Origin of the sequence: Aestuariibacter sp. A3R04 (genome assembly GCF_018860805.1) — a bacterium.
Lineage (GTDB): Bacteria > Pseudomonadota > Gammaproteobacteria > Enterobacterales > Alteromonadaceae > Alteromonas.
Genome location: NZ_JAHKQR010000016.1, coordinates 57,672 through 438,746, shown reverse-complemented (window position 1 = coordinate 438,746; position 381,075 = coordinate 57,672). Strand labels below are relative to the sequence as shown.

Sequence of the window (381,075 nt, the reverse complement as noted above, 5' to 3'; positions counted from 1 at the left end):
ATACAACGCCTAAATGGCTTCTTATATCTCGCTTTGCGAGAGTCGTGAAAAATGGCTTAAACGGAAGGAAATCTTCCAGACCATTTTTCTACTCGCTAAAGTGGTGGATGTATGAACGTTAAGTGTTGTAAGACTGACTAATTAATAAAGTAAGTTAGAGTAGTAGAGTTACTCTGATTGAGATTGATATCACGCTTTCCGAAATTGTTAAGATACAGCTTTAAAAGTTTATAAAGGCTGATAGACATACTCTTGAGAGTACTGTTTGTCCTCCTTGCGCAACGAAATCAAACAGGATTTTTTTGCACAACAGTTTTTGCCTGGCGGCAATAGCGACGTGGTACCACCTGATCCCATTCCGAACTCAGAAGTGAAACGCGTTAGCGGCGATGGTAGTGTGGGGTTTCCCCATGTGAGAGTAGCACACCGCCAGGCTCCCAATTAAAACAAAAAGGCCATCCCTAACGGGGTGGCCTTTTTGCTTGCGCGCTTCACCCCCATGTGAGAGTAGTTCTCGTCACGAAGTGAACCGTCACCGGCTCATTGCGAAGCGATGGCAAATACACGAAAAAGCCCACTCAAACGAGTGGGCTTTTTCGTATAAGCGAAGTGTTTCTTGTTTTATATAGACTTTTTCAGGGGATAGTGTTGCAACACCAAGTCAAATGTAATTAGTTAGCTAGTTGTTCGCGTAACGTTGAGAAAAACAAGTTAATACGCTCTGCGTTTTTGCCCAAATCACTTTTCCCTACCCTGGATTTACTTCGAACATCTACCATCGTGACATTATTTTCACTGGTTAAACGCACTACTATGTCATCTTTGAAACCAAACCAAAAGGTGGTATCTGTCGCTTCCAGAGTATTGGGCAAGGCTCCTTCGGATAATCGCTTCCAGCCCAAACTATCAACGGTTTTTTCCGCCGCTGAAAAAATATCTTGTATCGGTTGAGGAAACTGTTGTGTTTTTATCTCGGGATAAGCAGTCAGTTGCTGTTTTGTTACTTCCCCCCCTTCATAAGTGATGGGGTTGGGTGATTGCTCTCGCAAGGGCGCAATAGCAACAAATTCAGGCGGGTTGGTAACGTCAGTTGTGATGTCGTGTATTGGAGGCACACCACTAGCCTTGCTCATCATACTAACCGGCATTGCCACTGCGACGAGAGAAAGCAAAGCGCAGACCAAAGTACTACCCCACTTGATGTCTTTTCGGTTAATTAATAAATGAAGAACAATGAGAATCAGAGATGCGCCTCCAACATATACACCAAAGCGCAATGAGGTAAACGCGGTACTTAGGTTAACATCTGCAAACTGATAAAGCGGGCCTGGTAAAACCACCATCAGAAATCCAACTATACTTGCGAGGGCAATGAGTGCTTTCAAGAAGAGCTCCAAATTCAAAATATGTTTGGCTACATTAACATGTGATTTGCGAAAGTGGATGACTTTTACGGCGAGTGACAACTGGAGCTAAAAAATTAGTAACAGATAGATGCGTCATTTCAGTCTTTGTAGACATGTTGTATAAAGATAGATCTATAATTTTTCGACGGCGCTATAACGGTTGAATTATCGGAATAAATAGCTAATGCCTGGCGGCAGCGAAGCCCATCGATTAAACACATAAATTAAATTTGTTCGGGTATCGGTGCAGAAAGTGTGGAAAGAGTAGAACGAGCATTACCGATGCCATATTGTATTTTCAGGTTTTCTATCAATGTAGGATTGGCATTCATAAAGGCTTCAATTTTACTCACCAGATCACGATGCTTAATTGTAGCAATTTTGAATTCAGTCATTTTTTTCGGCAGATGAACTCCAACGGCGAATCTATCGATGCTTGGGCTGCTCTTCGATAAGTGCCTCATAACAAAATAGTCTATTTCGGTACCGTCGGCTTTCCCTCTATCTACATATTGCAGGGCTTGTAGACTACTTGTCACTTCGATGAGCTTAATAGCACCCTGGGTAATTAATCCTCCCCAATCCATCGTAGCAAAACCCGCAGGCAGCGACAGACGGTGAATATCATTTTTGGATGAAAAATCGAATGTTGGTTTTACAGCAACACAACTAATAGTTTCTACGATGGTGTGGGAATAATATTTGTTTTTTGGTTCGAGATAAGCAGGGCGAAAGATTGGATTATCGGGGTAGATAATATCTACCGTGCCCTTTACAAGTTCAGTCTGTAATCGTTTTACGGGCAGTGACACATAGATAAATTTATCCCCACTGTACTTGGTATAGGTTTCCAAAAGCGCCCAAATAAAGCCTTTATCTTCATTTGAGGAGAAGTGGTAATGGGGAAAATAATTAAAATTTTGTGAAGCAACGACATAAGTCTTGCTGTGCGCACAACAACACAGAAGCAGACTGAAAAAACACACTAATTTCTTAACAACCACAATAACGTTTCTCACCTGCATTATTAACCCTATTTGTTTGGATGTGGTTTGGGCGCTTACACGAAGATGCCACTTTATGCATTATGCTTATCTTATGTAATGTGTTCAATAACTAAACAATACGTTTTAAAAATGATACGAATAAGACAAATTTAAAAAATCTAACCCAGGGTTTTTACTGTTTAGCCCGCCGTTTGAGTAATGCATGTATCGCAGCGCAATTTGTTGCTGGTCTGCTCCATCAAGACTAAGTAGAAGGCCTAGGCGATCTTCGAACTGGTAGTGCGAGCCTATGTTTTTACCCGCAAATTCGCGATCATTAACCAAACTAGCCCCAATACCCGCTTCAATGTACAACGGGTATTTGTTATTGAGGTCTGTTATTTTTTTCACTACTACTGGGGAAAGCGCAATGGCTACATTAGTACTGTGAGTGTCGTTTTCACCGTATTCCCACACGTTAATGCTGGCTTCCCAATACAGTTTGATATCACCAAACCAATCTGTATATATCTCAGTGGTTACTGGCCTGTAAGCTAGTCGAAGGCCGCTAATATCATCGAATCCATACAGGTAATCTATCGCCACCGCTTGCCTTGCATTTGCGTGAACGGGCAGTAGCAAGATGGAAAGCAGCAAAAATGAAGTGTAAATAGTATTCTTGGTCATAGTTCCTCCAGGTAGACATACCCTAGACCAAGCAAATTCATAGCCATATTAAAAATGTCATAAAATCAGTTTGTTATGATTTTTTCTAGGCGGGATACTTAAGCGCTGATGTATAAAATTTCCAACAAAAAGTAAAAAATACATTGATGTATGTATATGAGGCATTGTCGCTTTCTGTGGTTAGTGAAAGTTTCTTGCGCTCACGGTTAGCGATGAAAACCAACAGCTTCTGTCAGTCAGTTTCCCGGCAATAACATGAACAACGCCTTCTGTAGATCGTTCTAAAATACCATCAACTTGAAGAATTTGAGCCTTGAGATAGGCTTTCTGCTGATGCCTTGCTGTAGACTGCCAAACCACGATATTCATGTTTCCCGTGTGATCTTCCAAGGTGAAAAAAGTGGCGCCCGATGCCGTACCAGGGGCCTGTCGGCATGTAACACACCCTACAACATGCACCACACTGCCATGGGGTTTGTTGTGTAACTGGTTGGCCAGGGTGAGCCCCTTGATGGTGCGTTCCTGAAGCACAAGTGCGATGGGATGGTTTTTTAGAGACAGCGACAAGGAAGCGTAATCCTCTACAGTGTCTTGCGCATCGTTAGGAGCAACTTCCAGAGGCAAAGCAGACTGTTGGTTGCTGAATAGGGGGAGGGAAGCCTGTTGATCCATCATGGCCCACCTTGCTTGGAAACGATTCCCACCAAGTAACGACAGTGTATCGGCACTGGCTAATGCAGATAAATCTTTCTCGCTGATCCCGAGCTGCTTAAGTTGATGCATGTTGGTAAATCCATGGGCCGGCCGTGCCTGAAGGACCCTTTGAATAGCTTTCTCGGACAGCCCATTTACAAGCTTGAAACCAAGCCTTATAGCTTTGACACCCTTTTGGCAGACGAGCGTGTGCTCTCTGTCAGAATGATTGATGCATACTGCAAGCACGTGAATATGATGTCGTCTAGCATCCTGCACCAGCTGACTGGCGGAATAGAAACCCATTGGCAGGCTATTTAGTAGGGCAATGTAAAATTCAGTAGGAAAGTAGTATTTCAACCAGCACGACACATAGGCGAGCACGGCAAATGAAGCTGAGTGAGACTCGGGAAACCCGTAGCCGCCGAAGCCCTTGATTTGCTCAAAGAGTTGTTCAGCAAAAGCCATGGAATAGCCTTTGTTTGTCATACCGTGGATGAGTTTATCCCGAAATTCATATATTCGGCCATCTTTTTTCCAACTCGCCATGGCTCGTCTGAGTTGATCTGCTTCACCGCCGGTGAATCCGGCGGCAACCATGGCTAATTGAATAACTTGTTCCTGGAAGATAGGTACACCCATGGTTCTCGATAGTACGTTTTGCACTTCTTCTGATGGATAAGTAACATTCTCTTTTCCGTGTCTTCGCAACAGGTAAGGATGAACCATATCGCCCTGGATGGGGCCAGGCCTTACAATGGCGATTTGTACCACAAGGTCGTAATAGGTGCGTGGCTTAAGCCGGGGGAGCATACTCATTTGTGCCCGTGATTCAATTTGAAAAACACCAACTGTATCGGCTTTACAAATCATATCGTACACTTGGGGATCGTCGCCTAAACGAGTTATAAAGGGAATTGAAAGCGGCTCTGGAAATTGCGTGTTCAATAAGTCGAAGGTTCTCCTGATGGCTGTGAGCATACCAAGGGCAAGAATATCAACCTTGAGCAACCCTAAAGATTCCAAATCGTCCTTATCCCACTGGATAACAGTTCTTTCTGCCATTGCTGCATTTTCTACAGGTACCAGTTCATACAAGGGGCCGGCCGAAATGACAAAACCTCCGACATGCTGAGAAAGGTGACGGGGGAAACCAACCACCTCCTCTACCAGTGCCACCAATTGACAAACTTTAGTACTTCGTGTGTCTAATCCACATGCTGACAATTGAGATTGCCAGGGTACCGTTCGATCTCGCCGATTGATGTTTTTAATTACAAAATCAAGCTGCGATTCTGGAAGTCCTAGAGCTTTTCCTACTTCACGAAAAGCACTTTTGAAACGAAAGGTGATGACTGTGGCGGCTAACGCAGTTCTTTCTCGCCCATATTTTGCGTAAATATACTGAATGATTTCTTCTCGGCGACTGTGCTCAAAATCCACGTCAATATCTGGTGGCTCATCCCTTTCTTTAGAAATAAAACGTTCAAACAGCACGTTAATTTGTCTGGGATCAACGGCTGTAATTTCCAGGCAATAGCATACTACCGAGTTTGCCGCGGAGCCCCGCCCTTGATAGAGAATTTTCTTTTTTTGCGCAAATTGCACAATATCGTGAATAGTGAGAAAAAAGTATGGGTAGTCTTGTTCTTCAATTAAGGTCATTTCTTTTTCAATTACTGCCCGAATTTCATCGCTCAAGCCATTGGGAAAGCGCTTTTTAATGCCTTTTTCAACACAGTTGCGCAGATGTTCAATGGCGGTTAGACCTGGTGGAACAAGTTCAGCTGGATACTGGTACTTTAACTCGTCGAGAGAAAATTCGCATTGTGAAGCCAGCTTCTGTGTGTTGTCTATCCACTGTTGTGGAAAGAGCTTTTTTATCTTGCTGATATTGCGCAGTGCCCGCTCAGCATTTGCTAGAACAGCGCTACCCAGTTGATCTACAGATGTGTTTTCTTGCATAGCATGAAGTACGTGTTGCAGCGGCAACCGGCTGGTATGGTGAAACAACGCATGGGTCGTGGCAAGGACAGGGAAGTGGTGAACACGGTGTAAGTGGTGAATGGCGTTGAAACGCACTGTGTCCAAGTTGTTGAGAAAGCGGGTCGCCCCTAGCCAGGTGCGTTTGGGGTGATGGCGGTAAAGCCATTGCCCCCAATGGGAGTTTTTTTCGTTTTCCGGGCCTGGAAGCCACACAATTTGACAGTGTTTGATTGCTATTAAGTCCCACTCTGCCAATTTGTATTCTCCTTTGGGACTGCGACGTCTGGCTTGAGTAATAATGCGGCATAACTCGGCATAGGCCGCTTTGTTTGGGCATAGTAATACAAAGCAAAAATCATCCTGGAAACAAAAGAAACTGCCCACGATGAGCGAAATGGGAAGGCGATGGCGCTTTATTTCACTGTGCGCTCGTACCACACCGGCAACCGAGCATTCATCGGTGATGGCAATTGCTGAATAATTGAGAAAAGCGGCAGTAGTTACGAGTTCTTCCGGGCTGGAAGCGCCGCGGAGAAAAGTGAAATTACTCTGACAAATCAATTCTGCATAGGCCATGTTATATATACCAGCCATTAATGAACCATTGATCCGATTCTTTAAATATTTGCATTCTCTGACCGCGATGATTTCTCGCGATGTAATAGTCGCGCTTGTATTTTTTTTCGTCCCACCAGCCTGTTTCTATCCTCACCGGACCGAATTCAATAACCGGAGATTCATTCAACTGCGCGGGCTCGGGTAAAATAATGCCCGGTAAGTCGTTATAGCATGTATTGTCAGCATTTTTGGAAGTTGTACTGAGTATGTGTAACCGGTGATCTTTCGGCCACATCGGTTTGCTTACTTGGCTTTCTCCGAGGCGTGCCGTCAGCTTACCGATGAGTTGTTGTTTTGCAAAAACACCGGTGCGGTTATTGAACAAATCCTCATTGTCGCTACTCGTTTCACATAGTTCTGCTGCACAAACAGCCACGGCAATAACAGGGGCCGGAATTACCAGAGTTTCAAATTTCAGATTAATTAATTCAAGCCATTCGTGTTCACAAAAGTGAGGGCTGGCTTTACCTATCCCGAGTGAAAAGGGAACGTGATCACGGAACATCAGCGTCATAGTGATGCGCAACAAACCAGTATTTCTCAGCCTTAAAAAAACAGCCAAATCTTTGAGTGTCTTAGCAATAAATGGCAGTAATCGTTGGGTGTTTTCTTCCTCATAAGGCAGGTTTATTGTTTGTTCGAATTCAGCAGGAGGGTGATAAAAAACGAGCCTGTGATGGCGTTCTCCACGCAAGGCAAATACGTATTGTAGCGTGGCATTGTTAAATCGCTTCCCCAGTTCAGTGGGGGATATGTTCAAGAGTTGCTTCACCTGTTTAATACCAGCGCGAAACAGAGCCTGTAGGGATTTAGGCTCGAGGGATAACGCAGATACCGGCAACTGACCTAAAGCCTTCTGAATAGTATTTTTGTCGATGAAAAATATATCGGTACCTGCGTTAGCTAACGCTTCCGCAGCCTCAGGGCTACCGGCTGTAGCAAAGTGAAAATGCACCTGGCGTTCTTGCAATACAGATTTAATCGCAAACCAAACACTTTGCAGATTTCCGTAATAGCGGGTTAAATTGTCAATTCGGATATGCAACGCTGCCGGAGGGCTTAAAGCAACTTCTGCCGCACATTGATAAACCAGTGAGGCTAGACTATGCAGATAGCCCATTTCAGTTTGTTTTTGGTAATCAACTACCTGAAGTGTTTCACATAACGAAGCGGCCTGTGCCAGGCCCATACCGGGTTCTATTCCTGCTTGTTGGGCTGTACCACTGGTTTGTACAATACTGTTGCTCCTGGCGTCGTAAACTACGATATTTTCTCTTTGTTTAACCTTGGGTAAATTGTCCAGCGTGAGCTGATAGAAATGAATGTGCAACCAGAGCATGTTAACCCTGCAAATTCAAACTGGTGGATGTAGGGGAAGCGTATAAACGGAACACTTTGGCAAGGATGTTATTATTAGGGGTGTAGCCAAAATACACAGGTATTTGTTGATGGCTCCAACCGGCAAGTTGTTTGTGCACTTCTACACTGAAACCCTGCTCTGTAGGTTGAAGTGATAAATCTAGTGACACCGGCAGCGAACGTCTTGCAGCTGTCAAAGACTCAAACAGAAAAACCTGGCACTGAGTGTTTTGCGCTGCAACTTGTAAGCGCCGGGCCTGTTTAACGGTTAGCCCAGTCACCCACATAAATACGACATGACAGGCTGATGATCTTACGCAGGTTTCTGTTGCCCATTTGGCCAGCTCGTTGTCGGTATTGATAAGCAATGCATGAGCCGGGTTTACTCCAAGCTGTTTTAGCCAAGGTGCCAGAATAATACCCGGAGGATTAACAAAAGCGCTGTGTAGCGTTTGCTTTCGGTTTTTTAACAATGCAGACAGAAACGAGAGTTCGCCGGTGCCAGGCAAATGTCTAAGCCGAATGACTCCCCAGTTGGGAATACCACCGCGCAGGGCATGGTCCAGCGAGGCATAACCAGTAGGTGTTCTGTTCGGCTGTGGGGTATTGGCATTGCCACCGCGCCATATAGCCGGATGTTGTTCGACAATAGAAAGAGAATTAGCCATAATGATACCTGTATATATGTACAGTATTATAGGCTAGATCGCGTTTTCTTCAATGATCTTTTTACTAGGAAAATTCAGCTGTTAAGATTTTTTCGGCAGAAGCAGGCCTGTTGTTATATGGTCTATGGCTGAAATAAAGCCTTCAGGAGTATTTTTTATCCAACACATGCGAATGTCGTCGGGTTGGCCTTGGATAAAGGTTTGGATTTTTTCGATCGACATGTCTTGATTATCGCGCAGGGCAGAGGTTAAACCCTCTTCAATAGTGCGTTTTTTTTCGCTGCTTTCAAAAATGATTTTCGAGGAAGTGCGCAGAATAAAAGCCAGCACTTCTTCATCGTTACCACTAATCAGACCTTTACTACTGGCGCTCTCAAGGCGCTGAACAAAGATTGTCTGCAGGGCTTTTGCCGTTGTGCTCAAATTGACATATGCGCTGTTGGCTTTGTTGGCATTTTGTCTTGCCAGTAACTTATTCTGATTAATTTGGTTGTGCAACGTCTGAATTTTAAACACAAAGAAAATAAGTAGAATTACCAGAATTCCAATAACACCAAAAGCCACCATGTCGATTTCCTAACCACCCTGTATTCGTTTTATTGTGACTTGCCGACTCAGATTCATGAATCGGCGTGTTTTGCCTTCGTAAATACATGTTTTACTGTAGCAGCCTGGGTACTCAATCCTGGGAGTTGAGCGCTAGCATGCAATACAAAAGGAAATATCTGCAAGGGCAATAAGAATACTATTACACAGAAATGTATAACTTTTTTATCCGTTAAAGGTAACCTTATTTATCGGGGCTAGTATAAATAGGGCTGGGAAACGCCGTAACTTTATCAGAAAGCTTAGTGATTTTTGCGGTACCTTGTTTTTTCACGGCATCAATGCGTAACACAGTGTGCAGAGGTATATACGTGCTGTCTACGTCGGCGAATTCCGCTTTTAGCTTTTCATGACTGGGGTCGACCACTAAACTGGTATGGGTATCCCAGACGAAATCACCAATTTCCACAAATCCAAACATGCCACCCTGGCTGACTTCGCGCACGTATAACTCATAACGTTCGCCGTTACTTACGAATTGAATGCGATAAAGACGCTCTTTACTACTCATAATATTCAGTGACCAATTAAACAGAGAGCCTGATTTTACTGCTTTTTATTAAACCTGCAATGGGGTGAGCAGGGCTTCTGTTGCAATGACCATTTCTTCTTTGTTTTCGGCGAGGATGCCGTTTACTGCAAAGCCTTGCACGTAGCTGGTGAGTTGAAGTGCGGCACTTTCAACATTGATGTCTGGCTTGATTTCCTTGGCCAGTTTGGCTTTCTCCAAACAACCTATAAAATCCAATTGCAGGCGGTCGAGATAATGCCTGCCCATTTCTTTTATCACGTTGTCTTGCTTGCCGAGTTCACACACGCAGTTAATTAGCAAGCATCCTCGGCCATACACCAAGGGGATATAACTGAGGAAGAAAGTATTGATAGCGGTAATGCCATGATGGTTTTCCAATTCACTTACCACTGGCATCAATTGCGTATCCTGGTAGTGCGCCAGAACTTTATACAAAAATTGTTGTTTGGAACCAAACTCGAGATAGAATCCTCTCCGATTAAAGGACGTCCTGGCAATGATTTCGTCCATGATGGCACCGTGGAAGCTATGCTCCAAAAAAATGTCTACGGCTTGCTGTAGAATTTGTTCAACATCGTACTGAGCGCGTCTTGGCATGGTGATAATGTCAATGGTTACATCTGTTTAGCGTAGCGCAAACCACGGAAGTATCAAGGCCTGACATTAACAACCAGTGAGATGCGTGGTGGGTTTTTATCGCTAAGTTATACCCTAGTTGGATTGGTATCAGCCCTGGTCTGGGTTAACATGCCCGTGGTTATTTTCTTAACGATAGACGATTATGATAAAAAAAATACTATTAAGCAGCCTTATTGCAGTGTGGGCATCAGCGGCATTTGCTGATCATGATTCTCCGGCAAATGGTCACTTTTCACCAGACACAAATAGAATCAAGTCACACCTTTTCTTTCTTGCTGACGATTTATTAGAAGGGCGGGATACTGGTTCCCGCGGGCACGATATTGCAGCGCTTTACATTGCTACAGAGTTCGCTAAATATGGGTTAAAGCCCATGGGCACGGATGGCTACATGCAAGAGGTTAGCTTCCGTAAAGCGAGCTTAGTACAGACGTCTCCCTCTCTCACTTTTGATATAGATGGTGAGCAGGTGTCCATGTCCTATCCGAAGGAATACCTGACCGGACCTAATCTTATGTCACTGAACACCACCTTATCGGGAGAGATGGTGTTTGTCGGTTACGGTATTGTGGCTGATGAGCTTAATCACAACGATTACAAAGACATTGATGTGAATGGCAAGGTTGTCGTGATGTTATCTGGAAAGCCGGCTTCTTTTCCCAGTGAAGAAGGAGCGCACTTTGCTTCGGGTTATCAGAAACAAAAATATGCCGCAGAACGCGGCGCCATTGGTATCATTACCCTTTCTACACCAGTGGCAGAAAAGGTGCGACCTTATCAAGGTCGCTTGAATTATATTCACACCCCGCGTCTGGCGTGGATGAACAAAAACGGTGAACCGGCTAATACCTTTGCCCAGTTGAAAGGCTCGGCTTATCTCAGTATTCCCGCGGCAAAGAAACTTTTCGCCAAAGCTCCGGTGTCTTTAGATGACATTTTTGCATCCATTGAAAAAAATGACGCAGCGCCTAAGGGGTTTGACTTACCCGGTACTGTATCTCTGACTAAGCAAAGTCTGCATTCTACTATTACCAGTCCCAACGTAGTGGCCGCTATAGAAGGAAGCGATCCCAAACTGAAAGACGAATATGTGGTGTTCTCGGCTCATTCAGATCATATTGGGTTTGCTAAAACCGTTAAGAAAGACAACATTAACAACGGGGCGATGGATAATGCCTCCGGAACAGCAGTGATGTTAGAAACTGCCCGGTTATTCAGTGAGCTGGATACTAAACCCAAGCGGTCTATCCTGTTCGTGTCGGTAACCGGAGAAGAGAAAGGGCTTCTTGGGGCTGATTATTTTGCTCGAAACCCTACTGTGCCTTTGAAGTCTATGGTGGCAAACGTAAACCTGGATATGCCGATACTGACATATCCGTTTGCAGACGTTATTGCTTTCGGCGCCAGCCACAGCGATATGAAAGGATCTGTTGAAGAAGCGGTTGCCAACGCGGGGATTTCTCTCAGTGATGACCCATGGCCAGAGCAGGCCCTGTTTACCCGCTCTGATCACTACGCTTTTGTAAAGCAAGGGATACCATCGGTATTTATGGTACCGGGCCTGGATTCTAAAGACCCAAACATAGATGGCAGTAAAAAGTTTGGTGAATTTTTGTCAACCCATTATCACAAACCCAGTGACGATATTACTCAGCCCTTTAACTGGGATGCGGCTAAAACCTTTACCGAAGTAAATGCTGAAATAGGGCTGACACTGGCTACTCAGGACAATCGTCCAAGCTGGAACGAAGGGGATTTCTTTGGCAATACCTTTGCGAAGTAACATTTTGAGAGACGCTTGAAAACGGGCACGAGAAGTGCCCTTTTTTTTGCGAAGTACGTTGCCAAGGACGGGCTCTTTAGCTTGGAAAAGCGCCTTCGCTGAGGGTATACTTTCGCTTCTTTTTCATGCCTGAAACTGCGTTTATATGACTGTACAAGCCGAAAAACACTTTCTCCTCATGGCAAGGGGAAGTTCTCATATTCGTTATTTTAAGCGCTTCGCCGCGTCGACGTCACTGAATGTTAGTGTGGTTCAGGTAAACAAAGTGTTTTTCCATCCGGGGTATTTTTCTTACTGGCGATTCACCCGTTCCTTAGATGTTGATACTTACCTGATCCCACACTTTGCGAAAAAACGGAAAAAATTTCCTCGTTTGTGCAAAACCTGGTTGTGGGGAGCCTATGAATGGCTCATGAAAGTTTACGCGAGAGCTGAAATCGCTAAATTTTGCGGGCTTATTGATAATATGCGCGCCGATGTAGTAGGGGCGTGGAACGGTCAAAAGTTGCCTAGTTCAAGCGTTGCGTTTGCCGCCAAAGCTATGGGCAAAGAAGTCGTATATTTCGAGAATGGTTTGTTGCCCCATTCTACTACCTGCGATGTCAACGGTGTGAACTGCCAAAACAGTTTACCTAGAGATGCGTCTTTTTACGACCAGTTCTCCGGCGAAGTAACGTTGCCACAAACTCTCCAGGTGAGGGCCAGGGCTAAAGCAAAAGCCGACGGCGCTAAAATAGAGTCCTTGCCAGAGCACTATATATTTGTGCCATTTCAAGTAGAAACTGACAGCCAAGTTATCGCTAATTCACCTTGGATAAAATCTATGGCGCAGTTGTGGCAGCATATTGTTAACGCCTTGGACATGGCTGACAATCCGAACCTAAAAGTTGTTATCAAAGAGCATCCGTCGGATGTCATTCGTCACGACAATTTACACAATAAAGATCCGCGTATTATTTTTACCAACCAATGCAGCACCCAGGAATTAATTGAAAACGCAGATGCTGTAATGACAATTAACTCCACCGTGGGAATCGAATCGCTGTTGCTGGGTAAAAAAGTCATTGTACTGGGCGACGCCTGTTATGACATTCCTTCAATAGCATATCGGGTTAGCGATGAGGCATCTATGGCCTGGGCGCTCAATCATATCGACGACTGTGGTTTTGACGAGAAAAAACAACGACAGTTTTTACAGTGCTTACACGATTATTATGTGATTCCTCAGGCTTGGGCGCAGGCCGGAGAAGAGAATTTCAAGGCGCTGGAAAAAAGGTTACAACAACAGGATGCTTTTTCTGTTCTGGTGGCTGAATACAAACAACAAAAAAGGGCTTAGTAGCCCTTTTTTATGCAAACATATGCTTAAATGTGAGCCACTGCTCGGAAAACTGCTCTGTGGGCTTACGGTTAAAGCCACTGCGAATATACTGATTAATGCGTCCATCCACGTAGCAAATCATAAGGTTGGCTATAACACCTTCTTCTGCCGTAAGGGTTTTTCCTTCCCGTAACTTTCGCTCGCGCAGAATTTGTTTCAACTGGGTTTCCAGTCGTTCAAACAGCTTGGCAATGCGAGCGCGTAACCTGTCCTGTTCGCCCATGAGTGCGTCGCCATTTAAAATTCGTGTGATACCAGGGTTTTTTTCTGCAAACCCAAGCAATAAATGAAGAATTAGTTGGCAGCGCGCTGCGGAATCTTTTTCTTCGTTAAGTATTTTATTTATGCGCGAAAACAGTGTTTCTTCAATGAATTCAATTAACCCCTCGAACATTCTGGCTTTACTGGGAAAGTGGCGATAAAGCGCGGCTTCCGACACGCCCACTTTTTCAGCCAGTTTGGCAGTTGTTATTCGTTGACCCTGATGGGTTTCGAGCATTCCGGCCAGTGCTTGCAGTATTTGCGCCCGGCGATTTGTTTTTTTGACAGCAGGCATAACGCGAGTAATTCCTCCGTTTGAGGGCCAGAATACGCCCCATTTCCTTTTTAGGTGGTGAGAAACCTGTTTTTACCTCATGATAAGGTTATCGACAGGCCATCCATTATTTTGACATTTTATTATTATATTGTTTTGCAACTAGCGCGATTAGCGTTTTGGCTAAATCCGTCTTTGAAGCAGGTGGCAGATGTTCATCGCCGTCATGCCAAATCACGTGCAGTGCATTTTCATCGCTATTAAAACCGAGGCCTTCCCGGGTAATATCGTTAGCAGCAATCATATCCAGCTTTTTGTTTCTTAGCTTTCCCCGTGCGTAGGCTTCTACATCCTGGCTTTCAGCGGCGAAACCCACGGTAAACGGTGGTGAAGGTAGCGCTGCTACTTCTTTAAGAATATCAGGGTTTTTAACAAAAGTAAGTGTTAACTTTTCATCTGATTTCTTTATTTTATTTTCGGCGACGTCGCTTACTTTGTAGTCAGCTACCGCGGCTGTTGCAACAAAAATATCCGCCTGCGGAATGTGCCTCATTACTGCTTCATACATTTGCTGAGCGGTTGTTACAGAAATTGTGGTTGCATTAGCCGGTGGGGCAATGGTGACCGGGCCGGCTATCAGGGTTACTCTGGCCCCCTGTTCTATCGCTGCTTGTGCAATGGCAAAGCCCATTTTACCAGAACTGTGGTTACTGACATATCTTACCGGGTCGATAGGCTCTCGTGTGGGGCCTGCGGTAATGACAAGGTGTTTTCCTGCCAGTTTATCGTCACCTGACATGGCGGCCAGGCTGCTAACAATGGCTTCGGGTTCAACCATTCTGCCTGGACCAACATCGCCACAAGCCTGCTCCCCGGCGTCGGGGCCAATAAAGTCAACGCCGTGCAACTGAAGTCGGTGTAAGTTCTCCTGGGTGGCTCTGGCCTTCCACATTTTTTGATTCATCGCAGGGGCAAGGCACACCCTGGCGTCGGTTGCTAAATAAATTGTAGTCAGTAAGTCGTCAGCGAGGCCTTGGGCTAGTTTGGCCATACAATTTGCAGTTGCCGGTGCAATTAACAAGATGTCTGCCCACTTCGCGAGTTCAATATGGCCCATTCCCGCTTCTGCCTGCTCATCGAGTAATTGAGTATGAACAGGATTGCCTGAAACGGCCTGGAGTGACAACGGGCTAACAAATTCGGCTGCGCCGCGAGTGAGTACCACCCGCACCTGCGCGCCCTGTGCTGTTAATTTTCTCACCACATCCGGTGTTTTATAGGCGGCAATACCGCCAGTGATACCCAATAGGATCTTCTTATTGAACAGTTGCATAGGTCGTTATTTGTACAGTCTGATGGCTACAAGCCTAGCAGATGTTTATTAAACGGCATAGCACGTCAGTAAATCTGGTAGTAGAGCCAGTAGTGACAACACTGGGTTTTATCTAGTCTTACCAGGTAAACGGAGGAAGTATGAATGAGTTGAAATACTGGCCTGTTTCGGAAAGGCCTAGAGAAAAGTTATTAAAGCGGGGGGCGGGCAGCTTGTCAGATGCAGAAATTCTGGCGGTGCTATTTGGCAGCGGTACCGGAAAGCAGGGGGCTATGGTCATTGCCAATGAGCTAATTGACAAGTTTGGTCAGTTGAGACACGTCATTCACGGGAAACGAGAGCAATTGTGTGAGGTATGTGGCGTGGGTGAAACCAAGTACGCTCAACTTGCGGTGATTTCCGAAATTAGCAAGCGGATCCTTGAGACAAGCCTGCAAGCCCAACCTGTGTTTCATCAGGTCAGTGAAGTAAAAAATTTTCTTCTGGCTACGTTACGGCACGAACACAAAGAGCACTTTGGTTTACTTTGCTTGAACAGTCAACACCACCTCATTGCATTCAGGTTGTTGTTTAGTGGAACCATCAATGCCGCAGCAGTGTACCCACGTGAAATTGTTCGACAAGTTATTGAAGATAACGCGGCAGCTGTTATTTTGGTCCATAATCATCCTTCGGGCGTATCAGAACCCAGTGAAGCAGATATTCGTCTCACCAAAGATATTCGCAGCGCACTGGGCTTAATAGATGTAAGCGTGCTAGATCATTTCATTGTTGGCGATGGTGATGTATTATCTTTAGCTCAGAGGGGATTGATGTAATTTTGAACCTTGTTATACTGTAAGGTGTCGATCTTATCAGATCGTCTCAGATCCGTGCGGCGAGCATGTGAAACGTATTTTTTTTACGACCAAATTATGGCTGAAGAGTAGTCAGTTTCTGACGAATGCTTTAGCATAGTGCGTCGGTGGATTTTTTAGTAAGGACAATTATGAAACAGTCATTAATTTCATTGGTCATCGGTGCAACTATGGCATTTGGCGCAGTTGCAGAGGATGAAGCAGGCGCTACTACTCTAGGCGCGCTGGGTAATGTTACAGGCGAGCAAGTGGCTACAGGCGTTGTAGGTTTAGGTGTGTTAGCTGCAATTATCAGCAACAACCGCGGCTCTTCTGATATCGTAGATCCAGTTGACCCAGATCCTACTTGTAACGATGGCGACGAGTTAGTTGACGGTGTGTGTGTTAATACAACCGTTAGTGTAACTGACACAGTTACAGTTTCTGGTACGCAAACAATTACAGTGACTACACCAATCACTGTTATCTCAACTTACGCGCCTACTGTACAGTAAACGTTGAAGTTTTTTCGAAAGCCGCGCCTTTTTGGAGCGGCTTTTTTATTTCTGTATACTTTCCGGTTTTTCAGCATCCCTATCCATGAAACTTAAAATACAATTCGCTCGTTTTTTGCCCTTTCTATTTATTGGCATGGTCATTACGGGTTGTTCCAGTACAAACCGTGCTTACTACGATACCCTCAAGCTCGCTATGTCTCAGGAAGACAACGAGGTTACGTTGGACCAGGTTAGACAGACCCGGGGCGACCTTATGGCCGTGAAACACGGAGCGCGTGTTCAGGTCATCATGGCGCTGGCTTTTATTGAAAATGGTTTACAAAAATGGGTTTCTGCAGATAACGCGATTTTGAGTATGCACCATGGCGTCATAACTGAAAGTTACGGTTTTCCCTACGACTTAGTTTTCCACTCGAATTTGTCGGGTAATCCGTTGGCAAAACCAACAGCAGGAAAGGGGGAATGGCACTACATCACAGACGTAGAAGAATACGGTTATGGGCTAGAGGTCAACTCCACTTGGCAAGGTGGAGAACCTGCGTCGTTGACAATTTTCGGGAATAGTTTTGCAGTAAATGTCATTGAGCAGCACGTTACTTTCCCTGGCGCTTTGCCGTTTTATGAAGCAAATCTGTCCTGGGTTAACCGGTACTGGGTTAGCGTTGAAACCGGCGAAGTACTGAAATCTGAACAGCAGGTTTCTCCGGTGGGTGAGCGACTGATAATGGTTTATCTAAGCAGGGCGCAACGGATGATTGACCAAAAAGGAGCGAACAAGTGAAACAGCTATTCTTGTTTATTGCTCTGTGCACTTTCTTAAGTAATGCGGTTGCTGCTATTAATGTTGATGTGAACGGGCAGCAGTTTCGCTATCTCAATCCGGTTCGGTTATCACTCGTATTGCGTCAGTTTGCGGACAAGGGCGACTGGTACTGGCCCGCTTGTACTATTTACAATGCCGATGCTACTGAAATAGAAGCGAAACGTCAGGCGGTTATTAAACAAATTGACGCGTTGGCCTATGAACTTAGGCCAAGGGACGAAAAAGCCATTGCCTTGGCGGCACTTCGTCGTCAGGTTGAGAGTTGGACGCTGGCCAAGCGACTACCGGTTTCTGTCAATTACGATGCCGCAAGACTGGATATAAAGCAAAACCCGATGTTGCAAGAGGGCAACTATCTTTTGCGGCTTACGGGCCGGCCTGGTGTTGTGTGGATGTCTGGCATGGTAAAAACGCCAGGAGCTTACGAGTATCAATCATCTCGCTCTCCATATCACTATGCATCGGGGATTGCCATGCGCGATTATGCCGATCCTGACTTCGTTTATGTGATATCACCAGAGGGCGACATTAGTAAACACAATATTGCTTATTGGAACAAATCCTATGCTCAGATTATTCCGGGCAGTCAGATTTACGCGCCATTATTTACCTGGTTGTTGTCGCCCGATGTGGATGAACTAAACCAGGCCGTTGTTGAGCTTGCTGTACACAGGGTGTTGCCATGAAGTTTAGATTTAGCAAAAGTCAGTGTGCACTGGGAGTCACAGCAGCGCTAGCAATTATGTCGGCCGCTGCGCAGGAAGTGGTATCCCTGGGAGTAAAGCCTTCGCAAATGGTGCAGGGTGGCACAGGACTTATTCAAACCCCAACCTCTCGCATGGGTGAGGTTGGTGATTTATACATTAACTACACCGATAACGACGAGTACCGCTTTTGGTCGGTAAATCTGCAATTGTTCGACTGGATGCAGGCCACGGCGCGCTACACTGATGTAAGAACGCGTCTGTACAGTGATGTTCCCAGTTTCAGTGGCGATCAAACCCTTAAAGACAAGGGGTTGGACGTTAAATTCAGGTTGCTTCAAGAGGGTTATTATTTACCTGAAGTATCCTTGGGATTTAGGGATTTCGGTGGTACGGGCTTTTTTGAAAGTGAATACGTCACGGCGTCTAAAGCCTATGGTCCTTTTGACTTTCACCTTGGACTTGGTTGGGGCTACCTGGGGACCGCTGACGATATTACTAGTCCGTTCTGTAAGCTAAAAGAGAGCTATTGCGAGCGACCGACAGGGTTTTCAGGTCGTGGTGGAAAAATTGATTACGAGCAATTTTTTAAAGGTCCTATGGCGGTTTTTGGCGGTGTGGAATATCAAACACCCTGGGAACCATTGCGCTTTAAATTGGAATATGAGGGTAATAACTACACCCGTGACAGGGCTGGTGAACTTCAGCAGGACACGCGCTGGAACTTCGGTGCGGTATATCGCTGGAAAGGCTTCGATTTTTCAGCTAATTACCAGCGTGGGAATACCTTTGGTTTTGGCGTAACGTATCATTTCAACATGAACACCTACAAACAGGTGAAGTTTGATGATCCCCCCCGGGAAATAGTGAACACCAGAGTGCCAGAAGCAATTGCCAACGTAAACAAGCGGCGTTTGTATAATGATTTGGCTTACGATGGCGGTTTTGTATTGTCTGATGCCGATATTAGTGAGCAAAGAGCAATATTTTATGGCAATCAGATTGCCTATCGGGATAAAGACGAGGCGACTCAGCGAATTGGTCGCATTATTGCCTCCGAGTTACCGGATTCGGTGAGCCGGTATCACATTGTGGAAAATGCTGGCAGAACGCCTATGGTGGATACGGTAATTGATGCCGCGTCGTTTAAAGTTGCGGCGAAATACGAAGATATTGAAGCGGAAATAGATAAGACATACTATCGTCAGGCTCCGGACGACGATGTGCTAGCCCCCTATGACCCCGCCAAAACCAGTGGCTTTTTCTATGGCATGGATTTCTTCTACACCCAGACGTTCGGGAATCCGGAAGCATTTTATCTTTATCAAACCGGTGTGATTGTAAGCGGTGGTTACGCTGTAAATGAAAACCTTTCGTTCATCTCTTCCGTTCGCGCTACCGTGCTGGACAATTTTGATAAGTTTAACTTTACCACCGATCAGGAAAATTCCACTTTGCCACGAGTTCGCACCCGGGTGCGGGAATACGTGAGCAATGATGTATGGCTAGACAGTGCATTCTTGCAATGGAATGAAAGCTTAAGTAAAGATTGGTTTGTACAAGGGTATGGTGGATATCTTGAAACCATGTACGGCGGTGTTGGTGGTGAAATACTGTGGCGTCCGGTCGACAGTCGTATTGCCGTTGGTGTAGATATCAACTATGTGAAACAACGGGATTACGACAGTCAGGTCGATTTTCTTGATTACGAGGCCATAACCGGCCATGCCAGTGTGTACTGGGAGCCGGAAATATTACCGGATACGTTGCTCACAATAAGTGCTGGTCAGTTTCTGGCAAAGGACAAAGGCGTAAACATCGATTTCGCCAAGCGCTTCGACAGTGGCATTATCGTTGGGGCTTATGCTGCAATTACTAACGTGTCATCTGAAGAGTACGGCGAGGGTAGCTTCACCAAAGGCTTTTACATTTCAGTTCCCCTGGATATTTTTACCCTGAAGCCGGCGAAAGGACGAGGCACTTATCCTTGGATCCCGATTTCCCGGGATGGCGGACAGATGCTAAAACGGCCAGTAAGACTGATAGATTATACCGGTCTTAGATCGTCTTTTTATGATTGATCCAGATCTTTGGGTAAAAGATCTGCGATCAGATCGTTACACCGACGATTTTAGGTGCTATCATGCGCCCCCGATTGTGCGCGGCCAGAGAATTTTTTTCTGCCGAAGCATGTAAAAGTGAGCGTTAAGTAAAAAATATTGCGACGTAAAAAAGGTTTTTTGGCCTTTTTTATTGAAATTCGCCTGTGTTTGCTGTATAAAATGCGCCCTCTTATTTATCGTAATATCGTCAACTGACCCAGAAGACTTATTAGGTGGGATCGATTGGCGCGACAGTTTTGTAGTTCTGGAGACAAATACAATGTCAAGAGTATGCCAAGTTACTGGTAAGCGTCCAGCGGTTGGTAATAACCGTTCGCACGCGCGCAATGCGACTCGTCGTCGCTTTTTGCCAAACCTTCAATCTCACCGTTTTTGGGTTGAGAGCGAAAACCGCTTCGTTAAGCTGCGTCTGTCTGCTAAAGGCATGCGTATCATAGACAAAAAAGGCATTGATGCAGTATTAACTGACATGCGTGCCCGTGGTGAGAAAATCTAAGGAATCCGACAATGCGTGATAAAATTAAATTAGTTTCTTCTGCAGGTACTGGGTTTTTCTACACCACTGACAAGAACAAGCGTAACATGCCTGGCAAAATGGAGATCAAAAAATACGATCCCGTTGTGCGTAAGCACGTTATGTTCAAAGAGGCAAAAATCAAGTAATAAAACTTGCTTTTGTCTCCACGAAAACCCAGCCTATGCTGGGTTTTTTGCGTTTAGGCCTGCCTGGGTTTATCTTGTTACTTACTGTTTTACCAAGTTCATCTTCAACAGTGTTATTCCGTAAAGTGAGTTAGGTTATGGCTTTAATGTCTCAACGGGCAATGAATAACGTGGTGATCTTCGCCATGTTAATTATGATTGCGTTATTTAATATAGATAAATTTCTTCCGGTCGAATCACCGTCTGTTCTCAGGCCGCTGTTACCTGAAAACGCCCACGTGCTCAAAGTAGAGCAAGGAGAAAGCCAGCTGGTGAGAAGTGGCCGTGGATGGCGCCAGATCACTGTTGATGGGGAAATGGAAGTTACGCCAGAAGAGCAAATTACGGCATGGCGAGAGGGTATGTTGTCGTCTACAGGCGAGCCGATAGGAATCACTGGTGAACCGTTGGTGACTGTGGTTTGGTTAGCAGGGCAATCGGACGGTCAGGTGTACGCGTTTTATCCCGTGGAGGGCGTGACATACGTCAGGGTTGAAAATACCTGGTATGAGCTCAGTAACACAACACTTACCTCTCTATTGCCCTGGTATCAATAACACATCGGAGACATCATGCCTGAGTTGCCTGAAGTTGAGGTAAGCCGGTTAGGGATCACCCCCTGGCTGCAAGGTCAAACCATTACCAATATTATTGTGCGCGATGTGCGTTTGCGCTGGCCGGTGCCTGATACATTGCAACAAGCGTGTGGAAGAACAATTCAGCACATTCGGCGCCGGGCCAAGTACCTGTTGATAAATGTCGGTATTGGCGACATTGTCTTGCATTTGGGGATGTCTGGGAAGTTGCGGGTGATTGACGCGCAACACCCACCGGTTAAGCACGATCACGTGGACATTGTACTTAGCAACGGTAAGTGTTTGCGCTACAACGATCCGAGGCGTTTTGGAGCGTGTTTGTGGCAACCTAATGACGTCCTGTTGCCATTATTATCAAAATTGGGGCCAGAACCCCTTACAAGCGATTTTACTCCACAGCGGTTGATCACGTTAGCAAAAGGTAAAAAGAGCCCGGTAAAAACCTTCATTATGGATAACGACGTGGTTGTGGGGGTAGGGAATATCTACGCCAATGAAGCCTTGTTTATGGCGGGCATTGACCCCAGGCGAGCTGCAGGCCGGGTAAGTGCAAAGCGTTATCAGATGCTTACCCAAACAATCAAAACCGTTCTGGAAAAGGCCATTGCCCAAGGCGGAACCACACTGAAAGATTTTGCACAAAGCGATGGCAGCCCCGGCTACTTTGCACAGCATCTTCGGGTCTATGGCCGCAGCGGCGAGCCCTGTGAGGTGTGCGATACAGAAATAAAAAGCGTGGTAATAGGGCAAAGAAATACGTTTTTTTGCCCCGAATGTCAGCGCTGAGCTTCGGTATTTAATTAGTTTGAAGGCGCGGCATCACCGTGAAAGCGCTTCATCAGTGCGCGTTCGACTACCGGAGGGCAAAAACCGCCCACGTCGCCTTTGTGTAGGGCGACTTCCTTAACTAACGTGGAAGAGATAAACGAATTTTCTTCTGCAGGAGTGAGAAAAACACTTTCTAATTTTGGGTTTAAATGGCGATTCATATTGGCAAGCTGAAACTCGTATTCAAAATCGGATACCGCACGCAAGCCTCTTATCAGAATGGTCGCATTGATTTCATCCGCAAAGGCTGCGAGCAAGCCGGTAAATCCTCTTACTTCGACATTGGGCAGAGCATGGGTCACTTCGCGGATCATTTCCACCCGTTCGTCTAGAGTGAACAGGGGTTTTTTACTGGGATTAGAGGCAATTGCCACAATAACATGGGAGAACATCTGCGATGCTCGCTCGATGAGATCTGCGTGTCCATTGGTAATAGGGTCAAACGTGCCAGGATATATTGCTCTAGAGTGCATAATGTGTATTCTTATGTTTGTTTCTAATTGAACACTACCGCATTCGCGGCGGAATCAACAGCTATTCCCCGCGCAGGCCGCCTAAAAAAGCAGACCAGTCGTCGCTGTTCCAGTGAAACGTCGCAGCTTTCGCTTTTTCCTTTTTCAACGAACGAAGGAAACGCTCCACATTTCGCTGTTTCCACGGGCCGTTGGCACGAAACTCACAATGGTCAAAATCAATAATCCAGATAGTGTGTTGCTTGTCTATCATGATATTTCGCGCGTTCAGATCGCGGTGAAATACGTTGGCAGATTGCATTTTTCCAACAGCTTTTCCTATGGCGTGCCAAAGTGGCGCCGAAAGCGGTTCGCGACACAGCATCGCGTGTAAATCACTACTTTGCGGAATTAATGAAGTAATTAAATCACCGCGATAAATTAACCCTCGGCGTTCTACGTGCACGGCAACGGGTTGTGGAACATTCAAGCCTTTTTGTACCATAGCGTGAAGTAACCGAAACTCTTTAACAGGGCGGGTGTTCTCCAGACCGGCAAACACGTACTGATCTGACAATATCTTTCCAGGTAACCCGCCGCGCTTATAATGCCGCAGCACTAGGTCGTGTTCGCCTTCACGCACAAACAGGGTTGTACCACGGCCCTTGGCCTGGCCGGTGACAGCGTTTTTACCATGCCAGTACTCTGGCGAGAACCACGATAACGTGACGTCAGGGAATCTACCCTTATCAACAAGAAGGTGGTGTCGTGGGCTGATGAAAACCTGTTTAATGGTCATGGTAACTTGTATTTGTGGTAAATTAGCCATTGTAATGAAAATTTCACAGTTTTCAGCTTTAGAGGTGTGTATTGAAGAAAAAGATTTGTTTGATGAGGTTATCTGCCATAGGCGATGTATGCCATGCGGCAGCATTGGTTCATCGGATAAAAACCAATTGGCCAGAGGCTGAGCTTACTTGGATTATTGGTAAAATAGAGTATCAGTTACTAAAAGGAATGACCGGCGTGCGGTTTGTCGTGTTTGATAAAAAGCAGGGCAAGCAGGCGGTAAGAGATCTTCGTGAGGCGCTGGAAGGCGAGTACTTTGATACATTACTGATGATGCAGGTAGCGTTACGTGCAAACCTCGCTTCGCGTGTAATTAAAGCCAAGGAACGCATTGGTTTTGATTGGGCAAGAAGCAAAGAACTACACTGGATATTTGCCAATAAAAGGGTGAAAGCGGCAAGCAGCATGCACGTTTTAGATGGATTTATGGATTTTGGCGATGCTCTGGGTTTGCCTTCGCAAACTCCCCAATGGGATATTCCCCTCCCCCGGGAGGCCAGCGCTTTGGCCAGTAAATTGAGAGCGGAAATCGGACCTTTTGTGGTGATAAGTCCTGCTGCCAGTAAAGCTGAGCGCAATTGGTTACCTGAGCGCTACGCCCAGGTGGCTGACCACATCCATCAAAAAGGCTATGCTGTTGTACTTACCGGCGGCCCCGGTGCCCTTGACCAGACGTTGTCAGTCTCCATAAACGCCCACACCAGTGCGGTAACTCGTGATCTAATAGGTAAAACATCGTTGCAGGAAATGTTGGCGGTGTTGTCTGAAGCTGCCTTGGTTATTGCCCCTGATACAGGGCCGGTTCATATGGCAACGGCAGCAGGCACGCCGGTGATTGGCCTGTATGCACATTCAAACCCACGTCGAACCGGACCATATAATAATCTCAATAACGTGGTGTCGGTTTACGATACGTGTATTGCTGAGCAGACCGGAAAATCATGGGACACGTTACCCTGGGGGACCCGAGCCAAAGGAAGTACGCTTATGTCGCAAATTTTAACTGCCGACGTAGTGGAAATGGTTGACCAGTTAATTTAGAACCTCTACTCTGCCAGTATCATTAAAGATTTAATAGCAAAAATGGCCTGATTCTCTACACTTAACGTAAAGATCTTTCGCACAGGCACGTTTCTTTAAGGATAGAGGTGTCATTTGATCAGGTTCACCTGGGTAGCTTTCCGAAAAGGATGGAGCGTACATTATCTTCAAGCTCTGGTTGCTTGGTGCCTTCTTAGTGTATCTTGTGCCGCCAGCGCCCAACAGAATGTAAAAGTGGTTGTGAATAACGACGTTAACGTTACTTCGTTGATGCGCACCGAAGTGCGAGAAATATTCACAGCACGAAAACAATACTGGAGCGGCGGGTCTAAAATCACCGTCTTTGTGCTCGATTCCAACACTTCTGCTCATCAGGCGTTTTGCCGTCAGGTGCTAAATATGTTTCCCTATCAGCTCGACCGGCTTTGGAATCAGATTATTTACTCCGGGCAAGGGGAAAGGCCCGAAGCTGTGGGATCAGAGTCTGCGCTTTTACAAGCGGTAGCAAGTACCCCAGGTGCCATAGGGTACATCTATGAAGAAGCTGTTTCTGTGAATGTTCACGAGGTCGTTATACCATGAATGTTAACGCGATACTGATGTCCAGTCTCTTTCTGTGTTCAACCTCGTCAGCTTTGGCAGAATCCTCATTTAGTTGGCATGGGTTTATTGCTCAAGGCGTAAATCAATCTATTGATGGTGATTTTATCACTGACAACAACAGCGTAAACTTTGACCTCACGGAAATCGGTATCAATATGCGATACGATATTAATTCCTCGCTAGCAATTGTGGGGCAAGCCGTGTATCTCGACGGCGGCAACCGCTATGAACAGGGAGAGCGTATCGACTATTTATTTGTAGACTGGACACTGCCAGAGTTAGGGAGCTGGAATGTTCACGCTCATCTCGGTCGTTTTAAAAGTCCTCATTGGCTGTATTCTGCTACCCGTGATGTGCCTCAAACCCGGTCGACGGTGGTGCTACCTCAATCTATTTACTTTGATAACTTTAGAGATATCGCTTTGGGTAGTGACGGTATTTTGCTGCAGTTCAGCCGACCTGCAGACAGCGGTAGTATTCGCTTTAACTGGAGTTACGGCAAGGCGCCACTGAGCAATTATTTAACCAAAGCCCTCCTTGGTCAGTTTACTCAGGGCGATGTAGAGCAAGATTTTGTTCATCAAGTGAGCGTATTTTGGCAACCGCCGTCACTCAATTGGCAGGTTGGCGCGAGTTGGCTGGATTCTGACTTTTCCTACAATGCTTCACCAATCGAAACCTTGGTAGATGGCGGGCGTTCGGTACAGCTTTACACGATTTCCGCCGTGTATTTTTCTGAGAACTGGGAATTTACCACCGAGTTACAACGCAACCACAAGCGGGATTTTGGTGGTTACTCTCCCGACTACTACGTCGATCAACACGGTGAAGGGGGATACGGGCAGTTGCGTTACATGTTTAATTCAAAGTATAGCGCAGTGCTAAGATATGACCTCTTCTTTGCCGACCGCGACGACCGCAATGGCAATGCTCTGGAGGCAAGAAGTGGCGGCGTAATACCAAACTATTTCGGCTTTATGAAATCTACCACCCTGGGCTTTCAGTGGGATCCTGAGCCAAATTGGCGGGTTCAGGTTGAGCATCATTGGGTAAATGGAGCGGGTCGCTTAACCAGTATACCGAGTTCGCTAAACCGTCCGAATACCGACAGAAACTGGCGGATGTGGGCAGTGCAGGCTATGTATTGGTTCTAATATGAAAGTAAGCGTATCGGTTACTACCAAGTTACTCACAGTTGTGTCGGCAATGATGTTAACCGCCACCATTGCCATTGCTGCGATGCTTATTGCCCAGTCGCAAATCAGTATCGAACAACAACACAAGGACTTTCAGTCTAAAAATCAACGCCAGCTCGCCCTGATGGAAGAACTGCTGACCGTTCGGTTACTGGTATGGGTAGAAACCTTCTCCCGGTGGGGAAAAACGGAAACCTTGTCCGAAGATGAACTGGCCATGGCGTTGCAAGAATCCAAAGACGCCTTGTCAGTAAGTTTACAGATCAGCGATATGTGGTTGTTTGGTCCAGATGGGGAATTGCTCATGGGAGAAACTGGCAGTATGCCGTCCTTTGTGCCGAATATGGAATCCCTAACCCGAGACACTATGCGTCCTCAGGACAACTTGCGTTGTTCGGGCAGTTGCTATCGCTATTTGTCTGCGCCCATCATGATCGACGGACAACGAGTAGCTGTACTTGTGCTTAGCTCAAACTTCGCTGAATTACTGGCGGCGTTGTCACAGTTTTCCAGTGCATATAAAATTGCTGTTGTAGAGAGCGTAGAAAACGACAACGGTATTGCCTTTAATATTGTTAGCCGCTTATCTGAAACCAACGCCAATCTGCTGAATAGTCTTTTAGCTAAAATTCCCGGGTATACCACTACCCGGGATATGGTAGAGAGTGGTGCGTTACTGCGGCAGGACAAACGGGATTTGATGATAAGTTTGCTGCCCATGTCTACAACGGGAAGCACTAATTACGCCATACTATTCGTTCGGGATATCTCCGAGCGTATTGCATCCGTTGAGGAATATCAGAATATGGTCATTGGCACGGCAGTGAGTATCTTCCTGCTGTTTACCATTATTCTGCTTATACTCATTCAACAGTATCGCCGTAAACTCATCCAGTTATCAGAACAATTGCCATTGCTGGCGGAGCACCGCTATCACGAATTTTCGCTTATTAACGGCCGGCATCGCTTGTGGAAAGACAAAACCTTTCCCGACGAACTGGATTTGCTGGAGGAAACGGCGAGAAATGTGGCAAAGCGGCTGGAAGAACAGGATTCCAAACTGGCAGCGTCGAATGCGCAGTTGGAAAATATGTCTATGTTTGATGGCCTCACAGGCTTGCCAAACCGCACAATGATGACATTTCAAATAGAAAAGCAAATTGCTGTTGCCACCAAAAACAGCGGGTTGGCGGCGGTGCTTTTTTTAGATTTGGACGATTTTAAAAAGGTAAACGACAGCCATGGTCATGACGTCGGCGACCAATTGCTATCTGCTGCTGCTGAGCGCATTGTGCGGGCGGTGGGTGACAAACATGTCGTAGCCCGGTTTGGCGGCGACGAGTTTGTGGTGTTGCTGGACGACGCAAAAGATAAATCTCAAGTAGAAAGTGTGGCGCAGTCACTTATTGATGTGTTCAACCGGCCCATTCAGATAGCCAGTATGCCCTTTTATATCTCTACCAGTGTGGGTGTTGCCATGACTAACCAGCCGGATATTAAGGCTGTTGAACTGCTGCGACACGCTGATATTGCCATGTACGAAGCCAAAGCTCAGAAAGGTGCGGCGTTCAGGCTTTACGACGCTTCTATGAATGTGAAGGTGATGCGCAAAGTTGAATTAGAGCGGGAAGCTCGGGTGGCGTTGAGGGAGAATCAGTTTAGTCTGGCGCTGCAACCACAAATTGATATTCAAACCAATAAGGTTGAAGGGTTTGAAGCCCTAATCCGCTGGCGGCATCCGGTAAAAGGTGTTATCGCGCCCGGAGAGTTCATTCCGCTGCTCGAAAGTACGCCATTTATGATGGAACTGGATTACTGGGTAATGACTCGCTCATTGCGTATTTTAAACGAGCTGAGCACCAATGGTTACCCCAATGTAAAGATGGCCATCAATGTGTCGGCCGCGCAGTTCTCGGATCCAACGTTGCCCCATTTTCTGAGCCAGCAATTGTCGCTTTATGAACTGGCTCCTGAAAAAGTCGAGCTGGAGCTTACCGAAACGGCGTTGGTGTCTGACATCAACTCTGCGATCGACGTGTGCAAGGCGCTGCAAGACATGGGGTGTTTGGTCGCTATCGACGACTTTGGCACGGGCTATTCTTCGCTGAGTTACTTAAAGTCGCTGCCGGTGGATTACATCAAAATCGACCAGAGTTTTATCTGCGGTATGTTGGACAACGCCGATGATAAAAATATTGTCCAGTCTACTATTTCTCTGGTGCGCAGCTTAGGCAGAACGGTGATTGCTGAGGGCGTTGAAACGCCCGAACAGTTGGCCCAGCTAGGGGCTTTTCACTGCCACCAGGCCCAGGGGTACCTCATCAGTGCTCCCATACCCGAAGTTGACCTGTGGAAACGGCTGGAAGAACATGTCGTGAACGGGTGTTGGCAAATGAGTGATACCGTTAAAAGTTCATTGACTCAGCATCAGTTTGAGTTTTAGCTGTGTCCGGGTTTACCGGCTGTGGTTAATTATTTACACTCAGTGGAAAACGCTTTGCGTTCATACTCGTTAAACAGTATACCCATCAAACCCTATTCATTAAAATACGCGTTTTCTATGGCGGAGAAATAGATGTCGGAATTATTCATTGCGCACCTGCGCGGGCAAATTGATACAGTCAAGCAGGAAGGTTTGTACAAAAGCGAGCGGGTTATTACCTCTCAACAGCAGGCAGATATTGCCGTTGGTTCGGGGGCCGATGTCATTAATTTTTGCGCCAATAATTATTTGGGGTTAGCCAATCACGACGATCTTATCGCTGCAGCGAAAGCCGGTTTAGATTCCCATGGCTTTGGCATGGCGTCGGTGCGATTTATTTGCGGCACGCAAGATATTCACAAGCAGCTTGAAGCAAAAATTAGTCACTTTTTGGGTACAGAAGACACTATTCTCTATCCGTCTTGTTTCGATGCTAATGGCGGGTTATTCGAAACCCTTCTCGGCCCGGAAGATGCCATTATTTCAGATGCGCTGAATCACGCCAGCATTATTGACGGCGTGCGCTTGAGCAAAGCCAAGCGTTATCGATATGCCAATAACGATATGGCCGCCTTAGAGTCACAGTTGCAACAAGCGGTTGCCGATGGTGCGCGGTTTAAAATAATCGCCACTGACGGCGTATTCTCAATGGACGGCGTTATCGCAAACCTGAAAGGAGTGTGCGATTTGGCTGAAAAATACGACGCCATGGTAATGGTTGACGATTGCCATGCCACAGGCTTTTTGGGTGAAAATGGCCGTGGAAGCCATGAATACTGTGACGTGATGGGGCGCGTGGATATTATCACTGGTACCCTTGGAAAGGCATTGGGTGGTGCATCCGGCGGTTATACGTCGGGTAAAAAGGAAGTGGTAGAGTGGTTGCGTCAGCGTTCCCGACCTTATTTGTTTTCAAACTCTGTGGCACCGCCTATTGTATCTGCTTCGCTTAAAGTGTTTGATATGATGGCCGACGGTCATGATTTACGGGCAACGCTGTGGCGCAATGCAGCGCATTTCCGCAGCAGAATGGAAGCGGCGGGTTTTACACTGGCAGGCAAAGATCACCCCATTATTCCAGTGATGCTTGGCGATGCTCGCCTGGCAAGCGAAATGGCAGATAAACTGCTGGAAAAAGGCATCTACGTTATTGGTTTTTCTTATCCTGTGGTGCCTAAGGGCCAGGCCCGTATTCGTACGCAAATGTCTGCCGGTCACACACTTGAGCATGTCGATAAAGCCGTTGATGCATTTATTGAAGTTGGTCAATCCCTGGGAGTTATTCAATGAAGTCACTGGTAAAAGCGCAGCGCGAAAAAGGTATTTGGCTGCAGGACACAGCAAAACCCGAAGTGGGCCACAACGACTTACTCATCAAAATTCGCAAAACGGCCATTTGTGGCACCGACATGCATATCTATAATTGGGATGAATGGTCGCAGAAAACGGTTCCTGTTCCTATGGTTGTAGGTCACGAATACGTGGGTGAAGTGGTTGGAATGGGTCAGGAAGTTGCCGGGTTTGCCCTTGGCGACCGGGTTTCCGGGGAAGGACATATCACTTGTGGCCACTGCCGAAACTGCCGCGCCGGACGCCGTCACCTGTGTCGCAATACCGAAGGGGTGGGGGTTAACCGCCCAGGTGCCTTTGCTGAATACCTGGTTATTCCTGCGTTTAACGCATTTAAAATTCCGGATAATATCTCCGATGATTTGGCGGCCATATTCGATCCATTCGGCAACGCTGTGCATACGGCATTGTCTTTCGATTTAGTTGGTGAAGATGTGTTAATTACTGGTGCTGGCCCCATAGGCATTATGGCCGTAGCCGTTGCAAAACACGTCGGTGCCAGACATGTTGTGATAACTGATATTAACCCTTATCGCTTAAAACTTGCCGAGAAAATGGGTGCAAGCCGAGCCGTAAACGTGGCAACAACATCATTGAGTGATGTTATGAAAGAACTGGGGATGACAGAAGGCTTTGATGTTGGGCTGGAAATGTCTGGCGTGCCCGTAGCGTTCCGCGATATGCTCGACAAGATGAATAATGGTGGAAAGGTTGCTATGCTTGGTATACCGCCAACCGATGTGGCGGTTGACTGGAATCAGGTAATTTTCAAAGGGCTTACTATTAAAGGTATTTACGGTCGGGAAATGTTTGAAACCTGGTATAAAATGGCCAGTCTGATACAAAGTGGTCTGGATTTATCGCCTGTTATCACCCACCAGTTCTCCATTGAAGACTTCCAAAAAGGCTTCGATACCATGGGTTCAGGGGAATCCGGAAAAGTCATTCTAAATTGGTAATAAACATGTCAGCATTTCAGCATATCAGTATCCAAGACGCCGCGGAGAAACTCGACACGTTTGCGGTAGTAGATATTCGCGATCCGCAATCCTTCGCCAACGGCCATATGCCTGATGCGCTTAATTTAAATAACGATAATTTTGCTGAATTCCTCGACGAAACAGACAAAGATACACCCGTACTGGTGGTGTGCTATCACGGTGTGAGCAGCCAACAAGCCGCTAACGTGATTGCCAACCAAGGTTACAACAGGGTGTTCAGTATGGATGGCGGCTTCGAAGCCTGGAAACTCAATTATACCGTGGTGACAGATCAAGCGTGAGTAAACCGCTAATTGCAATCAGTAGTGAGGGGTATGCCCATCTTCTCGCTAACTATCTTACCAGCCAGTCGCTTCCGGCCCATGTACAGCCTCATCCCGACAACGACGACTATGTGGTTGTACTGCAGAACGCTTCCGATGTAGAACTGGCGTTGCCTATTTGCGAGGCATTCCTCAAGCATCCGGGGGATCCAAAATATCAGCAAGCAGCTTGGCAATCGGGTGAGCATGTTGATTTACACCCTGGAAAACCCAGTAATCTGAGTGTCGCGAATTTAGTAAATTGGGCAAAAACAGCCCCATTTACTGCTGTTATATTGTTTATCTGTACGGCAGTTTTTGTGCTGTCTTACTTGGGCTTTTTCGACGTGCTAGGCAGTTCGCTTCGCATGCTTCCCTTAAACGAGGTTTTGTCTTCACACGAATATTGGCGCTTGATCACCCCTGCCTTTCTGCATTTCAGCGCTCTGCATTTTATCTTCAATTTGTTGTGGTGGAGCATGATAGGCGGCCAAATCGAGCGGGTCCTGGGGTTTAGCATGATTCTGTTGGTGTTTTCTATATCGGCGGTAGCGTCTAATGTCGCTCAGGCTTTGGTAAGCGGCCCTGCATTCGGCGGGTTGTCAGGAGTGGTATACGCCGTGTTGGGCTTCGTATGGTGGTTGGGGTGGTTAAAGCCGACTTGGGGGCTTTCCATGCCCCGGTCAATTGTCGGCTTCATGCTAGTGTGGCTGGTGTTAGGCTATACCGATGTACTGTGGGTAAATATGGCCAATACCGCTCATACTGTTGGCCTCATTAGTGGTTGTGCCTTGGCGGCGTTGTTGGCATTGGGTGATAGCCGCAGGAAACAGACTTAGCCGTGATACAGATATTTGGTAAAAATAACGTCTTTGACAATGGTTGCGCCGGTTTCTTTACGCATGTGGTCTTGTAGCGCTTTAAGAATAGCTAGTCTTATTTCTTCGCGGCCGGTTAAGGATTTCACTTTGTCTTCTGGTTGCTGACCGAAGATTTCGATAGTGGTCGCTCGAAGCAGAGGCATGTGGTGTTCCGCTATTTCCAATACATCGACGCTGTCTATCATTAACTCAACGGTTACGCGAACGTAACCAATCTTCTTGGCAGAAGGCCCGACGAAATTGGTAATGATGTCTGGCTCCAACCCAAGGTAGGCGAAATTGGGCGGCTCTTGTGCTTGAGCGTGGAAATTAAACGCACTGCTTAGTAGCGTAAAAAGGGCGACAATGTGTAAGGATGACTTTTTCATAAAACCACGCAAGTGAAGGCAATAAAAATAAACACTGGGATGATTGTAGAGTTTAGCAAACACCATAAAATAAACACGGAAAAATCAGGCTTTAAGGGTATGTATGAACACGTTTTTGAGCCTTTTACAATACCAATGATAAGATACGGCTCTGTTTTTTTAAGGTGTATTAGCCTTTGGATGTAAATCTTCAATTTCCCGTGGGGTTGAACACAACGTGGCAAACGCCGACGTCAATTACAAGTATGTCTCAGACAGTGGCGTCCTGGCTACTGGATACCGGGTCGCTCACTGAGCGTGTGCAGGCAAATGTCCCCGCTTTTTCACTACAGGTAGTAGGCGAGGGCAAAGTGCCGCTTCACCGCAATGAAAGGCAGGGGTTAAGGGGCTCTCCGGATCATTATCAGGTACGAGAAGTGCTATTAAAAGACGGTGTCACGCCCTGGGTGTTCGCCCGAAGTATATTGCCTGAGGCGTTGGTGAACGCAGAGTTCAAAAATTTAGGTACCGAGCCACTGGGCAAGCGCTTGTTCAATGACAGTCGCTTTGTACGCGGTGAATTTGAAGTGTGCCGGGTGTCGCTTCCCCCTTTATCAACGCCAGAGGCGCCCGTTCTCTGGGGCCGTCGCTCGTGTTTTTCTTTTCAGTCTTACACCATGCTGGTGGCTGAGGTATTCTTACCTGCGTCACCTTTGTACTAACTTCGGGGTTTAATCATGTCGCTGGCGTTGTCATTTTCCAACTGGCCTGCCTATGTGCAACTTACCAGGCTGGACAAACCTATTGGGATCTACCTATTGTTATGGCCCACCGTGTGGGCGCTGGTAATTGCGGCCGACGGTGTGCCTGATTTGTGGGTCTCGGCTGTGTTTATTGCAGGTGTAGTGCTGATGCGCTCGGCCGGCTGTATTATTAACGATTATGCCGACAGAAAAGTCGACGGTAGCGTGAAGCGAACAGCGCAGCGCCCCCTGGTAAGTGGCGCTGTATCCGAAAAAGAAGCGCTTCAACTCTTTGCGTTCTTAGTGCTGATTTCCTTTGTGCTTGTGCTTACACTCAACTGGCAAACCATTGCGTTGTCGGTAGTGGCTTTGGCACTGGCAGCGTGCTACCCGTTTATGAAACGTTATACTCATATGCCTCAGGCCGTTCTTGGTGCAGCCTTTGGCTGGGCTATCCCCATGGCTTTTGCCGCTGTGAATGGCAGTGTGCCACTGGTGGGCTGGTTGCTGTTTATAGCCAACCTGGCTTGGACCATTGCATACGATACTTACTACGCCATGGTGGACAGAGATGACGATTTAAAAGTGGGCATTAAATCGTCTGCCATTTTGTTTGGACAACGCGACAGAACCATTATCGGTATTCTGCAGCTATTCACGTTATTACTGCTTACAGCCATCGCCTATATGATGAATTACGGCTGGCCTGTGTACTTGAGCATCGTAGCGTCGGCGCTGTTGTTTTTCTTTCAGGCCTATGCAACGCGGAAAAGAGACCGTATGGCATGTTTCAAAGCCTTTTTGGACAACCACTATGTAGGGCTGGTGATAGCTGTTGGTTTGCTCGTCGACAGAGTTGCGCTGTCAGCGGTGTAAACACACAACCTGTGTTTGGCAGTAAATAAGTTTACAGAGTGTAAATGTCTACTTATTTTCTTCCAACTGTGCTTCAAGCGCAGTAATGCGCGCTTCCATTGCCTCGAGTTTTTCCCGGGTACGGATCAGCACTTGGCTTTGAATGTCGAATTCTTCGCGGGTTACTAAATCGAGTTTACTCAACTGTGACTGTAACACTTGTTTCACGCGTGTTTCGGCGCCTTCGGCCATTGACCGTACGCCGGGAGGTACCGCCTCGGAAATTTGTTTGGCGATTTCTTCGAGTTTTTTCGGATCAAGCATGGTATTTCCTTTATAATGCACGTCATCGCGACAGGTTGCTTGGTATTGTAAATAGATAAGAAGTACATGCAACGAAAACCGTCTTTCATCAAACCCGTTTAACATTTCCCGCAGCTTATGAAATTAAATGATGCACAACAATCTGCTGTGACATACGTTTCCGGTCCCTGTTTAGTTCTCGCTGGCGCAGGTAGTGGTAAAACCCGTGTCATAACCAATAAAATTGCTTACCTGGTTCGAGAGTGTGATATGCCAGCAAGGCAAATTGCGGCGGTGACTTTCACGAACAAAGCGGCCAGGGAAATGAAAGAGCGGGTAGGGCAAACGCTGGGGAAAAAAGAAGCCAGAGGCCTTAAAGTGTGTACCTTTCACACGTTAGGTTTAACCATTATCAAAGCTCATATCAAAGAGTTGGGTTTAAAACCGGGGTTCTCTTTGTTCGACGACAAAGACTCAGTGGCATTGTTAAATGATCTTACTGCTGACACGATAGACGGCGATAAAGAACAAATTCAGTTGTTGCAGAATTGCATTTCTAACTGGAAGAACGATTTACTCTTGCCTGATACCTTGAGTAAAAGCGCAACCAGTTCTGGTGAACGAGATTTTGCTGAAGTGTACCGGCAGTACCAGAATCATTTAAGAGCTTACAATGCCCTTGATTTTGACGATCTTATTTTATTGCCTACATTACTGCTTAAAACCAATGAAGCAGTACGCTTGAAGTGGCAAAGCAAAATACGTTATTTGCTAGTGGACGAATATCAGGATACCAATACCAGTCAGTATGAGTTGGTTAAGTTGCTCGTGGGTGAGCGTGCCAGATTTACTGTGGTAGGTGATGATGATCAGTCAATCTATTCTTGGCGGGGTGCCAGACCGCAAAATTTGCATTTACTCCAGCGGGATTTCCCCCGCCTTAACGTGATTAAATTGCAGCAGAACTATCGCTCTTCCGGGCGAATTTTGCATTGTGCGAATATTCTTATTCAAAATAACCCTCACTTGTTCGACAAAACCCTGTTTTCCGAAATGGGATACGGTGAACCCTTGCGGGTCATTACGGCTAAAAATGAAGAGCATGAAGCCGAGCGGGTAGTGGCTGAACTTATTGCCCACAAGTTCATGAATAGAACCAACTATAAAGACTATGCAATCTTGTATCGGGGCAACCATCAAAGCCGCTTGTTTGAAAAGCTGCTCATGAGTAACCGTATTCCCTATCGCATTAACGGTGGCATGTCGTTCTTTGGCCGTGCCGAGGTAAAAGACATCATGGCGTACTTGCGCTTGCTGGTAAACCAAGATGACGACAACGCCTTTTTGCGCGTGGTTAATACTCCCGGCCGGGGAATTGGCCGCGCCACACTGGAAAAACTGGGCAATTTTGCCAATGAATTACGGGTGTCGTTGTTTGCTGCTGCCACGCACTCCGGGCTATCCGGTGTTTTGCCGGAATCGGCGTACCAAAGAGTAGCAGGTTTTGGCCGTTGGGTAGTGGAAACCGCAGACAATGTCACTCGCGGCGATAGCAAAGCGGTTCTCAGAGACATGATCCGCTCCATGCAATACGAAGAATATCTTTACGAGCACAGCCCCAGCCCCAAGGCCGCGGAAATGGCTATGGCCAACGTGAGTACCTTGTTCGGCTGGGTAACGGATATGCTCGAAGGTACCGATTTGGATGCGCCAATGACCATGCAGGAAGTGGTAAACCGGTTGATTCTGCGTGACATGATGGAACGGGCTGAAGAAGATGGCGAGGCGGATCAGGTTCAACTGATGACATTACACGCTTCGAAAGGCTTGGAATTCCCCATTGTGTACCTAGTTGGTATGGAAGAGGGGTTGTTACCCCATCAGAGCAGCATTGATGAAGGTAACGTGGACGAAGAGCGCCGGTTAGCTTATGTGGGAATTACCCGTGCCCAACGGGAGCTTGTTTTCAGTTTGGCGAAAGAACGTCGTCAGTTTGGGGAAGTGATAACCCCTGAACCCAGCAGGTTTTTGTTTGAGTTGCCGGTAGACGATGTGGAATGGGACGAGAAAAAAGCCAAACCTTCAGCAGAACAGCGCAAAAAAACCAATGAGGCTGGGTTAGCAAGTCTCAAAGCAATGCTTGGGAAATCCTGATCACGCCATCTTTCTGTAGGTCAATGACCTGGGCTCGCTCAGTACTTTTCCCTGCCCGTAGTGGCAATCGATTTCGTTGAGCGCATCGAGTTGGGCCGTGGCATCTACACCTTCGGCAATTACATCAAACTTCAGATGATCAGAAATCAACATAACAGACTGAATTAACTTAAGATTTCGTTGTGATCGGGGCAAGGATTTAATGAATCTGTGGTCAACTTTGATGAAGTCGAACGGATAGGCAAACAAGTAGCTCAACGATGCCAGCCCACTTCCAAAGTTGTCGAGTACCAGCGTTATTCCCGCCCGTTTCAATTTTTTAATGGCTGGCAGTATAACTTGTGAACGTCGGTTTAAATCGTTTTCGTCAAATTCAAAAACCAGCGATTTGGGCGCCACGTTGTGAGTTTGAATAACATCCAATATCCGCGTGACCAGTGACGCCTGCAACAGATGGTTAATCGACACATTCACCGCAATTTTTTTGATTTCGCCCTGGCCCTTTTGAGCTTTTACAATTTCACACGCCCTGTGAAGCTGAAATAAATCAAGCTCAAGAGTTAAGCCACTTTGCTCGGCTATTTGTCTGAATTGTGCGCGGTTCACTTTGCCGTGGGTTGGATCTACCCACCGTAAATACAGTTCGTGATAAAGACTGTCTTTTTCCCGCAAATCCATTACGGGCTGTAAAAAGCACTCAAACTCCTCGTCTTTTAACGCACGGCGGAATTCGTTTTCCAGTTCGAGTTCCTCTAACAGTCTGTCGCGCATAGACTTGTCGAACATAACAAAGCGGCCGCGGCCCAGGGTTTTTGCCTGATACATGGCGGCATCAGCATCGCGTAGTACTTCGTCGGCACTGCGATAGTAGGTTTCCAAGTGTGCAATACCAATACTTGCACCGGAATACATATTCTTCCCATCTAACACAAAGGGCTCTGAAATGGCCTGAATAATACGGAAAGCCACGTCTTCGACGTCTTCGGAATCTTCGAAATTGTCCAGCAACACCACAAACTCGTCACCACCTAACCGCGCCAGTAAATCGTGGCCGCGAATGCACAAACCGATTCGGCGTGAGACTTCCACTAAAAATTCATCACCGGCGTGATGGCCTAAGGTGTCATTGATATTCTTAAAACGGTCTAAATCGATAAACAGCACCGCGAAGAGGTTTTTCGGGTGACGATGCTTGTTGGCAATGGCCAGTTCAAGACGACTGGTGAACATGGCCCGGTTGGGCAAGTCTGTGAGGCTGTCGTGGTGCGCATCGTGAATGAGTTTTAGCTCAATTTCCTTTCTTTCTTCTATTTGTTTTTTCAAATAGAAGTTAATTCTATCGAGTTCTTTTGTACGCTCCTTTACCCGTTGCTCCAGCTGTATGTTGTACTGGTGAATTGCTTCGGTATTGCGCTTGCGCTCCATAGCAGTGGCTATGTGATGAGACACAAAGCGCAACAGCTCTAAATCTTTCGACGTGTACTTTGCCATTTTGCCGTAAGTTTGTACCGCAATAACGCCGTAAACCTCTCCATCTACCATCAGTGGTGAACCCAACCAAGAGTTAGCACTTGCTAACATATCCTGCGCGACACTTACGTCAAGCTGGCCTGTTTCAGCAAGTTCCAGTACCCGAGGAGGGTTAATAAGTTCGGTTTGCCCAGTGCGCAGTACAAATTCTGTTAGGCCCAGGCTCAGCGGTCGACGCTCGATAAAGTCGTCCTTAGTGTCGTTAAAGTAAGGAAAGTCAATGTACTCCTTACTGTCGTCCAAGGTGGCAATGTAGCAGTTTGGCGCACTAATTAAGCGGGCGAGAATTTTGTGAATAGTCGCGTAGAAGGCATCCATATTACCTTCGAGGTTTGCAGCTAATTCTGAAATTTCATAAAGCGCATGTTGCAAGGTTTCAATTTTTTGGCGTTCGAGTATTTCTTCCTGCAATTCATCATTAATTTTGCGCAATTGGCGGGTACGATCTCTAATCGTTTTCTCGGTTAGCTCTCGACTTTTCACCCGGTCTACTGTTGTCACAATGTGGTGTGATACAAACAATAGTACTTCTAAATCTTCTTCAGAATAAGAAACCGATTCATCGTAAGTTTGTACCACCATGGCGCCGATCACCTGCGAGCCACGTTTTAGCGGTACACCGAGAAAGTGGTGAGGCACGGCTCCTACCATTTTAGCGCCAGTGCGAGCGGTGAAAGATTCACTGTCTTTGCCTTGTAGTACAACGTGGGAACCGGTGCGCAGAATATGACCAGTGATACCGTCCATGAGTGTTTCGGCTGGTATTTGCTTGATAGTTTGCTCATCGAATTCGTCGACGAAATAGGCAAAATTGATGATGTTGGCTTCTTTTTCATAGAAGGCCACGAAGAAATTATCTGCGTTCATGAAATCGGCGATAATTTCATGAATAGCGGGATATAATCGGCTAAGGTTACTTACCGAGCTGGCTAATTCGGAAATATCAAACAGCGCCTTTTGCACGCGCTCTGAACGTTTGTACTTTTCCGTAAGTTGCTGAAGCTGTGGAATCAGCTCCCTGAGCTCTTCTTCTGACAGCTCATTTTGCGTCGACCCTGAAGACATCGTATTTGCCGTTTTATTATTGTACTGTTATCCGAAGCTAAATTAACCGATTTGTACGAAAAACGCCACTTTTTGCGGCTACATTTACATTAAATGCAGAGTATGTGTATTTTGGTATGGTGTTTAATACTCAGAAACAGCATTCGAAAAACTGCTTCTGAGTAGGGATGAACTGCGTTAAATCCCTTCGATCATGTACTCAATGGCGGCTTTAATTTCATCGTCGCTACAGTTTGAACAGGTACCACGGGGGGGCATGGCATTGATGCCGCTTAATGCGTTTTGCCACACGCCATCCAGGCCTTTTTCATCTAAACGGGGTTGCCAGTCGGCGCCATTGTGCAAACGAGGTGCGCCCAGTACTCCCGAGCCGTGGCAAGCAACACAGGCACTGTTGTACACATCTTCGCCCGAACGCGCCGCAGATGCGCCCGCGTCAGCGGCGGCTGCGCCCGCAACATGCAAAGACCCATAAGGTTTAATACGTTCAACGATTTCTTCGTTGGACATTTCTTGCGCGAATGTGGTGCTCATTCCCAGCGCAAACAAAGCTACACCTAACACTGCTTTTACTTTCACGTCTGTCTCCAGGCTACGGTCTTATGTAATGATAATCGCCTGATTATAGCGGTTTAATTATTGCGAACAACATTTAGGCAACAAATACCTATAAAAAGTGTGTGGATTGTTGATTTGCATTATATATAAACACTTACACACAAATAGGTTGAAGCCAGCCCAATGCATCAGTATTATAACGCTCCCGCTAAAGGCTGGTAACTTACATCGGGTTAATTCAGCATTAGCATTCTGTTACGCACCCGTAGCTCAGCTGGATAGAGCGTTGCCCTCCGGAGGCAAAGGTCATAGGTTCGAATCCTATCGGGTGCGCCAGATACCAACAAACCAGCCTTGTGCTGGTTTTTTTGTATCTGTTGTATTCCGTGGATGAGAAGCTTCGTTCGACAAAATCGCCGGGAGCGATTTTGAACGCGCTTTAGCGCGGCCCGGAGGGCGAGGCGCAGGACGCGCCGAGTAATCCTATCGGGTGCGGCATTTTCCCCAAGGATTAACCCACAGCTAGCTTTGCGGTATGTTGCCACATGAAGCTGGGCATCGGAGTTTTTAACTTCCAACTAATATTCATTGGTTGGGATCCAGTATGCGAAGCATACTCAACTTCACCGAAGTTTACGAAGCCCATTGTTCGTCCGTATTGGTCTTTTGTTTGCTCTCTTACAAATAAAAATAGACGCTTGCCAGTTTTTTTATGGTTTATATATTCGTAACCTTTTCCACGATCGGGTCTTGCGCTATTTTGAGATTGCCAATGAAACAAGTGTTCGCTGATGGCGTAATCGTGATACATAGTGGTTGGCGAGAAATGCTTTTCATTTTTGTTCAAAGTTACGAACATTAACTCTATGTTGTCGCGTGTAATAACAAACACGCCTTCACGAGCCGGTGGCTGGCGTTCAAATGTAATCGCGCCAAAGGCAACCAGGATCTGCTCCCGGTTATACCGAGCGTGAAGCTTTAGTGGTACGTTTGGTAGATTCTCCATATTTAGTTGTTGATGTTTTGTTTGCTGTATTTGCCAGCAAATTACATCTGTCAATTCTGTTTTGATATCAATTTTATTTAGTTGGCCAAGGCTTTGCTCTATTGACTCAAAACCGCATTCCGGTCCGGTTTTCTGCCAAAAGTCATAGTGGCACATCAGAGCATATCGATGACTGCTATCTTCTATCTTAAAATGGTTTTCGCATAGCTGTTTAACGAAACATAAATAGGCAAAATCATCACAGGTAAGAATCCGAGTATGTATCGCCTTTCTCAGCATTTTAAAATAATCTTTACCTGGCGAATTTGTGTTACTTTGGTTACGCGACTGCAGAACTAAATCTGTCCAGCAGCCACGCTTGTATAGTTCGTTCAAATCCAAATCCGGGTGTTGCGATAGGAAATTTGTCAACGTTAAGGGCAATGTTGTATGTTCGGGAAACTGCCTGATCATGGTTATTAATCGTCGCTGAGTGAGACTAGCCTGGCGAATGTTGCTCAGTATCAATTCTTGTGTTCGCTTAGTCATTTCTATACGACAACCTAAAGGTACATGTGGGAAGCCCTCTTTTATCTCCTCGCTTATGGCGCGATTGCTCTTTCCAACGAGGGCTCTAAACTTGTTGGCAAAGTCATATTCTGGTCTTGAATTTCCAACAAAATCTAGAACAGTGCAGCATTCTTTACCATTAGCCAAACGTAAGCCGCGCCCCAGCTGTTGCAAAAAAATGGTCAAACTTTCTGTTGGCCTTAAAAAAAGTAAGGTATCTACTTCGGGTATATCTACGCCTTCATTGAAAATATCTACTACACATAAAATATTAATGGAGCCGGAACGTATGGCTTGCTGTTTTTGCTGGCGTTCATGACTATTTTCGCTGGTTAAAACGTCAGCACTAATGCCCTTTAAAAGAAATTGCGTGCTCATGTACTTTGCATGTTCTTTGCTAACGCAAAAGGCAAGCGCTTTCATCTTACTGAGGTCGGTGATAATTTCTTGTAGGCTAAATATTATTTTATTACTGCGAGATTGGTTGCTCGTATATACGTTGGTCAACTGAGAGACATCATAACGCCCTCGACTCCACGGAATCCTACGCAAGTCGGTGTCATCATCAATGCCGAAATACTGGAAAGGACAAAGGTGACGCCGATTAATTGCTTCGGGGAGGCGGATCTCAGCAGCGATAACACCGCCAAAATCAGCCAGGATATCTCCTCCGTCATGGCGCTCTGGTGTAGCTGTGAGTCCCAGCAATACAGAGGGGGAAAAGTACTCGATAATAGCGCGGTAACTACTGGCGGTGATGTGGTGTACTTCATCGACAACGATATAGTCGTAATAATCTGAAGACAGGTTAAGTTCGGTGATTTGATTATTGAGAGTTTGTACCGAAGCAAATAAACGGCGATAATTTGAAGGCGTATTTCCACCTACCCACAATTCACCAAAATCACTATTGCGTAAAACGCCGCGGTATGCAGTTTGCGCTTGTTTCAATATTTCTTCTCGGTGAGCAATAAAGAGGAAATTTGCTTCTGGCTTTGTTCTTATGAAGTTGGCAAAATCAAATGCAGAGATAAGGGTTTTACCGGTTCCTGTTGCCGCCACAACTAAATTGCGGAAGCGCCCGTGAATGCTACGTTCAACAGCCAGCTGTTCAAGTATGTCATGTTGGTGAGGAAAGGGCTTCACATCAAAAAAATACACAGATTTATTTTCTTGAACACCGCGTTGCTGTGTTAATGCGGTTTTTAGCTTCGCACTGCTTATCTCGTCGTCGTTAAATAGCTCAAAATCACTGGATGCCCAATAAGTTTCAAATGTGCTTAAGGATTTCTCTATGATATGAGGGATTTCCTGTGACGTAATTTTTAAGTTCCACTCCAATCCGCTGGTTAACGCTGAATGGGAAAGGTTAGACGAACCGATATAGCCTGTGTGATAGCCGGTGTTTCGAAGGAATAAATAGCTTTTTGCATGAAGTCGTTCACGCTCGGTGTTATAGCTGAGCTTCACTTCTGTATTTGGCAACTTCGCTAAAAACTCAACGGCCTTTGCGTCAGTCGCCCCCATGTAAGACGTGGTGATAATCTTTAGTTCACGGCCACTTGAGGTAAATTCCTCAAGTTCTTTCCTAAATATGCGTATGCCCGCCCATTTAATAAATGACACTAACCAATAGATTCTATCGGAAGACAATATTTCACGTTTAAGTTCAGACTCAAGCGAAAGGCCTGCATTGCTACCACAAAATAATTCACTTTGAGTTAGGCCTGTGAGCGGAAAAATTTCCTTTATATAGCTTTTTAAGTTTGAGGATACCGGGTTTTCTAATTCATATAATGCAGTTAAAATTTTTCCCTGGCTATTGAGAAGGTTATCATCGATTAAATCGCTATCCTGGAGCTGCTCTTTTAACCAAAACAATAGTTGATTGGCTAATTCTATTTGTCGTTGGACCCGATCATCACCGGAGGGGACAGCGTCAATGGCGTATTCCAGAATTTGAGATAAGAAACGAGAAAGCCAAACAGATGCTTCGTTACTGTTTAGTTCGCGCTCGCCAACAAAAAACCTTTGTCTGTCTAACTTTTGGTCGATAAGTTGAGTGAGTAGCTGTTCGTAAATTCCTATTTGTTGCATAAATTCCTTCTAATATCTATTCGGCAAGTCAATAAAGAGCCTCAACAAAGGTTTGACTATGATGGTTTTACTCACTTTACATTTTAAATGTACTGTTTGTTCTGTGTTGAGGGTAGAAATATTTATCCGGAGTATTTGAACTCACTAGCAAGGGACCAAGCCTTTGTCCTAAAACACTAAATACTATTCAACCCACGTATAAAAACCACCCCGCACCGCCGCTAAATCCGATATACTCTACGCTGATATTTAAAGTGGAGCTTTGCAATGCGTGTATGTGGTGTAGAACTGGCGGGGAATGATGCAAATATTGCCTTGGTCAACCTGGAAAATGATATGTTTCTGCTTCCCGATTGTCGTACCCGCAAACTGAGCTTGCAAAAAGCCGCTACTGCCCACGAACTAAAGTACTTTCAGAAAACCTTTGCGCAATTGGTGCAGGATTATAAAATCGAAACTATCGTTATTCGCCAGCGCCCGATGAAAGGCAAGTTTGCCGGTGGTGCTATCGGTTTTAAATTGGAAGCGGCGCTGGAGTTGCTAAACGATGTTAAGGTTATTGTAATGCCGCCCACCGAGATCAAAGCGGCCTTGAAAGACAGCCGCATTTTCATTGAATTTAGCGAAACCGGCTTAAAGGGTTTTCAGAAATCAGCGTTTGAAACGGCACTGGCCTACATCAGCCAGCAATAAACAAGCATCCTCACTGCATCTTAAAAAATACCCCAAAGCATCTCATAGCCATCATTGTGTTTACACAAAAGCCTGATAGCATGGCTTTGAATAAATTCTGCACAATTTCATCAAGGATGCTGGGTATGATATTTAATAAAAAATCGATTGTCGTGGTGTTGTTGGCACTCTGTTCCCTATCCGCACTGGCTAATAACTCCAGTATTACACGCTCGGAAAGCGTGGGGGTGGTAAGCGGAATACTGGCCAGTGAAACGAGCATTGCTGAAATACCTTTAATGTACAACACCAGCCGTGCAAATATGGCGAGGGCTTATGGCTTTAAGGCGCAGTACCCGTTAGAGCTTTTTCTTGGCAAAAGCAGCTATCGCTCGTGCAGAATGTATTACAAAGACGAGAACTACACCGCTGAAGAATATATCGCTTTTGTTAATAAGTACGCGGGGGCCAATGTTGAACTCAGTGGTGTACAGCGACATTACGGTGCTGGTGGTCTGCAATGCACTTTTACCGGGTTTAAAGTACTGGCAAGCGCTGAAGAGGTTGCCAAGAAGAAGGCTGAGCAACAAAAAGCGCAGCAAGGTAATGTTGTTGTGGCAGATGATTATGTCATTGGAGATATGCCTGTATCGGTGCTCAGATTAATGCCGGAATTTGTTCTCTTCAGGCTACTGGGTGAGGATGGCAACCCGGTTAAGGATCCGAAGCATGAATGCGGAAACAGAATATATATTGACCCAGCAATAGAAAGAGGTGCAATTCATGCGTTTCGCGCTGAGCTCAACAAATATGGCAACAGAGCAACACTGAAAAACGTAAAAATGATGAATGGTAAGTGTACAGCAGAAAAGGTTGTGCCGCTTTCCTTATAAACGTATTGCAGCGCCGCAATGGCAACCACAGCAGGGCCTGGGCAGAAACCGCTAATTCCCCGGCCAATACCGAAGGCGGCAGATCCGAGTATTAACTTTGCGTCGATAGTCTTGCTTGTTGGTATTTCGAATTTATCAGCAAACAAAGGCCTGTTGCGCTTACGCACCCATTACATGCCGGGGGCTGCAGCCAAAATAGCGCCGCCCATCACGAAGGCTAACGCGGCATCCCAGTTTGCACTTAAATCCAAAAAATTAAGCACGCGAGCCGGGTTGCTCATACCTGAAATAAGTAACCCAAAACCAAACAAAAGACCGCAAATGAGCGAGGCAATAACCTGGAAAGACCTGCAACACCATGGCGCTACCCATCGGATTAAACGTTTAACTGCGCATTGTCTGCCAGCAGGCAATACTTCTGACAGGTTCGTGGAAGCCTTGCTTCAGGTGACGATAGCGAATGTTTTTAAAACATCTTTACAAGGATTGAATATGAAAATGTCTTTAAGGTTAGTTTTGTTAATTACACTCGTGTTTTGCAATTTAGGCATTGTGAACTCAAAAGAGCTCGAAATGGCCGAAGGGTTGGCAGTCGTTATTACATCAGGCAATGAACAGACCCAGATGATGGCAATGGTGATTTCGCTTCAAACAATAAAAGCGCATGGGAAAAGTGTGCATAGGAATGCTAGCGGGTTAAGAAACGAGCTTTTTATTGTTACTGAGCTTTATTCACAATGGTCGACTCTCGCAAAATGAGCTTTGGGTCGAACAAGGTTTTCACCGGTAGGGATTCACCATAAACCGCGTTGAGGATAACCCGGGCTGACATTTCACCCATTTCGTAAATAGGGTTTTTTACGGTGGTGAGGCGCGGGTAAACGTGGTGAGCAAATACGGCGTCATCAAAACCAATTATCGATAAATCGTAGGGCAGGTTCATGCCTAAATCCCGCGCGCAGCTCATGGCACCGGAAGCCATCCAGTCGTTGGCGCAAACCAGGGCGGTAAAGGGTTTATTACGCGACAACAAAGTTTGTAGCCCTTGCTTACCGTCTTCTTCTTCGTACTTACCTTCGTAATACAATTGTTCTGACCAGGGAATGCCCGCTTCTGCTAAGGCGCGGCGGTGTCCGGCCAAACGCAAACGGGCGTCGCGGGCTTTTGATGGGCCAGAAATACAAGCGATGCGAGTGTGTCCCAGCTCAATGAGATGTTGGGTTGCAAGGTAGCCACCGCGCTCGTTATCCAAACACACACAGGCGCTTTCCAGGCCTTCCACTTGGCGGTTAACCACTGAAACAGGTAAGCGATTGGTGTTTAACTCGCGCAGGTAATCGTCGCTCATAGCCTCCACATGCATGATAAGCGCGTCACAGTTTCTGCTAATTAAAAACTCAACGGCATTTTTTTCCGTTTCCAGATTATTGTGACCAACGGTAATAATAACGTGCTTGTCTGCTTCGCGAAGGGTTGATTCAACCGCTTGCATCAAGTCACCAAAGAATGGTGAATTCAACTCCGACACCAATATTCCAATGCTGTCCGTGCGGCTGTTTGCAAGAGAGCGGGCAACAGAACTTGGTCGGTAATTCAGTTCTTGCATTGCTCGCTCTACTTTTGTCCGTAGTGCTTCGTTAACGGTTTTTTTGCCGTTTAACACCCGGGAAACGGTAGAAAGCGAAACGCCGGCGCGTGCTGCTACTTCGTATATTGTCGCCACTTTGACTCTCTTATTGTTGCACTATCTGGCAGTTTACGGTGTCGATATTGTTTGTAAAGCATTCAACTACCAGGTTTGATTTTTCGGAAAACACACCACTATGGATGTGTTTACGTATTTTCTTCTGCAGCCCTGCGCACATGCAGTGTATCTGTCATTTCTTTCTGGTTACGGTCAGACAACGGATAAAATACTATGAGTACGGCACCAATAAACCCGAAAATAGCCGGGATCCAACTCATCAACGATTGCATACCGGGTAGGGACTGGCTAATAGTAGACGCATCCATACCGTCATACCCGTATGCGCCTAACACCAATAGCACCAGGGCACCGGCAAACCCGCCTCCGGTCTTCTGCACAAATGACCCCGCAGAGTAGGTTAGTCCAGTGGCTCTGCGCCCGGTGCGCCACTCGTTGTAGTCGGCAGAGTCGCCTAACATTGAGAAAAACAGTGTGGGCATAATGGCAGCGAAAAACTCAGCGGCCCCACCTAAAATAAACAACGGCAACACACCGCTTTCGCCCATAGGCACCCAGTAAATACCGGTGGTTATGACACTGCTTATCACCAGTGAGGCCACAAAAAGTTGTTTGCGACCAAAGCGTTTTGCTAGCCATGGCGTGGCAAAAGCTCCGGCGATGGATACAACCAACAGCGCAATAAAATACTGTCCGGTTAACGATGCATCGTTCAGGAAGTACTTGAAGTAATAAGCAATAACCCCGTAGCGAATGCCGTTGAACATCATGGTTAAAAAGCCCATTCCCAGTAATATCAACCAGGGTTTATTGGTCAATAAGTCAATGATGTCCTGTTGCGAGCGTGAATTTTCTGATTCCGGCCGCGCAATCCACTTTCTTACAAAATACCAACTCAGCGCCATAACCACGACAAATGCGATACCGGTTATCCAATTGCGGTAATAGAAGAAAGCGGTAATGGCAGAAAGCGGGATCAGGATGAACGGCAGTTGTGTAGATAAATCTTTGAGTTCTTTACGCAGGCTGGTTTTTGCCTGTTGATGGGGAGTAATACGTTCTTTAGTGGTAAATACGGTGATGAGCATCAGTGCGACCAATAGTGCCGCGAAGACGTACATGGTGTATTGATAACCCAACGCATCGTTTTCGCCATTACCACCAAAAAATTCTACCAACATGGGCAGGAAGCCCATTACCAATAAACCACCAAGGAAGGCACCGGCAAAACGGAAACCTGATAATTTGGTGCGTTCGTGATCGTCGGCGGTCATCACACCCATCAAAGCGGAATAGGGCACATTATTGGCTGTGTAGGCCAGGGTGAGCCCAATGTAGGTTATGTAGGCGTAAATCAGCTTACCCGTGTCAGAAAATGACGGTGTGCTAAAGCACAAAATCATGAATAAACCGAGGAAAGGCGTTGACGCTAAAATCCAGGGGCGAAATTTGCCCATACGCGTATTCGTGCGGTCGGCGATCATGCCCATAATGATGTCGGTAACGCCGTCGGATAACCGCACCACTAAAAACAGCATGGCCGCGGCGGCGGCGCTAATACCAAACGTATCTGTGTAAAAAACGGCTAAATAAGCCAGTGCTCCACGCCAAACCAGGTTAGCGGCGGCATCTCCCAGCCCATATCCGATTTTTTCTTTTATACTAAGCGGCTGAGACATGTTCTTACTCCTCTATTTGCGCTGTGACAATAGCGACTTATACGCATACGCGCTGTGCTTGAATAGCCTTTCCTGAGTCTCAAAGTCAACGTAAATTAATCCAAATCGCATCTCGTAGCCTTCAGCCCATTCAAAATTATCCATCAAGCTCCAGGCAAAATAACCTGAAACATTAACGCCGGCATCAATAGCTTTAGACAAGGCAAGCAAATGAGCTTCGTAGTAGTCAATCCTATCATTATCAGCAATTTCGCCATTTTCCAGTTTATCTGGCATTGCCGCACCGTTTTCTGTGATGTAAATAGGCGGTAAGTTATAACGGGCATGGAGCGATGTAAGCAGATCATAGAATGCCTGTGGATAAATTTCCCAGCCGATAGCGGTTTTCGGCGGTAGGTGTTCATGCTCGCTGAACAGCTCGCCTTCTTCCTGCGGCGCGGAGTACGTTAAGCGGGTATAAAAATTCACCCCAAGAAAGTCCAGCGGTTGGCAGATGGTTTCCATATCACCGGGATGAATATCGGGTCTTTCTTCAGGGACAAGTTTTTCTATCACGTGGGGATATTTGCCTTCCATCACGGGTTGCATATACCACTGATTGATATACTCATCGGCATACAACGACGCCAGTCGATCGGCGGGAGATTCTGACACCGGGTAACAGGGAGTGAAATTAAGTACAATGCCATGTTGAGCATGGGGGGCGTGTTCGCGCAGGGTTTGCATACCAAGGCCATGGGCAAGCAAAATGTGGTGCGCTGCCGTTCTGCCTTGCTTTCTACCTGTTTTTCCTGGCGCGTGTACACCGATTTCATAGCCAAGATAAGCAGAGCAGAACGGTTCATTAAACGTAGCGTAAGCATGAACTCGAGGGCCGAGGGCCCCGGCTATACAGGCAACATAATGCTGATACGCATAGGCTGTATCCCGATTTAACCAACCGCCATTGTCCTCCAGGTATTGTGGTAAATCCCAGTGATAAAGAGTAGCAAAGGCCTTAATGCCACGACGTGCCAATTCATCTAATAAGTCGATGTAAAACTTAACACCCTGAGGGTTCAGCTCGCCATTTTGTTGCATTACCCGCGGCCAGGAAATAGAAAAACGGTACGCATCGACACCAAGTTCTTCTAATAGATCTACGTCTTCTTTGAATCGGGCGACATGTTCGCAAGCCGTCAGGCCATTACTGCTGTCAGCAATCTTCCCTTCTTGTTCGCAAAACGTATCCCAAATCGATTGTAAACGACTGTCCGCAGCACCTTCAATTTGAAACGATGAGGTGGCAGTACCGAATAGAAAAGAACGGTTGCGAAGTGCGCTGTCCTCGGGAAGATTAATTGTTTTCATGATGATTGTTCCTAAGAGCCAGGTGAGATGCATTCGACTCACTTGAGCGGTTAGTTGTCATGCTGCCGGTAAATATGATGAATAAGCCGGCAGCACAAAATGTGTTTGGTTTATAGCACAACTCAATCATAGCGAGAAAGCGCTTTCTTTAAATTATCGTAAACTAATTAACGGGTGAAAAAAATAGCAATTTAATATGGCAATGAGAAAAAATCATTTATTTTGTGCATAACTAATTAATTATAATAATAAAATTATAATGTGCATTTATTGTGTGTTAATGACTGTCATTGCTTGAATGTATTTTATGTAAAAAATATGTTGATCTTGAGTTGCTGATCTTATAGCTTGAGAAAGCGCTTTCTTGTTGGGTGAGTATTTTTGTGCGTAGGGTTGAGAAAGCCCTTTCTTGAGAGCGCTTATTTCATGCACATCAACGAAGAGAGAAAGACGGTGACACACACAATTCTTAAGAAAACCAAACTTGCGAATAGTCTGTCTTTAATACTGGGAACAACCTTAATGTTCCCGGTGCTAGCACAGGACGCAAATGACGATGTAGAAGTTATTCAGGTATCGGGTATTCGCGGCAGTGTTCAGGAATCAATGGGTATCAAGCGCGATTCTTCAGGGGTTGTAGATGCAATCTCTGCAGTCGACATCGGTAAATTCCCCGACACTAACCTCGCAGAATCCCTGCAACGTATTACGGGTATTTCCATTAGCCGTAACAACGGTGAAGGTAATCAGGTCACGGCCCGTGGTTTCGGCCCCGATTTCAACATGGTTACCCTAAACGGTAGAACAATGCCTGGTTCTGCTCTACCAGGAGGTGGTGGTACTCCCAATTCTCGCGCATATGACTTTTCTGATTTGGCATCGGAAAGTGTTCGCGCCGTTGAAGTGTATAAAACAGGGCGTGCGAGTATCGCCACAGGCGGTATTGGCGCATCTATTAACATTCGTACATCACGGCCGTTTGATGCCACTGAAACTGGCTTTTCAGCAAGCATAGGTGCCAAAGCCCTGGCAGATACCACTAATCGCGTAGGCGATGACGTGACACCAGAAGTGTCTGGTATGTTCAATTTCTTAAGTGAAGACGAAAGGTTTGGTTTTACATTCACCGGTTCGTTCCAACAACGCGACAGTGCGTCACAAGGAGCGTTTGTAAACCAGTGGCGTGTCAACCCATATGATGGTTCTATTCCCCAATCGCCAGATCCGTCAAACCCGGATAGTGGTGACCCTATCGTACTTAACAATGCACCTGAAATGGGGCAGTTGTTCGCCATTCCTTCTGATTTGCGTTACTTCATGGCCGACCGTGAGCGTGAAAGAACGAACGCACAGCTCACCTTTCAGTTTGCGCCAACAGAAGACATTGTTGCCACGCTGGATTACACCTATTCAAAACAAGATTTGTTTGAAGCGCGAGCTGAACAGTCTATTTGGATGGACGACCGGTATTTCACTGAGCTGACGTTTGACGATGAAACCGTGAAAACGCCTGTTATGATTACTCAGGAACGCCGTGATTTGATGCCTCGTGACCTCGGTCTTGCGATGCAGGAGTTAAACCAGGTTAACGAGAACAAGTCTATCGGCTTGAATATCGAATATTTCGTGAATGACGACCTGACGTTAAACTTCGACATTCACAACTCATCTGCAGAAGGACGTCCTGATGCACCCTATGGCACTTGGACTAACTTAGGTCTGGGCGCAAACGTTGTTCGTGGCCAGGGCGCGGATTTCAGCGGTGATTTCCCTATTATGTATGTGGATTTCGACGACGTATCGAGAGGTAACCTCAACCCTAACGGCACGCTGGATCAGGATGATGTGGGTACGTCAATCCTCGATATGAATTACTCACTGCAAGATACAGAAATTACGCAAGCCCGATTAGACGGTTCATATTATATGGACGCGGGCAGCATTAATTTCGGTATTGAATCTCGCTCCATGGAGAGTACGTCGCTGCAATCACTGACCCGTCATACTATGGGTAACTGGGGCATCGAAAATCCGGGTGAACTGCCAGCAGGTATTCTAACACCACTGGATTTGGCTAACGAATTCAGTGATTTTGACACAACCGGTATGTTCTCACAGGGCTACACCGGCAGTGTGGCGGAGTTGGGAGCGTTCGCGGCATCTGAATACGGCTTTAACCTGGTTGCTGATAATCCGTTTGCCACTAACCGTACCATTAAAGAAGATATCGTAGCGGTATACTTTGAGTTTGATTTAGACGGTGAATTGAACGGCATGCCGTACAACTTATTAACTGGTGTGCGTTATGAAAATACGGATGTCACGTCTATTGCCAATATCAGTCTACCAAGTGGAATAGCCTGGGAAGGTAACAACGATTTTAACGTGCGTTTCGGTAGTGATATGGAAGATGTGAGCATTGATTCCAGCTACGATCACATCCTACCTGCGTTGGATTTCGATATTGAGGTAGTGGAAAACATGATTGCCCGCTTCTCATATAGTAAAACTATCGCTCGTCCTACCTATAACAACTTGAGTGCAGCCGCTACGGTGTCACCGCCAAGCGGCCCTACGTTGATTACCGGCGAGGCAACGGCAACCGCAAGTTCGGGTAACCCGGCGCTGGTGCCGCTTGAGTCCGATAACCTGGATCTGTCTTTCGAATATTACTTCGACGAAACCAGCTACGTGTCAGTAGGTTTCTACGATAAGCGAGTGAAAAACTTTATTGGTAATGAACAGGTTGAAGAAAATATATTTGGGCTGCGCGACGCCACTGCTGGTCCTCGTGCCATTGCCGCTGCTGCAGAGCTTGAGCGCTTAGGCATTCCACTGAGCGATACTTCGCTGTTTAACATGGTTGCAGCAATGGAAAACGGTGTCGACTATTCGTCTATGACCGACGAGCAGTTTGAAGCCGCCTACGATGTATTGCCCAACGCCGATGATCCTCTGTCAACCTTTATCAATTCCAAGCCGGTCAATAACCGCGCTGCCAATATCTATGGCTTCGAGCTGGCGGCACAACATTTCTTCGGTGAAACAGGCTTTGGTGTGATGGGTAACTACACCACGGTTAACGGAGATATCGGTTTTGACAATGACGCAGATCCTTCGGTCACCCAGTTTGCCCTCGTTGGCCTGAGTGATACTGCCAACCTGATCCTGATGTATGAAAAAGAAGGGATTCAGGCGCGTATCGCATACAACTGGCGTGATAAGTTCTTAGACACTACCTCGCAATATGTGAACGAACCGGGTTACACCGAAGCGTATTCACAAATTGACTTTAGCGTGTCTTACGACTTCAGTGAAGATCTGACGGTGTCACTGGAAGGTATTAACATTACTGAAGAAAACGCCCGCCGTCATGGCCGCACCAGTGCCATGCTGTGGAAACTGGATGAACTTGGGGCGCGTTATGCCGTTGGTGTACGCTACAAGTTCTAAACATCGCTATGTATAGCAACAGGTGATATGACGCGGGGAAGTGACGCCCCGCGTTTTTTTGCGTTAAAGTGGGTTTCGTTTGTAACGAATTTACGTGAGGGGATGCAGTGGTGATTGCGCCTATTCGAAACGTTGTGATTGTTGGCGGTGGCACCGCAGGCTGGTTGTGCGCCGGTATGTTGGCGGCCAAGCTCGGTAAACGCGGGGAGCGGGAACGCGGTATCGCAATTACACTTATTGAATCTCCGGCGGTGAGCACCATTGGCGTGGGTGAAGGCTCCTGGCCGTCTCTGCGAGACACACTGCAGGAAATCGGATTGCCGGAATCGGCTTTCATTAGTTATTGCCAGGCATCGTTCAAACAAGGGTCTACCTTTGTTGGCTGGCGCGATGGTAGTGAGCAAGACTGTTATCACCACCCTTTTACCAACCCTGCAGGCTATACAGAAATAGATGTTCACGCCTGCTGGCAGGCATTGCATGGCACTAAGCCCTACCACAGTGCTTTTTGTTTACAGCCTGAATTGTGCGAGCAACACAAAGCGCCAAAGCAGTTAGCAACGCCAGATTATGCCTATGTGTTGAACTATGGTTATCACTTTGATGCTACCAAACTCGCTGAAATGGTTGCAGACCATTGTGTGAAACAGTTGGGCGTCAAGCATGTAAAAGCGCACATTGAACACGTTATCAGTCAAGACAATGGCGATATACAAGCGGTGACTACACAGTGCGGGCAAACGCTTAATGGCGACCTGTTTATTGATTGTAGTGGTCAGACTGCACTTCTGGTGGACAAGCACTACAAGGTTCCCTGGCAGTCAGTAAAAGACATTTTGCTCAACGACTCTGCCATGGCAGTACAAGTGCCTTACGATGAACAGGACACCACCATCGCCTCCACCACCATTGCCACCGCACATCCGTTGGGATGGAGTTGGGATATTGGTCTGCAACACCGTCGCGGTGTGGGCATGGTATACAGCAGCGATTTTGCAAAGCCAGAACAAATTGAGCAGTGTTTAAAACACTATTTGACCAAGCGTTTACCTGCTGATGCGGCCGAGCAGGCACAATGCAGGCAACTGAGCTTTTCTCCTGGCTATCGCAAGGAATTCTGGACCAACAACTGTGTGTCGCTGGGCATGGCCAGCGGTTTTATTGAGCCTCTTGAAGCCTCGGCTGTGGCCATGGTGGAGCTGGGCGTGCGCATGTTGTGCGATCAATTCCCACAAAACCGCGAGCACATGGCTATGCTGGCCGTGCGTTATAATGAGCGCTTTAGCTATCGCTGGGCGCGGGTCATCGACTTCATTAAACTCCATTATGCGATTAATCAGCGAGTGAATGATGCTTACTGGAATGCTCATCGAGACCCGGCCACATGGCCTGATCCTCTTCGTGAGTTGTTGGCATTGTGGCAATACCAGCCTCCGTCACGGTATGACGTGATTCAGAACGAAGAAATTTTCCCATCAGCCAGCTACCAGTTTGTGCTGTATGGCATGGGCTTTCAAACCCAGTCGCCAGCGCTTGCGTCAAGCAGCGACATGCTGAAACGCGCCACTGTAATCACCGACAAGCTAAAGGCAGCGCTGACACAGTACAATCAGGGTTTACCCGACAACCGGGCGTTACTCAACGCCATTTGCAACCGCTATCAACAGCAATCCGGAGCGCAGTTATGATTGAGCCTGATACCGTATCCAACAGAGTGAATAATGTCGTGATTGCCGGTGGTGGCACGGCAGGCTGGATGGCAGCAGCAGCTATATCACGGCTCATTGGCAAATCTGTGAAGGTAACGCTGGTGGAGTCGAAAGACATTGGTATTGTGGGGGTGGGTGAGGCTACTATTCCGCCTATTCGCACTTTTCACAAGCTACTCGGTATAGATGAAAAGGCTTTTATGCGCGCCACCAATGCCACTTTTAAACTGGGTATTGAATTTGCCAACTGGCGGGAACCAGAACATGCTTACATTCACTCATTCGGCGTTACCGGGCGGGAATGTTGGGCCGGCGAGTTCCATCATTTTTGGATGCGGGCACAACGGGAAGGGTTGAGTTCAGCTTTTGGTGATTATTGCTTTGAACTGAAAGCTGCCGAGCAATACAAGTTTGGTATTAGCAATAAAATGCCCATCAACTTTGCTTACCACTTCGATGCGGTGGCGTACGGTAAGTTTCTTCGTCAGTTTGCTGAAAACCTTGGCGTGACCCATGTAGAAGGTAATATCGACCAGGTAAACGTGAATGCCACGTCGGGGGATATTACATCGTTAACCTTAACCGATGGCCGTAAACTGGCGGGTGATTTGTTTATAGATTGTACGGGCTTTAAGGGTTTGTTGATAGAAAAGGCGCTACACACGGGTTACGAAAACTGGTCTCACTGGTTGCCGTGCGATCGCGCTGTGGCAATGCAAACAGAAAGTGTTGAAGCGCCAGCACCTTATACCCGCTCGGTGGCCCATGATGCGGGCTGGCGATGGCAAATTCCCTTGCAAAACCGGGTGGGGAATGGCCTGGTGTACTGCAGTCGCTATATGAGTGATGAGCAAGCCAAGCAAACTTTGTATGATCAAGTAACCGGTAAGCCCCTTAACGACCCGCGAGTTATCCAGTTTACGCCGGGTAAGCGTCGCCTTGGTTGGAATAAGAACTGTGTGGCATTGGGACTTGCCAGTGGTTTTATTGAACCGCTGGAATCGACCAGTATCCATTTAGTCATGACAGGCATCATCAGATTATTGCGCTTGTTCCCGTTTGACGGCGTAACCCAAAGTGCCATTGATGAATACAACAACAAGTACAATAGCGAGATGGCGGCGATCCTCGATTTTATTGTGATGCATTACAAGGTCACTAACCGTAACGATTCTCCTTTCTGGCAGCACTGTCAACGCATGCCTGTTCCCAATTCGCTGACGCACAAAATTAACCTGTTTAAAGAAACCGGCCGGGTATTTTTAGACGACGGTGACATCTTCCGGGTGGATTCCTGGACGCAAGTGATGTTAGGCCAGGGCTTGTTGCCTGAGCAATACCATCGCGTGGCAGATGAAATGAGTACTGAGGAACTCTCCCGCTTTATGAGCGGGCTGCATCAACATGTATCGCAGCAAGTACAGGCGCTACCAACCCATGGCGATTTTTTGAAGCAGTATTTGGGAAGCTAGATAACCGCCGTAGCATAAAGTGCCAGGCAGTTTTACTTTGCAAACAGAATGAACCCACTTTGTGATAGTGGTAGTATGATTTATCACCTATAACACAAGCGCGTTAATTCAAAAATACAAAGAGGGCGTATACATGTGCGACGACAGAACTGAATCAGATATAGCAAAGTTTGCTAAAGCGGGTGGGCAATTACATCGTCGCGACTTCAACAAGTTAATGGGGTTGGGTGCGTTTGTCTCCGCGTTTCCTCAATTTGCCATGGCTTCCAGTGATGTGACCAGTCGCGAGGTAACAGTTACCACACCTGATGGCGAAGTGGACTGCTTATTGGCTGCGCCAAAATCGGGCACTTACCCTGCGGTGGTAATGTGGACCGATATTATGGGGCGTCGTGCTGCGTTTGATTTAATGGGGCAGCGGTTAGCCGCAAGCGGTTACGCTGTGCTGGTAGTAAACCCTTTTTACCGCGATGTTAAAGGCGCTGCATTGCCCGACGGCATTAAATTTCCGGCTCCCGAAGCCTGGGAAATATTACGGCCCATGCGCGCAAAGTTAACGCCTGAAAATACGAATTCAGACAATCGCGCATTTTTTGATTTCCTTAATCAGCAAGATGCGGTTGATGATAAAGCGAAAAAAGCCGTGCTCGGCTATTGCATGAGCGGTACGTTTACTATGCACGCTGCAGCAGAATTCCCACAAGAGGTCGGTGCCATTGCTACCTTTCACGGTGGTGGTATAGCAACCACTGAAGATGACAGCCCTCATTTAACGGTTGCTAATTCCACCGCATTGGCACTGCATGCCATTGCAGAAAATGACGCAGAAAAAAGCCCTAAAATGGAACCTCTGCTAAAAGAGGCTTACGAGAAAGCGGATATTCATGCTGATATCGCTGTATATCCGGGTACATTGCACGGCTGGACACCACCAGATTCACGGGTGTACAACGAAAAGCAGGCGGATATTGCCTGGAGCAGAATGCTGACTATTCTGGAAAAAGGGTTAAAAGCATCGTACTGAGTGCTGTAAAGCCAGTTTTCTGAGATTCAGCAGGCTGGCGTTTCCACAGTTGACGTAAGGCTCTACTCGGCCTGAGCGGGAAACAACACTGTCCTGTGCAGGTGTGATAGTATTGTCTTTTTGCGGTGCAACGCTACTCATAACACTATCTGGTCATACGATAGTCAACATGTTAAAAAGAAAGCCTTATTACCTTGAAATGACAGTATTCTTGGTTACCAATGACGAAAAAGCCGCCTGTTGATCACACAGATTATTACTCCAAATACGCAGCCAGCTTGAGTGAACAATATAACAGTGTTCCCTTTGAACAAGTTCACAAAGACTGGCTGCAATACGTACCTGAAAGTGGCATGGCATTAGACATAGGCGCAGGTTCTGGCCGCGACGCCCGCCATTTAGCAGCAAAAGGGTTAACGGTTTTTGCTGTGGAACCGTCCATTGGTATTCGTGAAAGAGCACAACAATATACGGTAAAAGAGAACGTTCACTGGTTGAACGATAGTCTTCCCAAACTGGAAAAAGTCTTTAATCTCGATATTAAGTTTGACCTCATTTTACTCAGCGCAGTGTGGATGCATGTTCCCCCTTCCGAGCGTGAAAGGTGCATACGGAAAATTAGCTCACTTCTGAAAGCAAACGGCAAAATCGTTATTTCCCTTCGTCATGGCCCCTGTAACGACGAGCGTATCATGTATCAGGTCTCAGCAGACGAATTAGCAACGTTCGCTAAGCAGTTTGGCTTAACGTTCAAGTTGCTCAATCATCAGCATAAGCATGATGAATTAGGACGGAAAGAAGTTAGCTGGCAAACCGTTTTACTCACTTTACCCGATGATGGTTCAGGAGCGTTCCCCCTTCTTCGCAATATCATCATGAATGACAGTAAGTCTTCTACATACAAAGTCGCCTTATTGCGTACATTGCTTCGCATAGCTGAAGGCCACCCAGGAGCTGTTATCGAAAGAGGGAAACACCGGGTTGCGCTACCTCTTGGCCTAGTGGCGCTATATTGGGTAAGGCTGTTTAAACCGCTTGTTGATCATTATGAGATCCCTCAGCACGGCCAATCCAGAGGGCTTGGGTTCATAAAAGATAGCGGCTGGAAACAACTTACCTCGTATACGGCAAGTGACTTTTACATAGGTGCTGCTTACAGAGAAGCAGCACTTGCCCAAGCCGTTTTTTATACCATTAAACACGCGGCCACCCTCATTGAAGAGATGCCGGTTTTCTATACCACCCTACCAGGGTCGAGTACGCCCATTTTTGGCGTGGAGAAAGGCAAAGCTAAACGGCCGAGCGCAATGCTTACTCTGGACAGTTCGTTCCTTTGTTCCCTTGGGAAGTTCTACGTTCCTACCTACATCTGGGATTCACTCTCGCGCTTTAGTGCATGGATAGAACCATCACTTGTCAACGAGTGGGTATCTTTAATGGAAGGCTACTGCCAGAAACGCAATGTTAGTTTTACAAAAAATGAATTGTTGGAAGCTTTGTCGTGGGAGAACCCTAAAAGGTCTACCAGTAAAATTAGAAGACGAGTCGACGATCTTCTTGTTGCCGACAACGTGAATTGTTGTTGGTCTGGGAATAGGATTTCAAAGGGGAATTACGCCATTGATCACGCCATGCCTTTTGCGCGCTGGCCGAATAATGATTTGTGGAATTTACTGCCAACAAAAACGCAGATTAATGCGATAAAGTCAGACAAGTTGCCAAGTTCTGTCAGAATGATGAACAGTCGTGCGCTTATTACTGAATGGTGGCAACAAGCATGGCTGGAACAGCAGGACGAATTTTTCATACAGGCCAATCTGGCACTGCCAAATCTCACTGCCAGTAATCGAAGCTTTGATGAGGTTTTTGAAGCCATGACTATTCAGCGAGATAGAATAAAAGATTTTCAGCAACTTGCTGAATGGTAGCAATGCAGCGTTTCATATAAATGCCGACGGACTACATCAATACAACATCTTTTCTGTATAGGTTGTTGTCGTTTGAAGCTTGTGGGGGCAAAGAGTAACCGCCCAGTCGCTGAGAGCTCTCTGTTTAATAAAACTCTCTTCCTCTACCTGACAATTATTCCTATTGTAAATTCCCCAATATGGTTATAGTGTAAAAATACAGGCAGCTAGTATAAATTTTAACAAGGTCAGTGGTTTACTAGTGATTTCTAAAACAATAAAAATTCTAAAAAATTACCTTTTACTCAACGACAACAACTTAAAAACTACTGATGCTGATATTTGGCGCCTTAGTGTTTTACGTACAACACTCCTCATTACCGTATTGCTCACGTCTGTGATAGTGGTTCATTCATCATATACTGCTTATGTGCAAGAGCTTTACTACATCTTGTACTTAACCGTAGGGTTCACTGTATTTCTCATCACAACCCTATCAATAGGTTTGAAACATATAAAAATAGCGTCGGCTTTCCTTGTTATTTCCGTGCTGGCGGCCTCATTGTGCATTATGTTTTTTACCGTCGATTTGGTGTCGTCACGGTACGGTTTGTTAATGCTGTTTACTTTACCTATTCTCGTCCGCGTATTGTATGGGGTAAAAGCCGCTTGTGTTGTTATGTTATTAAATTTATTGCCCTTTTATTTTCTGGTCAACAATACAAGGTTGCCGCCGCTCTTTGGTATCGAAATTGCGCTTCCTCATACGCATACCTACCTGGCTTCGCTCATCTTCCTATTCTTTAACTTCTGCGTTCCCATGGCGGTATTACGTGTCATGGCTTCATTAGAGAAGCAGTCTGAACACAATTTAATGCAGAGTAAAAAACTCAATAAATTAGTGAATGGTTATCAGGAGATCTTCAACAACGGCGGCACACCTTCATTTTTCTGCGATGATAAGGGAAGAATATTACAGGCCAACAAAGCAGCAAGGGCGCTAATAAAAAAATATCACCCGGAATGTGAGTATCTCCAGGATCTCTTTTCTATTACCCTACCTATTACCCGGGGTATCAATCAGCAAGCATCCATTTGCGGTGCGCCGGAGCACGAGTATAGAATTCAACCCGCGAGTTTGCAGCATCACAAAAAACAGCTAATTCACTGTTACGATTTGACAGAAAGTAAGAAGAGCCAGAGAGAATTCGACGCGTTTAAGAAAAAACAATTTGAGAAACTCTACACTCATGAACTTACCGGGATGAAAAACCACCACTACTGGAAAAAAGTCGAGTCGAGAGAAAGTATTTTTCATCGCCATATTGTATTGCTGAAATTAGCAAATCTGCGCGAGATAAACCTTCAGTATGGCTATAACCTGGGTGATAAATTACTTTCATCCGTGGTACCACTGTTGCAAAGAGATGTTGCGCGCGACACATCCGTATACCACTTTCCCGGCGCGAAATTCCTCTTCACCATGGACGAAAAGCAGCTTTCTTCGCTGGATATTAAGCAGTTTCTGGAAACTCGTTTGCCCAGTAGCATAGTAATGGGCTTACCAAAGGGGAGTGTTGACCTCCCATTGGTATGGCGCGCGGGGCATCATCATGTGGTAACGGATATTGGTGTGGACGCAGCAGCTGAATGTTGTGCCATTGCATTGAGTCAGAGCGATGATTTGACCCCTTACGTTTCGTTTAGTATGAACGCCGTTAAGCTTATTAAAGAGAATAACCAGCAAAAAGACAAAATTAAGAAACTACTCGACAACGGTTGTCTGGCATTGTATTTGCAGCCTCAGGTGTCTATTGATGGCATCACAGTGGGCTATGAAATACTGGCAAGATTAAGAGAACTTGATTCAAATAAAATACTACAACCTTATCAATTTCTGCCTGTTGTTGAACAGAATAAATGGGAAGTGCTGTTTACTCAGAAGGTTATAGATGGGGCGCTTGATTTGCTTGAAAACTGGCCAACCCGCTTACCGCATGTGCCCCTGGCTATCAATTTATCGGGCCCTGAGCTCCTTAACGATTTATTCTATGAAAAATTACTGCGGCGATATTCTGAAAGCCCTGAATTGCGACAGCGCCTTAAATTAGAGCTTACGGAAACCTCGGTACTCGCCAGTCACATTGAGACAAAACGGCGGTTAACGTCACTAGCGAATGTGGGCGCAACAATCATTATTGACGACTTTGGAACCGGTCACGCGTCACTTTCTCAGCTTATCGATATGTCAGCAAGCGTGATTAAAGTCGACAGGGATTTTGTTGAAAGAGTGGAAACCTCGGAACGTCATCGAAAAATCGTTAAAATGACATTGGATCTGGCAAAAAGCCTGGATATGCAAACCATTGCGGAGGGCGTTGAAACCCATGCGCAACTCGATGTATTAAAGAGCATGGGGTTTAAAATTTTTCAAGGCTACCTGTTTGGTAAACCGGCTCCACTTGAGCATTGGTTAGCCGAGGCAAAAATTCAAGCGTAAGCGTAGCCCGGGTTATTAGGGGCAGACATCAAGGTGTTTTAAAGAAAGCTATATCCTACTCTCACTCGTCATCTTCCCTTTGTTACATTTCTCACACAGAATTTGCAGGTTACTTTCTTCCAGTGCGAGTTCAGGATACAAGCTGCGAGCCTTGATATGATCTACATGTAGTGTGGCACCCTCATCAGGTGTAATGCCACACAGTTTGCAGCAGCGCTTGGCATTGTTGAGCACTTTGAATCTCAGCGCCAGCCAGGCCTGAGAACTGTAAAAGTCAGTTTGTTGGGAATGCTCATGATAGGGCAGTTCGTGTGCATGGTTGTAAACCACTGGTTCGCTGCCCGGTTCATACACCATGGCTATGCCGCTGTTAGTTTCAAACCAGCGTTTAATATTGCGAATAGCACTTTTGTGGGTGCGGTATTCCTTGCGAGTCGTTTTGCCGTTTTGCTGTAGTGTTACGCGTATGGTCATTGGGTATCCTTCCCTCTTGATGTGTAGCTAGAGCGGTCCGTGCGGTATCTATTAATGTAGATTAAAGTGTCAATACGAGTATATCAAGCGCAGGGCATGAATACTGGTCAACTTACCGGTATAATGTCCCTTCTTTTTCCAGCCGGCGATGCCGCCCCACAGGATAGTTGCACAATGAGTTCAGAGCAGCCTAAGCGCCTCAATAAGTACATTAGCGACACAGGCTTTTGCTCTCGCAGAGAAGCCGACAAGCTGATTGAGCAAAAACGGGTTTCCGTTAACAACAACCCGCCTGAACTGGGCACCAAGATAAACGCCGGTGATGTTGTAAAAGTAGATGGCAAAGTGGTTGGGGCGGTGGCGAAAGACAAGTCTGATCGAATTTACATTGTGTACAACAAGCCCATTGGTATCACCTGTACCACCGAGCGACACATTAAAGGCAATATTATTGATGCCATCAACCACAAAGCGCGTATTTTTCCCATCGGTCGGCTGGATAAACCCTCTGAAGGGTTAATTTTACTCACCAGCGATGGTGACATAGTAAACAAAATTCTGCGCGCCGAAAACGCCCACGACAAAGAATACGAAGTAACGGTGAACCAGCCAGTTAGCCCCCGTTTCTTGCAAAAAATGGCAAAGGGCGTGCCCATACTTGGCACGGTCACCAAACCCTGCATTGTCAAACCCAAAGGTAAATACAGTTTTACTATTATTCTTACTCAGGGGCTGAACCGGCAAATTCGCCGTATGTGCGAATTCTTAGGTTATGAAGTCACCAAACTCAAGCGCAACCGTATTATGCATATCACATTGGGTAAACTACGCCCGGGTCAGTGGCGAAACCTTACTGAAGAAGAGTTGAGCCAACTCAATGGGGCGCTTAAGCAGTCTCGAAAAACCGCGGAATAAACACTCGCCCATCGCGGTGAGTTAGGGTAATGCTCCGGATCTTTACACAACAAGCCCGATGAGTCGGGCTTTTTTTGATTTAGCGCAATTCCCCGTATTTGCATCTCTCTATACTAATGTGGCAGTTGTCTTTTTATGCCATTGCTATTAATGGCAAACCTCCACATTCTATTTAGCATAGGGAACGCCGCTGTGAAAAAAACACCGGTTATCTTGTCCGTCCTTTTTGTCGTTATCATCGGCATCCTTGTCAATGCCTTTATCAGTGAAACCGATGATGAGAGTGTTGTTTCTGGTAATGGCCGCATCGAGGCCACAGAAATTGGTCTTTCGGCAAAAGTGGCCGGGCGCATTGAAGAAATTTACGTCAATGAAGGCGAGCAGGTAGAGGCCGGAACTTTAGTCGCCAAGCTTGATACCGCCACTATTAACAGCCAGTTGATGCAGGCCAAGGCCCAGCGGTTGCAAGCGCAAAGTGCCGTTGAGGCCGCGAAAATGGCCGTGGCACAGCGGGAAAGTGAAAAAGCCGCGTTAAACGCCTCTTTGTTGCAGGCTGAAGCGGAAATGAAAGCGGCTGTCGCGCACGCTAAACGCACCAGTGAACTGGCGAAAACCGGCGCTGTGTCCCAACAACTGGCGGAAGATAATTTGACAACGGTAGACAGTGCAAAAGCGGCGGTAAATGCCGTCAAAGCCAGACTAACCGCTGCTGATGCCACCATAGAAGCCACAAAGGCTCAATTGGAGTCAGCTAAAGCTGCGGTAAGTGCTGCGGATGCCACTATTGCCCAAATTTTGTCTGAAATGGACGATATGCAGCTGAAAGCCCCTCGGGATGGCAGAATTCAATACCGCGTGGCTGAACCCGGCGAGGTAGTGGCTGCCGGTGGACGCGTGCTGAGTATGGTGGACTTAACCGATGTTTACATGACGTTCTTCCTTCCAGCCTCTCAGGTAGGACGGTTGTCTATTGGTGGCGAAGCGCGAATTGTCTTGGATGCCGCGCAAGATATTGCCATTCCCGCCACTATTTCCTACGTGGCTGACGTCGCGCAGTTTACACCACGCTCTGTTGAAACCCAAAGCGAGCGGGAAAAACTAATGTTTCGCGTGAAGGCCAAAATACCGGCTTCGCTGCTTAAGAAACACCTAAACAAAGTGAAAACGGGCTTGCCCGGTGTGGTATGGGTTAAGTTAGACGACGGTGCCGAGTGGCCGGACGATTTGCCTGAGCTTGTGGCGCAATGAAAAACATTGTCGCGTGTGAACACTTAACGGTTCGTTATGGAAACACCCTTGCCATAGATAGTATTTCACTGACGATTCCCACTGGGACAACAGTAGGAATTATAGGCCCGGATGGGGTGGGAAAGTCTACATTGTTGTCGCTCATTGCCGGTGAGCGGGAAATGCAGGACGGCCAGTTGCAGGTGCTTGGCGGTGACATGCGAAGTAAGGGGCACCGCAATGCTATTTGTGCTGATATTGCTTATATGCCGCAAGGGTTAGGGAAAAACCTGTACCCAACGTTGTCGGTGGAAGAAAACCTGCAGTTCTTTGCCAAGCTTTTTGGGCATGGTCGCGCCGAGCGACGAACGCGCATTGACGCCCTTACCCGTCGTACCGGGCTATACCCATTTTTATCCCGCCCGGCCGGGAAATTATCGGGTGGGATGAAGCAAAAACTGGGGTTGTGCTGTGCGCTTATTCACGACCCAAAACTGCTTATTCTCGACGAGCCTACCACGGGCGTGGATCCTTTGGCCCGTAGTCAGTTTTGGTCACTCATCAATGATATTCACTCCGCCCAACCCGATATTACGGTAGTCGTTGCCACCGCCTACATGGACGAAGCTCAGCAGTTTAACCAACTGGTGGCGCTAAATGCCGGTAAGGTGTTGGCAACAGGTACCGCCGCCGAGTTGCTGGCGCAAACCGGCACCCAGGATTTGGAATCGGCGTTTATAGCCTTGCTTCCCGAAGAGATAAAGCAACATCACACCGAAGTGGAAGTTACGCCGCTGGCCGACAATGAGCAAGCAGGAATCGCCATAGAAGCGAAGCATCTCACCATGCAGTTTGGTGATTTTGTCGCCGTTAGCGACGTGAGTTTTAGTATTCGCAAAGGTGAGATTTTCGGCTTTTTGGGGTCTAACGGATGCGGGAAATCCACCACCATGAAAATGCTCACCGGCTTGTTACCACAAACCTCTGGGGATGCGTGGCTGCTGGGAAGCGAACTGGGCTCAAACGACATCAGCACCCGTTATCGGGTCGGATATATGTCGCAGAGCTTTTCTTTGTATACCGAACTTACCGTGCGGCAGAACCTGGTGTTACACGGGCGGTTGTTTAACGTAGACAGCGAGCGGTTGGCTGAGCGGGTAGATGAAATGCTGGCCCGCTTTTCCCTCACATCACACCAACACAGTTTGCCGGCGTCGTTACCGCTGGGTATACGACAGCGCTTGTCGTTAGCCGTGGCCATGGTGCACAAACCGGAAGTGTTAATTCTTGATGAACCCACATCTGGCGTTGATCCTGTGGCCCGGGACAACTTCTGGCGTTTGCTTATTGCCCTTGCCCGTGAAGACGGCGTGACCATTTTTATTTCAACACACTTTATGAATGAGGCGGCGCGATGCGATCGCATTTCGTTAATGCACGCCGGTAAAGTACTGGTTACCGATACACCCGATGCCATTATCAGTGATAAACAGGCTGATACACTGGAAGAGGCGTTTATTGCATACCTGAAAGAGGCACAGACGTCAGGAACTCCCTGTGAGGAAAACACCTCAACACCGCTAACCACAGTCCATACAAGCCAAAATGCGCACTCGCGAAAAAAACGCGGTATGGCACTGCGACGGCTGCTGAGTTATGCCTCTCGGGAAACCTTGGAACTGGTTCGCGACCCTATTCGCTTAACCATGTCGTTTCTTGGCAGTATGGTGCTGATGGTGGTTATTGGCTATGGCATTACCATGGATGTGGAAGATCTCAAGTACGCAGTGTTCGACCGAGACCAGTCGTCCCTTAGCCTGGAGTACAGAAATGCGCTGTCAGGTTCCCGCTATTTTGTAGAAATGCCGGCCATTACCAGTTATGACGATATGGACAGACGAATGAAAAGCGGTGAAATTTCACTGGCTGTAGAAATTCCCCCTGATTTTGGTCAAACGCTGCACAATGGTGAAACGGTAGAGATTGGCGCCTGGATAGACGGCGCCATGCCTTCCCGGGCAGAAACCATCGAAGGTTACGTAACCGGCATTCACGTTACCTGGCTTTCGCAACAGGCATCGCAAATGAGTCAGGTGACATCTACAAGTAATATTAATGTGGTGTCGCGCTATTTGTACAACCCGGATATTCGCAGTTTGGTAGCCATTGTGCCCGCTGTTATTCCCATGTTGTTGCTGATGATTCCAGCTTTGCTTACTTCGCTGGCTGTCGTGCGGGAAAAAGAACTGGGATCTATCATTAACTTATATGTTACCCCAATTAAAAAAATTGAGTTTCTATTGGGAAAACAGTTGCCTTACATAGCAACCTCATTTGTTAGCTTTCTGTTGTTGGTTGCCATGGCGGTATGGCTGTTTGACGTGCCTTTGAAAGGAGATGTGGTGGCGTTGTCAGTTATCGCCCTGCTTTTTGTTACCTTTTCTACCAGCTTTGGGTTGTTGGCATCGGTGTTCACGAATAGCCAAATAGCCGCAATCTTACTTACCACTATAGGCACAATGGTACCGGCGATACAGTTTGCCGGTATGATCACTCCTGTATCCGCGTTGGAAGGCTTTGGTCGTATTGTTGGAGAAGGGCACCCCGTGAGTTACTTTTTGTTGGCCAGTCGCGGAATATTCAGCAAGGGGCTGGGGTTTGAAACGCTGGATTTCACGGTTTATGCCATTGCCGCTTCTATTCCTGTTACGCTGTGCCTTGCCACTATGCTGCTCAACAAACAGGAGCGCTGATCGGTGAAACTGAAGAACGTAACACATCTGAGTGTAAAAGAATTATGGAGCCTGTGGCGGGACCCGGCCATGCTGGTGCTTATATTGTATGTGTTTACCGTCAACATATACACTGCTGCTACAGCCATGCCTGAGTCGTTACACAATGCGCCCATCGCTTTTGTGGATCACGACCAGTCGCAGCTTTCCAAACGGATCATTGATGCCTTTGCACCGCCTTACTTTTTAACGCCTGAAGTCATTCACGACAACGAGGTAAACCGGGTACTTGATACCGGTGCCTTTACCTTTGTGGTAACCATTCCACCGAACTTCGAAAAAGAAGTCTTTAAAGGCTTACAGCCGGACGTTCAGGTAAACGTAGATGCCACTCGCATTAGTCAGGCATTTACCGGCAATGGCTATATTACTGAAATCCTCAATGCGGAAGTGAGTGCTTACCTTCAAGGGTATAAGTCGGAGGTGTCTTATCCGGTGGAACTTGTCATGCGAGCCAGGTTCAACCCCGCGCTGGAGAGCTTCTGGTTTGGATCGGTGATGGAGCTTATTAATGCGGTAACCATGATTGCCATTATTTTGTCCGGCGCGGCGCTTATTCGGGAAAAAGAGCGGGGAACCATAGAGCATCTGCTGGTTATGCCGGTGTCAGACAGTGAAATTATGCTGTCTAAAATACTCGCCACCGGCGCCGTGGTGTGGACAGTTACGCTGTTGTCGGTATACGCCGTAATTCAGGGGGCTTTGGGCGTGCCAGTTAATGGTGATGTGTGGTTGTTTATGGTGGCCGTGGCGCTACAATTGTTTGCCGTATCCAGTATGGGTATTTTCATGGCCACCATTGCCCGCTCCATGCCGCAGTTTGGACTATTGCTTATTCTGGTGCTGTTGCCGTTACAGCTTTTGTCTGGTGGCACAACGCCTAGAGAAAGCATGCCTGATTTTATCCAGTACATCATGTTGCTAACCCCCAACACTCACTTTGTGATGGCGTCGCAAGGCGTACTGTATCGCGGTGCGGAACTCAGCGTAATATACCCTCAACTGCTGGCGCTCTTTGTTATTGGTTGTGTTTTTTACACGGTGGCGCTGCGTCGATTCAAAAGTACCATTGGTAGCATGACGTAGCTGTTTTATTGGACAAAGGCTGGTCTATTGCAAATCGCTTTTGGGTATTCTTCGCAAAAAACTGGCGAATCTGGGCTTTCCCGTGTTAGTTGTGCCGTAATATTTATAGGTTACCCAACTGCCCACAGGGGGCGGGTGCAGCCTGTCGTCGTCAGAAAAGCCCGTTCCTATTTTAAACTGCACGTTGCTGGCGGTTTCCACAAGAAGGGAACCCATCATGCCGGCGTATTTTCCCTTTCCGGGCACATGTGCAATTACCCTCGCTTCGGCATCGTCAAATAATTTAACTTTTAACAGGTGGGGCGAACGACCATCGGCGTAAAGAGCTTGCTTGTGGTGCAACATAAGCCCTTCGCCGCCAGCGTCAGTAACGGCTTTTAGGTGTGCCTGTAGCTCATGGTGGTTGCGAAAAGTGAGTTGCTCAATAACGGCGAGATGGCCATTGTTGGTGTTTGCTATCAGTCGCGCCATGGCATCAACCCGATCTATAAAAGGGCCTCCGTGGGTGGGTAAATCAAATAGCATGAACTTCACATTCCGCCATCGTTCATCAGGGGTGTCACTGAGGACGATGGAGGCGATTCGCTGAAAATCAGCCCTTTTAGTCCAAAGCTCACCATCTAGCGGTACTGCTGGCCAGTGTTTGGTAAACCACGCTGGCGCATGAATAGGGTTGCCGCTTCGGGTGAGTAGCATTGACCCGGTCCAACGGGCTCTGATGCCGTCGAGCTTTTCACTTACAAAGTAGTGTTCAGGTGTGATGTGTTTGCTGTACGTCGACGCAAGTTGCAGTGGCATTTTAGCTGTTGCTATTGGAGCAAAAGCCAGTAAACACACACTGCAGAATAAGCCCAATAAACCTGTAAAACGAAACATTGCCTGTGCTCTGCTAATGGAACAATTCACCTCATACTAGCCGGCATTGATGGCGAATTCGCCGACCAAAAGGCGGGTTTGGCAACTAGCAGGTGTTTTTCACCTTTCCTTCACCCCGGTTTACCTAAAGTAACGTCAACACTATGAACAACGACAGGATCGCCGCGGTGGCCGCAGGTCTGGTGTCGGTCGTTACTGACTAAGGAAAAAACTCATGAAAGCGCAACACCTACCTATTCCCCTTTTTCTGGCAGCTGGCCTGGCGTTACTGGCAGGCTGTGGTTCCAGTGGCGATTCATCGTCATCGAATCCATCGCCGCTTCCACCGGTAACTGCGTCGTATCAGGATTGGCTGGACGACACCGTGGGAGATAATATTCCCGGTCTTATCCTGCATGTGCAGGGCGACGAAGTGTCGTTCACCGGGGCTGCCGGAGTGGCAAGTCGGACAACTTTCGAGCCTATGGAGGTCTATCATCAAATGCCAGCCGGCAGTGCCGGAAAAAAAGCGACAGCACTCTTGGTTGCCCTGCTTCACGAAGAGGGACTGTTGAATATAAATGATCTCATTGCCGACTACCTGCCCGACAGTGTCTTAAACAACATTCCACACAGCCGGGAAATAACCATTCTCCAATTGTTGAACCATACCGCGGGAGTGCACGATTATCTCGATGCCGACACATCTGCTGCTTGGTTTGAAGCCGGCCAAAATAGCGTAGGTACGCTTAAATCTGATATCGATGCGCTTTCATTTGTGTTCAATAAGCCAGCTTATTTTGCGCCTGGCGAAGGGGTTCACTATTCCAATTCCCATTATTTATTGGCGGGGTTGGTGTTAGATAACGTTCTCGGCGAACATCACCACACGGCGCTTAGAAATCGGGTATTTATTCCCCTTGGAATGAACAACACGTACTACAGTGGTTGGGAAAATGAATTGGGCGAATCGATTTCCGGCTATTTATTGCTCGGCGACGAGATGCTAGATACCCGGCCATTCTACGCGAGTGTGGGCGTTGCTGATGCGCCTTTAGTGACCACAGTAACAGACCTGTCTGCGCTGCTCACAGCCATTGTATCTGACGACAGCCCACTGTCTGAAGAGGTGCGTAATATTCTGGTGGGGGAAGACAGCATTATTGATACGCCCTATGACATGGATTTCGGCTTAGGTATTTTCAAAGAACTGATTAATGGTAAAGTTGTGTTTCACCACGGCGGTGACGAAGCGGGGTATAAAACCACTAACGCTTACGTGGAGCACAACAATACCGTAATTACACTGTTTGCCAACTGCAACGGCTATGACGTCTGCAGCGATACGGTAGATGCATTGATGCAGGCGGTGTTAGCCAGTGTGTTGTAAAGACATGGCAGGTGTTGTGTTACGGTAGCTTACTAGCGGTGAAGTTTCCCCCTTGAAACAGGATAAAAGGATGTCACAAAGCACACTGTCGGTGTTACTTATTGAAGATAATCTGGCCCTTGCCCGGCAGGTAAGCCGTTTTTTAGAAGGGCTGGGGTGGCAGCTGGATTTCGCGGACAAGGGCAAGCAGGGAGTGACGCTGGCGCTGAACCATCACTACGATGTTATTATTCTGGATCTAAATTTGCCGGATTGCGACGGGTTAACGGTTTGTCAGCAAATAAAAGAGCAACAAACCCGTCTCACGCCTGTTTTGATGCTCACCGCCAGGGACGCATTTGAAGATAAGGCCAAAGGGTTTACCCAGGGAACTGACGATTACCTCACCAAACCTTGTGACTTGCGGGAGCTGGCCCTTCGTTGTGAAGCGCTGGCTCGCAGGCCTCAGTTGCACACGGCAACTACTCTGTCGAAAGGTGGCCTAAAGCTTGACCTGAAAGCCAGTGTTGCTTCCTGGCAGGACCAGCAACTCAAAGTAACCAAGGTGGCGTTTCAGATCTTACGCGAACTGGTAAACGCCTATCCACAACCCGTGGCGCGAAGTGATCTCGTTGCCACACTGTGGAACGATGAGCTGCCGGAAAGTAACCCGTTAAAATCTCACATGTACAATCTGCGCAAGGCTTTAGCTCAACAAGCGCCTGAGGTGCAACTGGTCACCATCGGCAATATTGGTTATCAGTTGCAGGGACTGGACAATGTTTAAAGGGATCCGCGCGCAACTCTTTTTTGGGTTTGGAGCGTTGGTGCTGGTTATAAACCTGTTTTATTTTCGGGTTACGTCACTGTTTGTGGAAGTCACAGAAGACGTGGTGGCCCAATATGTATTGGAAAGGGAGGCCGCTGCAATTGCTCCGGGGGCGTTAAATCAGTTGGACCTGGATAACGCCAACGCCCAGTTTTTAACCCAGGGTGTGTTTGTCTTACCCAGAGACGATTTTATTCGTTTTCCGGCGGTGACAAAAAGCCTCCACGACGCGCGCCTATACACTTTCACCTATGAAGGAAAAAAGGGCTATGGCTACGCGCTCTTTACACCGGCTGACGCCAGTGCCTGGTGGCTGGTGCTCAATACACAAAACGTGGGTGCGCTGTCGTATTTTTCTTCTGTGTTCAGTGTCTTTCTGGTGAGTATTTCCGTGGCTGTTATTTTACTCACGGTGTTAAGTACCTGGTTTATCGCAACTAAATTGTCTGCCCCCATTATCGCCCTGACGAATAAAGTGGGGTCGCAGCAACCGGAAAAACCGTGCAGTATTGCGCAAGCGTCCAGGGAGGACGAAATTGGGCGGCTGGCATTGACCTTTGAGAGAACTTTTCAGGCGTTACAACAAGCGTGGCGTAGGGAACACAATTTTGCCAGTGATGTAAGTCATGAACTACGCACGCCCATTGCCCTGATCCGCAATACACTGGTGCTGAACGAAAATGGCGTAATGTCAGAAGACGACAAACAGATTTTGTCTCAATCTACGGATACCCTACAAAACACAGTAGAGGTGCTGTTGGCTCTTGCCCGAAAAGAAAACCTTGTTTTTAAAAGCTGGGTATTACTGCCCTTTATCGAACGGGCCATTCTGGCACTGTACGGTTCCACATCCGCCACTGATTTTGACGTGCGGGTTGATATCAGCAAAAGCATGGCGGTGGAGGGTAACGACCATCTCATTACTCTGTTGTTGCAAAACCTGATTAACAATGGTTTTTACCACGGCGGGGCAGGTGGCATGCGCATTTATACAGAAGAGCAGTACATCGTGTTCGAGAATGCCATTAGCGGCGCATCTTCTCAGGCTTATCAAGGGTTGGGGCACGGGCAGTATTTGGTAAAGCGCATCGCAGATGTGATGGGGTGGACGGTATCGGTAAGCAACACGCCAACGCACTACTCAGTTACTTTGATGCCAGTGCTCCCTGCGTCTGTATAGTGCGGCTTCGCCGGATAAAGGTGATGCCTACGGCCACGAACCACAGTATTTGCGTCAGGCCGAAGACAACACCTGCCGATGACAGCACCGGCACGAGCGTAAGACAACCAATGAAACCAATGATGGCACCAAAGGTATTTAGCAGTTTGTACGGTAGACGGAAATACAGGGCGTGTAGGCTCAAGGACAGCAGCCACACACCACCTACCCATTCCACCCCATCGCCCAAACCGGTTTGCAGGCTGTAAATGGCAAACCAGACTGAAGATTGTTCGTTTTCCGGCAAGTGCAATAGGTATTCAATAGACAGAGTGGCAATGAGACCACAGGCAATAACGTAAGACGCCCAGATAAACCCGAACATCATGGTAAGGTGGTAGCTCAAAGTTTGATAGGGGCTGATGAAGCGGTTTATGCCCTGGGTAAGTACGAGTAAATTAATACCGAACAATACAAAAATTATCAGGTACCACAGTTGGAAATAGCGCCCGTTGCTCAGAATAAATGCAAGCCGTTGGTGGGGGTTTAAATGAATACCCGGTTCAATGTAGAAAATCATCACAAACCCCACCACAAAACAGCCTGCGCACATTAACGCTGCCAGTCCGGCCATGCGATAGGGGGCATTGTATTGTGGTTGCATGGCGCTGCCTGTGGTGAATGTGTGAATTTACTGTGTGCATTATATGAGAATATTTCTTCCTATATAGCAAGTTAAGCATGGAATAATTTGCAACAAACCTTGTCAGGGGACTCGAATAGCGTGGGTTTATTCCGCGTGTGAAGTGCAGGGTGAACGGAAAATAAACAATTGCCTTAACTAAATGTAACCAGTAAGGTTTTACTTCAAATCTTGTTATATCAATGATACCTATTTGCTTTGAATCGGAATAAGCAGGACGCTGGCGGCATGGAAAACATCGGTAAATATAAAATTATAAAGTTATTGGGTGCAGGTGGGTTCGGACAGGTCTATTTAGCACACGATGAACACATCAGTCGAGATGTGGCCATTAAGGTATTTCACCCCAAAGATGAAAATCTTATTGCGTTTGCGACTTCGTCCGATACCGAAGGACTGGATATCCTGCGCAGGCGATTTGCCAATGAAGCCCGTATTCTCGGTTCGCTGGAAGACAATCCCTTTGTGATCAATATTCTGGAGTTTGGTGAACTGGGAGATGGCTCGCCGTACTACATCATGCCGTATATGGCTCATTCTCTTACCGAAAAATTAGGTAAGGATGTGTTTGATATAAATGCCGTATCTGAACTGGCTGACGAGCACAAACCCAAAGCCATGCCCTTCGATGAGGCACTAGCGGTATTCGCTCAGGTGCTTACCGGTATTGCTGGCGCCCATGAAAAAGGCTTGGTTCACCGCGATATCAAGCCATCGAATGTCATGCTTACCGCCGGTGGCGATGTGCGCATTGTGGACTTTGGCATCGCCAAAGCGCCAGATTCCGGCCATAGCACGGTATCGCAACTCGGTATGGGTAGCCGAAACTATATGGCCCCGGAGCAGCGGGAAAGCGCTAAGCACGTAGATGCGCGAGCTGATGTGTATAGTTTAGGCACACTGGGCTATCGCATGTTTACCGGCCGTCTTCCCTCGGGCCGCTATGCCGATCCAAATGTCATTGTGAACACGATGTCAAAGGCACTTAACGATGTTATTTTAAAAGCGATCAGTGAACGTAAAGACGATCGCTTTGAAAATGCCGTGGCCTTTAACGAGGCCTTTGCGCTGGCGATGTCCGAGCAAGATAGCACTGCGGGCTCAGAAACGACGGCTACCTGGGTGGGGGGCAATGAACAAATTAACCCCGAGCTGTTACCGTTGGAGCAAAAAATTATTCAGTTTCTTACCGATAATGGAGAGGTAAAAAACAGCGATAAGCCGGTATTACAAGCGTTGGCCGATTTGGCGAATCTCACAGAAGAGGCATTGGATGAACTTATCGCGCGGGTATCACAACAACAAGCGAACAGTTCGCCTCAGCAAAGAGCCCTTCAGCGCTGGGTTGATAACCTCAACAGAAAGCAAGCGTCTGGCGATAGCCTGTCGAAGGAACAGATAGATGCGCTGCTTGCCGCCGGCGTTGCCAGCACTGGGAAATTGCTGGCTGATTTGCAACGCATATTGAACCAAAAAAAGTTGGCCGGAGATGATGCGGCTACCATGTCAACAGTAGCAACTTCGACATCGTCTGCAAAAACACAATCAGATACATCTGTAACAGGGCCCGCAAAAACTTCGGCTAAATGGCCTGCGATTGTGGTTATTTTGGCCGTGGTACTAGGCGGGGCCTATTGGGTGAGCACCACATCAACCCCAAAGAACAAAGTGACACCAGATGAACTCACATTGAGCAGTAATAGCGATGAACAAACACTTAGGGTGAATGCAAGTAAAGGCAATGCCAAGCCTGTTGCTGAAGAGCCTAAAAAAGAACCTGGAACTATACCCAAAACGGATTTTGAAAAAGAGTTGTATGCCGCCGGCGCGCTGGCTGGTCAATACATAGATGATAAAATGGCGAAGCAGGAACTGCCGGAATCTGATGTGAGAAGCGGTTTTGAAGCGGGGCTTAGGAATGATGCTGTACTCAGTGCTGCCGATGCACAAGCGTTAATTAAAGCGGCAGAAGGCAAAGAAGCCTTTGAAATTACAGATAGAAATAAAGTGGCTTATGCCTTGGGACAATCGGTAGGGCTTTACTTTCACAGGGTATTTGAAGATTTCGAAAAATGGGACGGACAGGAAAAGCACGATTTGGTGATCAGTGGTTACGGAATGGTTATCGGCGGCTTTTTTGATGGCTTGCGTGCTTCATCTGTCCTGGCAGACGACGACATTAAAACCTACTCCAATAAACTCGGTGAAAGAGTGGCTTTACTCAAAAAACAATACGAAGAAGGCATCGCCAGCCGAAACATCGAAATCGGAAAACAATTTTTGGCGGAAAACGCCAGAAAGCCGGGTGTGAGACAAACAGCAAGCGGCCTGCAATACGAAATAATAAGAGCGGGCACTGGTATATCACCAGACGAGGATGACAACGTGACCGTGCACTATCGAGGCACATTAACAGACGGCACCGAGTTCGACTCTTCCTATGCACGTGGTGAAAAAGCGTCTTTCCCGTTAAACAAAGTGATTGAGGGCTGGACAGAAGGGCTGCAGCTAATGAAAGAGGGGGCCAGGTTTCGCTTGTTTATTCCGGCTGAACTTGCTTATGGAGAGCGTGGCACGGGTATCATTACTGCGAATAGTACGTTGATATTTGAGATCGAGCTTTTCGATGTTATTAAAAACTGATTGCCGCTTACGTCGGCAATCATGAAGGGAAAACGCGCCTGCGCTATAACGACGCTTTCGTGTATGCGAGGGTGGCTCGGGTACCTTCCATTTCGCTCAATCGTGTGCCTTCATATTCAATACTATAAAAGCCTGCAAAGCCCGCTTGCTGTAAAATAGCGAATAACGGTGGGTATGCCAGGGTGGTTTCTTCGCCGCGCTCATTAAAATCGTGGGCTTTTACACTCACGCCGCGTGTGAACGGAGCGAGATCATGTATGCCCTGAATTCTGTCGTAGCGCCGTTCAGGCTCAATATCCCATCCTCCCATGAAGAAGTTGTCCAAGTCGGTGAATACCCCCAGGTTTCGGTGATCAGCGCGCTCTATAAGCATGGCCAGCCAGGCGCCGTTGTTCGATGCGTAGCCGTGATTTTCTACAAGTAGTTCAATGTTCATTGCTGCTGCGTGGCTTGCCAGCGTGTGCAAAGACGCGGCGCAGTTATTCAGTTGTTGTAAGTATGAGCCATCGCCATAGGCGTTTACCCGAAGTTGCTTGCAGCCCAATGTGGCAGCAGTATCCAGCCAGCGCTTGTGTAAATCAATTGACGCTTGTCGCTTAGCGGCTGTACTGGCTCCTAGCTCGCCGGTTTGGTCACACATTAGTACTTGAAATGCCACGCCGTTGTCGTTTGCCCGTTGGGTAAATTCCCGCAAATATGCTGCGTTACTGTGATAGCCGAAGAAGAGAATATTTACCAGATCAACATGAGCCAGCCCGAGCTCCCTGGCAACCACACAAATGTCTCGTGGGTCGAGCGTGCCCTGCAACACGCGCTCTGGGTGGTCGGAATGAAGGGTTTTGAGGAATGCCGGGTAGTTGTCTTTACTGGTGCCTAAAATTGCGCGATGAAACGACCATTGTGATACTGACAACTGCGGAGTGTTTTGTGTCATATTGGCGGCGATAGCTAAGGGCGTTGTCGCCATTGCTGTACCTGTCACTGCGGCTTGAAGAAACTGACGGCGTGTAAACATAGTAACCCTGTTAATAATAGACGTTGAGAACCACTATATAACAATTTGAACCGGTTCATAAGGGGTGTTGATGCCACTTTTATTAACAAAGTGAGCGCTGTGATGGAGGGTGCCTCACACAGACAACCTGAAATATGAACCCTATCTGCTGCTAAATTAAATGGTTTGCTGGGTTGCCCGTTTAATTTTATGTGTGAAAATGCCACGCTTGCCGAGACGTTAAAAAAATGTTGATCTGAACGGTTCATGTAAGTATATTGTAAAAATAAACCGGTTCATTTTGTTCGTTCCGGTTTTTTAAATAACTAAAAATGAACCGGTTCATTTAGTTGGGCCAACGTGGGAAATGAGAACAATGAACAGAAACCGAATGCTATTTGCTCGTAGTATGCTGGGTGCCAGCATACTGTTGGGGTTGGGTGGTTGCCTGGGCGGCGACGATCTGAATACTGAAACAGCTGTTTACCAACCTGAAGAGAAACCGCTCAATATTATTGCGCCTGATAATATGGAAATTAAGCCAGGCGACGCAGTGACATTGGAAGCGAAGCTGGTGGGTACAACCAGCGGTGAAGTCATTATGTGGGAGCAGGTGAGTGGCGCGGAAGTAGCTCTCAACACAAACACAGGCTCAACCGTTTCGTTTGCTGTTCCTGACTCAGTTGTTTCCGACAAACTGGTGTTTGATATTGCTATTGTTAATAGTCAGGGCGAAGTCGTTACCGATGATGACGGTAATCCCTTAAAAGACACGGTGGAAATAACGGTATTCGACCCGGATTCGGTGATCAATGCAGACGTTAGCGATGCAGATACCATTCTAAATGGCGTGGCTTTAGTGGTTCCGGGTGATGAGAAATTCATCCTAGGTGCAAACAACGATGCCCATACCGGCGATATTGAGCCTGGCATGAGTGCTGTTTTTCCCATCAATACCACGCCGGGGTTTTATACCCTTAACGTGCGCTACGCTATTCCTTCAGACTACGGCGGCAAAGTGGCCAATGTAAATGTGAATGGTGTCGACTATGCGCTTGAATTTAACGCCACGGGCCAATGGGAAGAAATGCGCGTAGGCGTGGTGGAAATCGTTGAAGGTGAAAACACCATCGAAGTTGGCGGCGGCTGGAATTACTACCGCATTGACGGTATTTCGCTCATCCCATCTGCAGAGCCGCCGGCACCATTGCCCGTTGCGCCAGAGCTGGTAAACCCAAATGCCACTCAGGAAGCGGTTGATTTAATGGCGTTCCTGAGCGAAAACTATCTGACGTCTACACTCAGTGGGCAAACCGAGTTTCCGCAAAAAGAAGATAATACCTTCCCACTGTTCGAAACCCAGAAAATTGAAGCGGCAACCGGTGATGATTCTCCTGCGATTATAGCCTTCGATTATATGAATTATTCATCGTCTTACGATGGCGCAGATTTTGATGGCCTCACCGAGGCGATTATTGCTCACAAGGCGTCCCGTAATTTTATTGTTTCTGCACTGTTTCACTGGCGTGCGCCAAGTGGCAACACGGGTACTGGCAATGGCAGTTTCTACACCGACGGCACCACCTTTGACATTGCCGCCGCGCTGGCTGATACCAGCTCTGCTGAATACGCAGAACTGCTCGCTGATATTGATATTGTGGCGGCAGAACTAAAAACGCTGCAAGACGCCGGTATACCTGTATTGTGGCGTCCGCTGCACGAAGCACAAGGCGGATGGTTCTGGTGGGGGGCAAAAGGTGCAGAGGCCTTCAAAGGCTTGTGGACACTAATGTATGACCGCCTCACTAACCACCACGGTTTGAACAACCTTATTTGGGTGTTTACCCACACCGATGGTTTGGGCGAAGACTGGTACCCAGGCGATGAAATGGTAGACATTGTGGGGTTCGACGGCTACGGCGATCCACGCAATGACGATACCCATACGTTCGCGTCCCAGTTTAAAACACTGCAAGACCGTCACAACGGAAAGAAAATGGTGGCGCTGACGGAAACCGGCACCATTCCCGACGTACAACTCATGCACGAACAGGGCGCGATGTGGTCGTTCTTCATTACCTGGAATTCAGAGTTCTGGAACCCAGATTCAGTGATTGGCCCTCAAGGCGCAGCGCCGGCTGAAGTTGATGCTAACTACGCCTTTGACGGTGTGCTCAACGTCGATGACGTTCCAGGCGGACGAGCCAAAGTCAGTGGTGTTTATGCCGATTTTGAATTGTCGGTAAGTAGCTGGGAAGCACAGCTTAATTGGTCTCCCACCGACGGCATTGCCATTTCTGACGCCTGGGCGCAAAACGGTGCCTACGCTTTATCTGTCACTAAAGATATGACGCAGCCAGATACGTTGGACAACGTGGTATTTCAAACCTATCCGGCCGGCGGCATCGATGTATCGGAAACTGATGAACTGACCATTGCGGTAAATACGCTGGAAGCAGGTGCCAACATTGTCGCGCACATCTTCTTTAAAGCGCCAGATGGCGTAGAGAGTTGGCCAGACGCGGTAGCGGTTGCCGAAGGTGGAACAACCCTGTCGATTGATGTAAGCGAAATAGACGTGATCAACGGTTTGGGGGTGCGCTTCATGGGCCTTGACGGTACAGCGACGCAGGCGACTTACCTAATCGATAGCATTGCTCTTGACGGAGAGGTTTATCAAGACTTTGAACCCAATACCATGGGCTGGGGAAGTCAGGTGAACTGGTCTGGTGTAACGGGTACTACCTTGTCTCGTGAGTGGGCAAGCGAAGGTATGCAATCGTTGGCGTTGTATCAGGATCTCTCTCAGTTGGACTCAGCTGAAAATATAGTGCTACAAACCTATCCAACGGGCGGTATTGATGTAACAGGAATAAACAGCCTTACCATTGATGTAAACGCCATGGGCGCTGGCAGCAGTGTAGACGGACATATTTTCTTCAAAGCCCCGGATGGCGTGGAGAGCTGGCCTGCAGCAACGGCGCTGGAAGAGGGGGGCTCGACCTTGTCCATAGACGTCAGTGAAGTCGACACGCTGAATGGTCTGGGTGTGCGTTTTAACAACGCTGATGCCACCAGCACCGATGCGAGGTTCTTCGTCGATGCCATCAAGCTCGATGGTGAGCACTATCAGGGCTTCGAAGGTACAAACGGCTTTGAGCTGCAAGTGAACTGGTCGCCAGCAATGGGGTTAGCACTGGCAGATGATTGGGCTGACAGCGGGAACTTTGCCCTGCAAGGTCAGGTAACCCTAGCCGATGGCGATGAAGTGGTGATACAGACATACCCTGAAAACGGTATTTTATTGGGTGATGACGTAAGTACACTGAACATGGTGGTTTATGTTCCCAACGCGGCACAAGACACCACAGCCAAACTGTGGGCGAAAGATAAAGATGGAAACTGGCGTGATGCCGGTGCCGCGGCCTTAACCGATGGGATGGCGAGCTTGTCGCTGGATATCAGCGACATCAGTGAGTTACAGGGCTTTGGAGTGCAATTTCAGGGGTTAACCTCTGCTCACACCACCTTTTATGTAGACACCATTTCACTCGACTAAAGCGAAGGCCGGACACCATGGTGTCCGGCATGCAACGAACAAGGGAACAACTATGAAAAATTTACAGCAACTTTTCTGCAAGCACGCCATTGCTGCCAGTGTCAGCAGTGTTTTTCTGAGTGCTGCTGTAGCGGCGCAAACACCGCAAAGCCCATCACCGGGTGTGGACAATACCGACGATAGCCTGGTTGAAGTCATTCAAGTACGAGGTATTCGGGGTTCACAGATTAAATCATTAAACGAGAAGCGATTTGCTGATTCAGTAAGCGACTCTATTAGTGCCACAGACATCGGTAAGCTGCCCGACGTGACAATTGCCGATTCTTTGCAACGTATCACAGGCGTGCAAATTAACCGTTCCGGTGGTGAAGGAAGCACCGTAAACATTCGTGGTATAGGCCAGGTTGGTACCACCCTGAATGGCGAGCAAATGCTATCAGCAAGTTCAGTAACCACGGTACAACCAAATTTTACTGATATTCCTTCTACCATGGTTTCCGGCCTGGATGTGTATAAATCCCGTGAGGCAAGCATGATCGCTTCGGGAATGTCGGGTATTATCAACCTGGCCACATACCGGCCTTTTGATCTGGAAGAAGGCTTGACGCTGAACGCCAAAGTGGAAGCCACAGATGGCTCTATGGGCGAAGACGTGGATAGCCTGGCAACCGCATTTATTGGGTACAACAATAACCATGACTTTGGGGCCACCTTGTCGGTGACCGTGTCAGAGAAAAATCTGGCCGATTATTTGATTGGCTCAGCAGGTGGCGATTGGGGTTTTGCAGCAACCGAAGCCAATACCTTTGTAGAACCCAATACCGACGCAAATGGTAATGGAACGACTGACGACGTTTATTATGCGTTTCAGGGGCATCAGGCTTCAAACCAGTTTGTTACTCGCGACCGTGTGGGAGTAAATGGGTCTTTTCAATGGCAGGCCACTGACGACATCGAAGTGTTGGGCGAAGTGTTTTATACCCAAATGGATGAACTTAACAGGCAGGCTGGCTTTATTGCAGCGCAAGCCTGGCAAAGTGTGACAGGGTGGTTCACACCCGCTGCCGACGGCTTTACCGCCCATGAGAACTATATTAAGGATGAAGACGGCAACATTGTCGATTTGGGTGGTACATTTAATTCTTTCTCCAGTGGTGTTTTACAAGCGCGCAGAACCATGGTGCACTCCGAGGCCAATGCGTCAGAACGAGAAGCCATTAATACCAACCTTGAAATTAAGTTTGATAACGGCGGCGATTTTTCCGGCAGCGTGCGCTGGGTGCATGGGGAAGCCCGTGATGACAATGCGCTGAGCGTTGTCGATGCCTATATAAACAGTGGTTCACAGGTGGGCGCAACTTATAAAGGCGCTGGTGGCGTACCGGTAAGTGACGTAAACCCCTGGGGCTACGACGGACAACCTGCCGAGCTACCCGATGGTACTGCGGCCGGTGACTTCACCATGATCCCCATTGGTATTACTTACTCCGGCGGCGAGCAAATCTGGAATTTGCCATCCACTATGTATATAGACGGTGAAGAAGTCAATGAGGTCTTTGGCAGCAACATCAACCGATATTCCGCAACATCAACCAACCTTACCGGTGCAAACCGCGATGCTGATCTTGATGTGTTTCGCCTTGATGGCACGTATTTGGCCGATTGGGGGCCTGTCATGTCGGTTGACGCTGGCGTGCGCTATGCCAAGCGTTCTGTAGAGCAGCAGGCCTGGATCGGCGGCGTGGCCCGTACCAACGAATACGGTGAAGCGTTTTTGTCGCGCTGGAAAGATTCAGCCAGTCAGGCGCCAAACTCGCTGGAGTCTTTCATTGAACCGATTTCGTTTACCGAGCTCGATCAAAAAGGCATGATCACCCAAATCAGTGATTTCCAGGGTGCTTCTGGTCTCGGCAGCCTGTACTTTGTTGATCCGGAAGCCATGTCTGATCCCCTCGGCTGGCACAATGAAGTGTACGGGCAAAATATCCAGTCGCCTGATGGTGCAAATTCTTACGACATGGAAGAAACGATTCAGGAATTTTACTTGCAAGCCAATCTCGATGGCGAAGTTGGCGGTATGACATATCGCGGAAACGTGGGTTTGCGCTATGTGAAAACGGAGCTGGATATCAACCAGTCAGACGTGGCAACCAATGGTTTTGCTACCTACAACGGTGTTGACTACATTCTCTCTGGCGCTTTGGGCATGCTTCCGCCTGCCTCGGCGCAAATTAATACGAAGCGTGATTATTCAGATCTACTCCCATCTATCAACCTGGTGTTAAATCTCACTGACGACCAGTTGTTGCGCTTCTCGTACACAGAAACGGTAACGCAGCACAATACCAACAACCTTGCTGGCGGTATCAATGTGTCGCGAATATTGGCGTGTGACGTGCAGGCACCCGATGGTTCAGATGTATTCTGTGCCGTATCGGCCAGTCAGCAGGGCAACCCACAACTTGAGCCCTGGCGTTCAACGAACCTCGATGTGTCTTACGAATGGTATTTCAGTGAAACCGGAATGCTAAGCGTGGCTGCATTCTCCATTGATATTGAATCCTTCATCAAAAATACCACGGTATTCTTACCTATCGCGGACAGCGATGGTCAGGTGCGGGGCTATGATCCGGCCACAACTGAGTTTACCGGGTTGGTACCCACAACCACCATTGGCAACGGTCAGGGAGCAAGCGTAGAAGGCATCGAAATTGGCTATCAACAGGGCTTTGATTTCCTTGATGGTATTTGGTCAAACTTCGGTATAAACACCAACTATACTTATTCACCCAGTACCAGCGATGAAACTGACTACTACGGCAATGACACGCCTATGATGGACAATTCAGAACATCAGGCCAACTTTGCGTTGTGGTATGAAGATGATGCACTGCAAGCGCGTATTGCGGCAAACTACCGCAGTAAAACCTTCCTTTCCATGCGACGTTTGGGCGACTACGAGTTAGCGAAATACCTGGATGCCACAATGTATGTTGATGTCTCTGTCAGCTACGACATCAACGAGAACTTTACGGTGTCCTTGCAGGGGTTGAACCTGACTGAAGAAAGCCGTGATCAGTACTACCAGTGGACTGATTTAACTGACAAACGCTATATCAACGAGCGTCGCTTCACTTTAGGCGTACAGTATCGTATGTAATGTGTCCCCGGCTTTGCGGTAGTAGGTGTCGTCCCCATTGTACACGTGCTGCTCTTAGCCCCAACTAAAGTGCTGGCTGATAGCTGATATTGGTCGGCACTTTTCTTCTTTCTGTCGCTTGTATCTTGCCTTCCCTGTCAGCAACGATATATCTCCCACTCGTCTTTTTTTCCAAAACAAGTGAGCATTTATGAGCTGGGTGTATTTAGTTCTCGCAGGATTCACGGAAATAGGCTGGCCGCTGGGCTTAAAAATCGCACAATCCGGCCAGCACAGGGTTGCAGGTATTGCCATGGCAGTTAGTTTTATGGCTTTAAGCGGGTTCTTACTTTTTCTCGCGCAAAAAAATATTCCCCTGGGTACGGCTTATGCCGTGTGGACGGGTATTGGTGCGGCCGGTACTTTTCTGGTTGGTGTATGGTTTTTTAACGATGCAAGCTCAATGCTGCGTTACGTGGGCGTGATGCTTATTGTGGCTGGCGTGGTACTCCTCAAAGTCGGATGATCGTGTGAAATTAATTAACAAAGTTGACATGAACCGGTTCAAATATTCGGGTGTGTGAGTAGAATTTTGGTGACGAAATAGGGCCGCAGAAGTGTGCGGCCCTATTGAGGTGAGGTAGTACTTTCCCGAATGATAAACTCGTAGGGCAGAACGTGTTCGGTAACGGGTTGAGGTTCGCCCCTGATAAGCCCAATGAGAATTTCTGCAGCTCTTTCGCCTATCTTTTCTGCAGGTTGCGCTATTGTGGTTAACGACGGTACCGTGTATTTGGACACGTCCATGTTATCAAACCCGGTAACGGAAATATCGTCTGGTACACGAATGCCTTTTTCTGCAAACCCCCGTATGGCGGCAATGGCCATTTCGTCGTTAAAACAACACACTGCAGTGGGGCGGGAAGGCATGGCGTTAAAGCGTTCGGCTGCACTGAGTCCCGACCAATAGTTAAAGTCACCCTCAATAACAATACTGGGGTCATAGTCTATTCCCGCTCCTGCTAGCGCATGGCGGTAGCCCTTTAATCTGTCGATGGTGTGGGGGTTTTGCTTAAGCCCTGTGATAACACCAATGCGTTTATGACCAAGGTTCAGCAAGTGTTCTACCATTTTTTTTGAGGCACCAACATTGTCAATGCGCACCGAGTAAGACGGCGTGTTTTCACAACTACTGGCGGCCACGGAAAAAATATCATCACGGGGAAGTAAGGCGTCTTGTTCTCGGTACGGGCGAAGGTTAATAACGCCATCGGCCAAGCGGGTTTCCACCATTTTTATAAATTCTTTTTCCCGGGCCTGGGAATCTTTCGTGTCGCCTAGCAGCACGCTGAATCCGGCGTCTTGGGCTACGCTTTCAATACCACTAATGACCTTGGCGAAAAAGAGGTTGGCAATGTCGGGTACCAGCACTACCAGTGTGTTTGAGCGTTTGCTGCGAAACTTTTGTGCCAGCATATTGGGTTTGTAGTTTAGCCTGGCAATGGCTTCTTGTACCTTCACCAGGTTTTTCGGAGAAACGCTCTCTGGCTTACTCAATGCTTTTGATACGGTGCCGGTGGACAGTCCTGCTGCTTTTGCTACATCCCGAATTGTGGCCATATAAATCTCGTGACTGATTAAAATCTGTGGAATACCCGTTCAATAAATAGGTATTTACCGGTTCATTAGTTTAATGTTATCGGACTGCGGGCGCAAATATCTATTTCGGAAGGCAAAAACCACTTGATAAATGAACCGGTTCATTTTAAGGTGTGCGAATATTTACAATTATGTAACGAACAGTGTGTTTTGAGGGAATTATGGTTTTAACGTCGTTAGATATAGCCATCTTGCTATTGTATCTGGTAGCAGTTTTGGCGTTAGGCGTGGTAGTTTCGCGCATGGCCAGAAAAAGCACTAAAGGTTATTTTCTCGGCGGCAACCAAATATCCTGGCCTTTTCTCGGGCTCTCCAATGCTTCGGGCATGTTTGATATTAGCGGTACCATGTGGATGGTTTACCTGCTTTTTATCTACGGGTTAAAAAGTGTTTACATTCCGTGGCTGTGGCCCAGCTTTAATCAGATTTTTCTTATGGTGTTTCTGTCTGTCTGGTTGCGTCGTTCTGGTGTGATGACGGGAGCAGAATGGATCCGGTTCAGGTTTGGCGAAGGTCGCGGTGCGCAGTTAAGCCATTTTGTTGTGGTGTTCTTTGCGTTACTCAGTGTGCTGGGTTTTCTGGCGTACGGGTTTATTGGCGTTGGAAAGTTCGCCGCTATCTTTTTACCGTGGGAATTGCATGCCGATCCACACAATAATGCCCTGATTTATGGCCTTATTATCACCTTGTTCACATCTATTTACGTGGTAAAAGGCGGTATGGTGAGTGTGGTTTTTACGGAAGTACTGCAGTTTGTCATTATGACAGTGGCGTGTATCGCCATCGGCATTATTGCCATGCAGCAGGTGTCGCCTGAAATGCTTGCCGAAGTAGTGCCCGATGGGTGGGGGTCCATGGGTTTTGGATGGACTCTCGATCTTGACTGGAGCGGTGTGCTGGCGCAGGCGAACGAGAAAATTGTGGAAGATGGCTGGTCATTGTTCTCTATATTTATCATGTTGGTGCTGTTCAAAGGCATACTACAGAGCATGGCAGGACCCGCGCCGAACTTTGATATGCAGCGAGTGCTGTCGGCAAAAACGCCGGCCGAAGCAGCAAAAATGAGTGGGTTTGTAAGCATTGTTCTGCTGTTTCCCCGCTATATGATGATCACAGGGCTGACCATTCTGGCGCTGGTGTATTTTATGCCCACCTTGCAACAAATGGGGCCTGATGTAGATTTTGAACAAATCCTGCCCTTTGCCTTGGCTAATTTTGTGCCCAGTGGCTTGTTGGGGTTGGTAATCGCAGGGTTGCTGGCTACTTTTATGTCTACGTTTGCCGCCACCACCAATGCTGCGCCCGCCTATGTGGTTAACGATATTTACAAGCGTTACATCAATCCTCAGGCAACCGAAAAGCAAGCGGTAAAAATGAGTTACCTGGTGTCTGTAGTGTTCATCGTGGCCGGCACACTTATCGGGTTGTTTGTTCCCTCATTGAACAGTGTGGTGATGTGGTTGGTTTCTGCCCTGTATGGCGGCTATACGGCTTCAAATTTACTGAAATGGTATTGGTGGCGCTTTTCCGGATACGGCTATTTCGCCGGTATGGTGGCTGGTATTGCAGCCGCAGTTCCACTGATGTTTACCGATTTGTCACCTCTGTACGCCTTTCCCGCATTGTTTGGATTGTGTCTGGTCGTTTGCGTAATTGCCAGCCTTAAAAGCGGCCCTGACGACATGGACGTGCTGGTGAATTTCTATGTAAAAACCCGCCCATGGGGGTTCTGGAAGCCCGTTTTACAGGCTGCACAACGAAAAGATCCGTCGGTGACAAGCAATACGGCCTTTAAGCGCGACATGTTCAACGTAGGCGTGGGCCTTCTGTGGCACACCTCACTAACAGCGGCGCCAATTTTTATGGTGATACAGAACTGGTCAATGTTTACCGCTGCAGCTGGAATGGCCTTGTTGACCACCGCAATACTCAAATTCAGCTGGTGGGACACACTGGAAGACGACGATAGCCTTGTCCCAGCTCTGGCAAGCACAGTAAATGAACCGTTTATACCCAAACATCAAGGTAAGTAATTTTATGGATACGACACAATTTCAACAACGCAAAGAGGCCTTGCTTTCTGCACATGAAGCGCTGTTAAGCGCGACTAACAAGCCCGTGGCGGGTGGCAATGGTATTTATCAGCGCTGGAAAAACCCCGTGGTGACGGCAGATCACATTCCCCTGAACTGGCGGTACGATTTTAGCCAAAGTCGCAATCCGTTCTTAATGGAACGCATTGGTGTAAACGCCGCGTTTAACGCCGGCGCAATTTACCACAACGGAAAATACCTGATGGTAGTGCGCGTCGAGGGCAGTGATAGAAAGTCCTTTTTCGCAGTGGCTGAAAGTGACAATGGCGTAGACAACTTCCGGTTTTGGCCCCGTCCTGTCACCATGCCCGAAACCCATGAGCCTGATACCAATATTTATGACATGCGTTTAACAAAGCACGAAGATGGATATATCTATGGGCTGTTCTGTACCGAACGCAAAGACAAAACTAACATGGCAGATACGTCTGCCGCTGTAGCTCAGTGCGGCATCGCCAGAACCAAAGATCTGGTTACCTGGGAACGTTTACCTGACCTTATCACTAATAGCGGGCAGCAACGCAATGTGGTGTTGCACGAAGCGTTCGTTGATGGCAAATACGCACTATTTACCCGTCCACAGGACGGTTTTATTGACATCGGTGGCGGCGGTGGCATTGGCTGGGGCTTAACTGAGTCTATGGAGAATGCCCGTGTAGATGAAGAAACCATTGTGCACCCTAAGGCTTATCACACTGTGTATGAGCTTAAAAACGGTCAGGGTCCCGCTCCAATAAAAACAACGCAGGGCTGGTTGCACCTGGCTCACGGTGTGAGAAACACCGCCGCGGGTTTGCGCTATGTGTTATACATGTTAATGACCGATTTACACGAGCCCTGGAAAATTACCCACTGTCCTGGTGGCTATTTTATTGCACCTGAAGGTGAAGAACGGGTGGGCGACGTAAGTAACGTGGCGTTTAGTAATGGCTGGATCCGCAATGAAAACGATGAAGTGTTTATTTACTACGCGTCTTCCGACACCCGTATGCATGTCGCTACCAGCACGGTATCACAGTTGGTGGACTACTGCGTGAATACACCTGAAGACGGCTTTACATCGGCTCGATCTGTTGCCGCTATTAATGCATTAATTGACAGCAACGAGCAGGCAGGCGCATGACTATCGCGGCTAGAAAATTCAATGACAGATTGACAGGCCACCAAGTGGATGCGCAGCTAACCGCCATTGCGTCGTGGTGGAAACGGCACAGCATCGACAATGAACACGGTGGCTTTTACGGTGAAGTCGACAACCAGTCAAAGCCCGTTCGGGCGGCCAGCAAAGGCATTGTGCTCAATACGCGTATACTGTGGTTCTTCAGCGAGTATGCCAGGCACACCCAACTGGCGGAAGACAGAGCCATGGCCGATAGGGCCTATCAATATCTCACAGAGTACTTTGTCGACCAGCAATACGGCGGGTTGGTGTGGGAGCTAAGCGCATCCGGTGCAATCATCAATGGGAAAAAACAGGTGTATGCTCAGTGTTTTGGCATATATGCCCTGTGTAGTTATTTTACCTTGAGCCAGTCTGAAGACGCCCTTAAGCTCGCCCAGATCTTGTTTCGGTTAGTGGAGAACTTTGCCCGCGATCACAATGCCGGCGGTTATATCGAAGCGTGTAGTCGCGAGTGGGGAAAAATCACTGACTTTCGCCTGAGTGAGAAAGATCTCAACAGTCCTAAATCCATGAACACCCATTTACACGTACTGGAAGCCTACACAGCGTTGCATCAGGTTGACGCATCACCAACCACACAGGAAGCACTTGACCATGTGATGGCCGTGTTTTTAGACCGTGTCGTGGTGCAAGACAAGCAACATCTGGCGTTGTTTTTTGACATGGATTGGCAAAGTCAGTTCGACCGTCTGTCTTTTGGTCACGATATTGAGGCCAGCTGGTTGTTGTGTGAGGCGGCAGAAGTACTGCAAAATCCGGCGGTTAGTGAGCGGACACAGCAAGTTGCCATTGCGCTGGCAGAATCGTGTTTGCGCAAAGGTGTGGCCTCTAAAGGCTATGTCATTGACGAATATGACAGTGCAACGGAAACTTTGGGCGAGCACAGCCATTGGTGGGTTCAGGCCGAGGCGCTGGTGGGGTTTTTAAATGCATACACGCTTACTGGTGAGCAACGGTATCGCGAAGTCTGTGACCGCATCTGGCGCTATATAATGGCTGAACATGTGGATGACGGTGAGTGGTTGTGGTTGGCGCGCAGTCATGGTGGGAAAAACCAGGATTACAAAGCCGGCTTTTGGAAAGGCCCTTACCACAATGGGCGGGCAATGCTGGAGCTCAAACGTCGTTTGGTTGCTGAGGGTTATTAGTATGGCAAAACACGTGAAGTTCGCGGCCGTAGTGCTGTGTATGCTTTTCAGTTCAGTGAGTTACGGTTTTGAACACTTCATCACCCGACAGGGAAGCCAGCTCTTTGATGGTGAGACACCGTTTCGTTTTTTTGGTATTCACGCCCCTGAATTGCACCGCATTGAAGATGATGCCCGAGGTAAATGCGAGGCTGACAGGCGCAACTGGGGGCAATATTTCAAATTGCCTACCCGCGATGAGCAGGAAAACTGGATTAAGGCCTTAAGCCTGACCGGCCACAAAGCCATGCGTATTTACGTGCTGTCGGTAGCGCATCCCGACGATGATGCCTGTGGCCGCCCGGTGCACATTTTGCCACCGAAAAAGTCAGGCGGAATGCCGGTGCTCAATGAAACTGCCATGGTGGTATATGACCAAATGATTGCCCTGGCGGAAGAAAATCAACTGCGGTTGATTCTTCCTTTCATCGACCACTGGGACTGGTGGGGAGGTCGCAAGCAGTTAGCCGCATTTTACGGCGAAACGGCAGACGATTTTTACGATGTAAAGAGTAAGACGTTTCAGGCGTATCACCAAATTATTCGTCAGGTCATCACCCGTAAAAACACCATTACCGGCCGGTACTATTACGATGAAAAAGCGATCATGGCCTGGGAAACCGGCAATGAACTCAAAGGCAGCACGCAGGCATTTGTGGCATCGACCGCACGGTTAATAAAACAACTGGCACCGCATCAACTCGTCGTAGATGGCAACTATACAGCCATTACCCCCGGTTCATTGAACAACGACGATATCGATATTGTTAGCAACCATTTCTACACGAATGTAGGGAATAATAGCCCTGACACCGTTTATCGCGACCTTGCAGCGATTGGCGGCAAAAAAGCGTATTTGGTGGGGGAGTACGGTTTGGTTCCCATTGAAAAAATGCGCACCATCGCCGACGCATTGGTGACAACATCTGTTGATGGCCACAAGGCCGTAGGCGGTTTCGTGTGGGGCTTCAGAGGCCATCGTCACAACGGCGGGTTCTATTGGCACCACGAAGGCAACTCGGGATATAAGAGCTATCATTTGCCGGGCTTTGCTGAGGCTCATGCCAACCAGGAGCTTCAGGTCACTGCGCTGGTGAGACATACACAAGCCCGCATGGACGGCAAAGACTACGCGGCTCCCCTGGCGCCGCCTTCGGCACCTGTACTCAGGGCGGTGGACAAATGCGGAGAGATCGCGTTTATGGGGGCACCACTTGGACGTGCGTATCGCATCGAGCGAAAGGCCAAAGAAGGTGATGTGTGGGAAGTGGTAACACCGAATTTCTCAGACGGCATTGTCGACTTCAACCCTGCGGAAACCCCCTTGTTCATCGATGTAAGCGCCCCCGGTTTAACCGGCGCGTTCCTGTACCGGGTTATAGCCGTTAACGAAAGTGGCGAATCGCCGCCGTCCAACACCCTTACCTGGCACGCGGGGCAATGTGAGAAGGCAGCGCTTTAACCCCGTCAGGTCACTTTAAAGTGCCCCATGGTGTTTTGCAGTACTTTGGCATTTTCCCGCAAATCGGTGGCCAGTTTGTTTAGCTCTCTGGCCAATTGATGTTCTTCTGCTGCGGCTTGTTGAACACTCACTACATTACTGGCGATTTGCTGAGCGGTTACCGATTGCTGTTCAGTGGCGGTTGTCATGGTGTTGGCCAGCGTTTCCACCTGATCAGCATTCTGGCGTACCTCTTCTGCTGCAGCCTCGCCGTCTTCAGTGGTTCGCAATGCTGTGGTCGTCTGTTCAGCGCTATCGCTGATACTGTTGATAACATCATTACTGGCTTGGGTGAGGCTGTCGAGCAGGGTGGATATTTTATCCGTAGAAGCTCTGCTCGCCGTAGCCAGCTGTCTGACTTCATCGGCAACAACAGCAAAACCTCTGCCGTGCTCTCCCGCCCGGGCAGCTTCTATGGCAGCATTTAGGGCAAGTAAGTTGGTTTGCTCTGACAAGGAATTAATGGTGTTGATAATACTGCTGATTTCCGACATTTGTTCACCCATTGCCTGGGCTTTTTCTGACGCGTTTTGCATGTCTACAGACAAACTTTCAATCGTACGACGAATATGGTTATTGGCCTGCAATGAGCGGTCTGCTACTTCCTTTAGAGATTGACTCGCTGAGAGTGTCTCTGACGTTGATGATGCAATCTCCCGGCTGGTTGCCGCCATTTGTTCAATAGCGAGCGTAATATCACGCGATTTCTGTTGTGTGGCATCGGCATCGGTTAGTACTACAGAGGTGGCTTGTTGTAAGTCGGCAGTGAGAATATCCGAGTTGGCGAGGGATTTACTTAAACCCACAATGAGATCCCTGAGGGCCATAATCATGTGCTGGACCTGCCTGGAAATAACCCCCAGTTCGTTATTGCTGTCGAGGCTCACGTCTAGCATCAGGTTGCCACTGCCCGCCACGGTATCGAGTTTCTCTTCCAAAATACCCAGTTGAGAGCGCAAAAGCTTAAGCATGGCAAGATACAATAAACTCACCAGTAAAATGGCCATCACCGTAATGGCAACAACCGTATACAAAAAGGTGGTTTCCTTTTTCACATTGGTAGCGGCGGTGTCTTGAATATTAAGCCATTGTTGATCCAGAATGCGTTTTATACTGCCAATTTGTTGTGTTGCTGCAGTAAACCAGGCATTGGCATCAGGCAGTGACGAATACACAACATCGGGCTGTTTTAGCGCATCTGTTACGTTGCGCATCAATGCTGTGTTAGAAGAGTTACTGGCTGTCAGGAAATCTTGCTTCTGCTTCCCACTTAGCAACTGCTCTAATAACGTGCTAAGGGCCTGAATTTCGTTTTGATACGTGGCAATTTCTGCCAGTGTGGATGCCGTGACTGACTGCTTTGCCAGTACGCCGTTTACTTTCCCCCGTACTTGCCCGAGACGCTCTTTTAACCAGGCCAGTTCCAGGGCATTTGTCAGCCCCGAACTGGCGCTTTTGGCGCTGATGTTCAAAGTAATGTTTGCCGCGGCTTCCAATGCCGCTTTATTCAGTGAACTGTAGTAGCTGAAGGCTTCACTGCCGTTTAGTTTATCAATCTGGCGGCGAATGGCGGCTTTTTTTTGCAGGAACTGCTGCACAATGACCACATTTTCACTGATTTTATAGCCCGGTGGCCAGTCCAGGCGCAATTGTGCCTGGAAATGCTGTACAGCGTCATCGGCTTTGGTGCGTTGTGCTATAACCTTTTGCCGGGCTTCGTTGGTGTTTGATCCCAGGAACCCCGCGGTTAGCCCCCGCTCAACAGCGTGATGATGAGCGACTTTCTCAAGTGCATCGAGTAACGCAATAAGACGAATATCATCTTCGGCTAAATTTACCTTATCAAGTGTATTGCGCGTGTCTTTGATCACTAAGGTCAGAATGATGACGAGAAACAAACATGCACTGGTAACGGTAAGTTGAATGAGCGAAAAACGTTGGAGCCATTTCAAGATGTTGTCCTCTTTGCGGTAGTTGCTTTACAAATAAGCAATGCCGTGTCAAAACAACGGCCTTTAGGAAAGTATAACTACTCTCGGTAAATTGGCGAATTAGTCAACAACGAAATGGCAAAATTTCGACTAATTAATTAATTTGGCAAACTTTTATGACGAGTCAGAACACATTCAGAGAGCTATTTTTCACCATAGTCTTCCACATCTTCAACGACCCGGCGTTCGGGCCTGGCTTCTCCAATGGGATCGGAGTGAATAATGACATCGGTATCGCTAAATGCAGCCTCAAGCGCCAGTTCCACTGCATCGGTGATATCATGGGCTTTGCGAAATGTAAGGGAGGCGTCGAGCAAAATATCCAGCTGAATAAAACGCTTTCCTCCGGCCTTGCGGGTGCGCAAAGCGTGGTAGCCTTTCACTTGCGGGTTGTTGTCTAAAATGGCTTTTATCTTATTTTTGTCTGCTTCAGGTAGTTCTTGGTCCATCAGTTGCGGAATGGCTATTTTACTTACCTGAATAGCTGAATGGCCAAGAAATCCACCCATAACAAGGCCGGCGATGGCATCGAGTCTCGGAATGCCATAAGTTTCGCCAATTAATACGGCAGCCAGAGCCCCGGTGAGGGCGAACACGTCGCCCAGGTAGTGGGCACGGTCAGACTTTATGATCAGGGAATCTGTTTTTTTCACGGCTATGGTCTGAAAGGTAACCAGCACGAGGGTGGCAAACAGAGAAATGGCTAAGGAGCCCACTGCGATGTCAGGTTTGTCGAGTGGCGCAGCCTCGTAAAAGCGCTGTGTAGATTCCCAGATAACCAGGGTGGCAGACACGCTGATGAGCACAACCTGTCCCATGGCAAAGAGCGCTTCGGCCTTGTGGTGACCAAATTTGTGGTTGTTGTCTGGCTCAGTTGCGGCAAAGCGCGCGGCGACAGCCGCCGCCACACTGGCAAGGAGATCAATACTACTGTCTGCCAGCGACCCCAGCACAGCTGTTGAACCTGTCATCAGCCAGCCCACGGCTTTCAAAATACACAAAGAAGAGGCCACCAGGATAGCGGCAACAGTGGCAACCCTCACCCATCGGCTGCGATCACCTCTTGATACACCTGTCATTCTTGCTCCGACACTCCAATCCGGTACTATTTGCCTATGTTAACGCAAAGCGCACGGCGGGTCTTTATTCTCATGGCCGTCTTGCGCATTCAGTTGTGTTATAAACCACGTTAGTCTGAAAGGGGATTGAATTTTGTTGCTATACGTTTGTCGTCATGGGGAAACCGAATGGAACCGCGATCGGAAGTTGCAAGGGCAGTTGAACAGTCCGTTGACGTCTCTTGGCGTGCAACAAGCCACAGAGATGGCCAGTAAGGCAAGTGCGTGGGCATTAACCGGTATTTGGAGTTCACATTTGGGACGTGCCAAGCACACGGCGGATATTTGTGCCACAACCCTAAAGGTCAGTCATACTGTTGACGAACGGTTGTGTGAGCGTTCGTTTGGCGAATGGGAAGGTAAACCCATGGCAACCTTACCCGATTATCTGGAATTCAGGAAGTACCGCTATACTCAACCTGAGCGCATGCCAGACAACGGTGGTGAAAATGCCAACTCGGTTGCCGCCAGACTGAGTGATGCTCTGCATCACATTGCCCGTAGCAGCCGCGGCAACGCACTGGTGATAAGCCACGGCGATGCTATGGCTTGCCTCGCCAGAACGTTTTCCCAGGGGCGGAAAATAGGCAATTGCTCCGGTTATACCCTGTGCGCTGAAAATGGCGAATTGCACTGGGGAAGTTGGCTGGACTGAAGCAGACATCATCGGCCCTGACTTAACCCGGTGAGGTGAGTTTTAGTGGGTCCAGTAGTGTGCTTAGCTCGTCTCTTGAGATATCCGTCAACTCTTCAGCCACGTCAATAACCGGGCGCTTAGTTTCGTAGGCTTTTTTGGCAATGTCTGCGGCCTTGCGGTAACCAATAACAGGGTTAAGTGCCGTGACCAGTATGGGGTTTTTGTGAAGTGGTGCGGCGATGTTTTCTTCGTTTACAGTAAAGCCGGAAATGGCTTTGTCGGCCAAAATAGTGGCACTGTTTGCCAACAGTTCCAGGCTGCTGAGCAGGTTAGACGCAATCATAGGCAGCATGACGTTTAATTCGAAGTTACCCGACTGGCCACCCACTGTAATCGCGGTGTCATTGCCCATCACCTGTGCCGCTGCCATGGCTACTGCTTCGGGGATCACCGGGTTTATTTTACCCGGCATAATTGACGAACCCGGCTGCAGTGCGGGCAGCGCAATCTCCCCTAACCCCGCCAGAGGCCCGGAGTTCATCCAGCGCAGATCGTTGGCAATTTTCATCACAGTCGCGGCGGTTGATTTTAACTGTCCCGACAAGCTAACAGCCGTGTCCTGTGACCCAATGGCAGCAAAAAAATTGTCTGCTGAGGTAAAGTCGATTTGTGTGATCTTACTCAACGCCTGGTTAAAGCGAATGGCGAACTGCGGGTGAGCGTTCACACCTGTGCCCACTGCGGTGCCGCCAAGTGCCAAGCGCTGAATGGTGCTCTGGAAGTAACCAAGGTGAGCCATCTGCTGGTTAATTTGCGCCTGCCACCCTCTCAAGCTCTGATCCATGCGCACAGGCATGGCGTCCATCAGATGCGTACGCCCGGTTTTGCAGTAACCTTTAAGGGTATCCGCTTTAGTGGCAATGGTCTTTGAGAGATGCTCAAGGGCGGGCAGAAGATCTTTATTCAGGGCCAGCGCCGCACTGACGTGAATAGTGGTAGGGATAACATCGTTGCTGCTTTGACCGTAGTTAACATGATCATTGGGGTGGATGTTTGTGCCGGTGAGGCGATAAGCCAAGGTGGCTATTACCTCGTTAGCATTCATGTTAGTGCTGGTACCTGAGCCCGTTTGAAATATATCGACAGGGAAGTGTGATAATAACTTTTCGTCGTTGAGCAGGGCCTCACAGGCACGAATAATGCCATCGTGTACGGATTGATCAATACAGCCTAAATGCAGGTTGGCCATGGCAGCCGCTTTTTTTACCTGAATAAGGGCGCGAATAAAGGGCAGTGGCATGGTGTGCCCGCTGACGGGAAAATTGTCTACCGCACGCTGAGTTTGCGCGCCATAGAGGGCATCGGCAGGCACCTTTAAGGTTCCCATGCTATCTGACTCTTCTCTGAAGTGTGACATTTTGCTCTCCTGTTCGTACGCGGTTTTACGTGTGATTGGGGCATTGCTTATTGATGTGTCTATCTAAGTTAAGTTGAACGGTCACAACACTCATTTGGTTTAGCTTTCGATGGGTTAATCTTCATTTCATCGCAGCACGTAGTAAAGAATGTGCATCATAATTTATGTTGGTTATCATATTTATGAATGATAATTATTATCATTTTCTATGTTGAGACCGGCATCTTATGGTACTGTTTTACATGTTTAAAATGCGGAGTGAAGCAATGAAACAAATGATTCTAATAGCGACAACGCTGTTTAGTGGCCTTGCGCTGGCGGAAGACTGTGCAATGACAATCGACAGCACCGACACCATGCAATTCAGCACGTCGGAAATGGTGGTACCCGCCAGTTGCGACAGTTATACAGTAACACTAAAACACACTGGCACATTGCCCAGAAATATCATGGGGCACAACTGGGTATTGTCTAAAACCGCTGATGCACAGGCCATCGCAGGTGATGGTGTGGGCGCAGGGTTGAACAACGATTACATCAAGCCTGGCGACGGGCGTGTTATCGCCTATACCAAAGTAATTGGCGGCGGTGAAGAAACCTCCGTTACCTTTGATGTGAACGCCCTATCTGCTGACGAATCGTATCAGTTTTTCTGTTCGTTTCCCGGCCATATTGGGGTGATGAAAGGGGCGCTGAAGGTTCAGTAATAGTGCTCTGGCCGTCACCTGCTTGCGCGCTCCTAATGTTATTCGTGGTGCGCGCTTTGTTTGGCATACCAGGCAATGTATAAATACCCGGCAACAGGAACCACAAAGCTAAACTGCACGGCTGTCATGTCTGCTACCACGCCCTGTAACAAGGGCACAATAGCGCCTCCGACAATGGCCAGACACAATAAACCTGCCCCCTGTGCTGTATCTGTTCCCAACCCCCGAATACCCAGGGAAAAGAGAGTGGGAAACATGATGGAATTGCAAAGTCCAATCAGCACTACCGCCCACACTGCAACATTTCCACTGGCAAACATAACCGTGATCAACAATGCGATGGCGGCGAATGCGTTGAACATTAATGCCGAAGAGGCGTTGATGAACCGCATCGCGAATGACCCTGCGAATCTTCCCACCATTGCACTTCCCCAATAGAGACCAAGATAGCCTGCGGCCTCACTATGACTCAATCCGGCAACGGTGTCGTCGGCCAAAAAGCTAATAATAAAACTGCCCACTGATACTTCCGCACCTACATACAGAAAAATCGCAACTGCACCTAATACGAGATGACGATGATGAAAAAGCCGTGATAGAGGTTGGCTTTGCTGGTTGGCATCATGGGCCTCTACAGTCAGTTTGGGAAGTGGGTAAAACTTGAAAAACAGGGCTACCACACATAGCGCCAGAGCAATAGACAGATAGGGAACTTGCACTGACTCCGGGTTTGCAGTACTGCCTTCTGCGGCGGCACCTACAATAAACAGCGCCCCGAAAAACGGTGCCGCAGTATGTCCAACAGAGTTCATGCCCTGACAAAAGTTTAGCCGGCTTGATGCCGTTTTTTCATTTCCCAGCGCTGCCACGTAGGGGTTTGCTGATACCTGCAAAATTGTGATGCCGCTGGCCAGTACAAATAAACCCGCCAAGAAGAAGCTGTAAGTTTTAAATGCTGCAGCAGGATAAAACAATACGCATCCCAGCGCTGTAACCAGCAAACCTGCAATGATACCCCGCTTGAAGCCGATTCTGGCAATGATTTTACCGGCCGGCAATGAGATCAAAAAGTAAGCGCCAAAAAAGGCTAGCTGCACAAGCATGGCCTGGGTGTAGTTCAGCGAAAACGCACTTTTCAGGTGTGGAATAAGTACATCATTCAGGCTGGTGAGAAACCCCCAGAAGAAAAACAGTGCAGACATAGTGACTAAGGGCGTTCGTATAGAGGGAGAAGTGGATTGCGTAGTCATGGAAAGCCTGCTTCTTGTTAAATGATATGGGTACGGTCTTACCGAATGTGTCTATGTTGAGGCCTTTTTGTTGTTTTGGCAATACCAATTTTGGGGTGGTTTACACTTTAAACAGTTTTTTCGCGACAATTTAGTTGTGCTGTGATAGTGATTTCGCAAATATTAACCAGACAGTGATACTATTTATACCATTGAATAATAGTATTTTTCATTTGTTTTTAAAGGTTTTATTTGATTTGTGAATTGGTTATGTAAATAAATGGTTGTAAAATTTGAACGTGTATGTTTTATTTGTTTGGCCTTACCAGATTGGTAGTGCCTGTTGAAAGCCGTTAAATTGCGAAAAAAGAAACTGCAAAATGTTACCAATAGTCCAGCAACCAACAGCGAAACGTTTGTATCTGCAAGTCGCCGAGCACATTATGGCGCGGGTCCAACGCGAAGCGCTCAAAGCCGGTGATAAGTTGCCTTCAGAGCGAACCCTCGCGGAGGAACTCAATGTCAGTCGTCCGTCGGTACGGGAAGCCATGATCGCTCTGGAAGTCAATGGCATTGTTGAAATTCGCCCGGGCTCGGGCGTGTACATGGCAAATACCTTCGAGCAACACGAGCTATGCACAGATGAAACACTACCCGGTCCCTTTGAAATTCTCGAAGCCAGACTACACTTCGAATCTGAGGCCGCAAGCCTGGCTGCGCAGCGTATATCGGTGGAAGAGATTGAACAGCTGAGGGCGTTTCAAAAAGCAATGCAAATGCTGGAAGATCAGGATTTGGGCGAGATGCACAATGTAGACCGTCAGTTTCACGAATTGATTGCAAAAGCTACACGCAATGCCAGCATTATTGAGATTATCAGTTGGCTGTGGTCGTTAAAAAGCCACTCACAAATGAATAAAACCTTCGATACGCTGATCAGAAACTGGGGCACCACGTCTGTGGTGTCGGACCACGATAAAATTATCGATGCACTCCAACAGCGAAACCCCGAGCGTGCCCGAGCTGCCATGCAGCAACATATTCAGCACGTTATTCACGAATTCTCCGCCTGTAAACTGGATGATGAAGACTAACGCATCTTAAGACACAGTACGATTTGATAGGACGTAAGCATATGAAGTTAAGCAAACAGCTAATCCCTGCGCTGGTGATGACAATTCCCATGATGGGGTGTCAGCAGGCGAATGAAGTGCAAATGTCGGTTCCAGCTTCGGCCGAAGTCGGGGTACAACAAGAGCCGGTTGATTTAGTGTGGCCGTGGCTCGATTCTGCCAATTCCCGCTGGTTTTACTTTAATTCAGCAACCCGTCCTTTCGGCATGGTTAACCTCAGCCCTGATACGGAAATAAACGGTGCATGGGGAAGCGGTTATCGCTATAACACGGAAGAAATAAAAGGGTTTAATCACGTTCATGCCTGGCAGTTGGCGGGGCTATCCGTTTTCCCTGTATCCCAAAATAGCAATATCAGCAGCATAGAAAAAGACTACTTCTCGCCTTTTTCCCACGATAACGAAGTCGTGAAAGCGGGCTATCACAAGGTCACGTTAGACCGCTACGGCATTGATGCTGAGCTTACCGCTACAAAACGAGTTGGCTTTCACCGCTATACCTTCCCCACGTCTTCGTCCACGCCGCGTCAAATTTTGCTTGATATGGACGGACAATTTGGTCCATCGGCCTTGTCAAAAGGGCATTTTACACAACTATCAGAAACGGCATTTTCAGGTTCAGTTATTAATGCGCCCACTATTCGCCGTCCAAGGCCCACACCGGTGTTCTTTTATATTGAAACCGATTCGCCTATGGCGGTGAGCGAAACCGATACCGCAGTTTTGCTTACCAGCACTGCTAAGCACAATGAAATCAAAATGAAAGTGGCTATTTCTTACGTTGATGAAGCCGGGGCCAAAAACAACATGGCATCGGAGTTAGCTGGTTGGGATTTCGACGGAACTGTTGCAGACGCTCGTGAAGAATGGAATGAATGGTTAAGTCGGGTGCAAGTGACGGGGAGCGATGAGAAAACCCGTCAGCGCTTCTATACCGATTTATTTCACGCACTACAGGGGCGCAGAACCATTTCTGACGCCGATGGACGATATTCTGATCAAACTGCTCAAACCCGGAGAATTGGCCAGATACCCCTGGATGAAAATGGTGAGCCGGCGTTTAGCCATCACAACTCTGATTCCTTCTGGGGCGCGCAGTGGACAATTCAAACTCTGTGGCCGTTAGCCTATCCGGAAGTGGTATCTGACTTTACCAATTCCATGTTAATGATGGCCAAAGACGGCGGCATGGTACCTCGCGGTCCGTCGGGCGGGAACTATACCTATGTGATGACGGGGGCGTCCTCCACGCCGTTTATTGTTAGTGCCTACATGAAAGGCATTCGGGATTTTGACGCCGGGAGTGCGTTTGAAGCGTTGAAGAAAAATCACTTGCCAGGTGGCATTATGGCCCGAGCCGGATATGAGCACGACACCGCTGTTGGAGGGGGCTTGAGTCACTATATCGAAGCGGGATATGTGCCCTATCCACTACCTGAAAAAAGCAAAGCGTATCATCAGGATGGCGCCGGACAAACCCTTGAATATGCTTATCAGGATTACACCCTGAGTCAGTTTGCACAGGCACTGGGTAAGTCCGCTGATGCAACAGAGTTTGCCCAACGCGCAATGAACTACAAAAATCTTTACGATGTTCAAAGTGGGTTTATGCGACCAAAAAATGTGGATGGGGCGTGGAAAACACCGTTTGACCCGTATCAATACCAGCATGGATTTGTTGAGTCTAATGCCGCACAAATGACGTGGTATGTTCCTCACGATATAGCTGGCCTGGCTGAACTCATGGGCGGTAAAGCGATGGCGGCGGAAAAGCTTAACGCTGCGTTTGAAGAAGCCGCCAGGCTGGGGTTCACGTCTGGCACTGCTCACGACAAGGAAACTCACGAAGAGTATCGTCGCATACCAATAAACTACGGCAATCAGCCTTCGATGCAAACGGCGTTTATTTTCAACGCCCTTGATGAACCCGCTAAAACCCAGTATTGGACTCGGGAAGTCATCAACAACGTTTACGCTAAGTTGTCACCGGAATTTGGCTTTAATGGCGACGAAGATCAAGGGTTAATGGGCTCGTTGTCAGTATTGATGAAAATTGGGTTATTCCAGATAGATGGCGGTGCCAGTATTAACCCGGTTTATCAAATTGGCAGCCCTATTTTTGATCGCATCGATATTGCCCTTAGCGACGATTATTACTCTGGTGAGCACTTTGTGATTGAAACGGTGAATAACAGTGACGAAAATCGCTACATTCAGAAAGCATGGCTAAATGGCAAACCGTTGGATCGCTTCTATCTTACCCATGAAGAAATCACTTCTGGAGGCACCTTACGGCTGGAAATGGGACCACAACCTGCTTCCCACTAGTTGATCGATGCCGCGTAATGTGAATGATGTGCGGGGACTAAAAAAATAGTACCCCGCTCACTCCGGCAATGGTGCCATACAGCAGCATTACCCAAACTGTTTTTGTTAAGATTTCGCCGTCTTGTTTATTGAGGGCCAAAATGGAGGTTACAGCGACAATATTGTTAATACACACCATATTGCCCATGGCCGCGCCTACTGACTGCATGGCCAGAATAGTGGTTACCGACAGCCCCAGTTGAGAGGCAATGGACGCCTGAATGGCTGCGAAGGTCAAATTTGATATGGTGGCAGAGCCAGAGAAAAAAGACCCCAGTGCGCCGAGGAAGGCGGCGAAAAAATCCCACTTTGAGCCGGTAAGTGACGCCAGGTGCTTGCCGATTTGCTCCACCGCACTCACGCTGTTGTTGTCTGTGTTATTGCTTAGCATCATTATGTTTACAAACACCAGGGCGCCAAAGAGCGCTAAAACGGGTTGTTTCATTCTGACAGCGGTATCAGCAAAAACCTTGCCGGCTTCTTTTACCCGATAAAGCCAAAGCGTAGCCAGACCCATTACCAGAAAAGGGAGAATTGATGGCACATACAACAAACTGTGCTGCCAGTTCGCCGCAGTATGAAAAATACCTTTCAGAGACAAAACCAGTGAAGCGCTTACGCTAAACTGACCAAGATAACCCAGTGAAAGGTCAGCCGACGGTGAGGTGGCCTGCAAAATACCCTTTATTCCGAACTGGTGAATGCGGGTAATAATGAGCATTACTACTGTGCCCCAAAGGGGGAAGCCGGCTTTAATCAGAGACAGCTCGCCGCTTTCGCTGTTGGGGTGCTGGGTTGTTGACATTTCGACACAATGCAAGCCAACGTTGTAGTGGGCCAGCACCAATGTGATGAACAGCCCAATGGCACCACCGATGAGCGAGGGAAACTCTGTACTTACCATACTGAGTAGCAGGTAGGGCAAGGTGCAGGAAAGCACTGACAACACCACAAATAGGGCGTTTTTCCACAACAGGTTTAACGGTCTTACCACAAAAGCCAGTCCGGCGAATACCACAAAGGGCGCAGCAACGGTGTTTATGACAGCCGCTTTTACGCTAATCTCCGAGAGTGCTTGTGCACTGAGATCCACCACCGAGAGCCCAAACCAAATAGGCGTGCCTACGGCGCCAAAAGACACCGGAATACTGTTCATGATCAGACAAAACACAGCAACTCTGAGGGCTGGGAAACCCAGTGACATTAAAATGGGCGCCGCGATTGCCGCGGGTGTACCAAAACCACTGGCTCCTTCAATAAGGAATGCGAACGCCCAGCCAATGATCATCAGTTGCGCCACCGGATTTTGACTAACCCGGTTCAGTCGGGCGCGGATAGTGTTTAGTGCGCCGGTCACTTCCATGCACTTAAATAGAAAAATCGCGCCGGCAATAATGGATATGGGAGTCAGTGCAGTAAGTAGCCCGCTCAACACATTGGCGTTCACCCACGTAAGGTTGTAGTGCCAGGCAAAAATGACTACCAGGTACGCGACAAAAGCACACAGAGGCAGGGCCCGACTAGCAGCCATACTGTTCTTTTTGCTCATTAGTACAACGAGCAATACGATAGGAAAATAGGCAAAGAGTATTGAGGGCATGGCGTGGAAAGAGCGAATGGCTGATACGTTATATCAGTATGTCAATTAACGAAGCGGGATAAAAGGGAAATGTAAAACACAAACAAAGCTGCTGAAACACTTGTTTGGCAGATGGCAGCGGGCATTGCCGCTGCCCAAAGGTTACACCTTAAAACGGTTTACGTTACTTTCAATACGTTGAGAGGCCGAACTGACACTCGCACTGGCTTCGCCTGAAGTCTCTATGGTTTTCATCACCTGCTGGCTAAGGGAATTTAATGCAGATACCGTTTGATTGAGATTATCCACTACCTGGCTTTGTTCTTCTGTTGCTGCAGCAATTTGGTAAATGCGGTCATTGGCACTGACCACTGAGGAAGTTACCTGATTGAGCCTGTCATTTAGCGTATTTGATATATCGACAACATCCGCCATTTGCGATGAGCCCGTTTCAATGGCATCTACTACCTCCGCAACCCCTTTGTTTAAGTTGATGAGCATCTCGTTGATATCTGTGGTGGCTTGCTGCGACCGGTTTGCCAGTGAACGCACCTCGTCGGCAACTACGGCAAAGCCCCTGCCTTGCTCACCGGCGCGGGCAGCTTCGATGGCTGCATTCAGTGCCAGCAAGTTGGTTTGTTCTGAAATGCCGCTAATGACTTCGAGCAAGGAGGAAATTTGTTTCGTTTCCATTTCAAGTTTTTGAATGACAGTACTGGCGTGATTTATGGCTTTGGAGGTCTCTGTTACTGTGGAGACGGAAGAAGCCACCGCCTCCTGACTATTACTGGCATCTTCATTTGCGGCCTGGGTATCGCCAAGGGCCACTTGCGTGTTGTCGGCTACTTCTCTTAGAGCATGGCTTAGCTGATTGACGGCTGTGGCAATTTGGTCGAGGTTATCACGTTGTTCTGAAGCAATACTGGTCACGTCTTTAGATGACGCTAACATGGCTTTCTCTGCCTCAGTCAACGACATAGCGTCTTCTTTAATCAGTGAGATAAGACGCTGAAGATTGTCCATGAGGGCATTGAATGCACGGGCAACATCGGTGATTTCGTCCTTCCCCGTGGTTTTTATCCGCTGCGTCAGATCTCCCTCGCCTTTGCTGATGGAATCGAGCATATCCCGCAAGGTGTGGATGCGTTTGGTAATAAGGCGCGGGCCCACCACAATAGTTACCAAGCATGCCAGTACCGCCAGAACAATGGCAATAACAAGGTAAACGGTTTGCTGGTCGCTGGAGCGAAGATTCGACTGGGTCATATTATCTGCGAGCTGTTTCACTTCCTCACCTACGCGGTCGAAATTGCCGCGCAGCGTTTCAAACAGGGGCATACCTACGTTGTGATAGTCATTGGCCGCTTGGGTAATATTTCCGGCTTTTACCAGTGCCAATACCTTGGAATTGGCAGCCTCCCAACTCTGAAAATCCCGCTTGTATGAAACCGACTGAGCTGTCACAGAAGGAAAATCCTTTGTCAGGCGAAGCACCTGTTCCATTCTGTCTTTGGCTTGCTGTACGTTCTCTTCGTAGTCGGAAATAAGCGATGCCGATAACTTGGACTGATCGAGCTGTGCAGCTAGCATCAAATCGAGAAAGGCGGCGTGCGCCTGGTATAAATCACGGTCAGCATTTAATGCAGCACTCAACGACTGGGTAAATATTGAAGACAGGGTTTTGGTGTTATGAGACAAAAATCTGCCGTTCGAAATACTGATAAAACTGACTATAAGTATGAGTACAGCTACAAAGCTTGTAGGTACTGCCAGCTTTTTACGCACTGTCATATTATCGAAATTGAGCATAGCTTCCACTTAATAAAAAAATTGATGTTGCCAGACATTCACAACTGTTTACTCACTTTAAAATAGCTGATGTTTTTACGTTGCGCGAGTCTACTTTGCGCCAATTTAGTGCGTTGTGATAATACCCACAACGGTGCACTAATACGTAAACCCAACAAAAGGAGTAGCGCGTTATTACGACATAGCACCTATAATTATCACGTACACCACAGAATTTATTTTTCATTGTTTAAAAGGTTTTTTAATGGGTATATCGAAGATTGTTGCGCTGCCAGTAGTTGGTGGCCTTGCAATGGCGCCTGGCGCATCGCTTCAAGCAGAAGAGCTTGAATTGGATTACAGCGGCTCGGTGAGGGCGCGTTACGAAACACTGAACAATCCCATTTTCCCCACCACCGAAGAAGCGCGGCCAAAAACCAACAACCGGCTTTCTACCCGCATTCGCTTAAAGGGCGAGGCGAATTATGGCAGTTGGAACGCCACCGTGGAAATAGAAGATTCTCGCGCTTTTCTGGACGATAACGACCCAACACTGAAGTCTTCACAGGTAAATGCCCTGGAGCCAATACAATTTTTCATAAGTTACAAAGGGATCAGCAAGCATGTCGAACGCATTACCGCAGGACGCCTTACGCTTGACCACGGCAGTCGTCGTCTGATGGCCAGAACCCGGTATCGCAACGCAACCAATACCTTTGAAGGCGCATTGGTCGACACCAACTGGTATGACTGGAGCGTAAGAGGGTTCTATCTGCAGCCCGTTTCCCGTTTTCCGGCAGATGCCGCTTCAATTGATAGTAACGAGCGGGCTTTCGATAAGAGCTATAGCAACCGCAAGTTTTTTGGTGTGTATGCTGAGTCAGACGACAAGGCGTGGAAAATACACAGCTATTGGCTGAAAGAAGACGATTCGCCAGAGTTGGCTACCAAAAATCGCGATTTATACACCTTGTCTGTGGACTATTCAAAAAGCTTCGCTGCAGGCTGGAAGGGCAATATTGAGGCAATAGGTCAAACCGGTACAGCCCGGCAGTCTTCGTCTGCGTCAGATACTACCGATCGCGATGTCAGAGCCTGGATGGTCCATGCTCATATTGGAAAGCAAATTTCAGACACTACGTTCGTACGGGCAGAAATCGATGCCGCCAGCGGTGACGACGACGCTACCGATGACAAAATTAACGCCTTTGATTCACTCTACGGTTTGCGCCGATTTGATTATGGCCCTACCGATGTTTACCAGACTTTCCCCCGCAGTAACATACTGGCGCCGGGCTTGAGAAGTGTGACTAAGCTGGGCAGTCTCCACAATATAATGGTGGGTTACAAAGGCTTGTGGTTACAAAACGTAGCAGCTGGCGAAGACGATTTTCTCGGCCATCAGTTAGAAGTGCGCTGGCGCTATCAGGCGATGAAACCACTGCGTCTGGAGTTTGGCGGTGCGTATCTGGCAAAAGGCGACGCCCTTGAAAGCGGTGCTTACCCGGACGACGCCATGTATGCCTACACCGGGTTTATGTACTCATTTTAATGCCTGGGCAGGGGAGTTTGCCGAATCTTTGTCGAATTCCCTTTTGCCCTTAGGTACACTGCACGCCTTCGACACACTTCGTGGATTAACACTTTGCACAATTCTGTGATGGCCCTTCGCCTGCGAGAACTGGCGAAATCAACCCGACCATTTGTTACCCGGGGTAGTCGGGTTGTGCGCTGCGAAGGGTGTTTATTGCCAGAGAATACCTGTATTTGTGCTGCGCGCCCGACTCCGGTAGCGAAAAGCGCGTTTGTGTTTTTAATGGCCAAAGGTGAGTGCTACAAGCCCACCAACACCGGGCGTTTAATTGCCGACGTGGCAGAAGAAAACTACGCGTTTAGCTGGTCGCGTACCGAGCCTGAGGCGTCACTGCTCGCGTTGCTGCAAAACCCCGTCTATGCCCCGATCATTATTTTTCCACACGACAACACGCCTGCAGAGAGACAAATACACGAGGTACCGGAGGACGAAAGCAAAATTCCACTTTTCATTATGCTGGACGGCACCTGGCGCGAGGCGGGGAGAATGTTCAGAAAAAGTGCGTATTTACAAACATTTCCGGTTTTGGGTATTCAACCTGAGGTCGCGTCCGATTACGCTCTGCGGGAAGCGGCCCATGCTCATCAGCTTTGTACTGCTGAAGTGGGTGTGGAAGTGTTGAAGCTCGCCGGAGAGGACGTGGCGGCAGAGCAGTTGCGGTCTTACTTTGAACACTTTCGACACCAGTATTTGATGGGGAAACCGCACAGTAAGGCACGACACCCCGAATAGGCTTCCTTCACGGCAATGCTTTGTGGCACACTGAGATGAATGAAACACAAGGATGACCTATATGCAGCCCTATCGTCCACTGTTTAAACATATCCGTAATCACACAGCGCTTTTTAGCGACATGAGCCGGTACCGCAATAACGCTGTTCAGGCATTAGGTGTCACTGGCTATGAATTTCATAAAACCCCGAAATTTATCACTGAAGATGGACAACGCCTCACTATTGAGCCTGAGCGCAGTATCGTGTTGCCCCGTGTTACTGATTTAAAAGGTGTCAAAGCTAAACTGGCAGAATCTATTGACGGTTTTTCCCTTGTCACACACAGTGAAATTGGCTATCGGTATCCCACCGCTGCCCTGGCGGGCGCTGATGCGCCATTTATCAAACGCATGCGTTCAGAGTACTTTCACCGGGTAGATGAAGATCGCAGTATCTGCCGACCGGTTAACTTATCTTACGGCATTAAGAGCCGTGGCAAGGCTGATAACCGTCAGGAATATGAAGTGTGGATGCCAGACGAAGCACCAGAGCAAAGCCCGTTGCCGCTTATGATAGAAAGGTATGGGGAAGATTTGCCTAACGATGTACGTCATTTTATTGAGCAACCCGCCCGGGTTCACGGTTGGATGGGAGTAAAGCGGGCTGCTTTTGAGGCTTTGTACCGCAACAAAGCAGAATGCGGCGATTTGATCATTGCCGTGGCCATGAGTGTCGATGCCTACAACATTGGTGCCCGGCCAGATTTATCCTACGCGCCGGAAGCAGAGAGCTCCATCGCGGTGAGTAACGCCGAATTGGAGTGGGAAATAGAAGGGTATTATGCGCCCCGCGACTGGCAGTTTGATCACGATGCCGTATGGGCGGCCATTAACCATACCTTAAATGCAGTAAATGCGCCGCTAATAGACTTGTACGGCAACACGCTTATACCCCTTACGGAAAGCAAAACCGAGCGCATTTTATCGACGATAACTGCCATGGGTGTCACTAATGATGAAATTGAAGCCATGGATTTGCAGCCCTGGGAGTTTATGCTGACGGAAAGCGAACACAGGGTGAAAACCCACGACCCAAGCCGTTCTGTGAATTTTTTAGGCAGGCTGAATCGCTTGTTCTACCAACCTGACAGACAACTGCCGTCGCTTAATTGGATGCATGATTTGATTTCGTGATGTCGCTTCACCCAACCCCTGTTCTTGCTGCTGTTGGGTGAAGGCGCATGAAAAGCTAGTTATCCTTCAAGTCACTTTTGCCATAGGATTTTTCCATATCATTGTTCGGTGTCTTTGATTCTGACGCTGAGTCCTGTGGACGTCCGCTTGCGCCCCCTTCTTTACCTCGCTCGGCATCCTGTCGTGGCAAAGTTGAGGTAGCCTCTTCACTCACCCCTTTGCTGGCCGTGAGTACGGTAAGGTAGTCGGGTTTGGCGCAACACGCTTTCATCAGATGTGTAAGGTCAGAAAGATCAGCGCTACGTAAATAGTAAACACGCTTTGTCATGGCTTCTATTTCGTTTTCCAATACCTGCTTTCCCTGCCGTGAATAAGGTTTTTCTATTGCTTCCTTTTTGGCCTTAAGGCGTGCCTTTACTGAGTCTTCCGTTGGCAGCGACCCCAAAATTAGTGAAAGTGAGACGATACCGCTGTTGTAGGTCACACCACTGTTCTCTAATTTGTAGCGGTACAACAACATGCCTAAAAACAGCCACGACGCATCGGGGATCTGAAAGCGCTTTTTCAACTCGGCAATCTTAGTCTCGTTGTTTTCAGGTGGTTTACTGTCGAATTGCTCATTCTCTTTGTCGAGCAAGAACATTAAATCTTTGCGGTAATGTTCAATTAAATCCAGGCTGCGAAGCTCCATTAATCCAATGCCAAAGTTACCTGAGCCAAAGCCGTCAACAATGTTCAAAATGTCGAAAAACTGCGTATCCAAATGGAGGATATCAATAAGCTTGTCGCTGTAAGGGGTTTTGTCATTAGGCCTGTCTTCCTGCTCAGATGGCGTGTCCTTGCCAGACGGCGCGTCGTTATTAGCCAGTTCTTCAAAAATAGATTCGATAAAGGACTTTTTCTGATTCTTGGCCTGCCCGTTGGATGTTTTCTGCTCCACAATAACGCTGCGGTAGGTGGAATTCTGAAAGCATCGCTCAATGGTCTGCACCAGGTGATCAAGCCGCGCTTCCAGCGTAGTTTGAAGCATCTGCTCTTTGTCTTCGAAAGCGTGATAAGTAAAATCTTGAAAACATTGTTTAATGGTTTGGGCGAGGTGATCTGATCCAACTTCTGGGATAGCTTCCCGCGATTTATTTGGGGAAATGTTTCGTTTCCTGATAAAAGGCGATGGGTTGTAAAGGTGTTGATTTTCCCTTTCTGTTTGTTGAATGCTGAGGTCTTTGGCAAATAGCAATACGGCACTGCACGCGCGCCGCGCATCAGATATCGCCCGGATAAGCGCAGAGTTGTATTCAGAAATCAGAGTTACCTCGGCTTCCATCGCTTTAACGTGGGCACTGACGGAATCATTTTCCTGTATTTGCGCAGCCACACCAGCAATGCGAATGGCCACCAATGCCCCGGCAAACCCAAGGGCCCAACCACCTAGTGCGTCGAACAAACCCGTGTCTTCCTGAGACAGGAAAGGGCTAACCAGCTCAGTGGGCAATAGCTGCCAGTAAATGGTGAGCCAGAAAACATAAAACGTCAGGCTGCCAAAAAGCAGGGTGAGTACGATCAATTCACTGGTGGGGTTGAAAAGGGCGCGTTTTATCCAAGCAAATGGCTTCGCATTTGTTATTTTTGTAGTGTTCTCCATACTTGTTAGATCCCGCCTTTACCACTACCACTGTCTTCTTCGTTTTGTGCCAGAATGGCTTCTATGGCCTTCTTTTGTTCGTCGGTCAGGCTGTCCAGCTTGTCTTCTATGGATTTGCGCCAATCGCGGTTCGCCACCTTGTTCTTATGCTTTTCAATAAGTGCGTTGAGTTTTGACTGGGCTTCTGCACTGTCGGTCAACAGCGTTTTGAACAGCTCATCATAGCTGCTTTCGCTGAATTGCAGAATAAATGACACGATACGTTTAATTTGTGAGGTGTGAATAACACCTTTGCCCCGCGGAATGTCAATGCTGATCTTCAATTCACCGTCTGCAGGGTCTAACGACATCGACAAGAATTTGTATTCAAACTGGAACCAGGCCACAGCGCTGGCAACCAGGTTATATTTAGTTTTCTCCAGGTCGAACTCATATAACCATGGGGTTTCAAAACGCAGTAAGTCATCGTCGGAGTAATCAATGACAATTTGCAGGCTTTGAGCATTATTTCTGTTCGTGTATGAGTCGGTATTAAAACCAAAAATGAAGCGCTTGTTAGCTTCATCGTGTTTATGCTTATAATTCAGCTCTGTGAAATACTGTTTAACCACATCGTCAATACCCATAGCCCGCTGCTGAGTGGCTGGGTAAGTTGCACTGGGTTTGTCACTCGGAGTGTCAGACAGATCTTTCGTCGATTCGTGAGCATCGCCCACAATTTGCATAAGCAGGTGGTCGGCGGTTTTAGTAATACTGTCGAATTGGGTAGCAAATTCTTCCGGGCTCACTTCGGTGGCGTCGTATACAACGGCAAAACCGTCAGAGTCTATAATGATCACCAGTCCGGAGTCTTCGTCTTCCTGCTGAATTTTTTCTTCTTCCTGAGTTTGAAGGACTTTTTGTGCTAGTGCGGTAAACGGGCCATCGTCATACAAGTTGAAAAACAAATGCGCCTTGGTATTGCCGCCATAAACGCTGATAGAGAGGGGCAGCATGTTGTGTTCTGATTGACGACTGATGGTTAACGGAGAATTGTCAGTTACCGACCAGTCTTCGTATTGTTCAGCGATACCAGTGAGAAGGCTCGAATAGTCTTGCATTAAACTCATAAATGACTCCTTTCAAAAATTCAGGTACGACGTCAATCAACTACTTTGAGTATCGGTAAGACACAATCGAAAGTATCGAGTGATAGATGTTTAAGTCATTAAACGTGAAAAAACAATGTGAATCAATCAGCTAAAAACGATTTCCGTTATTGGGAATAATACGTTTATGTGCAGGCAAAACTGTGATTTCGCAGGGTGTCATGTCACTATACCACTCTAAATACCCCGTGTTTTTTCAGGGACTGACACATTGAGAACACTACTGCTTTTTGCCAAACACATCGCCCTTAGTGAAGATTGTTTTAAACTTTACAAAGAACACCTAACTGCGGCACTGCTTTGTCTCAAGCCTCACGTAAACGCCAACACCAGTTCACGAACTATATATGAAAAGCTTTGTGATATTTTATTGCCCGCGCCTGCAGATGTATTAATGATGGCCGACAACTATCGGGCTGAAATAAGTCGTGACACCCTGGAACAGATGGTTTCTCGTCCGGTACTCCCCTTCTCCAGCCAGTTATCAGCAATACTGGATACGCTGCAGCCTTTGGCCACCAGCGACAACTGGATTAACGACACCCAGTTGTTTCGCATACCCGACGAATCGGCAAGCTACCGCGAGCAGCTCAGCAGGTTAGAGCAGTTAAAGCAAACCTTGTTAGGTGAGGTGTATGGTCAGGACCAGGCGGTAGAATATCTTATCGACAGCATGGTAAAGGGAGTGTGGCAGCCCCAGCAAAACCGGCCCCAAGGCTTGTTTTTCTTTGCTGGTCCGCCGGCGTCGGGAAAAACCTTTCTGGCTGAACGCTTTGCTCATCACCTCGGAGACGGATACCACTATAAGTACTTCGATATGACCCAATACACCAACGCTAACGAAAGTTTTGGTTTGGTAGGGGCAAAGAAAACCTATGACGATTCCGCACCGGGAGAACTTACCAGTTTTGTCGACAAACACCCTAAATCGGTACTGGTGTTTGACGAGTTTGAGAAAGCTCATACACAGGTTTTGCTTTCATTATTACGCATGTTGTCTGCCGGAGAGCTCACTGACGAGTACACGCAAAAAGACGTGGACTTTCGTCAGACCATTGTGCTGTTTACGTCAAACTTGGGCAGCGCAATGTACAATAAGCCCGACTACCTTGCCAGTATAGAAAACCGCCCCGAACAGGCCCGCGCAGCCATGATCACCGAACTGCGCAGTGAAACTAAAATTGAACGAGATCGTCAGGTAAAAGCGATACCGCCAGAAATGCTATCGCGTTTATCTCAGGGTAGTATTGTGCTGTTTAAAGCGCTTGGCGTAAATGAACTGCTGTGTGTGGCGGAAAATCAACTGCAAAAGGATTTACAGCACTTCACCGGGAAAAGCCAAATCGGGGTGTTGCCGTTGTGCACTAATACCATTCGCATGTTGTTGACGACCTTTGCGCCGTTTTTTGATATTCGCGACATCAAGGCAAACATTACCGGCAAAGTGCTTGACCATGTAACTGACTTCATTCGGGTGAACCCTGGTGCCATCATTAAAGAGGTGAGAGTGGCACTGGCAGATGATGTACTTGCTCTTTTGAACGAGGCGTCTTGTGAAACCCACATTCAGTCACTAAAAGTGCGTAACGAAGCGTTTTTTGCTGATGCTGGGTGTCGAATTGATGACGGCACACTTACTGTGACTTTCAGTAACCCCGAGTCCAGATTGCTGATCAACAGCGACGATGCCGGGTGCAGCGGCGGCATTGTACTGGATATGCCAAACACGGGCTTTGACGACATAGCCGGCCACGATGCGGTGAAAGCCAGGTTAAAAGAAACCATTAATATTCTTCGTCACGGCGAGGCATTGGTCAAAGCGGGGGTGAGCGCACCGAAAGGCATGGTCTTGTTCGGCCCGCCGGGAACAGGAAAAACGACGCTCGCCCGGGCGCTGGCCAGCGAAGCGGGCATGCCCATTGCTACCTGTTCAGGCAATGAACTGCTGGCAGACAACTTTATAGAAACGCTGTTTGCCCGAGTCAGAAAATACGCCCCCTGTATTTTATTTATTGATGAAATTGACGCGTTACCGAAACGGGGGCAAGCTGGCCCTAAAGCCGATGCGCTCATAAACCGGCTACTAACGGAGATTGATGGCTTTACACAAAGCCGCGCGCCGGTATTTATTGTGGCTGCCACTAATCGCCTGGACAAACTCGACGATGCCCTGCTGCGGTCGGGACGACTTGATTTACACGTACGTGTGCCTTTTTTAGACAAGGCTGCAAGGCGCTGGTTTATCGAAAAATTCCTCCGTTACGACGGTTACAGTGGCGATATTGATGTTGAGCTTATTGTTTCCCTCACCGCTGGGATGAGTGGTGCCGATCTGGAAAAAATTCACCGTGAGGCTGTGCTTCGAGCGCTGAGTAAAGGCGCAACGCAGATTTCCCAGGCCATGCTGACAGAAGAAATAAACATTCTTAAATACGGCGCGAAACGCTCACTGGATAATTGCGAGAAAACTCTGGCAGAAACGGCTTATCACGAAGCGGGCCATGCGGTTATTTCTAAAATACTCATGCCGGAACGGGTAATAGAACAAATTAGTGTAGTGCCAAGGGAGCAAGCGCTGGGTATGGTGGCTTACGCCAATGATCAGAACATCGACTACACCAAGGCGTTCTGGTTTTTCCGCACTTGTGTGGCATTGGCGGGCAGGGCAGCACAAGTGGCGCAGTTTGGCGAGGAAGGGCTGGATACCGGCGCCAGTAGTGATTTGAAAAGTGCCATGTGGTCGGCCTGGTCGGCCATTGGCAAATACGGTATGCACGCCGACAGCTACAATATGGACGTGACCGCATTAAAAGACATGGCCGGTGAAACCTATTTCAAACAGCACACGGAAAAACTCATTAAGCAATGGATAGATGACGCCACCGTCAAAACTGAGGCATTGGTGAAGCAGCACTGGTCAAAAATTGAAGCCGTTGCACAGGCATTGCTGGATAAAGAAGTGTTGTCCGAAGCGCAGTTTATGGCATTGCTCCACGACTGACCACTTTCATAGTGTAAACCCTGCTGAGCAAGGTTTACACAGTGTGTTTCAGGTTGTAACAACGGTCGTTACTATTCAGTTTACCTTCACCTTTCGTTCACTTTCAAAAAGTCAGAATAGCGTCGTTCTCAACACTTCATTACAAGGAATGAAACATGAAACGCTCACTAACTTTTCTGGCTCTATCTTTAGCGGCAACACTGGCTCAGGCAAATGATCTCAGTGTCGCTAACCCTGTTACCCGTTCGCTCACACTCCAGGACAATGAAATCTTGTTAAGCGGCGGCGTGGCGTATGGAAAAACCAATGGTGACAATAATACCGGCGTTATGCTGAATGCGGCCTACGGCCTGACGGATAATCTAACATTGGGTGCCGGTGGTTTGCGTTACAACCTCATGCCCCGGGCATACAACGATACCGGCCTGGAAATTACCGTAGATGGCGGTTTATTGGGGATGTACGATTCAGCTGAATTTGGCGACAGCTACGCCCTCGGTGGCGGGGTGACCGGTAAGTACGTGATGTCGCAAAATCTGGCGTTCACCTTTTCCGGCCACTATTTATTCTGGAACGAAGACGAGCGGGACAACCGCAGTGAAGTGCAGTTGTCGGCCGGCACCATTTGGCGGGTACACGAGCAGGTGTCTTTGTTTGCCAATGCCCATTACCGAGAGTTAAAAGACTTCGCCCAGGACAACGCCAAAGGCGCTTCTGTTGGGGTTATTTATAATTACAGTAACCAAACAGACTTCACATTGGGCGTGGGTACCAGTGACTTTGATCCTGAGAAAGACGGTTATGACAACGATGCTGCCTTTGAGTCGGTGGCAACGGCATCTGTAACCTACAGGTTCTGATAAAGTGCTATAAAAAATGATCTTTTCATTGCTTAACACACGAATTAATGTCAAGAATAACGATTTGAGACGCGTTTGTGCTAAGCGAATTAACATTAGGCGGCATGTTGTTCAGTCCAATGGTGGTGATCATCCCCCTGGCTTTTCTTTTGTCGCTGGCTACCCGCTACCTCATGTATGCCACCGGTGTGTACCAGAAACTCTGGAAAGCCACGTGGTTTGAGGTGGCGCTTTTTGTGTGTTATCTCGCTGGCACAGTGTGGTTGTTAGCGGGGTAGCCTGGCCATGAACAAATTTCTGCAAGTGGGGGCAACCCTGCTTATTCTGGTGCTTGCAATTGGGGCCGGCCGATGGGTATGGAGTCACTATTTGTATTCTCCGTGGACCAGGGATGGCCGGATCCAGGCCGATATTATTACACTTGCGCCCGATGTTTCCGGCTGGGTGACTACGCTGGCCGTAAAAGACAAACAGCATGTGAAAAAGGGCGATGTGGTGTTTCAGGTAGACACCAAGCGCTATCAGGCGGTGGTGGATGAGCTGGCAGCCAGCGTTGAAACCCAGTCTCTTGCCCTCGAACTGGCCGAGCATGAGCTCAGCCGGCGTCAGGGGTTAAGAGAACGCAACACGATCAGCGATGAAGAACTCGAAGCCAGCCGCATTAAGGCCAGTATGGCAAAAGCGGCGTTAGCGCTGGCAGAAGCGAAACTGGAAAGTGCTCGTATTGATGTAAAACGCGCGACTGTGCGATCGCCGGTAGATGGCGTGGTGGTGAACATGTTGTTGCGGGAGGGAAATTTCGTTAGCCAGGGCACGCCTGTGCTGTCAGTGGTGGCCGATAACTCCATGTACGTTACCGGCTATTTTGAAGAAACCAAACTGGCACTTATAGAAGAAGGGCAACGGGCAACCATTACCCTCATGAGCGGGGGCGAACCGCTGAAGGGCAAAGTGATCAGCATTGGCAATGCCATTGCCGACAGCAATACAGCGACAAACAGCCAGCTGTTGCCGCAGGTTCAACAAACGTTTAACTGGGTACGTCTGGCGCAGCGGGTACCTGTAGACATAGCCATCACAGATAATCCACAAAACACCCGGCTAGTGGCGGGTATGACAGCCTCCATTCGCCTGCAAACAAAACAGGACTAACCCTGTGCCGCCCGTGTTGTCTTTGTATTTGTTCCCACCAAAACACACCCTGATTTTTGCCTTCAAGGGCGTTATTGCTATGGCGATGGCGCTGTACGTGTCGATGTGGATGGGACTCGACAGACCTTACTGGGCATTGGTGTCGGCGGTGTTTTTGCAAGTGCGGCCGGAAACGGGAATGGTGCTGGAAAAAACCGCCAGTCAGATAACCGGTACCCTGGTGGGAGGTGCTTTTGCATTACTGGTGTTGTATCACTTTCACGCCTATGCCGAAATAGCCTTGTTTTGTCTGGCCTGCTGGTTGTGGTTGAACGCGGGGTTTTCCTCTTTAGTCCGGCGGGTTAATTTTATCTACTTTTTTGCCATGGCCGGTGTTACACCCTGCATTATTATCTTACTTAGCATGGCGACACCGGCCACAGTAACCAGCGAAACCATCTTTCTCATTGCCCAGGCGCGAGTAAGTGAAATTATTGTGGGGGCGGTGTGTGCTATGTTGGTATCACTGATGTTCTGGCCACGCCGGGTGGAAACCGCGCTTATCGATCAGGCCAGGGTAGCCATCAACCAAACCATGACCTATCTGTCGGTGGAGTTGTCTGCTTTTGGCTCCCATGATCAACGTCACACAAATATTGATTCCACCTTGGAAACCCTTATCACCTTGAATGACGATTCCAGCGCTGTGGTGTTTGAAGGTCCCAAGGGGCCCGGCCAATCTCGCGCGGCAACGGTGATCTGCAATAAAATTCTCTCGTTAGTGGCAGTAGTGCAAATATTTGGCCGATTACAGCGCAACAACCCTGATTTGTTGTCTGAAAACATGGCGGCGTTACTGAAAAAACTAAAACAGGACGTTGAGCTGATTGGCAGTGCCACAGATTTTGATGTGTGCTACAACATCGCACAAAAACAACGTCGACAATGGCGAAAGCTGTTTGACACTGAAGGTTTGAGCCCACTTGAGTACCGGTTGTGCAAAACTGCTCAGGGGTTGGTTGCTGATTTGGTTATTGTGTTGCGGGCTTTTCGAGCGTTGTCACGGGGCGAAGATTCCCACTTAAACGCGCCGTCTCTGAAGCCATACCGGGATCCGCTGGTGGCGATAAACACTGGCTTTCGCACGGCATTGGTATTCTCACTGGGCGCGATGATTTGGGTGGGAACCGGGTCGCCTGCCGCCATATTGCTGATGATCCTACCAGTGATTTTTTCCATTATGTTTGCTCGTCTTCCTCCTGCCATTATACGCTCATCGTTGCGGGGAGTACTCATTGGCGCCGCCATTGCTGTCCCGGTTGCCATCTTCTACGCACTTAACCTCATCGCCCAAAGCAGCGGCGATTTTGTCCTGTTGGTGATGATCTTAGCCGGGCCGCTATTTCTTGGCCTGATGGCCCTTTCGCAGCGGGCGTTTTTGCCCTATGGGTTGGGGTTTTGTATCCCGTTTGTGCTCTTGGTACAACCCGCCAATAATATGCAACTCCCCCTCAACGTCAGTTATACCGCCAGTAACGCCTTTGCCATTATGACCGGGGTAATTATTCTGTACTGGGTGTTTAAACTGTTCGCCGGGCCGGGTAGTGCACGCATGCAACGGCGTTTGCTTAAAGCCACCACCCGCGACCTTGCCGTCGTGGGCAGTCCGGGTCACAGTGAAGATTGGTTTAACGCGCGAATGTGCGACAGGCTATTGCGTCTCACCCGCAAAGAGCAGGGGATGGCACAGCAGGGGCGGGTGGTCACCGATCTTGCGCTAACGGGTCTGAACCTCGGTCATATGGTAGGACGGGTACAGCGGGCAATGAATACCATTGCTCCGGGGCAAACTGAACACCTTTTGCAACAATGGCAATATGCCCTTTCACGGTCGTATATTCGCGCCGCCCGTGGGGAGTCACCTGTATTGTTTCAGCGTGTATGTGACGACATTGTCACTGCGCTGTCAGAACACGCAGGGCCAACCGAAAACGTACTGTTATTGGAAGGAACGTTCCAGCGTCTGAACATGACGTTCCAGCGAACCGCAAAAATGATGCGTACTGCAAACGTTCGCCAGACCAATGACAACATGGCTACAGAATAAAACTACGGGGTAAGTTGGCGCTTACTCGTCTAACGAGTACTGTGAAAACTCGTTGATAACACGTTGTATGTGTTGTTGCATCGCCCGTTTTGCCGATGGTGCATCACGGTTTTGCATGGCATCTATAATTTTTAAATGGTCATCCATGATAGGTGTGGCACCGCGGGTGCGAATAAGCCTGTCGAGCGTGGTACTCAACTGAGACTGACGGCGCAACGCCCACAGCCATGAAATAGCTTGGTGAATACTCGTGTTGCGCGTGGCTATGGCAATCATCTCGTGAAAACGGAAATCAAGATCGTGGGTTGCTGATAAATCTTCTGCTTCTAACTTCTGCATCTTTTTTTGCAGTTGTCTAAGCTCAAAAATTTCCTGGTGACTAATGCGCTGAGAAGCCAGTGCAGCAGCCTCTGGCTCGAAGTGTAATCGGGCTTCAAGAATTTCAAAGGGCCCGGGTAGTGATTCGTCAACATTCAGGGCGGGGGAGGCTTCCTTCGCGATGACGTAAACCCCGGAACCTGGCCTGATTTCTACCGTACCACTGACTTCCAGGGCGATCATCGCCTCGCGGATAGTCGGGCGACTTACTTCAAAGTTTTCTGCCAGTTTGCGTTCAGCCGGCAAGCGGGAGCCTACCGGATATTCCCCTTGGCCAATTAATAACACGATTTTTTCAGCAATTTGTAAATAAAGTCGCTTTTCTGAGCCTGTAGACAACAAGGTAGCCATGATTCTTCTCGTTCCAAACCAGCGTAAAGTTTACGTGCAATCCCCCGTATAGGCAACGAGTGGAAGTGAATAGGTATGATTTTACTATTGTAAATTCTATTGGTAAGGCCAAAGTGGATTATGATTTGTTATCTTCACGAAATTAACTTAATATTAAATTAATTGGCATGACCAAAGGGGTTGCAAATGATTGAAACTTGGCGCTGGTTTGGACCCGGCGATAGCATAACACTTGAAAAAATTAAGCAAGCTGGGGCAACGGGTATTGTGAGTGCTTTGCATGAAGTACCTACGGGTGAAGTGTGGCCCCTTGCTTTAATTCAGTCTCGCAAGGCAATGATTGAAGAGGCTGGCCTTGCCTGGGATGTGATTGAGAGTATCCCGGTACACAACGATATAAAAAGTCGTTCCGGCAATTACAAACAATTGATTGAAAATTACAAGCAGTCGGTGATGAATGCAGGTAAAGCGGGCGTTACCACGGTGTGCTATAACTTTATGCCAGTGGTGGATTGGACCCGGACCAACCTGAACTATCAATTGCCAGACAAAAGTTATGCCCTTCGTTTCGAATATTCTGATTTCGCTGCCTACGACGTTTTCGTTATGCAGCGGGAAGGCGCAGAAAAAGACTACAAGCCGGAAATGCTTGAAAAAGCAAAAGCCCGCTTTGACGCAATGTCGGAAGCAGAGCGCGCTATGTTGGAAAAGAATATCATTGCCGGGTTACCTGGCGGTGAAGGCTCTTATGACCGCGATAGTATTCGGGCAACCATACAGCAATTTATAGATCTGGGGGAGCAGGGATTGCGACAAAGCCTGTATGCGTTCCTCGAAGCGGTCATTCCAGTGGCGGAAGAGGCGGGAGTGAAGATGTGTATTCATCCTGATGATCCACCGTTTTCTTTGTTTGGCTTACCCCGCGTCGTTTCAACGCAGAATGATGCTCGTCAGTTGTTGGAAGCAGTAAAAAGCCCTGCGAACGGTCTTACCATGTGCGCGGGTTCTTACGGTGCCCGAGGCGATAACGACCTGATAGCCATGGTAAACGAATTTTCCGATCGGATTTATTTCGTACACTTGCGCAACGTCAAGCGGGAAGAAGACGGGTCGTTTTACGAAGCGGCGCACTTAGACGGCGATAACGATATGGTTGGGCTGGTGCAGGCGCTGCTGGGTTGTGAGTCGTCACTGGGATGTCAGATCCCCATGCGCCCGGACCACGGCCACCTGCTTGCCGACGAGCAGGATCGGGAAGACATCAAGCCAGGCTATTCGTACCTGGGGCGCCTAAAAGGTCTGGCAGAGCTCCGAGGGCTTATCTGTGCAGTATCATATATGTCGGCAAAGTCTTAACAATATCGCTATCCCCGGGGCGGTAACTGCAGTGTTATCGCCTTTGTTTTTTCTATCAAGAGGTCAGGCCATGATGATAAAAACAGCCTTGCTTACCCCGTTTTGCCTGCTGGCATTCGCATTTTCTTCTTTGGCGTTATCTGCACCAGTAACCTTAGTAGACAACAAGCAAACCGTTAGTGTGGTAATAGACAAAAACAGTGTTCCTGTGATTCACCACGCCGCTAATATGTTGATTAGAGATATTGAAGCTGTAGCAGGGGTTAAACCCAGCCTGCTATATCACTTTGGGAGTCAGGCCAGTCAGGGAGCCACTCACATCGTTGCCGGTACTGTCGGACAAAGTGAGCAGCTGGCTCCTTACTTTCGCAATGGTACGCTGAACAAACGGGCGCTGACGAGTGCCTGGGAAACGTACCAAATTGCAGTAGTTGAGAACAGTGGCGGGCACACCATTCTGGTTGCGGGAAGCGATCGCCGTGGAACGGCTTACGGTTTACTGTCTTTGTCCCGGGCGATAGGGGTTTCGCCATGGGTTTGGTGGGCCGATGTAACGCCGAAGAAACAATTTCCTCTGGTAACAGACATTACACCGCGCATCTCCGACACGCCATCGGTGAAGTATCGCGGTATATTTTTAAATGACGAAGACTGGGGGCTGCAAATATGGGCAGCAAAAACCTATGAGCCTGAAGTCGGTGATATGGGGCCAAAAACCTATGCCCGCATTTACGAGCTATTGTTGCGCTTAAGGGCCAATACCATTTGGCCTGCCATGCACAAAACCACCAAGCCCTTCTATCTTATCGACGGCAACAAGGAAATGGCTGATGAATACGCCATAGTTATTGGTACGTCTCATGCTGAACCCATGCTGTCGAACATCAACGGTGAATGGGATAACAAAAAATACGGAGCATACCGGTACGACAACAATGCCGAAAACATTAAGCAGTTTTTTCAACGCAGGGTACAGGAAACCGCTGGCTACGAAGGTATCTACACGTTGGGAATGCGCGGCGAACACGACTCGCCCATTATCACCGAAGTGGCTGATATGAACGGGCAAGTGGCATTGATGCAGCAAATACTTAAAGATCAGCGCAGCATTTTATCTGCGCAGCTGCAAAGCGACGCGAGCGTGATCCCTCAGGTGTTTATTCCCTACAAAGAGGTACTGACTTACTACCAGAATGGCTTGAAAGTACCCGACGACGTTACGCTGATGTGGACTGACGACAACTATGGGTATTTGCGCCAGCTGAGCAATCCGCAGGAGCAAAAGCGCGAAGGGGGGGCCGGTATTTACTATCACACGTCTTATTGGGGGCGGCCCCATGACTATCTGTGGCTGAACTCTACCCATCCGTTGCTGATGTGGAGTGAAATTTCCAAAGCATACGCCATGCAGGCTCGGGATATGTGGATCCTCAACGCAGGTGATATCAAACCTCACGAATATGCCACCGAGCTGTTTATGGATATGGGGTGGAATATGTCTGCGTTTGCAAAAAGTGACGCGGTATACGGGCAATTGGCCGCCTATTTTGCCCGTGACATCAACAGCGACGCCGCCGAAGCACTTACCCGTATTTTTAAACACTACTACCGGTTGTCGTTTTCCCGCCGCCCGGAGTTTATGGCCTTTAGTCAGGTAGAGCCCGTCACGCTTCCCGGTAAAGCAAGCTTCACGCAAACCCATTACGGCGACGAGGTCCTCGCCAGGGCCGAACAGTGGGAAGCCCTGATTGAACAAACGGAAGAACTCGCTTCACAAATCCCGGCGGAACAGCGGGATGCGTTTTTTCAATTGGCGGGTTACCCCATTATTGCGGCCGGGCATCACAATTTGAAATGGTTGTATTTTCAGAAGAATCAGTTTGCCGCGGCACAGGGCAGGGGGGATGCCAACTGGTATGCTAACAAAATGCGGGAATCGCATAAGGTTATCCGGTCTCAGACTGACTATTACAACAACGCACTGGCAAACGGTAAATGGCAGCATATGATGTCGCCTTCACCGCGAAATTTGCCGGTATTCGACCTGCCGTCAAATGCTGTGCCGGTATTGCGTAACGAGCCGGTTACTGTGGTGCTTGAAGGGTTCGATATGCCGGTAAACAACGTCATTACGAACAGTCATGCCGATTCGCTGCCCTTGTTTAATGTCTTTAGCAGAAAACGCCACTACATGGATTTGTCGCTAAACAGCGATAAGCCGCAAAAGTGGCAGTTAACCGCCAATAAACCGTGGATACGCTTTTCAGAAACCCAGGGCGATTTAACGCCTGAACAACCGACAAAGCGCATTTGGATAACGCTTGACTGGGATCATGTCCCCTACGGAAAAGCAGAAAAAGAGCCACCTCTGGGTCACGACCATCAGCTTATTCCACCTTCTTATAAAGTAACGGGTGCCATCGAGTTAACCGTTGGTAAGCAGGCCAGGCACATTGGTGTGTCGGCGTATCACCCCAGGCTCCCGGCCATGCACAGCTTCAGGGGCTACGTGGAAGACATGGGCTATGTATCGCTTCGGGCAGGTGATTATCAGGGGAAAACAGATACTGTCAGTAGCCGGTGGCAGCGCATAAACGACTTTGGCTATGACGATAGCGTTATGCTTGCAGGTCCTTATCAAACCAGCGTCGCAGCCCCGGGAGCAGGCGCTGAGTTGCAATATCAGGTTTATACGTTTAACGCTGGTGAGGCAATGCTGCACGTGCAGGCCATTCCTACCCATCCTATGTACGAACAGCAAGGTGTGCGTGTGGCAGTGTCGGTGGACGGCGGTGCCTATCAAACGCTGAGTTTTAAGACAATAGGGCGCAGTGATAAGTGGAAACAGAATGTGTTGAAAAATGCAGCCGTGGTTAGTGTGCCGGTAACCATTGCCAAACCTGGCCAGCACACCATCAGTGTTCGCATGATCGACCCTGGCGTTATGCTTGACAGCATGTTGCTTGATCTCGGTGGCTGGAAACACAGCTATCGCTTCCCGGAAGCAACCTATTCCCCGGCCCTGGCACGAGAGCTCAAATCCTCGCATGAGTGAATTCGCCCGATGAGCTTCCACCATCGGGCTCTTTTCGCCTGGCACCTGTTCATATAAAACTTGTAAATGAGAACGGTTATTATTAAGATGTTTTAAATAACCGTTCTCTTTCCCTATGAGTAAAACCCAAATTCTTATTGTTGAAGACGATGTCACGTTAAGTGATCAAATCGCTCAACTGTTGCAATCAAGAGGCATTCAAACCCGCCAGGAGTACGATGGAAACGCGGGGCTTGAAGCTGTGCTTGAAGTCAATTTCGATCTGGTTTTGCTCGATATCCTGCTTCCTTCTTTAAACGGCCTGTCGCTGTTAAATCAGTTGCGTCAGGTAAAGCAAACGCCGGTAATGATGATTACCGCGTCTGGCGCAGAGCAAGAGCGCATTGAAGGCTATCGAAAGGGCGCCGACGATTACCTGCCCAAGCCCTTTAATTTTACTGAGATGATGCTGCGCATTGATGCCTTGTTGCGTCGCAGTAAGTCGGCCAGTGATGTGACCGTGCAAAAAAGTGAAATTACGACGGGATCCTTGTACTTAAACCGCATTGGGCAATTCACCCGCTACCACAATACGGTGTTAGATTTTACACCCATTCAGTTCAAGCTGTTGTGGATGTTGGTGGAGAATAAAGGCGAAACCCTGAGTAAGGCGTTTCTTTACCACAGCGTGCTGAATAAACCTTTTTCCCGCTATGACAGAAGCCTGGATATGCATCTTTCCAGAGTGCGAAAAAAACTTGTGGAGGCAGGAATGCCCTCTGAAAGGATGGTTACCGTTCACGGCCAGGGCTACTGTTTTCATGAAAAATAAATTGCTGTGGCAGCTTTGTGCGTTTATTGCTGTAGGTACGGTTCTCTTGTTTTGGGCTATTGCGTGGCTCACTAATCACACTGAAACCAGCATGAGTTTCATTGATGACGCCCATCAGGAAGAACTTTATGCCTATGGCAAGCGGGCGGAGTACATTTATTTACACGAAGGTGAAGGCGCACTCGCCGCTTACCTCGAACATATTAAAGAAGAGGAAGACACCTGGGTTGCTGTGGTCAATTCGCAAATGACCGCGTTTGCGAATACCCGGTTGTTGGACGATTATACCGAGCGCTTTCAATTGGGGCGCAGCCCGGAGTGGAAGGTGCACCTTTACTTTGCCGAAAACCCGGTAATGGAAGTGCCGTTTGTCGATGAGCACACCCACTTCCTCATTCAGTTGCCCCAACGCATGCGGCCGGGCTCACTGCTATTGATTACCCGTTTGGCCTTGCAAATCGCATTGCCCTTAATCATCTTGAGTGTGCTTAGTTTTATGCTGTACCGCCGTGTTATGACTCCTCTAAAACAGCTGGAAAAAGCCACCAGGGAATTTACCGATGGCAACCTTGATGCCCGGGCTGCAGTGACAATGTCAAAGCGCAATGACGAGCTTACGGCTCTTGCTAAAACCTTCGATAACATGGCAGAAAGAACAAGTAGTCTTATTTACAATCAACGTAGTTTGCTAGCGGATTTGTCTCACGAATTGCGAACGCCGTTGGCGCGAATGGATATGGCTATTGATTTTGTCGAACAAGACATGCAGCGGGAACAAGCGTTAAATCGATTGCGTTATGAAGCGGGTACCATGCGGGAGTTGGTGGAAGACACCCTGACTTTCGCCTGGCTGAGTACGGAATCCCCCCGGTTGAATACTGATGACTTCGACCTGGTTGAGTTAATCAATGTGATATGTGATGACGCCAGGTTTGAATACCCGGACAGAGTACTGGAAAGTATCACGCCTGATCAGGCTGTCATTGTGAAAAGCAGTCAGCTCGCGTTGGGGCAAGCCCTGGAAAACATCCTCCGCAATGCTCTTCGCCATACCCCGGAGAAAGGCAAAGTAACACTCACTCTGACAGACGAAAATAATCAGTACCAAATTGTGATTGCCGACGAAGGCAACGGGGTACCTGAGTCGATGTTAAGCGCCATTTTTGAACCCTTCTTTCGGGTGGACACAGCCCGTGCTGCTAGCAATTATGTCCATGCAACAAAGCGTTCGGGATTTGGATTAGGCTTAGCGTTAGCCAAACGACAAATTGAAGCCATTGGCGGCAGTATTCTCGCCAGAAACAAACACGAAGCACAGGATGTATCATCCGGATTAGAAGTAAGCATTACCCTTCTCCGTGAAAGTAAGGCAAGTTAAACCGCTTTAGGGAGCCCTGCCCATTAAGCGCTTTATTCCCAACAATGTGCCCGTGTAAACCAATATACAACACAGTAAGCTGGCAAGGCCTGCGAGGGTTTGCCCAATGAAGCCAAAATACTCACCGGTATGAAGAAAGCGCGACGTCCCCCAAGCCTGATTGCCCGGCGACCAGTCTGCTTTTCTCAGTTCCCTGACAATATCTGCGCTACGGGTGTCAACGTAAAGGGAATATGCCAGTTCCTGGCGATGACCAATACTCTTATCAATATAAAACCGCGCTTCTCCTTCGTGCTTGCCAATTTCCATCCATATTGAATACCAGTCTTCGTAACCATTGTCGTTAGCGTGGGCTATGGCTATATCGAGTAATTGATGGTACTTAACACTATCGGCATCTAACGTCTCCACCATCTCAGGTTTCTCCCTTTCGGGTATGGCCTCGCCAAAGAAACCGTAGAGCAGTTGGTTTGCCCATTGAAAATGAAACAGCGTGGCGGTAAGTGCAATAACAAACAACGCTGGTAACGACCACATACCGAACACAAAGTGCCAGTGTCTGCGCCTGTGATGTTTGTTTGTGTATTTGTCGCGAAGGGTCAATTGTTGTTTAAGGGAAGCCAGGGAAAAGCGCTTGGGAAGCCAAATATACAAGCCTGACAACACGAGAAACACCAAAGCAAGGTTGCTGTAGGCAGTAATGGTTTTGCCGATACCACGGTATTCACCCTGGAATAGCAGATAGCGGTGAAGGTCAGTGATAACGTGGAAGGCTTCTTCTACAAATCCTTCTCCTTCTCGCAATATTTCACCAGTATAGGGATGAATGAGATAGCTGTGTTTGCCTGCCCAGGCTGGTATGGCCGCGCCCTCTCGGTTGACTTGGCGTACATAAATATGGGGTTCGGTTGGGTGAAGCTGCTGCAATATTTCTACTACCGCATCTGTTGTTATAGGCGCTTTTTTGTAGGAAACGGTTTGTGAATATGCCATTTCACTTAATTCTTTTAACTGACGTTCATAAGTGAGTAGCAGACCGGTGAAAGCCATAACAAGTACAACTACACTTGCAATTAGCCCGGTAAACAGGTGGGTCCAAAAGACCCACCTTCTTAAGGTACGATTCATAAGCTAACGATGAAGGCTAAGGTTAAAAATCGTAAGTCAGTGATATGCGAATATCACGCCCCGCCTCTTGTGGGCCTACTACAGAAGGAAAGACTTCGCTGTAATCACCCACGCTGGAGTGGTCGATATACGCTTCGTCGAACAGGTTAGTAACCGCAAGATTGGCGCGGAGCGCATTAGTGATCTCCCATTCGCCGTAAATATCTACCACAGTGTAGTCGGCTTTATTAAGGTTATAGAGAGAATCGGTCCAGCCGTTATCCAGCGCCTGATGCAAGGTGTCAATGTTGATGTCATCAACCATGGTGACGTTAATACCCACACTGATATCCGCTGTTACCGTGTAGTCTGCTCCCAGCACCCAGGTGTCACCACGGCTGTTACCCAGCCCTACAAATTCATAGCCGTTGATGTCAATGGTACTGTAAGGCACGGTGTATAAACCTTCCCGGGGAGACAGTTCAACATCTACACTTGAGTAGCCAAAATACACATCAACAGAATCCCAGCGATAGCCAAGGTTGAACTCAACGCCGCTCGATTCCAGATCGCCAATATTGTTATAAACGGAATTACCCGCATATCCGCTGAACAGCACATCATCGATGGTAGACTCGTAGGCGCTCAGTTTAGCGTTCAGGTTGTTGGCGCTGTATTCTAACGAGGCTTCAATATTGGTGACGGTCTCGGGTACAACATCATCCCCAACCACAGGAATATCTTCGCCGTCATACAGGTATGAATCAATGGTAAACCCATCGCCAATTTGCTTACCACGAGCCGCCTCTGCGTAACCCACACCCAGTGTCCAGGCTTCGGACAACTGATACGCCAAACCTAGGTTAAAGCTTAGCTCGTTGTCATCTAAGCCAGCAGGTTCATCGGTAACCGGCGTACCGTAGTAATCATCAAGCAAGATACGTTGTTGGAAATCGAAATCATCGAATCGCACCCCATAACTTAGTAGCAGTTCTGGTGTGATGTTGCTGTGAGCCTGGGCGTAAATACCCAGTACGCTGCCTTCTTCGGCGTTTTCTACCGCGCCGGTACCGGGGCCACTTTCTACTTCGTCACTGCGGTAGTCGATACCATAGGTAAATACATGGTTGGTGATTTCGCTGGTATTTCTTACGTCAAAGCCGTAGGTATCAATATCAGACAGCCAGTCGAAACGGCCGCCGCGGAAAGACGATGTGGTTTGATATGCTGTGGCTTCCAGAAACACCATGGCGCTGTGATCGAAACGATAGTTTGCCACATAGGTGTCGCGCTCGGCTTCGCTCGGGTATAACGCTGCGCCTTCAAGTACCACCCAGTTCGGGTGGGCTGAGAATGCTCCTTCTTCATCCCTTTGCTCAACACTGAGTGACAGATACTGGTTCTCAGTAATATTGCCGCTGGCCTTTACAAACAGCATATCCTGATCTGCTGCGGTTCCCAGCACCTCGTTGCCATCGCCATCTTCAAAGTTGTCGCGGTCAATGGTGCTGTAGTAACCCAATACGCCCCAGGTGTCGGTAACCTGACCATACAGGCTGCCGCTGTAGCGGGTGGCGTCGTTAGAGAAGTAACTGGCTTTTAAACGGCCGCCAAATTGCTCGTCATCATCTAATAAATCCTGCGCATCTTTGGTTTTAAAGCGAATTGAACCGCCAATGGCTCCCGGCCCACTGGTAGCTTCGCCGGCACCGGCTTGCACGTCAATTTGTTTGAGGAGATCCGGGTCAAGTGTAACTCGGCCAATATGATGAAACAGCGTCGATGTTTGTTGTGCACCGTCGACTGTTACATTCAAATAGGCATCTTCTAAACCGCGTATATAGATCTTTTGCGCCACGCCTACAGAACCACCCACGCTCACAGAAGGAGACTCGCGGAACACATCAGCAAGGTCATTAGCCTGGAATTGAGCGATGTCTTCGGCGGTAATACTTAAGTTTGTAGCGGCTCCCACTACAGCAATGTGTTCTATAGACGTTGAGTCCTCGCTGTTGTCTGGCGTAGTTTGAGCAAATAATACGGGGCTGGCCAAGGTATACACAGCACCGGCGAATACTAACTTTTTCATCGATGTCTCCATTCGATATTTTATTAACTGCAAATAGGAAACATTCTCATTAAGATTTTATGCAAAGGATAGTATTGTTACAATTGTTACATTTCGCTGTGTTGGAGCGAGGCCAAAAAAAGGCGCAACGAAAAGGTTGCGCCGAAGGGTGACACCAACGGAAGTGTTACCAGCGTGTGAGTCGGCAGCCTTTTACCGCATAAAAAATAATGAAGCCGTAGCAGGGAATGGTCATCCAGTAGGCGTTGAGTACGCCGTGATGGTCGGCAATAGCGCCAAACACCATGGGCAGAATAGCGCCACCGGCAATGCCCATAATAAGTAATGCCGAGCCACGGGCCGTGAACTGGCCCAATCCTGCCAGGGCCAGCGGCCACACCGCCGGCCATACAATGGCATTGGCCAAACCAAGTAGGGCGATACAGGTGACGGGGTCCGGTAAGGTGGCAACGCCTGTCCAGCCCCACAGAAGAGTGGCTAATCCATAGCTTTGTGGGTCTGCAAAGGGAATGTACAGCGCCAGTAACATACCGAGTACCGCCGATAGCATTAGTAGCTGGTGTTGGCTAAGTACCCGGGGAATTAACAACAGGCCGAGTAGGTAGCCAATTACCATGAAGAACATGGTGTAAGACGTAAGCCCAAGTGCGCCTGGCACACCCAGTTCAGAGCCCGCCAGGCCAATGGTATCACCGGCGATCACCTCTACGCCCACATAGAAAAACAGGGCTGCTACGCCAAGCACCAGTTGGGGAAACTGAAATACAGAACCCTGAACCTGACCTTTGTCGCCCAATTGACTGTCTTCTTCTTCTAAATCAAGTTCAGGTAAGCCCGAAAAGCGCAGCGCAACGGCCAGCAACAGCAGGGCAATAGCCATACCAATGTACGGTGCTACCAGGCTGTCTGCCAACGACTGTATTTGTACCTGGCGCTCTGCAGCAGGCATGGCTTCAATGCTTTGCGCCGTGATACCGGAAAACTCACCCAGTACCAGTGCGGTAAACACGATAGGTGCAAGCCATCCTGCTCCTTTGTTCAGCAAGCCCATAAAGGAAATTCTGGCGGCGGCGGTTTCTGTTGGCCCCACTTTAACCAAATACGGGTTTGACGCCGTTTGCAAAATAGTAAGCCCGGAGCCCACGACAAACTGAGCGGTAATAAACAGGCCAAACAATTGCGATTCCGCCGCAGGCACAAACAACAAACACCCGGCGGCTATAAGTGCCAGACCCAGAGACATGGCGTTTCGATAGCCGGTTTTATTCAGCACGTACGACATGGGCAAGGCCATAACCACATACGCAATGTAGAAGCTAAAAGCGATAAGCAGAGCTTCGGTACCCGATAGCTGGCAAACAATTTGTAAAAACGGAATGAGCGCGCCGTTCAGCCAGGTAATAAAGCCAAATACAAAGAACAAAGTGCCTATGATAACCATGGGCAGCAGTGTTGAGGGCTGCGAGGGTGATTGCGTTGTTGTCATTATTATTTCCTTCCTGTTGTTGTTCGTGGCGTCACCGCTATTGGGTTACGACATGCGCTGGCCGTTTCGCCAGAAGTCAGTAACGTTGAGTTTGTCGTCTAGCGCTATCCAGTTTGCACAGGCTCCTTCTTTTAGTACACCCACCTGGTTGTCGATGTCCAGGAACTGCGCCGGTGTGCTGGTGGCCATTTTCAAGGTACTGACAAGCGACATTTGTAAATCGAAGTGAGTATGCTGAATGGCCTCCTCCATGGTCAGTACCGAGCCTGCCAGCGTGCCGTCTTCCAGCTTTAACGTTGGCCCTTGCCGCAGCACCTTGATGCCCTGATAGTAAAAGTGATCGCTGTCGCTGGCTGCCGGTGCCATAGCATCGGTGATTAGCATGAGTTTTTCATCTCCCTTTACACGCATGGCCAGGGTGGCGCTAATCGGGTGAACGTGTTGATGATCCACAATCAAGCCGCAGTACACGTCGTTGCGAAACAGCGTGGCACCTACGGCACCAGGCTCCCGGCTGGTTAACGCCGACATCGCGTTGAACAAATGTGTCGCGGCTGTCGCGCCAGCGTCGAAGGCTGCAAGGCAGGTATGTGCATCTGCATTTGTATGGCCAATGGAAACAATTACGCCGGCGTCGGTAAGCCGCTTAATATCTTCGGGAGACACCATTTCCGGTGCTACGGTTACCATTACCGTGCCTAGATCACTGCGGGTAAACAGCGCAAACTCTTCGTCACTCAGGGGGCGAATGTGCCTGTCGCTGTGCATGCCTTTTTTCGCGGAACTCAAATGCGGGCCTTCAAAGTGAACGCCCGGAATGGCGGCTGGGTCCCATTTGTGTGCTTGGGCTATGGCATCAGCGCCTTGTCGCATGACGTCAAGGTCGTCGGTGATCAGTGTAGGCATAATGGTGCCTGTGCCCACAGTTAGGTACGCCCTGGCCATTTGTTGTAATGTCGCCAGGGTAGGGGCGTCATTAAATTGTACGCCGCCACCGCCATTCACTTGCACATCCACCGTGGCTGGCACAATTAAACCCTTCAGCACGGTGGCGTCTGCCGGCGTTGAACGGGTCAGCACCTGGGTAATTTTGCCGTTGCTAACTTCAAACCTTACATTGTTGTGCAGGTGATAGCCGTCAAAAAGTTGTTCCGCGAAATAACGCATCATAGTTATACCGTTTCAGTGACTTTCTTTAATCCTACCGGGCTGTCCGGATCCATATTCAGCTCGCGGGCAGCGAGTTCAATATCTAAATAGAAACGTTGCATAATGAGCAAAGGTGCCACTAAAGGCAAGGTGTCGTCAGACACTTCCAGCAGAGAACATACGGTGGCGCCCCGGCGCTTCACTTCCTCAACTTGAGCCTTGTGGTATTCGCTGGATGCATCGGGTACATGCACATCTAAAACAGCCACACCCCGGTTTAGCAGTGAAATAGGGCCATGGAGGAATTCCGCGCTACTGAAGGCTTCTGCCTGAATGCCGCAGACCTCTTTCATTTTCAGGGCAATTTCCCGCGATACGGCATAACCAAAGGCGCGGCCAAGTACTACACAGCGATCCATAGAACCCAGTAGGGATGATGTCATTACCGGGCTGGCTGCTATAACACTTTCCATCTTATCGGGTAACCCGGCAAGTGCGTTTTGCAAGTTTGCGTTGTCGGTACAGGCCGCCACAATATTCAGTAACGCATATAACGTGGCCAAATAGCTCTTTGTTGCTGCCACGGCAATTTCCGGGCCTGCACACAAAGGAATGAAGAAGTCGGCAATGTCTTTTAACGGCGAGGTTTCGTCGTTGACAAGAGCTACGCACAGGGCGCCTTCTTCTTTTGCCATTTTCGCTTGGGCCAGAATATCAGGGCTTCTGCCTGATTGAGAAATGACAATAACCAGCGCTTTTTGTAAGCGCAGTGTTTTGCCGAATACACTGTTTACTGAAGGGGCTGCTGCGGCTACGGGCAGGCCCATTTCTGTTTCAATAAGGTATTTGCCAAATACGCCTGCGTGATCAGACGTACCCCGGCCAATCATATAAGCAAATTCGGGGTCGCGATCTTTAATTGCCTGCGCAAGCCCGGCGATTCGGGCCTTGTTTGCTGTTAACTGGCGACGGAATACGTCAGGGGTTTCTGTGGCTTCGGCAGCCATTTTTGTGATTTCAGCCATGTTAGGCCTCCTTAAAATAATGTTTAGCCAAGGTCACTGCACCGTGTTCTGGCGCAAAAAGTGCCGGGCCAATAAGTCGTTGTAAATCGTCGTCCAGCCAATCGTGCCAATAACTGGCAAGCCCGCCTATCATTGAAATGCGTTCAGCGCCAAGGTGTTTCAATCGTTTAATGACTGATGATAAATAAATTATTCCATCTTTTTTTATATTTTGCGATACAAAATCGCAATCTGTGGCGAGTTCTATCACAACCGGTGCCAGTTTTGCGTAGTCGGTTGGTCTGTAATGTAATGATTTCCCGACTATTTCTCCTTTTGACGTAGTGTTGAATAGAGCGCAAACTTTCTCAAAAAGCGGCGATGTTGGTTGTAGTCCGTCGAATACTTCGAGGACATAGGTTAGCGCTCGCCATCCGAGCCATGCACCGCTGGCTTTGTCGCCCAAAGGAAAACCGTGGCCGCCAATGGCGTTCTGCCTGCCATTTACGCTGGCAAAAGCCGAGCTGCCCGTACCGGTTATTACGATGGCTCCATCGCTTCCGCCATGTGCGCCTGTGCAGGCTATGTGTAAATCGGTGGTAAGCATGAAGCGCTTAAACGGCAAAGTCCACTTTTCTGTCTCGGCCCGGTAGGCGGGAATATTCACACCTGCCAAGCCCAGGCATGCATTTATTTTCGACACGTCAGCAGAGGGTAAACCGGCGGCTGTAAGTGCTTGTTTCGCGGCATCGACAATAGAGGTAAACGCCGTGTCTGCAGATTGTGCAGGGTTGGCTGGCCCGGACAGACCTTCACCGATTACTTCACCACTACTGTTTTCTAACCGCGCTTTGCACTTGGTACCGCCACCATCAATACCAAGGTAAAGTTGTTGCTGAGACACTATAAATTCCTTGTTTTTAATACGGGTTCAATGAGAGATGTCGCCACAGAGCGGCTAGATCCTGATGAAAATTTGTTTGCGATACAGCCAGTAGACAGGCAAGAAGCACCCGCCCACGAACAACACTATCCACAACACGGCACTGAAGAATTCGCTCATACCGGCTTGTTGAGACCAGTTCACATACGCATTGTGAATGGAGGTGTCGCCGAGGGGCCAATCGAGTAGTTTTTCGATAACTACATGCAGCACATAGGCTGTTATGGCGTTAGCACCAAATATAACCGCGAGTTGTGTACCCCGGCGGTAGCCCTTGATATCGGTGTACCACATCATCGCACCCAGGATCATCGCCCCCATGCCGCCGGTGGCAAGTACAAAGGAACTTGTCCAAACTTGTTTTATTAAGGGGAATCCAAGGCTCCAGATACAGCCAATGGCAAAACAGATAAATCCGAAGACAAAGAGGTTCATAACCGCTTTTGTGAGGTCGCCTTTTGCGGTAATCAGAATTCGGCCCATTAGCATACCGATTATGCCAGTTACGACAGAAGGGAATGTACTTAGCAGACCTTCAGGATCCCATTCACCGCGCCACAACATGCCTGGTACAAATTGATCGAACCAGTTAACAATGTTCTCTCCCCGCTCGAGATGACCGGCAGGTAAACCCGGCGCGGGAACAAACAAAATCAATGCCCAGTACGCAATAAGAATACCAATTCCCGTTTTTACAATAGTGCGGGTTGAACAGTAAATGGCGAGATAGCAGCAGGCCAAATACACCAGCCCAATACGTTGAAGAACACCTAACAGGCGTATCTGTTCAAAATGGGTATAAAACAAGTTTACCACCAGACCAAGCCCAATAAGGGTAAATGCCCGTCGCCATACCTTTTTCAGCACCGGCCCCATATCTGTGGTGTGTGGATGAACATGTTTAAAGCCGAGGCTAACAGCCACGCCAACAATAATGATGAAAAAGGGAAAGATGAGATCGGCGAAGTGAATTCCCTGCCAGTAAGCATGGGAAAACTCACCGTACGTATTGGGACTGTTCACAACAATCATGGCGATAATGGTAAGGCCGCGGAATACGTCCAGCGACAACAAACGCTGTTTTGAGTTAGGGGTGGTCATAGATAAATTGCTTTTTTTATAGCCAGTACTTTACAGTAACGCTGTATTGTCAACGTTGTCAATTAAATTGGCAGAAATTTGTCTTTAAACCGGCGGCTTCGGTTGCCAGCCTTCCCGAATATCATTATGCTCCATACACATAGGAGAATGCGGCATAAAAGAACTTTCATGAAAAAGCCTACTATAAAAGATGTGGCCAAGCTGGCGGGCGTTTCGTTCAAAACCGTCTCACGGGTGGTGAACCAGGAACCCAACGTCAGTGAGGAAGTGAAGACGAAGGTGCAGGAATGCATTACAAAATTGAACTACCAGCCAAATCATACTGCCCGCACTATGCGCAAAGCACCATTTTCACTGGCTTTTGTGTACGATAACCCGAATAGTCACTACGTTATTGAAATGCAAAACGGCATTATTTCAGAGTGCCGCAAGCGGGGCTTTGAACTGGTTATACATCCTACAGATTCCCGTTCTGAAGAGGTGGGAAGAGAGCTGGCCGCTATGATTGGATCGAATCAGATTGGCGGCGTTATTTTAACGCCTCCGCTATCTGAAAACCGCGAACTGGTCACGTTTTTGTTAAACCGTGATGCCAAGGTCGTACGCATTTTATCCGGCTCAGGTGCGCCGGATGATCTCGCGCCGGTAGTTCATGTTAACGACGTTGAAGCCGGGCGGAGAATGACGGGCTATCTTCTTGATTTAGGGCATAAAAACGTGGCGTTTCTCGGCTATCATGCGTCTCACGAATCCAGCCGGGGGCGGCTGGAAGGGTTTGTGCAGGCACACAGTGAACGGGGGATGAAGGTAGACAGAAACCTAGTGCTCGACGGCGAATTTACGTTTGATTCGGGTATGGCTATGACTAAGCAGTTGCTTGGCCTGACCAATCGTCCTACAGCAGTGTTTGCCTGCAATGATGAAATTGCCGCTGGCGCCGTGTTTATGGCGAGGCTAAACCAACTGCAAGTGCCTGATGATATCTCCATTGTCGGCTTTGAAAATAGCCCGTTTTCCACCCAAACATGGCCACACCTCACAACCATCGATCAACCTAATTTTGATATCGCAGCCTGTGCTGCTGCTATGGTTATCGATATGATGCAAACGAAAGAAGTGAAGTCAGTAAAATCCCGGGGCTTCGATCTCAAATTGTTGGTTCGCGACTCAGCATCTGCCCCGCCAAAGCCATAGTTTTCTCGCGAATTATCTCCAACATAATTGGTAAGTCCGATTTGACAACGTTGACATCGAGTGGTAGCGTCAAAAAGGGATGATGAAAAAATCACCTGATAAAAATAATACAGCAATAAGAATACATTCAGCGAGGTTGCTGCAAGCTGAACGTCACAACCGTGTAGATATAATGGGAATCAAACATGAAACACGCGCTTGCAACTAAAGAATTAAAAAACGCTTGGACATCTTCGGTTAGTGCACTGTGCATGAGTGTGTTGCTTGTTTTAGCCGGGTGTGGCGACCAGGCAACGCCTGCTAAAACACCTGAAAACGACATGCAAAACAGCGTTCTGGCTGTATTACAGCGGGTGACTGATGGCGAGCTGGACAATGTATCAGTTATAGAGGTTCGCGATAATGAACCCGAATGGTTCGAGGTAAACGCCAGCAATGGTGAAGCCCGGGTAACCGGTAACTCAAAGTCTGCTATGGCGTATGGTGCTTATCAGTACCTGCGTGAGCAAGGTGCACTGTCGGTAAGCTGGGAAGGTAAGCGAGTGGCAATTCCTGCCACATTCCCTGATTTCGACGGCGAAAAAACCTACACTCCTTTTTCTCAACGAGCGTACTTGAATGTTTGCGCATACGGCTATACCACGCCCTGGTGGGACTGGGCGCGCTGGGAACAAGAGCTTGACTGGATGGCACTTCACGGTGTCAATAATCCGGTTGCCATGGAAGGGCAGGAGTTCGTGTGGCAAGCTTTGTGGAAAGAATTTGATCTCACCGATGCTGAGCTGGCTGAGTACTTTTCCGGCCCGGCTTTTACGCCTTGGCAGAGAATGGGCAACATTGAAGGGCACGACGGGCCCTTACCCCAAAGCTGGATAAACAAAAAACACAGTTTGCAGAAGCAAATTTTAGCGCGTATGCACGAATTGGGTATGAAACCCGTGGTGCCGGCGTTTAGTGGTTACGTGCCTAAAGCTTTTGCAGATAAATACCCGGACGCAAAAATATATGAAATGCCCCGCTGGACAGGTTTTCAGAATGCTACCTACTGGTTAGATCCCGCTGACCCCTTGTTTACCAAATTGGCAAAGCGCTTTATTGAAATTTATACCGCCACTTACGGTGAACAGCAGTATTACTTGTCGGATGCGTTTAACGAAATGCTGCCTCCAGTATCAAAAAACAATCGGCATGCCGGTTTGGCCTCCTATGGTAAGCGTATTTACGAGTCTATTGCGCAAGCAGCACCAAATGCCGTGTGGGTAATGCAGGGGTGGATGTTTGGTGCAGATGAAGAATTTTGGGATCTCGCGTCTATCGACGCATTCCTACAGGATGTACCAGACAGCAAAGCGATGATCCACGACATCGGTAACGACCGCTATCACGTGTGGCAGCGAACGGAAGGGTTTAAGGGTAAACCCTGGGTATTTGGTTTCATTCACAATTACGGTGGTTCCGACCCGGTTTATGCAGACTTCAATGATTACGTAGAACAGCTCAAGGTGGTAAAAGCATCAAGTAAGTCGGGTGCGCTCAGCGGGTTTGGTGTATTTCCGGAAGGTATCAATAACAACTCTGTCGCCTACGAGTTTTTGTTTGATTTGCCCTGGCAAGCGCAGCCAGATACAAGTAAGTGGGTAAGCACTTACACGCAAGCAAGATACGGTAAAACTTCACCTGAACTGGTTGATACATGGAACAAGCTGATAGACGGCGTGTTTTCTGTAAAATACTGGCAAAGCCGCTGGTGGAAAGATTCTGCCGGTGCGTATCTGCTGTTTAAACGCCCTACTATTCAGATCACTGAATTTGAGGGGCATCCGGGCGATATTGCCAGTTTGGATGCCGCTATAACCCAATTACTGGCGCAGGCAGACGAATACAAAAACGCACCGCTTTACACCTATGACCTGGTTGATTTTACGAAGCATTCTGTGTCGGTACATGCAGATAGCATGTTGCAGCAGGTTGTGTTGGCATATCAACGAAAGGACTTCGCCAGAGGTGATGCTCTGCTAACACAGGTAGAAAGTGCCGTATCCCGTTTAGATGATCTGCTGGGGTGGCATCAGGAATCCTTGCATTCCTGGTTAACCGATGCTGCCAGCTATGGCGATACGATTGAAGAATCGACTTACTATATCAGTAATGCCCGTCAGCAGATAACACAGTGGGGCGGCCCTAAGCTGAAAGACTATGCTTCTAAGGCATGGCAAGGCATGTACCGGGGCTACTATCTGCCCCGTTGGAAGCAATATCTGGCGGCGTATCGCGAGGCAATGAAGGCAGATAAACCATTTGACGACAACGCCGCACAACAAGCGCTAATTAAATGGGAACAACAATGGATAGGCCAGCATACGATTCCCCCACTGGTAAAACCGTCCAACCCCAACGCCCAGGTTAAGGCGCTGATGCGCGGGTTCAGCCATTAACACTTGCGCTCGCCCGCGGCGCAGGCGGGCCCGGTTACTGCTTTTGAATAAGTGAGGTGTAAAACTTTACCGCACTAACCATATTTTCAATGCTGATCTTTTCGTTAGTGCCGTGGAAGCCGTTTAAATCGTCGTTGGTAATGACCATAGGGTTAAACCGGTAGGCATTCGTGGTTTTTGCATAAAACCGGCTGTCGGTGGCGGCAATAGTTAAACCCGGCGTGACAATGGCATTGGGAAACACCAATTGAGTACTGGAGGCTAAGTCTGCAAAACTCTGGTTGTCGCTGGGCGCAACGGACGATGCAGGAAACGCTTCTGTAGTTTCAACTGTGACCCGAGGGTCGTCAATGGCGTTTACAACCCATTGCACTACACGCTCTGGCGTGTCGCGGGGGTGCAAGCGGAAATTAATAACGGCGGTGGCCGTGGCGGGTAACACATTCGATTTCACACTGCCTGACAGCATGGTGGGAGCGGTTGTGGTGCGAAGCATGGCGTTGCCGCTGGTACTGTCGTCTAACACAATATTCAGCAGGGGTTTAAACAACCACAAGTTGGCAAACATCATGCGTTTGCCAAAGTCCATATGACGGGCAATATTACTGTACATATCCTGGCTAACGCCATCGAGGCCGCCGGGCAATGGGGCGTCTTTCACCTTTAAAATAGCGCTGGCAAGAATACTCACGGCGGTGTCCTGGGGAGGCATCGAACTGTGGCCGCCCTCGCCACTTGCCGTTAGCTTCACCGTTAAAAAGCCCTTTTCAGCAACGTTAATACTGGCGATGTCTTTATCCATACCGGGCAAAATGTCCTTGAGCACAAAAGAGCCTTCATCCAGCGACCACGCCAGTGCAATGTTGCGCTGCTCAAACCACTTCACTACCGATTGTGCGCCTAAATCGCTGCCCAGTTCTTCGTCGTGGGTAAAGGCGAAGAACACATCCCGCTTTGGTGTAAAACCTTGTTCCAGCAAAGCGGTGGCCGATGCCATGATGGCGATAACGGCACTTTTGTCATCCAGGGCGCCGCGGCCCCAAATCATGCCATCGTCTATCACGCCGGCAAAGGGTGGGTGCGTCCAGTCTTTTTCTGTGCCAGGGTTAACGGGTACTACATCGTAATGGGCAGACAACAATACAGGTGCATCGCCAGTGGTACCTTTCCATTGCAGCAGTAACGTGTGTTCATTGATGCGGTGTAAAATCAGATTGTTGAAGACTCGCGGATAGGTATCTTCAAGCCACTGAGTAAAGGCACTAAAGGCAGCGTAATTGTCTTTGTTGCCGTCTTCAAAGGAAATGGTTTTGTAAGTGATGGCTTCAGATAGCTGTTGAGCGAGGGCATTGCCATCTGGTGTTATTGCAGTAGTTTCAACGGGTTGTGGTATAACTTCAACGGGAGTAAAGCGCAGCGTATTTACAACCAGTACGCCTGTCAGTATAACCAGGGCTACAGCAAGGGTAAGAAAGATGCGTTTCATGGTTGTTCCTTTTTATTATTTTTCGCATTGTGACAAGTAGTGGGCAAGCGCCTTGCGCATAGATGCAAAAGCGATGTCTTCCAGTTGTATTTCCGGGTGTTTAAGCCATTTTACGCCCGCAATTTCTGACTCTTGTAAGGTTAACTCTGGTTTTTCCTGCAGGTGAGCCACGAAAAAACCATCGCAGGTGTGATAGCGCACATTGGCGTAATCGTAAGTGTTGGGCGCGGTGAGCAAATATTGCCATTGCGTTATCTCTACGCCCAGTTCCTCAAGGGTCTCCCGGCAAATAGCATCTTCCATGGATTCACCAAAATCAACAAAGCCGCCAGGCAAGCCCAGTTTACCTTTGCCAGGCTCTTTTTGGCGAATGGTAAACAGTACTTCATCTCCACACACTATAATACCTGCGGCGGCTGATGCGGCGTTTAAGAAAAACGTGAAGTGACAATCGTCACAGAAATAGCGGTTGTTAGTAAGGGTAAACGCGTGGCTTTTGCAGGCAGGACAAAACGTAAAAGGGTTGGTTTGCATAAACACTGTGTACGTCAACGGACAATAATAATACTGAGCATGCCAGAGACCCCCAACATTTTCACCTGTTTCTTACGTGCCTTTTGAACGACAAATCACAGACGGACAATTTCTGGGTGGTGGTGTCATAAAGGCTTCACCTAAAATTCATAGTGGTGTTGTTGAGTAGACATTTTGCCCTTCTATTTTAATAGCTTGACGAATATCAGCCGGTAATGCAGTTTGTGCAAACTGACGCTACCTTGTTCGACGAGTTTTCGTTGAACTAAAAAAAAAGAGCACTGTACAGTGCTCTCTTTTAATAAACATCAGGCATGCTTGCTTAAATTTCAGTTACGACTTTCTTTTACGTGAAAAGCCCAAACCTGCCAGACCCAGTGCTAGTAACATTAAGGAAGTGGTTTCAGGTACATTTGTAACGTTGCCTTGAAGGTTGAACGCATGATGCTGACCGTTGTCATTCCAATTATCGAAAGTTCCTTCATTTGATTCCATACCAGCAGCATTACTGGTCATGTCACCAGAAACCCAATAAATTTCATCGCGGCTATAGTCAGATGAAAGATTAAGACCGAACCAATAGTCGGTGCCTGCTGTTATTTTAAAGGCAAAGTGTAAAACTAACTGACAAAATACAAGGCGCCATTCAATTTATAGCGAAGGCAGCTATAAAGGAAGCGTGCTTCTGCTTTTTAGAAAATCAGGCTCAACAAACCTGCAAATATAAAAGCCAGTGACCCCAGCAGGGTTTCCATGACGGTCCAGGTTTTTAACGTGGTTTTTTCATCCATATCCAGTAGTCGGGAAACCAGCCAAAAGCCTGAATCGTTAAAGTGCGACAGCACAGTGGCGCCGCCGGCTATGGCAATAACCACGCAGCATAAATCCACGGCCGATAAACCGGGAGCGGCGGCCACAATGGGTGCCATGAGTGCCGCTGTAGTGGTAAGGGCCACGGTAGCCGAGCCTTGGGCAACCCGCAGACAGGTTGAAATAACGAACGCGGCAACAATCACCGGTAAACCGGTGTCGTGCAGCAGGCCGGCCAGCGCATCGCCAATGCCACTGCTGCGCAACACCCCGCCAAACATGCCTCCGGCACCGGTAACCAAAATAACGCCACACACCGGGGCCAGTGATTCGCCACACAGTTGTTCAATGCGTTTTTTTCCGAGTGCAGGCGTGAACAATACCAGGCAGAGTATTAAGGTAACGAGCAGTGCAATGGGGGTTTTGCCCAGGGTTCTGAGTATGTCTACCCAAGGGAGATCGGGGGGAAGTGTACCGGTGACAGTGAGGGTGTTTAAACCGGTATCCATAAAAATTAGTACAACCGGTGTAAGCAACACCGCGAGCACGGTGCCAAAAGCAGGAGGCTTAAGCGGAGGTGTCTGACTGGCCTGTTTAAACAGTGGTGGTAAATCAATAACAATACGCCTGCCTGTATAAAGCGCGAAGCAGTAAGCGCCCACATACCATGCGGGTAACGCCACAACTAATCCAATAAGAAGCAGCAAGCCCATATCTGCACCTAGTAAATCGGCCGCTGCTACCGGGCCGGGATGGGGTGGAACAAAGGCGTGCATCACGGCGAACGCCCCTGCTGCAGGTAGGGCGTATTTTAAGGTGGAACCACCGAATTTATCCGCCACACTCATGAGTATGGGAAACATAACAATAAGGCCGGCATCGAAAAATATGGGAAAGCCAAACAGCAGCGAGGCCACGCCCAAAGCAAAGGGCGCACGGGCTTCCCCGAAGCGGTTAATAAGGCCGTCGGCTAATACTTGCGCGCCACCGGTGACCTCCAGCAACTTGCCAATCATGCAGCCAAGCCCTACCAGCAGCGCCACCGAGGCCAGTGTGCCACCGAAACCGGATACCATCACAGGCACAATGCTGGCGCTGGGAATGCCAGCCACAACTGCCGTTAAGGCACTTACGCCAATAAGTGCCACAAACGCATGAATGCGCAAGATTAAAATTAGCAGCACCAGTACAACAACGGCGCCAAGGCCGGTTAACAAAAGATGTGTCGGGCTGGCGGCAAGGTTCATATCCATATTGTTACTCTCGAGATTGATCTTACAGGCTTCAAAAAACAATTCACAATGGGGTACGTTACCGGTAACATTACACGAAATATTCATCGGCGTTAAACAATTTTTTAACACCAGTGCGCTTGCGTAAACTGGCGTGGCAACAAGGTGGTGTGACAGGGAGGCTATAGCATGGCTACCGCAAATAAAGAACATAACGGCGCCTTTTCAGTAGTCGTGATGGGCGTGAGTGGGTCGGGTAAATCAACCGTGGGCGAACAGTTGGCAAAGGCGCTACACGCGGTGTTTATCGACGGTGACGACCTTCATCCACCGGGCAATGTTGCAAAGATGTCTGCCGGTGAACCATTAACCGACGACGATCGCCGCCCCTGGCTTGAACGAGTCAGCGAAGAAGTGCGCAGTCTGATGCAGCGCCATCAGTGCAGTGTTATTGTGTGTTCAGCGCTTAAAAAACAGTACCGGGATATCATTCGGGCGAAAAATGAGCATCTTTACTTCTTGTTTTTAGATGGCCCTAAACACACCATTTTGCAACGCATGGCCCAGCGGAAAGGGCATTTTATGAAGCCGAACATGCTCGATAGCCAGTTTGCGACCCTGGAGCGCCCGACAAGTGATGAAACTGACGTATTCACGGTGCCTGTTAGCCAAAGCCCTGAGGCAATAGTGAATCATGTACTGGGTTTATTTGAACAGCGCAATATGGATACCAGGGCGTGTTTACACCGAGCGACCATCGTTGATTGACCAAGGCAGTTCGGCAACTGGCGTGGCGGGGCGTTCTCCCCGCAGGCTCTGCAATATATTAGTGGCACTGACCCTGCCCATTTCCTCTCTGGGGGTTAAAACGCTGGTAAGTGCAGGTGTCATGGCCTCACCTATGTTCAAGCCGTTATAACCTGCCACTGCCATATCTTCCGGCACCCGCAAACCCAAATGTTTACACCTGAGCATAACGCCCACGGCAATATCGTCGTTAGTGCAAAATACCGCATTGGTTTTGGGGTGTTGGGTCAAAGCTTCTTTCAGCAATTCGCCACCTTGGGTAAAACTGGAATGTGCCAGTGTGGCCACCACGGCGGGTTGAAGCCCGGCTTGTTTCATTGCTTTTTCATACCCGGTTTTGCGCAGCAGGGTTCGACTGTCCATGCGGGCAGCCAGGTACACCACGTGCTGTTTGCCCGATGCAATAATGGCCGACACCATGTGAAAAGCGGCGGCTTCGTGGTTTAGTCCCACTGCCATATCAATAGGCGATGACGGCAGTTCCATGGTTTCTACTACCGGAATTCCGGCCTGATTTAACATTTGCAGCGTGCGTGGCGAGTGCCGCGTTTCAGTAAGAATGAGGCCGTCTACCTGGTACGACAGCATCAGTGCCACTTTTTCTTCTTCAATGGCTTCGCTGTAACCAGTATGGGCAATGAGGGTATCGAACCCTTCTTCGCCGGTTACAGCTTCAACCCCTTGTACTAAATCGGCAAACACCTGATTCGACAACGACGGCACCAGCACGCCAATGGTTTTGCTGGACGATTTCGACAAAATGGCGGGCACGCGGTTTTTGATGTACCCCAGTGTTTCTATGGCCGCAGCAATTTTCTTTCGGGTGGACGCGGCTACCGATTCAGGCGAGCGCATATAGCGGCTTACCGTCATTTTAGTGACACCAACTTTGTTGGCAATATCCTGTAATGTCGGGCGTTTCCCTTGCGGCATGGCGGGCTCAACGATGAGTGAATAACGCCTCAATGTTACATGTAACATCAACGATAGTTAATAAGTATTGTATCGTGAAAGACAATAAATGCTCGAAACTGCATCGAATTGTTTCTAAATATAACTGTACCTTTTAATCACGTCCCTTTCGCCCATATAGTGATAGAATGATTAAAAAATTCACACGGTAGTGAGGTAACACATGAAGCGAATCTTTCAAAATATTCTGTCTCCTGTAGTTAGTGGCATGGAGGCTGCGGGTGGTTGGTTTACCAAGGAAGTCCACCGCTTTACCATCACTGGGTTAAGCCGCAGTGGCAAAACGATGCTGTTTACCAGCCTCATGACCATTCTGAAATACCGCAGTGAAGGGAAGCACCAGTGCTTACCGCTGCTTCGGTATCTGCCTATGGAGCTGGTGGAATCTCTTCGCATGGAGCCTTTGGAAGGTTTCGAAATGTTTCCCCTTGAAGACCATTTAAGTGCGCTGGAGCGCGGGCAGTGGCCAAGATCCACCGAAATGGTGTGTGGCTTTAAAGCCATTATACGCCTGCGGCAAACCCACAAAATAAAAAAGCACCTGTTGCCATACACAGATGTAGTACTTGAGTTTATCGATTATCCCGGCGAGTGGATAACCGATTTACCCATGATCGACAAAACCTATGCCCAGTGGTCTGATTCCTGCCTGGCCCAACAAATGTCGCCGCCTCAGAAATACTACGCGGCTGAGTGGCACCGTACTTTGCTGAATTTCAACTTCGACAGAGAGCCCACACTTATGGTGGCGCAAGAGTTGGTGTGGAATTATCGCAACTATCTCAAACGGGCAAAGCAGGACGGTATTGCCATGTTACAGCCGGGCAGTTTCTTGCTCAATTGCTCGGGTTTCGACTGGGGGGAAGACGGCTTTACGCCACTGCCTACCGATATCAGCAGTGACGAATCACACCCGTGGACCGCTCTGTTCACAAAGCACTTCATCGCGTTTCAGGAGAACTGGCTGAAGCCGCTTCGCGAAACCACGTTTAGAGAATCTGACAAACAAATTATACTGGTGGATTTGTTCGAAGGCCTGAACCACAGTAAGTCACATGTAATGCAACAAAAGGAAACCCTTAGCCATCTTGCCGACGTATTTGCCTATGGTCAGAAACACTGGTTCAAAGAAACGTTCTTTCGCAAGCGAAGCATACGCCGTGTGGCGTTTGTGGCAACGAAAGCTGACAACGCACCGCGCGTTTACCGAAGTGATCTGTATTCCTTATTGCAAGACGTTGCCAGCAGCGCAGTAACGAAACTGGCTAAAAACCGCATTGCTCATGACTACTTTCTGCTGACGTCAATTCACCTTACGGATTTGGGCTCTACCAAAAAGGCTGTGAGGTATACCTCGGTAGATGGTGACTACCGGGAAGCGCGGTTTGATTCCTTACCGCCGTTTATCACCTTCATCATGGATGAAGACAATTATCCGGTGCTCAGAGCCGCTGTGCCCGACGACTATCTGCCGCGCATTTTAAGCGGAGTGGGCATGGACAAATTGTTTCAATACCTACTGGAAGATTAACTATGCCATCTACTGAAGATAAATCGCCACGGTATCGCTCTCGTATCACAGAAGTGTCGTTGGATCAGACAGCGCCTAAAATGAGTATGCCTGCCAGGCTCGATGACACCGAATGGGACGTAGAAGAGCAACAAGGTATATCGCTTAAGGCGGTGACTCTGATGCTGGGTGTGCTGGCTGTGGTGGCCTTTATGGTTTTCGATGCCATAGAAGCCATTGTTACCCGCTTTAGTGCGTTTCCGGTGTCGAGCACCATTCTCGGCTTGCTCATGGGCGGGTTTGTGGTGGCGCTGCTCACCCTGATTGTGCGTGAATGGCTGGGGTTTCGCGCCGTAGCGGCGTGCATTGAAACGCCCCTTAATTTTGCCACATTAGCAGACATGGAAAGCGCTGGGGAAGTCACTCAAATCATTGATCGCCACGCCAACCGTTTTGGCAAAGGCAGTTACGCCGCCCGTTGTTACAAGCAATATCAGCAAATGCTCACTGACGATATGACACCTAAAGACATTACCAGCCTTTACGAGCACACGGTAGCGGTGCCGGTTACGGCTAAAGCTGAAGAAATTGTAAAAAAAGAAGCAGTGGTTAGTGGTAGTCTTACTTTTATTAGCCCGAATCATTTAATTCAAACGCTGGCCATTAGCTGGATAAGTTTTCGCACTATTCGACGGGTTGCGCGGGTGTTTGGTTTGCGCCCCGGCACAGCAGGTAGCTGGCGCTTGTTTAAGGTACTGGCACAAAATCTGGCAGCGCAAAGCCTGTTTGATATGGCCACTGACGAACTGGCAAATCAAATTGGTGGCTCGCTGGCCGCAAAAATAGTAGAGAATTCCGCTGAAGCCGTGGCCGCGGGAGCATTAAACGTGCGATTAGGACGAACACTGATTAAATTGCTTCGCTAGATACAAACAACCCTTGTAGCGAAGGCACAGTCCCTCAGGTCTGTTTGGCTCATCTTGCAGGCCTTTTCCCGTGCCCATTGGGTGCGGGATTTTTTATCCAGGCAACAAATAGCAGAAGGCCTATGGCAGTTTAGGGCTGCGTTGTTAAACCAATGCAGAATTAAATACGATACTCGCTCTGCGAAGACAGTGACACCAGCCAACTCACGAATTCGCGGGTTGCTTTTCGGTTGGGTAAATTCACGTGTAGTTGATCTTGTTCGTCGGTATAAACCACTTTGCAGCGATTTACAGAAATAGCTTTAATTGGCGGTGATGCGCGAAGGCAATCGCCCTGAATTATTGTTTTTATAATGATAAACCTTAGGGGTAAAAAAGAAGGGTAGAACAGAATACAAAGGAAGCAGATAAACAAAGAGCCGGTAAAACCGGCTCTACAAGGCTAGCAATACATTACGCTACGCGTACGTTGCTTGCTTGTGGGCCTTTTTGGCCTTGTTCGATTACGAAGTTTACTTCCTGACCTTCTGAAAGGGTTTTGAAGCCTTCAGATTCGATAGAACGGAAGTGAACAAATACGTCTTTGCCACCGTTACTAGGAGTGATGAAACCGAAACCTTTATCTTCGTTAAACCACTTAACTGTGCCATTTGTAATATCAGACATTGTAGAACCTTTTAAACATATAAATAATTTTTTGTGTGACTAATTAAAATCACAGTGATCGCAATAGACATAACCTTTTCTAACAACGTAGGAAGATATCTATAGTCGACTGTTTAAGAGGAAAAGTAGAAATCGAACGGGGTAGTAAAGTGCTTTAACATCTAAAGCCAGATAACAGTACAGGTTTGTGGGGGCTGTGTCTAATAAATAATTCTATTATTTTTGATAATAATGCTAAGTGATTGTTTAAATGGCTTTTTTAGTTGGCGCGACAACATTGGCGAAAATGAGTCCGGCAATCAGTGACATAAAAATTAGAAATACTTCCTGGCCAACGTGTTCGGCGGCTACGAAATCCTGCCCGGAAATAAACGAATTTAAACCAATGTAGGTTTTTGAGCCCGGCACCAGCACAATAAGCCCGTGCATACCAACAATAGTATGGGGCTGATGCACAATGCGGGTGAACAGGTTGGCAAATACACCAAGGGCAAATGCACCGGCAAAGGTGTTGAGCCCTAAACCCAGATAAGGGACGCTGAACACAGAGGCGCCATAAGCCAGAAAGCCCGCAGCCAGGGCCCATGGAATGTGTCGAAAGCGGGTGCGAAATATGGCGACTAGAGAGAAACTGAGTAAAAACACCGCCAACCAGGTGCCCCACACGGGCAGTGACTGTGCCGGCTGATACACATTTTCGCCGAACAAACTAAAGCCAATGGAAACACCCAAAAACGCACCAAAGTACAGCTTAAACAACTGCATGAGGGCATCCATCACCCGCGCCGTACCCGACACCATATTCCGCGACGCCAGCTCAGCCAGGCCCATTGTCAGTGCCAGGCCGGGTACAAAAATAATGACCGAAGACAGCACGATAAGGGGAATATTAATGCCTGGATCGAAATACCGGCCAATACCACAGGCGGCAAGGCCGGCAATAAAGCTTGTCATGGGTTCCAGCATTAAATTAACCCGTTTTGAGCGCAGTGCCCATAACGACCAAAAATAAGACAATAACCCCAATAGCGCCGACCAGCCAATTTCAGGCCAGCTGGCCCCCATCAGCATGGCGAACGCCCCGGTTGCGGTAGTAAACGCACAGCCGGTGATAAACTTGCCGTATGGTGAGGGGAGCAGGTCGATTTCAGACAGGCGCTTGTCTGCTTCGGTCAGCGTAACATTTCCGGCCAGCAGTTCACTGGCCAGTTCGTCGGTAAGTGAGAGAGAGTTTAAATCCAGCTCGCCGGGCTGCAAGCGCGCAGCATGGGTATATTCGTCTTCGTGGCCCTCTGTCCAAATAACAAAAGTGAGGGCAGTAGGCGTGGCGATAATAGACGTGCGAATACCTAAGTAAGCGCCTACTTCCTGCAAATAAGCTTCTAAACGGAAGGCTGGTGTACCGTACTTGTGGAGCATTTTGCCAAGGCGCACAATAAAGCGCCGCTTCTGAATAAACTCTGCTGTTTGCACGGTACCCGCTCGCGGTTAACTATAAAAACATAAATACGCGGTAGTTACAGACACTTTAACATCAAACGACTGATTCGCCGCTACATTAAATTCAGTGCCGGTTTTGAACGATTGCCACTTGTCTGAGCCTGGTAGTTTCACAACCAGTTCACCTTCCACCACTTTCATAAGCTCGTGTTTGGAGGTATCGAATACATACTCGCCGGGCAGCATAACACCAGAGGTGCAAGGGCCGTTAGCAGATTCGAAGGCAATGGATTTAACCTGATCGTTGAAGTAAGAGTTGGTGGATAGAGACATTGAGTTTCCTTATAGGCTATACATGTGAAAAGGTGAGAAATGAAACCAGACAGGTCAGAATCGCAGACGTTATAGCTGCCCAATATAAAAACTGTGACTGAGAATAAACTGGCATTGCATTTGCTGCAACACTACAGTAGCACTTCTATTCTTACCATAATATTGCAGCTGTTGTTAACCAATATAGGGGCTTACCGTAGCAAGCAGTTACATTTTTACTCGGCTCCTCTTTCTATTTTTAATAATAGGGTGTGGTTGTATGTTTGTGCATTCGCACCAAGTTGGTGAGTAATAGAACTGTCACGGTCAGTTACTAATATTAACTACGCGTGAAAGTTAAATATCAATCCACGCCAAAGGACGGTAGCAAGTAATGAACGATAGTGGCGGTTTTATACGCAACAACCTTAATCAGTTTGCATTCATTTACAGACTTGTAGATATTTTTGTCATACAGATTTGCCTTATCAGTATTGCTTACATTTACCTTGGTCGTTTTGATGTAAAGTACTTTGTGTTAGGTCTGCTTTCTAACATGGCGTACTTATTTTTCGCAGAACTCTTCGTGTTATACCGCTCCTGGAGAAGTGGTTCGTTCAAGGAAATGCTGTTCTACACCGTGTGCAGTTGGTCATTGTCCTTATTTCCTTTGTTTATCATCATATTTTTTACAAAACAGAACGAATTGTTTTCTCGCATCATCTTAGGTTTGTGGATCATTTTAGTCATGTTGCTTCTGTGCGCGTGGCGTGCTTTGTTCAGAAAATTGCTTGTTTCAGCCCGCCGAAAAGGCTACAACACACGCGCTGTGGGTATTGTTGGGTTAACGAAGCGTGGCATAGACTTAGCCAATGAAATCATTCAATTTCCTGAAAGTGGTTTTAAGCTTATTGCTGTTTTTGACGAACGATCACCCGACCGTCTTAGCGTGCAGCACAAAGAACTGTTAGCGGGTGGCATTGCCGAAGGTGTGAAAATGGCACAGGAAGGCAAGATTGAGATTCTATACATTGCATTGCCCCTTACTGACAAAGCTCGCATCGACAACATACTTAAAGCACTTGGTGACACTACTGTAGATGTACACATCGTGCCGGACATTTTTACGTTTAACCTTTTGCACTCAAGAATGGGGCATGTAGGTAAAATACAAACAATAAGTGTATACGACAGCCCAATGCGTGGTGGTTATTCAATAATGAAACGAATGGAAGATGTATTCCTGTCTCTTACCATTCTATCCCTGATAGCTATACCTATGTTGCTAATCGCAATAGCAATAAAACTGACCTCTAAAGGCCCGGTGTTATTCAAACAAGATCGTTACGGCATCGTGGGTAAGAAAATCAAAGTGTGGAAATTCCGCACCATGCGGGTGATGGACAATGGCGAAGTGGTAAAGCAAGCCACGAAGAATGACCCAAGAATTACTCCTATTGGTGCCTTTTTACGCAGAACCAGCCTGGATGAACTACCTCAGTTTTTTAATGTACTTCAGGGTACCATGTCTGTGGTAGGCCCAAGACCACATGCGGTAAGCCATAATGAAGAGTATAGGAAGAAAGTGGCTTACTACATGCTACGTCACAAAATGAAACCTGGTATTACTGGTTGGGCGCAGGTAAACGGTTGGCGCGGTGAAACGGACACCGTAGATAAAATGGAAATGCGGATTAAATACGATTTGGACTACATCCGAAATTGGAGCATTTGGATGGATTTCAAGATTGTGGTTTTTACATTGTTCAGAGGGTTTGTTGGGAAGAATGTTTATTAAACATTGCTTATTTAATAAAAGAGAAACATTTTAGCGAAAGCTTAATGAATCTCTCTCACTATTCACGCTCGGCGGCTCAACTTGAAATCTCCATATAATAAGCGGTATAAGAATGGAACTCGCCGCATCAAAATTGAAACAAATAACCATGAAAAAAGAAAGGTTGAAATTAATACTGGAATGGTTTGAGGTAACGACGGAAAGTAAGTGAAAATTTTACTAAAAATAGGCATGAACAAAGGGTGTACAAGATATATTCCAAGTGAGTAGTTTTTACCCGCCTCTGAAAATACGGATTTCTCCATCTTACCTTTTAAACAAAGAAACATTATTGCGATTGTTACCAACGCTGTGAAAGCTGGAAATTGACGGGCCATTGCATTTGAACCAATCAAAAAATCCAAGAGAAGAGGTTCAGTAAAATACACTAAAAACAAGATAAATAAGGAAGATGCCATTAGGCCATTCAACGGAGTTTTATCAATATTTAAACGAGACATCTTGTAGCCAATAATAATGAAGGCCAATGACATCGTATGTCGAATTTTACCGTGTAATGCTGTAAATGCATTTTCAGTTTCTAGGTATGCTGCTAGATCAGTAATAACATATGCCGTAATTAAGATGAAAGAAACTACAAGCAATGATTTCGGTAAGGTTTTGTGCAAAAACTGAAAGGCCAGTAAGCCAATGGCTAATGAAGATAAAAACCACAGATGAAAGTATGTACCAGATATAACAAAACGAGTTAAAGTTAGTGATTCGAGATAATCGGGGTTTTTCATGAAGCAGTACGGCAAATACATGATCGATGAGATTAGAAATATCTTGAGAATACGAAATGCTTGTAGGTGGCATTTACTTTCTTTTTCTTGCAGTCCGATAAAGTAACCCGTTACCACAAAGAAGAATGGGACGGCCCATCGGCCTGCTATTCTTGCCAATTCCCCAAAAGTGTATGACACATCGCTGTAAGTGCCAACATGAAGTGCAATGACGAAGAACGCGGCCACTAATCTTGTACAGTCAATCGTACTATTTCTCATCCTTATTCCATTTTTATATATACTAATAGCAATTGGTATGACCCTTTCCGAAAAAAAGCACATAAACGCTGTCTTGGATTTGCGATATTTCAAGTGAAGTAATATGCGGAGGGATCATATATTTAACAATGTCTTGGGCTTGACTTCGTCAATTGTGTTTTAGTATTCACTGATTTGATGAACATAACAAGTCTATACTCCGCAAAACTTAAAAATGCGAGAAAGTTATACGATAGATTAGTAAAATTACCTTCTCACTAGACTTATGTTGAGTTTCGGTTGTGGTACTCACCACTCAAGAAAGGACTAATAAATAAGTGCGGAATGGGTGTGTGCTATAGTAAAGCGCAACTTTCTTGATGGTTCTTGTATCGTTGCTGCGAGAATCTCAGTGCCCAGTTCAATGGTGAGTATGAACGTTGGTTTCTTGAAAACTGGGAGTACTGACCTTTACTGACGTGATGGGTATCCCCATGCTTGTAATATATCGCATAATATTCTATTCAAAACTTGAGCGAATTTTGATTCACTGCGCTTGGTTTTTTGTCGAAAAGTCTGACACCTTTTGCTTTGTCTTTTGCACGACCTGAAGCAATTGGCTACTTTGTCGCTCTTCTTAATGCTCTCACAAGTTTCAATAAAGGATACAGCAGCAATTCATCTGTCATTAAAGAGTAGTCCATAGCTTTCATTTGACTTATACTTAAGTAATGAAAACCCGTTAAAATTGATAGCTTTTATTTAACAATATAGAGGAATAATTAACATGCAATGGAGAGCGGATATCGACGGGCTAAGGGCGATCGCAGTATGGGTGGTAATTTTAGCCCACGCCAAGTTTACTGTCTTTGAGGGTGGTTATATTGGTGTTGATATTTTTTTGTAATATCCGGCTTTCTTATTACTGGAATTTTAGATAAAGAATTTTCAAACGATCGGTTTTCAATAGTACAATTTTATGAACGAAGAGTTAGAAGGATTTTCCCAGCACTGATTTCAATGCTGGCTTTAGTTGCATTTATCAGTTGGTTTGTTTTACTTCCGTTAGATTTTAAGGAATTTGGAGAGAGTTTAGCTGCAACTTCGTTATTTCTTTCGAATGCTTATTTTAATATAAAAAGTGGCTACTTTGCTAACAGTGCCGATTTTCAACCATTATTGCATACTTGGTCATTAGGCGTTGAAGAACAATTTTACATTGTCTTTCCTTTAATCTGTGTCCTGCTGTATAAGTTTTTTCCAAATAAAATAAAGCTTTTCTTTTTTATATTATGGTTAGTATCTTTTTTATCTGCCACTGATTTAATAGTAGATGCGTCTTCGAAGAATAAGTTCTATCTACCATGGTATCGGGCATGGGAGTTTTTGACTGGAAGTTTACTAGCGGTAGGGTTTGGAAAAAGCATAATCCAAAAAATCCCGACACAAGTGCTGTCGTTTATTGGTCTCACAATGATAGTAGTTCCAGTATTTCTATACACAAAAAATACTCCATTCCCTGGGTTGACAGCTGTTCCTCCAGTTATAGGTACTGCGTTAATAATTTTGTCTGGTATGAAGGCGCAAGATACTTTTGTATATAAAATACTGTCGTTACAACCTGTCCGCTATATGGGAAAAATATCTTATTCATTGTATTTATGGCATTGGCCACCTTTAGTTTTTGTTTTCTACATAAGCGGTGGGCAAAGTACACTCTTTACGAACACAATTGCTGTAGCCATTGCAGTCCTGATTGCGTCACTGTCATACCGATTCATTGAAACACCCTTTAGAAATAAGAACTTTCTAAATAGAATGGTACTGTTTTCAAACGCCAGTATTTTCATAGTTCTAGCTCTGGCATTTGGTGTTATGGCCAGAGTCGGAAATGGAATCCCCGAAAGGTTGCCTGAAGACGTAGCTAAGGTGAGTCAGGTTGCCCTAGACATTAACCCGTTAAGGAAAGAGTGTGATCGTAGAAGCACAGAGCAAGTTAAGACTGGAGATGTTTGCCAGATTGGTGCCCAAGGTATTAGCCCAAGCTTTGCCGTCGTAGGTGATAGTTTTGGTGACGCATTTATTCCTGGTTTTGATTATGCAGGCACTTCAAAGGGGAAATCTGGCTTAGTATACACATACAGCGGCTGCTATCCTTTACTTGGCACGATGCAGGGGAATGGGAAGTGTGATCGCTATTATACTGAGGTAGTTGAGAAGTTACGCAAAAGTGATGATATTAAAAAAGTGTTTCTTGTTGCGCGTTGGTCATCAGCGGTTGAAGCATCTCGTGTTGGTTTAAATACAAGAAATGATATGTTTCTGACAAATAAAGATGTCACGGAATTATCCGTTGAGTCTACACGCCTAGTTTTCCAACAGGGACTGGAGACTCTTTTGGCTAGTTTAGAGGATAAAGAGATCTATATCGTTGCATTTATCCCTGAACAGCATATCAATGTGCCTCGTGCAGCTGGCATTGCGAAATTAGTTGGAAATGAAGTCAATATTCAAGTGTCAAGAGAGTCATTTGAAAAGCGGCAGTTAAAAACACGTGATTTATTGACGTCAATTAGTCAAGAAAATACCGCAAATATTATTGACGTTAGCTCACTTATGTGTGACGAGCACAGTTGCTTAGCAACCAAAGATGAAATACCCCTCTATGTTGATGATAATCATATTAGTACGTCAACGGCAGTTGAATTAAGTTCTTTGTTCATAGATGTCATGTAGTTTATTAAATTCTTGAACGTTTTGGTTGTGCGGTGAATTTGTATCCGAAGGACGCTAAGAGAATAGTTTTAAATGTGGCGCTATGATTGCTTTAATATCTTGATACAAGCAAATGTGTTCGCGAACTCTAAAGGCTTGGACACGTGCAGACAGGCTTGGGCGTGCACAGGCTAGTATTCTGAACGTAATGATATCGTTGCTTTGATTTGCATGAAAATCAGGTATAGTTACGCGCTGGTGCATGTGCACTGTTTTGGTGAGTAACCTTTTTGTCATTTTATTACAATATTATAACTACTCATCTTTCAATATTAGCCGCGTGCTATATACCAAGAGACGGTAGCGTTGAAATATATGTTTGGCTGGTTTGCTTGAGCACTCGCATACTTCCACCTACTCTTTGTCTTTTGAGGTAATTTAGGTCTTGCAGTTTAGCCAAACCTTACAGGAAGTAGCGAGCCGGCTTGTGACGCAAATCGAAGAAATGAGCAGTAAAATTTGGCTACCTTTTAAGGAGGCCTTTTTCTTCTGCTTATTAAATAACAGTTTTAATGTATTGGGTTAATTATGGATAACGCTGTAAGTCAACTGGATGTGGGTATTGTTCATGATTGGTTACCAGTTTTGGGTGGTGCAGAAAAAGTACTTGAACAGTTCATCAGTATTTTCCCTGAGAGTGAATTGTATACATTGTTCAACTTTTTGAACGAAGAAGATGAAGCTTTCCTGAAAGCAAAGAAAATCAACGTCAGTCGCTTAAATAAACTTCCCTACGTCGAAAAATACTACAGAAATCTGCTAATGATGTGCACCAGACACATCGAACAGTTTGATGTGTCTAAACACGATATTGTATTGAGTTCTTCTGCGGCCCTTGCAAAGGGCGTACTTACAAATGTAGATCAGCCCCATGTGTGTTACATGCATAGTCCGGCAAGGTACGCTTGGGATCTAAGCCATGAGTATTTAAGAGATATTCAGGGCCGATTCGCATTCTTGAAAAGAGAAATTGCAAAAGAACTGATATATAAGTTCAGAACCTGGGATCAGAGAAGTGTCAATACAATCGATTCCATCATTGCTAATTCTCAGTTTATTCAACGTCGAATTTATAAAGTATACAAACGCCATTCAACCGTCATCTATCCTCCGGTTAATATTGATAAGTTTAGTCTGCATGAAGGGCCCAGAGACGATTACTTCGTTACGGCTTCGCGGCTTGTATCATATAAAAAAATAGATTTGATTGTTAAAGCCTTCACCAGGATGCCGGACAAGAAGCTCGTGGTAATTGGAGACGGGCCCGAGATGAACTATCTCAAGAAAATAGCTACTCCCAATATTGAACTTGTGGGTTATCAAGAGCTTGAGCCTATGATATCACTAATTCAAAACGCCAAAGCTTTTGTCTTTGCTGCGTTTGAAGATTTTGGCATTCTCCCTGTTGAAGCCCAGGCATGTGGAACACCAGTGATTTGTTTGTCGAAAGGCGGAACTTCAGAAACCGTCAGGCCGTTAGGCGGGCAAAATTACCCCACAGGGGTTTGGTTTGATAATCAGCACGAAGACGACATCGTAACAGCCGTTGAGAGATTCGAGAAAAACATTGACAAGTTTTCCCATCAGGAATGCCGGGCATTTGCTGAATCCTTTGGAAACGAAAGGTTTGCTTCAGAAATGGCGTCTTTCATTTCAAATGGCATGAACCATGGTTTTGGAAACTGACCAAAAAACTGAGTACATGGAAAGATATGAGTGGAGTGTTGGAAATTGGGTAATCATAGTTTAGTTTTGAATGGTCGGTTTTTGCTTCAGAATATAACTGGGGTACAACGTGTTGAACGTGAAATTCTGGTTGCGTTGGATAAACTGGCTCAAAAAGGGCTGATTGCCACTCCAGAGGTTTTGTTGCCAGCTAAGGGGGAAATTATATCTCCCCCGGAGTTACAGAAAATACAACTAAAGCGTGTGGGAAAATTAACCGGCCATCTGTGGGAGCAAATTGAACTTCCCAAACACTGCAAAAACAAAGTGCTGTGGTGCCTTGGGAATACCGCCCCAGTTATTAGTTTGCTGTCATCCAGAACGAAGCTTCTGACGATGATACATGACCTCTCCTACAAGTATTTTCCTTCCGCCTATAGCTGGAAATTCCGCGCTTTCTATTCACTGCTTGTGCCATTGGAAATAAGTAAAAGCGATGTGGTAGTAACAGTGTCTAATGCCGAAAAGAGAGCTATGACAACCCACTACCCCAGTTTGGAAAAAGCTAACTTCCACGCAGCCCAAAATGGCGGAATACCGGACGACAATGCATTAAAAGTACTGGGTGAATCAGTGCCTGGGTTGGATGAAAGGCAGTATGGTATTTATGTTGGTTCGCTAAGCAAACGCAAAAATGCCGAAGGTGTACTTAAAGCCGCAATAAAATTCCTGGAAAAGTACCCTGATATGCGTTTTGTGGTGATTGGCGCGAGTTCAGGGGTATTTGACTCCTTTGAGATAGAAATACCCAAGACTGTAGAGGCCAGACTGGAAATGCGCGGGCAGGTGAACGACCCACAGAAAATTTATGATGCGTTCAGGCAGGCAAGGTTCTTACTGTTCCCTTCGTTTTACGAAGCAAGTCCAATGCCTCCGGTTGAGGCAATGACATTCGGGTGCCCGGTTATCTCGTCGGAAATTCCAAGTTTAATGGAACGCTGTGATACGGCGGCATTATATTGCGACCCACATAGTGAAGAGAGCATTTTTGACGCTGTAGAAAAGTTAATGTCTTCCAATGAATTATGGCAGCAATTATCAACTGCTGGCCGCAATAAAGCCGCTGAATATTCCTGGCGACTACAAACAGAGCGGTTATTGGCGTTAAGTGGGTATGAAAAATGACTACGCCAATAAAGCTAAGAATCATTCATGAAACTAACCCAAGAAAGTACTTTCCTGCCATTTACGAGCTTGCCAAAGACGGAAGCATAGAACTAGTTGGGGAGCACCGTTACAGTGTGTTTAAAGAGTGGGTTAGGTCATGGCTGAGAGACAAAACAGGCCTGGTACAACGAAGCAAAAATGCACTGGGTGACTTTCTTCTTCGGTTTAAGCTTCCCTTTATCAAAGGTGAAACCATTATTATCGGGTTTGCACCTTGGGATTGGCGTATTCTGCTTTATCGAGTTCTGGCTAAACGAAACAAAATTCTATACCAAACGTCTTGGCATGACTGGCGCATTAATAATACGCCAAGACAACCAAAACCCTTCTTTTTAAAGAAAAAACTGCAAAAAGTATGGCATGACTTTGTTAAGCACCCCAATGTTAAGGTGATCGCTGTTACACCAGTAGTTGCTGAAACTGTGCTAAATGAAACAGGTGTGAAAGCTCAGGTAATACCCCATGCGGTGCCAAATGAGTTTTTTGAAGCTGGGGCCGCTAAAAAAGAAAATAATTCCCAGCAACTAAAGTTACTGTATGTGGGTGAAATTTCTGAAAAGAAGGGTATTAAAGTACTGGTAAACATTTTGAATGAGCTGAACTGCGACAAGATTTCACTGACGGTAGTAGGAAATGGCCCTTTGGTGAAGTTAGTGGAGAGTAGCCCAAATAATGTGACATACCTGGGGCCTATTTATGACAGAGCTAAATTAGCCAAAGTCATGTCTGAACATGATGTGCTTATGCTGCTTTCTCAAAAAACACCAACCTGGGAGGAGTTGTTCGGTATTGTTATTGTGGAAGCCATAGCAGCTGGGTGTGCAGTCATCGCGTCTGACCATATTGGGCCAAGAGGCATATTGGAACAGCGCGATACCAATGGACTGGTAGCTCAAAATGATGAAGTGTCGGTTAAAGCCTTAATCAATACCCTACTGACTGAGGAAGGGGCGTTAGATACCCTGAAAGCTGCTCAAAACGTAGCGGAAAGCTATTCTACGGAATCAATCAAATTAAACTGGTTTAAGGCCATACAAGAGTTATGAATACACATGCAACTTTTTTACAAGGCATTGCAATTTTAATACAGTGTGTAATTGTTGCGATGTCTACAATATCTGACTCTTGGGATGCGGCCCTTAATCTGTCCAAGCTGTATTTACTAGCACACATAATTGGATTTATAGCCGTTATATTGGACAATCGCAGGGGCGGAATATCCTACCTAATTGAGTTTTTTCTTCTGTTTTTTATAGCACTGCCTGCAGTCATACAGGTAAGTCAAAATGTATTCCCTTGGTTTGCAATGTTACAGCCAGTGCATATTTGTGGTGCATTTGGCATCTTAGCGTTGTCGCATTTAACGTTTCATGTAGGCCTAATAGTTACTGGTGCTCGCAAAAAAAGTGACATCCAAAGCACTACTCAGCAATTACTTTCACCACAATCCGCTTTGTTCTATACCCGGTGGGCATGGGCAGTAATAATATTGGCTATATTTTTGGCTGGGTTGGCAGGGCCGTCAAACCTTTTTGTTGCTCGTTTTGAATTTTCTAAAACAGAAATGGGCGGGCTTACAGAGCAATTTTTATATATGTCCCGTTCGCTGAGTTTACTCGGCATGGTAATGCTTCTATTCCTCATAAAATACACACCTATTGTGCGTATAAAAAGAGCAAACATTTATGTGCTTCTCGCTTTTCTTCCGCTGTTTCTGGTAATTAACTACCTGCCGGCACTCCCAAGGTTTTTTCTATTTGGTATTTTTATTGCTATTAGTACAATTGTTATTAATTACTTCAACCCAAAAATTAAGAGTTTAGTTGCCATAGCTTCAGTTTTTATACTGTTTATCGTTTTTCCTGCAATAAAATCACTAGGTGAAGGTGAGCTGGATACATCCGCCTTTCAACAACGAGTAAGTTCAGGAACATTCGCTGATTATATGTTACGGGTAGATTTTGATGCATTTATGCAAGTTACAGAAACTGTGCATTATTACTCAGATGATCGTGGGCCTCTATTATACGGAAAGAATTTTTTAGGTGTCGCTCTGTTTTTTATACCGCGAGCAATTTGGCCTGACAAACCGCTTAGCACCGGCATTTTCGTGGCTGAGAGGTTAGGTTATGAATATTTAAACGTTTCAAGCCCGTTGCCCGCAGAAGCTCTGATGGCATTTGGCTTAATAGGGCCAATCCTGGTATTTTGGCTATTAGCCGCGTACGTAATTAATATTGAATATAACGCTAAACCATATAAAAACAGTATACCTGTACCACACGCTTTTGTACTAAATGCAATTTCGATGGCATTTATAGTAATCGTCCTACGAGGCGCGCTCAATGCTGTAGCGGCCCAATTTGCTACGGCTTTTTTGATCTTCTTTATAATTCTTTTTTTCAAAAATAGAAGAGTGAAATTTAGAATAAAATAAAATTTCAATAATAGCCTGGTGCTATGCCTCATACATGGTAGTAAATTTTATCAAGCATAATTTAACTATTTGCTAGTAGAAGAATAAGGGTTTGATTTTGAGTCTCAAAATAATAGCGTGGCCAAAATGCAAAAATAGAAAGCGAAATCCGTATCAATCACTATTGTATGGTGCCGTTGAAGCGTTGCCCAATATGGAAGTTGAGGAATTTACGCCCGTAAAAATGCTGTCAACGTCGGGTAAGGTGGTACTTCATGTTCATTGGCCAGATGTATTTTTAGATTCTGCTATTGGTTGGAAGTTTTGGCTGAAACTATTCTTTTTACGCGGCGTTTTTCTTATAGCCAAGATCAGGAAAATGCCGATAATTTGGACCGCTCACAACCTGAAGCGAGTGGGGCAACGTCACGGAAATAAGTTAGACCGGTACTTTTGGCCATGGTTTGGTAAAAAGGTTGACGGAATAATCTATATGACGGAAGCTTCTAAATGCGTTGCAGAAGCTTCTTTTAAAAATTGGAAAAATATTCCAAATGTAGTAATACCCCACGGCCACTACAAACCAATATTTGAAAATCTGGAGTTTATAAAACCAAGAGCGAACAGCAGCGCCGAATATCTTCCGGAGATACTGTTTTTTGGTTCAATCACAAAATATAAGAATGTTTATAAGTTATTAGAAGCTTTTCTGGAATTACCGCCGGGAAATTCACGTTTAAGTATTAAAGGCGAGCTAAGTAGCAACAGCCCGGATACCCGCTTAACAGAAATTCTATCTAAACTCCCTAAGGAACGTAAAGAAGAAGTTGAATTCCAAAATAGATTCCTGGACGATCATGAGTTAGTACAGGCAATAACTGATTGTGATCTCGTCGTATTTCCGTATTCGGACGTCTTAAATTCTGGTGCCGCAATATTTGCCTTGTCGGTTGGAAGACCAATACTAGCTAGCAATACAGCTCTGTTCAGGGAGCTACAAAGTTTAGTGGGCGAAGATTGGGTTTACCTTATTGATGGTGAACTCGATAAATCCACGCTGCTCAATGGGCTTAATAGGGCGAAGGCACTTAATACCGCAAAGCGCAAACCAGACCTTTCTAAATTTGAATGGTCTACAATAGCGGAACAATCGACCGATTTTTATCAACAATTAATAGCTGAGCGTGAAAAATAATGGGCGGCATCATCGCAAAACTCGGCAAGCTCATGAGTGTAAGAATGTTGGCAATTGGTCTGACATTTTTACAAACAATAGTGATTACCAGGGTATTTGGTAGTGAAGTTTTTGGCTTGTTGTCTTTTGCGTTATCCATATCGGCACTAGCGGTATTGATACTATCTGTTGGGCTCGATACCGTCTTGATGCGAGATATTGCGAGGATCGGAAAAGATTATGTGGCTAGGTCAAAAAGGTGGCGAGATACCTGGAGTTTAGTAAGGCGGCTTGTTATTCCCGTTACACTAACTGTCTCGGTAATTGGTGTCGTTTCTATTGGCACTACTTCTATAGCAGGTGAATATAGGTTTACAGTACTAACTGCTTTTATCATTTTGCCTTTTGTTATATGTCGCAAGTATATGGAAGCAATTTGCCAAGGTACTAAGCAAGTAGTTCGTTCTATTACTGGTAGTCAAATTATTTATCCATTACTAATGATCCTGGGTTCTGCATATGTTTGGTATTTTGGTATCGAACCTAACGCTATCAGCATTTCTTGGGTTTATGGCATTGCAGTCACAATAAGTTTATTGGCCTCATTTCTATTTATAGTAGGTTCCTTGAGAAAAATGAGAACCAGCTCTGTGCGATGTTCTGGTGATGATATAAATAATGAGTTGCACAACACTAGCCCTGGCGAAAAGAAAATCTTAGTGTCCGGCGTCCATTTTTCATTAATCTCACTCGGTTTTGTTCTTGGGCAGCACATCGATGTTTTGCTAATGGGAGTGTTGGCAACGCCCGAAGAAGTTGGAATTGTAAGAATAGCAGCACGCATTGCAGAAATGGCCGCGTTAATGCGAACCATCATCCTCTTACAATATAAACCTTTGCTAGCTGAATCCTACGGAAAGAATGACACTATAGAGTTACAGCGCTTGGCAAGCTTCATGACAAAGATTTATGTCGTTACCGGCTTACCTATAACCCTTGGCTTATGGATATTCGCAGAAGAGGCCATGATGGTATTTGGTGCAGATTTCGTTGAGGGGGCGTGGGCAATGCGGATATATGTACTAGGGGTGTTTATAACACTCATATTTGGCCCATCTAGTTCAATCCTGGCAATGACAGATAGTGAGAGCTTGTCTTCGAAAATTCTTTTTACGTCGTTGATTACTCAGTTAGTTTTAGATTTGTTGCTAATTCCTTTTTATGGTGTGATAGGTTGTGCTATTGCCAACTGTACTGGAATGTTAGTACTTGCACTGTTGAGTCGGAAAAATGTTATTAGTAAGTTAGGCATAGAGCCGTCAGCACTCTCATGTGTTAAATGGATAAAAAGATGAAGAATTTTCTAATCAAAACAATATGGAATATTAACACAGGGTCATTGCCAGTCTTTGTATCCGGTTCTCCTCGTTCTGGAACTACATGGATTATGGAGGTGCTAGAGAGAGCAACGGCATCCAGAATACACTGGGAGCCATTGAATTGGTATTTATATCAGCAAGGCCATAGTCGCTTTGCCGGTGAACAATATGCATTAAGGCCTGACGCAGAACTGTTGGCAGAAGACGAAGCTTATTCCAGAGAGCTTAAACGTGTTCTTTCTGGTGGTTCGCCCATAGTTGCTTCTTCCGCCAAAATAGCCAAATTGTCTACATTAGATAATATGGCCAGAATCTTTACTGCAAATAATACAATTATTAAGTTCGTATTTGCACAAAGAGCGCTATCTTGGATAGCTGAAAATTCAGAAAATAATGGTTGCGTTATTCTGAGGCATCCAGCAGCCATAGTTGCATCACAATTACATCACCCTTATAAGAGAAACGGTGAAATAACGCCGCACCCTGAGTGGACAAAGGAAGTAATAGAAAAAACACATCCTATTTATACTGAAATGGATCTAAAACGGTTCCCTACATTGAAAAATGTGTTAGCAATGGAGTTAAGCAGTGCTGGACGGTTAGCAGTAACAGCTTGTCTGGATTTACTAAACGCACTACATTCCGAGACAGCGAGAGATAATTATACGTATGTTGTATATGAGTCATTAATAAAGCAACCTGGAAAATTTGAACAGTTGATTGAATCGCTAGGGTTACAAATTAAACACAATCTATCTCTTGCAGATATTGAAGAACGAAGTCGAACTACGTCATTGCAGAGTAAAAAGTCTCCCAAAGGTACCCAACGATTATCTGAAGTCGAACGCGTAGAAATAACTTCTATTATGAAAAATCTTGGAATAGATTATTATAATCATGAAATGGAATTTGTCGAAGCAGGCCTTAAAGGCATGAATTTTTCTAAGTTAATTAGTTAGTGATGTATTAAATCAATAGGTTAACTTAGAGGAAATTGCGGATAAATGCTAACAGGATATTTTAATCCTATAAAATGCAACTAAAATCCGATCACCAAAAACAGGGATAAATCAACGATGATATCTGAGAAGTACAAATGTATATTTGTACACATACCAAAAGCTGCTGGTCAAAGTGTCGAACACTTTTTTCTAGACCATCACAACTTATCATGGGCGGAAAGGGCACCTTTACTGTTGAAGTACAATCCTGATCCTAACAAAGGTCCCGAGAGGTTAGCTCATCTCACAGCAAAAGAGTATGTAGAATGTGGTTATATATCAGACGAAACATGGAACCAGTTTTTTAAATTTTCATTTGTTAGAAATCCATGGGCTCGGATTGTTTCTGAATATAATTATAGAAATTATCATAAAAGAATGTCTTTCCGTAACTTTGTCACACGAGGAATGCCGGAAAAAAGCGATTACTCTGATTCCTATCGTCACTTGATGCCTCAATACGACTTTTTGCATGACGAAGCTGGTAACTTGCTTGTGGACTTTGTAGGTAGATTTGAAAATTTACAGACAGATTTTGACTATGTGTGTAGTCAGTTAGGGTTCGGTGATACTAAGTTACCACATGTAAACTCCTCTAAAAATCAGTCGTTACTTCAAAAGATAAGTATTTTTATGAGTAAAGAAAGTAAGAAACGGAAACATTATTCAGAATATTACGATGATGTTACCCGCAAAATAGTTCAAAAAATGTATTCAAAAGACATTGATACGTTTGGCTATCGTTTTGGAGAGTAGTATTGAAAAACGTTGCAGAGAGGAAAATGTTGAAAATAAAGCGATAAAATTTAACACATTCAATAGGTCAATATATTAAAGTGTGTTGGTGGAATCTCTTAAAAGTTTGATTTGGCATGAACTAGAAGCTAGGAAAAGATGCAGTTATTTCTATGTTTACCAGCTAGAAAAACAGTTTAATAGACAAGTAATATCATCGTACAACATCACGTCTAACACGAGTGAATATAAGTGATACCAAGCTCAATAAATTGCGCGCTGGCATTAAATAAAGCGTGGGCTGGGCAGAAAAATATCAATTAATATGCCAAATGAACACATCACTTATAGTAACATGAATGAAAACCTAGCAATTGATTTCTGGATTTGTCTCGGTTAAATCTTTATGCTGAATCAACGAACTTTAATATATTTTGTGCTACTACCTTTACGAAAGTTATTGTAATAGGATTTTATTTATATGCGGCCCAAGTCGATATTTTCCATTACAATTTTCGCTATCGATAATATTTCCGTTAATAGCGATATTTTCGATGTCTAGAAACAATTCTTTTCTTTCAATGTTATCATAATCTTTGAGTCTAGCTTTATCGCTAGAGCGCCCATAAACGAGTAGCGCTGAATGTGCATTCATAGGGTCCCGACATGCTGAAGTGATGCTATTATTCGTTATGGAAATATTCTTTGCACCAAAGGTGCTATAGAAATAATCTGCGGCAATTAAAATACCAGCAACATCCGTTTCTGCAATTCTATTATTGCTTATAGAGATATCTGAACCACCACCAACCGCAATTCCTCTGCCATGGGAGTTTCCTAAGATATTATTATTGAATATCTTTATATTGTGGCTAACACCTTTAGGGTTTATATAGCTTATAACCGCTATGCCGTCATCTCCACTATTATCTGTGATATTGTTATATATAAGACCATATGCAGACGCCCCGGTAGTGTGTATAGCATCAGCCTTTGTTTCTAACACGACATTATCATGAATCTGGAAATAGCTGGAACCTCTGGCAATGACTAACCCCGCAGCTGCAGATCTATAGATAAGATTATTCTTCACGGTAAAGTTTTTTGAATTTAAAATTGAAATGCCTGTTTTTTCAAATTCTTGTCGCCGAAGCTCATTTTTCTCAGAAATTATGTGAAACCCGGAAATCGTAAAATCACTACAGTGGTTGAAAATGATGGCTGAATTATTGTGGTCGCTTGATACTAACTTAGTATTTCTACCTACTACTGCAAAGTGGCTTAAGTTTTCTATCCTTATAACTTTACTATAGTTATATTCGCCTTCGCTAAACTCCAGTACTACATTGTTCCTTTTTTTAAGTTCAGAAATAGCATTAATGATTGCGATTGTATCGTCTATATCGTCATTTGGAAATGCGCCGAATTCGCTAATATGCAAAACCTTGCTTTCTGCGTTGGTGTAGGTATTTTGCACAATATAGATGTCGCCAACATCAAATTCAGCACTATTCAATTCTTGTAAAGGAGGCGTGATTGAATAAGGCGTGATCATATTCTGTGAGGCTAACAGCTTCGTCGTTATGCGATATTTTCCACTCTTGAGATGTTCGATGTTATCAATAGACACTGGTATCGTGAGGTTATCGAAATCACCTTGTGTTTTTACTGTATCCTCTTGACTCACTACAACGTTATTGTTTTCATCATATAAAGTAGTTTTGTGTTTTACATAGGTTGAAAAGCCCGATATGGGTGGTAAATAACTAAAATTTATTTTAATGTTCTTATCGTTAGAATATGTTCTTGACCAGTCAATGCTATCGCTAATTAAACTGGGGTTTGTTGAAAAGCTATTGTCAACTACATTTATTCTGCTTATAGATGATTTAATGGTTTTGTAATGATCGTAGCCTTCGTTTTTTTCTAAAGACTTCTTCAACAGCACCGCTTCTATTCTGTATGATCCGTTTTCCTTTGGGGTAACTGCGCGAAATTTAAATTTTTCTTCAGCATTTTCCTCAAGGCGATAATTGCTTAATCTAATCTTCTTTGTTTTTTCAATGGTTCCATATTCATTGATAAAGTAAATCTCTAAGTCATAATTTTTAAAATCAATGTTGGCTAGATCGAAACCAAGATCTATGGTTGAACCAGGGATGTAATAACTTTCACATCGCGCAAAGGTAGGTAAAAATATTAGGAAAAATGCGATGTAGATGTATGTTGCCTTAATTTTCATTTCTCATTTCTCGACTTAGTTAAGAATTTACAGCAAGCTATACTACTTTAATGACTACACTACTTTTTTCTTAATATTATTCGTGTTATACCTGAAAAAATTCTAATGAAATAAAGAATGAAAACTGGGTATTTAGAATCGTTTCCATACTTTATATAGATCTCTTCTTTTGGGGGGAAAAAGGTTTCTTGTAATAATTTTAACTTTTTACGCATTCCTTTCGTTTTATAGAAGTTTCTAACCATCACTTTGAATTTTGATGGTGATTGAGTTAAGTATTCAAATTTGGTTATGTCATTGCTACTGGGTATTTTATCGATTAGTTCAGATAGTTTTTTTGAAGGGAATAGATAACTGGTTTCAATTAGTGCAAATTTTACTATTTTCCCCAAGTTATTTTCCGACACATTACCGACTAATATTTTTTCTTCACTGTCTGTTATAGATTCCACTAGCAGTTTTATATCGTAAAACCATATTAGTTTTATAAAATCGCCGTGGCAGGCATGGTGTAACATGTGAATTATTGCGTGTAACAATGCTATTGGTTTATTGAGTACTTTTGCTTCGATTGATGATTCAAACTGAGTATTCAGGACAAGTTCGTTCCACGGAAATAGCGGTTGTATTGCTCTATCGTTTGTTAGTTGTAAATGCACATCTACGTTTGCGTATACGCCGTTTACTATCTCTTTGCGCATTGAGAATTGGTCAATTATTTCCTTAGGCTCCCACCCCCTAGGGTTTGTGTACCCTAGCTCAAGCAGAATCTGTTTTACCTCGGCTTTAGACGGTGATGTTATCAGTATGTCTATGTCGGTCTTTGGGCGGGAATAGGGCGTAGTGTATACAGTGTGGCTTAAAGCCCATCCTTTCAGCACAATAAAGTCTATTCCTTTTTTTTTCAGGGCCAGGAAGACTTCATGAAAGGCGTTTCGTTGAAGAGTATGTATTATTTGTAGTTGTTTTGAAAAGGCCGTTAGCCGTTTACTTAATTCGAAAGTTGGCAAGGAGCTATTGGTTTCAGCAATTTTACTTGCCAGGAGCACTGCAACCCCATTTTCTATCAGTGTGTGTATGGTAATGTTGCTAAGGTCATGCCCGGTTAACACAGCTTTTTGATTAATGAGCGAGGCAATACGTTGCTGTGTTACATTCGTCAACATGGAATCACTCATTTTGATTTAATTTCTTGCCAGATAGTGAGAACAGGTAAAGTACACGTATTCCTCGTTCTTATTGTTTGCCTGATGCGCGTCGTTCAATAGTAGCAAAAGCCGCTAAGAGAAACAGATGATTCTACACCGGTACTCTATTTCTCTTACGGCATTCCTTAGCTATGCTTTTCAGGATCTACGCCGTAAAAACCATCCTGATAATAGTGTTCTCCGTAGTAGCTCATCTTCTGTGGAGATGCCTGCGTTAGCACTACCCCAGTGATCGTTGCATTTACTTTCTGCAGGCGTGTAACGGTCTCTTTAACCATGCTGATTTTAGTATCTTCAGCTTTTACTGCCACAATGGTGGCATCAACCATTTTAGCCAGCACACATGAGTCGCTCACAGGTAAGGTGGGCGGGCTATCAATAACAATATGAGTAAAGCGCTCTCGCAGCGAGTTAAGTAAATTAGCGAAGCGCTTAGAACTGATCAGTTCCATAGGATTTGGTGGAATAGTTCCACACGTAATCACGCTTAAGTTAGGGGCGCCGTTTACAGGATGAAACACATTGGTATCGGTTTTTCCTGAAAGCAGATCACTTAACCCCACATCGGCTTTAATTCCTAAATCTTTGCCTACAGCTGGCTTGCGCAAATCCATTTCAATTAGCAAGGTTTTGTCCATTTGACTCAAGCTAACGGCTAAATTGATAGCGAGTGTAGTTTTACCTTCTGATCCAGAGGTTGAGGTAATGAGGATCGTTTTCGGAGGATTATCAATATTCGAAAACAATAACCCTGTTCTAATGGTATTAATTGCTTCGGCGAATGTACTGCGCTGATCTTTAATGTACTGGTGTTCAGGTGGTACCGAATTTCGCTTCTTCTTAACTAATGGCGTAATACCAAGAGAAGGTAATGCCAGTTCGTTTTCAAGTTGGTCCGGCGTTTTAAATACATTGCCTAAAAGCTCTCTGGCAAAGGCATAAATGACACCGAAAAATGCGCCGAGGAACAAACTTGCTGCCATTACCAGAGAACCTCTGGGTTTAACCGGGTACTTGGGAACTGTTGCGCGGTCGATGATTCTTATATTACTGGCGTCGTAATCACTGGAAACGTCTGTCTCCATCAATTTTCCTAAAAATGACTCATACACTCTTCTATTGTTTTCTACTTCACGTTCCAGCCGGGTTAATTCGAATGACTCACCCTGGTAGTTTTGTAGTTCACTGGTAGTTTTGGCAATAAGATTTCGAATGTTATCAACTTGCACTTGTTTCAAGCGGTAATCTTTTCGTATGTTCTCTACGACTTTGCTTAATTCTCGTTCGAGATTCGCTTGGGCGCTGGCGAGGTCAGAGCGCGCAGCAATCATTTTAGGGTGCTTTTCACCGTAGCGCTCACTCAACTCTTTTACTCTGCGGTTAAGACTTCCTTCTTCACGAACGAGATCTCTTATGCTGCCATTTTCCATTACAGGCCCGAGTGAAAGATAATCACTGCTTTCGTTGTCTAAATTTTGTACCTGAGAATATAGTTCCTGAGCTTGTGAAAGCTGTGTTTGTGCTCTGATTAACTCGGTATTCAGATTTTGCAGCTGTGTTGCCGCTATGCGCTCTTGCTGCTCAGTATCCATGAGGTTTTCGTTAAGTCTAAAATCTCTTAGGCGCTGTTCTGAATTCTGTAGGGTTAGCTTTAATTCTTCTAATTGTTCACTTAACCAGGATGATGTATCTTTTAATCGACTCAAACGGGCTTCAAGACCAAATTCGCTGTACGCATCAGCAACGGCGTTTACAATGTCAGCAGCAAGTACTGGGTCGTCAGATTCATAATAAATGTTGATTATCTGGCTTTGGGTACCACCTTCAACTCTTACTGCACTCTGTATACCCTGAGCCAGCATTGTTTTAATTTGTGCATCGCTCAGCTGGTTATTTGCGTCTTCACTTTCGTCAGCTGAGTCAGATGAGGTAATGGCATTTTTTAAGCTTTGGATAAGGGATTCGTCACTTCCCTTCTTTTTTTCTTCTGCAAGTTCTTTTTTGTAGCGCTCTACAAGCCCCAGTTTTTCAACAACAGATTCTGCAACATTTCTCGATCGAATAATCTCGTACTGTGTTTCATAAAACAAAAAGATCATTGAATTGGAGACGTATTGGTCTGCTGCAGAGGCGTTGGGTTGTACCGGGTCGGCCTGCAATTTCATCGAAGCGGAATAAATGGGGGTAGCCTGTGAAAGGTAGTACCCCCCTAAGAGCGCTGATAGAAATATAAACGCGCATATACTCCACTTATACCGTTTAAGTATCCGGAGGTAGTGGGAGAGGTCAATGACTGCCTCTTCAGAGTTAGAATTCCAGTTTTGCTGAGCGTCCTTAGACTGCATTAGTGTTCCCTCTAGAAAAAGCTTTCCTCAACGGTGATGACATCACCCGGGCGAATTAAAGTGGTTAATTTAGCTGAAATAGGTGCACCTTCCGCATCTTCCCTTACTATGAAGATTTTGTTTTTTGCGGCACGGCCAGTAAAACCGCCAGCTAAGGTAATAGCACGTTCAACGGTCATTCCTTCCCGGTAACTGAAACCGCCTGGTTTATCCACTTCGCCATTCACATAAAACTGGCGGTATTCAACAATTGATACCGAAATATCCGGCTTTTTAAGGTAGTCGCCAAGGTACATGCGATGTATTTCTTGTTCAACGTCAGTAAGTGTTAACCCTCTAACGGCTACCTGCCCAATAAGCGGCATTGCAATAGTGCCAGAAGAGGAAACCCGGGCTTCCTTTAAACTCAAATCAGGTTCGTTGAACACAGTTACCGATATAACATCGTCAGCACTTAATCGGTATTGAGTTAGATCCTGCGCCGATACGGTGCTGGCAGAGAACACTGTGAAAAACAGGGTAGTAAATGCAATTAGAAACCAAAGTTGTTTGGTTAAAACGCTATGTTTTGCCGGCATGGTACCTTCCTCTGTTTACTAGATGGCTACTTTTACGGATAAACTCACCACGTTTGATTCGTACTCAGCAAAAGCCAGTGTCGAATCTCTGGTTTGGTGTTTATAAGCGCCAGCCAACGTTATCCTGGGCATAAATTCGTAGGCCAAACCAGCTTCGTAGGTATATCGCTTATCGTCTCGTACTGTTCCAAGGTTTAAGTCATCTTTGTAATAACTAAACGCACCGTTGAACGTCAGTCTGTCAGTAAACTCGTGTTTAATGGAAGTACCCAAAGTATTTCGTGTAAAGCTTCCAAATTGCTCCAAAGTGGAATCTAAAGCCCGACGACGCATAATAACGTTTATTTCAGTATAGCTGCTGACATCCCAGGTAATGGTTCCGTCGTAAGTTAAGCCAGAAGTGCTTCGAAAGCTCTGATTGTCAAAATCTGCTTTCTGATAACCAGCATTAACATCACCAGTTAGTTTGTTGGCAAAGTTCCAGGTAATACCGGCGCGATACACTTCGTTAACGTTATCTTGTTCAGGGGTACCAACTGGCGGTGTATAATCATTGTCAGTATAAATTGCTTCAAGATACGTTTTGGTTTTATCCGAAATGCGGTAAATAAATTTGGCGCCAAATTCATTGATTTTGTTATCCAAAAAGTCCAAACCGTTGTTAGTGTAGTCTATGTCAGCGTTTTTATACCTTAACTCCAGGCGGCCAGTTGAATCTGTGCCACCGTAGAAAACAGCAGCGCTATACTTTTTCTCGTCGTAGGTGTTGAATTCCGCTAAGTCTAACTGTACCCGATTGATGGTGCCTGGGTCCTGGTGATCGGTAATATATGCGGCTTCAAAGCGGGTTTTCAATTTTAATGAATGGTCAAGATCCGCTCTCACACTAAGTGAGTGATCGTCGTAGTCGGCATCGCTAAGATCAAAGTGTTTTGCGTAATCACCCTTGTAATCAACCTGAAACCTGTGTTTGCCAGCTGCGCCAACAAGCTTTGCTTCTGGACTGAGGCTTACGAGAGTGTCAGATTGCGCAAACTCATCTGTAGTGCGGTATATATTGTCATCGTGAGAAAGATTGAGCTTTGCACTACCTGAAAAACCGGTGATCTCTGTTTGTGCATAGGCCGCAGTTCCGGAGCTTCCCAGCGCCAATAAAATCGCGGATAGCAGTTTACTTTGTTTCTTTTGCATTCCTGTTACTTCCATAAATCCCAAAACCAATGTCCTAGCTTAAAATTAGACTCAGGGAATAAATCTATTCCCAGCTTCCATTTTACTAAATAAAGTACCATTAAACCGAAAAATGTGGATATCGTTATAAACGCCATAATTACCAGTGCAAATGTGAATGCCGAAATTTGCTTTTCCTGACGGGTAAGGTCTCGACGGTTACGACCCATTAACAGCACGAAATAGATTCTGCGTTTTACAAATGGAACAGGGAAGGTTGAACGAATGTCCAGTGAATGCTTTTTCCAACTGCGAGCGCCTAATACACTGTGCAGGTGAGAAAGCTGCTCCTCGGTAAAACTTTTTGCTACTTCAGGCGGCATACGCTGTAATAGCCTGTTTAGAGCTGGATCTTCCGTGCTCGATGTTTTATCGCTTTCCACTATATTCCTTTACATCACCACGGTTTAAACTCTGCGCACTATATAGGAACATACTATGCTCACAATTGGCACTATAATGCATTAAAAACTGATATGTGCCAATGTCTGTATTGGCGTATAGCAAAGTTTGCAAATTCGTACCCACAATTATTACAACAGATTATTACTAAATAGTGATACCGCGTAAATGAACTTATTATTGCCTATGTAGGTCGTTTACTTTTTTACATACGCAAATCGGTTTCTATTGTTTCTGCCAGATCCAACACAGTCGGCATCCCATAATAACTGGTGTCAATATGTAAGGAATTACCTATCCAAACAGGCTCTTGTGTGGAGTTGTGCCCGTGGATAGAAAAGTCCACACCGTGGTTAACCTTGTTTAGTTTTTTGGTAAAGCGTTCTCTGTCCCACAACAGCGGGGTTACACAGGCTTCGGTACTGCCAGGAAAGTGTTCCCAGCTCCATGTTGGCGGAAGTGTGTGAGAAATGCCAATTTTTTTTCCGCCATAGTTCAGTGTAATGGCCAGTGGTTGCTGCAAAAACCACTTGCACATGCCAACCAGGGTTTCGAACTTCGCCATTTGGTGCCACATGCCGCCGTTTTGCGTCCACAAGCGCATGGCGTAGCTGTCGCGGCTGAGCAGAGCTTCCAGCATCATGTGCTCATGGTTACCCAGTACAGCGTGCGCGCCAATGTCTTTCATGAAATCTACCAGTTTGGCGCTGTCTTCGCCACGGTCAATAATGTCGCCAAGGCTGAACAACACATCTTCTTCGGGGTTAAAGTTAACTTTGTCGAGTTGGGTTTTCAGGCGCGTAAAGTCGCCATCTAAATCACCCACTACGAACACTCGTTTGTCATCTTCAACGGTAATGTTCTTGTGCAAAGGCGCTTTACTGATGGCGTCGGTTTTTACTTTCATACACTGCGTGTTTTGGCTTGCTTAGCGCATCAGTGTATGTGGTTAATGTTCGTTTTTCAAAGGTTCCCAGCCATCCAGTATGTTAAAGGCTGAAAAAAGGGCTTTTTCTTCCTCTGAAAGCTGTGGACGTTCGTTATTCACTGCCGCGCCCGGCCCGGAGCTGCCGAATTCTGCAAAGCGCGCATCGTCGTAAGGCGAGAATACGTGGCTGCTGCCATCTTTGGTGTTGCCAACCATTGAAGCCCATCCGCCAGAGGTGATGTGCTTGTCCATCCAGGTATTGATGAAGGTGGCTTTGCCTGCGGCGAAAGGGTGCGCATAGCGGCCATCGGCAAAGGTGGTGACAGGGTGCCAGGGGCGACCCAGAGGAACGGAATTATCTGGTACGCCGTCTTCACGGGTTAGTTTGCAATTGACAAACGTAAAGCCGAAGGCGTCGGTAATAAGCGTGCTTGGAGCGGTTACATAGCCAGTGGCATGCTCTGTTTTTCCTCGCGGCCGTGAAACAATAGCTACGTTGTCGAAATACCCGTTGCCATTGCCCGATATGATGTCGATGTTGCCGCGAATTTCACCGCCGCGAAAATAGCTGCGGCCGCCTTGCACGTAAAGGGTGTTTTGATAGCCCAGTAAATGGACGTTGTCCACGGTGGTTTTGTCGGTGTATTCAGCCAGTTTCAACGCGATGGCTTGTGCGCCGGCAGTTTTTTTCGGATCATCTGCTTCCAGCGCGTCGTTAGTTAAAAAGTCGAAGGCGTTCTCAATAGTGAGGTTCGCAATGGTTGCGTTGGTTCGGGTAACTTCAACGGTTGCGGTGCGGTAGGCGCCCAGGGTTTCTTCGCTGGCCGGCATAACCGGTTTGCCCGCGTAGCGGTCGAACACTATTTTGGTTTTGTCCGGCCCTGCGCCAATAAGCGTGATGTTGGGTTTATTGATAACAATGTGTTCGTAGTATTCCCCCGGCGCAATGGCAATGGTCCAGCCACCATCTGCGGGGGCGGCGTCTATGGCGGCCTGAATGGATGTCTCGTGGGGCTGGTCAGTGTCAATGCTGGCAACCAATGCATCGGCTGTTACGCCGGGCGGCAGGAAATTCTCGGTTGGATCTTTGCTGCAGCCGAACAGCAATACCAGTAACGCGAAACATAAAAAACGGGAGCTAAACATCAGAGAATTCCACATTTTTCCGGTAAATCGGAGGTTGAGCCAGAAGATATTCTCTATAGTCTCAATACTGCAGGAATTATCAACCCTCCCGTCTAATTACAGGGCCAAAAAAACGCCGACCTACTGACCACCCTGTGTTCAGTAATCCAACGTTTTTTTAGTAAAGGGGTGTGTCGGCTCTGCATCCAGTATTTCTCTTAAGAGTGTATTCATAGTGAAACGGTCGTTGTCAAAACCACCATGACTAACAGAACGACAAACATCACTGCTTTCATTGCTGTAAACCACAGTAACGTTGTCAGGAAGTGGGGGTTGTTTTTCATTGAAATACTGCATGCCAACCAATGGTTCTTCGCGGGTTTCTTCGAAGGCGTTTGAAACGAGATACAAAAGCGATTTTTGATAAATATAACCTACGGTGTCGTCCAGCTCTTGTTCTTTAGTCAGGTTGAAAATAAACGCCTTTTCTATGTTTCCATTCTGCAAAAGCGGGTTGTATTGCGCGCGGAACAAGGTGTAGTTAATCGCTGGGGCCATTAAGAAAACCTTCTTCACCACAGCGTTTTCGTCTAACCTGGATAGTTGATTTAAACCGTAGGCGTGAAGGATGGCGCCTGTAGAATGCCCGCATGCATACAATTCTATGTCTGGGTTGGCAGACAGGTACTCAAGTACTTTCGATAAAAAGACGGAGCCGTCTGATTTCTTTCTTACAAATGGCTTCTGTGCGCCAGATTTCATTTCGCGCCAAATGGCACTGCCAATTTTTCGGGTGGCGTCTTCCAGGCGTCTGTCTATCCAGTCAAAAATTCCCCCGGCCTTGCCTTCAAGGCTTTTGTTTTTGCACGCCAGTACGTCTCTGATTTCTTCAAGCAGCCCGGTATCGTACATAAAGTGAATGGGGTAAATGCCGTTATCCAGGAACGTTTGTTTCATGGCAGCAATACGCTGGGCAGAGCTTTTTACACTGTTTAACCCGCCGTGAGCATACAGCAGCACCTTTTTACAGCCGCTTTTTTGTAAGTTGGCCAGCATGGGCGCTATGTCTTCCGGAGATGTCCAGTATTTGCCGCTGTCGTGGAAATGGCCGTCGTCCAGGTGAATGAAGTGATGCTGAATGCTTAACCGCGATACCGAATTGAAGAAGGTCGCGTGGGAGGTGTGTGACATTGGCCGGTAAAAGCCAAACAAACCGGGAACAGGCAGCGCTAATTGCACAACCCAGGCGTCCATAATATTGACTGCCCAGTCTTCATATTTCCACAAGGCAATACCCGATTTTTTCCAGTCTGCACCCCACGAGTTTTGTACCCAAAAGCCGTCGTTGTTATACCCCACTATAGCGAACGCATGGCCACCAATGTAGTTGTCGGTTATGGCTATTTCATGGCCGTCATAATTAAGCCAACCTTCGTGAATTTGTGCGGAAACAAAAATAACACCGCACTCATTCAAGGCTGAGTGGAAATCGGTAATATCTTGCTGCAGTCGAAAATATGCGCCGAGCGTACGCTTTTTCGCGTCTTCGTAAATGTCTTGGGTGAAGCGAAATTCACTGCTGTGTGAAAGGTTGTCGGTGAGTTCTTTTTTGCACACACCACTGTTGTGCCAGCCTTTTATGGCACCGCGACAACTGGAACCTTCATAATTTTCACCCAGCCACTCGTCGTATCGTTTAGCCATGGTGTACAGCATCCAGGGGCTAACTTTATCTGATAACCCCTGTTGTCTGTAAATAAAGTTAATTGTGGCCGCTAACCCAAACCCGGTGCAGGCGCCATCAGCCCCCTGATTCAATATGGTCAGATTTCCCGGTGGGTCGATAAAGGGTTTGAGTGGTTTAAGCAGTGGCTGATATATGCGATCGCGAAGGTCGGGGGCGTCGCTGGCTACTTTGTACTGATGGTTGGGCATATCATTTTCCTTATGATATTGAGAAACCAGCCAACAACCATACATCTGACTGATGTTAATATAGTGTTGATCAAATTATGTTCAGATGACGCTGTTAGTCAACCTCTATTTCAGTCTGGCTATCACGGGCTCACCGAACTAGCAGTGTTAACGCGGGTTGAAAACGCGCCTTTATCAACAATTGCGCCGGGAAAGCTAATAACCGTAGCCGCAACTTTGGCACCATATCCGGCAGATTCTGTCACGCTTTTTCCGCTGATTCTGGCCGCCAGATAGCCACCGTTGAAGGCGTCACCTGCTGCCGTCGTATCAACGACTCGCGCTACGCGCTCAACGGGCACAATGCAGTGGTTGCCTTTGGTAAAAATGTGTACGCCTGCGGCACCATTTTTCACCACAATTTCCGCAACGCCCAAAGCCGTCACATGGGCGTGAATGGCATCAACATCGGTATGATCGTACAACGCCAGGTGGTCGTCACCGCCAGGGAACGCGATGTCTGCATTTGCGTAGGCGAGATCTGTCCATATTCGGGCTTCCTTGCGAGATTGCCAAAGACGCGGGCGATAATTGGGGTCAAAGACAACCTTGCCGCCGGTTTCCCGTATTGTTTTAATAAGTGCAAACAGCTTACAGCGCTGGATTTCATCAAGAATGGCCAGCGAAATACCGCTGAAGTAAAAGAGATCAGCAGAAAGGGGGGTGTCACCTTTCAGGTTCATGGTTTGCGTTGCAGCAGAGTTGTCGCGCCAATAGGCGAAGGTGCGCTCGCCATGTTCGTCGGTTTGCACCATATACAGGCCGAGGTTGCGGGTTTCACTTCTGTACACCAAATCGGTATTGATTTCTTCCTCGCCCATTTTGAACAGCAATTCGTTGCTCAGGAAGTCGGCACCGATAGAGGTTAAGAAGCTTACCGATGTGCCGGGAGTACAGCGTTTGAGGTACACCGCTGTATTGTAAGTATCGCCAGCATAGCCTTTTGTGAGCGTGTCTTTGCCCTGGTTTACCAACTCAACCATGCATTCGCCGAAAACAACCACGTGAGACAACCTGTCCATTATAACTCCCCGAGGCACTGGGCCATGGTTTCATTGTTGAGCGACGCCATTTGCTGTACTTTCTTATGCACGGTGTTGCGGAAGGCCGGGTTGTCTGACAGCTCAGCAAAAACGTCCCGCTCATTGAGAACCGCATCGGTAAATGCCGTTGTGTCTCCCTGATGTTTTTCGGCCAGGCTAAGCAGGTGTTCACCCATCGGATCTGTGATGTTCTCACCCGCTTGCTGTCGCCTGGCTATAAACAGAAGCCACGCGGCCACAGGCACGCACAACCTTTCAAAACTGGCTTTCGCTTTAATTCTGTCACGCAGGGTATTTAATATTCGAAACGGCAACTTTTGCGATCCGTCCCAGGCAATTTGAGACAGCAAGTGACGAATGTGTTTGTTGTGGTAGCGAGTCAAAATTGCATCGGCATACGCTGGTAAATTCATTTTGTTGCCCACTTCAATGGTAGGCAGAATTTCGGTTTCAAGCAGGCGGCGTACAAAAGCCTCAATTTCCGGTTTACTGATGGCTTCGTAAACGGTGTCGATATTCAGTAGCGAGCCCACATAGGCCAAGGTGGAATGGGTTCCGTTTAAAACGCGCAGTTTCGCTTTTTCAAACATGTTTACGTCGTCTGTGAACGTCACGCCTACTTTTTCCCAGGCAGGGCGCGGCCCACTAAACTTGTCTTCCACCACCCACTGAGTAAAGGCTTCACGCTGAATGGGCCATCTGTCAGTGACACCCAGAGCGGCAGCTGTCTGTTCGACAAGTGCTTCATCGGTAGCCGGAGTAATGCTGTCTACCATGGTATTGGGGAAGGCGATATTACTCTTGATCCACTGGGCCAGCTCTGCGTCTAACAGGTTGGCAAAGGCAACCACTGCGGCACCCAGCTTGCTGCCGTTATCAGACACGTTGTCGCAACTTACAATGGTTATGTCACCCGTATTCGCTGCTTTTCTGGCGCTTAGTGCAGCAACCAGCAGGCCAATTGCAGAAATTGGTTCGTCGGGAAAATCTTTGTCGTGCATGATGTCCGGGTGCGCCGCATCCAGTTTGCCCTGGTTGTCCAGGCAGTATCCTTTTTCAGTAATGGTAAGGGTAACAATGTGGGTAGTGGGAGCGGTGAGCGATGCCATAATGGCGCTGCGGTCCTCGCTAAGCACATATACATTGTTCAGCGCGCCGATGATCTGGGTGTACGGCTGGTTGTCTAATACTACCAGCGAGTACAGGTTGTCTTGTTCGGCCAACTTGTCCTTCAGCGTTTTACTGCGCATGGAAACGGCATCAATGCGCCAGTTTCCGCCATGGGCCATCGCTAAATCAGTATAAACCGCCTGATGGGCGCGGTGAAACGCACCAGGACCAATGTGAACAATGCCGCTGGTGGTGGAGGCAACATCGTACTGTGGCAGTTTTACCTCACGGGGCAGCGTCGCCAGTGTAGAAGCATTCAAGTTCGCCATAATTTACCCCAGGTTGTAGGCGTTTTTCGCCAGGTTGTAAGACAATTGCTGCGCCAGCTCTGCGGCTTCCCAGTCGCTCAAGCGATGCTCGGTTACCAGTTGGGCCAGAAAACGGCAGTCTATCCGTCGCGCTACATCGTGTCGGGCGGGAATAGACAGGAACGCACGGGTATCGTCATTAAAGCCCACTGTATTGTAGAAACCGGCTGTTTCGGTAACCTGATGACGGAAGCGCAGCATACCTTCCGGGCTGTCGTGAAACCACCAGGCCGGGCCCAGTTTCAAACAGGGGTAATGGCCTGCAAGTGGCGCCAGCTCACGGGCATAGACGGTTTCATCCAGTGTGAACAAAATAATGTTCAGATTGGCTTCGTTGCCGTACTTGTTTAGCAGTGGCCTTAATGCATTTACGTAATCAGTTTGCATGGGTATATCGTGGCCTTTATCGCGGCCAAACTTGTGGAACAAGCTTTCATTGTGATTGCGGAACGAGCCTGGGTGAATTTGCATTACCATGCCGTCTTCCACACTCATGCCCGCCAGTTCAGTGAGCATTTGCGCGCGGAACAGTTCCTGTTCTGCCGCACCAGACTGACCGCTAAGCACTTTGGCGAATAGCGCTTCACATTCGCTGCCTGATAAATCTGCTGTAGCCGCAGTGGGGTGGCCGTGGTCGGTTGCTGTTGCGCCGTGCTGGCGGAAAAACGCCCGACGTTGACGCAAGGCAGCCAGGTAACCTTGCCAGCGCTGGGTATCTTCGCCGGTAATCACTCCCAATGTTGCGATGTTTTCTACAAAGTCTTCGCGGGAGGCATCTACTACGTCATCGGGGCGGAAAGTGGTAATAACGCGTTTGTCCCAACCCGAGCCCTTTAATGCGCCGTGGTGTGCCAGTGAATCAAGGGCACCTTCTGTCGTGGCAATAAGCTCGATGTTGAATCGATCCATTAATGCCCGCGGTTTATATTCGGCTTTTGCCAGCTCTGCGGTAATGAACGCGTAGTAGTCCATGGCGTTGTCAGAACACAGCATATCAGACAGTCCAAACACGTCTTTAAATACCGTATCAAGCCACATGCGCGAAGGGGTAGCTGCGAACAGGTAGTAGTGGTCTGCAAATATCTGCCAAATTTTCTTCGGATCGGTTTCTGACTCACCGCCGTCCCAGCGTTTAATGCCCAGTTGCTCTAAGGTTATACCTTGGGAATACAACATGCGGAATACATAGTGATCGGGCAAAATAAACAGTTCGGTGGCATTGCCGAAATTGTTGTCGTAAGCAAACCAGCGTGGGTCGGTATGTCCGTGTGGGCTGACGATTGGCAGGTTGCGAACAGACTGGTAAAGCTCGCGGGCAATATCGCGGGTTTTACCATCAACAGGGAATAACCTGTCTTCATGAAGCAAAATCGGTTTCATAATGATCTCTTTGTTATTAGAGGGTTACGCCTCGTTTCCAAATGGCAATCTCGTGACTGCCGTTTTTCTCGTTACAGGTCTGTTTGCCCGACGCTGTAGAGAGACAAAGTTGGTACAACTGCTCTGCGCAGTCGTCTGGCGACATACCTTGCAGTACTTGTCCTGCGTTGAAGTCAATCCAGTGTGGTTTTTGTTCCGCTATTCTGGAATTTGACGATATTTTGAGCGTAGGTACAGGGAACCCGAGCGGTGTACCGCGCCCGGTGGTGAATAAAACTATGTGTGCGCCGCTTGCGGCAAGTGCGGTAGAACTAACGGCGTCGTTGCCTGGAGCCTGAAGTAGCGAGAGGCCATTTTGATTCAACGGCTCGCCGTATTTCAATACACCGCGAACGGTTGCCTGGCCGCCTTTTTGAACAGCACCTAACGACTTTTCTTCCAGCGTCGTTAACCCTCCGGCTTTGTTGCCGGGAGACGGGTTTTCATACACGGGTTGCTTGTGATCTAGAAAGTACTGTTTAAACTCGTTGACCAAATCAACAATATTTTCAAATACGGGCTTGCTGACGGCGCGATCCATTAACAGTTGTTCGGCACCAAACATTTCCGGCGTTTCGGTTTGAATAACGGCACCGCCTAAATCGGTGAGAATATCGGTGATCCTGCCAACCAGCGGGTTTGCGGTTATTCCGCTAAATGCGTCGCTACCGCCACATTTTACACCCAACACTAATTCTGACACGGCAACAGGCTCGCGTTTATCGCCTTCCAATACTGACAACATCTCTGACACAAGGCCAATGCCTTCTGCTATTTCGTCGCCAACTTGCTGAGCATTGTAAAAACGCAGCCTTTGTGAGGGTCTGTCAACCTGCTTTAGCAACGTTTCAAGTTGATTGTTCTCGCACCCCAAGCCCACAACGAGCACGGCGCCAGCATTGGGGTGAGAAGCCAGTGCTGCTAAAATGGCGCGGGTGTCAGTCAGGTCGTCCCCCAGTTGCGAGCATCCAAAGGGGTGCGTGAATGCACGGAAACCGTCACACGCGTTGGGGAATCGACGTTCGCACTCGCTGGCAATGCGCTCGGCGGTGCGATTCACACAGCCCACGGTGTTAATTATCCATACTTCGTTGCGAATACCTACTTTTCCATTTTTTCGGCGATAGCCCATAAAGGTATCTGACGATATTTTGCTACCGGTAGCATCTTCGCAGGCATGGGACCAGGTATAAGCTTCCTGCCCACTCAGGTTGGTTTTCAGGTTATGACTGTGAATATGTTCCCCAGCCGACACATCATTGAGCAAATGACCAATAGGAAAACCGTATTTAACGATATTGGTACCGGCTGGCATGCTTTGCAACGCCACTTTGTGACCAGCGTATACAGCGCTGGGTAAAGTGATGCCCAGACTTTCGTTCACAGTACCTGCAGCAAGGTCCATTGTTGCAACGGCTACGTTGTCCTTGGGATGTACCTGAATGAGCTGTGTCTGACCTTGCATGGGTTGCTCCTGCTTTGCGATAAAATTGGGCCATTCGTTCTGTGGAAATAAAAAAACAGTTTTTTAACATTAGTGCCACCGGTGGCAATTGTAGGTCAGAAAACATTCACGATCAACGTCCCGGGGTTAATAAATTTTACTTTTCCGCTTTTCTGGTTGAGTCGCGAATGATCAAATGGGGTTTGACGAGGTAATCTTCTGTCTCGTCGTTGGGTCTATTTTCAATCATGGCGATTATTTTTTTCGCGGCCAGAGATGCCATGGCTGTTACCGGCCGCTGTACGGTGGTAAGTGACGGAATGACTCTGGCGGCAAGCAAGTTGTCATCGAAACCGGCAACCGATAGCTCTTGTGGTACATTTATGCCCATCTCGTGAGCCACTTTCAGCACACCGGCTGCCATCTCGTCGTTATTGGCAAAAATTACCCCGGGGCGATTGTTTTGAATGAGCAGTTGCCGCGCGCAGGAGATGCCGCTTTCATAGCTGTTTTTACCTTCAATGATGCGATTTTCCGGCAATGTAATACCCAGTTCTTTCAACGTGTCGCGAAAGCCTTCTAAGCGCTCAATGGAGGAATAGTATTTCTGTGGGCCACTGATTACTGCAATATCGCGATGACCAAGAGAAACCAGATAGCGAGCGAGATCGCTCAGTGCCGCACGGTCGTCTGATACTACGATGTTGGTATGGTCGTCTAAATCCACAGAGGCCATGCGCACGTAGTTGATTTTGTTGTCTCTGAGTGCCTGGGCCAGTTCTTTTGATTCCGACACCGGAGGTAAAATGGCAACGCCATCTATGTTGGATCGCTTTACGAATTTAACGCAGTTTTCTACAAAATCTGGCGCGGTATAATGACAAGGGTGCACAACCAGTTCATAGCCTTGTTCAGAGCACACACTAAGTACACCGCGCTGAACCTGATCGATAAACAAGGCATCCGGGTTGTCGTAAATTAAACCCAGTAGGAAACTGCGGCTGGCGGCTAATCCGCGGGCTTGTTTATCAGGTGAAAAGCCCAGTTCATCAATGATTTTTTGTATTTTTTCCTGTGTGGCGGCACCCACATTGGTCGCACCATTTATGACGCGGGAAACAGTGCGTTTAGACACGCCGGCGAGGCGGGCAACATCATTGATTGTAGGGCGTTTATCCATAGTTTTCACTTTTTAATGAAAGCGCATTCATTGCGCACAAAAGCCTGATCTTTCTATCATTTTAATAACGAATTGAATTACACGGTAGTGTAGCCCTATCCAGCCAGTTAAAACAACGAAAACCGCTGCAACTATTAGTCATTTTACCTGCGCCAAACACGGTTGCTCACTGTTCCCGGAAACCAGGCGGTGAATTCACTTCAAAGCACGCCGTGAACCCGTCCGTGGGGGCTCCACTGCCGCATCCCTGCGGCAGAGGGCTTTGAAGCAAACTCACCTCTTGTTTTCCCGCTCGCCGCCTCGTTCTGTTGCCGTTTACCTGCGCCAAACACGGTTGCTCACTGTTCCCGGAAACCAGGCGGTGAATTCACTTTTGGCTTTCATTAGAAACCGAGGGCGTTGGGTAGGGCTTCTGAGAACCAGGAGAAATAAGTTACTAACATGAGCACTACAAACATTGCTGCGTATAGAGGTAGTAAAGGTCGGATGATATTTTCGAGTTTGGTTTTAGCGATCGCGCATGTAATAAAGAGTACAGCCCCGACAGGAGGAGAGCACAGGCCAATAGACAAATTGAGGACAATCATTATACCGAACTGCAGCGGAGACATGCCCAGTTGCACTGCCACCGGCAGAAAAATAGGTGTAAATATCAGCACTGCTGGTGTCATGTCAAGAAATGCGCCTACTACAATCAATAACAGATTAATGAGCAGCAGGATAACAATGGGGTTGTCGCTTAAATCTAACAGCGCCTGGCTGAGTATTTGCGGAATATTCTCAAATGACAACAACCACGACATCGCTGTAGAAGCTGCAATTAGTAACATTACAATAGCCGTGGTTTCTGCAGACTTAAGGAAAATACCCGGAAGTTCTTTTATTTTTACCTCGCCATAAAAACCTACCGAAAGGATTAGCGAATAAACCACTGCAATGGCACCGGCTTCTGTGGCCGTGAAGATGCCGCCAACAATACCGCCAATCACCAGTACAATCAGAAACAAACTGGGTAACGCGGCGAATAGTTTCCCGACGACTACTTTCAAGGGCAGGCGCTCTGAAAGTGGGTACCCCTTTATTTTTGCCCACACATAGCAAACCACCATGAGTGCCAAACCTACCATGATGCCGGGAATGTAACCTGCCATAAATAATGCAGCTATCGACACTCCGCCACTAGCAATGGCGTAGACAATCAGAATGTTGCTGGGCGGAATGAGCATTCCTGTAGTGGCAGCTGCGGCGGTAACTGCTGCAGAAAAATTGGGGTCATAGCCTTTTTTCTTCATTTCAGGCAGCATAAAACTGCCAATGGCGGAACAGGCGGCAACAGCGGAGCCTGAAATTGCGCCGAAAAGCATGCACGACACCACGTTCACAAGTGCCAGGCCGCCGGGTAGGGCACCGATAAGTGCCATAGCGCATTCAATCAGACGTTTGGCAATACCGCCCCGGCCCATAATAAGGCCGGACATTACAAAAAATGGGATGGCCAGTAACGCGAAGCTGTTCAGTCCACCGGCCATTCGCTGTGCTATTGTGGTCACTGCGGGCTCAAATTCCACACTCGCCAGCATGGCAAGCAATGTTGCCAGCCCAATGCTCATTGATACGGGCACATTAATAAGCAGGAAGAAAAAGAAGCCGACGATGAGAATTACTGCTGTCATTTCCATTACAGTGGCTCCTGGGTTTCGTCTATCCAAAGGTTGTAGATATTCACACCGCAATAGAACGCGATAATGACGCCGGAGATGGGCAGTACTGTGTATATCAACCCCACTTTTACCCCCAGTGCTGCGGAAATCTGATTGAGATCCAGTGTTAGGTTCACCAGGGCGTGGCCACCCATGACTAATACGGTCACGCAAAACATCATCACCAGTAATTCCACAACGGTCATTATTAGCTTTTGTACTTTTTCTGACTGCTTGTGTACCAACAAATTAAAGCCCAGATGTACTTTCTGACGGTAGGCATAGGCGGCGCCCAGTATGCCAATCCAAATGAGTAAGAAGCGGGACAGTTCCTCAGTTGCCGAGGCAGGATCCTGTAATAAATAGCGTGAGATTACCTGCCAGATCACAACGAGAAGAATGCTTATCATGGCTATAATAAGTGCGCCAGCCAGCGTTTTGTCTATTAACTTCACCAAATTACGCATGCCTTACATCGCCTTAATTTTTTCAAGTAAATCACCCACATCAGTACCTTTGTAGCTGTCGTGGAAGGGTTTTACGGCGTCCACGAAGGGCTGTTTGTCGGGGTAAATAACCTCTACACCGTCTTCAATAACTTTAGCCAGCGACGCTTCGGTAGATGCCCGCCACAGCTCGCGTTGATGAGCAACAGAGTCGGCCATTGCCATGCGAACCCATTCCTGTTGCTGCGCAGTAAGGTGTTGCCAGGTTCTCAGTGACATCAGCATGACATCAGGTACAGAGGTATGCTCATCTAACGAGTAATAACGGGCAATTTCATAGTGACGGGAAAGATAATAGCTCGGCGGATTGTTCTCAGCGCCTTCTACAACTCCTTGTTGTAAGGCTGTGTAGAGTTCTCCCCAGGAAACCGGAGTGGCCGCTCCGCCTAACGCGCGCACTGTTTTGACCGCCGTTGGGCTATTGAGTACGCGAATTTTCATCCCTTTTAAGTCGGCCGGAGTGTTGATGGGGCGGTCATTGGTGTAGAAACTTCGGCTACCGGCATCGTAATAGCCCAGCCCTTTGAGTTTGAAAGTCTCCACACCAGTAAGAAGATCCTTGCCTATCGGGCTGTTAAGTACTCTCCAGTAATGTTCGTTGTCCCGAAATACATAAGGAATGCTGAATATTTGCGTCTCTGGCGCAAAGCCTTCTAGGGAACTGGCCGACACTTTGGTCATATCTAAAGAGCCAATTTGCAACAACTCTATCATGTCTCGTTCAGAGCCAAGCTGGCTGCCAGGGTAAATCCTTACTTTCATGGTACCGCCCGAGTACTCATGCAATCGTTCGCCTAGAAACACCATCGCTTTATGCACGGAATGCTGGGGGTCGAGGCTATGGCCCAGTCGTAACAAGACGTCGCTACTGCTGTTTTTATCTGCGCAACCTGCAATAAGATGAGCAGTGCCGCAGAGCAGAGAAAACAATATGGCTTTAACAAGGAACTTCATCACTTCAACGTCCTAATTCAATACATCGGGCGGGTATAACTTTTGCTGACTTACGGTGGACGCTCTGTCTTTGTGTATTGCCATATTGAGCAACCTTTGCATCCCGAACACTAAATGTAAATTCGTACAGCGAGTTAACAATATTAACATCTTAGAAAATAAATGCCACCGGTGGCAAGCGGTAATTCACTTTTGTTTAGGTTCAGAGGCCATGTTCAGTTGTAAATTGCTAAAGCCGTATAGTGTCCACCCCTTCCCATTTATTCAAAAGTCAGTTGTGTATTAACGCAGATCAGTATGAGAAGCACTGAACACCAGTTGAAAAATTTGAAATAAATGAGGTTAAACCAATTGAAAAATAAACTGTAACCGGTTACTTTGTAAATATAACGTTAAATTGACGCCTGAAAAGTTTTTGCTGCCAACAGAGTTGAGTGCTTTAAATAATGAAAAAAATTACCTATTGGTCAATTACCGTTTCACTGGCGGGGTTTCTTTTCGGCTTTGATACAGCTGTAATATCCGGGGCCGATAGACCTGTCCAGGCACTATGGCAACTAAGCCCTATGGACCACGGTATATGGATAATGTCTTCCGCATTGTGGGGGACGGTACTCGGCGCACTCTTTGCCAATATTCCCTGTGATCGCCTGGGGCGCAAGAAAACTCTGGTTTTTATCGGGCTGCTGTTTTTACTTTCTGCACTTGGATCTGCAGTCGCTCCTGAGCCGATTAGTTTTTCCGTATTGAGATTTTTAGGTGGCATAGGCGTTGGAATATCATCCATTGTTGTTCCTGCCTACATTTCCGAAATTGCGCCCCCAAAAAACAGAGGCAAACTGGCCGCCTTGTACCAATTTCAAATTGTTTTCGGGATCTTAATCGCTTTTCTGTCCAATTATGCCATTTCAGTGTTAATAGGGTTGAATTGGCGCATTATGCTTGGCTTAGAAGTCATTCCTGCCCTCGCTTATCTCGTCATGGTGTCCAGGGTAAAAGAAAGCCCTCGTTGGCTTATTGTTAAAAAAGGCGACGTTGCGCAAGCGCGAGCGATTATGCAAGAGTTGGGAGTTCAAAACACAGAACAGCAAATTGCGGAGATCCAGCAAGACGCTAGCTTTCACGCATCTGCTAATCTATTTGTTAAGTCCAACTTCATTCCTGTTACTCTGGCCTTTCTTATTGCTTTTTTTAACCAGGCTTCGGGGATAAATTTCATCATGTATTTCGCGCCGCGAGTTTTTGAGCTCGCAGGGTTAGACGCGTCTTCAGCACTTTTATCTACAGCGGGGGTAGGAGTAACCAATTTAGTATTTACGATGCTTGGTGTTTACCTCATTGACCGGTGCGGAAGAAAGAACCTCATGGTCATTGGCTCTTTGGGTTACATTTGTTCACTGGCAGCGGTGTCCTATTCATTTTTTACTGGTTTGGGGGGCGTTGCCGTTGCGTGTTTCGTTTTTGCATTTATTGCGTCACATGCCATCGGTCAAGGCGCTGTAATTTGGGTGTTTATTGCAGAAATATTTCCAAATCAGGTTCGTACGGCGGGTTTGTCTCTCGGGTGCAGTACGCATTGGGTTTTTGCAGCCCTAATAACGCTTTCGATGCCGCTTGTAATCAGTGTTTTTGAACCATGGGTCATTTTCTGCTTCTTTTCGAGCATGATGGTTTTACAGCTGCTATGGGTACTTTTTGTAATGCCGGAAACAAAGGGAAAGTCACTCGAAGCGGTGTCTGACGGTTTGCTTGTGAAACGGGTAAGAAACTAGTTTTGCTGGTTAGACATTCAGTTCATTTGCACCGGTTAATATCCTCATTTTAGCGAGATAACGTATTCAACAATGCCCTGAGGATCGTACCTCATCTTAATTAGTAACCGGTTACACTTTTCGGGCCGAAAATTAGTCTCTGAACAAGGAGCGGAAGAAATATGGCAATCACAGCGGTACTCATTTCAATAGCAATATTGGTTTTGCTTATTACCTGGGCAAAACTCTAGTCACTCAACCGTCTTTTATTCAGGTAACAGGGAATAGTAGTTATGAATGAGAATATAAAATCATCCAATAGCATTAATATAAGCTATCCTTTTTCGCCACCCATTGCCGATACCAGACTGCCGGATAACCTTGTTAAGGAAATCGCTGACTATTGTAATGAAATTTGGGAAAAGGAACTGAAGTCTGGCGAAAAAAACGGCGAGCTGGAATATGGAGACAAGCTCGTTGGGCGAAATTTTAGTGAAATCAATATTCGTGAAATTTTAGATAAGTCGGGCGCTGCGGTTGGTATTTGTCAGGTTGCTGCACACTTTTTAAATTCGACGCAAGTTTTATTAAATCCCGGACAACCGCTATTATCTCAAGACATAAGACTCGTTGGCGCATGGGCTAATTTGTCATTGCCCAACTATGATTACAACCCAATCCATATGCATCCTGACTGTTTGTTGACCACAGTGGGGTACTTAGAGGTACCTGATTGGAAAAAGATGCGTATGGCCGCAGAAAAACAAAAAGTAACGAAATTTCAGTTCAAAGATGGGCATCCAGGCAGCTTAGTGCTGCTTCCAGAGGTGGTAGCCAAACACAGCCCATTTGTACCCCATGCGATAAATATTATTCCAGAAGTCAGTAAATACTATATGTTTCCTGCGAATATCAAGCATTGTGTGTACCCGTATCCCGACGGCTATGGGTATCGGAAATCTTTTGTCGTCAATATTTCTTTATCAGCTGAAGGGTTCAGGAAAACGAATATTCCACAGTTTTGTAAAAGTACGTCTTTTGGAATGTTCAATTAACACCGCTGTTCACGTTTGGCCGTAAGTGTTCAAAAATGCTCTGTGGGAGGGGAGGCGGCGTACGGTGTCGTCTATTTTGAGGCGCATTTGGTCTAAAATAGTGACCATGGATCTTATATCGGTTAGTTCGGTAATGGGGTCTTGCCTTTTAGGGTGAACCTTCATACCTTCAAAAACTGAATACCAATTAACCGGTTTGAATAAATCATAAGGGTTGTAGAAAATAACCCCCTTGGATTGAAACAGCGCGATTTTTTCCTGCAAAGAAGGTGGGATAGGCATATGTCTACAGAAATCCCAAAAGGGTGAATCATCCCTTTGGGTCGTGCAGTAATGCAGTATTATGAAGTCTCTGATATTTTCATACTCTTGAAGCATGATCCGATTAAACTCATTCGACAGTAACTCATCGCAATTCCCGTCAGGTAACATTGTCATAAATACTTCCAGGCTTTTTACCACTAAATGGATAGCGGTTGACTCTAATGGCTCTAAAAAGCCCGACGACAAGCCTAACGCGAGGCAGTTCTTATTCCATAATTTCTTCCTAACCCCCGTTGTGAAGGGGATAAACCTTATATCTGAAATTAAAGTCTGATTGCCCAGGGTCTCTAGCAATGTCCGCTTCGCTTTCTCATCGGAACAATAGCGACTACTGAAAACATAGCCGTTTCCCATGCGGTTTTCCAGGGGTATTTGCCACATCCAACCGCTGTCTTTGGCCACAGAGTGGGTATAAGGAGGAATGTCGTGGATTTGCTCTGATTGCACGGTCACCGCTCTATCGCAGGGCAAATAGTCGCGCCAATCCGTATAGCCAGTTTTCAACGTCTCCTCAATTAAAATACCCTTAAACCCGGAACAGTCGATGAAAAAGTCTCCTTCAACCGGCGTGCCATCAGAAAGCGTTAAACGTCTAATATATCCGTGACTATCTTTTGTTACCTCCGTGACAGTTCCCTCAATGCGCTTAATTCCGCGCGTCTGCGCATAGTCGCTCAAATAGCGGGCCATTAAACCTGCGTCAAAGTGGTACGCATAGCTGGCACCCGAAACAAAAGATTCTTTCGGCACATCTTGTTCGCGGTAAAATTTATTCTGTTGGCACATGGATACCGCAGGGCAGAAATCAGTGAATTTCCCCTGGTAGCCATTAGCCCTTGCTCTATCCCAACTTCGATAAAATTCATTTTTGTCGAACACAACACCTGTTTTACCAAAGGCGTGAAAATAGGCATCACCTTTTGTGTGCCAATCGGAAAATTTAATCCCTAATTTAAAACTCGCGTTGGTTTTCCGGATAAAATCTCGCTCATTGATACCTAAACTTTGTAAAAAGGTTCGCATTGGAGGAATCGTTGCCTCTCCTACACCTACCGTTGGAATACTCTCCGACTCAATGAGGACGACTTCGATATATTTCTGTTTTAACCTGTTGACCAGACCCGCTGCAGCGATCCAGCCGGCTGTTCCCCCTCCTAAAATAACGATTCTTCTTAATCGAGCCTCGCCCATGGATTAAACCTCTTCCTTTAACATTGCCTACTCATTGCTACTCAATGGCAGCTGTGTCAAAAGCGGCAATGTATTGAGACTAAAAATGCGTAATCGAGATGTGAACAAACCCGATTACGCACAAACACCATTACTTTGTTTACATGGCTACTTTACGTTTCTCAGAAACGGAAACGAGCACCTAGCGTCGCTCTTCTTTCAAACAAGCGTGTGCCGCCGTAGTTGTCTTCAAACGAGTAGTAATAGTCCTCTTGCTCGTCGGTAAGATTCGAGATATTTAAATAGACAGTACTGTAGTCCGTAATGTCATAACTGACGGATGCGTCCACATAACTGACCGCTTTTTGGTATAATCGCGTTGTTTGATTATTTCCTCTTTCTCCCGCATTTCTCTCCGAGCGATAGTTGTACGCTATCCGCCCTTGCAGCCCTTCCTCATTTTCAAACCAGAGCACTAAATTCGCCTGATTTTTTGAGCTATCAACAAAAGGAAGATCTTCCTGAGTGGCTTCATCCGTACCTGACGTGGATGGGGAATAGGTGTAGTTGGCATCAACACCGAAATCTCCCCAGAACCCGGGTAAGTAGTCAAAGCCGTGTTTCAGGCCCACTTCAACTCCCTTAATGGTGGCCCCATCACCTTGCACTGGTGTGGTTAAAGGCACTGGTCGGCCTCTTACTACACCGTCACCATCGGCAATAGTGCGGTCGATAATGGTGTCGCTGCCAACGAAAGATGCTATGTCCATATAGAAGAACCCGATACTTGCAAGGGTTGTTGGGTTTGCGTACCACTCAACAGATACATCCGTATTGGTTGAATCCCACATGTTTAGGTCTGGATTTCCGCCTTGGTTCGCTGACGTGGCACCCAGACCATTGTTAGGTACAGGGTTCGTCAACTCATCGGGATAGCCATTCCCGATGCTGATATTACGCCCGCCTCCCCATTGGTTTAAGTCAAGTGGTGCCATTGTTTGCGAGTAGGCAAATCGAACAATAATATCTGAGGTGGCTTGAAGCGCGATATTCAATGACGGCAACACATCAGTTATGCTTCTTTCTGTGTGTTGTACACCAACAATGCGTTGGGGAATACCCGCGAACCCTGCGCCAGTAGGAGAGAGTTCTGTTGACGCACTACCATCTGTAATATTTTGGTAAATGGATAAGTCGGTTTTTACAACTCGCGCTCCCAGGTTACCCGTGTATAGCATGTCTCCAAGTTCACCGCTAAAATTAACTTGCGCGTAGGCACTTAGCGTATCTAGTTTTACCCGGTAAGAATTACCAGGGTTTTTGGCGTATGAAGCACTAACGCCATCGCCCCACCAGGTGTGAAATTTCTCGCGGTCATTGATGAAAACAGAAGGGTCTACTGACAAAAAGCCCGTTGCTCCGGAAAGCGGAAGATCAGTGCCAGAGACGATAGGGAAACCGGCATTTGCCACATCTTCCAACGTGCGGTACGGCATGAGTGTTCTTCCGTCCGCTGGGTGATTGACGTCGGCGGCACGCCAGCGCGCCCAGTACGTGACTTCATCGCCATTTTCCCACAATGGATTGCCATCGGCGTCAAGCGGTGCCGGAGCACGATCTGTATCAGCAGTTCGGGTGAAGGGAGATACTAACAGAGACTCGTTGTAGGTTACGTCTCGCTGTCCGGACCGGACGCCAAAATCTATGGAAGTGACAAAACCTTCATCGAATGCGTAATTACCATCGGCCCGAAGAGCAGAAACCTCACCTTCAGCCTCTTGTAAATCGCCCCATGCGGTTTTCATGGCTACGTTTGCAGGTTCTGATGCCACCCACAGGTTTTCCACGCTTGGAGACTCGCCCCAATGTACAACAGGTTCGAGAGTTGTTTGAGCGGGGTTTGGATTTCGTAATACGTTGCCGTCGATACCATCATTAGGGTAATCAGTGGTTAAGCTATCTCTAACCCAGTATTCATGATCAATTGAGTCACGATAGCGTTCCCAATTCGCTTCGCCGTAAATATATCGAAATGAACCGGTTAAGTTTCCGCCGTTGTCGTAATCAAATTTAATATTCGCATTTGTTGAATCCATGTCTCTGACAAATGCCTGAGTAAACATTGAATGGGTCAACGGATCAGTAAATGTCGCGCCAGAAATAGTTTGAAAGTTGCCAGGTAAATCGACACCAGAAGCACTTGCACCGGTATCTCTTACGCCAATTAAGTTTCCATACACACCCGCTGCAGGTTGGTTGCCCGCATTGTTGCGAATTTCAACGCCTTGATAGGTCTCTTCCTCACCCATGTCGGTGTAGAAGATATCTGAGGTCATGGTCCAGGCATCAGAAATTTTCAGTTGAAACGAACTGTTGAAGCCAAACCTTTCTCTATCGACTTGTCTGTTTCTGGCCTCGATTCTTGTTGGCAATAAAAACGTTTCGTCGAGATTGCCGTCGCCATCAAGATCAAGAGGAGCCAATTCACCATCATCAATGGTTCCATCGCCATTGACGTCAAAGGGTACCATTGTGTCATCAGCCCACGCCTGTGTGCTTACCGGCCGTGTTTGCGCATCAAGCAGGGTTGCGTCAGAATAAGACGCCGCCACAATTAAACCCATACGGTCGTTATTCCAACCAAACAGGCCATTTAGTGAAGGATTGGTACCACCAGTTTCAGAGCCTCTTGTGCCCTCAGCAGCAAATGCAAATGTGTATCCTTCATCCAGGTCGAACGGGCGACGAGTTTTTAAATCTATACTCCCCGAGATCCCGCCTTCCAATAACGAAGCAGTTGAAGATTTATAAACATCTGCGCCAGCAAAAAGCGATGACGGAATATCCCTGAAGTCTGGTTGTACGGAGAAAATACTGTTTGCTGTGAGAAATTGCTCACCGTTGAGTGTGGTTGAAACCTGAGGCAAGCCTCGAATATTTACCTGGCCCCCTTCGCCTGCAGTTCGTCTAATTTGAACACCACTAATTCGTTGCAAAGAGTCTGAAATGGTGACGTCTGGCAACTTGCCGATATCTTCAGCGGAAATGCCATCGACCACGGAGTCAGCGAATCGCTTAGTATTGATAGAATCTGCTTGCGAATATTTAATGCCTCGAACCTGAATGACTTCAATGCCTGAAGAGTCACCCGCTTCTTGTGCATATGCGGTTGGCAGACTGGCGGCTATGCAGGTCGCGAGTAATGTTCTCTTGTAGCGTTGAGCGCGATGCGTGTGCTTGGTTTTTAACATGCTAAGTGTCCTTTTAAAGTACTAATCTAAATGCGATTGGTAGTTCAACAGCTTATTTAACGAACTTGTTCGTCACAGGCGTAACCGGTTACATTTTTGATTGCAATGAATTGTAACCGGTTACAATTGTGCGGGCATTAAAATTCCCAAATGCCTACCCGCATAACAATAACTTAATTTACCATTAAATGTAAAATAAAAGTAAAACAGTGAAATAATAAGTTAAGTTTTGGTGCAATTTTATGGTTTTTATCGTTAGCGATGACGGAAAAAACGATTAGAAGAGAACATTAGCGGGAATGATGTAACAGGTTTCATTTTGTAGTCTTTTAACAATAACCAGGTTTTAGATAGCTGGATGCGCCATCACCAATCTCATATTCGCACTTGGCGTTTAAGGGTATAAAGTGGCTACGAATAGACTGAATCGTTTGGCACATCTTGTCGGGCGTAATCGCCGCATTTGCACTCACCAGCTCAGCTGAATAATATCACTTTGAGCACTAAGTGATTCTACCAACATCACCTTTTTCTCTATTGGGGAAATATCGAAGTGAAGACGAAAGCGATTGTCACCCACAGACCAGCATTGCTCCTGCGGGTGTTCTTCGTTCATTGGTTTCAATGACAGTTTGCACAGGAAGGCCTCGGGGATCTGATACTTAGTGTGATAAAGCGCATCATTGGTAAGGTACCAGCGGTTGGGTGACGCCGAGGTTACCTTGCCTATGTTTGACTCTTGTTGCCACTCTCCGTTGCTATTCGTTAGCGTAACCACCTGTAAATCTGCCGTAATGCCCATGGCCAGAGACGGCGAGTCGGGTACTGGTGCGAAAGCCAGCAGGTTGTTGGCCACAGGTGTCATTTGCTTACTTGCAACATCAAACGCCACAATATCCGGCTGATTGGCAGTAAGCCTGGACACGTAAAGTTGCTCGCCACCCTGATGCCAAACCGGATTCTCATACCTTTCCAGTGCGCTGGTTAAAAACGATACGGGCAGTGATTCCTCGTTGCTAAGACTACTAATAAACAAGCGGCCATTTGCCGAGCCTGCCACCAGGCTACCGTCCGGCGATACCACCACGGTGTTTAACCGTAACTGGCTGTCGAGCGTGGCAAACGTTCGCTCGCTGTTCTGCTGAGTTAATTGCTGAAAAAGCAGTTGTTTGCCCTGTAGTGATACAAAAAGAACACCTTGCTGGTTTGGGAGGTATTGAGGGAAATCCTGAGCGTTGTTTAGCCTTATTAATCGCCCACTGCCTATGAGCGGCAAAGTAGCAACGTCAGACACTCTATTGTGAATAGCTGAAAGTGGCGTTTCCTGAAGATCGAGGAAGTTGCCGTTATGTTGGCGCATGATGTAACAGGTTTCTCCGCAAGAAGCGAAAAAATCCAAACTGTTTTCTGGCAGATGTGGTGTACTACTGGTTGCGCCATCAAGCAGGTTGTATCTTAAATGGTCGCCGTAGAAACTGCTCATTGCGATAGTGGTTCCACCTGGTGTCCACACTAACCGGCTGGGTACAAAAGGCAGGGCAACATTAGCCAGTAGATTACCGTCCTCCATTGAGGTAACAAGAAGTGTGGCTTCTCTTGCGACCTCTTCGCGCAAAATGGCCAGTTTGCTTCCATCTGGTGAAAGTGATGCAGCGTAATCGCCGCGACCCGCTACATTCGGGTTGGTCAAGGCCGTTATTGTTGTTGAGCTAAGATCAAATTCGTAAATCCGATGCTGCTTGCCTGGCTCCATTTCTTCGGCCAGTAAGAGACCATTGTCATCGATTGTCCAGCCGATGACATACTTTTTGTCTAGCAAGGGGTTTGTGATGGTATCGAGTTGTGTGACGTTCAGCATGTGATCAATATGGGCGATATACCAGTTTTCACGATGGTCGTGCAGGCGCATAAACACCAGCTTTTTTCCATCGTGAGACCAATAGCTGTCATGGTAATTAGCTTCGTCCCAACTCAACCGGGTTATTACATTGTCATTCAGCGATTTTAAGTAAAGTTGCTGTGGGCTGCCACGAGAATCCCGATGTATTACCGCAAGCACATTGCTTGTGGCATTGTAATCAGCGTCAACTTCAGAGCCAGTCATGTTGGTGAGGCTGGTAATAGTGACACCGTCGGATTTGGCTTTGTTTGGGGTAGGGGCGGAAAAACCATACCAGCCCGCGAGACCAAGCAGCGCAAGGGCTATAAAACAAACTAACCATAGGGTTACTGTTTTGTTTTTCTGCGGTTTGGTTACAGGTTCTCGTATTGCATCAACCCTGGCTAGCCACTTAAAACCCTGTTTGGGAATCGTTTTAATATATTGCGGGGCACGGGCATCATCATGGAGTACATCTCTGAGCTTTTTAATGGCCGCGCGCAACGCGTCATCTGATACAGGGCGGCCCGCCCATACTTCTGTCTCTATTACTGGCTTTGACAGGATAACGCCGGGATGCTGAATGAAAAGCCATAGTAATGCGTACAATTGAGGCTCTATAGCCACAGGTTCATCGAGTCTGATTAGCCGTTCTGAAGCTGTGTTCAGCTGAAAATCGCCGAAAGCGTAAATAGTCGTCTCTTCTGGTTTTTTTGACATAAATCAGCTGCTTATCAGTGTGACTTTTTGTGAACATCCCATCTTATCGTAAAATAACAAGACATCACAAAAGTTTCCTGTCAGACGTCAATGCCTTGAGTAAGGATGCTATCTCTCAAAGCACATAATGTAACCAGGAGCATAGCATTGTCTACACTATTAAAACTAACAGGCGTAATTTTCCTCTTACTTTTTTGCCGTTTTGGCATAGCTGAAGCGCATCAACTTGGTGGGGTAAGTGCGCTGGATGAAAAAATACAAGAGCTGGTTCAACAGCACAGGTTGTCATCAGTAAGCTACGGGATAGTAGATAACAACGGAGCCACTCACATTGCGACTATTGGCATGGCTGATCTACAGAGCAAGAATGCGGTAACGCAAGACACAGTTTATCGGGTCGCGTCAGTCAGCAAAATGATTGTGGGCATTGCCATTATGCAGCTGGTGGAGTCAGGCCAGTTAAACCTCGATGATACATTGGTAAGCCACGTGCCCGATGTTCCCTTTAAAAACCCTTGGCGAGACACCGCCCCGTTAAAAGTACTACATTTGGTTGAAAATACCACGGGGTGGCGTGACATCTCCCTAAAAGCGTTCGCCTACAATAATGAACCCCGGCTTAGTCTTGTAGATGCGCTGGCTGTTGATGCCGAAAGCCGCACATCCCGCTGGCCGCCAGGGTCGAGACATGCTTATACGAACTCAGCTGCCGTGGTGGCTGCCCTCATTGTTGAACGCATCACCGGTATGCCTTTTGCTGTTTATGCTCAGCAATATATTTTTGCGCCTCTTGATATTAATAGTGCTACTTACGCTAATAACCCTACGAACCTGGCAACAGGCTACGCAAAGGGAAGCGCTGTCGAGTATAAACCCGTACTCATGACTTACGCTGGTGGGCTAAGTATAAGTACTGGTGATGCGATAAAACTGCTATCGGCGTTGGCGAACCGCAACGAAGCGCTATTGTCACCCTCAGGCTATGAACGGATGGAGCATTCTCACGGTACCAATGCTGGTATATTCCCGGCTGGTTACGGTGTGTATAACTATGCCCGATACTACGACGGCTGGCGCTTTCGAGGCCACGACGGTTCATTGCCAGGTTGGTTATCGGAGTTTTCTTATTCCCCCGAATTTAACACCGGTTTTTTTGTACTTCAGAATACTGAGAACGGCGCAGGTTTTCGGGCTGTGGTGAAAGTGATAAGCGACTATCTCACCGCGCAGTTTCCTGCGCCTGAGCTTGAAAAAACCGATGAGCACGCCAACAAAGCCCTTCACGGCTACTACCGTTATCAAAACCTCAGAAATCCAACTATTGCATTTTTAGAACGCATTGCTTCTTCAAATAAACTGGCAATCAATGAGAACCAGGCTCTGTTTTCCGGTGTTTTCCCTCCTGGCTGGCATCGTGAGCTTCACTACGCGGGGCAAGGTAAGTGGAAAAACGATAAAAATGAAATTGTTATGGTTGAAGCAAACGACCCCGTATTAGGCAAGGTTATTCATTATGGAGACAGGGTTTTCAAACAAGAATCAACATTCTTGGCGTTGGCCGACAAGGTTGTGTTGGTATGTTGGCTACTGCTTTTTGTTGTACTGTCGTTGGTAACGCCGGTGTGGATATACAAGTTGTGGAAGAATCGTTATACAGGCGAAGGTGCAGTGTTTACCCGACGAGCAACGCTAATTAGCCTCGCATCAACCTGGAGCTTTTTACTGTTTCTTTTGTTGGGTTTAATGTCGCCAATAACCCGGTTGGGGAGCCCTGGCGTGGTATCGGTTGGGTTGTGGTTTACCAGCATTATATTTGCACTGGGTACGGCGTATTCAACCTACTTGCTTATACGTCATAGAAACCTAGCGGTGAACCCGGTATTACGCATCTTGTGCTACGGGTTTACGCTATTTCAAATCATTGTTGTACTGTATCTGTGCTGGCACGGCACTATTGGTATTGTGTCCTGGCAGTAAAGAAGGCAAGACAAGGCACGACTGGCACTATCCGAACACCGGTAGCCAGTCGTGTCAGTCTATTGAGGCATATTGGGTATATCAACCTGCCTGAAAATTTGCTTTGCTCCCCGCAAATAAGCGATATAACTATTTTTTCTTAATAAAACGAAACACTACAACCTTTCATTCGTCTGTCTGGTAAGCATTGTAAAAAGGCCTCCTGCAACGGGGTTTCATAAAAGCGCAATGAAATCGTCATACTCTTTCGGGCACTTAACTGAATGATTGTACTTATGAAGTCGAAGTTTTTTGATCAGCTCTATCAGCAGTACTGGCCAGAACTGTGCGTCAGGCTGCAAGCGCGATTTGGCGCAGGCCCGCCTGATCCGGAAGACATTGCTCAGCAAGCATTTTGTAAGTATTCAGAGTTGTGCAACGAACAACGCATTGATAACCCCAAAGCCTTTATTTATACGGTGGCACGAAACCTTTTTATTGATCAATTCAGGCGAATTGACAAGCAGCAACAGGTAATGGATCAAATTTTTGAGGAGCTGGATATAGCACCTGTCTATGAGGACTCTGCGGAACAATCGGCCCTGCAAACCGAGCGTAACGCGCTTATCGAAAAAGCCATCTCGACTTTCAGTGAGAAGCAAAAACAACTGATGACTATGAGTATTATTGAAGGCAAAAGTTATCGTCAGATAGCACAGGAAACCGGGTTGCCTATTGCCAATATCAGCAGAACCATTACAGCAGCGCAAACATTGCTGGATCAAACTATTCGCACCTGGGAATACGATGGCTCCGTTGACAACGTCACCTACTTGCTCAAAGAAGGAAGTGGCCAATGAGCACATCTTACGACGAAGCAGTGTGGCAACAAGCAAGAGAATATCATCAGCTTATTCATTCTGGTATGTGCGATGTAGCGCAACAACAGCAGATTAAAACCTGGCTGCGCGCTGATGAGCGTCATGCAGAGTGTTTTCGGGAGCTGGAAGTGTTGCGCCGCCAAACCCGTTACAGTTCGCTTGGAGAAGAGGCATTCTTAAAACAAAAGGCAGAAGAGTCTACGGATAAAAAGCGCAATGGAACCCTTGGCGCAATTGCCGCTTGTGTTGTTTGTGTGGTGCTGTTTTTTACCTACCAGTACACGAATGAACCCGCGCCTTTAGAATTCGTGACAGCCCGTGGGGAAATAGCCGATTTCATGTTACCGGACGGGTCGCAAATTACGTTAGGGGCAAAAAGCCACGTGCTGGTTAATCAAAATGACCGTATTCGTGCGGTTACTCAACTTGCAGGCGATGCCATTTACAAAGTGACAAAAGACGCACAACGGCCGTTCGTTGTCAGTGTTGATGACGTGGACGTGAGGGTGCTTGGCACTGTATTTGAAGTGCTAAAACGGAAAACGTCCGTAAAGGTGGAAGTTGCTGAAGGTCACGTGAACGTGAGTAATCACGCTAACTATGAAGATCTAACCGCTTCTGAATTCGTTACGGTGAATGACCACGGTGAATTTTCGGAAGTGGGGAAGCAGCGCAGCAGGACATTTGCTAATTGGCGAAACCAGCGATTTTCTTTTGAAAATACCACTATTGCAGAGATTACCGAGGTGCTAAACAGATATCGTCAGGATTCGATTCGACTGGCACACCCTGAGATTGGTGAGCTTGTAGTGACGGCTTCATTCAGGCTCAATCAGTTGAATCAATTCCTGGACGCGTTGCAGGTGAGTCACGATATTAAGTGGCATATCGATGGTACGGGCGTAATTTGGCTACAAAAATGACAAGCGGTTTATGACGTTTTTGTTAAACCTTTCCGAATGTTGAAACAGAGATTAAAGCCAATCGTTATTTAGGTAAATCAGCTAATTCAACTTAAATAACATTGGAGCGTTAACACATGTTTATCAAAACCCGGCCACACGTACTGGCTGCTACTATTGCCATTGCGATGGGCTGCGCCCAGCCCGTGGCAGCCCAAGAGCGCTACTCGATTTCTCAGCAGTCTCTGATTGATGCTGTACCCGTGCTGTCTGAAAAATACGACCGGGTAATTGTGTTGCCTGAAGGTGTCGATAAAAACCTGATGGTTCGCAAGGTAACAGACTCTGACAGTTTGGTGGAAGCCCTTAATGCAGCATTACAGGGGAGCCGGTACGAAGCAACTGAAGGTGCAAGCGGTGCTATCGTCATCATAAAAAAGCCTGCGCCGGCCAAGCTACAACAACACCAGGCCGCTGTAGAACAAAATGAAGATGAATATCTTGAAGAAGTCGTGGTGGTAGGCTCTTACATTCAAGGAGCGAACATTGCCGGTACCTTGCCTATTTCCACCATTAGCAGTGAAGATATCGCAGCATTTGGTGCCACAGATGGCGCTGAACTATTGCGCATGCTACCACAGTCTGGCGACATCGAGTTCAACGAAACTAATTTCTCTGGTGGTGTGAATACGGTTCGCGGTGATATCGCGTCGGTAAATTTACGCTCTGTAGGCACGGGCAATACATTAATGCTCATCAACGGGCGTCGTATGGCGGTTCACCCAGGGTGGCAAAATAGTAATTCTGTGCCTGTAGTTACCTATAACGCGAATACTATTCCTACCGCAGGTGTTTCAAGGCTTGAAGTCATGCGTGACGGCGCCTCGGCGTTATACGGCGCAGATGCCGTTGCTGGCGTGATAAACACGGTGATGATTGATGATTACGAAGGTACCCGGGCAACCTTGCGCTACGGAACAGAAACCACACTGGGCCGAAAGGATGTCAATTTTACCATTGGTAGCGGAAGCGAGTTCGCTGACGGTAAGGGTTATGTGTCGGTGTATGGCGGTTACAGCCACCGAAATGCAGTACCTGCTTCCGAATACAAATATGCAGTGGCGAATCGTACCCCCTTTCTGGAAGGCACAGCTTTTGAAGGCAATAATGCATTTGATAACCGCACCTCCATTGGCGGGCACGGGTATTTTGACAAAGTGGAGTCAGGTGTTATCACGTTAGATGACGGAACGGTGTTAACCAATTCATCGGGCCGATTTCACGTTCAACCTACCACCAACTCCGGGTGCCTGGCGAATGTGAGTAGCGACATTTGTATTGATAATGGTTATTGGAGCTACGGTAACGACAACGCCATGTACCACGATCTCGAACAAGAGCGTGACCTGTTTTCAGAGCGACACAGAGCAAACCTTTTTTCGGTTGTTACCTATGACTTCGGCCCTGGCTTGCAATTATACGGAGAGTTAGGTGCGTATTTTGCTGAGACAAAGCGAAGAGGGGACTCTGCACGCATATTAACTGATCAGTACATCACCATTTCAAAAGATGCGTACTGGAATCCGTTTGGCAGAACGACGTTAAGCGATGGCAGTGTGAACCCAAATCGCATCGCCAATACCACCAATATTGCCGCCGGGGGGTTAGATTTAGTACTGCGCTCTTACCGTGTTACTGATACTGAAATTCCGCGCCAAGCCACCATTACCAATGAAACATACCGCGCCCTAATTGGGTTAAACGGACAATGGGGTAACTGGGATTTCGACACAGCGGCGATGTACTCTACTGCCATTAGCCGGGATAAAACCACCTATGCCGTGTCGGTAAGCAAGCTGCAAGATGCTATTAACCAAACCACGCCTGATGCGTACAACCCTTTTTGCGGGGCATGTAATTCGCCAGAGGTTGTCTCTGCCATTTACGATGATTTAGACAAAAAAGGTGATACAGAACTCGCGTTGGTCGATTTTAAATTGTCGAATAACGAGCTATTTAGCCTACCTGGCGGTAACGTTGGCTTTGCCTCGGGTATTGAGTTCCGTTATGAAAGCTTTAGCGACGACCGGGATGTGCGTTTGGATGGCACAGAACCTTATGTTGATGCTATTTCCGGTGCGGTACACCAAAGTAATTCGTTAGGCGACAGCCCTACCAACGATTTATCCGGCGATCACACTGTGTTGTCGGCGTTCGCTGAATTGGCCGTACCTTTAGTATCGCCTCAGCAAGCGGTGCCGTTAGTACAAGCGATAGATTTACAGGCCGCTACCCGCTTTGAACATTTTTCTGATTTTGGTAGCGTCGTGGTTCCACGTATCGCTATGTCCTGGGCGTTGAACGACGTTTTCATGGTGCGCGCGAGTTGGTCTAAAGGCTTCCGAGCGCCAAACCTTGTGCAAACCAACGCCAGTGCAGTACAGCGTCAGGCTTCCACCGTTGATTACGCCAGATGTGAAGCCATGCTACAAAAGGGCATCATTGAAGGTAACTACACCAACTGTAAAGGTGACCAGGTTGCCATTATTCGCGAATCGTCCGAACTGGAATCAGAAACCTCCTACAACCGGGGTTTAGGGTTAGTCATCACGCCTGCAGCCATACAGAACTTAACCTTTGCCATCGATTATTGGGAAGTCGTGCAGCGAGATGTGGTTGGTGTGTTGGGCGCAGGGAATCAATCTGCGTTAGATCAGCTTTATTTGCGAAGTGGTTCGCAAAACGAAAACGTGGTGCGTGCAGCGCCGACAGAAGAAGATTTCGCGTTGTTTGAAGGTACCGATATTACCCCGGTGGGTGAAATACTGCGTATTTACGACCCGTACATGAACTTAAACCAGCGTAAATCCAGTGGTATAGACTATACCGCCCAATATATTAATAAAGGTGAATTTGGTAAGTTTACCTATAACTTCTCTGCCGCCCACCTAAAAGGGGTGGAATCATTCCCTGGCAACGAGTCGCAGGTACTCATTAATGCTGGTTTGCCGGTGAGTTCGCTGGGTCAGTTAGTTGGCGTGAATGGGCGTCCTGAATGGAAAGCCAACGCGTCTGTGAAATGGAATATAGGCAACTGGACCAGCGCACTTTTCTGGGAGTACGTGGGCAATTTTGAAGAATCAAGCGCTAAAATTTCCGTGGACGGTATTGACCAACGCTGGAAAATTGATGCCTGGCAACAAGTTAACGCTTATGTCAGCCATAAGTTCAAAAAAGACACTTTCAAGGGGCTAAGAGTCACCATGGGCGTAAAAAACCTGTTCGACAAATACCCACCTTTAGCTGATGAAAGCTTCGGTACATTTGGTCGTGTACACAGCATTTCCGGTCGCTACTTATACACCAAATTAACCTACGATTTCTAATCAGCAAGCCCTCTGACGCTACAGCGCGTCAGAGGGCTTTGCTTTTAGGTTACTCAGGAACCATTACGATGAATTCTATTACACGTCGACACTTCCTGGCCGGTGCTTCTGCTTCTGTATTGGCCGCGGCCGCTCATAGTCAGAATCTACCTAATCAGGCTTTTCAGTTATTTGCTCACGGGGTTGCCAGTGGCGACCCCACCCATAGTAGCGTCATTATATGGACGCGGTTGTCTGTATTTAGCGCGGCTCAGGTACAGTGGCAGGTGGCGTTAGATAAAACGTTTACGCACATTGTAAAATCAGGGGCAAAGCTAGCCCGGGCCGATTCAGACTTTACCGTTAAGGTAGACGTAACAGGCTTAAAACCGGGGCAAACTTACTTTTACCGCTTCGGTTTTGAGAATGTTTATTCGTCAGTCGGGAGAACCAGAACACTTAGTGAAAGCGGGTTAGATCAGCTTTCATTTGCCATTGTATCCTGCTCAAATTTTCCGTTTGGGTACTTCAACGCTTACGAGCACATTGCCAACGACAATAACATCGACTTTGTGCTGCACTTGGGCGATTTTATGTATGAGTACAGCCGAAGTAGTTGGGGAAGCGCTACGGGAAAGCTGTTAAACCGACAGCATTTACCTGCCAATGAAACGGTTACGCTGGCAGACTACCGTACTCGTCATGCGCAGTATAAAACCGACGAAGGTTCTAAGCTGATGCATGCTGCTCACCCGCTTATTCCTACATGGGATGATCACGAGTCAACCAATAACCCGTACCTGCACGGTGCTCAGAATCATCAGCAAGATGAAGGCGATTGGTACGTTCGCCGTGATGCATCGTTACAGGCCTACTATGAGTGGATGCCAATACGCGACCCTAAAGAAGTGAGTGACAGGGCCAGGTTGTGGAGGCATTTTCAATTTGGCAACCTGGCGAGTTTAATTACTCTTGAAACTCGGCACACAGGCAGAACCGAGCAAGTTAGTTATGACCAACACTTGCCCGCTATAACAAGTGAAGCCAAGCGCAATAAGTTCGTCGAAACGCAATTATACAATGCCAACCAGCGTATGCTGCACCCGGAAATGGAAGCATTTTTAAGCACTCATCTAGCGCAATCGGTTAAGAACAACGAGCCTTGGCGACTTATTGGCAATCAGATCCCCATGGCGAAAATCAACATGCCGGATATCTCAAATCATGTGAATGTCAATCACCCTGCCTTTTCAAAGAAGACCAAGGCGAAAGTGGCGAAAGCTCAGGAATTAGGAAGATGGAAACTACCCATATCTTTAGACACCTGGAATGGTTATGCCGCTGCGCGAGAACGGTTTTACGAAACGTGTTTAGAGTCCAATGCTAACGACCTGCTTGTATTCACCGGTGATAGCCACTGTTTTTGGGCGAATCAATTGCATGCTCAAAGCGGTAAGAATTTGGGGTTCGAAATTGGCACAACCAGCGTAACATCGCCGGGCAGTTTTTCATATTTTGGCGAGTATGCGCGGGTCTTCGATGGGCTATTGAGCGCACAAAACCCGGAAGTGTTGTGGGCCGATTGCGAACACAGAGGTTATGTGAAAACCACGTTAACCTCAACACACGCTATGTTTGATTACATTGCCATGCGCACGGTTCTCAAGCGCTCAACCGACAGCTTCGTGCAAAAAAGCATGACCGTTAAGCGCACAGATCAAGGGCTGACGCTATCCAAACCCAGGTAGCCAGTCGTGCCATACCGGGTCGAGATGTTGCCGCTGCATGGCTTGAATCACATCTTCTACCGAGCGCGTATCTTCCGTGGCAAATTGTTCCAAGGCTTCAGTCGGCGCGCTGTAGCCGCCGGGTTGGGTTTGCGATGCCGCAGAAATGGTGTTGATGGCAATAGGCACCACGTTGTCTCTGAAGTGACTGCTTTCCCGGGTGGATAGCGTAAGTTCCACCTCTGGTTGAAACAGCCGGTATGCACAAATAAGTTGTACCAACTGCTTATCGGTAATGGCATTTACCGGTGCTATGCCGCCACCCGTGCAGGGGCGAATGCGGGGGAACGCAACGGAAAACCGGCTTTGCCAGTATTGCTGCTGCAACAGTTGAAGGTGTAAGGCGGTGAAGGCACTGTCGGTGCGCCAGTCAGACAACCCGAGCAGGGCACCCAGACCTATTTTGTTTATGCCTGCTTGCCCTAAGCGCTCCGGGGTGTGCAATCGCCAGTGAAAATCGGCTTTTTTGCCGCGCAGATGATACTGGCCATAGCGTGCGGCGTGATATGTCTCCTGATACACCAGTACGGTGTTTACGCCCCACTGTTTAAGCTGTCGATAATCCTGTTCACTGAGCGGTTGTACTTCCATGGCCACAGCACTGAAATGAGGTGTGATTACTGGCAGTACCTCTTCGAAATACGCCATACCGGCTTTGGTTTCATGTTCACCGGTGACCAGTAACACCGAATCAAACCCCATGGCTTTAATCGCCTGTACTTCTCGTTGTATCTCTTCGAGGTTTAAACGCGTGCGTTTAATACGGTTGCTCATGGTAAACCCACAATACGTGCATTCATTGGCGCACAGGTTCGACAAATACAGCGGCACGAATAGCGAGACTGTATTGCCAAATCGATGACGAGTAAGGGTTTGGGCGCGCTGGGCCATAGTGGCAACACAAGGTTCCGCAGCAGGCGAAATGAGTGCCAGAAAGTCTTCCCAGTTCAGAGCTGATTTAGCCAGCGCAGCTTGTACGTCTGCCCGGGTTTTTCCGTACAGCGATAATGTTACATCGTCCCACTGGTAGCGCATTAATGTGTTGGCGATGGTCATTCGAGTGTGTCCAAAAACGTGGTGAACGGGCTGCTTGCCACTGCGTGTCGCTGGCGGCTGGCCGTGCCCGCAAGATAGGCTTGTCTTCCACATTCCACGGCTTTGGCAAAGGCTACCGCCATGTCTGTCGGATGCCGGGCGGTGGCAATGGCGGTGTTAACCAGCACGCCATCTGCGCCCAGCTCCATGGCGGCACAGGCGTCGCTGGGGCTGCCAATTCCCGCATCGACAATAACGGGGACGTTCGCCTGTTCAACAATAATATTCAGGAAATCACGTGTTCTCAGGCCTCTGTTTGAGCCAATGGGCGCTCCCAAAGGCATAACCGCAGCGCAACCCGCTTCTTCCAGCCGCTTGCACAGAACTGGGTCGGCGCTGCAGTATGGCAGTACGTTGAAGCCTTCTTTTACCAGTGTTTCGGCGGCCTTCAGGGTTTCAACGGGGTCTGGCAGTAAATAGCGCTGATCGGGGTGGATCTCCAGTTTCAGCCAAGGCGTTTGCAGTAGCTCTCTGGCCAGATTGGCAGCGTATATGGCCTCTTCGGCGTTGGCCGCGCCGGCGGTATTTGGGAGCAGCGTTATGTCCATGGCCTGCAGATACGCCAGGGTTGGGTCCTGATTGGTATCTTTGATGTTCAGCCGCTTTAGCGCCAGCGTAACAATTTGGCTGTTACTGGCAGAGATAGCGTCGCGCATCTGTTCGGGGGATGCGAACTTGCCTGTGCCGGTAAGCAAATGTGAGCGAAACGACGTATTCGCTAAATTGAGCATGGTTTATCCTCCTGCAACCAGGGTGAAAGCGGCAATGTGGTCGTTTTCCGATAAGGCAAATTCTGCCCACTGAGAGCGAGGAACAATGGTGTTATTTACCGCTACAGCCAGCTTGCTATTGCTTTGCGTGAGTTCTTTCACCATCGCTTCCAGGCTGCATTCTTCAGGTACGGCAACCGGGTCGTCATTAAAATATACTTGCATGTTAGTCTCCACACACAGGGCAGGCCGGATCGCGTGCCAAGGTAAATTGTTGCAATGTAAAAAACGTGCCATCGAAAAGACTTAACTGACCCCAGTTAACCGGCGCCACCCCGGTAAGCAAATTCAGTGTAAGCATGGCTTGCAGTTGTCCGGCTATTGCTACCACAGGGCTGTAAATACCTTGGTCGATACAGGATTGTGTATCGTTTACGGCGTCTTCAAGACACTGATAACAGCCGGTTTTTAGCCAGGGTTGTAAAGCCACTACCGAAGCAATAAACCCACTGGCCGCAGCGGTAATCAGCGGTGTGTGGTACCGGTATGCCAAACGGTTGATATAGAATCGCGCTGTCTGATTGTCGGTGCAATCAACCAGTACATTGCATGTGTGCAAGTGCTCACTTATGCTTTTTTCGTCATTAATAAAAGGCACAGATACCACCTCACAATGAGGGTTAAGCGCCGTCAGTCGGTGGGCGGCGGCCTCAATTTTAGGTTGGCCTACCTCAGCGCTACCGAAAAGCCATTGTCGGGGAAGGTTGCTAACCGCTACGTCGTCGTTGTCAACCAGCACAAGTTTTCCCACGCCGGCGCCAGCCAGTGCCATACTTACCTGGTTGCCAAGTCCGCCTATACCAAAAATGATCACGGTGGCGCGCTTTAGTTGTTGCTGCGCATGGTCGTCAAAAGGTTCAAGCAGCAAATGCCGGCTATACCGGCTGAATTCCTCTTTCGTTAACATGGTTCACTCGCAGTCACAGGTAAAATAGGTGACTGGCAAGGCAAGGATGCGACCGCTGCGTCTGTTTGTTGGCCCTGCTGAATACGCTGCTGGAATTGCCTGACAACATCTGTAGGTGCATGACTGTTGGTGATGGCCGTCACAACGGCTACGCTGCTTACTTTCGCCCCCAGTACTTCGTCGAGATTGTGCAGTTTTATACCGCCAATAGCGACCGTTGGCGTGTTACCGCATAACGCTGTGTACTTGGCCAAACGAACGGGGCCCTGTGGTGACGACGGCATGTTTTTGGTTTGCGTTGGGTACACATGACCAAGTGCAATGTATGACGGACGTAGCGTAAGGCCGCGGCAAAGTTCTGCGTAGCCGTGAGTGGACACACCCAAACGCAATCCTGCACTGGCAATGCGATGTAAATTGGCATGATTCAAATCGCTCTGTCCTAAGTGCACGCCATATGCGCCGTGCTCAATAGCCTGCTCCCAATGGTCATTGATAAACAATTGCGTGGCGTAATTTTTAGCCAGTGCCACGGCTTGTTTTATCGCCGAGTAGATGTTTTGCACAGAGTGTTCACTGCGTTTTAATCGCAATTGAATAATGCGTATGCCTAACGGCAGCAGACGGGCGAGCCATTCCACACTGTCAACTACCGGATATAACCCCGGGGAGGAGTAATCCAGTGGAGGAAATGCGGGTAGGTCTGAAACGTCGGTAAAGTCGCGGTACACCCTGGGGTAATAGCTGTGGCTGTGGGGAACGGCAACAGAGGTGGCGGCACCAATGGCGTCATCAATTTTCATGGCGTGTTCGAAGGCGTATGCGATGACCGCTTCGGCCTGACACACGGCATCTTCAGGGTCGTAACCGGTGGCGAGGCCACTTGCTATGGCTGTGGCCAACAGGCAGCCGGAGCCACGAAGGCTGAAGCTCGCCTTTTGTTGGTGAGTAAAATGCCATGTCGATTCAGCGTAATAAAGAGTATCGGTAACGGTACGATTCTGTTGATGCCCTCCTTTTACCAGCACATACTGGCATCCGTATGCCAATAAGTTGTGTGCAGCAATTAACTGGGATTTGTTGGTGTTGACCGGCAAACCGGTAATGGTGCCAAGCTCATTAATATTGGGCGTAAGCACGGTAACGTGGGGTAAGAGTGCGGCTGCGGTATCAGGGGTTAGTATGCCCAGAGGCACGTCGCTGGAAGTGGTTTGGACTGGGTCCCACACTACGGGAATAGTGGGGTGCACCTTTAGTTTATCAACCACCACTGCAACTTGTTCTGCGTTTGCCAGCGCACCAATTTTAATGGCCCGGGGGGAGGCCAGTGAAAACGCTGCGTCCAACTGTTCTGCAAAAAGCGAGGTCGCGACAGGCATTACTTCGGTGGTTTTTGTATGGCTTTGTGATGACACCAGGGTAGTGGCCACCGCAGCGTGCAGGCCATATGCCTGCACGCCACGAGTGTCCTGAACAAGGCCAGCGCCACCGCTGCTGTCTATGCCACCAATTAATAGTACGAAGGGAATCATGGTTTATTCCTGGGTTTCTGCGGCATCAACGTATAATTGGCCGCCGGTGGCAGAAAACTTCGCGGCCATATCGGCCATGCCTTTTTGCTGCTCGGCGGCGTGATCGCGCACTTCCTGGGAAATTTTCATCGAGCAAAACTTCGGCCCGCACATACTGCAAAAGTGCGCAACCTTGTTGGCCGCTTGGGGTAACGTCTCGTCGTGATAAGCTCGGGCGGTGTATGGATCTAACGCCAAATTAAACTGGTCTTCCCAACGGAATTCAAAGCGGGCCTTCGACATAGCGTTGTCGCGAATTTGCGCCCCCGGATGCCCTTTGGCTAAATCGGCCGCGTGAGCGGCAATTTTGTACGTGATAAGCCCCTGTTTAACATCGTCTTTGTCGGGCAGTCCCAAGTGTTCTTTGGGTGTGACGTAGCACAGCATGGCACAGCCGTACCAGCCAATCATGGCCGCTCCAATGCCTGATGTGAAATGGTCGTATCCCGGAGCGATATCTGTGGTAAGCGGGCCAAGCGTATAGAAAGGCGCTTCGTGGCAGTGTTCAAGCTGCTCTTCCATGTTCTCTTTGATAAGGTGCATGGGCACGTGGCCCGGGCCTTCTATCATCACCTGAACGTCGTATTCCCAGGCAATTTTAGTCAGTTCGCCCAAAGTGCGAAGTTCTGCAAACTGGGCTTCGTCGTTGGCGTCCGCCACCGAACCGGGACGCAAACCGTCGCCAAGGGATAAGCTCACATCGTAAGCCGCGCATATTTCGCAAATATCCCGGAAGTGGCGATATAAGAAACTTTCCTGATGGTGGTACAAACACCACTTCGCCATAATCGCACCGCCGCGAGACACAATGCCCGTGACCCGGTTTGCCGTCATTGGCACGAAGGGCAAACGCACACCCGCATGAATGGTGAAGTAATCAACCCCTTGTTCGGCCTGCTCAATGAGGGTGTCGCGGAACACCTGCCAATCGAGATCTTCTGCAACGCCGTTTACCTTTTCCAGCGCTTGATAAATGGGCACAGTACCAATGGGAACAGGGCTGTTGCGCAGCAGCCATTCCCGGGTTTCGTGGATATTGCGCCCGGTAGACAGATCCATCACGGTGTCGGCTCCCCAGCGCGTTGCCCATACCAGTTTTTCCACTTCTTCTTCTATGGATGAGGTCACTGCGGAGTTACCGATGTTAGCATTCACTTTCACCAGAAAGTTACGCCCAATAATCATGGGCTCGGCTTCAGGGTGGTTAATATTGGCTGGAATTATGGCCCGGCCCGCGGCGACTTCCTGCCTGACAAATTCCGGCGTAATGGCGTCGGGTATGTGCGCGCCGAAACTTTGCCCTGGGTGTTGCCGGGTGAGATGAGGCTCGGTAATAGTGGCTCTGCCCATGTTTTCACGTATGGCTATATATTCCATTTCCGGCGTGATAATGCCCTGACGGGCATAGTGAAGCTGGGTTACTGCTTTGCCTGCTTTGGCTTTGCGCATACAGGGCTTTGCTTTAAAGCGAATGTTTTCGGTGGTGATGTCGGCATCGCGGGCTTGGGTGTAGGCCGATTCCGAGTGGGCGACTGGCTGAGTATCCTGGCGTGCTGCAATCCACTTATCGCGCACCAATGGTATGCCTTGGGTAACGTCTACATCGACACTGGGGTCGCCGAATACACCAGCGGCATCGTATACGGGAATGGGCGGGTTGACTTCGGTTTCACCACTGCTCAAAGCGGTTGGGGTTTGCTCAATCATACGCATGGGTACGCGTATGTCTGGTTGGCTGCCAATTTCGTAATGGCGGTATGAACCAGGGAATACCTGCCCCTTTAGTGAAGCAATAAATTCCTGGGCCTGTTCGCGTTTTTGGCGTCGTGTTGACATAGCATAAATTCCTTAATTTTAGGGAGTAAATGCTTGTCAGGAGTGAACACAAGGGGGCAACATGCACAGAGGAGACGGACGTCTGCCAAAACGGTGATGGTGATGTTGCTTTCTTGTTCCCTTCGCAGGTATTAGCCTGATCAGGTTCTACGGATCCCGCAATGCGGTCTCAGCTTGTTTTCAAGGAAGAAAACGAAGCACTCCGACAAGTTCTGTTAATTACTATAAGCCGGGGGGCCACCAAATAGCAACCCCCGAATTTTTACTCTGCAGCGAACCCGCGTTTGTAAAGTGACAGGGCTTGGGCATCGTTATGACGACGCTCGCTAATTTCAGCCAGTGCCATAAGATCGCGTTGGTTTTCCTGCAATTTAACGGCTTTTAGCAGCACTTTCTCAGCTAAAGCGTCATCTCCGGCATTGAAAGCTACATGGCCTAAAGTAGAGTAAAGGGCTGGGTTTTCACTGTCTTGCTTAATCCACTTTTCCAATAGCGCAATGGCAGCGGTAGGGTTTGGCATGCTGATTTGCGCCATCAGAGGCAGCAAAACAGCGTGAGGGCCTTTTTTCTGCCACTCGACGAGGCACGCCTCGGCGTCTTTGTGCATGCCTTGTTCCAGTAACTGCTGCGCATACGCGGCGCGATAGGCATCGTCGTTACGCATTTTGCGGGGGAGCTTCTGCCAGTACTGGCGCAGGGCGTTTGCCCCCTGTTTACTCGCAATTTCCGCGAACTTCCCTTTGGCTACTGTTTGTGCCCAGGTTACGTAATCTTCTTTTAGCGGTTTGCGCCACTGGGGCAATTGTTCCTGTAGGGTTTGCCACTGACCAAGTTCTCCCATCGCCCGGGCTTTAAGGCGAATAACCTGTGGGTGTTGAGCGGCTTTTTCATCGAGCTCGTTGAGTCTGTCGAGGGCGCGCTGCTGCTTGCCCTGAGCGAGATCGTTGCGGGCCAATACAATACACGCCGCAACTTTGGCGTTGTCGTATTCCGCCGCCCGTTCCAGCAGCAGGGCTACCCGATCAGGCTCGTTCAGAGCATGTGCTACCTGTGCAGCAGCAAGGTAATTTACGCCGTCAAAATCGCCATCGGTGGTGTCCTGAAAGGCTTTTTTAGCGCCTTCTAAATCGCCTTCCGCCAAGGCGTGAAAGCCGCGATAGAATTTGCGTTGACGTTTGCGCCGGCTCAAGCCGCCAAACCAGTTTCTCGAACCTGATACCAGACCAAACAGCCGGGAAATGAATCGCCACAAAATCCAACTGCCGATGCCCACCACCAACAGGGAAATGCACAGACTGACCACCGTCATTTCTATGTTTACGGTGCCCATGGAAATAAGTACGTAGCCTTTATCACCCACTACCTGAGGCGCAATTAACATTGCTGCCAGCAGGGCAACAATTAGCAAAATGGCATAAATCAGACGCTTCATAATGCCTCCGCGCCGTTTCCAAATGCGCCGTTTACGCGCTGTTCAAGCAGGCGTTGCAGCGGTGCCATGGCCTCCAGTGACGAAGGCAAGGCTTCTTCCACATTGGTATCCAGTAGGGTCTCCAGTGCCGACACTGTGCCTTGCACTTTGGGCGAGTCTGCGTCGAACCTGGTGTTCAGCAATGCAATAGCATTGTTTAGCGACTGTGAAAACAGGGCGTTTTTCCCGTCCATAACGGCCGACTGAGCCTGCATAATTTGCAGCTTGAATTGCTCTTTGTACAACCATTCTTCCTGAGAGGTCATCATGGGCTCAACAGGAGCATCGGTGCGTCGTACTGAGATAAAGTCGTTAACGATAGATCGCCAGACCTGCGCCAGGTTCGATTGCCAATCGTCAACGGAATTCGTCAGAGCGGCTTTTTCTGCTTCGTCTCGCGGACGAACAAAAGTGTTGAGGGGCAGGTCGTCAGCTTTGTTGAGCATGCCCGACAAGGTTAACGCCAGTTTTACCCTGTCTACCGAATTGGCCTGACGCAAGGTTTGAATGTCTTCTGCAATAAGACCTCGTATTGGAATAACGGAGGGGTCTGATAATTCTTTTAAGCGGTCATCTGCATTTTGTAACAGCAAAATAGCGGTGTCTGTGTCTTTTTCTAACCACACTTTGCGGCCGGCCATACGCACCAGGTAATCAGCTTCGGCAATAAGCCAGTCTGAAGGCCTGCGGCCTTCCATATCATTGAGCTGGGACAATAATTGTTCGGTTTGCAGCTGCATGGACTCAGCTTTGCTGGTGAGATTACTCACCGTTTCAGCCAGTTTTTGTTTGCTTGCTTCAAGGGCAATAAGCTGTTGCTGCAGGGCGTTGTTGTCGGCGGCTAACGAAGCCAAAGCGGCTTGTTGCCTGGCTTGCTCCGCTGCCACGACGGCGGTGGTATCGCCCTTTTTCCAAACGAACCAGTAACCGGCGGCAGCGGTGCCTGTGGCAATGAGCAGAGTAATGATAACCACAAACCACAGTAGTCCGCGGGAACGGGGTTTCGCTGATTTATCCCCGCGTTGCTTTTTGTCGCTGACGAAGGCAGAAGCAGCAGGTTCGTCGGCGGCGGGTTTACCCTGCGCAACCAGTTCCTGATCCGTTTGTTTATTTTCGTTGTCAGCCATGTATTACTCCCAATTGTCCTTTATCCACGCGATAAGCGCGATGTCACTGGCATTATCGCACACAGCGATACTGCCTACCCCCTCCGCGCGAAGCTTTTCAGCAATTCGGTTGCTGACAGTTAGCCACGGGCGTTCACAGAGAGCCTGTTTATCATAGATGCGAAACAGCTGTTCAGCCATTTCACCACTGGTAGCCACTATGCCTGTAATTACCGGCCACTGCCAATTCTCCGTTTGTATAGGGTGAACAAGGGGTTTGCGCGAATAAAACAAATATTCTTCCACCTTGTGACCGCTTGCTCGCAGGGTGTCTGGTAGAGTGGTTCGACCACCTTCACCCTTAATAATAACGATTTGTTGACAATTTGCACCATCGAGTTGCGGTAAAGCGAGCAAACCTTCGGAATTTTGTTGCTCCGGCACAATGACATTCACGCCGGCCTGACGCAAAATATCAGCAGTAGAAGTGCCTACGGCAAGCCACTGGGTTTCGGATCGAAAATACGCCTCAGAGGTAATTTTTGCGGCGGCAAAGGTGCTGGTAACAATGGCGACGTCTGGAGCAGAATGACCAAACCGGGTCTCGCACTGCTGTATTTGTCGTTGGTTAAAGGCAATAGTAAGTGGTGCCACGCCGGTAGTGCGAATGCCTGCCCGTCTGAAGGCCATTACACTGGCCTCCAGCTTTTGTTCAGGGCGGGTAATGAGCAGCATGTTACTTTTTAAGCGCCTGCAAGATCTCGCCTGCACCTTGTGCCAGTAGCGCATCAGCGACTTCCACACCCAGTTCACGGGCGCGCGCTTTGTGCCCGGTGGCCGAGGCGTACAGCAAGGTGGTGCCGTCCACACTGCCAACCATACCGGTAAGGGTCAGGGTCGTGCTGTCGAGGGTAGCGAAACTGCCAATGGGCACTTGACAGCCGCCTTCGAGGCGAGTGTTCATGGCCCGCTCGGCGGTCACTCTGTCTGCGGTTGTCTCGTCGTTAAGTGCCGTGAGCAATGCGATGAGTTCGTGGTCGTCGTTGCGGCATTCTACACCCACCGCGCCCTGGCCAACCGCGGGTAAAGACAATTCCGGCGGCAGCTGTTGTGCAATGCGATCTTGCAGCCCTAAGCGAATTAACCCTGCCGCCGCGAGAATAATGGCGTCGTATTCTGCGTGGTCGAGCCTGGCGAGCCGGGTGTTTACATTGCCACGGAGATCTTTAATCACAAGATCCGGGCGATGTTTTCGTATCTGGCACTGACGGCGCAAGCTTGAGGTACCCACTACTGCGCCTTCGGGCAGGGCGTCGATACTGTCAAAGCGATTGGAAACAAATGCGTCGAAGGGGTTTTCCCGCGGGCATATGGCATGTAAGCCAAATCCTTCGGGGAAGTCCACTGGTACGTCTTTCATGCTGTGAACGGCAATGTCTGCACGACCTTCGAGCATGGCCACTTCCAGTTCTTTTATGAATAACCCTTTGCCACCGATTTTTGCCAGGGGGGTATCGAGAATTTTATCGCCCTGGGTGCTCATGGGAACCAATTCAACGCTTAGGTGAGGGTGCGCTTCAAGAAGGCGCGCTTTAACGTATTCTGCCTGCCATAGCGCCAGTGCGCTTTTTCGGGTGGCGATACGCACGACAGAGCGTGCAGCGGCGTGTTGCGTCATAATTTATCCTGCATCAGAATGATGCTCTGGATTGTAACCAAAGTTGGCCCACCAGTACCAGCGCGGGCAACGACCTGGATCAACAAATCACCGTTATTTTAGCACGGCTTGTAGCCAGGCACTGATGTCGTTCACTTCTTCCATACAAACGCTGTGCTCCATCGGGTAAGCAGACCAGGTTGGCTGATAGCCATTTTCACGCAGTGCGTCGAAAGCGATTTTGCCCAGTTGCACGGGAACGACGTTGTCGTGGGTGCCGTGAGCCATCATAACAGGCGTCGATTTGTTTGCCTCGCTCGCTTCTTTTGCCAGTGAGCCCGGCGCGCACATGTAGGTGGAAAGCGCCATAATGCCGGCGAGTTTCTCGCCAAAGCGGGTACCTAAGTGCAGGGCTATCACACCGCCTTGCGAAAAACCCGCCAGCACGATTTTGTCGTAGGCAAAACCTGCTGCGTGCTGTTTCTCTAACAACGCCTGTATCATATCGGCAGATTCCATGACGCCTTGTGCATCGGCGCGATGGTTAAAATCCATTGATTTTATATCGTACCAGGCGCGCATGCGCATGCCACCGTTAATGGTAACAGGGCGTTCCGGCGCGTGGGGAAACAGAAATTTCACCGGAAGTGAGGCTGGTAATTTTAGCTCTGGCACAATAGGGGCGAAGCCATGGCCGGAATCGCCAAGGCCGTGCATCCAGATTACGCACGCCTGAGGATTTTCACCGGTGTTCACTTCGACAAAGGGGAGTTGTGTATCAGTCATAGAGGGCAGTCTGCTCTGGTTGTGTTCAAAACGGGCTAGTGGTGCATTTCGCGATGACGCTTTTGTCAGGGCTATGCTACCATTGTCTTCTGATATCACCACATCATGTTGATAAAAAGCAAGAATATGGCTTCCTTACTGGGTAATTTATTTATTTTGGCTGCGCCCTCTGGCGCGGGTAAATCCAGCCTTATCAAAGCATTGCTGGAAAAATACGAAAATGAAAGCTCACGCCCTATGCAAGTATCGGTGTCGCATACCACCCGGGCGCCCCGCCCCGGCGAGGTGGATGGCGTGCATTACCATTTTGTGAGTCGCGCTGAGTTTGAAGCGCTGATCGAACAAGGTGTATTTTTTGAATACGCTGAAGTATTTGGCAATTATTACGGCACCTCTCGGGTGACAATAGAACAAACGTTGCATTTGGGCACGGATGTCTTTTTAGATATTGACTGGCAGGGAGCGCGACAAGTGAAGGCGCAGATGCCCGATACCTGTGGTATTTTCATTTTGCCTCCGTCAACAGACGTGCTGCGACAGCGGCTCACAAACCGTGGCCAGGACAGTGAAGAGGTCATCGATGGGCGCATGCGCGAAGCCGTGTCAGAAATGTCTCATTATCACGAATTTGACTACGTGCTGGTAAACGACGATTTTTCCACTGCGCTTTTAGAACTCGAAGCCATTGTGTGTGCCCAGCGCCTGCGGCTGGTGAAACAGCAACTTCGTCACCGGGATTTACTAAAAGATCTGGTTGATCAGGCATAGATCCGTTTTTTGCGGTGGTTGCTGCAAAAGCGAACAAAATACTATGACTATTAAGGCTTGTGTTATATACTACGCGGCCATTTTTGAGTTTTTCGCTTTATAGATTTTTTCGGAGAGATACATGGCCCGCGTAACCGTAGAAGACGCCGTAGATAAAGTTGGTAACCGCTTTGACCTGGTATTGGTTGCAGCACGTCGTGCCCGCCAACTGGCAACCGGAGGCAGAGAAGCACAGGTTGATGTGCAAAACGACAAGCCTACGGTAACCGCATTGCGCGAAATAGAAGAAGGTCTGGTTACAGCCGATACTCTGGATCAGGATCGCATGCGGGATCAGGAAAGACAGGAAAGTGCTGATTTTTCTTCCGTGGTTAATATTCTGTCTGACCAGTAAGCCTTTAGTGCATTAAGACATCACAGACAGACGCCAGCGGATCTTTCTTTAGATCGCTGGCGTTTTAGCATTGGCTTTCCCTATAATTCTCATTATTCTGTTCCTATTGGTATTATTTCGCAGGAAACTAAGTAGCACGTGTATTTATTCGAGGGGCTAAAGCAGAAAATTTCAGAGTACTTGTCACCTGAACGCGTTCAGTTGGTTCAGGACAGCTTCGTTTTAGCCCACGAAGCCCACGATGGCCAAATGCGCTCCAGTGGCGACCCGTACATTACACATCCCGTTGCGGTGGCAGGGATCCTCGCAGATATGCACATGGATCACGAAACCCTGATGGCCGCGCTGCTACACGATGTTATTGAAGATACCCATTACAGTCAGGAAGATCTCGCCGAAGCATTTGGCGATACGGTGGCAGAGCTGGTAGAGGGCGTTAGTAAGCTGGATAAAATTGCCTTTAGCAGCAAACAGGAAGCCCAGGCAGAAAATTTTCGCAAAATGATGATGGCCATGGTGCAGGACATTCGCGTCATTCTCATTAAACTGGCTGACAGAACCCACAATATGCGCACCCTTGGCTCGTTGCGGCCGGATAAACGACGGCGCATTGCCCGGGAAACCCTGGAAATTTACGCCCCTATAGCCCATCGGCTAGGTATTCACGATATTAAAAACGAGTTGGAAGATCTCGGCTTTCAGGCTATGTACCCCATGCGACACCGGGCGTTAAAGTCGGCGGTAAAACAAGCCCGGGGCAATCGCAAAGAAATCATCGAAAATATCCGTCGGGAACTGGCCACAAGGCTGAATGAATACCGCATAGACGCGGCTGTATTGGGCCGCGAAAAACACCTCTATTCCATCTACCGAAAAATGAAAAACAAAGAACTTATGTTCAACGAGGTAATGGATATTTATGCGTTTCGCATTGTGGTGGACTCGCTGGACAACTGCTACCGGTCATTGGGGGCAATGCACAGCCTGTACAAGCCCATTGAAACCCGATTCAAAGATTATATCGCCATCCCGCGTACCAACGGCTATCAGTCGTTACATACCTCGTTAGTGGGTCCTCACGGTATTCCCGTGGAAGTACAAATTCGCACCACTGCTATGGATCAAATGGCGGATAAAGGCGTGGCCGCCCACTGGCTGTACAAAGAACCTGGCGACAGTGATACTACAGCACAGCTTAGGGCGCGCAAGTGGATGCAGTCGCTACTTGAACTACAACAAAGTGCGAGCTCCAGTTTTGAATTTATCGAGTCGGTAAAAACGGATCTTTTCCCCGAAGAAATCTATGTGTTCACCCCTGATGGCCGCATTATCGAGCTACCTGTAGGGGCAACCGCAGTGGATTTCGCCTATGCGGTCCACTCGGATATAGGTAATACCTGTGTGGGAGTGCGCGTGGAACGGCGCAATTACAGCCTCAGTAAACCCCTCGAAAACGGCCAGACGGTAGAAGTTATTACGTCTCCAAAAGCCAAGCCCAATGCCAATTGGTTGAACTTCGTGGTAAGTGCCAGAGCCCGTACGCGCATTCGTCAGTATCTGCGCAAACAGCACTCCCGCGAAGCGGTGAACATGGGCAACCGTCTGTTGCGCCATGCGCTAGGCGCAGTAAAACTCGACGATATCGCTCAGGAAGACATCGACCGCGTGGTTGCAGAAACCAAACACGATTCTTTTGAAGCTCTGCTGACCGACATAGGTTTGGGCAATGAGCTGAGCGCCATTGTAGCCCGCCGCCTGTTGGGTGAATCTGCAGAATTGCCAGAGAAAAAGGGCAACGTCGCGGTGGCTATTCGCGGTACCGAAGGCTTGCTGGTAAATTACTCTAGATGCTGTCATCCCATCCCCGATGATGAGATAGTTGCGGTACTGAGCCCGGGCCGGGGAATGACCATACACCAAACAGGTTGTAACAATATTCGCAAGCTCACCAAAGAAGAGCCTCAGCGTGTTTTACCGATGCAGTGGGACGATTCGCCGCAAGGTGAGTTTAAAGCATCATTGCGTATTGAACTGTACAACCATCAGGGTACACTGGCGAACCTAACAAACATGATTTCCAGCTGTGAGTCCAATATTATTGGGCTTCAAACAGAAGAAAAAGAGAGCAACATTTACTTTATCGACATTGAGTTGACCACTTACAACCGCGTGCATCTTGCACGGGTGATGAAAAAGATCAGAACCATGTCTGAAGTACAGCGCGTCTCACGTCACAGTAAATCAAGACACTAATTCATAAACAGGATCGAAAATGGCTAAATCAATTATTCAAACCGACAAGGCTCCCCAGGCTATCGGAACTTACAGCCAGGCAGTAAAAGCAGGCACCACCGTGTATCTTTCTGGTCAAATTCCGCTGAATCCGGAAACGATGGAAATGGTATCTGACGATTTTGCAGAACAAGCTAAACAGGTATTTGAAAATGTTAAAGCCGTTTGTGAAGCCGCTGGCGGCACCATGAACGACTTGGTAAAAGTGAATATCTTTCTGCCGGATTTGTCTAATTTTGCTACCGTAAATGAGATCATGGCCCAGTATTTCAACAAGCCTTACCCCGCGCGCGCTGCCATTGGTGTTAGAGCATTGCCAAAAGATTCTCAGATAGAAATTGACGGTGTAATGGAATTACCGGAGTAAGTCATTACTCTCTCTATGAGGCTCGACTTCCGGGCCTCATATTCTCTCCTGTTTATCTGCTTAACAGGCGCCTTTACACCTTTCCCTTGATGTGTTTTTCCTCCCACAGAGCCAAAATATCAGTTTTATGCGTTGAATCACGATAAGCTAAGAAAGTATTTGGTCATCACCTCGGTCTGTGTAGATTCAATTAACAAGGAGATAGGTATGCGTTATTTGGTTTTACTTGCCGTATTGTTCACGACAACCGTGTTTGCCAAACCCGGGCCTGCGCCTTCAGCAGAAGAAGTGCGGCCGTTACTCGAAGGCATGACTGTGCCCGATGCGGTGGTATCCGACACCGAAGGCTCACCATTTAGCCTTAAAGCGATGCTAATGCAGAAGCCGTCAATCGTGTTGTTCTATCGCGGCGGCTGGTGTCCTTACTGCAACCGTCAGCTTGCCGGGCTAAAAGACATTGAAAAACCGCTGACCGATTTGGGTTATCAAATTATCGCCATCTCGCCCCAGTCCCTGGACGAACTTGCTTCCCAGGAACTGAAAACCGAGTTTGCGGCGACGCTACTTTCTGACCACAAGCTCAACGCTCTTAATGCCTTTGGCATTAGCTATTACGTCGATGAAGAAACCGCGACGCGCTACAAAGGGCATAACATTGCGCTGGCTATGGATGCATCCGGTAAGCCAGTATTACCGGCGCCGGCGCTGTTTATTGTGGACAAAGCCGGCACCGTTCAATTGAGCTACGTGAATCCGGATTACCGTGTGCGCCCCTCTGCTGCGCTTATTCTGGCCGCGGCAGAAGCATTAGCAGAGTAAATGCAGGGTAGTTTGGGCCGGAAGTCAGCATCCTGTACGCCTGGCCCCTCGCCAAGTGGGAGTGAATGGCTTACACTGCAGCTATTCACTTTTATTTTGTTTTAACGATCATGCAGTCACTTGCTCAAACACCCATCACCACCCTTAAAGGCGTGGGCGCAAAGGTGGCTGAGAAGTTAGCGAAAATCGGTCTTCACACTATTCAGGACGTGTTGTTTCATTTGCCGTCCCGCTATGAAGATCGCACGCAAATTTATCCCATCGATACCTGTAAACCCTTTACCCATGTGAGTATTCAGGGTGAAGTCAAAACAGCGGATATTCAATACGGCAAGAAACGCATGCTGGTGGTGAAAGTGTCTGATGGCACGGGTACTATGAGTTTGCGGTTCTTTCATTTTGGAGCCGTGCAACGCACCATGCTATCGCCAGGCAATCAAGTAAAGTGTTTCGGTGAAATTCGCACTGGAAAATGGGGGCTGGAAATGATGCACCCGGAGTTTTCCCTGGTGGATGAAAACGCCGGGGAAACCGAAGACACGCTTACCCCGGTTTATCCAACTACCGAGGGTGTGAAACAACTTACCCTGCGCTCATTGACAGAACAGGCGTTGGCGTTGCTCGACAAGGGGGCGCTCGCCGATTTGCTTCCCGAAGGCATGTACGAGCATCAGTTGCCGTTGGCAGATGCCTTAAAACTGGTGCACAGACCGCCACCGGATGTGTCGTTGGTAAGCCTGGAAGAAGGTCAGCACCCTGCACAAAAGCGACTCATTTTAGAAGAGCTGCTGGCCCATCATTTAAGTGTGTTAAAAGTGCGTCAACAAGCTCAGGCTCAGCCGGGTATAGCTCTGGCGGTGAATCAGGAGCTAATCAATAGATTGTTGGCCAACCTGCCATTTTCCCCCACTGGTGCTCAGCAAAGGGTGGTGCAGGATATACAAAAAGATATGGCCATGAACCGACCAATGATGCGCTTGGTACAGGGTGATGTTGGTTCGGGAAAAACGCTGGTGGCCGCACTGGCAGCGTTGTCTGCCATTGGGGCGGGATACCAGGTGGCACTGATGGCACCCACGGAGCTGTTGGCCGAACAACACGCCAATAACTTCTGTAATTGGCTGGCACCTTTGAATATTGAAGTGGGCTGGCTTGCCGGCAAGCTCAAAGGGAAGGCCAGAGAGGCGGTGCTGACGCGGCTGGCTAATGGCGACATTCAAATGCTGGTGGGTACCCATGCCATTTTCCAGGAACAGGTTGTCTATCAACAGCTGGCACTGGTTATCGTAGACGAACAACACAGATTTGGTGTTCATCAACGACTGGCGCTGCGGGAAAAAGGTGAGCAACAGGGGCGCTTTCCCCATCAGCTAATTATGACCGCGACTCCCATTCCCCGTACATTGGCTATGACGGCATACGCCGATTTAGACACCTCAGTCATAGACGAACTTCCTCCGGGGCGCTCACCAGTAACTACCGTGGTGCTGCCTGATACCCGTCGCGGTGATGTTATCGCCCGGGTTTACGATGCCTGCCATACCCAGGGCCGACAGGCATACTGGGTGTGTATACTTATCGATGAATCTGAAGTATTGCAGTGCCAGGCCGCAGAAGATGCCGCGGTGACCTTGCGAACCGCCTTGCCTGACTTACGTGTCGGGCTGGTACATGGGCGCTTAAAAGCCAGTGAAAAACAAGGGGTAATGGATGCCTTCAAGCAAGGCGAGCTAGACTTACTGGTGGCGACCACGGTGATTGAAGTGGGCGTAGATGTGCCTAACGCCAGTATTATGATTATTGAAAACCCAGAAAGGCTCGGTTTGGCCCAGCTTCACCAACTAAGGGGGCGCGTTGGTCGTGGTGCAGTGGAAAGTCAGTGTGTACTTATGTACTCCGGACCTCTTTCTAAAACAGCCACGCAAAGGCTGGCTGTATTAAGAGAGTCAAATGACGGGTTTTATATTGCGCAAAAAGATTTGGAAATTCGCGGCCCCGGAGAACTCATGGGTACCAAGCAAACCGGTGTGGCAGAATTGCGTATCGCCGATTTAATGCGTGATGCGCCGTTAGTGCCTCAGGTACAACACATTGCAGAACGCCTGTGGCACGATTATCCCAGTCACGCTCAGGCTATTATTAACCGATGGATTGGCTTTAAGGAGCAATATGGCAACGCCTGATATTCCGGTTATCATTCCCGCCAACGGTGACAATGCAGAAATGGAATTGCTGTGTGCTGTGGCTGATAAATGGCAGTTTCCCATTCAAGAAGCCCCCACAGAAGGGCTCGCTATTACCGCAGAAAATGGCAAGGTCGCGGTGAGAGATTTCGCTGTACCTAAACAGCAGGGCGTGTATGTGGATTTTCTCTCTGGCAGCAGTCAGTATCGTCAACAACACGGAGGTGGAAAAAAAGAGCCCATTGCAAAAGCGGTTGGCTTAAAAGGTAAAGATGGTCTAAAAATACTGGATGCAACCCCTGGGTTGGGGCGCGATGCCTTTGTATTGGTAGCACTGGGGTGCGAGGTTACGCTGGTGGAGCGCTCAGCTGTGGTGGCCGCATTACTGGAAGATGGCATCAGGCGTCTGGCCAACGCTTCTGCGGATTTGGCCGCGCGTATGCTACTGGTTCACGGTAACAGTATTGAGCAAATGAAAGCAGGCGATCTTGCGGTTGATGTGGTGTATCTTGACCCCATGTTTCCACACAAGCGAAAATCAGCTTTGGTAAAAAAGGAAATGCGCTTGTTTCAGCATCTGTTAGGAGCCGATACTGATGCTGATGAATTACTTGCACCAGCCCGGGCCGTTGCCAGTCAGCGTGTTGTGGTAAAGCGGCCGGCTTATGCAGAACCATTGGCTTCGGTCGCGCCGTCAATGGCCATAACCAGTAAGAAACATCGATTTGATGTGTATATAACACCTAATCAATAGGAGAACAGCATGATCAACGTTGGCAGTAATTTGCCTGAAGTCACATTCGGTTTGCTTAAAGATGGTAAAACGCTCAATCCACGCACCAATGACATATTTGGTGATAAACGCGTTGTTGTTTTTGCTGTTCCCGGCGCTTTTACGCCCACGTGTTCAGCTGCTCACTTGCCCGGATATGTCGCGCTGGCAGACAAGATAAAAGCGAAAGGGATAGATGACATTGTCTGCATTTCTGTTAACGATGCGTTTGTTATGGATGCTTGGAAAAAGGCTTCAAATGCAGATGAAATTACCATGCTGGCAGACGGAAACGGTTACTTTACCAAATCCATTGGTTTGGATATGAATACCAGCGATTTCGGTGGTATTCGAAGTATGCGTTATTCCATGCTAGTAGAAGATGGCATTGTGACGAAACTGAATGTTGAAGATCCCGGTCGTTTCGAAGTATCGGATGCAGAAACTATGCTAAAGAGCTTGTAAGCAAAAAGTAACGAGAAATCAATGGGCAGCGCGTCAGTCTGTAACAATCCGCGCTGCTTATTTTGTTTTTATAGTGGGTTGTATACCGGAGAAATGCGCTCTTGTGGACCTCCGTCACGTTACTCACAGGCTATTAGAGCAGATTTTATCTAGCCCTTTTTTCCTAATCTGCTATTCTTAATTGCAGCGCAGTATGCCGTTGCGGTGAAGGTTTTGTTGTACTTCATATCTATCATCGTTATCTACGTGTATATCTGGTCAGTCAGGATGTCTGTACCACAAATCACGAGGTCAAGGAGGGACTAAGAGATGTTGAACAAACAGAAATTCAGCGTATACCTTATATCAGGGTCGCTGACGTCAGACGAAGCAAATGATGAACATGTCGTATTGTTTCGCCAACTGTTACTTACCTGTGGGTATCAACTCACAGAGCTTACCGCCATAGAACAGCTTGAGCGTACTTCAAATCAGGATCTCATCTTTTATGACGCCCGCGACGCAGAAGAAAAGCTGGCTGAATTTTATCGTTATAAAGGCCATGCCCGTTGGATCCTTTTCAATCTGCAACACGGTGATCTCGATGAATGTGAAGCCATCATTGCAGGTGTTGAAGGCATTTTCTATAAATCTGACTCTCCGGAATTGCTACTCAAAGGTCTGAGGCGTTTGGCTAAAATGGACGTGTGGTTTAAGCGCAACTCCATCAATGAAGCACTGCGTCGGTTACGTCAGCAAACGAAAAAAAGCGCCGCGGCTATTGCTTACCCAAGAGATATTTCAAAGTCGGTGTCACACCCCAGATTAACCAAGCGGGAAATTACTATCATAGAGTTGGTTGCCCAAGGCTCACAAAATCAAGAGATCGCCGACCAGCTTCACATAAGTGTGAACACTGTTAAAACACATATTTACAGTATCTTCAGAAAGACCCACTCGCGCAATCGCATTGAATTACTATCGTGGTCACAACAGTATGTGAGTGAGGGGCAGCAGGGGTAACACCACGCTGCTCTCAGTTTTACACTTGGGCTGCCACTACCACAAACCGCCTGTCGGGGTTGAGGGTTGCGCTGTTAAACGGGTAGCAGGTAATGAGGTGTACCTCGTTTCGATTCTGATCGATCATCCATTGGGTTTTCGTGCTATCGACGATGGTCTTTTCTGTTACACGGTATGACTGCCACACGCCGTTATTACTTTGTAAGTGAAAAATTTCCCCGATAGCGATGTTTTCCAAAAAACTGAAATGGGTATCTCGGTGCGCACTGAATACCTTGGTTCCCGGCTCTTCGGGCAGTGCAGTACCGTCGAGATGACCAGGGCCAAATGCCAGACTGGTACCAGTGCTTCCAGCTAGGGCAAAGAGGGTTTCATTTTGCGAGGGGAACTCCATTGCGGCCACGGGCCAGGTGTCAGCCCATGGCCAGGGTTTTACCGCGTGCCCTTCTGACAATGTCGATTTCCATGCGGATTCAATGAGTTGTTGCGCAACCACTGCTTTGCCGGCAATCCACAGCGAATTGCCCCAGCAAAGTAAACCGGTAAAAAGTAAAAGACCGCTGATGCCGCCGCGATAATCTTTTAGTAATGCTGTTATCGATGTCATGATAAATTTCCTGAACAGAACTATTTTGCGTTACAGCCCGCAAAAGTGAGCAAAACGCAGCGCAAGCTCAGCCATACACTGAGCAACAGAGCGCCGGCGATAAAGCTAAAGGTGCTGCTGGTGGCCGTTTGGGGAAATGGTACCTTCTGCAAGTGCTGATTGAGTGGCTGTTGACTACGTACTACTTCACGGGCAATTTGTTCTTTTGAAGGGCGCGCAATGGAGTCATCAACCGCCACAAATGCAGTAAACCGGGATAACATGTGGTGTTTCAGGGCCACATCTACAATGCGATTTCTCACTGCTATGTCGTCCAGCTTTCCCCGTCGGTGACTGGCTTCAAGGCCAGAAATTTTCGCCCGCGCCCAGAGTGCGCTTATTCCCTGAGATTCTTCCACCTGATAGGCATTTACCACGCGATGCCAGGTATTGACGCCATTATTGCCTGTTACCTCAATGGCAGGTATTGGTGCTGCTGATTTCGCTAGCGCAATAAGAGGTTCTGAGAAGTATAAATCGCCGCTTTTGGCCGGAAACGCTTCCGTGGCGACAGGCCAGTTGACAGCAATATTCTTCGTTGTTGCATGATTCAGTTTGGTAAACAGCCTTTGCATAATGGAACTGACTTCGCTGCTGCGCGCGATGTACTCATAAGTGCCACGTCCGGCGCGGGCTGCCTCACGCATGAAATAACTGTTTGGCGCAGCGCCGATCCCCACAGTGAACAGTCTGACATCCTGACTTTGTGCTTCAATTAACGAGAACAGCGCTGACTCATTGCCCACCGCGCCGTCTGTGATAAACACAACTTGTTGTAGCCTCTCGGGAGTCAAAGACTGAGCAAATGCGGCTTCGAGTGCCGGGTACATTTCAGTACCGCCGTCGGCGTCAAGGCGCGCCACCCAGTTGGTAGCCTGATACTTGGCGTTCGGACTTGCCCATTGAGGCGAGGCATAAAGCAATTGATAGTCGTTCGAAAAAGCAACAATATTAAACCGGTCTTGTCCTGAAAGTTGGTTCACAGCGTAGCGTAAACTCGCTTTTGCCTGTGCGATGGCGTTGCCTTGCATAGAACCAGATATGTCGATGACAAATGTAATATCGCGGGCGAGGGAGGTTTCTGGCAAAGTCGTTGGCGGCATCAGCATAAACAATGCATAGTGCTCGTTACCGAGAGTTTGTTTGAACAACGCTGCCCGGGGCTCCTGAGATGGCGTAGGCTGCCATTGCAGGACAAAGTCCCTATCCATCTCGGCCTGACCGTCAGCAAGAAAAACAGTATAAGAATTATTATTCTTCTCTACGCTGATATCGTGATACAAACCATTTACCTGAGTGAGCGCGACACCGGGAGTCAGCGTAACGTTAATGCCAATCGGGTTAACCACCGGGTGGTCGTGTGTTTCCATAGGAGGCGAAATCCAGCCCGCATCTGGCACTTCACTGGTGGGGTGTGCCCAGCCAAAACCCAATGCCTCTTTGTTCAGTGACACCTCGTCATTGCGGTTGACCGGGACGGGGGGAAATAGCGGTAATAGCGTTCCTGGCATGTAGCGCGGGGTAATCGTTGCGGGTAGTCGCCACTCAAAGGTACCTTGTTGGTACCGGGCTTTGTCAATAAATTGCAGCTGTACTTCAATGGTTTCACCCGGCGCGATATTGGCAATGCGCTGAGTAAAAAGATTGGGGCGCTGCTGAACGGTTAACGCCGCCTGTTTGCCGCTACTCAGCGCCTGGCGATAAATACGCGTGGCCTCTTCACGGGGTTTTATTTTTCCTACAATGCGGCGTTCACCCACACGCATTTCCATATGCCGCACCGCAGCGCCCTCGGGTAGGGGAAATGTGTATATGCCTTCCACCCAATGACTACTGGCATTGCGAAATCGTTGGGTATAGTTCACTGACACGATCATGCCATCTATGGTGGCATTCACCTGAGTGCCGGTGTGAAGGGCCTGTGAGGGTTCGCTTCCGGCGTGCCGGGTGGTTAGCAATCCTGCTTCGGGTAAGAATGCGCTTTGTGCTGCGTTGGCTTTACCCGCAACAATCCCTGCGGCAATACCTAGCAGCGTGAGCAAAAGCCATCCAACCCAGGCTTTTGAACGGCGTTTTGGTTGAGGGTCGAAAATCAGGTGTTTGGGTATGCGTTTTAATGTCATAGTGCGCTTCCAGATTGCGTTGATGACGTGAGTACAACAAAAAAATGAGCCCCTTTGAGGGGGGCTTTATGGTCAATTGTTTGTGAATTGTGACAAATCGTGGCAGCAGATAACGACACATTGATAAAGTCGCTAATGGAAAGCGGCGGTTTTTGAGCGTGGATTCATATACACTCATATTAAGATATTTTTAATACCCAGGGGCCATGTCTTCATCTGAACACCGAAAAAGCCGACTGTTGACGGCGCCTTATCGCTGGTTGCTGATGGCCGGAGCGGTTATCAGTCTCAGCATCGGTTTGGTTGGTGTGATCGTGCCCGGATTACCTACCACGGTATTCGTCTTACTGGCGGCCTGGCTTGCTGCGCGAAGTTCGCCCGCTCTGTCCGGATGGCTCGATAATCATCCCATCGCAGGTCCCATTATTCAGCACTGGCGGGACGGCCGCTGTATACCCAGAAAAGCCAAGTACGCCGCCGCAGTGGGTATGTCGCTGTCTGTACTGGTGATGTGGGGCTCAAGTGTGCCTTTGTGGGCGTTTTTGCCAACAGTCATCTTTATGGCAATAGTACTGGTGTGGTTGTGGCGGTTGCCGGAACCCCCAGCGTCTCAATAAACTGCACCGTGGAGTGATTTTATGGTCGTGAATCAACAGGCATTAGTTCGCACACTGCGCGCCTTTGAGGCAGAATTTACCGCAGGTATTAGCGAGTTTGCACTCATTACCCGTTTGCAGTCAGCGCCCTACCGCGTATTTGACCGTGACGCACTGGCCGACAACCTCACAATGTTTCAATGCCATTTCGTGCTGTTTAACGCCTTATATCAATTGCGTGACCAATGGTTTGACGAGCGCGGACTGCTGTTGGACATCCATACGACATCCATTGAAATACGGGGTGAAAAAGCAGGGCCACATGCCGTGATGGCCGATGATCCGTTGCGTACTTACTATCTCGACTGGTCTCACTTCACTAGTACTTCAATGCAGGACGTTGAAGCCTTGATAGACAGCTTCTGGGAAAGGATGGGGAACCCCATAGTGCCGGCGAATGAAAACGATGTAAGGCAGGCAAAAGCGCTGTTGGGTATTCCGTTTGATAAAACGCTTAGTAAATCATTGATTAAAAAGCATTATCACAAACAACAACACTTACATCACCCCGACAAAGGGGGGAACAATGTACAAGCTGGCAAGCTGAGTTGGGCCAACGAAGTGTTGCTACAACAATGTGAGCACCTAGGGTAGCGAACGGGACATTGCCTTGTGCCGGAATATTAGGTGTGCTGCAAGCGGCTGAAAAAAATGTCCATGAGTATGGGAGCTTTGTTGGGCATGTCGAAAGCATCCGGAGCTTCAAGATATTCAATAATAATGCCCCGAATGTAGCAGTTCATGGCAATGGTATAGTCGCCTGCGTCGGCGTTGCTTGGCAGTTGTCCGGCTTCAATGGCTTTTTGGAAGTAGCCGGAGAACGCCTGCATTTTTTCGTACTTAGCTTTGGTGTGTGCATCTCGCCTGTCTTGTAGCGCTCCGCTGTAGTCACATTTGAGCATAAATAAGGTGAGCGATTTTTTTCTGAATTCATCCTGATCGAGTTCCAGCAGCAAATTCGTACACAGTACCTGCAGTTGGCCGATTGGATTGGGGTGTTCAGCTTCCAGTCCTTCCAGAATGCGCTCAATAAAAGGAGTATGTAGCCGTTCGTGAAGCGCGTCAAAAATTTCCATTTTGTTTTTGAAGTGCCAGTACACGGCCCCCCTTGTTACATCGGCTTTGCGGGCGATTTCTTCAAGGGATGCCTTGGCCACTCCGCGATGAGAAAATACCTCTACAGCGGCATTCAAAATGGCCTGTTTTGTGAGTTCTGCGTCTTCTTTTGTTCTGCGCATCGCGGACCTCCGTTAATTGACAACATACATACAAGAACGTATCTTTAAAAAGTAAAGGTAAATTGTGCAATTGTCCAGCCCAAGAGGCTGAATTAGGAAGCCAGAGAGTTATGAAGAAACTGTTTTTAGCCGCCGTCGCTGCGTCTTCATTGATTGTCATCAGTGGATGTTCAGACCAATCTGAACAGGCTCAGGCCAGCCAGGGGCCAGCTCCCGCGCCCTCGGTGTCTGTGGTAACATTGTCTGCCCAACAGGTAGAACACACAGTGACATTGCCTGGCCGCGTTAGTCCTATGCAGCAGTCTCATGTACGTCCCCAGGTAGAAGGGGTTCTTACTGAAAGATTGTTCAAGGAAGGGGCGTTGGTAGAGAAAGGGCAGCAGTTATATCAAATTGACGATGCCAGATATTCTGCCCAGTTAGCCAGTGCCAAAGCCGATTTGAAAAGTGCCCGGGCTAATCTGAAAACGCTGAAGGCAAGAGCTGCCCGATATAAAGACTTGCTGAGTCGCAATGCGGTAAGTCAACAGGAATACGACGATGCTGTGGCGGAAGCTGAACAGGCAGATGCGCAAATTAGCGTAGCCCAGGCCGCGGTTGATTTGGCTAAAGTCGATTCTGATTACACCAGAGTTTACGCTCCTATCAGTGGGCAAATCAGCCGTAGTTACGTAACCGTAGGTTCACTGGTAACGGCGAATCAGGAACAGCAGTTAGCGACCATTACCCAGTTAAACCCAGTTTACGTTGACATGCAGCAATCGGGGAAAGGGGTGTTAACCCTTCGCCGTGCCATGCAGGAAAACGGAACCTTGCCCGTGCGTCTGATGTTGGACGAAGCAACGGGTGAAATGTACGAGCATCAGGGCATATTGAAATTTTCTGAAGTCACCGTAGATGAAACAACCGGTGCAGTTGCGCTGCGTGCAGAAGTTCCCAATAAAGACTCACTGCTGATGCCCGGCCTGTTTGTGAAGGCTACTGTGGTGTTGTCTACCACCGAAGAGCTGGTGGTGCCGCAGCGCGCCACGACCCGTCAACCAGACGGTTCTGTTGTAGTGATGACAGTGAATAAAGACAGTGTGGTTGAGCCACGCACTATTAAAGTCAATGGTGTGTACAAAGATCAGTACATTGTAACCAGTGGTGTAAAAAATGGTGACAGAGTTATCGTAACCGGTTATCAAAAAGTGAAGCCTGGCATGAAAGTCAATGCGACGCCCTGGCAAGAACAAGACAGTCAGTAAGCCCGTTTAATCAGGTAGGAACAAATTTTTATGGCACGTTTTTTTATAGACCGCCCGGTTTTTGCCTGGGTACTGGCGCTCATCACCATTATGGCCGGTATCCTTTCAATTCAGGGCCTCCCCATTGAGCAATATCCGAAAGTTGCACCGCCCTCGGTAAATGTCAGTGCAACTTATCCCGGTGCGTCAGCGGAAACCATTGAAAACACCGTTACCCAAATCATTGAGCAAAGCCTGTCTGGTATCGATAATCTTCGTTACTTCAGTGCCAGTAGTGAAAGTGGACGAATGTCGATTACGCTGACGTTTAATCCGGGTACTGACCCAGATATCGCCCAGGTGCAGACACAGAACAAAGTGCAAAGTGCGGTATCGCTACTGCCTTCACAGGTTCAGCAACAGGGGGTGACGGTAACGAAATCCAACGACACCTTTGCCGTTGTGGTAGGCTTTTATGCCAAAGAGGGCAATCTGACCCAGTTCGACTTGAGCGACTTGTTGGTATCAGAGTACAAAGACCCTATTTCGCGGGTTAACGGCGTTGGCAGCGTGCGGGTTTTTGGCGCCCAGCGCTCAATGCGCATTTGGCTCGACCCAGACAAGCTGTACAGCTACAGCATGACCCCTGTGGACGTGCGCAATGCAGTGCAAACGCAGAACACTGACATTTCAGCCGGTCAGTTGGGGGGCATGCCTGCCATTGAGGGGCAGCAAATCAACGCCACCATTACCGCCCAATCTATTTTGCAAACCGCGGAAGACTTCGAAAATATAGTCTTGCGGGTAAATACCGATGGCTCCCAGGTACGCGTGAAAGATGTGGCCCGTGTAGAGCTTGGCTCAGAAAACTATTCCTATATTACCCGTTACAAGCGCAAGCCGGCCTCCGGTATGGCTGTGTCACTGGCCACTGGCGCCAATGCGCTGGACACGATTGAGCGAGTAAAAGCCCGGGTGGAAGAATTGGCAGTTAACTTACCCGAAGGCGTAGAAGTTGTTTATCCGGTGGACAGTTCACCTTTCATTAAGCTTTCCATTGAATCGGTCATTCAAACACTTATTGAAGCCATCGTGCTGGTGTTTTTCGTCATGCTGTTGTTTTTGCAAAACTGGCGAGCCACTCTGGTGCCTACCATCGCGGTGCCTGTGGTGTTAATGGGCACATTCGCTGTATTGTATGCCTGTGGGTTTAGCATAAACGTACTTACCATGTTCGCCATGGTTCTTGCCATTGGCCTATTGGTTGATGACGCCATCGTGGTAGTGGAAAACGTAGAACGTATCATGGAAGAAGAAGGCCTGTCTGCGAAAGAAGCCACCAAAAAATCCATGACGCAAATTTCCAGTGCGCTTGTGGGGATTGCGGTAGTACTTGCCACGGTATTCATTCCTATGGCGTTCTTTGCCGGTTCCGCCGGTTCAATATACCGTCAGTTTTCTATTACCATTGTGTCTGCCATGACCTTTTCTGTGTTGGTGGCCATTATACTATCGCCGTCACTCTGTACAGTGTTGTTGCGCAAGAAAGACGTGATGAACAAGCGCGATAGCGGCTTTTTTGGCTGGTTTAATCGCAACTTTAATAGAGGTCGGGACAGCTATGAGCGCGCAGCAACAGGCATGGCTGGCAGAATAAAGCGCTCTCTTCTGGTGTACTTTTTACTGGTAGGCGGCATGATGTTTATCTTCACGCGTTTGGCGGGGTCGTTTTTGCCGAATGAAGATCAGGGCAGCATCATGGTATTGGTAAATGCTCCACCGGGCGCCACTGCAGGACGAACACTGGAATCGATGAAAAAAGTTGAAGACTTTTTCCTTACTGATAATGGCGAAGCCGTCGAGGATATGTTTACCGTTGTCGGTTTCAGCTTTGCCGGTGCAGCGCAGAATGCGGGGATGGGGTTCGTTCACCTAGTTGACTGGGAAGAGCGCGATGAAGCGCATAGCGCATTCTCCATTATTAACCGTGCTTACGGTGCGTTAGGACAGATTCAGGACGCAATGGCATTTCCAATTTTGCCCCCTCCAATTCGCGAATTGGGGAATGCCACAGGCTTCGAATTCCAGTTGGTTGATCGTGGGGGCAACGGTCACAAGGCACTGATGGATGCCCGGAATCAATTTTTGGGTATGGCCGCACAAAACCCCAAACTGGTAGGCGTGCGCCCCAACGGCCTGAGTGATGTCCCGCAGTTCAAAATTAACATCGACAGTGAAAAAGCGTCGGCGCTGGGCTTGTCCCTTGGTGATATCAACAATACGCTGAGTATTGCCTGGGGGTCTTCCTATGTGAATGACTTTATCGATTCAGGCCGCATAAAGCGGGTGTATATGCAAGCTGATTCTGCCTACAGAATGGCTCCTGAAGATCTCGACAAATGGTTTGTGCGAAACGACAACGGTGACATGGTGGCATTCAGTGCTTTCTCCAGTGTTGAATGGAACTATGGCTCACCAAAACTGGAGCGGTTCAACGGTGTGTCTTCAGTGAATATTCAGGGAAGTCCTGCTCCGGGCGTATCGTCAGGAGAGGCAATGGATGAAGCTCTGAAATTGGTAGCGCAGTTACCACCTGGTTTTGGAGTAGAGTGGTCAGGCCTTTCTTATGAAGAGCGGGAAGCCGGCTCTCAGGCTCCGATGTTGTATGCCTTGTCTATTCTGGTGGTGTTTTTATGTCTGGCGGCCCTTTATGAAAGCTGGTCGGTTCCTTTTGCTGTTATGCTGGTGGTGCCCTTGGGCATTTTGGGTTCGGTTGCCGCAGCGTGGATTTTTGGTTTGCCAAACGATGTTTACCTTCAGGTGGCCTTCCTTACCACTGTTGGGTTGGCAGCGAAAAACGCGATCCTCATTGTTGAATTTGCCAAGGAGCAGTACGAGTCTGGTACTGACCTCTTAGAAGCCGTTTCAACTGCCGCCAAGCAGCGTTTCCGTCCTATTCTGATGACTTCCATGGCATTTATTTTGGGTGTAACTCCGCTGGCCATATCTTCCGGTGCTGGTGCGGAAAGTCAGAATGCTATAGGTATCGCGGTGATGGGGGGCATGTTTGCAGCTACCTTCTTGGCCATCTTCTTTGTACCCATGTTCTATGTGATGGTGGTGAAATGGTTTGGCGCTAAGCGCCAGACAGACGAAGAATAAGCCTTTGAGGGTACAGTAAATGTGAAATTAAGCGCCGTTCCATATGAACGGCGCTTTGCTGTTTAAGGAAAATTCGTGGGACTTTGGTCGAACACATGCACGGGGATGTTCATCTTGTGTCAGAATAGGGAACACTACGAGTTGAACAGAGCAATGGAGGGTGTTGATGAGCGTGTTATTACCGCCGAAGCCTGCTTGGCATCAACTGATAAAATCCGGATGTCGAGTGCTCGTTGGGGGAAATGCGTCTGTGCCTCATGCCCTCATCCAGGACTTAATTGATAACAGCGTCGGTTTTACTGATATCGAAATGGTGCACATGCTGGCACTGGGTGATACCCGCTGGGCCAAAGAAGAGCACCGTCAGCTGTTCAAGGTGAATACATTCTTTATTGGCGGTGAGGAAGTACGCCGGGCGGTAGACGAAGGCCGGGCAGACTACACCCCGTGTTTTTTATCAGAAATCTCCAGTTTGTTTTCTGACGGAACGCTACCCCTGGACGCCGTGCTGGTTAATGTAAGCCCCCCTGACGAATACGGTTATTGTTCGCTGGGTGCGTCCGTCGATATTTGCATGTCTGCGGTGCGGCACGCAGACATCGTGGTTGCCCAAATTAACCCAAGTATGCCCCGTACGTCCGGTCATTCGTACATTCACATCAATGAAATTACGGCGTGTATTGAAGCCGACGAACCTTTAGTTGAGGTACCGCCACCGCCCATCGATACCATTACAGAGCGCATTGGCCAGTACGTGGCCATGTTGGTAGAAGACGGCTCGACGCTGCAGTTTGGCATTGGAAAAATTCCCAGTGCCACTCTTAAGTACCTTAAACACCATAAGGACTTGGGGATCCACAGCGAGATGCTCACCGACAGTATTATCGAAGTGATTGAATCGGGGGCAATCACCAACCGGAAAAAAACTTTTCATCCGGGAAAAATTGTTACCAGTTTTGCCATTGGTACCCAGCGCTTGTATGACTACATCGATAATAACCCGCACATTGAGTTTTACCCGGCCAGTTATGTTAATAAGCCCACCAACATTGCCAAGAACGAAAAAATGGTGGCCATTAACAGTGCGTTAGAAGTCGATTTAACCGGTCAGGTGGTGGCCGATTCCCTGGGCTACGACTTTTACAGTGGTATCGGCGGGCAGGTTGATTTTGTAACGGGGGCATCCATTAGCAAAGGTGGCAAGCCTATTATCGCGTTGCCATCCACTGCACAAAACGAAACCGTATCGCGTATCAAACCCTGTATCACCGAGGGAGCAGGTGTAGTCACCAGTCGTGGCAACGTGCACTACATTGTGACCGAGTACGGCGTGGCCTCACTGCGGGGCAAGAGTATTCGCGAGCGGGCACTGGAGCTTATCCGCGTTGCACACCCTAAGTTTCGCTCACAGTTGCTCGAAGAGGTGCGCAAGCATTACTGGGTGCCACACTATCAGGAAAAATACCCCACTGATATCGCCGAATTAGGGGCTATTCAGTTGCAGAAGCTGGTAATACAAGGTGAAACCTTTTATCTGCGACCATTGAATCCGGCCGACGAGCGGCGGTTACAGGAGTTTTTCTATTCTCACACCAAAGAGACCCTGCGCTTGCGCTATAACCATGACCCGAAACAAATGTCGCGGGAGAAATCCTGTAATTTAGTCAGTGTTGATCAACGCACTGATGCCGCCTTGTGTATTGTGCGTCAGGAAGGTTCTCGTATCACGATCCATGCGGTGGGGCGTTTTTACTACAACCCTGGCGATAATTCCTGTGAAGCGGCTTTTGTTACCCGGGAAAACCAGCAGGGTAAAGGCATGGCTAAACTACTGCTGGCTCGGCTGATCGACATCGCGAAACAGCGAAAACTGCGGCGTATGCTCGCGTATGTTCGGGCGGAAAATAAACCCATGATAGCCATTTTTGAGCAGGCCGGTTTTAAGCGGATGTTCTCCGATGATCCTGGTGAAGTGGAGCTGGAACTCAAACTGGAGGAGAGCGAGTGACCATTCGGATATTTCGCGGTAAAGATTGTTTGAAACACGATGTAGGGCATGATCACCCCGAGTGCCCCGACAGACTATACGCCATTGACGACCAACTGTTGGCCTCCGGCCTGGAAATGACCGTTGAACATCAGGACGCTCAGCACTGCAAGCGAGAATATTTAGCCTTGGCACACGATCCATACTACGTTGACAGCATCTTTCAGCGCGCCCCGGAATCCGGGTTGATTTGGGTTGATGACGACACCGGCATGACGCCCGTTACCTTAAGTGCTGCGCTGTATTCTGCAGGTGCGGGCACTGACGCGGTTGACTGGGTAATGGCCGGTAAAGACCGACAGGCATTTTGTGCTGTCAGGCCGCCAGGACATCACGCTGAATATGCCTCTGCCATGGGGTTTTGTTACTTCAATAATGTGGCAGTAGCGGCCCGCTACGCGTTGACGTACCACGAGCTCGCGCGGGTAGCCATTGTGGACTTTGACGTTCATCACGGCAACGGTACGGAAAACATCATTGGTGGTGACCAACAAATAATGATGTGTTCGTCGTTTCAGCATCCGTTTTACCCGCACAGTGGGGCCCCGGTTTCGGCCAGTAATATTCTGGGCGTGCCACTGGACGCAGGTACAACAGGTGAAGTATTCAGAGAAAGAGTTTCCTACTGGTTTGACGCTCTTAGAAATTACAAACCGGAGCTAATATTGGTTTCCGCTGGATTTGACGCCCATGCCGAAGATCACATGGCTCACGTTAGATTGCGGGAAGACGATTACAAATGGATTTCTTCTGAAATCCGAAAGGTGGCTGATGCGTGTTGCCACGGGCGGGTAGTGAGTACCCTTGAAGGGGGCTATAACCACAGCGCTCTGGGACGCAGTGTGGTTGCTCATCTAAAGGGGCTTCAGGGCGATACCCAGGAAACAGGTGGCGCGTAGTTCCGAGGCATTAATTGCAACCCGCTGTATTATTACGCATTACTTTCTGCTATTTATGGAGGCCGGTTCAGCAGATTAAGACAAAAGGATTCTATCGTGAAATTAGTGTCATCTGGTTGGTCAGTGTTGGGGTTGTATTTTCTCGTTTCTTTAGCATGTGCCCAGGCACAGGATTTTAAAGCCGGGCCTGTATTTAGTGAATATGGCCGCCACGCTGAGGTCGATGGTATCTCCTTTTCCAGGCAACACGTGTTCAAAGTGGCGTTTGACGTATCCCGGGGCTCAGAGAACGGTGAGTTAAACCGCCGGTACGATACCTTGGCACGGTTTATTAATATGCACGTGGCCCATGGCGTTAAGCTCGAAAATATTAAGCTTGCGCTGGTGGTTCACGGGTCAGCCACCCTGGATATGTTGGACAATCAGTATTTTAGAACTCGTAAGACAGGCAACAACGACAATATTCCGTTGTTAAAAGCGCTCATGGACAAAGGGGTTAAAGTGGTGGTGTGTGGCCAGTCGGCTGCGGCGCAAAATATCACCAGAGATATGTTAATTGATGGTATTGAGATGGACTTATCAGCGATGACGGCACACGCCCGGTTAAGCAACCAGGGGTATGCGGTCAATCCGTTTTAACTTAAAGCCAGCGTCGCCATAGCATGGCGATAAGCATGATCACCGCCAGGATCCCCATCGCTCCCATAAGGTATGCAAAGGCTGTAGGTGAATCCGTGCCTGGCAGGCCGCCCACGTTCATTCCAAACACACCGGTGAGAAACGACAGCGGAAGAAAAATAGCAGTGACCATAGACAACACATACATGCGCATACCCTGTTGGTCTGCCACGCGGTTTCGCAGCTCATCCTGCAATACCACAGCGCGTTCACGGGCTAAATCGAGATCTTCTACGTAACGGGTAATGCGGTCAGTTTGTTCCCGTAGGGTAAATGCTTCGTCTTGTTGCAGAAATTGTGGAAACCGAAACAACGCGTCGAGGGCATCTCGCTGGGGGGCGAGAAAACGCCTGATAGACGCTGCTTGCCTGCGAAGAGCGGCCAGCGTTTGTCTGTCTTTCTTGTCTAAATTAATGTCTTCTTCAAAACTCACCAGGGCGTCGTCAATTTCATCCACGGTATCGTGAATTTTGTCGGCAACCCGGGTAACAATGTCTAACAGTAAACTATTGGGGGTGGGAGGCGCTTTTTGCGCCACTACCGCGTCTTGCAATTCCTGAACGGACACCAGCCGGCGGTGCTTGCGTCTGGCGGTAACAACGAGGTGTTGTTGGCACCATACGCGCAGTGACACCATATCTTCTGGGTCTGCTTCCGGGTTTCTGTTTATGCCGCGCAAGTAAATGAGTGCGCCGTTATTAATGTGCATCGCCCGTGGCCGGGTTTCCGGTGTACACAAAGCATCTGCTATGCCGTCATCCAGTGTCACGGCCGAGAGCACAGTGTCCGCATCTGGCGCATCGCATTGCACGTGTAGCCAGAGATATTCGTTGTTCTGGCAGGTGTAATTCAGTTCGTGTTGTTTCAGTGGTCGACTGGTGCCGTCACAGGAAATCACTTGTGCAGACAAAAAAGCTGATTCGCTCATAAGCCTGATTCCTTTTTGTTCCTAAGTAGCGTAACCGCTCCATCTATATGCACATCTCGTTGAGGGAAGGCGATCACTATACCGGCCTCGTTGAACCGGTCATCAATGGCGTAGCGAACGTCACTGCGTATTCTTCGCAAGTCGCGTTCTACGGTGGCATTTACCCAGAAATACACCTCAAATACCAGGGAATTGTCGCCAAAATCTTCAAAAATCACCACGGGCTTCGGATCCTTGAGAATCGAATCCTGCACTTCTACCGCTTCTTCAATTAGCCGCGCCACTTCTCGACAAGGTGAGCCGTACGCCACGCCCACTTTCACCGAGGTACGCGTGAGGCGGTCGATCAGCGTCCAGTTGATAACGTTGTTTTCCAGTAGTTTACTGTTGGGGATGAGCATGTGTACACCGTCTATACGTCGAATGCGGGTGGAACGGGTGTTAATCGCCTCTACCGTGCCCCGATAGTTGTCAATTTCGAGAAAGTCACCAATGCGGATGGGACGTTCCCACATGAGGATCCAGCCAGAAATAAAATTGTTGATAATGTTCTGTGCACCAAACCCCACGCCAATGGCTATGGCACCGGAGAGAAACGCAAACGCAGTCAATGGGACATTGAGAAATTCCAGTGTGGTAATAATGAGTACTGCCACGGCAAAGATATAGAAAATACGTTTGAACAAATGCACTGTATCTGCACTGGCTCCTGTTCTACGCAGCCGGTACGTAGCCAAATGGGCCAACTTGTCGATGAGCCACCAACCTAGCCACAGAAGCAAAGGCACTAATAGGATCTGCCCCACAGTGAAGAGGTGGTCAAATAAGGTAAATAGCTCCAAGGCGAGGAGACGTTTTATTTCCGCGTACAGTGCTGACACCTGTCAGTCCTCCGTTAGATTCTGTTTTTATCCGTCAGGCTACTGACGTGTGTTATTATGCCGTCACTTATACTGACTGTGAGGCACTATGCAACAAAAACGGTTTTTCGTCCCCTTTATTGTTTTAGCTTACTTCTTCTGCATTCCCGGTTCACAGGCTTTTACGTTTACGCTATCGCAACAGGATCTCAATCAATTCATAGGTATGGCATTTCCGCAAACTCAATATTATCAGGGTATAAAAGCGGTTTTCGACCACCCCGTTATTACCCTGAGCGACAACAATCAAGTTGCCGTGAATGTAGACATCGATGCTACGCAGGGCAGCCAGTATGTGAAAGCCAATGCCACCCTTAGCGGTAAGATTTACTACGACGGCATAAAAGGAGAGTTGCAAATTATTCGGCCAATGCTCGAAGACGTAACGTTAACAGAAAGCACGTTAAACGACGACGCTCAGGTACGTCGATGGATTGAACAGTTGACGGGACAATCTGCACCCATGATCCTGCTGCTGGATTTTCGCTCGCTGAATCTTTCGTTTATTGGGAATCGCGTTCCTCGTGCTATGCATGTAGAGAAAGGCCAGCTGGTGATCGATTACTAAGGAGTTGACCTGTGAAACCTATTGCGTTTTTATCCATGGACGCCGACAGTGCGGAAGCGTTCTATGTATACGATGATTTACTCATCCCGCATTTTAATGAACACGGTTATGAGGTTGAAACGATTTCCTGGCGCAACGAAGGTGTTAACTGGGATGACTACAGCCATGTAATCGTGCGAAGTACCTGGGATTACCAGCAATCGCCGGAAGCATTCAAACAATGCCTGTACAATATCGAAGCGTCTTCGGCAAGATTACACAATCCGTTGTCATTGATGTTGTGGAATATTGAAAAAACCTACTTAACCACACTCCAGGAAAGAGGTGTTCCCGTAGTGCCTACCCGTTGGGAGCGTTTTTTTGACGCTGCCTGGTTTGCACAGCAATTCAACTATTTCGATACAGATGAACTGGTCGTTAAGCCTGCACTTAGTGCGAATTCAGATGATACGTTCCGGGTAACCCGGGAACAGGTCGCCGCTATGGAAGATACACTTGGGTCGATATTTTCAGATCGGCTGTTCATGGTTCAACCTTTTCTTCAGGCAATAGTGGAGGAGGGGGAATACTCGCTGTTTTTCTTTGGTGGAACGTTTAGTCACGGGTTGTTGAAACAACCTAAATCAGGCGATTTTCGCGTGCAAGAAGAGCACGGTGGTCGTTTATCTGCGTTTACACCGGATAGCGCCATGCTGAGTGTGGCCGAGCAGGCGCTGACTGCTATGCCAGCCCCCGCTTTGTATGCCCGGGTGGATTTGATAAACGCAGCGGGAAGCTGGGCCATTATGGAGCTGGAGCTCATTGAACCGTCGCTCTATTTCAACATCGACCCGGCATCACCAAGGCGCTTTGTCGATGCCTTTATGACCGCGTTAGGTTAATCGCGGTTGCGGGGACGAGGTTTTGCCTGAGTGCGTTCACGGCTGGGACCACGGGCATAATTGCGCGTACTTGGTTTATCGCGTTTTGGTGGCGTGGAAACCGGCTTTGTTCGGTTGTAGTCGCTGCGTTGCACCACGTCGTGGCGAGCATTAGTGGTCAAGGGTTTGGGCCTGGTGTACTGCGGGCGCTCAGTCGTGACGGTACGGGTTGTGTTTACGGTGACCCGGCGCGGACGTTGGGGCGTGTAGTTAACCTGGCGCGTAACCGTGGCAGTTGAATACCGTTTAGGCGCCGCCCGTAACACAGTGTTTGAATATCTTACTCTGTGATGATCGGCGCGATGCTGCCACGGTTGGTAGTCGCGGCTGTATACCCGCTTAATGTCGTTGCCGTAATAAAAGCGCCTAACTGGTTTGCGGGTAATCACTACATGGCGATTCTGCCAGTGAATTCCGCCAAAGTAGAAGTGGGTAGACAGGCGCACACTTGGGCTCCAATAGAAACCTGGCGCCCCGGTTACCCTATAATGGACAGGGTGATACCAGTACACCGGCGCCACCGGGTGCCACCAGCGCCCATAAACAACCCTGGTGTCGTAGAAAGGCACATACACAATTTCTTTTCGCGCGGGTTCAATAACAATGATATCTCTGTCGCGCTCAATGCGCTGATACTCATTGTTCACCAGTGAACCTGCGTTTAAGGCGTGTTGACGCAAAACCTGAACGCGAGCGAGAACCCGACTTTGGCTAATGAGTACATTGTCACCCAGTGCCTGTAGCCAATCCAAATCATCACTTAGTGTTCGCAGAATATCCGTGAAGGGTACCAGGGCTTTGACACTTGGGTCCCAACTAAATGCGTCAGCGGCCTGGCTGGCTTTTTCGGCATCAAGATGCAAGTGCTTTTGGCGCCAGCGGTCAGCTGCAACGACATCCAGCGGATACGTCGCGGCGATTAAAATGTGGGTGAGAATGGTGTCGGGATAAAGGGCAACAGGGGCGAGTAAACTGTCGAGTTCAGCGTCGGAATACCCGTGATCCTGTTGGGTTTCATATTGCGTGTCAGAACCGGCGTTAGCATATGGAGTCACGGTACTTGCTGCCAGTATTGTCACTAATACTGCGGTGGTAAAACGTGTCATGATCTCTCCTTATCCAACCAATGGCGCGCTGGATTATGTGATGATATGACACGTTATAGACCGGGAGAAATTAACCTGAGCTGAACGCTTTCCTGCCAAAGGGTTCAGTTAACGGCACTACTTGAACATGTGAGGGTCGAAAACGTGGCCGAGTTTTTCCGTTTTTGTTTTTAAGTAGTGTTTGTTGTCTTTTGTCATGCCGTGGTCGATAGGCTTTCGGGCGACAATATTGATGCCGAGTTCGGTAAGTGCTTTGAGCTTACGAGGGTTGTTAGTCATGAGCTCTACATTTTTAATGTGAAGCGTATCTAGCATCACTTTGCAGATATCGTAACTGCGCAAGTCAGCGTCAAAACCCAGGTGTTCATTCGCTTCTACCGTGTCCATTCCACTGTCTTGTAAATTGTATGCGCGAATTTTATTTAGCAGGCCAATGCCTCGGCCTTCCTGACGAAGGTACAAAATTACACCGAAGCCGTGATCGACTATATTTTGCATGGCTTTTTCAAGCTGAAAGCCACAGTCACACCGGGTGCTGAACAAGGCGTCACCAGTGAGACATTCTGAATGGATACGAATAGGTACAGTATCGTCTTCGTTCCAGCTGCCATAAGACAGCGCAACATGCTCTTGCCCGCTGAGTTCGACAAAACCATGAATACGGAACTCGCCCATACGGGTGGGCAGTTTGGCTGAGCTGACATATTCGTATTTGGGTTGCTTAGTGGTCATTACACTTCTATACCTGCTGCTAATTCCACCGTAATGTGGGGTTAACCTCACATTTTACAAGCGTTGAAATGCTTACTATAGCACGAGTTGTTCTGACCTATAACGGATGATGGCTATCCGGCAGTGCAGGAGCGCTGACAGGTTCTAATGAAATTGACAGTTATTTGGCCGTAATGTGTTCCCAAAGCAATGTGAGTTTCTCATCGTTAGCGCCAACAGGTTCTATCCAAATAGCTTCGCAAAGCCATTCGATATGAAAAAGGTATTGTTGCTGATGGCAGGTGAAAAGCACCTGTAAACGATCTGCGCCCCAGTCGGGGGCGTGCAATTTACATTCGAACGCCTGAGCAAACTGCGTTATCAGTCTGTTTGCTTCCGCTGGAGAGTGGGGAAGGGGCAGGGAAAGCACTATCGCGTTACCTTGTAGTTGGGCGCTTTGTGCAAACTGGTGGCAGTCAAACCGTAACATCAGGCATATCCTCTTTCAGAGTGAACTGTTTTGGCATCTGTCCCGTATAAGGAACAGCATGTCGCGTCTCGCGTCGTCGTATTTTTGCAAAGGGTCTGTATGCTCACCGTTCACCATCTTAACAATTCCCGTTCCCAGCGTATTCTATGGCTATTAGAAGAACTCGGCGTAGAATATCACCTTGAAACCTACCAGCGGGATCCTAAAACAGGCCTTGCACCAGCGCAAATGAAAGCTATTCATCCATTAGGTCGCTCGCCGGTATTAACAACAGATACCGGTAGTTTGGCGGAGTCCGGCGCCATTGTTGAGTTTATCATTAACTCCTACGGTGAAGGGCGCTTTCAACCAGCTGACGATTCCCTGCTTCGCCAGCAATACTGGTTCTGGTTGCATTTTGCTGAAGGTTCGTTGATGCCACCTCGGGTGGCAGCATTAGTATTTTCTAAAGCGAAGGATAAAATGCCTTGGTTACTAAGGCCCCTGGCGTCGAAAATACTCGACGGTATAACCGAAGCATACTACGGGCCCAATCTCAAAGAGAGCATGAAGTACACGGAATCATATTTGAAAAATCATGAATGGTTTGCAGGTACGGAACCAACTGGCGCAGATGTGCAGATGATATTCCCATTGGAAACCCTCGTCTCAATGGGGCGTGCTGATGCGTACCCGGCGGTGGCCAAGTGGGTAGAGAAAGTGCATGCCCGACCGGCTTATCAGCGGGCACTGGAAAAAGGCGGTCGCTACGACTACGCGTAATCGTTTAGTGCGCTGTCGAGATAATCGCGGATGAGATGTAAAAACGCCTCGCCGTAGCGCTCCAGCTTGGTTTTACCCACGCCACTCACATCCAGAAAGTCGTTTACAGTGGTTGGGGTGCGCGCGGCCATATCTGCCAGGGTCGCATCGCTAAATACCACATAAGGCGGTACGTTGTGTTCTTCTGCTAAGGTTTTTCGCAAGTGTTTTAAACGTTTGAACAGTGCTTTGTCGTAAACCGTCGTTTTCTTGCCAGCGCGGGGATCTGGTTTAAAGCTAAGCCGTGGTACGGCTAATTCTACAGGCACTTCGCCTTTTAGTACCGCACGGGCGCTCTCATTTAAGCGCAGCGTTGCACCGGCGGTCAGGTCAACACGAACCAGCCCTTGGTGAATAAGCTGGTTGATCATACTGTGCCAATAACCGTCGGGATGCTCCTTACCTATGCCATAGGTGCTAATAGTGTGATGCTGAGACTCGTGAATGCGTTTGAGTGCTTTTCCTCTCAGCACATCAATGAGGTATTGGCTGCCCGCCTGCTGATTGAGGCGCAAAATGCACGACAGAATTTTTTGTGCGATAACCAGTCCGTCAATGAGTTTTGGTGGATCCAGGCAAATATCACAGTTGCCGCAGGCCGTGTCACTGTATTGAGAGAAATAGTTGAGCAACACCTGTCGACGGCAGGTTTGCGCTTCAGCAAACGCTTCCATAGAGGCAAACTTTTGAATTTCCACATCGAGTCTGTCGTTTGCGTCGCCCTGTTCAATCCATTGTCTGACTCTGGCAGCGTCTTTTTCATCGAACAAAAGCAGTGCTTCAGACTCAAGGCCATCCCGACCGGCGCGACCCGTTTCCTGATAGTAATTTTCGATACTGCGCGGTACATCATGATGAACCACAAAGCGCACATTGGATTTATTAATACCCATGCCAAATGCCACAGTGGCGATGACCACGTCAATCTGATCGTTGAGAAAGCGCCGTTGTACGTATTCTCGTTCGTCAGCGTCCATACCAGCGTGATATGCGGCACAACTAATGCCGTCGCGGTGAAGACGGGCGTGCAGATCGTCAACTTTTGCGCGACTGTTACAATAAATAATGCCGCTGCCGTCCTGTCGCTTTACATAGTCCCGTACCTGATCGAAGGCCTTGTATTTCGGCATAACCCGATAGCGGATATTGGGCCGGTCGAAGCTGCCTTTGTAAACCAAAGGGTCTGTAAGGTTCAACTGCACCAGGATATCAGCCTGGGTGGCAGCATCGGCTGTGGCCGTCAGCCCAATAACCGGCGTTTGCGGGAAGCGTTGTTTGAGCGTGCCTAAGGCGCGGTAGTTTTGCCTGAAATCGTGGCCCCAATGACTGACACAGTGGGCTTCATCGACAGCAAACAGCGCCAGATGTTGCTGCTGCAAAAATGACATCATCCACGGAGATAACAACTTCTCGGGCGAAACATACAGTAGTTTTAGCGTATTGTTCTGAATGCTGTTGAGAACGTATTGCTGTGTATCGTGTTCCTGAGTGGAATTTAGGTAGGCGGCTTTTACACCCACCGCTTTTAGCTGTTCTACTTGGTCCTGCATCAAAGAAATAAGGGGCGATACGACGACAGCCAGACCGTCACGAACTAACGCGGGGATTTGATAACACAAAGACTTACCCCCGCCAGTAGGCAGTAGTACCAGCGCATCACGGCCTTCGGTGACGGCGTTGATCACCGCTTCTTGTCCGTCGCGGAACTGTTTGTAACCAAACACGCGGGAAAGCACTTCCAGCGGCGTGGATGCGGTATTATCTGAAGAATTTGGCGCTGCGGGAGAGGTTGCATTAGTCATCAGCGGGGATTTTACGTGTTTTCCACGTGATATTCACGAACTTCGAAGTACAGTTTGCGATAGGTAGTTGTGTATTCAGAAAAAAAAGCTACTATTCGCTCAATTGTCGGGCTTGTATCAGCCTGACAACGTATACAATGGTCAACGTGATCATATTGCCGTCGGTACGGGTACGTATCAGATAGGACAACGTCAGGGTGTTCACCCTTTTTGATTGGAGAACCAGCATGGCTGAACCGTTACCCGACCTCATAGAGGAACTGGTGTCAGACCCACAAAGCGACGATAGTGCAGCGCTGCTTACCACGCTGCTAAGTGAAGATGATGTTTCTATCGCCACCTTGCTTGAGTCCCTGCCGGTGGAAAACAGGATCACAGCCTGGGAAAGCCTGCCTCGCGACCGGAAAACAGATGTGCTGGTGGAAATGCGCAGCGACCCGCGGGAAATTCTTATCGACGCGACGCCGGACAGCGAATGGGCGCTCATGTTTGCAGACATCGAGGCAGAAGACCTACTTGAGTTGATGGATTCGCTGCCATCAAGGCTCATGGATCTCGCACTTGCGGCCCTGGATACTCAACAGCAAGCGTTTTTTCGGGAGGCGACCCAGTTTGCCGACAGTGAAATTGGCCACTGGCTTAGTCATGAGCAGCTTGTGTTGCCCATTAATGCCAAGGTTCGCGACGGCTTACGCCTTATCCGGCGGGATGTGCCCGCGCATGCAGATACTGTTTTTTTAGTGAACCGGTCCGGGCAATTTTCTGCAGCGGTAAAGCTAACCCGCGTGTTTGGCGCACCTGAGCACGTGCCACTGGTAGAACTTACAGTGGAGAATATGCCCGTGTTAAAAGGCACTGATGACGCCACTTCCGCGTCCTTGATGGTGCAGCGTTCAGGGTTTGCCTCGGTACCTGTGGTAGACGACAACAACAAGCTTATTGGCCGCTTGGACGTGACTTCGGCCAGTGAACTGGTGAACGAGAAGTACGAACGGCAGGTTATGGCCTCCGCCGGTATGGACGAAGATGAGGATTTGTTCTCTCCGGTGGCAAAAAGTGCGCGAAACCGTGCATTGTGGCTGGGAATAAACCTGCTCACCGCCTTTTTGGCATCCTGGTTCATTGGCCTGTTCGAGGGCACCTTGCAACAGGTTGTTGCCCTGGCCGTGCTTATGCCAGTTGTGGCCAGTATGGGCGGCATCGCTGGCAGTCAGACTCTGACACTTATTGTTCGCGGGCTAGCGTTGGGGCAGGTGACTAAAGCTAACTTCCGCGCGCTCATGGTGAAAGAACTCAAAGTTGGCGGATTAAACGGCGTGATCTGGGCCATTATTATTGGTGTCGTGGCCTCTTTCTGGTTTGCCGATGGCGCTTTGGGTGTTGTGATTTGCCTGGCTATTCTGGTGAATATTGTCTCTGCAGCTTTAGCGGGCGTGTTTCTACCGGTTATTTTGGAGAAGCTCAGGATTGACCCGGCTCTGAGTGGTTCAGTTATTCTGACAACGGTCACCGATATTGTCGGATTTGTGGCATTTCTGGGCCTGGGCACACTTTTTCTGCTGTAAACCGCGTAGAGCTTGCCATCGTAGGGCCGCGCCTTCACAATGCGGCGCGTTTCCAACCTTGTTTTATCAACGGAGTCCGTTTTGAACAACGCCGCCGATGAGGCTGCACGCGCCACGAAAGTGGGTGTGCTCAGTGCTATTGCCGCCTATACCATGTGGGGCGTCGCCCCGGTGTATTTTAAGCAGTTACAGGTTTTGCCCGCCATGGATGTGCTGATGCACAGAGTAGTGTGGTCTGCCGTTATTCTGTTGGGGCTGGTTGTGGCTATGAAGCAGTGGTCCAAGGTGGTGGCTGCAGTGCGCAGTTTTCGAGTGATGAAAGTGTTGTTCGTGGCCGGGTTGCTTTTGGGGGCGAACTGGCTGTTGTTCATTTGGGCTATTAACAACGATCATTTACTCGACGCCAGTCTGGGCTATTACATTAACCCCCTTATCAATGTGTTTTTTGGTCGCATATTTTTGGGGGAAAAGCTCAGACCATTGCAACAGGCTGCGGTGGTGATGGCTGTAATTGGGGTGTCTGTGTTAGTGGTTTCGTATGGAGAAATTCCATGGATAGCCCTGGTGCTTGCGATTACCTTTAGTGTGTATGGGTTGTTGCGCAAGAAGGTGGCTGTGGACTCACTGCCGGGTTTGTTCATTGAAACGGTGATGCTATTACCATTGGCACTTGTTTACTGGATTGGGTTTGCCAGTGAGCAAAGTAATATGTTTACCAATAGTTTGTCGTTAAATGCGCTGCTGCTTGCCGCGGGTGTTGTGACTACGGCGCCACTGCTTTGTTTCACCGCAGCGGCAAGGCGGATCATGTACTCTACACTGGGTTTCTTCCAGTACATTGGCCCGTCAATTATGTTTGTGCTGGCGATATTTGCTTATAACGAGGCGATGGATGAATACCGCCTGGTGACCTTCGGGTTTGTGTGGCTGGCGCTGGTGGTTTTCAGTGCCGATTCACTGCGGGTATACCGCGGACAACGCAAGGCATTTCAATCTGCTCGGTCGCAAACCTGATTGCGCCCCTGAGATTTCGCTTGGTATAAGAGTTTGTCAGCTTCGCTAAGCAGATTGTCCAGAGTCATGCTGTCGTTGCTAACGAGGCCAATGCTGGCGGTTACTTCCAGTAATGAGTCTTTAAACAAAATGGGGGTGTCTTCAATTTGCTCCCGAAATGCCATAATGCGACGCTTTGCTTGCCCGTGAGGAATATCGGGCAGGTAAATACAAAATTCTTCACCGCCAAAGCGGGCAACTGGCACATCGGCAAACAAGGTTCCAATAAGGTCTGCCACTGTTTTTAATACGGCGTCACCTGCGTCGTGGCCCCAGGTATCATTGACTTTTTTGAAGTGATCCAAATCGATAAGTGCCAGCGATTGTGACCTGGGAAGTTGACGATACCGGGTGGTAACGGTGTGAAAGAAGTGGCGACGATTGGGCAGGCCCGTGAGGTAATCTGAGTTGGCCACCCGCCTGATGGTTTCAACGCTTTCTAAAAGCTCAAGGTTTTGCATAACCCTGACGAGAAACTCTTCGTGGTAAAACGGGCTTTGCAATACATCATTGGCGCCGCTTTTCAAAAATGATGCCGTTGAAGTGCCAGATTGTTTTGCAGTAATACCTACTATGGCGAGTTCTTCTTTTGCGTAGGCTCGTCTGAGTTCAGCTGTAAAGTGAATGCCCTTTTTGTCATCCAGGCTCTCGTCAACCAACAGCAGTCGAATGTGTGGATGTTCTGCCAGTACTTGTTGTGCTGCGTCCTGATCTTTGGCTTCGTAAACCAGAAAATTGTGGCGACGCAACAAGGCGACCATGTCTCTGCGACGGCTGCGCTTGTAATCTGCCACCAAAACACCCAAGCTTTTATTTTTGTCCAATCTGGCCAGCAATCGGCTTAAAAAATCGTAAACCTGATGGTTCTCTTTCACCAGGTAGTCGACAATGTCTCGGCTAAGGATACTCTCTCTGACCTCCGGATCAGTCTGGTCGGTGACAACAATGGTTGGAATAAACGCGTCTATGGTGAAGTCTATGGCTTCTCCCCTGGGCGCGTCGGGCAGCGAATACGCCACCACTGCACAGAGATAGTCTTCGGGCATGGATGCGGAAAATCGCGCTTTTGCTTCGGTCAATGAACTGGCGCCCTCGGCCTGTAAACCCGCTTTGGCAACGAGTTTTGATACGACCTGCAGACTCTTGGAACTGTCCTCGATTACCAGCACTTTTCGCTGCATGTTATGCCTCAAGTAAGAATGGGAGTAAGCCTCGGTTTCCCAAATATTTTTATTGTCGTGGTTATATCGGCAGTAACTAAACAGGCTGAAGTTTGGCGTATGCCAGCACAAGCCATTTGCTGCCAAACTCATCAAAGTTTACCTGTACCCTGGCATGGTCACCCGCGCCTTCGTAGTTGAGCACAATTCCTTCACCAAATTTGCGGTGCTGTACACGTTGACCCAACTGAAACCCTGTCTGTTCGAAACTCTCGTGAGATGTTACCCGACTAAAGCGATTGTGCACAGGCCGGGAAACGGTGGACTTTAGTCTCACTTCTTCGACGAACTCGGCTGGGATTTCCCGAATAAAGCGCGATGCGGTGTGGTATTTGTCCTGACCGTATAAGCGACGACTTTCGGCATAGGTAATAAACAACTTTTGCATGGCGCGTGTCATACCCACATAACAAAGTCGTCTTTCTTCTTCCATTCTGCCCGGTTCGTCGTTGGTCATTTGGCTGGGGAACATACCTTCTTCTACGCCAGCCATGAAAACCAACGGAAACTCCAGTCCCTTTGCTGTGTGAATTGTCATCATTTGAACCGCGTCCTGGTCGGAGTTGGCTTGGGTTTCGCCTGCTTCTAATGAGGCGTGGGCGAGAAACGCGCTCAGTGGGGTCATGTCATCGGCTTCTTCAGGCACAATGAACTGTTTACAAGCCGTTACCAGTTCTTCCAGGTTTTCCAGCCGTGCCTGGGCCTTTTCCCCTTTTTCAGCCTGATACATGGCGTACAAGCCAGACTGACGGATGGCCTTGTCGGCTTGTTCTTCTAACGGTAAATCGTTAACGGCCTGTTCAAGTTCGGTTATGAGTAAGAGGAAGCTCTGCAGTGCATTTGCTGCGCGGCCTTTGAGCGCGCCTTCGGCAATGAGTAAGTTGCTCGCCTGCCAAAGAGAGCAATTGTGCTGTCTGGCCGTTTCCCGGATAGAGGCCAGGGTTTTTTCTCCCATACCTCGACTGGGGGTATTAACCACACGTTCATAGGCCGCGTCGTCGTGGGGGTGGTTAATCATACGCAAATAGCCGAGGGCGTCCTTAATTTCCTGGCGTTCGAAGAACCTCAAGCCGCCATATATTCTGTACGCTAGGCCCTCGTGTAGCAATGCCTCTTCAAGCACCCGTGATTGGGCGTTATTGCGGTATAAAATGGCGCTCTCACTCAGCGCGTGCCCCTGTTGTAACCAACTTTTGATCTGAGAAACAATAAAACGAGCTTCGTCGAGTTCATTGAAACCGGCATAAACGGATACGGGTTCCCCCTCTGCACCTTCTGTCCAGAGCTCTTTACCCAAACGCCCACTGTTGTTAGTGATAACCGCATTTGCCGCTTTCAGGATGGTGCTGGTAGAGCGATAGTTTTGCTCTAGCCGGATCGTTTCGGGTTGTGGGAAATCTTTAAGGAATTTATGGATGTTGTCAACGTTGGCACCGCGCCAGCCATAAATGGATTGGTCGTCATCGCCCACAATCATAATGTTATTTGTGCCATTGCTACACAGCATGCGCAGCCAGGCGTACTGAATGTTGTTGGTGTCCTGGAACTCATCAACCAACACGGCCCGAAAGCGCTTCTGATAATGGGCCAGAATATCTGGGTTTTTTGCCCACAGTTCATGAGCTCGTAGCAGCAGTTCAGCAAAATCCACTAAACCGGAGCGATCACAACTCTCCTGATATGCCGCGTAAATATCGCGCATTTTTTGTTGTGTGTGATCGTTGTGGGTTTCGATGTGCTGTGGGCGCAGTCCTTCGTCTTTGTTGCCGTTGATATACCATTGTACTTGTCTGGGGGGCCAGTGCTTTTCGTCCAGATTCATGGCTTTGAGGATCCGGCGAATCAAACGGTACTGGTCGTCTGAGTCCAGAATTTGAAAATTTTCCGGTAAATTTGCCTCAGCGTAGTGGGCGCGCAGCAGGCGGTGAGCCAGGCCGTGAAACGTGCCCATCCACATGGTGTGGAGGCTTCGTTTCATGAGGTGTTCAATACGCCCGCGCATCTCTTTAGCTGCTTTGTTAGTAAAGGTCACGGCGAGTATAGAAAATGGTGCAATGTTTTCTACTTCCATCAGCCATGCAATACGATGTACTAGCACCCGCGTTTTACCGCTTCCAGCCCCAGCCAGTACCAGCATGTTGGATGGGCGGGCAGCAACCGCTTCCCGTTGTTTGTCGTTGAGATCGTCGAGCAGTAAAGATACATCCATTAGGGGGGTCACCGGTTTCGTTGTGTTTAAAGCCCGGCAATTATGCCAGACCAAGCTGTGAATTTATACAGTGAGAAATCCACGGCATCAGCGTTACGGGCAATTTGTTAAACTAAAGTATAAATGAGGATAGACAACTACCGCGTTAAGGTAACGTGTACTGGGCGTTGTCTTTTTAGATAGTAGGCTGCGTCGCTGATCTACCCGTTATTTTCTTCCATTCTGGTTTCTGATTACATCAGTCTCCCGGTTTGGCCATGTAGGTCTTTTTAGCATAAGGCACAGCGATGAGCGGTGAATGCACTACCCCGGACGGCAATGCAGATTTAGGTCGTCTCGTTATTGAAATTTACGATGCTGCCCTTGGTCGTCGCTGGGGAAAAGTGCTTGAACAGTGCAATACATTGTTTCAGTCAAACAAAGCTTTCATGATCTTGCGGGACGTGGCGACCGAAAGCATTATTTCTTTTAAAATAAAGTCTTGTGTCCCCTTGCCTGAATCTGCCATTGACTTCTACCTGAAAAACTTTATGACAGACCCTGTGTTTCAGTTGGTGCAAACGAAGCTGGAAGGGGAATATGTAAACACGACGTATGCTGCCGCCTCGACTCAACCTTACCACGATGCCTTTTGCAAAAAGGTGACTGAACCAGTTGCATCGGACAAGACGCTGGTTAGTGTGGTATTAAAAGATGAAAACTACGAAGGCTTTTTCGGTGTAAGCCGGTCGTCTGGCGAGCTCCCTTTTTCAGATCGAGAGACGAGCTTGCTGGAACGCTTAATGCCTCATTTGATAAGGGCTTCCCGTTTTTTCCGCGACGAAGAATTGTTTAAACGCGATAGGGATATAGCACAGAACGTGTATGAGTATATTCAGTCGCCGTTTGCTGTGTGCGACAGACAATTAAACGTACTTGCCGCGAATTCTGGTGCAAAATACTATCTCAAAAACAGTGATTGCATACACATGAAAGGGAATAAACTTGTGCTATCCACCCCCCGGGTGTTTAACCAATTACTTGCATTAGTAAACAGCGCATATGAACACCCTCAGGAATCTAATGTTGAAAAAAATCTGGTGGCGGATGAAAGCCTGACGGCTATTTTGTTACTCAAGGTGAGCTATCTGTGCGCGAAGAACGATGCCAGGGGCGAAGAACCCGTATTCTTTATTAGTTTCGTGATTAAACCTGCTCCTGACTGGAAAAAAGTGCAGGACGGCTTCGAATTAACCAAACGCGAAACACTGATTGCCCGCTTCTTGTACAAGGAGGCGGACATAGAAGATATTGCAAACGCTATAAACGTGTGCCCTTCACAGGCGAAAGAGTGGGTAAAATTGCTGTTGGACAAGATGGTCGTTGCCGACACAGGGGAGCTGACGGAACTGATTATGGCGTTTCCTTATAAAAACCCGCTGCCGGATTAACAACGTTAAATTGCAAGACAAAGCCGCAAATGCGACCTTGCCGTGCAGGAGACTGACACCAAAGGGCAGTCAGTTCATATAAGTGTCGACTTCTTTTTCAGCGTCTTCACGGCTCTTCCCATAAGCTTGCTGAATTTTACCCACTAGTTCTTCGCGACGGCCGTCGATCTTATCCAGATCATCGTCAGTGAGTTTACCCCATTGCTGTTGTACTTTGCCTTTAAGCTCTTTCCAATTACCTTCAAAGCGATCACTGTTCATATGTCCTCCTGTGTGAGTGACGTAAATAAGCCATAAAATCATGGCACTACCGCAATACGTATTCGAAACGGGTAGTACTGTGAACCAAGCAAAGGTTGTTCCAGTGACCTAAATTTCGCGTAACTCATTGATGTCGCTTTTGATTGTTAGTTTTTTTGTGCTGAGCTTTGAGCTTTCGGTTAACAAATGGTGTAATATTTACAGTCGTATTTGAAAGGCAAACACGGTGAGCATACCCTGGTTATGAATGTTTTTTATAACTTATAAGGAAAACTCATTGCCACGTCCCTTGTCGAAAATGGTAGGCTTCCCGCGTCACACCCCTAAATGCTGGCAAACCGCTATGATCCCGACGCGATTCAGCGAAGATACAATCAAACAGGACTAATTCCATGCACGCGCTTTCTACAAATAACGATTTCTGGTTGACCCTTAAAGGCGAAGCTCAGCAGATAGCCGACAATGAACCGCTGCTGGCCAGTTATCTTCACGCGTGTATTCTGACGCATCATAACTTTGAGTCTTCCCTGAGCTTTATTTTGTCAAATAAAATGGCAGACGATGTGATGCCGGCGCTGGCGATTCGGGAAGTGTTCGACGAAGCCTATTTGTTGGAGCCTGGTATCACCGACGCCGCTGTGGTAGATATTCAGGCCGTATTCGACCGCGATGCTGCCGTAAAGGATTACTTAACGCCCTTGCTCTATTTTAAAGGCTTTCACGCGGTTCAGGTGCACAGAATGGCCCACTATTTGTGGGAACACGGCAGAGAACAACTGGCGTTGTTTCTACAAAGCCGAAATTCTGAAACCTTTGGCGTGGACATCCACCCCGCCGCCAGGCTGGGTAAGGGTGTAATGTTTGACCACGCCACCGGTATAGTGGTTGGTGAAACCGCTGTTATTGAAGATAACGTGTCTATACTGCAAAGCGTTACCCTGGGTGGAACGGGCAATGAATCAGGTGATCGTCACCCGAAAATTCGCCAGGGCGTTTTAATAGGCGCAGGGGCGAAAATACTGGGTAATATTGAAATCGGAGAAGGTGCCAAGGTTGGTGCAGGTAGCGTGGTACTCGATAGTGTTCCTCCTCACGTTACTGTTGTTGGTGTCCCCGCAAAAGTCGTTGGCCGACCCGGTTGCCAGCATCCCTGTGAGTCCATGCGACAAAATGTATTGGAAGACAGCGCGCTTAGCGACGACAAGTAACCGCTGCGCAACCCAGGGTGTTAGTACGCAGTACCAGTGTTTCGCGCAATGAGAAAAACACGGGTTTAGTTGGGTATCAGGTGTAGTAGGTCGCGCAAAGACTGCAGGCTGACATGGGGCAATACGGTAACCCGCTCTCTGCGAATGTCCATGCGGCGGTTTACCGCCAGCCACGCTGTTTGAAAACCCGCGTCAATGGCTCCCATCACGTCTTTTTCCATGTTATCTCCCACGTGAAGAATGCGCTGCGGCGGCAACGCCAGCAGGCTGGCCGCTTTGTTAAACATGTCGGCGGCGGGTTTGGCTCTGTAGGTTAAACTGGCGTGTAGAAACGTGTGAAAGTAAGTTGTCATGCCGGTTCTTTTGGGGTCGACGTTGCCGTTGGTAATGGCAATAAGCGGTATTCTCTTTGCAAGCTGGCTAAGCACTTCATGCACATCGGTATGCAAGGAAAAATTGCTTCTGGCAGTGTAAAAGCAATTAAAACATGCCGTAGCAGCTGCTTCGCGTTCCTGATCGTCGGCGATATCACGACGCAGTGCGTGACGCAGGCTGTGCATTCTGAGCTCGCCCATGTCCGATGCTAATCCAATATTTTTTTTAATTAACGCTCGTTTCAGGTCACGCCATTGTGCCGGTGTCATTGCCCCCGTTTTAGGATAACGGGCTTTAATATACTCACTGAGCGTTGCTTCCGCTTGCTGTATTATTGGCTCGTTGTTGTAAAGGGTGTCGTCTAAATCGAATGTCATTGCTTCGACAGACGTAAAAGGGCGGTAAAAACGCATGAGGCATTCCTGATGTTAAGCGTTACTTCTTTCGGGCTCGAGGGTGTGCAGTGTCGTACACTTTAGCCAGATGCTGAAAGTCTAAGTGTGTGTAAACCTGAGTGGTAGACAAGTTAGCATGGCCCAGCAGTTCCTGTACGGCACGTAAATCACCGCTTGATTCTAATACGTGGGTTGCGAAAGAATGGCGCAATTTGTGAGGGTGTACCGTTTGATTAAGGTGCTGAGATTGGGCTAGGGCGTTAAGGCGGTTGGCAACCTGTCGGTTGGAAATGCGGGTACCTCGTTTGCTGACGAACACGGCACGCTCGTAGGGAGAGGCAAACTGGCCGCGTATTTTAAGCCATGCCTTAAGCGCTTTTTGTGCCGTGCGTCCCATGGGAAGAATGCGCTGTTTATTGCCTTTGCCGGTTACTCTCAGGGTGCCGTCAGCCTGACAATCACTTAACGATAGGCCGGTTAATTCACTCAAACGCAAGCCACAACCGTACAAAAGCTCAGCCATGGCCATGTCGCGGCACTCAATACCTGCATCTTTGGGTTGGGACAGCAATTGTTGCATGTCGTCAACACTGATTTGTTTAGGCAAAGGGCGGCCCTGTTTAGGTGCCTGAATGCCATCTACTGGGTTGCTGAACAACTGATTTTGATCGATTAGGAACTGGCAAAATGTCCGCAAAGCCGACAACCTTAGGGCGATAGAGCGAGGGTGTTTCCCCTCTCTGTTTGCGGTGGCGAGAACGCGCTTTACATCAACGGGCGTAAGCCCTGACCAGTCAGTAAGTGCCAATAAACAGCCAATGTCATGCAATTGTCTGCGATAGTTTGAAACGGTGTGTTGTGACAACCCGCGTTCTACATCAAGGTGCAGTAAGAATTTGTCCAACCAGAATTTGCATTCCGGAGACAGTGATGGCTTTTCAGCCGCCTTGCTCATCAGTAGTCCAGAAGCCCTGGCATGGTGATATTGAGCACCTCTTGCAACTGTTTAAGCAACAGGGTATCCATATCGGGTGTGAAGTGCCCGGCGTCGTCTGAACCAACGGCAAGAATACCTAACTCTTGTGTATCGCCAAGAAGGATAAGTGCGACAGATTCCGCTGTTTCATCACCAAATAATACCTGCCGCTCGTGCTGGCTTAAGCGGCCAAAAAAGAAGGTGTCGGTTTTAAAGCGCTTTTCAATAATCAATCGCCGCTGCAGTTCCTGGAGTGCGTGCGGCCCTTTGAACAGATGCAATACCACAGAGTGCAGCGCGAGGCGCTCCTGCAATACCGATTCCAGTTTGTACTGAATTTCGGACACTGACTTACAGCGAAGTAGCTCGACGTTGAGATCAGTGTAAACGCGGTAGATTTTCTCGTTCTGTTTGGCCACGCCAATGAGCTGATTGAGTTTGTAGTTTAAGTGACGTACTTTTTTGCGCAGTTGTTCGCTTTGCTTTTCCACAAGGGAAACCGCGCCTTTTTCTTCGTGGGGAATTTCCAAGCGTTCAAGAATATCCGGGTTCTCGGCAAAAAACGCCGGGTTTTTTAATAAAAACGCTCTGACTTCTTCTGCTGATAGTCCAAAGGCTTCATCGTAACTGGGCTCAAGGGCCACGGTTTTCTTTGAATGGCCGGTAACATCACTCATAGATTAATCTGTCCGTCGTAAATGTGCTCGGCCGGTCCGGTCATTTTTAATGCCGAATCGCCGCCTTGCCAGCGAATACGTAAACTGCCGCCGGGTAAATCTACCCTGACTTCCTTTTCTAACTTGCCCTGAACCTGGCCTACGGCTACTGCAGCACAAGCACCGCTACCACATGCAAGGGTTTCGCCTGCTCCGCGTTCAAAAACGCGTAAGCGAATATGAGCGGGTGAAACGACTTGCATGAAACCTACATTAACCCCTTCTGGAAAACGCTCGTGGCGCTCAAGTAAGGGGCCAATTTCAGGCACGTTTGCCTCATCGACGTTATCGACCTCCATGACGCAATGAGGATTGCCCATGGAAGCTGCGCCTAAAAACAAGGTGTGTTCTTCCACGCGAAAGATATAGGTTTTCTCTTGTTTGTTCGCAACGAGAGGGACATTAGCGGGGTCGAAATCAGGTACACCCATATTTACGGTGACCTGACCATCCTTTTCGAGGTACAACACCATTTTTCCCGCTTTGGTGCTGACCTTAATTTTATTGCGGTTGATTAACCCTTTCATTTTGACGAAACGGGCGAAACAACGGGCTCCGTTACCACACTGTGACACTTCAGAGCCGTCTGCGTTAAAGATGCGATAGTGGAAATCCTGCTCAGGATCGTAAGGCGGTTCTACTACCAAAAGTTGGTCGAAGCCAATGCCAAAATGCCGATCAGCAAGTTGCTTGATCTTATCCTTTGAGAAAAAAACGTTCTGGGTGACGTTGTCTATAACGACAAAATCATTGCCCAAACCATGCATTTTGGAAAACTGAACCTGCATTGAGCGCACATCTTTTTTATTTGAATACCTCTAGTTTACGTAAGTTTATGCTCACCTTTCCAGAGATCTTTTTGTTTTTCTCTTTCCCGAACCACAATGACACTGTCGCCGTCGACCATTAACTCGGGCGGGCGACAGCGACTGTTGTAGTTTGAGGCCATAACAAAACCATAGGCGCCGGCACTGCGAACGGCCAGTAAATCACCGGGTTTTATTGCCAGTTCGCGGTCTTTACCGAGGAAATCACCTGTTTCGCAAACAGGCCCCACAACGTCGTAAATGCGTTTGGGAGCATCGGACTTTTCTTCTACGCGAACAATCTTCTGCCAGGCAGAATACAACGAAGGGCGTAACATGTCATTCATTGCTGCATCAACAATAGCAAAGTGTTTCTCATCACCTTCTTTAACAAACTCAACTTCGGTAACCAATACGCCCGCATTTGCGGCAATGGCGCGGCCCGGTTCCATTATGAGTTTCATGTCTTCACGACCTGACATGTGCTCTACCATGGCGGCTGCGTATTCACGGGGATGAGGGGGATTCTCATCGTTGTACGTTACCCCTAAACCGCCACCTACATCGAGGTGTGAAATGGCAATGCCTTTTTCTGCCAGTTCATCAATAAGAGCAAGCAGGCGTTTTAGGGCATCCACAAAAGGCTCAATAGACGTGAGCTGAGAACCGATATGACAGTCCATACCCTTGACTTCGAGATTGGGTAGGCTGGCTGCTAGTGTATAAGTGGCAACGGCCCGTTCCCGGGGAATTCCAAACTTATTGGCTTTCAAACCCGTTGAAATATAGGGGTGTGTTTTGGCATCAACGTCCGGGTTAATACGCAGTGATACCGGCGCTTTAACCCCCATTTCTTTTGCAACGGCATTAATGCGCTCCAATTCGGGTTCAGATTCCACGTTAAAGCACATAATGCCTTGTTCCAGCGCATAGCGAATTTCGTCGTGCTTTTTACCCACGCCGGAAAATACCACTTTGCCGGCATCGCCACCGGCTGCAAGGACTCTGGCTAACTCGCCTGCGGATACAATATCGAAACCGGAACCCATTTTCGCCAGTACACTTAATACACCTAAGTTTGAATTGGCTTTTACCGCATAGCAAATCAGGTGAGGGTGATTGCCCAACGCATCGTCAAAGGCGCGCCAGTGACGCTCAAGGGTGGCACGGGAATATATATAAGCGGGTGTACCATGTTGCTGTGCGATGCTGGATACAGACACATCTTCAGCGTAAAGCACGCCGTCACGGTAAGCGAAAAAATCCATTATTGGGAGTCTCCGGGAGTAGTAGCGGGTTGCTCGGTTGTATTCTGATTTTGTTCAGATTCGTCGGGAAGGTATAAGGCTCCGCGATAGCCACAGGCAGAGAGGCTATTGATAAGGACAACGAGACATACAATGAGTAAGGGCTTTTTGCGCACAGCGAACCCGCATAGACAGACTAAAATTGCTGCTATGATGGCATTGCGGTTCTAAATTGCAAGTGCCATTAATCGTTCCCGTGTCCTGTCGCCGTAGCGCACTTGTTCCCATAACGCGTCGCACAATGTGCCTGTGTCGTTAAGGTTGCCTTGTTTTAGCCAGTCTATAAGTACCGTGGGGTCATCGGGGAAGTGAATAGCTTCATTTTCAGGTGCGTCCAGCCACTCTTCAACGATATCCGTGTCCAGTTGAAACAGGGTATGGCATAACCCCATTCTATCGAGTGTTAAAACATTGGAAAGTTGTTCAAACTGACCGTGCAGTGGTTTTATGAGTAATTTCTTGCCTAAGTGCAGGGCTTCACTGGAAAGCTCAAAGCCGCCGTTAGCAATTACGCCACTACAGTGTTGTAGCGCGTGTTGAAAACCCTTCTTGGATGGCGGATTCCACGACAAGTGGCCTTGATCGAAGGGTTCTTTTATCTCGGGGTGGTAACACACAAAGCGTTGATCGCTTAGTGGCTCCAGGAGTTGTCGAATTTGGTCTATGTTCTCAAACGGCAGGTAAACCAGCACGTGGGCCTTACTGGGGGACAATACAGGTTTATCAGCAACGAAAGGCGGCACAATGGGCTGGTCGAAGTGGTACCAGTGAACGCCTAGCTGTACCTGTGTTGGTGCGAAATACTTCAGGATGATAGCGTTAATTATGGTGTCACCGGATTTTGGAACAGGGTAAGTGAAACACGCCTGATGACTGATGGAAATAGACGGTAAATTGGCGCGCTTTGCGGCCCATGCGGTAATTGGCTCAAAATCATTGATGAGCAAGTCATAGCCAGATACATCGAGGTGCCTGACATCGCGAAAGAAGTGCCCAATACGGTTTTCTCTGAGTGTCGCCAGGTTATCAACCCGCCCATTGCGGGTAACAAAGGTAAGCCCAGAAAATGTCCGGTAGTCACCAAAGACGTCCATGTCGAAGTACTTGCTACTTTCCCGTCCGGAGAAAACAAAATCTACCTGAAAATCGTCGCGATGCTGAAAGGCTGCTGCCATTATGCGTGCACGGGCTATATGACCGTTTCCGGTCCCCTGTACGCCGTAAAGTACTTTCATACTACCCCAGTATAGATAAACTCAGTGAAGCGATAGTGAGGCCAAGCAAGGTACCGGCAATCACGTCTGTTGGATAATGCACACCCAGCAAAATGCGGGACAGACCAATGAGCACGGCCCAGCTGTACGCGAGTAATGCAAATGGCGGATAGAAATGTGCCACCATACTGGCCATAAGCCAGGCTGCTGCTGTATGACCAGAAGGCAGGCTAAACTTGTCGGAAGGAGTAACATGGGCGGTAAAGTTGCTCAACAAGTCGCAAGGGCGTGGACGTTTGAACATCTTTTTCAATATAACGTATACAGGCAACTCCAGTGCATAGGCCATCAGTGCCGTGTAGAGAAAAAGCTCACCGTGTTCTGGTTCAAATGCCCATAGCAGCAGGCCAATCACAAAATACAGGTAACCGTCACCGGTTTTAGACAACCAAATGATGCCAGTGCAATTGCGTTTTTGCGTTAATTTATAAAGCCAAAAAAAGAGATTCGTATCGGCTTTGGTCAAGGATTTAAGACTTAGCATTGCCTTGGCCCCTTCGCTATTCGTTAGCGTATAAACTAGAGATACTGTATGACTGCGTAGTGACAGAAAAAAGAAACCTTTGTTACAACACAATCCGCCGACAGTTTTTATTGGCAATGCGGCACAGGCGTATGTATTTCATTGGAGGAATAGTGCTATGCTAGCACGGGTAGCATAGCGCTACATTCGATGGCAATTTATGCAGCAAACAAGGCACCATTATGGACTATAACACTTCTGAATTATGTGATTTATTCACAGACAGCGTTGACGTCGTTGACCCTATTTTTGTGAGTTACGGTGGTCGGTACTCATTCGGCGGTGAAATTACCACGATTAAGTGCTACGAAGACCGAGGCCTTATTGACCGTGTTCTTGCTCAGCCAGGTGCGGGAAAGGTGTTGTTGATTGATGGCGGTGGTTCAACCCGTCGTGCCCTAATCGACTCTGCGTCTGCTCAGCTTGCCATCGACAACGACTGGGAAGGTATTGTGTTGTATGGCAGCGTCAGGGAGGTTGATACCCTGGCTGACTTAGATATTGGTATTTTCGCAGTGGCTTCTATTCCTGTAAACGCAGAAACAGAAAGTGTTGGTGAAGTAGATGTACCGGTAAACTTCGGTGGCGTTACCTTCCTGCCTGAAGACCATCTGTACGCCGACAGCACGGGTGTGATTCTTTCACCCGAGCCGCTGGACGTAGACTAAGTCAACGGCCGTTAAGTTATTACTCAGCGGCTGAGGCAAAAATAGTATTCAAATATGTGGCTATGCGAATGCCAGCCTGTTGCAAACGTTGTTTGGCGACAGGCAAATGTTCGTATACGTAGTCATATGACATATTATTCGCATCTTCAGGGTAAATGGTGTCGCGGATTTGTGTCGATTCCGCAATCCATTCTTCCGGCGTAGCTTTACTCCAGGTATCAATGTCTTTGGCTGTAATTTTTCTGTCGAGCCAGCGGGTCCACTCGGTGTAAGACAGCTTCTTGCCATCAAGCATTTTTGAATCCCAAACAGTATGCAAGTTACTGTCTTCCCAGAAAAAACGCACTTTAACATCGTTGCCACCGCGGTCAGTGCCGTTACCAGCGTGTAAAGGCTGATGTAAATCACCGATGATATGTACAATAAAGCGCAGCGCCCGTTGTTTTTCTTCGCGGCCGGCTTTTTTGCTTTTAAGCGTGGAGGTAAAGGCCTTTAAAGCAGTGTAGGCATCGCCTTGCTCCGGTGCACCAACGTCGTGGTAGTGCTTGTGTTTTGGTACGGTTACGTAGTGCCACGGCGGTGTGATTTTACGCCAGTATTCACTGGGGTTTGATCGCATTTCATCTGGATAAGTTGACGCTTCTGCCAATGATTCGTTGGGCAGTAACCGTGCAATTGCAGCTTTTGCTGCTGGCGTCAGATGGTTTTCTGCAATAGCGCCGGTAACCCGGTGACCGGTCTGGCCCCAACCGAAAGCGGGTAAACTGGTAACTGTTCCGGCTGTGAGAGACAATGCCAATACCACAGCGCGTTTAACAGAAGCTTGCATGACAATTCCTTCTATTGTTAAGGAGTGGGTTGATAGCCCCATCTCATCATCAGTGTTTGGTCGATACCCAGGTGGTCGAGGATACGGGCGACGACAAAGTCTACCAAATCACTGATGCGTTCGGGGTTGTGATAAAAACCCGGGGAAGCCGGCATAATTGTCGCACCCATTTGTGACAGTTTTAACATATTTTCCAAATGAATAGACGACAGGGGCATTTCCCGGGTTACGAGAATAAGCTGACCGCGTTCTTTTAAAATCACGTCGGCAGCACGCTCAATGAGGTTGTCGCTGGCCCCTATGGCGACGGCAGACAGCGTGCCGGTGGAGCACGGGCAAATAACCATCTGTTTAGGGGCTGCTGAACCTGATGCCACCGGTGAGAACCATTCTTCTTTTCCACAAACCCTGATCTGGTTTGGCCGAGCAGAGAACCGCTCGCTGAAAAAGGCGCTGGCAGCGTCTGGGCTGGCAGGTATCTTGATACGCTCCTCAGTAGCAAAGACTACCTTGGCCGCCGAAGAAATCAGAACAAACACATCGCAATCGGCTTTCACCAGTACTTCCAGCAACCGCAACGCGTAGGGCGCACCGGATGCGCCAGTGATCGCCAACGTGATTTGTTTTTTCAACATCGCCTGTGGTTCCATGGTTTATTGAGGGTTTGGCTGAAGAGCATCGAGTATACGTTGATGAATGCCCTCAAACCCGCCGTTACTCATTATCAGAATGTGATCGCCGGGCTTTGCCGTGTTTTTTACGTTTTGCACTATATTTTCTACGTCGTAAAAACACTTTGCTGAGGTGACACTGCTCTTAACTGCATCAGCCAGTGACCAATCCATACCAGCGGGCTCGAAAACGAGTACTTCATCTGCTTGTTGCCAGCTGTTAACCAGTGTGTGTTTGTGTACACCCATCTTCATTGTATTCGAACGCGGTTCTAATATGGCGATAATACGCGCATTGCGTACTTTTTTCCGCAATCCTTTCAGCGTTGTTGCTATTGCTGTGGGATGGTGGGCAAAGTCATCATAAACCGTGATATTGTTTACTATACCTTTGCATTCCATACGACGCTTCACATTTTTAAACGAGCACAAGCCTGCTATGGCATCGGCGGTGGTTACGCCGGCATGATGGGCAGCAGCAATGGCCATTAAACCGTTATTTACATTGTGCTGGCCCATTAATTCCCAGCTTACTACGCCAGCTTTTTCACCTTTAAAGAGTACCTCAAATTCACTGCCATCGGCGGCAATCAAACTCGCCTGCCAGTCCGTGCCGAGGTATTGCTGGTCTGACCAGCATCCTTTTTGAAGGGTCTCTTCCATGGCTTTGTCATCCTTTGGTGATACGATGAGTCCGTTTTCAGGCACGGTTCTGATAAGGTGGTGAAACTGGGTTTGGATGGCAGCCAAATCAGGGAAAATATCTGCGTGATCGTATTCCAGATTATTTAATACCAGTGTTCGCGGCCGATAGTGAACAAACTTAGAGCGCTTGTCGAAAAAAGCACTGTCGTACTCGTCAGCTTCTATAACAAAGAACGGACTTTCTCCAACACGAGCAGAAATGCCGAAATTCTCCGGAATACCGCCAATAAGGAAACCCGGTGCCAATCCGGCTGATTCTAAAATCCAGGCTACCATACTGGAGGTTGTGGTTTTTCCGTGGGTACCGGCCACGCCAATCACCCATCGCGAGGTGAGCAGGTTGTCTAACAACCACTGGGGCCCGCTGGTGTAGGGCAGGTTTCTGTTAAGCACATACTCTACCGCCGGGTTTCCACGCGACATAGCATTGCCAATAATCACCATATCGGGTGCGGGCTCGAACTGCGAGGTATCGTAACCTTCCGTAAGCGTAATTCCCAGGGCTTCCAGTTGTGTACTCATTGGCGGATAAACGTTGCGGTCAGAACCAGTGACTGTGTGGCCCAGGGATTTAGCGATAGCGGCAATACCACCCATAAAACTGCCGCAGATCCCAAGAATGTGTACGTGCATAAATATCCTGTGTTCAGTTAAGGCGGCTACTTTAGCAGAAGTGCCCCCATGGGCGCCAATACCCGAATCAGGCATTTCCCCTGAAGGCTATTCGCGGTTACAATTGATTTGTCAGCTTTATAAAACGTGTCCGTGGCCCAGTCAGTGCCGACTGTCCACCGGGTAATAATAAACGGCAAGCGACATGAGTTCAGTTCAACTTTTGCAGGAAAGCGACAAGCGCTGAACACTCACCCTACACAAACAGACAAGGCTATAGCACACAATGAAACGTTTAAATTCGCAGTTACAAAAAGACGGAGCACCGCTGGAGCTCATTTTATTGATTCGAACCCTTCTGGCAGGTTGCAAAGAAATCTCTTTCCGCGTTAGCCAGGGCGCATTAGCTGGTGTACTCGGTTCAACCCTCAGTGAAAACGTACAGGGCGAAACACAAAAGAAACTGGATGTTATTTCTAATCAAATTTTAAAAGATACGCTGAAAGAATCCGGCTATGTGAAAGCTATTTCGTCAGAAGAAGAAGACACGGTGGTGCCGTGTAATCCAAACGGCAACTACCTGGTGAGCTTCGACCCGCTCGATGGCTCGTCAAACACTGAAATTAACAGTTTAATTGGTACCATATTCTCCATTGCTCATGCGCCCCAATGGATGGACGCCGACGACCCTTCCGCGTTTCTTCAGCCCGGCACTCAGATGGTGGCTGCGGGCTATGTGTTGTACGGTCCGTCCACGATGCTGGCCATGACAACCGGAAAGGGCACACATATTTACACGCTGGATAAAACCCATGGTGGTTTTTTGCTGACTCATCCGAATATTCAGGTACCGGCGCAAACGTCAGAGTTTGCTATCAACGCTTCTAACCAGCGCCATTGGGAAGCGCCTATGAAGGCGTATGTTGGCGACCTTCTCGCCGGAGCAGATGGCCCGCGTGAAAAGAACTTCAACATGCGTTGGGTTGCAGCTATGGTGGGTGATATTCACCGTGTATTGTGTCGCGGAGGTATTTTTATGTACCCCTATGACAACCGCAACCCGTCGAAGGCCGGTAAATTGCGCCTGCTATACGAAGCGAACCCCATGGCGTTCCTGATGGAGCAAGCTGGTGGTTTAGCCAATACCGGGCATGGGCGTATCATGGAAGTGATGCCTACAGAAATTCATCAGCGCGTACCGGTGTTGTTGGGATCGAAAGAAGAAGTAGAAACCTGCCTGACCTACTACGCTGACGCAAAATAATGGAGATTTGCTGGCAGATATCTTTGACCCAGTTAAGACAAGGGTCTTAACTGGTTTTTATTTTGCCGGACTCGCCGTATACTTATGCGCAATTTTCGCGGATAAAGCCCAATAGTCGGGTTTTTTCCGTTCAACGTTTCATTGTTTAAAATAACCAAAGGATTATTTCATGAGCCTGAACGCCGTTCCTGCTGGTAAAGATATGCCAGAAGTAGTGAATGTTATCATCGAAATTCCAGCCCATGCTGACCCTGTAAAGTACGAAGTAGACAAAGAGACCGGCGCAATGTTTGTCGATCGCTTCATGGCTACTTGCATGCATTACCCGGTTAACTACGGCTACGTAAATAACACCCTGTCTGAAGACGGTGACCCGGTTGACGTGTTGGTAATGACGCCATTCCCTATTCTGAGTGGTTCTGTGATTAAGTGCCGTCCTGTAGGTGTACTTAACATGACCGATGAATCTGGTAAGGATGCAAAAGTACTGGCTGTGCCAGTAGACAAGTTATCCACTATTTACCGCGATGTTAAAGACATCAACGACGTGCCAGAATTGCTGAAGCAACAGATTGAGCATTTCTTCTCTCACTACAAAGATTTAGAGCCTGGTAAGTGGGTGAAAATCGACGGTTGGGCTGACGCGGAAGCAGCCAAAGAAGAAATCGTATCAAGTGCAAAACGTTACGAAGCGGGTGAGTAAAGCTGTCGTCATTATTTAAAAAGGCCTTCGGGCCTTTTTTTGTGCCCGGTGATTCGGCGTTCTCGAATAGGCTCGCAAAGCGCTTACCCAAAGGGGTCACAATCGCACTTTTGTATGTGATCAAAAAAAGATGTCCACAAGCCATACTTTCGTGGTATGAGCGTCGATCCTGCGCAATGAAAATGATCCCAAACCACTAATTTGAGATCAAACTGTCTGATCGCACTGGCCAACAGGGTAAATTTATTTTTCTGGTGTACAGAAAGACAACTCTTGAGCCGGTAAGTGGCTTTGTTCTGTTTGGGCCTTGACAAATCTGATTTTGCGCTGCGTGAAAATTGGGGGTGCTAATTGTCTTTTCAGGCTGCATGCCTTGTGTAACAAGCCTTTAGAGATCCACATTCATCTTTCATAGTCAAGCGAGAATTTACTTTTTACGTTGCATAATTAGGTCGATTTTGGTGTCAGCCCGTGGGACGCGTTGTCTACTTTATGTGCGTAACAGGTGAGGGCAAGCTGGTCTGCGTTGTTAGCGATCGCTCTGGCCAGAGAGATCTGATCGCAGTTTAAAAACATAGTGCAAATAACCCTTACAGCGATCTGTGCACAAACAGTTCTATATGTAATACACAAAGTTATCCACAAGTTGCACAACTAAGTGTATAGTTTTTTGTCTGGGTAGCTTATTGTTTTGGGGTTGGCTGCCGATAAGTAAATTATCACTTTACTGTGGTATGGCGGTGGTGGGGTGAAAACACATCGTACTTATATAATGATAATTACATTACTAATTGATTGAGCGTAAGGTTGTAAGAAACCAGCTCGGGAATCACAGAGGAACGCATGTTTGTACTTAAATCTTCGCTAACAGCAATACAAGATGAAAATAGAAATCTGGCCAAGGAAAACAGGGCGCTGGAAGCCCAGGTACAAGGTCTTGAGCAACAGCTGGCCGAAGCCAATCTTCGCGCCAGCGAATCTGCCGCAACCGCAAGTAGTACTTTTAACGGTGTAACCTTATCTATGCTCGATTCTATTCAGCAGGTAGCAGGTATTCGTGAAACCGTTCTGAAATCCTTTATGAACATTAACCAAGAAAAAGAACATATTGGTGATATCAGTACACTGTTTAATGAAAGTGCAAATACTCTGAGTAATATCCTGAAAGATATGGATCTTCTCAATAGCAAAATGGGCCAAATGAGTGAGCGTATTTCCGGGTTGTCTGACACCGCAGATAACATCAATAAATTTGTGGCCACCATCACCAGTATTTCCGATCAAACCAACCTGTTAGCCCTGAATGCAGCTATTGAAGCCGCGCGTGCTGGTGATGCCGGTCGTGGTTTTAGTGTGGTGGCCGATGAAGTTCGAGCCCTTGCCAACGAAACAAACAAATCGGCCAGTGAAGTCGCCGAGCTGGTACAGGGAATTATTCAGTCGACCCGAGCAGCTGTAGGTGTGGTGAGTGGCTTGCAGGAAAACAACGAGCAATTATCCACCGGTATAGGTGGCTTGAATGCGAACTATGAAAAAATGGTGAGCTATTCGAATAGCATGAAAGACACTATTAACGACGCATCACTACAAACCTTTTTGCAAACCGTTAAACTTGACCATGTTGTTTGGAAAAGTGAGGTTTATGCAGTACTGTGTGGTAAGAGCAGTAAGCAACCCAACGATTTTGCAGATCATACCCAATGCCGTTTGGGTCAATGGTATCGTGAGAACATGCACAGCGAGATGGGACGCTCAGATGCCTTCCAGCGTTTGGAAAAGCAGCATGCTGAAGTACACAGAGCTGGTGTTCAGGCGATGCAAGCAGCGGCGCAAGGCAACGAAGAGGAAGCTGATCGCTTACTTGAGGCAATGGAGCGAGCCAGTGGCGAAGTGCTGACTTTACTTGATAGAATAGCCGAACAAACCCGTTAGTGAGTGCACACATTTTTGTCGTCGCCATTCGATCGGGTGAATGGGGAAGAGTGTGAGTAGTGAAGAAATCGAAAAGTTGAAGCATCAAATAGCGGTGCTTCAACGAAAACTCAGCCGCGAGCAACTGGCACGTACGGCGGCTGAAGATATGCTCAATAACTATTCCCGCGACGCCTATTTGGCCAACCAGAACCTGCGCAAGGCCCTAAGTGAAACCCGTGCTATTTATCACAACCTGCTCGCACAACTCCCTCAGGAAACGGCTGACACCCTCGCGGAAAAACCAGTTATAGACCAGCATGCAAACATGGTGGATAGAATGACTCTGCTTAGCCAACTGGCCGCAGGTATTGCTCATGAAATAAATAATCCCATTGGTTTTATTAAAAGCAATTGCGAAATTCAGGGCTACATGCTCAAAGACGTATTTGATGCCTGGGACGAAGTAAAAAACACCGTTAGTAGACAGCAAAGTGAGCTTAGCGGGCAGATCTTCGATATTGAACTTAAATACATGTTGTCAGATATAAGAGAAATGCTTGAGGACATCGAGCGCTCTTCTCTTGAGGGGGTAAACCGCATTGCCGAGATTGTTTCTTCTATTCAGATATTCTCTTCTCCGGTGGGTACCGAAAAAGACTTCATTACTCTGGAAGCACTCGTTGACTACTGCACTGCAGAGTGTATTCGTTCACTCCCTGAAAGTGTGACGCTCGACGTATCCTCTTTGAGTGATGCGCCCGAAGTGTTGGTGAATCAAAAACAGGTGAAACAGGTGTTTGATGCAGTTATTGAGAATGCTATAGATGCATGCAAACCCAAGGGTATCATTGGTGTGAAGTTTGCCGTTTTACCCGGGCTGGTTAAGTTGTTTATTCACGATACCGGCTCCGGTATCAAGGCGGAACATTTGCCACTTATATTCACCCCGTTTTTTACCACTAAACCACCTGGGGAAGGAACGGGCTTGGGGCTGTCGGTGGCCCAAGCGTTAATGGAAGTACAAAATGGCTGGTTGCAAATCGATAGTCAAGACGGGCAAGGAACGACAGTGACACTGAATTTTCCAATTCAGTAGTGTCCACCCGGCTGTTTTTATTGATGTCCGTCAATTTTTCGCGTGAATTATAATCGTGTATAACTATTTATAAATTTACAACGGTCAATTTGCTATATTATAGGCGCGGTCTTCCCAACCCATACAGTATATGATTGCATAAATAAACATCAATTAACCTAAAGTATATAATTGTACGAGGGTTATAGTGGCCTTCTTCCATTGTGTTCGCAGTCATGAAGTAAGGAATATTAACAGGTACGAGAGAATTTATGCGTAATAACCAGCCCGTTACACAAACACAATACAAGATCCCGAATCACTACAGACTTATTTCTTCCACCGACAAACGGGGTGTGATTACGCACTGCAACCAGCAGTTTGAAGAGGTGAGCGGGTATGATTACGATGAACTCATCGGAAAGAACCACAACATCATTCGTCACCCTGATATGCCACCTGGAGTGTTTCGCGAAATGTGGAAAACACTGGAAGCGGGAAATATCTGGATGGGGCTGGTAAAAAATCGCTGTAAAAACGGTGATTATTACTGGGTTTCTGCATTCGTGACACCAGTGTTTGAAAAGGGCCTGATCGTTGGTTATGAGTCAGTTAGGGTGCCGGCAAGTAAAGAACAAATTGCACGGGCAGAACATCGCTATAAACGTTTACGCGAAGGAAAGTCGAGTACTTCTGCTGGTGAGATGGCGCTCTATTACATCAAAGATTATTTACCTGTGCTTGTGTTGGGTATACCAGCATCTGCGCTTGCTGCTACACTTGGTAGCCCGTTAGCGGCTGTATCAACAGCGGTAGCCTTTACTGTATGCGGGCTGTGGATGGCAGCGAAAACCAAAACCTCATGGCAGGACATGCTAAGAATTTCTCCTAATAGCTTTTCCAACCCTGTGGTGTCGCAGACTTACTTCGACGATTACGGCAACCGTTCCAGAGCGAAATTGGTGCTGGGGTGTGAGTTGGCCCGTTCACGTACCGCGCTGGCCAGAATAGAAGATGCTGCTGATGGGTTAAACGACGTTGCTAATACCACCCACGAGCAGGCGGAGATCACCAGTGCTGCGGTACTTCAGCAAAATCAGGCCACGCAGGCGATTGCATCTGCTGTCCATCAAATGTCGACCACTATTCAAAGCGTTGCAGATCGGGTTGAAAAAAATGCTGAGAGTGCCCGTTCTGCCTCACTAAACGTGGAAGCCGGAAACGAAAAGGCCGATGAAGCGCTCTCTGCCATTCGCGCACTAAAAGAAGCCGTTGCATCAATTTCCAATACTGTTCAAGAACTGGCGCAGTCTACTAACGACATTGGCGAAGCCGCCAGCCTAATTTCTACCATTGCCGACCAAACCAACTTACTGGCATTAAACGCAGCCATCGAAGCAGCCAGGGCTGGAGAGCAAGGGCGTGGGTTTGCCGTGGTCGCCGATGAAGTGCGTTCTCTGGCATCAAAAACACGGGAATCTACCGACAAAATTCACAATATTATTGATGTGCTGGCTGAACGCTCAGAACGGGCAGTACGCGTATCGAACGACGGATTGGCCTCAGCAGAAGAAGGCACACGTATAGTGGAAGACACCCGGAAAACACTGGCTGAAATCAATACGGCGGTGAGCGTAATTGCAGACCAAACCGTTGAAATGGCATCTGCTGTCGACGAGCAAAGCTCGGTGGCTGATCATATAAGCCAACAAATTGTCGAAATTGCCGATGGTGCGAAAGACACGCAGCAAGCATCTGAAGCTTCGCTCACTGCTAGCATGAGATTACGCGATACCGTGAACCAGGTGCACTCTGTAATTACCCGCTTCACCAATAAGCGCAGTGAGCTTTAAGCAATTGTCAAACTTGCTTAACACAAACCCGGTTGGGGTGGTGAGTAGCACTACCCCAGCTTAAGCGCACCGCCCCATGGTGCAATAACTAGCTGTTTGCCTGTAGTTTAACAACATCGGCTGATTCCGCTTCCAACAGTGTTTCTGCCGCAGTACCTTTTAGCAGTTTGGCAACGGCGTCTTTGTTTTTCGCCAGCATCACTGACAAGCTTTCAATGACATCTTCTTCCAGCTTAATGCCCTTAGCGTTGATGTAGGCTGCCAGATTATCAGCCGTATCGAGCATCTTATCGTATTGATCGGCCTCTTTTTTATCTGTAGTCACCAATTTTTCAGCCCCTTTGTGTGTAACAACATACTGCACTGTAATCGCCATAGTGATCTCCGTGATTTAAAATTTAATTGTTACTGAATGCTCAAATACTGTATAAATAAACAGTATTAAAGGCAACTGTTTTTTGAACTATGTTGAGAATGATTCCTGTAGCGGCTCAGGCTGGCATCGTGGGGTGGAGTCTTGGAGTCTCCGGCACAGGAATACACGGAACTAGATTTGGACCTCAATGCTTTACGAATTGAAAACCTACCGTCACATTTATCGCGTTGGAGGAAGGCTATTTCACGGTAAGAAATAGTGTATTTGATGGCGATTGACAAAGTACCGGTAACGCTGAGTTAATGGCATGTATTGATTCCATTGATCAGCGCTACAGTAGTAGCACACAGGTATGGCGGCCAAGGGTATACCGCAGGAAAAGTGGCGCCTAACGCGGGCGCACCTTTTGCGGCGATATACCACGGGCCAGGAGCATACTCCGTGTTTTTATTGTCTGTAAGGGTAGAGAGGGTCCGCGCTCCAACTTATTTTGGTTGTTGTAAGTAGCGCTTTTTTTGAAATCTTAATTTCTCTACTGCTGGATCATGGATTCTGACGAGTTCCCGCTCCATGAGGTTTTGCATTTGTATGGCTGTGTGGCGATATTCGGGGTTGTTCGCCAGGTTGTTAAGCTCAAAGGGATCTGCTTTAAGGTCATACAACTCATCAATTTCATCGCTGGGATACCAGACAAACTTGTATTGATGGTTGCGAATAGCGCGAACTCCGAACCAAGCGCCGTTATACCATTCATAGGCATAGAGGGCATGATCGTCAGCGTCACTTCGGGCACGATTACCTTGTTCGATAAGCGGGTTTAACGATTCTCCGTCTACGTCTCCATCATTGTCGAGTTGCATCCATTCCGCTAGTGTAGGGGCAACGTCTATCATGGAGACGTGACGGGTTATAGCGCGAGGTGTTGCGCCGGGTTTGCGGATGAGAAGTGGTATACGCATGAGTTCGTCATAGGCGTAAGGCCCTTTGTCAAATAAGCCATGCTCACCAATCATACTTCCCTGGTCGCCCAGCAAAACGATGTGCAGTTGTTCGTAAATGCCTACTTCCTTTGCGGTGCTTATCAGTTCACCGACGATACGGTCGACCATGGCGATGGCGCCGTAATAGTGTGCCCTGGACTGACGCCAGTCTTTTTCTGTCATATGGCTTACATCGTGCCACGGCCACCAAATACCATCTTGTGCCATGGGTTTGTTGACACGCGGGGCGAGGTGGTTTTTTGGCAACGTGAGAGTGTCAGGGTCAAACATACTGGCATAGGGCTCTGGCACCCTGTAGGCCGGATGGGGCTGATTAAAGCTCACAACACCGAATAAAGGACGGCCGTCCCGGGCAGCTTCACGGAGCATCTGTTGACCATTGCGCATTTTCTCCGCCGCTTTGGTGTCGTCGAACGTACCTGGCAGGGTTTGATAATACTGATGTTTTTCATCATTCTCATCAAGCAGACCAGCTTGGTAACGCAGTATGCCCTGCTCTCTGTCTCTAGGCACACGAGGTTTGTATTTGACTGCGTCAGTTTCTGACTTACCGGTGACAAAATCCGCCCCGCGTAAACGCGGGCCCTGTGCTCCCAAATGCCATTTTCCTACATAACCTACGAAGTAGCCACTATCACTGGCGCGTTTAAGTAATCCACCTTCCGATGGCGACAGAGCGGTTTGTCTGGAGTGATAAAGTTCAACGTTATCGTCTAGGCCGGTTTTGTGTCCCCAACGACCGGTGAAAAATGCCGCTCGCGAAGGGGAACACAGTCCTGTGGTACTCATTGCATAGTCGAAACGGGTCGATTCAGCCGCTAATGCATCGATATTAGGGGTGTGTACAGGACCTCCTCGGTACGAAAAGCTGTCAAATCGCATGTCGTCAAACATAAGTATCAGTACGTTGGGTTTTTCCGCTTCTTGCACAGTTGCTTCACTGGGTGTTGCTTGGGACGTGTGAGCAAAAGCCAAAAAAGTCAGCAGCGCTAAACATCGTGATAAACAAAGGTTGGTCACAATTTGGTTACCTCCATAAACAGTGGGCCCACAGGTAACCGGCCTGCTTTGATGTAGGCGTGCAGATTACCTTGCCCTCGTGGGAGCTCAACACGCTCAAATGTAGCGGTTTTCTGTCCTTTCTTGACTGGTAGCGTCAAATGCACGTTGCCGTACTTAAGGTGGGCTTCACCATCTGATTGCAACTCGGGAAGATCGAGACGAATGTCGTACACGCCAGCATGTGTGTTTACCTGCCAGTGTCCGAGTTGATTGTCTTCCACCACACGTGGACCACCGTAATCGAAGCGTGAAATAACCCTTGGCCCACCCCAGTCGAAGCGAGAGAGGCTGACTATAGGTTGCGCGGGGTGACCAATACTAATTCTTTCAATGCCTGCTGCATCGCGCTCTTCGGTAACGTCGTCAAACCACTGTTCATAGCGCTCCAACATGGCGTTGACAATGTCTGGGTGTTCGCTTGCAATATTTACCCGTTCACTGGGATCGTGTCGAATATCGTATAACTCCAAATTCTTCAATACGTGAAATAATTCGTGGTCGGTTGGTTGATGCACAATACCGTGAGGAAAATCGTGAGGACTTACTAATTTATATTGGTTTGTACGGACAGCAAAATGCATATATTTAAATGGCGTCGGGCCGTAGTGCATTTGCACGAAGAAATCTCTGTCTTCGAGGGAGTCCACATCGTTTTTCCACAGAGGTAATAGTGTTTGCCCATCTATTGGTGCGGGAGACGTGTTTTTGACGCCTGCTGCATCAAGCAGCGTAGGGAACAAATCAATCACGGTACCCATTTGCGCGGTTGATGAACCAGGAGCTATGTTACCCGGCCATTGCACGAAGAAAGGCACGCGAATACCTGCATCGTATACGCTGGTTTTTGTTCCTCTAAGGTTTGCTGTCCAACGACCAGGAATACTGTCGTTTTTCGTGCGTCGGTGTCGTGGCCCATTGTCTGACATGAAAATGACTATTGTGTCGTCGGTAAGGTTGAGCGCATCGAGTTTATCGAGAACCCGACCTACGTTGTAATCGATACTCGATATCATGCCATATACCCGTGCGTTGTCTTCATGCAAACCCATGTCGCGATATGGTTTTGCTAGATCGTCGGGTACTTGCAAAGGCAGGTGGGGCAAATTAGTAGCCAGATAAACTAAGAAGGGCGACGATTGATTGTTTTCCACGAATGCCATGGCCGCTTCAGTGAAAATGTCATCACTGTATCCATCATAGGGCTTGGAAACATTGTTGTGTTCTAAAATAGGGTCGAAGTAGGTGTTACCAGCTGGCCCCGCAGCCTGCCCAATACCGCCGCCTTTATGAACAAGTGCTTCCTGAAAGCCCTGGTCAGTGGGCCGCATAGGGTGGTTGTCTCCCAAATGCCATTTTCCAAATATACCTGTTTTATAGCCATTTTCCGCTAACACTTCCGCCAAAGTCACTTCGTCACCGCGCATGAAATGGTCAACTTGCGTGACGGCGGTAACACCCGTGCGATAGGGATAGCGGCCGGTAAGTAACCCGGCTCTTGTAGCCGAGCAGTTTGGATAGGTAATGAAATGTTTCATTTCCATCCCATGCTTGGCTATTCGCTCGATATTGGGCGTTTTGAGGTGAGGGTTGTTGTGCATGCCAATATCGCCATAACCCTGATCGTCGGTAAGCATGATAACGATATTGGGTTGCTTTGCAGAAACGAGCGACGCAAAACACAGTAATAAAAGGGTACAGAAGCGTTGAGTAAGTTGTTTTCTAATCATGATATTCATCACCGATTTAATTTTAATCCAAATTAAATGTATGCAATTTAAATAGGATTACATATAATCTGATTAATCTAAAGTAAAAAATGTAACTAAAATGAAAATATCTAAGATAGAAACTTACTGTTTTTGGTTGGGCTTTCGCAATGTATGTTTGGTAAAAGTGGAAGCGGACAACGGGGTGTACGGGTGGGGAGAGTCGGGCTTGTCTGGGCGTGAACTGGCAGTTTCAGGTGCCATCGACCACTTTAAGCAATTTCTGATTGGTCAGAACCCGGCCAATATTGGCGCCATTTGGCAGCAAATGTACCGGGGGCAATATTTTGAAGGCGGCAGAGTACTCGCGGCTGCCATTGCTGCCGTAGACATAGCTTTACACGACTTGGTGGCGAAATCTCTGGGTGTGCCTGTATACCAACTGTTGGGAGGGAAGCAACGAGACGTTATTCCATTGTTTATTACCAGCATCAAACCCATGGGCGAAGCGCTTATCGATGAGCTATCGGCATTTAAAGCGCAAGGCTGGCAGGCACTGCGCATTACCACCGGAGAGCACGGCCAGCCTGGCCAGGGAACGTGTTTTGACCCTCGTGAGTCTATTGTTCAAACCAGTGCATGTTTAACCGAAGCGCGGCGCGTGCTAGGGCCAGACGTGGTGCTGGGTATTGATTACCATCACCGCTTAAGCGTGCCTGAAACGGTGTCGTTTATAAAACGCATGCCACCCGGCACCCTTGATTTTATTGAAGAGCCCATCCGCGATGAATGTCCATCAGCTTATGCTGCACTGCGCACAATGATAGATACACCATTTGCCATTGGTGAAGAACTCACGAGCAAGTGGGATTTCGCGCCCTACGTGACTTCGGGGCTTACCCAGTTTGGTCGCATTGATATTTGTAATGCCGGTGGATTCACCGAAGCCATGAAAATTGCTTCGCTCTGTGAACTGAATTACATCGATATGATGCCACATAACCCCCTTAGCCCTATTTGCGCTGCCGCCTCTATTCACTTCTGTGCAGCCATCAATAATTTATCCTGGTTAGAGCTGACACCCTACGACGGCGATGTTTCTGATTACGACAATTACTTTACCCATCGCCCGAAAGTGGAAGGCAATGTATTTAAGGTAAGTGACACGCCGGGTTTGGGCATAGACGTGAATGAAGCATTGGTAAAAACACGGTCGTTTTCCTATTGGGAGCCGCCAAGACTTCACAAACCCGATGGCTCTTACACTAACTGGTAAAAAGGACAATCAACAATGACAACAAAAGCTACCCACAAGCGATACAACATCCTTCTACTTATTTTTATCAGCGTGGTCATTAACTACATGGATCGCACTAACATTTCTGTTGCAGCGTCTGCCATGTCTGATGAGCTTTCTCTTTCAGCTGTACAAATGGGTCTGGTTTTTTCAGCCTTCGGTTGGACATACTCTATCTTACAAATACCCGGCGGTATTGCCGTAGATGTAGTAAAAGCACGTGTACTGTACCCGTTTATTCTGGTTGCCTGGTCGCTGGCTACCCTGGTACAGGGGTTTGTTACTTCACTGGCAGCATTACTTGGCTGCAGAATGGCCATTGGGGTATTTGAAGCGCCTTCGTATCCTTGTAACAATAAAATAGTGACATCTTGGTTTCCTGAGAGCGAACGCGCGTCGGCCATTGCGGTGTACACTTCAGGGCAGTTTATCGGTCTGGCGTTTTTGATGCCCGTACTGGTAGGCATTCAGGAGTGGGTGGGATGGCGCGGACTATTCATCGTATCCGGTATTATCGGTATTCTTTGGGCTGCTATCTGGTACGTGTTCTATCGCGACCCACAAGATCATAAAAACGTAAACGCTGAGGAGTTGGCGCATATCACGCAAGGTGTGCGGCCTGACACCGAAACAAAAGCAGCCAAGCGTATTCAGTTGAACATGAGTAACCTGAAACTCGCGTTCGGCCACAAAAAGCTTTGGGGTATTTACATTGGGCAGTTTTGCCTCGGTGGCACGTTAATATTCTTCCTCACTTGGTTTCCCTCCTATCTTGTGGAATACCGTGGGCTGGATTTCATCAAGTCAGGTTTCCTTGCATCTATTCCTTTTTTAGCGGCTTTTGTCGGTGTGTTAGCATCAGGCTTTACTTCTGATTACCTCACGCGTCGGGGTGTTTCGAAAGACATCGCCCGAAAAGCACCGGTTATAACCGGCATGTTACTCACAATGAGTATTGTAGGGGCTAATTATACTGACGATACTTTCTGGGTTATTGCATTCTTATCTATCGCGTTTTTCGGTAATGGACTGGCTTCTATTGCGTGGGTATTTGTGTCCCTCATTGCACCGAAAACTCACGTAGGCTTGATAGGTGGTTGCTTTAATTTTATTGCCGGGTTGTCGGCTGTTGTTGTGCCTTTCATCATTGGGTTGCTGGTCAGTGGTGGCGATTTTAAACCTGCATTGCTATTCATCGCTGTGCTGGCATTAACCGGGTGTTGTGCGTATTTGTTCTTAGTGGGTAAGGTGCAGCAAATAGAAGTGAAAGAATAAAGTAAGAAAAGAGCATGTGGTTGCCTTCATTGTTTGTCACCTAAAAAGCGACAAATAATGAAGGCTTTTTTGTGGGTTAGAAGTTACCTTTTATGCCAAATAACACTCTGCGACCATTGTCTTCATAAATAGCAGGGAAACCATTGCCATCCACAGACGCGGTAGGTTCATCAAGCAGGTTAATGGCCTCAACAACGACTGAGTAATTGTCGTTTACGTTATAGGTGATGTTGCCATCCAGAATACCCGTTGCTTTCACAAATCGACCAAAGCCTTCCTGTTCACCCGCTGACAGCAGATATTTGTCGCGCCAGGTGTAAGACAAGCGGACCGACAGTTTTTCACCTTCATAGTAACCACTTACATTGAAGTTGTTTTCTGATGCCCCGGTTACTTTCTCGGGTTCGGAATTATCAATATACGTGTAGTTGATGAGTGCGCCTGTATTGCTCCAAAGTCCTGGCAGGTTATCAAAACTGTGCTGGAAGGTAAGCTCTACACCGCGCAAATTGACGCCATCGCCATTGACCAAAGAGTTGATGATAAATTCTTCGGTAATATTGCGTTGAGAACCGTCTGACGATACTTCAATTATTTCCAGATCTTCGTTTTGAGTTTCCTGCTCAATGAGCGACTCAAGGTGCTTACTAAACAAGGTGGCAGACAGAATTGAGGAGTCGTCGAAATACCATTCCACGGAGGCATCGAGGTTATTTGAGCGAAATGGATCAAGGTATGGGTTGTTCCGATTAATTGTTGGGGGAACGTTACTCGCCGTGGTTGAAGGTGATATTTGAGCGAGTCCTGGCCGTGCCATGGTTTTAGAAGCGGCGAATCGCACTATCAAATCATCCTGCACTTCATAGCTGATGTTTAGCGAGGGCAATACATCTGAGTAGCTGCGCGTTACATCGATAGGCTCACCGGCTGGAATAGTAATAAGCGCACCGGCGTCGGGCTGAAATGTAATGGCCGACAGGTCTGGCGCAATGCCTCGCGTGGTTTGGTCGGTATCTACCACGCGTACGCCAATATTCCCTGTAAGCCGGTCGTCGAGCATGGCGAAATCTGCTTGTACGTAATACGAGAAAATATCTTCTTTGGCATCAATGGCGCCTGTTTCATTCTCGCTTATCTGCCCCATGGCAGATAGTTCGCTGCGGCTGAACGATTCAACAATATCGCGGGTACGGGTGTGAAGAAACGTATCGGGGAAGTATGCCGCGCCACTGTAAGCGCCCAGGAAATCACCACTGCCAGCTCCAGTAAGCTCAATCACAGGTGCACCTTCATAACCGCCGTTATCGTTAGTATCCAAATTCATGATGCGGGCAAAATCGTCGCGGTTCACATCAAGGCGACGTGAAATACCCAGTTGCTCCTGCTCACTATAGCGTGCGCCAAATCGAACAGCAGTTAAAAAGCCTGAATCGAAATAACGGGTTGCATCGAACCTGATACTGTCAATTTTGTCTTCTATTTTACTGCCGAATTCACCGAAGAAACTCAAAAACTCATAGTTGTCGGGGGTTGCCACCTCATTTCTGGCTGTCTCTGACAATACCAATGAGGTGATATCACCCACGGTGGAATCGTAACCCGCCTGACTGATATATCCCCGTGTAAGCACGTTTAACCCATCAGCAAGCTGGTCTGAGCCAGAGTGGTTCCATTCGGCTTTTAGTGTCCATTCGTCTAGGTCGTATTGTGTGCCCAGCGCAAAAGACGTGGTTGACCCTTTCCGTGATTGAAAACGTCCACCCGGGCGTACCTCTACGTTGGTCATTTCTGCGCGAGTGGTAATAAGGTCGCCATTGACATCTTCACGTGTGGTACCAGAGGCGATGAGTTGCTCGGCACTGGTATCAGAAATATTACGGTACGTATTGCCAAAGTTATAGGCGGATTGGCTGCGAATGGAAAGGTTGTCGAGCTCGGTGTAAAATACGTCAGCATACACTTTTAGCGTATCCATGGGTTTAAACTCAACGCGCCCACTTAAACTCAAACGCTCTTTTTCCTCTGTAAATTTTTCTAACAACAGCAGGTTTTGCACGAAATCGCTCGAGTGTCGAAAGCCACGACTCAGTGATGAGTGCGATTCAGCATTGCGCTCGGTGTAAGCTGCACCAATACTCACGCCAATGGTGTTGTCTGCAAACACATCTGAGTAGAACCCCGACATGCGAGGGGCAATATCGCCGGAATTCGATTCATAGGCTCCCTGAGTAGAAAATGCCATTTTGCGTTCGCCCAGTTGTAGCGGGCTATGGGTTCGCACGATAACGGTACCTGATAAACCGCCCTCCTGAATTGATGCCATGGGGGTTTTGTGCACTTCCAGGGAACTGACAAACTCCGACGGCAGGGCTGAGAACTCAAAATTCCGCGATGCATTTTCAAGGTAATCTAGCGCAAACGCTGAGGCAATATTTTGCTCATTCAATGTAGTAAGGGTAAACGCTGGGGGAAGGCCTCTTATGCTCACCCGAGAACCTTCGCCACGTACCCGCTGAATTTGCACGCCTGTAACACGTTGCAACGATTCGGCTACGTTTTCGTCGGGGAATCGACCAAGGTTGGTGGAACTAATAACATCGGCAATTACCGACGCATTGCGCTTGGTGGCCACGGCTTCTTGCAAGCTGGAGCGAATACCCACTACCTGAATAACTTCAGTGTCGTCGTTCTCGGCGGTGACGCTGTCGGTTTGTGACTGTGCAGACAGCTGGGCGCTAACAAACAGCGATAGGGCACTGAGGCCAGTTACCAATGATGGAGGTGTTTTTATTTTCATGTCCTTAATCTCACTTAATGTGTCGAAGGTTGTTGGCTGTTGCACACACCCGTTAAGGCTAGACTGCTGCAACACACGCATTGACTTAATATAAAATTAATGTTTTTGTATGCAATCGCTATCAAGATTGCATATAATTTTTGTTAAATCAATGTTGAGTTTGTTAATTTTTGGAAGATTTTATAAGGCAAAGTGGCGAAAGCGGTGGGTTGCAACGGCAAGCGAAGACACTAAAAAGCCTGACATGCTCTAGAGAAACCGGTGCTATTATTCTGTAAACTAAGTTGGTAGAGTTGACCGAAGCGCTTATATAGCAAGACGCACAAGAGAGAAACGCAACGAATGCAAGAGACAAATTCTGAGTTGTTTAAATCGGTATTGATCGCAGATGACAACTCGCTGTATTCACGAATTTTAAACGACATTGCCAATGCCGTGTATGTCAGTGGCGACCGCCTGGTTACCACTGCATTGGCAAAAAAGTACGACACCAGTATTACACCGGTGCGGGAAGCGTTAAAGCAATTACAGGGGGAAGGCTTTGTTACCATTGCACCCAATAGCGGTGCCCGGGTAGCGAAATTCGAGTACGCAAATATGCGTGACGAACTGGAAATTCTGCAACTCATTGAGCCGTATTTAATGGCCTTTTTTGTAGAAGAGTACACCGACGACGATTACCAGCAACTAGAAGCGCTACTTGCCGATATGGCGGATGCTGACGATTTGGCCTACCGGCGCTTAGACACTCGGTTTCACTGGACAATGTACAGCAAGCATTACAACAAAAGCGCGGTAGATATGTGGTGTAAGAAGCGTCTGACTATTATGGCCATGCATTCTAATGTAAGCTTAAATCCAAACCGCATTCAGCAGAGTATAAAAGAACACAAGCAAATCATGGCGGCCCTTAAAACCCGCGACGTAGAACAAGTGCTTCAGGCCATGGAAAACCATTTAATGTCGAGCAATAAGTACTGGTCGAGGTATATTGGGCGGTCGCTTACCTAATCAGGCAACCCATGAACCTAACCGGCATTAAAGGCGTGATATTCGATTTAGACGGCACGCTGGTGGAATCGGCCCTGGATTTTACCAAAATGCGCGCCGCTATCGGCTGCCCGCCTGGCCAGGATATTCTTGCGTTTATCGATACCTTGCCCACCAAGGCGCAACAAACCCAGGCGCACAACGCCATTTTACAGCACGAGCTAAACGACGCCCGCACCGCTAACTGGCTCGACAATGGCAAAGCCATGGTAACCCGGGTACAACAAGCCCAACTGCCCATGGCCATAGTTACCCGCAACTGCAAGGAAGCCACGGCCATTAAAATTCACAACAACGGCATTCCCATTACCACGGTATTAACCCGGGAATGTGCCCCGCCAAAGCCCGACCCCACCGCACTGCTGATGATAGCCGAACAATGGCAACTGCCCCCGGCAGACCTGCTGTATGTAGGCGACTACATTTACGACCAACAAGCTGCCGAGAATGCCGGGATGCAGTGGTTGTTGGTTTGATTAGTCGGGCTTGGGCCAAGTTGGAAGCTCTGGCACGTCGGGATACAACTTTTTCTTTTCAATATAATAACTATATTCTTTAGGAATTTTTTCGTCACTTGTGTAGGTGATATTTCCTCCGTTTACTTCTTTGTACAAGTTTATATCTATTTCTTGAATTTTTTTTAAATCTAATGTACTCATATACTTGTCTCCTCTTTCTCAAGTACGCTTAGATTATTTCAAAGCAAAAGGACATTGCTATGAAAAGAAGGATATTCCCTTGTAATACAGTGCCATTTTTGATTAATGGCCTAATTTTAATAGTTATTTTCACCTTGAGTAAATTTTCTGATGCAGCTTACTATTGGGATAATTCCAATAGTATTTTTGACGGGAAAGCTACAGGCATTATCCGAGATATTTTGTATCGAGAAGATGGAATTTGGCTGGGTGCAGAAAATGGAATATTTGTACTACGGGGAAATATAACCGAGAAAATTAGCCTACCAGTTCAGAGTAATGGTTATATCTCGGATTTGGAATCCTCCTACGGCAGTGGTGTCTGGGTTAGTATTTATGCAGATGGCCTCTACAAACTTACCAGACGTAATAAGTGGAATAAGTTAGATATAGATCCGAGGTTGAAAGATTCGTGGCGAGTTTTAGAGTTCGATAATTACTTAGCCGTTCTGACAATTGGAAGTCTGCTGATTATTGATAAAGAAACTTATAGGGTCGTGAAATCTATCAAAGGCTTCACTGATAGGGACTTTGATGAAATACCCTACGTGTCAAAAATTGATGACCTACTTGTTGTCATTGAAAAGAACAGGTTGCTGTTAGTTTCAATGCGAAGTACCGCTCTGGAAATATCGGAATATCAAATCGAAGATCTGTGGCCAGATCTTTCCTCCGTTTCAATGGTTAAGGAGCATAAAAATAAGTACTATATCGCTGGCCCTGAAGGTCTATACATTGGATCAGCTCTCTTCGATTCAAAAAAATTTTATGAATCAAAACAAAGGATTACTAATCCTATTTCTATCGCTGAGAAAAATGACAGCATTTTTTTAATAGCGAACCAAATTTTAGAAATAAAAAACAACTCACTATACAACGTTACATGGGATGGTTGGCTATGGAATTCTCAGAAAGTAGGTTTTCTGACAGGTTTTGCTGAAACAATTTACGAGGACTTTCTTCTAACCAGTTCGAGAAAGGGGCTCATCTATACTCCTACGTATTTTGATGCTATTAACTTGTCTAGAGAACTAAACTTTCTTGAAAATCAATTGATTAAAAAAAATAATTTTGCAGGGAAAGTAAAATCAAAATTATACCGCCAGCAAATTCAACGAGCATGTGAAAAAGTGCTTGACGAAAAATCAAAGCTATCACGGTTTCTCTGCAAGGAGGACATACAATTACTTATTCCGTATGTCGATCAAAAGTGGTTGGTATTGTACGGACACAATAACAATCAAAAACTTGTAGTGAAGGACGAAGCGCTAGATGACATCGAATCATTTGAACTTCCGAGCACAGTTGTAGATGTTGCAGTTGATCCTGAAGGGCAAATTTATCTATTAACTAGTGAAAACCGAATATATTCACAGTTGTCTAAATTTGTGTGGAAAGATATTGAGGTAACCATTCCGCATTCTTCGAACTTTACATGCTTCCTTGCTTCAGGTGATAACGGCCTATATGTATGTTCTAGCTCTTCGGGAGTTTGGCATATTACCAAGTCAGAAGCAGAGCTATCCAAGATTTCCGTAGGGGGAAATAGCAATATACGGTACATCAGAGCTGGGGCCATAGATAGCAATGGTGTTCTATGGTTAGCGACAAATTCCGGCCTGTTTTATTATGATAGTAACTATTCTTATTGGCAGGAACTTAGTAGTTCTGATGGAATTAAGGATGTAGATTTTGAGTATTTTGGTATAGCAATTATTGATAATAAAACATTGATAAAAGGAGATAATTTTGACTATGCAATTCAAAGTGACACTTTCAAGTTACGAGAGGAAAAAAGACGAAGAAGACAAACACACGTTCAAATTGAGGTAAGAAACGAGGCAACCGGAAATCTTATAAGTTTAGATGAAACCAAAAAATTTTATGCCGTAAAAAAAGGTAGAGACATTTTAAATATAGTTGCATTTACAAATGACTACATAAATAAGCTGGATTTGGGTATCGAGTACGTCGTTGACAAAACTACAAATACATGGGAGTTAATAAACTCTCCGAATGCGGATATTAACTTTCCGAAACTCTCACCAGGCGAGCACACTATTCATCTTAGAGTATCAGATCCAAGAAGCCAGGCCGAACAACCAGTGACTACAGTAAAAATTCGAGTATTGCCACCGTGGTGGCAGAGTTGGCAAGCTCTGCTGTCCTTCTCTGTTATCGTTGCATTTTTTTCCTGGCTAATTTACCTCAATTATCAGCGGCGAGTTCGAGAGCAGGCTATTTACTTGAGTGAACTTGTAGATGAAAAGAATCACGTACTATCTCAAACTCATGATTCGCTTAAGCAAATGTTAATACGGAAGCAAAAACAATTCACAAACCTTTCTCACGAATTAAGAACGCCTCTGTCGCTTATACTCGGACCGATAGCACAAATTAAAGAAATGATTACGTCTCCCGAGGTTATTGAAAAAGCAGATTTAATTGAAAGGAACGCCAGAAATATTGAAGACATTCTCACAGAGATGATGGAAATCGAAAAGTTTGAGAAAAATCAGGAAATTTCTCATTCGGAGTATGACGCTAAAGCTGATTGCAGCAGGCTTCTTTTTGATATGGTCGCGCTGGCTGAACTAAAGGGTAAAAAGCTTAAATGGAAATGTGACACAAAAATCAAAATTGTTCTGCGTGCTGGTACATTGGAAAGAATCATCAGTAATTTAGTTTCGAATGCAATTAAATACACGTCATCTAAAGGCAATATCGAAGTAAGGATATTTGAGAAGGATCTGCATCTATGTATCCTTGTGAAAGATGATGGTCGTGGAATGTCTGAACAACAAGTCGCTAGAATGTACCAACGGTACGTTCGATTTGGTGAAGATGGCAAAGGGTCTGGTGTTGGTCTTGCGTTGGTCAAAGAGGTGGTTTTGGCAAATGACGGATGGATAAATGTGTCGACCGCCATCGACAAAGGAACAACATTTTGTGTATTTCTGCCAGCACTGACGATGAAAAATAGAAATGTCCGAAGAGAACTATTGAAGAAAGTTGCCATTCGGGAACCAGAAGTAAAGGACTATGATGGGTTAGATAATAAAGATAATAAAGATAATAAAGATAATAAAGATAATGAAGATAATGAAGATAATGAAGATACGTCAAAGCCTGTTGTCTTAATTGTGGATGACAATGAGGAGATGCGCTTATATCTTCAAAGCATGTTAAGTGATCGCTATAAATGTCTACTTGCAGAGAACGGGCAACACGCCCTGGAAATTACCGCGCACATTGTACCTGACCTAGTAATTGCTGACTACAAAATGCCTGTTATGGATGGAACAGATTTAACTAAAGCGTTGCGTAATAACGATCTAACGTCACATATACCTATTATAATGCTATCGGGTTTGTCGGATTCAGACAGCGAGATTGAGGGGCTTGAGGCCTCTATTGATAACTACGTGACTAAGCCCGTGCACGCGGATATTCTGCGCCTTCGCATTCGGAACCTAATCGACAGAAACCGCAGTTTGCGAAGTAAAGACGCAACGGAAACGCAGCACGAAGCTTGTCAAATGGTGCCTGACCACGTGACTGAAAGAAATCAAAAATTCTATTTTGCGGTACTCAACGAACTGGAACTTCATTATTCAGAAGAGCGTTTTACCAAGCTACAGCTAGCTAAGAATCTGGCAATAAGTGAACGGCAATTACACCGAAAAATAAGTGACGTATTTGGAACCGGCTTCTCTGACTTGATAAGGGATTTTAGGCTGAGGAAAGCTAAAGAAATGCTTATAGCGGGGAAACAAATTACACGGGTTGTTTATGACAGCGGCTTTTCTACACCATCTTATTTTAGTTGCTGTTTTAAGGAAAATACCGGGCTAACACCAACAGAATACCAGAAAGCAAACCACAAACCTAAGTTGCAACCGGTGAAACATCCGCTGAGAAACCGACAAAGTTAGAGTGTTTTGTTGAAGACAATTAGGATGGAATTTTAAAAGATGCTACCGATCGATTGACCTTTCTTATCCTAAGTTCACCTTGTGAACAGTTGGTATTTGAGCCAATAGGCAGCTAGTGGCTTACTATCTTTATTAAGAATGAGAATTTTCTCAACGGTGCAACCAGCTTAATAGCGAATAGCGTTTTGCACCGGCGAAGGGTGTCACCATCTGTACGGCATGATCTTGCGGTATACGGAACAGGGTGAGAGTATTAAACGCAGGTTTGAAGCCTTGTTTGAGGTTGCCTTGGTCGTCGAAAAACACTGTATGCCCACCCCAGTTCATGTTCCAGTTTTCACTAAACCCGAATGTACAGGCAGCCACGCGATTGTGCTTACTGTGGGTGTCGTTGTGGTCGGTAAGAAAGTGCCCTTTATCGTACATTGAAGCGTAGCTATCGGCTTTGCGGATCGCTGTTTCTCCGGTAATTTCACGCATAAGGCTCAGATAATCCTCGCTGTTAACAAAACGTTCAAACGCGTGAAGCGGATGACCGGGGTTCTCGCCAAGCTCAATGGCCTGTGAAATGTAGTACTGCACAAAGGCATACTGAAAGTGGTTTGTCGCGCGTTGGTAAATTTCGTTCAAGCAGCGCTGGTTCACATCATCGGGTAACGCCAGAATTTTCGCATAGTCACACTCGTAAAACCCTTTGTTGTCATTGTAGGCGAAATACCAGTTTTTGTTGCTCTCGATACACGCCAGTAAATATCGGGCTGTGTCTTCAGTGAAGAAATCGGCTATTTGAACCTTACCGGTTTCTTTATAGGCACGTTTGGCCGCCTGTGTGTCGATATTCCGATTAATTGCTATTTCCACACCCTAGCCCCGGTATTCTTGCTGAATATTCCCTTCCCAAGTTATAAACTGACGTCGCTGAGGTAAATTAGCCAAAAGTCTAAAATATGAGCTGCAGCAGATATGCCGCAACTTGCTCAATCGAATTGCACCCTTATAAAACGTTTCACATCGTTCTACTGGCATGTAAAATTCTGTCGCGTACTTGGGTCAATAAGTCCAAGCGTCTGCACTCTTTCTATACCAAGGAACCAGAATGAAAAAGTCACTGATAAGCGCCGCACTTGTAATTTGCGGTTTATGTTCTCCATTCGCCCATGCCATGGATGCCACCTTTGCCACCAACGGCGTTGATGTGAATGGCAGTGCCGATGACGCTGTTTGGCAAAAGGCAGACTGGCACCCAATGAACCACTTAATGGTGGGTAGCATGCCTTCGCCGGAAGATTTTTCCGGGCGGTTTAAACTAGCCTGGGACGAAGGCAAACTGTATCTGCTGGTTGAAATTGTTGACGACGTACTCATTGATACACATCCTGACCCAACCGTGAAATATTGGGACGATGATTGCCTGGAAGTGTTTATTGATGCCGATGCGTCCGGTGGCAATCACCAGTTCAGTTACAATGCCTTTGCTTACCATATTGCACTTGACGGCAACGTGGCTGATTTTGGTGACGAAAACGATGGTAACGGTGTAGTGTTGCTTAACGACCACGTAACGAGTGTGTGGCGTAGAGATGAAAAAGCGCCTCATACTATTACCTGGGAAGTGGCAATTGATATTTACCCTGACACTTTTAGTACCGATAAGCCTGGCGAGCCATTAATGCTCAACAGTGGCCATGTGCTTGGTTTTATGCTGGCCTATTGCGATAACGACGGCAGTAAAACTCGTGAGCATTTTGTAGGGTCACACGCCATTACGCCTGTGAACGGAAGTAAAAACTTAGGTTACTTAGATGCTTCTGTGTTTGGCAAAATCACCCTGGTAAAATAGTCTGATGATATACAAAAACCGCCGGGTATGAGCCAGGCGGTTTTTCAATTTTAAAGTAAGTAAGCTTCTACAATAAAAGCTACGGTGTAGTAGGTGTTAAGCCTTGCCCCAAAAATAGCAGGCGCTGCTGTGCAACATAACAAACCAGCTTCACCGCCATGGCGTAAAGAAGAGTAAGCACTGACACAGCAAAGGCTGGCCCAAATATCGCGGGTTCGGTTATGCCTGCGCCCATGGCAACCCATCCGAGTACCGTCATGATGGCTCCCAGCCATAAACACGAGTTTCCCAGTACCTCAAACACTTTCACACTTTGCTTGATTTAAACTATTGACTCAGCGTGACTGCTAAGCAGAGAACTAAACGCCTCTTTTACATTGCCAACAGAAGTCACTGCCACTGTGAATACAAGTGCTGGTGGCAGGGTAAGAATTAATGATGGTACATCGAGAAATGCGCCTGTGTTGCCAGACAGCATCATTGCAAGAACGGTGAGCGCGACAAAAAACAGAACGCTGAATACAAACATAATGAGAACCTTTTGCGTGTGATTAAAATAATAAAATGATGTTGCTAATGCCTGCCGCCAATACCACATTTGGCAAGCTATTTTGTTTTTAGATAGTTGAATATCTTTTTAAAATTGGACGAAACAATATTGATTGGATCGATGAAATGGAAAGACATCTAGAATAGTGACTTTCAAACAGGGCGCTGGCATCTGACTGATACCTGCGCCCGAAAGTGTTTAGAATGTTAGCTGCCTTAGTAATAAGATAGCTTTTCCGATTTACCGGAGAATATCCGATAAACCATGGCGGTATAGGCAAGAATACAAGGCACCACGATTACCGTACCTACCAGTAGAAAGCGCAGTGAATTGGCATCGGCCAGCGCATCCATAATGGTAAGTTTACCCGGCACTACATATGGATAGTAGCTAACCCCAAATGCCGCGAAGCACAGCACGAAAACCAGCAATGCCAGCGCAAAGGGTAGCCATTCACCTTTGCCATCAGCTTCTGGCAATCTATTCAGTACCACGCCGCACAGCAACAATAGTGCAAAACACAGTATAGGAATGGTCATGAGTACCAGGCCTATTGGACTCTCCAGCCAGAGTGAGCGAACACTATCGTGCAGTGTTAGATTGAGCAAACTCACCGCGATAATGCCGCTTCCCAATATCATCAAACAGCGCTTTGCCCAGTAAAATGCCTTTTGCTGGAGGTCACCTTCAGTTTTAAGGATCAGCCAGCACGCCCCGATAAAGGCATACGCCGCCGTAACACCAAATGCGGCCAGTAGGGCAAAACCCTGGGCGTAAATATCACTGCGTAAACCAGTTACCCAAATGCCAAGCATATAGCCTTGCGATAGTGTGGTGAGCAGAGAGCCGTATTTAAAACACGTATCCCATTTTTTCTTCTTGGTTTGCGCAACCTTAGCGCGAAAATCAAAGGATACGCCGCGTAGGATAAGCCCAAGTAACATGAAGGTAGCAGGCAAATACAATGCCTGAAGCACTTCACTATGGGCTTGTGGGAAAGCGATGAGCAGCAAGCCAACCGCCAATACCAGCCAGGTTTCGTTGGCGTCCCAATAAGGCCCAATAGATGCCACCATATCATCTTTAAATTGCTCGTTTCGCGGTGGGAATAAAACACCTACGCCCAAATCGTAACCGTCCAGAATAGCGTAAAGTAGCACTGCCAGTGCCAACAAACCTATGTAGATATTCCCAAGCATTTCTGTTGACAAGGATTCAAAAGGCATAACGATCTCCTAGTTGGCCTGAACGGTATTAAAACGCGCAAGCTTTACACTATGGCGCTCTTCGTTGGTGATTTCCGCAGTGTTCACGGCTTTGCGACACATAAGAGTAAGGGTGCCCATGTAGGCTACCAACAACACTGAGTAAATAACCGCATATAGCGTAAACGACAGGGCAATGTTGGCCGGAGGCAGGCCGGTTACTGCATCCCGAGTCATAAGTACACCACTCACCAAATAAGGTTGTCTGCCTACTTCTGTCACATACCAACCTGCCAGAGTGGCAATCCATCCGCTGAAACTCATGGCGATAAACACCTTTGTCAGCCATGAGGGCAAGCTATGTCGCCGGTAGAGGTAATAGGCACCGGTCCAGGCAGCTGCCAGCATCAGTACACCCATGCCTACCATCACCCGAAATGCGTAAAATACGGGGGCAACTGGCGGGTGTTCACCTTCAAACTCGTTTAAACCTTTAATTTCTCCGTCCATATCATGAGTGAGAATAAAACTCGCCATATTGGGGATGCCAACCTCAAAATGATTGGTTTTTGCCTCTTCATCTGGAATAGCGAATAACAATAGAGGTGCGCCTTGTTCCGTATGCCAAACGCCTTCCATCGCTGCTACTTTTTGTGGCTGATGTTCAAGGGTGTTCAAGCCGTGCATATCACCCGCCAGAATTTGTAGTGGAATTAAAACCGCCGCGGTATAGGTAGCTGTTTTAAGGGCAATCTTCGGCGCAATTTTGTCGTCCCCCTTATAAAGCCGGTACGCCGATAAGCCCGCAATGAGGAAACTGGCAGTTAAGCCTGATGCCAACAACATATGTGCAAAACGGTAAGGAAATGACGGATTAAAAATAATGGCAAACCAGTCTTTGGCGTAAATAACACCGTCTATGACTTCGTGCCCTTGCGGGGTTTGCATCCAACTGTTTAACGACAATATCCAAAAGGCAGACATGGTTGTACCTGCCGCAACAACGAAGGTAGACAATGTATGTAGCCAGTTGGGCACACGACGAATACCGAATAGCATGATCCCCAGGAAGGTGGCTTCAAGGAAAAACGCCGTTAATACTTCATAGCCCAATAGGGGCCCGGCAACGTTACCGGCTTTCTCCATGAAGCCCGGCCAATTGGTGCCGAACTGAAACGACATAGTGACACCAGATACCACACCTAGCGCGAAAGTAAGTGCAAATACCCGCACCCAAAATCGATAGATACGCATCCACACGGGGTGACCGCTTAGGTTTGAACGCAGCTTGAAATAAAACAGAAACCACCCCAGCGCAATGGTGATGGTGGGGAACAAAATATGAAAACTAATATTCAGTGCAAACTGAAGTCTTGAAAGTATGAATGCATCCACAACAGTCTCCTGATCACTCGGATTTACTAGGAAGTAGCTTGTCTTTGAAATCCAGAATACGCCCTACACCTGCGCCTAGTTTCATTAAGGTGTCGAGTTTCTCTGGCCCTAAGTTTTGTAGCTCTTGCGACCACGCCGTCACTGATTCCAGCAGGTCGTGAATTTCGTGAAGACGCGCTTGTACTTCAGCATCTTTCTCGCCAGTGGGAGAATCCATCATAAGATCGCGAAGCAACGACATGGTTGGGTCTATTTCCCGTTTGCGCCGCTCTTCAAACACACGATTGGCCAGCACCCAAATCGACCCTGCCGGAATAAAGAACTCTTTGCGTTCTCCGGGTACGTGATGTTGCTTAATCAGTTGCCAGGATTGCAACTCCTTCAAGCCCATGCTGGTATTTCCCCTGGAAATACTGAGAGCATCAGCAATCTCCTGGGCTGAAAGGGGCGCTTCGTTTAAAACAATGAGCGCCAATATCTGGCCCACTGTGCGGTTGAACCCCCATCGGTTACCCATTTCGCCGAAGTGCATAACGGCTGAAGTAATAAGTGGTGACATTTTCATGTGTTACTGCCTGCTGAAGTTTCAGAAATTACTGAAAGTTTATGATCTTATTTGACCCAGATCAAATGAAATCAATGTCAGGTGTGGGTTCTTTGATGAAATGAACTGAATTGAGCGCCGCGGATATTGGTACTTGCTAGCCTTACCAATTTCTTGAAATCTTCATGATTTTCCTCGATTCTGTACGTTTAGTTGATCTTGAGTAGATTTCTCAACAGGAATAAGTGCCAATGTGTTCTCAGTTGTACTAGCTTCCTTCAACTGAGTACATTGGGTTTTAGCGTATGTGTTCACGCAACCGCGTTGCCCTTGGTGTTGGTCGGGCCACGCCGGCGCGGTATAATCTCTGCCAATCAAATAAACAGCCTGGATCAGTTTTTCTGCCTGGAGCGATATCACTATGTCCCGGCACGCCTTCTTTCGGCATGTGATATTGCCGTAATAGATGAGCAAGTAGCTCAATGAGTACTTGATACTGAGCTTCAGTATAAGGAGATTTATTACCTGCACTTGAATCAAATAGCTTAGAAAAAAGCGAAGATCTCAGAACAGACATCCATGTCAAACACGACCTTATCGATGTGATGTTTCTCATACTCATCGCGGTGCTTAGCGGTGCAGATGGGGGAAGTCTATTCAGGAATGTGGCGAAATGCAGCTGGACTGGCTAAGGCAGTATAGCCGTTTTGACAATGATATTTCCCCGTCGCTATTGCATCGCGAATATTAACCAAAGCCCAATCCCGCCCTGGCCATGTAGGGGGCAGGAGGCGATCTAAAAAAGCCCGCTATACAAAAAAATATCTAAAAATACGCTAACCCCATACTTGAAAGTGAGGTTGGTGTTCCTTATATCTCTTTAAGATTTTTGTAGGCTGAATACAACCTCAATTCCTTGGCCTTGCATTGATCATTTCTTTTCGGCTGTATTGGATCATGGCAAGGGCAGACCTGTTTTGATTGCTAAGCATGGAGAGAACGTTTTCATGAATACGAAAATATCGAAACAATTTTCGTCGATTAATTCAATCACTTTTATCGGTAACTACCTACCACGGCACTGTGGCATTGCCACTTTTACCACCCACCTTGTCAATGCGGTTTCTGACACCTTTCCCAGTACAGATTGCTGGACAATGGCCATGAACGATCAGCATCACAGGTACAAATACCCTGATGTAGTGCGTTTTGAACTGAGTCAAAATAATCTCAAGGATTACTCCCTCGCCGCAGATTTTCTCAATATTAATCAGCCCGATGTGATTTGCATTCAACACGAATTCGGCATATTTGGTGGTGCCGCGGGCAGTAACTTATTAAAACTGATGCAAGAGGCCCGCGCGCCCATTGTAACAACTCTGCATACGGTGTTAACCAATCCACCCAGCGACTACAGACATGTGATGTTGAAAATCGCAGAACGCTCAGATCGATTAGTTGTTATGAGCCATAAAGCTGTGGATATTCTTCGTGAGGTCTATGATATTCCTGATAAAAAAATCGCATTCATCCCCCATGGCATTCCTGATATTCCCTTTGTAGATCCAAATTATTACAAAGAACAATTTGGGGTTATGGGGAAAAAAGTCCTACTGACCTTCGGGTTACTTTCACAAAACAAGGGCATTGAATATGCCATAAAAGCCCTGCCTGAAATTGTTGAGAAGTATCCAGATATTGTTTACGTGGTGCTGGGCGCTACCCATCCCAACATTTTGCGCGATGAAGGGGAACACTATCGTTTAAAATTACAAAACCTGGTACGACAATTAAAACTGGAACAGCATGTTATCTTTCACAACCGTTTTGTCACCCAGGAAGAGCTTTGTGAATATCTGGCTGCCGCAGATATTTACATCACCCCCTATATCGGCGAAGCACAAATTACCTCCGGCACACTGGCCTACGCGATGGGAACAGGTAAACCGGTGATCTCGACGCCTTATTGGTACGCTGAAGAAATGCTGGCTGATGGTCGCGGTACGCTGGTACCGTTTAAAAACGCACAAGCCATTAGCGATGCCGTGCTTGAATACCTTGAACACGAAGATTTGCGTCATCAAACCCGTAAAAGAGCATATGATTTTACCCGCTCTGCTCGCTGGCGCGAGGTTGCCGCATCCTATATGGAAGTCTTTAACGACGCCGTATACTCTCGTTCACGGGAGCCTAAACCACAACAAACACAATCTTCCTTAGATACAAGAACCGCACAGCTCACTCAGTTACCCGAAATACGCTTTGATCACCTTTTTGCTTTAAGTGATGACACCGGCATGCTGCAACATGCAAAATACACAATCGTTGATCGTCGCCATGGTTATTGTACCGATGACAACGCCCGCGCTTTGATGGTAGTTGTTGAGGCCCTTCACAACAATTTTGTTCACTCCGAGCAATGCCGCAAACTTAGCGATACCTATCTGTCGTTTTTAAGCCACGCCTTTAATGATGAAAATGGCTATTTTCGCAATTTCATGAGCTATGATCGGGTCTGGCTGGAAAAGGCTGGCTCTGAAGATGCCCATGGGCGCGCCACATGGGCACTGGGTAAAGCGGTTTCCCTATTTAGTGGCGCCAGACAACAACCTTTCGCCTCCCATCTTTTTAAACGGGGTTTAGAGGTGACGGAGGGCTTTAACTCACTGCGCGGTATTGCGTTTACCCTACTCGGTTGCACCGCCTATTTGCGTGTATTTTCAGGCGACTCTGAAGTTCGTCGATTACTGGAAAAACTCTCTGAGCGATTGTTTTCTGCCTTTTCCCGCACTGAAAACAAAAACGTACAGTGGTGCTGGCCGGAAAATACCCTGACTTATGATAACGCCCGCCTTTGCCAAAGTTTAATTGAATGCGGCCAAACCCTCGAACGCCAGGATATGATTGACGTTGGCCTACATTCTCTGGATTGGCTGATGAATATACAGTTTGAAAACGATGTGTTTGTTCCCATCGGGTGTAATGGTTGGTATGAGAAGAATGCTGAACGTGCCCGCTTTGACCAGCAACCATTAGAAGCCTGCGCGAGTCTGCAGGCCTGCTTGCTTGCCTACACGGTTACTAAGGAAACCCACTGGCGTGATCGCGCCGTTAATTCATTCAACTGGTATTTAGGTAACAATGATTTAAATATCGCCCTGTACGATGCGAAAACCGGCGGATGTTATGACGGCTTAGAAAGCCATGGTGTTAATCTTAACCAGGGGGCTGAATCCACCTTGTCTTGGTTACAATCGTTAGTTGCCATGCACATATCACATGCTGAAGACAATTTAACTGAGCAACCCAAGAATACTTCAGAGAAGGCGATTTCACTATGAAGATAGCAATGCTTTCTCCTATTGCATGGCGAACGCCTCCTCGTCATTACGGACCTTGGGAAAGTGTGGTCTCTATTCTCACCGAAGGCTTAGTTGCCCGAGGTGAGGATGTGACCTTATTTGCCACCGGCGATTCCATTACCGCGGCAAATTTAAAATCAGTATGCCTTCACGGTTACGAAGAAGATAAAACCCTTATTCCTAAAGTATGGGAATGCTTGCATATTGCCGAGGTCTTTGAACAAGGGGATGAATTTGACATTATTCACAATCATTTTGATTTCCTGCCCCTGAGTTATAGCCACATGACGAAAACGCCAGTGGTCACCACCATTCATGGCTTTTCATCTAAAGACATCTTGCCTGTCTATAAAAAATATAACAAAAACACCCATTTTGTTTCTATTTCAAACAGCGATCGCGCTTCGGCACTTAATTATATTGATACCGTGTATCACGGCATTGATTTATCCCAGTTCGAATTTCACCACAAACATGATGACTACCTGGTGTTTTTTGGCCGTATTCACAATGACAAAGGTGCCAAAGAAGCCATCGATATTGCCAAGCGCAGTGGTAAACGTCTGATCATGGCGGGGATAATCCAGGATGAAGCGTATTTTGACAGATTTATCAAGCCAGCCTTAAGCTGCGATCAAATTCAATATGTTGGTGTGGCTGATCCGGTACAAAGAAATACCTTGCTCAGCCGCGCGGCAGCGTTGCTTCATCCCATTCAATTCGATGAGCCATTCGGTCTGTCTGTCATCGAATCTATGGCGTGCGGTACGCCGGTGATTGCCTTTAACCGCGGCAGTATGCCAGAGCTAATCAAACACGGCGAAAATGGCTATTTGTGTACCAACACGAATGAAGCTGTGCGGGCCGTCGACCGCATTGATGATATAGCACGAGAAAAGTGCCAAGACCATGTAAGACAACATTTTAGCGCTGATGCCATGGTTGATAATTACCTTACTGTTTACAAAAAAATCCTTGCCCAACAATAGCAATACGATGGAAATGTAATGAACAGTGTTAATACTTCAGAAATCCCGAAACACGAACTCAGTATTAAACGTCGCAAATGGAAATTACACCCCGATCCCTCATTGGTAATTTGCCGGCCTCACATACCTTCGGGAGGACCGAGCCGTATACAAGCAATTATCAATCGGGTATTGGGTTTATCGAAACAGGATGCAAATAAATTGTTAGACCGCTTGCGGCTGGATTTTTCAGAACGTCACCGCGATCTTAACAGTATATTGGACGCCAACTTTAAGTTGGTAGAACCCTATGCGCCGAGCAATCTAACCTTGTCGGCCAATCAGAAGATGCTGCTGGGGGCGTATTTTACAATGGAGTATGCCGTTTCGTCGGCGGCACTGTTTAATCCCTCTATAGTCAGGCACCCAGACCAAAGTAATCTTGGGCCCCATGAACTCCGCTTTGTAATGAGTTTGCGGGCCGTTGGTGAAGGGCATATTTCGTCTTTGTGTTTTCGCAGCGGTATCATTAAAGAAGATGGCAGTATCTTATTCGATCCGGTAAGTGATATTGTAGAAATGCCACTACAAAAAAACGAAACACTATTTGATAAAGCGACATTTTTTCAACGTGTTTACTCTTTTACACCAGAAAAAAAAGCGCTCAACGATTTATTGAACCGCCTGCCAGAGCGCTTTACACTGCGGGAAATCGACAATGCGGTCGTGGACATGTTATCGCGGAATGTCGGTGACGAATACGGGCAGTGTTTACATACTGTTCAGTTAGTTGCTCACGCTAATTACGAGATCAATTTTCACAAAACCCGCAGCATTTCAGAACGCGTTATCTTTCCCCTTTCGCCGAGCGAAGTGGCAGGCATTGAAGATGCGCGTTTTGTGGAATTTAATGATGAAAATCAACAAACCTACTACGCCACTTATACCGCTTATGACGGGCATAATATTTTGCCACAACTCATGGAAACCCGTGATTTTTCACATTTCAAAATTTCCACATTTAGCGGTAATGCGGCGCAAAATAAGGGAATGGCCCTTTTCCCTCGCAAGGTAAATGGGAAATACGCCATGTTGGGGCGTTTGGACGGTGAGAACAACTACATCATGTATTCCGACACACTGTCTCATTGGGGAAACGCGACGTTAGTGCAAACCCCCGAGCAACCTTGGGAATTCATACAGTTGGGCAATTGCGGCTCTCCCATAGAAACGGAAGCAGGCTGGCTTGTGCTAACTCATGGCGTGGGGCCTATGCGGGAATATTCCATTGGTGCAGTGTTACTCGATCTCGATGATCCTCGCCGTGTGATTGCAAAATTATCTCACCCCTTACTTCGCCCCCATGAACAAGAGCGGGAAGGCTATGTGCCCAACGTAGTCTACAGTTGCGGCGCATTAGTACATCGAAACGAACTTATTTTGCCATATGCCATGTCCGATATTAGCAGCGGCCTTGTCAGTGTAAACGTGAAGGAGTTACTGGAAAGCATGGATAAGATCTAATTCGAGAGGCGGTAGCTCGCGTTGAGAAGAGCGGGCGGTTTCACTGTCTGAGTTACCGGTTTCCTGAAGCGCCACGCCTAGTGGCGAGCGGAGCAATCGCCAGCAGAGTTCTCGCTGTATTAGAGGCGCCAGTACTGCAATTAATCCCCAATTCTGTCATCGAAGTTCTCAAGTAAATAATCTGCGAACGCTCTTACAGAAGCTGGTTGACCTTTGCGCGAGGGCATCATCAAGCTCAGTTGTGCTTTACCGGAAATCCAATCAGGCAACACTCTTACTAATGTCCCTTGTTGTAGTTCTTCGCGGCACACATAGGCTGGTAAACTGACCAAGCCAAGTCCCTTTTCAGCGGCGTGTTTTAATGTACCCATATCGTCACTACAAAATTGTGGACTAAAGGGGATTGTGGTTTTTACACCTTCAGTATTTTCCAGTGTCCAATGTCCCGTAGTAGTCTGCCAACCGACCTTTAAGCTCGGTCTTTTATAGAGATCATACGGGGATTTGGGGCACCCGGTCTTCGATAAATACTCAGGGCTCGCAAATAAATACCAAGATACAGTGGTTAAGTGTCTTTGAATAATACTTGAGTCTGGTAGTGCGTCGAGATGCCCTCTAATGGCTAGATCTACCCCTGAAGACACAAGATCAATCGCCTGATTAGTAACTTGCTGCTTTAGCTCTACTTTGGGATTGGTATGTAAGAACTCGGGGATTAAGTATTTAATTGCGAACTGGGCTACTCCCACCGAACAACTCATAGTTACCCGTCCGCTTAACGAAGTCTTCCGGGTTTGAATAGCGGCTTCCGCAGCTTCCATCTCATCCAACAGTGCGCGCGCATGCTGATAAAAAATATGCCCTGATTCTGTCACGCTAAAGTGGCGAGAGGTTCTTTGAATCAACTTAGTCGCCAGTCTTTCTTCTAACTTTGCAACGTGTCGGCTAAGGCGAGATTTTGGCATGTTGAGTGCAGCAGCAGCTGGTGAAAAGCCGCGTTTTTCAACAACGTGAACAAAATAAAAGTAGTCGTTCAAATCGATCATACCAATAATCTCAAATAATTATGTCGTTCTAATTATAGAACGGTAATTTCAAAAATTGCCACTACAAGGCCTGATTGTTCTATTGGTAGTATCTAAACCGTGATGAAAAAACACTGAATCGGGAGATAGAACGATGACTGTACAAGTATCCTCAGCGATAAACGGCAATATACTTAAGCTTGGAAATGGCTTTAACGCATTAGCTTTCAGAGAAAAAGATTTCTCTGGAGCAATGGATCCGCTGGTGATGGTTGATCACTACAGAATGACGCAACCCACGTTTGGTGCTCACCCACACGCAGGCCTTTCAGCGGTATCGATTTTGTTCGAAGATAGTCGGGGTGGGTTTCGCAATCGTGACTCGCTGGGCAATGATTTCAATCTTATGCCTGGCGACTTGTATTGGCTAAATGCTGGGGCTGGTGTTGTTCACGACGAATCTCCGCGTCCAGGCGCTCACATTCATGGTCTTCAAGTTTTTGTTAATTTACCAGCTGCCCTCAAGCAAAGTGCGCCTTCATCATTACATGTAAAGTCGCAGAACATGCCAGTCTTTCAGGACAAAGGCGTTCGGGTACGCATCGTTCTTGGCGATAGTAATGGTTTGCAAGGTAAACAATCACCCGTGTTACCCATGACAATTCTCGATGGAACAATTGCTCCTAATGGTTCGTTTTCTCATCAAGTAAACGAGTACGATAGCGCATGGGTATATGCCATACAAGGACAGCTTAGTTTAGAAATCAATGGTGAAAAGAAAAACCTTAGCCAAGGACAGTCCATAGCGTTACCTCAACTAAACGAACAGCCTGTCAATACGCTTCAGTTAAATAATCGCTCTGCAAACGAAACGCACTTTGCGCTCTTTACGGGGCAGCCGGTCAACGAACCTTTTGTACAAAAAGGGCCTTTTGTTATGAGCTCTCACGAAGAAATTGTACAGATCGAAGCTGACTTTGCGGCTGGCAAGCTCGGTAGCATTAACTAGTTGCTCGCTACAAGCAAAGTTTTCAATCAACTCCAATTAGGATATTCCAATGAAAGTATTAGCCATTCCTGCTAGCAATAGCCATAAATCGATTAACAAACAGTTGATTAATTACGCCACATCATTGATGCCCCAGCATGATGTAGAAGTCATCGACATCAACGACTATGAGATGCCAATTTACAGCAGCGATCTCGAGGAGGCTTACGGTATCCCCGAAGCAGCTTCGAGTTTTTTCTACAAAATACAGCAGGCCGATGCGTTACTCATTTCTTACGCGGAGCACAATGGCAACTATACCGTTGCTTATAAGAATCTATTTGATTGGGCAACGCGCGTAAATATGAAGGTTTATCAAGGAAAACCGATAATTATGCTCGCGACTTCACCCGGCCCTGGGGGCGCAAAAAGCGTGTTGGCTTTGGCCAGTGGGTCCGCACATTTTTTCGACGGCCAAGTAAAAGCATCGCTTTCAATTCCGAGTTTTTACGAAAACTTTGACCAGGACTCGAGAACAATAACGAACCCAGAAATGAACGCAAAGCTGCAAGCTGCATTGGCAGTTCTAGAACTCAACTAACGCAATCTTTCAGTGCGTCTGTAGTTAACAAGCTGCACTGACTGCATTGCTTTTTGTACGCAGAATCAAGTGAACATTTTTGTGATAGTTAGACTTGTTACAACTTAAATATTCGGCAGTGGGTTGGAAAAGAGCTGCTACACATTGAGGATTCCGAAATGAATATACAAAACAAATTTAGCAAAGCTGTATTGATGTTTGTGCCTGCAATCCTGTGGATACCTGTAGCTGCACTCCTGTCATTTGAAGGGGTATGGATGACACCTGTAGCGCCGCGACATGATCATAAAGCCTTTATAGATTATGCGAAACAAGCAGTGTCGGATAGTTTGAAAGGCAATGGTGTAGTAGTACTTTTGGAAAATGGCAAGGTGGTGGAGCGCCATTATCAAACAGCAAGTTCAGACGTCGCGAGCGTCGATGGTGATACTCTTTTCCCAGCAGCTTCAATGAGTAAATTTATCGCGGCATTATCTATTCATACTCTGGTCCAACAGCAAAGAATTGAGCTAGATGATCCCGTTGAAAACTACATTACTCGCTGGAGTTTGCCACCCAGTAATTTTGACCACGACCAAGTGACTATTGCACGTTTGTTAAGTCACACTGGCGGACTCACCGATGGCTTAGGTTTTGGTGATTATAGTCAAGATGAATCTTTGCCGAGCCTGGTTGAGTCGCTGAATAATCCTCGCAGCTCCGCTGGTGAAAAGAAAATCGTAGTCGGGATCGCGCCGGGAAGTGAGTTTCAGTATTCAGGCGGCAGTTATCTATTGCTGGAGTTGCTCCTTGAAGATGTAACAGGTGAGAGCTATGCCGCCTGGGTCAAGCACAATGTCTTTACGCCCAGGGGCATGGCGCGAACTAACTTTGATTTCATTCAATCCGATGAAAATAGTACACCTTTCTACGATGCAATGGGGCAACAAACAGCAGCATTTCAATATGCGTCTTCTGCAGCCACTGCGATGAATACTTCGGCTAATGATCTAGTTGCATTACTTCAATCAATTATCACTGAGCCGCAACTAATTGAGGCCTTGTCTACGCCTATGGCGAGCGTAATGGGAGCACCGATTTGGGGGCCCGGTGCGATGTTATATGCGCCTTTAGCCGATGGTCAATTTGTCATTGGTCACGATGGCAGTAATGACCCCGCCATCAACACCAGTATCCGCATCAATCCTGTGTCGGGTGATGGGTATATTGCATTAGTTTCCGGCCACCAAACCCTAGCATCAGAAATAGGCTTTGAATGGGTGCTGTGGCAAAGCGGAAAGCCTGATTTCATTTATTCAGATAGAGCAATCAATTCTTCCTTACTACCCATAATAGTTGGCTCTGTGGGCTGGGTCATCTTGCTTATTGTGTACTTCACAGTCACCAAGAGACGTACCCCAAAGTAGCGCTAAAACAGCTCTTAACACCTCTAACTTAAGACCGGAGCAGGTGGGTTTAAAGCCCAGCGCGATCGCTATCACTTATACGTTGCGTACATTTGCTCACGGGCGAGCCACTGTACGCGTGCTATAGGCCTGCGTTTTACATTACTTTGAAGCAGGTCAGTACGATCTGCACAGTATTAGATACGCTCTGCAAACATTGGTTTAACGCTCTGGATTAAAGTGTTTGTACTTTAATCATTAAGAGTGAATCAGAAATGAAATTTAACACAAACAAGTACTTAGTAATTGGTGCGAGTGGTAAAACCGGTTCTCGGGTTTATCAAAAATTGCATGATTTGGGTTTAGACGTGCAAGGCGCGAGTCGCAATGGTGAGATCCACTTTGACTGGCAAGCACCAGAAACCTGGGCAAGGGCGCTACTAGGTGTTGATGCAGTCTACTTAACTTATTATCCAGATCTAGCGATGCCCCAAGCTCCTGATGATATCGCGAAGTTCTGCGCACTAGCCAAAATCAAAGGCGTAAAGCACATCACACTGCTCTCTGGCAGAGGTGAGCCTGCGGCACAGGTGTGTGAGGAAATCGTTCAAACGTCAGACTTAAGTAATACAATTGTTAGAGCCAGCTGGTTTAATCAGAATTTCTCTGAAGGTATGTTCCACAACTTTATTGTGGCCGGGACAATAGAGCTGCCAGTTGGTGCAGTGGGTGAGCCTTTTGTGGATGTGGATGATATTTGTGACGTTGTTGTTGCGTCACTGCTTGATGAGCGCCACAACGGTAAGCTTTATGAGGTGACCGGCCCCGAGTTACTGAGTTTTGCCCAATTAGCCGATATTTTCTCAAAAGTACTGCAAACCCCGATTTCTTTCGTCGAAGTGTCCCTATCTGACTTCGTAGCAACACTCCGGGATCAGAAGGTTGATAGTCACGTTATAGATATGCTGACCTATTTGTTCACTGAAGTACTCGATGGCAGAAACGCTTATGCAGTAGACGGTGTTGAGCAAGCCTTAGGTAGATCTGCAAAAACTTTTGAACAGTTTGTGATTGCTAATCAGAACCATTTTGGCAGAGGCTCTCATGTTTGATTTTGCACTGACTATTACTGAAGGGATCATGCACTTGTCCATAGTGATTATGGTGGGCCTGTACTTTATTTTCAGTAATACCATAATGACTGTACTGGCGGGAAATTTTTCCGGGGCATCCGTTATGATTGAAATAAACCGTCAAATATTGAATCCGATTTTTTTGGCGTTGTTTGTTTTATCGGGTATTTCAGGGCTGTATTTTTTCTTCGTATATTCTGGAGTTCAAGCACTGGGTGGATTGCTGTTTTTCGCGGGTACTACACTTGTCACTATGCTGTTTAATGTACCGCTTAACAATGGACTTAGAGATGCTCCCAAAGCAAATCTCCAGAATGTATGGCAAGTGTATTTAAACCGATGGGTTCGTTGGAATCATGTACGCACTATAAGTGCGGTGTTGTCAGGCTTTATGTTGTCTGTCTAAAACGTTATTTAAAGTGCTAGAGGTGAAAAAAATGAATTTTGATTACAAAAATCGCGTTAACACACCTATTAGCGATGAGCCCATTGGCCGATTGCTAGACAGTTTGCGAATGGAAAGCGCCTTTTTCACCCAATCTATTCTAACCGCGCCCTGGGCCATGGAAATGCCCCCGATGCATAACTGCATGATGTTCCACTTAGTATTGGAAGGTGAAGCTACGTTCCACAATGGCCCTGAGAAGGTAACCTTACATGGCGGTGACTTTATGTTGTATCCCAAAGGTGAAGGACATAGGCTCAGTGATGGTTCATGTTCATTTTTTACCCCGCTACATGACTTACCGATAAAAACTGTGACAGAGCGCTATGAGACTCTCGAGTATGGTGGCTCAGGAACACCTACTTCAATGGTTTGTGGGGTTTTGCTGTTTCAACACCCACTGGCAATTAAACTACTCGGTATTCTACCTTCATCTATTCTTATCCGACGTAACAACAGTACTCCAGACAGCATTGTTGAGAATATCGCGGATTTGTTGAAGAGTGAGACCAACCAAATTGGCATTGGTGCAGAAGCGGTGATAGCGCGATTAGCCGACATCATGGTCATAACCGCCATGCGGCGTTATTTGCAGGAGTTGGGCGATGATAAAACAGGCTGGTTGGGTGCCTTGGAAGACGACCGCATCGGTAAGGCGTTAAAGCTTATTCACGATGCGCCTGCGCATCATTGGTCGCTCGACGAGCTCGCTCAGCGAATTGGTATGTCGAGAACGAGTTTTGCCAATCAGTTTAAAAAACTGGTGGGCAATACGCCTATAGAGTATCTCACTGAATGGCGCATGTCGTTAGCGTATTCACGTTTGCAGCTATCAAAAGATTCTATTTTGATGATAGGGCTTGATATTGGTTATCAGTCTGAAGCCGCTTTTTCGCGTGCCTTTAAAAAAGTTATGGGTAAAAGTCCTACTGAAGTCAGAAAAGCGTATCAAATGGCAATGTAGTTGCCCAGGTTTCTAATTGTATTTCCGTTGCAGCTCTTAGCTAATGGAACGCTTTGTACGATCTGCAAAAAGTTGTATTCGACGCGTCAAGTTCCTACCCCTAGCAATCCATATACTGATTTTGACATATTGAAAGCGTGCTGAACGACAAAGTAGCGTTTGTTTACTTCCAGACAGTTCTGACGTCAGCTATAGCAATCGTATCTTCACAGTTTGTCGTGCAAATGTCGTCACCGACAGCAGTGTCTTTCACCTAATTTATCTGCGAACAGGAGGCAGTGATGATAAACGTTAAAAAACTCAGAGAGCAACGCAATTGGTCACAAGAACAGCTGGCAACTATGGCGGGTTTGAGCTTGCGAACAATTCAGCGCGTTGAAGCAGGTAACCCTGCAAGTCGTGAAACACTTAAATCCCTTTCTGCTGTTTTTGAAGTACATACGGATGAATTAACAGAGAGAGTAACAATGATCGATAAACATTCAGGAGCTTGGCAAAAGGTACCCAGGTACATCTCATATTCCCTCTGGGGGATCAAAGAGAGACATCATGCGATAATAAGTATTGTGCTTTTAATAGTGTGTGGTATTGCATTTTATCTAACCAGTGGTTGGGGTGACCCAATGAGTATTGCCGCTTTCATGTGGTTAGGCGTATACCTTGCCGCTGTTGGATGGTTTGCATACGCGGTGCGCTGGGTTGATAACAAACGGCTTTGGTAGCTTGTGTATTATGGGTGGCTTCATAGCAGTCTATACAAATCATTTGAACTATGTCGTCGCCTAGTGTTTTACTCAACAGCACATAGACTTTCCCGATATGTCTTGGTATCACCCCCGCTGAAAAAGCATGTGGCGCTTTGGTCTACTTTTGCAATACATCGTTTTAAAACGCTATTGAGATCGCAAACGCGCGACATTCTTCACAAAATAATCGTAATAAGGGTGGTCTTTAGGGGCCGCAGCCAACGCTCTTTCTGCGTAATTCAGCGCTTGGGCGAGGTTATTCTGCGCCTCATAACCATACGCAACGCCTGTAATTGCATCAGGGTTTTGCGGATGATGAGACAGATTATGCTTGAACAATTGCATTGCGATATCTGGGTGCTGTTGCCAGCTAAAGTAATATCCTAATTCACGCACTACATTCTCTGGTGGGGTAGGATCTACACCCCACTGCTTGCCCAGTTGCAAATAGTAGCTGTCGATTACCTGCATATCGGCAGTGACGTGCTCCCGGGCAAATACCTTGTTCATAAAAAATGACTGATACGCGTTGAAGATCCCCGCTGTAGCGGTTAATCCATGAGCCACTCCAGGATGTTCGTTTACCACTAATTTTATATTGTGGTTTTCATTATTTGTAAACGCAGACAAAAGCGCATCGTAATAGGGGCGCATCGGCAAACCCTCATTACCCATATTCATAAAGAGATAAGTGGGTTTTGCAGGGTGAGTTGCTAACCATTGTTCCGTTCTTTTGACCATCGCCCCAGTGTTCCACCATACTGCCGGGCTATAAGCGATATGAGCATCGAATAGCCCAGGCCGTTGTTGCATAGCGTAAACACTAAACGTACCGGCAGCCGAGGCGCCAGCTATGATGCGTGTTGAGTGTGTCCGGTAACGTTTCTCAACATCAGGGATCAGTTCCTGTTCGATAAACGCAAGAAATTTATCAGCGCCACCTCCCAAACCAACTGGGCCATTGGTGTCTTCATTAACAGTAGGGTACATATCGCGAAGCCTATCGGTATTTTCAATAGCTACAATGATAACCTCAGGTGCTGCATTAGCTTCTTGCAACCTGTTCAGCACCTCCTTCATCAGTGGAATATTTTCTGCACCATCCAGTCGATAAATCACCGGGTAATGTTGTGAAGTTTCGGCATAATGCTTCGGCAGTAACACGTTGTACTGCCGCTGCTCGTCAAGTATTTCAGACTCAATATGCACTAAATCATAACTGTCTGCTAAGCAAGGAAGGGAAGACGCGAGACAAGCTAATAACGTTAATATCCAACCGAAAAAATTCATGACAATCCCTGGCGTTTTTTTCACTCTAGCAAAAATTTGATGGCGTGTATGCAAATGTATTTTGCTTTAACAGGCTCGAAGAACTTCGTATCGTATTGATAATTCAGGAAGTACTAAAAACGTCATTGATAGGGCAAGCTACGCCCCAGCGGCAAAGTGCTTCAGCCAAACTACTTCAAAACCACATTGGCATTTTGAACATCGCCTTCGAATTCTCGCCAGGAAGCCAGACTAACCAGAATGGGTGTATCGTTGTGCATTGTGATCAAACATGGCTTTCAATGGCAATGTCAGAACGCATTGTGGCTTTGTCTTTACCGGGAGGAGCGCCAAATAACTTGCGGTAGTCGCGACTAAATTGAGACGGACTTTCGTATCCAACCTGATAACCTACACTGGCCACTTCGTGCTCGGTGAGCAGTAATCGCCGGGCTTCCTGCAAGCGTACCAGCTTTTGAAACTGGATCGGCGTTAATTGTGTAATGGCCTTGAAATGCCGGTAGAACGACGCCGGGCTCATATTGGCCATATCTGCAAGGTCTGCCACGGGAAAGGTTTGGTGATAATGTTCCCGCAACCAGGCAGTGACCCGACCTATGCGGGCGGTTTCACTGTCTGAGTTACCGGTTTCCTGAAGCGCCACGCCTAGTGGCGAGCGGAGCAATCGCCAGCAGAGTTCTCGCTGTATTAGAGGCGCCAGTACTGCAATGTCTTTCGGATGATCTAATAGTTCCAACAAGCGAATGAGAGGATCGTACACATCGTCAGGCGCTCTTGCCGTCCTTAGTGCCTGGTGACCATTGCGGTTAGTTTGTTGGCCTGAAACCACTCCCGCGGAATCAGCTAAAAGCGCGGCCAACATGGCTGGATCTATCTCCAGACTGAGGGCGAGATAAGGATAGTCTGGCGAGGCTTCAATGATACGTGATATTACAGGCATGTTGACCGAAGCGAACAGGCAATCACCGGTTTGATATTGCACGGAAAGATCACCCACAGAAGTGAGCTTAACCCCTTGAAGTACGAGGCAAAATGACGTTTGATAGAGTGCACGAATAGTGCCACTTGGTTCGGTTGCCCGTGTTAGCCGCAAGCCCGCGATTGCATTGTCGGAGCCGTGCTTGAACCAGCATGACGCCATTCGTTTACGAAGTAGTGTTAACCCCTTGCCATCAGTCGTATCTGCCAAGCACATTTCGTTTCCCTTTTCGAATTGAATCAACACGCTCGTTGACTGGCTTTAGTCTACCTTTTACAAGTTCATTCGTCACAGTTGATAGGGCAATTGATAGGATTGTGCAATAACCTGAGATTTTCTGCCAATTGCAAAGTACAAAGTGCAATTAGTATAACGTCTCCAACTTAAGGAGACTTCCAGATGACTACTTCGAACGCAGTGAATAACCTTCAACAGCCAGAATGCCCATCGGCGCTTAACTATCGCACACTGGGCCGCTCTGGTTTGTTTGTGTCTGAATTGTGTTTAGGCACGATGACTTTTGGCGGCGGCGACGATATGTGGGGCATGATAGGCAAGCTGCAACAACAACAGGCTGATGAGTTAATGCTCACCGCCTTTGAAGCTGGTATTAACTTTATCGACACGGCAAATGTGTACGGGCACGGCAACAGCGAGCGCATAGCAGGCCAATCTATCAGAAATTTGAGCGTGAATCGCGAAGATGTCGTGATCGCCACTAAGGTATTGGGCCCGATGCGAGCTGGACCCAATGCGCGCGGAGCATCAAGAGGACACATCCTGAATGAATGCAAAGCCAGTCTTAAACGCCTGCAAACTGATTATATAGATTTGTACCAAATTCATGGGTTTGATCCAAAAACGCCCATGGAAGAGACCTTAATGGCACTCAATAGTTTAGTCGAGCAGGGGCATATTCATCATATTGGCTTATCGAACTGGGCAGCGTGGCAGGTGATGAAAGCGGTGGGTATTAGCAACGCAAAAGCACTGTGCCCTATTATCTCCTTACAAGCACATTACACTCTGGTTGGCCGGGATCTCGAACGTGAAGTTGTGCCCATGTTAGAATCAGAAGATATTGGGTTGATGGTGTGGAGCCCGTTGGCGGGTGGCTATTTGTCTGGGAAATACGAAGGAGAGCAAGTCGCAGAAAACAACCGGCGAACTAAATTTGATTTTCCGCCAGTCAATCGGGAGCGAGGTCGTGTTGTGATAAAAGTCATGCGAGATATAGCTGCGGGGAAAACAGTGAATGGGCGAGTGGTAAGTGTGGCCCAGATTGCATTAGCCTGGTTGTTGCATCAGCCCGTGGTTACGAGTGTGATCATTGGGGCGAAACGGGTTGACCAGTTACAGGACAATATTGCCGCTGCGAGTATTACCCTCTCAGGTGATGAACTAGCCGCTTTAGATAAAGTGAGTCGACTTCCGTCTGAATATCCGGGCTGGATGATTGAAAGGCAAGGGGAGTATCGCGCATAATTAACGAGAACGTGCTGAAATTATTCAGCACGTATGAGCTCTAATGCCAACGCGAATAGTCGTGACTACGCTTATTCCGCCCCACTTACAATTTGTACCTGGGTCAAATCTGTATCACCTTTGATAACTTTGTAAATCGCGTCTTGCACTAGCGTACGCATACCGTCTTTCATGGCCTGTTTTTTCATGTCAGCCACACTACCTTCTTTATACACCAGGCCGCGTAGTTCCGGCGTCATGCTTAGCAATTCGTGTACGCCAGTTCTGCCTTTATAGCCTGTGTCACCGCATGCTTCACACCCTTTCGCCCTGTGCAGACGGATGGGATTGGGCAGGTTGAGTTCGTCAAGATAGGCTTCTCCGTACTGGCGCTTTATAAAGGCGATATCATCTTCGGTGGCGTCGTACTCCTCTTTACAATTTTTGCACAACGTGCGTATTAACCGTTGAGCCAGAATGCCTACACAGGCATCAGAGAAGTTCACCGGGTCGAGGCCTAAGTCGAGCAAACGGGTAATGGTTTCCGGTGCTGAGTTAGTGTGAAGCGTGGACAGTACCAAGTGACCAGTAAGCGAGGCTTCAATACCGGCGTGAGCGGTTTCTTTGTCACGCATCTCACCGATGAGAATGATGTCTGGGTCGGCCCGCAAGAATGCGCGTAAGGCGTTGGCAAATGTAAAGCCAATTTTCGGACTTACCTGCACTTGCTGAAGGCCCGCTTGTGTAATTTCCACTGGGTCTTCTGCAGTCCAAATTTTCTTCTCAGGCGTATTCAAATACCCCAGCACAGCGTGCAATGTAGTGGTTTTACCGGAACCCGTTGGGCCTACGACGAGCAATATCCCGTGGGGTTTTTTAATCATGCTTTCCAGGCGATGCATATTGGAAGGGGCAAGGTTCATCTTTTCAATAGGCATGGCGCCACCTGACGCCAGAATACGCATCACCACACCTTCACCTGCCACAGTGGGAATGGTTGCTACCCGCACTTCGACCAGCTGGCCATTGGTACGAAAAGCGAGCTTACCGTCTTGTGGAACTCGCTTTTCAGCAATGTTGAGGTTAGATAAGATTTTAATGCGAGCGATAACTGCATTGTGGTATGACTGTGGGATTTGACTCATGTCACGACACACACCGTCGATACGCATTCGCACCCGCGTAGGCCCGTTCTTTTCAGGGTCAATGTGAATATCTGATGCATCCAACCGTTTGGCATCGTGTAAGACGCGGCTAACCAGCCGCACAACAACGGGCGCGTCGTCAGACATCTCGTCGACGTGCTCGTCTTTCTCGTCATCTCCGGCACTAATCTCGTCGAGTATTTCGCTCATGTCACCAGGTGAGCCACCCGCACTACCGTCACCCAAGTATTGTAGAATCTGATTTGGAAGTCCTACAGCAATCTCGTAGCTGTCGATACCCATGGCACTTTCGATTTCCATAATCAGTGCCGCGTTATTGGGTTCTGCCATAAGCACAATTGGACGGTCGTGGGCGTCGGCAATAACTGCCACAAGGTTTCGCTTCAGATACGATTGATTTAAGCGGCTCTCGTTTTGGAATAAGTGATATTTCTCAGGTACGAAGCCGATGTAAGGCACCTGATAGTGTACGGATAGAGTATTTCCGATGTCACCTTCGCGGATTCGATGTTCTGACATCAGCCGCTGAATGATAGTACGTTGATCCGCCGACCCTTCCACTATGTCGTTTAAAACAGTGGGAGAAATCTGATTTTTGTGGAGCAATAAATCGAAGGGATTGTTAGTACCGCCGAGTTCATAACGGAATTTGTTGCCAAGCAATTCGGTGAGTTGCTCGGCAAGTTCGAGATCTTTGTCGTTAAAAGGACCGGTTTGTTTATTGATAACCTGCATAACGCCCAACAACACACCGGCATTCATCACTGGTACGCACAGAATATTGTTGGTTTTAAAATTGCTGCTTTTATCAAATTTATCAGCAAATCGAACACGCGGGTGAATACTGGCCAACTCTTCTTTGTCGTACGGGTTTGCAATCAATACAGGGCGTTGGGCCAATGCGACATAACCGGCGATAGAAAGTGGCGAAATAGGGACCTTAATCTCTTGCGTGGCCTTCCCCGTTTTAAACCGGGCGACTAAATCCTGATGTTGACGTCGGCGCTGAAAAATACTCATTCGCTGAGCATCAAATAATTCGAGAATAACCGGCTCAATGTCACTAAAGGCATCCAGTAAAGAGGTATGCTTTTCTAAAAGCGTGCTTATATTGTCAAAGGCAAGCTGATAACGGCTGTTTTCGTGCATAACGGATCTGTTCACTTTATTGTTATTACGACATGCTGCAATGCCTGCATATAGCAGCAGATGGCAGGGAGTTCGTCAATTATTAGTCGTTCACAATATACCTTTATATGTAAAGCAGCAACTTGACCGTAGTAGGGCTTTCGCGGTTGGGGGGAGTTTCGTTGGTGCTGTACAAATATAGATCAATTATTCGCATATAAGCCTTGCGCCGATTGGATAAACCTGTATAATTCGCGCCCACTTGCCCGGTACAACTTGTATTAGCGGCATGGGTTTCGGCCGCATCTTCACTGCTTTTAGGGTTGATGCCAAAGTTACGGCAACGGCTAACATCGTCGACGTAGCGGGCGAGTCAGAAACAAAGAACAAGATTCCAATTGGGAATCACTGGTTTATACGCACGTCTTTTCATCCCGAAGTACAAAAGGGAGTGAGAAGATGATTTTTTTGTTCTTTCGATTGGAGCTTAATCGATGCCAAATCAAAGAATTCGTATTCGTCTTAAAGCGTTTGATCACAAGTTGATCGATCAGTCTACGGCTGAAATCGTTGAAACGGCGAAACGTACTGGTGCTCAGGTAAGCGGTCCTATTCCTCTGCCTACTCGCAAAGAACGCTATACAGTTCTGGTTTCTCCGCACGTCAACAAAGACGCGCGTGACCAATACGAAATCCGTACTCACAAGCGTTTGGTAGACATCATCGAACCAACTGATAAAACAGTTGATGCGTTGATGCGTTTGGACTTGGCTGCTGGCGTTGATGTTCAAATCAGCCTGGGCTAATAAGAGAGGGTATTAACAATGGCGATTGGTCTTGTCGGTCGTAAAGTGGGTATGACTCGCATCTTCACTGAAGATGGCACGTCTATCCCTGTGACTGTTATCGAAGCGACCCCAAACCGTGTTACTCAGTTACGCACTGAAGAAACTGACGGTTATCGCGCTCTTCAGGTTACTGCTGGAACTAAAAAAGCGAACCGCGTCAACAAAGCACAAGCAGGTCATTTTGCTAAAGCTGGCGTTGAAGCAGGTCGTTCTCTGGTAGAATTCCGCCTGGAAGACAACGAAGGTGCCGATATTGAAGTGGGCAGTGAAATTACTGTAGAAATCTTCAACGACACTAAGAAAATTGATGTAACTGGTACATCTAAAGGTAAAGGTTTTGCTGGTGCAATCAAACGTTGGAACTTCAGTTCACAGCGTATGACACACGGTAACTCTTTGTCTCACCGCGCACCTGGTTCAATTGGTCAAAACCAATCTCCAGGTAAAGTTTTCAAAGGTAAGAAAATGGCTGGTCAGCTTGGTAACAAGCAAGTGACTACTCAATCTTTGGAAGTTGTACGTGTAGACGTAGAAAACAACCTTATCCTGGTTAAAGGTGCCGTACCTGGCGCAACTGGCGGCGATGTTATCGTTAAGCCAGCTGTTAAAGCGTAACGTCTGGGGAGTGAAGTGATGGAATTAACATTGAAAGATGCGCAGAGCGCTCTTGAAGTATCCGAAGCGACCTTTGGACGTGAATTCAACGAAGCCCTGGTTCACCAGGTAGTCGTTGCTTACGGTGCAGGTTCTCGTCAGGGTACTAAAGCGCAAAAAACGCGTTCTGAAGTACGTGGTGGTGGTAAGAAGCCATGGCGTCAAAAAGGCACTGGTCGTGCCCGTGCCGGTACTATCCGCAGCCCAATTTGGGTTGGTGGTGGCCGTGCATTTGCTGCCAAGCCTCGTGACTTTGATCAAAAAGTTAATAAGAAAATGTACCGCGGTGCTATCAAAAGCATTCTGTCTGAACTGATTCGTCAAGACCGTTTGGTTGTTGTTGAGAAGTTCGCAGTAGATGCGCCTAAAACCAAGGAATTGATAGCTAAGCTGAACGATCTGGATTTGAACGACGTTCTTATCGTAACGCCTGAAGTTGATGAGAATTTGTTCCTGTCTGCACGTAACCTCTATAAGGTTGACGTACGTGACGTTGCTGGTCTCGACCCAGTAAGCCTGATCGCTTTTGAAAAAGTGCTGATGACTGCTGATGCAGTGAAACAGCTTGAGGAGGCGTTAGCATGAACGAAGAACGTCTACTGAAGGTGCTCCGTGCACCTCACGTTTCAGAAAAGTCTACTATGGCTGCTGAAGCGGGCAACACAGTTGTATTCAAAGTAGCTAAAGACGCGAACAAAGCTGAAATCAAAGCAGCAGTTGAGAAACTGTTTGAAGTTGAAGTAGCGGGTGTTCGCACTGTGAACGTTAAAGGTAAAACTAAGCGTCACGGCATGTCTTTCGGTAAGCGTAGCGACTGGAAAAAAGCGTATGTATCGCTTAAAGAAGGTCAGGACATCGACTTTGTCGGTGGCGCTGAATAAGAAGGGGATTAGAAATGCCATTATTGAAAGCTAAGCCAACTTCTGCCGGTCGTCGTCACGTTGTTCAGGTTGTTAATCCTGATCTGCATAAAGGTGCACCTTATGCGCCTTTGTTAGACAAGAACAGCAAGTCTGGCGGCCGTAACAACAATGGTCGTATTACTGTACGTCACATTGGCGGTGGTCATAAGCAACATTACCGTATTATTGATTTCAAACGTAACAAAGATGGCATTCCTGCCAAAATTGAGCGTTTGGAATACGATCCTAACCGTTCTGCTAACATCGCATTAGTGCTGTACGCAGACGGTGAGCGTCGCTACATTCTGGCACCTAAAGGTCTGAGCGCAGGTGATGCGATTCAGTCTGGTTCTGATGCGCCTATTAAGGCAGGTAACTGTCTTCCTATGCGTAACATTCCAGTAGGTTCTACTGTACACGCTATCGAAATGAAGCCTGGCAAAGGCGCGCAAATCGCTCGCTCTGCTGGTCAATACGCTCAAATCCTGGCTCGTGAAGGTAACTATGTTACTTTGCGTCTGCGTTCAGGTGAGATGCGTAAAGTATTGTCTGACTGCCGTGCAACAATCGGTGAAGTGGGCAATGCGGAACACATGCTGCGTTCATTGGGTAAGGCCGGTGCGAGCCGCTGGCGTGGTGTTCGTCCTACCGTTCGTGGTGTTGCCATGAACCCGGTTGACCATCCACACGGTGGTGGTGAAGGACGTACATCTGGTGGCCGTCACCCAGTTACTCCATGGGGTGTTCCTACCAAAGGTAAGAAAACCCGTAGCAACAAGCGTACTGATAAACTTATCGTACGTCGTCGTAACAAGTAAAAGCGAGGATTCACCATGCCACGTTCTCTCAAGAAAGGTCCATTTATCGACCTTCACTTGCTGAAGAAGGTAGAGGCTGCAGTGGAAAAGAACGATCGTAAACCAATTAAAACCTGGTCTCGTCGTTCTATGATCATCCCAGATATGATTGGGTTGACCATTGCGGTCCATAACGGTCGCCAGCACGTTCCTGTCATTGTCAGTGACGAAATGGTCGGCCATAAGTTGGGCGAATTTGCGCCAACGCGTACTTACCGCGGCCATGTCGCGGATAAGAAAGCCAAACGTTAAGGGGTAGGAAGATGGAAGCACTAGCTAAACACCGTTTTGCCCGCACGTCGGCACAGAAAGCGCGCTTGGTTGCGGATCAAATTCGCGGATTGCACGTTGAAAAAGCTCTTGAAGTTTTAGCGTACAGCCCGAAGAAAAGCGCAGCATTGGTTAAGAAAGTACTGGAGTCTGCCATTGCAAATGCAGAACACAACGAAGGTGCTGATATTGACGAATTAGTAGTTGCGAAGATCTTCGTTGACGAAGGTCCAACAATGAAACGTATCAAGCCACGTGCAAAAGGACGTGCTGATCGTATCTTTAAGCGCAGCAGCCACATCACTGTAGTTGTAGCGGATAACTAGGAGTAGACAATGGGACAGAAGGTACATCCTACAGGTATACGCCTGGGTATCAGCAAACCATGGACATCTACCTGGTACGCTAATACTGCAGATTATGCTGATAACCTGTATAACGATCATCAGGTGCGTCAGTACCTGACTAAGCAACTTAAAAACGCATCACTGTCAAAAATCGTGATCGAGCGTCCTGCGAAGAGCATCCGTGTGACTATTCACACCGCTCGTCCTGGCGTAGTCATCGGTAAGAAAGGTGAAGACGTAGAAAAGCTGCGTAACTACGTGTCTAAGCTGGCCGGTGTGCCTGCTCAGATCAACATTGCTGAAGTACGTAAGCCAGAGCTGGATGCACAGTTAGTCGCTGATAGCATCTCTAGCCAGCTTGAGCGTCGTGTTATGTTCCGTCGCGCTATGAAGCGTGCAGTACAAAACGCAATGCGCCTTGGTGCTAAAGGTATCAAAGTTGAAGTTAGCGGCCGTTTGGGCGGAGCAGAAATTGCTCGTTCTGAATGGTATCGCGAAGGCCGTGTTCCACTGCACACTTTCCGTGCGGACATCGATTATGCCACTTCAGAAGCGTTGACTACCTACGGTATCATCGGTACTAAAGTTTGGATCTTCAAAGGTGAGGTTCTGGGCGGTTTGCCTACAAACCAGGAGCCGGCTGCGCCAGCTCAACCTAAGAAGAAAGGCCGCAACGCTAAGCGAGAGGGCTAATCATGTTACAACCAAAACGCATGAAATTTCGTAAAATGCATAAAGGTCGTAACCGTGGTCTTGCTATTGCTGGCAGCAAAGTAAGCTTCGGTACTTATGGCCTGAAAGCAGTTGGCCGTGGTCGTATGACTGCGCGTCAAATCGAAGCAGCGCGTCGTGCTATGACTCGTCACGTTAAGCGTCAAGGTAAAATCTGGATCCGGGTTTTCCCTGACAAGCCAATTACTGAGAAGCCTCTTGAAGTGCGTCAAGGTAAAGGTAAAGGTAACGTTGAGTACTGGGTATGCCAAATTCAACCTGGCCGTGTTCTGTACGAGATGGAAGGGGTTCCTGAGTCTCTGGCACGCGAAGCGTTTGAACTGGCAGCGGCTAAACTGCCATTTAAAACAACCTTTGTAACTCGGACGGTGATGTAATGAAAGCGACTGAACTGAAAGAAAAAAGCGTAGAAGAGCTGAACGCAGAGTTGTTAAACCTGCTACGCGAACAGTTCAACTTGCGCATGCAGCATTCAACTGGTCAGCTTGAAAAAACAGACCAGCTGAAGAAAGTGCGTCGTAACATCGCGCGTGTTAAAACCATTCTGACTCAAAAGGCTGATGCGTAATGACTGATCAAAAAATTCGTACAGTACAAGGTCGTGTGGTTAGCAACAAAGGTGATAAATCTATCACTGTTGTTGTTGAGCGTTTCGTTAAGCACCCAATCTATGGGAAGTTTATCAAGCGTTCTACTAAGCTTCACGCCCACGACGAAAGCAATGTTGCTAACGAAGGCGATACAGTCACTATTCGTGAATGTCGTCCCGTATCCAAGACTAAAACTTGGACGTTGGTTGACGTTGTAGAAAAAGCCAGCATGTAATTGCTTGTTTTTCTCTGAAAAAGCCCGGTTTAACCGGGCTTTTTTGTGCGTGTTTCATTATTTTAATACTTTGTTACACACTCCTTTCTATCTTATCGATCTAACAGCGTATTCTCGATATTATACTCTGCACACACATGCGTAATGGCGGCGAAACAGCCCGCTGGTGTGGCGTGCAAAAACATCATAATAATAATTCCCTTGGAGAGCTTAATGAAATCACCAAATAAAACAGGCTTCTGCTTCACCTTAAGCCTGGTAGCAGCATCGATGATGGGATGTTCACCGGCGACAGAAACTTCGCAAATAACTACACAGCAGGAAGCGTCTGTCTCTACTGAGCAGACTGAATCTCAACGTCTTAATGCATGGTTTGAAACACAGTATGAAGCGCAACTTCAACGCTCGCCCATGACCATGACCATGCGGGGTAAGAAAGCTCGCTACGGGGAGATTGACGATTTATCGGAGAAAGCCACCGACGAGCGATTCGCGCTGGCTGAAGCGGCCGTAAAAGAAATGAAGGAAACCTTCGATTACGACAAGTTGGATGATGCAACAAAGATTTCCTGGAACATCTTCGAATACCAGTTTGAACAGCAAAAAAGGATGCGTCCATTCCAACGTCGTAATTACATCTTTAATCAGATGTTCGGTATGCACACCATGTTGCCGACTTTTATGATCAATTATCACAAGGTAGATTCTGAACAAGATTTGAAAGACTACATCAGCCGTTTATCGCAAGCCGGTCGTGCGATTAATCAGCTCATTGATCAAGCGCGCATTAATGCCGATGAAGGTGTAAAGGCGCCGTATTTTGCCTACGAGAAGGTAATAGAGCAAAGCGAAGGCATATTGTCTGGGAAGCCTTTTGATGACAGTGAAAACGACTCGGCGTTAATGGCTGATACCAGAACAAAGGCACAGGCATTGGTCGATAGCGGCGTAATTACGCGAGAGCAGGCCGATGCCTATTTGCAAGCGGCCGAAGAAGCGCTTAAAACCAGTATTGGTCCGGCGTATCAGAGTTTAATCCAATGGTTCGGCGATGACCTGGCTGATATGGACAAGGTGGCAAAAGGCGTGTGGGCATTACCTGATGGTGAAGCTTACTACAATGCTATGTTGGCTCAGTCTACTACAACGGATATGACTGCCGAGGAGATCCATCAACTTGGCCTTAAGGAAGTCGCACGTATTCGTCAGGAAATGGAAAAGGTAAAAGGGGAGATGGGGTTTGAAGGTTCGTTGCGTGAACTTTTCGATTACTTCCGCGAAGATAAAGACGATGCACGCCTGTTTTACCCCAATACTGACGAAGGGCGTGAAGGCTATTTGTCTGACACCCGTGATTACATCAATGCGATGAAGGAAAAACTACCTGATTATTTTGGGCGGTTACCTAAAGCTGATCTGGTCGTAAAACGGGTTGAAGCATTCAGAGAGCAGCCGGGGGCAGCGCAGCATTACTTTCCAAGTTCACCAGACGGGTCAACGCCAGGTGTGTATTACGTTCATCTGATTGACATGACCATGATGCCTAAAAGCGAAATGGAGGCGATTGCGTATCACGAAGGTGTGCCAGGCCACCATATGCAAATCGCCATTGCTCAAGAACTGGATAAAGTTCCTACGTTCAGAACGCAACTTTTCTTTACCAGTTATGTGGAAGGTTGGGCCTTATACGCTGAACGTCTTGCCAGCGAGATGGGTGCGTACAAAGAGCCCCTTAGTAACTTTGGACGGCTACATTCAGAAATGTGGCGTGCCATCCGTTTGGTCGTAGATACCGGTATTCATGCCAAAAAGTGGACAGAGCAACAGGCTATAGACTACTTCCTCGATAATTCGCCTGTTTCGGAAGGGCAGGCAGTTTCAGAAATCCAACGCTACTTTGTTATGCCGGGGCAGGCCACCTCTTACAAAATTGGTATGATTAAAATTCTGGAACTCAGAGAGAAAGCCAAGACTGCGTTGGGGGATAAGTTTGATATTCGTGAGTTCCATGACCTCGTGTTAGGCGGTGGCGCGGTACCATTGAATACATTAGAACTGATGGTAAATGATTGGATAGCCAGTAAATGAGTTTGTTGTGCCGGATCGAGGGCGAATAACCCTAGCCGGCACGTTTCAGTACCCGTTCACATTTCTGCCGCCATTCGTCATCAAGTACTTCTAAGTTGACGAAATGGGCGGCGCTTTCCGCTATTCCCTTGTCGTAGACGGCTTGCATTAACGCCGCAATGCTTACGGTATTTTCCGGCCTGGAAACCAGGGAAACAGTGTCACGGATGCGCACAGTTCCCGTTTTCAATACGCGGTAATACCAGCCCGTTATGCCTTCATTTCCCACAAATCTGTCTAGATTTTTGACCCCATAGCGATGAGATATCTTGTTGCAGGGAGCCCGTGGTGCGCTCACCTGCAATACAATATCGCCAACTTTGTATACATCACCGATGTATACGTTTGTATCATCCATTCCCTCTACCAGCATATTTTCGCCTATAGAACCTTTGTTAAATGAGGTGTCAGGATAAGCCCGGCGCAGTACGTCGTAGCCGCGGAAACTGAACTGGTGTAGCACTTTTTCCGGTCCGCCGTGAAGTTTTTTGTTGCCCTGTTCATCTTCTTTAGTGCTGTCTTGGTATACCGTTAAATTGTCTACCGGTAGTTTTTGAATTGCGCTTGGCGCGCCTCTGGGGCCAAAAGGTACGGGCTTTGCCGCGAAAAGTGAATCGATGAGCATGGTATTCTCCAGCAGAGTTGTTGCTGTGGCAAAGAGAATGCAGCAACAGGAACAATAAAAATATTTTGCATTACACAGTATACGGTTTAAACCTTTATCATCATACAGGCGACAAACCTATTAAATAAAACAGAATTACAATTAAGAGAACACCTAATGACAACGCATTATGCCACTGTGGTTGAGGCGACACAGGCGGGCGTCCGGCAGCAGGACGCAGCAGTGATTAAAGCCGCCCAAAGTGGAGATAGGCTCGCGTACCATCAGTTGTACCAGCAGCACGTAAAACGCGTGTACGCGCTCTGTCTGCGTTTGACCGGCGACCATGGCCTGGCGGAGGACGCCACCCAAGAAGTATTTATACAACTGTGGCGAAAGCTCGATAACTTCGACGAGCGCAGCCGGTTTACTACCTGGCTTCACAGCGTTACTGCAAACGTCACTATTAGTTATATGCGAAAGCAACGAAATTGGTTTCAGCGTATGTTCTCGTTAGAGGGGGGCATGGCCGAATCACAGGAAGCGCAAATGTGTAGCAGTGAAGTCGATCTGGATAGTTACATACGACGGTTACCGGAAAAAGCCAGGCTGGTTTTTGTGCTTCACGCCATTGAGGGGTACCGACATGAAGAGGTGGCAGACATGTTAAATATGGCGGTGGGTACCAGCAAAGCGCAATTTCACCGTGCGAAACAATTACTTAAAGAATGGATGGGCTTTGAAGATGCGTGATTTCGAGTCTGAATTGGCAAGGCAGGTTGAGGCATTGCCCGAAGAGGTCTCACCGCAACGAGACCTTTGGCGGGGTATTGCCCTTGGTTTAGAAACAGGCAAACAAGCGCCTGCAAGGAGAACGGCGCACTGGTCTGCGTTAGTAGCGAGTGCTGTTGCAGTGGCTGTAGTGTGTTTCTCTTTGATTTGGCAAAACGGCGATTCGCCCGAAAATAAAATGGCTTCCGGTAATGCCTTAGTACAGGTAATAAGCCAGCAGCATCAAGCACAAGTAGAGGCTTTGCTAATTCAATTTGACGGACAAGCTGCATTGAGCAGTAACTGGAAATCCCAGCTAACTGAGCTTGAAAATGCGGCTACAGCCATCAAGCGAGCGTTAGAAGAAGATCCGGACAACACCGCATTACTGGGTATGTTGCAACATGTATATCAACAACAACTTTTGCTAATTGAGCGAGTGCACGCGCCCAAGTGGCAGCAAATTTAACAAAAGGGCGTAAAAATGAACCAAGTAATTAATGCATTTAATCATCACAGAGTAAACCGGGTTACATGGTTGTCGCAGGTAAAACGCGCAGCCGGTTTGGCACTAATAAGTACGATCGCAACTGCGTTTGCCTTCGCCGGAGAGACCATTAACGAAGAAGCCGTTACCAGCTCAACGCCAAATATTGAAATTGAGCACGTGACCGGCGTCGCTACAATTAAAGGCTGGAACAAAGACCAGGTGAAAGTAACTGGTGAGCTGGGTAAGCTAAGTGAAAAATTTATTTTTGAGCACGATGACAACAACGTACTTATTAAAATAGAAACCAAACGGTATAAACAAGACTGGCGCAGCGGAGATGTCAGTAAAGGTGACAAGCTTACTATTTTCGTCCCTGAACGAAGTAAAATAAGTTATACCGGCGTCATCGCTAACGTTGAGGCTAGTGAATTAAAAAGTGACGGGAAATTCGAGTTGGTTAACGGAGAACTGAGCTTAACTGACCTAAGTGGAAGACTAAAAGTTGAATCGGTAAACGCTGACGTTGCAATGAAGAACCTTACCGGGGTATTGAGTGTTGAAACTGTAAACGGCGATATCTCAGGGAATCATCGCGGAAGTGATGACGTTCGGCTCATGACCGTTAACGGCGACATCGACTTCACGGCTCAAACTCCAACTGTAGCTATCGAGTCAGTTAATGGCGATGCCAACATTACATTGGGTGAGATTCGCTCGTTATCGCTCACCACCGTAAATGGCGACATGACAGCGTCACTGAACTTACTCGATGATGGTGACATAGACGCATCCAGTGTGGGGGGGACACTCAGCCTTAACTTTCAGCGGCAGGTCTCTGCGCGTTTTGAACTGCAAGCTCACGCGGGAGGGGATATTAAAAACCGCCTAAGTGATGACAAACCCAGTGCGGCCAAATACGGCCCCAGCAAATGGTTGAATTTCAATTTCAACGGCGGCAAAGGCCGGGTCGATATGTCAACGGTTAACGGTGAGTTGCGTATCGGTACATCTGGCAAGTAGTGAAAAGGGTACTGATAACTAAATTGGTACCCTTTTGGCTTCTCATTTTTTCCGGAGCTAAGTATCTGCTATTCCTGCAAATTAATGATGCTGTCTGAAAATCATCCCTGCGGACAATATCAGTAGCATTGCAATTTAGCGCAATTCGGGGAAAATATCAGATCCCTTGGATCCGGATATACCATCGTGAAAGCTGTTTCATCCTCAAAAGACAAAAATATCGAAAAGCTAAAAGTACCACCCCATAGCATCGAAGCCGAGCAGGCCGTGTTGGGCAGTATGCTTATCGACCCCGATAGTTGGGATAAAGTGGGTGAACTGGTAACAGATAGCGATTTTTACAATCATTCTCATCAGGTGATATTCAAGGCGGTGTTGGAACTGCTTAGTAAGAGCCAGCCGATCGACCTTATTACCGTATCTGAAGCGCTTGAGCATCGCAACGAGTTGGAAGATGCCGGTGGTTTTGCATATCTCGCCGAATTAGCTAAAAACACACCGAGCTCCGCCAATGTTACCTCTTACGCCAAAATTGTGAGTGAGCGGGCGATTACTCGTGAACTTATAGGAGTAGCGCATGAAATTGCAGAAGTGGGCTACAACCCGGAAGGTCGCGACAGCGCAGATATTCTTGATATGGCCGAAAGTAAGGTTTTTGAGATAGCTGAAAAGCGCACCGGTGAAAATGAAGGCCCGCGGGATGTGGATTCTGTTCTGGACAAAACCATCAAGCGTCTTGAGGCTCTTATCCAATCCAGTAAGGATGTGACCGGTGTTACCACAGGCTTTACTGATTTAGATGACAAGACCAGTGGTTTGCAACCTTCTGATTTGATCATAGTTGCTGCCCGGCCTTCTATGGGGAAAACCACATTTGCCATGAACTTGTGTGAAAACGCCATGATGGCCGAAGAGAAGCCTGTACTGGTTTTCAGTTTGGAGATGCCCTCAGAGCAGATCATGATGCGTATGCTGGCCTCTCTGAGTCGGGTGGATCAAACCCGCATCAAAACGGCAAAGCTTGATGATCAGGAGTGGGCCCGGGTATCTAACACCATGGCCATGCTAAAAGAAAAAGACAATTTGTTCATTGATGATTCATCCGGCCTCACCCCTATGGACGTGCGTTCGAGAGCCCGGAAGCTGGCCAGAGAGCGGGGCGGTATCAGTATGATAATGGTAGATTACCTGCAGTTAATGCGGGTTCCATCACTGAGTGAAAATCGGACGTTGGAAATTGCGGAGATATCTCGGTCGCTAAAAGCCCTGGCAAAGGAATTGGAAGTGCCTGTTGTTGCTCTGTCTCAGCTGAATAGGAGTTTGGAACAACGCGCCGACAAGCGCCCTGTTAACTCAGATCTCAGAGAGTCAGGCTCTATTGAGCAGGACGCCGACTTAATCATGTTTATATACCGAGACGAGGTCTATCACGAGAACAGTGAATACAAGGGCATTGCAGAAATCATTATTGGTAAGCAGCGGAATGGTCCCATCGGTACCAGCCGACTTACCTTTCAAGGGCAATTTTCGCGGTTTGACAACTACGCAGGCCCTGCCTTCGATGATGAATATTAAGCTAAAACAAGCGTAGCAACAGACATAAAAAAGGCGCCGGTTAAGGCGCCTTTTTCGTGTTGAGATTGCGTAATATTAACGCTTTTCCGGTACTTCAACAATCGCAGAAACGCGGATTGAGATGCGACGGTTAAGGCGGTTGGCTTCCGCAGAACTACCTTCCATCAGCAGATTAGATTCACCAAAGCCTTCAGTAGACAGGCGTGATGGATCAATACCGTATTCGTTGACCAGTACATCTTTAAACGCTTCTGCACGACGCTTAGACAGATCCATGTTATACGACTCGGTACCTGGAGCCGATGCGTGGCCTTCGATCACAGCCGTTGTCTTTCCGTAACGTTTGAAGAAAGCTACGAAATCCTGAATATCTTCAGAACGAGGTTCAGCAACTACGGCGCTGTTATTCGCGAAAAGTACGCGCAGTGTGTGAGAAACTTCTTCTTTATCGAAAACAGTACAGCCGTCTGCATCAACTTTATCGTTCATCGGTGTGTTTGGACACATATCTTTGCCATCAGCCACACCGTCGTTATCGCTATCTGCGATAACTGCACAACCCTTGCTGTCTACATTAGTACCAGCTGGTGTATTAGGGCACTGATCCATACTGTTCAGTACGCCGTCATTATCGTTGTCACCATCAACAACCGGAGCTGGCTTGTTATAAGTAGACTTAGGAGACTGGCCGATTGGGAAGGTAAAACCTACTTTCACACTGTAATCGTAGTATGAATCATCAAAATCGCGGTACGCGGCGATTTCAGTTGTGAGTTTGACGTCATCGTTCAAGTTCCAGTGTTTACCGATACCAATGTTTGCCAGATTGTAGTTTTCGTCGAGGATTTGACGTTTAACACCAGCAAACAGATACCACAAATCGTCTGGCATGAAGTAAACAGCATCTACTCCGAACATGTGACCTGAAACGCTGTCAGCTGAGCCCAGTTCTTGCGTGTAGTCGAGGTCAAGTGCGGTGTACTCACCACGAACGGCCCAGCTTTCGTCGAAGCGCCAGCCGTATTCGAAGCCAAAACCTGCGCCGTCATCGGCGATGTCCGGGGCGGGTTTCTCTGGTGTGGTATTGTAATACATACCGTGAATACCTAACCAACTATCGAATGGCTTGTTTTGTTCCTGTGCTGCCACTTGTGATGAAGTGATAACAGCAAGCGCCAGTGCTGTAAACTTAAATGTTTTTTTCATTTCCACATCCTGTATAACGTTGAGTGATTCATTTAATCAAAGGATAATACCGATAAGCACTATATGTGCCAATTATCAAAAAGGCGTAAAGTTGAAGGGAGCAAGATTTTACCGCCAAAGTCCCTGCACGGTAGCTACGATACGTCGATTACCACCAAAATTGCGATGTTCAGCCAATATTATACCTTGCCATGTTCCCATTTGTAACCGGCCATTTTTGATTGGGATCATTACTTCACACCCCAATAGGCTTGCTTTAATATGCGCTGGCATGTCATCCGGCCCTTCACAGGTGTGTGTAAAATATGCCGTATCGTCCTTAACAGTATGGTTAAACCAGGTTTCGAGATCACTTCGCACGGAAGGATCGGCGTTTTCGTTGATGGTGAGACTGGCACTGGTGTGCTGTAACCACAGGTGCAACTGGCCAATCGCTACCTCGGACAACACTGGAAGTTGGCTGGTAATATGGTCAGTGATAATATGAAAACCCCGCTTGTAAGCGGGGAGTGTTATCGTTTGTTGGTGCCAGTTACTTGTCAAAGCAAATTTCCATATGGGCTAGCCCCTCATCACACATGAAGGGCATGATAAGCTTGGAACCGTCTACCTGATGGCTAATGGTGTGCTGTTTTCCAGACACAACAATAGGTGTAGCCATACCAAACTCAAAGCCTTTCTCAGCGAGATCCCGTTTTGCGTTACCACAAATCATATTGGTCACTTCACCCACCATGTCACCTACTTCCGCATCCAGCTTCTCGGGGCGCTCTCCAACCATGCGCTCCATAATCGTGAGCGCGAGACTTTCGTCAAAAGTAATAGACATTGAGCCCTTCACTTGCGGCCCTACCATACCAATCAGCCCCGATACATCGCCTTTTGCAATATCACTTTGTTTTCTCTTTGGTTTACCAGGCTTAAGCTGTGTTTGAGCCATCGTTTCCATGACATTCAACAAACCACTGATAAACGGATTGACAAACTCAACATTCATGTTTCACTTCCTCAACGGCACTGTTCTCTGCGTCCTGGCATTCAGAACACAAACCATGGGCCTCTATTGTCTGTTTTGATACTTTAAAACCTTGCTTTTTAGCCTGACTATCCAGCGTTTCCTGTAAGCCTTCTGATTGGATTTCAGCCACATCTCCACAACTGTCGCAAATTAGGAACTGTACCGGATGATGGCAATCAAAATGGTGGCAGGCAACAAACGCGTTGGTAGATTCCAACCGATGTATAAAACCAAATTCTAGCAAAAAATCCAGGGCGCGGTAGACAGTAGCCGGTTTTGCGCTCGATTCAGTTAGCTTTAATTCATCCAGGAGTTCATAAGCTCCCATGGGCCCGTGTTTGCCCAACAAGATGTCATAGACTTTTTCCCGCAGTGGGGTGAACCTCGCGCCGCGCTGTTCGCTGTAGGCGCGAGCTTTATTTATTAGTGTAGTTCTGTTCATTGTTATTACCGGCAAACGTCGTTTTAAATAATTGTAATGAAGGCATAGTGATGGCTGAGTCAGGCCTCGAACGTATTCCTGGGCGAGAGTTTGTGCTCGAACATATGCTGGATAAGCGCATCTTCAAGGGCGAACCTTTGCTCAAGAGCTTCACCGACCTTTGCAAGTTGTCTGTCAAAGGATGCGGCCTGTTTTTCGGTGAAGGATTCACTGAAGTTGTCGGAAAATGCAAGGATATTGTCCGTTGTTTCGCTTATCTGTGGATATGTTTCTCGTCTGAGTTGCTCTCCGTCGTCATCTCCTTCTGTGAGCATGTCATAAATTTCAAAATGACCTGCTGAACAGTAATCTAGCAGCAGTGTACAAAACTCGCTGATATCACTGGCGTCGGGGAGGCTGACGTTTTGGGGGGCCAAGCCCGCAAGTGCGCAGTATTGCACCAACAGTTGCTGTCTGGCTTTTAGCCAGGTGTCGATGGTGTCTGAGCGGCCGCCCCACCTATCCTTCGCTTGTTGCAACTTGTTCAGCATAATGTGTCTCACTGGTTTTCCCCGTGTTACGCTCAGTATAACACCGGCTCACACCTTAACAATGCAAACCGGTGGCTTGCCACCATATTTACTGAAAATTTTCTCATAAAAAGGTACTATGTGTGGTGTTTAAGAGGAGAAAGCCCCTTCATGATCAGTATAGTGTCTGACAATCGACTTAGGTCCACCGAAGCTATATGGGTGGTATTCAGCCGCGACAAGCTTTTGGTTCCTTCCTCGGCTGACACCTTGTTTTCCGGTTTCTGGCAGCAGTTGCCGTTCCTCCATCACTATGCCCCGTCAGTAGTAGAACTTCCCCCTCTATCTCCTGAACACGAATTGCATCAGCCAGTGTTTTTATTAGACTTGGGCGCAGAAGCCCCTTCTCACGATGATTGGGAGCTGGCTTCTATGCGCAGCTTGTTAGCGGCAGGTAGCGAAGCTCAGTTTAGTGTGTTGGCCAGAGCCTGGCAGTACGTTTATTTTTTGCGCACCCACAGGTTTTGTGGACAATGCGGAACCCGAACAGAACTGGTTGACTGGGAAATGGCCGTGCAATGTCACTGTTGTAAACATCGGGCATATCCGCGTATTTCCCCTTGCATTATTGTGGCTGTTTATCGCGACAGTCAATTGCTACTGGCAAAAGGCGTTCGCCATAAAGAAAGCAATATGTATTCAACGCTGGCGGGCTTTGTCGAAAGTGGCGAGAGTCTTGAGCAGGCCGTGCATCGGGAAGTGGAAGAAGAAGTTGGGGTCAAAGTGAAGAACTTAACGTATTTTGACAGCCAGCCGTGGCCCTTTCCACATTCGCTAATGATGGGCTATTTGGCAGAGTACAAAAGTGGTGACATAGTGCCGCAAGAGAGCGAAATTGTTGACGCCCAATGGTTCGATATGGATGCGCTGCCTGTTATACCGCCGAAACTGTCTATTGCCGGGCGGCTGATTGAAGCGGCGATTGCACAGTTTGGTCCTAAAGATAAATAAAAACCCCGCAGAGCGGGGTTTCAGGAAAATTTCACGGTCCCTAAGAAGGGCTTCTTTGTGTAAGTCAATTTGTAACAATAACCGTCGAGGCATGCAAGACTAAAGTCTTATACTTTCGTATAAAGTTTTCATTGCCAACGGGATTTTCTTCTGTTTATTGATGCAGGTGCCACCCTGGTTGGTAAATCTTGCTATACTGCCGCGGAATTTCCACTCTTGCTATCGAGGATTTACATGACGACCAATCAGTCTTCAGTTGAGCGCCCTGCGCTGAAGAACGACCGCTACCTGCGTGCGTTACTTAAACAACCTGTTGATATGACACCAGTATGGATGATGCGCCAAGCCGGGCGTTATTTACCCGAGTACAAGGCGACACGTGCAGAGGCAGGTGATTTTATGTCGTTGTGTAAGAATGCTGAGCTGGCCTGCGAGGTTACTCTCCAGCCACTTCGACGCTTTCCCTTAGATGCTGCCATCCTGTTCTCGGATATATTGACTATTCCAGACGCTATGGGGCTGGGGTTGTATTTCGAAGCAGGAGAAGGCCCTCGTTTCAGCAATCCTGTGCAGTCGAAGGCGGATGTAGACAAGATTGGCCTTCCTGATCCGGAAGGCGAACTGCAATACGTTATGAACGCAGTGCGCACTATTCGCCGAGAGCTTAAAGGCGATGTTCCGCTGATAGGATTCTCAGGCAGTCCATGGACTTTAGCAACGTACATGGTTGAGGGGGGGTCGAGTAAAGCATTCACAAAAATAAAAAAAATGGCCTTTGCCGAACCTGCTACTCTGCATCTGTTGTTGGAAAAGCTGGCAGACGCCGTTACGGATTATTTAAATGCACAAATAGATGCTGGTGCCCAGTCAGTGATGATTTTTGATACCTGGGGAGGCGTCTTGTCTCCCAGAGACTACAAAACCTTTTCACTGCAGTACATGGCCCGTATTGTGGAAGGACTGAAGCGCGAAAGTGAAGGGCGCCGCGTGCCGGTAACCCTATTCACCAAAAACGGTGGTATGTGGCTGGAAGCCATTGCAGATACAGGCTGCGATGCAGTGGGTCTTGATTGGACTATCGATATCGCCGACGCGAAAGCGCGCGTTGGGGACAAGGTGGCATTGCAAGGCAATATGGACCCTTCCATGTTGTACGCACCGCCAGCTCGCATTGAACAGGAGGTTGCTACTATTTTGGCTGGGTTTGGCGAAGGCAGTGGCCACGTTTTTAATTTAGGCCATGGAATTCATCTGGATGTAGCCCCAGAGCACGCTGGGGTGTTTGTCGATGCCGTTCATCAGTTAAGCCGTCAGTACCACCATCGCTAAGGTATATCGCCTGACGTCGCTGGTTTTTTAGGCCGGCGGCTAGTCTGCTACCGGTGTGTCAGGCATCTCTGGGCAACCCTTTCTCAACCACTCTGATGAGACGCTGCTGCTGTCTGGCAGCCTCCTTTGCTGAGGTATTTTTTCGCTGCCGCGCTAACGCCCAGTCTATGTGAGTTTGTACCAGCGGTGAAACCTGCCCACTGCGTTTTTCCAGTGCTGCTAAAATGCTGGTGTCCGGATCGGCATTACCCATTGCTACCGCTATATTGCGCAACCACCGTTCGTGTCCGATACGGCGAATGGCAGAACCTTCGGTGTTTTTCAAAAAGGTTTCTTCATCCCACAGAAACAGGGTCTCCAGGCGTTGGCCGTGCAAGACTTCCCTTGGTGCGAAATCGGACTCTTCGGTAACTGACGCATAACGGTTCCACGGGCACACCAGTTGGCAATCATCGCAGCCATAAATACGATTTCCCATCAACGGGCGAAGTGCTTCTGGAATAGGGCCACTGTTTTCAATGGTGAGATAAGAGATGCACTTTCTGGCGTCCACGGTATACGGTGCGACAATAGCATTGGTGGGACACATTGTGAGGCAGGCCGTGCAGCTGCCACAACCTTCCTCTACCGGCTCGTCAATGGGCAAGGGTAAATTGACAAATAATTCACCGAGAAAAAACCATGAACCGGCATCGCGACTAAGGGTTAACGAGTGCTTTCCCGTCCACCCTATTCCGGCTTTTTCTGCTATGGCATGTTCCAGTACTGGCGCGGAATCGACAAATGGGCGGTACGCTGTGTGTGCCAATGTGTCAGTGATTTTTTGTCCGAGCTTTTTTAAACGGTTTCGAACCAACTTGTGGTAATCGCGGCCTAAGGCATAGCGGGAAATGTACCCAATGCGGTTGTTTTTAAGATGCCGGGCAAAGGAAGCATCAGGTGGCAGATAGTCCATGCGCACACTGATAACTCGCAGCGTGCCTGGTACCAGTTCCGCCGGTCTGGCGCGCTTCATACCATGGGCGGCCATATACTCCATATCGCCGTGGTAGTCGTTTTCAAGCCACTGGGTGAGATAAGTTTCATGCTGACTGAGATCAACATCGCTAATGCCTACTTGCTGAAAACCTAGCGCACGGCCCCAAGCCTTGATATCGTTTGTTAATCTTATGAGATCGATTGATTGCAACGCGGACATGAAACCATGCTAGATTCTAAACACGCTACAAGCTTATCACATAAACTCTATCGGGCTGAACAGGTAAGGGAAAACGAAGGCGAAGCGGCTAAACACAGTGGCTGTGATCTCTTTACCCTGATGGAGCGAGCTGGCGAAGCGGTGTTTCGTCAATGTCAGAATTTGTTGCCCAATACCGACGTGTATCTGGTTATTGTTGGTCAGGGAAACAATGCAGGAGACGGCTATGTGGCGGCCCTGACAGCCAGGCAAGCCGGCAAGCAGGTGCTGGTGGCGGCTGTTGAGCCTCATCGCATTTTGCAGGGTGATGCTGGTGAAGCGCAAAGGCGCTGGCTGGAGGCTGGCGGTCAAATCGAAGCCTTTAGCCCCGCGTTACTCGACAAGGCAGACTTAGTTGTTGATGCCATGTTGGGCACGGGTATTACCAGTTATATTAGAAATGAATTTGCAGACATCATTGATGCTCTAAACGAGCACAGCGTACCTGTTGTCAGTGTTGATGTGCCCTCAGGGCTGGATGCGAATACCGGTCAATCGCTTGGTCGTTGTGTGCAAGCTGATGTCACGGTTACTTTTGTCGGCATTAAGCCAGGGTTAACCACAGGTGCTGGAAAGCAATCCTGTGGTATGCTGGCGTTTGAAGATCTCGGGATCGGCAAGGCATTTTCGGCACTTGCCCGTTCGTCCGCCACCCTGCTCGACATTGAACAGTTTCGGGGGATGGGGCCTAGAGCCGTACATAGTCACAAAGGCACTTATGGTCGTTTGCTTTGTGTGGGCGGTAACAAGGGCACAGCAGGGGCCATTCGTCTCAGCGGTGAGGCTGCGCTGAGAAGCGGGTCGGGTATGGTACGCGTCTTCACTCATGAACAGTCCGTTATTCAGGTAAGCGCCGGCCGTCCTGAGCTAATGGTAACATCAGATAACCTAGATGACGCGCTCAGCTGGGCATCTTGCGTGGTAATTGGGCCTGGGCTTGGCCAGGACGATTGGGCAGAAACCGTATTTACCACAGTTATGAAACACTGTCAGACTCACCCGAAACCCATGGTCATTGACGCGGATGCCTTAAACCTGTTGAGTCGACAGGCGACGGCTTACACTATTAACGATTGTATTTTAACACCCCATGCCGGTGAAGCTGCGCGATTACTCGGTGTATCTGTGGATGATGTGGAAGCTGAACGATTTAATTACGTGCGCCAGTGTGCACAGCGGTATCACGCAACTTGCGTACTGAAAGGTGCGGGAACCATTATCGATAATGAACGGTCTACATGGGTATGTAAGCACGGTAACCCGGGCATGGCGACTGCGGGTAGTGGTGATGTGCTCAGCGGTATTTGTGGTGCCTTGCTTGCGCAGGGGCTGTCGCGGGATATTGCTGCGAAATACGCGGTAGCGATACATGCAAAGGCGGGCGATGATTTGGCTGATTTGTACGGTCAGCGTGGTATGATTGCCAGTGATTTGTTCGACGCAGTTAGAGCGTTGATTAACCAGTAAATGTGAGCAGCTTTTTTTGTGTAGTAAAAATATGTCAGGTGACACGTTACAGTTTAATTCTGAATCCGTAGAGGATACTCAAGCCATTGCCGCAAACCTGGCAAAAGGGGTAAAAGCCACGTTGCCCGCGGGTATGGTGATCTACCTTGAAGGCGATTTGGGTGCCGGCAAAACCACGTTTAGTCGTTATTTCATTCAGCAACTGGGCCACACAGGAAATGTGAAAAGCCCGACATATACTCTGATTGAGCCGTACGAACTAGAAGATATTACCGTATACCATTTTGACCTTTATCGCCTTGCTGATCCCGAAGAGCTTGAGTTTATGGGCATAAGGGATTATTTCCGCGAAAACGTGGTATGCCTGGTTGAGTGGCCGCAGAAAGGGGCTGATTTCTTGGCAACAGCAGATTTAGTGATTAACATTAAACCAACTGGTCATGGCAGAATTTTCGATGTAAAAGCCTTGTCTGCTCGGGGGCGTCAGCTTGTGTCTGCCTTGCCGAATTAAAAACAGGTATTGACCAGAAATAATAAAAACGATGACTGAAAAGAGGTTACAGGGTTAGTATGTTGCGCTTAATTGTCACCACATTGTGTCTTTGGTGTCTGACTGATGCTGTATGGGCACAAAACCAGATCAACGGCGTAAGGGCCGCGCCGTCTGGTGACAAAACCCGCCTGGTTTTTGATCTGGGGGCCGCACCTGAGTACACCTATTTTTCACTGTCTAACCCCGACCGGCTGGTTATCGATTTGGTCGATACCCGGGATGATCAGGATTTATCAACGGCAGACATCAGCGGTAGTCTGGTCAGAAAGGTCAGGTATTCCACGCCAAAGAATGACCATTCCGCCCGTGTAGTAGTAGAGTTAGCCCGGAAAGCCACACCATCGCTATTTCCCGTTGAACCTAACGGTTCCTTTGGTCACCGCCTGGTGGTGGACTTACTCGATTCCGAACCTCCTCAGTCTTTGCAGGTGGTGGCGCCTTCTGTTGTGCTAAACACCGACAACAACAGCAGAGACAGGGATATTATTGTTGCAATTGATGCGGGCCACGGAGGCAAAGACCCAGGCTCAATAGGCCGGGCGGGAACCTACGAAAAACACATTACACTGAGCATCGCAAAATATCTTGAGGAAATGGTGAATGCCGAACCCGGCATGCGGGCGGTAATGACCCGCAGTGGCGACTATTCTGTTGCGTTGAATAAGCGCCCTGAAATTGCTCGTAAGAGCAAGGCTGATTTACTGATATCCATTCACGCAGATGCATTTACTGCACCGGGTCCCCGCGGCGGTTCAGTGTGGGTGTTGTCCATGAGACGAGCGGATACCGAGCTGGGCCGTTGGCTGGAGAGAACTGAGCAGCATTCAGAGCTGCTAGGTGGTGCGGCCGAAGTAATTTCTGACAACGCCAGCGAGCGTTATCTGGCAGAAACGATCTTGGGACTGTCTATGGATCACTCTATGTCGACCAGCTATGACCTCAGTCAAAAGGTCATAAAGGAAATGCGCAGCGTGACAAAAATGCACAAGTCTTCTCCCCAGGCTGCCAGTCTGGCCGTTCTCACGGCACCGGATATTCCATCAATTTTGGTTGAGACCGGGTTTATCAGTAACCCTCAGGAAGAAAAAAATCTCAATTGGAGTACTTATCGCAAGCGATTGGCAACGTCTATGTTTGAAGCCATTAAAAGTTACTTTAGGCAGGTTCCCCCTGACGGTACTTTGTGGGCCAGTCAGAAAGCGTTGAATCGTCAGCATAAAGTCCGCAGTGGCGAATCGTTGTCCTTGCTGGCGCAGCGCTATAATGTCAAAATCAGCAGTATTAAAAAAGCCAACAATTTAAATGGCGATACCGTACGAATAGGCCAGGTACTGACAATACCCAGAACCTGAAACACATCTACTATCAGCAGGATTTCACTTGCCAATACAGCTACTCCCACCACAGCTTGCTAACCAGATCGCAGCTGGCGAAGTGGTGGAACGACCGGCTTCCGTGGTTAAAGAACTGATTGAAAACAGTCTCGATGCCGGTGCCAGTAAAATTGAACTGGATATCGAAAAAGGCGGTCACAAACGCATTCGCCTGCGCGACAACGGTAGTGGGATCGGGAAAGACGAACTTACGCTTGCGCTTAGTCGTCATGCGACCAGTAAAATCACGTCACTGGATGATCTTGAGCAAATTCTGTCCCTGGGGTTCCGCGGCGAGGCACTTGCCAGTATAAGTTCAGTGAGCAGGCTTACCCTTACCTCCAAAACAGCGGGCCAGGAACAGGCGTGGCAAGCTCATTGCGAAGGCCGGGAAATGGAAGTGAAAGTGAATCCCGCGGCTCATCCTGATGGCACTACCATTGACGTAGTTGATCTTTTTTATAATACCCCGGCCAGGCGCAAATTTCTGCGTACGGAAAAAACTGAATTTCAGCACATCGACGACGTGTTTCGCCGTATTGCACTAAGCCATCCCAGCGTTAGTTTTATACTGAAACACAATGGCAAAGTGGTAAGAAGGTACATGGTTTCTGGCGCAGACCCTTTATCACAACGCATTGGCGCCGTGATGGGCCAAAAATTTATCAACAGTGCAGTCCATGTGGTAACTGAAACCCACGGTATGAAAATAGAAGCTTGGTTGGGTGACGAAAGCGCGTTGCGAAGCAGTAGCGATTGTCAGTTTAGCTTTGTTAACGGCAGAGGCATGCGCGATAAACTCATCCTCCACGCTATTCGACAAGCTTATGAAAGCGTTTGGGGCGTGTTAGAGCAACCCTCTTTCGTGGTCTATCTTACCGTGCCGCCAAAAGAGGTGGATGTCAACGTTCACCCGGCGAAGCATGAGGTGCGGTTTCAGCAAAGTCGGCTGGTACACGATTTTATTTGTAAAGCCGTGGCAGATGCCTTGTCAGAAGGCAACGAACAGGAAAACGGGCATTACAGCCAACCGGCCCATGATTATATTCGGCCTTTGATGCAGGAGACTTCTAAGCCAGGGTCTGACGACTCTCCTGAGTTTTCAAATAGCGGCAACTACCAGCCAGCGAGCAGGAATACGGCTCAAAAAAACTCAAGCGCCAGGTCGCCAACACCGAGGTTACCAACTCGCTCGTCGCCCGGTATCGTCGCAGAACATTACAGTGCGCTAATGACAACAGAGCGATGTGATTTAACTACGACTGAAGTCCAGTATTTAGAAATAAATGAATATGTAAGACTTTACCGGCATAAAAATGCGTGTTGGCTTTTTGACATAACGTCTATACTTTCAGAGTGGGTGTGTAAACAATTGCTGCGTGCCAGCACGTCTCAGCCGTTGCTAATGCCAGTTTCAGTAATGGCAGGAGTCAGTGGTGACAAAGTGGCAGATTTACTGACGCAGCATCACTTTGCGGTGAAAAAAGTGGCAGGCAAATATTTACTGCAGCAAGTACCCGCCGGGTGCCGACACTTTCCGTGGGTTAAATGGTTCCCGGAAATGCTCTCATCAGGCCAGAAAACCTTGCAAGGTGTGGTAAGTTCCATTCCAACGAATGCTGAGTTACCCAGCGATATTCGAGGGGCGTTGTGGAACGATCTTGAACAATACTCACAGCGTGATTTGCTTGCTACCCTGGCGCAGTTCGGTCAAGAAAAGCCAGTTGATGCTATCTTGAATAGTTGGGAGCAGTTATGACGGTAAAGTCCACAAAACCCGTTGTAAGTATTATGGGGCCTACGGCCTCAGGGAAAACTGGCCTGGCACTTGCATTGGCGGATGTGGTTCCCTGTGAAATTATCAGTGTGGATTCGGCACTGATTTATCGTGGCATGGATATTGGTACGGCTAAGCCAACCTGCGATGAACTGGCTGCAGTGCCCCATTGGCTGATTGATATACGAGACCCGGCAGAATCTTATTCTGTCGCAGAGTTTCGACAGGATGTCTTACAGTGTATTGAAGAAATACACAGTCGTAACAAGTTACCGGTATTGGCGGGTGGTACGATGATGTACTTCAATGCCTTGATAAAAGGTATTTCGCCCTTACCTAAATCGGATGAAGTGATACGTGCCCATATAAATCGCGAAGCGGCACTGTCTGGTTGGCAGGCGTTGCACGAGGAACTAGAGCGGGTTGATCCGGTAAGTGCCGGGCGAATTCACCCGAATGATCCTCAGCGCCTCACAAGGGCACTGGAAGTGTATCGCGCAACAGGCAGAACTCTGACGTCCTGGCAAGCTGAAAAGGGTGAACCTTGTCCTTATGACATTACTCAGTTTGCTGTGGCGCCTGCAGACAGAGCGGTGTTACACGAGCGGATAGCGCTGCGTTTTGACACCATGCTGGAAGCGGGTTTTATAGAAGAAGTGAAAGCGTTGTACGCGCGGGGCGATTTACACGAAGATCTGCCCGCCGTGCGTTCGGTGGGATACAGACAGGCGTGGCAATACCTGGCTGGCGAAATCGACTATGCAGAAATGCGTGAGAGGGGTATCATAGCTACTCGTCAACTGGCTAAAAGACAGTTGACCTGGTTAAGAGGATGGCCCTCACTCCATTGGCTGGACACGTTTGATAACAATAATTTGGCGAAAATTTTGTCAAAACTCACACTTTGATTTTCGAGTGTGTTATACATTAGGCGCGGTGGCATGCTATTTGGTATGCCATAGAAATAATAAAAACTAAGGATTTCAGATGGCTAAAGGGCAATCACTACAAGACCCATTTTTGAATGCGTTGAGAAAAGAACGTATACCTGTTTCCATTTACCTCGTGAATGGAATAAAACTTCAGGGGCAAGTAGAATCATTTGACCAGTTCGTGATTTTACTCAAAAACACAGTTAGTCAGATGGTGTATAAACACGCTATCTCCACTGTCGTACCCTCGCGTGCGATCACTATGCCCAGTTCAACCCAAGGGGATTCTGAAAATACTAAAAGTGAATAATACAAAAGGTACTTTGCTTGTTTGACCGTTATGAAGCCGGTGAACAGGCGATTCTTGTTCATGTAAACTTTGCTGATGAAAACAGCAAAGAAGATCTGGCCGAGCTGGAACTACTTGTGTCCTCAGCGGGTGTAAATGCGGTAGACGTGTTAACTACGTCGCGTAGCGCGCCCCATGCCAAGTATTTTGTTGGTTCTGGTAAAGCTGAAGAGATCGCCGCCGCAGTAAAGGCGCATGAAGCGAATGTTGTTATCTTCAATCATGCGCTGTCTCCCTCTCAGGAACGGAATCTGGAATCTGTATGTAAGTGTCGGGTTCTGGACAGAACCGGCCTGATTCTGGATATTTTTGCTCAGCGTGCACGTACCCACGAGGGTAAGCTGCAGGTTGAGCTTGCTCAGTTGAGGCATATTTCCACACGCCTTATTCGGGGCTGGACTCACCTTGAAAGACAAAAAGGCGGGATAGGATTACGCGGTCCTGGTGAAACTCAGTTGGAAACAGATCGTCGGTTGCTGCGGGGACGTATTAAAGCCATTCTACGTCGCTTAGAGAAAGTGCAAAAACAACGCGAGCAGGGTCGACGTTCCAGAAAACGCGCTGAGATCCCTACTGTTTCGTTGGTGGGGTATACTAATGCCGGTAAATCCACGTTATTTAACACCATTACCGACGCTCACGTGTATGCTGCAGATCAACTGTTTGCTACCCTCGATCCAACGCTCAGAAAAATTGAGCTTCAGGATGCCGGGCCGGCTATTCTGGCAGACACAGTTGGTTTTATTCGTCACTTGCCCCATGATCTGGTAGCGGCGTTTAAAGCAACGCTGCAGGAAACCCAAGAGGCAGATTTGTTGTTGCATGTGGTTGATATTGCAGAAGCCAACTATCGAGAAACCATGGATGAAGTCAACGAAGTATTGGAAGAAATTGAAGCCGACGACATTCAACAGTTAATAATCTGTAACAAGATTGATAAACTGGATGATGTTGCGCCCCGTATAGAAAGAAACGAGGAGGGTATACCTACTCGGGTTTGGTTGTCTGCGCACTCGGGTGAGGGTGTGGATTTACTGAGTCAGGCCCTTACTGAGTGCCTTGGTAAGAGCATGGTGAGTTACACCTTACGTATTCCTCCTGCGCAGAGTAAACTTCGGGGAGTGTTGTACGAATTGAATTGTATTTCCAATGAACAATACGATGCCGAAGGTGATTGGGTTGTCGACGTTAAAATGCCGGCTGCTGACTGGAACCGATTGGAAAAACGGTTAGACAGTGGATTGTCCGGGTATGTCGTTCACCACTGAGGTGGTGATGAACAGATTTTCTATTTAATTTTATAATCTCTTATGGAGTATCAGCATGGCTTGGAATGAGCCGGGTGGCAAAAATAATGACCCGTGGAAGAATCGCGGCGGCCGTGATGAAGGGCCACCGGATTTGGACGATGTATTCAAAAAACTGTTTGGTAAGTTCGGTAAAATGGGCGGTGGAAACGGTGGGTCAGGCAAAAGCCTGGGCACCATGGGGATTGCTATCATCGCTGCATTACTGGTGGTTGTATGGGTTGTAAGCGGTTTCTATACCATCCGAGAATCTGAACGGGGTGTTGTGCTTCGGTTCGGCGAATACTACGAACAAGTTGAACCTGGCTTGCGTTGGAAGCCTACATTTGTTGATACAGTGATCCCTGTCGACGTCACATCTATTCGCGACCAGGCTTCCAGCGGCTCGATGCTGACGGAAGATGAAAACGTTGTGCGCGTGCAAATGGAAATGCAATTTCGCGTGGTTGATCCCTATCGTTGGACCTTTGCTGTTACCAGCCCTGAGCTGAGCTTGAGTCAGGCGCTTGACAGTGCTATTCGCTATGTAGTGGGACACTCGCAAATGGACGATGTCCTGACCGATGGACGGGAAGTTACCCGTCAGCGCGTTTGGGAAGAACTTCAAACCATTTTGGAACCTTATGATTTAGGGGTAGTAATCACAGATATGAACTTCCGTGATGCCCGTCCACCTGAAGAAGTGAAAGACGCATTTGATGACGCTATTTCTGCTCAGGAAGACGAACAACGATTTATTCGCGAAGCAGAAGCTTATGCGAGGGAAATTGAACCCCGTGCTCGCGGTCAGGTAAATCGCATGAATGAAGAAGCTCAGGCTTATAAAGAACGCGTAATTCTTGAAGCCCAGGGTGAAGTGGCGCGCTTCTCTGAATTATTACCTCAGTATGAGGCCGCTCCAGAGGTTACCCGTGACCGGATTTATATTGAAACCATGGAAGCTGTTCTCGGTAACACCAGCAAGATTTTGGTGGACAGTGAAGGTGGCAATAACATGCTGTATCTGCCATTGGACAAGCTAATGGAACAGCGTGGAACAAGTACGCAAAGTCGCGACAACAGTTCACCATACCAAAGTGCGCCAATGTCCACTTCTGGTGATACTTCCCGCAATTCCACTACGAGTTCCGGGATTCGCGATAGTCGGTTCAGAGACGGAGGACAATAAGTCATGAAAAATCTGTTAATTGCAGTTGTCGTACTTTTTGCTGTTCTGTTGTCCGGTTCCTTGTTTGTGGTCTCTGAAGGTGAGCGAGCCATCGTTATTCAGTTTGGTAAAGTTCAACGGGATGACGCCACTGGCGATACCCGGGTATTCGCACCTGGTTTGCATTTCAAATACCCGTTTATTGACACCGTTAGACGCCTGGACGCACGTATTCAAACGCTTGATGATGCGCCGGATCGATTCGTAACTGCTGAGAAGAAAGACCTTATTGTTGATTCTTATGTAAAATGGAAAATTAACGATTTTGCCAAGTACTACCTGGCTACACAAGGCGGTAACAAACTTCAGGCAGAGGCGTTACTCAAACAAAAGGTAAACAACGGTTTGCGTTCTGAATTCGGTACTCGCACGATTTCCCAAATCGTGTCTGGTGAGCGTTCTGCGCTCATGAATCAGGCTATGGAGCAGGCGAGTGAATCGTCTAGCGAGCTGGGTATTAAGATTGTGGACGTTCGAGTGAAGCAAATTAATCTGCCGAGTGAAGTAAGCAACGCAATATTTCAGCGTATGCGTGCCGAGCGCGCAGCGGTTGCTCGTGAACACCGTTCAGAAGGCCAGGAGCAGGCAGAAGTTATTCGTGCAGATATCGATGCAAAAGTAACAGTCATGCAGGCCGACGCAGAACGTAACGCCCGACAGGTTCGAGGTGAAGGTGATGCATTGGCAGCGCAAATTTACGCTAACGCGTATTCTAAAAACCCTGAATTTTACAGCTTCCTGCGAAGTATGGACGCATATCGCAAGAGCTTCAGCAACAAACAGGATGTAATGGTGCTTGGTCCCGACAGCGAGTTCTTTAAGTACATGAACAGTGCCAACGGAAAGTAATCACAGCTAACGAAAAAACCCGCGCTAAAGTGCGGGTTTTTTATGCCCTCTGTAAAAACAACTGTTTTGTTATTCGTCAAAAAGTATGGAAAATCACCGATTTGCACGGTGTTTGCTGCCAGAACGCACAATCTTCGCTATACTACGCCCGATTATATAAAAATGTGACAACACACAAAGTGTTGCACTATAAAACGACAGAGGTTCACCGTGAGTACCAATCAATCTCAGGCGCCGTCACCAAGTGATGCAGCGCAGAGCGGATGGTTTGCGCGCTTTTTAGCTACCGTAGAGTGGCTGGGGAATTTGCTACCGCATCCAATTACTTTATTTGCTCTTTTATCTGTTTTTATCATTGTTCTAAGCGGCATTCTCGGCTATTTCGATATCGCTGTTGCTGATCCGCGTCCGGAAGGCGCAAAGGGCCGGGAAGCTGACGGTATGATAGAAGTCATATCTTTGATGAGCACAGATGGATTACAGCGTATTGTCACCGGTCTGGTCACCAATTTCACAAGCTTTGCGCCGTTGGGCACGGTGCTCGTTGCGCTGCTAGGTGTGTCTGTTGCTGAGCATTCGGGTATGTTGTCGGCATTAATGAGGTCAATGGTAATGGGGGCGCCGAAAAGGGTAGTGACCTTCGCTATTGTCTTTTCTGGTATTCTGTCTAACACGGCCTCTGAATTAGGCTATGTGGTACTCATTCCGTTGGCCGCGATGATTTTTCATTCACTTGGACGGCACCCGTTAGCCGGTTTGGCCGCCGCTTTCGCAGGAGTATCAGCCGGCTATAGTGCAAACCTGCTATTAGGTACCGTTGATCCTTTGCTCTCTGGCATTACCGAGGCTGCAGCACATATGATTGACCCGGGTTATACCGTTGGCCCGGAGGTAAACTGGTATTTCATGTTTATCAGTACTTTTGTGATTGCGTTAATGGGGACTATGGTAACTGAAAAGGTCGTTGAACCCCGTCTGGGCGTTTACAACGAAAAAGATGCCTCGGTATCACTGGACAATCAATCTATGGCTGCGCCTACCGCGTTGGAAAAGAAAGGGCTGGTAATGGCTGGCGTGGCTTTTGTAGTGGTATGCGGCATACTTGCCCTCACCGTTGTGCCTGAAAATGGACCATTGCGCAATCCTGTAACCGGAGGTATTACCGGTTCGCCCTTCCTCAAAGGTATTGTGGCGTTTATTTTCATTACTTTTGCCATTCCCGGTTTCGTTTATGGCAGGGTGGTAGGTACCATGAAAAACGACAGGGATATTATCAACGCCATGTCTAAAAGCATGGGATCTATGGGGTTGTATATTACCTTGGTGTTTTTCGCAGCCCAATTTGTTGCATTTTTCAAATGGACTAACCTCGGTACGTTTCTCGCCGTAAAAGGTGCGGCACTCCTGCAATCGGCAGGGCTTGATGGTCCATCGGTTTTTATTCTTTTCATCCTTATGTGTGGCATGGTGAATTTATCACTGGGAAGTGCATCAGCACAGTGGGCCGTTACAGCTCCTATTTTTGTTCCCATGCTGATGCTGCTCGGTTATGCACCGGAAGTGATTCAGGCGGCGTACCGTATTGGCGATTCCGTCACCAATGTCATTTCGCCGATGATGAGTTATTTTGGACTCATTCTGGCTATGGCCGCCCGTTATCGCAAAGACGTTGGCATGGGAACTCTTATAGCCATGATGCTGCCATACTCAATGGTGTTTATCGTCGGCTGGACAATACTGTTCTTCGTTTGGGTGTTTTTACTCGGCATGCCGGTTGGACCCGGCGCCGCGACTTACTATCAATCTTAAATCAGCTTGTGCCAGCAGGACTTCTTCTGCTGGCCTCATTTTCTGCACTTCCTGTTTCATCGTTATACCCGAACAATCCAATCGAATTTAAAACACCAGCATTTGGATCAATCCCGCGGTTTAACCAGTATACTATTATCAATCACTAGTTTTGGAGCGGCGCGAAAGTATAGCGTGTTGTTCTCACTCAAGGCGTCATTTTGTTTCAGGTAGAAGTGGTATGAAATATAAGAACAGCAATTATTTTACGCATGGACAAGCTGATAAAATCGGTGTGCTTGTAACCAACCTGGGTACACCTCAAGCGCCCACAAAACAGGCGCTAAAGCCTTATTTACGAGAGTTTTTATCTGACCCCAGGGTGGTGGAAGTACCGCGGTTGTTGTGGTGGGTGATCCTCAATGGCGTGATACTGAATATCAGGCCAAAACGTTCTGCAGAAGCCTACGCTGCGGTATGGACAGATGATGGCTCGCCGTTATTGGCTATTACGCGCAAGCAGAAAGACGCTATTGAAGCACGCTGCAATGCCGAATATGGCGATAATGTTGTAGTTGATTTCGCCATGCGCTATGGCCAACCCGCCGTATCGGATGTCATCAATAGCATGCTGTCACAGGGTGTGAGAAAATTAGTGGTGCTGCCTTTGTACCCACAATATTGCGCATCCACGACCGCGTCTACCTTTGATGCGGTGGCAGCTGATTTTACCCATCGTCGGTGGATGCCCGAGTTGCGCTTTATCACACACTATCACGACAACCCTGCCTACATTACTGCCCTAGCGAATAGTGTACGAGAACATTGGGCGAAAGAAGGCCGGGCCGATAAACTCATCATGTCTTATCACGGTATACCTAAGCGGTACTTAACTAATGGCGACCCATATCACTGTGAGTGTTACAAAACATCGCGATTGGTGGGGGAAGCGCTGGGTCTGTCTGCTGATGAATATATGACGACGTTTCAATCGCGCTTTGGTCGCGAAGAATGGTTAAAACCCTATACCGATGAAACGTTAAAAGGTTTGCCAGGACAAGGTGTCAGGTCTGTTCAGGTTATGTGCCCGGGCTTTTCAGCGGATTGCCTGGAAACCATCGAGGAAATAGGCGAAGAGAATAGGGAGTATTTTATCGAAGCCGGAGGCGAGCGCTACGAGTACATCCCCGCCCTCAATGACGGCACAGAACACATTGAGATGTTATTTGATTTGATTAAAACCAATCTCCACGGCTGGGCTATTGAGCCTGACATAGCTGGCAGGGAGCAAAGCGCTAAAGCGCTGGGAGCTGACCGCTAAAATGAATGATCAAAGTGAGTTTAAAGCCCCCCAAGCCCTCCGGACAGCTCAAAAATGGGCGAATACCCTAGACACAGCGGTAAAAATTCCGCTCTTGCCGATACGCATTGGCCTGGACTCGCTTGTCGGTCTTATTCCCGGAGCGGGTGACGCACTCATGCTCCTCGCCGGGTTGCGAATTATCCTGTTGGGAAAATCCATGGGTATGCCCAGTGCGTTGGTCTCTGCAATGGTGAGAAACACCCTTATTGATTTTGTTCTGGGTTTTATTCCTGTAGTGGGCGATATCGCCGATGTATTTTACAAATCGAATCAAAAAAACGTACGTATCATGGAACAGTGGTGGATAACCAACAACAAACAAAAAGTAGATAAAAATGCCGCTGAAAAACTGAAACAGTGGGAAAACCAGTTAGCCGACTAGACTGTCGTTCATCTCAAAGATGCCCTGGATGTAATCGTTTCTGGTGTAATTGGCGTAGCAGTCAGTACACAATATCGATAACCATTCAATTTTGAATGTAACCCTTGTGGAGCGCTATTGATAATGAAAGCATCGGATCTCTTTGTAAATGCACTTGAAGCTGAAGGGGTAGAATACATATTTGGCATTCCCGGTGAAGAAAACCTGGATTTACTGGAATCGCTGCGTACGTCATCTATAAAACTTATTCTCACTCGCCATGAACAGGGCGCCGGATTTATGGCTGCAACATATGGCAGATTGACGGGCAAAGTTGGCGTTTGCTTGTCTACTTTGGGGCCTGGTGCGACCAACCTTGTCACGCCTGCAGCTTACGCACAACTTGGCGCTATGCCCATGCTGATGATTACCGGGCAAAAACCTATTAAAACCAGTAAACAAGGGCGCTTTCAGGTAATTGACGTGGTCGATATGATGCGACCTATTACCAAATACACCAGTCAAATTGTCAGTGGCGATCGTATTCCGTCGGTGGTAAGAGAGGCGTTTCGCATAGCCGCGGAAGAGCGTCCCGGGGCTGTTCACATCGAATTGCCGGAAGACATAGCAGCTGAGATAACCAGTGCGCCGTTGCTTTCGCCGAGTTACTCGCGCCGCCCCATTGCTGAATATAAAGCTATTGCGGCGGCTACGAGTATGATTGAATCTGCCAGTTCGCCGCTACTGCTTATCGGAGCTGGGGCAAACCGTAAGCTCACAGCAAAAATGTTACGGGAATTCGTAGACAAAACCGGCATTCCATTTGTCACCACGCAAATGGGCAAAGGGGTATTGAACGAAAGTGATCCCTTGTTTGCCGGCAATACAGCATTGTCTGACGGTGATTTCGTTCATCGTGCTATCAGCCGGGCAGATTTAATCATCAATGTGGGTCATGATGTGGTAGAGAAACCGCCATTCTTCATGCATGACGACGGCAAGAAAGTCATTCATATTAATTTCGATGCGGCAGCGGTAGACCCGGTGTATTTCCCCCAGCTTGAAGTGGTGGGAGATATTGCCAACAGCGTGTGGCAAATCAAGGAAAACATCACGCCTCAACAGAGCTGGAAGCTGGATTTTTATAAAGATGTTCATGACGCATACGTGGAACACAGGGCTGAAGCAGAGGATGACAACCGCTTCCCCGTGTTGCCTGAGCGATTTGTCAGGGAAGTGCGAAAAGCGCTACCTGAGGATGGCATTGTGACGCTGGATAACGGTGTATATAAAATCTGGTTTGCCCGAAACTACCCGGCCTACCATCCAAATACCCTGCTATTGGACAATGCGTTGGCATCAATGGGCGCAGGGCTTCCATCTGCCATTGCGGCCAAACTAGTGCACCCTGAAAAGCAGGTCATCAGCGTGTGCGGTGACGGCGGGTTTATGATGAACAGCCAAGAGCTCGAAACCGCTGTCCGTCTGGGGCTTCACCTCACCGTTATCGTGCTTAGGGATGACGCTTACGGGATGATTAAATGGAAGCAAGCTCATATGGCCTTTGACAATTTCGGCCTCGACTATGGCAATCCTGATTTAGTTCAGTATGCGAACAGCTACGGGGCTTCGGGTTGGCGCGTCGCATCGACAAATGAGCTGGGAAAAACCATTGGGCATTGCCTGAATACGCCAGGTGTGCACCTTATTGATTGCCCTGTTGATTACAGTATGAACGACAAAACCCTGAATCACACAATTCGCGAACTCAGTAAGAAATTATAAGGAGTCTTTTATGTTGAAAGACAGTTATCCCTACTACCTTGCCAGTGAACCGGTGTTTGCAAATAGAGACCTCGTGGTAACCAATAAATATACCGGTGAAGCGGCTACCTGTGTTGCCAAAGCCGATGCGGACACAATTGACAAAGCCATTCAGGCAGCAACAGAGGCGCAGCCAGCAATGACGGCTATGAAGCCGTATCAACGAAAGGCGGTACTTGACCATTGTGTGGCACGGTTTACAGAAAGAAGAGACGAGCTTGCCAAAGCGTTGTGTATTGAAGCCGGTAAACCTATTAAAGACGCGGAAGGGGAAGTTACCCGCCTTATCGATACATTCCGTATTGCAGCGGAAGAAAGCGTGCGCATAGAAGGGGAGGTATTGAATCTTGAGATCTCCGCCCGCGCCAGTGGCTATCAGGGAATGACTAAGCTGGTGCCCATTGGGCCGTGTTCGTTTATATCACCATTTAACTTTCCGCTAAACCTGGCGGCCCATAAGGTGGCACCGGCCATCGCTGCCGGTTGTACGTTTGTTCTCAAACCGGCGTCACGAACTCCTATTGGTGCGCTCATAATCGGTGAAGTGCTAGCTGAAACTGATCTGCCTAAAGGAGCATTTTCCATATTGCCCTGCAGCCGTGATGGCGCAGACTTGTTTACCACTGATGAGCGGCTCAAATTGTTGAGCTTTACCGGTTCACCAGACGTGGGCTGGGCGTTAAAAGCCAAGGCAGGTAAAAAACCTGTGGTGTTGGAATTGGGGGGTAATGCTGCGTGTATTGTCGATGAAGATGCGGATATAAACGATGCCATCGATCGCATTATTATAGGTGCGTACTACCAGTCGGGGCAAAGCTGTATCAGTGTTCAGCGTATATTACTTCACGATAAAATCTACGATGCATTTCGAGAGAAATTTGTTCAGCGTGTTTCTTCCCTGGTTGCGGGCGATCCCGCCGATGAAAATACTTTCATTGGGCCGATGATTTCTGAATCTGAAGCAGAACGACTTGAAGGCTGGATCAGCAAAGCCCATGAGGCAGGAGGTACTATTTTATGCGGTGGGACCCGAAATGGTGCCATGCTGGAGGCTACCGTAATGGAAAATGTACCGGCGTCTTGTGATGCTAGCGCAGAAGAAGCCTTCGGACCCTTGTCAGTGTTAATGAAATTTAGCGATTTCGACGAGGCTCTTAAAGAAGTGAATAACAGTCGGTATGGTTTGCAGGCAGGCATATTCACCCGCGACTTGTACAAAGCTCACAAAGCCTGGGATGTACTGGAAGTGGGCGGCGTGGTGATTGGCGATGTGCCCAGTTGGCGTGTTGACAATATGCCTTACGGCGGCGTTAAAGATTCGGGCCTGGGCCGGGAAGGCATACGTTACGCCATCAAAGACATGATGGAAACCCGCTTAATGGTGATCCGCACGCCTTAACAGTGATACGAAAAGGCGCGGTTATATCGCATCAATGGCATACATCTCAAGTGATTCTAATGAGATGATATCAAGGGCTTTTTGATGAGTGGCCTCCAGGTTGACCCTGGGGGCGACGCCAGCGTGATAGGCTTCTAACCATCGCGCGGCGCACAAGCACCATTTGTCGCCGGGCTTCAGTCCGGCGAAAGCTAGTTCAGGGCGCGGCGTGACCAAATCATTGCCTTGGTTTACTGAATAAGCCAAAAAAGGCTCATCTACTACCGCACATACACTGTGGTTACCAATATCTGACACAGGAACGTAGCAAAAACCTTCCCGCGTGAAACCGCTATTGCCACAGCACAACTGCAAAGGGCGACCATAGACATTTTTTTCATTTGCCATAAAGCAAAACTCTGTTTACCAACGTAATAGAACAACGTTATCGCAAAACGCGAAGCGGGCACAGTATCAATTGAAAGTATGTGGAGAATGTAATGCTTGATAAAAGCAAGTTATCGGCCCCTGTTTCATCTGCAAATGTCAGCGAAGATGAAATAGCACGCTTTGATGCCCTTGCCGAAAGCTGGTGGGATCCAAACGGAAAATATAAAACCGCCCTAGCGTTTAATGCGGCGCGGGTCGAGCATATCGTTTCTGCTATCAACAAACACTTCAAACCCCATGGCGCAGCTGACCATCTGTTTAATGGGTTGTCTATTTTAGATGTGGGTAGTGGCGGGGGATTAATCTGCGAGCCTTTGGCAAAACGCGGTGCCGAGGTGACAGGCATTGACGCCAGTTCTGTAAGTGTGGAGGTGGCCAAACGGCACGCACAGCAGCGTAAGTTATTGGTCAACTATCATCACAGCCTGGCTGGTGACTGGGCACGGAAAGGGGAAACTTACGATGTAGTCATCAATGCTGAAGTGGTAGAGCATGTGCCCGATCAATATGCCTTAATACAAGATTGTGCTGCCATGGTGAAGCCGGGTGGCTTACTCATTTTAGCCACTATAAACCGGACTCTGAAAAGCTATTTGGTTGCCATTGTTGGCGCTGAATACATCATGCGCTACCTGCCTGTTGGCACCCATGATTGGCGTAAATTTGTCACGCCAAAAGAAATGGATGAATGGGTGGGCGAGGCGTTTGTGCGCAAAAGTCAGTGTGGGTTTGCCCTCAACCCCATGAATAAGCAATGGAGGCAGACGTCGTCGGTGTCAGTTAATTATTTGTGTTGCTACAAACACAGCGCGTAGCTAACACACCATAGCGAATAACGCTATCAATCGGCTTGGCTCGCTTCTATCAATGATTTTACCGTATCCAGGCGATCGGCTTCGACGGCGGGCTTATCCCACCTGATGCGGTGAATACGCGGGAAGCGCAATGCTACGCCTGATTTGTGCCGCCCTGACGGGTGCACTGCATCGAAAGCCACTTCCACGACCAGTTCCTTCTTAACCTCTTTAACCGGGCCGAAGCGTCCGATGGTATGACGCCTCACCCAATTATCTAACTGTTTGAGTTCCTCATCGGTAAAGCCGGAGTACGCTTTTCCAATGGGTAGCAGGGTATCGTTTTGCCATGCGCCGAAAGTAAAGTCGGAATAGTAGCTGGAGCGCTTTCCATGGCCACGTTGGGCGTACATGATGACCGCATCTACCAACAAGGGATCACGTTTCCACTTATACCACTGTCCTTTAGGTCTGCCGGATGTGTACAGACTGTCTTTGCGTTTAAGCATTAACCCTTCCACAGCGGTGTCTTCGCACACCTGTTGATGCAAGGTGTTAAGTGCGGCTGTGGTGCTTGGAGTGAAGCAGGTTGATAAATGCAAACGGGGGGAGGTTTGTTGCTCGAAAAATTCTTCTAACGCCTGTCGACGAGCGGACAAGGGTAAATCGGTCAGCGATTGGCCATCTAAAGACAGAACATCGTACACGACCATGCCTGCGGGTAAGGTCTGCATGAGGTTTTTAGTGGGGCGCCTTTTGTTTAAACGCTGTTGCAGCTGGTTAAAGGTATCCACGTCTTTGCCGTGCATGATCAGTAGCTCGCCGTCGAGTACGCCCATATGTTCAATGGTGTCGAGTAAATCCGGAAAGCCGTGGCTGATATCGTCGCCAGTACGACTAAACAGCGCTTTCCCGTTCGGTTTGGAAACAAGCTGCACACGTATACCGTCGAGTTTAGGTTCAATTTGCCAGGCAGTTGGGTCAATACTTTCTCGCGACTCTTCGTCGATAGGATGGGCCAGCATAACCGGATGAAAGGTGACTTCGCCTGAAATATCGGGCTTTTCCCCCTTACCGTCAAGCCAACTTAGTAACTCTGCGTAAGGCGGTGCCACGCCGTGCCACAGGGCTTCTATTTCTCCTACATCCACACCGCCGTAACGGGCGAGAATGTGCTTGATACTTCGTGCAGACACGCCCACACGTAAGCCGCGTGTGCCGAGTTTGAGCAGCGCCCAGCGTTGCGCCGCGGTCATGCGGTTTAACAATGAAGTAAGCAGCGGTTTAACTTCGGTTCTATTTGCATTGCTAAAGCTTTCAACCAACGCATGTAAACCGGGTAGTGGCGATGGATCTGGTGCTTCCTCTGTGGGTTGCCAGAGGTGGGCAACGGTTTCACTCATCTCGCCCACATAGTCATAACTCATGGCAAAAAGGGCGTCGTCCACTTGCTCAAGTACTAAGGTTTTAATGGTGTTTCGTTTAAAAAAATCGAATCTGAGTTCACCGGCTATGGCGGCAATGGCCCAGCCTCTGTCCGGGTCGGGCGTGCGCTTAAGATAGTCCTCTATCAGCGCCGCTTTAGCGTTATTGCTGCTGGTAAAGTATAGCTGTTCTAACAAGTCGCTGAATGCTTCCATTACCCCGTTTCTTCCTCGTCATCGTAGCCAATCATTGATAAAGCCTTTGCCTTGAAGCCCATTTGAGTTGCCTGGTAGGTGAGTGCATCCTCCCGGCCGTGAGTTACCCAGACTTCTTTGGGTGATACCTCATCAAGAGTTTGAACCAGTTCTGGCCAATCACAGTGGTCAGAAATAATGAGGGGTAACTCCACCTGACGCTGCCGGGCGCGAGCGCGAATTTGCATCCAGCCGGAAGCCATGACGGTTCGCACGTTCGGCAGGGAGCGCGACCAGCGATCAGCCAGCGCTGAGGGGGGCGCTAGCACAATCTTTCCGGCTAATGTGCTTTTATTTTCAACTTCTGACACCGGAATAATGTCGCCAAGGTCGATACCTTCTTGTTTATACAAATTACACAACTTTAACAGCGCGCCATGAACGAACACGGGCTGATGATAACCCGCTTCCCGTAATGCAATAAGTACTCGCTGACACTTGCCCAACGCGTAAGTACCAACCAGATGACAACGATCAGGGAAAACCCGTAGCGACGATAGAAGTTTGTCAATTTCTTTGCTGATGGGCGGGTGTGTGAAAACTGGCAGCCCGAAAGTGGCCTCGGTAATAAATACGTCACATGGCGTGATCTTAAAGGGCTCACAAGTGGGATCGGGACGGCGTTTATAATCACCTGATATCACTAACCGGCTACCACGGTATTCAAGTAACACCTGGCTGGAACCAAGAATGTGGCCTGCTGGAAAGAGGGTCATAGTCACCGGGTCGTCGATATCGCCTAATACAACCGGTGACTCATAGAAGAGCGGGATGGTGCGCTTGGCCATGTCCTCGCCATAGCGGGTTTTCATAATGGCCAGTGTTTGTGCGGTGGCGTACACGTGCTCATGTCCTGCCCGGGCGTGATCAGCGTGGCCATGAGTAACCACGGCGTTACACACGGGTTGTATTGGATCTATGTAGAGATCTGCCGGTGCACAATACAGGCCTGCGGGTTCAATCGACATCCAGTTTTCCGGGTGCAACGCTTACTCCCAACAAATTATTCAGTGTCGCACTTATACGAGGTAGCTATATTTTTAGATGACTCATCCATCAATCCTAAATCACAGGGGATAAAAAGATAGGTAAACCGCAATGCTGGTTTATGCGTATTATCAGAAAAACATGAACGGCTATGGCTTCAAGACTTCCAAAACCTTTTTATCAATGGCTTCGTTCCCGCGGGTGGTCGCTACGGGATTATCAGCGCAGCATGCTCAGCGCGGCAAAGGCCCACCATGCTACCTTGCTTATCGCGCCTACCGGTGCAGGTAAGACGTTGTCGGGGTTTTTGCCCTCGCTGGCAGATTTGTACCGGCAACCACAAACCGGTTTGCACACCTTGTATATTTCGCCATTGAAAGCCCTGACTAACGATGTCCAGCGTAATTTGATGGACCCGGTTGAAGCCATGTCTTTACCCGTGACCATTGAAACGCGAACCGGAGATACTCCCTCGCACAAACGGCAACGCCAGCGTAAAAAGCCCCCAAACATACTGCTGACCACGCCAGAGTCTTTAATGTTGCTGCTTTCATACGCTGATGCGCCCACCCTGTTTAGCGGTTTGAAAACCGTCATCATCGATGAAATACACAGTCTGGTCTCCAACAAGCGCGGGGATTTTACCGCCTTGGCCCTTGCCAGATTGCAGTACCTTGCGCCGGACATGCGGCGTATTGGTTTGTCGGCCACGGTAGCTGACCCGGCCGCCATTGCAGGTTGGTTAGGGGAAACCGGGACGCCGGCCCATATTATCGATGTACCTCACACTGTTAAGCCAAACATTCGATTGCTGGATTCCCGCGAGCGTATGCCCTTTGGTGGCTTTATGGCACGTTACGCCATGCAGGAGGTTTATGAGGCGATTTCTGCTGCCAATACCGCTCTGGTGTTTGTAAATACCCGCGCCCAGGCAGAATTGGTGTTTCAGATGTTGTGGGAGGAAAATAAAAACGGGTTACCCATCGCGCTTTATCACGGCTCGTTGTCGAAAGAGCAGCGGCGGAAAACGGAAGCACTTATGAGCAGCGGCGGGTTACGGGCCATAGTGAGTACTTCAGCACTTGAGTTGGGCATAGATTGGGGCGATGTAGATTTAGTTATCCAAATTGGTGCGCCCAAAGGCGTGAGTCGCCTACTTCAGCGCATCGGGCGGTCTAATCACAGGCTGAACGAGCCAAGTCAGGCACTGCTGGTGCCAGCTAACCGCTTCGAGGCGGTTGAATGCAGGGCTGCTATGTCGGCCATTGCAGCCGGTGAGCTTGATGGCGATGCGCTGTTGCCGGGCGCACTGGATATCCTGCCCCAGTTTATTCTAAATTGCGCATGCAGTGCCCCAGCGTCAATAGAATCTATTTATCAACAAGTGCTCAACGCGCCGCCCTATCAGGGGGTTGAACGCCAATTATTTGAACGGCTATGGCAGTTTACTGTGGATGGTGGTTATGCACTTCGCGCCTACGAGCGATACCGCAGAATGGAGGAAGTATCGCCGGGTGAGTTCGTACCGGCGTCAAAGCGAGTCATCCAGCGACATCGACAAAATATAGGTACCATCGTGGAAGCCGGCAGACTCAAAGTAAAGCGGATCCGCCGGGGAAATCAGGGCAAAATAATCGGGGAAGTGGAAGAGTACTTTGCCCAGCAACTGGTGCCAGGAGACACCTTCTTGTTTGCAGGGGAAGTGCTCAGGTTCGAGGCAATAAGAGACATGCAATTGCATGCCAAACCCACCAAAGGCGGTGAGCCTAAAATACCCAGTTATGCCGGTGGACAAATGCCCATGTCGACGTTTCTGGCTGATGGCGTGAGGCATATTCTCGATACACCTACAGCATGGAAGACGTTACCCAGGCAGGTTCAGGAATGGCTGGCGCTACAAGGTGAATTTTCTGCTTTGCCAGACAGCAATAAAGTACTGGTAGAACAGTTTTCGTATCGCAAAGCTAACTATGTGCTCTTCTATACCTTTGAAGGCCGAAAAGCCAATCAAACCTTGGGTATGTTGATGACCCGTCGCATGGAAAAACTCAAGTTAAAGCCACTGAGTTTTTCCGTGACGGATTATGGCTTATCAGTGTGCTTGCTGGAGAAAATAGATGAAAGTTTGCTGTCATCACTTTTTCAGCCAGATATTCTGGGTGACGAGTTGGAAAACTGGATGTTGCATGCGCCCATGCTAAAACGGTCTTTCCGGCAAGTGGCTGTGGTGAGCGGATTAACAGAGCAGCACTATCACAGCAGCCATAAAACCATGAAGCAGGTCACTTTTTCCACGGATTTGATCTATGACACGCTGCGGGAACACGACCCTGACCACATATTGTTAACCGTAACCCGCAGTGATGCAGAGCGGGAACTACTCGATTTGCAGCGCTTAGCTGATACCCTTATCCGCTTTCACGACAAACTGCAGTTTGTCGATTTGCCCAAGGTATCACCCATGGCTATTCCCATTGTGCTTGATGTGCGAAGCGAGCAAGTGAAAGGCGCTGGCGCACATGCCATTATTGAGCAAGCAAACTTATATCAGGAAGCTGAAGACATGATGGATGAGATAAAGGCATTACTTCGTGGCGATAGATGAACACTGGCTAAATGAAGCGGTGAGAGCACATCGCGTTCACCCTGTGAGGTTTGCCGGGCATACATTTTTACTCGACGGGAGAGGGGTGTTGTATTGTCCGGTCCGCGATGCCCTGGTGGTGTCCGATTTACATTTGGAGAAGGGTAGCTTTCTCGGACAGTTCGCCAATCCCATACCTCAGTTTGACAGCTTATCAACACTACGTCGATTGAATACTATCCTTGATGACTACTCGCCTCGGACAGTGGTGTGTTTGGGTGACAGCTTTCACGATAAAGGCGCGTTTGAGCGGCTGGGCACGCAAGAACGCCAACTGCTACAGACATTAATAGGGCAGTGTGAACAGTGGTACTGGATACTGGGTAATCACGACCCGGAGATCCCCCGTGCGTTTGGCGGTGTAGGCGTAGAATCAGTTAGGTGGCAAGGAGTTGTATTTCGGCACGAACCCGAACGTGATCCCACGCTTAGCCAGATCGTGGGGCACTATCACCCAAAATGCCGGGCAGTCATTGCCAGACGACGCTATAGCGGCCGCTGTTTTGTGCGCAATGACAGATTAATGATCATGCCTGCGTTTGGGCAATATACCGGTGGTCTGGACATCAATCACGAAGCGCTGTTGTCGTGGCTAGCGCCCCGTGAAAGAGAGGTGTTTCTCACCTTCGATAAGAAAGTTTATGCGGTTAGTCGCGCCAGCGTTTAGTCAGCTCATCGTAAGCGTCAATACGGCGGTCGCGGAAGTAAGGCCAAATTCGCTTCACTTTTTCCGTGCGCGCCATATCAAGTTCTACCGACAGGGTTTGTTCTTCATCGGCACTCGCCTGCGCCAGGATCTCACCCTGAGGACCACTGATAAAGCTTTGACCCCAGAATTGGATACCTGGATCACCATCCACTGGCGACGCTTCAAAGCCAGTGCGGTTAGCAACGATAACAGGCAGTGAGTTAGCCACTGAATGAGAACGCTGAATGGTTTGCCAAGCGCCGTGCTGACGAGCCCGTTCTTCTGGCGTGTCAGTCATGTCCCAACCAATGGCGGTTGGGTAGAATAAGATATCAGCACCCGCCATCGCCATTAACCGGGCTGCTTCCGGATACCATTGATCCCAGCACACCAATACTCCCAATTTCCCCACGCTGGTTTGAATTGGCGTGAAGCCCATGTCGCCCGGCGTGAAATAGAATTTCTCGTAGAAACCGGGGTCGTCAGGAATGTGCATCTTGCGGTATTTCCCGGCAATTTCGCGGCTTCTGTCAAATACCACAGCAGTATTGTGATACAGGCCCGAGCCCCGTTTTTCAAACAAGGATGTAACCAACACAATATTGTGTTTTTCGGCTAATTCGCCAAAAAAGTTCGTGGCTGGGCCAGGGATGGGCTCGGCTAAATCGAACGCATTGGTGTCTTCTTGCTGGCAGAAATACAAGGTGCTATGCAATTCCTGAAGCAATATACACTCACAGCCTTCTGCTGCCAGTTTCGCCACCTGCTCAGCGCTTTTCTGCCAGTTAGTGGCTTTATCGTTGTCTGCTACAGCCTGCTGAACCAGTCCCACTTTCAGAGTTGATTTAGCCATATACCGTTACCCCTTGTTTCAATTGCGTCAGAACGTCGTTGCGCAGTGTATTTGTGGGCACTTGCATGGAAATGCAATGCAAGCTACCGAATTGGCGCACGAGTGGTGCGCAGTCTACCGACACTATTTGATGACCAGGAAATGCCTGTTTTGCAACTGATAACGCCAGCTCGTCTTCTTCTTGCCCATATACGGGAAATAAAACAGACCTATTACAAATTAAAAAGTTCGCGTAGGAGGCGGGTAATCTGTCACCGTCGTCGTTAAACATACTGGGCAAGGGCAGGCGGAATTGCTTGTGTTCCGGAAGCGCGGCCGCGCATTCATCACACAGTGCTGTTAGCCCGCTAAAATGCTCGTCGTCAGGACGGTTGTCAGCAGCCTGGATAACCAGGCCGCTATCTGGCGTAAAACGCACTAACGTATCGATGTGGCCGTCTGTGTCATCACCCTCAAGATGCCCGTGTTGAAATACGGTAAATGTGCTACAGCCTAAGATACTGGTGAATGCCTCGCGGTAATCATTAAGTGACATATCGTCGTTTCGCTTCGGATTGAGCAAGCACTGGGCGGTAGAAAGCAAATGGCCGTTGCCATCTATTTCTAATGCGCCACCTTCTGCAACGATGTGGCTGGATTGAATAGGTAGCTGGCACAGTGATGCCAAATACTGTGTGTTAACGTCGTTATCGCGCAATGCATTAAACTTTTCGCCCCAGCCATTGAAGGTGAACTCCACTGGCTGACCGATAGCCTGAGCATCATGCGCATCGCGACAGGTCAAAAACGCGTAGTCGCGCGCCCAGGTATCATTGTACTTCGCACCTACAATTAACACCTTAGCCGTCCCGTCAAGACGGGCTTGCACGTCAGCGATGTCATCCGGGCGGCACAGCAAAATAACACCGGCGTCGGCCGCGTTAACTGCCTTGATCACACTGAGGTAGGTCTGCCGGGTATCTTCGAGCCATGGCGCCCAGTCGGTTGCATCGTGAGGCCATGCCAGAATAACGGCGTCAACGGCTTCCCACTCTGGTACGAGTGTAGAAACGGAATTAGTCATGAAGGATTCCACAAGTAGCGGTTAAGAGACCGGGCAAGTATACCTTGCCCGTTTTCATACACCAACACAGCAAGATAGAAATCTAGCTGAATTTCAGGTGGCGGCCGCCGTTTACCTGTAGCGACTCTCCGGTTACATACGAAGACTTAAGTAAATAGTTTACTGCATCCACTGCTGCTTCTGCTCCGGGTTCGCACGCCATGAGTGATTTCGCTAACGCTTTTTGTTTGTACGCCTCATCGTCGTGTTCATTAAACATCAACAGCGCAGGGGCTATGGTGTTTACTTTAACCTCTGGCGCCAACAAGCGCGCAAAAGACAAGGTTAAGTTGTGCAACGCAGCTTTGCTCGCCGCGTAGGCCAGGTGTTTGTCACTGCCGGCGTCTTGCACAAAATCAGTAATGTGGATGATATCAGCCTGCCCATTTGGGTTTGAAAGCAGTGAAGAAAGCCCCATATTTAAAAGGTAAGGGGCTTTGGCGTGAATTTGCATCATTTGGTCAAACAAGTGGGCGTAGTTGGTTTGCTGCTTTTCAGAATCCCATTGAGAGGCATTGTGAATGATAGCGCGTAAACCTTCGGTGCTGGCTTTTATTTCATCAATACATCGCGCAATACCGTCGTCAGTGCTAAAATCGGCCTGAATAACTGTCGCTCCCGCTTCGGTGAGCGCATCCACCGCGGGTTTGTGTGTTCGGTATGTTATTATTACCGCTTCGCCTTGAGCGAGTAAATCATTGGCAATGGCCAGGCCAACCCGTTGTGAAGCGCCGGTGATCAAAATAGGGTGAGGCAAAACAGGCTCCTTAGTGTTTAGCAATGCGTACTTGGTTGTATGGCTTTTGGCACAAATTAAAACATGAAATTTGTGTCATTTTCACTGATTAAGTGGTCTGCAAAGGCATTTATTTACGTTATAAAGTAATTTGGTGGTTTCGGAAAAAAGCAATGTTATCTAATGAAGCGGTAGTGGTACGAGATGCAATAGAACCAGGTTTGTCCTCATCGGCGATTTTGGTTAGAAAGGCATTAGAAGCGCAAGGGTTGGAAACGCCCATGGTGCACAACGGTTTGTCTAATGACGAAAAGCGCGCTCGCATCGAAGCCGCGATGACAGACATCATGGACACGCTCGGTTTAGACCGTGCTGACGACAGCCTGGCCGAAACCCCCGCACGCATAGCCAAAATGTACGTCAATGAGATTTTTGGTGGGTTAGATTACCGCAATTTCCCGAAGATCACGGTTATTGAAAACAAGATGAAGCTGAATCAGCCGGTGCAAGTATCAGACATCAGCCTTACCAGTACCTGCGAACATCACTTTGTGACCATAGATGGCACGGCGAACGTTGCTTATATTCCGAAAGACACCGTTATTGGCTTGTCGAAACTCAACCGTTTAGTGAGCTTTTTCGCGCAGCGGCCACAGGTGCAAGAGCGCTTAACACAGCAAGTGCTGGTTGCCATTCAAACACTGGCCGGTACTGAAGATGTGGCGGTAAGTATCAACGCCACCCATTATTGCGTAAAAGCGCGGGGTATCCGGGACACCAATTCCTACACCAAAACCGCTGCCTTGGGCGGCGTGTTTAATACCGACCCCATACTGCGACAGGGCTTTTTTCAGTCTTAGTGGCAAACAGGAAGTAGGCCGATTGGCTACTATGAGCCCGGCTAAAATAGGTTTTCTCTATGTAAACCTATTTTTTTTGCCACGTTATATACATGACATTGCAGATGATGATCCTTTGCTTTGGTATGAAAGGAGTGGTACAGCCAACAAGCGATATCTATAAGCAGATGAAAAAAGAACAATAATATCGGAAACAGAGAGTTCAGGCGCTGTTGTTCAAACTCATCAGTATGACGCTTTTGGCTTGCCAATGAATGACAGCAATTCACGCTTCAGATACACCGGCCAAATACTTCTGGAAGGAACAAGCCTCTATTACTACAAAGCACGGATTTATCATCCAAAGCTAGGTCGTTTCTTGGAAACTGACCCGATTGGCTACGCTTACCAAATGAATCTGTATGGTTGTGTGCATGATGTCCCGTTAATTTTATCGACCCAACAGGCTTGTGCACAGGCAGTGCAAAGCTTTGCTTAAGGTCTAAATTGAAAGACTTATTCACAGTTTCCTTAGAGGATAAACCTTGCGATACGGGAGGAGGCCATGTATTAATTCGGGAAACCAAACTGTGAAGTGGACGATTAGACACACCATGAATAAACTTAGAGGACTACTTATTTTAAAAACCAATCCTTTTTATGGTCTTTTCATTTTTTTTTAAATAGTCTTGATACTACTGCAGATTGCAACTACGATTTATTAGTCTTATCTGAATTATCTGAATTCGAGCTTCGTAAAAATTTAAGCACCAAAAGGTTATGGACTATGGAATGGCCAAAGGAATGGAAAAACAGCTGTGTATCCAGTTTGATAGATCGCTACGTCTGTGGTGGTGTTGCTTTGCGAGAAGGAAGATTAGTACCTCATGGTTCTTTTTTCTCATGTGTAATTGACGAAAGTAATCAATCCTCTCTAGTTGTCGATCTAAAACGTCAGGCAGAGGGTTTTCGTGATTCAGTAAAACTATTTCATCGTAACGGACTAAGTAAAAATTCAATTATCTCTGCACACAAAATTATGTACAGAGATGCCGATTATCATGGATTTCGTAGTTTACAAAACTTTGTTGGCCAAAAATCAAAAAAGGTAATAGTCCATATTCCTCCCCCTGCGGATAAAATTTTAGAGTTATTTAATGATTGGTTGAAAAGCTTCCATAACGGAAAAGATGAAGATTTAAATCAAATAATTGTTCAATACGTTCGCTTTCTTTCAATTCATCCATTCAGAGATGGTAACGGTAGAACAGCAAGAGCGATACTTGAATATCTATTGGAAAAGTCTGGATTTGCAGTGCCAAACTTAGAGCTTTATCGGTTTCGTTTTGACGAAGAGAATTATTCTCGTAATTTTTCTGTGAATCTTGATAATGATATATCTGAGAAAGGGTATTGGAAGGATTCGATAAAATGGGCGAAATTAGTAAATGAAGAAATTAATGAGAGACTTGAAAATACAAAAAAAATAATAGAAAAGAAAATTATTCTTAGGTCTTTAGACACCTATGATAGTGAAGTTTTAAAAAAAATTTTTAAATATCCTGTGTTGAATATAAAGTTTGCAGCTAAGATTTTAAATGTGAATGATGATATTTCTAGACAATGTTTGGAGCGTTTAGAAAGTATCGGAGTTTTTGAAAGAGTTGCAAGCTCATATAATAACGGATTTATGTATGTCAGTTCTGATGTTTTCCATTTTTTGTTTGCTGTAGATGGAATTATCTTTAAACGCGAAAATGTTACTAAGAAAAATTTATGAAACTTGCCTATGGAAAGTTAGCCATTGCCGTTGTTTGTTTAACAGGGTCTGTAAAAACTGATTTTAATATTAACACCATTAGCTGTACTGAGGAAAATATTTTAACTAAAGTTAATCATGAGTTTATTAAAGGTTGGGGATTTGGTTTCTCAAAAGCGAGTGCAACTTCGGTGGACACATGGGAGGTTTGTTGGTGCGGAGGGGATGATGACCCTTGGGACTCTTGGGATTTACCTATCGATAATGGGACGTTTGATGATGGTGACAATGGTGATGGAGGCGGCGGTGGTTCAAATACTGGTGGGGATACAACCGGTGATGGGGGTGAGGAGCCAGAGGCACAATGTCTTGCACGGGTCGAAGTAGAATATAGCACTTGTGTTGCAAACTTCAGAAATAGGTATTCACAAACTATTTCCCAACAGTGTACTCGAGGTGGCTTCATTGACTATCTTTTTACAAATTGTGTGGAAATTGCTGAGGCTGAGAGAGACGCTGGTTTGGCAAGTTGTGAAGTAGACAAAGCAACTGCCATTTATAATGAATGTAACTAAATTACTTAAGATAGGAGTTATTGAATATGAATGTAAAAATAGTTCTATTGTCTTTATCAGCTGTTATTGCCTCTTCAGTATTTTTGATTGAATTTAATAAGGAAAGTAACAAACATCCTGGATTTGACATAAATGCTAATTCCAGCATAAACAATTATAAAGCAGACACTTATAACGATTTTACGGAAACTGAAAATGGAACAGTTCCAAAGAAAATGACCGCTCTTCAGAACAAAAGTATCGATGATGATTGGTGTGTGGCATCCGTCGAACTAACGACAAAAGACAAGAATTTAGCACACAAAGAGGCAGAAGAATGGGCTCTGGAGAGGGGAGCAATTTATTATTCTAATGATTCAGATACGCTTGGTAGAGTTAACGAAGTTTATCTAGCTCCATATTTAGAGGATAGTCTAGAGAATCTCTTTTCGCACGCTAAAAACGATAATGAGTACGCACTTCTGGCCATATTGCAAAGAAACAGCATTCCTCTAGATTATAAAGATAAGGCTGCTCTTAATTTAATGGCCTTAGGGCATACATCAAACGCAATTTCATATCTTATCATTAGAGAGATGCAATCCGCTGACGAAATATACAGACAAGTTGGCAGAGTTAATTATCAAGTACGCCAACGAGTTGCAAGGGTACTTGCTTATGCGAGTTATGGTTTAGACCGGTTAGATGTGACCGGATTAGATACATATCTAATGTATGATAGCAGGTTTAACGATGGCACATTCAGTTTCGATCCTGATATAGCGTTGAGTAATAGCGATCTAAACAAGGTCAATGAGCAGAAAAATGAGCTTTTGAACTATATAAACCAGCAAAGGGAAAAAAGAAAATTACCAAAAATTGAAAATGTTGAGCTTCCTAGAATCGCGAAACATGAATTTCAATCTCGCTTGGCTATAACATACAACCTTTATGGTAATTTAATCGATAGTAGCTCGAATCTTTCAAAATTAAATTTTGTTTCTATTTCAAAAAATGATTGTGTACAGAAGTTAATTACCTTGCAGAATATCGATAGTAGCGATTATGGTGTTAACATGTGAAAATCATGATTAGGTAGAGAGAGATCATAGGACAGTCACTCTTAAAATAGCTAAGGGAGTGACTGTCACTATGTTCGCTGGTGTTTCCTATTGGAAAAATACCAATCACTTTAAGCAATAGCTCATCACTTTCGTCTGCTTCATTTACAGTTCGAGAAGGGAAGTGGGATTGGTTTTTTGGACGCGTTTCAAATCCACGCTCTTTGCAAAACCTCAAAGACCTTTCAACTTTTGGAATAAGATCTAACCGTCAGCTTTTAAGTGTATTCGAGCGAGCAAGAACTAATGGGGCAATTGTTGATTCACAAGTAAACCCTCACGGTATTAGCCTTTTGTGAAGAACATAGGACAGTCACAACAAGGAAAAGAACTTGTGACAGTCACTTATACAAAAAAGTTAGAAAAGAACTTGTGACAGTCACTTATACAAAAAAGTTGAAAGCCCTCTCTCGTGTAACCAGAATACGTTTTATCTCAAGATTTGTATGGATTGAGATACAAAATTTGCAACACGAATTCTTACGTACAGGTTAGGGGGATATAAATCTGAAAACTGTATCCTCTAGTGCAATATTTCCGCGGTGCTCAGAGGGAGTAATAAACTGTTCATTGGGCGGTGAAGTTTCAGGAAAATACGCTTTGCTACGCCGAGCTACATCTCCTAATTTTATTGCGCGTTTTTACCCATTTCTCGAGACTTACTGCGGTTTGAAATTCAGACTCAATTCCTGAAACCATTGCATTCCAGTCTGTGTTCTCGAGGCCAGCACGGACAAGAATGGGGTTGACAGAGTCATCAATCTTTCCAGGTTTATATGGGTGGTAGTGGCGCCCCGATAATTCTACAAGATCGAAGTAGTGTTCAACGCAAAAAGGTAAACCCTCGGCCATGTTGTCGCGAGGATTGCCAGCAAACGGAAGCAAAGAGGGGGGCTGACTTTTTGATTTGGCCGCAATTATTCTTTTTTGAATACTAGTATGGTCTGAAGTTTCAGGGGTTTCTGCTAAACAGGCGCGTACTGGGTTTAAGTCAACATAAGCCATGCATGCCGCTAAGGAGGCTTCATCTAATAGTACTTGCGACTTAAAGCGGCCTTCCCAAAAGTGCCCCGTGCACGCATCTTCTTTATTTGCTTTTCTGGCGATATATTCATTTAGCAAACGCATAAACCAACTGATGTCATAGAGACGCTTTCTATAGACCTCAGCCAGTGCTTTGACTGTTTTAACCTCAGCCTCTGACATCGCATCGCACTGCTCTTCTGTAACATAGCGCTGAGCTAACAACATGCCCTTGTAAAGCTTGTGCCAACGCCTTATTACGTCTTTAACCGATAACGCGTCAGCTTTCTTTTTGTTAATACGTAATACCAAATGCGTGTGGTTACTCATAACGGCAAAGGCACATACGTCTACGCAGAAAACGTCAGCCAGAAGCATTAGACGGTCCTCCACCCACTGACGTCGGTGCTCAAAGCTCTTTCCGGTAAGTTTATCTTTTCCACATAAATATGCTCGGCGCACGCAGCGCGAAATGCAGTGGTAATATGGAGTTTCTGACAAGCTAATAAGGCTTTTTCGAGGTCTTGGCACGGCTTTCACTTAAATGTTCAAATGATTTCTATTGTGCCGCTTTATTGTGATGTTCCAACTGTACGATGGCATAGAGAGTGACTGTCACACCATAGGTACTTTATGTGTTAAAAAACTAAAATGATGCTTGTATGTTTTTTTCCCAAATGATTGGAACGCTCTACTCAACTGGGCTAAAGATAGAAATGTGACAGTCTTTACAAACGAAGCAGTAAACTACCTGATGGGCATTTCGCTGGAAGTGACTGATACGATCAAGTTGATTTGTTCTCCAATCCCGTCTGCTGGAACCACTTCCACTACTGTATTACACCGTGAACAGGCTACCTGTCGCTCGATGTACATCTCCTTTGCGGGGTTGATTTCAAGAGTATTAATGTGACTACAATGCGGGCACAAAAATTCCTGCTGACGTGTCGCGTTCATCGTTGTTCCTTACAAAACTATCTGCGGCTTCATATCCGTGAAACCATCTGTACTGTAAGCAGCTTTACCCACAGCATTTTTGAACCGGTCGATGAAAACCTAAGATCACTGTGGTTGCCATGGTATAAACTGCCACCAATGGTGAGAAGTATAGTCCAATTTCCAGTACGTGAAGTCCGATTTTAAAAAGAATTGTGATTATTTACGTTATGACAGGAAAAAGGTTTTAAAAAGCCCACACGGGAGTGTGGGCTATGGCGAATTTTATGTTTTACTTTGCTGCTATTGGGTAAGCCACCAGCACTGCTGATACGGTGCCACTGAAAGAGATTGCTCTCTACCGCTGAGCGTTCCATCACTTAATAAGTCACGTGCCGGCTTTTGATTCAGCGCCTGCAAAATCAAGCCATCGACAACCTGGTGCTGTTCACTAAAATTGCAGATGACTAGAAGTTTTTCAGCGGCGTCGTTTTGTCGGATAAAAGCAAAACAATGAGGATTGCCGGTATCCAGAATTGCGGTACTGGCATCGCCAAACACACGGTAACCCTTGCGAATTTTTAGCATGTCTCTTAGCCCGTTAAATACACGGCGTTGACACTGAGCTGTAATAGTTTTAGCAGGCTCGTCTTGTGACAATGCATTGTCTATTTGCGCTTGGGTAACGGCAATGCGATTCACCCAACGGTCGTCGTGGCGTTTTGCTTCGTCGTCACGGTAGCGGTAGTCATTTAACAAGCCTAGTTCGTCACTGGAGTACAACAACGGAATACCGCCAATAGCGAATGTCACGCCGTAGAGCAATAACATGCGCCTGATGGCCATCTCGATTTCCCGCTCGTCCAGCGTGACCAGCGCTGCTTCCAAACCGCACAGCGAGGCCAGAGAGCCGCACACACGACAGTCACCGTTAGAGGGATTTTCGGCAAAGGGTACGCCCGATGCAAATGACCCATTAAACCGACCTGTGTAAAATTGATTCAAAAAGTAGCGATGATCATGAGGATTGATGCCGAGATCGTGAGCCACCCCATCGTCGAACGTCCAGCCGATGTCATCATGACAGCGTACGTAGTTTACCCATGCGGTATTGTGCGGAATGCTGAAGCTCTTTTTTAAAGAATGGGTTAGCAAGCGTGTTTTGCGGGTGGCCAAACTATTCCAAAGCAACGCCATTAGGAGCGGATTGTAAGACAACTGGCACTCGTCTTTGTGGATATATTTAACGACTTCATCAGGGTGCACAATTGCTTCAGATTTAAATACCACTGCAGGCGCTACAATTTGCAGACAGGCATTGAACGCCTGAATAAGCCTGTGGGCATTGGGTTGATTTTCGCAATTGGTTCCCATTTCTTTCCAGATAAACGCCAGTGCGTCCAGTCGCAACCCTGCACAGCCAATGTTAGCAAGGAAAAGCATTTCCGATGTGATGGCATTGAATACCTCGGGGTTGCTATAGTTTAAATCCCACTGAAAACTATTGAATGTGGTCCATACCCATTTTCCCATTGTGTCGTTGTAGGTAAAGCTGCCTCGACGCACTTGGGGGAATATCTCCCGCAACGCGTGTTCATATTGATCGGGTATTGTGCGGTCGTCGAACAGGTAATAGTAATTCTGATAGGTCGGGTCACCAGCTAGCGCGGCTTTCGCCCAGGCATGTTCGTCTGAAGTGTGATTGAACACAAAATCCAGCACCAGATCGATCCCCGCCGATTGCAACGCGTCAGACAGCCTGGCCAATTCATCGATGGTGCCCAGCGAGGGATTGACTTTGCGGTAGTCAGATACCGCGTAGCCGCCATCGCTATCGCCTTTTGGCGCGTCATACAATGGCATGAGATGTAAGTAGGTGATGCCCAGTGCTTTGAAATAGGGAATCTTGCTGTGTAAATCACTCAGAGTAGGGCCCAATAAGTCGACATAGCAGGCCATGCCTACTTGTTCCTCTTCACGATACCAAAGTGGATTTTTCAGCTTTGCTGCATCCTGTGACCTGAGTTTCGCTTTTCGTGCTTTGAGGCCGTCGCGCAAGGTTTCTACCAGTTTCAGCAAATGGTAGTAGCAGTCATACTGGTGACCGTAAACATGGATATAGCGCTCAAACAGCTTGGGAAAATGCGCTTCCAGCCGTTGAGTAAACGTTGCAGTATCTTTTTTACTCAAAATGGACAAATCAACAGAGGCCAGTATCCGATTCAAACACTGCTTACTGTCAGCGGCATAACTCATATTTAAACTCCTGTCCCAATGAAAAATCAGGCATCGAAATATTGGGATTTCACATTTGATTCACATGAATGTTTACAGACATTCCACGTTCTGTTACTTTATCTTAAACGATTAAGTTGTTTTTGCAAACTTTCTCAATTACCTGTGTAGAAAAGGTTTATGCGTTGGTGAAGGAAGTCATTGAATGCAACAGTCGTGACAATTTAATCAGGCAATGAAAAATAAATGTTAACACCCTGGGTGGTGCTTAAGTTGTTGATTAAGCGAAGCATCGACCGTATATGAGGCCCAATATGCAGCAGTCAAACAGCCAGTTCATTCGTTGGCTTACTTACCTGATGTTCATGATGTTTGCGATGACATCAGACTCCGTAGGCGAAATTATCAAAGAGGTAAAAGTGGCGTTCGAGGTCACGAACGCGCAAGCGAGCCTGATGCACTCTTTGCCTATGCTGGGTATTGCCCTGTCGGGTTTGCTGTTGGGCTTTCTGGCTGACAGATTAGGACGAAAAGTGACTATTATCTTAGGGTTGAGTGTGTTCGGCCTGGCGTGCTACAGCTTTTTTATTGCCAGTAGTTTTACCTTGATCGTTAGCCTCATGACGTTGTCAGGCATTGCTGTGGGAATTTTTAAAACCGGGGCGTTGGCACTCATTGGCGATATATCCTCTTCCACTCGGCAGCACACTGCAACCATGAACGGAGCTGAAGCGTTTTTTGGGGTAGGCGCTATCATAGGGCCTCTTATTGTCGCTTACTTAATCCATAAAGATGTTCCCTGGCAATACTTGTATATCATAGCCGGGGGCATATGTACTTTGCTTATCGTCATCGCTGGTTTCATGAAGTACCCAAGCTATAAAAAAGCCAATGCTGATGCAGCGCAAAAAGTATCTGTGAGGCAAAGTCTGGAATTAGTAAAAAATCCTTATGCATTGGGATTTTCAGTCGGTGCTTTTCTCTATGTAGCAGCAGAAAGTGCCATATACGTGTGGATGCCCAGTTATCTGTTGTGTGATGCCACCACCGTGAAAGCTGCGTACACTTGCTACAGTGAGGGGTTCTCTCAAACATTGGCCATTTATTCCGTCACTGCTTTTTTCATTTTACGGGCTGCAGGCCGGTTCTTAGGTATTTGGATGATGGCGCGTTTTAACTGGTCGCTGGTCTTATTACTTTTTAGTGGTGCAATTGTGTTATGCTTCGCCGGCGGATTAGCTGGCGGTAAACAAGTAGCACTGTATTTATTCCCGCTCACAGGCATTTTTATGTCAGTCATCTATCCGACATTTAATTCGAAAGGGATCAGCTGTTTTCCAAAACATCAGCATGGTTCTGTGGCAGGTGTTATCTTATTTTTCACAGCCGCAGGTGCTGCCGCTGGCCCTTTCATTATGGGGCTGGTCAGTGATGCCATGGGCGGCGATGCGAAATATGGTTTCATGGTGGCTAGTGTTTTTGCCAGTCTGTTGTTTATCGGGCTGTTGTACAATTATTTGAGAAACCCGACGCTTGCGCGTCTGAGAACCATTGAGGCCACAGAATATGGCGTTGAAAGATGAATACTATGCGGTTATTGAAGCCGGGGGAACAAAGTTCAACTGTGCGATCGTAAATAGTAACCGTGAAATTTTAGAAGATATCCGCATTCCCACTACCACACCGGAAGAGACACTGTCTGCGTGTGTTAGTTTTTTCAAGGCACAACGGGAAGCGGGTTATGCTTTTTCTAAAATGGGTATTGGTAGTTTTGGTCCGTTAGATCTGGATGAAAACTCAAAAACATTTGGTTATGTAACAAAAACTCCAAAACCACACTGGACGTTTGCCGCGGTGTCTCCGTACTTTGAAAAAGCGCTGGACTGTGAAGTGGTTATCGACACAGACGTAAATGCGGCGGCATTAGCAGAAGCGCGTTGGGGTGCAGCTCAAGGTACGTCAGTGTCTGTGTATATTACCGTAGGCACGGGTGTTGGTGGTGGTGTCGTGGTAAATGGCAAGCCGCTTCACGGATTAGTCCACCCTGAAATTGGCCATATGACGGTCATTCCACCGGAAGGTATGGAAGGCGTGTGCCCGTTCCACAAAAACTGTGTGGAAGGGTTAGCTTCGGGCCGCTCACTTGGCAAAATATGGGGCCAGCCATCAGAAACACTACCCGACGATCACGAAGCTTGGGATAAATTAACAGATGTGCTGGCTCAGCTTTGTCACAACCTTTTGGTGGGTTTCAGTGCACAACGCATAGTGTTTGGCGGCGGTGTCATGCAAAAAACGGGTATGATTGAACACATTGTGGCTAAAACTGAGAAAAGTCTGAACGGCTACATCGTGTACCCTGAAGGCGTAACACTGGAAGATATTATTGTATTACCAGGTCTCGGTACTCACTCTGGTATGTTGGGTGCCCTTGCACTGCTCGACCAGTAAATGACTTCTGAGATAAAAAAGGTACCGCACAGGTACCTTTTTTATCTCTCGTAAAGTTCTAAAGGCAGGCCGTCTGGGTCGTTGAAAAACGTAAACCGTTTGCCCGTGTACTCATCTACTCTGATTGGCTCGCTTTCTACCTGATTTGTCTTAAGCCTGGCTATGGCATCGTCGAGGTTGTCGACACGGAACGCCAGGTGCCTTAAACCTTGTGCTTCCGGCCGTGAAGGACGTTTTGGCGCATCGGGAAAAGAAAATAGCTCAATTTGTGAGCCATCTGGCAGAGCTAAATCACATTTGTATGACCGACGACTCTCCCGATAATTTTCATCCAGCACTTCAAACCCCAAAACTTCGGTGTAGAAACTTTTGGATACGGTGTAATTACTGCAAATAATTGCAATGTGATGAAACCCTTTTAGCATCATATTTTTCATGGAATCTCGTTTCCTCGCGCAGCAACCAGTAAGGCGTACCAGTCTTCCCGGCTTAAGGTTACTGTTGTTGCTTCTGCACACTGGGCAATGCGCTGCACGTTAGTCGTCCCTATAACGGGTTGAATATTGGCCGGGTGACGCATTAGCCACCCTAGCACTATTGCTTCTGCTGAAACGCCATATTTTTCTGCCAATGACGCCACCAGCTCAGCTGCTATTACATCAGCTTCGCACTCTGTGTGCCCACCAGAGTACTTGCCTTGTGCGAGGCTACCCCAGGCCTGCAATTGCACCTTGTTTTGCATGCAATATTCTAGTGTGCCGGGTGCGTATCCCATATTGCGGTTTGCTGCGCTGTTCGTCGTGATTCCGTCTTCAAGCCAGTCCCGAAAAGCAAGGCTCATTTCAAGTTGGTTTGTAACAATGGGCGTATCCAGTGCACTTTGCAAAAAGGCGATTTGGTGACCATGCATGTTTGACACACCCAGGTGGGTGATTTTGCCGGCTTTTTGAAGTTTCTCAACCGCGCCTGCTACTTCGTTAAGCTCCATCAAAGGGTCGGGGCGGTGCAGCAACAAAATGTCCAGCTGTTCGATGGCCAAACGCCTGAGGATATTGTCTACTGAACAGGTTATCCATTGCGCGGAAAAATCATAGCGCTTTGGTCCGAGTTCGTCGTCAAGGCGAATGGCACACTTTGATTGTAAAATCATGTTGTCGCGCAAAGAGGGTTGCTGCCGGAGTACTTTTCCAAATGCCTTTTCTGCCTTGGAGAAAGTATAAATATCTGCGTGGTCAAACACGGTAATACCGTTTTCAATAGCAGCGTGAACGACGGTTTCAGCTTGCTTTACATCGTCGTCTGAAAGCGGGTTTTTATTCCATCCTCCGCCCAGGCCCATACAGCCATAAACCAGAGCGCTCGCAGTGGGAAAGTAGTGAGTTAACATAGCTCGTCCTGCAACATTTATCAAAGGCTGAAGCGTAACACGAATGACATGGTCGATAACCCCGTTACAAACGTATGTAAGGTCCGTAAGGTTATTTTTATGCAGAAATTTACTACTGATGGTGTGGCAGAATGATGAGAAACACGATGCGGTATTTACTGCTTACTTTGACGAGCGTTTTGTGTCTGAGTGGTTGTATTTCCAAACCCGAGGGTATAGAGCCGGTGCGCGACTTTGAATTGGAAAAATACCTCGGTGAGTGGTTCGAAGTAGCGCGTTTACCCCATTCGTTTGAAGAGGGGCTTTCTCAGGTGACTGCCACGTATTCGCGCAGGGAAGATGGCGGCATTAATGTCATCAACCGAGGGTTAGATGCCAACAGCGGTAAGTGGAATGAAGCGAACGGAAAAGCTTATTTTGTTGAAGATGTGCAAACCGGATTCCTGAAAGTGTCTTTTTTCGGGCCCTTTTACGCGAGTTATCTGGTAGTGGCGTTAGACGATGAATACAACTATGCCATGGTGTCAGGGCCTGACCGCGAGTATTTGTGGATCCTGTCAAGAACCCCGGAATTGAATGAGACAGTTTTTGATTCACTGGTCAATCAGGCAAAGGCGTGGGGCTACGATACGAGTAGATTGATTTACGTCGAACAGCGGTAAAATGAGTCAACGTTGCTTTTGCTTGGTAAAAACCCTGATATAATAAGGGTTTTATTGCACTAAAGGATAAATGAAGTGGAAGATCGCGTTTTAACCCGGGCAGGGCACAGTTGTGAATTTTGTGGCAGCAAAGAATTGGTTGCTTTGTACGAAGTACCGTTTTCTCCGGCTTCTGAAGCAGACACCCATGTTGCGGCCTGCCAGGTTTGTCGTGATCAACTGGATGGCACTGCCTCCCTTTCGCCCGATCACTGGCGATGCCTGAATGATGCTATTTGGTCTCCTGTGGCACCGGTTCAGGTGGTGGCGTGGCGTATGTTGCACAAACTGAAGTCGGAATCCTGGGCGCAGGATTTACTCGACATTGCGTACTTGGAAGATACGGTGAAAGCCTGGGGCGAGGCAGGGTTGGTCGACCTGGATAGGGAACCTACACTGGATTGTAACGGCGTAGCTCTTAGCGCGGGTGATAACGTGCACCTTGTAAAAGATTTAAACGTCAAAGGCGCGGGCTTTACCGCCAAACGAGGCACGCCAGTTCGCAATATCAGCTTGAGTGACAACCCTCTGCACATTGAAGGAAGAGTTAACGGCACTCGTATAGTTATTATTGCCGCATATACGAAAAAATCCTAACCAGCTAACCCAGAAAGCAAAAAGTGTCTCTATTTTTTATGTATGGGTGCAGATGTTCAGGAGTTGAGGCATAATTAGCCTGTTGATTTCAGTATTTACAGGCTACTCATACATGCAAACGCTTACTATTCGAACACCGGACGATTGGCACTTACATTTTCGTGATGACGACATGTTGTCAGAAACTGTGCCGGCAACAGCGCGCTGTTTTGCCCGCGCTATAGTTATGCCGAACCTCGTTCCACCGGTGACAAACGCAAGTATGGCCATGGCTTACAAAGCGCGAATTGAAGCTGCACGTCCTTTGGGAAGTCAGTTTGAGCCGCTCATGACCCTGTATCTCACTAATCAAACCACGGCGCAGGATATTGCTGATGCAAAGCAAGCCGGCGTCGTGGCTTGCAAGTTGTATCCCGCAGGAGCAACGACGAATTCAGACGCAGCAGTGAAAGGGATTGAAGCGCTGTACCCTGTTTTCGAAACCATGCAGACTCACGGCATGTTGTTGCTTATTCACGGCGAAGTAACCGAGAGCCATATTGATATTTTTGATCGTGAAAAAGTGTTCATTGATAAGCACCTCAGGCCTATTGTTGACGCTTTTCCCAATCTTAAAGTGGTGTTTGAGCACATCACTACCGCCGACGCGGCACAGTTTGTGTCGAGCTCGAGCGACAATGTGGCTGCGACAATTACACCACAGCATCTGATGTTAAACCGAAATGACCTCCTGGTGGGAGGTGTAAGGCCGCACAATTATTGTCTCCCCGTGTTAAAGCGCAATACCCATCAAAAAGCTTTGCAAGATGCGGTGAAATCCGGATCGCCGAAATTTTTCCTGGGCACAGATTCCGCGCCCCATGCTCGTCACAAAAAAGAAAGCGCCTGTGGTTGTGCTGGGTGTTACAGTGCCTGGAGTGCCATCGAACTCTACGCTGAAATTTTTGATGAAATGGGCGCGTTAGATAAACTGGAAGGTTTTGCTAGTATTTATGGTCCTGCGTTTTATGGTTTACCGCTAAACGAAGACACGATAACCCTGGTGGAATCGCCGTGGCTGGTACCCGATACAGTCAAATTGGCTGACGGCACAGATATGGTGCCCTTTTTTGCTGGGAAAACACTGAAATGGAAACTCGCAAAGTCGCTTGTGTCTTAAAGTTCATCACGGCTGTTGTATTCAGTCTGTGTATATGTGTAACGGGCAGAGGCGAAACCCTGCCTGTTGTCATTAACCCTGTCCCATTTTTTTCCACCACCAATAGTGACGGTGACCTTGACGGTTATCTTGTTGCATTAATTGACGGCATGATGGCTTCTACGGCGTATGAAGCTTCGTACCGTGCTGAGCCTTTTGCCCGCATGATGGCGACCCTTTCTTCGCAACCGCGGCAAATTGGTACACTTGTGGTACGTACACCACAGCGTGAGCCTTTTTTCCACTGGATTACTCCCGTTACGGTTATACAAAATCAGTTGTTTGTCACTGACGAAAAACACTATCAACAAGATGCTGTTGGCGGTTTACAAGCGTTGCGAACCGTATCGGTAATGCGGGGAGACTACAGACATACGATGCTCGAACGAGCAGGTGTACCTGGCATTATGGCGGTGAGTAGCTGGGAACAAGCTATAGAAGCGGTACTAAGAGGCCGGGTAGAGGGCGTTTTTCACTCGTCATTTGGGGTTAACCTGGTGTGTCAGCAGGCGCACCTGGATTGTTCCGCACTAAAGCCGGTGTATTCCCACAGTGTTTCCACCAGCTATATTGTGTTGCCGAAGTTCGAAGGCAGCGATGCCATTGCAGAAGCCCTGACTCAGGGAGCGGCCAGGTACAAAGCGTCATCCGCTTTTAAAAGAATGGCAGAGCAGGAGATGGCACGGCTGCAATCTAAGGCTATTTTACTTGAACTCAACGACGGCGCACTGTCTATGCGTCCTGACGGTACTGACGCGTTAAATACTAGTTTATGGGTGTTGGGCGAGCAGGCCGGTGAGTTTGCCTATCTCAATGCAGAAGGTAAAATGGCCGGCTATTTTGCCGAACTGATAAATGCCATTTTACTGGAGGCAGACGTTACCGCAGAAATTCTCGCCGTGCCTTGGAAACGCATTGTGCAGGAAGCGCTTCAAAAGCCAAATATCCTGGCTTTTTCTGTGGCCAGAACGGCTGAGCGAGAAGCTTTGTATCACTGGATAACGCCACTTACCTCCAGTCGGTACCTGTTATTCGGAAAACCTGGGGTTCACTATTCGGGGTTGTCGAATATCCCCAAAACTATGATCGTCGCCGTGGTTAAGCGGGATTTTCGTGGCTCGGAGGCACGTCAGTACGGGTTGAGTACCATCGAATACGACACCTGGGAAGCCGCGTTTCAGGCCCATGCTGAAGGGGTTGTGGATCTGGTGTTCGCATCTCACATTATTGCACAACACGTATGCGGGAAAGATTACGCATTGTGCGGCGACATTGCTGTACGAGCAGAACACGAAAGCAAAATGACCTGGTTAGTGATGTCAAAGCCCGGCACGCCAGACGTATTGGTAGAGAGAATGAAGACAGCGGCGCAAAGGGTTAAAACCGCAGACAGGTATAAAAAATGGGCCGAACGATGGGTGAAGGATATTAATAACAGAAAGCAAACCCAATATAGCGTCAGGGACGGCGTAATTTATTTACACAAAGTCGAATGAATACAATGACAAATTTTTCTACCCTTGGCGCCGTTCGCAATGAATTGCAGGAAGCGTTAAAACGCATGCAGTTTTCTGCAATGACGCCAGTTCAACACGGAACCTTGCCGCTGGCACTTGAAGGCCGGGACATTCTCGCTCAGGGACAAACCGGCAGTGGTAAAACTGTCGCCTTCGCCGTAGCAACACTTAATCGAGTGGTAGTAAGTGATTTCTTCACTCAGGTGTTGGTGCTATGTCCAACCCGGGAGCTGGCGGCTCAGGTAGCAGAACAATACAGAACTGTTGGTCAGTGCATGGCAAACTTAAAAGTGATGACGCTGTGTGGCGGAGAACCAATGGGACCGCAAATTCAATCGCTGCGACATGGTGCTCATGTGGTAGTAGGTACACCTGGGCGGGTGCTCGATCATTTACAAAAACGGCGTTTAAAGCTAGATGGCGCAGTGTGTCGGGTACTCGACGAAGCTGACCGTATGCTGGATATGGGGTTTTCAGAAGACGTGGACGAAATATTTTCATTTCTGCCAACACAGATACAAACCCTGCTGTTCTCAGCGACGTGGAACGACGGTATTAAGCAGATGGCTGAAAACTACCTTCATCAGCCTCATGCTTTTAAGGCCGAGCAAGAAGAAGTCGCTAACCCAGATATCGAACAACTGGCATACACGGTAGAAGATCACACCAGAATATCCATTCTTCAGGGTCTGCTCACCACAGTGCAACCAGCAAAGGCGATTTTGTTTTGCAATACCCGCAAGCGAGTACTCGAAGTCACCGACGCATTAACGCAAGCGGGTTTTGTTGCGGCGGGATTACAGGGAGAGATGGAGCAAAGAGAACGCACGGAAGTGTTGGCTCGTTTTGCTGCTGAGTCTTTGTCTGTGCTGGTGGCAACCGACGTCGCCGCTAGGGGCCTCGATATTAAAGACGTAGATTGCGTCGTAAACGTAGATGTAAGTGAGGAGGTCGATAATCACACTCATCGCGTGGGCAGAACAGGACGCGCCGGTGCCAAAGGGCTGGCGGTAACCCTGGTAGGTCCAAATGAACAAGATCAGTTTGATAAAATAGAGGCTTTTTCTGAAATAAAAATTCCAGCTAAAGGGGGACAGAGTCTTCGTTTCCATGCAAACCGGATAAAAGCTCCGGTGTACCAGTGTATTGTAGTGAACGCAGGGAAAAAGCAAAAGTTGCGGCCTGGCGATTTTCTTGGTTCTCTGGTAAAGGACGCCGATATACCAGCTGACGATATAGGGAAAATTCAGGTTCAGAATTCCCAAAGCTTCGTGGCGGTAAAAGCGCGTAGTGTAAAGCGAGCCCTTTTATTGTTCAGAGAGGGAAAAATTAAAGGTAAGCGCGTCAGAGCGCGTAAGCTAAATTAGTGGTTGTTCGCAAAATATTGAGGTGACGTTGACCATGAGTAACGGGGAAGTGAATTTAAACCGGCTGTTAGAAGGATTGTCGCCAGAACTGGTTGACGGGGATTTTGTGTTTGTCACCGTTTCTGAAGAAACCTGGCAGCGCAGTCAATGGCCGGTTAGAGGGCTGTTTCACGAACAAGAGGGAGTAACGTTGATCCTGTTAAAAGAGGTGGCTGAGAACGAAGGGTTGAGATTTGACGGGGTGTTTCGGCAGATCACCTGCCAAGTCCATTCGAGCCTTGAAGCAGTGGGAATGACGGCAGCCATGGCAACGGCTCTCACCCATCATGGGATCAGCGCCAATGTAGTGGCGGCGTATTATCACGATCATCTCTTTGTTCCCGCAACTAAAGCGCAAGAGGCCGTGTCAGTCCTTAGCATGATAGCAAAGGGCAAGGGCTAGCGCGTCGGTGCGACAGATACCCACTATTCATTCAATAAAGCAGTCGCGTGTTCTTTCACTGCTATAGTTACGAAAGCTAGATAGTTTTGGTAATTAAACACAGGAGTGGAGGCGATTCATGTTTGATAAATTTACCTCGGTGTCGGTGTGCGACTATGCTGATGCGCTGCCACGACAGCAGTTTATAGATTACCGGGTTCGGTCGTTGTGGACCCCTGTGCCGCGCATTGCAGGGCCGGCCTTTACGGTTAAGTGTGAACCCGGTGATCACCTGATGTTTCACGCCGCAGTTTATCGGGCTAGTCCTGGTGACATCATTGTGGCACAAGGAGATGACATGTTCGCACTGGCCGGCGGCAATGTATGTGCCATCGCGCAGGAACGGGGCATAGCGGGCTTTGTCATTGATGGCGTCATCCGGGATGTTGGCGAAGTGCGGCAGATGGCATTTCCGGTTTTTGCCCGAGGCGTATGCCCAAAGCCGGGGGCGAAGAAAAAACTATCCCCCCTGAATGAGCCTGTTCATTGCGGTGGCGTTAAGGTAAACCCCGGCGATATTATTGTTGCTGACGAAGAGGGTATTGCTGTCATTCCTCTTACCGAGGCCGCGGAAGTTTTGCAGATAGCACAGGCAAGAGCCGGGCAGGATAGCAACATGACATTATCGCAATGGCGCGAAAATCATCTTGAAAAACTGGAATTTATCCTCACTAAGCTAGGGTTTGAAGAATAATTTCCGAGCCACGATATGTTTTCATTTTTTGAACGGCTGACAAAGCCGTTCCCCAATGACGCCCCATCACAGCCCCCTGAGGGCATCATTGCATTTTGCCGCTATTACTCACAGGGTATGTGGAAAATTATCGCAGTGGTATCCATGCTCAGTGCCATCATCGCTGCACTGGAAGTGGCGCTGTTTGGCTTCCTCGGACAGTTGGTCGATTGGTTCTCTGCCCACGACAGAGCCACATTTTTGGAAAATGAAATGTGGACGCTTGTCGGCATGGCCGCGGTGGTAGTTATTGTCATTCCCGGTTGTATTTTGCTTCGGGCGCTGTTTAATCGTCAGTCGCTCATGGGAAATTACCCCATGAGAATACGTTGGCAGGCACACCGTTACCTGCTTAGCCAAAGCTTGAGCTTCTTTCAGAACGAATTTGCAGGTCGTGTTGCTACTAAGGTAATGCAAACATCTTTGGCAGTGCGGGAAGTGGTAATGAAATTGCTCGACCTGATGGTATACATTTGCGTGTATTTTCTGTCTATGGTCGTGTTGATCTTTTCAACTGATTGGCGCTTGGCTCTGCCACTCATTGTTTGGTTTTTTGTTTACATCGCCATTCTTCGGGTATTAGTTCCGAAGCTGAAAGCCGTCTCACAAGCGCAGGCCAACGCCAGGGCTGTGATGACGGGGCGAATTGTAGACAGTTACACCAACATTTCTACGGTTAAATTGTTTTCCCACAGTCGTAGGGAAGCAAACTATGCCAAAGAGAGTATGGATGATTTTTTACAAACGGTTTATCCACAAATGCGGCTGGTAACCGTGCTGGAAAATTGTGTGGAAATGGCCAATGCGCTACTTATTTTTGCCATCGGCGCCATGTCTGTCTACCTGTGGCTTCACGAGTTTGTTTCGCCGGGTGAAATCGCCGTAGCGATAAGCCTTGTACTTCGATTAAACGGCATGTCCCATTGGGTGATGTGGGAGGTGTCATCGCTGTTTGAAAATCTGGGCACAGTTCAGGACGGCATGAATACCCTGGCGCAACCAGTGCAAGTAAAAGATAAGAAAAACCCCGATGCATTAACGGTTAGAGGAGGGGCGATCAGCTTCAAGAAAGTGAGCTTTGCCTACGCTGGCAATGATAATCGCCTTATCAATGTGTTTCAAAATTTGAACATTGATATCAAACCAGGAGAGAAAGTGGGCTTGGTGGGGCGCTCTGGGGCCGGAAAGTCTACGTTGGTAAACCTGCTCATGCGTTTTTATGACGTTCAGACTGGTGATATTGTGATCGACGGGCAATCGGTGCGAGCGGTGGCGCAGGAAACCCTGCGGGAAAAAATTAGTATGGTTACCCAGGATACATCACTGATGCACCGTTCTGTTCGGGACAATATCATTTATGGCCGAACTGATGCCACAGAAGAGGAAATGATTGCGGCGGCCAAACAGGCAGAAGCCCATGATTTTATTTTGTCGCTATCTGATAATCAGGGGCGCACAGGTTATGATGCGCACGTGGGCGAGCGGGGAGTTAAACTCTCTGGCGGTCAGCGCCAGCGCATTGCCATCGCACGGGTTCTGCTAAAAGATGCGCCTATTTTGGTACTTGATGAAGCAACTTCCGCTCTGGATTCGGAGGTGGAAGCGGCTATTCAGGATTGTTTAAATACGGTGATGGAAAATAAGACCGTGGTCGCTATTGCGCACAGGCTTTCTACTATTGCTCAAATGGACCGTTTGCTGGTGCTGGACAAAGGTGAAATCGTAGAAGCGGGTACGCACAGTGAACTGGTAGAGAAAGGAGGCATTTACGCCAAGTTGTGGGCGCACCAGACTGGTGGTTTCATTGCTGTAGATTAAGGGCCTGCGCGTACGGCACTTAAAGAAGCAATTCGCAATGCCTGGGATAACAAAGATAAAAATCTGTACCAGGCAAAACTGCGCGGCCTTGATAGTTATTGATAAAACGTGAAGAGAGTGGGGATGTTTGCTTGTATCTCATTCAATGATCGGTATAATACGCGTCCCTCCCTTGCGATTCCGCGAATTCTTCTTAAAAAGAAACGCCACATTTCACAAGGGTAGTGTAACTGAATTTTGTCTTAAGACAGACTTTTAGGGGTGTAGTTCGAATTGGTAGAACAGCGGTCTCCAAAACCGATGGTTGGGGGTTCGAGTCCCTCCACCCCTGCCAGCATTAAACTCTATGGCAGAGTTCGTAGAGCCTGACGACGAAGTATTGCTAGGATCGTGACATGAGCGAAAAAACGGAAAATACGTCCAATCCATTGGACATGATGAAATGGCTGGTAATTTTTGCCTTATTAGCTGGCCTGATTGCTGCAAACCACAGTTTCGATGAGGTTTCAGTACTGATACGTGCGCTGGTGGCTGTTGGCGTAGTGGTTATTGCAGGTTTTATCGCCGCTACCACGGTTAAAGGCAGTGCATTTTTAACCTTCGCGAAAGAATCACGCATGGAAGTGCGTAAGGTTATCTGGCCTACCCGTCAGGAAACTAATCAGACCACTCTTATCGTTATGGCGGCAACCGTTATTGTCGGCCTGTTACTGTGGGGCCTTGATGGAATTATCGTTCGTTTAGTGGGCTTTATTACTGGAATTGGAGTGTAAAATGTCTGAAGAAAACCAAACACCAGAAGAAAGCCAGGCAGCGCCGGAGAACAAAAAGCGTTGGTATGTGGTTCAGGCCTACTCTCAATACGAATCTCGTGTAAAGAAAACACTGCTTGAATACATCAAAATGCACGAAATGGAGCAGTATTTCGGGCAAGTTCTGGTACCAACCGAAGAAGTGGTGGAAATGCGTGCTGGTCAAAAGCGCAAATCTGAGCGTAAATTCTACCCTGGTTATGTGTTGGTAGAAATGGAAATGAACGAGCAGTCGTGGCACTTAGTGAAAAGTGTTCCCCGGGTGTTGGGTTTCATTGGTGGCACTTCTGACCGCCCTATGCCAATTACTAAGCGCGAAGCCGACGCAATTCTTAACCGACTGGAAGAGAATACGGACAAGCCAAGGCCAAAGACGTTGTTCGAGCCGGGCGAAGTGGTACGTGTTACCGATGGACCTTTTGCCGATTTCAACGGAGTTGTGGAAGAAGTCGATTACGAGAAGAGCCGCGTAAAAGTGTCAGTGCTTATCTTTGGTCGTTCTACGCCAGTCGATTTGGAATTTGGCCAGGTAGAAAAAGGTTAATTGCCTTTTAAATTTATAGAAACCCGGCTTGATGCCGGGTTTTTTCGTTTAATGGCGAGCTAATACCTTGTGTTTACGCTTCAGCCGCAGCAAGTCGAACGTGTTGTAGTATCTCGTATGACGATGCTTGCCAGACATCCTGCGCCATGACGTAATCAAGTATTGCTTCCAGACAATGGATTCGATGGGGTTGACCCAAAAGCCAAGGGTGTATGTTCAGAGCAAGAATGCGGCCACCTTGGGTTTGTGCCTCTTTCAAAAGGAAGTTACACGCATCCTTTATTTGCTCGACATAACTGTCTTCTGAATGCTGGTTATTCATAAGAATGAACCTGTCTTCCAGCTCGTTGGAAAGTGGCATTGACCACAAAGGTCCGTTTTCGGTGTTAAACAGGTAGGGCATATCATCGTTAACCCAATTGCAGCAATATTCAACACCGTTTTTTACCAGTAATTCAGGAGTGTGCTCACTCTCGTTGCGCGCCGGACTTAACCAGCCTTTAACATCCTGATCACTCAATTCTCTCAACTCGTCCAAGGCTACCGATACACAGGCTTCTTCTTCAGCCAGTGGTTGTCCGCCATAGTGCAGAGCGTCCATGTGCAAACCATGGCACAAAATTTCATTATCACGCTCCTTAACCGCATCTAAGAGGTAGGGATAGCGCCGGGCTAATTCCGTATTAATGGCAAACGTCGGGGTTACGCCATAGCGGTCGAAAGCTTTGAAAAAGCGATATATACCTACCCGGTTGCCGTAGTCCCGAAGACTGTAGTGACGAAGGTCAGGATAGGGCATTGTCATACCGCCGGGCACCTTGAAGGGCACACCTTTTTGATTCAGCGGGTAGAATTGGAGGGAGACATTCACCCACAACGCAAGTTTTTTGCCTCCGGGCCAGGTAACCGGTTTCTGATTTGCAAGAAGTTGCCAGTCGTAACGGGTATGATCCATACCGTAGTGACGGTGTGGATAGTCCAGGTGGCTTTTATCAAGTGCCATTATTTCTTACCTCCCTGATAACGGGCAATGTCCTTCACTGCGTCGTCGTAATAGTTGTCGATAAAATACGAGGCAATGTCTTTGCCGGTTGTTATCCATACATCGTCATGAGAGGTGATGTAATCCAGCGCTTCTTCAAAAGCTTTAATGCGATGAGGGCAAGCGACCTGGTAATTATGGGTGGGAATGCACATAATGGTGCCTGAGTCGTCGGCTTCCTGATACAACCTGTCAAAATTGCGTTTTAGCATTTCACCGTAACGCCGGGGCTCTACCTTGTTCACCACAAAGGCAATGGTATCGTTCATTTCCAGAGAGTAGGGTACGGAAACAAACTTCTTAGCCGAGCGGGTGTGAATGGGAGTCGGTTGGTCATCATGAAAGAGATCACAAGTGTAAAAGCCGCCTTCATCACCAAATAACTCTGTGCCGGCCTCGGCGAACAAGTCCAGGGTGTGTTCAGAATGAGAAAGGGCTGGTGCAAGATAGCCCGCGCACTTTTGACCTGTATGCCGATAGATGGTTTCCATGGAATCCTTTATCATCGCCTTTTCCTGATCCACTGACATGCCGTAGGTATAGCGGGTATTGTAAATACCGTGACTGAAAAACTCCCAGTCCCGCTCTTTACACATGTCAATGATCTCGGGGTGGTGCTCGCACAATGCGGTAGATAACGACACCGAACCGCGTATGCCGTATTTATCAAGCAACGCCATTTGCCGCATATGACCAACGCGATTGCCATAATCCCGG

The 381,075-nt window shown here is 47.6% G+C and carries 323 protein-coding genes, 2 tRNA genes, 1 rRNA gene, 2 pseudogenes and 1 riboswitch (1 of these 329 cut by a window edge); of the genes and pseudogenes, 186 read left to right on the top strand and 142 right to left on the bottom strand.

What is annotated here, in order from left to right; translation table 11 throughout:
* The first annotated feature begins 319 nt into the window (after window positions 1-319).
* Window positions 320-435 (top strand): 5S ribosomal RNA (gene rrf, locus KO518_RS18885).
* 236 nt (window positions 436-671) lie between these two features.
* Here the strand turns inward: rrf and KO518_RS18880 are convergent.
* The 9 genes from KO518_RS18880 to KO518_RS18840 form a co-directional block, all read right to left on the bottom strand.
* On the bottom strand, window positions 672-1,385 hold the full coding sequence (locus tag KO518_RS18880; RefSeq protein WP_216027398.1) for a DUF1499 domain-containing protein: 714 nt from the start codon (window positions 1,383-1,385) through the stop codon (window positions 672-674).
* Between the two features lie 245 nt (window positions 1,386-1,630).
* Entirely contained in the window at window positions 1,631-2,431 is an 801-nt protein-coding gene (locus KO518_RS18875; protein WP_216027397.1) for a hypothetical protein, read from the bottom strand.
* A 105-nt stretch (window positions 2,432-2,536) separates the two neighbouring features.
* On the bottom strand, window positions 2,537-3,079 hold the full coding sequence (locus KO518_RS18870; protein ID WP_216027396.1) for an acyloxyacyl hydrolase: 543 nt from the start codon (window positions 3,077-3,079) through the stop codon (window positions 2,537-2,539).
* A 180-nt stretch (window positions 3,080-3,259) separates the two neighbouring features.
* Entirely contained in the window at window positions 3,260-6,334 is a 3,075-nt protein-coding gene (locus KO518_RS18865) for an error-prone DNA polymerase (protein WP_216027428.1), read from the bottom strand.
* 1 nt (window position 6,335) lies between these two features.
* Window positions 6,336-7,715 carry a DNA polymerase Y family protein gene (locus tag KO518_RS18860; RefSeq protein ID WP_216027395.1) on the bottom strand — a complete coding sequence of 460 codons (1,380 nt, stop codon included), beginning with the start codon at window positions 7,713-7,715 and terminating at the stop codon, window positions 6,336-6,338.
* 1 nt (window position 7,716) lies between these two features.
* On the bottom strand, window positions 7,717-8,403 hold the full coding sequence (locus tag KO518_RS18855) for a hypothetical protein (RefSeq protein ID WP_216027394.1): 687 nt from the start codon (window positions 8,401-8,403) through the stop codon (window positions 7,717-7,719).
* A gap of 81 nt (window positions 8,404-8,484) precedes the next feature.
* Window positions 8,485-8,970 (bottom strand): hypothetical protein, encoded by a 486-nt coding sequence (locus KO518_RS18850; protein WP_216027393.1) that lies wholly within the window; start codon window positions 8,968-8,970, stop codon window positions 8,485-8,487.
* Window positions 8,971-9,193: 223 nt separating this feature from the next.
* A complete protein-coding gene (locus KO518_RS18845; RefSeq protein ID WP_216027392.1) occupies window positions 9,194-9,520 on the bottom strand; it encodes a DUF1820 family protein in 327 nt (108 codons plus the stop codon).
* A 48-nt stretch (window positions 9,521-9,568) separates the two neighbouring features.
* The gene (locus KO518_RS18840) at window positions 9,569-10,138 is read right to left on the bottom strand and encodes a TetR/AcrR family transcriptional regulator (RefSeq protein WP_216027391.1); all 570 of its coding nucleotides are present in this window, start codon (window positions 10,136-10,138) and stop codon (window positions 9,569-9,571) included.
* A 184-nt stretch (window positions 10,139-10,322) separates the two neighbouring features.
* On the opposite strand from KO518_RS18840, the gene KO518_RS18835 reads away from it, so the two are divergent.
* Both KO518_RS18835 and KO518_RS18830 read left to right on the top strand, forming a co-directional pair.
* Entirely contained in the window at window positions 10,323-11,963 is a 1,641-nt protein-coding gene (locus tag KO518_RS18835; RefSeq protein ID WP_216027390.1) for a M28 family metallopeptidase, read from the top strand.
* 145 nt (window positions 11,964-12,108) lie between these two features.
* Complete coding sequence (locus tag KO518_RS18830) at window positions 12,109-13,302, top strand: capsular biosynthesis protein (protein WP_216027389.1); 1,194 nt, start codon at window positions 12,109-12,111, stop codon at window positions 13,300-13,302.
* Window positions 13,303-13,312: 10 nt separating this feature from the next.
* Here the strand turns inward: KO518_RS18830 and slmA are convergent, their stop codons facing one another.
* Together slmA and coaBC are read right to left on the bottom strand one after the other, a co-directional pair.
* Complete coding sequence (gene slmA / locus KO518_RS18825) at window positions 13,313-13,900, bottom strand: nucleoid occlusion factor SlmA (RefSeq protein ID WP_216027388.1); 588 nt, start codon at window positions 13,898-13,900, stop codon at window positions 13,313-13,315.
* Between the two features lie 106 nt (window positions 13,901-14,006).
* Window positions 14,007-15,212 carry a bifunctional phosphopantothenoylcysteine decarboxylase/phosphopantothenate--cysteine ligase CoaBC gene (coaBC, locus tag KO518_RS18820; protein WP_216027387.1) on the bottom strand — a complete coding sequence of 402 codons (1,206 nt, stop codon included), beginning with the start codon at window positions 15,210-15,212 and terminating at the stop codon, window positions 14,007-14,009.
* A gap of 140 nt (window positions 15,213-15,352) precedes the next feature.
* On the opposite strand from coaBC, the gene radC reads away from it, so the two are divergent.
* The 9 genes from radC to mutM all read left to right on the top strand — a co-directional run bounded on the left by radC (window position 15,353) and on the right by mutM (window position 22,300).
* Window positions 15,353-16,030 carry a DNA repair protein RadC gene (gene radC / locus KO518_RS18815; RefSeq protein ID WP_216027386.1) on the top strand — a complete coding sequence of 226 codons (678 nt, stop codon included), beginning with the start codon at window positions 15,353-15,355 and terminating at the stop codon, window positions 16,028-16,030.
* A gap of 170 nt (window positions 16,031-16,200) precedes the next feature.
* On the top strand, window positions 16,201-16,563 hold the full coding sequence (locus KO518_RS18810; protein ID WP_216027385.1) for a hypothetical protein: 363 nt from the start codon (window positions 16,201-16,203) through the stop codon (window positions 16,561-16,563).
* An 85-nt stretch (window positions 16,564-16,648) separates the two neighbouring features.
* Window positions 16,649-17,347 (top strand): YjbF family lipoprotein, encoded by a 699-nt coding sequence (locus tag KO518_RS18805; RefSeq protein WP_216027384.1) that lies wholly within the window; start codon window positions 16,649-16,651, stop codon window positions 17,345-17,347.
* On the top strand, window positions 17,344-18,075 hold the full coding sequence (locus KO518_RS18800; protein WP_216027383.1) for a capsule biosynthesis GfcC family protein: 732 nt from the start codon (window positions 17,344-17,346) through the stop codon (window positions 18,073-18,075). Before KO518_RS18805 ends, KO518_RS18800 begins: the two co-directional genes overlap by 4 nt.
* Window positions 18,072-20,174, top strand: a complete 2,103-nt coding sequence (locus KO518_RS18795) for a YjbH domain-containing protein (RefSeq protein ID WP_371742368.1) — start codon at window positions 18,072-18,074, stop codon at window positions 20,172-20,174. Before KO518_RS18800 ends, KO518_RS18795 begins: the two co-directional genes overlap by 4 nt.
* Before the next feature lie 301 nt (window positions 20,175-20,475).
* Window positions 20,476-20,712: a 50S ribosomal protein L28 gene (gene rpmB, locus KO518_RS18790; protein ID WP_216027382.1), complete on the top strand. Its 237-nt coding sequence runs from the start codon at window positions 20,476-20,478 to the stop codon at window positions 20,710-20,712.
* 11 nt (window positions 20,713-20,723) lie between these two features.
* Window positions 20,724-20,879, top strand: a complete 156-nt coding sequence (gene rpmG / locus KO518_RS18785) for a 50S ribosomal protein L33 (protein WP_012516577.1) — start codon at window positions 20,724-20,726, stop codon at window positions 20,877-20,879.
* A 137-nt stretch (window positions 20,880-21,016) separates the two neighbouring features.
* A complete protein-coding gene (locus KO518_RS18780) occupies window positions 21,017-21,475 on the top strand; it encodes a hypothetical protein (RefSeq protein ID WP_216027381.1) in 459 nt (152 codons plus the stop codon).
* Between the two features lie 15 nt (window positions 21,476-21,490).
* A complete protein-coding gene (mutM, locus tag KO518_RS18775; RefSeq protein ID WP_216027380.1) occupies window positions 21,491-22,300 on the top strand; it encodes a bifunctional DNA-formamidopyrimidine glycosylase/DNA-(apurinic or apyrimidinic site) lyase in 810 nt (269 codons plus the stop codon).
* A gap of 14 nt (window positions 22,301-22,314) precedes the next feature.
* Here the strand turns inward: mutM and coaD are convergent, their stop codons facing one another.
* Window positions 22,315-22,815, bottom strand: coding sequence for a pantetheine-phosphate adenylyltransferase (gene coaD / locus KO518_RS18770; protein WP_216027379.1), 501 nt, complete (start codon window positions 22,813-22,815; stop codon window positions 22,315-22,317).
* 61 nt (window positions 22,816-22,876) lie between these two features.
* On the bottom strand, window positions 22,877-23,623 hold the full coding sequence (locus KO518_RS18765) for a 3-deoxy-D-manno-octulosonic acid kinase (RefSeq protein ID WP_216027378.1): 747 nt from the start codon (window positions 23,621-23,623) through the stop codon (window positions 22,877-22,879).
* A 62-nt stretch (window positions 23,624-23,685) separates the two neighbouring features.
* Between KO518_RS18765 and KO518_RS18760 the strand changes: the two genes are divergently transcribed.
* The 8 genes from KO518_RS18760 (at window position 23,686) to glpG (ending at window position 32,457) form a co-directional block, all read left to right on the top strand.
* Window positions 23,686-24,684: a glycosyltransferase family 9 protein gene (locus tag KO518_RS18760; protein ID WP_216027377.1), complete on the top strand. Its 999-nt coding sequence runs from the start codon at window positions 23,686-23,688 to the stop codon at window positions 24,682-24,684.
* Window positions 24,685-24,924: 240 nt separating this feature from the next.
* Entirely contained in the window at window positions 24,925-25,266 is a 342-nt protein-coding gene (locus KO518_RS18755; RefSeq protein WP_216027376.1) for a hypothetical protein, read from the top strand.
* A complete protein-coding gene (locus KO518_RS18750; RefSeq protein ID WP_252736276.1) occupies window positions 25,263-26,441 on the top strand; it encodes a hypothetical protein in 1,179 nt (392 codons plus the stop codon). Before KO518_RS18755 ends, KO518_RS18750 begins: the two co-directional genes overlap by 4 nt.
* A gap of 1 nt (window position 26,442) precedes the next feature.
* A complete protein-coding gene (locus KO518_RS18745; RefSeq protein WP_216027375.1) occupies window positions 26,443-28,926 on the top strand; it encodes a bifunctional diguanylate cyclase/phosphodiesterase in 2,484 nt (827 codons plus the stop codon).
* Window positions 28,927-29,058: 132 nt separating this feature from the next.
* Window positions 29,059-30,255, top strand: a complete 1,197-nt coding sequence (gene kbl / locus KO518_RS18740; protein WP_216027374.1) for a glycine C-acetyltransferase — start codon at window positions 29,059-29,061, stop codon at window positions 30,253-30,255.
* Window positions 30,252-31,274 (top strand): L-threonine 3-dehydrogenase, encoded by a 1,023-nt coding sequence (tdh, locus tag KO518_RS18735; protein WP_216027373.1) that lies wholly within the window; start codon window positions 30,252-30,254, stop codon window positions 31,272-31,274. Before kbl ends, tdh begins: the two co-directional genes overlap by 4 nt.
* Before the next feature lie 5 nt (window positions 31,275-31,279).
* On the top strand, window positions 31,280-31,597 hold the full coding sequence (gene glpE, locus KO518_RS18730) for a thiosulfate sulfurtransferase GlpE (RefSeq protein ID WP_216027372.1): 318 nt from the start codon (window positions 31,280-31,282) through the stop codon (window positions 31,595-31,597).
* Entirely contained in the window at window positions 31,594-32,457 is an 864-nt protein-coding gene (glpG, locus tag KO518_RS18725; RefSeq protein WP_216027371.1) for a rhomboid family intramembrane serine protease GlpG, read from the top strand. Before glpE ends, glpG begins: the two co-directional genes overlap by 4 nt.
* Here the strand turns inward: glpG and KO518_RS18720 are convergent.
* The gene (locus KO518_RS18720; RefSeq protein ID WP_216027370.1) at window positions 32,454-32,867 is read right to left on the bottom strand and encodes a flagellar basal body-associated protein FliL; all 414 of its coding nucleotides are present in this window, start codon (window positions 32,865-32,867) and stop codon (window positions 32,454-32,456) included. The two genes, glpG and KO518_RS18720, sit on opposite strands and share 4 nt — an antisense overlap.
* 176 nt (window positions 32,868-33,043) lie before the next feature.
* On the opposite strand from KO518_RS18720, the gene KO518_RS18715 reads away from it, so the two are divergent.
* Window positions 33,044-33,568 (top strand): chorismate lyase, encoded by a 525-nt coding sequence (locus KO518_RS18715; protein WP_252736275.1) that lies wholly within the window; start codon window positions 33,044-33,046, stop codon window positions 33,566-33,568.
* Window positions 33,569-33,583: 15 nt separating this feature from the next.
* On the top strand, window positions 33,584-34,465 hold the full coding sequence (ubiA, locus tag KO518_RS18710; protein ID WP_216027369.1) for a 4-hydroxybenzoate octaprenyltransferase: 882 nt from the start codon (window positions 33,584-33,586) through the stop codon (window positions 34,463-34,465).
* A 48-nt stretch (window positions 34,466-34,513) separates the two neighbouring features.
* Here ubiA and KO518_RS18705 read toward each other — a convergent pair whose 3' ends face one another.
* Window positions 34,514-34,768 carry an accessory factor UbiK family protein gene (locus KO518_RS18705; RefSeq protein ID WP_216027368.1) on the bottom strand — a complete coding sequence of 85 codons (255 nt, stop codon included), beginning with the start codon at window positions 34,766-34,768 and terminating at the stop codon, window positions 34,514-34,516.
* 117 nt (window positions 34,769-34,885) lie between these two features.
* On the opposite strand from KO518_RS18705, the gene rep reads away from it, so the two are divergent.
* The gene (gene rep, locus KO518_RS18700; RefSeq protein ID WP_216027367.1) at window positions 34,886-36,901 is read left to right on the top strand and encodes a DNA helicase Rep; all 2,016 of its coding nucleotides are present in this window, start codon (window positions 34,886-34,888) and stop codon (window positions 36,899-36,901) included.
* Here the strand turns inward: rep and KO518_RS18695 are convergent, their stop codons facing one another.
* Entirely contained in the window at window positions 36,902-39,496 is a 2,595-nt protein-coding gene (locus KO518_RS18695) for an EAL domain-containing protein (RefSeq protein ID WP_216027366.1), read from the bottom strand.
* 177 nt (window positions 39,497-39,673) lie between these two features.
* Window positions 39,674-40,075: a cytochrome c5 family protein gene (locus tag KO518_RS18690; protein ID WP_371742367.1), complete on the bottom strand. Its 402-nt coding sequence runs from the start codon at window positions 40,073-40,075 to the stop codon at window positions 39,674-39,676.
* A 238-nt stretch (window positions 40,076-40,313) separates the two neighbouring features.
* Between KO518_RS18690 and KO518_RS18685 the strand changes: the two genes are divergently transcribed.
* A tRNA-Arg gene (locus KO518_RS18685) sits at window positions 40,314-40,390 on the top strand.
* 175 nt (window positions 40,391-40,565) lie between these two features.
* On the opposite strand, the gene KO518_RS18680 is transcribed toward KO518_RS18685, so the two are convergent.
* Entirely contained in the window at window positions 40,566-43,706 is a 3,141-nt protein-coding gene (locus KO518_RS18680) for a DUF3427 domain-containing protein (RefSeq protein ID WP_216027365.1), read from the bottom strand.
* A gap of 267 nt (window positions 43,707-43,973) precedes the next feature.
* On the opposite strand from KO518_RS18680, the gene KO518_RS18675 reads away from it, so the two are divergent.
* Both KO518_RS18675 and KO518_RS18670 read left to right on the top strand, forming a co-directional pair.
* The gene (locus KO518_RS18675; RefSeq protein ID WP_216027364.1) at window positions 43,974-44,399 is read left to right on the top strand and encodes a DUF3010 family protein; all 426 of its coding nucleotides are present in this window, start codon (window positions 43,974-43,976) and stop codon (window positions 44,397-44,399) included.
* A 125-nt stretch (window positions 44,400-44,524) separates the two neighbouring features.
* On the top strand, window positions 44,525-45,271 hold the full coding sequence (locus KO518_RS18670; protein WP_216027363.1) for a hypothetical protein: 747 nt from the start codon (window positions 44,525-44,527) through the stop codon (window positions 45,269-45,271).
* Here the strand turns inward: KO518_RS18670 and KO518_RS20315 are convergent.
* A pseudogene (locus KO518_RS20315) lies at window positions 45,160-45,552 on the bottom strand (DUF6691 family protein). The gene KO518_RS18670 and the pseudogene KO518_RS20315 overlap by 112 nt on opposite strands.
* 40 nt (window positions 45,553-45,592) lie before the next feature.
* Here KO518_RS20315 and KO518_RS20310 point away from each other — a divergent pair.
* Window positions 45,593-46,030 carry a hypothetical protein gene (locus tag KO518_RS20310; RefSeq protein WP_371742366.1) on the top strand — a complete coding sequence of 146 codons (438 nt, stop codon included), beginning with the start codon at window positions 45,593-45,595 and terminating at the stop codon, window positions 46,028-46,030.
* Here the strand turns inward: KO518_RS20310 and KO518_RS18660 are convergent.
* The 3 genes from KO518_RS18660 to KO518_RS18650 form a co-directional block, all read right to left on the bottom strand.
* Window positions 45,990-46,994 carry a LacI family DNA-binding transcriptional regulator gene (locus KO518_RS18660; RefSeq protein ID WP_216027361.1) on the bottom strand — a complete coding sequence of 335 codons (1,005 nt, stop codon included), beginning with the start codon at window positions 46,992-46,994 and terminating at the stop codon, window positions 45,990-45,992. The genes KO518_RS20310 and KO518_RS18660 overlap by 41 nt on opposite strands.
* 110 nt (window positions 46,995-47,104) lie before the next feature.
* Entirely contained in the window at window positions 47,105-48,655 is a 1,551-nt protein-coding gene (locus KO518_RS18655; protein WP_216027360.1) for an MFS transporter, read from the bottom strand.
* A gap of 12 nt (window positions 48,656-48,667) precedes the next feature.
* Window positions 48,668-50,005 carry a GH1 family beta-glucosidase gene (locus KO518_RS18650; RefSeq protein WP_216027359.1) on the bottom strand — a complete coding sequence of 446 codons (1,338 nt, stop codon included), beginning with the start codon at window positions 50,003-50,005 and terminating at the stop codon, window positions 48,668-48,670.
* A gap of 522 nt (window positions 50,006-50,527) precedes the next feature.
* On the opposite strand from KO518_RS18650, the gene KO518_RS18645 reads away from it, so the two are divergent.
* The 6 genes from KO518_RS18645 (at window position 50,528) to KO518_RS18620 (ending at window position 62,070) form a co-directional block, all read left to right on the top strand.
* A complete protein-coding gene (locus KO518_RS18645) occupies window positions 50,528-53,458 on the top strand; it encodes a TonB-dependent receptor (protein ID WP_252736312.1) in 2,931 nt (976 codons plus the stop codon).
* Window positions 53,459-53,568: 110 nt separating this feature from the next.
* A complete protein-coding gene (locus KO518_RS18640) occupies window positions 53,569-55,146 on the top strand; it encodes a tryptophan halogenase family protein (protein WP_371742365.1) in 1,578 nt (525 codons plus the stop codon).
* Window positions 55,143-56,639, top strand: coding sequence for a tryptophan halogenase family protein (locus tag KO518_RS18635; protein ID WP_216027356.1), 1,497 nt, complete (start codon window positions 55,143-55,145; stop codon window positions 56,637-56,639). The genes KO518_RS18640 and KO518_RS18635 overlap by 4 nt, the downstream gene beginning before the upstream one ends.
* A 133-nt stretch (window positions 56,640-56,772) precedes the next feature.
* On the top strand, window positions 56,773-57,663 hold the full coding sequence (locus tag KO518_RS18630; protein ID WP_216027355.1) for a dienelactone hydrolase family protein: 891 nt from the start codon (window positions 56,773-56,775) through the stop codon (window positions 57,661-57,663).
* 221 nt (window positions 57,664-57,884) lie between these two features.
* A complete protein-coding gene (locus tag KO518_RS18625) occupies window positions 57,885-59,591 on the top strand; it encodes a class I SAM-dependent methyltransferase (protein WP_216027354.1) in 1,707 nt (568 codons plus the stop codon).
* A gap of 241 nt (window positions 59,592-59,832) precedes the next feature.
* Window positions 59,833-62,070 (top strand): EAL domain-containing protein, encoded by a 2,238-nt coding sequence (locus tag KO518_RS18620; protein WP_216027353.1) that lies wholly within the window; start codon window positions 59,833-59,835, stop codon window positions 62,068-62,070.
* 48 nt (window positions 62,071-62,118) lie between these two features.
* Here KO518_RS18620 and KO518_RS18615 read toward each other — a convergent pair whose 3' ends face one another.
* The gene (locus KO518_RS18615; protein ID WP_216027352.1) at window positions 62,119-62,544 is read right to left on the bottom strand and encodes an HNH endonuclease; all 426 of its coding nucleotides are present in this window, start codon (window positions 62,542-62,544) and stop codon (window positions 62,119-62,121) included.
* Between the two features lie 174 nt (window positions 62,545-62,718).
* Between KO518_RS18615 and rluF the strand changes: the two genes are divergently transcribed.
* From rluF to KO518_RS18595, 4 genes are all read left to right on the top strand, one after another.
* Window positions 62,719-63,459: a 23S rRNA pseudouridine(2604) synthase RluF gene (gene rluF, locus KO518_RS18610; RefSeq protein ID WP_216027351.1), complete on the top strand. Its 741-nt coding sequence runs from the start codon at window positions 62,719-62,721 to the stop codon at window positions 63,457-63,459.
* A gap of 192 nt (window positions 63,460-63,651) precedes the next feature.
* Window positions 63,652-64,707: an HlyD family efflux transporter periplasmic adaptor subunit gene (locus KO518_RS18605; RefSeq protein ID WP_216027350.1), complete on the top strand. Its 1,056-nt coding sequence runs from the start codon at window positions 63,652-63,654 to the stop codon at window positions 64,705-64,707.
* Window positions 64,704-67,439: a ribosome-associated ATPase/putative transporter RbbA gene (gene rbbA, locus KO518_RS18600; RefSeq protein ID WP_216027349.1), complete on the top strand. Its 2,736-nt coding sequence runs from the start codon at window positions 64,704-64,706 to the stop codon at window positions 67,437-67,439. The genes KO518_RS18605 and rbbA overlap by 4 nt, the downstream gene beginning before the upstream one ends.
* A gap of 3 nt (window positions 67,440-67,442) precedes the next feature.
* On the top strand, window positions 67,443-68,564 hold the full coding sequence (locus KO518_RS18595; RefSeq protein WP_216027348.1) for an ABC transporter permease: 1,122 nt from the start codon (window positions 67,443-67,445) through the stop codon (window positions 68,562-68,564).
* A gap of 24 nt (window positions 68,565-68,588) precedes the next feature.
* Here the strand turns inward: KO518_RS18595 and KO518_RS18590 are convergent, their stop codons facing one another.
* The gene (locus KO518_RS18590; RefSeq protein ID WP_216027347.1) at window positions 68,589-69,440 is read right to left on the bottom strand and encodes a DNA ligase; all 852 of its coding nucleotides are present in this window, start codon (window positions 69,438-69,440) and stop codon (window positions 68,589-68,591) included.
* 214 nt (window positions 69,441-69,654) lie between these two features.
* On the opposite strand from KO518_RS18590, the gene KO518_RS18585 reads away from it, so the two are divergent.
* The 3 genes from KO518_RS18585 to KO518_RS18575 all read left to right on the top strand — a co-directional run bounded on the left by KO518_RS18585 (window position 69,655) and on the right by KO518_RS18575 (window position 72,797).
* Entirely contained in the window at window positions 69,655-70,809 is a 1,155-nt protein-coding gene (locus KO518_RS18585; RefSeq protein WP_216027346.1) for a serine hydrolase, read from the top strand.
* Window positions 70,810-70,879: 70 nt separating this feature from the next.
* Window positions 70,880-71,575, top strand: coding sequence for a response regulator transcription factor (locus tag KO518_RS18580; RefSeq protein WP_216027345.1), 696 nt, complete (start codon window positions 70,880-70,882; stop codon window positions 71,573-71,575).
* Window positions 71,568-72,797, top strand: coding sequence for a sensor histidine kinase KdpD (locus tag KO518_RS18575; RefSeq protein WP_216027344.1), 1,230 nt, complete (start codon window positions 71,568-71,570; stop codon window positions 72,795-72,797). Before KO518_RS18580 ends, KO518_RS18575 begins: the two co-directional genes overlap by 8 nt.
* Here KO518_RS18575 and KO518_RS18570 read toward each other — a convergent pair.
* Window positions 72,763-73,440 (bottom strand): hypothetical protein, encoded by a 678-nt coding sequence (locus tag KO518_RS18570; RefSeq protein ID WP_216027343.1) that lies wholly within the window; start codon window positions 73,438-73,440, stop codon window positions 72,763-72,765. The genes KO518_RS18575 and KO518_RS18570 overlap by 35 nt on opposite strands.
* Window positions 73,441-73,707: 267 nt before the next feature.
* Here KO518_RS18570 and KO518_RS18565 point away from each other — a divergent pair, with 267 nt between their 5' ends.
* On the top strand, window positions 73,708-76,122 hold the full coding sequence (locus KO518_RS18565) for an FKBP-type peptidyl-prolyl cis-trans isomerase (RefSeq protein WP_216027342.1): 2,415 nt from the start codon (window positions 73,708-73,710) through the stop codon (window positions 76,120-76,122).
* Between the two features lie 43 nt (window positions 76,123-76,165).
* On the opposite strand, the gene KO518_RS18560 is transcribed toward KO518_RS18565, so the two are convergent.
* Entirely contained in the window at window positions 76,166-77,137 is a 972-nt protein-coding gene (locus KO518_RS18560; RefSeq protein WP_216027341.1) for a sugar phosphate isomerase/epimerase, read from the bottom strand.
* 355 nt (window positions 77,138-77,492) lie between these two features.
* On the opposite strand from KO518_RS18560, the gene KO518_RS18555 reads away from it, so the two are divergent.
* From KO518_RS18555 to KO518_RS18545, 3 genes are all read left to right on the top strand, one after another.
* Entirely contained in the window at window positions 77,493-80,675 is a 3,183-nt protein-coding gene (locus KO518_RS18555) for a glycosyl hydrolase (RefSeq protein WP_216027340.1), read from the top strand.
* 52 nt (window positions 80,676-80,727) lie between these two features.
* A complete protein-coding gene (locus KO518_RS18550; protein ID WP_216027339.1) occupies window positions 80,728-83,835 on the top strand; it encodes a TonB-dependent receptor in 3,108 nt (1,035 codons plus the stop codon).
* Between the two features lie 190 nt (window positions 83,836-84,025).
* Window positions 84,026-84,340, top strand: a complete 315-nt coding sequence (locus tag KO518_RS18545) for a multidrug efflux SMR transporter (RefSeq protein WP_216027338.1) — start codon at window positions 84,026-84,028, stop codon at window positions 84,338-84,340.
* A 101-nt stretch (window positions 84,341-84,441) separates the two neighbouring features.
* Here KO518_RS18545 and KO518_RS18540 read toward each other — a convergent pair whose 3' ends face one another.
* The gene (locus KO518_RS18540) at window positions 84,442-85,434 is read right to left on the bottom strand and encodes a LacI family DNA-binding transcriptional regulator (RefSeq protein ID WP_216027337.1); all 993 of its coding nucleotides are present in this window, start codon (window positions 85,432-85,434) and stop codon (window positions 84,442-84,444) included.
* Window positions 85,435-85,634: 200 nt separating this feature from the next.
* On the opposite strand from KO518_RS18540, the gene KO518_RS18535 reads away from it, so the two are divergent.
* The 4 genes from KO518_RS18535 to KO518_RS18520 are packed head-to-tail and all read left to right on the top strand — an operon-like array spanning window position 85,635 to window position 91,398.
* Window positions 85,635-87,506, top strand: a complete 1,872-nt coding sequence (locus KO518_RS18535; RefSeq protein WP_216027336.1) for a sodium:solute symporter family protein — start codon at window positions 85,635-85,637, stop codon at window positions 87,504-87,506.
* Window positions 87,507-87,510: 4 nt separating this feature from the next.
* Window positions 87,511-88,689: a glycosidase gene (locus KO518_RS18530; protein WP_216027335.1), complete on the top strand. Its 1,179-nt coding sequence runs from the start codon at window positions 87,511-87,513 to the stop codon at window positions 88,687-88,689.
* Entirely contained in the window at window positions 88,686-89,897 is a 1,212-nt protein-coding gene (locus tag KO518_RS18525; protein ID WP_216027334.1) for an AGE family epimerase/isomerase, read from the top strand. The genes KO518_RS18530 and KO518_RS18525 overlap by 4 nt, the downstream gene beginning before the upstream one ends.
* A gap of 1 nt (window position 89,898) precedes the next feature.
* Window positions 89,899-91,398, top strand: a complete 1,500-nt coding sequence (locus tag KO518_RS18520; RefSeq protein ID WP_216027333.1) for a beta-mannanase man5E — start codon at window positions 89,899-89,901, stop codon at window positions 91,396-91,398.
* Between the two features lie 5 nt (window positions 91,399-91,403).
* Here KO518_RS18520 and KO518_RS18515 read toward each other — a convergent pair whose 3' ends face one another.
* Entirely contained in the window at window positions 91,404-93,389 is a 1,986-nt protein-coding gene (locus KO518_RS18515; protein WP_216027332.1) for a methyl-accepting chemotaxis protein, read from the bottom strand.
* A gap of 182 nt (window positions 93,390-93,571) precedes the next feature.
* On the bottom strand, window positions 93,572-94,507 hold the full coding sequence (locus KO518_RS18510; protein WP_216027331.1) for a cation diffusion facilitator family transporter: 936 nt from the start codon (window positions 94,505-94,507) through the stop codon (window positions 93,572-93,574).
* A gap of 133 nt (window positions 94,508-94,640) precedes the next feature.
* Between KO518_RS18510 and KO518_RS18505 the strand changes: the two genes are divergently transcribed.
* A complete protein-coding gene (locus tag KO518_RS18505) occupies window positions 94,641-95,201 on the top strand; it encodes a histidine phosphatase family protein (protein WP_216027330.1) in 561 nt (186 codons plus the stop codon).
* A gap of 22 nt (window positions 95,202-95,223) precedes the next feature.
* Here KO518_RS18505 and KO518_RS18500 read toward each other — a convergent pair whose 3' ends face one another.
* On the bottom strand, window positions 95,224-96,600 hold the full coding sequence (locus KO518_RS18500) for an aspartate ammonia-lyase (RefSeq protein ID WP_216027329.1): 1,377 nt from the start codon (window positions 96,598-96,600) through the stop codon (window positions 95,224-95,226).
* Window positions 96,601-96,866: 266 nt separating this feature from the next.
* Between KO518_RS18500 and azu the strand changes: the two genes are divergently transcribed.
* Window positions 96,867-97,307 (top strand): azurin, encoded by a 441-nt coding sequence (azu, locus tag KO518_RS18495; protein WP_216027328.1) that lies wholly within the window; start codon window positions 96,867-96,869, stop codon window positions 97,305-97,307.
* 38 nt (window positions 97,308-97,345) lie between these two features.
* Here the strand turns inward: azu and KO518_RS18490 are convergent, their stop codons facing one another.
* On the bottom strand, window positions 97,346-98,557 hold the full coding sequence (locus KO518_RS18490; protein WP_252736274.1) for a sugar MFS transporter: 1,212 nt from the start codon (window positions 98,555-98,557) through the stop codon (window positions 97,346-97,348).
* 359 nt (window positions 98,558-98,916) lie between these two features.
* Here KO518_RS18490 and KO518_RS18485 point away from each other — a divergent pair, with 359 nt between their 5' ends.
* Together KO518_RS18485 and KO518_RS18480 are read left to right on the top strand one after the other, a co-directional pair.
* Window positions 98,917-99,630, top strand: coding sequence for a FadR/GntR family transcriptional regulator (locus KO518_RS18485; protein WP_216027327.1), 714 nt, complete (start codon window positions 98,917-98,919; stop codon window positions 99,628-99,630).
* A 41-nt stretch (window positions 99,631-99,671) separates the two neighbouring features.
* Window positions 99,672-101,996, top strand: coding sequence for a GH92 family glycosyl hydrolase (locus KO518_RS18480; protein WP_216027326.1), 2,325 nt, complete (start codon window positions 99,672-99,674; stop codon window positions 101,994-101,996).
* Between the two features lie 37 nt (window positions 101,997-102,033).
* On the opposite strand, the gene KO518_RS18475 is transcribed toward KO518_RS18480, so the two are convergent.
* On the bottom strand, window positions 102,034-103,635 hold the full coding sequence (locus KO518_RS18475) for an L-lactate permease (RefSeq protein ID WP_216027325.1): 1,602 nt from the start codon (window positions 103,633-103,635) through the stop codon (window positions 102,034-102,036).
* Between the two features lie 141 nt (window positions 103,636-103,776).
* Entirely contained in the window at window positions 103,777-105,423 is a 1,647-nt protein-coding gene (locus KO518_RS18470) for a methyl-accepting chemotaxis protein (RefSeq protein WP_216027324.1), read from the bottom strand.
* 244 nt (window positions 105,424-105,667) lie between these two features.
* On the opposite strand from KO518_RS18470, the gene KO518_RS18465 reads away from it, so the two are divergent.
* The 3 genes from KO518_RS18465 to KO518_RS18455 all read left to right on the top strand — a co-directional run bounded on the left by KO518_RS18465 (window position 105,668) and on the right by KO518_RS18455 (window position 108,902).
* Window positions 105,668-106,954: an alginate export family protein gene (locus KO518_RS18465; RefSeq protein ID WP_252736273.1), complete on the top strand. Its 1,287-nt coding sequence runs from the start codon at window positions 105,668-105,670 to the stop codon at window positions 106,952-106,954.
* A gap of 108 nt (window positions 106,955-107,062) precedes the next feature.
* Window positions 107,063-107,728, top strand: a complete 666-nt coding sequence (locus tag KO518_RS18460) for a tRNA-uridine aminocarboxypropyltransferase (RefSeq protein WP_216027421.1) — start codon at window positions 107,063-107,065, stop codon at window positions 107,726-107,728.
* A 61-nt stretch (window positions 107,729-107,789) separates the two neighbouring features.
* Entirely contained in the window at window positions 107,790-108,902 is a 1,113-nt protein-coding gene (locus tag KO518_RS18455; protein WP_216027323.1) for a hypothetical protein, read from the top strand.
* Between the two features lie 55 nt (window positions 108,903-108,957).
* Here the strand turns inward: KO518_RS18455 and KO518_RS18450 are convergent, their stop codons facing one another.
* Window positions 108,958-110,544 carry a hypothetical protein gene (locus tag KO518_RS18450; protein WP_216027322.1) on the bottom strand — a complete coding sequence of 529 codons (1,587 nt, stop codon included), beginning with the start codon at window positions 110,542-110,544 and terminating at the stop codon, window positions 108,958-108,960.
* A gap of 5 nt (window positions 110,545-110,549) precedes the next feature.
* Window positions 110,550-111,653, bottom strand: coding sequence for a hypothetical protein (locus KO518_RS18445; protein ID WP_216027321.1), 1,104 nt, complete (start codon window positions 111,651-111,653; stop codon window positions 110,550-110,552).
* Between the two features lie 250 nt (window positions 111,654-111,903).
* Here KO518_RS18445 and KO518_RS18440 point away from each other — a divergent pair, with 250 nt between their 5' ends.
* The 5 genes from KO518_RS18440 to KO518_RS18420 all read left to right on the top strand — a co-directional run bounded on the left by KO518_RS18440 (window position 111,904) and on the right by KO518_RS18420 (window position 118,791).
* On the top strand, window positions 111,904-114,693 hold the full coding sequence (locus tag KO518_RS18440; RefSeq protein ID WP_216027320.1) for an AAA family ATPase: 2,790 nt from the start codon (window positions 111,904-111,906) through the stop codon (window positions 114,691-114,693).
* Between the two features lie 155 nt (window positions 114,694-114,848).
* Window positions 114,849-115,553, top strand: coding sequence for a hypothetical protein (locus tag KO518_RS18435; protein WP_216027319.1), 705 nt, complete (start codon window positions 114,849-114,851; stop codon window positions 115,551-115,553).
* A gap of 77 nt (window positions 115,554-115,630) precedes the next feature.
* Complete coding sequence (locus KO518_RS18430; protein WP_216027318.1) at window positions 115,631-115,831, top strand: DUF1656 domain-containing protein; 201 nt, start codon at window positions 115,631-115,633, stop codon at window positions 115,829-115,831.
* Between the two features lie 7 nt (window positions 115,832-115,838).
* Window positions 115,839-116,705, top strand: coding sequence for an HlyD family secretion protein (locus tag KO518_RS18425; RefSeq protein WP_216027317.1), 867 nt, complete (start codon window positions 115,839-115,841; stop codon window positions 116,703-116,705).
* Between the two features lie 4 nt (window positions 116,706-116,709).
* Complete coding sequence (locus KO518_RS18420) at window positions 116,710-118,791, top strand: FUSC family protein (RefSeq protein WP_371742363.1); 2,082 nt, start codon at window positions 116,710-116,712, stop codon at window positions 118,789-118,791.
* Between the two features lie 21 nt (window positions 118,792-118,812).
* On the opposite strand, the gene KO518_RS18415 is transcribed toward KO518_RS18420, so the two are convergent.
* Window positions 118,813-119,520, bottom strand: a complete 708-nt coding sequence (locus KO518_RS18415) for a FadR/GntR family transcriptional regulator (RefSeq protein WP_216027316.1) — start codon at window positions 119,518-119,520, stop codon at window positions 118,813-118,815.
* A 186-nt stretch (window positions 119,521-119,706) separates the two neighbouring features.
* Between KO518_RS18415 and uxuA the strand changes: the two genes are divergently transcribed.
* The 4 genes from uxuA (at window position 119,707) to KO518_RS18395 (ending at window position 126,120) form a co-directional block, all read left to right on the top strand.
* A complete protein-coding gene (uxuA, locus tag KO518_RS18410) occupies window positions 119,707-120,876 on the top strand; it encodes a mannonate dehydratase (RefSeq protein WP_216027315.1) in 1,170 nt (389 codons plus the stop codon).
* 70 nt (window positions 120,877-120,946) lie between these two features.
* Entirely contained in the window at window positions 120,947-123,931 is a 2,985-nt protein-coding gene (locus KO518_RS18405) for a glycosyl hydrolase 115 family protein (RefSeq protein WP_216027314.1), read from the top strand.
* Window positions 123,932-124,046: 115 nt separating this feature from the next.
* On the top strand, window positions 124,047-124,742 hold the full coding sequence (locus KO518_RS18400) for a response regulator transcription factor (RefSeq protein ID WP_216027313.1): 696 nt from the start codon (window positions 124,047-124,049) through the stop codon (window positions 124,740-124,742).
* Window positions 124,732-126,120, top strand: a complete 1,389-nt coding sequence (locus tag KO518_RS18395) for a sensor histidine kinase (protein ID WP_216027312.1) — start codon at window positions 124,732-124,734, stop codon at window positions 126,118-126,120. The genes KO518_RS18400 and KO518_RS18395 overlap by 11 nt, the downstream gene beginning before the upstream one ends.
* A gap of 6 nt (window positions 126,121-126,126) precedes the next feature.
* On the opposite strand, the gene KO518_RS18390 is transcribed toward KO518_RS18395, so the two are convergent.
* From KO518_RS18390 to KO518_RS18360, 7 genes are all read right to left on the bottom strand, one after another.
* Window positions 126,127-127,248 (bottom strand): PepSY domain-containing protein, encoded by a 1,122-nt coding sequence (locus KO518_RS18390; protein WP_216027311.1) that lies wholly within the window; start codon window positions 127,246-127,248, stop codon window positions 126,127-126,129.
* A gap of 22 nt (window positions 127,249-127,270) precedes the next feature.
* A complete protein-coding gene (locus KO518_RS18385; RefSeq protein WP_216027310.1) occupies window positions 127,271-129,316 on the bottom strand; it encodes a TonB-dependent receptor in 2,046 nt (681 codons plus the stop codon).
* A 166-nt stretch (window positions 129,317-129,482) separates the two neighbouring features.
* Complete coding sequence (locus KO518_RS18380) at window positions 129,483-130,802, bottom strand: sugar MFS transporter (protein WP_216027309.1); 1,320 nt, start codon at window positions 130,800-130,802, stop codon at window positions 129,483-129,485.
* A gap of 45 nt (window positions 130,803-130,847) precedes the next feature.
* Complete coding sequence (gene nagA / locus KO518_RS18375) at window positions 130,848-131,972, bottom strand: N-acetylglucosamine-6-phosphate deacetylase (protein ID WP_252736272.1); 1,125 nt, start codon at window positions 131,970-131,972, stop codon at window positions 130,848-130,850.
* 2 nt (window positions 131,973-131,974) lie between these two features.
* Window positions 131,975-132,976 carry a glucosamine-6-phosphate deaminase NagB-II gene (gene nagB-II / locus KO518_RS18370; RefSeq protein WP_216027308.1) on the bottom strand — a complete coding sequence of 334 codons (1,002 nt, stop codon included), beginning with the start codon at window positions 132,974-132,976 and terminating at the stop codon, window positions 131,975-131,977.
* A 1-nt stretch (window position 132,977) separates the two neighbouring features.
* Window positions 132,978-133,859, bottom strand: a complete 882-nt coding sequence (locus KO518_RS18365; protein ID WP_216027307.1) for a BadF/BadG/BcrA/BcrD ATPase family protein — start codon at window positions 133,857-133,859, stop codon at window positions 132,978-132,980.
* A gap of 54 nt (window positions 133,860-133,913) precedes the next feature.
* The gene (locus tag KO518_RS18360) at window positions 133,914-134,999 is read right to left on the bottom strand and encodes an acyltransferase family protein (RefSeq protein WP_216027306.1); all 1,086 of its coding nucleotides are present in this window, start codon (window positions 134,997-134,999) and stop codon (window positions 133,914-133,916) included.
* 168 nt (window positions 135,000-135,167) lie between these two features.
* Between KO518_RS18360 and KO518_RS18355 the strand changes: the two genes are divergently transcribed.
* Together KO518_RS18355 and KO518_RS18350 are read left to right on the top strand one after the other, a co-directional pair.
* Window positions 135,168-136,193 carry a LacI family DNA-binding transcriptional regulator gene (locus KO518_RS18355; RefSeq protein ID WP_216027305.1) on the top strand — a complete coding sequence of 342 codons (1,026 nt, stop codon included), beginning with the start codon at window positions 135,168-135,170 and terminating at the stop codon, window positions 136,191-136,193.
* 185 nt (window positions 136,194-136,378) lie between these two features.
* Entirely contained in the window at window positions 136,379-138,628 is a 2,250-nt protein-coding gene (locus KO518_RS18350) for an alpha-N-acetylglucosaminidase (RefSeq protein WP_216027304.1), read from the top strand.
* 34 nt (window positions 138,629-138,662) lie between these two features.
* On the opposite strand, the gene KO518_RS18345 is transcribed toward KO518_RS18350, so the two are convergent.
* From KO518_RS18345 to KO518_RS18330, 4 genes are all read right to left on the bottom strand, one after another.
* On the bottom strand, window positions 138,663-140,114 hold the full coding sequence (locus KO518_RS18345; RefSeq protein ID WP_216027303.1) for a M20 family peptidase: 1,452 nt from the start codon (window positions 140,112-140,114) through the stop codon (window positions 138,663-138,665).
* 15 nt (window positions 140,115-140,129) lie between these two features.
* On the bottom strand, window positions 140,130-140,648 hold the full coding sequence (locus tag KO518_RS18340; protein ID WP_216027302.1) for an NUDIX domain-containing protein: 519 nt from the start codon (window positions 140,646-140,648) through the stop codon (window positions 140,130-140,132).
* Window positions 140,649-140,981: 333 nt separating this feature from the next.
* Entirely contained in the window at window positions 140,982-141,164 is a 183-nt protein-coding gene (locus tag KO518_RS18335; RefSeq protein WP_216027301.1) for a PEP-CTERM sorting domain-containing protein, read from the bottom strand.
* 176 nt (window positions 141,165-141,340) lie between these two features.
* A complete protein-coding gene (locus tag KO518_RS18330) occupies window positions 141,341-142,711 on the bottom strand; it encodes a GntP family permease (RefSeq protein ID WP_216027418.1) in 1,371 nt (456 codons plus the stop codon).
* Between the two features lie 168 nt (window positions 142,712-142,879).
* On the opposite strand from KO518_RS18330, the gene KO518_RS18325 reads away from it, so the two are divergent.
* Window positions 142,880-143,458 (top strand): gluconokinase, encoded by a 579-nt coding sequence (locus KO518_RS18325; protein WP_252736271.1) that lies wholly within the window; start codon window positions 142,880-142,882, stop codon window positions 143,456-143,458.
* On the opposite strand, the gene KO518_RS18320 is transcribed toward KO518_RS18325, so the two are convergent.
* On the bottom strand, window positions 143,432-144,430 hold the full coding sequence (locus KO518_RS18320) for a substrate-binding domain-containing protein (RefSeq protein ID WP_216027300.1): 999 nt from the start codon (window positions 144,428-144,430) through the stop codon (window positions 143,432-143,434). The two genes, KO518_RS18325 and KO518_RS18320, sit on opposite strands and share 27 nt — an antisense overlap.
* Window positions 144,431-144,632: 202 nt before the next feature.
* Between KO518_RS18320 and KO518_RS18315 the strand changes: the two genes are divergently transcribed.
* Together KO518_RS18315 and KO518_RS18310 are read left to right on the top strand one after the other, a co-directional pair.
* Complete coding sequence (locus KO518_RS18315) at window positions 144,633-146,000, top strand: YcjX family protein (protein ID WP_252736270.1); 1,368 nt, start codon at window positions 144,633-144,635, stop codon at window positions 145,998-146,000.
* Window positions 146,001-146,002: 2 nt separating this feature from the next.
* Entirely contained in the window at window positions 146,003-146,905 is a 903-nt protein-coding gene (locus tag KO518_RS18310) for a YcjF family protein (protein WP_216027299.1), read from the top strand.
* 453 nt (window positions 146,906-147,358) lie between these two features.
* On the opposite strand, the gene KO518_RS18305 is transcribed toward KO518_RS18310, so the two are convergent.
* The 3 genes from KO518_RS18305 to KO518_RS18295 all read right to left on the bottom strand — a co-directional run bounded on the left by KO518_RS18305 (window position 147,359) and on the right by KO518_RS18295 (window position 149,344).
* A complete protein-coding gene (locus tag KO518_RS18305) occupies window positions 147,359-147,571 on the bottom strand; it encodes a cold-shock protein (protein WP_216027298.1) in 213 nt (70 codons plus the stop codon).
* Window positions 147,572-147,817: 246 nt separating this feature from the next.
* Entirely contained in the window at window positions 147,818-149,044 is a 1,227-nt protein-coding gene (locus KO518_RS18300; RefSeq protein WP_216027297.1) for a threonine/serine exporter family protein, read from the bottom strand.
* A gap of 15 nt (window positions 149,045-149,059) precedes the next feature.
* The gene (locus tag KO518_RS18295; protein WP_216027296.1) at window positions 149,060-149,344 is read right to left on the bottom strand and encodes a pyrimidine/purine nucleoside phosphorylase; all 285 of its coding nucleotides are present in this window, start codon (window positions 149,342-149,344) and stop codon (window positions 149,060-149,062) included.
* Window positions 149,345-149,717: 373 nt separating this feature from the next.
* On the opposite strand from KO518_RS18295, the gene KO518_RS18290 reads away from it, so the two are divergent.
* On the top strand, window positions 149,718-151,121 hold the full coding sequence (locus tag KO518_RS18290; protein WP_216027295.1) for an undecaprenyl-phosphate glucose phosphotransferase: 1,404 nt from the start codon (window positions 149,718-149,720) through the stop codon (window positions 151,119-151,121).
* A 62-nt stretch (window positions 151,122-151,183) separates the two neighbouring features.
* On the opposite strand, the gene KO518_RS18285 is transcribed toward KO518_RS18290, so the two are convergent.
* Window positions 151,184-152,167, bottom strand: coding sequence for an acyltransferase (locus KO518_RS18285; RefSeq protein ID WP_216027294.1), 984 nt, complete (start codon window positions 152,165-152,167; stop codon window positions 151,184-151,186).
* 885 nt (window positions 152,168-153,052) lie between these two features.
* On the opposite strand from KO518_RS18285, the gene KO518_RS20305 reads away from it, so the two are divergent.
* The 9 genes from KO518_RS20305 to KO518_RS18240 all read left to right on the top strand — a co-directional run bounded on the left by KO518_RS20305 (window position 153,053) and on the right by KO518_RS18240 (window position 164,539).
* The gene (locus KO518_RS20305) at window positions 153,053-154,882 is read left to right on the top strand and encodes an acyltransferase family protein (protein WP_216027415.1); all 1,830 of its coding nucleotides are present in this window, start codon (window positions 153,053-153,055) and stop codon (window positions 154,880-154,882) included.
* A gap of 567 nt (window positions 154,883-155,449) precedes the next feature.
* Complete coding sequence (locus tag KO518_RS18275) at window positions 155,450-156,607, top strand: glycosyltransferase (RefSeq protein WP_216027293.1); 1,158 nt, start codon at window positions 155,450-155,452, stop codon at window positions 156,605-156,607.
* Window positions 156,608-156,688: 81 nt separating this feature from the next.
* The gene (locus KO518_RS18270) at window positions 156,689-157,771 is read left to right on the top strand and encodes a glycosyltransferase family 1 protein (protein WP_216027292.1); all 1,083 of its coding nucleotides are present in this window, start codon (window positions 156,689-156,691) and stop codon (window positions 157,769-157,771) included.
* Complete coding sequence (locus tag KO518_RS18265) at window positions 157,768-158,859, top strand: glycosyltransferase family 4 protein (protein ID WP_216027291.1); 1,092 nt, start codon at window positions 157,768-157,770, stop codon at window positions 158,857-158,859. The genes KO518_RS18270 and KO518_RS18265 overlap by 4 nt, the downstream gene beginning before the upstream one ends.
* Window positions 158,856-160,250 carry a hypothetical protein gene (locus KO518_RS18260; protein WP_216027290.1) on the top strand — a complete coding sequence of 465 codons (1,395 nt, stop codon included), beginning with the start codon at window positions 158,856-158,858 and terminating at the stop codon, window positions 160,248-160,250. Before KO518_RS18265 ends, KO518_RS18260 begins: the two co-directional genes overlap by 4 nt.
* A gap of 97 nt (window positions 160,251-160,347) precedes the next feature.
* Complete coding sequence (locus tag KO518_RS18255) at window positions 160,348-161,424, top strand: glycosyltransferase (RefSeq protein ID WP_216027289.1); 1,077 nt, start codon at window positions 160,348-160,350, stop codon at window positions 161,422-161,424.
* Window positions 161,424-162,758, top strand: a complete 1,335-nt coding sequence (locus KO518_RS18250; protein WP_216027288.1) for a polysaccharide biosynthesis C-terminal domain-containing protein — start codon at window positions 161,424-161,426, stop codon at window positions 162,756-162,758. Before KO518_RS18255 ends, KO518_RS18250 begins: the two co-directional genes overlap by 1 nt.
* Window positions 162,755-163,741 carry a sulfotransferase domain-containing protein gene (locus KO518_RS18245; RefSeq protein WP_216027287.1) on the top strand — a complete coding sequence of 329 codons (987 nt, stop codon included), beginning with the start codon at window positions 162,755-162,757 and terminating at the stop codon, window positions 163,739-163,741. The genes KO518_RS18250 and KO518_RS18245 overlap by 4 nt, the downstream gene beginning before the upstream one ends.
* 117 nt (window positions 163,742-163,858) lie before the next feature.
* The gene (locus KO518_RS18240) at window positions 163,859-164,539 is read left to right on the top strand and encodes a sulfotransferase family protein (RefSeq protein WP_216027286.1); all 681 of its coding nucleotides are present in this window, start codon (window positions 163,859-163,861) and stop codon (window positions 164,537-164,539) included.
* A 436-nt stretch (window positions 164,540-164,975) separates the two neighbouring features.
* Here the strand turns inward: KO518_RS18240 and KO518_RS18235 are convergent, their stop codons facing one another.
* From KO518_RS18235 to KO518_RS18155, 17 genes are all read right to left on the bottom strand, one after another.
* The gene (locus tag KO518_RS18235) at window positions 164,976-166,760 is read right to left on the bottom strand and encodes a right-handed parallel beta-helix repeat-containing protein (protein ID WP_216027285.1); all 1,785 of its coding nucleotides are present in this window, start codon (window positions 166,758-166,760) and stop codon (window positions 164,976-164,978) included.
* Between the two features lie 59 nt (window positions 166,761-166,819).
* A complete protein-coding gene (locus KO518_RS18230) occupies window positions 166,820-167,926 on the bottom strand; it encodes a nucleotidyltransferase family protein (RefSeq protein ID WP_216027284.1) in 1,107 nt (368 codons plus the stop codon).
* Between the two features lie 167 nt (window positions 167,927-168,093).
* Complete coding sequence (locus tag KO518_RS18225) at window positions 168,094-170,313, bottom strand: polysaccharide biosynthesis tyrosine autokinase (RefSeq protein WP_216027283.1); 2,220 nt, start codon at window positions 170,311-170,313, stop codon at window positions 168,094-168,096.
* Between the two features lie 11 nt (window positions 170,314-170,324).
* The gene (locus KO518_RS18220) at window positions 170,325-170,891 is read right to left on the bottom strand and encodes a polysaccharide biosynthesis/export family protein (RefSeq protein WP_216027282.1); all 567 of its coding nucleotides are present in this window, start codon (window positions 170,889-170,891) and stop codon (window positions 170,325-170,327) included.
* A gap of 18 nt (window positions 170,892-170,909) precedes the next feature.
* Window positions 170,910-172,082, bottom strand: coding sequence for an outer membrane beta-barrel protein (locus KO518_RS18215; RefSeq protein ID WP_216027281.1), 1,173 nt, complete (start codon window positions 172,080-172,082; stop codon window positions 170,910-170,912).
* Window positions 172,083-172,087: 5 nt separating this feature from the next.
* Complete coding sequence (locus KO518_RS18210; RefSeq protein WP_371742362.1) at window positions 172,088-172,504, bottom strand: hypothetical protein; 417 nt, start codon at window positions 172,502-172,504, stop codon at window positions 172,088-172,090.
* A 224-nt stretch (window positions 172,505-172,728) separates the two neighbouring features.
* Window positions 172,729-173,430, bottom strand: coding sequence for a metallophosphoesterase (locus KO518_RS18205; RefSeq protein ID WP_216027280.1), 702 nt, complete (start codon window positions 173,428-173,430; stop codon window positions 172,729-172,731).
* Between the two features lie 42 nt (window positions 173,431-173,472).
* Window positions 173,473-174,597 (bottom strand): pectinesterase family protein, encoded by a 1,125-nt coding sequence (locus KO518_RS18200; RefSeq protein WP_216027279.1) that lies wholly within the window; start codon window positions 174,595-174,597, stop codon window positions 173,473-173,475.
* Between the two features lie 138 nt (window positions 174,598-174,735).
* Window positions 174,736-176,511, bottom strand: coding sequence for a C1 family peptidase (locus tag KO518_RS18195; protein ID WP_216027278.1), 1,776 nt, complete (start codon window positions 176,509-176,511; stop codon window positions 174,736-174,738).
* Between the two features lie 122 nt (window positions 176,512-176,633).
* Window positions 176,634-177,572 carry a sugar kinase gene (locus KO518_RS18190; protein WP_216027277.1) on the bottom strand — a complete coding sequence of 313 codons (939 nt, stop codon included), beginning with the start codon at window positions 177,570-177,572 and terminating at the stop codon, window positions 176,634-176,636.
* Window positions 177,572-179,032 (bottom strand): mannitol dehydrogenase family protein, encoded by a 1,461-nt coding sequence (locus tag KO518_RS18185; RefSeq protein WP_216027276.1) that lies wholly within the window; start codon window positions 179,030-179,032, stop codon window positions 177,572-177,574. Before KO518_RS18185 ends, KO518_RS18190 begins: the two co-directional genes overlap by 1 nt.
* 3 nt (window positions 179,033-179,035) lie before the next feature.
* Window positions 179,036-180,451, bottom strand: a complete 1,416-nt coding sequence (gene uxaC, locus KO518_RS18180) for a glucuronate isomerase (RefSeq protein WP_216027275.1) — start codon at window positions 180,449-180,451, stop codon at window positions 179,036-179,038.
* A 16-nt stretch (window positions 180,452-180,467) separates the two neighbouring features.
* A complete protein-coding gene (locus KO518_RS18175) occupies window positions 180,468-181,955 on the bottom strand; it encodes a UxaA family hydrolase (protein ID WP_216027274.1) in 1,488 nt (495 codons plus the stop codon).
* 136 nt (window positions 181,956-182,091) lie between these two features.
* The gene (locus tag KO518_RS18170; protein ID WP_216027273.1) at window positions 182,092-183,114 is read right to left on the bottom strand and encodes a LacI family DNA-binding transcriptional regulator; all 1,023 of its coding nucleotides are present in this window, start codon (window positions 183,112-183,114) and stop codon (window positions 182,092-182,094) included.
* Window positions 183,115-183,497: 383 nt separating this feature from the next.
* Window positions 183,498-184,793, bottom strand: a complete 1,296-nt coding sequence (locus KO518_RS18165; protein ID WP_216027272.1) for a TRAP transporter large permease — start codon at window positions 184,791-184,793, stop codon at window positions 183,498-183,500.
* Window positions 184,793-185,281 (bottom strand): TRAP transporter small permease, encoded by a 489-nt coding sequence (locus tag KO518_RS18160; protein ID WP_216027271.1) that lies wholly within the window; start codon window positions 185,279-185,281, stop codon window positions 184,793-184,795. Before KO518_RS18160 ends, KO518_RS18165 begins: the two co-directional genes overlap by 1 nt.
* Window positions 185,282-185,284: 3 nt before the next feature.
* Complete coding sequence (locus KO518_RS18155) at window positions 185,285-186,274, bottom strand: TRAP transporter substrate-binding protein (protein WP_216027413.1); 990 nt, start codon at window positions 186,272-186,274, stop codon at window positions 185,285-185,287.
* A gap of 446 nt (window positions 186,275-186,720) precedes the next feature.
* Here KO518_RS18155 and KO518_RS18150 point away from each other — a divergent pair, with 446 nt between their 5' ends.
* Window positions 186,721-188,046 (top strand): sugar porter family MFS transporter, encoded by a 1,326-nt coding sequence (locus KO518_RS18150; protein WP_216027270.1) that lies wholly within the window; start codon window positions 186,721-186,723, stop codon window positions 188,044-188,046.
* 272 nt (window positions 188,047-188,318) lie between these two features.
* Window positions 188,319-189,080, top strand: a complete 762-nt coding sequence (locus tag KO518_RS18145; protein WP_216027269.1) for a putative 2OG-Fe(II) oxygenase — start codon at window positions 188,319-188,321, stop codon at window positions 189,078-189,080.
* 9 nt (window positions 189,081-189,089) lie between these two features.
* On the opposite strand, the gene KO518_RS18140 is transcribed toward KO518_RS18145, so the two are convergent.
* From KO518_RS18140 to KO518_RS18130, 3 genes are all read right to left on the bottom strand, one after another.
* Window positions 189,090-190,595 (bottom strand): tryptophan halogenase family protein, encoded by a 1,506-nt coding sequence (locus tag KO518_RS18140; protein WP_216027268.1) that lies wholly within the window; start codon window positions 190,593-190,595, stop codon window positions 189,090-189,092.
* A 161-nt stretch (window positions 190,596-190,756) separates the two neighbouring features.
* Window positions 190,757-193,825: a TonB-dependent receptor gene (locus tag KO518_RS18135; protein ID WP_216027267.1), complete on the bottom strand. Its 3,069-nt coding sequence runs from the start codon at window positions 193,823-193,825 to the stop codon at window positions 190,757-190,759.
* A gap of 469 nt (window positions 193,826-194,294) precedes the next feature.
* On the bottom strand, window positions 194,295-196,424 hold the full coding sequence (locus KO518_RS18130; RefSeq protein ID WP_216027266.1) for a winged helix-turn-helix domain-containing protein: 2,130 nt from the start codon (window positions 196,422-196,424) through the stop codon (window positions 194,295-194,297).
* A 147-nt stretch (window positions 196,425-196,571) separates the two neighbouring features.
* Here KO518_RS18130 and KO518_RS18125 point away from each other — a divergent pair, with 147 nt between their 5' ends.
* The 5 genes from KO518_RS18125 to KO518_RS18105 all read left to right on the top strand — a co-directional run bounded on the left by KO518_RS18125 (window position 196,572) and on the right by KO518_RS18105 (window position 205,276).
* Complete coding sequence (locus tag KO518_RS18125; RefSeq protein ID WP_216027265.1) at window positions 196,572-198,401, top strand: serine hydrolase; 1,830 nt, start codon at window positions 196,572-196,574, stop codon at window positions 198,399-198,401.
* A 275-nt stretch (window positions 198,402-198,676) separates the two neighbouring features.
* Complete coding sequence (locus KO518_RS18120) at window positions 198,677-199,240, top strand: RNA polymerase sigma factor (protein ID WP_216027264.1); 564 nt, start codon at window positions 198,677-198,679, stop codon at window positions 199,238-199,240.
* Window positions 199,237-200,184 (top strand): FecR domain-containing protein, encoded by a 948-nt coding sequence (locus KO518_RS18115; protein WP_216027263.1) that lies wholly within the window; start codon window positions 199,237-199,239, stop codon window positions 200,182-200,184. Before KO518_RS18120 ends, KO518_RS18115 begins: the two co-directional genes overlap by 4 nt.
* A gap of 116 nt (window positions 200,185-200,300) precedes the next feature.
* Window positions 200,301-203,549 carry a TonB-dependent receptor domain-containing protein gene (locus KO518_RS18110; RefSeq protein WP_216027262.1) on the top strand — a complete coding sequence of 1,083 codons (3,249 nt, stop codon included), beginning with the start codon at window positions 200,301-200,303 and terminating at the stop codon, window positions 203,547-203,549.
* A 68-nt stretch (window positions 203,550-203,617) separates the two neighbouring features.
* Window positions 203,618-205,276 (top strand): alkaline phosphatase, encoded by a 1,659-nt coding sequence (locus KO518_RS18105; protein WP_216027261.1) that lies wholly within the window; start codon window positions 203,618-203,620, stop codon window positions 205,274-205,276.
* Here the strand turns inward: KO518_RS18105 and thiH are convergent.
* The 11 genes from thiH to KO518_RS18050 form a co-directional block, all read right to left on the bottom strand.
* Window positions 205,259-206,371, bottom strand: coding sequence for a 2-iminoacetate synthase ThiH (thiH, locus tag KO518_RS18100; RefSeq protein WP_216027260.1), 1,113 nt, complete (start codon window positions 206,369-206,371; stop codon window positions 205,259-205,261). The genes KO518_RS18105 and thiH overlap by 18 nt on opposite strands.
* Window positions 206,368-207,141: a thiazole synthase gene (locus KO518_RS18095; RefSeq protein ID WP_216027259.1), complete on the bottom strand. Its 774-nt coding sequence runs from the start codon at window positions 207,139-207,141 to the stop codon at window positions 206,368-206,370. Before KO518_RS18095 ends, thiH begins: the two co-directional genes overlap by 4 nt.
* Before the next feature lie 3 nt (window positions 207,142-207,144).
* A complete protein-coding gene (thiS, locus tag KO518_RS18090; RefSeq protein ID WP_216027258.1) occupies window positions 207,145-207,345 on the bottom strand; it encodes a sulfur carrier protein ThiS in 201 nt (66 codons plus the stop codon).
* 1 nt (window position 207,346) lies between these two features.
* Entirely contained in the window at window positions 207,347-208,087 is a 741-nt protein-coding gene (locus tag KO518_RS18085) for a HesA/MoeB/ThiF family protein (protein WP_216027257.1), read from the bottom strand.
* Window positions 208,081-209,619, bottom strand: coding sequence for a thiamine phosphate synthase (gene thiE / locus KO518_RS18080; RefSeq protein WP_216027256.1), 1,539 nt, complete (start codon window positions 209,617-209,619; stop codon window positions 208,081-208,083). The genes KO518_RS18085 and thiE overlap by 7 nt, the downstream gene beginning before the upstream one ends.
* A gap of 3 nt (window positions 209,620-209,622) precedes the next feature.
* The gene (thiC, locus tag KO518_RS18075; RefSeq protein WP_216027255.1) at window positions 209,623-211,494 is read right to left on the bottom strand and encodes a phosphomethylpyrimidine synthase ThiC; all 1,872 of its coding nucleotides are present in this window, start codon (window positions 211,492-211,494) and stop codon (window positions 209,623-209,625) included.
* 100 nt (window positions 211,495-211,594) lie between these two features.
* A riboswitch (TPP riboswitch) is annotated at window positions 211,595-211,709 on the bottom strand.
* Between the two features lie 47 nt (window positions 211,710-211,756).
* Window positions 211,757-212,926: a heme biosynthesis HemY N-terminal domain-containing protein gene (locus KO518_RS18070; protein ID WP_216027254.1), complete on the bottom strand. Its 1,170-nt coding sequence runs from the start codon at window positions 212,924-212,926 to the stop codon at window positions 211,757-211,759.
* Window positions 212,923-214,092 (bottom strand): uroporphyrinogen-III C-methyltransferase, encoded by a 1,170-nt coding sequence (locus tag KO518_RS18065; RefSeq protein ID WP_216027253.1) that lies wholly within the window; start codon window positions 214,090-214,092, stop codon window positions 212,923-212,925. The genes KO518_RS18070 and KO518_RS18065 overlap by 4 nt, the downstream gene beginning before the upstream one ends.
* Window positions 214,093-214,095: 3 nt before the next feature.
* Window positions 214,096-214,806, bottom strand: a complete 711-nt coding sequence (locus tag KO518_RS18060) for a uroporphyrinogen-III synthase (RefSeq protein WP_216027252.1) — start codon at window positions 214,804-214,806, stop codon at window positions 214,096-214,098.
* Between the two features lies 1 nt (window position 214,807).
* On the bottom strand, window positions 214,808-215,749 hold the full coding sequence (hemC, locus tag KO518_RS18055) for a hydroxymethylbilane synthase (RefSeq protein ID WP_216027251.1): 942 nt from the start codon (window positions 215,747-215,749) through the stop codon (window positions 214,808-214,810).
* A gap of 93 nt (window positions 215,750-215,842) precedes the next feature.
* Complete coding sequence (locus KO518_RS18050; RefSeq protein ID WP_216027412.1) at window positions 215,843-216,514, bottom strand: alpha/beta hydrolase; 672 nt, start codon at window positions 216,512-216,514, stop codon at window positions 215,843-215,845.
* 126 nt (window positions 216,515-216,640) lie between these two features.
* Between KO518_RS18050 and gmk the strand changes: the two genes are divergently transcribed.
* From gmk to KO518_RS18005, 9 genes are all read left to right on the top strand, one after another.
* Window positions 216,641-217,282 carry a guanylate kinase gene (gmk, locus tag KO518_RS18045; protein WP_216027250.1) on the top strand — a complete coding sequence of 214 codons (642 nt, stop codon included), beginning with the start codon at window positions 216,641-216,643 and terminating at the stop codon, window positions 217,280-217,282.
* Between the two features lie 121 nt (window positions 217,283-217,403).
* On the top strand, window positions 217,404-217,676 hold the full coding sequence (rpoZ, locus tag KO518_RS18040) for a DNA-directed RNA polymerase subunit omega (RefSeq protein ID WP_216027249.1): 273 nt from the start codon (window positions 217,404-217,406) through the stop codon (window positions 217,674-217,676).
* Between the two features lie 138 nt (window positions 217,677-217,814).
* The gene (gene spoT / locus KO518_RS18035; RefSeq protein ID WP_216027248.1) at window positions 217,815-219,929 is read left to right on the top strand and encodes a bifunctional GTP diphosphokinase/guanosine-3',5'-bis pyrophosphate 3'-pyrophosphohydrolase; all 2,115 of its coding nucleotides are present in this window, start codon (window positions 217,815-217,817) and stop codon (window positions 219,927-219,929) included.
* A 19-nt stretch (window positions 219,930-219,948) separates the two neighbouring features.
* Entirely contained in the window at window positions 219,949-220,335 is a 387-nt protein-coding gene (locus KO518_RS18030; RefSeq protein WP_216027247.1) for a RidA family protein, read from the top strand.
* Window positions 220,336-220,542: 207 nt separating this feature from the next.
* Complete coding sequence (locus KO518_RS18025) at window positions 220,543-221,154, top strand: peroxiredoxin-like family protein (protein WP_216027246.1); 612 nt, start codon at window positions 220,543-220,545, stop codon at window positions 221,152-221,154.
* Window positions 221,155-221,264: 110 nt separating this feature from the next.
* The gene (recG, locus tag KO518_RS18020; protein ID WP_216027411.1) at window positions 221,265-223,337 is read left to right on the top strand and encodes an ATP-dependent DNA helicase RecG; all 2,073 of its coding nucleotides are present in this window, start codon (window positions 221,265-221,267) and stop codon (window positions 223,335-223,337) included.
* Window positions 223,324-224,091, top strand: coding sequence for a class I SAM-dependent methyltransferase (locus KO518_RS18015; protein WP_216027245.1), 768 nt, complete (start codon window positions 223,324-223,326; stop codon window positions 224,089-224,091). The genes recG and KO518_RS18015 overlap by 14 nt, the downstream gene beginning before the upstream one ends.
* Window positions 224,092-224,100: 9 nt before the next feature.
* Entirely contained in the window at window positions 224,101-224,574 is a 474-nt protein-coding gene (locus KO518_RS18010; RefSeq protein ID WP_216027244.1) for a peroxiredoxin, read from the top strand.
* A 309-nt stretch (window positions 224,575-224,883) separates the two neighbouring features.
* Entirely contained in the window at window positions 224,884-225,576 is a 693-nt protein-coding gene (locus KO518_RS18005; RefSeq protein ID WP_216027243.1) for a response regulator transcription factor, read from the top strand.
* 19 nt (window positions 225,577-225,595) lie between these two features.
* Here KO518_RS18005 and KO518_RS18000 read toward each other — a convergent pair whose 3' ends face one another.
* On the bottom strand, window positions 225,596-226,183 hold the full coding sequence (locus KO518_RS18000; RefSeq protein WP_216027242.1) for a class GN sortase: 588 nt from the start codon (window positions 226,181-226,183) through the stop codon (window positions 225,596-225,598).
* Between the two features lie 20 nt (window positions 226,184-226,203).
* A complete protein-coding gene (locus KO518_RS17995) occupies window positions 226,204-228,345 on the bottom strand; it encodes a marine proteobacterial sortase target protein (protein ID WP_216027241.1) in 2,142 nt (713 codons plus the stop codon).
* Between the two features lie 206 nt (window positions 228,346-228,551).
* Between KO518_RS17995 and KO518_RS17990 the strand changes: the two genes are divergently transcribed.
* Both KO518_RS17990 and KO518_RS17985 read left to right on the top strand, forming a co-directional pair.
* Window positions 228,552-228,962 (top strand): YbaN family protein, encoded by a 411-nt coding sequence (locus tag KO518_RS17990; protein WP_216027240.1) that lies wholly within the window; start codon window positions 228,552-228,554, stop codon window positions 228,960-228,962.
* Between the two features lie 21 nt (window positions 228,963-228,983).
* On the top strand, window positions 228,984-229,595 hold the full coding sequence (locus KO518_RS17985; RefSeq protein WP_216027239.1) for a DNA-J related domain-containing protein: 612 nt from the start codon (window positions 228,984-228,986) through the stop codon (window positions 229,593-229,595).
* 29 nt (window positions 229,596-229,624) lie between these two features.
* Here KO518_RS17985 and KO518_RS17980 read toward each other — a convergent pair whose 3' ends face one another.
* A complete protein-coding gene (locus KO518_RS17980) occupies window positions 229,625-230,239 on the bottom strand; it encodes a TetR family transcriptional regulator (RefSeq protein ID WP_216027238.1) in 615 nt (204 codons plus the stop codon).
* Window positions 230,240-230,349: 110 nt separating this feature from the next.
* On the opposite strand from KO518_RS17980, the gene KO518_RS17975 reads away from it, so the two are divergent.
* The 5 genes from KO518_RS17975 to KO518_RS17955 all read left to right on the top strand — a co-directional run bounded on the left by KO518_RS17975 (window position 230,350) and on the right by KO518_RS17955 (window position 238,212).
* Window positions 230,350-231,486 (top strand): efflux RND transporter periplasmic adaptor subunit, encoded by a 1,137-nt coding sequence (locus KO518_RS17975; RefSeq protein WP_216027237.1) that lies wholly within the window; start codon window positions 230,350-230,352, stop codon window positions 231,484-231,486.
* 30 nt (window positions 231,487-231,516) lie between these two features.
* Window positions 231,517-234,627, top strand: coding sequence for an efflux RND transporter permease subunit (locus KO518_RS17970; RefSeq protein ID WP_216027236.1), 3,111 nt, complete (start codon window positions 231,517-231,519; stop codon window positions 234,625-234,627).
* A gap of 166 nt (window positions 234,628-234,793) precedes the next feature.
* On the top strand, window positions 234,794-236,635 hold the full coding sequence (locus KO518_RS17965) for a bifunctional acetyl-CoA hydrolase/transferase family protein/GNAT family N-acetyltransferase (RefSeq protein WP_216027235.1): 1,842 nt from the start codon (window positions 234,794-234,796) through the stop codon (window positions 236,633-236,635).
* The gene (locus KO518_RS17960) at window positions 236,632-237,573 is read left to right on the top strand and encodes a histone deacetylase family protein (protein ID WP_216027234.1); all 942 of its coding nucleotides are present in this window, start codon (window positions 236,632-236,634) and stop codon (window positions 237,571-237,573) included. The genes KO518_RS17965 and KO518_RS17960 overlap by 4 nt, the downstream gene beginning before the upstream one ends.
* Before the next feature lie 96 nt (window positions 237,574-237,669).
* The gene (locus KO518_RS17955; protein ID WP_371742360.1) at window positions 237,670-238,212 is read left to right on the top strand and encodes a DsrE family protein; all 543 of its coding nucleotides are present in this window, start codon (window positions 237,670-237,672) and stop codon (window positions 238,210-238,212) included.
* Window position 238,213: 1 nt separating this feature from the next.
* Here the strand turns inward: KO518_RS17955 and KO518_RS17950 are convergent, their stop codons facing one another.
* Window positions 238,214-239,179, bottom strand: a complete 966-nt coding sequence (locus KO518_RS17950) for a zinc transporter ZntB (RefSeq protein WP_216027233.1) — start codon at window positions 239,177-239,179, stop codon at window positions 238,214-238,216.
* Window positions 239,176-240,060: a mechanosensitive ion channel family protein gene (locus KO518_RS17945; protein WP_371742359.1), complete on the bottom strand. Its 885-nt coding sequence runs from the start codon at window positions 240,058-240,060 to the stop codon at window positions 239,176-239,178. Before KO518_RS17945 ends, KO518_RS17950 begins: the two co-directional genes overlap by 4 nt.
* 88 nt (window positions 240,061-240,148) lie before the next feature.
* On the opposite strand from KO518_RS17945, the gene KO518_RS17940 reads away from it, so the two are divergent.
* Both KO518_RS17940 and KO518_RS17935 read left to right on the top strand, forming a co-directional pair.
* Window positions 240,149-240,667, top strand: coding sequence for a DUF1439 domain-containing protein (locus KO518_RS17940; protein ID WP_216027232.1), 519 nt, complete (start codon window positions 240,149-240,151; stop codon window positions 240,665-240,667).
* 11 nt (window positions 240,668-240,678) lie between these two features.
* Complete coding sequence (locus KO518_RS17935) at window positions 240,679-241,548, top strand: hypothetical protein (protein ID WP_216027231.1); 870 nt, start codon at window positions 240,679-240,681, stop codon at window positions 241,546-241,548.
* On the opposite strand, the gene KO518_RS17930 is transcribed toward KO518_RS17935, so the two are convergent.
* The 3 genes from KO518_RS17930 to KO518_RS17920 all read right to left on the bottom strand — a co-directional run bounded on the left by KO518_RS17930 (window position 241,545) and on the right by KO518_RS17920 (window position 243,894).
* On the bottom strand, window positions 241,545-242,693 hold the full coding sequence (locus tag KO518_RS17930) for a DUF3300 domain-containing protein (RefSeq protein ID WP_216027230.1): 1,149 nt from the start codon (window positions 242,691-242,693) through the stop codon (window positions 241,545-241,547). The two genes, KO518_RS17935 and KO518_RS17930, sit on opposite strands and share 4 nt — an antisense overlap.
* A 117-nt stretch (window positions 242,694-242,810) precedes the next feature.
* Window positions 242,811-243,425 (bottom strand): GTP cyclohydrolase II, encoded by a 615-nt coding sequence (gene ribA, locus KO518_RS17925; protein ID WP_216027229.1) that lies wholly within the window; start codon window positions 243,423-243,425, stop codon window positions 242,811-242,813.
* A 160-nt stretch (window positions 243,426-243,585) separates the two neighbouring features.
* The gene (locus KO518_RS17920) at window positions 243,586-243,894 is read right to left on the bottom strand and encodes a DUF3630 family protein (RefSeq protein ID WP_216027228.1); all 309 of its coding nucleotides are present in this window, start codon (window positions 243,892-243,894) and stop codon (window positions 243,586-243,588) included.
* A 99-nt stretch (window positions 243,895-243,993) separates the two neighbouring features.
* On the opposite strand from KO518_RS17920, the gene KO518_RS17915 reads away from it, so the two are divergent.
* A complete protein-coding gene (locus tag KO518_RS17915; protein WP_216027227.1) occupies window positions 243,994-244,656 on the top strand; it encodes a glutathione S-transferase family protein in 663 nt (220 codons plus the stop codon).
* On the opposite strand, the gene recQ is transcribed toward KO518_RS17915, so the two are convergent.
* Window positions 244,647-246,497: a DNA helicase RecQ gene (recQ, locus tag KO518_RS17910; protein ID WP_216027226.1), complete on the bottom strand. Its 1,851-nt coding sequence runs from the start codon at window positions 246,495-246,497 to the stop codon at window positions 244,647-244,649. The genes KO518_RS17915 and recQ overlap by 10 nt on opposite strands.
* Before the next feature lie 227 nt (window positions 246,498-246,724).
* Here recQ and KO518_RS17905 point away from each other — a divergent pair, with 227 nt between their 5' ends.
* Both KO518_RS17905 and rarD read left to right on the top strand, forming a co-directional pair.
* Window positions 246,725-248,062: a magnesium transporter gene (locus tag KO518_RS17905; RefSeq protein ID WP_216027225.1), complete on the top strand. Its 1,338-nt coding sequence runs from the start codon at window positions 246,725-246,727 to the stop codon at window positions 248,060-248,062.
* A gap of 81 nt (window positions 248,063-248,143) precedes the next feature.
* Window positions 248,144-249,076 (top strand): EamA family transporter RarD, encoded by a 933-nt coding sequence (gene rarD, locus KO518_RS17900; protein ID WP_256444469.1) that lies wholly within the window; start codon window positions 248,144-248,146, stop codon window positions 249,074-249,076.
* On the opposite strand, the gene KO518_RS17895 is transcribed toward rarD, so the two are convergent.
* Entirely contained in the window at window positions 249,052-250,296 is a 1,245-nt protein-coding gene (locus KO518_RS17895; RefSeq protein ID WP_216027223.1) for a diguanylate cyclase, read from the bottom strand. The two genes, rarD and KO518_RS17895, sit on opposite strands and share 25 nt — an antisense overlap.
* Window positions 250,297-250,372: 76 nt before the next feature.
* Window positions 250,373-252,544 carry a DNA helicase II gene (gene uvrD, locus KO518_RS17890; RefSeq protein WP_216027222.1) on the bottom strand — a complete coding sequence of 724 codons (2,172 nt, stop codon included), beginning with the start codon at window positions 252,542-252,544 and terminating at the stop codon, window positions 250,373-250,375.
* Between the two features lie 287 nt (window positions 252,545-252,831).
* On the opposite strand from uvrD, the gene KO518_RS17885 reads away from it, so the two are divergent.
* Window positions 252,832-253,974, top strand: a complete 1,143-nt coding sequence (locus KO518_RS17885) for a hypothetical protein (protein ID WP_216027221.1) — start codon at window positions 252,832-252,834, stop codon at window positions 253,972-253,974.
* 69 nt (window positions 253,975-254,043) lie between these two features.
* Here KO518_RS17885 and KO518_RS17880 read toward each other — a convergent pair whose 3' ends face one another.
* Window positions 254,044-254,235 (bottom strand): CsbD family protein, encoded by a 192-nt coding sequence (locus KO518_RS17880; protein WP_216027220.1) that lies wholly within the window; start codon window positions 254,233-254,235, stop codon window positions 254,044-254,046.
* A 392-nt stretch (window positions 254,236-254,627) separates the two neighbouring features.
* Between KO518_RS17880 and cysE the strand changes: the two genes are divergently transcribed.
* Entirely contained in the window at window positions 254,628-255,443 is an 816-nt protein-coding gene (gene cysE, locus KO518_RS17875) for a serine O-acetyltransferase (protein WP_216027219.1), read from the top strand.
* A gap of 65 nt (window positions 255,444-255,508) precedes the next feature.
* Here cysE and KO518_RS17870 read toward each other — a convergent pair whose 3' ends face one another.
* The 8 genes from KO518_RS17870 to KO518_RS17840 are packed head-to-tail and all read right to left on the bottom strand — an operon-like array spanning window position 255,509 to window position 261,776.
* Window positions 255,509-256,231 (bottom strand): HAD-IA family hydrolase, encoded by a 723-nt coding sequence (locus KO518_RS17870; protein ID WP_216027218.1) that lies wholly within the window; start codon window positions 256,229-256,231, stop codon window positions 255,509-255,511.
* 22 nt (window positions 256,232-256,253) lie between these two features.
* Window positions 256,254-257,168 (bottom strand): tyrosine recombinase XerC, encoded by a 915-nt coding sequence (gene xerC / locus KO518_RS17865; protein WP_216027217.1) that lies wholly within the window; start codon window positions 257,166-257,168, stop codon window positions 256,254-256,256.
* Complete coding sequence (locus KO518_RS17860) at window positions 257,168-257,866, bottom strand: DUF484 family protein (protein WP_216027216.1); 699 nt, start codon at window positions 257,864-257,866, stop codon at window positions 257,168-257,170. The genes xerC and KO518_RS17860 overlap by 1 nt, the downstream gene beginning before the upstream one ends.
* A complete protein-coding gene (dapF, locus tag KO518_RS17855; protein ID WP_216027215.1) occupies window positions 257,863-258,693 on the bottom strand; it encodes a diaminopimelate epimerase in 831 nt (276 codons plus the stop codon). The genes KO518_RS17860 and dapF overlap by 4 nt, the downstream gene beginning before the upstream one ends.
* Before the next feature lie 35 nt (window positions 258,694-258,728).
* Window positions 258,729-259,979, bottom strand: coding sequence for a diaminopimelate decarboxylase (gene lysA / locus KO518_RS17850; protein ID WP_216027214.1), 1,251 nt, complete (start codon window positions 259,977-259,979; stop codon window positions 258,729-258,731).
* Window positions 259,979-260,134, bottom strand: a complete 156-nt coding sequence (locus KO518_RS20030; RefSeq protein ID WP_371742358.1) for a lipoprotein — start codon at window positions 260,132-260,134, stop codon at window positions 259,979-259,981. The genes lysA and KO518_RS20030 overlap by 1 nt, the downstream gene beginning before the upstream one ends.
* 51 nt (window positions 260,135-260,185) lie before the next feature.
* A complete protein-coding gene (locus KO518_RS17845) occupies window positions 260,186-261,253 on the bottom strand; it encodes an MJ1255/VC2487 family glycosyltransferase (RefSeq protein ID WP_216027213.1) in 1,068 nt (355 codons plus the stop codon).
* 1 nt (window position 261,254) lies between these two features.
* Window positions 261,255-261,776, bottom strand: a complete 522-nt coding sequence (locus tag KO518_RS17840) for a phosphatase PAP2 family protein (protein WP_216027212.1) — start codon at window positions 261,774-261,776, stop codon at window positions 261,255-261,257.
* Between the two features lie 221 nt (window positions 261,777-261,997).
* On the opposite strand from KO518_RS17840, the gene rraA reads away from it, so the two are divergent.
* Complete coding sequence (gene rraA, locus KO518_RS17835) at window positions 261,998-262,483, top strand: ribonuclease E activity regulator RraA (RefSeq protein ID WP_216027211.1); 486 nt, start codon at window positions 261,998-262,000, stop codon at window positions 262,481-262,483.
* A 19-nt stretch (window positions 262,484-262,502) separates the two neighbouring features.
* Here the strand turns inward: rraA and KO518_RS17830 are convergent, their stop codons facing one another.
* The 3 genes from KO518_RS17830 to mpl are packed head-to-tail and all read right to left on the bottom strand — an operon-like array spanning window position 262,503 to window position 265,321.
* Window positions 262,503-263,312, bottom strand: a complete 810-nt coding sequence (locus tag KO518_RS17830; protein ID WP_216027210.1) for a S1/P1 nuclease — start codon at window positions 263,310-263,312, stop codon at window positions 262,503-262,505.
* Window positions 263,313-263,329: 17 nt separating this feature from the next.
* Window positions 263,330-263,947, bottom strand: a complete 618-nt coding sequence (locus KO518_RS17825) for a flavin prenyltransferase UbiX (protein WP_216027209.1) — start codon at window positions 263,945-263,947, stop codon at window positions 263,330-263,332.
* Window positions 263,948-263,965: 18 nt separating this feature from the next.
* A complete protein-coding gene (gene mpl / locus KO518_RS17820) occupies window positions 263,966-265,321 on the bottom strand; it encodes a UDP-N-acetylmuramate:L-alanyl-gamma-D-glutamyl-meso-diaminopimelate ligase (RefSeq protein ID WP_216027408.1) in 1,356 nt (451 codons plus the stop codon).
* A gap of 265 nt (window positions 265,322-265,586) precedes the next feature.
* On the opposite strand from mpl, the gene KO518_RS17815 reads away from it, so the two are divergent.
* The 5 genes from KO518_RS17815 (at window position 265,587) to KO518_RS17795 (ending at window position 272,109) form a co-directional block, all read left to right on the top strand.
* The gene (locus KO518_RS17815) at window positions 265,587-266,564 is read left to right on the top strand and encodes a class 1 fructose-bisphosphatase (protein ID WP_216027208.1); all 978 of its coding nucleotides are present in this window, start codon (window positions 265,587-265,589) and stop codon (window positions 266,562-266,564) included.
* Between the two features lie 169 nt (window positions 266,565-266,733).
* A complete protein-coding gene (gene ppa, locus KO518_RS17810; RefSeq protein ID WP_216027207.1) occupies window positions 266,734-267,267 on the top strand; it encodes an inorganic diphosphatase in 534 nt (177 codons plus the stop codon).
* A gap of 843 nt (window positions 267,268-268,110) precedes the next feature.
* Window positions 268,111-269,199 (top strand): methyl-accepting chemotaxis protein, encoded by a 1,089-nt coding sequence (locus tag KO518_RS17805; RefSeq protein WP_216027206.1) that lies wholly within the window; start codon window positions 268,111-268,113, stop codon window positions 269,197-269,199.
* Between the two features lie 52 nt (window positions 269,200-269,251).
* Complete coding sequence (locus KO518_RS17800) at window positions 269,252-270,277, top strand: ATP-binding protein (protein WP_216027205.1); 1,026 nt, start codon at window positions 269,252-269,254, stop codon at window positions 270,275-270,277.
* Between the two features lie 251 nt (window positions 270,278-270,528).
* The gene (locus tag KO518_RS17795; RefSeq protein ID WP_216027204.1) at window positions 270,529-272,109 is read left to right on the top strand and encodes a PAS domain-containing methyl-accepting chemotaxis protein; all 1,581 of its coding nucleotides are present in this window, start codon (window positions 270,529-270,531) and stop codon (window positions 272,107-272,109) included.
* Window positions 272,110-272,197: 88 nt separating this feature from the next.
* Here KO518_RS17795 and KO518_RS17790 read toward each other — a convergent pair whose 3' ends face one another.
* From KO518_RS17790 to KO518_RS17780, 3 genes are all read right to left on the bottom strand, one after another.
* Window positions 272,198-272,485 carry a YebG family protein gene (locus KO518_RS17790; RefSeq protein ID WP_216027203.1) on the bottom strand — a complete coding sequence of 96 codons (288 nt, stop codon included), beginning with the start codon at window positions 272,483-272,485 and terminating at the stop codon, window positions 272,198-272,200.
* 485 nt (window positions 272,486-272,970) lie between these two features.
* Window positions 272,971-274,506 carry a sulfatase-like hydrolase/transferase gene (locus tag KO518_RS17785; RefSeq protein WP_371742356.1) on the bottom strand — a complete coding sequence of 512 codons (1,536 nt, stop codon included), beginning with the start codon at window positions 274,504-274,506 and terminating at the stop codon, window positions 272,971-272,973.
* Window positions 274,503-276,275, bottom strand: a complete 1,773-nt coding sequence (locus tag KO518_RS17780) for an arylsulfatase (protein WP_216027202.1) — start codon at window positions 276,273-276,275, stop codon at window positions 274,503-274,505. The genes KO518_RS17785 and KO518_RS17780 overlap by 4 nt, the downstream gene beginning before the upstream one ends.
* A gap of 100 nt (window positions 276,276-276,375) precedes the next feature.
* Here KO518_RS17780 and KO518_RS17775 point away from each other — a divergent pair, with 100 nt between their 5' ends.
* Both KO518_RS17775 and KO518_RS17770 read left to right on the top strand, forming a co-directional pair.
* Window positions 276,376-277,530 (top strand): mandelate racemase/muconate lactonizing enzyme family protein, encoded by a 1,155-nt coding sequence (locus tag KO518_RS17775; RefSeq protein WP_216027201.1) that lies wholly within the window; start codon window positions 276,376-276,378, stop codon window positions 277,528-277,530.
* A gap of 15 nt (window positions 277,531-277,545) precedes the next feature.
* Window positions 277,546-278,826: an MFS transporter gene (locus KO518_RS17770; RefSeq protein ID WP_216027200.1), complete on the top strand. Its 1,281-nt coding sequence runs from the start codon at window positions 277,546-277,548 to the stop codon at window positions 278,824-278,826.
* 76 nt (window positions 278,827-278,902) lie between these two features.
* Here the strand turns inward: KO518_RS17770 and KO518_RS17765 are convergent, their stop codons facing one another.
* Window positions 278,903-281,623 (bottom strand): TonB-dependent receptor, encoded by a 2,721-nt coding sequence (locus KO518_RS17765; RefSeq protein ID WP_216027199.1) that lies wholly within the window; start codon window positions 281,621-281,623, stop codon window positions 278,903-278,905.
* A gap of 342 nt (window positions 281,624-281,965) precedes the next feature.
* Between KO518_RS17765 and KO518_RS17760 the strand changes: the two genes are divergently transcribed.
* Window positions 281,966-282,634 carry a GntR family transcriptional regulator gene (locus KO518_RS17760; RefSeq protein ID WP_216027198.1) on the top strand — a complete coding sequence of 223 codons (669 nt, stop codon included), beginning with the start codon at window positions 281,966-281,968 and terminating at the stop codon, window positions 282,632-282,634.
* Window positions 282,635-282,645: 11 nt separating this feature from the next.
* On the top strand, window positions 282,646-283,149 hold the full coding sequence (locus KO518_RS17755) for an HAD family hydrolase (RefSeq protein WP_216027197.1): 504 nt from the start codon (window positions 282,646-282,648) through the stop codon (window positions 283,147-283,149).
* Here KO518_RS17755 and KO518_RS17750 read toward each other — a convergent pair whose 3' ends face one another.
* A complete protein-coding gene (locus KO518_RS17750; protein WP_216027196.1) occupies window positions 283,150-283,332 on the bottom strand; it encodes a hypothetical protein in 183 nt (60 codons plus the stop codon). It abuts the gene before it with no gap.
* 59 nt (window positions 283,333-283,391) lie between these two features.
* Between KO518_RS17750 and KO518_RS17745 the strand changes: the two genes are divergently transcribed.
* Complete coding sequence (locus tag KO518_RS17745) at window positions 283,392-287,306, top strand: response regulator (protein WP_216027195.1); 3,915 nt, start codon at window positions 283,392-283,394, stop codon at window positions 287,304-287,306.
* Window positions 287,307-287,456: 150 nt separating this feature from the next.
* On the opposite strand, the gene KO518_RS20300 is transcribed toward KO518_RS17745, so the two are convergent.
* Entirely contained in the window at window positions 287,457-288,167 is a 711-nt protein-coding gene (locus KO518_RS20300; protein WP_216027194.1) for a 2OG-Fe(II) oxygenase family protein, read from the bottom strand.
* A gap of 235 nt (window positions 288,168-288,402) precedes the next feature.
* On the opposite strand from KO518_RS20300, the gene KO518_RS17735 reads away from it, so the two are divergent.
* On the top strand, window positions 288,403-289,146 hold the full coding sequence (locus tag KO518_RS17735; protein WP_216027193.1) for a CBM9 family sugar-binding protein: 744 nt from the start codon (window positions 288,403-288,405) through the stop codon (window positions 289,144-289,146).
* Between the two features lie 79 nt (window positions 289,147-289,225).
* On the opposite strand, the gene KO518_RS17730 is transcribed toward KO518_RS17735, so the two are convergent.
* The 6 genes from KO518_RS17730 to KO518_RS17705 all read right to left on the bottom strand — a co-directional run bounded on the left by KO518_RS17730 (window position 289,226) and on the right by KO518_RS17705 (window position 293,417).
* Window positions 289,226-289,405 (bottom strand): hypothetical protein, encoded by a 180-nt coding sequence (locus KO518_RS17730; RefSeq protein ID WP_216027192.1) that lies wholly within the window; start codon window positions 289,403-289,405, stop codon window positions 289,226-289,228.
* Window positions 289,406-289,468: 63 nt separating this feature from the next.
* Window positions 289,469-289,675, bottom strand: coding sequence for a hypothetical protein (locus KO518_RS17725; RefSeq protein WP_216027191.1), 207 nt, complete (start codon window positions 289,673-289,675; stop codon window positions 289,469-289,471).
* Between the two features lie 236 nt (window positions 289,676-289,911).
* Window positions 289,912-290,922 (bottom strand): cytochrome d ubiquinol oxidase subunit II, encoded by a 1,011-nt coding sequence (locus tag KO518_RS17720; protein ID WP_216027190.1) that lies wholly within the window; start codon window positions 290,920-290,922, stop codon window positions 289,912-289,914.
* Window positions 290,923-290,931: 9 nt separating this feature from the next.
* On the bottom strand, window positions 290,932-292,296 hold the full coding sequence (locus KO518_RS17715) for a cytochrome ubiquinol oxidase subunit I (RefSeq protein ID WP_216027189.1): 1,365 nt from the start codon (window positions 292,294-292,296) through the stop codon (window positions 290,932-290,934).
* A gap of 13 nt (window positions 292,297-292,309) precedes the next feature.
* Window positions 292,310-292,861 carry a GbsR/MarR family transcriptional regulator gene (locus tag KO518_RS17710; protein WP_216027188.1) on the bottom strand — a complete coding sequence of 184 codons (552 nt, stop codon included), beginning with the start codon at window positions 292,859-292,861 and terminating at the stop codon, window positions 292,310-292,312.
* A gap of 277 nt (window positions 292,862-293,138) precedes the next feature.
* Window positions 293,139-293,417, bottom strand: a complete 279-nt coding sequence (locus KO518_RS17705) for an N-acetylmuramoyl-L-alanine amidase (RefSeq protein WP_252736269.1) — start codon at window positions 293,415-293,417, stop codon at window positions 293,139-293,141.
* On the opposite strand from KO518_RS17705, the pseudogene KO518_RS20020 reads away from it, so the two are divergent.
* The 4 genes and pseudogenes from KO518_RS20020 to KO518_RS17690 all read left to right on the top strand — a co-directional run.
* Window positions 293,416-293,598 (top strand): annotated as a pseudogene (locus tag KO518_RS20020) (transposase family protein); the annotation flags it as partial. The gene KO518_RS17705 and the pseudogene KO518_RS20020 sit on opposite strands and share 2 nt — an antisense overlap.
* A 249-nt stretch (window positions 293,599-293,847) precedes the next feature.
* Entirely contained in the window at window positions 293,848-296,181 is a 2,334-nt protein-coding gene (locus KO518_RS17700) for a glycosyltransferase family 4 protein (protein WP_216027186.1), read from the top strand.
* Entirely contained in the window at window positions 296,178-297,191 is a 1,014-nt protein-coding gene (locus tag KO518_RS17695; protein ID WP_216027185.1) for a glycosyltransferase family 4 protein, read from the top strand. Before KO518_RS17700 ends, KO518_RS17695 begins: the two co-directional genes overlap by 4 nt.
* Window positions 297,192-297,209: 18 nt before the next feature.
* Entirely contained in the window at window positions 297,210-298,694 is a 1,485-nt protein-coding gene (locus tag KO518_RS17690) for a glycoside hydrolase family 130 protein (RefSeq protein ID WP_216027184.1), read from the top strand.
* A 140-nt stretch (window positions 298,695-298,834) separates the two neighbouring features.
* Here the strand turns inward: KO518_RS17690 and KO518_RS17685 are convergent, their stop codons facing one another.
* Entirely contained in the window at window positions 298,835-299,740 is a 906-nt protein-coding gene (locus tag KO518_RS17685; RefSeq protein WP_252736268.1) for a LysR substrate-binding domain-containing protein, read from the bottom strand.
* Between the two features lie 133 nt (window positions 299,741-299,873).
* Here KO518_RS17685 and KO518_RS17680 point away from each other — a divergent pair, with 133 nt between their 5' ends.
* The 7 genes from KO518_RS17680 (at window position 299,874) to KO518_RS17650 (ending at window position 305,957) form a co-directional block, all read left to right on the top strand.
* Complete coding sequence (locus KO518_RS17680) at window positions 299,874-300,728, top strand: pirin family protein (RefSeq protein WP_216027183.1); 855 nt, start codon at window positions 299,874-299,876, stop codon at window positions 300,726-300,728.
* A gap of 49 nt (window positions 300,729-300,777) precedes the next feature.
* Window positions 300,778-301,308: an NADPH-dependent FMN reductase gene (locus KO518_RS17675; RefSeq protein WP_216027182.1), complete on the top strand. Its 531-nt coding sequence runs from the start codon at window positions 300,778-300,780 to the stop codon at window positions 301,306-301,308.
* A gap of 158 nt (window positions 301,309-301,466) precedes the next feature.
* The gene (locus tag KO518_RS17670; protein ID WP_216027181.1) at window positions 301,467-302,714 is read left to right on the top strand and encodes a serine hydrolase; all 1,248 of its coding nucleotides are present in this window, start codon (window positions 301,467-301,469) and stop codon (window positions 302,712-302,714) included.
* A gap of 254 nt (window positions 302,715-302,968) precedes the next feature.
* The gene (locus KO518_RS17665; RefSeq protein ID WP_216027180.1) at window positions 302,969-303,805 is read left to right on the top strand and encodes an NmrA family NAD(P)-binding protein; all 837 of its coding nucleotides are present in this window, start codon (window positions 302,969-302,971) and stop codon (window positions 303,803-303,805) included.
* Window positions 303,798-304,232 carry an anthrone oxygenase family protein gene (locus KO518_RS17660; RefSeq protein ID WP_216027179.1) on the top strand — a complete coding sequence of 145 codons (435 nt, stop codon included), beginning with the start codon at window positions 303,798-303,800 and terminating at the stop codon, window positions 304,230-304,232. The genes KO518_RS17665 and KO518_RS17660 overlap by 8 nt, the downstream gene beginning before the upstream one ends.
* Window positions 304,233-304,263: 31 nt before the next feature.
* Entirely contained in the window at window positions 304,264-305,235 is a 972-nt protein-coding gene (locus KO518_RS17655) for an AraC family transcriptional regulator (protein WP_216027178.1), read from the top strand.
* A gap of 281 nt (window positions 305,236-305,516) precedes the next feature.
* The gene (locus tag KO518_RS17650; RefSeq protein WP_252736267.1) at window positions 305,517-305,957 is read left to right on the top strand and encodes a helix-turn-helix domain-containing protein; all 441 of its coding nucleotides are present in this window, start codon (window positions 305,517-305,519) and stop codon (window positions 305,955-305,957) included.
* Between the two features lie 171 nt (window positions 305,958-306,128).
* On the opposite strand, the gene KO518_RS17645 is transcribed toward KO518_RS17650, so the two are convergent.
* Window positions 306,129-307,271 (bottom strand): alpha/beta hydrolase-fold protein, encoded by a 1,143-nt coding sequence (locus KO518_RS17645; RefSeq protein WP_216027177.1) that lies wholly within the window; start codon window positions 307,269-307,271, stop codon window positions 306,129-306,131.
* Window positions 307,272-307,536: 265 nt separating this feature from the next.
* Window positions 307,537-308,460 carry an AraC family transcriptional regulator gene (locus tag KO518_RS17640; RefSeq protein WP_252736266.1) on the bottom strand — a complete coding sequence of 308 codons (924 nt, stop codon included), beginning with the start codon at window positions 308,458-308,460 and terminating at the stop codon, window positions 307,537-307,539.
* 189 nt (window positions 308,461-308,649) lie between these two features.
* Here KO518_RS17640 and KO518_RS17635 point away from each other — a divergent pair, with 189 nt between their 5' ends.
* Window positions 308,650-309,735, top strand: a complete 1,086-nt coding sequence (locus KO518_RS17635; RefSeq protein WP_216027175.1) for an aldo/keto reductase — start codon at window positions 308,650-308,652, stop codon at window positions 309,733-309,735.
* A 71-nt stretch (window positions 309,736-309,806) separates the two neighbouring features.
* Here KO518_RS17635 and KO518_RS17630 read toward each other — a convergent pair whose 3' ends face one another.
* Window positions 309,807-312,029 carry a GspE/PulE family protein gene (locus KO518_RS17630; RefSeq protein WP_216027174.1) on the bottom strand — a complete coding sequence of 741 codons (2,223 nt, stop codon included), beginning with the start codon at window positions 312,027-312,029 and terminating at the stop codon, window positions 309,807-309,809.
* 473 nt (window positions 312,030-312,502) lie between these two features.
* Between KO518_RS17630 and rpsJ the strand changes: the two genes are divergently transcribed.
* From rpsJ to KO518_RS17570, 12 genes are all read left to right on the top strand, one after another.
* On the top strand, window positions 312,503-312,814 hold the full coding sequence (gene rpsJ / locus KO518_RS17625) for a 30S ribosomal protein S10 (protein ID WP_008845776.1): 312 nt from the start codon (window positions 312,503-312,505) through the stop codon (window positions 312,812-312,814).
* An 18-nt stretch (window positions 312,815-312,832) separates the two neighbouring features.
* Window positions 312,833-313,471 (top strand): 50S ribosomal protein L3, encoded by a 639-nt coding sequence (rplC, locus tag KO518_RS17620; protein WP_216027173.1) that lies wholly within the window; start codon window positions 312,833-312,835, stop codon window positions 313,469-313,471.
* A gap of 18 nt (window positions 313,472-313,489) precedes the next feature.
* Window positions 313,490-314,095, top strand: a complete 606-nt coding sequence (rplD, locus tag KO518_RS17615) for a 50S ribosomal protein L4 (protein ID WP_216027172.1) — start codon at window positions 313,490-313,492, stop codon at window positions 314,093-314,095.
* Window positions 314,092-314,391, top strand: a complete 300-nt coding sequence (gene rplW, locus KO518_RS17610) for a 50S ribosomal protein L23 (RefSeq protein WP_216027171.1) — start codon at window positions 314,092-314,094, stop codon at window positions 314,389-314,391. Before rplD ends, rplW begins: the two co-directional genes overlap by 4 nt.
* 14 nt (window positions 314,392-314,405) lie before the next feature.
* Window positions 314,406-315,230 (top strand): 50S ribosomal protein L2, encoded by an 825-nt coding sequence (gene rplB, locus KO518_RS17605; protein ID WP_216027170.1) that lies wholly within the window; start codon window positions 314,406-314,408, stop codon window positions 315,228-315,230.
* A gap of 15 nt (window positions 315,231-315,245) precedes the next feature.
* Window positions 315,246-315,521 (top strand): 30S ribosomal protein S19, encoded by a 276-nt coding sequence (gene rpsS / locus KO518_RS17600; protein WP_216027169.1) that lies wholly within the window; start codon window positions 315,246-315,248, stop codon window positions 315,519-315,521.
* Between the two features lie 11 nt (window positions 315,522-315,532).
* Entirely contained in the window at window positions 315,533-315,865 is a 333-nt protein-coding gene (rplV, locus tag KO518_RS17595; protein ID WP_020745230.1) for a 50S ribosomal protein L22, read from the top strand.
* Between the two features lie 9 nt (window positions 315,866-315,874).
* On the top strand, window positions 315,875-316,579 hold the full coding sequence (gene rpsC / locus KO518_RS17590; RefSeq protein WP_070125804.1) for a 30S ribosomal protein S3: 705 nt from the start codon (window positions 315,875-315,877) through the stop codon (window positions 316,577-316,579).
* Window positions 316,580-316,581: 2 nt separating this feature from the next.
* The gene (gene rplP, locus KO518_RS17585; RefSeq protein ID WP_216027168.1) at window positions 316,582-316,995 is read left to right on the top strand and encodes a 50S ribosomal protein L16; all 414 of its coding nucleotides are present in this window, start codon (window positions 316,582-316,584) and stop codon (window positions 316,993-316,995) included.
* A complete protein-coding gene (gene rpmC, locus KO518_RS17580) occupies window positions 316,995-317,186 on the top strand; it encodes a 50S ribosomal protein L29 (RefSeq protein ID WP_119499835.1) in 192 nt (63 codons plus the stop codon). The genes rplP and rpmC overlap by 1 nt, the downstream gene beginning before the upstream one ends.
* Window positions 317,186-317,443: a 30S ribosomal protein S17 gene (rpsQ, locus tag KO518_RS17575; protein WP_216027167.1), complete on the top strand. Its 258-nt coding sequence runs from the start codon at window positions 317,186-317,188 to the stop codon at window positions 317,441-317,443. Before rpmC ends, rpsQ begins: the two co-directional genes overlap by 1 nt.
* A 213-nt stretch (window positions 317,444-317,656) precedes the next feature.
* Complete coding sequence (locus tag KO518_RS17570; RefSeq protein ID WP_216027166.1) at window positions 317,657-319,531, top strand: DUF885 family protein; 1,875 nt, start codon at window positions 317,657-317,659, stop codon at window positions 319,529-319,531.
* Between the two features lie 31 nt (window positions 319,532-319,562).
* Here the strand turns inward: KO518_RS17570 and KO518_RS17565 are convergent, their stop codons facing one another.
* A complete protein-coding gene (locus KO518_RS17565; protein WP_216027165.1) occupies window positions 319,563-320,195 on the bottom strand; it encodes an MOSC domain-containing protein in 633 nt (210 codons plus the stop codon).
* Window positions 320,196-320,351: 156 nt separating this feature from the next.
* Between KO518_RS17565 and KO518_RS17560 the strand changes: the two genes are divergently transcribed.
* The 4 genes from KO518_RS17560 (at window position 320,352) to dnaB (ending at window position 324,030) form a co-directional block, all read left to right on the top strand.
* Window positions 320,352-320,927 carry an RNA polymerase sigma factor gene (locus KO518_RS17560; protein ID WP_216027164.1) on the top strand — a complete coding sequence of 192 codons (576 nt, stop codon included), beginning with the start codon at window positions 320,352-320,354 and terminating at the stop codon, window positions 320,925-320,927.
* Entirely contained in the window at window positions 320,920-321,414 is a 495-nt protein-coding gene (locus KO518_RS17555; protein WP_371742355.1) for a hypothetical protein, read from the top strand. The genes KO518_RS17560 and KO518_RS17555 overlap by 8 nt, the downstream gene beginning before the upstream one ends.
* A 15-nt stretch (window positions 321,415-321,429) precedes the next feature.
* A complete protein-coding gene (locus tag KO518_RS17550) occupies window positions 321,430-322,455 on the top strand; it encodes a DUF4097 family beta strand repeat-containing protein (protein ID WP_216027162.1) in 1,026 nt (341 codons plus the stop codon).
* Window positions 322,456-322,641: 186 nt separating this feature from the next.
* Window positions 322,642-324,030 (top strand): replicative DNA helicase, encoded by a 1,389-nt coding sequence (gene dnaB, locus KO518_RS17545; protein WP_216027161.1) that lies wholly within the window; start codon window positions 322,642-322,644, stop codon window positions 324,028-324,030.
* Between the two features lie 75 nt (window positions 324,031-324,105).
* Here the strand turns inward: dnaB and KO518_RS17540 are convergent, their stop codons facing one another.
* From KO518_RS17540 to rsd, 5 genes are all read right to left on the bottom strand, one after another.
* Window positions 324,106-325,236, bottom strand: coding sequence for an OmpA family protein (locus KO518_RS17540; protein WP_216027160.1), 1,131 nt, complete (start codon window positions 325,234-325,236; stop codon window positions 324,106-324,108).
* Window positions 325,237-325,344: 108 nt separating this feature from the next.
* Window positions 325,345-325,779, bottom strand: coding sequence for a secondary thiamine-phosphate synthase enzyme YjbQ (locus KO518_RS17535; RefSeq protein ID WP_216027159.1), 435 nt, complete (start codon window positions 325,777-325,779; stop codon window positions 325,345-325,347).
* Complete coding sequence (locus tag KO518_RS17530) at window positions 325,769-326,233, bottom strand: chemotaxis protein CheX (RefSeq protein ID WP_216027158.1); 465 nt, start codon at window positions 326,231-326,233, stop codon at window positions 325,769-325,771. The genes KO518_RS17535 and KO518_RS17530 overlap by 11 nt, the downstream gene beginning before the upstream one ends.
* Entirely contained in the window at window positions 326,223-326,696 is a 474-nt protein-coding gene (locus KO518_RS17525; RefSeq protein WP_216027157.1) for a transcriptional repressor, read from the bottom strand. The genes KO518_RS17530 and KO518_RS17525 overlap by 11 nt, the downstream gene beginning before the upstream one ends.
* A 59-nt stretch (window positions 326,697-326,755) precedes the next feature.
* Entirely contained in the window at window positions 326,756-327,226 is a 471-nt protein-coding gene (gene rsd / locus KO518_RS17520) for a sigma D regulator (protein ID WP_216027156.1), read from the bottom strand.
* A gap of 150 nt (window positions 327,227-327,376) precedes the next feature.
* Between rsd and nudC the strand changes: the two genes are divergently transcribed.
* Window positions 327,377-328,216: an NAD(+) diphosphatase gene (gene nudC / locus KO518_RS17515; RefSeq protein WP_216027155.1), complete on the top strand. Its 840-nt coding sequence runs from the start codon at window positions 327,377-327,379 to the stop codon at window positions 328,214-328,216.
* A gap of 234 nt (window positions 328,217-328,450) precedes the next feature.
* Window positions 328,451-329,545, top strand: a complete 1,095-nt coding sequence (hemE, locus tag KO518_RS17510; RefSeq protein WP_216027154.1) for a uroporphyrinogen decarboxylase — start codon at window positions 328,451-328,453, stop codon at window positions 329,543-329,545.
* Between the two features lie 58 nt (window positions 329,546-329,603).
* Here the strand turns inward: hemE and queG are convergent, their stop codons facing one another.
* The gene (gene queG, locus KO518_RS17505; protein ID WP_216027153.1) at window positions 329,604-330,743 is read right to left on the bottom strand and encodes a tRNA epoxyqueuosine(34) reductase QueG; all 1,140 of its coding nucleotides are present in this window, start codon (window positions 330,741-330,743) and stop codon (window positions 329,604-329,606) included.
* A gap of 6 nt (window positions 330,744-330,749) precedes the next feature.
* On the opposite strand from queG, the gene KO518_RS17500 reads away from it, so the two are divergent.
* The 14 genes from KO518_RS17500 (at window position 330,750) to KO518_RS17435 (ending at window position 347,331) form a co-directional block, all read left to right on the top strand.
* On the top strand, window positions 330,750-332,249 hold the full coding sequence (locus KO518_RS17500) for an NAD(P)H-hydrate dehydratase (RefSeq protein ID WP_216027152.1): 1,500 nt from the start codon (window positions 330,750-330,752) through the stop codon (window positions 332,247-332,249).
* A 31-nt stretch (window positions 332,250-332,280) separates the two neighbouring features.
* The gene (gene tsaE, locus KO518_RS17495; protein WP_216027151.1) at window positions 332,281-332,760 is read left to right on the top strand and encodes a tRNA (adenosine(37)-N6)-threonylcarbamoyltransferase complex ATPase subunit type 1 TsaE; all 480 of its coding nucleotides are present in this window, start codon (window positions 332,281-332,283) and stop codon (window positions 332,758-332,760) included.
* A gap of 59 nt (window positions 332,761-332,819) precedes the next feature.
* Entirely contained in the window at window positions 332,820-334,154 is a 1,335-nt protein-coding gene (locus tag KO518_RS17490) for an N-acetylmuramoyl-L-alanine amidase (RefSeq protein WP_216027150.1), read from the top strand.
* 28 nt (window positions 334,155-334,182) lie between these two features.
* A complete protein-coding gene (gene mutL, locus KO518_RS17485) occupies window positions 334,183-335,934 on the top strand; it encodes a DNA mismatch repair endonuclease MutL (RefSeq protein WP_216027149.1) in 1,752 nt (583 codons plus the stop codon).
* Window positions 335,931-336,860: a tRNA (adenosine(37)-N6)-dimethylallyltransferase MiaA gene (miaA, locus tag KO518_RS17480; protein ID WP_216027148.1), complete on the top strand. Its 930-nt coding sequence runs from the start codon at window positions 335,931-335,933 to the stop codon at window positions 336,858-336,860. The genes mutL and miaA overlap by 4 nt, the downstream gene beginning before the upstream one ends.
* A gap of 79 nt (window positions 336,861-336,939) precedes the next feature.
* Complete coding sequence (hfq, locus tag KO518_RS17475) at window positions 336,940-337,194, top strand: RNA chaperone Hfq (RefSeq protein ID WP_216027147.1); 255 nt, start codon at window positions 336,940-336,942, stop codon at window positions 337,192-337,194.
* 17 nt (window positions 337,195-337,211) lie between these two features.
* Window positions 337,212-338,501: a ribosome rescue GTPase HflX gene (gene hflX / locus KO518_RS17470; protein ID WP_216027146.1), complete on the top strand. Its 1,290-nt coding sequence runs from the start codon at window positions 337,212-337,214 to the stop codon at window positions 338,499-338,501.
* 55 nt (window positions 338,502-338,556) lie between these two features.
* Window positions 338,557-339,708 (top strand): FtsH protease activity modulator HflK, encoded by a 1,152-nt coding sequence (gene hflK / locus KO518_RS17465; protein WP_216027145.1) that lies wholly within the window; start codon window positions 338,557-338,559, stop codon window positions 339,706-339,708.
* Between the two features lie 3 nt (window positions 339,709-339,711).
* A complete protein-coding gene (hflC, locus tag KO518_RS17460; protein ID WP_216027144.1) occupies window positions 339,712-340,596 on the top strand; it encodes a protease modulator HflC in 885 nt (294 codons plus the stop codon).
* A 210-nt stretch (window positions 340,597-340,806) separates the two neighbouring features.
* Window positions 340,807-342,405 carry an AbgT family transporter gene (locus KO518_RS17455; protein ID WP_216027143.1) on the top strand — a complete coding sequence of 533 codons (1,599 nt, stop codon included), beginning with the start codon at window positions 340,807-340,809 and terminating at the stop codon, window positions 342,403-342,405.
* A 220-nt stretch (window positions 342,406-342,625) separates the two neighbouring features.
* The gene (gene hemH, locus KO518_RS17450; protein ID WP_216027142.1) at window positions 342,626-343,705 is read left to right on the top strand and encodes a ferrochelatase; all 1,080 of its coding nucleotides are present in this window, start codon (window positions 342,626-342,628) and stop codon (window positions 343,703-343,705) included.
* 1 nt (window position 343,706) lies between these two features.
* The gene (locus KO518_RS17445; RefSeq protein ID WP_216027141.1) at window positions 343,707-344,129 is read left to right on the top strand and encodes a DUF4112 domain-containing protein; all 423 of its coding nucleotides are present in this window, start codon (window positions 343,707-343,709) and stop codon (window positions 344,127-344,129) included.
* A gap of 123 nt (window positions 344,130-344,252) precedes the next feature.
* Window positions 344,253-345,893 carry an acetolactate synthase large subunit gene (locus KO518_RS17440; protein WP_216027140.1) on the top strand — a complete coding sequence of 547 codons (1,641 nt, stop codon included), beginning with the start codon at window positions 344,253-344,255 and terminating at the stop codon, window positions 345,891-345,893.
* Between the two features lie 10 nt (window positions 345,894-345,903).
* Complete coding sequence (locus KO518_RS17435) at window positions 345,904-347,331, top strand: aldehyde dehydrogenase family protein (protein ID WP_216027139.1); 1,428 nt, start codon at window positions 345,904-345,906, stop codon at window positions 347,329-347,331.
* A gap of 21 nt (window positions 347,332-347,352) precedes the next feature.
* Here the strand turns inward: KO518_RS17435 and KO518_RS17430 are convergent, their stop codons facing one another.
* Window positions 347,353-347,718: a DUF2237 family protein gene (locus KO518_RS17430; protein WP_216027138.1), complete on the bottom strand. Its 366-nt coding sequence runs from the start codon at window positions 347,716-347,718 to the stop codon at window positions 347,353-347,355.
* A 92-nt stretch (window positions 347,719-347,810) separates the two neighbouring features.
* On the opposite strand from KO518_RS17430, the gene ubiG reads away from it, so the two are divergent.
* Window positions 347,811-348,575: a bifunctional 2-polyprenyl-6-hydroxyphenol methylase/3-demethylubiquinol 3-O-methyltransferase UbiG gene (gene ubiG / locus KO518_RS17425; RefSeq protein ID WP_216027137.1), complete on the top strand. Its 765-nt coding sequence runs from the start codon at window positions 347,811-347,813 to the stop codon at window positions 348,573-348,575.
* A 26-nt stretch (window positions 348,576-348,601) separates the two neighbouring features.
* On the opposite strand, the gene KO518_RS17420 is transcribed toward ubiG, so the two are convergent.
* Both KO518_RS17420 and KO518_RS17415 read right to left on the bottom strand, forming a co-directional pair.
* Window positions 348,602-350,194, bottom strand: coding sequence for a cisplatin damage response ATP-dependent DNA ligase (locus KO518_RS17420; protein WP_216027136.1), 1,593 nt, complete (start codon window positions 350,192-350,194; stop codon window positions 348,602-348,604).
* On the bottom strand, window positions 350,194-351,201 hold the full coding sequence (locus KO518_RS17415) for a ligase-associated DNA damage response exonuclease (RefSeq protein WP_216027135.1): 1,008 nt from the start codon (window positions 351,199-351,201) through the stop codon (window positions 350,194-350,196). Before KO518_RS17415 ends, KO518_RS17420 begins: the two co-directional genes overlap by 1 nt.
* Window positions 351,202-351,371: 170 nt before the next feature.
* On the opposite strand from KO518_RS17415, the gene KO518_RS17410 reads away from it, so the two are divergent.
* Together KO518_RS17410 and pdeM are read left to right on the top strand one after the other, a co-directional pair.
* Window positions 351,372-353,825, top strand: a complete 2,454-nt coding sequence (locus tag KO518_RS17410) for a ligase-associated DNA damage response DEXH box helicase (protein ID WP_216027134.1) — start codon at window positions 351,372-351,374, stop codon at window positions 353,823-353,825.
* Window positions 353,812-354,531 carry a ligase-associated DNA damage response endonuclease PdeM gene (pdeM, locus tag KO518_RS17405; RefSeq protein ID WP_216027133.1) on the top strand — a complete coding sequence of 240 codons (720 nt, stop codon included), beginning with the start codon at window positions 353,812-353,814 and terminating at the stop codon, window positions 354,529-354,531. The genes KO518_RS17410 and pdeM overlap by 14 nt, the downstream gene beginning before the upstream one ends.
* On the opposite strand, the gene KO518_RS17400 is transcribed toward pdeM, so the two are convergent.
* The 3 genes from KO518_RS17400 to folM all read right to left on the bottom strand — a co-directional run bounded on the left by KO518_RS17400 (window position 354,512) and on the right by folM (window position 357,264).
* Window positions 354,512-355,405 carry a carbon-nitrogen hydrolase gene (locus KO518_RS17400; RefSeq protein ID WP_216027132.1) on the bottom strand — a complete coding sequence of 298 codons (894 nt, stop codon included), beginning with the start codon at window positions 355,403-355,405 and terminating at the stop codon, window positions 354,512-354,514. The genes pdeM and KO518_RS17400 overlap by 20 nt on opposite strands.
* The gene (locus KO518_RS17395) at window positions 355,398-356,468 is read right to left on the bottom strand and encodes an agmatine deiminase family protein (protein ID WP_216027131.1); all 1,071 of its coding nucleotides are present in this window, start codon (window positions 356,466-356,468) and stop codon (window positions 355,398-355,400) included. Before KO518_RS17395 ends, KO518_RS17400 begins: the two co-directional genes overlap by 8 nt.
* A gap of 82 nt (window positions 356,469-356,550) precedes the next feature.
* A complete protein-coding gene (gene folM / locus KO518_RS17390; RefSeq protein WP_216027130.1) occupies window positions 356,551-357,264 on the bottom strand; it encodes a dihydromonapterin reductase in 714 nt (237 codons plus the stop codon).
* 152 nt (window positions 357,265-357,416) lie between these two features.
* On the opposite strand from folM, the gene folE reads away from it, so the two are divergent.
* The 5 genes from folE to KO518_RS17365 all read left to right on the top strand — a co-directional run bounded on the left by folE (window position 357,417) and on the right by KO518_RS17365 (window position 361,477).
* Window positions 357,417-358,103: a GTP cyclohydrolase I FolE gene (gene folE, locus KO518_RS17385; protein WP_216027129.1), complete on the top strand. Its 687-nt coding sequence runs from the start codon at window positions 357,417-357,419 to the stop codon at window positions 358,101-358,103.
* 181 nt (window positions 358,104-358,284) lie between these two features.
* Window positions 358,285-358,581: an RHS repeat domain-containing protein gene (locus KO518_RS20295; protein ID WP_371742369.1), complete on the top strand. Its 297-nt coding sequence runs from the start codon at window positions 358,285-358,287 to the stop codon at window positions 358,579-358,581.
* 288 nt (window positions 358,582-358,869) lie between these two features.
* Entirely contained in the window at window positions 358,870-359,862 is a 993-nt protein-coding gene (locus tag KO518_RS17375; protein ID WP_216027127.1) for a Fic family protein, read from the top strand.
* Window positions 359,859-360,416 carry a hypothetical protein gene (locus KO518_RS17370; RefSeq protein ID WP_216027126.1) on the top strand — a complete coding sequence of 186 codons (558 nt, stop codon included), beginning with the start codon at window positions 359,859-359,861 and terminating at the stop codon, window positions 360,414-360,416. Before KO518_RS17375 ends, KO518_RS17370 begins: the two co-directional genes overlap by 4 nt.
* Before the next feature lie 26 nt (window positions 360,417-360,442).
* Window positions 360,443-361,477, top strand: coding sequence for a hypothetical protein (locus KO518_RS17365; RefSeq protein ID WP_216027125.1), 1,035 nt, complete (start codon window positions 360,443-360,445; stop codon window positions 361,475-361,477).
* Between the two features lie 642 nt (window positions 361,478-362,119).
* On the opposite strand, the gene KO518_RS17360 is transcribed toward KO518_RS17365, so the two are convergent.
* The 3 genes from KO518_RS17360 to KO518_RS17350 all read right to left on the bottom strand — a co-directional run bounded on the left by KO518_RS17360 (window position 362,120) and on the right by KO518_RS17350 (window position 365,731).
* Entirely contained in the window at window positions 362,120-362,917 is a 798-nt protein-coding gene (locus tag KO518_RS17360; RefSeq protein WP_252736265.1) for a transposase, read from the bottom strand.
* Between the two features lie 369 nt (window positions 362,918-363,286).
* Entirely contained in the window at window positions 363,287-363,496 is a 210-nt protein-coding gene (locus KO518_RS17355) for a hypothetical protein (protein WP_216027123.1), read from the bottom strand.
* Between the two features lie 282 nt (window positions 363,497-363,778).
* Complete coding sequence (locus KO518_RS17350; RefSeq protein ID WP_216027122.1) at window positions 363,779-365,731, bottom strand: alpha-amylase family glycosyl hydrolase; 1,953 nt, start codon at window positions 365,729-365,731, stop codon at window positions 363,779-363,781.
* A 338-nt stretch (window positions 365,732-366,069) separates the two neighbouring features.
* Between KO518_RS17350 and KO518_RS17345 the strand changes: the two genes are divergently transcribed.
* The gene (locus KO518_RS17345; protein ID WP_216027404.1) at window positions 366,070-367,293 is read left to right on the top strand and encodes a sugar MFS transporter; all 1,224 of its coding nucleotides are present in this window, start codon (window positions 366,070-366,072) and stop codon (window positions 367,291-367,293) included.
* Entirely contained in the window at window positions 367,277-368,161 is an 885-nt protein-coding gene (locus KO518_RS17340) for an ROK family protein (protein ID WP_216027121.1), read from the top strand. Before KO518_RS17345 ends, KO518_RS17340 begins: the two co-directional genes overlap by 17 nt.
* 41 nt (window positions 368,162-368,202) lie before the next feature.
* Here KO518_RS17340 and KO518_RS17335 read toward each other — a convergent pair whose 3' ends face one another.
* Both KO518_RS17335 and KO518_RS17330 read right to left on the bottom strand, forming a co-directional pair.
* A complete protein-coding gene (locus tag KO518_RS17335; RefSeq protein ID WP_216027403.1) occupies window positions 368,203-368,586 on the bottom strand; it encodes a VOC family protein in 384 nt (127 codons plus the stop codon).
* 8 nt (window positions 368,587-368,594) lie between these two features.
* Complete coding sequence (locus KO518_RS17330; protein ID WP_216027120.1) at window positions 368,595-369,548, bottom strand: aldo/keto reductase family oxidoreductase; 954 nt, start codon at window positions 369,546-369,548, stop codon at window positions 368,595-368,597.
* Between the two features lie 131 nt (window positions 369,549-369,679).
* Here KO518_RS17330 and KO518_RS17325 point away from each other — a divergent pair, with 131 nt between their 5' ends.
* From KO518_RS17325 to nusG, 11 genes are all read left to right on the top strand, one after another.
* Window positions 369,680-370,210: a lipocalin family protein gene (locus KO518_RS17325; protein ID WP_371742354.1), complete on the top strand. Its 531-nt coding sequence runs from the start codon at window positions 369,680-369,682 to the stop codon at window positions 370,208-370,210.
* A 75-nt stretch (window positions 370,211-370,285) separates the two neighbouring features.
* Window positions 370,286-370,846: an alkylphosphonate utilization protein gene (locus tag KO518_RS17320; RefSeq protein ID WP_216027119.1), complete on the top strand. Its 561-nt coding sequence runs from the start codon at window positions 370,286-370,288 to the stop codon at window positions 370,844-370,846.
* A 112-nt stretch (window positions 370,847-370,958) separates the two neighbouring features.
* The gene (gene pyrC / locus KO518_RS17315) at window positions 370,959-372,005 is read left to right on the top strand and encodes a dihydroorotase (RefSeq protein WP_216027118.1); all 1,047 of its coding nucleotides are present in this window, start codon (window positions 370,959-370,961) and stop codon (window positions 372,003-372,005) included.
* The gene (locus tag KO518_RS17310) at window positions 371,975-373,540 is read left to right on the top strand and encodes an ABC transporter substrate-binding protein (RefSeq protein WP_216027117.1); all 1,566 of its coding nucleotides are present in this window, start codon (window positions 371,975-371,977) and stop codon (window positions 373,538-373,540) included. The genes pyrC and KO518_RS17310 overlap by 31 nt, the downstream gene beginning before the upstream one ends.
* 5 nt (window positions 373,541-373,545) lie before the next feature.
* Complete coding sequence (dbpA, locus tag KO518_RS17305) at window positions 373,546-374,928, top strand: ATP-dependent RNA helicase DbpA (RefSeq protein ID WP_252736264.1); 1,383 nt, start codon at window positions 373,546-373,548, stop codon at window positions 374,926-374,928.
* A gap of 34 nt (window positions 374,929-374,962) precedes the next feature.
* Window positions 374,963-375,370: an ACT domain-containing protein gene (locus KO518_RS17300; RefSeq protein WP_216027115.1), complete on the top strand. Its 408-nt coding sequence runs from the start codon at window positions 374,963-374,965 to the stop codon at window positions 375,368-375,370.
* 118 nt (window positions 375,371-375,488) lie between these two features.
* Complete coding sequence (locus KO518_RS17295; protein WP_216027114.1) at window positions 375,489-376,103, top strand: RraA family protein; 615 nt, start codon at window positions 375,489-375,491, stop codon at window positions 376,101-376,103.
* 15 nt (window positions 376,104-376,118) lie between these two features.
* Window positions 376,119-377,960, top strand: a complete 1,842-nt coding sequence (locus KO518_RS17290; protein ID WP_216027113.1) for an ABC transporter ATP-binding protein — start codon at window positions 376,119-376,121, stop codon at window positions 377,958-377,960.
* 257 nt (window positions 377,961-378,217) lie between these two features.
* Window positions 378,218-378,294, top strand: a tRNA-Trp gene (locus KO518_RS17285).
* A 61-nt stretch (window positions 378,295-378,355) separates the two neighbouring features.
* Entirely contained in the window at window positions 378,356-378,733 is a 378-nt protein-coding gene (gene secE, locus KO518_RS17280) for a preprotein translocase subunit SecE (RefSeq protein ID WP_216027112.1), read from the top strand.
* 1 nt (window position 378,734) lies between these two features.
* Window positions 378,735-379,316 carry a transcription termination/antitermination protein NusG gene (gene nusG / locus KO518_RS17275; RefSeq protein WP_216027111.1) on the top strand — a complete coding sequence of 194 codons (582 nt, stop codon included), beginning with the start codon at window positions 378,735-378,737 and terminating at the stop codon, window positions 379,314-379,316.
* 73 nt (window positions 379,317-379,389) lie between these two features.
* Here nusG and KO518_RS17270 read toward each other — a convergent pair whose 3' ends face one another.
* On the bottom strand, window positions 379,390-380,319 hold the full coding sequence (locus KO518_RS17270; protein WP_216027110.1) for a polysaccharide deacetylase family protein: 930 nt from the start codon (window positions 380,317-380,319) through the stop codon (window positions 379,390-379,392).
* Window positions 380,319-381,075: the 3' portion of a polysaccharide deacetylase family protein gene (locus KO518_RS17265; RefSeq protein WP_216027109.1), read on the bottom strand. It continues 188 nt past the right edge of the window; the window shows 757 of its 945 coding nt (coding positions 189-945); its start codon lies beyond the right edge, outside the window; its stop codon occupies window positions 380,319-380,321. The genes KO518_RS17270 and KO518_RS17265 overlap by 1 nt, the downstream gene beginning before the upstream one ends.

Excerpts from the sequence above, each read along its gene's own strand:
- KO518_RS17840 (WP_216027212.1), bottom strand. The coding sequence starts at position 261,776 with ATGCTAAGTCTTAAATCCTTGACCAAAGCCGATACGAATCTCTTTTTT.
- KO518_RS18850 (WP_216027393.1), bottom strand. The coding sequence starts at position 8,970 with ATGGTGGCTTTTGGTGTTATTGGAATTCTGGTAATTCTACTTATTTTC.
- KO518_RS17880 (WP_216027220.1), bottom strand. The coding sequence starts at position 254,235 with ATGAACAGTGATCGCTTTGAAGGTAATTGGAAAGAGCTTAAAGGCAAA.
- radC (WP_216027386.1), top strand. The coding sequence starts at position 15,353 with ATGAATGAGTTGAAATACTGGCCTGTTTCGGAAAGGCCTAGAGAAAAG.
- KO518_RS17680 (WP_216027183.1), top strand. The coding sequence starts at position 299,874 with ATGACTGTACAAGTATCCTCAGCGATAAACGGCAATATACTTAAGCTT.
- KO518_RS18145 (WP_216027269.1), top strand. The coding sequence starts at position 188,319 with ATGAATGAGAATATAAAATCATCCAATAGCATTAATATAAGCTATCCT.
- KO518_RS18525 (WP_216027334.1), top strand. The coding sequence starts at position 88,686 with ATGACTATCGCGGCTAGAAAATTCAATGACAGATTGACAGGCCACCAA.
- coaD (WP_216027379.1), bottom strand. The coding sequence starts at position 22,815 with ATGCACTCTAGAGCAATATATCCTGGCACGTTTGACCCTATTACCAAT.
- KO518_RS17920 (WP_216027228.1), bottom strand. The coding sequence starts at position 243,894 with ATGTTACGGTTTGACTGCCACCAGTTTGCACAAAGCGCCCAACTACAA.
- rplC (WP_216027173.1), top strand. The coding sequence starts at position 312,833 with ATGGCGATTGGTCTTGTCGGTCGTAAAGTGGGTATGACTCGCATCTTC.
- KO518_RS18675 (WP_216027364.1), top strand. The coding sequence starts at position 43,974 with ATGCGTGTATGTGGTGTAGAACTGGCGGGGAATGATGCAAATATTGCC.
- KO518_RS18745 (WP_216027375.1), top strand. The coding sequence starts at position 26,443 with ATGAAAGTAAGCGTATCGGTTACTACCAAGTTACTCACAGTTGTGTCG.
- KO518_RS18025 (WP_216027246.1), top strand. The coding sequence starts at position 220,543 with ATGCGTTATTTGGTTTTACTTGCCGTATTGTTCACGACAACCGTGTTT.
- thiS (WP_216027258.1), bottom strand. The coding sequence starts at position 207,345 with ATGCAAGTATATTTTAATGACGACCCGGTTGCCGTACCTGAAGAATGC.
- KO518_RS17335 (WP_216027403.1), bottom strand. The coding sequence starts at position 368,586 with ATGCTAAAAGGGTTTCATCACATTGCAATTATTTGCAGTAATTACACC.
- KO518_RS17970 (WP_216027236.1), top strand. The coding sequence starts at position 231,517 with ATGGCACGTTTTTTTATAGACCGCCCGGTTTTTGCCTGGGTACTGGCG.
- KO518_RS18510 (WP_216027331.1), bottom strand. The coding sequence starts at position 94,507 with ATGACAGGTGTATCAAGAGGTGATCGCAGCCGATGGGTGAGGGTTGCC.
- KO518_RS18240 (WP_216027286.1), top strand. The coding sequence starts at position 163,859 with ATGATATCTGAGAAGTACAAATGTATATTTGTACACATACCAAAAGCT.
- KO518_RS17770 (WP_216027200.1), top strand. The coding sequence starts at position 277,546 with ATGACAACAAAAGCTACCCACAAGCGATACAACATCCTTCTACTTATT.
- KO518_RS18540 (WP_216027337.1), bottom strand. The coding sequence starts at position 85,434 with ATGGCCACAATTCGGGATGTAGCAAAAGCAGCAGGACTGTCCACCGGC.
- KO518_RS18260 (WP_216027290.1), top strand. The coding sequence starts at position 158,856 with ATGAATACACATGCAACTTTTTTACAAGGCATTGCAATTTTAATACAG.
- KO518_RS18190 (WP_216027277.1), bottom strand. The coding sequence starts at position 177,572 with ATGGACAGGTTGTCTCACGTGGTTGTTTTCGGCGAATGCATGGTTGAG.
- ppa (WP_216027207.1), top strand. The coding sequence starts at position 266,734 with ATGAGCCTGAACGCCGTTCCTGCTGGTAAAGATATGCCAGAAGTAGTG.
- KO518_RS18575 (WP_216027344.1), top strand. The coding sequence starts at position 71,568 with ATGTTTAAAGGGATCCGCGCGCAACTCTTTTTTGGGTTTGGAGCGTTG.
- KO518_RS17415 (WP_216027135.1), bottom strand. The coding sequence starts at position 351,201 with ATGTCGATTGAACCCGCAGGCCTGTATTGTGCACCGGCAGATCTCTAC.
- KO518_RS17760 (WP_216027198.1), top strand. The coding sequence starts at position 281,966 with ATGCAAGAGACAAATTCTGAGTTGTTTAAATCGGTATTGATCGCAGAT.
- rplV (WP_020745230.1), top strand. The coding sequence starts at position 315,533 with ATGGAAGCACTAGCTAAACACCGTTTTGCCCGCACGTCGGCACAGAAA.
- KO518_RS18000 (WP_216027242.1), bottom strand. The coding sequence starts at position 226,183 with ATGACATCGATAACAGCATTACTAAAAGATTATCGCGGCGGCATCAGC.
- kbl (WP_216027374.1), top strand. The coding sequence starts at position 29,059 with ATGTCGGAATTATTCATTGCGCACCTGCGCGGGCAAATTGATACAGTC.
- ribA (WP_216027229.1), bottom strand. The coding sequence starts at position 243,425 with ATGACCACTAAGCAACCCAAATACGAATATGTCAGCTCAGCCAAACTG.
- slmA (WP_216027388.1), bottom strand. The coding sequence starts at position 13,900 with ATGCCTGCTGTCAAAAAAACAAATCGCCGGGCGCAAATACTGCAAGCA.
- pyrC (WP_216027118.1), top strand. The coding sequence starts at position 370,959 with ATGCAAACGCTTACTATTCGAACACCGGACGATTGGCACTTACATTTT.
- nusG (WP_216027111.1), top strand. The coding sequence starts at position 378,735 with ATGTCTGAAGAAAACCAAACACCAGAAGAAAGCCAGGCAGCGCCGGAG.
- rplD (WP_216027172.1), top strand. The coding sequence starts at position 313,490 with ATGGAATTAACATTGAAAGATGCGCAGAGCGCTCTTGAAGTATCCGAA.
- rplP (WP_216027168.1), top strand. The coding sequence starts at position 316,582 with ATGTTACAACCAAAACGCATGAAATTTCGTAAAATGCATAAAGGTCGT.
- KO518_RS18350 (WP_216027304.1), top strand. The coding sequence starts at position 136,379 with ATGAAACACGCGCTTGCAACTAAAGAATTAAAAAACGCTTGGACATCT.
- KO518_RS18120 (WP_216027264.1), top strand. The coding sequence starts at position 198,677 with ATGAAGTCGAAGTTTTTTGATCAGCTCTATCAGCAGTACTGGCCAGAA.
- lysA (WP_216027214.1), bottom strand. The coding sequence starts at position 259,979 with ATGGATTTTTTCGCTTACCGTGACGGCGTGCTTTACGCTGAAGATGTG.
- KO518_RS17295 (WP_216027114.1), top strand. The coding sequence starts at position 375,489 with ATGTTTGATAAATTTACCTCGGTGTCGGTGTGCGACTATGCTGATGCG.
- KO518_RS18165 (WP_216027272.1), bottom strand. The coding sequence starts at position 184,793 with ATGGAAATGACAGCAGTAATTCTCATCGTCGGCTTCTTTTTCTTCCTG.
- KO518_RS17825 (WP_216027209.1), bottom strand. The coding sequence starts at position 263,947 with ATGTTGAAAAAACAAATCACGTTGGCGATCACTGGCGCATCCGGTGCG.
- KO518_RS17750 (WP_216027196.1), bottom strand. The coding sequence starts at position 283,332 with ATGAGTACATTAGATTTAAAAAAAATTCAAGAAATAGATATAAACTTG.
- KO518_RS18325 (WP_252736271.1), top strand. The coding sequence starts at position 142,880 with ATGGCTACCGCAAATAAAGAACATAACGGCGCCTTTTCAGTAGTCGTG.
- KO518_RS17730 (WP_216027192.1), bottom strand. The coding sequence starts at position 289,405 with ATGACGGTACTCGGATGGGTTGCCATGGGCGCAGGCATAACCGAACCC.
- KO518_RS18655 (WP_216027360.1), bottom strand. The coding sequence starts at position 48,655 with ATGTCTCAGCCGCTTAGTATAAAAGAAAAAATCGGATATGGGCTGGGA.
- KO518_RS17765 (WP_216027199.1), bottom strand. The coding sequence starts at position 281,623 with ATGAAAATAAAAACACCTCCATCATTGGTAACTGGCCTCAGTGCCCTA.
- KO518_RS17990 (WP_216027240.1), top strand. The coding sequence starts at position 228,552 with ATGTCTTCATCTGAACACCGAAAAAGCCGACTGTTGACGGCGCCTTAT.
- KO518_RS17645 (WP_216027177.1), bottom strand. The coding sequence starts at position 307,271 with ATGAATTTTTTCGGTTGGATATTAACGTTATTAGCTTGTCTCGCGTCT.
- KO518_RS18105 (WP_216027261.1), top strand. The coding sequence starts at position 203,618 with ATGAATTCTATTACACGTCGACACTTCCTGGCCGGTGCTTCTGCTTCT.
- KO518_RS17895 (WP_216027223.1), bottom strand. The coding sequence starts at position 250,296 with ATGCAGCGAAAAGTGCTGGTAATCGAGGACAGTTCCAAGAGTCTGCAG.
- nagA (WP_252736272.1), bottom strand. The coding sequence starts at position 131,972 with ATGATGCGTTATTTCGCGGAACAACTTTTTGACGGCTATCACCTGCAC.
- KO518_RS17290 (WP_216027113.1), top strand. The coding sequence starts at position 376,119 with ATGTTTTCATTTTTTGAACGGCTGACAAAGCCGTTCCCCAATGACGCC.
- KO518_RS18455 (WP_216027323.1), top strand. The coding sequence starts at position 107,790 with ATGCAGCCCTATCGTCCACTGTTTAAACATATCCGTAATCACACAGCG.
- KO518_RS18625 (WP_216027354.1), top strand. The coding sequence starts at position 57,885 with ATGACGAAAAAGCCGCCTGTTGATCACACAGATTATTACTCCAAATAC.
- KO518_RS18680 (WP_216027365.1), bottom strand. The coding sequence starts at position 43,706 with ATGCAACAAATAGGAATTTACGAACAGCTACTCACTCAACTTATCGAC.
- tdh (WP_216027373.1), top strand. The coding sequence starts at position 30,252 with ATGAAGTCACTGGTAAAAGCGCAGCGCGAAAAAGGTATTTGGCTGCAG.
- nagB-II (WP_216027308.1), bottom strand. The coding sequence starts at position 132,976 with ATGGCTGAAATCACAAAAATGGCTGCCGAAGCCACAGAAACCCCTGAC.
- KO518_RS17795 (WP_216027204.1), top strand. The coding sequence starts at position 270,529 with ATGCGTAATAACCAGCCCGTTACACAAACACAATACAAGATCCCGAAT.
- KO518_RS18005 (WP_216027243.1), top strand. The coding sequence starts at position 224,884 with ATGTTGAACAAACAGAAATTCAGCGTATACCTTATATCAGGGTCGCTG.
- KO518_RS18475 (WP_216027325.1), bottom strand. The coding sequence starts at position 103,635 with ATGCCCTCAATACTCTTTGCCTATTTTCCTATCGTATTGCTCGTTGTA.
- ubiA (WP_216027369.1), top strand. The coding sequence starts at position 33,584 with ATGTCGCTGGCGTTGTCATTTTCCAACTGGCCTGCCTATGTGCAACTT.
- hemE (WP_216027154.1), top strand. The coding sequence starts at position 328,451 with ATGACGACCAATCAGTCTTCAGTTGAGCGCCCTGCGCTGAAGAACGAC.
- KO518_RS18470 (WP_216027324.1), bottom strand. The coding sequence starts at position 105,423 with ATGCTCAATTTCGATAATATGACAGTGCGTAAAAAGCTGGCAGTACCT.
- hfq (WP_216027147.1), top strand. The coding sequence starts at position 336,940 with ATGGCTAAAGGGCAATCACTACAAGACCCATTTTTGAATGCGTTGAGA.
- KO518_RS18565 (WP_216027342.1), top strand. The coding sequence starts at position 73,708 with ATGGAAAACATCGGTAAATATAAAATTATAAAGTTATTGGGTGCAGGT.
- KO518_RS17570 (WP_216027166.1), top strand. The coding sequence starts at position 317,657 with ATGAAATCACCAAATAAAACAGGCTTCTGCTTCACCTTAAGCCTGGTA.
- KO518_RS17670 (WP_216027181.1), top strand. The coding sequence starts at position 301,467 with ATGAATATACAAAACAAATTTAGCAAAGCTGTATTGATGTTTGTGCCT.
- secE (WP_216027112.1), top strand. The coding sequence starts at position 378,356 with ATGAGCGAAAAAACGGAAAATACGTCCAATCCATTGGACATGATGAAA.
- KO518_RS18480 (WP_216027326.1), top strand. The coding sequence starts at position 99,672 with ATGAAGTTAAGCAAACAGCTAATCCCTGCGCTGGTGATGACAATTCCC.
- KO518_RS17630 (WP_216027174.1), bottom strand. The coding sequence starts at position 312,029 with ATGCACGAAAACAGCCGTTATCAGCTTGCCTTTGACAATATAAGCACG.
- rplW (WP_216027171.1), top strand. The coding sequence starts at position 314,092 with ATGAACGAAGAACGTCTACTGAAGGTGCTCCGTGCACCTCACGTTTCA.
- KO518_RS17755 (WP_216027197.1), top strand. The coding sequence starts at position 282,646 with ATGAACCTAACCGGCATTAAAGGCGTGATATTCGATTTAGACGGCACG.
- KO518_RS18185 (WP_216027276.1), bottom strand. The coding sequence starts at position 179,032 with ATGGCGAACTTGAATGCTTCTACACTGGCGACGCTGCCCCGTGAGGTA.
- KO518_RS17790 (WP_216027203.1), bottom strand. The coding sequence starts at position 272,485 with ATGGCGATTACAGTGCAGTATGTTGTTACACACAAAGGGGCTGAAAAA.
- KO518_RS17775 (WP_216027201.1), top strand. The coding sequence starts at position 276,376 with ATGAAAATATCTAAGATAGAAACTTACTGTTTTTGGTTGGGCTTTCGC.
- KO518_RS18230 (WP_216027284.1), bottom strand. The coding sequence starts at position 167,926 with ATGTTGACGAATGTAACACAGCAACGTATTGCCTCGCTCATTAATCAA.
- nudC (WP_216027155.1), top strand. The coding sequence starts at position 327,377 with ATGATCAGTATAGTGTCTGACAATCGACTTAGGTCCACCGAAGCTATA.
- mpl (WP_216027408.1), bottom strand. The coding sequence starts at position 265,321 with ATGCACGTACACATTCTTGGGATCTGCGGCAGTTTTATGGGTGGTATT.
- KO518_RS18050 (WP_216027412.1), bottom strand. The coding sequence starts at position 216,514 with ATGACTGATACACAACTCCCCTTTGTCGAAGTGAACACCGGTGAAAAT.
- KO518_RS18335 (WP_216027301.1), bottom strand. The coding sequence starts at position 141,164 with ATGACCAGTAATGCTGCTGGTATGGAATCAAATGAAGGAACTTTCGAT.
- KO518_RS18450 (WP_216027322.1), bottom strand. The coding sequence starts at position 110,544 with ATGGAGAACACTACAAAAATAACAAATGCGAAGCCATTTGCTTGGATA.
- KO518_RS17650 (WP_252736267.1), top strand. The coding sequence starts at position 305,517 with ATGATAAACGTTAAAAAACTCAGAGAGCAACGCAATTGGTCACAAGAA.
- KO518_RS17870 (WP_216027218.1), bottom strand. The coding sequence starts at position 256,231 with ATGCGTTTTTACCGCCCTTTTACGTCTGTCGAAGCAATGACATTCGAT.
- rsd (WP_216027156.1), bottom strand. The coding sequence starts at position 327,226 with ATGCTGAACAAGTTGCAACAAGCGAAGGATAGGTGGGGCGGCCGCTCA.
- KO518_RS17445 (WP_216027141.1), top strand. The coding sequence starts at position 343,707 with ATGAATGATCAAAGTGAGTTTAAAGCCCCCCAAGCCCTCCGGACAGCT.
- KO518_RS18015 (WP_216027245.1), top strand. The coding sequence starts at position 223,324 with ATGGCAACGCCTGATATTCCGGTTATCATTCCCGCCAACGGTGACAAT.
- KO518_RS17845 (WP_216027213.1), bottom strand. The coding sequence starts at position 261,253 with ATGAAAGTACTTTACGGCGTACAGGGGACCGGAAACGGTCATATAGCC.
- KO518_RS18855 (WP_216027394.1), bottom strand. The coding sequence starts at position 8,403 with ATGGCTAATTCTCTTTCTATTGTCGAACAACATCCGGCTATATGGCGC.
- KO518_RS18385 (WP_216027310.1), bottom strand. The coding sequence starts at position 129,316 with ATGAAAAAGTTAGTATTCGCCGGTGCTGTGTATACCTTGGCCAGCCCC.
- KO518_RS18140 (WP_216027268.1), bottom strand. The coding sequence starts at position 190,595 with ATGGGCGAGGCTCGATTAAGAAGAATCGTTATTTTAGGAGGGGGAACA.
- KO518_RS17310 (WP_216027117.1), top strand. The coding sequence starts at position 371,975 with ATGGAAACTCGCAAAGTCGCTTGTGTCTTAAAGTTCATCACGGCTGTT.
- KO518_RS17660 (WP_216027179.1), top strand. The coding sequence starts at position 303,798 with ATGTTTGATTTTGCACTGACTATTACTGAAGGGATCATGCACTTGTCC.
- recQ (WP_216027226.1), bottom strand. The coding sequence starts at position 246,497 with ATGACTAATGCAACCTCTCCCGCAGCGCCAAATTCTTCAGATAATACC.
- KO518_RS17725 (WP_216027191.1), bottom strand. The coding sequence starts at position 289,675 with ATGTTTGTATTCAGCGTTCTGTTTTTTGTCGCGCTCACCGTTCTTGCA.
- KO518_RS18390 (WP_216027311.1), bottom strand. The coding sequence starts at position 127,248 with ATGAATCGTACCTTAAGAAGGTGGGTCTTTTGGACCCACCTGTTTACC.
- KO518_RS17400 (WP_216027132.1), bottom strand. The coding sequence starts at position 355,405 with ATGGCTAAATCAACTCTGAAAGTGGGACTGGTTCAGCAGGCTGTAGCA.
- KO518_RS18635 (WP_216027356.1), top strand. The coding sequence starts at position 55,143 with ATGATTGAGCCTGATACCGTATCCAACAGAGTGAATAATGTCGTGATT.
- KO518_RS18765 (WP_216027378.1), bottom strand. The coding sequence starts at position 23,623 with ATGGCTAATTTACCACAAATACAAGTTACCATGACCATTAAACAGGTT.
- rplB (WP_216027170.1), top strand. The coding sequence starts at position 314,406 with ATGCCATTATTGAAAGCTAAGCCAACTTCTGCCGGTCGTCGTCACGTT.
- KO518_RS18305 (WP_216027298.1), bottom strand. The coding sequence starts at position 147,571 with ATGTCTGATATTACAAATGGCACAGTTAAGTGGTTTAACGAAGATAAA.
- KO518_RS18340 (WP_216027302.1), bottom strand. The coding sequence starts at position 140,648 with ATGCAAACCAACCCTTTTACGTTTTGTCCTGCCTGCAAAAGCCACGCG.
- thiH (WP_216027260.1), bottom strand. The coding sequence starts at position 206,371 with ATGACCATCGCCAACACATTAATGCGCTACCAGTGGGACGATGTAACA.
- KO518_RS17965 (WP_216027235.1), top strand. The coding sequence starts at position 234,794 with ATGAGCGTGTTATTACCGCCGAAGCCTGCTTGGCATCAACTGATAAAA.
- KO518_RS18275 (WP_216027293.1), top strand. The coding sequence starts at position 155,450 with ATGGATAACGCTGTAAGTCAACTGGATGTGGGTATTGTTCATGATTGG.
- KO518_RS18010 (WP_216027244.1), top strand. The coding sequence starts at position 224,101 with ATGATCAACGTTGGCAGTAATTTGCCTGAAGTCACATTCGGTTTGCTT.
- glpE (WP_216027372.1), top strand. The coding sequence starts at position 31,280 with ATGTCAGCATTTCAGCATATCAGTATCCAAGACGCCGCGGAGAAACTC.
- KO518_RS18500 (WP_216027329.1), bottom strand. The coding sequence starts at position 96,600 with ATGTCACACTTCAGAGAAGAGTCAGATAGCATGGGAACCTTAAAGGTG.
- KO518_RS18830 (WP_216027389.1), top strand. The coding sequence starts at position 12,109 with ATGACTGTACAAGCCGAAAAACACTTTCTCCTCATGGCAAGGGGAAGT.
- KO518_RS18225 (WP_216027283.1), bottom strand. The coding sequence starts at position 170,313 with ATGCAGTCTAAGGACGCTCAGCAAAACTGGAATTCTAACTCTGAAGAG.
- KO518_RS17720 (WP_216027190.1), bottom strand. The coding sequence starts at position 290,922 with ATGCCTTTTGAATCCTTGTCAACAGAAATGCTTGGGAATATCTACATA.
- KO518_RS18285 (WP_216027294.1), bottom strand. The coding sequence starts at position 152,167 with ATGAGAAATAGTACGATTGACTGTACAAGATTAGTGGCCGCGTTCTTC.
- rraA (WP_216027211.1), top strand. The coding sequence starts at position 261,998 with ATGGACTATAACACTTCTGAATTATGTGATTTATTCACAGACAGCGTT.
- KO518_RS17525 (WP_216027157.1), bottom strand. The coding sequence starts at position 326,696 with ATGAACAGAACTACACTAATAAATAAAGCTCGCGCCTACAGCGAACAG.
- KO518_RS18235 (WP_216027285.1), bottom strand. The coding sequence starts at position 166,760 with ATGAAAATTAAGGCAACATACATCTACATCGCATTTTTCCTAATATTT.
- rpsC (WP_070125804.1), top strand. The coding sequence starts at position 315,875 with ATGGGACAGAAGGTACATCCTACAGGTATACGCCTGGGTATCAGCAAA.
- KO518_RS18550 (WP_216027339.1), top strand. The coding sequence starts at position 80,728 with ATGAAAAATTTACAGCAACTTTTCTGCAAGCACGCCATTGCTGCCAGT.
- KO518_RS18245 (WP_216027287.1), top strand. The coding sequence starts at position 162,755 with ATGAAGAATTTTCTAATCAAAACAATATGGAATATTAACACAGGGTCA.
- KO518_RS17500 (WP_216027152.1), top strand. The coding sequence starts at position 330,750 with ATGCTAGATTCTAAACACGCTACAAGCTTATCACATAAACTCTATCGG.
- KO518_RS17815 (WP_216027208.1), top strand. The coding sequence starts at position 265,587 with ATGAAACGTTTAAATTCGCAGTTACAAAAAGACGGAGCACCGCTGGAG.
- KO518_RS18650 (WP_216027359.1), bottom strand. The coding sequence starts at position 50,005 with ATGAAAACAATTAATCTTCCCGAGGACAGCGCACTTCGCAACCGTTCT.
- KO518_RS18135 (WP_216027267.1), bottom strand. The coding sequence starts at position 193,825 with ATGTTAAAAACCAAGCACACGCATCGCGCTCAACGCTACAAGAGAACA.
- KO518_RS18585 (WP_216027346.1), top strand. The coding sequence starts at position 69,655 with ATGAAAGCGCAACACCTACCTATTCCCCTTTTTCTGGCAGCTGGCCTG.
- KO518_RS18530 (WP_216027335.1), top strand. The coding sequence starts at position 87,511 with ATGGATACGACACAATTTCAACAACGCAAAGAGGCCTTGCTTTCTGCA.
- KO518_RS18445 (WP_216027321.1), bottom strand. The coding sequence starts at position 111,653 with ATGAGTTTAATGCAAGACTATTCGAGCCTTCTCACTGGTATCGCTGAA.
- KO518_RS18570 (WP_216027343.1), bottom strand. The coding sequence starts at position 73,440 with ATGCAACCACAATACAATGCCCCCTATCGCATGGCCGGACTGGCAGCG.
- KO518_RS18840 (WP_216027391.1), bottom strand. The coding sequence starts at position 10,138 with ATGCCAAGACGCGCTCAGTACGATGTTGAACAAATTCTACAGCAAGCC.
- KO518_RS18630 (WP_216027355.1), top strand. The coding sequence starts at position 56,773 with ATGTGCGACGACAGAACTGAATCAGATATAGCAAAGTTTGCTAAAGCG.
- rbbA (WP_216027349.1), top strand. The coding sequence starts at position 64,704 with ATGAAAAACATTGTCGCGTGTGAACACTTAACGGTTCGTTATGGAAAC.
- KO518_RS17995 (WP_216027241.1), bottom strand. The coding sequence starts at position 228,345 with ATGACATTAAAACGCATACCCAAACACCTGATTTTCGACCCTCAACCA.
- KO518_RS18130 (WP_216027266.1), bottom strand. The coding sequence starts at position 196,424 with ATGTCAAAAAAACCAGAAGAGACGACTATTTACGCTTTCGGCGATTTT.
- KO518_RS18155 (WP_216027413.1), bottom strand. The coding sequence starts at position 186,274 with ATGAAGTTCCTTGTTAAAGCCATATTGTTTTCTCTGCTCTGCGGCACT.
- KO518_RS18170 (WP_216027273.1), bottom strand. The coding sequence starts at position 183,114 with ATGGATAAACGCCCTACAATCAATGATGTTGCCCGCCTCGCCGGCGTG.
- KO518_RS18290 (WP_216027295.1), top strand. The coding sequence starts at position 149,718 with ATGAACGATAGTGGCGGTTTTATACGCAACAACCTTAATCAGTTTGCA.
- KO518_RS17635 (WP_216027175.1), top strand. The coding sequence starts at position 308,650 with ATGACTACTTCGAACGCAGTGAATAACCTTCAACAGCCAGAATGCCCA.
- KO518_RS18405 (WP_216027314.1), top strand. The coding sequence starts at position 120,947 with ATGATGATAAAAACAGCCTTGCTTACCCCGTTTTGCCTGCTGGCATTC.
- hemC (WP_216027251.1), bottom strand. The coding sequence starts at position 215,749 with ATGACGCAACACGCCGCTGCACGCTCTGTCGTGCGTATCGCCACCCGA.
- KO518_RS17950 (WP_216027233.1), bottom strand. The coding sequence starts at position 239,179 with ATGAGCGAATCAGCTTTTTTGTCTGCACAAGTGATTTCCTGTGACGGC.
- rluF (WP_216027351.1), top strand. The coding sequence starts at position 62,719 with ATGAGTTCAGAGCAGCCTAAGCGCCTCAATAAGTACATTAGCGACACA.
- thiE (WP_216027256.1), bottom strand. The coding sequence starts at position 209,619 with ATGATTCCCTTCGTACTATTAATTGGTGGCATAGACAGCAGCGGTGGC.
- KO518_RS17555 (WP_371742355.1), top strand. The coding sequence starts at position 320,920 with ATGCGTGATTTCGAGTCTGAATTGGCAAGGCAGGTTGAGGCATTGCCC.
- KO518_RS17540 (WP_216027160.1), bottom strand. The coding sequence starts at position 325,236 with ATGAAAAAAACATTTAAGTTTACAGCACTGGCGCTTGCTGTTATCACT.
- mutM (WP_216027380.1), top strand. The coding sequence starts at position 21,491 with ATGCCTGAGTTGCCTGAAGTTGAGGTAAGCCGGTTAGGGATCACCCCC.
- KO518_RS17780 (WP_216027202.1), bottom strand. The coding sequence starts at position 276,275 with ATGATTAGAAAACAACTTACTCAACGCTTCTGTACCCTTTTATTACTG.
- KO518_RS18465 (WP_252736273.1), top strand. The coding sequence starts at position 105,668 with ATGGGTATATCGAAGATTGTTGCGCTGCCAGTAGTTGGTGGCCTTGCA.
- KO518_RS17685 (WP_252736268.1), bottom strand. The coding sequence starts at position 299,740 with ATGATCGATTTGAACGACTACTTTTATTTTGTTCACGTTGTTGAAAAA.
- KO518_RS17565 (WP_216027165.1), bottom strand. The coding sequence starts at position 320,195 with ATGCTCATCGATTCACTTTTCGCGGCAAAGCCCGTACCTTTTGGCCCC.
- hflC (WP_216027144.1), top strand. The coding sequence starts at position 339,712 with ATGAAAAATCTGTTAATTGCAGTTGTCGTACTTTTTGCTGTTCTGTTG.
- KO518_RS18060 (WP_216027252.1), bottom strand. The coding sequence starts at position 214,806 with ATGCTGCTCATTACCCGCCCTGAACAAAAGCTGGAGGCCAGTGTAATG.
- KO518_RS18415 (WP_216027316.1), bottom strand. The coding sequence starts at position 119,520 with ATGGCTACCTTGTTGTCTACAGGCTCAGAAAAGCGACTTTATTTACAA.
- thiC (WP_216027255.1), bottom strand. The coding sequence starts at position 211,494 with ATGTCAACACGACGCCAAAAACGCGAACAGGCCCAGGAATTTATTGCT.
- KO518_RS18645 (WP_252736312.1), top strand. The coding sequence starts at position 50,528 with ATGTTCCCGGTGCTAGCACAGGACGCAAATGACGATGTAGAAGTTATT.
- KO518_RS18875 (WP_216027397.1), bottom strand. The coding sequence starts at position 2,431 with ATGCAGGTGAGAAACGTTATTGTGGTTGTTAAGAAATTAGTGTGTTTT.
- KO518_RS18360 (WP_216027306.1), bottom strand. The coding sequence starts at position 134,999 with ATGACCACCCCTAACTCAAAACAGCGTTTGTTGTCGCTGGACGTATTC.
- KO518_RS18310 (WP_216027299.1), top strand. The coding sequence starts at position 146,003 with ATGCCATCTACTGAAGATAAATCGCCACGGTATCGCTCTCGTATCACA.
- rpoZ (WP_216027249.1), top strand. The coding sequence starts at position 217,404 with ATGGCCCGCGTAACCGTAGAAGACGCCGTAGATAAAGTTGGTAACCGC.
- KO518_RS18560 (WP_216027341.1), bottom strand. The coding sequence starts at position 77,137 with ATGTTTACACGCCGTCAGTTTCTTCAAGCCGCAGTGACAGGTACAGCA.
- ubiG (WP_216027137.1), top strand. The coding sequence starts at position 347,811 with ATGCTTGATAAAAGCAAGTTATCGGCCCCTGTTTCATCTGCAAATGTC.
- KO518_RS17655 (WP_216027178.1), top strand. The coding sequence starts at position 304,264 with ATGAATTTTGATTACAAAAATCGCGTTAACACACCTATTAGCGATGAG.
- KO518_RS18860 (WP_216027395.1), bottom strand. The coding sequence starts at position 7,715 with ATGCTCTGGTTGCACATTCATTTCTATCAGCTCACGCTGGACAATTTA.
- KO518_RS17710 (WP_216027188.1), bottom strand. The coding sequence starts at position 292,861 with ATGAAAATGTCACCACTTATTACTTCAGCCGTTATGCACTTCGGCGAA.
- rpmB (WP_216027382.1), top strand. The coding sequence starts at position 20,476 with ATGTCAAGAGTATGCCAAGTTACTGGTAAGCGTCCAGCGGTTGGTAAT.
- KO518_RS18590 (WP_216027347.1), bottom strand. The coding sequence starts at position 69,440 with ATGTTTCGTTTTACAGGTTTATTGGGCTTATTCTGCAGTGTGTGTTTA.
- folE (WP_216027129.1), top strand. The coding sequence starts at position 357,417 with ATGTTATCTAATGAAGCGGTAGTGGTACGAGATGCAATAGAACCAGGT.
- KO518_RS18065 (WP_216027253.1), bottom strand. The coding sequence starts at position 214,092 with ATGGCTGACAACGAAAATAAACAAACGGATCAGGAACTGGTTGCGCAG.
- KO518_RS17930 (WP_216027230.1), bottom strand. The coding sequence starts at position 242,693 with ATGACACGTTTTACCACCGCAGTATTAGTGACAATACTGGCAGCAAGT.
- KO518_RS17940 (WP_216027232.1), top strand. The coding sequence starts at position 240,149 with ATGCAACAAAAACGGTTTTTCGTCCCCTTTATTGTTTTAGCTTACTTC.
- KO518_RS18795 (WP_371742368.1), top strand. The coding sequence starts at position 18,072 with ATGAAGTTTAGATTTAGCAAAAGTCAGTGTGCACTGGGAGTCACAGCA.
- KO518_RS18425 (WP_216027317.1), top strand. The coding sequence starts at position 115,839 with ATGAACAAATTTCTGCAAGTGGGGGCAACCCTGCTTATTCTGGTGCTT.
- uxuA (WP_216027315.1), top strand. The coding sequence starts at position 119,707 with ATGATTGAAACTTGGCGCTGGTTTGGACCCGGCGATAGCATAACACTT.
- KO518_RS18295 (WP_216027296.1), bottom strand. The coding sequence starts at position 149,344 with ATGTCTCTATCCACCAACTCTTACTTCAACGATCAGGTTAAATCCATT.
- dbpA (WP_252736264.1), top strand. The coding sequence starts at position 373,546 with ATGACAAATTTTTCTACCCTTGGCGCCGTTCGCAATGAATTGCAGGAA.
- rpsJ (WP_008845776.1), top strand. The coding sequence starts at position 312,503 with ATGCCAAATCAAAGAATTCGTATTCGTCTTAAAGCGTTTGATCACAAG.
- rep (WP_216027367.1), top strand. The coding sequence starts at position 34,886 with ATGAAATTAAATGATGCACAACAATCTGCTGTGACATACGTTTCCGGT.
- KO518_RS17705 (WP_252736269.1), bottom strand. The coding sequence starts at position 293,417 with ATGTCTGTTCTGAGATCTTCGCTTTTTTCTAAGCTATTTGATTCAAGT.
- KO518_RS18030 (WP_216027247.1), top strand. The coding sequence starts at position 219,949 with ATGGCTAAATCAATTATTCAAACCGACAAGGCTCCCCAGGCTATCGGA.
- KO518_RS18395 (WP_216027312.1), top strand. The coding sequence starts at position 124,732 with ATGAAAAATAAATTGCTGTGGCAGCTTTGTGCGTTTATTGCTGTAGGT.
- KO518_RS18750 (WP_252736276.1), top strand. The coding sequence starts at position 25,263 with ATGAATGTTAACGCGATACTGATGTCCAGTCTCTTTCTGTGTTCAACC.
- KO518_RS18220 (WP_216027282.1), bottom strand. The coding sequence starts at position 170,891 with ATGCCGGCAAAACATAGCGTTTTAACCAAACAACTTTGGTTTCTAATT.
- KO518_RS17440 (WP_216027140.1), top strand. The coding sequence starts at position 344,253 with ATGAAAGCATCGGATCTCTTTGTAAATGCACTTGAAGCTGAAGGGGTA.
- uxaC (WP_216027275.1), bottom strand. The coding sequence starts at position 180,451 with ATGAAACCGATTTTGCTTCATGAAGACAGGTTATTCCCTGTTGATGGT.
- KO518_RS18490 (WP_252736274.1), bottom strand. The coding sequence starts at position 98,557 with ATGACTACGCAATCCACTTCTCCCTCTATACGAACGCCCTTAGTCACT.
- KO518_RS17860 (WP_216027216.1), bottom strand. The coding sequence starts at position 257,866 with ATGAGTGATGTTACCGGCCATTCAAAGAAAACCGTGGCCCTTGAGCCC.
- KO518_RS17420 (WP_216027136.1), bottom strand. The coding sequence starts at position 350,194 with ATGGAAGCATTCAGCGACTTGTTAGAACAGCTATACTTTACCAGCAGC.
- KO518_RS18760 (WP_216027377.1), top strand. The coding sequence starts at position 23,686 with ATGAGGTTATCTGCCATAGGCGATGTATGCCATGCGGCAGCATTGGTT.
- rpmG (WP_012516577.1), top strand. The coding sequence starts at position 20,724 with ATGCGTGATAAAATTAAATTAGTTTCTTCTGCAGGTACTGGGTTTTTC.
- KO518_RS18355 (WP_216027305.1), top strand. The coding sequence starts at position 135,168 with ATGAAAAAGCCTACTATAAAAGATGTGGCCAAGCTGGCGGGCGTTTCG.
- KO518_RS18095 (WP_216027259.1), bottom strand. The coding sequence starts at position 207,141 with ATGCTCAATTTAGCGAATACGTCGTTTCGCTCACATTTGCTTACCGGC.
- KO518_RS18150 (WP_216027270.1), top strand. The coding sequence starts at position 186,721 with ATGAAAAAAATTACCTATTGGTCAATTACCGTTTCACTGGCGGGGTTT.
- KO518_RS18380 (WP_216027309.1), bottom strand. The coding sequence starts at position 130,802 with ATGACAACAACGCAATCACCCTCGCAGCCCTCAACACTGCTGCCCATG.
- KO518_RS17395 (WP_216027131.1), bottom strand. The coding sequence starts at position 356,468 with ATGACTAATTCCGTTTCTACACTCGTACCAGAGTGGGAAGCCGTTGAC.
- KO518_RS17300 (WP_216027115.1), top strand. The coding sequence starts at position 374,963 with ATGAGTAACGGGGAAGTGAATTTAAACCGGCTGTTAGAAGGATTGTCG.
- KO518_RS17885 (WP_216027221.1), top strand. The coding sequence starts at position 252,832 with ATGAGCGGTGAATGCACTACCCCGGACGGCAATGCAGATTTAGGTCGT.
- KO518_RS18070 (WP_216027254.1), bottom strand. The coding sequence starts at position 212,926 with ATGAAGCGTCTGATTTATGCCATTTTGCTAATTGTTGCCCTGCTGGCA.
- KO518_RS17530 (WP_216027158.1), bottom strand. The coding sequence starts at position 326,233 with ATGAATGTTGAGTTTGTCAATCCGTTTATCAGTGGTTTGTTGAATGTC.
- KO518_RS18845 (WP_216027392.1), bottom strand. The coding sequence starts at position 9,520 with ATGAGTAGTAAAGAGCGTCTTTATCGCATTCAATTCGTAAGTAACGGC.
- KO518_RS18200 (WP_216027279.1), bottom strand. The coding sequence starts at position 174,597 with ATGTTTAGCTCCCGTTTTTTATGTTTCGCGTTACTGGTATTGCTGTTC.
- rpmC (WP_119499835.1), top strand. The coding sequence starts at position 316,995 with ATGAAAGCGACTGAACTGAAAGAAAAAAGCGTAGAAGAGCTGAACGCA.
- KO518_RS18780 (WP_216027381.1), top strand. The coding sequence starts at position 21,017 with ATGGCTTTAATGTCTCAACGGGCAATGAATAACGTGGTGATCTTCGCC.
- KO518_RS18110 (WP_216027262.1), top strand. The coding sequence starts at position 200,301 with ATGTTTATCAAAACCCGGCCACACGTACTGGCTGCTACTATTGCCATT.
- uvrD (WP_216027222.1), bottom strand. The coding sequence starts at position 252,544 with ATGGATGTATCTTTACTGCTCGACGATCTCAACGACAAACAACGGGAA.
- KO518_RS18215 (WP_216027281.1), bottom strand. The coding sequence starts at position 172,082 with ATGCAAAAGAAACAAAGTAAACTGCTATCCGCGATTTTATTGGCGCTG.
- KO518_RS17325 (WP_371742354.1), top strand. The coding sequence starts at position 369,680 with ATGATGAGAAACACGATGCGGTATTTACTGCTTACTTTGACGAGCGTT.
- KO518_RS18175 (WP_216027274.1), bottom strand. The coding sequence starts at position 181,955 with ATGCAAGGTCAGACACAGCTCATTCAGGTACATCCCAAGGACAACGTA.
- KO518_RS18160 (WP_216027271.1), bottom strand. The coding sequence starts at position 185,281 with ATGCGTAATTTGGTGAAGTTAATAGACAAAACGCTGGCTGGCGCACTT.
- KO518_RS17270 (WP_216027110.1), bottom strand. The coding sequence starts at position 380,319 with ATGGCACTTGATAAAAGCCACCTGGACTATCCACACCGTCACTACGGT.
- KO518_RS18345 (WP_216027303.1), bottom strand. The coding sequence starts at position 140,114 with ATGAAACGCATCTTTCTTACCCTTGCTGTAGCCCTGGTTATACTGACA.
- KO518_RS17975 (WP_216027237.1), top strand. The coding sequence starts at position 230,350 with ATGAAGAAACTGTTTTTAGCCGCCGTCGCTGCGTCTTCATTGATTGTC.
- KO518_RS17370 (WP_216027126.1), top strand. The coding sequence starts at position 359,859 with ATGAAACTTGCCTATGGAAAGTTAGCCATTGCCGTTGTTTGTTTAACA.
- KO518_RS18195 (WP_216027278.1), bottom strand. The coding sequence starts at position 176,511 with ATGCCCAACCATCAGTACAAAGTAGCCAGCGACGCCCCCGACCTTCGC.
- KO518_RS17430 (WP_216027138.1), bottom strand. The coding sequence starts at position 347,718 with ATGGCAAATGAAAAAAATGTCTATGGTCGCCCTTTGCAGTTGTGCTGT.
- KO518_RS18535 (WP_216027336.1), top strand. The coding sequence starts at position 85,635 with ATGGTTTTAACGTCGTTAGATATAGCCATCTTGCTATTGTATCTGGTA.
- KO518_RS18250 (WP_216027288.1), top strand. The coding sequence starts at position 161,424 with ATGGGCGGCATCATCGCAAAACTCGGCAAGCTCATGAGTGTAAGAATG.
- KO518_RS18615 (WP_216027352.1), bottom strand. The coding sequence starts at position 62,544 with ATGACCATACGCGTAACACTACAGCAAAACGGCAAAACGACTCGCAAG.
- KO518_RS18705 (WP_216027368.1), bottom strand. The coding sequence starts at position 34,768 with ATGCTTGATCCGAAAAAACTCGAAGAAATCGCCAAACAAATTTCCGAG.
- KO518_RS18485 (WP_216027327.1), top strand. The coding sequence starts at position 98,917 with ATGTTACCAATAGTCCAGCAACCAACAGCGAAACGTTTGTATCTGCAA.
- KO518_RS17360 (WP_252736265.1), bottom strand. The coding sequence starts at position 362,917 with ATGCTTCTGGCTGACGTTTTCTGCGTAGACGTATGTGCCTTTGCCGTT.
- KO518_RS18555 (WP_216027340.1), top strand. The coding sequence starts at position 77,493 with ATGAACAGAAACCGAATGCTATTTGCTCGTAGTATGCTGGGTGCCAGC.
- gmk (WP_216027250.1), top strand. The coding sequence starts at position 216,641 with ATGGCTTCCTTACTGGGTAATTTATTTATTTTGGCTGCGCCCTCTGGC.
- azu (WP_216027328.1), top strand. The coding sequence starts at position 96,867 with ATGAAACAAATGATTCTAATAGCGACAACGCTGTTTAGTGGCCTTGCG.
- rpsS (WP_216027169.1), top strand. The coding sequence starts at position 315,246 with ATGCCACGTTCTCTCAAGAAAGGTCCATTTATCGACCTTCACTTGCTG.
- hemH (WP_216027142.1), top strand. The coding sequence starts at position 342,626 with ATGAAATATAAGAACAGCAATTATTTTACGCATGGACAAGCTGATAAA.
- KO518_RS17980 (WP_216027238.1), bottom strand. The coding sequence starts at position 230,239 with ATGCGCAGAACAAAAGAAGACGCAGAACTCACAAAACAGGCCATTTTG.
- KO518_RS18580 (WP_216027345.1), top strand. The coding sequence starts at position 70,880 with ATGTCACAAAGCACACTGTCGGTGTTACTTATTGAAGATAATCTGGCC.
- KO518_RS17665 (WP_216027180.1), top strand. The coding sequence starts at position 302,969 with ATGAAATTTAACACAAACAAGTACTTAGTAATTGGTGCGAGTGGTAAA.
- queG (WP_216027153.1), bottom strand. The coding sequence starts at position 330,743 with ATGTCCGCGTTGCAATCAATCGATCTCATAAGATTAACAAACGATATC.
- KO518_RS17695 (WP_216027185.1), top strand. The coding sequence starts at position 296,178 with ATGAAGATAGCAATGCTTTCTCCTATTGCATGGCGAACGCCTCCTCGT.
- KO518_RS18805 (WP_216027384.1), top strand. The coding sequence starts at position 16,649 with ATGAAACTTAAAATACAATTCGCTCGTTTTTTGCCCTTTCTATTTATT.
- hflK (WP_216027145.1), top strand. The coding sequence starts at position 338,557 with ATGGCTTGGAATGAGCCGGGTGGCAAAAATAATGACCCGTGGAAGAAT.
- KO518_RS17375 (WP_216027127.1), top strand. The coding sequence starts at position 358,870 with ATGGAATGGCCAAAGGAATGGAAAAACAGCTGTGTATCCAGTTTGATA.
- KO518_RS17985 (WP_216027239.1), top strand. The coding sequence starts at position 228,984 with ATGGTCGTGAATCAACAGGCATTAGTTCGCACACTGCGCGCCTTTGAG.
- KO518_RS17560 (WP_216027164.1), top strand. The coding sequence starts at position 320,352 with ATGACAACGCATTATGCCACTGTGGTTGAGGCGACACAGGCGGGCGTC.
- KO518_RS18865 (WP_216027428.1), bottom strand. The coding sequence starts at position 6,334 with ATGGCCTATGCAGAATTGATTTGTCAGAGTAATTTCACTTTTCTCCGC.
- KO518_RS18330 (WP_216027418.1), bottom strand. The coding sequence starts at position 142,711 with ATGGATATGAACCTTGCCGCCAGCCCGACACATCTTTTGTTAACCGGC.
- KO518_RS17330 (WP_216027120.1), bottom strand. The coding sequence starts at position 369,548 with ATGTTAACTCACTACTTTCCCACTGCGAGCGCTCTGGTTTATGGCTGT.
- KO518_RS18545 (WP_216027338.1), top strand. The coding sequence starts at position 84,026 with ATGAGCTGGGTGTATTTAGTTCTCGCAGGATTCACGGAAATAGGCTGG.
- KO518_RS17435 (WP_216027139.1), top strand. The coding sequence starts at position 345,904 with ATGTTGAAAGACAGTTATCCCTACTACCTTGCCAGTGAACCGGTGTTT.
- recG (WP_216027411.1), top strand. The coding sequence starts at position 221,265 with ATGCAGTCACTTGCTCAAACACCCATCACCACCCTTAAAGGCGTGGGC.
- KO518_RS18085 (WP_216027257.1), bottom strand. The coding sequence starts at position 208,087 with ATGTTAACGAAAGAGGAATTCAGCCGGTATAGCCGGCATTTGCTGCTT.
- KO518_RS17700 (WP_216027186.1), top strand. The coding sequence starts at position 293,848 with ATGAATACGAAAATATCGAAACAATTTTCGTCGATTAATTCAATCACT.
- KO518_RS17805 (WP_216027206.1), top strand. The coding sequence starts at position 268,111 with ATGTTTGTACTTAAATCTTCGCTAACAGCAATACAAGATGAAAATAGA.
- KO518_RS17350 (WP_216027122.1), bottom strand. The coding sequence starts at position 365,731 with ATGAGTTATGCCGCTGACAGTAAGCAGTGTTTGAATCGGATACTGGCC.
- KO518_RS17355 (WP_216027123.1), bottom strand. The coding sequence starts at position 363,496 with ATGAACGCGACACGTCAGCAGGAATTTTTGTGCCCGCATTGTAGTCAC.
- KO518_RS20310 (WP_371742366.1), top strand. The coding sequence starts at position 45,593 with ATGAGCGAGGCAATAACCTGGAAAGACCTGCAACACCATGGCGCTACC.
- KO518_RS18115 (WP_216027263.1), top strand. The coding sequence starts at position 199,237 with ATGAGCACATCTTACGACGAAGCAGTGTGGCAACAAGCAAGAGAATAT.
- KO518_RS17830 (WP_216027210.1), bottom strand. The coding sequence starts at position 263,312 with ATGCAAGCTTCTGTTAAACGCGCTGTGGTATTGGCATTGTCTCTCACA.
- KO518_RS17675 (WP_216027182.1), top strand. The coding sequence starts at position 300,778 with ATGAAAGTATTAGCCATTCCTGCTAGCAATAGCCATAAATCGATTAAC.
- KO518_RS17410 (WP_216027134.1), top strand. The coding sequence starts at position 351,372 with ATGGCTTCAAGACTTCCAAAACCTTTTTATCAATGGCTTCGTTCCCGC.
- miaA (WP_216027148.1), top strand. The coding sequence starts at position 335,931 with ATGACGGTAAAGTCCACAAAACCCGTTGTAAGTATTATGGGGCCTACG.
- KO518_RS18460 (WP_216027421.1), top strand. The coding sequence starts at position 107,063 with ATGGCCCTTCGCCTGCGAGAACTGGCGAAATCAACCCGACCATTTGTT.
- rpsQ (WP_216027167.1), top strand. The coding sequence starts at position 317,186 with ATGACTGATCAAAAAATTCGTACAGTACAAGGTCGTGTGGTTAGCAAC.
- tsaE (WP_216027151.1), top strand. The coding sequence starts at position 332,281 with ATGTCAGGTGACACGTTACAGTTTAATTCTGAATCCGTAGAGGATACT.
- KO518_RS17345 (WP_216027404.1), top strand. The coding sequence starts at position 366,070 with ATGTTCATGATGTTTGCGATGACATCAGACTCCGTAGGCGAAATTATC.
- KO518_RS18435 (WP_216027319.1), top strand. The coding sequence starts at position 114,849 with ATGAAACGCTCACTAACTTTTCTGGCTCTATCTTTAGCGGCAACACTG.
- KO518_RS17905 (WP_216027225.1), top strand. The coding sequence starts at position 246,725 with ATGGCTGAACCGTTACCCGACCTCATAGAGGAACTGGTGTCAGACCCA.
- KO518_RS18520 (WP_216027333.1), top strand. The coding sequence starts at position 89,899 with ATGGCAAAACACGTGAAGTTCGCGGCCGTAGTGCTGTGTATGCTTTTC.
- KO518_RS18205 (WP_216027280.1), bottom strand. The coding sequence starts at position 173,430 with ATGAAAGTAAAAACCGACGCCATCAGTAAAGCGCCTTTGCACAAGAAC.
- KO518_RS17365 (WP_216027125.1), top strand. The coding sequence starts at position 360,443 with ATGAATGTAAAAATAGTTCTATTGTCTTTATCAGCTGTTATTGCCTCT.
- KO518_RS18315 (WP_252736270.1), top strand. The coding sequence starts at position 144,633 with ATGAAGCGAATCTTTCAAAATATTCTGTCTCCTGTAGTTAGTGGCATG.
- xerC (WP_216027217.1), bottom strand. The coding sequence starts at position 257,168 with ATGAGCAAGGCGGCTGAAAAGCCATCACTGTCTCCGGAATGCAAATTC.
- KO518_RS18670 (WP_216027363.1), top strand. The coding sequence starts at position 44,525 with ATGATATTTAATAAAAAATCGATTGTCGTGGTGTTGTTGGCACTCTGT.
- KO518_RS17915 (WP_216027227.1), top strand. The coding sequence starts at position 243,994 with ATGCTCACCGTTCACCATCTTAACAATTCCCGTTCCCAGCGTATTCTA.
- KO518_RS17550 (WP_216027162.1), top strand. The coding sequence starts at position 321,430 with ATGAACCAAGTAATTAATGCATTTAATCATCACAGAGTAAACCGGGTT.
- KO518_RS17690 (WP_216027184.1), top strand. The coding sequence starts at position 297,210 with ATGAACAGTGTTAATACTTCAGAAATCCCGAAACACGAACTCAGTATT.
- KO518_RS17490 (WP_216027150.1), top strand. The coding sequence starts at position 332,820 with ATGTTGCGCTTAATTGTCACCACATTGTGTCTTTGGTGTCTGACTGAT.
- KO518_RS17745 (WP_216027195.1), top strand. The coding sequence starts at position 283,392 with ATGAAAAGAAGGATATTCCCTTGTAATACAGTGCCATTTTTGATTAAT.
- KO518_RS18870 (WP_216027396.1), bottom strand. The coding sequence starts at position 3,079 with ATGACCAAGAATACTATTTACACTTCATTTTTGCTGCTTTCCATCTTG.
- KO518_RS18835 (WP_216027390.1), top strand. The coding sequence starts at position 10,323 with ATGATAAAAAAAATACTATTAAGCAGCCTTATTGCAGTGTGGGCATCA.
- coaBC (WP_216027387.1), bottom strand. The coding sequence starts at position 15,212 with ATGCAACTGTTCAATAAGAAGATCCTATTGGGTATCACTGGCGGTATT.
- KO518_RS18400 (WP_216027313.1), top strand. The coding sequence starts at position 124,047 with ATGAGTAAAACCCAAATTCTTATTGTTGAAGACGATGTCACGTTAAGT.
- KO518_RS18265 (WP_216027291.1), top strand. The coding sequence starts at position 157,768 with ATGACTACGCCAATAAAGCTAAGAATCATTCATGAAACTAACCCAAGA.
- KO518_RS18695 (WP_216027366.1), bottom strand. The coding sequence starts at position 39,496 with ATGTCTTCAGGGTCGACGCAAAATGAGCTGTCAGAAGAAGAGCTCAGG.
- KO518_RS17735 (WP_216027193.1), top strand. The coding sequence starts at position 288,403 with ATGAAAAAGTCACTGATAAGCGCCGCACTTGTAATTTGCGGTTTATGT.
- KO518_RS18810 (WP_216027385.1), top strand. The coding sequence starts at position 16,201 with ATGAAACAGTCATTAATTTCATTGGTCATCGGTGCAACTATGGCATTT.
- cysE (WP_216027219.1), top strand. The coding sequence starts at position 254,628 with ATGCACGCGCTTTCTACAAATAACGATTTCTGGTTGACCCTTAAAGGC.
- KO518_RS18320 (WP_216027300.1), bottom strand. The coding sequence starts at position 144,430 with ATGCCGCAAGGGAAACGCCCGACATTACAGGATATTGCCAACAAAGTT.
- dapF (WP_216027215.1), bottom strand. The coding sequence starts at position 258,693 with ATGCAGGTTCAGTTTTCCAAAATGCATGGTTTGGGCAATGATTTTGTC.
- KO518_RS18720 (WP_216027370.1), bottom strand. The coding sequence starts at position 32,867 with ATGAAAAAGTCATCCTTACACATTGTCGCCCTTTTTACGCTACTAAGC.
- KO518_RS17340 (WP_216027121.1), top strand. The coding sequence starts at position 367,277 with ATGGCGTTGAAAGATGAATACTATGCGGTTATTGAAGCCGGGGGAACA.